At 70.9% G+C, this 460376-nt stretch carries 410 protein-coding genes, 2 tRNA genes, 1 other RNA gene and 3 pseudogenes (1 of these 416 running past the window's edge); 274 read left to right on the top strand and 142 right to left on the bottom strand.

Annotated features, from left to right (window positions below; genetic code table 11):
- The 4 genes in view from KNO15_RS13665 to KNO15_RS13650 are tightly spaced (each overlapping or abutting the next) and all read left to right on the top strand, a layout consistent with a single transcriptional unit that may run on beyond the window.
- Positions 1-370, top strand: partial view of a carbohydrate ABC transporter permease gene (locus KNO15_RS13665; protein ID WP_241704286.1) — the end only. The gene continues 551 nt to the left of window position 1, outside the view; the window shows 370 of its 921 coding nt (coding positions 552-921); its start codon lies off the left edge, out of view; it ends in the stop codon at positions 368-370.
- Entirely contained in the window at positions 351-1253 is a 903-nt protein-coding gene (locus tag KNO15_RS13660; protein ID WP_241704285.1) for a carbohydrate ABC transporter permease, read from the top strand. The genes KNO15_RS13665 and KNO15_RS13660 overlap by 20 nt, the downstream gene beginning before the upstream one ends.
- On the top strand, positions 1234-1971 hold the full coding sequence (locus KNO15_RS13655; protein ID WP_241704284.1) for an N-acetylmannosamine-6-phosphate 2-epimerase: 738 nt from the start codon (positions 1234-1236) through the stop codon (positions 1969-1971). The genes KNO15_RS13660 and KNO15_RS13655 overlap by 20 nt, the downstream gene beginning before the upstream one ends.
- Entirely contained in the window at positions 1968-2918 is a 951-nt protein-coding gene (locus KNO15_RS13650) for an ROK family protein (RefSeq protein WP_241704283.1), read from the top strand. The genes KNO15_RS13655 and KNO15_RS13650 overlap by 4 nt, the downstream gene beginning before the upstream one ends.
- Before the next feature lie 13 nt (positions 2919-2931).
- Here the strand turns inward: KNO15_RS13650 and KNO15_RS13645 are convergent, their stop codons facing one another.
- From KNO15_RS13645 to KNO15_RS13595, 11 genes are all read right to left on the bottom strand, one after another.
- On the bottom strand, positions 2932-4434 hold the full coding sequence (locus KNO15_RS13645; protein WP_241704282.1) for an FGGY-family carbohydrate kinase: 1503 nt from the start codon (positions 4432-4434) through the stop codon (positions 2932-2934).
- On the bottom strand, positions 4431-6071 hold the full coding sequence (locus KNO15_RS13640) for a fucose isomerase (RefSeq protein WP_241704281.1): 1641 nt from the start codon (positions 6069-6071) through the stop codon (positions 4431-4433). The genes KNO15_RS13645 and KNO15_RS13640 overlap by 4 nt, the downstream gene beginning before the upstream one ends.
- Before the next feature lie 55 nt (positions 6072-6126).
- Complete coding sequence (locus KNO15_RS13635; protein WP_241704280.1) at positions 6127-7122, bottom strand: LacI family DNA-binding transcriptional regulator; 996 nt, start codon at positions 7120-7122, stop codon at positions 6127-6129.
- A gap of 14 nt (positions 7123-7136) precedes the next feature.
- Positions 7137-9335 carry an alpha-L-fucosidase gene (locus KNO15_RS13630; protein WP_241704279.1) on the bottom strand — a complete coding sequence of 733 codons (2199 nt, stop codon included), beginning with the start codon at positions 9333-9335 and terminating at the stop codon, positions 7137-7139.
- Positions 9332-10261, bottom strand: a complete 930-nt coding sequence (locus tag KNO15_RS13625; protein ID WP_241704278.1) for an alpha/beta hydrolase — start codon at positions 10259-10261, stop codon at positions 9332-9334. The genes KNO15_RS13630 and KNO15_RS13625 overlap by 4 nt, the downstream gene beginning before the upstream one ends.
- Positions 10258-10899, bottom strand: coding sequence for a hypothetical protein (locus KNO15_RS13620; protein ID WP_241704277.1), 642 nt, complete (start codon positions 10897-10899; stop codon positions 10258-10260). The genes KNO15_RS13625 and KNO15_RS13620 overlap by 4 nt, the downstream gene beginning before the upstream one ends.
- A complete protein-coding gene (locus tag KNO15_RS13615) occupies positions 10899-11750 on the bottom strand; it encodes a carbohydrate ABC transporter permease (protein WP_241704276.1) in 852 nt (283 codons plus the stop codon). The genes KNO15_RS13620 and KNO15_RS13615 overlap by 1 nt, the downstream gene beginning before the upstream one ends.
- A complete protein-coding gene (locus KNO15_RS13610) occupies positions 11747-12706 on the bottom strand; it encodes a carbohydrate ABC transporter permease (RefSeq protein WP_241704275.1) in 960 nt (319 codons plus the stop codon). Before KNO15_RS13610 ends, KNO15_RS13615 begins: the two co-directional genes overlap by 4 nt.
- Before the next feature lies 1 nt (position 12707).
- A complete protein-coding gene (locus KNO15_RS13605) occupies positions 12708-14027 on the bottom strand; it encodes an ABC transporter substrate-binding protein (protein WP_241704274.1) in 1320 nt (439 codons plus the stop codon).
- Between the two features lie 129 nt (positions 14028-14156).
- Positions 14157-15146 (bottom strand): LacI family DNA-binding transcriptional regulator, encoded by a 990-nt coding sequence (locus KNO15_RS13600; protein ID WP_241704273.1) that lies wholly within the window; start codon positions 15144-15146, stop codon positions 14157-14159.
- 58 nt (positions 15147-15204) lie between these two features.
- Positions 15205-18018, bottom strand: a complete 2814-nt coding sequence (locus KNO15_RS13595) for an FAD-binding and (Fe-S)-binding domain-containing protein (RefSeq protein WP_241704272.1) — start codon at positions 18016-18018, stop codon at positions 15205-15207.
- Between the two features lie 96 nt (positions 18019-18114).
- Here KNO15_RS13595 and KNO15_RS13590 point away from each other — a divergent pair, with 96 nt between their 5' ends.
- From KNO15_RS13590 to KNO15_RS13570, 5 genes are read left to right on the top strand one after another with little or no spacing between them, the layout of a single operon-like run.
- Entirely contained in the window at positions 18115-18450 is a 336-nt protein-coding gene (locus KNO15_RS13590; RefSeq protein WP_241704271.1) for a helix-turn-helix domain-containing protein, read from the top strand.
- Entirely contained in the window at positions 18447-19388 is a 942-nt protein-coding gene (locus KNO15_RS13585) for an SMP-30/gluconolactonase/LRE family protein (RefSeq protein WP_241704270.1), read from the top strand. Before KNO15_RS13590 ends, KNO15_RS13585 begins: the two co-directional genes overlap by 4 nt.
- 22 nt (positions 19389-19410) lie before the next feature.
- Positions 19411-20271 (top strand): fumarylacetoacetate hydrolase family protein, encoded by an 861-nt coding sequence (locus KNO15_RS13580; protein WP_241704269.1) that lies wholly within the window; start codon positions 19411-19413, stop codon positions 20269-20271.
- Positions 20268-21296: a zinc-dependent alcohol dehydrogenase gene (locus KNO15_RS13575; RefSeq protein ID WP_241704268.1), complete on the top strand. Its 1029-nt coding sequence runs from the start codon at positions 20268-20270 to the stop codon at positions 21294-21296. The genes KNO15_RS13580 and KNO15_RS13575 overlap by 4 nt, the downstream gene beginning before the upstream one ends.
- A complete protein-coding gene (locus tag KNO15_RS13570; RefSeq protein ID WP_241704267.1) occupies positions 21293-21967 on the top strand; it encodes an SDR family NAD(P)-dependent oxidoreductase in 675 nt (224 codons plus the stop codon). Before KNO15_RS13575 ends, KNO15_RS13570 begins: the two co-directional genes overlap by 4 nt.
- Here KNO15_RS13570 and KNO15_RS13565 read toward each other — a convergent pair.
- Together KNO15_RS13565 and KNO15_RS13560 are read right to left on the bottom strand one after the other, a co-directional pair.
- Complete coding sequence (locus KNO15_RS13565) at positions 21961-22758, bottom strand: IclR family transcriptional regulator (RefSeq protein WP_241704266.1); 798 nt, start codon at positions 22756-22758, stop codon at positions 21961-21963. The genes KNO15_RS13570 and KNO15_RS13565 overlap by 7 nt on opposite strands.
- A gap of 53 nt (positions 22759-22811) precedes the next feature.
- Positions 22812-23480 (bottom strand): FadR/GntR family transcriptional regulator, encoded by a 669-nt coding sequence (locus KNO15_RS13560; RefSeq protein ID WP_241704265.1) that lies wholly within the window; start codon positions 23478-23480, stop codon positions 22812-22814.
- A gap of 179 nt (positions 23481-23659) precedes the next feature.
- Here KNO15_RS13560 and KNO15_RS13555 point away from each other — a divergent pair, with 179 nt between their 5' ends.
- Genes KNO15_RS13555 through KNO15_RS13540 form a run of 4 tightly spaced genes read left to right on the top strand, consistent with a single transcriptional unit; the run spans position 23660 to position 26726 of the window.
- Positions 23660-25450, top strand: coding sequence for a 2-isopropylmalate synthase (locus KNO15_RS13555; protein WP_441328150.1), 1791 nt, complete (start codon positions 23660-23662; stop codon positions 25448-25450).
- 39 nt (positions 25451-25489) lie between these two features.
- Positions 25490-25822 carry an ArsR/SmtB family transcription factor gene (locus KNO15_RS13550; RefSeq protein ID WP_241704264.1) on the top strand — a complete coding sequence of 111 codons (333 nt, stop codon included), beginning with the start codon at positions 25490-25492 and terminating at the stop codon, positions 25820-25822.
- A gap of 23 nt (positions 25823-25845) precedes the next feature.
- On the top strand, positions 25846-26322 hold the full coding sequence (locus tag KNO15_RS13545) for an SRPBCC family protein (RefSeq protein ID WP_241704263.1): 477 nt from the start codon (positions 25846-25848) through the stop codon (positions 26320-26322).
- Positions 26323-26333: 11 nt separating this feature from the next.
- On the top strand, positions 26334-26726 hold the full coding sequence (locus KNO15_RS13540) for a VOC family protein (protein ID WP_241704262.1): 393 nt from the start codon (positions 26334-26336) through the stop codon (positions 26724-26726).
- A gap of 21 nt (positions 26727-26747) precedes the next feature.
- Here KNO15_RS13540 and KNO15_RS13535 read toward each other — a convergent pair whose 3' ends face one another.
- Complete coding sequence (locus KNO15_RS13535) at positions 26748-27692, bottom strand: LysR family transcriptional regulator (RefSeq protein WP_241704261.1); 945 nt, start codon at positions 27690-27692, stop codon at positions 26748-26750.
- Between the two features lie 123 nt (positions 27693-27815).
- Here KNO15_RS13535 and KNO15_RS13530 point away from each other — a divergent pair, with 123 nt between their 5' ends.
- From KNO15_RS13530 to lysA, 4 genes are all read left to right on the top strand, one after another.
- Entirely contained in the window at positions 27816-29363 is a 1548-nt protein-coding gene (locus tag KNO15_RS13530) for an aminotransferase class I/II-fold pyridoxal phosphate-dependent enzyme (RefSeq protein WP_241704260.1), read from the top strand.
- Positions 29364-29421: 58 nt separating this feature from the next.
- The gene (locus tag KNO15_RS13525; RefSeq protein WP_241704259.1) at positions 29422-30918 is read left to right on the top strand and encodes an amino acid permease; all 1497 of its coding nucleotides are present in this window, start codon (positions 29422-29424) and stop codon (positions 30916-30918) included.
- Positions 30915-31811: a universal stress protein gene (locus KNO15_RS13520; protein WP_241704258.1), complete on the top strand. Its 897-nt coding sequence runs from the start codon at positions 30915-30917 to the stop codon at positions 31809-31811. The genes KNO15_RS13525 and KNO15_RS13520 overlap by 4 nt, the downstream gene beginning before the upstream one ends.
- Before the next feature lie 69 nt (positions 31812-31880).
- Positions 31881-33140: a diaminopimelate decarboxylase gene (gene lysA, locus KNO15_RS13515; RefSeq protein WP_241704257.1), complete on the top strand. Its 1260-nt coding sequence runs from the start codon at positions 31881-31883 to the stop codon at positions 33138-33140.
- Between the two features lie 6 nt (positions 33141-33146).
- On the opposite strand, the gene KNO15_RS13510 is transcribed toward lysA, so the two are convergent.
- Positions 33147-34172: a helix-turn-helix transcriptional regulator gene (locus tag KNO15_RS13510; RefSeq protein ID WP_241704256.1), complete on the bottom strand. Its 1026-nt coding sequence runs from the start codon at positions 34170-34172 to the stop codon at positions 33147-33149.
- 99 nt (positions 34173-34271) lie between these two features.
- On the opposite strand from KNO15_RS13510, the gene KNO15_RS13505 reads away from it, so the two are divergent.
- Positions 34272-34727: a VOC family protein gene (locus tag KNO15_RS13505; RefSeq protein ID WP_241704255.1), complete on the top strand. Its 456-nt coding sequence runs from the start codon at positions 34272-34274 to the stop codon at positions 34725-34727.
- 51 nt (positions 34728-34778) lie between these two features.
- Here KNO15_RS13505 and KNO15_RS13500 read toward each other — a convergent pair whose 3' ends face one another.
- The 4 genes from KNO15_RS13500 to KNO15_RS13485 all read right to left on the bottom strand — a co-directional run bounded on the left by KNO15_RS13500 (position 34779) and on the right by KNO15_RS13485 (position 39363).
- Positions 34779-35102 carry a hypothetical protein gene (locus KNO15_RS13500; protein WP_241704254.1) on the bottom strand — a complete coding sequence of 108 codons (324 nt, stop codon included), beginning with the start codon at positions 35100-35102 and terminating at the stop codon, positions 34779-34781.
- 184 nt (positions 35103-35286) lie between these two features.
- Positions 35287-37089 carry a sigma-70 family RNA polymerase sigma factor gene (locus tag KNO15_RS13495; RefSeq protein WP_241704253.1) on the bottom strand — a complete coding sequence of 601 codons (1803 nt, stop codon included), beginning with the start codon at positions 37087-37089 and terminating at the stop codon, positions 35287-35289.
- 83 nt (positions 37090-37172) lie between these two features.
- A complete protein-coding gene (locus tag KNO15_RS13490) occupies positions 37173-38759 on the bottom strand; it encodes an SdrD B-like domain-containing protein (protein ID WP_241704252.1) in 1587 nt (528 codons plus the stop codon).
- Between the two features lie 307 nt (positions 38760-39066).
- On the bottom strand, positions 39067-39363 hold the full coding sequence (locus KNO15_RS13485) for a DUF2277 domain-containing protein (protein WP_241704251.1): 297 nt from the start codon (positions 39361-39363) through the stop codon (positions 39067-39069).
- 425 nt (positions 39364-39788) lie between these two features.
- Here KNO15_RS13485 and KNO15_RS13480 point away from each other — a divergent pair, with 425 nt between their 5' ends.
- From KNO15_RS13480 to KNO15_RS13460, 5 genes are read left to right on the top strand one after another with little or no spacing between them, the layout of a single operon-like run.
- Positions 39789-40646 carry an alpha/beta hydrolase gene (locus KNO15_RS13480; RefSeq protein ID WP_241704250.1) on the top strand — a complete coding sequence of 286 codons (858 nt, stop codon included), beginning with the start codon at positions 39789-39791 and terminating at the stop codon, positions 40644-40646.
- 26 nt (positions 40647-40672) lie between these two features.
- Positions 40673-41491, top strand: a complete 819-nt coding sequence (locus KNO15_RS13475) for an alpha/beta fold hydrolase (protein ID WP_241704249.1) — start codon at positions 40673-40675, stop codon at positions 41489-41491.
- Positions 41475-42395, top strand: coding sequence for a DUF5996 family protein (locus KNO15_RS13470; protein WP_241704248.1), 921 nt, complete (start codon positions 41475-41477; stop codon positions 42393-42395). The genes KNO15_RS13475 and KNO15_RS13470 overlap by 17 nt, the downstream gene beginning before the upstream one ends.
- Complete coding sequence (locus KNO15_RS13465) at positions 42392-43072, top strand: hypothetical protein (RefSeq protein WP_241704247.1); 681 nt, start codon at positions 42392-42394, stop codon at positions 43070-43072. Before KNO15_RS13470 ends, KNO15_RS13465 begins: the two co-directional genes overlap by 4 nt.
- Positions 43069-44661: an MFS transporter gene (locus KNO15_RS13460; RefSeq protein ID WP_241704246.1), complete on the top strand. Its 1593-nt coding sequence runs from the start codon at positions 43069-43071 to the stop codon at positions 44659-44661. The genes KNO15_RS13465 and KNO15_RS13460 overlap by 4 nt, the downstream gene beginning before the upstream one ends.
- Positions 44662-44673: 12 nt before the next feature.
- On the opposite strand, the gene KNO15_RS13455 is transcribed toward KNO15_RS13460, so the two are convergent.
- Positions 44674-45120 (bottom strand): MarR family winged helix-turn-helix transcriptional regulator, encoded by a 447-nt coding sequence (locus tag KNO15_RS13455; protein ID WP_241704245.1) that lies wholly within the window; start codon positions 45118-45120, stop codon positions 44674-44676.
- A gap of 62 nt (positions 45121-45182) precedes the next feature.
- Here KNO15_RS13455 and KNO15_RS13450 point away from each other — a divergent pair, with 62 nt between their 5' ends.
- From KNO15_RS13450 to KNO15_RS13420, 7 genes are all read left to right on the top strand, one after another.
- Positions 45183-45551 (top strand): VOC family protein, encoded by a 369-nt coding sequence (locus KNO15_RS13450; RefSeq protein WP_241704244.1) that lies wholly within the window; start codon positions 45183-45185, stop codon positions 45549-45551.
- A gap of 109 nt (positions 45552-45660) precedes the next feature.
- Positions 45661-47334 carry an adenosylhomocysteinase gene (locus KNO15_RS13445; protein ID WP_241704243.1) on the top strand — a complete coding sequence of 558 codons (1674 nt, stop codon included), beginning with the start codon at positions 45661-45663 and terminating at the stop codon, positions 47332-47334.
- Positions 47331-48659, top strand: coding sequence for an amidohydrolase family protein (locus tag KNO15_RS13440; protein WP_241704242.1), 1329 nt, complete (start codon positions 47331-47333; stop codon positions 48657-48659). Before KNO15_RS13445 ends, KNO15_RS13440 begins: the two co-directional genes overlap by 4 nt.
- Positions 48656-49150, top strand: a complete 495-nt coding sequence (locus KNO15_RS13435) for a cupin domain-containing protein (RefSeq protein ID WP_241704241.1) — start codon at positions 48656-48658, stop codon at positions 49148-49150. Before KNO15_RS13440 ends, KNO15_RS13435 begins: the two co-directional genes overlap by 4 nt.
- 76 nt (positions 49151-49226) lie before the next feature.
- Positions 49227-50075 carry an ABC transporter substrate-binding protein gene (locus KNO15_RS13430; protein ID WP_241704240.1) on the top strand — a complete coding sequence of 283 codons (849 nt, stop codon included), beginning with the start codon at positions 49227-49229 and terminating at the stop codon, positions 50073-50075.
- A gap of 34 nt (positions 50076-50109) precedes the next feature.
- Positions 50110-50991, top strand: coding sequence for an amino acid ABC transporter permease (locus tag KNO15_RS13425; RefSeq protein WP_241704239.1), 882 nt, complete (start codon positions 50110-50112; stop codon positions 50989-50991).
- Positions 50988-51749 (top strand): amino acid ABC transporter ATP-binding protein, encoded by a 762-nt coding sequence (locus KNO15_RS13420; RefSeq protein WP_241704238.1) that lies wholly within the window; start codon positions 50988-50990, stop codon positions 51747-51749. Before KNO15_RS13425 ends, KNO15_RS13420 begins: the two co-directional genes overlap by 4 nt.
- 57 nt (positions 51750-51806) lie before the next feature.
- Here KNO15_RS13420 and KNO15_RS13415 read toward each other — a convergent pair whose 3' ends face one another.
- Together KNO15_RS13415 and KNO15_RS13410 are read right to left on the bottom strand one after the other, a co-directional pair.
- A complete protein-coding gene (locus tag KNO15_RS13415) occupies positions 51807-54425 on the bottom strand; it encodes a right-handed parallel beta-helix repeat-containing protein (protein WP_241704237.1) in 2619 nt (872 codons plus the stop codon).
- Between the two features lie 123 nt (positions 54426-54548).
- On the bottom strand, positions 54549-55559 hold the full coding sequence (locus tag KNO15_RS13410; RefSeq protein ID WP_241704236.1) for an aldo/keto reductase: 1011 nt from the start codon (positions 55557-55559) through the stop codon (positions 54549-54551).
- A gap of 40 nt (positions 55560-55599) precedes the next feature.
- On the opposite strand from KNO15_RS13410, the gene KNO15_RS13405 reads away from it, so the two are divergent.
- The 8 genes from KNO15_RS13405 (at position 55600) to KNO15_RS13370 (ending at position 63148) form a co-directional block, all read left to right on the top strand.
- A complete protein-coding gene (locus KNO15_RS13405; RefSeq protein WP_241704235.1) occupies positions 55600-56652 on the top strand; it encodes a zinc-dependent alcohol dehydrogenase in 1053 nt (350 codons plus the stop codon).
- Positions 56653-56660: 8 nt separating this feature from the next.
- Positions 56661-57422 (top strand): SDR family oxidoreductase, encoded by a 762-nt coding sequence (locus tag KNO15_RS13400; RefSeq protein WP_241704676.1) that lies wholly within the window; start codon positions 56661-56663, stop codon positions 57420-57422.
- 126 nt (positions 57423-57548) lie between these two features.
- A complete protein-coding gene (locus KNO15_RS13395; protein ID WP_241704234.1) occupies positions 57549-58922 on the top strand; it encodes an ABC transporter substrate-binding protein in 1374 nt (457 codons plus the stop codon).
- Between the two features lies 1 nt (position 58923).
- Positions 58924-59865 carry a carbohydrate ABC transporter permease gene (locus KNO15_RS13390; protein ID WP_241704233.1) on the top strand — a complete coding sequence of 314 codons (942 nt, stop codon included), beginning with the start codon at positions 58924-58926 and terminating at the stop codon, positions 59863-59865.
- Positions 59866-59867: 2 nt separating this feature from the next.
- Positions 59868-60773 carry a carbohydrate ABC transporter permease gene (locus KNO15_RS13385; protein ID WP_241704232.1) on the top strand — a complete coding sequence of 302 codons (906 nt, stop codon included), beginning with the start codon at positions 59868-59870 and terminating at the stop codon, positions 60771-60773.
- Between the two features lie 28 nt (positions 60774-60801).
- On the top strand, positions 60802-61980 hold the full coding sequence (locus KNO15_RS13380) for a mandelate racemase/muconate lactonizing enzyme family protein (RefSeq protein WP_241704231.1): 1179 nt from the start codon (positions 60802-60804) through the stop codon (positions 61978-61980).
- A complete protein-coding gene (locus KNO15_RS13375) occupies positions 61977-62315 on the top strand; it encodes an L-rhamnose mutarotase (RefSeq protein WP_241704230.1) in 339 nt (112 codons plus the stop codon). The genes KNO15_RS13380 and KNO15_RS13375 overlap by 4 nt, the downstream gene beginning before the upstream one ends.
- Positions 62312-63148, top strand: coding sequence for an amidohydrolase family protein (locus tag KNO15_RS13370; RefSeq protein WP_241704229.1), 837 nt, complete (start codon positions 62312-62314; stop codon positions 63146-63148). The genes KNO15_RS13375 and KNO15_RS13370 overlap by 4 nt, the downstream gene beginning before the upstream one ends.
- Here the strand turns inward: KNO15_RS13370 and KNO15_RS13365 are convergent.
- Together KNO15_RS13365 and KNO15_RS13360 are read right to left on the bottom strand one after the other, a co-directional pair.
- Positions 63137-63937: a FadR/GntR family transcriptional regulator gene (locus tag KNO15_RS13365; protein WP_241704228.1), complete on the bottom strand. Its 801-nt coding sequence runs from the start codon at positions 63935-63937 to the stop codon at positions 63137-63139. The two genes, KNO15_RS13370 and KNO15_RS13365, sit on opposite strands and share 12 nt — an antisense overlap.
- Positions 63938-64036: 99 nt before the next feature.
- On the bottom strand, positions 64037-64477 hold the full coding sequence (locus KNO15_RS13360) for a DUF6069 family protein (protein ID WP_241704227.1): 441 nt from the start codon (positions 64475-64477) through the stop codon (positions 64037-64039).
- Between the two features lie 81 nt (positions 64478-64558).
- Between KNO15_RS13360 and KNO15_RS13355 the strand changes: the two genes are divergently transcribed.
- Positions 64559-65149 carry a TetR/AcrR family transcriptional regulator gene (locus tag KNO15_RS13355; protein ID WP_241704226.1) on the top strand — a complete coding sequence of 197 codons (591 nt, stop codon included), beginning with the start codon at positions 64559-64561 and terminating at the stop codon, positions 65147-65149.
- A gap of 90 nt (positions 65150-65239) precedes the next feature.
- On the opposite strand, the gene KNO15_RS13350 is transcribed toward KNO15_RS13355, so the two are convergent.
- Positions 65240-68599 (bottom strand): RICIN domain-containing protein, encoded by a 3360-nt coding sequence (locus KNO15_RS13350; RefSeq protein WP_241704225.1) that lies wholly within the window; start codon positions 68597-68599, stop codon positions 65240-65242.
- 240 nt (positions 68600-68839) lie between these two features.
- Between KNO15_RS13350 and KNO15_RS13345 the strand changes: the two genes are divergently transcribed.
- The 7 genes from KNO15_RS13345 to KNO15_RS13315 all read left to right on the top strand — a co-directional run bounded on the left by KNO15_RS13345 (position 68840) and on the right by KNO15_RS13315 (position 77905).
- Positions 68840-69853, top strand: a complete 1014-nt coding sequence (locus tag KNO15_RS13345; RefSeq protein WP_241704224.1) for a LacI family DNA-binding transcriptional regulator — start codon at positions 68840-68842, stop codon at positions 69851-69853.
- Positions 69854-70025: 172 nt separating this feature from the next.
- Entirely contained in the window at positions 70026-71033 is a 1008-nt protein-coding gene (locus KNO15_RS13340) for a LacI family DNA-binding transcriptional regulator (protein ID WP_241704223.1), read from the top strand.
- Positions 71034-71108: 75 nt separating this feature from the next.
- Entirely contained in the window at positions 71109-72359 is a 1251-nt protein-coding gene (locus KNO15_RS13335) for a sugar ABC transporter substrate-binding protein (protein WP_241704222.1), read from the top strand.
- 39 nt (positions 72360-72398) lie between these two features.
- Positions 72399-73379: a carbohydrate ABC transporter permease gene (locus KNO15_RS13330; protein WP_241704221.1), complete on the top strand. Its 981-nt coding sequence runs from the start codon at positions 72399-72401 to the stop codon at positions 73377-73379.
- Entirely contained in the window at positions 73376-74194 is an 819-nt protein-coding gene (locus KNO15_RS13325) for a carbohydrate ABC transporter permease (RefSeq protein ID WP_241704220.1), read from the top strand. Before KNO15_RS13330 ends, KNO15_RS13325 begins: the two co-directional genes overlap by 4 nt.
- 1 nt (position 74195) lies before the next feature.
- Entirely contained in the window at positions 74196-75950 is a 1755-nt protein-coding gene (locus KNO15_RS13320) for an amylo-alpha-1,6-glucosidase (RefSeq protein WP_241704219.1), read from the top strand.
- The gene (locus KNO15_RS13315; RefSeq protein WP_241704218.1) at positions 75947-77905 is read left to right on the top strand and encodes a glycoside hydrolase family 127 protein; all 1959 of its coding nucleotides are present in this window, start codon (positions 75947-75949) and stop codon (positions 77903-77905) included. Before KNO15_RS13320 ends, KNO15_RS13315 begins: the two co-directional genes overlap by 4 nt.
- Positions 77906-77980: 75 nt before the next feature.
- On the opposite strand, the gene KNO15_RS13310 is transcribed toward KNO15_RS13315, so the two are convergent.
- The 3 genes from KNO15_RS13310 to KNO15_RS13300 are packed head-to-tail and all read right to left on the bottom strand — an operon-like array spanning position 77981 to position 81110.
- Complete coding sequence (locus KNO15_RS13310) at positions 77981-78841, bottom strand: carbohydrate ABC transporter permease (RefSeq protein WP_241704217.1); 861 nt, start codon at positions 78839-78841, stop codon at positions 77981-77983.
- On the bottom strand, positions 78838-79797 hold the full coding sequence (locus KNO15_RS13305) for a carbohydrate ABC transporter permease (protein ID WP_241704216.1): 960 nt from the start codon (positions 79795-79797) through the stop codon (positions 78838-78840). The genes KNO15_RS13310 and KNO15_RS13305 overlap by 4 nt, the downstream gene beginning before the upstream one ends.
- 5 nt (positions 79798-79802) lie before the next feature.
- Complete coding sequence (locus KNO15_RS13300; protein WP_241704215.1) at positions 79803-81110, bottom strand: ABC transporter substrate-binding protein; 1308 nt, start codon at positions 81108-81110, stop codon at positions 79803-79805.
- Between the two features lie 208 nt (positions 81111-81318).
- Here KNO15_RS13300 and KNO15_RS13295 point away from each other — a divergent pair, with 208 nt between their 5' ends.
- Positions 81319-82344 carry a LacI family DNA-binding transcriptional regulator gene (locus tag KNO15_RS13295; protein ID WP_241704214.1) on the top strand — a complete coding sequence of 342 codons (1026 nt, stop codon included), beginning with the start codon at positions 81319-81321 and terminating at the stop codon, positions 82342-82344.
- Between the two features lie 15 nt (positions 82345-82359).
- Here the strand turns inward: KNO15_RS13295 and KNO15_RS13290 are convergent, their stop codons facing one another.
- Positions 82360-83502 carry a DmpA family aminopeptidase gene (locus KNO15_RS13290; RefSeq protein ID WP_241704213.1) on the bottom strand — a complete coding sequence of 381 codons (1143 nt, stop codon included), beginning with the start codon at positions 83500-83502 and terminating at the stop codon, positions 82360-82362.
- The gene (locus tag KNO15_RS13285; protein WP_241704212.1) at positions 83499-84959 is read right to left on the bottom strand and encodes an APC family permease; all 1461 of its coding nucleotides are present in this window, start codon (positions 84957-84959) and stop codon (positions 83499-83501) included. Before KNO15_RS13285 ends, KNO15_RS13290 begins: the two co-directional genes overlap by 4 nt.
- Before the next feature lie 169 nt (positions 84960-85128).
- Here KNO15_RS13285 and KNO15_RS13280 point away from each other — a divergent pair, with 169 nt between their 5' ends.
- Both KNO15_RS13280 and KNO15_RS13275 read left to right on the top strand, forming a co-directional pair.
- Positions 85129-85740 carry a TetR/AcrR family transcriptional regulator gene (locus KNO15_RS13280; protein ID WP_241704211.1) on the top strand — a complete coding sequence of 204 codons (612 nt, stop codon included), beginning with the start codon at positions 85129-85131 and terminating at the stop codon, positions 85738-85740.
- An 80-nt stretch (positions 85741-85820) separates the two neighbouring features.
- Complete coding sequence (locus KNO15_RS13275) at positions 85821-86057, top strand: hypothetical protein (protein ID WP_241704210.1); 237 nt, start codon at positions 85821-85823, stop codon at positions 86055-86057.
- Between the two features lie 6 nt (positions 86058-86063).
- Here the strand turns inward: KNO15_RS13275 and KNO15_RS13270 are convergent, their stop codons facing one another.
- Entirely contained in the window at positions 86064-86474 is a 411-nt protein-coding gene (locus KNO15_RS13270; protein WP_241704209.1) for a winged helix-turn-helix transcriptional regulator, read from the bottom strand.
- A gap of 88 nt (positions 86475-86562) precedes the next feature.
- Between KNO15_RS13270 and KNO15_RS13265 the strand changes: the two genes are divergently transcribed.
- The 3 genes from KNO15_RS13265 to KNO15_RS13255 are packed head-to-tail and all read left to right on the top strand — an operon-like array spanning position 86563 to position 89008.
- The gene (locus tag KNO15_RS13265) at positions 86563-87546 is read left to right on the top strand and encodes a zinc-dependent alcohol dehydrogenase family protein (RefSeq protein WP_241704208.1); all 984 of its coding nucleotides are present in this window, start codon (positions 86563-86565) and stop codon (positions 87544-87546) included.
- A gap of 44 nt (positions 87547-87590) precedes the next feature.
- A complete protein-coding gene (locus KNO15_RS13260; protein ID WP_241704207.1) occupies positions 87591-88031 on the top strand; it encodes a MerR family transcriptional regulator in 441 nt (146 codons plus the stop codon).
- Positions 88028-89008: an NAD-dependent epimerase/dehydratase family protein gene (locus KNO15_RS13255; protein ID WP_241704206.1), complete on the top strand. Its 981-nt coding sequence runs from the start codon at positions 88028-88030 to the stop codon at positions 89006-89008. Before KNO15_RS13260 ends, KNO15_RS13255 begins: the two co-directional genes overlap by 4 nt.
- A 155-nt stretch (positions 89009-89163) precedes the next feature.
- On the opposite strand, the gene KNO15_RS13250 is transcribed toward KNO15_RS13255, so the two are convergent.
- The gene (locus tag KNO15_RS13250) at positions 89164-90588 is read right to left on the bottom strand and encodes a PucR family transcriptional regulator (RefSeq protein ID WP_241704205.1); all 1425 of its coding nucleotides are present in this window, start codon (positions 90586-90588) and stop codon (positions 89164-89166) included.
- 113 nt (positions 90589-90701) lie between these two features.
- On the opposite strand from KNO15_RS13250, the gene KNO15_RS13245 reads away from it, so the two are divergent.
- Together KNO15_RS13245 and KNO15_RS13240 are read left to right on the top strand one after the other, a co-directional pair.
- The gene (locus KNO15_RS13245; protein WP_241704204.1) at positions 90702-91799 is read left to right on the top strand and encodes an alcohol dehydrogenase catalytic domain-containing protein; all 1098 of its coding nucleotides are present in this window, start codon (positions 90702-90704) and stop codon (positions 91797-91799) included.
- 56 nt (positions 91800-91855) lie between these two features.
- Positions 91856-93292 carry an APC family permease gene (locus KNO15_RS13240; protein ID WP_241704203.1) on the top strand — a complete coding sequence of 479 codons (1437 nt, stop codon included), beginning with the start codon at positions 91856-91858 and terminating at the stop codon, positions 93290-93292.
- Between the two features lie 63 nt (positions 93293-93355).
- Here the strand turns inward: KNO15_RS13240 and KNO15_RS13235 are convergent, their stop codons facing one another.
- A complete protein-coding gene (locus KNO15_RS13235; protein ID WP_241704202.1) occupies positions 93356-93916 on the bottom strand; it encodes a hypothetical protein in 561 nt (186 codons plus the stop codon).
- A 220-nt stretch (positions 93917-94136) separates the two neighbouring features.
- Between KNO15_RS13235 and KNO15_RS13230 the strand changes: the two genes are divergently transcribed.
- From KNO15_RS13230 to KNO15_RS13220, 4 genes are all read left to right on the top strand, one after another.
- The gene (locus KNO15_RS13230; RefSeq protein WP_241704201.1) at positions 94137-94862 is read left to right on the top strand and encodes a hypothetical protein; all 726 of its coding nucleotides are present in this window, start codon (positions 94137-94139) and stop codon (positions 94860-94862) included.
- A gap of 112 nt (positions 94863-94974) precedes the next feature.
- Positions 94975-95439 (top strand): SdpA family antimicrobial peptide system protein, encoded by a 465-nt coding sequence (locus tag KNO15_RS23505; protein ID WP_374113179.1) that lies wholly within the window; start codon positions 94975-94977, stop codon positions 95437-95439.
- On the top strand, positions 95432-96394 hold the full coding sequence (locus KNO15_RS13225) for a sporulation-delaying protein SdpB family protein (protein ID WP_241704200.1): 963 nt from the start codon (positions 95432-95434) through the stop codon (positions 96392-96394). Before KNO15_RS23505 ends, KNO15_RS13225 begins: the two co-directional genes overlap by 8 nt.
- Positions 96387-96752, top strand: a complete 366-nt coding sequence (locus KNO15_RS13220; protein ID WP_241704199.1) for a hypothetical protein — start codon at positions 96387-96389, stop codon at positions 96750-96752. The genes KNO15_RS13225 and KNO15_RS13220 overlap by 8 nt, the downstream gene beginning before the upstream one ends.
- 29 nt (positions 96753-96781) lie before the next feature.
- Here KNO15_RS13220 and KNO15_RS13215 read toward each other — a convergent pair whose 3' ends face one another.
- The 3 genes from KNO15_RS13215 to KNO15_RS23140 all read right to left on the bottom strand — a co-directional run bounded on the left by KNO15_RS13215 (position 96782) and on the right by KNO15_RS23140 (position 101169).
- Complete coding sequence (locus KNO15_RS13215) at positions 96782-97669, bottom strand: arginase family protein (protein WP_241704198.1); 888 nt, start codon at positions 97667-97669, stop codon at positions 96782-96784.
- Between the two features lie 141 nt (positions 97670-97810).
- Entirely contained in the window at positions 97811-99127 is a 1317-nt protein-coding gene (locus tag KNO15_RS13210) for an alpha/beta hydrolase (protein ID WP_241704197.1), read from the bottom strand.
- 8 nt (positions 99128-99135) lie between these two features.
- Positions 99136-101169, bottom strand: a complete 2034-nt coding sequence (locus KNO15_RS23140; protein ID WP_241704196.1) for a bifunctional lysylphosphatidylglycerol flippase/synthetase MprF — start codon at positions 101167-101169, stop codon at positions 99136-99138.
- Positions 101170-101396: 227 nt separating this feature from the next.
- Here KNO15_RS23140 and KNO15_RS13200 point away from each other — a divergent pair, with 227 nt between their 5' ends.
- Together KNO15_RS13200 and KNO15_RS13195 are read left to right on the top strand one after the other, a co-directional pair.
- Positions 101397-101654 carry a DUF2076 domain-containing protein gene (locus tag KNO15_RS13200; RefSeq protein ID WP_241704195.1) on the top strand — a complete coding sequence of 86 codons (258 nt, stop codon included), beginning with the start codon at positions 101397-101399 and terminating at the stop codon, positions 101652-101654.
- Positions 101651-102166 carry a hypothetical protein gene (locus KNO15_RS13195; protein ID WP_241704194.1) on the top strand — a complete coding sequence of 172 codons (516 nt, stop codon included), beginning with the start codon at positions 101651-101653 and terminating at the stop codon, positions 102164-102166. The genes KNO15_RS13200 and KNO15_RS13195 overlap by 4 nt, the downstream gene beginning before the upstream one ends.
- A gap of 38 nt (positions 102167-102204) precedes the next feature.
- Here KNO15_RS13195 and KNO15_RS13190 read toward each other — a convergent pair whose 3' ends face one another.
- From KNO15_RS13190 to KNO15_RS13170, 5 genes are all read right to left on the bottom strand, one after another.
- Positions 102205-103326, bottom strand: a complete 1122-nt coding sequence (locus KNO15_RS13190) for a sensor histidine kinase (protein WP_241704193.1) — start codon at positions 103324-103326, stop codon at positions 102205-102207.
- Complete coding sequence (locus tag KNO15_RS13185) at positions 103323-104000, bottom strand: response regulator (RefSeq protein WP_241704192.1); 678 nt, start codon at positions 103998-104000, stop codon at positions 103323-103325. The genes KNO15_RS13190 and KNO15_RS13185 overlap by 4 nt, the downstream gene beginning before the upstream one ends.
- An 87-nt stretch (positions 104001-104087) precedes the next feature.
- Positions 104088-104495 carry a DUF2834 domain-containing protein gene (locus KNO15_RS13180; protein ID WP_241704191.1) on the bottom strand — a complete coding sequence of 136 codons (408 nt, stop codon included), beginning with the start codon at positions 104493-104495 and terminating at the stop codon, positions 104088-104090.
- A complete protein-coding gene (locus KNO15_RS13175) occupies positions 104492-105463 on the bottom strand; it encodes a hypothetical protein (protein ID WP_241704190.1) in 972 nt (323 codons plus the stop codon). The genes KNO15_RS13180 and KNO15_RS13175 overlap by 4 nt, the downstream gene beginning before the upstream one ends.
- Positions 105460-106086, bottom strand: coding sequence for a MerR family transcriptional regulator (locus KNO15_RS13170; protein ID WP_241704189.1), 627 nt, complete (start codon positions 106084-106086; stop codon positions 105460-105462). The genes KNO15_RS13175 and KNO15_RS13170 overlap by 4 nt, the downstream gene beginning before the upstream one ends.
- A 243-nt stretch (positions 106087-106329) precedes the next feature.
- Between KNO15_RS13170 and KNO15_RS13165 the strand changes: the two genes are divergently transcribed.
- Positions 106330-107061, top strand: a complete 732-nt coding sequence (locus KNO15_RS13165; RefSeq protein WP_241704188.1) for a cohesin domain-containing protein — start codon at positions 106330-106332, stop codon at positions 107059-107061.
- A 35-nt stretch (positions 107062-107096) separates the two neighbouring features.
- On the top strand, positions 107097-108959 hold the full coding sequence (locus tag KNO15_RS13160; RefSeq protein ID WP_241704187.1) for an amidase family protein: 1863 nt from the start codon (positions 107097-107099) through the stop codon (positions 108957-108959).
- A 68-nt stretch (positions 108960-109027) separates the two neighbouring features.
- On the opposite strand, the gene KNO15_RS13155 is transcribed toward KNO15_RS13160, so the two are convergent.
- Together KNO15_RS13155 and KNO15_RS13150 are read right to left on the bottom strand one after the other, a co-directional pair.
- The gene (locus KNO15_RS13155) at positions 109028-109831 is read right to left on the bottom strand and encodes an SDR family oxidoreductase (protein ID WP_241704186.1); all 804 of its coding nucleotides are present in this window, start codon (positions 109829-109831) and stop codon (positions 109028-109030) included.
- A 4-nt stretch (positions 109832-109835) separates the two neighbouring features.
- Complete coding sequence (locus KNO15_RS13150) at positions 109836-110342, bottom strand: MarR family winged helix-turn-helix transcriptional regulator (RefSeq protein WP_241704185.1); 507 nt, start codon at positions 110340-110342, stop codon at positions 109836-109838.
- Between the two features lie 193 nt (positions 110343-110535).
- On the opposite strand from KNO15_RS13150, the gene KNO15_RS13145 reads away from it, so the two are divergent.
- From KNO15_RS13145 to KNO15_RS13095, 11 genes are all read left to right on the top strand, one after another.
- A complete protein-coding gene (locus KNO15_RS13145) occupies positions 110536-111456 on the top strand; it encodes an NADP-dependent oxidoreductase (RefSeq protein WP_241704184.1) in 921 nt (306 codons plus the stop codon).
- Positions 111457-111503: 47 nt separating this feature from the next.
- Entirely contained in the window at positions 111504-112409 is a 906-nt protein-coding gene (locus KNO15_RS13140) for a MurR/RpiR family transcriptional regulator (RefSeq protein ID WP_241704183.1), read from the top strand.
- A 133-nt stretch (positions 112410-112542) separates the two neighbouring features.
- Positions 112543-113673: an ABC transporter ATP-binding protein gene (locus tag KNO15_RS13135; RefSeq protein WP_241704182.1), complete on the top strand. Its 1131-nt coding sequence runs from the start codon at positions 112543-112545 to the stop codon at positions 113671-113673.
- A 78-nt stretch (positions 113674-113751) separates the two neighbouring features.
- Positions 113752-115122: an extracellular solute-binding protein gene (locus KNO15_RS13130; RefSeq protein WP_241704181.1), complete on the top strand. Its 1371-nt coding sequence runs from the start codon at positions 113752-113754 to the stop codon at positions 115120-115122.
- Between the two features lie 29 nt (positions 115123-115151).
- A complete protein-coding gene (locus tag KNO15_RS13125; RefSeq protein ID WP_241704180.1) occupies positions 115152-115925 on the top strand; it encodes a tyrosine-protein phosphatase in 774 nt (257 codons plus the stop codon).
- Between the two features lie 17 nt (positions 115926-115942).
- Positions 115943-116845, top strand: a complete 903-nt coding sequence (locus tag KNO15_RS13120) for a phosphodiesterase (RefSeq protein WP_241704179.1) — start codon at positions 115943-115945, stop codon at positions 116843-116845.
- 19 nt (positions 116846-116864) lie between these two features.
- Positions 116865-117827: a carbohydrate ABC transporter permease gene (locus KNO15_RS13115; RefSeq protein ID WP_241704178.1), complete on the top strand. Its 963-nt coding sequence runs from the start codon at positions 116865-116867 to the stop codon at positions 117825-117827.
- A 9-nt stretch (positions 117828-117836) separates the two neighbouring features.
- Positions 117837-118751 carry a carbohydrate ABC transporter permease gene (locus KNO15_RS13110; protein ID WP_241704177.1) on the top strand — a complete coding sequence of 305 codons (915 nt, stop codon included), beginning with the start codon at positions 117837-117839 and terminating at the stop codon, positions 118749-118751.
- A 28-nt stretch (positions 118752-118779) separates the two neighbouring features.
- The gene (locus tag KNO15_RS13105) at positions 118780-119622 is read left to right on the top strand and encodes a metallophosphoesterase family protein (protein WP_241704176.1); all 843 of its coding nucleotides are present in this window, start codon (positions 118780-118782) and stop codon (positions 119620-119622) included.
- 179 nt (positions 119623-119801) lie between these two features.
- The gene (locus tag KNO15_RS13100; RefSeq protein ID WP_241704175.1) at positions 119802-120446 is read left to right on the top strand and encodes a hypothetical protein; all 645 of its coding nucleotides are present in this window, start codon (positions 119802-119804) and stop codon (positions 120444-120446) included.
- On the top strand, positions 120446-120739 hold the full coding sequence (locus KNO15_RS13095; RefSeq protein WP_241704174.1) for a hypothetical protein: 294 nt from the start codon (positions 120446-120448) through the stop codon (positions 120737-120739). Before KNO15_RS13100 ends, KNO15_RS13095 begins: the two co-directional genes overlap by 1 nt.
- On the opposite strand, the gene KNO15_RS13090 is transcribed toward KNO15_RS13095, so the two are convergent.
- Positions 120736-121236 carry a MarR family winged helix-turn-helix transcriptional regulator gene (locus tag KNO15_RS13090; protein WP_241704173.1) on the bottom strand — a complete coding sequence of 167 codons (501 nt, stop codon included), beginning with the start codon at positions 121234-121236 and terminating at the stop codon, positions 120736-120738. The genes KNO15_RS13095 and KNO15_RS13090 overlap by 4 nt on opposite strands.
- Before the next feature lie 82 nt (positions 121237-121318).
- Here KNO15_RS13090 and KNO15_RS13085 point away from each other — a divergent pair, with 82 nt between their 5' ends.
- Entirely contained in the window at positions 121319-122110 is a 792-nt protein-coding gene (locus KNO15_RS13085) for an SDR family NAD(P)-dependent oxidoreductase (protein WP_241704172.1), read from the top strand.
- A gap of 69 nt (positions 122111-122179) precedes the next feature.
- Here the strand turns inward: KNO15_RS13085 and KNO15_RS13080 are convergent, their stop codons facing one another.
- Positions 122180-124144 carry an FAD-dependent monooxygenase gene (locus tag KNO15_RS13080; protein ID WP_241704675.1) on the bottom strand — a complete coding sequence of 655 codons (1965 nt, stop codon included), beginning with the start codon at positions 124142-124144 and terminating at the stop codon, positions 122180-122182.
- Positions 124145-124303: 159 nt separating this feature from the next.
- Between KNO15_RS13080 and KNO15_RS13075 the strand changes: the two genes are divergently transcribed.
- Entirely contained in the window at positions 124304-124972 is a 669-nt protein-coding gene (locus tag KNO15_RS13075) for an IclR family transcriptional regulator (RefSeq protein ID WP_241704171.1), read from the top strand.
- An 8-nt stretch (positions 124973-124980) separates the two neighbouring features.
- On the opposite strand, the gene KNO15_RS13070 is transcribed toward KNO15_RS13075, so the two are convergent.
- Positions 124981-125520, bottom strand: a complete 540-nt coding sequence (locus tag KNO15_RS13070; RefSeq protein ID WP_241704170.1) for a putative immunity protein — start codon at positions 125518-125520, stop codon at positions 124981-124983.
- 74 nt (positions 125521-125594) lie between these two features.
- On the opposite strand from KNO15_RS13070, the gene KNO15_RS13065 reads away from it, so the two are divergent.
- Positions 125595-126929, top strand: a complete 1335-nt coding sequence (locus tag KNO15_RS13065) for an MFS transporter (protein ID WP_241704169.1) — start codon at positions 125595-125597, stop codon at positions 126927-126929.
- A 210-nt stretch (positions 126930-127139) separates the two neighbouring features.
- On the top strand, positions 127140-128573 hold the full coding sequence (locus KNO15_RS13060) for an APC family permease (RefSeq protein ID WP_242599651.1): 1434 nt from the start codon (positions 127140-127142) through the stop codon (positions 128571-128573).
- A 23-nt stretch (positions 128574-128596) separates the two neighbouring features.
- Here the strand turns inward: KNO15_RS13060 and KNO15_RS13055 are convergent, their stop codons facing one another.
- Together KNO15_RS13055 and KNO15_RS13050 are read right to left on the bottom strand one after the other, a co-directional pair.
- Positions 128597-128872, bottom strand: coding sequence for a MerR family transcriptional regulator (locus tag KNO15_RS13055; RefSeq protein ID WP_241704167.1), 276 nt, complete (start codon positions 128870-128872; stop codon positions 128597-128599).
- 77 nt (positions 128873-128949) lie between these two features.
- Positions 128950-129267 (bottom strand): hypothetical protein, encoded by a 318-nt coding sequence (locus KNO15_RS13050; protein ID WP_241704166.1) that lies wholly within the window; start codon positions 129265-129267, stop codon positions 128950-128952.
- A 27-nt stretch (positions 129268-129294) separates the two neighbouring features.
- Between KNO15_RS13050 and KNO15_RS13045 the strand changes: the two genes are divergently transcribed.
- Positions 129295-129720, top strand: coding sequence for an Hsp20/alpha crystallin family protein (locus KNO15_RS13045; protein WP_241704165.1), 426 nt, complete (start codon positions 129295-129297; stop codon positions 129718-129720).
- 156 nt (positions 129721-129876) lie between these two features.
- On the opposite strand, the gene KNO15_RS13040 is transcribed toward KNO15_RS13045, so the two are convergent.
- The 3 genes from KNO15_RS13040 to KNO15_RS13030 are packed head-to-tail and all read right to left on the bottom strand — an operon-like array spanning position 129877 to position 133705.
- Positions 129877-131193: an aspartate aminotransferase family protein gene (locus tag KNO15_RS13040; RefSeq protein WP_241704164.1), complete on the bottom strand. Its 1317-nt coding sequence runs from the start codon at positions 131191-131193 to the stop codon at positions 129877-129879.
- 36 nt (positions 131194-131229) lie between these two features.
- Complete coding sequence (locus KNO15_RS13035) at positions 131230-132282, bottom strand: phosphotransferase enzyme family protein (RefSeq protein WP_241704163.1); 1053 nt, start codon at positions 132280-132282, stop codon at positions 131230-131232.
- A 13-nt stretch (positions 132283-132295) separates the two neighbouring features.
- Positions 132296-133705 carry an aldehyde dehydrogenase family protein gene (locus tag KNO15_RS13030; RefSeq protein WP_241704162.1) on the bottom strand — a complete coding sequence of 470 codons (1410 nt, stop codon included), beginning with the start codon at positions 133703-133705 and terminating at the stop codon, positions 132296-132298.
- A gap of 198 nt (positions 133706-133903) precedes the next feature.
- Between KNO15_RS13030 and KNO15_RS13025 the strand changes: the two genes are divergently transcribed.
- The 6 genes from KNO15_RS13025 (at position 133904) to KNO15_RS13000 (ending at position 141541) form a co-directional block, all read left to right on the top strand.
- Positions 133904-134620: a Pr6Pr family membrane protein gene (locus KNO15_RS13025; protein WP_241704161.1), complete on the top strand. Its 717-nt coding sequence runs from the start codon at positions 133904-133906 to the stop codon at positions 134618-134620.
- A gap of 70 nt (positions 134621-134690) precedes the next feature.
- Positions 134691-135644 (top strand): helix-turn-helix domain-containing protein, encoded by a 954-nt coding sequence (locus KNO15_RS13020; RefSeq protein WP_241704160.1) that lies wholly within the window; start codon positions 134691-134693, stop codon positions 135642-135644.
- 667 nt (positions 135645-136311) lie between these two features.
- Positions 136312-138318, top strand: coding sequence for a primary-amine oxidase (locus KNO15_RS13015; RefSeq protein WP_241704159.1), 2007 nt, complete (start codon positions 136312-136314; stop codon positions 138316-138318).
- 44 nt (positions 138319-138362) lie between these two features.
- Complete coding sequence (locus KNO15_RS13010) at positions 138363-139187, top strand: molybdenum cofactor biosynthesis F family protein (protein WP_241704158.1); 825 nt, start codon at positions 138363-138365, stop codon at positions 139185-139187.
- A gap of 14 nt (positions 139188-139201) precedes the next feature.
- Positions 139202-140857: an amidohydrolase gene (locus tag KNO15_RS13005; protein WP_241704157.1), complete on the top strand. Its 1656-nt coding sequence runs from the start codon at positions 139202-139204 to the stop codon at positions 140855-140857.
- A 90-nt stretch (positions 140858-140947) separates the two neighbouring features.
- Entirely contained in the window at positions 140948-141541 is a 594-nt protein-coding gene (locus KNO15_RS13000; RefSeq protein WP_241704156.1) for a TetR/AcrR family transcriptional regulator, read from the top strand.
- Between the two features lie 100 nt (positions 141542-141641).
- Here the strand turns inward: KNO15_RS13000 and KNO15_RS12995 are convergent, their stop codons facing one another.
- On the bottom strand, positions 141642-142658 hold the full coding sequence (locus KNO15_RS12995; RefSeq protein ID WP_241704155.1) for a methyltransferase family protein: 1017 nt from the start codon (positions 142656-142658) through the stop codon (positions 141642-141644).
- Positions 142659-142806: 148 nt separating this feature from the next.
- Here KNO15_RS12995 and KNO15_RS12990 point away from each other — a divergent pair, with 148 nt between their 5' ends.
- Positions 142807-143559 (top strand): alpha/beta fold hydrolase, encoded by a 753-nt coding sequence (locus tag KNO15_RS12990; RefSeq protein WP_241704154.1) that lies wholly within the window; start codon positions 142807-142809, stop codon positions 143557-143559.
- A gap of 152 nt (positions 143560-143711) precedes the next feature.
- Here the strand turns inward: KNO15_RS12990 and KNO15_RS12985 are convergent, their stop codons facing one another.
- A complete protein-coding gene (locus KNO15_RS12985; protein WP_241704153.1) occupies positions 143712-144701 on the bottom strand; it encodes an aldo/keto reductase in 990 nt (329 codons plus the stop codon).
- A gap of 97 nt (positions 144702-144798) precedes the next feature.
- Here KNO15_RS12985 and KNO15_RS12980 point away from each other — a divergent pair, with 97 nt between their 5' ends.
- On the top strand, positions 144799-145539 hold the full coding sequence (locus KNO15_RS12980) for an SDR family NAD(P)-dependent oxidoreductase (protein WP_241704152.1): 741 nt from the start codon (positions 144799-144801) through the stop codon (positions 145537-145539).
- Between the two features lie 638 nt (positions 145540-146177).
- On the opposite strand, the gene KNO15_RS12975 is transcribed toward KNO15_RS12980, so the two are convergent.
- On the bottom strand, positions 146178-147725 hold the full coding sequence (locus KNO15_RS12975; RefSeq protein WP_308220441.1) for an amidohydrolase: 1548 nt from the start codon (positions 147723-147725) through the stop codon (positions 146178-146180).
- A 123-nt stretch (positions 147726-147848) separates the two neighbouring features.
- Here KNO15_RS12975 and KNO15_RS12970 point away from each other — a divergent pair, with 123 nt between their 5' ends.
- The 5 genes from KNO15_RS12970 to KNO15_RS12950 all read left to right on the top strand — a co-directional run bounded on the left by KNO15_RS12970 (position 147849) and on the right by KNO15_RS12950 (position 153247).
- Positions 147849-148958 (top strand): zinc-binding dehydrogenase, encoded by a 1110-nt coding sequence (locus tag KNO15_RS12970; protein ID WP_241704151.1) that lies wholly within the window; start codon positions 147849-147851, stop codon positions 148956-148958.
- 44 nt (positions 148959-149002) lie between these two features.
- On the top strand, positions 149003-149965 hold the full coding sequence (locus tag KNO15_RS12965) for an aldo/keto reductase (protein WP_241704150.1): 963 nt from the start codon (positions 149003-149005) through the stop codon (positions 149963-149965).
- A 65-nt stretch (positions 149966-150030) separates the two neighbouring features.
- A complete protein-coding gene (locus tag KNO15_RS12960; RefSeq protein ID WP_241704149.1) occupies positions 150031-151005 on the top strand; it encodes an alpha/beta hydrolase in 975 nt (324 codons plus the stop codon).
- On the top strand, positions 151002-152000 hold the full coding sequence (locus KNO15_RS12955) for an alpha/beta hydrolase (RefSeq protein ID WP_241704148.1): 999 nt from the start codon (positions 151002-151004) through the stop codon (positions 151998-152000). Before KNO15_RS12960 ends, KNO15_RS12955 begins: the two co-directional genes overlap by 4 nt.
- On the top strand, positions 151997-153247 hold the full coding sequence (locus tag KNO15_RS12950) for a multidrug effflux MFS transporter (RefSeq protein WP_241704147.1): 1251 nt from the start codon (positions 151997-151999) through the stop codon (positions 153245-153247). Before KNO15_RS12955 ends, KNO15_RS12950 begins: the two co-directional genes overlap by 4 nt.
- A gap of 210 nt (positions 153248-153457) precedes the next feature.
- Here KNO15_RS12950 and KNO15_RS12945 read toward each other — a convergent pair whose 3' ends face one another.
- From KNO15_RS12945 to KNO15_RS12925, 5 genes are all read right to left on the bottom strand, one after another.
- Entirely contained in the window at positions 153458-153736 is a 279-nt protein-coding gene (locus tag KNO15_RS12945; protein WP_241704146.1) for a DUF4190 domain-containing protein, read from the bottom strand.
- Positions 153737-153829: 93 nt separating this feature from the next.
- The gene (locus tag KNO15_RS12940) at positions 153830-154378 is read right to left on the bottom strand and encodes a hypothetical protein (RefSeq protein WP_241704145.1); all 549 of its coding nucleotides are present in this window, start codon (positions 154376-154378) and stop codon (positions 153830-153832) included.
- Between the two features lie 10 nt (positions 154379-154388).
- On the bottom strand, positions 154389-154607 hold the full coding sequence (locus tag KNO15_RS12935; protein WP_241704144.1) for a hypothetical protein: 219 nt from the start codon (positions 154605-154607) through the stop codon (positions 154389-154391).
- Between the two features lie 97 nt (positions 154608-154704).
- Positions 154705-155208, bottom strand: a complete 504-nt coding sequence (locus KNO15_RS12930; protein WP_241704143.1) for a hypothetical protein — start codon at positions 155206-155208, stop codon at positions 154705-154707.
- Between the two features lie 4 nt (positions 155209-155212).
- A complete protein-coding gene (locus KNO15_RS12925) occupies positions 155213-155785 on the bottom strand; it encodes an RNA polymerase sigma factor (RefSeq protein WP_241704142.1) in 573 nt (190 codons plus the stop codon).
- A gap of 261 nt (positions 155786-156046) precedes the next feature.
- On the opposite strand from KNO15_RS12925, the gene KNO15_RS12920 reads away from it, so the two are divergent.
- Positions 156047-156625 (top strand): hypothetical protein, encoded by a 579-nt coding sequence (locus KNO15_RS12920; protein ID WP_241704141.1) that lies wholly within the window; start codon positions 156047-156049, stop codon positions 156623-156625.
- A gap of 187 nt (positions 156626-156812) precedes the next feature.
- Here the strand turns inward: KNO15_RS12920 and KNO15_RS12915 are convergent, their stop codons facing one another.
- The 6 genes from KNO15_RS12915 to KNO15_RS12890 all read right to left on the bottom strand — a co-directional run bounded on the left by KNO15_RS12915 (position 156813) and on the right by KNO15_RS12890 (position 165536).
- A complete protein-coding gene (locus KNO15_RS12915) occupies positions 156813-157958 on the bottom strand; it encodes a hypothetical protein (protein WP_241704140.1) in 1146 nt (381 codons plus the stop codon).
- A gap of 55 nt (positions 157959-158013) precedes the next feature.
- The gene (locus KNO15_RS12910) at positions 158014-160356 is read right to left on the bottom strand and encodes an arylsulfatase (protein ID WP_241704139.1); all 2343 of its coding nucleotides are present in this window, start codon (positions 160354-160356) and stop codon (positions 158014-158016) included.
- Positions 160326-161198 (bottom strand): ABC transporter ATP-binding protein, encoded by an 873-nt coding sequence (locus KNO15_RS12905; RefSeq protein WP_241704138.1) that lies wholly within the window; start codon positions 161196-161198, stop codon positions 160326-160328. Before KNO15_RS12905 ends, KNO15_RS12910 begins: the two co-directional genes overlap by 31 nt.
- Positions 161195-163000: a dipeptide/oligopeptide/nickel ABC transporter permease/ATP-binding protein gene (locus tag KNO15_RS12900; RefSeq protein ID WP_241704137.1), complete on the bottom strand. Its 1806-nt coding sequence runs from the start codon at positions 162998-163000 to the stop codon at positions 161195-161197. The genes KNO15_RS12905 and KNO15_RS12900 overlap by 4 nt, the downstream gene beginning before the upstream one ends.
- Positions 162997-163938 (bottom strand): ABC transporter permease, encoded by a 942-nt coding sequence (locus KNO15_RS12895; RefSeq protein WP_241704136.1) that lies wholly within the window; start codon positions 163936-163938, stop codon positions 162997-162999. The genes KNO15_RS12900 and KNO15_RS12895 overlap by 4 nt, the downstream gene beginning before the upstream one ends.
- A gap of 77 nt (positions 163939-164015) precedes the next feature.
- Positions 164016-165536, bottom strand: coding sequence for an ABC transporter substrate-binding protein (locus KNO15_RS12890; protein ID WP_241704135.1), 1521 nt, complete (start codon positions 165534-165536; stop codon positions 164016-164018).
- Between the two features lie 303 nt (positions 165537-165839).
- On the opposite strand from KNO15_RS12890, the gene hpaH reads away from it, so the two are divergent.
- The 6 genes from hpaH to hpaD all read left to right on the top strand — a co-directional run bounded on the left by hpaH (position 165840) and on the right by hpaD (position 172706).
- Entirely contained in the window at positions 165840-166625 is a 786-nt protein-coding gene (hpaH, locus tag KNO15_RS12885; protein WP_241704134.1) for a 2-oxo-hept-4-ene-1,7-dioate hydratase, read from the top strand.
- On the top strand, positions 166610-167416 hold the full coding sequence (locus tag KNO15_RS12880; protein WP_241704133.1) for an aldolase/citrate lyase family protein: 807 nt from the start codon (positions 166610-166612) through the stop codon (positions 167414-167416). Before hpaH ends, KNO15_RS12880 begins: the two co-directional genes overlap by 16 nt.
- Positions 167417-167714: 298 nt before the next feature.
- Positions 167715-169304, top strand: a complete 1590-nt coding sequence (locus KNO15_RS12875; RefSeq protein ID WP_241704132.1) for a fumarylacetoacetate hydrolase family protein — start codon at positions 167715-167717, stop codon at positions 169302-169304.
- The gene (locus tag KNO15_RS12870) at positions 169286-169984 is read left to right on the top strand and encodes a GntR family transcriptional regulator (protein ID WP_241704131.1); all 699 of its coding nucleotides are present in this window, start codon (positions 169286-169288) and stop codon (positions 169982-169984) included. The genes KNO15_RS12875 and KNO15_RS12870 overlap by 19 nt, the downstream gene beginning before the upstream one ends.
- Before the next feature lie 33 nt (positions 169985-170017).
- Complete coding sequence (gene hpaE / locus KNO15_RS12865) at positions 170018-171514, top strand: 5-carboxymethyl-2-hydroxymuconate semialdehyde dehydrogenase (protein WP_241704130.1); 1497 nt, start codon at positions 170018-170020, stop codon at positions 171512-171514.
- Positions 171515-171572: 58 nt separating this feature from the next.
- Positions 171573-172706 (top strand): 3,4-dihydroxyphenylacetate 2,3-dioxygenase, encoded by a 1134-nt coding sequence (hpaD, locus tag KNO15_RS12860; protein ID WP_241704129.1) that lies wholly within the window; start codon positions 171573-171575, stop codon positions 172704-172706.
- A gap of 79 nt (positions 172707-172785) precedes the next feature.
- Here hpaD and KNO15_RS12855 read toward each other — a convergent pair whose 3' ends face one another.
- The gene (locus tag KNO15_RS12855) at positions 172786-173670 is read right to left on the bottom strand and encodes an alpha/beta fold hydrolase (RefSeq protein ID WP_241704128.1); all 885 of its coding nucleotides are present in this window, start codon (positions 173668-173670) and stop codon (positions 172786-172788) included.
- Positions 173671-173806: 136 nt separating this feature from the next.
- On the opposite strand from KNO15_RS12855, the gene KNO15_RS12850 reads away from it, so the two are divergent.
- From KNO15_RS12850 to KNO15_RS12805, 10 genes are all read left to right on the top strand, one after another.
- Complete coding sequence (locus tag KNO15_RS12850) at positions 173807-174691, top strand: ROK family protein (RefSeq protein ID WP_241704127.1); 885 nt, start codon at positions 173807-173809, stop codon at positions 174689-174691.
- Positions 174692-174714: 23 nt separating this feature from the next.
- Positions 174715-175545: an alpha/beta hydrolase gene (locus KNO15_RS12845; RefSeq protein ID WP_241704126.1), complete on the top strand. Its 831-nt coding sequence runs from the start codon at positions 174715-174717 to the stop codon at positions 175543-175545.
- Between the two features lie 105 nt (positions 175546-175650).
- The gene (locus KNO15_RS12840; protein WP_241704125.1) at positions 175651-175845 is read left to right on the top strand and encodes a hypothetical protein; all 195 of its coding nucleotides are present in this window, start codon (positions 175651-175653) and stop codon (positions 175843-175845) included.
- A 193-nt stretch (positions 175846-176038) separates the two neighbouring features.
- Positions 176039-177202 carry an ABC transporter substrate-binding protein gene (locus KNO15_RS12835; protein ID WP_241704124.1) on the top strand — a complete coding sequence of 388 codons (1164 nt, stop codon included), beginning with the start codon at positions 176039-176041 and terminating at the stop codon, positions 177200-177202.
- Positions 177203-177220: 18 nt separating this feature from the next.
- Positions 177221-179023: an ABC transporter permease gene (locus KNO15_RS12830; RefSeq protein WP_241704123.1), complete on the top strand. Its 1803-nt coding sequence runs from the start codon at positions 177221-177223 to the stop codon at positions 179021-179023.
- The gene (locus KNO15_RS12825) at positions 179020-179889 is read left to right on the top strand and encodes an ABC transporter ATP-binding protein (RefSeq protein WP_241704122.1); all 870 of its coding nucleotides are present in this window, start codon (positions 179020-179022) and stop codon (positions 179887-179889) included. Before KNO15_RS12830 ends, KNO15_RS12825 begins: the two co-directional genes overlap by 4 nt.
- Entirely contained in the window at positions 179886-180629 is a 744-nt protein-coding gene (locus KNO15_RS12820) for an ABC transporter ATP-binding protein (RefSeq protein WP_241704121.1), read from the top strand. Before KNO15_RS12825 ends, KNO15_RS12820 begins: the two co-directional genes overlap by 4 nt.
- Positions 180626-181675, top strand: coding sequence for a putative FMN-dependent luciferase-like monooxygenase (locus KNO15_RS12815; protein ID WP_241704120.1), 1050 nt, complete (start codon positions 180626-180628; stop codon positions 181673-181675). The genes KNO15_RS12820 and KNO15_RS12815 overlap by 4 nt, the downstream gene beginning before the upstream one ends.
- Before the next feature lie 38 nt (positions 181676-181713).
- Positions 181714-182301 carry a CMD domain protein gene (locus tag KNO15_RS12810; protein ID WP_241704119.1) on the top strand — a complete coding sequence of 196 codons (588 nt, stop codon included), beginning with the start codon at positions 181714-181716 and terminating at the stop codon, positions 182299-182301.
- Entirely contained in the window at positions 182298-182918 is a 621-nt protein-coding gene (locus tag KNO15_RS12805; protein WP_241704118.1) for an alkylhydroperoxidase domain protein, read from the top strand. The genes KNO15_RS12810 and KNO15_RS12805 overlap by 4 nt, the downstream gene beginning before the upstream one ends.
- Positions 182919-183126: 208 nt before the next feature.
- On the opposite strand, the gene KNO15_RS12800 is transcribed toward KNO15_RS12805, so the two are convergent.
- The 4 genes from KNO15_RS12800 to KNO15_RS12785 all read right to left on the bottom strand — a co-directional run bounded on the left by KNO15_RS12800 (position 183127) and on the right by KNO15_RS12785 (position 188898).
- Positions 183127-185088, bottom strand: a complete 1962-nt coding sequence (locus KNO15_RS12800) for a potassium transporter Kup (RefSeq protein ID WP_241704117.1) — start codon at positions 185086-185088, stop codon at positions 183127-183129.
- Positions 185089-185125: 37 nt separating this feature from the next.
- Entirely contained in the window at positions 185126-185737 is a 612-nt protein-coding gene (locus KNO15_RS12795; RefSeq protein WP_241704116.1) for a hypothetical protein, read from the bottom strand.
- Positions 185738-185827: 90 nt separating this feature from the next.
- On the bottom strand, positions 185828-187459 hold the full coding sequence (locus KNO15_RS12790; RefSeq protein WP_241704115.1) for an amidohydrolase: 1632 nt from the start codon (positions 187457-187459) through the stop codon (positions 185828-185830).
- On the bottom strand, positions 187456-188898 hold the full coding sequence (locus KNO15_RS12785; RefSeq protein WP_241704114.1) for a purine-cytosine permease family protein: 1443 nt from the start codon (positions 188896-188898) through the stop codon (positions 187456-187458). The genes KNO15_RS12790 and KNO15_RS12785 overlap by 4 nt, the downstream gene beginning before the upstream one ends.
- Positions 188899-189020: 122 nt before the next feature.
- Here KNO15_RS12785 and KNO15_RS12780 point away from each other — a divergent pair, with 122 nt between their 5' ends.
- Positions 189021-190043, top strand: coding sequence for a LacI family DNA-binding transcriptional regulator (locus KNO15_RS12780; protein WP_241704113.1), 1023 nt, complete (start codon positions 189021-189023; stop codon positions 190041-190043).
- 120 nt (positions 190044-190163) lie between these two features.
- Positions 190164-191351 carry a metallophosphoesterase family protein gene (locus KNO15_RS12775; RefSeq protein WP_241704112.1) on the top strand — a complete coding sequence of 396 codons (1188 nt, stop codon included), beginning with the start codon at positions 190164-190166 and terminating at the stop codon, positions 191349-191351.
- A gap of 432 nt (positions 191352-191783) precedes the next feature.
- On the opposite strand, the gene KNO15_RS12770 is transcribed toward KNO15_RS12775, so the two are convergent.
- Complete coding sequence (locus KNO15_RS12770; protein ID WP_241704111.1) at positions 191784-193169, bottom strand: ParA family protein; 1386 nt, start codon at positions 193167-193169, stop codon at positions 191784-191786.
- Positions 193170-193378: 209 nt separating this feature from the next.
- Positions 193379-194914: an MFS transporter gene (locus KNO15_RS12765; protein ID WP_241704110.1), complete on the bottom strand. Its 1536-nt coding sequence runs from the start codon at positions 194912-194914 to the stop codon at positions 193379-193381.
- A 149-nt stretch (positions 194915-195063) separates the two neighbouring features.
- On the opposite strand from KNO15_RS12765, the gene KNO15_RS12760 reads away from it, so the two are divergent.
- Entirely contained in the window at positions 195064-195702 is a 639-nt protein-coding gene (locus KNO15_RS12760) for a TetR/AcrR family transcriptional regulator (RefSeq protein ID WP_241704109.1), read from the top strand.
- Between the two features lie 6 nt (positions 195703-195708).
- Here the strand turns inward: KNO15_RS12760 and KNO15_RS12755 are convergent, their stop codons facing one another.
- Entirely contained in the window at positions 195709-196149 is a 441-nt protein-coding gene (locus KNO15_RS12755) for a DUF805 domain-containing protein (protein ID WP_241704108.1), read from the bottom strand.
- A gap of 178 nt (positions 196150-196327) precedes the next feature.
- Positions 196328-198955, bottom strand: coding sequence for an MGH1-like glycoside hydrolase domain-containing protein (locus tag KNO15_RS12750; protein ID WP_241704107.1), 2628 nt, complete (start codon positions 198953-198955; stop codon positions 196328-196330).
- A gap of 183 nt (positions 198956-199138) precedes the next feature.
- Here KNO15_RS12750 and alr point away from each other — a divergent pair, with 183 nt between their 5' ends.
- From alr to KNO15_RS12710, 8 genes are all read left to right on the top strand, one after another.
- Positions 199139-200320: an alanine racemase gene (gene alr, locus KNO15_RS12745; protein ID WP_241704106.1), complete on the top strand. Its 1182-nt coding sequence runs from the start codon at positions 199139-199141 to the stop codon at positions 200318-200320.
- Positions 200313-201305, top strand: coding sequence for a D-alanine--D-alanine ligase family protein (locus KNO15_RS12740; protein ID WP_241704105.1), 993 nt, complete (start codon positions 200313-200315; stop codon positions 201303-201305). Before alr ends, KNO15_RS12740 begins: the two co-directional genes overlap by 8 nt.
- A gap of 190 nt (positions 201306-201495) precedes the next feature.
- The gene (locus KNO15_RS12735; protein ID WP_241704104.1) at positions 201496-202992 is read left to right on the top strand and encodes an MDR family MFS transporter; all 1497 of its coding nucleotides are present in this window, start codon (positions 201496-201498) and stop codon (positions 202990-202992) included.
- Between the two features lie 37 nt (positions 202993-203029).
- Positions 203030-204628: a GMC oxidoreductase gene (locus tag KNO15_RS12730; protein WP_241704103.1), complete on the top strand. Its 1599-nt coding sequence runs from the start codon at positions 203030-203032 to the stop codon at positions 204626-204628.
- 13 nt (positions 204629-204641) lie between these two features.
- Positions 204642-205058: a C-glycoside deglycosidase beta subunit domain-containing protein gene (locus KNO15_RS12725; RefSeq protein WP_241704102.1), complete on the top strand. Its 417-nt coding sequence runs from the start codon at positions 204642-204644 to the stop codon at positions 205056-205058.
- A complete protein-coding gene (locus KNO15_RS12720; RefSeq protein WP_241704101.1) occupies positions 205055-205990 on the top strand; it encodes a sugar phosphate isomerase/epimerase family protein in 936 nt (311 codons plus the stop codon). The genes KNO15_RS12725 and KNO15_RS12720 overlap by 4 nt, the downstream gene beginning before the upstream one ends.
- A 1-nt stretch (position 205991) precedes the next feature.
- Entirely contained in the window at positions 205992-207473 is a 1482-nt protein-coding gene (locus KNO15_RS12715; protein WP_241704100.1) for a C-glycoside deglycosidase beta subunit domain-containing protein, read from the top strand.
- A gap of 5 nt (positions 207474-207478) precedes the next feature.
- The gene (locus KNO15_RS12710) at positions 207479-208393 is read left to right on the top strand and encodes an alpha/beta hydrolase (RefSeq protein WP_241704099.1); all 915 of its coding nucleotides are present in this window, start codon (positions 207479-207481) and stop codon (positions 208391-208393) included.
- A gap of 87 nt (positions 208394-208480) precedes the next feature.
- Here KNO15_RS12710 and KNO15_RS12705 read toward each other — a convergent pair whose 3' ends face one another.
- Positions 208481-209416, bottom strand: coding sequence for a LysR family transcriptional regulator (locus tag KNO15_RS12705; RefSeq protein WP_241704098.1), 936 nt, complete (start codon positions 209414-209416; stop codon positions 208481-208483).
- A gap of 232 nt (positions 209417-209648) precedes the next feature.
- On the opposite strand from KNO15_RS12705, the gene KNO15_RS12700 reads away from it, so the two are divergent.
- The 18 genes from KNO15_RS12700 to KNO15_RS12615 all read left to right on the top strand — a co-directional run bounded on the left by KNO15_RS12700 (position 209649) and on the right by KNO15_RS12615 (position 228741).
- The gene (locus KNO15_RS12700) at positions 209649-210941 is read left to right on the top strand and encodes an ABC transporter substrate-binding protein (protein WP_241704097.1); all 1293 of its coding nucleotides are present in this window, start codon (positions 209649-209651) and stop codon (positions 210939-210941) included.
- Between the two features lie 97 nt (positions 210942-211038).
- Positions 211039-211986, top strand: a complete 948-nt coding sequence (locus KNO15_RS12695) for a carbohydrate ABC transporter permease (RefSeq protein WP_241704096.1) — start codon at positions 211039-211041, stop codon at positions 211984-211986.
- A gap of 3 nt (positions 211987-211989) precedes the next feature.
- A complete protein-coding gene (locus KNO15_RS12690; protein WP_241704095.1) occupies positions 211990-212832 on the top strand; it encodes a carbohydrate ABC transporter permease in 843 nt (280 codons plus the stop codon).
- A gap of 6 nt (positions 212833-212838) precedes the next feature.
- The gene (locus KNO15_RS12685) at positions 212839-214353 is read left to right on the top strand and encodes a family 43 glycosylhydrolase (protein ID WP_241704094.1); all 1515 of its coding nucleotides are present in this window, start codon (positions 212839-212841) and stop codon (positions 214351-214353) included.
- Positions 214350-216986 (top strand): glycosylhydrolase-like jelly roll fold domain-containing protein, encoded by a 2637-nt coding sequence (locus KNO15_RS12680; RefSeq protein WP_241704093.1) that lies wholly within the window; start codon positions 214350-214352, stop codon positions 216984-216986. Before KNO15_RS12685 ends, KNO15_RS12680 begins: the two co-directional genes overlap by 4 nt.
- Entirely contained in the window at positions 216983-217354 is a 372-nt protein-coding gene (locus KNO15_RS12675) for a nuclear transport factor 2 family protein (protein WP_241704092.1), read from the top strand. The genes KNO15_RS12680 and KNO15_RS12675 overlap by 4 nt, the downstream gene beginning before the upstream one ends.
- 12 nt (positions 217355-217366) lie before the next feature.
- A complete protein-coding gene (locus tag KNO15_RS12670; RefSeq protein ID WP_241704091.1) occupies positions 217367-218161 on the top strand; it encodes a TIM barrel protein in 795 nt (264 codons plus the stop codon).
- The gene (locus KNO15_RS12665; RefSeq protein ID WP_241704090.1) at positions 218158-219756 is read left to right on the top strand and encodes a GMC oxidoreductase; all 1599 of its coding nucleotides are present in this window, start codon (positions 218158-218160) and stop codon (positions 219754-219756) included. Before KNO15_RS12670 ends, KNO15_RS12665 begins: the two co-directional genes overlap by 4 nt.
- A gap of 30 nt (positions 219757-219786) precedes the next feature.
- Positions 219787-220182: a C-glycoside deglycosidase beta subunit domain-containing protein gene (locus KNO15_RS12660; protein ID WP_241704089.1), complete on the top strand. Its 396-nt coding sequence runs from the start codon at positions 219787-219789 to the stop codon at positions 220180-220182.
- Complete coding sequence (locus KNO15_RS12655; protein WP_241704088.1) at positions 220179-221297, top strand: sugar phosphate isomerase/epimerase family protein; 1119 nt, start codon at positions 220179-220181, stop codon at positions 221295-221297. The genes KNO15_RS12660 and KNO15_RS12655 overlap by 4 nt, the downstream gene beginning before the upstream one ends.
- 14 nt (positions 221298-221311) lie before the next feature.
- Positions 221312-222343 carry a sugar phosphate isomerase/epimerase family protein gene (locus tag KNO15_RS12650; RefSeq protein WP_241704673.1) on the top strand — a complete coding sequence of 344 codons (1032 nt, stop codon included), beginning with the start codon at positions 221312-221314 and terminating at the stop codon, positions 222341-222343.
- A 21-nt stretch (positions 222344-222364) separates the two neighbouring features.
- Positions 222365-223162, top strand: a complete 798-nt coding sequence (locus tag KNO15_RS12645) for a nuclear transport factor 2 family protein (RefSeq protein ID WP_241704087.1) — start codon at positions 222365-222367, stop codon at positions 223160-223162.
- Positions 223163-223171: 9 nt separating this feature from the next.
- Complete coding sequence (locus KNO15_RS12640; RefSeq protein WP_241704086.1) at positions 223172-223588, top strand: C-glycoside deglycosidase beta subunit domain-containing protein; 417 nt, start codon at positions 223172-223174, stop codon at positions 223586-223588.
- On the top strand, positions 223585-224766 hold the full coding sequence (locus tag KNO15_RS12635; RefSeq protein ID WP_241704085.1) for a Gfo/Idh/MocA family protein: 1182 nt from the start codon (positions 223585-223587) through the stop codon (positions 224764-224766). The genes KNO15_RS12640 and KNO15_RS12635 overlap by 4 nt, the downstream gene beginning before the upstream one ends.
- Positions 224767-224779: 13 nt before the next feature.
- A complete protein-coding gene (locus KNO15_RS12630; RefSeq protein WP_241704084.1) occupies positions 224780-225787 on the top strand; it encodes a sugar phosphate isomerase/epimerase family protein in 1008 nt (335 codons plus the stop codon).
- Positions 225788-225791: 4 nt separating this feature from the next.
- A complete protein-coding gene (locus tag KNO15_RS12625) occupies positions 225792-226784 on the top strand; it encodes a Gfo/Idh/MocA family protein (protein ID WP_241704083.1) in 993 nt (330 codons plus the stop codon).
- Positions 226781-227875 (top strand): alpha-hydroxy acid oxidase, encoded by a 1095-nt coding sequence (locus KNO15_RS12620; protein WP_241704082.1) that lies wholly within the window; start codon positions 226781-226783, stop codon positions 227873-227875. Before KNO15_RS12625 ends, KNO15_RS12620 begins: the two co-directional genes overlap by 4 nt.
- Positions 227872-228741 (top strand): ThuA domain-containing protein, encoded by an 870-nt coding sequence (locus tag KNO15_RS12615; protein ID WP_241704081.1) that lies wholly within the window; start codon positions 227872-227874, stop codon positions 228739-228741. Before KNO15_RS12620 ends, KNO15_RS12615 begins: the two co-directional genes overlap by 4 nt.
- Before the next feature lie 29 nt (positions 228742-228770).
- Here KNO15_RS12615 and KNO15_RS12610 read toward each other — a convergent pair whose 3' ends face one another.
- Complete coding sequence (locus tag KNO15_RS12610; protein WP_241704080.1) at positions 228771-230084, bottom strand: restriction endonuclease subunit R; 1314 nt, start codon at positions 230082-230084, stop codon at positions 228771-228773.
- A 141-nt stretch (positions 230085-230225) separates the two neighbouring features.
- Positions 230226-231494 (bottom strand): ROK family protein, encoded by a 1269-nt coding sequence (locus KNO15_RS12605; protein WP_241704079.1) that lies wholly within the window; start codon positions 231492-231494, stop codon positions 230226-230228.
- 226 nt (positions 231495-231720) lie between these two features.
- Here KNO15_RS12605 and KNO15_RS12600 point away from each other — a divergent pair, with 226 nt between their 5' ends.
- From KNO15_RS12600 to KNO15_RS12575, 6 genes are read left to right on the top strand one after another with little or no spacing between them, the layout of a single operon-like run.
- The gene (locus KNO15_RS12600) at positions 231721-232740 is read left to right on the top strand and encodes a VOC family protein (RefSeq protein ID WP_241704078.1); all 1020 of its coding nucleotides are present in this window, start codon (positions 231721-231723) and stop codon (positions 232738-232740) included.
- Positions 232740-233741, top strand: a complete 1002-nt coding sequence (locus KNO15_RS12595) for a cyclase family protein (RefSeq protein ID WP_241704077.1) — start codon at positions 232740-232742, stop codon at positions 233739-233741. The genes KNO15_RS12600 and KNO15_RS12595 overlap by 1 nt, the downstream gene beginning before the upstream one ends.
- 47 nt (positions 233742-233788) lie before the next feature.
- Positions 233789-234922 carry an FAD-dependent monooxygenase gene (locus KNO15_RS12590; protein WP_241704076.1) on the top strand — a complete coding sequence of 378 codons (1134 nt, stop codon included), beginning with the start codon at positions 233789-233791 and terminating at the stop codon, positions 234920-234922.
- Positions 234919-235902 carry a fumarylacetoacetate hydrolase family protein gene (locus tag KNO15_RS12585; RefSeq protein WP_241704075.1) on the top strand — a complete coding sequence of 328 codons (984 nt, stop codon included), beginning with the start codon at positions 234919-234921 and terminating at the stop codon, positions 235900-235902. The genes KNO15_RS12590 and KNO15_RS12585 overlap by 4 nt, the downstream gene beginning before the upstream one ends.
- Positions 235899-236699 (top strand): SDR family NAD(P)-dependent oxidoreductase, encoded by an 801-nt coding sequence (locus tag KNO15_RS12580; RefSeq protein ID WP_241704074.1) that lies wholly within the window; start codon positions 235899-235901, stop codon positions 236697-236699. The genes KNO15_RS12585 and KNO15_RS12580 overlap by 4 nt, the downstream gene beginning before the upstream one ends.
- Before the next feature lie 17 nt (positions 236700-236716).
- Positions 236717-237883, top strand: coding sequence for an alpha/beta hydrolase family protein (locus KNO15_RS12575; RefSeq protein ID WP_241704672.1), 1167 nt, complete (start codon positions 236717-236719; stop codon positions 237881-237883).
- A 31-nt stretch (positions 237884-237914) separates the two neighbouring features.
- Here KNO15_RS12575 and KNO15_RS12570 read toward each other — a convergent pair whose 3' ends face one another.
- Positions 237915-238478 (bottom strand): dihydrofolate reductase family protein, encoded by a 564-nt coding sequence (locus KNO15_RS12570; protein ID WP_241704073.1) that lies wholly within the window; start codon positions 238476-238478, stop codon positions 237915-237917.
- Positions 238479-238543: 65 nt separating this feature from the next.
- Entirely contained in the window at positions 238544-239476 is a 933-nt protein-coding gene (locus KNO15_RS12565; RefSeq protein ID WP_241704072.1) for an RNA polymerase subunit sigma-70, read from the bottom strand.
- Positions 239477-239595: 119 nt separating this feature from the next.
- On the opposite strand from KNO15_RS12565, the gene KNO15_RS12560 reads away from it, so the two are divergent.
- The 6 genes from KNO15_RS12560 to KNO15_RS12535 all read left to right on the top strand — a co-directional run bounded on the left by KNO15_RS12560 (position 239596) and on the right by KNO15_RS12535 (position 246905).
- Positions 239596-239793: a hypothetical protein gene (locus KNO15_RS12560; protein ID WP_278046534.1), complete on the top strand. Its 198-nt coding sequence runs from the start codon at positions 239596-239598 to the stop codon at positions 239791-239793.
- Positions 239794-239872: 79 nt separating this feature from the next.
- On the top strand, positions 239873-240439 hold the full coding sequence (locus KNO15_RS12555) for an RNA polymerase sigma factor (RefSeq protein ID WP_241704671.1): 567 nt from the start codon (positions 239873-239875) through the stop codon (positions 240437-240439).
- Positions 240436-241512, top strand: a complete 1077-nt coding sequence (locus KNO15_RS12550) for a hypothetical protein (RefSeq protein WP_241704694.1) — start codon at positions 240436-240438, stop codon at positions 241510-241512. Before KNO15_RS12555 ends, KNO15_RS12550 begins: the two co-directional genes overlap by 4 nt.
- A gap of 324 nt (positions 241513-241836) precedes the next feature.
- The gene (locus KNO15_RS12545; RefSeq protein WP_241704071.1) at positions 241837-244125 is read left to right on the top strand and encodes an FUSC family protein; all 2289 of its coding nucleotides are present in this window, start codon (positions 241837-241839) and stop codon (positions 244123-244125) included.
- 150 nt (positions 244126-244275) lie between these two features.
- Positions 244276-245442, top strand: coding sequence for a DUF998 domain-containing protein (locus KNO15_RS12540; protein ID WP_241704070.1), 1167 nt, complete (start codon positions 244276-244278; stop codon positions 245440-245442).
- Between the two features lie 83 nt (positions 245443-245525).
- Positions 245526-246905 carry a flavin monoamine oxidase family protein gene (locus tag KNO15_RS12535; protein WP_241704069.1) on the top strand — a complete coding sequence of 460 codons (1380 nt, stop codon included), beginning with the start codon at positions 245526-245528 and terminating at the stop codon, positions 246903-246905.
- Between the two features lie 869 nt (positions 246906-247774).
- Here the strand turns inward: KNO15_RS12535 and KNO15_RS12530 are convergent.
- Positions 247775-248698, bottom strand: coding sequence for an aldose 1-epimerase family protein (locus KNO15_RS12530; protein ID WP_241704068.1), 924 nt, complete (start codon positions 248696-248698; stop codon positions 247775-247777).
- A 215-nt stretch (positions 248699-248913) separates the two neighbouring features.
- Here KNO15_RS12530 and KNO15_RS12525 point away from each other — a divergent pair, with 215 nt between their 5' ends.
- The 4 genes from KNO15_RS12525 (at position 248914) to KNO15_RS12510 (ending at position 252778) form a co-directional block, all read left to right on the top strand.
- Complete coding sequence (locus KNO15_RS12525) at positions 248914-250611, top strand: circularly permuted type 2 ATP-grasp protein (protein ID WP_241704067.1); 1698 nt, start codon at positions 248914-248916, stop codon at positions 250609-250611.
- Positions 250611-251537, top strand: a complete 927-nt coding sequence (locus tag KNO15_RS12520) for an alpha-E domain-containing protein (protein ID WP_241704066.1) — start codon at positions 250611-250613, stop codon at positions 251535-251537. Before KNO15_RS12525 ends, KNO15_RS12520 begins: the two co-directional genes overlap by 1 nt.
- Positions 251534-252400: a transglutaminase family protein gene (locus KNO15_RS12515; RefSeq protein WP_241704065.1), complete on the top strand. Its 867-nt coding sequence runs from the start codon at positions 251534-251536 to the stop codon at positions 252398-252400. Before KNO15_RS12520 ends, KNO15_RS12515 begins: the two co-directional genes overlap by 4 nt.
- A 90-nt stretch (positions 252401-252490) precedes the next feature.
- A complete protein-coding gene (locus KNO15_RS12510; protein WP_241704064.1) occupies positions 252491-252778 on the top strand; it encodes a hypothetical protein in 288 nt (95 codons plus the stop codon).
- Positions 252779-252972: 194 nt separating this feature from the next.
- On the opposite strand, the gene KNO15_RS12505 is transcribed toward KNO15_RS12510, so the two are convergent.
- Positions 252973-254424 (bottom strand): PucR family transcriptional regulator, encoded by a 1452-nt coding sequence (locus KNO15_RS12505; protein WP_241704063.1) that lies wholly within the window; start codon positions 254422-254424, stop codon positions 252973-252975.
- Between the two features lie 93 nt (positions 254425-254517).
- Between KNO15_RS12505 and gabT the strand changes: the two genes are divergently transcribed.
- From gabT to KNO15_RS12480, 5 genes are all read left to right on the top strand, one after another.
- A complete protein-coding gene (gene gabT, locus KNO15_RS12500) occupies positions 254518-255879 on the top strand; it encodes a 4-aminobutyrate--2-oxoglutarate transaminase (RefSeq protein WP_241704062.1) in 1362 nt (453 codons plus the stop codon).
- Positions 255876-257369 (top strand): NAD-dependent succinate-semialdehyde dehydrogenase, encoded by a 1494-nt coding sequence (locus KNO15_RS12495; protein WP_241704061.1) that lies wholly within the window; start codon positions 255876-255878, stop codon positions 257367-257369. The genes gabT and KNO15_RS12495 overlap by 4 nt, the downstream gene beginning before the upstream one ends.
- Before the next feature lie 283 nt (positions 257370-257652).
- Positions 257653-258288 (top strand): universal stress protein, encoded by a 636-nt coding sequence (locus KNO15_RS12490; RefSeq protein ID WP_241704060.1) that lies wholly within the window; start codon positions 257653-257655, stop codon positions 258286-258288.
- 190 nt (positions 258289-258478) lie between these two features.
- A complete protein-coding gene (locus KNO15_RS12485; RefSeq protein WP_241704059.1) occupies positions 258479-259399 on the top strand; it encodes a ZIP family metal transporter in 921 nt (306 codons plus the stop codon).
- Between the two features lie 85 nt (positions 259400-259484).
- Positions 259485-259946: a phage tail protein gene (locus KNO15_RS12480; protein WP_241704058.1), complete on the top strand. Its 462-nt coding sequence runs from the start codon at positions 259485-259487 to the stop codon at positions 259944-259946.
- Positions 259947-259964: 18 nt separating this feature from the next.
- Here the strand turns inward: KNO15_RS12480 and KNO15_RS12475 are convergent, their stop codons facing one another.
- A complete protein-coding gene (locus KNO15_RS12475) occupies positions 259965-260243 on the bottom strand; it encodes a three-helix bundle dimerization domain-containing protein (protein WP_241704057.1) in 279 nt (92 codons plus the stop codon).
- Between the two features lie 35 nt (positions 260244-260278).
- On the opposite strand from KNO15_RS12475, the gene KNO15_RS12470 reads away from it, so the two are divergent.
- Together KNO15_RS12470 and KNO15_RS12465 are read left to right on the top strand one after the other, a co-directional pair.
- A complete protein-coding gene (locus KNO15_RS12470) occupies positions 260279-260974 on the top strand; it encodes a PhzF family phenazine biosynthesis protein (protein ID WP_241704056.1) in 696 nt (231 codons plus the stop codon).
- Entirely contained in the window at positions 260971-261849 is an 879-nt protein-coding gene (locus KNO15_RS12465; protein WP_241704055.1) for a virginiamycin B lyase family protein, read from the top strand. The genes KNO15_RS12470 and KNO15_RS12465 overlap by 4 nt, the downstream gene beginning before the upstream one ends.
- Positions 261850-261949: 100 nt before the next feature.
- On the opposite strand, the gene KNO15_RS12460 is transcribed toward KNO15_RS12465, so the two are convergent.
- The 3 genes from KNO15_RS12460 to KNO15_RS12450 all read right to left on the bottom strand — a co-directional run bounded on the left by KNO15_RS12460 (position 261950) and on the right by KNO15_RS12450 (position 264337).
- On the bottom strand, positions 261950-263443 hold the full coding sequence (locus tag KNO15_RS12460) for a catalase (protein ID WP_241704054.1): 1494 nt from the start codon (positions 263441-263443) through the stop codon (positions 261950-261952).
- 13 nt (positions 263444-263456) lie between these two features.
- Positions 263457-263903, bottom strand: a complete 447-nt coding sequence (locus KNO15_RS12455) for a Fur family transcriptional regulator (RefSeq protein WP_241704053.1) — start codon at positions 263901-263903, stop codon at positions 263457-263459.
- A 92-nt stretch (positions 263904-263995) separates the two neighbouring features.
- Complete coding sequence (locus KNO15_RS12450) at positions 263996-264337, bottom strand: DUF2200 domain-containing protein (protein ID WP_241704670.1); 342 nt, start codon at positions 264335-264337, stop codon at positions 263996-263998.
- Between the two features lie 125 nt (positions 264338-264462).
- On the opposite strand from KNO15_RS12450, the gene KNO15_RS12445 reads away from it, so the two are divergent.
- The 3 genes from KNO15_RS12445 to KNO15_RS12435 all read left to right on the top strand — a co-directional run bounded on the left by KNO15_RS12445 (position 264463) and on the right by KNO15_RS12435 (position 270600).
- Complete coding sequence (locus KNO15_RS12445) at positions 264463-265620, top strand: PqqD family peptide modification chaperone (RefSeq protein ID WP_241704052.1); 1158 nt, start codon at positions 264463-264465, stop codon at positions 265618-265620.
- A 328-nt stretch (positions 265621-265948) separates the two neighbouring features.
- A complete protein-coding gene (locus KNO15_RS12440) occupies positions 265949-270133 on the top strand; it encodes a beta strand repeat-containing protein (RefSeq protein WP_241704051.1) in 4185 nt (1394 codons plus the stop codon).
- Entirely contained in the window at positions 270130-270600 is a 471-nt protein-coding gene (locus tag KNO15_RS12435; RefSeq protein ID WP_241704050.1) for a hypothetical protein, read from the top strand. The genes KNO15_RS12440 and KNO15_RS12435 overlap by 4 nt, the downstream gene beginning before the upstream one ends.
- Before the next feature lie 46 nt (positions 270601-270646).
- Here KNO15_RS12435 and KNO15_RS12430 read toward each other — a convergent pair whose 3' ends face one another.
- Together KNO15_RS12430 and KNO15_RS12425 are read right to left on the bottom strand one after the other, a co-directional pair.
- Positions 270647-272374 carry a cation:proton antiporter gene (locus tag KNO15_RS12430; protein WP_241704049.1) on the bottom strand — a complete coding sequence of 576 codons (1728 nt, stop codon included), beginning with the start codon at positions 272372-272374 and terminating at the stop codon, positions 270647-270649.
- Between the two features lie 43 nt (positions 272375-272417).
- Positions 272418-273005, bottom strand: coding sequence for a TetR/AcrR family transcriptional regulator (locus KNO15_RS12425; RefSeq protein WP_241704048.1), 588 nt, complete (start codon positions 273003-273005; stop codon positions 272418-272420).
- Positions 273006-273196: 191 nt separating this feature from the next.
- Between KNO15_RS12425 and KNO15_RS12420 the strand changes: the two genes are divergently transcribed.
- Entirely contained in the window at positions 273197-274753 is a 1557-nt protein-coding gene (locus tag KNO15_RS12420; RefSeq protein WP_241704047.1) for an MFS transporter, read from the top strand.
- Between the two features lie 346 nt (positions 274754-275099).
- Here KNO15_RS12420 and KNO15_RS12415 read toward each other — a convergent pair whose 3' ends face one another.
- Positions 275100-275630: a GIY-YIG nuclease family protein gene (locus KNO15_RS12415; protein WP_241704046.1), complete on the bottom strand. Its 531-nt coding sequence runs from the start codon at positions 275628-275630 to the stop codon at positions 275100-275102.
- 241 nt (positions 275631-275871) lie between these two features.
- Here KNO15_RS12415 and KNO15_RS12410 point away from each other — a divergent pair, with 241 nt between their 5' ends.
- From KNO15_RS12410 to KNO15_RS12370, 9 genes are all read left to right on the top strand, one after another.
- Complete coding sequence (locus KNO15_RS12410) at positions 275872-277512, top strand: ABC transporter substrate-binding protein (protein ID WP_241704045.1); 1641 nt, start codon at positions 275872-275874, stop codon at positions 277510-277512.
- On the top strand, positions 277490-278560 hold the full coding sequence (locus tag KNO15_RS12405) for an ABC transporter permease (RefSeq protein WP_241704044.1): 1071 nt from the start codon (positions 277490-277492) through the stop codon (positions 278558-278560). Before KNO15_RS12410 ends, KNO15_RS12405 begins: the two co-directional genes overlap by 23 nt.
- A complete protein-coding gene (locus tag KNO15_RS12400; protein WP_241704043.1) occupies positions 278557-279516 on the top strand; it encodes an ABC transporter permease in 960 nt (319 codons plus the stop codon). Before KNO15_RS12405 ends, KNO15_RS12400 begins: the two co-directional genes overlap by 4 nt.
- 140 nt (positions 279517-279656) lie before the next feature.
- The gene (locus KNO15_RS12395; RefSeq protein WP_241704669.1) at positions 279657-281372 is read left to right on the top strand and encodes an ABC transporter ATP-binding protein; all 1716 of its coding nucleotides are present in this window, start codon (positions 279657-279659) and stop codon (positions 281370-281372) included.
- Positions 281369-282784, top strand: a complete 1416-nt coding sequence (locus KNO15_RS12390; protein WP_241704042.1) for an NtaA/DmoA family FMN-dependent monooxygenase — start codon at positions 281369-281371, stop codon at positions 282782-282784. Before KNO15_RS12395 ends, KNO15_RS12390 begins: the two co-directional genes overlap by 4 nt.
- 368 nt (positions 282785-283152) lie before the next feature.
- Positions 283153-286272 (top strand): FtsX-like permease family protein, encoded by a 3120-nt coding sequence (locus KNO15_RS12385; protein WP_241704041.1) that lies wholly within the window; start codon positions 283153-283155, stop codon positions 286270-286272.
- Positions 286269-289019: an FtsX-like permease family protein gene (locus tag KNO15_RS12380; RefSeq protein ID WP_241704040.1), complete on the top strand. Its 2751-nt coding sequence runs from the start codon at positions 286269-286271 to the stop codon at positions 289017-289019. The genes KNO15_RS12385 and KNO15_RS12380 overlap by 4 nt, the downstream gene beginning before the upstream one ends.
- Positions 289020-289024: 5 nt before the next feature.
- Positions 289025-290023, top strand: coding sequence for an ABC transporter ATP-binding protein (locus KNO15_RS12375; protein ID WP_241704039.1), 999 nt, complete (start codon positions 289025-289027; stop codon positions 290021-290023).
- Complete coding sequence (locus KNO15_RS12370; protein ID WP_241704038.1) at positions 290010-290768, top strand: ABC transporter ATP-binding protein; 759 nt, start codon at positions 290010-290012, stop codon at positions 290766-290768. The genes KNO15_RS12375 and KNO15_RS12370 overlap by 14 nt, the downstream gene beginning before the upstream one ends.
- Here the strand turns inward: KNO15_RS12370 and KNO15_RS12365 are convergent.
- The gene (locus KNO15_RS12365) at positions 290750-291520 is read right to left on the bottom strand and encodes a DUF4386 domain-containing protein (RefSeq protein WP_241704037.1); all 771 of its coding nucleotides are present in this window, start codon (positions 291518-291520) and stop codon (positions 290750-290752) included. The genes KNO15_RS12370 and KNO15_RS12365 overlap by 19 nt on opposite strands.
- A 119-nt stretch (positions 291521-291639) precedes the next feature.
- Here KNO15_RS12365 and KNO15_RS12360 point away from each other — a divergent pair, with 119 nt between their 5' ends.
- Entirely contained in the window at positions 291640-292293 is a 654-nt protein-coding gene (locus tag KNO15_RS12360) for a TetR/AcrR family transcriptional regulator (protein ID WP_241704036.1), read from the top strand.
- A gap of 85 nt (positions 292294-292378) precedes the next feature.
- On the opposite strand, the gene KNO15_RS12355 is transcribed toward KNO15_RS12360, so the two are convergent.
- The gene (locus KNO15_RS12355) at positions 292379-293302 is read right to left on the bottom strand and encodes a Ppx/GppA phosphatase family protein (protein WP_241704035.1); all 924 of its coding nucleotides are present in this window, start codon (positions 293300-293302) and stop codon (positions 292379-292381) included.
- A 309-nt stretch (positions 293303-293611) separates the two neighbouring features.
- On the opposite strand from KNO15_RS12355, the gene KNO15_RS12350 reads away from it, so the two are divergent.
- The 5 genes from KNO15_RS12350 to KNO15_RS12330 all read left to right on the top strand — a co-directional run bounded on the left by KNO15_RS12350 (position 293612) and on the right by KNO15_RS12330 (position 296784).
- Complete coding sequence (locus tag KNO15_RS12350) at positions 293612-293722, top strand: ribonucleotide-diphosphate reductase subunit beta (RefSeq protein ID WP_241704034.1); 111 nt, start codon at positions 293612-293614, stop codon at positions 293720-293722.
- A 69-nt stretch (positions 293723-293791) separates the two neighbouring features.
- Positions 293792-294238: an FAS1-like dehydratase domain-containing protein gene (locus tag KNO15_RS12345; RefSeq protein ID WP_241704033.1), complete on the top strand. Its 447-nt coding sequence runs from the start codon at positions 293792-293794 to the stop codon at positions 294236-294238.
- The gene (locus KNO15_RS12340; RefSeq protein WP_241704032.1) at positions 294238-294663 is read left to right on the top strand and encodes a MaoC family dehydratase; all 426 of its coding nucleotides are present in this window, start codon (positions 294238-294240) and stop codon (positions 294661-294663) included. The genes KNO15_RS12345 and KNO15_RS12340 overlap by 1 nt, the downstream gene beginning before the upstream one ends.
- The gene (locus tag KNO15_RS12335; RefSeq protein WP_308220440.1) at positions 294660-295808 is read left to right on the top strand and encodes a UDP-N-acetylmuramate dehydrogenase; all 1149 of its coding nucleotides are present in this window, start codon (positions 294660-294662) and stop codon (positions 295806-295808) included. Before KNO15_RS12340 ends, KNO15_RS12335 begins: the two co-directional genes overlap by 4 nt.
- Before the next feature lie 163 nt (positions 295809-295971).
- Entirely contained in the window at positions 295972-296784 is an 813-nt protein-coding gene (locus tag KNO15_RS12330) for a hypothetical protein (protein ID WP_241704031.1), read from the top strand.
- A 24-nt stretch (positions 296785-296808) separates the two neighbouring features.
- On the opposite strand, the gene KNO15_RS12325 is transcribed toward KNO15_RS12330, so the two are convergent.
- Positions 296809-298926 (bottom strand): RecQ family ATP-dependent DNA helicase, encoded by a 2118-nt coding sequence (locus KNO15_RS12325; RefSeq protein ID WP_241704030.1) that lies wholly within the window; start codon positions 298924-298926, stop codon positions 296809-296811.
- Positions 298927-299114: 188 nt separating this feature from the next.
- On the opposite strand from KNO15_RS12325, the gene KNO15_RS12320 reads away from it, so the two are divergent.
- From KNO15_RS12320 to KNO15_RS12310, 3 genes are read left to right on the top strand one after another with little or no spacing between them, the layout of a single operon-like run.
- Positions 299115-299288, top strand: a complete 174-nt coding sequence (locus KNO15_RS12320; protein ID WP_241704029.1) for a hypothetical protein — start codon at positions 299115-299117, stop codon at positions 299286-299288.
- Between the two features lie 15 nt (positions 299289-299303).
- Positions 299304-300386 (top strand): glycosyltransferase, encoded by a 1083-nt coding sequence (locus tag KNO15_RS12315; RefSeq protein WP_241704028.1) that lies wholly within the window; start codon positions 299304-299306, stop codon positions 300384-300386.
- Entirely contained in the window at positions 300383-301642 is a 1260-nt protein-coding gene (locus KNO15_RS12310) for an O-antigen ligase family protein (protein WP_241704027.1), read from the top strand. Before KNO15_RS12315 ends, KNO15_RS12310 begins: the two co-directional genes overlap by 4 nt.
- A 79-nt stretch (positions 301643-301721) precedes the next feature.
- On the opposite strand, the gene KNO15_RS12305 is transcribed toward KNO15_RS12310, so the two are convergent.
- The 3 genes from KNO15_RS12305 to KNO15_RS12295 form a co-directional block, all read right to left on the bottom strand.
- Positions 301722-303284 (bottom strand): polysaccharide biosynthesis tyrosine autokinase, encoded by a 1563-nt coding sequence (locus KNO15_RS12305; RefSeq protein ID WP_241704026.1) that lies wholly within the window; start codon positions 303282-303284, stop codon positions 301722-301724.
- Entirely contained in the window at positions 303285-303566 is a 282-nt protein-coding gene (locus KNO15_RS12300; protein ID WP_241704025.1) for a PqqD family protein, read from the bottom strand. It lies immediately after the preceding gene.
- Between the two features lie 137 nt (positions 303567-303703).
- Positions 303704-304816 (bottom strand): hypothetical protein, encoded by a 1113-nt coding sequence (locus KNO15_RS12295; RefSeq protein ID WP_241704024.1) that lies wholly within the window; start codon positions 304814-304816, stop codon positions 303704-303706.
- A 279-nt stretch (positions 304817-305095) separates the two neighbouring features.
- Here KNO15_RS12295 and KNO15_RS12290 point away from each other — a divergent pair, with 279 nt between their 5' ends.
- From KNO15_RS12290 to KNO15_RS12275, 4 genes are read left to right on the top strand one after another with little or no spacing between them, the layout of a single operon-like run.
- Positions 305096-305659, top strand: a complete 564-nt coding sequence (locus KNO15_RS12290) for an arsenate reductase/protein-tyrosine-phosphatase family protein (RefSeq protein WP_308220439.1) — start codon at positions 305096-305098, stop codon at positions 305657-305659.
- Positions 305656-306738, top strand: coding sequence for an LCP family protein (locus KNO15_RS22880; protein ID WP_241704023.1), 1083 nt, complete (start codon positions 305656-305658; stop codon positions 306736-306738). Before KNO15_RS12290 ends, KNO15_RS22880 begins: the two co-directional genes overlap by 4 nt.
- The gene (locus tag KNO15_RS12280) at positions 306738-308150 is read left to right on the top strand and encodes a sugar transferase (protein ID WP_241704022.1); all 1413 of its coding nucleotides are present in this window, start codon (positions 306738-306740) and stop codon (positions 308148-308150) included. The genes KNO15_RS22880 and KNO15_RS12280 overlap by 1 nt, the downstream gene beginning before the upstream one ends.
- A gap of 43 nt (positions 308151-308193) precedes the next feature.
- On the top strand, positions 308194-310314 hold the full coding sequence (locus tag KNO15_RS12275; protein ID WP_241704021.1) for an acyltransferase family protein: 2121 nt from the start codon (positions 308194-308196) through the stop codon (positions 310312-310314).
- 21 nt (positions 310315-310335) lie between these two features.
- Here KNO15_RS12275 and KNO15_RS12270 read toward each other — a convergent pair whose 3' ends face one another.
- From KNO15_RS12270 to KNO15_RS12260, 3 genes are all read right to left on the bottom strand, one after another.
- The gene (locus tag KNO15_RS12270) at positions 310336-311283 is read right to left on the bottom strand and encodes a nucleotidyltransferase family protein (protein ID WP_241704020.1); all 948 of its coding nucleotides are present in this window, start codon (positions 311281-311283) and stop codon (positions 310336-310338) included.
- 453 nt (positions 311284-311736) lie between these two features.
- Complete coding sequence (locus KNO15_RS12265) at positions 311737-312276, bottom strand: hypothetical protein (RefSeq protein WP_241704019.1); 540 nt, start codon at positions 312274-312276, stop codon at positions 311737-311739.
- 11 nt (positions 312277-312287) lie between these two features.
- The gene (locus tag KNO15_RS12260; RefSeq protein WP_241704018.1) at positions 312288-313928 is read right to left on the bottom strand and encodes a PspC domain-containing protein; all 1641 of its coding nucleotides are present in this window, start codon (positions 313926-313928) and stop codon (positions 312288-312290) included.
- Between the two features lie 115 nt (positions 313929-314043).
- On the opposite strand from KNO15_RS12260, the gene KNO15_RS12255 reads away from it, so the two are divergent.
- From KNO15_RS12255 to KNO15_RS12210, 10 genes are all read left to right on the top strand, one after another.
- The gene (locus tag KNO15_RS12255) at positions 314044-315246 is read left to right on the top strand and encodes an ATP-binding protein (RefSeq protein ID WP_241704017.1); all 1203 of its coding nucleotides are present in this window, start codon (positions 314044-314046) and stop codon (positions 315244-315246) included.
- A gap of 4 nt (positions 315247-315250) precedes the next feature.
- Positions 315251-315919 (top strand): LuxR C-terminal-related transcriptional regulator, encoded by a 669-nt coding sequence (locus KNO15_RS12250; protein ID WP_241704016.1) that lies wholly within the window; start codon positions 315251-315253, stop codon positions 315917-315919.
- 145 nt (positions 315920-316064) lie between these two features.
- A tRNA-Trp gene (locus tag KNO15_RS12245) sits at positions 316065-316137 on the top strand.
- Positions 316138-316179: 42 nt separating this feature from the next.
- Positions 316180-316452 (top strand): preprotein translocase subunit SecE, encoded by a 273-nt coding sequence (secE, locus tag KNO15_RS12240; RefSeq protein ID WP_208041092.1) that lies wholly within the window; start codon positions 316180-316182, stop codon positions 316450-316452.
- Positions 316453-316505: 53 nt separating this feature from the next.
- The gene (gene nusG, locus KNO15_RS12235; protein ID WP_241704015.1) at positions 316506-317426 is read left to right on the top strand and encodes a transcription termination/antitermination protein NusG; all 921 of its coding nucleotides are present in this window, start codon (positions 316506-316508) and stop codon (positions 317424-317426) included.
- Between the two features lie 122 nt (positions 317427-317548).
- Positions 317549-317980, top strand: a complete 432-nt coding sequence (gene rplK / locus KNO15_RS12230; RefSeq protein WP_011185322.1) for a 50S ribosomal protein L11 — start codon at positions 317549-317551, stop codon at positions 317978-317980.
- Between the two features lie 79 nt (positions 317981-318059).
- A complete protein-coding gene (rplA, locus tag KNO15_RS12225) occupies positions 318060-318749 on the top strand; it encodes a 50S ribosomal protein L1 (RefSeq protein ID WP_241704014.1) in 690 nt (229 codons plus the stop codon).
- A gap of 265 nt (positions 318750-319014) precedes the next feature.
- Positions 319015-321012, top strand: coding sequence for a S53 family peptidase (locus tag KNO15_RS12220; RefSeq protein ID WP_241704013.1), 1998 nt, complete (start codon positions 319015-319017; stop codon positions 321010-321012).
- A gap of 69 nt (positions 321013-321081) precedes the next feature.
- Entirely contained in the window at positions 321082-321618 is a 537-nt protein-coding gene (locus KNO15_RS12215) for a GNAT family N-acetyltransferase (protein WP_241704012.1), read from the top strand.
- Between the two features lie 129 nt (positions 321619-321747).
- Entirely contained in the window at positions 321748-322440 is a 693-nt protein-coding gene (locus tag KNO15_RS12210) for a DUF998 domain-containing protein (RefSeq protein ID WP_241704011.1), read from the top strand.
- 10 nt (positions 322441-322450) lie between these two features.
- On the opposite strand, the gene KNO15_RS12205 is transcribed toward KNO15_RS12210, so the two are convergent.
- The 5 genes from KNO15_RS12205 to KNO15_RS12185 all read right to left on the bottom strand — a co-directional run bounded on the left by KNO15_RS12205 (position 322451) and on the right by KNO15_RS12185 (position 327529).
- Positions 322451-323221: a YqaJ viral recombinase family protein gene (locus KNO15_RS12205; RefSeq protein ID WP_374113168.1), complete on the bottom strand. Its 771-nt coding sequence runs from the start codon at positions 323219-323221 to the stop codon at positions 322451-322453.
- A 35-nt stretch (positions 323222-323256) separates the two neighbouring features.
- Entirely contained in the window at positions 323257-324297 is a 1041-nt protein-coding gene (locus KNO15_RS12200) for a Gfo/Idh/MocA family protein (protein ID WP_241704010.1), read from the bottom strand.
- A gap of 42 nt (positions 324298-324339) precedes the next feature.
- Positions 324340-325077 carry a ThuA domain-containing protein gene (locus tag KNO15_RS12195; protein WP_241704009.1) on the bottom strand — a complete coding sequence of 246 codons (738 nt, stop codon included), beginning with the start codon at positions 325075-325077 and terminating at the stop codon, positions 324340-324342.
- Positions 325074-326231: a Gfo/Idh/MocA family protein gene (locus KNO15_RS12190; protein ID WP_241704008.1), complete on the bottom strand. Its 1158-nt coding sequence runs from the start codon at positions 326229-326231 to the stop codon at positions 325074-325076. The genes KNO15_RS12195 and KNO15_RS12190 overlap by 4 nt, the downstream gene beginning before the upstream one ends.
- Before the next feature lie 110 nt (positions 326232-326341).
- Entirely contained in the window at positions 326342-327529 is a 1188-nt protein-coding gene (locus KNO15_RS12185) for an ROK family transcriptional regulator (protein WP_241704007.1), read from the bottom strand.
- 147 nt (positions 327530-327676) lie between these two features.
- Between KNO15_RS12185 and KNO15_RS12180 the strand changes: the two genes are divergently transcribed.
- The 4 genes from KNO15_RS12180 (at position 327677) to KNO15_RS12165 (ending at position 331765) form a co-directional block, all read left to right on the top strand.
- Entirely contained in the window at positions 327677-328429 is a 753-nt protein-coding gene (locus KNO15_RS12180; RefSeq protein WP_241704006.1) for a sugar phosphate isomerase/epimerase family protein, read from the top strand.
- Positions 328426-329523 (top strand): Gfo/Idh/MocA family protein, encoded by a 1098-nt coding sequence (locus KNO15_RS12175; protein ID WP_241704005.1) that lies wholly within the window; start codon positions 328426-328428, stop codon positions 329521-329523. The genes KNO15_RS12180 and KNO15_RS12175 overlap by 4 nt, the downstream gene beginning before the upstream one ends.
- Before the next feature lie 62 nt (positions 329524-329585).
- Positions 329586-330719, top strand: coding sequence for a Gfo/Idh/MocA family protein (locus KNO15_RS12170; RefSeq protein ID WP_308220438.1), 1134 nt, complete (start codon positions 329586-329588; stop codon positions 330717-330719).
- Positions 330716-331765, top strand: a complete 1050-nt coding sequence (locus tag KNO15_RS12165; protein WP_241704004.1) for a sugar phosphate isomerase/epimerase family protein — start codon at positions 330716-330718, stop codon at positions 331763-331765. The genes KNO15_RS12170 and KNO15_RS12165 overlap by 4 nt, the downstream gene beginning before the upstream one ends.
- Before the next feature lie 3 nt (positions 331766-331768).
- Here the strand turns inward: KNO15_RS12165 and KNO15_RS12160 are convergent, their stop codons facing one another.
- Positions 331769-332437 (bottom strand): DedA family protein, encoded by a 669-nt coding sequence (locus KNO15_RS12160; RefSeq protein ID WP_241704003.1) that lies wholly within the window; start codon positions 332435-332437, stop codon positions 331769-331771.
- A 52-nt stretch (positions 332438-332489) separates the two neighbouring features.
- Between KNO15_RS12160 and KNO15_RS12155 the strand changes: the two genes are divergently transcribed.
- Complete coding sequence (locus tag KNO15_RS12155) at positions 332490-333077, top strand: pentapeptide repeat-containing protein (protein WP_241704002.1); 588 nt, start codon at positions 332490-332492, stop codon at positions 333075-333077.
- 108 nt (positions 333078-333185) lie between these two features.
- On the opposite strand, the gene KNO15_RS12150 is transcribed toward KNO15_RS12155, so the two are convergent.
- The gene (locus KNO15_RS12150; protein WP_241704001.1) at positions 333186-333857 is read right to left on the bottom strand and encodes an ABC transporter ATP-binding protein; all 672 of its coding nucleotides are present in this window, start codon (positions 333855-333857) and stop codon (positions 333186-333188) included.
- Between the two features lie 27 nt (positions 333858-333884).
- Positions 333885-335450 (bottom strand): ABC transporter permease, encoded by a 1566-nt coding sequence (locus KNO15_RS12145; protein WP_241704000.1) that lies wholly within the window; start codon positions 335448-335450, stop codon positions 333885-333887.
- Between the two features lie 195 nt (positions 335451-335645).
- On the opposite strand from KNO15_RS12145, the gene KNO15_RS12140 reads away from it, so the two are divergent.
- The 7 genes from KNO15_RS12140 (at position 335646) to KNO15_RS12110 (ending at position 341258) form a co-directional block, all read left to right on the top strand.
- Complete coding sequence (locus KNO15_RS12140) at positions 335646-336416, top strand: response regulator transcription factor (protein WP_278046533.1); 771 nt, start codon at positions 335646-335648, stop codon at positions 336414-336416.
- Positions 336413-338113, top strand: a complete 1701-nt coding sequence (locus KNO15_RS12135; RefSeq protein ID WP_241703999.1) for a sensor histidine kinase — start codon at positions 336413-336415, stop codon at positions 338111-338113. The genes KNO15_RS12140 and KNO15_RS12135 overlap by 4 nt, the downstream gene beginning before the upstream one ends.
- Positions 338110-338901 (top strand): alpha/beta fold hydrolase, encoded by a 792-nt coding sequence (locus tag KNO15_RS12130; RefSeq protein ID WP_241703998.1) that lies wholly within the window; start codon positions 338110-338112, stop codon positions 338899-338901. Before KNO15_RS12135 ends, KNO15_RS12130 begins: the two co-directional genes overlap by 4 nt.
- Before the next feature lie 237 nt (positions 338902-339138).
- Positions 339139-339654 carry a 50S ribosomal protein L10 gene (rplJ, locus tag KNO15_RS12125; RefSeq protein WP_055917683.1) on the top strand — a complete coding sequence of 172 codons (516 nt, stop codon included), beginning with the start codon at positions 339139-339141 and terminating at the stop codon, positions 339652-339654.
- Between the two features lie 52 nt (positions 339655-339706).
- Positions 339707-340096 carry a 50S ribosomal protein L7/L12 gene (gene rplL / locus KNO15_RS12120; RefSeq protein WP_055917685.1) on the top strand — a complete coding sequence of 130 codons (390 nt, stop codon included), beginning with the start codon at positions 339707-339709 and terminating at the stop codon, positions 340094-340096.
- 237 nt (positions 340097-340333) lie between these two features.
- Positions 340334-340471 carry a hypothetical protein gene (locus tag KNO15_RS12115; RefSeq protein ID WP_208041110.1) on the top strand — a complete coding sequence of 46 codons (138 nt, stop codon included), beginning with the start codon at positions 340334-340336 and terminating at the stop codon, positions 340469-340471.
- A 91-nt stretch (positions 340472-340562) separates the two neighbouring features.
- Positions 340563-341258, top strand: coding sequence for a class I SAM-dependent DNA methyltransferase (locus KNO15_RS12110; RefSeq protein ID WP_241703997.1), 696 nt, complete (start codon positions 340563-340565; stop codon positions 341256-341258).
- Here the strand turns inward: KNO15_RS12110 and KNO15_RS12105 are convergent.
- The gene (locus KNO15_RS12105; protein ID WP_241703996.1) at positions 341222-342661 is read right to left on the bottom strand and encodes an amino acid permease; all 1440 of its coding nucleotides are present in this window, start codon (positions 342659-342661) and stop codon (positions 341222-341224) included. The genes KNO15_RS12110 and KNO15_RS12105 overlap by 37 nt on opposite strands.
- A gap of 97 nt (positions 342662-342758) precedes the next feature.
- Here KNO15_RS12105 and KNO15_RS12100 point away from each other — a divergent pair, with 97 nt between their 5' ends.
- Together KNO15_RS12100 and KNO15_RS12095 are read left to right on the top strand one after the other, a co-directional pair.
- Positions 342759-343250, top strand: coding sequence for a MarR family winged helix-turn-helix transcriptional regulator (locus KNO15_RS12100; RefSeq protein ID WP_241703995.1), 492 nt, complete (start codon positions 342759-342761; stop codon positions 343248-343250).
- An 80-nt stretch (positions 343251-343330) separates the two neighbouring features.
- The gene (locus tag KNO15_RS12095) at positions 343331-344569 is read left to right on the top strand and encodes an MFS transporter (protein WP_241703994.1); all 1239 of its coding nucleotides are present in this window, start codon (positions 343331-343333) and stop codon (positions 344567-344569) included.
- Between the two features lie 287 nt (positions 344570-344856).
- On the opposite strand, the gene KNO15_RS12090 is transcribed toward KNO15_RS12095, so the two are convergent.
- The 6 genes from KNO15_RS12090 to KNO15_RS12065 all read right to left on the bottom strand — a co-directional run bounded on the left by KNO15_RS12090 (position 344857) and on the right by KNO15_RS12065 (position 351810).
- Complete coding sequence (locus tag KNO15_RS12090; protein WP_241703993.1) at positions 344857-345864, bottom strand: LacI family DNA-binding transcriptional regulator; 1008 nt, start codon at positions 345862-345864, stop codon at positions 344857-344859.
- 10 nt (positions 345865-345874) lie between these two features.
- A complete protein-coding gene (locus tag KNO15_RS12085) occupies positions 345875-346108 on the bottom strand; it encodes a hypothetical protein (RefSeq protein WP_241703992.1) in 234 nt (77 codons plus the stop codon).
- A gap of 4 nt (positions 346109-346112) precedes the next feature.
- The gene (locus KNO15_RS12080; RefSeq protein ID WP_241703991.1) at positions 346113-347027 is read right to left on the bottom strand and encodes a carbohydrate ABC transporter permease; all 915 of its coding nucleotides are present in this window, start codon (positions 347025-347027) and stop codon (positions 346113-346115) included.
- Positions 347027-348064 (bottom strand): carbohydrate ABC transporter permease, encoded by a 1038-nt coding sequence (locus KNO15_RS12075; protein ID WP_241703990.1) that lies wholly within the window; start codon positions 348062-348064, stop codon positions 347027-347029. Before KNO15_RS12075 ends, KNO15_RS12080 begins: the two co-directional genes overlap by 1 nt.
- An 87-nt stretch (positions 348065-348151) precedes the next feature.
- Positions 348152-349441 (bottom strand): ABC transporter substrate-binding protein, encoded by a 1290-nt coding sequence (locus tag KNO15_RS12070; protein ID WP_241703989.1) that lies wholly within the window; start codon positions 349439-349441, stop codon positions 348152-348154.
- Between the two features lie 122 nt (positions 349442-349563).
- On the bottom strand, positions 349564-351810 hold the full coding sequence (locus tag KNO15_RS12065) for a helix-turn-helix domain-containing protein (RefSeq protein ID WP_241703988.1): 2247 nt from the start codon (positions 351808-351810) through the stop codon (positions 349564-349566).
- 181 nt (positions 351811-351991) lie between these two features.
- On the opposite strand from KNO15_RS12065, the gene KNO15_RS12060 reads away from it, so the two are divergent.
- From KNO15_RS12060 to KNO15_RS12050, 3 genes are all read left to right on the top strand, one after another.
- Complete coding sequence (locus tag KNO15_RS12060; RefSeq protein WP_241704663.1) at positions 351992-353866, top strand: ABC transporter ATP-binding protein; 1875 nt, start codon at positions 351992-351994, stop codon at positions 353864-353866.
- A gap of 115 nt (positions 353867-353981) precedes the next feature.
- A complete protein-coding gene (locus tag KNO15_RS12055) occupies positions 353982-355223 on the top strand; it encodes an Nramp family divalent metal transporter (protein WP_241704662.1) in 1242 nt (413 codons plus the stop codon).
- Between the two features lie 177 nt (positions 355224-355400).
- Complete coding sequence (locus KNO15_RS12050; RefSeq protein ID WP_241703987.1) at positions 355401-357686, top strand: ATP-binding protein; 2286 nt, start codon at positions 355401-355403, stop codon at positions 357684-357686.
- 40 nt (positions 357687-357726) lie between these two features.
- Here KNO15_RS12050 and KNO15_RS12045 read toward each other — a convergent pair whose 3' ends face one another.
- The gene (locus KNO15_RS12045) at positions 357727-358395 is read right to left on the bottom strand and encodes a metal-dependent transcriptional regulator (RefSeq protein WP_241703986.1); all 669 of its coding nucleotides are present in this window, start codon (positions 358393-358395) and stop codon (positions 357727-357729) included.
- 71 nt (positions 358396-358466) lie between these two features.
- On the opposite strand from KNO15_RS12045, the gene KNO15_RS12040 reads away from it, so the two are divergent.
- The 3 genes from KNO15_RS12040 (at position 358467) to KNO15_RS12030 (ending at position 361557) form a co-directional block, all read left to right on the top strand.
- Positions 358467-359831: a cystathionine beta-synthase gene (locus tag KNO15_RS12040; RefSeq protein ID WP_241703985.1), complete on the top strand. Its 1365-nt coding sequence runs from the start codon at positions 358467-358469 to the stop codon at positions 359829-359831.
- A gap of 45 nt (positions 359832-359876) precedes the next feature.
- Complete coding sequence (locus KNO15_RS12035) at positions 359877-361022, top strand: cystathionine gamma-synthase (protein ID WP_241703984.1); 1146 nt, start codon at positions 359877-359879, stop codon at positions 361020-361022.
- Between the two features lie 115 nt (positions 361023-361137).
- On the top strand, positions 361138-361557 hold the full coding sequence (locus KNO15_RS12030) for a VOC family protein (protein WP_241703983.1): 420 nt from the start codon (positions 361138-361140) through the stop codon (positions 361555-361557).
- An 81-nt stretch (positions 361558-361638) separates the two neighbouring features.
- Here the strand turns inward: KNO15_RS12030 and KNO15_RS12025 are convergent, their stop codons facing one another.
- Positions 361639-362463, bottom strand: a complete 825-nt coding sequence (locus KNO15_RS12025; protein ID WP_241703982.1) for a hypothetical protein — start codon at positions 362461-362463, stop codon at positions 361639-361641.
- A 121-nt stretch (positions 362464-362584) separates the two neighbouring features.
- On the opposite strand from KNO15_RS12025, the gene KNO15_RS12020 reads away from it, so the two are divergent.
- The 4 genes from KNO15_RS12020 to KNO15_RS12005 all read left to right on the top strand — a co-directional run bounded on the left by KNO15_RS12020 (position 362585) and on the right by KNO15_RS12005 (position 365003).
- Entirely contained in the window at positions 362585-362860 is a 276-nt protein-coding gene (locus tag KNO15_RS12020) for a hypothetical protein (RefSeq protein ID WP_241703981.1), read from the top strand.
- A gap of 107 nt (positions 362861-362967) precedes the next feature.
- Positions 362968-363519: a GNAT family N-acetyltransferase gene (locus KNO15_RS12015; protein WP_241703980.1), complete on the top strand. Its 552-nt coding sequence runs from the start codon at positions 362968-362970 to the stop codon at positions 363517-363519.
- Between the two features lie 59 nt (positions 363520-363578).
- A complete protein-coding gene (locus tag KNO15_RS12010; RefSeq protein ID WP_241703979.1) occupies positions 363579-364691 on the top strand; it encodes a carboxylate-amine ligase in 1113 nt (370 codons plus the stop codon).
- A gap of 42 nt (positions 364692-364733) precedes the next feature.
- On the top strand, positions 364734-365003 hold the full coding sequence (locus KNO15_RS12005; protein WP_179607928.1) for a hypothetical protein: 270 nt from the start codon (positions 364734-364736) through the stop codon (positions 365001-365003).
- An 18-nt stretch (positions 365004-365021) separates the two neighbouring features.
- Here the strand turns inward: KNO15_RS12005 and KNO15_RS12000 are convergent, their stop codons facing one another.
- On the bottom strand, positions 365022-365228 hold the full coding sequence (locus tag KNO15_RS12000) for a hypothetical protein (RefSeq protein ID WP_241703978.1): 207 nt from the start codon (positions 365226-365228) through the stop codon (positions 365022-365024).
- Positions 365229-365407: 179 nt separating this feature from the next.
- Positions 365408-365569 (bottom strand): hypothetical protein, encoded by a 162-nt coding sequence (locus tag KNO15_RS11995; RefSeq protein WP_241703977.1) that lies wholly within the window; start codon positions 365567-365569, stop codon positions 365408-365410.
- A 90-nt stretch (positions 365570-365659) separates the two neighbouring features.
- On the opposite strand from KNO15_RS11995, the pseudogene KNO15_RS11990 reads away from it, so the two are divergent.
- A pseudogene (locus tag KNO15_RS11990) lies at positions 365660-366629 on the top strand (aldo/keto reductase).
- 12 nt (positions 366630-366641) lie between these two features.
- Here the strand turns inward: KNO15_RS11990 and trxA are convergent.
- Positions 366642-367013: a thioredoxin gene (gene trxA / locus KNO15_RS11985; protein WP_241703976.1), complete on the bottom strand. Its 372-nt coding sequence runs from the start codon at positions 367011-367013 to the stop codon at positions 366642-366644.
- A 154-nt stretch (positions 367014-367167) separates the two neighbouring features.
- Here trxA and KNO15_RS11980 point away from each other — a divergent pair, with 154 nt between their 5' ends.
- The 6 genes from KNO15_RS11980 to KNO15_RS11955 all read left to right on the top strand — a co-directional run bounded on the left by KNO15_RS11980 (position 367168) and on the right by KNO15_RS11955 (position 375797).
- Positions 367168-367779, top strand: coding sequence for a glyoxalase (locus KNO15_RS11980; protein ID WP_241703975.1), 612 nt, complete (start codon positions 367168-367170; stop codon positions 367777-367779).
- A gap of 92 nt (positions 367780-367871) precedes the next feature.
- Positions 367872-369179 carry a bifunctional glycosyltransferase family 2/GtrA family protein gene (locus tag KNO15_RS11975; RefSeq protein WP_241703974.1) on the top strand — a complete coding sequence of 436 codons (1308 nt, stop codon included), beginning with the start codon at positions 367872-367874 and terminating at the stop codon, positions 369177-369179.
- Positions 369180-369182: 3 nt separating this feature from the next.
- Positions 369183-371342, top strand: a complete 2160-nt coding sequence (locus KNO15_RS11970; protein WP_241703973.1) for a glycosyltransferase family 39 protein — start codon at positions 369183-369185, stop codon at positions 371340-371342.
- 162 nt (positions 371343-371504) lie between these two features.
- Positions 371505-372809 carry an APC family permease gene (locus tag KNO15_RS11965; protein ID WP_241703972.1) on the top strand — a complete coding sequence of 435 codons (1305 nt, stop codon included), beginning with the start codon at positions 371505-371507 and terminating at the stop codon, positions 372807-372809.
- 207 nt (positions 372810-373016) lie between these two features.
- Positions 373017-373997, top strand: coding sequence for a LacI family DNA-binding transcriptional regulator (locus KNO15_RS11960; protein ID WP_241704661.1), 981 nt, complete (start codon positions 373017-373019; stop codon positions 373995-373997).
- Positions 373998-374411: 414 nt separating this feature from the next.
- Positions 374412-375797 carry an MFS transporter gene (locus tag KNO15_RS11955; RefSeq protein ID WP_241703971.1) on the top strand — a complete coding sequence of 462 codons (1386 nt, stop codon included), beginning with the start codon at positions 374412-374414 and terminating at the stop codon, positions 375795-375797.
- 28 nt (positions 375798-375825) lie between these two features.
- Here the strand turns inward: KNO15_RS11955 and KNO15_RS11950 are convergent, their stop codons facing one another.
- On the bottom strand, positions 375826-377097 hold the full coding sequence (locus KNO15_RS11950; RefSeq protein ID WP_241703970.1) for an MFS transporter: 1272 nt from the start codon (positions 377095-377097) through the stop codon (positions 375826-375828).
- A gap of 203 nt (positions 377098-377300) precedes the next feature.
- Here KNO15_RS11950 and KNO15_RS11945 point away from each other — a divergent pair, with 203 nt between their 5' ends.
- Positions 377301-378494 (top strand): glycerate kinase, encoded by a 1194-nt coding sequence (locus KNO15_RS11945; protein ID WP_241703969.1) that lies wholly within the window; start codon positions 377301-377303, stop codon positions 378492-378494.
- 604 nt (positions 378495-379098) lie between these two features.
- On the opposite strand, the gene xylB is transcribed toward KNO15_RS11945, so the two are convergent.
- From xylB to KNO15_RS11930, 3 genes are all read right to left on the bottom strand, one after another.
- Positions 379099-380526, bottom strand: a complete 1428-nt coding sequence (gene xylB, locus KNO15_RS11940; protein ID WP_241703968.1) for a xylulokinase — start codon at positions 380524-380526, stop codon at positions 379099-379101.
- Positions 380527-380631: 105 nt separating this feature from the next.
- Positions 380632-381825, bottom strand: coding sequence for a xylose isomerase (gene xylA, locus KNO15_RS11935; RefSeq protein WP_241703967.1), 1194 nt, complete (start codon positions 381823-381825; stop codon positions 380632-380634).
- A gap of 81 nt (positions 381826-381906) precedes the next feature.
- Positions 381907-382941 (bottom strand): LacI family DNA-binding transcriptional regulator, encoded by a 1035-nt coding sequence (locus KNO15_RS11930; RefSeq protein ID WP_242599586.1) that lies wholly within the window; start codon positions 382939-382941, stop codon positions 381907-381909.
- A 77-nt stretch (positions 382942-383018) separates the two neighbouring features.
- On the opposite strand from KNO15_RS11930, the gene KNO15_RS11925 reads away from it, so the two are divergent.
- The 10 genes from KNO15_RS11925 to KNO15_RS11880 all read left to right on the top strand — a co-directional run bounded on the left by KNO15_RS11925 (position 383019) and on the right by KNO15_RS11880 (position 395313).
- The gene (locus KNO15_RS11925) at positions 383019-383984 is read left to right on the top strand and encodes an acetylxylan esterase (RefSeq protein WP_241703966.1); all 966 of its coding nucleotides are present in this window, start codon (positions 383019-383021) and stop codon (positions 383982-383984) included.
- 115 nt (positions 383985-384099) lie between these two features.
- On the top strand, positions 384100-385296 hold the full coding sequence (locus KNO15_RS11920) for a Gfo/Idh/MocA family protein (protein ID WP_241703965.1): 1197 nt from the start codon (positions 384100-384102) through the stop codon (positions 385294-385296).
- Positions 385293-385985: a ThuA domain-containing protein gene (locus tag KNO15_RS11915; RefSeq protein ID WP_241703964.1), complete on the top strand. Its 693-nt coding sequence runs from the start codon at positions 385293-385295 to the stop codon at positions 385983-385985. The genes KNO15_RS11920 and KNO15_RS11915 overlap by 4 nt, the downstream gene beginning before the upstream one ends.
- A complete protein-coding gene (locus KNO15_RS11910) occupies positions 385970-387082 on the top strand; it encodes a Gfo/Idh/MocA family protein (RefSeq protein ID WP_241703963.1) in 1113 nt (370 codons plus the stop codon). Before KNO15_RS11915 ends, KNO15_RS11910 begins: the two co-directional genes overlap by 16 nt.
- A 67-nt stretch (positions 387083-387149) precedes the next feature.
- On the top strand, positions 387150-388349 hold the full coding sequence (locus KNO15_RS11905) for an ROK family transcriptional regulator (protein ID WP_241703962.1): 1200 nt from the start codon (positions 387150-387152) through the stop codon (positions 388347-388349).
- 205 nt (positions 388350-388554) lie between these two features.
- The gene (locus tag KNO15_RS11900; RefSeq protein ID WP_241703961.1) at positions 388555-389865 is read left to right on the top strand and encodes an ABC transporter substrate-binding protein; all 1311 of its coding nucleotides are present in this window, start codon (positions 388555-388557) and stop codon (positions 389863-389865) included.
- 89 nt (positions 389866-389954) lie between these two features.
- Entirely contained in the window at positions 389955-390908 is a 954-nt protein-coding gene (locus KNO15_RS11895; protein WP_241703960.1) for a carbohydrate ABC transporter permease, read from the top strand.
- On the top strand, positions 390908-391813 hold the full coding sequence (locus KNO15_RS11890) for a carbohydrate ABC transporter permease (protein ID WP_241703959.1): 906 nt from the start codon (positions 390908-390910) through the stop codon (positions 391811-391813). Before KNO15_RS11895 ends, KNO15_RS11890 begins: the two co-directional genes overlap by 1 nt.
- A complete protein-coding gene (yicI, locus tag KNO15_RS11885; protein ID WP_241703958.1) occupies positions 391814-394102 on the top strand; it encodes an alpha-xylosidase in 2289 nt (762 codons plus the stop codon).
- Between the two features lie 32 nt (positions 394103-394134).
- Positions 394135-395313 (top strand): ROK family transcriptional regulator, encoded by a 1179-nt coding sequence (locus KNO15_RS11880; RefSeq protein WP_241703957.1) that lies wholly within the window; start codon positions 394135-394137, stop codon positions 395311-395313.
- A gap of 59 nt (positions 395314-395372) precedes the next feature.
- On the opposite strand, the gene KNO15_RS11875 is transcribed toward KNO15_RS11880, so the two are convergent.
- Entirely contained in the window at positions 395373-396614 is a 1242-nt protein-coding gene (locus KNO15_RS11875) for a Gfo/Idh/MocA family protein (protein ID WP_241703956.1), read from the bottom strand.
- 223 nt (positions 396615-396837) lie between these two features.
- On the opposite strand from KNO15_RS11875, the gene KNO15_RS11870 reads away from it, so the two are divergent.
- Entirely contained in the window at positions 396838-398067 is a 1230-nt protein-coding gene (locus tag KNO15_RS11870) for a multidrug effflux MFS transporter (protein WP_241703955.1), read from the top strand.
- A 91-nt stretch (positions 398068-398158) separates the two neighbouring features.
- A complete protein-coding gene (locus tag KNO15_RS11865; protein ID WP_241703954.1) occupies positions 398159-398848 on the top strand; it encodes a phosphatase PAP2 family protein in 690 nt (229 codons plus the stop codon).
- A gap of 107 nt (positions 398849-398955) precedes the next feature.
- Here the strand turns inward: KNO15_RS11865 and KNO15_RS11860 are convergent, their stop codons facing one another.
- Positions 398956-399819, bottom strand: coding sequence for an aminoglycoside phosphotransferase family protein (locus tag KNO15_RS11860; RefSeq protein WP_241703953.1), 864 nt, complete (start codon positions 399817-399819; stop codon positions 398956-398958).
- A 17-nt stretch (positions 399820-399836) separates the two neighbouring features.
- On the opposite strand from KNO15_RS11860, the gene KNO15_RS11855 reads away from it, so the two are divergent.
- The gene (locus KNO15_RS11855; protein WP_241703952.1) at positions 399837-400445 is read left to right on the top strand and encodes a GNAT family N-acetyltransferase; all 609 of its coding nucleotides are present in this window, start codon (positions 399837-399839) and stop codon (positions 400443-400445) included.
- A 27-nt stretch (positions 400446-400472) separates the two neighbouring features.
- Here the strand turns inward: KNO15_RS11855 and KNO15_RS11850 are convergent, their stop codons facing one another.
- Both KNO15_RS11850 and KNO15_RS11845 read right to left on the bottom strand, forming a co-directional pair.
- Positions 400473-401039: a hypothetical protein gene (locus KNO15_RS11850; RefSeq protein ID WP_241703951.1), complete on the bottom strand. Its 567-nt coding sequence runs from the start codon at positions 401037-401039 to the stop codon at positions 400473-400475.
- Positions 401036-401281 carry a hypothetical protein gene (locus tag KNO15_RS11845; RefSeq protein ID WP_241703950.1) on the bottom strand — a complete coding sequence of 82 codons (246 nt, stop codon included), beginning with the start codon at positions 401279-401281 and terminating at the stop codon, positions 401036-401038. Before KNO15_RS11845 ends, KNO15_RS11850 begins: the two co-directional genes overlap by 4 nt.
- Positions 401282-401426: 145 nt before the next feature.
- Here KNO15_RS11845 and KNO15_RS11840 point away from each other — a divergent pair, with 145 nt between their 5' ends.
- From KNO15_RS11840 to KNO15_RS11810, 7 genes are all read left to right on the top strand, one after another.
- Positions 401427-402461: a LacI family DNA-binding transcriptional regulator gene (locus KNO15_RS11840; RefSeq protein WP_241703949.1), complete on the top strand. Its 1035-nt coding sequence runs from the start codon at positions 401427-401429 to the stop codon at positions 402459-402461.
- A 111-nt stretch (positions 402462-402572) separates the two neighbouring features.
- Positions 402573-403814, top strand: a complete 1242-nt coding sequence (locus tag KNO15_RS11835) for an ABC transporter substrate-binding protein (protein WP_241703948.1) — start codon at positions 402573-402575, stop codon at positions 403812-403814.
- 61 nt (positions 403815-403875) lie between these two features.
- The gene (locus KNO15_RS11830; protein ID WP_241703947.1) at positions 403876-404823 is read left to right on the top strand and encodes a carbohydrate ABC transporter permease; all 948 of its coding nucleotides are present in this window, start codon (positions 403876-403878) and stop codon (positions 404821-404823) included.
- Entirely contained in the window at positions 404820-405710 is an 891-nt protein-coding gene (locus KNO15_RS11825) for a carbohydrate ABC transporter permease (protein ID WP_241703946.1), read from the top strand. The genes KNO15_RS11830 and KNO15_RS11825 overlap by 4 nt, the downstream gene beginning before the upstream one ends.
- The gene (locus tag KNO15_RS11820) at positions 405710-406990 is read left to right on the top strand and encodes a family 1 glycosylhydrolase (RefSeq protein ID WP_241703945.1); all 1281 of its coding nucleotides are present in this window, start codon (positions 405710-405712) and stop codon (positions 406988-406990) included. The genes KNO15_RS11825 and KNO15_RS11820 overlap by 1 nt, the downstream gene beginning before the upstream one ends.
- A 28-nt stretch (positions 406991-407018) precedes the next feature.
- Positions 407019-408533 (top strand): arabinosylfuranosidase ArfA, encoded by a 1515-nt coding sequence (gene arfA, locus KNO15_RS11815; RefSeq protein ID WP_241703944.1) that lies wholly within the window; start codon positions 407019-407021, stop codon positions 408531-408533.
- 46 nt (positions 408534-408579) lie between these two features.
- Entirely contained in the window at positions 408580-409779 is a 1200-nt protein-coding gene (locus tag KNO15_RS11810; RefSeq protein ID WP_241703943.1) for an AAA family ATPase, read from the top strand.
- Between the two features lie 51 nt (positions 409780-409830).
- On the opposite strand, the gene KNO15_RS11805 is transcribed toward KNO15_RS11810, so the two are convergent.
- The 10 genes from KNO15_RS11805 to KNO15_RS11760 form a co-directional block, all read right to left on the bottom strand.
- A complete protein-coding gene (locus KNO15_RS11805; RefSeq protein WP_241703942.1) occupies positions 409831-411369 on the bottom strand; it encodes an MFS transporter in 1539 nt (512 codons plus the stop codon).
- Between the two features lie 58 nt (positions 411370-411427).
- The gene (locus KNO15_RS11800; protein WP_241703941.1) at positions 411428-413164 is read right to left on the bottom strand and encodes an amidohydrolase; all 1737 of its coding nucleotides are present in this window, start codon (positions 413162-413164) and stop codon (positions 411428-411430) included.
- A 32-nt stretch (positions 413165-413196) separates the two neighbouring features.
- Positions 413197-414777 (bottom strand): carboxylesterase/lipase family protein, encoded by a 1581-nt coding sequence (locus KNO15_RS11795; protein WP_241703940.1) that lies wholly within the window; start codon positions 414775-414777, stop codon positions 413197-413199.
- Between the two features lie 78 nt (positions 414778-414855).
- On the bottom strand, positions 414856-415527 hold the full coding sequence (locus KNO15_RS11790) for a GAP family protein (RefSeq protein WP_241703939.1): 672 nt from the start codon (positions 415525-415527) through the stop codon (positions 414856-414858).
- Positions 415528-415605: 78 nt separating this feature from the next.
- Entirely contained in the window at positions 415606-417333 is a 1728-nt protein-coding gene (locus tag KNO15_RS11785) for a hypothetical protein (RefSeq protein WP_241703938.1), read from the bottom strand.
- On the bottom strand, positions 417330-417968 hold the full coding sequence (locus KNO15_RS11780) for a response regulator (protein WP_241703937.1): 639 nt from the start codon (positions 417966-417968) through the stop codon (positions 417330-417332). The genes KNO15_RS11785 and KNO15_RS11780 overlap by 4 nt, the downstream gene beginning before the upstream one ends.
- 125 nt (positions 417969-418093) lie before the next feature.
- Entirely contained in the window at positions 418094-419143 is a 1050-nt protein-coding gene (locus KNO15_RS11775) for a substrate-binding domain-containing protein (protein WP_241703936.1), read from the bottom strand.
- Between the two features lie 71 nt (positions 419144-419214).
- Entirely contained in the window at positions 419215-420201 is a 987-nt protein-coding gene (locus KNO15_RS11770) for an ABC transporter permease (RefSeq protein WP_241703935.1), read from the bottom strand.
- On the bottom strand, positions 420198-421766 hold the full coding sequence (locus KNO15_RS11765; protein WP_241704659.1) for a sugar ABC transporter ATP-binding protein: 1569 nt from the start codon (positions 421764-421766) through the stop codon (positions 420198-420200). Before KNO15_RS11765 ends, KNO15_RS11770 begins: the two co-directional genes overlap by 4 nt.
- A complete protein-coding gene (locus KNO15_RS11760) occupies positions 421766-422836 on the bottom strand; it encodes an NAD(P)-dependent alcohol dehydrogenase (protein ID WP_241703934.1) in 1071 nt (356 codons plus the stop codon). The genes KNO15_RS11765 and KNO15_RS11760 overlap by 1 nt, the downstream gene beginning before the upstream one ends.
- Before the next feature lie 103 nt (positions 422837-422939).
- Here KNO15_RS11760 and KNO15_RS11755 point away from each other — a divergent pair, with 103 nt between their 5' ends.
- A complete protein-coding gene (locus KNO15_RS11755) occupies positions 422940-423878 on the top strand; it encodes a sugar-binding transcriptional regulator (protein ID WP_241703933.1) in 939 nt (312 codons plus the stop codon).
- On the opposite strand, the gene KNO15_RS11750 is transcribed toward KNO15_RS11755, so the two are convergent.
- Entirely contained in the window at positions 423860-424192 is a 333-nt protein-coding gene (locus tag KNO15_RS11750; protein ID WP_374113167.1) for a family 1 glycosylhydrolase, read from the bottom strand. The two genes, KNO15_RS11755 and KNO15_RS11750, sit on opposite strands and share 19 nt — an antisense overlap.
- Positions 424169-424373, bottom strand: a pseudogene (locus KNO15_RS11745) (family 1 glycosylhydrolase); the annotation flags it as partial. The gene KNO15_RS11750 and the pseudogene KNO15_RS11745, both read right to left, overlap by 24 nt.
- 109 nt (positions 424374-424482) lie before the next feature.
- Here KNO15_RS11745 and KNO15_RS11740 point away from each other — a divergent pair.
- Positions 424483-425769: an MFS transporter gene (locus KNO15_RS11740; RefSeq protein ID WP_241703931.1), complete on the top strand. Its 1287-nt coding sequence runs from the start codon at positions 424483-424485 to the stop codon at positions 425767-425769.
- Positions 425769-428843, top strand: a complete 3075-nt coding sequence (locus tag KNO15_RS11735; protein WP_241703930.1) for a glycoside hydrolase family 2 TIM barrel-domain containing protein — start codon at positions 425769-425771, stop codon at positions 428841-428843. Before KNO15_RS11740 ends, KNO15_RS11735 begins: the two co-directional genes overlap by 1 nt.
- Positions 428844-428868: 25 nt before the next feature.
- Here the strand turns inward: KNO15_RS11735 and KNO15_RS11730 are convergent, their stop codons facing one another.
- Complete coding sequence (locus tag KNO15_RS11730; RefSeq protein ID WP_241703929.1) at positions 428869-429465, bottom strand: TetR/AcrR family transcriptional regulator; 597 nt, start codon at positions 429463-429465, stop codon at positions 428869-428871.
- Positions 429466-429713: 248 nt separating this feature from the next.
- The gene (locus KNO15_RS11725) at positions 429714-430667 is read right to left on the bottom strand and encodes a GlxA family transcriptional regulator (protein WP_241703928.1); all 954 of its coding nucleotides are present in this window, start codon (positions 430665-430667) and stop codon (positions 429714-429716) included.
- Between the two features lie 119 nt (positions 430668-430786).
- Here KNO15_RS11725 and KNO15_RS11720 point away from each other — a divergent pair, with 119 nt between their 5' ends.
- The 4 genes from KNO15_RS11720 to KNO15_RS11705 are packed head-to-tail and all read left to right on the top strand — an operon-like array spanning position 430787 to position 432567.
- Positions 430787-431446, top strand: a complete 660-nt coding sequence (locus KNO15_RS11720; RefSeq protein WP_241703927.1) for a DJ-1/PfpI family protein — start codon at positions 430787-430789, stop codon at positions 431444-431446.
- Positions 431447-431486: 40 nt separating this feature from the next.
- Positions 431487-431804: a hypothetical protein gene (locus tag KNO15_RS11715; RefSeq protein ID WP_241703926.1), complete on the top strand. Its 318-nt coding sequence runs from the start codon at positions 431487-431489 to the stop codon at positions 431802-431804.
- Positions 431801-432286: a DUF2269 family protein gene (locus tag KNO15_RS11710; protein ID WP_241703925.1), complete on the top strand. Its 486-nt coding sequence runs from the start codon at positions 431801-431803 to the stop codon at positions 432284-432286. Before KNO15_RS11715 ends, KNO15_RS11710 begins: the two co-directional genes overlap by 4 nt.
- Entirely contained in the window at positions 432283-432567 is a 285-nt protein-coding gene (locus tag KNO15_RS11705) for a hypothetical protein (protein ID WP_241703924.1), read from the top strand. Before KNO15_RS11710 ends, KNO15_RS11705 begins: the two co-directional genes overlap by 4 nt.
- A 96-nt stretch (positions 432568-432663) precedes the next feature.
- Here the strand turns inward: KNO15_RS11705 and KNO15_RS11700 are convergent, their stop codons facing one another.
- Both KNO15_RS11700 and KNO15_RS11695 read right to left on the bottom strand, forming a co-directional pair.
- Positions 432664-434052, bottom strand: coding sequence for an APC family permease (locus KNO15_RS11700; RefSeq protein WP_241703923.1), 1389 nt, complete (start codon positions 434050-434052; stop codon positions 432664-432666).
- A gap of 96 nt (positions 434053-434148) precedes the next feature.
- Entirely contained in the window at positions 434149-435735 is a 1587-nt protein-coding gene (locus KNO15_RS11695; RefSeq protein ID WP_241703922.1) for an amidohydrolase, read from the bottom strand.
- A 67-nt stretch (positions 435736-435802) separates the two neighbouring features.
- Here KNO15_RS11695 and KNO15_RS11690 point away from each other — a divergent pair, with 67 nt between their 5' ends.
- Positions 435803-436552 carry a TetR/AcrR family transcriptional regulator C-terminal domain-containing protein gene (locus KNO15_RS11690; protein ID WP_241703921.1) on the top strand — a complete coding sequence of 250 codons (750 nt, stop codon included), beginning with the start codon at positions 435803-435805 and terminating at the stop codon, positions 436550-436552.
- Positions 436553-436728: 176 nt separating this feature from the next.
- Here KNO15_RS11690 and KNO15_RS11685 read toward each other — a convergent pair.
- Positions 436729-436816: transfer RNA gene (locus KNO15_RS11685), tRNA-Ser, on the bottom strand.
- A gap of 99 nt (positions 436817-436915) precedes the next feature.
- Here KNO15_RS11685 and ffs point away from each other — a divergent pair.
- The 18 genes and pseudogenes from ffs to KNO15_RS11595 all read left to right on the top strand — a co-directional run bounded on the left by ffs (position 436916) and on the right by KNO15_RS11595 (position 460361).
- An RNA gene (gene ffs / locus KNO15_RS11680) (signal recognition particle sRNA small type) lies at positions 436916-437012 on the top strand.
- Positions 437013-437151: 139 nt separating this feature from the next.
- Positions 437152-438618, top strand: a complete 1467-nt coding sequence (locus KNO15_RS11675; protein WP_241703920.1) for a DUF1254 domain-containing protein — start codon at positions 437152-437154, stop codon at positions 438616-438618.
- A 2-nt stretch (positions 438619-438620) separates the two neighbouring features.
- On the top strand, positions 438621-440759 hold the full coding sequence (gene pta, locus KNO15_RS11670) for a phosphate acetyltransferase (RefSeq protein WP_241703919.1): 2139 nt from the start codon (positions 438621-438623) through the stop codon (positions 440757-440759).
- Positions 440756-441949, top strand: coding sequence for an acetate/propionate family kinase (locus KNO15_RS11665; RefSeq protein ID WP_241703918.1), 1194 nt, complete (start codon positions 440756-440758; stop codon positions 441947-441949). The genes pta and KNO15_RS11665 overlap by 4 nt, the downstream gene beginning before the upstream one ends.
- 63 nt (positions 441950-442012) lie before the next feature.
- On the top strand, positions 442013-443326 hold the full coding sequence (locus KNO15_RS11660; protein WP_241703917.1) for an acyl-CoA thioesterase/bile acid-CoA:amino acid N-acyltransferase family protein: 1314 nt from the start codon (positions 442013-442015) through the stop codon (positions 443324-443326).
- Positions 443323-444636, top strand: coding sequence for an acyl-CoA thioesterase/bile acid-CoA:amino acid N-acyltransferase family protein (locus KNO15_RS11655; RefSeq protein WP_241703916.1), 1314 nt, complete (start codon positions 443323-443325; stop codon positions 444634-444636). Before KNO15_RS11660 ends, KNO15_RS11655 begins: the two co-directional genes overlap by 4 nt.
- A complete protein-coding gene (locus KNO15_RS11650; RefSeq protein ID WP_241703915.1) occupies positions 444633-445901 on the top strand; it encodes an acyl-CoA thioesterase/BAAT N-terminal domain-containing protein in 1269 nt (422 codons plus the stop codon). Before KNO15_RS11655 ends, KNO15_RS11650 begins: the two co-directional genes overlap by 4 nt.
- Before the next feature lie 35 nt (positions 445902-445936).
- Positions 445937-448480 carry a DNA polymerase III subunit gamma and tau gene (locus KNO15_RS11645; protein WP_241703914.1) on the top strand — a complete coding sequence of 848 codons (2544 nt, stop codon included), beginning with the start codon at positions 445937-445939 and terminating at the stop codon, positions 448478-448480.
- Positions 448481-448484: 4 nt separating this feature from the next.
- Positions 448485-449081: a recombination mediator RecR gene (recR, locus tag KNO15_RS11640; RefSeq protein ID WP_208039964.1), complete on the top strand. Its 597-nt coding sequence runs from the start codon at positions 448485-448487 to the stop codon at positions 449079-449081.
- A gap of 191 nt (positions 449082-449272) precedes the next feature.
- The gene (locus KNO15_RS11635) at positions 449273-450559 is read left to right on the top strand and encodes an aspartate kinase (RefSeq protein ID WP_241704658.1); all 1287 of its coding nucleotides are present in this window, start codon (positions 449273-449275) and stop codon (positions 450557-450559) included.
- Between the two features lie 85 nt (positions 450560-450644).
- Positions 450645-451718: an aspartate-semialdehyde dehydrogenase gene (locus KNO15_RS11630; protein WP_241703913.1), complete on the top strand. Its 1074-nt coding sequence runs from the start codon at positions 450645-450647 to the stop codon at positions 451716-451718.
- Between the two features lie 165 nt (positions 451719-451883).
- Positions 451884-453386, top strand: coding sequence for a malate:quinone oxidoreductase (locus tag KNO15_RS11625; protein WP_241703912.1), 1503 nt, complete (start codon positions 451884-451886; stop codon positions 453384-453386).
- A gap of 265 nt (positions 453387-453651) precedes the next feature.
- A complete protein-coding gene (locus KNO15_RS11620) occupies positions 453652-455262 on the top strand; it encodes an ABC-F family ATP-binding cassette domain-containing protein (RefSeq protein ID WP_241703911.1) in 1611 nt (536 codons plus the stop codon).
- A gap of 54 nt (positions 455263-455316) precedes the next feature.
- A pseudogene (locus tag KNO15_RS11615) lies at positions 455317-456425 on the top strand (Rv2578c family radical SAM protein).
- 160 nt (positions 456426-456585) lie between these two features.
- Positions 456586-457779, top strand: a complete 1194-nt coding sequence (locus tag KNO15_RS11610) for a sensor histidine kinase (RefSeq protein WP_241703910.1) — start codon at positions 456586-456588, stop codon at positions 457777-457779.
- A complete protein-coding gene (locus tag KNO15_RS11605) occupies positions 457776-458987 on the top strand; it encodes a hypothetical protein (protein WP_241703909.1) in 1212 nt (403 codons plus the stop codon). The genes KNO15_RS11610 and KNO15_RS11605 overlap by 4 nt, the downstream gene beginning before the upstream one ends.
- Positions 458984-459658 (top strand): response regulator transcription factor, encoded by a 675-nt coding sequence (locus KNO15_RS11600; RefSeq protein WP_241703908.1) that lies wholly within the window; start codon positions 458984-458986, stop codon positions 459656-459658. The genes KNO15_RS11605 and KNO15_RS11600 overlap by 4 nt, the downstream gene beginning before the upstream one ends.
- Positions 459659-459686: 28 nt before the next feature.
- The gene (locus KNO15_RS11595; RefSeq protein WP_241703907.1) at positions 459687-460361 is read left to right on the top strand and encodes a thymidine kinase; all 675 of its coding nucleotides are present in this window, start codon (positions 459687-459689) and stop codon (positions 460359-460361) included.
- Positions 460362-460376: the final 15 nt, after the last annotated feature.

The following is a 460376-nucleotide window of genomic DNA, read 5'->3' as shown; positions in this document are numbered from 1 at the left end:
CGTCCCCGGCGAGCTCTACGAGGCGGCCGAGCTCGACGGCGCCGGCTGGTGGGGCCGGTTCCGCTACATCACCTGGCCCACCATCTCGCCGGTCACCCTGTTCCAGATCATCGTCACGGTGATCGCCTACCTGCAGATCTTCGCGCAGCCGTACCTCCTCACGCAGACCCGTCTGAACGAGACGAGCGGAGGCCCGGGGCAGTCGATGATCAGCTACGCCATGTACCTGTACCAGAACGCGTTCGTGTTCCTGAAGATGGGCTACGCGTCGGCGATGGCGTGGGTGCTGTTCCTGCTCACGCTGATCATCACGCTGCTGCTGCTCTGGTCGTCGAAGAAATGGGTCCACTATGGTTCTGAACGCGACTGAGGAGCGCCAGGCGCAGATCGAGCCGACGCGTCCGGCGGGCGAGCGGTCCTCCCGGCTCCGGCGCCGCCGGCCCGGGCGCACCGCCGGCCGTTACGTGCTCGTCTGGGTGCTGACGCTGCTGTTCGTCTTCCCCTTCCTCGCCATGCTCAGCACGGCCTTCAAGCTCCCGGCGGACATCTTCAGTTCGCCGCCGTCGCTCTGGCCGAAGGAGTGGACGCTCGCCAACTTCGCGGCGGTGTTCCAGGAGATCCCGTTCTGGCAGTACCTCTGGAACACCATCGTCATCGCGGCGCTGTCGGTGCTCGGGATGCTGATCGCCTCTCCGCTCGTCGCCTACTCGCTGTCGAAGATCGGCTGGCGCGGGCAGCGACCGTTGCTGGTGATCGTCATGGCGACGATGATGCTCCCGCCTCAGGTCACCATGATCCCGCTGTTCCTGATGTGGAACGGGCTGGAGGCGACGAACACGATCATCCCGCTGGTCGCCCCGGCGTTCTTCGGCACGCCGTTCCTCATCTTCATGCTGCGGCAGTTCCTGATGTCGGTCCCGAACGAACTGCTGCAGGCGGCGCGGATCGACGGCGCGTCCGAGTTCCGCATCTACTGGTCGATCGTCCTGCCGCAGGCGCGGCCCGCGCTGATCACGGCGGTGATCTTCCAGTTCGTCTGGGCGTGGACCGACTTCCTCAACCCGCTCATCTACCTCAACGACTCCTCCAAATACACGCTCTCGATCGGCCTGTACTCGTTCTTCGGCGAGCACAACGTCGAGTGGGGACCGTTGATGGCGGCGTCCGTCCTGTTCACCATCCCCGCGCTCGCACTCTTCGTCGTGTTCCAGCGCTACTTCGTAGGAGGCATCAGTGCTGGCGCACTCAAATAGTGACGAGAGCGCTCTCGAGCGCGTGGCCGAGCGGGACGACGACCGCGCGGACGGTCTCCTGGCGGCGATCTCCGGCGGGCTGGTCGTCTCATGCCAGGCGTCCTCCGGCTCCCCGATGCGCGACACCCCGACCATCGCGCGGCTCGCCGCGAGCGCGCTGCAGGGTGGAGCGGCGGCCCTCCGGGTCAACGGCGTGGAGGACGTGCGGGCGGTGCGGGAGCTGACGGAGGTCCCCATCATCGGTCTCGACAAGCGCATGGGCGCCCGCCGCAACCTGATCACGCCGACCGATGAGCAGGTGCGGGCGCTGGTCGCCGCCGGCGCCGACATCGTCGCGGTGGACGCGACGGAGGAGGTCGCCGACGATGTCGCCGCGCGCGTGCGCTCGGCGGTCGCCGCCGTTCCCGCGCCGATCATGGCGGACGTCTCGACGCTCGACGAGGGACTCCGGTCGTGGGAGGCGGGAGCGGCGATCGTGGGGACGACGCTCTCCGGCTACACGCCGTACTCGCGGATCGAGCCGTCGCCGGACCTGGAGCTGGTCGGGCGGCTGGCCTCCCGCGGGGTGCGCGTGCTCGCGGAAGGGCGCTTCCAGACCCCGGCCGACGTGGCGCGCGCCTTCGACGCGGGGGCCTTCGCGGTCGTCGTCGGCGGGGCGATCACCGACCCGGTCGCGATCACGCGGCGGTTCGCGGCGGCGGCGCCGCGATCCCGATGACGGCCGACGCTACGACCGGCGGCCCAGGGCTCGTCGTCGGGATCGACATCGGCGGCACGAAGACCGCGGCCGCCGTCGTGGGGCTCGACGGGACGCTCGCGCACCGCGTCGAGGCGCCGACCCCTGCGCGGGCCGGAGCCGACGCCATCCTCGACACGGCCGCCCGCCTCGTCGCCGAGGCCGCGGAGCGCGCGGGGGCCGCTGACGGACCGGGGTCCGTCGGGGTCGGCAGCGCCGGCGCCTTCGACGACCACGGTGTCGTCGTGCACGCCACCGACCACCTCGCCGGCTGGCTCGGGACGGACGTGGCAGGCGGCCTGCGGGCCCGTCTGGGCGTCCCGGTCGCGGTCGAGAACGACGTGCACGCCGCGGCGCTCGGCGAGCACTGGGCGGGCGGGGCTCCGGAACGCTTCCTCTTCGTCGCCGTCGGCACGGGCCTGGGCGGCGCGGTCGTCTCGGACGGGAGCGTGCTCCGGGGTGCCTCGGGCATGGCGGGGTCGGTCGGCCACGTCCGCATCCCCACGCTGCGCCACCGCGTCTGCTCCTGCGGCGGCGCCGACCACCTCGAGGCGTTCGCCAGCGGGCCCGGGATCGAGCTGAGCTACGCCGAGGCCACGGGGCGGGGTCTCGGGCTCCGCGAGATCGCGCGCCAGGCCGCAGCCGGCGACACCGTCGCGGCGCGCGTGATCCGCGAGGCCGCCGAGCTCCTCGGCGAGTCGCTGGCCTCCGCGGTCGTGACGATCGACCCCGGGCTGGTGCTGATCGGCGGGGGAGTCTCCGGACTGGGCACCGGCCTCACCGCTCCGCTCGCCGAGCGCCTCCACGCCGACCTCCGTCCGCCGTTCGCGGGCGTCCGGGTCGAGCTGGCCCGCACGGGCGCGGATGCGGCCCTGCTGGGCGCGGGGAGGCTGGGACGCGAGCTGCTGGAGCCCCCGCCGCGGGGATGAGCGGAGGCCCGGCTCACCGGGCTCGACGCACGCTCGCCGCCTCCCGCTGCATCGCCGCCAGCCGGTGACCGATCCCGGCCGTCGCCGGGTACAGCTCCCGGTACAACCCGTACAGCCGACCGTAGAAGTCAGCGGTCTCCGGGTCGGGGACGACGACGGACGCGGTCGGGTTCCAGTCCTCGATCTCGACGGCGACCTGCGACCGTGCCGCCAGGTACGCGGCGCCGTAGCTCGCCCCGATCGTCACCGACGGCACGTCCTGCGCGAGCCCGGTCACGTCCGACACCACCTGTGCCCACAGCGCGCCCTTCGTCCCCCCGCCCACCGCGACGACGCGTTCGATCGGCACGCCGGCGTCGCGGAACGCCGCGACATTGTGGCGGACCCCCATCGCCGTCGCCTCCAGTGCAGCGCGGTAGAGGTCGCCCCGGGTGTGCTCCACCGTGAGGCCGGCGATCAGCCCACGCGCGTCCGGGTCGGCGATGGGCGTCCGCTCACCCGCGAAGTACGGGAGCATCAGCAGGCCGTTCGCGCCGACGCCGGAGCGGGCCGCTTCGTCGAGGAGGTCCTCGTAGCCCGGGGATCCGAACAGTTCCCGCAGCCACGAGGTGATCGCCCCGGAGGTCGCCATCCCGCCCGCCAGGTTGTGCACTCCGGGGAACGCGCCGGCCGTGCCCCACAGCCCCGGCGCCGTCAGCGGCTTCGTCGTCGTGCCGATCAGGAACATCGTCGTCCCGTACATGAGCATCAGGTCGCCCGGGTTCTGCGCGTTCACGCTGACGGCCTCCGTCCAGGCGTCGATCGTGCCGGCGATCACCGGGGTACCGGCCGGCAGGCCCGTGGCGGCGCTCGCCGCGTCCGTCACCCGGCCGACCACGTCCCCGGGCCACACCAACGGCGGCGGGACGATGCCCGGGGCGATGTCCCGCCACCAGGGTTCGTACCAGGCCAGCGCCGTACGGTCGTAGAGCGGCACGCTCTGGCTCGCGGAGTGGTGGTCGAGCGCGTAGTCCCCGGTCAGGTTCCAGCCGAGCCAGGAGGCCGGCATGAACAGCAGCCGCGCCGCGGCCGTCCGGTCGGGCTCGTGGTCGGCCAGCCAGGCGAGCTTGGGGCCGACGGCCTGCGTTGACAGCTCCGACCCGCTGCGCCCGACGACGGCGTCGCGTCCGTAGCGGGCGGTGAGCGTGGCGATCTGCTCCTGCGCGCGCGTGTCCACGCCGTAGAGGATGGCGGGCCGCAGGGGCGTGCCCTCGGCATCGGTGATCAGGACGCACGGCCCCATCCCGCTGACTCCGACCGCCTCGACCCTCAGCCCGTCGACGGCCGCCAGCAGCTCGGCGGACAGCGACACGAACTCGTCCCACCACACCGCCGCGTCCATCTCCGCCCATCCCGGCCGCGGCCGCGAGACGTCGTGGGTGCGCGTGGCCGTCGCGAGGATTCGGCCGTCGAGGTCGACGACCACACCCTTGCTGCTGGAGGTCCCGATGTCGACCCCCAGGACCGCGCCGGTCACGGCAGAGCCACCGTTCCGCAGAGGTGGACGGCAACGCCCAGCGCGTCGAACGCGGCGGCCTTCGCGATCAGGGCGTCGTCGGCAGCCTCCGGCGACGGCGCATAGGCCACGTTCACGTGGTTCGCCTTGTGCCTCGCCATGAACTGGTCGCGGTCCACCCCGTGCAGCACAGCGTGCATGATCGGCCACTCGGGGTTGGTGGCCTGCCAGCGGCGCTCGGTCTCCTCCGGAGGAAGCTCGACCGCGGTCGCGCGCCCGATGTCCAGGTGGAGGCGTCCGCCGTCGATGTAGACGCGCGACCAGACGAGTTCGCCGGGCTTGGACACTCCCTTGATCGTCGAGCCGCCGAGCGGGAAGTAGACCGGGTTCTGCCGCCAGCCGACCGCCCCGGCGTACCCTCCGCTCAGGTGGGACGGCGGCACCGACCCGGAGATCTCGAACACCCAGACGAACCGGCCGTCGTAGTCCTCTCCCCAGCGCACGTCGTGCAGCGTCGTGGCCGGGTCGAACCCCATCGCCGTCCACACCCGGTTCGTCACGATCGCGTCGATCGCGACGCCCTCGTCCGCCTCGTTCGCCAGCGGGAGGGCACGGCCGTCCCACAGCACCCGCGAGCCGTCGCGACTGCGCACCGGAGGGCGGTCCGCGTTGTTGATCAGCCCTTCCGCGAGGTCGCTGGCGGGGGAGAGATCCTTGAGACCCTGCTGGTACTGGATGCCGAGCGCGTCGACGCCGAAGTCGTCGGCGATGCGCAGCAGCGCGATGTACATCTTGTACTGCCACTGGAGCTGGGCGGCCGTGAGCTCCGTCTTCTCGTCGACGCCGAGCGCGAAGGTCATGCCCGCGTCGAGGAGCCAGGCTCCGACCTCCTGCGCCTCGGCGTCGCTCACGGTCTGCATCTCGGCCCAGAGCGCGCTCTGCGAGAGCCGTTCCTTGTAGATGCCGAGCGGGTTCATCAGCTCGTCGTCGACGATGGCGTTGTACATGCCCATCGTCCCCTCGTCGAAGACGCCGAGGATGGCCTTCTCGGTCGCGAGCTGCTGCGCCAGGGCCAGGCCGAGCGTCCTCTCGTCGCCGTCCGGCAGCGCGGGGAGGTCGCGAACATGCGAGGCGTCGTGGGTGATCCGGCCGGTCTCCACCCACTCCCGGAGCCCCGCGCGGAACCAGTCGTCCGTGAAGTCCACGCTCCAGATCGTGGAGTAGGCCGTGCCCATCTTGGTCAGGCCGGCGTTGAGGCCGAGCAGCCCGACGAGTCCGGGCCACTCGCCCGCGAAGTTCGCGACGGTCAGGATCGGACCGCGGTGCGTCCGGAGTCCGGCCAGCACATGGTGGCTGTACTGCCACACGGCCTCCGCGACGATGAGGGGTGCGTCCGCCGGGATCGACCGGAACGCGTCGAGCCCGGCGCGCTGGCTGTCCAGGAAGCCGTGCCCCTTCGCCTCGTCGTACGGGTGGCCGCGGACGATCCGCCAGCCGAGCTCGTCGAACGCGGCCCGGAGCGCCTCCTCGACCGCGGCCTGTGCCGGCCAGCCGGCGAGGTTGGCGCTGAGCCTCAGGTCTCCGCTGGCGATCAGGTACGCCGTCCTCGGTGCGGCGGACGGCAGCTCGTGCACGGGAGGGAGGGTGTAGCGGGTCATCGGTTCTCCTTGGGTGTCGGTCGTGTGCGGACGATCGGTCGGTGCAGCGCTCCGGTCACGGGCCGGTGCGCAGGATGACGGTGCGCGGCGGCTGCCGGTCGCCTGCGATGCGCTCCAGCAGCAGGTTCGCGGCGGCCTCCCCGAGCCGGCGGGCGGGGATCGGGATCACGGTGATCCCCGCGGGGCCGACGGGCGACAGCGGCAGGTCGCCGAAGACGGCCAACCCGAACTCCGGCGGAGGCGTGCCGGCCGCGCGCAGCTCCTGCCACGCCCCGACGCCCATCAGGTTGTTGGCCACGAAGACGGCGTCGGGCGGGTCGGGGAGCGCCAGGAGTTCCGCCATCGCCCTTCGTCCGCCGTCGACCCGGTAGTCGGCGTGGACGAGCAGCGCCTCGTCCACCGGGCCGGCGCGGCGCGCGCGGTCGCGCCAGCCCTCGCTGCGCTGTTCCGCGGTCTCGATGTCGGCCGGGCCGGTGATGCAGGCGACGCGCCGGAAACCCCGGTCGAAGAGGGCGGAGGTGGCCATGCGGCCGCCGCCGCGGTTGTCGACCATGACGGCGTCGATCTCGAAGCCGTGCGGTCCGCGGTCCACCGAGACCACCGGCCGGTCGCGGGCGATCAGCGGCCCGAGGTCGCTGTGGTCGGAGGCCGAGGCCAGGATCACCCCTGCCATGTGCTCCGACACCGCGATGTCGATGTAGCGCGCCTCCTTGACCACGTCCTCGTCGCTGTTGCACAGCACCACCGAGTACCCGGCCTCCTGTGCCCGGTCTTCCACTCCGCGGGCCAGCGCGGTGAAGAACGGGTTCTCGATGTCGGGGATGATCAGGGCGATCACCTCCGAGTTGCGCTTGCGCAGCGTGCGCGCCGTCCGGCTCGGCGTGAAATCGAGGTCGGCAGCGGCGGCCTGGACGCGCCGGGCGAGGTCCTCCGACACCCGCGTGCCGTTGATCACGCGGGAGACGGTCGCCGCGGACACTCCCGCCCGCGCCGCGACCTCGTGGATCGTCGCCATCCGCTTCCCCCGGTCCGCCGTCTCGCCCCCGGTCATGCCCGGTTGAGAAGTCATGCGCCGTGGAGGAGGACGGTCTCCCAGTCGTCGGCGTCCGTCAGCGTGACGACGCCGTCGACGACGGCGAGCGGTCGCTCCACGCCGTCCACGATGCGCGACGCGCTCGTCGTGGCCGCGGGCACGCGCAGCCGCAGTCGCGCGATGCTCGCGACGTCTTCGATCGCGGCCGGTTGCCGCGCGCCGAAGAGGTCGAGGGAGAGGACGGGGGCGCCGGTGACCAGGTGCGCGACGAGGGTCGAGCCGATCCGGGCGAGCACCAGCTCCGTTGCGCGGTGCCCGTCGAGCAGGTCGACCTCCGGCTCCCGCCCTGCCGCCCGGCGCACCAGGAGGCCGAGGAGGTCGCGGTGCGCGCCGTAGCCGAGGCGGGAGCGGTTGTTGCCGAGCCGGGCCGCCGAGACGATCACCCGGCCGCGACCGTACGGCCGCTCGACGATCACCGGGTCGTCGGTGTCGAACGCCGGAGCCGGCTGGTTGTTGTGCCAGTAGGCGTCGTCGTCCGTCTCCAGCACCGGGTCGGTGCGGCGGGCGAGCACCGTGACGTCGTCGCCGGTCACCTCCAGCGCGCGCAGCCGCCCGTAGTGCGGGAGCGGCCAGCCGCCGGCCTCGGACGCGAGCTCCCCGCCGAGCCGCAGGTACGGGAAGGTGAACGCTCCCAGCGGGCCGAACCGCACGCCGAGCAGGTGCGCGAGGGGGGACTCCGCGAGGACCCGGCCGTCCGTCCCGCGCACCGCGACGGGGCCGGTGACGACCAGTCCGCCGCCGTCGTGCACGAAGCGGGTGATCGCCTCCACCTCGGTCTCCGACAGCGCGAGCACATCGGCGAGCACGAGGACGCGGTGGTCGGCGAGCGTGCGCAGGCTCTGCGGCCGCTCGTCGATCATCGCCACGGGGAGGTGGGACTCGACGAGCGCCCGGTACGTCCCGGTCAGGGCGGCGACGAGATCGCTCGCCGACGAGCGCGGCTCGCTCTGCGGGAACTGGGCGGACTGCTCCCCGACGGCCGGGTTCTCGTCCGCCTGCAGCAGGCTCTCGAGCTCCCGCGCGTTCTGGCTCGCGTAGAGCGCCGCGTAACGCACCGGCTCGGCGCCGCTCAGCCACGGGCCGCGCTCGGCGATCCGGCCGAAGACCGGGGTCAGCCGCCGATAGACCTCGGGTTCGATCGCACCGGTCGCGTACGGCTGGTCGTCGACCGACACCGTGGACCCCCTGGCGGCCACGCTGAACGCCTCGAACCGCAGCTGGGCGACCGAGCGCACCGTGAAGTCCCAGGTGTGCACGAAGCGGCTGACGAGAACCTCGGTCGGCCGCCCGTTCACCGCGGCCTGGATGTAGCTGGATGCGTAGCTGGGGAAGCCGAGGCCGTGCCAGTCGGTGTACCCCTCGCTCGACCCGATGTCCGCGTCGTCGAGATGGTCGGCGCTGAGCCCGATCACGGCGTCGACGAAGGTCGTCGCGTAGAAGTTCGGGATCAGGGCCGCCTCCGGGCGCTCCTCGCGCAGCACCGCCCGCTGCTCGTCCAGATAGTCCTTGAGCACTTTCTGCGAGAAGTGCACCAGGTCGAGCCAGCCCTCGTCGTCCCGGTCGGCGGGAAGCGGCCGGCCGTAGGTCCGGGTGAACTCGGCTTCGCACCGCGGGCAGACGCAGGGACCCGCGGTCAGGATGTCACTCCACAGCCCGTCGATCGGATACGCGCGGGCGAGCTCCCGCACCTGGTCCAGCGCGAACCGGCGATAGCCGCTGAGCAGGCAGAGCGCCGGCCAGCGGCCCGTGCTCCCGCGCGAGGCGAGGGGGACCATCCGCCACTCCGGGTGTGCGCCGGCGGCCGCGGTGTCCCACATGTTCGAGAAGTACGCGATCACGCGGATGCCGCGCGCGTGAGCGGCCGCCAGCTGCTCGCCGAACAGGTCGCGCCCGTCGAGCGCGGCGTGCCGGCGGCCCACGTCCGTCGGATAGTACGAGTTGCCGTACTGGCACTTGGCGAAGAGGACGACGGAGTCCACTCCGGCGTCCGCCATCAGCTGGAGGTCGCTCTCCGGTCGCACCGCGCTGAGCACGGGGAACCGCGGCTCGGGGACCTCGCCCCGCTGGTGCGGGTCGGTCCAGTCGGGCGTGTGCGAGTCGTAGAAGATGCGGTTCCGGGAGGTCGACCACCAGGAGGTGTCGGGTCCCGTGACGGGGGTCCGCGCGGTCACCGGGCGGCTCCGCCGTCGAGGAGTCCGGCGAGGGCGGCGTGCTTGCGCTCGAGCGTCGCCCGGCTCCTGTCCGTGTCGGGCAGGATGAACTCGAAGCAGTGCGGGGCACCGGCCTCGACGGTCAGCGTCACGTCGACCCCGGCCGTCTCGAGTGCTGAGGCGAACGCGACGTCCTCGTGCACGAACAGGTCGAGGTCGCCCGCATCGATCACCGTGGGCGGCAGCCCGGAGAGGTCGGCGGCGCGGCCGGGGGCCGCGTACTGGTCGGCGGGCGAGCCGCCGAGGTACGCCTGCCAGGCGAGTGCGTCCAGTCGTGCGTTCCACACGACGGTGTCGGCCAGTTCGGTCGTGATCATGGGTGACTCCCGGTCGTCGAGCATGGGATAGGAGAGGTGGAGTCCGGCGATGGCGGGCCCCGACCGGTCGCGCGCGAGCAGCGCGAGCCCGGCGGCGAGTCCTCCGCCCGCGCTGGCTCCCGCGACGACCACGCTCGGGTACCGTCGGGCGAGCCAGCCGAGCGCCGTGTAGCAGTCGTCCAGCGGGGCGGGGTGCGGGTGCTCCGGTGCGAGCCGGTAGTCCACCGCGACGACGGTCGCGCCGAGAGCGGCCGAGAGGGACCGGCAGAGGGTGTCGTCCTGGCGGGCGCTGCCGAGGAACATGCCGCCGCCGTGGATCCAGAGGATCGCGGCGTCGGTCCGCGCTGTCTCGTGGAGGCGGAGCTCGAGGGCGGAGCCGTCGGACCGCGCGAGCCGGACGACGCGGGCGGTCTCGACGGGCTCCGACACCAGCGAGGCGTCCACCCGCCGCACCAGCTCCACAGTCAGCGGCCCGGCGGGCAGGGCCGCGGGCAGCGTGAGCGGCACCAGCGCGGTGAGGGCGGGGTCGAGCCGCTCGAGCACGGCGGTGTTCGCAGTGGCGGCGCTCACCGGCTCATCCCGTCGATGGTCTCCAGCTCGTCGCCGACCACCGAGCAGGTGAAGACGGAGAGGATGCAGGGCAGCACGACGGCCAGCGTTCCCGCGCTCGCCACCACGGCGAATCCGCCGATGCAGCAGAGCGCCAGGACGGTCAGGGCCGCGCCCGGCCGGAAGGCGACGAGGATCGCCGCTCCGCGCCAGGCGGTCAGCCCGCGACGGCCGCGCACGGCGGCGTAGGCCAGTGCGTACGGCGCGAGGACGAGGACGGCGGCGGCGAGCACGGTCGCGGTGATCGCCACGCCGCCGCCGAGGGCGATCCCCTCCGCGAGCAGGGTCGCGGCGACGCCGAGCGAGAGGCCGAGCACCGGGTCGAGCCGGAGCCCGTCGCGCAGCGTGGGCTTCTCCCCGCGCGCGATGGCCGCCGCGTAGGCGGAGAGCCCGGTCGCGAGCAGCGCGAGTGGCGCGGACGCGGCGCCCGAGATCCACGGCGGCGCCGCGAAGAGGAGGGAGAGCACCAGCGGGACGGCGGCGACCAGCGACAGCAGGCCGAGGGCCACGACGCGGGGGAGTTCGTGCCAGGTGGCGACGGCCGCCGTCTTGAGGAGCAGCGGCATCCCGGCCGTGGGGAGGGAGTGTGTCGTCGTCATCAGAGTTTCAGTCCGCTCGAGGCGATGGATTGGACGATGTAGCGCTGGGCCACCAGGAACACCAGCAGCACCGGGATGATGGCCATCGTGATGCCGGCGGCGATCGTGCCGAGCGACCCGGTCGAGAACCGGCCGGCGAGGAGGACCAGGCCGACCGGGAGCGTCTGGGTCTCGGTGTCGTTGATCATCACGAGCGGCAGGAGGAGGTCGTTCCACCAGTAGGTGAAGGTCAGGATGCCGAGGGTCGCCAGCGCCGGACCGGAGAGCGGGAGCATCACCTGGAAGAAGGTGCGGGCGGCGCCGGCGCCGTCGAGCTTCGCCGCCTCCTCCAGCTCGGCGGGGAGGCTGAGGAAGTGCTGCCGGAGCAGGAAGACGCCGAAGGCGCTGAAGACACCGGGGAGGATGAGTGCCCACAGGGTGTTGGTCAGCCCGAGCTTCGACATCACCAGGAACAGCGGGACGATCGTCACCTGCAGCGGGATCATCAGCGACCCGATGACGAGCGCGAACGCGACGTTCTTGCCGGGGAACCTCAGCCGGGCGAACGCGTAGCCCGCGGTCGAGCAGGTGATGAGCTGCGCGATCGTGATCGTTCCGGCGACGATGAGCGAGTTCAGGATGAAATGGAAGTACGGCACCTGTGTCGTGACCTTGCCGAAGTTGGCGAAGGTCGCGCTCGACGGGAATAGGGTCGGCGGCAGCCGGTAGAGCTCGGCGTCGCTCGGCGAGATGGCGCCGCGGAAGATCCAGAGGAAGGGTGCGGCGATCGCCAGCGCGGCGATCCCGAGGACGGCGAAGGTGATCACCCGCTGGGCCAGGTGGCCGGCGCCTCGTGCGTGCGTCGTCGTCATCCGTAGAACGTCCATCTGCGAGAGAGCCGGAACTGGATCGCGGTGAGCACGATCAGCACCAGCAGGAGGGTGATCCCGACCGCCGACGCGTAACCGAGGTCGAAGCTGCCGAACGCCGTGTCGTAGATGTACTGCACGATGGTGCGGCTGGCGTCGCCCGGGCCGCCCTGGGTGAGCACGCGAGGCTCCGCGAAGATCTGGAAGGCGCTGATCGTGTTGATCACGAGGAGGAAGAAGACGGTGGGGGAGAGGAGCGGCAGCGTGATCCGCCAGAACCGCTGCCAGGCGTTCGCGCCGTCGACGATCGCCGCCTCGCGGATCTCGGCCGGGATGGACTGCAACCCGGCGATGTAGATCAGGATGGAGAACCCGACCGTCTTCCACGACGCGACGAGGATGACCGAGATCGGGGCGAACACGCTGGAGCCGAGCCAGTCGATCCGGTCGATGTGCAGCCAGCCCAGCCAGTAGTTCACCAGCCCGAGGTCCTTGTTCAGGAGGAACCGCCAGATGAGGGCGACCGCCGACGAGGACACGACGAACGGGAACAGGAAGGACAGCCGGAAGAAGCCCCGGATCCAGCGCGGCATCCTCGTCTCGAGCAGGACGGCGAGCAGGAGGCCGACGATCACGTTCACGGCGAGGATCACGACGGCCATGTACGCGGTCGATCCGTACACCTGGGCGAGGCGCGCGTCGGAGAGCAGCCGGGTGAAGTTGCCGAGGCCGATGAAGGTCCCGTCGCTGAGCAGATTCCAGTCGAAGAAGCTGAGCGCGATGACGCCGAGGGCCGGGGCCAGGACGAAGAGCGCGAAGCCGATCAGCGACGGGGTCAGGAAGCCGAGGGCGGCGAACGCCTCGCCCTTGCGGGCAGGGTCCGTCCTTCTCCTCCTGGCGCCAGGAACGGCAGCCTCCCGGCTGCCGTTCCCGACACCGCGTGCGGTGCTGGTGGTCATCTCAGTTGCAGCTCACGATCGGCTCGAGCGCCTTCTGCATGGCGGCGAGTCCGTCCTTGACGGAGTCCTCCCCACCGAAGATGAGCTGCGTGTAGCGGAGGACGGTCGACTCGTACTCGCTGTACTTGGCCGGAGCCGGGTACGGGACGAGCTGCGGGTGCTTGTCGATGCTGTCGTAGAAGAGCTGCGAGTTCTTCGGCAGCGTGCCGACGGTGGTCATCGTGGCCGCGACCGAGCGGAGCGACGGGATCGAGTCGCCGGGGGCATCCGGCGTTCCGACGACCTGCTTCTGCACGTCCTCGCTCACGGTGAACTTCTGGAACTTCCAGGCCAGGTCAGGGTTCTTCGACGACTTGAGGATCGGGTAGCCGGCCCCGCCGAAGACGGTCTGGTAGGTGTCGCCCTTCGGGTAGAGCTGGATGTCGAAGGACTTGAAGCCGGCGGGGAGGAACGTCCCGATCGGCCAACGGCCGGCGCCGAACATCGCGATCGAGCCGTTCTCGAAGCGGGTGAAGACGTCGCTCATGGGCATCGGCGCCGGCGCGATCTTCTTCTGGATCATGTCCTCCAGGAACGTGACCGCCTTGGTCACCTGCGGGGTGTCGGCCGTGGCCTTGCAGACCGTCTTGTCGGTGAGGTTGCCTCCGGCGTTCGCCACCCAGGGCATGATGCCGGGGAAGATCTCGTTGCTGGCCCAGGTGAACCCGTAGCGGTCCGGGGTGCCGTCGCCGTTGGTGTCCTTGGTGAGCTTGGCGGCGGTGGCCTCGAAGTCGTCCCACGTCCAGTCCGCACTCGGGGCGGGGAGACCGGCCTCCTTGAAGACGTCGGTGTTGTAGTAGATGACCATGTCGTTCCAGCCGTTGGCCAGCGTGACGACCTTCTTGTCGACGGTGAAGCCGTTGATCAGGCCGGGCGCGATGTCGGCCTGGATGGCCTTGGCCTCCGGGTCCTTCTTGAGGTAGTCGTTGATCGGGACGATCAGGTTGTTCTTGGTCACGAACTGCGCGCCCTCGCCAGAGATCAGCATGAGGTCGGGGTGCTTGCCCGCCGCCATCGTCGTGGCGACGTTGGCGTAATAGGTGCCCCAGTTCTCGCCCGCGACCGGGGTGAGGGTGACGGTGGTCCCGGGGTACTTCTTCTCGAATCCGGTTGCGAGCGCCTTGTTGTTGGCCTCCGCGCCCGGCCCGTAGTCCCAGTAGGCGACGTTGAGGGTCTTGCCGGCGGTCGAGTCGTTAGCCGTGCTGCTGCAACTGCTGAGTGCTGTGGCTGCAAGCGCCGCGGTGATCGTCACGGCGGCGATGGATCTCATGGTGCGTTTCATCAGGGGATGGATCCTCTCCGTTGAGAAATGGCTGTCCCCTAGTAGAGCTTAAGTAATCGGTTTCGTCAATAGCCTCAGAAAAGTGTTCTCAAACTGGCTACTTGCCAGTGAATGATTGAAAGAAACCGATTACACGGAATCCGCGTCCGCGTCGGAGGCGATCCGCGCGCGGAGGACGACGATCCTGGCCGGCTGCGTGTCACCGGCGATCCTGTCCATCAGCATCGACGCGGCGGTCACGCCCAGATGACGCGCGGGGAGGTGCACCTGCGTGACGACGTCCGGCGAGAAGGTGGTGAACGGGAGATCGCCGACGATCGCGACACCGAACGCGGGCGGGGCGATGCCCGCCTCCGCGAGCACCTGCAGGGCGCCGACGCCCATCAGGTTGTTCGTCGTGACGACCGCGTCGGGGGGCGTCTCCAGCGCCAGCAGGGCGGCCATCGCGGTGCGGCCGCCGTCGACGCGGTAGTTCGCGTGCTGCAGGAACTCGGGGGCGTCTGTCCCGTCCGAGCGCTTGGCGACCACCTGGCGCCAGCCGAGATACCGCTCCTCGGTCGACTCGATGCCCAGCGGTCCGGCGATGCAGGCCACCCGACGGAAGCCCGCGTCGAACAGCGCGGTCGTCGCCGCCGCGCCCGCCGCCCGGTTGTCGACCATCACGGCATCGATGTCGAACCCGGTCGACCGGTCGACCGCGACCACCGGGCGTCCCTGGGCGACGATCTGGGCCAGGTCGCCGTCCGACGCCGCCGGTGCCAGGATGACCCCGGCCATCCCCTCGCTCATGGCGATCTCGAGGTACCGCGTCTCCTTGGCGGGATCGTCGTCGGTGTTGCAGAGCACGACGGAGAAGCCGGACTCCTGGGCCCTGTCTTCCACGCCGCGTGCGAGAGCCGTGAAGAACGGGTTCTCGATGTCCGGGATCAGCAGGGCGATGAGTTCCGAACTCTGATTGCGCAGCCGGCGTGCGGTGCGGTTGGGCGCGAACTTCAGCGTCGCGGCCGCCTCCCGCACCAGCCGGACCTTCTCGGGCGAGACGGTGTGACCGTTGAAGACGCGGGATACGGTCGCGGGCGAGACCCCGGCCAGGGCCGCGACCTCGTAGATGGTAGCCATGGGCTCCAACTTAGAGCAGCGTGAATCGGTTTCAGGCGAGCGGTCGCGGGGCGCACCCCTAGGTCAGCGCTGCGTCGAGGACTTCGAGGATGTGCTCGTAGCGTTCGCCGGTCGCGCGCGACATCCCGATCTCGCAGGTGCGGTTGAGCGAGGCGTGATGCGTCGAGGCGGCCGCACGGACCTCAGCGGCCTCGCGCTGCGTGGCGGAGGCGGTGAGCTCGGGGTGCAGCATCCCGCGGTCGCCGGCGAAGGCGCAGCAGCCCCAGTCCTCAGGAACGACCACGACCTCGGCGGCTGCCGCTGCGACGGCGCGCAGTGCGGCGTCGAGGCCGAGGTGGGTGGACGAACAGGTCGGGTGGAGCGTGACGGAGGGCACGCGCGCGGCCGGCGGGAGGCTCGGGAGCACACGGTCGGCGACGAAGGCCACGGAGTCGATCACGCGCACTCCCGCCTCTCCCGCCGCGTCGAGGAGCAGCTGGAGACCCTCGGTGCACGACGACGCGTCGCAGACCACCGGGAGACGGCCGTCGTCGGTCGCCCGCCGGAGGGACGCCGCGACCCGCGCGGTCATCGTGGCGTAGCCCTCGCTCAGACCCTTCGACTTCCACGGTGTGCCGCAGCAGAGCGACGGCAGGTCGTCGGGCGTGGCGAGCCGCACGCCTGCGCGCTCGCACAGCCGGACGAACGACTCGCTCACCCCGTCGCCGTGCTCCGCGCCGAACATCGTCGTCGTGCACGACGAGAAGTAGACCGCCTCCGGATCCTCCGCCGCGAGCACGCGGCGCGGCCCGCCGCCCGAGGGGAGGTCGCCCGAATACAGCGGCACACGGTCCGCGCCGAGCACGGCGCGCGCGGCGCGGGTGGCGAACGCGGGCAGCGGGGTCGGTACCGCGGCGGCGACATCGAGGGCGACGGCGCCGACGCGCGTGACCGGGCCCCAGTGGGCCGCTGCCGCCTTGCCGAGTGCTCTCGCCGGCGCCGGCGCCGATTCCGCACGGAGGCGGCGCACCAGGTCGCCTGTGTTGATCAACACAGGGCAGGCGGTCTGGCACATGCCGTCGACCGCGCAGGTCTCCACTCCGTCGTACTCGTACTGCTGCTCCAGCTCGCGCGCCAGGGCGTCGTCGCCGCGCTCGCGGGCGGCCTGCAGCTCGCGGCGCAGCACGATGCGCTCGCGCGGCGTGAGCGTCAGGTCGCGGGACGGGCACACCGGCTCGCAGTAGCCGCACTCCACGCACCGGTCCACCTCGCTCTCGACGGTGGGGGCGACCTTGAGATCGCGCACGTGGGCGTTCGGGTCCTCGGTGAGGAGCACGCCGGGATTGAGCTGCTGCTGCGGATCGATGAGGCGCTTGACCGCCCACATCACCTCGTACAGCTCGTCGCCGTACTGACGGCGGACGTACGGGGCCATGATCCGGCCGGTGCCGTGCTCGGCCTTCAGGGTGCCGCCCGCCGAGAGGACGACGTCGACCATGTCGTCGGTGAAGGCCTCGTACCTGGCGAGGCTCCGCGGGTCGTCGAACCGCTCGTTGATCAGGAAGTGGATGTTGCCGTCCTTCGCGTGGCCGAAGATGACGCTGTCGGTGTAGCCGTGGCGCTCGAACAGTCCGATGAGCCGCGAGCAGGTCTCGCCCAGTAGGTCGACGGGCACGGCGACATCCTCGAGCAGCGCCGTCGTCCCGGACGGCCGGGCGCCCGCGACGGCCGTGTAGAGGCCTTTGCGGATGTGCCACAGCCGGGAGCGCGTCGACGCGTCGGTGGTCAGGGCGCCGGGAGCGGCGAGCGGCAGCGTGTCGAACACCGCGGGCGCCTGAGCCAGCCGATCCGCGAGCTCGTCGGCGGACGCGCACTGGTATTCGACGAGGAGGGCGGCGTGATCGGCGATGTCGAGCGCGCGGAGCTCGTCGGGCGCCTGCGGGTCGCGCTGCGCCACCCGGAGGCTCGCCGCGTCCAGGAGCTCCACGGTGGCGAAGCCGGCGTCGACGAGCGCACGCAGTGAGGCCGTCGCGTCGGCGAGGTCGGCGAAGATGAGCAGCCCGGTCGCGCTCTCCTGGAGCACCGGCAGTGTGTGGAAGGCGGCCTCCGCGACGAACGCGAGCGTGCCCTCCGAGCCGATGACGAGGTGCTCGAGGATGTGGAGCGGGTCGTCGTGGTCGAGGAAGGCGTTCAGCCCGTAGCCCATCGTGTTCTTGATCGCGTGCAGCCGGGTGAGCGTCGCCACCGAGTGAGGGTCCGCCCGCACCCGGTCGCGCAGTCGGAGCAGCCCGTCGTGGATCTCGGGCTCCTCGGCGCGCAGCCGCTCCGCCGCCTCCGGGGCGCCTGTGTCGATGACGGTTCCCGACGGCAGCACCAGGATGGCCGAGGCCAGGGTGCGGTAGGTGTTGGCGTGCGTGCCGCACGACATGCCCGACGAGTTGTTGGCGACGACGCCGCCGATCGTGCACGCGATCTCGGAAGCGGGATCGGGGCCGAGCTTGCGGCCGTAGCGCGCGAGCCGGGCGTTGACCGACCTGACCGTCGCTCCCGGCTGCGCACGCACCGTGCGGCCGTCGTCGTCGACCGTCACGCGACGGAACGCGCGCCGCGTGTCCACCAGGACCCCGGTCGTCCCGGCCTGACCCGACAGGCTCGTGCCCCCGGAACGGAACGTCACCGGCACCCGGTGCACCCGTGCGGCGGCGAGGATGCGCGAGACCTCCGCGACGTCGGCGGCGACCGCGACCGCGCGCGGGGTCAGGACGTAGTGGGAGGCGTCGTGGGCGCGGGACAGGCGATCGACCGCGCGTGTCCTCACGTCTGCGCAAGCGGCGCCGAGAGCAGCCGTGAACGGGGACGGCGCGACCTGGGCCGCCCTGCCGGAGCGAGTCATGGGTTGCCTTCCGATAAATGGAATTTGCGTCTGACAGTTGGAATATGGCTATGATAGCCATGATCACGGCGCCCGAACCACTCGAAGGAATCGGTCATGGAAGACTCCGCCGCGACGGTCGCCGTCGCGTTCGGCCTGCCGGCCGTCCGGCTGCAGCTGCTGCGCGCACTGGCGGACTCCGGCCCGGCGACCGTGTCGCAGCTCAGCCGGGCCGTAGGGTGGACGCGCAACGGAATCACCACCCATCTCAGGGCGCTCGAGGCCGTCGGTGCGGTCCGGCACGAGACGGCGCGCGTCGACGGCAGTTTCCGGCCAGCGCGGCTGTACCACCTGGAGCGGTCGCGCGTGGAGGAGCTCGCCTGGATGATGTTCGACGCGATCGCCGACGATGTCGTCCCCGTCGGTGCCCCGATGCAGGCGGTGCTCCGATGAGCGACGGTGCTCCGAGGAGCGCACGGCACGGCATCCCCCTCATCGCCGGTGCCGAGGTCGCCACCGACGAGTCGTACCTCCTCGCCGAGGGGCCGGTCTGGGACGGCACCCGTTCCCGGCTCCTGTGGGTCGACATCCTGAAGGGCACGGTGCTCACCGGGCGGCTCGTCGACGACGGGCGCATCGAGGTCCTCGAGCGGTTTCAGATGCCCGACGTCGCGGCCTCCGTCGCGATCGCGGAAGACGGGCGCATGGTCATCGCGGGAACCGACCGGCTCTACATCCGTGCGACCGACGGACGCGTCACGCGGGGCGCGCGCGCGGTGGCGGGCGCCGGAAGGCGCTTCAACGACGGCGGACCCGACCCGCGCGGCCGGTTCGTCGCCGGCACGACGGGGCCGGGCGGGCGCGAGCTCCTCCTCCGCTTCGAGGAGGACGGCTCGGTCACCACCCTCGACGACGATCTGACGCTCTCGAACGGGCTGGGCTGGTCGCCGGACGGCCGGCAGTTCTACAGCGTCGACAGCCTGGCCCGGCGCGTGAACGTGCGCGACTACGAGCCCGCGTCCGGGGCGACCGGACCGAGGTCAGTCTTCCTCACCCTCGACGACGGCCTGCCGGACGGGCTCGCCGTCGACGCGGTCGGCTGCATCTGGATCGCCGTCTGGGGTGCAGGTCACGTGCTGAGGTGCTCGCCCGACGGCCGGATCGTCGGCCGCGTCGACGTCCCCGCTCCGCACGTCTCCTCGGTCGCCTTCGCCGGCGCCGACCTCGCGACCCTCGTGATCACGACGGCGCGGGAAGGCCTGGGCGAGGAGCAACTGCGGGCGCACCCGCTCTCCGGCCGGCTGTTCACGGTGCGGCCCGGGGTCCAGGGCCTGCCCGTCGCCCCGTGGTCCGTACCGATCGACCGACCGACCCCCGTGATCCGCCCGTGACACACCCCCGAAAGGAAACCGCATGAAACTCCTCCGTATCGGCCCTGCTGGTGCTGAGCGGCCGGCCGTACTGGTCGGCGACGACAGCTATGTCGATCTCTCGGATGTCGTCGGAGACTTCGACGAGGCCTTTTTCGCCGGCGGTGGACCCGAGAGCGTGCGCGGTGTCGTGGCGGAACGCACCGAACGCGGACAGGTCCACCGCCTCGGCACCCAGCGCATCGGCGCCCCGATCGGCCGTCCGCACCAGATCATCTGCGTCGGCCTGAACTACTCCGACCACGCCGCCGAGACCGGGCAGGCCGTGCCCAGCGAGCCGATCCTGTTCACCAAGTCGCCGAACACCCTCGTCGGCCCGAACGACGACGTCCGCATCCCGCGCGGATCGACCAAACCCGACTGGGAGGTCGAGCTCGGCATCGTGATCGGCGCACGCACCAGCTACCTCGACACCGTCGAGCAGGCACGCGACCACATCGCCGGCTGGACCCTGGTCAACGACGTCTCCGAACGCGCCTTCCAGCTCGAGCGCGGCGGCCAATGGTTGAAAGGCAAATCGGCCGAGACCTTCAACCCCGCCGGCCCCTGGCTCGTCACCCCGGACGAGATCCCGGACGTGAACGACCTCGGGATGACGCTGGACGTCAACGGGGTGCGCCGCCAGACCGGATCCACCTCCACGATGATCTTCGACCCGTACGTCATCGTGCACTACATCAGCCAGTTCCTCGTCCTGGAACCCGGCGACCTGATCAACACGGGCACCCCACCCGGAGTCGGCATGGGTTTCCGCCCCGAGATCTGGCTCCACCCCGGCGACGTGATGGAACTCGCCATCGACGGCCTCGGCCACCAGCGACAGACCGTGATCCCTCCGCGATGAGAGCGCTCGTCCTCACCGGGCCGGGCAGCGCGGAGGTCCAGGAGGTCGCCGAGCCCGTGGCCGTCCCCGGGGACGTCGTCGTGGAGGTGCACCGCGCCGGCGTCTGCGGAACGGACCTGGAGCTCTTCTCCGGGCAGATGCAGTATCTGCACGACGGCGTGACCACCTATCCCGTCCGTATCGGCCACGAGTGGATGGGCGTCGTCGTCGAACTCGGCGACGGTGTCGATCCGTCCTGGCTCGGCCGCCGCGTCACGGGTGACACCATGCTCGGCTGCGGCCGTTGCCGGCGGTGCCTGTCGGGATACCAGCACGTGTGCGCCTTCCGCGGAGAGCTCGGCGTGCGCGACGGGCGGCCGGGCGCTCTGGCCGAGCGGGTCGCCGTGCCCGCCTCCTCGCTGCGTGCGCTCCCCGACACGGTCGACGACACCGCCGGAGCGCTCGTCGAACCCGGCGGCAACGCCTACCGGTCGGCCGAGGCCGCCGGCGTCGTCGCCGGCGAGCGCGTACTCGTCTTCGGTGCGGGCACGATCGGGCTGCTCGCGGCCATGTTCGCCCGCGCGCGCGGCGCCGAGGTGCATCTGCTCGGCCGCAGCGAGCGCTCCCTGGCGTTCGCCCGCTCCCTCGGCTTCTCGAGCGCATGGTCGGACGAGACGCTGCCCGACCTGCCGTGGGATGCCGTCATCGACGCGTCCAACTCTCCGAAGCTCCCGGCGCGCGCCGTCGAGCTCGTCGAACCGGGCCGGCGGGTGGTCTTCGTCGGCCTCGCGGGGAGCCCGAGCCTCGTCGACACCCGGGCGCTCGCCCTGGCGGACGTGACGGGTGTCGGCATCCTGAGCGCCTCTCCCGGCCTGGACGGCACGATCGAGGCGTACGCATCCGGAGCCGTCGATCCGCGGCCGCTCGTCGCGGCCGCGGTGCCGCTCGAAGGCGTGCCGGCGATCCTGGCCGGCGAGCGTCCGCCCGGAGCCGGTCCCGGCCCGAAGTTCCACATCGACATCCGACACCCTGGAGGTACCCCATGACCCGTGCCATCGTCACCGGAGGAGCGAGCGGCCTCGGCGCCGCGACGGCCGCGCGCCTCAGCGCCGACGGGATCGACGTCGTGCGCGTCGACCTCGGCGGGGACTGCGACGTCGTGCTCGACATCACCGACGACCACGCGGTGGAGGAGGCCCGCGGCCGCATCGGCGCCGTGGACATCCTGGTCAACTCCGCGGGCATCGTCGGGCCGAACACGCCGCTCGTCTCGACGTCGTCCGACCAGTGGAGGGCCGTGCTGGGTGTCAACGTCGTCGGGACGGTCGCGATGATGCGGGCGTTCGTGCCAGGGATGGTCGATCGCGGCTGGGGCCGGGTGGTCAACATCGCCAGCATGGCGGGCAAGGACGGCAACCCCAACCTCTCCATCTACTCCGCTTCGAAGGCGGCCGTCATCGGTCTCACCAAGTCGGCGGGCAAGGAGTTGGCGACCACCGGCGTGCTGGTGAACGCGATCGCGCCCGCGGTGATCGCCACCCCGATGAACGACGACACCGCGCCCGACGTGCTGGCCCACATCACCAGCCTGATCCCGATGAAGCGGGTCGGACGGGCGGAGGAGGTCGCCGAGCTGATCGCCTGGCTCGCCTCCGACAGGGTCAGCTTCTCGACCGGGGCCGTCTACGACATCAGCGGAGGCCGGGCCACCTACTGAGGGCCGGTCGGGCGGGCGTCGACGATCGAACGGATCTCGTCGACGCTCTGGACGAGCGCCGCCAGCGGCGTCCGGAAGGCGAGGGCGCTGACGCTGACCGCGCCCGACATCGCGCCGCCCGGGCCGAAGTGGCCGGGCACGGCGAGGCAGTTGACGCCGAGCTCGTTCTCCTGGTCGTCGACGGCCCAGCCGCGCTCCCTGGTCAGCTGGAGCTCGCTCCAGAGCGCGTCGAGCGTTCCGATGGTGTTGGCGGTGCGGCGCTCCCACGGCCCGGTTCCGACCACGGCCGCCAGCTCGTCCACGCTGCCGCAGGACGTGCTGAGGAGCAGCTTCCCGACCGCCGTGCGGTAGGCGGGGTTGCGCCCGCCGACCACGGAGGTGAGGCGGACCGAGCCGGACGCGGGGTCGACTTTGGCGCGGTAGACCACCTCATCGCCGTCGAGCACGGCGTAGTGCGCGGTCTCGCCGAAGCGCTCGCTGAGCCTGCTCAGCACGGGTTCGACCGCACGGCCTTCCGGCCGGGCCGACTGGTTCTCGAGGGCCAGCCGCAGGAACTCGTCGCCGACGACATAGACGCCGCGGCCGAGCTGCGCGGCGAAGTTCGCCCGCCGCAGCGACGCGAGCGCCCGGTGGACGGTCGACTTGGGGCTGTCCACCGCCTGGGCGAGCTCGTCGAGCGTCGCCCCCTCCGGTCGCTTGGCGAGCGCGGAGAGCACGGCGAGCACGCGGTCGGAGCCGACCAGCCGGTCGGGCGCGGGTGCGCTGCCGCCGTGGAGGTCGGATGAAGCCATGCGTGCATTCTATCGGATCGTAATTCCGATTATCGGGATAGGCGGTCACCCGATCAGAGGAGCTCCGCCTTCATCTCGATCAGGTGGCCGCGGGTGAGCGCGGCGGCCGACTCCGCGTCCCGGGCGCCGATCGCGTCGACGATGCGCACGTGCACCAGCTGGTCCGCGTCGCTGCCGAACTCGCGGCCGATCCGGAGCAGGTCGATCATCGCCTCCCTGCTCCGTGGGGTGAACCCGTCGAAGAGGTCGGCGAGGATCGGGTTGTGCGACGCGGCGACGATGGCGCGGTGCACCGCGGTGTCGGCATCGACGTGCTGTTCGAGGTCGGTCCGGTGCGTCGCCCGGGCCCGGAGCGCCCGCCGCAGCGTCTGGAGGTCGGCGAGCGTCCGCCGTTCGGCCGCGAGCGCCGACGCCTCCACCTCGATCGCGATGCGGGCCTCGATCACGGCGACGATGTCCGCGCGGCGGACGATGCGCTCCCAGTCCTCGGGCTGATCGAGCGCGGTGACGAAGACGCCGGCGCCCTGGCGGGTGGCGAGCACTCCGCGCCCGGCCAGTTGCCGGATGGCCTCCCGGATCGTCGAACGCCCCACCCCGAGCTGAGGGGCGAGGGTCGTCTCGCCCGGCAGCTTCTGGCCCAGCGCCCACTCGCCGGCGCGGATGCGGTCGAGCAGCGCCTCCGCGGCCTGCTCGGCCAGGGGCTCGCGACGGATCGGTGTCATGGTTCCATCTTCGCGCATGCTCTAACTCCTCTGCTTGTCTGAGAAGTTGTGATAGCGTCGGAGCATGCTTCAGGGATTCCTTCTTCGCCGCCGCGGCGGGGCGTAGCCAGACCGGCACCCCGCCGTGGAGGCGGGTGCCGCCGGTCGATCAGGTCGCCGATCGAGACAGGAATCCGAACATGACCATCAGCACACCCTCTTCCCGCTCCGCCACGGATCGGCAACGGCCGACAGGGACTCCATCCTGGAACCGGCAGCGGCCCTCCAGGATGCCGTGGCAGCGCTACCGCGACGTCTTCGACCGGGTGGAGGTCCCGCCCATCGACAGGGACTGGCCCGACCGCCGTCTCGTCAGCGCCCCCCTGTGGGTGCCGGTCGACCTCCGCGACGGCAACCAGGCGCTCGCGGAGCCGATGGATCCCGAGCGCAAGCGCCGCTTCTTCGAGCTCCTGGTCTCGATGGGCTACACGGAGATCGAGGTCGGCTACCCGTCGGCGTCGCAGACGGACTACGACTTCGTGCGCGACATCGCCGAGAAGGACATCGCGCCTGACGACGTCACGATCGTCGTCTTCACGCCCGCGCGCCGCGACCTCATCGAGCGGACGGTGGAGTCGATCCGCGGCATCCGCAACCCGGTCGTGATCCACCTGTACACCGCGACAGCGCCCGTCTGGCGGGACGTGGTGCTCGGGAAGGGCCGGGACGAGCTGCGCGACCTGATCCTGGAGGGCGCGGGTGACGTGCTCGAACTCGCCGGGCACCTGCCGAACGTGCGTTTCGAGTTCTCACCGGAAGTCTTCAACCTCACCGAGCCGGACTACATCATCGAGATCTGCGACGCGGTGACCGCGCTCTGGGAGGCCACGCCGGAACGGCCGGTGATCCTCAACCTGCCGGCCACCGTGGAGGTCGCGACACCGAACGTCTACGCCGACCAGATCGAGTACATGCACAAGAACCTCGGCCGCCGCGACGCGGTGATCCTCTCGGTGCACCCGCACAACGACCGCGGAACCGGCATCGCCTGCGCCGAGCTCGCCGTGCTCGCGGGGGCGCAGCGGGTGGAGGGCTGCATCTTCGGCAACGGTGAGCGCACGGGCAACGTCGACCTCGCCACCCTCGCCCTGAACCTGCACGCCCAGGGCGTGGATCCGATGATCGACTTCTCCGACATCGACCGCATCCGCCGCACCGTCGAGTACTGCAACCGGATCGAGGTGCACCCCCGCCACCCGTATGTGGGCGACCTCGTGCACACCGCCTTCAGCGGCACCCACCAGGACGCGATCAAGAAGGGGTTCGCCGAGCACCGCGCCCGAGCGGCGGCGGAGGGGCGGCCGGAGAGCGCCATCGACTGGCGGGTCCCCTACCTGCCGATCGACCCGGCCGACCTCGGCCGCAGCTACGACGCCGTCATCCGTGTCAACTCGCAGTCCGGCAAGGGCGGGATCGCCTACCTCCTGGAGACCGAGTACGGCATCGAACTGCCCCGCCGCATGCAGATCGACTTCGCCCGGAGCGTGCAGCAGCACACGGACAGCACCGGCGTGGAGGTCGACGCAGCCCAGCTGCTCGACCTCTTCGAGCACAGCTACCTCCGCGCGCCGCACGACGACATCGCGCTGGTGGAGCTCGAGACGGACCAGCAGGCCGGGACGAGCAGCACCCGCATCGGAGTCCGCATCGACGGGGTCGAGCACCACGCCGGCTACGACGACGTCGGTCCGGTCGAGGCGGTCACGCGCCTGCTGGCGGAGCGCGGCATCGAGGTGGAGATCCTCTCCCTGCACCAGACCTCCCTCACCGCCGGCGCGGCGAGCGAGGCGCTGAGCCTGATCGAGCACCGCGACTCCGAGGGCGTCCACTGGTCCGCCGGTCGCCACCGGTCGGTGCTCACGGCCAGCGTGGAGGCCGTGCTGCGGGCCGCGAGCCTCCGGCGTGGTGCCGTCGGGATCTCAGTTAATTGAGCATTGTCTTAATTAAGCACTCGCTGTAATATAACCATCGTGACCGCACCCACGACCGCCTTCGCCGCGCTGGCCGACCCGACCCGTTCGGGGATCGTCGACCTTCTGGCCCAGCGTGGTGAGCTCGCCGCCGGCGACATCTCCGCGGGATTCGCGAGCAGCGCATCCGCGATCTCGCAACACCTCAAGGTGCTGCGGGAAGCGGGGCTCGTCACCGTGGAGAAGCGGGCGCAGCAGCGCGTCTACCGGCTGGACGCCGGCGCGATCGGGCGGGTCGAGAGCTGGCTCTCCGACCGCGCCCGGCTGTGGAACGCGCGCCTCGACAACATCGACGCCTACCTCGAGAAGGCCAGGACAGGGGAGAAGAAATGACCGACGGCACGACGGAAATCGTGGTGAGCCGGATCCTTAACGCACCGGTCGAGACCGTCTGGCGGCTCTGGACCGATCCCGAACTGGTCACCGAGTGGTGGGGCCCGGAGGACTACACCTCCCCCTCCGCATCGATCGACCTGCGCGAGGGCGGTTCGTACGTATTCAGCATGCGGGCCCCTGACGATCAGGGCGGTGCGGAGAGCTTCACCGGCGGCGTCTATACGAAGATCGTCCCGCTCGAGCGCCTCGAGTTCACGCAGAGCATCACGGACGCGGACGGCGAGCCGCTTCCGGCCGATCAACTCCCCGAGGGGTTCAGCCAGGGCATCCGCACGTCGGTCGAGTTCGCCGCCCTCGACGGCCTGACCGAGCTGACGATCACCGAGCGTGGCTGGAGCCGCAGCCTGATGTCGGTCTTCGCCTACGCCGGCATGCACCAGTCGCTCGACAAACTGACGACCGACGTCCTCCGCCGGATCACCGCACTCGCCGGCTGAGGAGCGCGCGCATGGACCTGAGACTGGAACTCGTTCCGATCCCCGTCTCTGACGTGGACCGCGCCAAGGCGTTCTACGCCGAGACGATCGGCTTCGCGCTCGACCACGACGTCGAACCGGGCAACGGGATGCGGATCGTGCAGTTCACCCCGCCCGGCTCGGCCTGCTCCATCGCCTTCGGCACGGGGATGGGGGCGGGCGCACCGGAGGAGGGCACCGTGAGGGGCCTGCACCTGGTGGTCGACGACATCGAGGCCGCTCGCGACGAGCTCCTGGCGCGCGGGGCGACGGTCGGGGAGATCCGTGACCTGGGCGGCGTGAGGTTCGCGTCCTTCAGCGACCCGGACGGGAACACCTGGGAGCTGCAGGAGCTCGGTGCGATGCGGGCGCTCCCGCTGTCGTAGTCGCCGTCCGCGCGCGGCAGGTCACACGTCGGGACCACCGCCCCGCTCCCGCACCGCCGCGAACCCGTCCCGCACGGCGGCCACGAGGTGGCGCACGGCCGGGGAGGGGCGGTGGCTCGCGTCCTCCGCGGGTGTCGCGACGAGGACGGAGCGCACGAACGACGGGTCGTGGATGGGCCTCAGGACGATGCCCGGGTGTGCGGCGGTCGTCGCGAGGCTCGGGATGATCCCGACCACCATCCGCGCGGCGGTCATGCCGAGGAGCACCTGGAAGTCGTCGGTCCTGATCGCGACGTCGAGGACGTGCCCCTCCGCTGCGAACGCGTCGACGACGAGGCGGTCCATCGCGTCGTCCTCCGAGGTGGCGAACACCCAGCGCTCGTCGCGCAGCGAGAGCACGGCGGCGAGATCGATCGACGCGCGTGAGGCGAGCGGATGGCCGGCGGGCAGCGCCAGCATCAGGGGATCGCGGTACACCTCCATCGTCTCCACGTTCGGACGGAACGGCAGCTCGTAGCCGGGTGCCGAATACACGAGCGCGGCGTCGAGCGCGCCGCGGTTGATCCACTCGACGAGCGCGGGGACCTCCCCGAACGTGGCGTCGATCTCGATGCCGAGGTCGCCGACGCGTGCCGCGACGAACGGCAGGATGCTCGCCGCCGCCGTCGCGAAGGTACCGAACCTCAGCCGCACGCGCCCCAGCCGGCTGAACTCGCGCGCGTCCCCGATGGCCCGCTCGCTCAGGGTGAGGATCTCCTGCGCCCGCTCCAGGAGGAGCATCCCGACCGGTGTCAGCCTGCTGCCCCGGGGCGAGCGCACGAGCACGGGGGAGCCGACCAGGCGCTCGAGGTTCTTGAGGTGGTAGTCGACGGTCGGCTGGCCCCACCCCAGACGGCGGGCCGCGGCCGTGACCGAGCCTTCGGCGTGGACCGCTCTGAGCGCCTCGAACTGTCGCAGATCCGCCATCGGATCCCCTGTCTGGATGCGGGTGTGGTCACTCCTGCCGGATGACCAGTGACATACAGTCTATGTGGGCTGGGCGAACTTCGGGGGATTCTGGCGACGCGACGCCGGCCTCACGATGGAGGAATGGCCCCCACTCACTCCTCCGCGATCGACCGCTCGCGAGCGGTGCCGCCCACCGCCGACCTCCGTCACTGGGAGACACCGTACGCGGACGCGCTGGAGCGCCACGCGGCCCGCGGACCTGTCGCGCTGATGGTCCCGGGGCACGGCGGCGACGAGCTCGGGCTCAGCGCCCGGCTCGCCGGCTTCCTCGGGCCGCGACCGCTGGAGCTCGACGTCCCGATGCTCCTGGACGACATCGATCTCGGCCAGGACTCGCCGCTCAGCCGTTCCCTCGACCTCGCGGCGGACGCGTGGGGAGCGCGGCGCACCTGGTTCCTGACCGGTGGCGCCTCGCAGGCCAACCGGATCGCCGCGCTCGCCGTGCGCGGGCTCGGCGAGAACATCCTCTCCCAGCGCAGCGCGCACTCCAGCTTCAGCGATGGAGTGCTCTCGGCGGGCCTCATCCCCTCGTTCGTGCTTCCCTCGCTCGACACCGCCAACGGCGTCGCGCACGGCGTCTCGCCCGCCTCCCTCGACGAGGCGCTGACCGCCGCCGCGCGTGCCGGACGCCCCGCGGACTCCGTCTACCTCGTCTCGCCCAGCTACTTCGGCTCGGTCGCCGATGTCGCCGCACTGGCACGGGTCGCGCACGCCCACGGCGCCCCACTCATCGTCGACGGCGCCTGGGGGCCGCACTTCGGGTTCCACCCCGACCTGCCGGAGTCACCCGCCCGGCTGGGCGCGGACCTGGTGGTCTCGAGCACCCACAAGCTGGGCGGCTCCCTGACCCAGTCCGCCATGCTCCACCTCGGCCACGGCCCGTTCGCCGACGCCCTCGAACCGCTCGTGGAGCGGGCCGTGTCGATCACCGCGTCGACCTCCACCTCGGCGCTGCTGCAGGCCTCGCTCGACATCGCGCGGCACTCCCTCGCCACAGGCGAGGAGCTGATCGGCCGGTCGATCGCCGTCGCCGACTCCTTCCGCGAGGCGCTGCGGGCCGACCCGCGCTTCGGCGTGCTCAGCGACGGATTCGCCGCCTACGACGACATCGTCGCCGTCGACCCGATGCGCGTCGCGATCGACGTGTCGGCCACGGGAGTCAGCGGGCACTGGCTGCGTCAGCGTCTCATCGACGCCGACGGGATCTTCTTCGAGATGTCGACAGCGACCACGCTCGTCGCCCTCATCGGCGCGGGCAAGACGCCCGATCTCGACAGGGCGTACCGGGCGCTCGCGGCGGCGGCCGACTCGGCGGAGGCCGACGCCGAGCGGTCGGGCGGCGGGGCCGATGAGTTCCCCGCGCTGCCCGACGCCGGTCCGCTGCGGATGCTGCCCAGGGACGCGTTCTTCGCAGACACCGAGCTCGTACCTGCGGCCGAGGCGGTCGGGCGCGTGTCGGCCGACACCCTCGCCGCCTACCCGCCCGGGATCCCGAACCTCATCCCCGGCGAGGAGATCACGGAGCAGACCGTGGCCTTCCTGCAGGCCGTCGCCGCCTCCCCGTCCGGCTATGTGCGCGGGGCCGTCGACGCGCGCGTCGAGCGGTTCCGGGTGACAAGCAGCGCCTGACTACGCCCGACCGGCGACGGATTTCGCAGACCCCCCACCAATCAAAGGAGACTGGTACATGCCCACAATCGCCCAGCAGCTGCTGCGCAGAAAGCCGACGACCCCTCCCGGGGCCGGAGAGGCGCACCTGAAACGCAGCATCGGCCTCTTCTCGCTCACCATGATCGGGGTCGGCGGGACGCTCGGCACGGGAATCTTCTTCATCCTGTCCCAGGCGGTCCCCGTCGCCGGACCCGCGGTGATCTGGTCCTTCGTCATCGGCGGTGTCGTGGCCGGGCTCACCGCGCTCTGCTACGCCGAGATGGCGGGCGCCGTCCCGGCCTCCGGCTCGACCTACTCGTACGCGTACGCGACGCTCGGAGAGGGTACCGCGATGGCGGTCGGTGCGTGTCTCCTGCTCGAGTACGGCGTCTCCACGGCCGCCGTCGCCGTCGGCTGGTCGCAGTACGTCAATCAGCTGCTGCAGAACCTCTTCGGCTGGCAGCTCCCCGTGCAGCTCTCGCAGGCGCCGGAGCAGGGCGGCATCATCAACATCCCCGCTGTCATCGTCATCGTGCTGTGCTCGCTGCTGCTCGTGCGCGGCGCACGGGAGTCCACGACGGTCAACAGCATCATGGTGATCGTCAAGATCGCCGTCGTCCTGTTCTTCTGCGCGATCGCCTTCACCGGGTGGAACAGCGACCACTTCCACAACTTCGCACCGGCCGGATTCGCGGGCATCGTCGGCGGCGCCGGGATCATCTTCTTCTCGTTCGTCGGTCTCGACGCGGTGTCGACGGCCGGCGAGGAGGCGAAGAACCCGAAGCGCAACCTGCCGCTCGCGATCATCTTCGCGCTCGGCATCATCATCGTGCTCTACGTCGCCACCAGCCTCGCCGCCCTGGGCGCGCAGTCGCCGCAGAAGTTCGCGAACCAGGACGCCGGGCTCGCCGCGATCCTGCAGAACATCGTCGGTTCCAGCTGGCCGGGTACCGTCGTCGCGATCGGCGCGATCATCTCGATCTTCTCCGTGACGCTGGTCTGCCTCTACGGGCAGACGCGCATCCTGTTCGCCATGTCGCGTGACGGGATGATCCCGAAGGTGTTCGCGAAGGTCAACGCGCGGTCGATGACGCCGGTGCGCAACACGGTGATCGTGATGATCGCCACGAGCGTCCTCGCCGCGGTCGTCCCGATCGACTTCCTCGCCGAGATGACGAGCATCGGCACCCTCGTGGCCTTCCTCGTGGTGTCGCTCGGGGTCATCATCCTGCGCGTGCGCGAGCCGGAGCTGGAGCGCGGTTTCCGCCTGCCGCTCGGCTGGACGATCCCGATCCTGTCGATCGCCGGCTGCATCGCGATCATCACCCAGCTGCGCCCGATCACGATCATCGTGTTCCTGATCTGGACGGCCGTCTTCCTGGTCTTCTACTGGTTCTACGGCAGGAAGCACTCCACGCTGCAGACCGGGTCCCCGGCGGTCGAGCCTGAGGCGCTGTACACGAGCAACTTCGCGCAGCCGAGCAAGAGCGAGATCCGCGAGGCCGCAGAGCGCAGGAAGGCGAACCGGAGATGAGCATCGTCATCGGGGTGGACCCCGCCCACCGCTCCGCGTCCGCGCTGCACCTGGCCGCGATGCTCGCACGCTCGACCGGCACCGACCTGATCGTCGCCGCCGTCGTGCCGCCCGCCTGGCCGTCCACGGCCGGAGGCGCGGACGCGGAGTGGCGCGGCTACACGCGGGACAACGCCGACGGAGCCCTCGACTACGCCGCGGCCGTGCTCGGCGAGTCCATCGCGGCGGAGTACCTGCTCCACGAGGCGCCGTCCGCCCGTCGCGGGCTCGTGGAGCTCGCCGAGCAGCGCGAGGCGTCGATGATCGTGGTCGGCTCGGCGGTGGACGGGCAGCCGGGGCGGATCGCGCTCGGGTCCGCGAGCGACACGCTGCTGCACGCGTCGCCGGTCCCCGTCGCGATCGCGCCTCGCGGCTACCGCACGGAGGCGGGCTCGCGCGTCAGCCGGGTGACCGCCGCCTACCGCGGAACCGGTGCGTCGACGCCGCTCGTGCTCGGTGCGGCGGGAGTGGCCGCGGCCGCGGGCGCCGACCTGCGCGTCGCCTCCTTCGCCGTCGTGCCCCGCGATTCCGGGACGTCGGGCGCCGGTCTCGACGCCGACCAGGCCATCGCCGACACCTGGGCGGCCGACGTCGAGAAGCACGCGGCCTCGCTGGTGCGCCAGGTGACCGAGCTGGAGGGCGCACCCGGGGTCACCGGTGTCGCCGTGGGACGAGGCGAGTCGTGGGAGGCCGCCATCGCGGACATCGGCTGGGAGCCCGACGAGGTGCTGGTCGTCGGGTCGAGCACGCTCGGCCCGATCGCGCGGGTGTTCCTCGGCTCGCACGCGGCCAAGATCCTCCGCCACTCTCCCGTGCCGGTCGTCGTCGTCCCGCACGGCCTCGCCGAACGCTGACACGACCTTCGCCGTTCCGCCCGTTCCGAACCAGACCGCCCGATCCGAATCAGACCGAGAGGCCCAGCCATGGCGCATCCCCTCCTCGACCTCTTCCCCGAAGGAACGACCGTCGATCCCGACGGCACGCTTGTCATCGCAGGCTGCCGGGTCGACGACCTCGCGCGGGAGTTCGGCACCCCCGCGATCGTCGTCGACGAGGGCGCCCTCCGTGCCAGGGCCTGCGAGTACCGTACGGCCCTCACGTCGCGCCGACCGAACGCGCGCGTCGTCTTCGCGCCGAAGGCCTTCCCTGCAACCGCCGTGCAGCGGGTCATGGTGGAGGAGGGGCTCGGCCTGGACGTCGCGGGCGGCGGTGAGATCCTCAGCGCCCTGCGGGCCGGGGTCGACCCGGCGCTCGTCGTCATGCACGGCAACGCCAAGACGACGGAGGAGCTGCGGATCGCGGTGGAGGCCGCCATCGGGCTCGTCGTCGTGGACAACGCCGACGACGTCGACCGCCTCGAGCAGCTGGTCGCACCCGGGAGCGTCCAGGGCGTCCTCGTCCGCGTCGTCCCCGAGGTCGCATCGTCCACCCACCCCAGCGTGCAGACCGGTCAGGTCGGCTCCAAGTTCGGGCTGACGGCCGCTGCGGCACGCCGTCTCATCGCCCGGATCGAGGAGAGCCCGCTGCTCGAGATGCGCGGGGTGCACGCCCACGTCGGCTCGCAGATCATGGATCCGGCGGAGCTCGCCGCCGCGGTCGAACCGCTGGCCGCCCTCGGCACGTTCCCGGTGTACGACCTCGGCGGCGGCCTCGGCGCCCGCTACACCACCGCCGACCGGCCCGCCTCGGTCGACGAGTACGTCGAAGCCCTGCTCGCGGCGGCCGACGAACACCTGCCGGCCGACGCGGAGCTGATCATCGAGCCGGGCCGCAGCCTGGTGAACGGGTCGGCCTCCACCCTCTACACGGTCACCACCGTGAAACGCGACGCGCGCACCTTCGTCGCGGTCGACGGCGGCATGGGCGACAACCTCGAGGTCGCGCTGTTCGGGCAGCGCTACGAGGCCGTGCTCGCCGGCCGCCTGAACGACGAGGACGCGGAGGACGTCGTGGTGGTCGGGCGGCACTGCGAGTCGGGGGACGTGCTCATCGACCCGCTGCGGCTGCCCGCCGCCCGGGTCGGCGACCTCCTCGCCGTGCCGGCCACCGGCGCGTACACCCACACCATGGCGAACAACTACAACGGCTACCGCCGGCCGCCCGTGGTCTTCGCGCGCGACGGCGAGGCGCGGGCGGTCATCCGGCGGGAGACGTGGGAGGACCTGTTCGACCGGGACGTGTGAGGAGCGTCAGCGGGTAGGCCCCGCCGCATACCGCTCCGCGAGCGTCCCGAACGCAGCGGCCAGCTCGGGTGGTCCGACGACCTCCATCGCGGCGCCGAACCGTCCGAAGGACGCGGCCAGCGCCTCCCACGACCAGGAACCGGCTTCGAGGCGGCAGCGGTGCTCGTCGATCGGCTCGACCGTGCCGTCGCCGGCGAACGGCACGACGTCGCGCGCGGGCAGGTGGAGGACGACGGTGCCGCGGCACGGCCACTCGTCCACCGCGGATCCGCGGAAGCGCGCCGAGACGAACGCGTCGACGTCGCCTCCCGGCACGGTGCGCGGGGCGAAGCGCGGGCCGTGGGGGATCCGCGGGTGGATCCGGTCGACGCGGAACAGGCGCCAACCGTCGCGGTCGAGGTCCCACGCGACGAGGTACCAGCGGCCCTGGGAGGTGACCAGGTGGTGTGGTTCGACGCGGCGCGGGGGAGTCGGAACCCGGGCGGCGTCGGTGCCCGTGCCGGTGCCTGTGCCGGTGCCCGTGCCTGTGCCGTCGCCGGTGCCCGTGGCGGCGTCGTAGTCGAAGCGGAGGACCTGCCGGTCCCGGATCGTGTCGGAGAGCGTGACGAGCCGGTCGAGTGGAGGGCTCGCGGGCACCGCGTCGCCGGGGCGGCCGACCGCGGTGACCTCGAGCGCGTCGAGCCGGTGCCGTAGGCGTGAGGGCATCACCTGGCGGATGGTGCCGAGGGCGCGCATCGCCGCCTCCGCGATCTCGGCTCCCGCCGCGGGCGCGGTGCGCAGGGCGACGGCGATGGCGACGGTCTGGTCGTCGTCGAAGAGCAGCGGTGGCAGCTCGCTGCCCGCGGCCAGCCGGTAGCCTCCGTCCGGCCCCATCGTGGCCTCGATGGTGTACCCCAGCTCCCGCAGGCGGTCGATGTCGCGGCGGACCGTCCGGTCGCTGACCTCCAACCGCGACGCCAGCACCGGGCCCGGCCACTCGCGCCGAGTCTGCAGCAGCGACAGCAGGCCGAGCAGCCGGGAGGTCGTCGTCATGCGTCCCAGGCTAGAGGAGGTCTAGGACAGAAACCGACCTACATGGAGGGGATCGTGGAGCTGTCGGCCGATCGGGCCGACTCCGACCGAGGAGCTCAGATGACCATTCAGACCACACCCCACCTCAACTTCCGCGGTGACGCGCGCGCTGCGCTGGAGTTCTACCAGTCCGTCTTCGGCGGCCACCTCGTCGCCACCACCTACGCCGACGCCGGGATGCCGGCCGATGTTCCCGGCGCCGACCGGATCGTGTTCGGTCTCGTCGCCGCCGAGAACGGGTTCAGGCTGATGGCCTACGACATCCCCGGCCGGAGCGAGGGCGGGATCGCCGGCGGCGGTTCGACGCGCCGCGAGAACAACGTCACGATCACCGATCAGGCCCTGTTCGTCTCGATCGGCGCGGACACCCTCGATGAGCTCCAGGCGTACTGGGCCGCCCTCGCCGCTGGCGCGGTGATCGTCGAGCAGCTGGCGGCCTCCGCGTGGAGTGCCGGGTTCGGGATGCTCACCGACCGCTTCGGTGTCACCTGGAGCGTCAGCGTCACGGCCGGCTGACCACGCCGCGGCCGTCACGGTCGCAGCTCGCCATACCACGGCGGGGACGGCTCACGGCAGCTGCCTGAACCACCACCCGGTGTGCGCGACGACCGCGTCGGGCGTCGGACGACCCCCGCCGACCATCGGGGCGACCAGCAGGCGGTAGCCGTGCTCGGTGACCTCCAGGTCGAGGAGGTCGGAGAGGGCGGCGCGGTTCGCGGGCATCGACGCCAGCACGTCCGTTCCGACGAGCGCGATCAGGAACCGCGCGGTCAGCTCGACGGGAGATGCCGTGGTTTCGGCGTGCAGGCGGTGGAGACGGGGGAGGGGCGAGTGGTGGAGGTGGGTTCTCGGCGGGTTCGGGAGCGCGGTCGAGGGGGCAGAGGTCGACATCGTTTCTCTTCGGGTAAGCGGGACGGGGTCGGGTGTCGTTCGACGTGCCCCGCGCGGAGGTTCGGGTCATCAGCGCGAGGCACGTCGTTGAAGAGACGCGTGGAACCCCGAACGATGACGCGGACTGCTCAGATTCGCCCCAGGTTTCACCCCGAGGCGAGCGACGGAGCGGCTCCGGGGGTCCTCACTGGACGATGACCGGGACATCGACCACCAGTCCGTGCCGCTGTCCGTCGTCGTACGCCGCGCCGATCCGTCGCGGTCCGACGACGATCGAGGTGTAGTTGCCCGCGCCGTCGCCGCGCTCGTCGAGCACGAACGTGTAGCCGGAGGCGTGGCCGTCGGCGAAGACGCGAACCGTCGCGCCGACGAGCCCGTGGACCTGCACGGAGACGGTGCCGACGCCGCCGGAGGCCGTCACTTCGGGCACCGTCACGGTGCCCGTGGTCGCTGGGGAGGCGGGGGAGGTGACACCCGCGGTGGTCCCCGTCGTCCCGGTCTGCGTCGCCGTGATCGAGAAGTCCGGACGGACGGCCGTCAGCTCCGTCGAGGTCCAGACGCCCGCGGGGTCGGCCGTGACCTCCGCCACCCGGACGCCGTGGTCGAAGAGCGTGACGGTCGCGCCCGGCTCGGCCGTGCCGGACAAGATCGGGGCGAGGAGGCCGGAGTACAGCCCCGTGCCGGTGTCGACCCCGCTGATGGCCGGCGCGGCCAGGGTCGGTGTCGTCGGTGTCGTCGGAGTTGTCGGTGTCGTCGGTGTCGTCGGTGTCGTGGGGGTCGTCGGAGGTGCCGGGGCAGGAGGCGTCGCCGGCCGGGCGGGCGCCGGTGAGGCCGGCGCCGAGTCGAAGACGGGAGCGGCCGGAGCCGGCTCGGCCGGGACAGGGGGCGCCGCCGGCGCCGTCGGTGCCGGGGCGGACGGTGCCGGGGCTGAGGGCGCCGGGGCTGCCGGGGGAGCCGGATCCTCCGCCGGGGCCTGCGCCGAGGGCGTGGCGACGCGGCCGAAGAGGCTCTCGGCGATCCCCGGCCCGATGACGAAGCCCACCGTCACGGCCGCCGCGATTGCCGCGGCCGTGACGCCGAACGCCCAGCGGGTCGAGGCGGAGGTGGACGCGGCAGCGCCTCCCGACCCTGACCCGGACGACACGGACGACCCGGACGGGTCCGCCGCGCCGTCCGGGCCGAGCGCGTAAGCCGTCGAGCCCGTCCCGCCGTGCATCCACGCCGTGTAGGCGGTGGCCGCGCCGACGCCGGCGACGAGCGGCAGCAGCACGAGGCCGAGCCGCGAGCCCACCTCCTCCGCCTCCGCCGCGACGATGCTGCAGCGGGCGCAGTCGGCGAGGTGGGCGTCGATCCTGGCCGTCTCGCGTTTGGTGGTCTTCTTCCTGGCGTAGGCGCCGAGGTGGTCGATGGTCCAGCGGTGTTCGGAGTCGGCGGCCACGGTGGCGAGGTGCGCCTGGATCCACGCCTGCCGCAGACCCTCCCGCGCGCGGTAGGCGAGAGCGGCGACTGCGCTCGCGCTCATCCCGAGCAGCGGCGCGATGTCCTTGGGCGACATCTCCTCGACCTCGCTGTACCAGAGCACCTCCTGCCACCGGCTCGGGAGGCTGCGGAAGGCCCGAGCCGTCAGCGAGCGGTCGAGCGCCGCGACGGTCGCGTCCTCGTCGAACGACGGGTCCTCCAGCGCGTCGGCGTCCTCGAGCGTCGTCTCGCGCCGGGATCGCCCCCAGGAGGTCGCGATGTTGCGGATCGTGGTGAAGAGGTAGGGCCGGAACGCGCTGGTCGGACCGCCTCCCGAACGGATCGCCGCGAGGATCTTGGCGTACGCCTCTGCGGTGACGTCCTCCGGGTCGGACGTGGAGGTCGCCGAGCGCGCGACCACGGCGCCCGCGCGGTAGTGACGTTCCCAGAGCGCACCGAAGGCCGCGTTGTCGCCGCCGCGGACGAGCTCGATCAGTTCCACGTCGGAGAAGGAGTCGTACGACGTCATTCGCGTTCCTCTCGGAGCCTTGAAGCTAACAAATCCGAGGGACGCCCGCACGCGGGCGCCCCTCGGAGGGATGGTCGGAGTGATCAGCCGTGCAGTTCTCCCCGGTGCGAGGGACGGCGGCGGCGGCTGACGAGGACCCCGCCCAGGCCGAGGGCGAGCAGCACGACGGCCCCGACGATCGGAAGGGCGATGTCGGACCCGGTGTGCGCGAGCGCGACCGTGTCACCGGTGCCGGTGGCCGTCGGGTGCGCGGGGGGCGCCGGCGGCGCCGGAGGGCCGGGGACGATCTGGCTGCCCGGGGTCGTCGTCGTGGGGTCGGTCGGGGTCGGCGTCGCGTGGAACCCGAAGTCGAGCGTGAGGTCGGAGGCGCCGTCGGTCGTCAGGTCGGTGGACTCCGCGCTCCACGTCGACGAGTCGCCCTGCGCATCGCCAACGTGCTCGAGGGTGGGGGTGAGCCCGTCGAGTGCCTTCGCCGACGCGGTCCGGTCGATCGTGACCGTGTAGTGCTGGCCCGCCGGGAGCACCGGGAGGCCGGAGAAGAGGTACTTCCCGTCGGCGTCGGTCACGGTCGGACCCACGACCTGCCCGCCGACGCCGGTCACCGGCGCGCCGGTCGGGCCGGTGAGCACCAGCGTCACGCCGGGGATGCCGTGCTCGCCGGCGTCCTGGCGGCCGTTCGCGTCGGAGTCCAGCCACACGTAGTCCCCGACGGAGACGGACTGCGTCCCGCTGCCGACGCCGCCGGCCGCGGTGCGCTTGATGGTCTGGGTCTTGGTCCAGGTCTGCCCCGGCGCCGTCACGGTGACGGCGTTGGAGTAGTTGCCGCGGCTCTGGTCGGTGATGGTGCCCTGGTAGCGGATGTCGATGAACTCGTTCGGCGCGATCCGGTCGAGGACGATGTGGAGCGTGGCGCCCGCGCAGTCCACGGTGTAGCGGTACGGGTCGAGCGCGGTGGTCGGAGTGCCTCCGGCGAGGCTGGCGCGCGTGGTGATCCGGATGGTGGCGCAGTCGATCGCGCTGCCGGGACCGATCTGGTCGACGATGTCGATGGGGCCGGTGTACCCGGTGGGGTTGCCCGGCAGCTCCACCAGCCAGTTGATGTTGTCCTTGGGATCGCGGGTGCCCTCGTAGGAGCCGTCGGCCCAGCCGGCGCCCTTCCAGAGTCCGCGCTGGGTGGGCGGGGTGGACGGCCCCGACGTGCCGGGGTCCGTCGGGGTCGGCGTCGGCTTCGGTGCGATCTCCACGGTGGCGATGCTCGTGCCGAAGGTGAGGACGACCGGTCCTCCGGTCTCGGTGACCACGCTGTGATCCCACTGCGCGGTGAGGAATCCGGATCCGGCGACGGAGCGATGGGACGCCACGTAGTCGGTCAGCGTGAAGACCACGGACTTGCCGCTCCACGCGGCTGTCGCGACCGGGCTCCCGTCGGCCGCCGCCAGGGTGAACCGGGCGAGGCTCGCGGCTTTCAGGGCGTCGGGGAGTTGCAGGGCGAACGTGTCGCCGGGTGCGCTGCCGTCCGGGACGGTCCAGGTGAAGTCGAGGCGGAGGCGCTCGCTGTAGCCGTACGACGACTTGTCGGTCTTCACGCTCGTGATCGCTCCGGGGATCTCGGCGGCGTTCGCGGGAGCCGCGAGGGCCGCGACCCCCGTGAGTGAGAGGAGGACGGCCACCAGTGATGCGATAATCCGCTTCGGCCAGGGTGATGTGGCGGCTCGGGTGCCGCGCAGGGCAGGGTGATGCATGTCGGGTATCACTGCTTTCGGGTAAGCGGTCCTTCCGCGGCGCGACGAACGCACCTCGGCAGAACGGGGCAACGGCCCTCCTCGACAGCCGCACGCATTCGGGGCGTTCGGGCGCCGCGACGGCTTCGGGGGCCGTCGCAACGGAGGGGTACTCACACGTGGTTCACCTGAGAGACGGGGGGACCCCTCCGTTATGACGCGAGGTCGGGGTGATTCTCAGGGTGAATACCTCGCCTCACACCGCCATCGTCCGGATGCGGACCTCCCGCTCCATCCGCTTCTCGTGGCGTTCGCGGCCCTTGACCGCCTCCAGCTCGCGGCTCTTCGGGGGAGCGTTCGTGACCAGCTGGTCGAGCATGCGGCGGGTGGCCTGGGCGATCTCGTCGATCGCCTGGTCGAAGGCAGCCGCGTTCGCTCGCGAGGGGCGTGTCGAGCCGCTGACCTTGCGGACGAATTGGAGCGCGGCTTCACGCACCTCGTCGTCGGTCGTGGGCGGTTCGAAGTTGTGGAGGCAGCGGATGTTCCGGCACATGCCGCGACGATACCCCGATCGGGGGCCCGCTGTGCGAGTTCTCAGGGAGCATGGCGCAGGATGTCTTGGTTACCCGCACCACGATAGGAACCACCCCCATGAGCTCGCTTCGCGACCACATCGAGCGCACCCTCCGCGACGTCGACGCCGACATCGCCGCCGAGACCGTCCCCGTCAGCACCGGCTCGTTCACCGCTCCACAGGGTCGCTGAACCCTCCTGACGCGCTTCGCGCCGCCCGATCGGCTCGTCGGATCTTGACACCCGCCCCACCCCGGCCCTAGACAGAGCGGGTGGCGGTCTTCACCCTCGACAACGTCCCCGCGGCCGACCGTGCCGCCGTGTCGGAGGGCGCGCTCCCTGGCCGCGACCGCACCACCTGACCTTCGTCGAGAGGCGGTCGTCGGGACCGCAGGAGAGGCCACCATGACCGATATCACCGAAGCCGAGCTGGACCAGATCGAGCGCGCGAACGCGACAGGGCGCCCGGTCGTCGTCTTCGTGCACGGGCTCTGGCTGCTCTCCAGCAGCTGGGACCCCTGGCGCGGGCTGTTCGAGCAGAACGGCTATGCGACCATCGCGCCGGGATGGCCGGACGAACCACCGAGCGTCGAGGAGGCGCGCGAGCATCCCGAGGCGTTCGCCAAGAAGATGGTGCAGCAGGTCACCGACCACTACCTGGCCGCGATCTCGCGGCTGACGGCGAAACCGGCGGTCATCGGCCACTCGTTCGGCGGCTTGATCGCCCAGAAGATCGCGGGCGAGGGCGCGTCCGCGGCCACGGTGGCGATCGACAACGCGCCGTTCCGCGGCGTGCTGCCGCTGCCGGCGTCGTCGATCAAGTCGGCCTTCCCCGTTCTCGGGAACCCGGCGAATCGCAGTCGTGCGGTCGCGCTGACCTTCGAGCAGTTCAGCTACGGCTGGGCCAACAACCTGGACGAGGAGGAGGCCCGCAGACTCTACGAGACGTACCACGTGCCCGCCGCGGGGGCACCGCTGTTCCAGGCGGTCGTTGCGAACTTCAACCCCTTCTCGAACAATGAGATCACGGCGGACACGAAGAACCCGGACCGCGGGCCGCTGCTGATCATCGCCGGAGCGGAGGACCACACCGTCCCGCTCGCGATCACCCGATCGACCTTCCACCTGCAGCAGAAGAACCCCGGAGTCACCGAGATGGTCGAGATCGAAGGACGCGGGCACTCGCTCACGATCGACCACGGCTGGCCCGACGTCGCTCAGCCCGCGCTGGACTTCGTCCAGCGCTTCCTGCCCGCCGACTGAACCACACGACTACTAGGAGAGACGCCATGCCGCACATCACCACCTCCGACGGGACCGAGCTCTACTACACCGACCAGGGGTCTGGCCGTCCCGTACTGTTCTCGCACGGCTGGCCGCTGAGCTCCGACGCCTGGCAGGTCGAGCTGAAGGTCTTCGCCGACGCCGGGTACCGCGTGATCGCCCACGACCGACGTGGCCATGGCCGGTCGTCGCAGACGTACACAGGCAACGACATGAGCACCTACGCGAGCGACCTCGCCCAGCTCGTCGACCACCTCGACCTCCGTGACCTCGTCGTGGTCGGGCACTCGACCGGGGGCGGCGAGGTCGTCCGCTACGCGGCGCAGCACGGCGCCGGACGGGTGCGCGCGGTCGTCACCGCCGGCGCCGTGCCTCCGCTGATGCTCCAGACCGACGCCAATCCCGAGGGCACGCCGATCGAGGCGTTCGACGGGATCCGGGCCAACGTGCTGCACGACCGGTCGCAGTTCTGGAAGGACCTCGCGCTGCCGTTCTACGGCTTCAACCGCGACGGCGCCCCGGTCTCGCAGGGTCTCGTCGACGACTTCTGGCGCCAGGGGATGCTGGTCAACCTGGCCGCCGCCTACGACTGTGTGAAGGCGTTCAGCGAGACCGACCAGACCGCCGACCTCCAGGCGCTGGACGTGCCGATCTTCATCGCGCATGGCGACGACGACCAGATCGTCCCGATCGCAGCGGCGGCGGAGAAGTCCATCGGGCTGGTGAAGGACGGGACGCTCAAGGTCTACCCGGGGGCGCCGCACGGGATCTACGGTGCGTACCAGCAGGAGCTCGACAGGGACATCCTTGCGTTCATCGCGTGACGCCGGGCCGACTCCGGTGCGCACAGCGCTCCCGATCGACTCGTGGCGCGACACCCGTGACACCCTCCACCTGTGGACGCAGGTCGTCGGCAAGATCCGGATGGCGCTCACCCCGCCGGTGAACCACTGGTGGCACGTGACGCTGTACCTGAGCGCCCGCGGTCTGGGCACCGGGCCGATCCCGATACCCGCGGGCATCCTCGACATCGAGTTCGACTTCGTCGAGCACAGGCTCGTCCTGCGCACCAGCGGCGGCGGGAGACGCATCCTCCCCCTCGCCGGGCAGTCGGTCGCCTCGTTCTACGAGTCGACCCTGAAGGCGCTGGGCGAGCTCGGGGTCGAGGTCGAGATCCACCCCGTCCCGAACGAGGTCGAGGTGGCCATCCCGTTCGCCCAGGACGTCGGGCACCGCAGCTATGTGCCCGATCAGGCGCACGCGTACTGGCTGCAGCTGATCGACGCGGACCGGCAGCTGCGACGGTTCCGATCGGACTTCACGGGCAAGGTCAGCCCCGTCCACTACTTCTGGGGGGCGATGGACCTCGCCGTCACCCGGTTCTCCGGCCGGGACGCCCCCGCTCATCCCGGCGGTGCGCCCAACTGCCCCGACAGCGTGATGCTCGAGGGATACTCGCGGGAGCTCAGCAGCGCCGGGTTCTGGCCGGGAGGAGGGTCCGAGGGTGCCTACTACTCGTATGCGTACCCGGCTCCGGAGGGCTTCGCGGACGCGCCGGTCCCCGCCGGCGCGTACTTCAGTGCGGAGCTCGGCGAGTTCCTGCTGCCGTACGAGACCGTGCGCCGGTCCGCCGATCCCGATGCGCTCGTTCAGGACTTCCTCCAGGCGACCTACCGCGCGGCCGCCGAGCTCGGCCGCTGGCCGTCGACGGTCGTGGTGGGGTCGTGACGGATCCCCAGCAGCCCGGAATCCCGGACGCGCGGGACTCGGCTGGGGCGCTCGGGGACCGTCCGCTGGCGTTCTACAACGCGCTGCTGACCGAGCACTTCGTGCTGGAGTCGGCACGGGGGATCACCGTGAGCGAATCGAGCAGCCGTGCCTCCCTCTACCTGATGACGCTCTCCAGCGGACTCGTCGCGTTCGGCTTCCTCGCGGCCACTCCCTATGCGTGGGTCTTCCTCGGGGTCGTGATCCCGGTCATCGTCATCCTCGGCGTCTTCACCTACGAGCGTCTCGTCCAGACCTCGCTGGAGGATGTGGCGGCGCTCGCGTCGATCCAGCGGATCCGCCGCTACTACGGCGGGCTGCTGCCGGGCGCTGACGCGTTCTTCCCCATCCCGCCGGGGAATGCGCCCAACGAACTGCTGGAGATCGGGCAGCGCGGCTATCGGCGCGGCGTGTTCTTCACCATCTCGTCGGCGATCGCGATCGTCAACTCGATCGTCGCCGGCGTGGGGATCGCCCTGCTCGTGTACTGGCCCAGCCGGAACATCGCGGTCGCGGTCGTGGTGGGCGTCCTCGCTGCGGTGGTCCTGATCGTCCTCCACGGCGCGTACCAGGAGTCGCGATACTTCCGGCAGCGTCGTCTGCTGTCCGCCGACCCGTCGAGGTCGGCGCCACGATGAGCTCCGCATTCGCACCGCTCGGCGTCCGGGTCTTCCGGCTGCTCTGGATCGCCGGCCTGGTCAGCAACATCGGCAGCTGGATGCAGACGGTCGGGGCGCAATGGCTGCTGGTCGAGCAGGGGAGTCCCGCGTCGGTGGTCGCGCTCGTGCAGACCGCTGCCGCAGCCCCGGTCCTGCTGCTCGCCCTCCCGGCCGGCGTGCTCGGCGAGTTCTTCAACCGGCGGACGCTGCTGATCGTCGTGCAGACGGCGCAGTTCCTGATCGTGCTCGGCCTGGCGTGGCTGACCTGGGCGGGAGCGATGACCCCCGCCCTGCTGCTCGCGGTGACGTTCCTGCTCGGTGCCGGCTCCGCCCTCCAGCTGCCCGCCTATCAGGCGGTCGTGCCGGACGTGGTGCCTGCGCCGATGATCGCCGATGCCGCCGTGCTGTCCTCGATCGGCGTCAACGTCGCGCGGGCGATCGGCCCGGCGCTGGCGGGCCTCGTGGTCGCACAGCTGGGGGTGACGGCGGTCTTCGTGGTGAACGCGCTGTCGTTCCTGGTCTTCCTCGTCGCGTTGTTCGCCTGGCGCGGGTACACGCCGAAGCGCGGCCGGCCGGAACGGTTCCTGGATGCGACCCGCGCCGGCGTGCGTTATGTGCGCAACGCGGGCGCGATCCGCGGGCTGTACCTGCGGCTCGCGCTGTTCCTCCTCCCGGCGAACGGTCTGTGGGCGCTGCTGCCCGTGCTGGCGAGCGCCGAGCTGCACCTGGACGCGGGAGGTTACGGCCTGCTGCTGGCTTCGCTCGGGGTGGGCTCGGTCGCCGGGGCGTTCCTGCTCCCTCCGCTGCGGGCGCGCTGGAGCACGGGGACGATCGTCGCCGTCGCGTCCGCCGTGTTCGGTGTCTGCATCGTCGTCGTCGCCCTGACCTCCCTGCTCTGGCTCGTCCTGATCGCGCTGGTGATCGGCGGGTTCGCCTGGATCGGCGTGATCGCGACGATCAACGGAACCGTGCAGTCGTTCCTGCCGGTGTGGGTGCGCACGCGCGGGCTCTCGATCTACCAGCTCGTGCTCTTCGGATCGACCGCCGTCGGGTCGGCCGTCACGGGTGCCCTGGCGGGCTGGGCGGGTGTGGTCGGCGTGCTGCTCGGCTGCGGGGCACTGCTCGTCGTGCTCGGGATCGTCAGCGCGCTGCGGCCGGCGATCGACACCCGCGACAAGGGCAGGGCGATCGTCGCGATGCCGCTGACCGACGTGCCGCTGGTGCAGGGGGAGGCTCCGGACGACCTCGGGGCGACGCCGGTGCTCGTACTGATCCGCTACGCCGTCGCGGCGGAGCGCCGCGACGAGTTCGCGCAGCGGATGGACGCCGTCGGCCGCTCACGACGGCGCACAGGCGCCCGCGACTGGGGGCTCTACACCGACCGCGAGGACCCCGCGGTGCTGGTGGAGGCCTTCCAGGTCGGATCGTGGAGCGAGCACCTGAGCCAGCACGAGGAGCGCATGACCGAGTACGACCGCCAGCTGCTCGACCGCGCACGGGCGCTCGCCGAGGGCGAGCCCGTCGTCGAGCACCTGTTGGAGGCTGAGGTGGCGCGGCGCCCTCGATGACCCGCCCGGTCGCTACTCGCCCCGCAGCGCCCGGACCATGCTCTGCAGGCTCCGGAACGCATCCGCCCGCTCTGGCTCGGTCATGCCGGACAGCATCCGCAGCTCCACGGACCGGACCGCCGCGGTCGCCTTCTCGAGACTCCGCCGGCCGCGGGGTGTGAGCCGGGTCGGGATCGCCTTGCCCACGGGCGCCTCGGCGGCCCGGGTGACGAAGCCGTCGCGCTCGAGCGCCTGGAGCAGCACGTTCATCGTCTGCCGGGTGACGAACGCTCCGCGTGCGAGCTCCGAGTTGGACAGGCCGGGGCGCTGGGCGAGCAGTTCGAGGCAGGAGTAGTGGGTCACGCTCATCCCCAGCGGGCGCAGCACCTCCTCCATGGCGGTGCGGAGGGCGCTCGACGCCTCCTTCAGCAAGTAGCCCAGCGACGTCTCCAGATCGATGCCTTCAGCGCCTTGACTCATGTCAGTAGTCTGACATAGGTTGATGCATGTCAGAAAACTGACATAAAAGAAGGAGTTCCACCATGCCCGCCACCGGCCCCGACTTCATCTCCCTGCAGGTCCGCGACCTCGACGCCTCCCAGGCGTTCTACGAGACCTACCTCGGTCTCGTCCGCTCGCCGGCCGGGCCCCCGCACGCCGTCGTCTTCGAGACTGCCCCGATCGCGTTCGCGCTGCGCGACCTTCTCCCCGGCACCGATCTCGACTCGGTCGCCGAGCCCGGCATCGGCGTCGCGCTCTGGCTGCACGCCACCGACGTGCAGGCGATCCACGACGCGCTCGTCGCCGACGGGCGCACCATCGTCTCCGCGCCGATCGACGGCCCGTTCGGACGCACCTTCACCTTCGCCGACCCCGACGGCTACCGGATCACCCTGCACGACAGGGCTTGATCCCTGCCGAGGGGCACGCAAACGCCCCTATTCCGCTGTTTTGAGGGCGCTTACGTGCCCCTCGGCGGCCCCTCGGCGGGAGCAGGTCGCCGGGCGATAAGCTGATCGCGTGTTCGAGGTGGCGAGCCGGAGCCCCCGGCAGTGGGCGGCGTCCGTCATCCTCGGTTTCGCGGAGACGACGAACCTCTCCATCGCCGGACGCCGCTTCGCCGTCCGCGGCAGCGGGCCGAACGCGGATGCGCTGATCGCTCTGCTGACCGCGATCGGAGCGCGCAGGGTCGCCGCCGGCGAGACGCCGGACTATCTCTTCGCCAGCGGAGAGGGCGAGACGCCGATCCTCCCGACCGACGTCGCCGAACTCGCCCCCGATCCCGACCGGCCGCTCGTGCTCGTGGATGCCGCACCGCCCACAGCCGTCGCCGACGACAGCGCGGGCGACGCCCTTCGCGCGGGCGACGCCCTTCGCGCGGGCGACGCCCTGCGCGCAGGTGTCTGGGCGACCTCCCTGCCGCACGTCGTCGTCGTGCGGCTCGACGACACCCGCCACGGCCCGCACGAGAGCGCCGCCGCCGACCGGATCGCCTGGGCCAGGCGCTTCATGCCCGCGTCCGCGCGGCTGGCCGCGCGACTGGCGGACGACGGCACGGTCCGCGGCGTGCGGATCGGCGTCAGCATGGTGCTCGAGCCGAAGACGGCCGTCCTCGCCCTGATGCTCCGCGAGGCGGGTGCGGAGGTCTCGGTGTTCTCCCACCCCGACGAGACGGACGACGACGTGGCCGACGCGCTCCGCGACGCCGGGCTCCGCGTCCACGCCCGGGCCGCCGCCGAGCCGGACGAGCACCGGGAGCTCGCTCTCGCGTTCCTCGAGGAACGCCCGACCGTGCTCGTCGATGACGGCTCGCACGTGATCCGGCTGGCGCACGAGGCGGCGCCGCACCTCCTCGACGGCATGGTCGGTGCGGCGGAGGAGACCACCAGCGGCCTGCGTCCGCTGCGGGCGATGGCCGCGGAGGGGCGCCTGCGCATCCCCGTCGTCGCGGTGAACGACGCACGCAGCAAGACCCTCTTCGACAACCGGTACGGCACCGGCCAGTCGTGCCTGTTCACGATCCTCGGGCTGACCGGGCTCGACCTCTTCGGCGCGGCTGTGGTGGTCGCCGGCTACGGACCCGTCGGCGAAGGGGTCGCCCGCCACGCGCGGGCGCTCGGCGCGACGGTCGTCGTCGCCGAGCCCGACCCCGTGCGCGCGCTGGCGGCGACGTACGACGGGTTCCGGGTGTCGCGGCTCGTGGAGGCGGTGGCCGCCGCCGACCTGGTGGTGTCCGCGACCGGGGTGCGCGGCACGATCGGGCTCGACGTCCTCCTGTCCTGCGCGCCGTCGGCCGTCGTCGCCGTCGCAGGAGGAGTGCCGCAGGAGGTCGCCGTCGACGACGCGCTCGCGGCCGGCGCGACGCGCGAGGTCATCGGCTGGAAGCGCGAGCGGATCACGTTCCCCGGCGGCACGAGCGTCGAGCTCCTCGACGACGGCGGCTGCATCAACGTGACGGCGGGAGAGGGCAACCCCATCGAGATCATGGACCTGTCGTTCGCCGTGCAGCTGTCGGCCATCCGCCACCTCGTCGAGACCGCGGGAACCCTCACGCCGGGGGTCCACCCGCTGCCGGCGACCGCGGACGACGCCGTCGCGGCGCAGGCGCTCGCCGCCGCCGGCCTCCGGATCGACGACGCGGCGGCGCCCGCGGCTCCCGCGCCGCTCTGGCCGCGCTTCGGGAGCGTCGCATGAGGGGCGACGTCACCGTCTACTCGGCAGGATTGGTGGTCCCGATGACCGCGCCGCCCATCCTGCGCGGGGCGGTCGCCGTCGCGGACGGGCGGATCCTGCACGTCGGCGAGCGGCGCTGGGTCATCGACTCGCTGGAGCAGCAGGACGTGCCCTACCTCGAGCACTGGTGGGACGGCGCTCTGCTGCCCGGCCTTGTGAACGCGCACTCGCACCTGCAGTACACCGGCATGGCCGAAGTCGGCGCGGGCCACTACTCCGGCTTCGACGACTGGGCGGACGCCTTCACCGTCGTCTACGAGAAGCCGCACGACTGGCGGGCCGACGCGCTGCTGGGCGCCGACGAGCTGATCCGCTGCGGTGTCACCGCCGTCGCCGACATCGTCACCGACCGGGAGGCCTCCGACGTCCTGCACGTGGCGGGGCTCCGCGGCATCGCGTTCTGGGAGGTGATGAACTGGGAGACGGCGGAGTGGAACGAGCGCGGTCGCGAGCAGGTCATCGCCGATCTGGAGGGCATCCCGGCGACTCCCGGCGCCGGACTGTCGCCGCACGCCCCCTACTCGCTCGACACCGTCCCGCTCCTCGACATGCCCGACATCGTCCGGCAGCGGGGGCAGCGGCTGCACATCCACCTCGGCGAGTCCGCGTTCGAGGAGGAGCGGCTCGACACGGAGGGCGGCGACACCCACCGCGCCTGGCATTTCGTCGGGGTGCAGAGCTTCCGCGCCCTGCGCTCGCTCGGCTTCGGGACGGGCGCGACCGAGTTCGTCGACCGGCTCGGTGTGCTCGGGCCCGACTGCCACGTCGCCCACGGCGTCTACATGACGGCCAAGGACCGCGCGCTGCTGCGTGCGCGCGGAACGTCCGTCGCGCTCTGCCCGCGCTCCAACGAGGTCATCGGCCTCGCGCCGCCGCCGGTCGCCGCCTACCTGAAGGAGGGGAGCGCGATCGCCGTCGGCACCGACTCCCTGTCGTCCAGCCCGTCGCTCGACCTGATGAGCGACGTGAGCGCGCTCCACCGGATCGCGCGCGAGCAGGGCTACACCCGGCGTGACCTGCACAGCCGGTTGCTGTCCGCCGCGACCCTCGGCGGCGCCCACGCGCTCGGCCTGGACGTCGGCCCCGCGCGAATCGGCCACCTCGCCGTCGGTGCGCTCGCCGACCTCTCGTTCTTCGACGTGCCGGTCGGCCGGGTGGGCGACACCCTCGCGGAGCTGGTGGAGGCCGGCTCCGGGCGCGTCGCCGCCACGGTCATCGGCGGCGACACACGCTGGTCGGCGCCGTCGTGGACCGGGCCACTGGTGACCGAAGGGGTGAGCTCATGAACGGGCCGGTGGAGCCCGTCGCCCGGCGTACGGTCGGCGGCGAGGTCATCGAGTGGGTCGTCCCCTCAGCCCGCGCGCTCACGCTGGGACTGGAGCCGCACCCCGAGGGCGGCTGGTACCGCCGCACCTGGGCGGCGGACGCCGTGGTCGCCACCGAGCGCGGCGACCGCCCTGCCGCGACCCTGATCTACTTCCTGCTGCCGCCGGGGGAGGCGTCGGCGTGGCACGTCGTCACCTCCGACGAGCTCTGGCTGTGGCACGGTCCCGATGCGCTGGCCCTGCAGCTGGGCGGCGACGGCGACGCCCCTGTCGCCGGGGAGGTCGTGACGCTCGGCGGGGACGAGGCGGCGGGCCAGCGCGCCCAGGCGCTCGTGCCCGCAGGAGTCTGGCAGCGCACGCTGCCGTCCGAGGGCGAGACACTGGTCAGCTGTATCGTCTCGCCGGGGTTCAGCTTCGACGATTTCACCCTCCACGCCCTAAACAATCCGTAATCGTCGCGCGCGCGCGCGACGGTTTCCTCTACCATCGATTGATTTGGTCGCCCGAGACCGTCTGAAAGGTGCTCCCGTGTCCGCAGCCTCCTCCCGCTTCACCCGTGTGCTCGCCGCCGTCGGCGCCGCGGTCGTCGTCGCCGCCCTGGCCGCCTGCAGCTCGACCCCGTCGAGCAGCGGCGCATCGAGCCACGGCCTGCAGACGCAGACCGCGGGCAAGCTCACCATCGCGACCGGCCAGCCGGCCTACTCGCCGTGGGTCATCGACGACAAGCCGCAGAGCGGCAAGGGCTTCGAGGCGGCCGTCGCCTACGCCGTCGCCGAGAAGCTCGGCTTCGCCAAGAGCGACGTCGTCTGGACCCGCACCACGTTCGACAGCGCCATCGCGCCTGGACCCAAGACGTTCGACCTGAACATCCAGCAGTTCACGATCTCCGCTGACCGCAAGAAGGCCGTCGACTTCTCGTCGCCGTACTACACGACCAGCCAGGCGCTGGTGACCACGAAGTCGTCGCCCGCCGCCTCCGTGACCTCGGTCGAGGGCCTCAAGAAGATCAAGATCGGCGTCGCGACCGCGACCACCACGCTGACGCTCGTGAAGAAGGAGGTCGGGGGCGACAACATCTCGGTCTTCAACTCCAACGACGACGCGGTGCTCGCCCTCAAGACCGGCCAGGTCGACGCTGTCGCGACCGACCTCCCGACCGCGTTCTACCTCGCCGACTCCCAGGTCGACAACGGGGTCGTGAGCGGCCAGTTCGCCGACACCTCCGGCGGCGATCAGTTCGGCATCGTGCTCCCCAAGGACTCGCCGAACACCAAGAAGGTCAGCGAGGCCGTCGACGCGCTGCGCTCGAGCGGCGAGCTGGACGCGATCACCAAGAAGTGGCTGTCGACGACGGTGAACGTCCCGGTCTTCAAGTGATCGGACGCCCTCCCGCGATCGCCGGGGCTCCCGCGTGAGCCCGCGAACGGCTCAGCAGCAGACCAGACTCGACGGCACGCCGCTGAGCGGCGTCGAGCTGGACCGCCGCGCCTTCCGTGCCAAGCAGTCGGGCCGGTCGGTGCTGATCAGCCTCGCGAGCACCATCGTGCTGGCGGTGGTTGTATGGCTGACCGTGGTGAACACGCCGGGCTGGGCGCTCGTGCAGCAGTCGTTCTTCAACGTGAAGGTCGGCTGGGAGTACCTCGGCTCGATCCTGCTCGGCCTCTGGCTGAACATCCAGATCCTGTTCTACGCCGCGATCGGCGTCGCGATCTTCGGGACGCTGATCGCGATCGTGCGCACCCTGCGCGGCCCGGTGTTCTTCCCGCTGCGGGTCATCGCGACGGTCTACACCGACCTGTTCCGCGGGATGCCGCTGATCATCGTGCTCTACCTGGTCGGTTTCGGCATCCCGGCGCTCGGCGTCATCCCCCGCATGCCACCGGAGTTCTGGGGCACGATCGCGCTCATCCTGACCTACTCCGCCTACGTGGCGGAGGTGCTGCGCGCGGGGATGGAGGCCGTGCACCCCTCGCAACGGCTGGCGGCGCGTTCGCTCGGGCTCTCGCACGCGCAGATGCTCCGCCTCGTCGTGCTCCCGCAGGGTGTCCGCAAGGTGACCCCGGCGCTCGTCAACGACTTCGTCTCGATGCAGAAGGACGTCGGCCTCGTCTCGGTGCTCGGCGCCGTGGATGCGGTTCGCGCCGCCCAGATCGCGTCGGCGGACGCCTACAACTTCACTCCCTACATCGTGGCCGGACTGCTGTTCGTCGCGATCAGCTGGCCGCTCATCCGCCTCACCGACTGGCTGTCGGCTCGGGCGCAGAAGCGCGAACAGATCGGAGGCACGGTGTGACCGCAGCCGAGACCCCGGCCTCCGACGTCGTCCTGCGCGTCGAGGGTCTGTACAAGAGCTTCGGGGACACCCCGGTGCTGCGCGGCATCGACCTGGAGGTGGACCAGCATCAGGTCGTCGTCGCGATCGGCGCGAGCGGCTCCGGCAAGTCGACGCTGCTGAAGACGATCAACCTGCTGGAGCAGATCGACGACGGCCGCATCTTCCTCAAGGGCGAGGACATCAGCGACCCGCGCATCGACGTCGACCGCACGCGCGCCCGCATCGGCGTGGTGTTCCAGCAGTTCAACCTGTTCCCGCACCTGAGCGTGCTCGACAACGTGACGCTCGCCAGCCGCAAGGTGCACGGCGTCCCGCGCGCCGAGGCGGAGGCGACGGCCGTGCAGTGGCTGGAGCGCATCGGCCTCGGCGCGAAGGTCAAGGACTTCCCCGACCGGCTCTCGGGCGGCCAGCAGCAGCGGGTCGCGATCATCCGCGCGATCGTGACCAATCCGGAGCTGCTGCTGCTCGACGAGATCACCAGCGCCCTCGACCCGCTGCTCGTCGGCGAGGTGCTCGACCTGGTGACGGAGCTGAAGGCGGCGGGCTCCACCATCCTGATGACGACGCACGAGATGCACTTCGCCCGCACCGTCGCCGACCACATCATCTTCCTCAACGACGGCGTGCTCCTGGAGCAGGGACCGCCGGAACAGGTGTTCGGCGACCCGCGCGAGGAGGCCACCCGGCAGTACCTGGCGCGGGTGCACAGCGGCTGAGGGCGCCTCTCGACGCAACGAGGGCGGCGGGCGCGAGCCCACCGCCCCCGCCGTCGCTCAGTGACGGATGGCCACCGAATCGAACTGGTTGATCGCCGACTGGGTCACGTCGTGCGAGGTCGAGAGGATCCCCGCGTCCTGCGTGGCCGCGGCCGTCGACAGGGTGACCGGGGAGCCGATGGGGACGTAGTTCGTGCCGTCGTACGAGTACGACGCGGTGAACGAGGTCCCCGAGCGGCTCAGCTGCACCCAGACCGGACGGAAGACGTCGATCGCGGCGTGTGCGCTCGAGTCCAGGTAGCCGTCACCGTTGGAGTCCCACTCGAAGTCGACCCCGTTGCGCGCGGTCACGGCCACGACGGCGTAGCCCGCCGAGGTGCCGGCCTGGGTGAGGTCGTTGCGCACGACCACCCCGGACTTCGCCCACGCATTGGCGTCGTTCACCGACACCACGCGCGCCGAGACGCTCGACCCGGAGGCCAGGGAGCCGGCCCTGTAGATCGCTCCGAACTGGTCGTCGTGCTGACCGCCCGCACCCCACACGTCGGCTCCGGCCGCGGCGATCCCGAAGGTCCCGCCGGTCTGGCCGAAGTACGAGCCGGCCGCCGAGGAGCCCGCCGTCGCGAAGCCCGACGCCACGGGCGACGACACAGGGCAGTCGGCGAGGCCGAACAGGTTGGCGTTGAGCGCGGTGCGGTACTGCGGCGCCACTCCCGCTGCACACATCACGTCGCGTGCGGCCTGCGGCCAGTTCGCCCCTGAGACCTTGACGTTGTTCACCAGGGTGTTGTTGTGCGCCGCGGCGTTCGGCGCCGAGACGCCTCCCGAGTTGTACCAGTTGTCCTGGATGACGTTGTCGCTGGTGTTGTTCCGCAGGCTGTACGCGTTGGTGAACACGAACGAGCCGCCCTGCACCACGTTGTTCTCATACGTCAGCGAGCGGGATCCCTCGTCGAGGTAGAGCCCCACGCCGGAGATGTTGAACAGGTAGTTCTTGTCGACGACGCTGCCGGGGCTGGCCGACAGATTGTACAGCGTGCCGCCGTCGGCGAAGCGGGCCTTGGTGTTGTGCACCAGGTTGCCCTCCACGCGGTTGTCCTTGAGCGTGGTCGGCGTGGTGTAGAGGGTGTTGTACGTGTAGTAGCCGCGGTCGACGTAGTCGTTCGAGCCTCCCGCGTCGTTGATGCCCCAGCCATACCCGGTGTCGATGCCGTCGTACGGCACGTTGGCGACCTCGTTGTGCAGGATCTGCGCGTTCGTCACGTAGGTGCTGAGGATGCCGCCGTTGTCCTTGTAGTCCACCGAGACCCGGTCGACGGTGTTGTCCTGGATCGTGATGTCCTTGTTGGTCATCCGCGGATCGCTCGGGTGATGGGCGTCGGGGAGCACGCCGCCGACGGAGATGCCGTGGCCGCTGTCCTCCACGAAGCGGTTTCCCGTCACCTGGATGCTGCTCGCGCCGTAGCCCACGCCGGTCGTGGTCGCATTGGCGTCGTTGCCGATGCCGAGCGCCGACGATCCGAGATCGGTGAAGGTGTTGCCGGTGAACGAGATCCGGCTCGCAGCCGAGACCTGCACCGCTCCGGGCTCCTGGAACCAGGTGGTGCGGGCGCGTTCGAACATCTCGCAGCCGCGGGCGCAGCTCGTGAAGGCGTCGGCCGGGCGGTAGTCGTAGGCGCCCTTGATGAAGAGGCCGTTCTGCTGGTCGGCGTAGCCGTCGGTCGAGGGCTCGAGCCATGACGTCCCGGAGAACCGGATGCCTTCGAACGAGAGTCCCTGCACCGGCTGGTCGTACGTGCCGCCGATGCTGAGGAGCGACTGCAGGTGCGGCAGCTCGATATCGAGCGTGTTCGGGTCGACCCCGGCCGCCGGCTTGTAGTAGAGCGTGCCGGCCTGCGGGTCGATGTACCACTGGTTCGTCTGGGTCAGGAACGCGAGCGAGTTGTCGAGATACCACGTCGGCGCGGCGAGCAGCGAGCTCTGCACGGTGTCCCAGCCCCAGGTGTTGTCGTCCCAGGCGGGCTGCGCCATCGTGATCTGGGCGCCGGCGATGCTCTGCACCGGCGAGTACCGGTTGGTGAAGTCGCCGAGCGACTCGAACTCGATGCGGCCCTGGTCGGGCAGCGTGGCGAGGTAGGCGAGCGATGGGTTGTCGACGGTCAGGCCGGTCGGTGTCGGCGTGACGTCGGAGTTGGCCAGCTTGATGGAGGCGCGCGGGGCGATGACGCCGTCCACGTAGAGCTGCCGGGTGTCGAGCCCAGCGGGGGTCGGCGCCTGCCAGATTCCCGCGCCCGCGCTCGACGGCGTCCAGCCCCCGACGCTGGACGCTCCCGTGATCTCGGGGTGCGCCCCCGGTGCGGCAGCCCAGTGCACGGTGTTGTCGCCTCCACCGTCTTCGGCCGAGAAGGTGAGCGGCTTCGAGAGCCGGTAGACGCCGTCCGCGAGCTGGACGGTCACGTCGCCGTGCTTGATGGAGGGGCGCAGGACGTGCTGTGCGCGTTCGAGGGAGCAGGGCATGGCCTGGCTGCAGTGCCCGGCGTCCTTGCCGTCGGGGGCCGCGTAGAAGATGGTCACCGGTGCCGCTTGTGCGGGAGCGGCGACCAGTGCGGAGACGATGACAGCGCCGGCACCCAGGACCGCGAGCAGCGCCGGCTTGCGTCCCTTCCGCCTGGCCATCGACCGTCTCGAGACAGACGTCAATGTCATTTCGTTCGCTTTCTGTCGTGGGAGGCGTCGGTGCCCCCAGAACAGGGTTAGCATACGTATGATGTTTACAGCAAGAGACGTGTGATGTTTGCCCTAGACTGATCGGTCGGCCGACTCGCCGGCCGGGTCGGGGACCAGCCCGCTCGCGTCGAGCTCCTCCCAGAGGGCTTCCGGAATCTCTGCGCTGTAGCGCTCGACCGTGCTGTGCACGTGCGCGGCCGTCCGCATGCCGGTGACCACCGAGACGACGGCGGGATGCCGCAGCGCATACTGGATCGCGGCCGCGGGGAGGCCGGCCCCGTGCCGGGCGCAGACCTCCGCGATGCGGACGGTTCGCTCGACGACGGAGCGCGGCGCTTCACCGTAGTCGAAGTGAGCTGACGGATCGATGGCCTCGGAGCTCAGGAGGCCCGAGTTGTACACGGCGGCGGCCACCACGCCGACACCGCGTTCGGCCGCGAGCGGGAGCAACTCGTCGAGGGCCGCCGAGTCGAGCAGGGTGAATCGGCCGGCGACCATGACCACGTCGACGTCGCAGCGCCGCACGAACTCCGCGAGCATCGGCGCCTGGTTCATCCCGGCGCCGATGTTGCGCACCACCCCTTGGTCGCGCAGCTCGACGAGGGCGGCGATCCCCGTGGTGGAGGCGGCCTCCCAGTGGTCGTCGGGATCGTGGAGGTAGGCGATGTCGAGCCGGTCCGTCCCGAGCCTGCCGAGTGAGGCTTCGACGGAGCGGAGGATGCCGTCGCGGCTGAAGTCCCACGCCCGGCGCGTGCGCGCGGGGACGATGAAACCGTCGTCGTCGAGCTGGTCGGCGGTCTCCGGGCTGTCCACGAGCAGCCGGCCGACCTTCGACGAGAGCACGACGGCGTCGCGTGGCGTCGCGGTGAGAGCGCGGCCCAGGCGGCGCTCGGAGAGGCCGAGACCGTAGTGCGGCGCGGTGTCGAAGTAGCGCAGGCCGTCGCCGAGCGCGGCCGAGACGGCCTCGGCCGAGGCGTCGTCCGTGGTCTCGCGGAAGAGGTTCCCGAGTTGCGCGGCGCCGAATCCGAGCTCGGTGAGACGCGTCCCGGTCCGCAGCGGCCTGGTCGGAAGAGTGGCGGTCATGGCGGCAGTCTATTCCATTCAGCATACGTATTATGTTTAGATGATCGAGAGTCTCTCGAGGAAGGAGCGCCGGGCGATGCTGACGGCGAATTACATAGGTGACCGGACGATCACGGTCGACGAGCGGGAGCCGCAGGCGCTGCGGCCGGGGGAGGTGCGCATCGCCGTCGCCTATGTCGGCATCTGCGGCACCGACCTCCACGTCTTCCATGGCGACATGGACGGCCGCGTCACGACCCCGGCCACGATCGGTCACGAGATGTCGGGCACCATCGCAGAGCTCGGTCCCGGCGTCGAGGGGTGGGCGGTCGGAGATCCCGTGACGGTGATGCCGCTGGACTGGGACGGCACGTGCCCCGCGTGCCTCGCCGGCAACGAACACATCTGCCAGAACCTCGACTTCATCGGAATCGACAGTCCCGGCGCCCTGCAGGAGAGCTGGAACGTTCCCGCCTCGACGCTGGTGCGGCTCCCGGACGCGGTCTCGCTGAGGGACGCCGCACTGGTGGAGCCCGTGGCGGTCGCGGTGCACGACGTGCGGCGGTCGGAACTGGCGCCCGGCGACAAGGCCGTGATCATCGGCGCCGGTCCCATCGGGGTGCTCATCGCGACCGTGGCCCAGGCGTTCGGGGCCGAGGTCGTGATCGCCGAGATCGACCCGCGACGGCGCGCGGTCGCCGAGGAGGTCGGCCTGCGCACGCTCGACCCGTCGGCGGTCGACCAGGTCGCCTGGGTGGAGGAGTGGACCGGCGGTGCGGGCGCCGACGTCGTCTTCGAGGTGTCCGGTGCCGCAGCGGCTGTGCTCGGGGCGACCGCCCTGGCGAAGGTCCGGGGGACGCTCGTCGTCGTCGCGATCCACTCGCAGCCCCGGCCGATCGACCTCCACCGGCTGTTCTGGCGCGAACTGAGGATCCTGGGCGCGCGCGTGTACCAGCGCCAGGACTTCGAACGCGCGATCGAGCTGGTCGCCGGCGGTGCCATCCCGGCCGACCGCCTGATCACCCGGGTGGTGCCGCTGCCGGAGGTCGCGACCGCCTTCGCCGACCTCGAAGCCGGCCAGGCCATGAAGATCCTCGTGCAGGTCGCCCGGTGAACGGCCCGGTGAACGGCTTCGACTTGACCGGTCGTCTCGCCGTCGTCACCGGGGCGAAGCGAGGCATCGGTCGTGCGATCGCGGTGGCGCTCGCCGCGGCGGGCGCCGACATCGTCGGAGTGTCGGCGACCCTCGATCCGGCGTCGTCGGAGGTGGGCGACAGCGTGCGCGCGCTCGGTAGGGGCTTCGAGGGGCACCGTGTCGACTTCGCCGACCGGGCCGGCGTGCTGGAGTTCGGCCGGCTGATCGCCGGGCGGGAGCGGCCGGTCGACATCCTCGTCAACAACGCCGGCACGATCCGCCGTGCACCGGCGCTCGACCATCCGCTGGAGTGGTTCGACGAGGTCATCGAGGTGGATCTGACCAGCGGCTTCGTGCTGGCCCAGGCGCTCGGCAGGCGGATGCTCGAGCGCGGGAGCGGCCGGATCGTCTTCACGGCGTCGCTGCTGTCGTTCCAGGGTGGGATCAACGTCCCCGGCTACGCGGCCGCGAAGTCGGGGGTGGCCGGGCTGGTCCGGGCATTGTCGAACGAGTGGGCGTCCTCCGGCGTGACGGTGAACGGCATCGCGCCCGGCTACATCGCGACGGACAACACCGAGGCTCTGCGCGATGACCCTGAGCGCTCGCGGGCGATCCTGGAGCGCATCCCGGCGGGGCGCTGGGGGTCGGCAGAGGACATCGGCGGGGCCGCCGTGTTCCTGGCCTCCGACGCTGCTCGGTACATCTCCGGCGCTGTCCTGCCGGTCGACGGCGGGTGGCTCGGGCGCTGACCCGTCCGCCGCGTAACGATTGGATCTCGCCGCAACCCGCCTCTTGGCAAAGGTAATACGTATCTTCTATAGTCATCATACGTCTCCTCGGAGTCGTCAATGAAGTCGACAAGACAAGGACATCTCATGGTCGGAATCCACACTGTGGTGCACCCGCGTCGCCGGACGGCGCTGGTCGCGACCGCACTCGGCGCCGCGACGGCGCTGCTGGCCCTCGCCGGTTGCAGCACCGGCGGGAGCTCGGCGAACGGGTCATACGGCTTTCCCGAAGCCACCCAGGACACCTCCTCGACGATCACCGTCTGGGTGGACGCGGACCGCCAGGCCGCGGCGAAGGCATTCGAGAAGGCGCACCCTGACACCAAGATCAAGGTCGTGACCTACGACGGGTCGGCCAACGGCTCCAACTCGTTCCGTACGAAGATCCAGCTCTTCGACCGGGCGGGCAGCGGCTGGCCGGACGTCGTGTTCTCGAGCCAGAACAACGACGCCTCCTGGGCGAGCCAGAAGACCAACGGCAAGCAGGCCTTCGCAGCGGTGCTCGACAAGGGACTCGTGCCCAAGGACACGCTCTCCAACTTCACGCCGGGCGCCCTGAACCCCTGCACCGTCTCCGGTCAGGTCTACTGCCTCCGCAACGACTTGGCGCAGGCCGTGCTCTGGTACAACAAATCGCTCATGGACCAGTTCGGCTACACCGTGCCGACCACGTGGGAGGAGTATCAGGCTCTCGGCCAGAAGGTCGCCGCCGAGCACCCCGGCTACATCGTCGGCACGCAGGGCGACGCATGGACGCCCGAGGTGTTCATGTGGGGCAGCAAGTGCCAGGCCAACGACATCACCGGCCCGACGAGCGTGACGGTCAACACCGACTCGACGGAGTGCAAGCGGGCGGCGACGCTGCTCGACACGCTCCGCAGCGACGGCACGGTTCCCAACGTGAGCGTCTTCACTCCGGAGTTCGTCAAGAACTACACCGGCAAGGTCCTCATGATGCCCGGCCCCGCCTGGTACGCCGGCGCGATCTTCAACAACGCGCAGTCGCTCAACGTCCCGGCCGGGCAGCTCGCGGTCGCCGCGCCGCTTCCCTGGAAGGGCGAGGACAAGGCCGTCACCGGCAACGTCGGTGGAGGCACCTGGTTCATCTCCAGCCACTCGAAGAACCTGAAGGCTGCCGAGCAGTTCGCGCAGTTCGTGACGACAGCCGACGACTACCAGGTGAACGTGGCACCGGGCTACCCGGCCTACGCGCCGGCGGCCCAGAAGTGGATCGCCAAGCAGGATGCGAGCAAGTACTACGCCACCCCGCTGCAGCCGATCGTCACCGCGGCCTCCCAGGTCTGGGACGGCTGGGGCTACGGTCTCTTCAGCCAGGAGGCGGTCTGGGCCAAGACGATGACCCCGGCCATCACCGGAGGCAAGAACATCGCCGACCTCCTGCCGACGTGGCAGCAGGCCATCGAGAACCAGGCCAAGGTCAACGGATACAAGGTGAACTGACATGACCCTCGCTCGTCCGAGCGACCAGCTGACCGCCGGCGCACCCCAGCGCCGGCGGTCGGCGGCACGGGAAGGCCGCGCCCCAGGGCGCACACCGATCGGCTACCTGTTCGTCTCGCTCTATGCTCTGCTCACCCTGGCGTTCGGTATCGCCCCCGCGGTGTACTCGGTCGTCCTCGCCTTCACCCGGTCGGACGGAGGGTTCGCCGGCTTCGACAACTTCGTGAAGGTCATCACCGACTTCCGGTTCTGGCCGGCCGTCGAGCACGTGGTGGCCTACCTCGTGATCTGGCTGATCGGCCTGCTCGTCTTCGTGGTCCTGCTGGCGCTCATCGTGCACGCGCTGCGCGTGCGCTGGGCCAGCACCTCCCTGCGCTTCATCTACTACCTCCCCGGGGCGCTCGCCGGCGCGTCCAGCGTGCTCCTCTGGCTGTTCGTGCTCGACCCCACGGCCAGCCCGGTCAGCGGGCTGCTCCGCGCGATGGGCTTCACCAGCTTCGTGCAGGTCATCCAGCCGGGCAACCTCCCCGTCATCTTCGCGATCGTCGCGTTCTGGACGGGAGCCGGCGGCTGGATCGTCATCATGTACGGAGCCCTCAACAACATCAGCACGGAGGTCATCGAGGCCGCACGCATCGACGGCGCGAACGCCGTCCAGATCGCGTGGAGCATCCAGCTGCCGATGCTGCGCAAGTGGATCGCCTACATGGGCGTGATGTCGCTCGCGGCCGGCACCCAGCTGTTCGTCGAGCCCCAGCTGCTCAGCCAGGCCAGCAACGCGATCGTCCCCAACGACTACTCGCTCAACCAGCTCGCGTACCAGTACGCCTTCCAGCAGAACGACTTCAACGGTGCGGCGGCGATCTCGCTCCTGCTGCTCATCGTCGCCCTCCTGCTGTCGTGGGTGTTCGTCACCCGCGGCGGCCTCTTCGAAAGGGAATAGCGATGACGACTCTCTCGCAACAGCGCAGGCAGCGCGTGAACCTGGGAGGCTGGAGCGGCCGGGTCATCGCCGGCGTCGTCCTCCTGGTCTTCGTGCTCTTCTTCGTCATCCCGATCGTCTGGCTCCTGCTGGCGGTGACGAAGTCGTCCAAGGCGCTCATCCTCGACAACCCGTTCGCACTCGGCTCCTGGGCGGATTTCACGGCCAACTGGAACCAGCTGTTCGGCTTCCAGGACGGCGCGGTGACGACCTGGATCGGCAACTCCGCGCTCTACGCGGTGGGAGCTCTGGTCATCACGCTCCTGGTGAGCATCCCGGCCGGCTACGCCCTGGCGCTGACCGAGTTCCGGCTGCGCAAGGCGCTGCTGATCCTGACCCTGGTGGTGATGCTCATCCCCAGCACCGCGCTGGTGCTGCCGATCTTCCTCGAGCTCAACACCGTCGGGCTGATCGGGAGCCCGCTCTCGGTCATCCTTCCGATGTCGTTCTTCCCGTTCGGGGTGTATCTGACCTACATCTACTTCTCGACGAGCGTGCCGAGGGACCTGCTGGCGGCCGCCCGGATCGACGGCTGCTCAGAGTTCCAGGTGTTCACGCGCATCGCGCTGCCGCTCGCCGCGCCGATCGTGGCCCTGGTCGCGTTCTTCAGCTTCGTGCAGAACTGGAACAACTTCTTCCTCCCGTTCGTCATGCTTCCGTCGAGCGACGGCTATCCCGTGCAAGTCGGCTTGACATCGCTGCTCGCGTCGACGCCCGCCTTCAACCCGAGCTCGGCCGGGTCGGACTCGGTCCAGCTCCCGACCCTGGCGCTCGCCACCATCGTCTCGATCCTCCCGGTCCTGATCGTGTTCCTCTTCTCGCAGCGCTTCCTCGTCACGGGGATGACGGCAGGGGGGACCAAGGAATGACCGCATCCGCTCGCAAGGAGACACGTCCATGAAGATCACCGGCTACCGCAGTCTCAGCACTGTGCACGATTGGGGCCGCATCACCGGCGACGTGAACGGGGTGCAGATCGGCAACACCACGCCCGTCCCCGTCCTCATCATCGAGACCGACAGCGGCCTCGAAGGCGTCGGCCTCGGCGCTCACGGCGACATCGCGCGGATCTTCCCCGCCATCGACGGGGAGGACCCCCGCGCCGTGGTCGCGCTCTACGACCGGATGCTCGACTGGGTGTTCAAGGCCGGCCACTCCGGCTCGACCTTCGGCACGATCGGCGCGATCGACATGGCGCTCTGGGACCTCAAGGCGAAGGCCGCAGACGAGCCGCTCTGGCGGACCCTGGGCGCCAGGGAGCGCTTCGTCCCCGGTTATGCCTCCGGCCTCGAGTACGGACTGACCGACGAGGAGCTCGCCGAGCTGTACGGCCGGTTCGCCGACCGCGGCTTCAAGGCGGGCAAGCTCAAGGGCGGCCGCGACCTCGAGCGCGATCTGCCTCGTCTGGAGATCCTGCGCGACGCACTCAGCCGCAACTCCCGCCATCCCGCGCTGATGTTCGACGTCAACGAGTCGTGGAACCACGCGCAGGCGGCACGCTACGTCGGCGCGATCGAGGAGCGCCTCGACCTCACCTGGGTGGAGGAGCCGCTGCGTCGCTGGGACGCCGCCGGCATGGCCGCCCTGCGCGGGAAGATCCGCGCCGCGATCGCGAGCGGCGAGAACCTCACCGGCCTCGAGCAGTACCGCCCGCTGCTCGACGCCAATGCGGTCGACGTGGTCCAGGTCGGCAACGTGTGGGGGATCACCCATTTCTTGCGCGTGGCGACGCTCGCGCACGGGCACGACCTCCCGGTCAGCCCTGTCGCCTTCAACACCAACCCGGTGGCGCACGCGGCCGCCGCCGTGCCGAACCTCCTGACGTTCGAAGTGCAGGACCTCTCGTTCCCTCTCGGGCTCGATGTCGACCAGCAGCTCGACGACGGCGGCATCGTCCTCGGCGACCGGCCGGGGCTGGGGATCATCGTGGACGAGTCGATTGTGACGCGCGCCGGTGCCGTGGTGGCGCCGCCGGCCACCGGGCCGCACGTGCGCCCCGAGCGGGCCGCGCTCCGGCTCGTCGCCGAGCCCGACGTGATCGACGACCCGACGATCCCGCTGAGGCCGGTCTCGTGAGCGCCGAACCGCAGCGGTTCGCGTTCGTGACCGGTGTGCGGCCGGAGAAGCGCGAGGAGTATCTGGAACTGCACAGGGCGGTCTGGCCGGCCGTCGAGGCGAAGATGACCGAGTGCAACATCCGGAACTACAGCATCTTCATCGTCGGTGACATGCTGTTCGCGTACTACGAGTACGTCGGCGACGACCACGAGGCCGACCAGCGCAGGATCGCCGCGGACCCGGTGTCGCAGGAGTGGTGGACGCACACCGACCCGTGCAACATCCCGATCGGCGGGGAACGCGACACACGGTCGCCGTGGCAGCCGCTCGACGAGATCTGGCACCTCCGGTGACCGAGCGCATCGACGCCCACGTGCACCTCTGGAACCGGGCGACCGATCCGCAGGACTGGATCGATCCCATGACGATGGCAGCGATCGCGCGCGACTTCGGCACGCACGACCTCCGGGAGATGCTGCGCGCGACCGGCATGGACCGGGCGATCGTCGTCCAGGCGAGCAACAGCCTGGGCGAGAGCGTGCGCCTGGCCGCCTCCGATCCGGCGGTCGTCGCCGGACTCGTCTGCTGGGTCGACCTGACGGGCGATGTCGCAGCGCAGCTCGCCACGATCGGCGAGGGCGCGAGGGTCCCGATCGTCGGCGTGCGTCATCTCGCGCACATCGATCCCGACCCGGAGTGGCTGCTCCGGCGCGACGTCGGGCGAGGCCTGAAGCAACTCGAGGCCCACGGGTCGACGTTCGACTTCGTCGTCCGCGACTGGCAGCTCGGTCAGGCCGCGCGGGTGGCCGGCGAGCATCCCGGTCTGCGGTTCGTGCTGGACCATCTGGGCGGTCCGTACGCCGAGGGCGCGGACCGGCCGGTGTGGGAGGCCGGGATCCACGGTCTGGCCGCCCACCCGAACACCGTGGCGAAGCTCTCCGGGCTCAGTTCCGGGTTCCGCCCTGGCGCGTGGTCGGCGGAGGCGTTCGAGCCCGTCGTCGCCACGGCGCTGGAGGCGTTCGGCCCCGGCCGACTGCTCTACGGCTCCGACTGGCCGCTCGCGGAGCTCGGCGGCGGCGCCGCCCTGTGGCGGGAGGCGGTCGACGCGCTCCTCGCGGGGCTCAGCGACAGCGAGCGCGAGGACGTGCTCGGCGGTGTTGCGGCCGAGGTGTACTCACTCGCCTGACGAAGAGACCGGGGTCGGCACCGTCGAGCCCGCGCCCCGCACGCGCGGGGCATGGTCGGGAAGGCGGCGGCGCTCCCACGAGATGTGGATGTGGTCGTGCATGGCCTTCGCCGCGCCCGGCACGTCGCCGCGCGCGATCGCGTCCACGATCGCGGCGTGCTCGTCCAGCGTCAGGGAGACCGCGTCGGGCGGGTTGATGCCCTGGTACCGACTGGACTCGACCGCGCGCTTGTACAGGTGCTTGGCGATGTTCTCGGCCAGGCCGTTGCCCGAGATCTCCATGAGCGCGTAATGGAAGACGACGTCCGCCTGGCGGAAGGAGTCCGTCTCCGACTCGCTCTCGCGCATCGCCGTGAGCGCGTTCTCGAGCCGGCGCAACTCCTCCGAGGTGTGCGCCGCCGCCACCGCACTCGCCATCGCGGACTCCAGGCTCGCGCGCACGATGGTCAGCTCGTCGAGCACGCCGAGGCTCTCGTCGTTGTCGATCAGCGCGGACAGCACCACCGGGTCGAGCATGTTCCAGTAGCCGGACGCCTGCACCTGCGTGCCGCGCCCCTGCGAGACGATGACGAGCCCCTTCTCCTCCAGCCGCTTCACCGACTCGCGAAGCACCGTGCGGCTGACGCCGAAGTGCTCGCTGAGCGGGCCCTCAGGGGGCAGGAGGTCGCCCTCCTGGAGCTGGCCGGTCACGATCAGCTCGACGAGCTCGGCGACGACCGCGACGCCGAGCCTCCCCGCCGGCAGGCGGCGGGGGATCAGCTGGGACGCGGTGATGGGGTCGGACGCCATAGGTATGACCTTAGCCCCGCGGCCTGTGGATGGGGCGATCGGCCCGCCGACCCGTGGAACCGCCGGATCGCAGGAAGACGACGGCGACGCGTGCGCCCGTCAGGCCGTCGCGGTCCGCTGCGGCCGTGAGGCGAGCACGTAGGACGGGACCGCGACCGCGATCGTCGCGACGTGCATCGTCATCAGGGCGAGCACCGCCGCCCCGGTGGTGCCGGGGACGAAGCCGGTCACCAAGAGGACGACGTCCGGGACGAACGAGAGCACGCCGACCACCGGCACGAGCACCGCGAGGGTGCGCCGGGGGTTCCGTGCGCGGGCGCGGACCGCCCTCCATCCGAACCAGCCGATGACGACTCCGACGATGGTCATGCTCGCGTAGGCGGGCGGCAGCAGCGGCCCGTACTGCGCGGGTGCGCCCGAGGCTGTGGCCGCCGTCGCGATCAGTGCGTTGAGCGCGACCGCCACGATGCTGGCGCCGATCAGGATGAGGGTGATGCGGCCGACGCCGGAGTGGGTGGCCGTGCGCGTTGCAGTCGACACGATGTCTCCTCCAATTTCGGGACCGATCGGTCCCGTTATTGAATAACGGTACCGCTGAGTCCCGGAATATACAATGCCCCTATGGATGCCGACCCCTCGCCGCGAGCCGCCGGGCGTCCGCGCGACCCCGCGGTCGACGACCGGATCCTGACCGCGGTGCAGGAGCAGCTCGTGACGAGCGGCTACGCCGGCACCACCATCGAGTCGGTCGCGCGGGCCGCCGGCACGGGAAAGTCGGCCGTCTACCGGCGCTGGCCGGGCAAGATCGAGCTGGTCGTCGCCGCGGTGCTGGCCCTCAACGAACCCGTCGAGACGCCCGACACCGGCTCGCTGCGCCAGGACCTCATCCAGTGCGCGATGCACTATGCGGGCGGCGACGAGCGTGCGGCGCAGGTGCTGGCCAGCATCCTCGGCGAGCTGCGCAACGACCCCGAGCTGTTCCGGGCGGCCTACACCGCGATCGGCCGCCCGCCCGTGACCGCCCTCGTCGAGGTGATCGGGCGCTGGATCGCGCGCGGCGTCGTCCCGGAGGACGCGCGGGTCGAGCTGATCGCGGGCATCGTCCCGACCGCGGCCTTCGGCAGCGTGACCCTGCGCCGGCGGTCTCTCGATGCCGAGGCGGTGGCCGAACTGGTCGACTACGTACTGCTCCCGGCCCTCGGCGCGAAGTGAGGCGGTCCGGCGGGGGTGCCCTGCCGCCCCACCGGTCGCGACACCGAGCGGGGCCGGCGTCGCCGCCGGCCCCGCTCCTGTTCTGCAGCGCTACTTGGTGACGGTGATCGTCATGGTCTTGCTGCTCGTGGTGCCGGCGGCGTTGGTGAAGTCGACGCGGTAGGTGTACGTCCCCTTCTCCTTGCCCTCGACCTTCAGCGTGGCCGACTGCGCACTCGGCGTGTTCGCGGTCAGGTCGCCCTGGCCCACGGCGACGCCGTTCTCGTAGAACGTGTAGGAGGTCGCGTTCGTGCCCCACCACATGTCCGCCGTGACGGTGTAGGTGCCGCCGCCGTTCCAGTCGTCATTGCTGAGCACCGGCGTGCCCGGGTTCGCCTGGGTCACCTTCACGGTCGTGCTCGTCGTGGCGGTGGTGCCCCTGCTGTTCACCAGCTCGCCCGTGTAGACGTAGGTGCCGTTGGTCTTCCCCGTCACCGGGATGGAGACGTTCTGCGCGCCGACTCCGCCGAACCCGAGCTTGGTGGTCGCGATCAGGGTCCCGTTCTCGTAGAGCCGGTAGATCGATCCCTCCTCGCCCCACCACAGGTTCATGACCACGTTGTACGAGCCGTCCTGCAGCCCGGTGTCCCAGCCGTTGTCGTTCGAGAGCGCAGCCTGACCGGGCTTGGCGGTCGCGCCGTCCGGAACGGTGACCGGATCGGTGAGGCCCGACTCCGTGCTCTCGCCCGCCGCGTTGACGGCCGTGACGCCGAACGCCGCGGTGTCGCCCGGCCAGACCCCGGTGATCGACGCGGAGGTCGCGTCGGCTCCGACGGTGGCGACCGGGTCCTTCACTCCGGCCCGGTAGACCCGGTAACCGGTGATGGGGGTGCCGCCGTCGTCGGCCGGCGCGGTCCACGAGACCGTGACAGCCGATGCGGTCGCGCTCGCGGTCGCACCCGTGGGCGCGGCCGGCGCGCCGACCGCGTGCAGCGTCCAGAAGTGGTCGGCGGTCTGCGCGTCGGTCGCCGACGTGTTCGTCGTCGCCGACGAGCCCGCGACCACCGTGCCGTTGCGGCCGCTGCCCGAGGAGTCGACCAGCGTCGCACCTCCGGCCTCGTCGAACGCGTAGTGCACGACGTCGCCCGCGCCGGCCTGCCCGGAGGCGAGGGCGGCCACTTCTGCCGCGCTCAGCGCCCGGCTGTAGATGTTGAAGTCGTCGACCGTGGCGTTCAGCGCGGGGTCGCCGCCGTACTGGGACTTGCCGAGGTAGTTCTTCGTGCTCTGGCCGAACGCCGACGGGTGCACCGTCATCGCGGTGTTCGTCGCGACGACCTGGCCGTTCACGTACAGCGTCCCGGTGGTTCCGGCGACCGTGACGGTCACCAGCGACCACTGGTTCAGCGGCAGCGTCTTGGTGCTGCTGTTGAGGCGCTGCTCGCCGCCGGCTCCGCTCGTGGTGATCGCGTAGCGCAGCTCGGTGCCGTCGTTGAGGGTGAGGAACATGCTGGCGTTGCTGCCGGACCCGATGTCGAACAGGCGCTGCCACGAGGCGTTGCCGGCGGGGTTCACCCACGCGGACACCGTGTAGTCACCGGTGAGCCCGCTGACCGTACCGGTCGGGAGCGTGGCGTAGGCCGTGCTGTTGCAGAACGAGAGCGCCGAGCCGATCCTCCCCGGCTGACGTGGGCCGGTTGCCGTGCAGCCCGAGGTGACCGAGCCGTCGGTCCACTGGGCGACGCCGGCTCCCGAGGCCTTGCTCATCCCGGCGACCGCGAGCACCAGACCGGTGCCGTAGTTCGCGAACCGGTAGTCGCCCTTGCCGTCAGGCACGATCTGCCAGAGGTGGTCGTCGGCGCCGTCATCACCCCACACGACGGCGGGTGTGCCCGTCGCGGTCGCGCCTCCCTGGATTCCGAGTACCAGGCCGGTCGCCGGGTTCACCACCTTGTAGAGGCCAGAGCCCGCGGCGACCAGCCGCCAGGTCTGCGTGGCGCTGCCTCCCGTAACCGGGGCATTCTGCACGGCGGCGGTGCCGGCGGCTGTTCCGGAGGCCTGGGTGTCGAGCGCGAGCCCGCTGTTCACGTTGCTGATCGTGTAGGTGCCGGAGAGATCGGTGGTGTCGGCTGCCGGGGTGACCACGATGTGGTACCCGTACGCCGGGTTCATCACGACCGGCACCGTGATCGATCCGTCGGCGCCCACCGCGTAGGTGGAGGTCGAGATCGTCGTCGGTGCGGCCACCGCTACCGTGCGGCCGTAGGAGGGTGTGAACTCGAGCTTGACGTTCACCTTCGAGCCGAGCGCGAGCTTGTCGAGCCCGGCGACCCGGATGCCCGCCGTGCCGGAGGCGCCGCCGGTGATGACGTCGACCTCCTTCTTGTCGGAGGTCACCGAGGCCGCCGCGTCGAAGTTGTTGTTGCCGGGAGGGGTGGTGGTGACCATGTCACCGCTCATGCCCGCGTACCACGCGTAGAGCCAGTACGCCCCGTTGGGGTTGCCGCCCTGTCCGGTGAGGAGGTCGCCCAGCGCGCCCGACTGGTTCCAGAACGCGAGCTCCGCCGTGTGGATGCCGAGACGCTCGAACTTGGCGATGTAGCCGACGAGGGAGCCGGGGATACCGACCTCGGCCGGCGCCGCGTACTCCTCGATGTCGATCGGGCGGCGCTGGATGCCCAGGGAGTCCTCCATGGCCTCCACCTTCGCCACGTCACCGGCGATCTTCGACGACGTCTCCAGCTCGTGCCAGGCGAGGATGTCGGGGACGGTGTTCGTGGCGACGGCGTTGGTGAGGAAGTTCTGCATGTCGCCGATGTTGTCGGAGAGGCTCGGGCCTTGGATCGGCGTCGTCGCGTCCAGGCTGCGGATGAGCCGGTAGGTGTGCGTCCAGAAGTCCTCGAACGTGCCGTTGGCGGCGAGCCAGGTGTTGTCCGACTCGTTCCAGGGGGCGTACGCGGCCAGGTTGGTCATCCCGGAGGCCTTGACCTGCGAGACCTGGTCGGTGACGACCTGGTCCCAGGTGCTCCAGCTGAACTGGTAGGGCCAGCCCGCGTAGTAGTCGGAGAGCCGGTCGACGACCTTGGCGCCGGCCGCATCGGCCTTCTGCCAGGTCTGGCCGATGTCGCCGGTGGGCTGCTGCTTGCCGCCGATCGGCTTCATGACGAACTCGCTCGGCTTGAGCGCCTGCACGAGACTGTCGGACGGCGTGGTCGAGTTGGCCAGGCCGTAGAGGGAGCCGGTGGCCACGTGGCTCACCGGGCGGAACGGCTGGTCGGCCTGGACGGTGAGGGTGTTGGCCGCTGTGGGGGCGGCGCTCGCGGGAAGCGCGGCGAGCGTGCCGCCTGCGGCGACCAGCGCGGTGCCGGCGACCGCCGCGGTGATCCGGCGCAGTGCCGTCCTCCGCTGCCGGCGAGGGCCGGCGTCCCCATCGCGGACCGGTGCGGAAGACCGGCCCGAGCGAGTATCAGACATGATTGTTCTCCGTTGCTCAATCAGTGGTGGTGCAGACACGGCGTCGTGCATGCGGTCGTCTGCGAGGTCGCGATCAATCGAACCGGTTCGATTGATCTCAGCTGCAAATTAGACCCGCTGCGCTCCCCGCGTCAAGCAATTGACGGCGAACCGATTCGACACCGGTCGGCGGAGGTCGTTGACGGCAGGCGGGAGCCGGACGTGAAACAATCGGCTGATCCGCGCAGGGGAGGAGCAGGCATGGCCGCCACGATCGGCGACGTCGCCCGGGCGGCCGGCGTCTCGCGCAGCACTGTCTCGTACGTCCTGTCGGGCAAGCGTGCGATCTCGGCGGAGACCCGGGAGCGCATCGAGGCGGCCATCGTCGAACTGGGCTTCACGCCCAATGCGGGGGCGCGCGCTCTGGCCACGGCGCACACGAGCGTCCTGGGGCTGTACCTGCAGTTCCAGGAGGACGAGTTCGCCCCGGCGATGCTGCAGTACGTCCTCCCCGTCTCCACCACGGCGCGGGCGCACGGCTACGACCTGCTGATGGTGACCGACACCGACCTGGCCGGAGCCATCCGGCGCACGACCGCCTCGCACATGGTCGACGGAGTCGTGCTGCTCGACGTCACCTACGACGACAGCAGGCTGGCGCCGCTGCGCGAAGCACGGCAGCCGGCCGTACTCATCGGCTATGCCCGTGATTCCGCGGGATTCGACTCGTACGACCTGGATTTCGGCGAAGCTGCGCGGATGATCGTCGACCATCTGTCGGAGCGCGGGCACCGCGAGCTGATCCTGATCACGCCGCCCGATCACGTCGCCGACCGGGGCGGGTCGTACGTCTGGAGGTTCCGGGACGCCGCCTTCGAGCGCGCCGCGCGTTACGGCCTGCGGCTGACGGTCGTCGCGGGCGACTCGCGTCACCCCGGCATCGAGCACGCCCTCGACCGGGCGCTGAGCGACCATCCCGGTGCGACCGCTCTCATCGTGCACAACGACGCCACCATCGCCGCCCTGCCGCGCTACCTCGACGAGCGCGGCATCCGCGTTCCGCAGGATCTCTCGGTCGTCGGCGTGTTCTCGCAGGAGTTCGGGCAGTCGTTCTCGCTGCCCTACACCGCTGTCGAGTCGCTGCCCGACCGGCTCGGCGAGCTCGCGGTGACGCAGCTCGTGCGCCGCATCACCGACCCGGAGGCCGCGGGAGCACCGATCGTGCGCCTGATCGAGCCCGGATTCTCCGATCGGGGCAGCACGCGGGCGCTGTAGCCCCGTCGGCTCGCCGGGCGTTCTCCGCGACTTTCCGCGGATCTCGGTGGCATTCGACACGCAGCGAACCGCTTCGACTTGCGCGCGAGTCCGAACGGTCATATATTCATCGAACCGGTTCGACGTTTTCGACCGCCGGTCCCGCATGCAATTCGACGACGAAGGAGGCAGAGTGGCCGTCACCATCTCGGACGTGGCCCGTCACGCGGGCGTCTCGCCCAGCACCGTCTCCTACGCGATCTCGGGCAAGCGCACCATCTCGCCGTCGACGCGGGAGCGGATCGACGAGGCGATCGCCGAGCTCGGCTTCACGGCGAACGCGGGCGCCCGCGCGCTGGCCACGTCGCAGACGATGGTGATCGGGCTGCTGACCCAGTTCCACCAGGACGAGTTCGCGCCGGCGATGCTCCAGTACGTGCTGCCGGTCTCCGACACGGCCCGTGAGCTCGGCTACGACATCCTGCTGGTCACGGAGGTCGACGCCACTGCAGCTCTGCGCCGGGTGACCAGCGCCGGCATGGTCGACGGCGTCGTGCTGCTCGACGTCATCCACGAGGACCCGCGGCTGGACACACTGCGCGCCGCGCAGCAGCCGGGCGCGCTGGTCGGCCTCCCGAAGCACACCGAGGGCCTCGACGTCTTCGACCTCGACTTCGGCGAGTCGGCCCGTCTGCTGGTCGACCACCTGTACGGGCTCGGCCATCGGGAGATCGTCGTGGTGTCGCCGCCGAAGCACGTCTTCGAGCGCGGAGGCGCGTACGGCTGGCGGTTCCGCGACGCGGCGCTGGAGCGCGCGGCGCGCTACGGCCTGCAGATGCACCCCTACTACGGCGAGAGCAAGCAGCCGGCGATCGGCCAGAGCATCAACGCCATCCTCGACGCCCGCCCCACCGCGACCGCCCTCATCGTGCACAACGACGCCACCATCGCGGCGCTGCCCTCGGTGCTCGCCGCCCGCGGCACGCGCGTGCCGACCGACCTGTCGGTCGTCAGCCTCTACTCCAAAGACTTCGGTCGAGCCTTCTCGCTGCCCTACACGGCGGTCGAGAGCTCGCCCGATCAGCTGGGCCAGCAAGCGGTCCGGCAGCTGGTGCAGCGGATCGCCGACCCGGAGCTCGCAGGGGCGCCGGTCACCCGATTCGTCGCACCGGAACTCACACTCCGCGGAAGCACCCGATAACCCACCCCCATCTCGAACGCAGCGAAGCACTTCCCGGACACGAAGACACAGTCAGCACATTCAAGGAGGAATACTGTGATCGCACACAAGCGCACGCGCCTCATCGGGGCCGCCGTGCTCGCCGCCGCCGTCATCGGCGGCGTCACCGCCTGCTCCGGCTCGGGCTCCGGCTCGAGCAGCAGTGCCGGAGGCACCTACACGTTCTGGGACCCGTACCCCCAGTTCGACGCCACCGCCGACTGGACCAAGCTGGTCGAGGAGTGCGGCACCAAGGCCGGAGTCACCATCAAGCGCACCGGGTACGACACCAGCGACCTGACCAGCAAGGCCCTCCTCGCCGGCCAGCAGGGCACGTCGCCCGACCTGCTGCTCGTCGACAACCCCGTGGTGTCGACCCTGGCCGATGCCGGCATCCTGACCAGCACGGCCGAGAACAAGCTCTCGACCTCCGATATCCAGAAGAACATCCTGGCGGCGGGCCAGCTGGACGGGAAAACCTACGGCGTACCCATCGGCGCGAACACGCTGGCGCTGTACTACAACAAGGCTGTGCTCAGCGCAGCCGGCGTGGACATCGCCACGGTCAAGGACTGGAGCAGCCTCACCGACGCGCTCGCCAAGGTGACCGCGGCCGGCAAGAAGGGCATCACCTTCTCGGCCATCGGCACCGAAGAGGGCAGCTTCCAGTTCCTCCCCTGGTTCTGGGGGTCCGGCGCCGACCTCAAGCACCTCGACTCCTCCAAGGCCCAGCAGGCGCTCAGCCTCTGGACCGACTGGGTGAAGAAGGGCTACGCGCCCAACTCGGTGATCAACAACACCCAGACCACCTCGTGGCAGGAGTTCGCGACCGGCGACTTCGCCTTCGGCGAGAACGGCACCTGGCAGCTCGGAAACGTGAAGAAGGCCGGCATCGACTACGGCATCCTCACCATCCCGGGCATCGACGGCGGCTCGGCCCCCGCGCCGACCGGCGGCGAGTTCATGACCCTCCCGGTGCAGAAGGACACCGCCCGGTATGCCACCTCGAAGAAGATCGCCGAGTGCCTCACCAGCACCGACGCCTTCGTCAAGACCGACACCACGCTCTCCTACATCGCCCCCACCGAGGCCGCGCAGCAGCAGCAGGTTCAGGCGAACCCGGAGCTCAAGCCCTGGGTCGACGCCGTCGCCGCGGCGAAGGGCCGCACCAGCGACAACCTCGGCACGAACTACCCGAAGATCTCGAAGGAGCTCTGGGGAGCCGTGCAGAACGCCTTGAGCGGCTCGCAGTCGCCGGCCGACGCGCTCAAGGCCGCGCAGACGGCCGCGGCTGCAGCCACCAAGTAGTCGGCACCACCCGCACCACCAGCGACAAAGGTAAAACCGATGACAACAACGCAGACAGCGGCTCCGCGGTCTGGGCCGAGCCGGACCGGTGGGGCGTCGCGAGACGCCTCACCGGTCCGCACCGGACGGCTCAGGAGGCCGCGCTCCACCCAGTGGGCGGCGTGGGCGTTCCTCGCCCCGGTCGTGATCTATCTGGTCGTCTTCTACGCGTATCCGCTCTACCGCAACGTCGAGCTGAGCGTGAAGGACTACACCGTCCGCTCGTTCGTCCAGGGCGGCGCTCCGTTCGTGGGCTTCGACAACTACGTCAAGGTCTTCCAGGACCCGACGTTCGTGCCCGCGTTCGTGCACACGGCGCTCTTCACCGTGGTCTCGATCGTCTTCCAGTTCACGTTCGGGCTGCTCCTGGCGGTCTTCTTCCATCAGAACTTCCGACTCTCCGGCACCTTGCGCGCACTGTTCCTCGTGCCGTGGCTGCTGCCGCTGATCGTCTCGGCGTCGACGTGGTCGTGGATGATGAACAGCGACTCCGGCGTCATCAACTCCGTCCTCCACACGTTCGGCATCCCGCCGGTCAACTGGCTCACCTCGCCGACGTGGGCGCTGGTCAGCGTGATCATCGCGAACATCTGGATCGGCATCCCGTTCAACCTGGTCATCCTCTACTCCGGGTTGCAGAACATCTCGGTCGACCTGTACGAGGCGGCCTCCCTCGACGGCGCCAACGCCTGGCAGAAGTTCTGGCGGATCACCTTCCCGCTGCTGCGCCCGGTGTCGGCGATCACGATCCTGCTGGGGCTCGTCTACACGCTGAAGGTGTTCGACATCATCTGGATCATGACCCGCGGCGGCCCGGGCGACTCGTCGACCACCTTCTCGATCTGGTCGTATCAGCTGGGCTTCGGCTCGACCCTCCCCGACCTCAGCCCCGCGGCGGCGGTCGGCAATCTGCTGATCGTCCTCGCGCTGGTCTTCGGTCTCATCTACATCCAGGTGCAGCGGAAGCAGGACAACGCATGAACGGCAAGCGACCGTGGTGGAAGACGGCTCTCGGCGTCGTGCTGACGGCGGTGATGCTCTTCCCGGTCTACTGGATGGTGAACGTCTCGCTCACGCCGACATCGCAGATGCGCAAGAACCCGCCGGACTGGTTCCCGATCCACCCGACGTTCGAGGGCTACCAGGCCGTCATCAGCCAGCAGATCCCGTACCTCGTCACCAGCCTGATCGTGGGGCTCGGCACCGTCGTGCTCACGGTGGCGCTGTCGGCGCCGGCGGCGTACTCGCTGGCCAAGCTGCGCCCGCGCGGTCGCGGCGTGCTCAACTTCGTGCTGCTCATCGCACAGATGATCCCCGGGATCATCATGGCGATGGGGTTCTACGCGATCTACATCAACCTGGGCATCCTGAACACGATCCCCGGTCTGATCATCGCGGACTCGACGATCGCCGTGCCGTTCGGCGTGCTCATCTTCACGGCGTTCATGTCGGGCATCCCCGACGAGCTCATGAGCGCCGCGAAGATCGACGGCGCGGGATCGTGGCGCACCTTCCGCTCGATCGTGCTGCCGGTGAGCCGCAACTCGATCGTCACGGTGTCGCTGTTCGCGTTCCTCTGGGCGTGGTCGGACTTCATCTTCTCGTCGACGCTGAACGCCGGCGGCAGCCTCCAGACGATCACCCTCGGCATCTACAAATACATCGGCAACAACAACCAGGAGTGGAACGCGATCATGGCGACCGCGGTCGTCGCGTCGATCCCGACCGCGGTGCTGCTGGTCCTGGCGCAGAAGTACGTCGCCGCCGGCGTGACCGCAGGGGCGGTGAAGGACTGACATGACGACGATTCCCTCCGGGTTCTCGTTCGACATCGACGAGATCCCGTTCTCGCATCGCGGCGCCTGGTTCGACCTCTCCCGCGTGATCGGCCTGCACGAGCGCGCCGACGACCTGCACCTCGTCTCCCACCAGACCGGGATGCATCCCGTGCTGCGCCTGAGCCCCGAGCGTGCAGGCGGCGCTGTCGCCGCCCGCGTCGAGGCGACGCCCGCCGTCCTGACCTGGATCGCCGGCGACGGCACCGTGCGCGCCGCCTTCGACGGCACGTCCGCGATCCGGTTCTCGGGCGACGGCCTGGGGATGCGGTACGCGACGGGTGCGCGACTCACTCCCTTCACCGGGAGCTTCCTCTTCACCGATCCGCTCGACGGCGGAATCGTGCTCACGAGCTACGAGACGGGGCGGCGCTACCGGTTCACGGTGCTGCGCGGGCACGCCGAGGTCGTGGGCGACGGCGTGCTGGGCGACGCCGAGCGCGCCGTCGTGCTCGCGGCGGACGAGCCGTGGGAGGTCGCCGTCGAGGAGTTCGAGACCGGACGCCCGGCGTACCGGTCCGATGCGTCGTTCGACGAGGTGGCCCGCCGTGCGGCCGACGCGTTCGGCGCCTACGCCGCGGCGCTCGTGCCCGACGCCAGCAGAAGCGGCGGCAGCGATGCCGCGGTCAAGGCCGCCTACGTGCTCTGGTCGGCGACGGTTCGGCCGGCCGGGTTCCTCGGCCGCGAGGCGATCCTCATGTCGAAGCACTGGATGGACAAGGTGTGGAGCTGGGACCACTGCTTCAACGCCATCGCCCTGGCCCCGGCCGATGTCGACGCAGCTCTCGACCAGTTCCTCCTGCCGTTCGACCATCAGGAGGCCGGCGGCGCACTGCCGGACTCGCTCACGCACTCGGAGATCCTCTACAACTTCGTCAAGCCGCCCATCCACGGCTGGGCGTTCCGGAGGATCGAGGCCCGCGCTGCACGTCCACTCAGCGCGAGCGAGCTCGCGGCGGTGTACGGGGCCCTGGCCTCCTGGACGCGGTTCTGGCTCGACTTCCGCCGCGCGCCGGGACACGCTCTGCCCTACTACCAGCACGGCAACGACAGCGGTTGGGACAACTCCACGACCTTCGACGCGTCGCGCGTGATCGAATCGCCCGATCTCGCGGCGTTCCTGCTCCTGCAGCTCGACGAGCTCTCCTCATTGGCGAACCGCGTCGGCGAGTCGCCGCGCGAGTGGGGGCGCGCACGCGGCGAGCTCGCCCGCGCGCTGTTCGACGAACTCTGGACGGGCGACGCCTTCATCGCGCGCGCGGTGGAGTCGCGCGCGTCCAGCGCCGCATCGAGCCTCCTGAACTGCCTGCCCATCGTGCTGGGCGCCGACCTGCCACCGGGAATCGCGGACCGGCTCGCGGTGACCATCGAGGAGCACCTCACCGACTGGGGACCGGCCACGGAGCCGGTCGCCTCACCGCTCTACGAGAGCGACGGCTACTGGCGCGGCCCGATCTGGGCGCCCTCCACCGCGCTCATCGAGGACGGGCTGCGTCGCGCAGGTCAGGCGTCGCTCGCCGACCGGGTGGCCGACGGCTTCCGCCGCGCGTGCGAGGCCTCCGGGTTCGCCGAGAACTTCGACGCGGTCACCGGGCGGGGATTGCGCGATCGCGCCTACACCTGGACGGCGAGCGTGTACCTGGCTCTCCGGCACGACGCCGCCGAGCGCGCGGGCTCCGCCGGCGCCGGCAGCGAGAAGGAAGACATACCCGCATGACGAGCACGACCGACCCGGCGCGTCCGGCGGCCGCGGCGACGATCGCCGGCGGCCCCGTCGCGCCCTCCACCTCGGTGCTGCGCCCGCTCCCGCTCGACCAGGTGCGCATCCGCGGCGGCTTCTGGGGTGAACGGCAGGAGCTCAACGCGCGCACGACCATCGCGCACTGCCAGACGTGGATGGAGCGCATCGGCTGGATCGCCAACTTCGACGCCGCCGCGGCCGGAACCGTCGCGCAACGGCACCACGGCATCGAGTTCGTCGACTCGGAGGTCTACAAGCTGCTCGAGGCCATGGCCTGGGAGCTCGGACGCGAGCACTCGGACGACCTCGCGGCCCGCTACGACGCGCTCGCCGAGCGCGTGGCCGCCGCCCAGGAGCCGGACGGCTACCTGCACACGAGCTTCGGCCGGCCGGGCCAGCGCCCCCGCTACAGCGACCTGGAGTGGGGACACGAGCTGTACTCGTTCGGCCACCTCCTCCAGGCGGCCACCGCACGGCTGCGCACCGGGCACGACGACCGTCTCGTGGAGGTCGCCCGCGCCCTGGCCGACCACGTCTGGTCGGAGTTCGGGCCGGCGGGCCGGGATGCGGTGTGCGGCCATCCCGAGATCGAGGTCGCGCTCGCCGAGTTCTCGCGGGCGACGGGGGAACCGCGGTATCTGGAGCTTGCGCGCATCTTCGTGGAACGGCGCGGCCGGCGGCAGCTGGCGACGACGCTCTTCCAGGGCTCGGAGTACTTCCTCGACGATGTGCCGGTGCGCGATGCCGAGGTGCTCCGCGGCCACGCCGTGCGGGCGCTCTACCTCGCGGCCGGAGCGGCGGACGTCGCTGTCGAGACCGGCGACGACGAGCTGCTCGAGGCGGTGAAGACCCAGTGGGCGAACACCGTCGCCCGGCGCACCTACATCACCGGCGGCATGGGGTCGCACCACCAGAACGAGGAGTTCGGCTCCGACTTCGAGCTGCCGCCCGACCGCGCCTACTCGGAGACCTGCGCGAGCATCGCGTCCGTGATGCTCGGGTGGCGGCTGCTGCTGCAGACCGGCGAGGCACGGTACGCCGACCTCATCGAGCGCACGCTGTTCAACGCGTTCGCGGTCTCGCCGCGGGAGGACGGGCGGGCCTTCTACTACGCCAACACGCTGCACCAGCGCGAGCACGGCAGCGAACCCTCCGACGACGAGCTGAGCGAGCGTGCCGAGGCGAGCCTGCGTGCTCCCTGGTTCGAGGTCTCGTGCTGCCCGACCAACGTCGCGCGCACGCTGGCGAGCCTGGCGGGGTACTTCGTGACGGTGGGCGACGCGTCCGTGCAGGTGCATCAGTACGCCGACCTCGACGTCGACACGCGCACCGCCGACGGGACTCCGGTCGCCTTCAGCCTGCGCACGGGCTACCCGTTCGAGGGCGGGGCCGAGCTCACCGTGCGGGAGGCCGGGCGCTTCCGGCTCCAGCTGCGCATCCCGGAGTGGGCGCGCGGCTCGGCGACGGCCTCCGTCAACGGGGAGGAGGTGCCCGTCGACGGTGCCTACCTGACGGTCGACCGGGAGTTCGCCGCCGGCGACGTGGTCGCGCTGACCCTCGATCTGCGGCCCCGGCTGGTCCTCCCCTCGCCCCGCATCGACGCCGTGCGCGGAACCGTCGCGATCGAGCGCGGTCCGTTCGTGCTCTGCCTGGAGTCGGTGGACCTCCCGCCCGAGGCCGTCTTCGAAGAGCTGCGCATCGACCCCGCGGCGCGGCTGCGGTCGACGGCCGACGGCGCGATCGCGACGATGGTGACCGGCGGCGCGCCCGATGACGCCGGGACGCAGTGGCCGTATGCGGCGGCGGAGCCCGGGCACGCGGACCAGCCCGGGCACGCCTCGACCACCCGGTTCGAGGCGGAGCTGCATCCGTACTTCGCGTGGGCGAACCGCGGGCCGAGCCTGATGCGCGTCTGGCTACCGCGCGCCTGAGAGACCGCCCGGCTGCCGGCCGACGTCATCGGTGCCGGCAGCCGGGCCCCATCCGCAGGGATCGGAGCGGGCCGCTCACCGCCCCGCCAGCGAGCCTCCGATGCCGCCGACGCTGAAGTAGCGGTTGAGCACCGCGAACACGACGATCGGCGGGATCATCATGACGACCGCGACGCTCATCACCGGACCCCAGTCGGTCTGGTTCTGCTGGAAGAACGTCTGCAGCCCGATCGGGAGCGTGTAGTTCTGGTCGGATCGCAGGAAGATGACGGCGACCAGGTAGTCGTTCCACGCCAGGAGGAACGCGAAGATCGCGGTCGACAGCACTCCGGGGAGCGAGTTGCGCAGCACCACCCGCCAGAAGCTGCCGAATACCGAGCAGCCGTCCATCCAGGCGGCCTCCTCGAGGCTGATCGGGATCGAGTCGAAGTACGCCGCCATCATCCAGATGGCCACGGACATGCTTCCGCCGACATAGAGGATCACGATGCCGCCGAGGGAGTCGACCAGACCGAGCCCGGCGAACAGGATGAACAGCGGGATGATCGCGGTGATCACCGGCAGCGACTGGATCACGAACAGCGTCAGCGAGAAGCCGCCCACCAGCCTCCCGCGACCCCGGGACAGCACGTAGCCCGCCGGTGCGGCGATCAGGACGGAGACCACGACGGTCGCGAGAGTGACGATCAGGCTGTTCGTCACCCAGACGCCGAGGTCGGTGGAGGCGATCACGGTGAGGTAGTTCTCGATCGTCGCGCCGGTCTGGGCGCTGCCGAGAGCCGGTTGCAGCGAGAGCAGTACGACAGCCGCGAGCGGGACGAGAACGATGGCCGTGATCACGGCGAGCAGCGAGAAGCGCCACCAGCGGCCGCGGTCGTCCGTCTGGCGCGGTCGCCGCGCCACCGTCGGTGTGGTCTGCCGGGCGAGAGTCGTCATTCGATGGCCGCCTTTCGGATCTGCCGGTAGAGGGTGACGCTCACGATGACGAGCACGATCGTCATCAGGAAGGCGATGGCCACGCCTGGACCGGTCTGGAAGTTCTGGAACACCGTCGTGTAGGCGAGGACGACGAGTGTCTGTGTCGAGTCGACGGGGCCTCCTCCCGTGAGCAGGAAGATCGTCGGGAAGTCGTTGACGCAGAAGATCGTCATCAGGATCCAGCTGATGTAGGTCGACCGCGAGATCATCGGGAGCGTGATGAACCGGAAGGTCTTCCAGCCGGAGGCGCCGTCCACCCGCGACGCCTCGTAGACGTTCGCGTCGACCGACGCGAGCGCCGAGGACATCATCATCATCATGAACGGGAAGCTGACCCAGACCTTGAAGAGGCAGACCGTCACCTGGGCGAGCAGCGGGTCGGCGAGGAAGAGCACGTCGCCGAAGCCCAGTGCCTTGGCCAGCACCGGGAGCGGGCTCTGCGGGGTCGCGACCAGCCAGTTCCACGCGGTGGACGACACCACGATCGGCACGACCCACGGCAGGAGCAGCAGCACCTTCAGGAGGCCGTTCGCCGGCACCCGGGTGCGGAGGAGGAGCGCCAGCCCGAGGCCGATCGCCCAGCTCCCGAACACGCCGACCACGGTGAAGACGACCGTGAACCAGGCGGCGTGCCAGAACTGCGGCGAGGTCAGCACGGTCGCGTAGTTCTGCAGGCCGACGAACGTGCCGGCGTCGACCAGGTCGCCGTTGCGCAGCGATTGCTGGCCGGCGTAGAGCAGGGGGTAGAGGTTGAGCAGCAGGAGCAGCAGGATCGCGGGCGTCGCGAACAGCACGAGGGTCAGGACGGCCGAGTTCGGGCGCCCGGGCCTGCGGGCTCCGGGGCGTCCCGGACCCGCGACGGCGACGCCGCGGCGCGCGCGGCGGACGGAGTCCAGCGTTGTCGGTGTGGCCATCGTCGTCACTTCTGCTGGGAGGTCAGCGTCTTCTGCAGGGTCTGCAGAGCCTCCTTCGGCGTGGCCTTGAGCGAGAGGATGCTCTGCGCCCAGGTCGTCATCGCGGGCGTGCTGTCCACGAGGGTCACGTCGGCGAACAGCGCGTCGCCTCCCGGCGCGGCCCAGGTCTTGCAGATCGGCTGCCACTTCTCGATCATCGCCACGGCGTTCGCGTCGGACCGGAACTCCTTCGTCTGCGCGATCGACTTCAGAACCGGGAGGCCGATGCCGGTGTTCTGCGTCCAGAGCGGCGCCATGTTCTTGTAGTAGTAGGTCAGGAACGCCTCCGAGCCCTTCTGGCTCGGGGTGTGCTTGTACATCATGATGTTGTTCGGGAAGTACAGCGCCCCCTTGCCGCCGCGCGCTCCTGTGAGCGGGTCGGTCACGGCCATGTCCTGCACGAGCGGACCGCCGAGCACCTGGGCGAGGCCGGGTCCCTCGAAGCCCATGCCGAACGTGCCGGCCTTCCACTGCGTCTGCGCGTTGGTCGTCGAGTAGCTGACGCTGCCCGGGTCCATGTAGCCCTTGCGGACGAGCTCGACGACGAACTCGAGCGCCTCGATGTTGGCGGGCGTCACGCAGTCGGGCTTCTGCTCGGCGTTGAACAGGCCACCGCCGTTGTTGATGAGGAGGCCGACCAGCGACTGGAAGCCGTTGCCCTGCGCCCCGGACGCGATGCCGAATCCGAACACGCCGATCTTCTTGAGCGCAGCGCTGACGTCGAGATACGACTGCCAGTCGGTGGGCGCCTCGACGCCCGCCTTCTGGAGGAGGGATCTGCGGTACCAGAGCGCCCGCATGTCGAGGTTGTACGGGACGGCGACGTAGCCCTTGCTCGTCTTCATCGTGTCGAGGACCCCCGGAAGGAAGTCGTCCAGCATCCCGTTGCCCTTCCAGGAGTCGAGAAGCGAGTCCGCGTACGCGATGTAGTTCTTCTCGGCGAACTGGAACGCCTGCGTCCCGCTGCCGCTGCTGACGGCCGGCCCGGTGTTGGAGGCGATCGCCGAGGCGAACGTCGTCGTGAAGTTGGACCACTGCACCGCCTGGTAGCCGGCCGCCGGGAGCCCGTCTGCGGGCTTGTAGGCGAGGGCGATCTTCTTGTCCAGCGGTGAGAAGGCCGTCCCTCCCCACGGCATGTTCCAGAACTTGACGGTGGACGACGCCGCGCCTCCCGGCGAGCTGCACGCCGCCAGCGCGGCGAGGACGGCGAGTCCGCCGGTGCCGGCGAGCAGTCCTCGGCGGGAGACGCTTCCCGAAAGCAATCCGTTCGTCATGCGTGTCTTCTCCTCCATCGGCCGGACCTTGCCGGCGGCTTTCTTCGTCGAACACCTGGGAGAGGTGGGTCCTCGAACTCGATCATTTGCGCAACTCTGTGCCGTCGGTTCGAGGTTGTCGGCCATGTTTTCAGCAATCGTGGATGGGCGCAAGACGCAGTGGCTACGAAAGTTTGCGCAACGACGGTGGCCCGGATAGGCTGCGGGCATGAGTGGCGAGGGTGTCAGACGCGAGCGGCCGACCCTCTCCGATGTCGCGGAGCGGGCGGGCACGAGCATCCCGACCGTGTCGAAGGTGCTCCGCGGCGGCACCGACGTCTCGCCAGCGACCCGCGACCGGGTCATGGAGGCCGTGCGTGCCGTCGGCTATGCGCGTGCGGCGCGGGCGACCGCCGGGGAGTCCGACGCTCCCGCGATGATCGACCTGGTCGTCAACCACGTGCACGGAACGTGGGCCAACGGCGTCCTCACCGGCGTCGAGAGTGCGGCGACCGCGGCGAACGTCGACGTCGTCATCACGGTCGCCCGCGACGACGGCAACTGGGTGTCCCGCCTGCTGCGCCGACCGTCGCACGGCGCGATCGTCGTCTTGGTCGACCCGGCTCCGGCCCACTTCGCGGCGCTGGAGGCCGCCCGCATCCCGGTCGTACTGGTCACCCCGATGAGCGAGCCGAGCGCGCCGGCGATGCGCGTGGGTGTGACCAACTGGGACGGCGGCCGCACCGCGGCCGAGCACCTCCTCGGGCTCGGGCACGAGCGCTTCGCCGTGGTCGGCGGCGACCGCGCGCACCTCTACAGCCGGGCCAGGATCGACGGCTTCCGGTCGGCACTGGAGGTTCAGGGCGGCCGGCCGCCGGTGATCGTGCACGGCGACTGGGACCGCGGGAGCGCGGCGGCCGCCATCGCCCCCGTGCTCGCAGGGCCCGACCGGCCGACGGCGGTGTTCGCCTGCTCCGATCTGATGGCGATGGGCGTCTACGACGCGGCGAGAGCGGCGGGGCTGCGGGTGCCGGAGGATCTGAGCGTCGTCGGGTTCGACGACGTTCCGGAGGCGAGCTGGGGCTCACCCCCGCTGACGACGGTGCGCCAGCCGATCACCGAGATGGGCGAGGCGGCCGTGCGGCTGCTCCTCTCCGCCGATGCCGCGGCCGACCCCGCGCCTGCGGAGCTGCCGCGCGTCGATCTGTCCACGAGCCTGGTGGTGCGGGCGTCGACGCGGCGGGTCGCCGGTTGAGAGGAGCCGCCGACCTCACGCGCTCGCGAATGCCTGCCTGACCTCCTCATGCGGGAGGGCGTAGCTGGCGTGCCCGTCGCGGCCGACGGTGTCGCGCGCGGCGACGAGCGCGTTGAGCACCGCTTCTTCTGTGGCCTCGACGACCGCGGCGAAGAACGGGTCGATGCTGCCCCACGCGACGTGCTCGAGGTGCTCGACGGCGATGTCGCCGCCGGTCATCCGCGAGCTGAGACCTCCCCTGTTCGCGGTCGAGAACGCGAGGAAGATGTCGCCGGAGAAGTGGCTGCCCGTCGTGCCGGTGCGCGCGAGTCCGAGCGGGACCCGCCGCGCGAGTGCCTCGCACTGCCCCGGCAGCAGCGGGGCGTCGGTGGCGACGACGACGATGACGCTGCCCGCGCCCGCCGTCGCGCGCGCAGCGGTGCCGGTGTCGCGCTCGAACCAGTCGGTCGTCTCCATCGGGTTGGGCGCCTTCGAGCGCGGGCCGAGCGGGCGCCCGGCGACGCGGAGCTCGGCCCGCGACCCGAAGTTCGCCTGGAGGAGCACGCCGACCGTCCACGCGTTCGATCCGGAGCGGACCATGCGCGACGCGGTTCCCGTGCCGCCCGTGAAGCCGTAGCAGTTCATGCCGGTGCCTCCGCCCACGCCGCCCTCGGCGACCGGTCCGGTGGTCGCCGCGTCGAGGGCCGCGATGGCGTGCTCGGGGCGGACGGTGTCGGCGTTGATCTCGTTCAGGTAGCCGTCCCAGGTCTCGCCGACGACGGGCAGCATCCACTGCGCCGCGGTGACCGGGTCGTTCTGCGCCAGCCACACGTCCACACCGCGGTGCACGGCCCCGACCGCGTGGGAGTTCGTGATCGCGATCGGGGTCTGGAACTGGCCGGCCTCCTCGATCCAGGACCGGCCCGTGAGCTCGCCGTTGCCGTTGAGCACCGAGATGCCGGCCGCGCACGGAACGCCGGCGGCGTGCCGCCCGCGGGGGAGGATGGCGGTCACGCCGGTGCGGGCGACGGCCGGGGTGTCCTCCACGATGGTGGTGAACCCGACCTCCACGCCGGGCACGTCGGTGATGGCGTTCCACCGGCCGGGCTCGCCGTCGAAGGGGATGCCGAGGTCGCGGGCTCGGGGTGCGGCCGGCGTCGTGCGGGTGAGGTCGTTCACTGCTCCTCCTCGTCGGCAGGGTTGGGCAGGGTCCAGCGGTCGTGCGACCGCGGCCGGAGATAGAGGAAGTAGTACGGGAAGCCGATGGCGAAGAGCGCCCCGGTGACGGCGACCGGCACCCAGTCCGCCACGATGTTCTCGTAGATGATCACGATCGTGGCGAGGACCATCACGATCGGCACGACAGGCCACAGCGGCATCCGGTACTCGGCGCGGGACGACGTGCGGTTGAGCCGCCCCACGAAGGCCGCGACGCCGACCAGCAGGTAGGTGACGAGGAGGTTGCCACCGGTGATGATCAGCAGCACGTCGAACGGGACGAGCCAGAGGCAGAGCGCCCCGATGGCACCGACCACGAGGGTCGCCGCGATCGGCGTGTGGAAGCGCGGATGCACGTGGGCCAGTGGGCGGCCCAGCCAGTCGGGCCAGGTGCGGTCGCGCGCCGACGAGTAGAGCAGCCGCCCCATCTGCAGCATGATCGCCAGCACCGCGTTGATGATCGCGATCGCGATGCCCAGGCTGACGATGGTGTTGAGCACCGTGCCGCCGCGCGCCTCCATGAAATAGGTCATCGGGTCGGCGGCGCCCACCAGCTTCTGCATGCTGGGTGTGCCGAGCAGCACGGCGACGAGCGGGATGAACTCGGCGGCGACCGTGATCGCGAGCGACCAGAGGATCGCCCGCCCGATCGTCGAGCGGGCCTGCTTGGTCTCCTCGGCGTAGTAGACCGCGGTGCCGTAGCCGTTGTAGGCGAACAGGGCCGTCGCCGTGAACGAGACGACGAGCCCGGCCGACGCGCCGACGAGCACACCGCCGGGTCCGGAGGTCGTGGCTTCCCACAGCACCGACACCGGCTGGGTGACGTTGACGAACCCGAGCAGCGCGAGCACGACGAGCGCGGCGACCTCGATGAGCAGGAAGGCCCCGGTGACCCACGCGTTGGCCTTGATGCCGAAACAGGCGATGATCGCCGTGGCGACGATCACGACGATGCCGACCCAGTTCGCGTTCAGGCTGCTCGAGAGCACGCCGAGGTAGGTGCCGGCCCCGGACGCGATGACGCCGAGGATCAGGATGCCTCCGACGAGGGTGAGCCCGAACAGCGCGAATCCCGCAGGTTTGCCGAGCACCCGGGCGACGAAGGCGTACTCGCCCCCGGTGATCGGGAACGCACTCGACAGCTCGGCATAGCAGAAGGCGACGAGCACGCCGACGATCGCCGCGACTCCGAAGGCGATGGCGGAGGCGCCGCCGATGCCGTTGATGACCGACGGCATGATGATGAACACGCTCGAGGCGGGCGTCACCGCCGACAGCGTGATGAGGACGTTCTCGCGGAACGTCAGCGAACGGGAGAGATCCTGGGCGTATTTGACGGCCTCGCCGTCGACGGGCCGAGACTTGGCACCGGCGACCTGCGCTGCCGCGCCGAGGTCTGCGGCGAACTCGTCACTCATTCCTTGCCTCCTTCTGCGGAGGGATGGGCTCGTCGATGAACCCAACCGATTTGACTGGTGAGTCAATCAGCATCGGTGCAGAGAGTCAAGCGATTAAAGGCGCAGTTCGCACGAACTGACTCGCCAGTCAGAACAAGTTGTCCGAACGCGCGTCGAGTAGAGTGTGCTCATGGCGAAGGCGGCACCCCACGAACGGCAGTCGCAGCTGGTCGACGCGGCGATGGAGGTCATCCGTGACCGCGGCATCATCAACATGCGCATCCAAGACGTCGCGCGCCGCGCCGGCGTCTCCACCGGCACGGTGCACTACCACTTCACCGACATCGACCGGCTCATCTACGACGTGCACACCTGGGCGTGCGAGCGGTTCTTCGCCAAGCGGATGGCCGCGGTCACCGAGGAGTCGGACGCCCGGGATCAGCTCGTGCGGATGGTCCGGTCGGGGCTCCCCGAGAACGCCGACGATGCTGTCGTGGTCGCGATGTACGAGATCGACCTCTACTCGCGGGCGCGCGAGGACCCCGCCCACTCGCTGCTGACGCAGGCGCTGTTCGACCGTCAGGTCGCCCTGTACTTCTCGGTGCTGCAGCTGGGAGCAGCGCAGGGCCACTTCACGCTCACCGCTCCAGCTCTCGATATCGCGCAGAACCTGGTCGCGCTGGAGGACTCCTACGGCCTCCACATCATCAGCGGCAACCGCTCGACGCCGGTCGAACGCTGCCAAGAACTGATCCTCGGGTATGCCGGAGCGGCGACGGGATGGCCGGGGCCGGCGGCCTGATCCGGTGCCGGCGCCGGATCGTCGTCGACTCGTCGCCAGCCCGAAATCGCACCGAAACCCCCGGCTCCTAGATTCGGAGGATGACGGCGCCTTTCATTCTCATGTCGTGCGCATACTGCGGGCAGGATCGGCCGGTCGCGGCCGGCGGAAAGCTGCCCATCCACTTCCTCGGCAACGGCGAACCGTGCGCGGGATCCGACCTCGACTCCGTCGACTTCGACGCCGACCCGGTGCGCTCCGCCGCGATCGCCTACGTGATGCGGGCGGCGGCGCGCAGGCTCACGCCGTTCCGCGGCGCGACCGCGAAGGGCAGGTAAGCGCCCCTATCCGGCGGTTTTCGGGGCCACTGCGTGCCCCTCGGCGGGTCGCGCAGCTTCCTCATCGGCGTCTTCGGCTCCTGAGACGAACGATTCGATCGCCGCGGCGTGCTCGTGCGCCCAGGTGTTGAGCGTCTCGATCGGGGCGATGAGAGTGCGGCCGAGGTCGGTGAGCCGGTAGTCGATCCGCCGCGACGGCCCTTCGACGCGATCGAGCAGCCCGTACCCCTGCAGCCTCCGGAGGGTCTCGGTGAGCACCTTGCGGGAGACGCCGCCGATGCGGTCGACGAGCTCACCGTGCCGGAGCGGCCGGGACCCGAGGGCGAAGAGGACGAGCGCTGACCACTTGTCTGCGAGGATCTCGACGGCCAGGCGGGTCGGGCAGTCCGCGAGGAACGACGAAGCCGAATTCTGCACCAGGCCACGGTACCTCGCGGTAACGAGGTGCTCCGTAACGTGAACTGCGAACCCCGACCACCGGGGTCGGGTTCGGCAGGAGGTCGCAATGTCCAAAGTCGTGGTGTTCGACGAGCTGGGAGGTCCGGAGGTGCTGCACGTGGTCGAGGAAGGACCGCTCGCGCCGTCGGCGGGGGAGGTCCGGGTGCGGATCGAGGCCTTCGCCCTCAACCCGCTCGATACGATGCTGCGAACGGGAGCGCTGCCGGTTCCGGTGCGGCTGCCGAACGCGCGGACCGGCGTCGAGGCGACCGGTGTCGTCGATGCTCTCGGGCCGGGCGTCGGCACGTTGTCGGTCGGGGATCCGGTGATCGTGACCGCCGTACCCGACTCCGACGTCCGCGGCGTCGCCGCCGAGTACACCAACCTGCCGAGCAGTTCGCTCGTCCGGCGCCCTGCCGGACTGGAGGTGGCAGAGGCCGCGGCGGTCTGGGTCGGCTTCTCGACCGCGTACGGGGTTCTCGTCGCGGTCGCCGACCTGCGGGAGGGCGATTCGGTGCTGGTGACCGGCGCCTCGGGCAGCGTCGGCAGGGCGGCTGTTCAGGTCGCGGCTCGGGTGGGGGCGCGCCCGATCGCGATCACCCGTGATCCCGCGAAGACCGACGCATTGCGCGCCGCCGGCGCCGACGCGGTCGTCGTGGCGGGCAGGGACGACCTCGCGGAGGCCGTTCGCTCGCACACCGCGCAGACAGGAGCGGACGTGGTGCTCGACCTGGTCCGCGGCCCGGGTCAACGGGAGCTCCTCGCGGCCGCCCGGACGGGTGGCCTGCTGGTGGAGGCCGGCTTCCTCGATCCGCGTCCGACTCCGGCTCCGGCGGACGATCGGGTGCGGATCGTCGGCTACCGCGGTTTCGACCACCTCGGCGACCCGGACGTCGTCGCGCGGATGGCCTCCTTCTTGGAGGAAGGAGTGGCCGCGGGCGGCCTGCGACCGGTCGTCGAGCGCGTCTTCGATCTCGATCACGTCGTGGACGCCTACCGGCTCCTCGAGTCCCGGCGGCACTCCGGCGGAAAGATCGTCGTGACGATCTGAACGCCGCTTGACCTCAAGCGCTTGAGGTCTGTTCTGATGGAGGCATGACCAGGTTCAGTATCCAGGACATGTCCCGGCAGAGCGGGCTCAGCGAGCCGACGCTGCGGTACTACGAGGAGGTCGGCCTGCTCGGGCCGATCGCCCGCGACGAGAGCAGCGGGCACAGGAGGTACAGCGACGACGACCTCGACGCGGCGCAGGTGCTCTCGTGCCTGCGTGCGATGGGCGTCGGCATCGATGACATGCGCACGTACCTCGCCAACAGGCGTGACGGCCACGAGAAGGCGGCCGAGCAGCGGGACATCCTGCTGCGACACGCCGACCGCGTCGAGGAGCAGATCGTCACGCTGCGCACCCACCTCGACTACCTCCGGGCGAAGGCGGCGCTGTGGGACGCCCGCGACCGTGCCGACGCCGCTGCGGAGGCGGAGGCGCACGTCGAGCTGGAGGCCGTCCTCCCTCGTCTCGAGGCGGTGCTGCGATGAGCGGCGCGACGGTTCTCGTCACCGGTGGCACCGGCTATCTCGGCACCCGGCTGATCGCCGACCTGCTCGCGTCCGGCGTCGAGGTGCGCACGACGGTGCGGAGCCTCGACCGGGCCGACGAGGTGCGGGAGGCCGTGCGGCGCGGCGGCGCGGATGATGCCGGGCTGACGTTCGCTGCGGCATCGCTGACCGACGACGACGGCTGGCCCGCTGCGATGGCGGGCATCGAGGACGTCTACCATGTCGCCTCGCCGATGATCCAGGCGGACGACCCCGACGAGGTCGTCGTGCCGGCGCGCGACGGGGCGCTGCGGGCGCTCCGCGCCGCCCGCGACGCCGGAGCGCGGCGGGTGGTGCTCACCTCGTCGTTCGCGGCCGTGGGGTACTCGCCGAAGCCCGTGCGCGACTACGACGAGTCCGACTGGACCGACCCGGCCACGCCGGGGCTGCCGGCCTACCCGCTGTCGAAGACGGTCGCCGAGCGCGCCGCGTGGGACTTCGTCGAGCGGGAGGGCGGCGACACGGAGCTGGTCGTCGTCAACCCGACCTGGATAGCCGGGCCGACCCTCACCGCCTCTGCACGCTCGTCGCTCGCGCTGTTCACCGGCATGCTCGACGGCCACCTGGCCGCGGTCCCTCGGCAGCGGTTCGGCATCGCGGACGTGCGCGATGTCGCCGCCGCTCACCGCGCGGCCATGGCCACGCCGGGCGCCGCGGGAAAGCGCTACCTGGTGCTCGCGGACGGGCCGACGATGACGTTCCTCGACGTCGCGAACGTGCTCCGGGCGGAGCTCGGCGACCTGGCGCGTCTGGTGCCTACCGCGGAGCTGCCGGGGGAGGAGCCCGCTGCGCTCGTCATCCACAACGAGCGGGCGAAGGCGGAGCTCGGGCAGCGGCCACGGCCGGCGCGGGAGACGATCGTCGAGACGGCCGTGAGCCTCCGCGACCTGGGGATGCTTGCTGCCACCTCCAGCTAATTGAGGTATCCTCACAATCAGAGACGAGGGCGAGTCGCGCCTGGCGGCAACGGCCGGCGACTCGCCCTCGCACCGCCGAGACGTGAGTAATCGCGGGTTGCGGAGGTCCGAAACCCGCGATTCCGCACGTCTGGTGCGGGCCGGGGGCCGGGGGCCTAGACTCGCACGGCTCGCAGCGCGAGCCAGGCGGCCGTCCGGTCGTCCGCGTCGGCGAAGGACAGGCCGAGGAGGCCTTCGATGCGCTGCACGCGGGTCGCCAGGGTCTGCCGGTGGATGCCGAGCCGGTCGGCAGCCGCGCCCCAGGCGCCGTTCTCCGCCAGGAACACGCGCAGCGTCTCGAGCAGGTCGCCGTGCGCGCCTGCCGGGTCGCGGAGCGGGTCGAGCAGGCGGGCGAGGCGGCGGTTGTCCGCCTCGGGCAGGCGGTCGAGCACGAAGGCGATCGTCGGGATCGAGCTGTAGTGCACGACGCGACGGCCCTCGGCGCGCGCCGCCTCCAGGGCCTGAGCGGCCTCGCCCGCGCTCGCCGCGAGGGCATCCGTGGGCGCAGACACACCGAAACCCAGGAACAGTGCCGACGAGTAGGCCTCCACACGCGCGCCGACCTCGTCGACGTGGTCGTCGCGGAGGAAGCCGGTCACCACGCCGTGGGCCTGGGTGAGGATGTGCGCGGCGCCGAGCTCGTTGAGCCACAGCGAGACGAGGCGCTCGACGTCGACCGACGCGGAGCGGGCGGTGAGGGCGAACGCCGTCAGCGTCGTCTCGTGCACGCCCCACCGGCGCAGCAGGGAGGCGGCCGGCTCGCCTCCCGCGAGGAGGACCTCCATCAGCACGCCGCGGCCGAGGCGTTCGGTGCGCGTGGGGTCGTCGGTGCGCAGCACCAGATCGAGGAGGGCGGCGGTCTGCGAGCCGAGCTCTCGCGCGCGGCTGGACGACTCGGTGCGGGGACTGACGATGAGCTGGGCGGACAGGTCCTCGCCCGGCCCGACGGCGTGCACCTGCAGGGAGCGGTGACGCACGCGCACCGGGCGGCCCAGCGCGACCGCGACCGCGTCCTGCACGTGGAGGCCGCCGGCGCCCGCCGTCGTGATCACCTGGCCGTGCCGGTCCAGCAGCACCGCCCAGCCGTCGATGCGGTGCGCGAGCTCGGCGACCACACCCGAGACGCCGCCGCGCCGGGCCGCCAGCGTCAGCACCTTCATGGCGCTGGTCACGGCGCGGTCCTCTGCGGCCTGGTCGACGGCCAGGAGCGCGGTGAGCGCGGGGAGCAGGACCTCCTCCGGCTCCGCGGTGCCGACGATGGCCGTGATGCCCGCCTCCTCCAGCAGGGCGAGCGCGCCGGGGTCGTCGCTGTGCGTCACCACGACCGCGCTGCGCAGGGCGGCGGCGCGTGGGTCCTCGCCGCCGAACACCGCCGCGATCTCGGGAGCGGAGGCCACGACGAGCGTCGCGAACGAGGCGCGTCCGACCAGCGAGAACTCGCTCAGCCGCACGACGCCGTCGACCGGCGTGCCCGTGTCGACGTCGCCGACGAGCAGCCGACCGTCGAGCGAACGGGCGAGGGAGGCGATATCGCGGGACACGGGACGATTGTACGAAGTGTCGAATCCCAAGCCAAACTTCACACTTTCGGTGAATGACACCTCGCGAAGCCGACTCTTAGCATCGAGCGAGTACCGCACACGAAGGAGTACCGATGCAGGCCGTCATCTTCACCGAACCGTCCGCTCCCATCGAGGTCGCCGAGGTCGACCTCGCGGAGCCCGGCGCCGGCGAGGTGCGCGTCCGCATCGCAGCGGCCGGCGTCTGCCACTCCGACCTGCACGTCAAGCGCGGCGAGTGGGACGCACCGGCCCCGCTCGTCATGGGTCACGAAGGCTCCGGCGTCGTGACCGCGCTCGGCGAGGGCGTCAGCTCGCTGGCCATCGGCGACCACGTCGTGCTCAGCTGGGTGCCGCCGTGCGGCGAGTGCCGCTACTGCCGCTCCGGCCACGAGGCGCGCTGCCAGAAGGTGGCGAGCGTGGTCGCCCCCAAGGGCGTGCTCTTCGACGGCACCTCCCGCCTGTCGCGCGACGGCGAGACCATCCACCACTACCTCGGGGTGTCCTCCTTCGCCGAGGAGGTCGTGGTCCCGGCCTCCGGTGCGGTGAAGGTGCGCGACGACGCGCCCCTCGACATCATCGCCGTCGTCGGCTGCGCGGTCGCGACCGGTGTCGGCGCCGTGCTCAACACGGCCGCGGTCGAGCCGGGCTCCACCGTCGCCGTGATCGGCTGCGGCGGTGTCGGCCTCAACGTCGTGCAGGGCGCCCGCCTGGCCGGCGCCGAGCGGATCGTCGCGATCGACGTGCTGGCCGACAAGACCCAGATGGCGCTGCAGTTCGGCGCCACCGACCGCATCGACGCGTCGCAGGCCGACGCCGTCGAGCAGCTCTTCGACCTGATCCCCGACGGCGTCGACTACGCCTTCGACGCGATCGGCCGCACCTCCACCACCGAGCAGGCCATCCGCATGCTCGGCCTGGGCGGCGCCGCCGTCATCGTCGGCCTGCCGCCGACAGGGGCGAAGGCCTCCTTCGAGCCGCTCGTGCTCGCGGAGGCCGACCAGCGCATCCTCGGCTCCAACTACGGATCGGTGCGCCCCTCCATCGACATCCCCGCCCTGGTCGACCGCTACATGGACGGCCAGCTCAAACTCGACCCGCTGATCTCGGGCCGGCGACCCCTGGCGGAGGCGGCCCAGGCCTTCGACGACCTCGAGTCCGGCTCCGTGTTGCGCACGCTCCTCATCCCGTAGTCCCGCTCCACCCGACCCCCCACCCCGAACGCCCCGAACAGACTCACAGGAGAGCCATGTCAACCACCCAGAGCAAGGCGGCAACGCCGGCCGCCGACGCCGGCCTGCGGCACGGTGTCATGAGCGGCCCCGAACTGGCCGCCCAGGCGATCGCCAACATCGCCCCCAGCGCCGTCATCGCCTTCACCGCCGCCGCGATCTTCGTCGGCGCGGGGAACGGCACCATCTACTCGTTCCTGCTGGCCACCATCGTGATCCTGTGCGTGGGCTACTGCGTCGTGGTCTTCGCCCGCAAGCACGCGTCGGCCGGCTCGCTCTACACGTACGTCGCCAAGGGGCTCGGCCCGACCGGCGCCTACCTGGCCGGCGTCACGCTGGTCATCGGCTGCTGGGGCATCGCCGCAGGCTCGCTGGGCGGTGCGGTGTCGTACTTCAACCAGTTCCTGGTGCTGCTCGGAGTCCCGGCGGGAGGCGCGGGCTGGTACATCGGGCTCGCGATCGTCCTCGGCGGCCTGGCGACGCTGTTCACCATCCGCGGCATCCGCCTCTCGGCCCGCGTCTCGCTCGTGCTCGAACTGGTGTCGGTCACGATCATCACGATCCTGCTGATCGCTGCGCTCGTCTGGGCCGGCCCGAGCGCCTGGGACCCGGCGCAGGTGATCGCGCAGGGCTCGTCTTTCCAGGGCGTCGCCGCCGGCATGGTGCTCGGCATCCTCGGCTTCGTCGGCTTCTCCTCGGCCGACGCGCTCGGCCGCGAGGCCAAGAACCCCTACACGGCGATCCCGCGGGCCATCATGTGGAGCGCCGTCGTCGTCGGCGTGCTCTACGTGTTCGCCGCCTACACGCAGATCGCCGTGCTGCACGAGCACCTCGCCACCAGCGCCAGCCCGCTGGAGGACATCGCGAAGCTGATCGGGATGCCGTCGTGGTTCGCACCCATCCTCACCTTCGGCGTCGGCGCCTCGTTCTTCGCCGTCGTGGTCGCCCCGCTCAACGTGGTCGGCCGGGTCATGTACGTGATGGGCAAGGAGGGCGTCCTCCCCGAGCGCTTCGGCCGCACCCACGAGCGTCACCTCACGCCGCACCGCGTCCTCCTGGTCGCCGGCCCCGCCGCGATCCTGCTCGACGTGATCCTGCTGGCCGTCGGCGCCAACCCGATGGACATCACGGTCTGGGTCGACACCTACGGCACCTACGGCTACATGGTCGCCTACGCGCTGGTCGCGATCGCCTGCATCGCCTACACCCGGCGCGCGGGCATGCGGAACCGGCTGGTGTGGGTGTGCGCGGTCGTCGCCGTCGCGGCGATGGCCTACGTGTTCTTCGCCAACGTGTGGCCCGTGCCCGCCTTTCCGCTCAACGTGATCCCGTACCTCTTCCTGCTGACACTGGTCGGGGCCGTGCTCTGGTTCGTCTACCTGAAGCGGCGCCGCCCGGAGGTCATCCAGAACATCGGCAACACCGAGACGGACGCGCTGGAGGGAGTCGGCTAGTCCCGGCCGGCCATCGACTGCCCGCACCGGCCGCCCCCCTTCGGCCGGTGCGGGCCCTTTCGGCTATCGGCGCGGCCAGGACCGCCACGCCAGCACGCAGAACGCGGCGAGCATGAGCAGATCCGCGGCCACGGCGAGCGGCTCGAGGCGCAGGAGGCGCGCGAGCGGGAAGAGCACGGCCGCTGCACACAGCAGGCCCGCCGTCCAGCGCGGCGAGAGCCGAGTCCTCCAGTGCAGGATCCCGAGGATCAGCAGCGCGAACGGGAACACCGGACCCGACAGCAGCAGCACCGCTGCACCCCACGGCGGATAGTCCGCGAACGCGTCCAAGGCCGTCCGGTCTGCCACCCCGAAGACCCCCTCGAAGAAGCCCTGCAGACCGAAGGCGATGGTGCCGAACATGCCCAGCAGCACCAACAGCAGCCACAGTCCCGCGATGCGTGGCAGCAGCGGGCGCAGCCTCCCGTACTCGCCGAGGAGGCCGTACACCCAGGGGACCGTTGCGACGGCGATCAGCATCCCCCCGACGATCCCGTAGTGCCCGCCGACCCAGAACAGCGGGGAGAGCGCGAAGAGCGCCGGCCCGACGACGAGCCCGAGGGACTGGAGTCGCGCGATCAGCATGCCGGGATGGTACCGCGGGGGCGTACGGGTGGGAGCGGGTGTTCGCCCCGCCGGAGCTCCGGCGCGACGGCGGTCGCGCGCGGTTTCACAGGCACCGGCACACCGCGGCGGAACGCCTCCCTAACCTGGGCTGAAATGTTTCCTTTTACGCTATTGTTGTTCACATTCTTCCTAGTGCGTTCACGGTGGGCGCCTTGAAGTAGTCCTCAAAGGAGCAACGATGCGTATCTCTAAAGGGTTTGGTCGGGTTCTGTCGGCCGCGCTAATCGTCGTGTTGTCGACGACCGGCGCAACCGCCGCATACGCCGACGATCGCGGCGCGACCTCAACCGAGGTCGTACTGAATGACGAGTCCCGCGCCGTCGCAGCTACGTCGCGGTTCGACTCCCGGATTGCCGCGGGTACCGATCGCGACCTGCTGATTCTCCTTTTGACCGGCACGGGCCCGTTGGCCGAGGCCCACCCCGAACTAGCGCGAGAGTTGGGTTTCTCAAACGTGCCTATGCAAACAAACGAGGAGGGTCTCTCGCTCGTCACCGAGAAGTTCATAGTTGAGTACCCCGACTATGCGAGCACGTGGGCACCAGCCATCAAGAGCGGGGATCCGATCAAGATCAACCGCGGCCTGAACGGTTTCATGATGGACTTCATCAAGTTCGTCGAAACTGATGAAGTGTTCAGCGAAATCCGCGCAAACGCCGCGACGAACCAGTTCACGGTGCGAGCAAGAGGAAACCTGGTCTGGGTCTGGAACGCCGCCGTTGTTGCAAATGCCGCGGTGGTCGCGACGACCGTCGGTGTAGCAGCGACGATTGCCGCCGCTGCAATGGCGATCGCGCTCGTCGGGGGCGTCTTCGTGGCCTACCTGGACGACGTCGAAGGTTCGAGTTCGCCGATGGATATGAATCGCCTTCGCGAGAGCACGGTAAGGGCGCTTGCCTCCTAGCGTTCAGTTGCGAGTCACGACCGCGTTGCGAGAGAAGGTCGCCTCGGCGATCTCGGCCACCGCTCTCGTTTCGATCATTGCTCTATCTGCGTTCCTGTCCGCTGACAGCACTGTGTTGTATCCCCGAGAGCAAGAGGGAGATCCGCTCCGAAAGCATCTGCTGCCCCTTTTCCCTCAGTCGTGGCCCTTTTTCACCAAGCCTCCCACCGACTGTGAGTACGCTGCCTACTCCGTGGACGGGTCGAGCGTCGCGAAAGCGACGAACTTCCCGAACTCGCTCGCTAAAAATGGATTCGGTTTCGCTAGAACGCAACGAGCGCAGGGACCGGAACTGGCAAATCTAGCGATGAGAGTCCCTCCGGGGGCCTGGACCGAATGCGTATCAGTCGCCGGTGATTGTGTTGCGGCGGCGAGTCAAGATCCAGGGCAATCGATCGAGAATCTCTCCAACTTTCCTTCGTTGTGCGGAAGCCTCGTTCTGGCCGAGACCGAGCCTGTGGATTGGTCATTCAGAACTGAATACAACGGCTGGCGAGTCGACACGCGCGCTGTGAAGGTTGATATCGATTGTGACTAGCCATATCTCCACTGGTCTCAACTCGGTCGGGAAGCTGTGGGCCGTTTCTCCTGCAGTCGGGCTAGGGCGCTCGATCGTCGCGCTCGCTCAAGCAAGCGTGTTGCTTTTCTCGGATACGCGGGGCTTCTTCGTACCCGTGGGCGACGCAACGTTCGAATCTGCGTGTGCCGACTATCTCGGACAGATATCACTCTTCTGCACGATGGACTCGCAACAGAGCGCATCCATCCTGACAATATTGGTTCTCCTTGCCGTCGCGTCCGGAGTCCTTCCTCGATACACGTGCCTACTTCATGCCTATGTAAGCGTGTCCTTCGTCGGAGTCCTGTCGCTGCCAGACGGCGGAGATCTCATTGCCGCCAACATCACGTTGTTGCTCATCTTCGTCTACCTGGGCGATTCGCGAGTGTGGCACTGGATGCAAGGCGAATCCAGATCCATCACGTGGCGCGGCATCTCGAAGGGAGCCCAGATCGCAGTGCGTGTCCAGGTCGCGTACATCTACTTCGATAGTGCAACAGCGAAGTTTGCCGTCGAGACGTGGGCGGAAGGGACGCAAATGTACTACGTCACTCGCCAAGAGATGTTCGGTGCGAGCGGTCTAGTCGGGCAGGTCGCGCGCGACTTGACCACGCATCCTGTTATCACGCTTGCGTCATCGTGGGGCGCAATCGTCATCGAGTTGTGCATCGCGATCCTCATCTTCGTCCCCAACAAGTTCGCCGCTCGGACGGCAATCCTGATGTGCACGTTCTTGCACGTCCTAATCATTGCCCTCATCGGGCTCGGAAGCTTCGGGCTCATCATGATCGGCGTCGTGATCTGTGCCGTTGGATCGAGGTTCTGTCGACTGGAAGATGTCGTTCCCAAGGAACTCTGTACGAGGATACGGGAACTCATTCGTCCCAGGTCGATCTCACGCCGCCCGTCACCCCAAGGGGGCTCACTTGTCTGACCGGAACGAACTGCGGGTGACGGCCGACTCGCTGATCGTGCGGCCGCGTGGCTGGGATCGTCTGTGGTGCTGCCGACGTGAAGTGGTCGTCCCACTGACGAGTATCACGGACGTGCGCATCGAGCACGCTCCGAGCAGAATCCCCACCGGATGGCGTGGGCCCGGGCTGGACTTCATGGGAAAGCTGTCCGGCACCTTTCACCCGAACGGTGAACGGCACTTCTGGAACTACTCGGGCTCTGGCGATGCTCTCGGAGTCGCCATCGACCAGGGGCAGCACTTCCAGCAGCTGTACCTCTCGGTGGGTGACGCCGAACGCTCGAAACAGGCTCTTCTGGATGCTCTCTCTGATCGATGACGGGCGGACCGGTCCCTCACGTCTCGGCGTCACCCCCGGGGGAGGAGCGGCGTCAGCATCTCGACGATGAGCTGGGCGGAGGTGCTGAAACGGTCGGTGGGGTCGTGCTCCAGCTCGCTGATCTCGAGGCCCACCACGCGCTCGCCGGCGAGGGTGCGCGCCGTCGCCGCGACCGTGTCGATGGTGAGCCCGTCCGCCACCTGGAAGTCGGTGGGGACGATGCCGGGCCGCAGCACGTCGGCCGAGAAGTGAACGAAGACGTCGCGGCCGGCGATCGTCGCGGCCAGCTCCTCCTGCAGCCGCGGGCCGGTGGCGACCTGCCGGATCGGCGAGTTGGCGATCACGTGCTTCTCCGCCCTGTCCAGGTCACGGGCGCCGAGCAGGATGACGTTGGACAGCGCGAGCCCGCCGCCGTGGCCCGACGACCAGAGGCCGGTCGCGCCGGCGAGGGCCATCCCGCTCAGGTCGCCGGTGCGGGTGGTGCCGGGCGTGTGCAGGCACGGGTGGGCGCCCATCCACACCACCGCGGCGTCCGGGAACGCGCGGGCGACGGCGGGGAGGGTGGCGATGGCCGCGGCGTTCCTGGTCACGCAGAAGGCGCTGAACCGGCTGCTCTTCAGCGACCGCGCGGCCATCTCGCCCAGCGCATCGAGCTCGGGCCGCGACTGTTGGAGGGCGGCCCGCCAGCCGAGACTGCGCGCCGGAGCGGCCGATCCCTCGCCGACGACGGATGCCGGGGTGTCGAGGCGGCGCCCGAGCTCCAGCGCCAGTGCGAGCGTGGCCTGCCTGGCGCGGTCGTTGTGACCGGAGACACCGTCCACGAACGCGGTCACGGAGGCGCGTGAGGGGGCGCCGACGTCCGGCGGCCGCGAGGCAGCCGCGGCCGGAGCCGAGGTGAGGTCGACGACGGAGTTCATTTCAACCGGCGCCTTTCGGGTCAGCGCGTGGGAACGATGGAGTCAGGTTATGTGCAGTCGGCCGGCTGCAGCCCCACCCAAAAGTGGTGCCGCCCGGGTGGGGTGCTCGGGGCGCCCGCCCCGGCCCCTCTGCGCCGCGCGTCATCCGCCACGGGCCGGCTCTCCCGGCCGGGAGAGATCGAGGACGGGGTAGACGTCGCTGAACGCGGCGTTCAGGCCCCCGAGCAGGGCGCGCAGGGTGTGGCCGCCGCTGGGCAGTGCGTGCATGGTGACGTTCATGCCCGCGGCCTTCGAGGCCTCCGACAACTCTCGAGCGACACCGAGGTAGTGCGGATCGTCCACGCAGGCGGTGAAGACGGCCGTGGTCGTCCGCAGCTGCTTCCCCGACAGGATCGCGAGGGGCTTCGCCCGGTCGTAGGCGGCCTGGTCGGAGGCGAACAGGTCCCGGAGCGACTGCTTCGGGTTCGTCGATCCCGGGAACTCCTCGCCGGAGACGTCGACGATCGTGCGGAAGAGGTCGGGACGCTTGCTGCCGATGGAGATCGCGCACTGACCGCCGTTGGAGTAGCCGGCGATGGTCCAGAAGCGGTGATCGCTGAGCACGTTCAAGTGCGAGCTGATGAACGCGGGCACATCCTCGGTCAGGTAGGTGTATACCTTGCCGAAACGGGCGGAGTCGAGGTAGCCGGTGTCGTCGCCTCCCGGACCCAGCTGGTCGGCGACGACGACGATCGGGGCGAGACCGTGGTTGTGCTGTGCGAACGCGTCGAGCACCTGACCGACCGGCCCGGGGTCGGGATTGCCCGGCTGCCCCATCAGCATCACCACCACGGGCAGCCGAGGAGGATTGGAGGTGCGTGCCGCGGGCGGCAGGTAGATCCCCGCGGAGCGCGCGTGGAAGCCGCTGGCCTTGGCCGGGATCTGCACCGTGCCCTGCTCGCCGGTCTGCGGCATCCCCGCGGGCGGACGCCAATGCGACCAGAGGGAACCGACTTCGGGGGAGGCGCCGTGGGCCGAGGGCGGTGCCAGGCGCACCGGATGCGGGACGACGACGTTGAGGAGGTTGCCGACGGTGCGGTTCAACCCGAACGCGGCGTTGATCCCGACCACGCCGCACACCAGGAACACGACGACGGCGGCCGAGGCGACGATCCGCCGCCACCAGCGGGTCCGGTGGAGCGACACGACGGCGACGGCCACCGCCATGCAGGTCGCGGCCGTCCACAGGTAGGTGGCGATCCCCAGCGACCCGCCGAACAGGTCGAGCCAGCGCACGCAGACCAGCCAGAGCAGCACGGCGGAGGCGCCGCCGGCGACGACCGCGATCGCGAGAGCGCGCAGCCACGGGCGGGTCGGCGGCCGGAGCAGGAGCACCACCAGCGCTGCGGCGCCCAGCACGAAGACGGCGATCGGGAACAGCCCGTCGAGGATGTCGAGGGAGAGGAGCGCGTCGATCATCTGCGGGGTCAGCCCTGTCCGCTGAGGCGGCCGGCGAGCTGTGCGTCCGGCTTGGGGCGGTGGAGGGCCTGCAGTCGCACGAGGTCGCGGAATCCGAGGGTCGGAGCGTAGGCGTGCGCCAGGGCCGGCCCGATCCTGGGCAGCTGGGAGTGGCGCGGGTAGAGCATCCACAGCGGGCGCGGCTCCGGCAGGAACTTCTCTTTGAAGCGGCGCAGCGTGCGGAAGCCGTACGCGGGCTCGAGCAGCCGCACAACGCTCGCCGACAGGCGGGAGAGGAGTGTGCGCTGCGTGCCGTGCGGCGCGAGCGGGGTGCCGGACAGGCTGATCTCCTCCAGGCCGTCAGCGATGGCGCGGAGGGCCGTGGAGACGATGAGGAACTCCATCACACCGGGCATCGCGCGGTCGTCGCGGCGCATCACATCGAGCGTCCAGCCGTGCAGCTCGCCGTCGCGAAAGACCGGGAGCCAACTCGTGACGCCGTGCACGCGGCCGTTGCGATCGACGGCGAGCATCAGGAAGGTGTCGGGATCCGCGAGCTCGTCCAGCCCGCCGAGCGTGAAGGTCATCTCGGGCAGTGACGTGCCAGAGCGCCGCGAGGTGCAGATCGACACGACCTGGTCGCGGAGGGCGACGGGCAGATCGTCGTAGCGGTCCCAGCGGGCCTCCACTCCCTCCCGCTCCGCGCGGTTCATCGCGGTTCGGAGGTCTTGGCGGCGCTTTCCGGAGAGCTGGAAGCCCGCCAGCGGGAGCACCGCCTCGACCCCGACGGGGACTCGCGCCCAGCCGAGCGTGCCCGCGAGGTCGGCGACCTCGTCGTGAACGCTGTAGAACACGGGGACCCACCCCTGCTGTTCGCAGTGCGAGGCGAAGCCGCGCACGGTCTCTGTCATGCGATCATCGTGGCAGATGGGGTCGGACACGGTGAACGCGACGCCCCGGCTGACCCGGTAGGCCACGACCGCCCCGTCGTCGGCGAACCAGAGCGAGTTGCCGTTCCAGGTCGCCATGTGCGCGAGCGAGCCGGCGCCGGACTCGCGCGCCGTGAGGCGGAGGAGCGCTCGATCGGCCGGCGTCGGAGTCGGGGCCTTCTTGCGCAGCAGGGCTCGTGCCGTCACGGCGAGCACGACCGCGGCGACGGCGGGCAGGAGGGCGACGGCGAAGAGGGTGACGGTCCACTCGATGTCTTCCGGGGTGAGAGCGGTCCATTGCAGGCCGCCGTCGTCGCCGACCAGCTCGACCGCCGTCACCGTGAGGACCACGGCGACGACGACGAGCACCACGAGGGCGAGGGCGAGGGTGCAGCGGCGGCCGTTCAGCACCAGCAGCGCACTGGCGATGAGAGCGAGCCCGACGGCGGCGGTCAGCTGCGGATCGAGCGTGAAGACGACAGCGGTGCTGACACCGGCGGCGTACGGCGCGACGAGCGTCGTGATGACGCTGGCCCCGACCAGGATGAGGACCGCGCTGACGGAGCGGCGCAGCCGCGCCCGCGCCGAGCTGCCCCACCGCCATTCGCTCGTGCCGCCCAGCCCGATGGATCCGGCGAGGATGCCGAAGACGACGGCCAGTACGCGCGCGACGTCCGATGCGTGCCCGTTCGCGAGCATCAGTGCCACCGCGCCGCCCACCGTGAACCAGCGCAGCGTCGTCCGGGTCCGCGGCTTCATCCGGGCACTCGCCGCGCCGAGCAGGGCGGCGGTCGCGACCGACGGCGCCCACAGCGGATGCTGCAGCGCCTCCGTCGAGAACGCCTCGCCCAGTCGCGACACGGCGGTCAGTGCGCCCCACGTCGCCAGGAGCGCGGCCGCGGTGCTCACGGAGCCGGCCAGCAGGGCGACGAACGTGCCGAGGAGCCGCTCGGCCAGTGTCATCGCCGCGACGAGCACGATCCAGAAGACGAAACCGATCCACGGCGCGGGGAACGCGGGCTCGTTCACGGTCTGCAGACGCAGCGCCGCCGCCCCGATCGCGAAGATCGTGACGGCGATGGTGGCGGGGTACTGGAGCAGGACCGACGCGTGCCGGGCGATGGTGGTTCTCACCCTCTCAGGCTGGCAGTCCGGCCGAGCCGGCGAATCGGCCGAGCAGCGGATTGCTCCCGCCGGTCGGGTGGTCCGCATCCGTCGCAGGGATGACCCCGCTCGCGATGGCCCGCCGGTCGTCCGTGTGCGGCCACCAGTCGGCGGGTGCGTTCCGTCGGGGACGGCTTCGACCATGGAAGGGAGGCGTTCGCTCCGGGGCGCCGTCGATCCGTTCGGAGGACCAGACCATGCAGACCAGGGACGTCACGCTCATCGCCGACCTGGCGGAGTCGATCCGCCTGGCGTCGCCGGTGCAGAAGGACCTCCAGGCCGCCGAGCTGATCGGCCACCTGATCGGCTCGCAACCGGATGCGCTGTACTACCTGGTGCAGACGGTCATCGACCGGCAGCAGCCGCGCGAAGGTGCGACCGCCGACACTGCGGCCGGAGCGGCCCCTTCGGACGGGACCTTCCGCGGGCTCGTCGGGCGGTTCGGCCGCAAGTGAGGAGGACGGTCGGGGCCTTCGTCGTCGCGCTCGTGCTGGTGCTCCTCACGGGCTGCGGCCCGGCGCAGCCCGACCGGACGGACGGTGTGGGCGACGGGCTCGTCCTCCCGTCGCTCTCGGTACGGTACCACGCGCTCGACCCGTACGCGTACGGGTACCGTCTGGAGGGCGCGACCCGCAGGAGCATGCGGGACGCGCACGCGGGCCGGCAGCACGTCGCGGTGCCCAGCCGTGACCGGTTGCGACTGCGGCTGGTCAGCGGCTTCCGGGCACGCGTGCTCTACGTCGGGACCTTCGAGCGCCTGGACGCGCACGGGGGCCCGGCCGACGGGGGCGACCAGTACGACTGCCTGACCGGGCCGGACTGCCGGCAGACCCCGCGGGCGGGGAGCCTCTCGATCGAGGTGCCGATCCGGCCGACCACCCGCGCGGTCGTGGTGCGGTCGCGCTTCGAGCTTCCCGACCATGGGACGCTCGACGTCGTCTGGAGGTTCGAGCTGCGGCAGACCTGAGGCCGGCTCGAGCGGGCTCAGCCTGGCTCAGCGCGGGCTCAGCGCACCGGGAAGCTCACCTGAACGGCGAACCCGCCATCGGGTTCGGGGCCGGCGGAGAAGTCCCCGCCGAGCAGCTCGCTGCGTTCCCGCAGGCCGACCAGACCGACCCGCGACCCGGGGAGCCCCAGCGGCCGGTGAACGGCCGGGCCGTTCGTGATCTCTGCGCCGACCGCGTCGCCGCCCTGGTGCAGCGCGACGGTGACCGGGGCGCCGGGAGCGTGCTTGCGCGCGTTGGTGAGCGCTTCCTGCACGGTGCGGTAGATGGCGCGCTGCACGGGGGCGGGCACCTCGGGGGAGAGCGTGCCGGTCAGGGTGACCTCCATGCCGCTGTTCGTGATGAGCGTCTGGATGTCGGCCATGGTCGGCTGCGGCGTGAGTCCGGGGCTCGACGAGCCCGCCATCCGCAGGACGGCGACCATCGTGCGCAGTTCGTCCAGCGTCGTCACGCTCAGCTCGCGGATCGTCTCGGCGCCCGCGCGCCCCTCCTCCGTCGTGGCGGTGACGCGCAGGGCCGCCGCCTGCACGGCGATGAGACTGACCTGGTGCGAGACGACATCGTGCATCTCCCTCGCCAGCTGCGCGCGCTCGCGGGCGAGGAGCGACTCGGCGTAGAGGCTCTGCTCGTGCGCCTTGGAGCGCCGGATCTCGACGAGCTGACGGGCCAGGTCGCCTCGTGCCTCCACCAGCTGGCCGAGGATGACGGGCGTCGCCGCGGTCGCCAGCTGGTACACGAAGTAGACGAACACCCCCACCTGATCGACCTTCTCCGCGCCGGCGAACGGCCACGGCAACGCGCTCGCCACGGCGAAGAGCGCGGCGCAGCCGACCAGCAGCCAGCGGTTGCGCGTCCTCCGCGACAGCGTGAAGAGGGCGATCATCGGGGCGGCGACGAGGCCTTCGGACAGCGTCGCCGGGATGGTCAGCAGGAACACGATCAGGGGGAACCGGCGCCGCAGCAGCAGCACGCCGCACGCCAGGACGATGCCGGCGATCTCGATCGGGGGAAGCGGCCGGTCGCCCCAGGCCGCCAGCACCGCGTCGAGTCCGGCGAGCAGGACCGCGAGCACATCGATGACAGGGGCGGGGAGGCGCCGCCACAGGGCTGCGATGCGGCTCACGATCCGGCCGACCCTCCCGCTCGGTCCTGCCGGTCGAGGAGCCCGGAGCGCTGCGCGGCCAGCGCCGCCTGGACGCGGCTGCTCACGCCCAGCTTGGCCAGGATCGCGCTGACGTGGTCCTTCACTGTGCCGGCGCCGAGGAACAGCCGCTGCCCGATGTCGGTGTTCGAGAGACCTTCGGCGACCAGGACGAGCACGTCGCGTTCGCGGTCGGTGAGCAGTTCGACGCGGGCCGCCTCCTCGTCGAGCACGCTCGCGAACGCCGGGTGGTTCTGCACCAGCGACTGGGAGGCCTTGGGCGAGAGGACCACGCCGCCTCCGGCGAGCACCCGCACGAAGTCGGCGAGCTGGCGCGGCTCGGTGTCCTTCAGGACGAAGCCGGAGGCGCCGAGCCGGAACGCGGTGAGAATGTATTCGTCCGCGTCGAAGGTGGTCAGCATCGCCACCGCCGGTCGTGGGCTGATCCGCCGGATGCTGTTGAGCACCGCCAGGCCGTCCACATCGGGCATCCGGATGTCGAGCAGGAGGACGTCGGGCTTCTCGGCCTGGATGACCTGGAGCGCCTCCCCTCCGGTGCCAGTGCCGACGACGGAGATGTCGTCCACGGAGTTCAGGATCAGACTGAAACCGGAACGCACCAGTGCTTCATCGTCGATCACGACCACCCGGATCACGCGGACCTCCTGTCGCTCTCGACCGCACGCCGACCTCCCAACGCTACCCGGCAGACGCCGGTGCCCGCAGACGGCCGGTCGGCCGGATCACCCCGCCGATCGACGGGGTGATCCTGCCGGGGCGTGCGCGGCCTCGCGGCTCGCCAGGCACCGCTCGCGCATTGCGAGGAACAGCGGCAGTGCGAAGGCCAGGGCGACGAGCGGGATCAGCACGATGTAGATCCAGCCGCGGCGCAGGCCGATGCGCCGCGACTCGATCGCCATGAAGACGGCGGCGGCGACCGCCGCGACCAGCACGTCGACCGTGAGCGACAGCACGGCGGGGCCGCTGCCGATCCAGTCGCCGACATAGTCGCGGTGCGTGGCGATGGCGACGATGTTGCAGGTCCAGGTGCCGATCAGGCCGAGGATCGCGAGCACGAGGTAGGTGGTCGCGCGGCCGTTCCAACTTCCGTTCCCGTGGCCGCTCCGTCGGCCTGTCGACGCGGCCGTCACCGGCCGGCTCCGACCGGGTCGGGCGCGCGGCGCGAGGCGGACTGCTCGTGCGGTCGCGGCCTCCGCCCCGTGAGGATCACCAGCACCCCAGCGATCACGCCGCCGAGTGTCAGGGCCCAGCCGCCCCAGAGGTACACCCCGCTCGGCCGGACGATCGATTGGCCGGCGAGCGCCTGGAACGTCACGAGGGCGACGGTGCCGGCGTACACCGCCGTCGCGACGATCACGAGCCGCAGGCGCACGCGGTCGTCGGCGAGCGGGCGCCAGTGTCGCCCCGCCCAGCCGAGCAGGATCGCGAAGAGGGGCAGCAGTTGCAGGGCGTGCATCCCGACGAAGTGCGGGATGCGCAGGTCGCCCGCCACGGTGCTCCAACCGAGCAGCGGGAGGCCGGGGCCGCCGTCGGGGAGGCCGACCGTGTGTGCTCCGGCGATGCCCTGGAAGTCGTCGAGCTGCTGCGACGTGGGGCCGGTCATCAGGTATGCGAGCCCCATGCCCGCGAGCGCGATCACCGCGCCCGCGCGCACCGCGAGCGTCGTGGACGCGGTCGGCAGGCGCAGGAAGAACGCCGCGATCGTGGTCAGGAAGGTGCAGACATAGAGCACGGTGATCGAGACGGCCATCGTCGCCCAGATCGCTGTCGCGAGCGGCGTCGAGACGTTGAAGTGGCTGGTGGTCCCTGCGGCGGCGGCGCCGAGGATGAGTGCCTGCTCCACGATCAGCGCGAAGGCGATGACGGTCCCCGCGATGTGCGCGGGGCGCCGCCAGCGCGGGAGGTGGGCGATGAGCCACGCCCAGGTCACGCTGTAGAGCAGGATCGAGATCGAGAACTTGAGGGGCTTGGCCCACACGTCAAGGCCGGTGACCTGCCGGGGATCGACGAGGAGGCCGACGAGACAGACGACGGTGCTCACGAGCATCAGCGTGGCGACCGTCATCAGCGGACGGTGCCACGCGAAGACGGACTTCATGGCGTTCTTCTTTCGGTCGTGACGACGGCCTGCGCCATCCGGCGCAGACCGAGTGCGAGGGTGTCCCCGAGCACCGTGCCGACCACGACCAGCTCGGTCATGCGCGCGGGATCGGGGAGGATGCCGACCGTGTCGAGGTCGGCTTCGGCCTGCAGCCGCGCGGCGGCCGCGTAGCTGTCGAGGTAGTCGTCGGGCAGCGGGAAGCCGGCGTTGTCGAACGCGTCGATCACCTGGGCGGCGATGCCGCGGCCGATGTTGTCGTCGCAGTCGTGCCAGCCGGCGCGGGCGATGAGCGCATCCACCCGCTCGAGAGCCGGTGCGCTCGGCGGGGCCACGTCCGGTACAGCGGACCGGGAGACCGCCTGCTGGGCGGCGTCGAACGCGAGGATGACCGGGGCGTCCGGCTCGTCGAGCGCATCGAGCACGGTGCGCACCGCGGCGATGGAGAGCTTTCCGACCTCCAGCATGGCCCGGATCAGCTTCAGCCGGCGCTCGTGCTCGTCGGTGTACTCCGTGCGATTGCCGCCGACCCGCTCGCCGGCCCGCAGCAGGTTCTCGCGCACGTAGTACTTGATGGTGGCGGCCGGCGTACCGGTCCGCTCGGAGAGTTCAGAGATGAGCACGCGCTGATAGTACCACTACCGGTAGTGGTGCTACCAGTGCGGAGCGAGGCGGACGAGCGCTTCCAGCCGTCCTCCAGGGTGACCGTCCCAATCTGTGTAATCACTCAGAAACACGATCGCGCTCTGCCGGAAATAGCGGGTCCGTAACGTCCTTCTCGTCGATGGAGCCGCGTCCTCAGCATCTCCGGCTGACAGCGGGGCCTCGGCCATCCCCCTGTGTCGAACGAGGAAGGCCCCACCCGAATGCACCAGAAACCCAGGCGACTCGTGCGCCTCCTCGCGGTCGCCGGCGCGACCGCCGCTGGCCTCGGCCTCGCGCTGAGCGCCGCCGTGCCCGCCATCGCCGCCCCGGCGAAGTCCAGTGCCACCGTCTCCGCACCCGCGTCCGTCACCGAGGGCGACACGTTCGATGTGACCGTGACCCTCCACGGGGCGGTGGACGTCTACGGATTCGAGGCGGTCGTCGCCTTCGACCCGGCCGTCGCCGCCTACGTCGACGGAAGCGCCGTCGCTCCGGCAGGCGGGTTCGACTCCGTCCACACCGGCACAGGAACCGTCGACCTGGCCTCCACCCGGCTCGGCACCTCTCCCGCGCTCTCCGGGGACGTCGCCTTCACGCTGAGATTCTCGGCCGTCGCCGCCGGCTCGACGGCGTTCTCGCTGAGCGCCCTCTCGCTGGTGGACGCCGCCTCGACGGTCACGGCGTCGACGAACGACGCCTCCAGCCCGGCCGTGACGGTCGAACCGGCGGTGGTCACCACCCCGACACCCACTCCCACGGCGAGCACGGACCCGGCGGGCGGCACCGATCCTGCGGACGGAGCCGGCTCCACCGCCGCCACCTCGGCCGATGACCTCGCGTCGACCGGATCGGATGTGTTGCCGTTCGCGCTCGCCGCGCTCGCCCTCCTCGTCGTGGGTGCCGCCGCCGTGCTCGTGGTCGTGCGCCGCCGCCGGACGGGAGACGCCCGATGATCCCCACCCGCCGCCTCAGAAGGAGCACCGCAGCCATGCAGACCCGAAGCGCCCGCCGTCGTGCCGGCGCAACCGCCACCGGTGCCGTCGCCGCACTCGCCGCGCTCGTCGCCACGGGCGTCGTCGCCCCCGCCGCGACCGCCGCCCCGACGGTCGCCTCCGCCCCGGCGGCCGTAGCCGGTGCGTTCCTCGCGCCGTACTACACCGCCCTCGATCTCACCGGTGACCAGCAGGTGACCACGGCCGACCTCGAGGTGCTCGCCACGCACCTCGGCGAGACGAGCGCCTCCCCGGGCTGGCCCGCGGTCGCCGCGGCCGACGTGAACGGGGACGACGTGATCACCGTCGCGGACCTCTCCGGTCTCGCTCAGCGGATGATCTACGATGACGGCCCGTTCGAGCTGGTGGAGGCGTCCGCGCTCGAGATGCAGGCCGCCATGAACGCCGGCGTGACGACGTCGGTGAAGATCACACAGGGGTACCTGGATCGCATCGCGGCGCTGGACCGCACGCTGGTCGACACCGGCGCAGGGGGTCGTGCGCTCAACTCGATCATCGCCACCAACGCGCAGGCACTGACGATCGCGGCCCAGGCCGACGCGACGCGTGCGCAGAAGGGCATGACCAGCCCGCTGCTCGGCATCCCGATCGCAGTCAAGGACAACTACGACACCGTCGACATGCCGACCACCGGCGGCTGCGGCTGCTGGGACGGCAACCAGACGAGCGACGATGCGACCATGGTGAAAGGCCTGCGCGCGGCCGGTGCCGTCATCCTCGCCAAGGCCAGCCTCGACGAGTTCGCGTACGGCTTCGTGTCGGAGTTCTCCTCCGGCCAGGACGCGGGCAAAACGCTCTTCGTCGCCAGCCCGCTCAACACCGCGAAGACCGCCGGCGGCTCCAGCGGTGGAACCGGCGCGGCCATCGCGGCCAACTTCGCAGGGATCGGGTTCGGCACCGACACCGGGGGCTCGATCCGCGTTCCGTCGACGTACAACTCGCTCGTCGGCATCCGCCCGACCGTCGGGCTCGCCAGCCGGGAGGGCATCATCCCGCTCGCGCTCAGCCAGGACACCGGCGGCCCGATCGCGCGCAGCGTCACCGACGCGGCCATCGCGCTCGACGCGGTCACCGGGGTGGATGCGGCCGACCCGATCACCGCTGAGCAGACCGGCCGGGTGCCGAACTCCTACACGGCGGCGCTCGACCCCTCCGCGCTGAAGGGCAAGCGGATCGGCATCGTCACGTCGATGCTCGGCAGCAACGCCACGGTCACGCGGCTATGGGCCGACGCCAAGGCGACATTCGCCGCGCAGGGCGCGACCGTCGTCGAGATCACCGCGGTGCCCTCGGCCTTCACGGCGACGCTGAACGAGGGCAGCGGAAGCACGAACGAGTTCAAGCACGACCTGAACGTGTACATCCAGAACCACCTCGACCCGTCCGTCACGAACCGCTCGATCGCCGACATCGTGGCCTCCGGCAGGAACGTCACCTCCCGGAACGCCACGTACAACTCGAGGAACAGCGTGACCGAGAGCCAGTACCAGGCCTGGGCAGGTCCCAGCGGCACGCACACCGCGGCGATCGCGCTGGGCAACGCCACCGTCACCCAGCTGCTGAACGACAACACGCTGGACGCCCTCGTCTATCCGAGCGGCTCGCCGTACAACACCATCAGCACGAACATGCGCCTCAGCCCCAACACGGGCCTGCCGGCGATCACGGTGCCGATGGGTCAGGCGACCGCCGCGGACGCCACGGTCACCGGCGCGAACGTCAACCTCGAGTTCCTCGGGCGCGACTACGACGAGAGCGGCATCATCGGGCTCGCCTACTCCTTCGAGCAGGCCACCCATGCCCGTGCGACCGCCGCGCTCTATGGCCCGCTGAAGTAACGACTCGACGACGACACGGAGCCCCGCACGCCGATCGGCGTGCGGGGCTCCGTGCCAGGCGAGCCCGCCTACCGGCCGGCGTCGTTCCAGGACCAGATGTCGTCTCCGCGGAGGGTGGCGTCGGCCCCGCCGTCGTCGTAGACGACCTGGCCGGCGAGGTGGGAGTTCTCGACGCTGGTGAGCCAGATCAGCAGGTTCGCGACCGACTCCGGTGGCTGGTGGTAGTTCAGCGGCATCGGCACGGCGGCGTCCACCATGGCGGCCCCTTCGGGCGTCTTCAGGAGGTCGGCCGTCATCGGGGTGATGACGGTGCCGGGCGCGACCGCGTTGAGCGGGATGCCGGCGCCGGCCCAGGCGGGCGTGATCGACTCCCGGCGCACCCACCGGGCGAGCGCGCGCTTCGACGACGGGTAGACCAGGTAGCCGGCCTCAGGGCCCTGCTCGGCGAGCTCGGCGGCGATGCGCAGCGCACCCGCCTCGTCGCCGGCCAGGGCGGCCTCCACCATCTCCGCCGAGTTCGGCTGGAGGGAGGCCATGGACGACACCACGGCGGCCCGGGGAGCGTCGGACGCTGCCAGCGCGGGCAGCAGGGCGGTGAGGAGCTCGGTCACCCCGAAGTAGTTGACCGAGATGGTCTTCGGGATGGGCGCGGAGATGCCGGCGCACGCGATGACCGCGTCGATGGTGCCGCCGGCGAGCTCGATCGCGCGGGCGGCGGCGTCGGCGCGCCCTTCCGGCACGGACAGATCGGCCTCGACGTCGGCGTTCCTCAGGTCGATGCCGATCACGCGCTCGCCGCGTTCGGCGAGGAGCCGCGCGGTCGTCGCGCCGATGCCCGACGCGGATCCGGTGACCACGGAGGTGCGGGTCATGGTGTTACCTCTCTTCTCTCTCCGCGGGACCGTTGCCCGTGGACGTCTGGTCTGTGTGCGCCGGGACGGTGAGCGACGACACGAACCGCGACAGGTCGCGGGCGAACGCGCCCGTGCTCGCGGCGTCCCACTGCGCGAGAGCGCTCTGGACGATAGCGATGCCCTCTTCGACGAGGCGTCGGTAGGCCTCCGCGCCGGCCGGCGACAGCGAGACGATGGCGGCGCGGGCGTCGGCGGCGTCCGACGCACGGCTGACGAGACCGGCGTTCTCCAGCCGGCGCAGCTGCTTGCTCATGGTCGGCCGGCTGAGGCGCAGGGTGTCGGCGAGGGTGCTCGCACGCTGCGGACCCTGCTGGCCCAGCGTGTACAACGGCTGCACGTCGACGGGATCGACGGTGACACCTGCGCGCCCGGCGATCGTCTCCTGCACCGCGACCGACCCCCAGTTGGCGACGAGAAGCGTCAGCGCCGCGAGCAGCTCGCGCTCGGGGGAGGCGGGGGAGTCGGTCACGCGGGCAGTCTACGCCGAATAGTTGCCTGAGGCAACCATATGAGGATCCCGAGTCACCGATCGCCGCCGCGTGACTACCATGGGCCCGTGACCGCGATCGCAGGGTCGGCTCGAGGTGAGCGCCCGGCGACGCGTGATGCGCAGACGCGGTCGCGCCAGGCATCGGGAGGGCGACCCCATGAAGGCGATAGTGGTGACCGAGCGCACCGAAGGACCGGCGGGAATGCTGCTCGCGGAGCGTCCGGAGCCCGTCCCTGCGATCAACGACGTCCTGGTGGAGGTCCACGCGGCCGGCTACGTCCCGACCGAGGTGGGCTGGCCGTCCACCTGGACCGATCGAGCGGGCCGCGATCGGGCGCCGTCGATCCTCGGGCACGAGCTGGCCGGGGTGGTCGCCGCCCTGGGCTACGGCACCACCGGGCTCACGATCGGGCAGCGGGTCTTCGGGATCTCCGACTGGCACCGCGACGGCACGCTGGCGGAGCACGTGGCGGTGGAGTCGCGCAACCTCGCACCGCTGCCCGGAGACGTCGACTTCGCCGTGGGCGCGAGTCTCCCGATCTCGGGGCTCACCGCGTGGCAGGGGCTGTTCGACCACGGCCGGCTGGCATCCGGGCAGACCGTCCTCGCCCACGGCGCCGCCGGAGCGGTCGGGGCGATGGTCGTGCAACTCGCGCGAGAGGCCGGTGCGTACGTCATCGCCACCGGGCGGGCCGCGGATCGGTCGAAGGCGCTCGAGCTCGGTGCGAACGATTTCGTCGACCTCGACAGCGACACGCTGGAGGACGTCGGAGGCGTCGACCTGGTGTTCGACGTCATCGGAGGGGCGATCCAGGAGCGGTCGGCGGCCCTGATCCGCCCCGGTGGAACGCTGGTCTCCGTCACGGGACCGGCCGCCGCACGACCGACGGAGGGACGCTCGATCGACTTCGTCGTGGAGTCGATCCCGGCCCAGCTCGAGCAGATCGTCCAGCGGGTCCGCGACGGGCGGCTGCAGACGAACATCGGAGACATCGCACCGCTCGACGACGCGGTCGCCGCCCTCAACCCGACCGAGCGGCGCCGAGGGAAGACGATCATCCAGATCGACCCGTCGCGTGCTCGGCGCGCGTGAACGGGAGCCCACCCCACCCGTTCCCCCTCACGTGATAAACACGCCGTATGACTGACTCCCCGCGCGCCGATCCGCCGTTCGGCGGCACCCTCGCCTACATCGACTCGGTGATCCCCGCCCTGGTGCCGAGCGAGCAACGGGTGGCGCGGGCCATCCTCGAGAGCCCGGAGGACGTCTCGATGATGTCGGCCGCCGATCTGGCTGCGCGCACGGGGACCTCCAACGCCACCGTCATCCGCGCCTCGCAGAGCCTGGGGTTCAAAGGGTTCCAGCACCTGCGGCTGCTGCTGTTGCGCGACATCCCGTCGCGGACCGAGCAGGAGGTCGTCGGCCACGAGGGCGCGCCGCGGGAGTGGCTGCCGTCGATGTTCCGGGCGGCGGGGGAGGAGCTGGCCAACGCGCTCGCGCCGCTGGACTTCGACGAGTTCGACCGTGCCGTCGCCGCGATGGCGGGTGCCCGCCGGCTGCTGATCATCGGCAACGGCGGGTCGGCGCCGATCGCTCAGCTCGCCACGCTCGGTTTCCTCAACTCCAGCCGGCCCAGCGAGGCGCCGGCCGACGCGATCGTCCAGCAGTTGGCCGCGCGGTCGCTCGGGTCCGGCGATGTCTGCGTGTGCATCAGCGGCAGCGGGTCGAACCCGGTCACCCTCAGCTCGGCGGAGGCCGCGCGCGCGGCGGGCGCGACCGTGGTGGGGGTCACCGGCTATCAGCGGTCGCGGCTGCGCGAGCTGTCGGACATCACGCTGGTGTGCGGGTCCGCGATCTCCAAGTGGTCGACCGGGCTCATCACCGGAAATGTCGCGCACGTCCTGCTGTTCGCCGCCCTCGAGCTGGCGATCTCGGCGGCCGGGGGGCTGCCGCCCACCGATCCGGCGGTCATGGACGGGGTCATGACGCTGGTGGGCCGCGACCCCGACGATGCGGCGACCGGGGAGGTCGGCGACATCACCTGATCCCGGGATCGTCGGCTCGCCGTCCCCTCCCGGTTGCCTGCTGTTCATCTGCGCCGCAGAGCATGCCCATGTAACGAAAATCCCTAGCAACGAATCGCTAGGGAATGAAATTACTTGAGCAGGAGGAGCAGCGGTGAGCCGCATCGAGATTCTGGGACTGACCCAGCAGTTCAAGGGGCACCGGGCCGTCGACGACGTCGACCTGGTCATCGAGGACGGCGACTTCGTCGTGCTCCTCGGCCCCAGCGGGTGCGGCAAGACGACGCTGCTGCGCATGATCGCCGGGCTGCTGGAGCCGACCTCCGGGCGCATCCTGATCGACGGCCAGGACGTCACAGCGCTGCCCTCCAAGAAGCGGAACCTGGCGATGGTCTTCCAGAGCTACGCGCTCTACCCGCACCTCAGCGTCGCGAAGAACCTCGCATTCCCGCTCGCGGTCCTGCGCACCCCCAGGGACGAGCGCGACCGGCGGGTGCGGGAGGTCGCGGCGACCCTCGGGCTCGAGAAGCTCCTGCACCGCAAGCCGCGCGAGCTCTCCGGCGGCCAGCGCCAGCGGGTCGCCGTCGGCCGCGCGCTCGTGCGCCAGCCGAGCGCCTACCTGATGGACGAGCCGCTCTCGAACCTCGACGCCAAGCTGCGCACGGCGACCCGGCAGGAGCTCAGCGAGCTGCACGACCGGCTCGCCGCGACCTTCGTCTATGTCACCCACGACCAGGTGGAGGCCATGACGATGGCGACCAAGATCGTCGTCCTCGACGCCGGACGTATCGAGCAGGCCGGCACGCCGGAGGAGATCTACCACCGGCCCGCGTCCGTGTTCGTCGCCGGCTTCGTGGGCGCACCGCCGATGAACCTCGTCCCCGGCGTGGTCGGCTCGATCGGCGGCGTGGTCGTCTCGACGGCGCCCGGCATCGAGGCGCGCCTCTGGGAGGGCGAGGTCGAGAACCGCGAGGTCGTGATCGGCGTACGCCCCGAGCACCTGAGGGCCGCCGACTTCGCCACCGGAGCCCTCCGCGTGGAGGGTCTGGTCGAGCGCATCGAGAACCTCGGCAGCGAGAACGTGGTCTACGTGCGCGTCGGCGACACGCTGCTGACCGCTCGCGGCGACGGGCTCGGCGGCATCCGGCGCGGCGAGCCGATCGCCCTCGGTGCCGCGCTCGAACGCATCCACCTCTTCGACCGGACCACCGGCCGGCGCCTGGAATGGGTGCCGGACGCCGACGCCCTCCCCAGCGTCGAGCCGTCCGTGACCGTTCCGGCCTGAGCGCCGTCTCCAGCTCCCTCCCTCCACCGCACACCCCACCCCCTCCACCGCACACCCCACCCAAGGAGCAGTACAGCCATGCCCATCCGCACCCGCCTGATCGCCTCGGCCGCACTCGCGGCCGTGGCGGCCCTCGCCCTCACCGGCTGCGTCGGAGCCGGCGTCGCGTCGCCCACGACCGATGCCGGCAGCACCGCGTCCATCCCCACACTGAAGCCCGACCAGAAGGTCTCGATCACCTTCGAGAGCTACAACCTGGCGCAGGCGGGAGCCTGGACGGACACCATCCAGGGCCTCATCAAGACGTTCGAGCAGCAGCACCCGAACATCACCGTGACCGGGCAGGCCCCGACTGCGGCGGCCGGCGCGAACACCTCCTACATCTCCAGCGTCCAGACCGAGATGCTGGCCGGCAAAGCCCCCGACGTCGCCCAGCTCACCTTCGACGGCCTCGACTACATCGCCAACGACCTCGGCGCGCAACCCATCTCGAAGCTGGTCGGCGCGAAGGCCGTGCAGGACGCCTTCGGCGGCACCTATCCGATGAACGCCAAGGCCACCAAGCTCGGTGACTGGAACGGCGTCACCTACGGCATCCCCTACGTCTTCTCCACCCCGGTGCTCTGGTACAACGCCACCGCGCTGGCCAAGGCCGGCATCACGAACCCCGACTTCTCCACCTGGGACGGCCTCGAGAAGGTGGCCACCCAGCTCAAGGCGTCCACCGGCACCGCTCCCGTCACGATCTCGTGCACCGTGACCGGAGGCGACTGGTGCATGCAGGGCATCATCAAGTCCAACGGCGGCTCGATCGTCAGCGCGGACCACAAGACCATCGGATTCGGCGACGCCGGATCGGTCGGGGCGGTGCAGGAGATGCGCAAGCTCAATGACGCGGGCCTGCTGCAGAACCTCGATTCCACGAGCATGTACACGGCGTTCGCCTCCGGCAAGTCACTGATCCAGGTGCAGACGTCCGCACTGCAGAGCATGTTCATGGCCGGTGCGAAGGCGGGCGGCTGGGAGCTCAAGAACACGACCCTCCCCGCCTTCGGCAGCAAGACCGTCGCGCCGACGAACTCGGGATCCGCGCTGTTCATCATGTCGAAGGACCCGGCCAAGCAGGCCGCCGCGTGGGAGTTCATCAAGTTCATGACCAGCCCCACCGCCTACGAGCAGATCTCCACCAAGATCGGCTACCTGCCGCTGCGCGACACCATGACCGAGGGCGACGGCCCGCTCGCCGCCTGGGCGAAGTCCAACCCGCTGGTCGCGCCGAACATCGCCCAGCTGAAGAAGCTGCAGCCGTGGGAGTCGTACCCGGGCGCGAACTACAGCCAGATCAGCACCATCTTCTCCAAGGCCGTCGAGGACTCCATCTACTACGGCAAGGACCCCAAGGCGACCATGCAGGCCGCGCAGAAGCAGGCCCAGGCGCTCGTCAAGTAGCGCCGCTCGCCGACACCGAAGGAACGACCATGACCGACATCCTGTCCCGCCGCCCGCTGCCCGTCGAGGGCACCTACAACCTGCGCGACGTGGGCGGCTACCGCGCCGGGACGCGCACCGTGCGCACCGGCAAGCTCTTCCGCTCCGACGCCCTGCACGCCCTCACCCCTGGCGGTCGCCAGTCGGTGGCCGACCTCGGCATCCGCCGCGTCGTCGACCTCCGCTCGGACGACGAAGTCGCCACGAGCCCGAGCCTCCTGCACGAGGAGGTGGCGATCGTCCACGCGCCGATCTTCACCGGCGCGGCGCAGCCGGTCGGGCTCGGCGAGGCGGAGGTCACGCTCGCCGGCGTCTACGACGTCATCGTCGACCGGCACGGCCCGCAGCTCACGGCGGCCGTGCGGTTGATCGCCGAGTCGGGCGACGACGCGGTGCTCGTGCACTGCACGGCGGGCAAGGACCGCACCGGCCTGGTCGTCGCCCTCGCCCTGCTGGCCGCCGGTGTGGACAGGGAGGAGGTCGTCGCCGACTACGCGCTGACCTCCGCCAACCTCGCCGGGCCGTGGGCAGACGCGATGCTCGCCAGGATGCGGGAGGGCGGCGCCGAGATCGGCCCCGACCTCGAGGAGATCGTGACCGCGAGCCCCGCCGAGCTGATGGAGGCCGTCATCGCCCGCTGGGACGCCGAGTGGGGTTCCCCGAGCGGCTACCTGCGGGCGCACGGCTTCACCGACGCCGACCTCGCGGCCCTGACCGCGGCGCTGCTGCGCCCGGCCGACACCGACACCGACACCGACAACTGATCAGGAAGGCGACGACGATGACCGACTACGACGCGTATCCCACCCCCGACCACTTCATCCTCCACATCAGCGACACCCACTTCGTCGAGAACCGCGGCAAGCTGCACGACATCGTCGACAGCGACGCCAACCTCGCCGAGCTGTTCGAGGGCTTCGACAAGTCCAACACCCGACCGGAGGCGATCGTCTTCACCGGCGACATCGCCGACACTGCCGCACCCGACGCGTACGAGCGCATCCGCGCCCTCGTCGAGCCGATCGCCGAGCGCTACGGCTCGCAGCTGATCTGGGTGATGGGCAACCACGACGAGCGCGCCGCCTTCCGCGTCGGCCTGCTCGGCGAGGACGGCACGACCGAGCCCTACGACCGCGTCTACGACGTCAACGGGCTGCGCATCATCGCGCTCGACTCCACCGTCCCGGGCCAGCACTGGGGCGAGATCACCGATGAGCAGCTCGCCTGGCTCGCAGCCGAGCTGCAGACCCCGGCTCCGGACGGCACCCTGCTGGCCTTGCACCACCCGCCGATCCCCAGCCACCTCGGCCTGATCCGCCTGTTCGAGCTGCACGACCAGCCGAAGCTCGCCGACGTGATCCGCGGAACGGACGTGCGCGGCATCCTCGGCGGCCACCTGCACTACTCGACGACCGACACCTTCGCCGGCGTGCCGGTGTCGGTGGCCTCGGCTACCTGCTACACCCAGGACCTGGTCATGCCGTTCCCGGCCGCCCGCGGCCAGGCCGGCGCGCAGTCGTACAACCTCGTGCACGTCTACGGCGACCACGTGCAGCACTCGGTCGTGCCGATCGGTCAGTTCCCGACGGCGTACGAGATGTCGGGAGAGGTGCTGGAGAAGTTCCTCGCGATGACCCCGGCCGAGCAGCTGGCCGCCGTGCAGGCGTCCGTCGGCGCGGAGTAGCGGGAACCCGGTTCGCGACATGTTCGTCACAGACGCAGGGCCGGCCCGGGTGGGGGAGGCCGCACTCGCGGACTCCTCGCCCGCGGCCGGCCGACGCAGGCGCCGCCGCATCCCGATCGCGCCCTACCTCTACGTGCTGCCCGCGATCGCGCTGCTCGGGGTGTGGATCTACCGTCCGCTCGTGGAGACCTTCCAGCTGTCCTTCTTCAGTTGGAACCTCCTGCCGACGCAGCCGCTGACCCCGGTCGGCCTGCAGAACTACGCCGCCATCGTCGCGTCGCCGCAACTGCACAACGCGCTCGTGAACACCGGCGTCTACATCGCCGCGTTCCTGGTCTTCTCCGTGGTGCTGCCGATCGCGATCGCGCTGATCTCGCGCCGGGTCGGCGGCCGCGCGAAGACCGTCTACCAGGCGATCATCTTCGTGCCGTTCCTGGTGACCCCGGTCGCCGCGGCGGCGGTCTGGCGCTGGCTGCTCTCCGACTCCGGCGGCGCCATCCCCACCGCGCTGCGCGGCGTCGGAATCGACATCGGCGACGTGCTGCGGTCGCCGAGTGGCGCCATCTGGGCGATCATCGCGATCGTCGGCTGGCAGATGCTCGGCTTCGGCGTCCTGGTCGTGTCGGCGGGCATCGCCGGGATCAACCCCGACTATGCGCACGCCGCCTCGATCGACGGCGCGGGGGGCTGGACCATCCTGCGCCGGATCACGCTGCCGCTGCTGTCGCCGACGATCGTGTTCCTCGTGCTCATGACGATCCTGCTGTCGGCGCAGTGGACGTACCCGATGATCGACATCCTCACCCAGGGCGGCCCGAGCGACTCGACGACCAACGTGTACTACCTGCTGTACCAGATCGGCTTCCAGAACTTCGACGCGGGGACCGCCGGCGCCGCAGGAACGCTCTTCTTCATCGCCTTCGGCCTCATCGCGCTCGGCCTGGTCGCGCTGTCCGACCGGCTGTCCTTCTACGACAACTAGGAGCATCACGTGGCTCTCGTCCCCGTCACCGACCTGACCCCGGTGCGGCTCACCGCTCCGGCGGTCGTCGCGCCCGCGGCGCCCGTCGCTCCCGAGGCGGCCGCCGTGCGCGCGCGCCGCCGCCTCGCCACCACGATCGGGCACATCGTGCTCGTCGTCGTCGCGGTCGCCAGCATCTTCCCGATCTACTGGATGTTCGCCACCGCCTTCCGCCAGCCGGTGGACGCGTCGGCGCAGACCCTGTTCCCGTGGCCGATCTCCCTGGAGAGCTTCGTCACGGTCTGGCAGCAGATCCCGATCCTGAGCATGATCGGCAACACCTTCGTGATGGCGTTCGCCGTCGCGGCCTGCCAGCTGGTCATCGCGATCCTCGCCGCCTACGGCTTCGCGATGTGGCAGTTCCCCGGCAAGAGCATCCTGTTCCTGTTCTTCATCGGCTCCTGGCTGGTGCCCTTCCAGGTCACGATGATCCCCAACTACGTGCTCATCTCGCAGCTGGGACTGCTCGGGACGATCGCGGGCGTCATCGTGCCGAACCTGTGCTCGGCGTTCGCGGTCATGCTCATGCGGCAGCACATGCAGTCGTTCCCGCGGGAGCTCATCGACGCGGCGCACATGGACGGCCGCAACAACTTCGGCATCCTGGTGCGCGTCGTCCTGCCGAACATGAAGCCGGCACTCGCGGCGCTCGGGATCATGCTCTTCATCGAGGCGTGGAACAACTACCTGTGGCCGTCGCTGATCTTCCAGCACCAGTCCGGCGCGCTGATCCAGGTCGGCATCCGCAGCTTCCTCGGCGCCGAGGGCGACAACTGGGGCGCCATCATGGCGGCGTCCGGTCTCGCCTGCCTCCCCATCTTCCTCATCTACCTGTTCCTGCAGCGCTACATCGTGGACGCGTTCGTCCGCTCCGGCCTGCGCTGACCACCCATCCCCCTGAGAGGAAACCCCCGTGAAGATCGTCCAGCTCTCCGACACCCACATCTCCCACCTGGGAGGCGCCACCACCGAGAACCTGCGCGCGTTCGTCGACCTGATCAACTCCATCAACCCCACGTTCGTCGTGCACAGCGGCGATGTGGCCATCCTCGATCCCGACCAGGCGGAGGACCGGGAGGCGGCGCGGGAGCTGCTCGCCGGCATCCAGGCCCCGCTGCGCGTGCTGCCCGGCAACCACGACGTGGGCGAGCGCCCCGACAACGCGTGGGCCGGCCTCGTCGTCACGCCCGAGCGCCTCGCCGCGTTCGAGGCGACGTTCGGCCCCGACCACTGGCTGGAGCTCGTCGGCGACTGGGCCGTGATCGGCGTGAACAGCGAGATCATGGGCAGCGGCCTGCCGGAGGAGGAGGCGCAGTGGGAGTGGCTGGCCACCCTCCCCGCACAGATCGGCACCCGCCCCACGCTCGTCTTCAGCCACAAGCCGGTGTGGAACCCGTACCCGGAGGTCACCGAGCACAACATCGCGATCCCCGACGACTCGAAGGCCCGGCTCCTGGCCGCGCTCGACGGCGTGACGCTGGCGGCGCTCGGCAGCGGCCACCTCCACCACTACGCGGTGTCGACCGAGACGCACGGCGACGCCGAGATCCTGACGGTCTCGGCTCCGGCGACGGGCTTCGCCCACGCCGGCCTCGGCGGACCGGCGCTGGCCCAGCAGGGCATCGTCGAGTACCAGCTCGGCGAGGCCGGAGCGGTGCGCCCGTTCTTCCGCAACCTGCCGACGCTGGTGGAGATCGCGCCGACGGAGATCCCGGAGTTCTCGGCGGCGTTGGAGGAGCTCGGGGTTTCGCTCTGAGACGCAGAAGGCACGACGGGGGCCGACGGATGTCGCCGGCCCCCGACGTTGATGCGACCCCTGATGCGAATCTGAGATCATAAGGTATCAATGTAATACGATGATACGTTGTATTTGTCTGATACGGTTGCGATGCGACGACGGCGAGGTGGCCGTCGCTGAGCGAACGGAACGGCGTTATGAAGCTCCACCATCGGGCGCGGACCTTACGGGCGACGATCGGCATTACTGCTCTCTTGATCTGCTCAGCGGGCGGAGTCCCCGCGGCGACCGCGGGAGAGCCGGTCTCGAACGACGTGGCGTTCCAGTCGTTCGTCTCCGAGCTGAAAGTGGACGAGGGGACACGGGCTGCGCTCGCGGAGAAGTTCAACGAGCTGAGCGAGACGAAGCAGCGCAGCTTCCTCGATGAGGCTGCTGCTGACCCGCTGTCGGTCATGGAATTCGAGGACGCGTCTGAGCCGACATTGAGCGCTGCTGGAGGCATTCAGTCGCGAGCAGCAGCAAGCCGTTACACCGCGACGTACCCGGTCAATGCGAACATGTTCGGCATCACGACCGGCACGTTCAACCTTCGCTATGTCTTCGAGGCCACGCCGAGCGCTGTGACCCGCAATCTCGAGTGCACCGGATGGTTTTCGGGGGTCGGTGGCGTCTGGAGCATCAATTCGACCTCGAGTCAGTACATCTCCGGCGGAATCGGAACGTGCTCTGTCACTCACCGGATGTCGTTCCTCTACAAGGGCTCAGCTTGGTCGGCCAACAAGCATCATCAGCTGTCGTATCGGGGTACCACGCTCACCAATGGGTGGCTGAAGAACGTCTGATGGCCGACCGTGCGACAGTGGCGCCTCGGGGCCAGGCTGAATGGTGCGTACTCGGCGCAGCGATCGTGGTCGGGGCGACGATCCTGGTCGCCCCGGTCGTGATCGTGGTGGCGATCGGACTGATCGTCTGGGCGGCCACGGTGCTCGGCAGGGGGCGATCGCGGCACCGCGCGCTGCTGATCGCCGCGATCGCCATCCTCGGCGTGGCAGTTCTCGCCTCGGTCGCGATCGGTGCCGTGACGTTTCTGGCGGAGTCCACCGATGATTCCAGCGTCACGCTCATCCAGGGCTAGCTCACCTGATCCGGCGCCTCCCACACCGCCGCCGCCGGGTCGATCGCGGTCGCGATCCTCCGGCAGATCTCCCCGAGGTGGCGCACCTGTGCCTCGGTGAGCGGCTCGAAGACCAGCTTTTCGACGAGGGCGTGGTGCGCGGGGTTGGCGCGCACCACCTGCTCGTGGCCTTCCGGGGTGAGGATCGCCAGGGTGAAGCGGCCGTCGGTCGCGTCGGCCTCCCTGCGCACCCAGCCCTTCTTCTCCAGGCGCGAGATCGCCCGCGAGAGCCGGGAGAGCGTGCTGTTCGCGTAGCCGGCGAGCGTGCTCAGCCGCAGCGTGCGATCGGGGGCGGAGGCGAGCGCGTAGAGCAGGCCGTGCTCGTAGTGGGTCACGCCGCTGTCGCGCAACAGTTGCGCGTCGAGCGCAGCCGGCAGCCGCTCGAGCAGGGTGGCGACGGACGCCCACACCTCCAGCTGGGCGGGGCTCAGGCCCGGGAGCTCGCTCGGTGTCGTCATGCCTCGAGCCTAGCTGACTTGCTCAGGCAAGTGATGACGGCGTACTGTCGCTTTCCTGAGCAAGTGACTCGAAGGAGACGAGATGGATCTGCAGCTGCGCGGGAAGACCGCGTTCGTCAGCGGTTCGACACAGGGGATCGGCTACGCGGTGGCCTCGGCGCTCGCCGCGGAGGGAGTCCGGGTCATCGTGAACGGCCGCCGCGAGGAGTCCGTCGCCGCGGCCGCCGCCGAACTCCGGAGCGCGCACCCCGGCACCGAGCATGCCGGCCTGGCCGCCGACTTCGGCGACCCCGCCCAGGTGGACGCGCTGCTCGAGCGGCTGGGCGAGGTCGACATCCTCGTCAACAACGTCGGACTGTTCGGTCTCGCTCCGTTCGCAGACATCGCCGACGACGAGTGGGCGCGCTACCTGGAGGTCAACCTGATGAGCGGCGTCCGGCTGTCGCGGCACCTGCTGCCCGGGATGCTCGAGCGCGGCTCGGGCCGCATCGTGTTCGTCGGCAGCGAGTCCGGCGTGAACGTGCCGGCCGACATGATCCACTACGGCGTGACGAAGGCGGCGATGATCGCCCTCGGCAACGGGCTCGCCAAGCTCACCAGGGGCACGGCCGTGACGGTCAACACCGTCCTCGGCGGCCCCACGTACTCGGACGGCGTCGCCGCAGTGGTGGAGTCGATCGCCTCCGCGCAGTCCGCGCCGGCCGACGCGGTGAAGGCCGCGATCATCGGGCAGAACCGCACCACGCTGCTCGAGCGGTTCCTCGAGCCGGCGGAGCTGGCGTCGCTCGTCGCCTACCTCGCCAGCCCGCTGGCCTCCGCCACCAACGGCGCCGCCATCCGCGCCGACGGCGGAGTGCTCACCGGCCTCCTGTGAGCCCGCCGAGACGTGAGCAGCCGCGGAAATCGACTCCCCGATTCCCGCGGCGACTCACGTCTCGGCAGCTCAGCCGAGGGGGATGCGGGCGCCGATGTGGACCTCCCGGGGGATGTCGCGGGGAGTGTCGGCCAGGCGGTGCTCCGGCTCGAGCAGGTGCCGGGCGAAGAAGTCGGAGAGCTCGGCGCGCGCGGTCAGCGGGAGGACGGCCGCGACGTACTGGTCGGGGCGCACGACGACGATGGCGCCGGCCGCGCCGATGCCGCGGTCGCGGTGGATGTCGCGGCCGTGGCCCGCCGCGAAGATCTGGTTCAGATCGTGGAGGCCGTACGGCACCTTGGTCGGCTTGAACGCGGCGGGCACGGCGGCAGGCTCCACCTCGGTGTAGTCCTGCTGGTAGATCACCTTCGTGTCGAACACGGCGTCGTCGTCGCCACCGGCCGGGGTGTACCGCACGCGCGGCGATGCCGGGTCGGTCGTCCACCACGCGGCGAAGTCGGCGGTCGGCGTCCCGGCGAGAGCGGGGGCCGCGGCGTCGGCGAAGACGTAGACGCGCCAGCGCCCGTCGGCCTCGTGGAAGTGGCCGAGGTGCCGCCAGCGGTTGTCGGCGCGCCGGATCACCTCCGCCGACTTGAACCGCTTGCCGACCGGGAACCCGGGCGCCAGCTCCTGGTGCTCGGTGCCGAGAGTGATGAGCGACTGCTCGTACCGCGTCATGAAGCCGGCGGGGAACTCCATCGTCTTCACGTACCAGTGCTCGAGCTCGGACGGGTCCTCCCAGTCGTCGACCGGTTTCGCCATCATCCCCGACCACTCCCTGTCGAAGTCGATGAGGTTCTGCGCGATCACCTTGCGCTCGGCGGCGTAGGTGTCCAGCAGTTCCTCGGGCGCCCGGCCCTCCAGCACGGCGGCGAGCTTCCAGCCCAGGTTGAAGCCGTCCTGGATGGACACGTTCATCCCCTGACCGGCCTTCGCCGAGTGCGTGTGGCAGGCGTCGCCCAGGATGAAAGCCCGCGGGTGCCGGCTTCCGGTCAGCTCGGCCGGGACGTCGTCGAACCCGTCGGTGATGCGGTGCGCCACCTCGTAGACCGACCACCAGGTCACCGCCTTCACGTCGAGCGTGTAGGGGTGCAAGATGCGGTCGGCCTTGGCGATCATGTCCTCGATCGGGGTCGCGCGCACGGCGCCCGGGTTCGCCTCGTCGACCTCGCCGAGGTCGACGTACATGCGCGCCAGGTAGCCGCCCTCGCGCGGGATGAGCAGGATGTTGCCCGCGTCGTGCGACTGGATCGAGCACTTCACCTGGATGTCGGGGAAGTCGGTGTTCGCCAGGATGTCCATGACGCCCCAGGCGTGCATCGACGCGTCGCCGTGGAGGCGGTGGCCGAGTGCGGTGCGCACGCTGCTGCGGGCGCCGTCACCGCCGACCAGGTACTTCGCGCGCACCACGCGCTCCTCGCCGGAACGCGGGCCGGCGCAGTGCCGCACCCGCGCGGTGACCGGGTACTCGGCCTCCGGGTCGATCGCGCAGTCCAGGAACTCGATGCCGTAGTCGGGGACGATACGGCCGGGTGCCCGCTCGGCGTCGCGGAGGAAGTAGTCGAGGATGCGCGACTGGTTGACGTAGATGTGCGGGAACTCGCTGATCCCCGTCGCGTCGTCCGGCGCCCGGGAGGCGCGGACGATGCGGGACGGGTCGGCCGGGTCGGGCTTCCAGAAGCACATCTCGACGTTGCGGTAGGCCTCCTCGATGACCTCGCCGGCGAAGCCGAACGCTTGGAAGGTCTCGACGGAACGGGCCTGGATGCCGTCGGCCTGGCCGACCTCCAGTCGCCCAGGGCGCTTCTCGATCGCCCGCGCGTCGACGGAGGGGAATCGCGAGAGCTGCGCGGCGACGACCGCGGCGGCCGGCCCGGTGCCGACGATGAGCACATCCATCTCGTCCGGCAGCTCGCGTGGGCGATCGAGGCCGTGACCGGCCGCCGGCTTGATGCGGGGATCGCCGGACTCGTAGCCGCGGTAGTGGATCTGCACGCTCATTCCTCCTCGAATGACGACCGTTGTGCCGGGAGCCTGTTGTCTCTATAGTTGAAACAGCGGTCTAATAATCGCTACAAGGCTAACTCGTCGCCCCCAGTGGGGCAACAGGCCGTCAGCGCGGCAACAGGTGAGTGCGGCAACAGGGAGGGCGCGATGGCGCAGGAACGCACCACGGGCGCGGACGGTGGATCGCAGACCCTCGCGCGGGGCCTGACCGTCCTCGCCCTGATCGGCGAGTCGCCCACACCGCTCACCGTCGCCGACCTGTCGGCCCGGATGGGCCTGCACCGCTCGATGGTCTACCGGCTGGTCCGCACGCTCGAAGCCCACGGCTTCGTCCTCCGAACGCCATCAGGCGAACTGGAGCTCGGAGTGCGCCTGGTCGCCCTCGCCCGCAACGTCGCGCGCGCCCTGCATGTCGCCGCGGCGCCGGTGCTGGCCGAGCTCGCCGACGGTCTCGGCATGACGGCGTTCGTGGTGGCGTTCGACGGGGAGGCGGCTGTGACGCTCTCCACCGCGGAGCCCCGAGGCGTCGACGCGACCGTCGCGCAACGGCCGGGCAGCAGGCACTCGATCGATCGCGGAGCGCCGGGCCGGGCCATCCGGTCGCAGCTCGATCCCGTCGCGCATCCGCCGCGCGCCTTCGAGGTCAGCAGCGACGAGATCATCCCCGGGCTGTCCTCCGTCGCCGTCCCGCTGCGGGTGCCGGACGGCACGCCGTCTTCGCTGGCGGTGGTCTACATCACCCACGACTATGAGGTCGACGCCATCGCGGCGACCCTGACCGCCGCCGCTGAACGGATCGTGCGCGCGTTGCGGTGAGGTGCGCGTCACTCCGGCGTGGCCAGCGCATCCTGGATCTGCCGGATCGCCGCTCCGAGCAGCCCGGAGGCCAGCAGGCCGGGCCCGAGCGGGCCGGAGCGGTCTTCACCCAGCCGCGGGAGCAGGCGGAGTGCGGCGCGGACGTCGCCCGTCATCCGCCCCAGCTGCCAACGGACTTCGTCGTCGAGCGCGCCCGGGTCGCCCGGCGAGGCCAGCGCCGCGGCCCGCGCGGCGTACGCGGCCGCGCCCAGCGCGTGGGATCCCACGTGCGCGACCGCGGCCGCCTGCGCAGCCGCGCGCGCAGCGGACACCCCGGCCTCCGTCGTCGCCGCGCCGGCCGCCCGGCCCGCGACGAAGCGTCGCTTGATCTCGCCGGCAGCGCTGAGCTCGCCGCGCGAGTAGGCTCGCGCCCGGTCGATCGCCTCCCGCGGCCGCTGGTCGTCCGGCGCGTCCGCCTCGAAGAGGCCGAGGACATGCTCGGCGCAGTCGGCCGCCCACCCGGCGACAGCGCGGCGGTCGGCGTCGTCGAGAGTCTGCAGCGAGGTCACCCGCCCAGCATCCCACGGCGCGGGTTGAGGGTCATCCGCCCGCGGCACCACACTGGGCTGAGAAGGGAGGGTCAGTGGAGGCTCTCGACATCCCGGCGGACGCGGTCGCCCGCGAAGACCTGCGAGCGGCAGTGCAGCGGCGGACGCTGGTCGCCGTCGTCGTCACCCAGATGCTGGGAGGAGCGGGACTCGCCGCCGGCGTCACCGTCGGCGCACTCCTGGCGCAGCGGATGCTCGGCGGCGACCAGTTCGCCGGCCTGCCCGCCGCAGCGCTGACCCTCGGGTCGGCGCTGACCGCGTTCCTGGTCGGACGTGTGAGCCAGCGCTTCGGGCGCAGGCCCGGCCTCGGTGGCGGTTTCCTGGCCGGCGGACTCGGTGCGATCGGGGTCGTGGTCGCGGCGGCGATCGACTCGCCCGCTCTGTTGTTCATCGCGCTGTTCGTCTACGGCGCCGGAACCGCGACCAACCTCCAGGCGCGCTACGCGGGGACCGACCTCGCCCTCCCTGCCAGGAGGGCGACGGCGGCGAGCATCGCCCTGGTCTCCACGACGGTCGGTGCCGTGCTCGGGCCCAACCTGGTCACACCGATGGGGAAGGTGGCCGCGGCGTGGGGCATCCCGGAGCTGGCCGGCCCGTTCATCCTCGCTGCGGCGGCCTACCTCGCGGCGGGCACCGCGCTGATCGTGCTGCTGCGGCCCGACCCGCTGCTGCTGTCGGAGCGGCTCGCACGCGGCGGCTCGGCGGTGGTGGATGCGGCGGTGGTGGATGCGGCGGGAGCCGGGCAGGAGACCGCGCCGAGGCCGCCCACGCCGCCCGCACCGGTTCCGCCCCCTGCGCGCCGGCGTCCCGCGCGCGGGGTCGTCATCGGTGCGTCGGTGATGGTGGTCGCCCAGATCGTGATGACCGCGATCATGACGATGACCCCCGTCCACATGCAGCTGCACCACGCCGGGCTCGACGCCGTCGGTCTGGTGATCGGCATCCACATCGCCGCCATGTACCTGCCGTCGCTGGTCACCGGGATCCTGGTCGACCGCATCGGCCGCACGGCGATGGCCGTCGCCTGCGGGGCAGCGCTGCTGCTCGCCGGTGTCACCGCTGCGATGTCGGGGGATTCGCTCGCAGTGTCGGTGGTCGCGCTCATCCTCCTCGGCCTGGGTTGGAACTTCGGCATCATCGCCGGCACCGCCATGATCATCGACGCGACCAGCCCGGACGTCCGCGCGCGGACCCAGGGGAGCGTCGACGTGCTGATCTCCCTGGCCGGCGCCGGAGGCAGCGCCATGTCCGGTGTTGTCATGGCCGCCGCCGGCTACGACCTCCTCGGCCTGGGCGGTGCCGCGCTCGCGCTCCTGCTCATCCCGGTGGTCGCGATCCGGCCGAGGCGGGCGGGGTCGCTGGCCGGCTAGCGCCGTCCGGACTGTTCCGCTGTGGTCAACCGCCGTGCACGGGCGGGCAAGCGCCGAGGGCCCGCGCGCGGTTGGATCGTGTTCAATCGCGCATCCCGTGAGCGCGTCCCATCGAGGAGAACCCCCGTGACCTCAACCTCTGACACCGCTGTCAGTGCAGCTCCGCATCCCGCATCCCACCGCCGGCTCGGCGTGCCCGCCGTCACCTTCATGATCGTCGCGGCCTCCGCGCCGCTCACCGTCCTGGCGGGCGGGGTCACGACGACCTTCGCCGTCACCGGCGTGCTCGGCGTGCCGCTGTCGTTCCTCCTGCTCGGCGCCGTGCTCGCGATCTTCGCCGTCGGCTACGCCGCGATGAGCCGCTACGTCACCAACGCCGGCGCGTTCTACTCGTACGTGTCTCAAGGGATCGGGCGCCCGCTCGGCGTGGGTGTCTCGATCGTGGCGCTCGTGTCGTACAACGCGATGCAGATCGGCGTGTACGGGCTGTTCGGCTATCAGGTCGCCTCCCTCCTGAACACCAAGTTCGGCTGGGACCTGCCGTGGTGGCTGCCGATCATCGTGTGCATCGCGATCGTCGGGATCCTCGGCGTCAACCGGGTCGACCTGTCGGCGAAGGTGCTGGGCGTGCTCGTGGCGCTGGAGTTCCTGGTGGTCATCGTCTACGACATCTCGGCGTTCGTCGTGGCGCCGGAGGGCGTCAGCGGCCAGGCCCTCAGCCCGTCCGCGCTGTTCGTGCCCGGCATCGGCGCCGTGTTCGCGTTCGGCATCGCGGCCTTCATGGGCTTCGAGGGCGCCGCGATCTACGGCGAGGAGGCCAAGGACCCGAAGCGCACGGTCGCCCGCGCCACCTACACCGCCGTCGCGGTCATCGCGCTCTTCTACGCGCTGTCCTCGTGGGCGATGACGATCGCCTCCGGCCCGAGCAAGGTGATCAAGGACTCCACCGAGCAGGGCCCCAACCTGATCTTCTCGTTCCTCGAGTCGAACGTCGGGGTGTTGATCAGCGACATCGCGCAGGTGCTCTTCATCACCAGCCTGTTCGCGTCGCTGGTCAGCTTCCACAACGCGGTCGCGCGCTACTTCTTCTCGCTCGGCCGCGAGGGCGTGCTGCCGTCGTGGCTGGCGCGCGTGCGCACGCACAGCCGCGCGCCGTGGGCGGGCTCGCTGACCCAGACCATCCTCGCCCTGATCGTGATCGCCGCGTTCGCGATCGCCAGCGTCGGCTGGGTGCCGCCGAAGGGAGCCCCGGCGATCCTGTTCCCGGTGCTGACGCTGTTCTCCTGGCTCACCAACACCGGCGCCCTCGGCCTGGTGCTGCTGATGGCGATCGTCTCGTTCGCGGTCATCGGCTTCTTCCGCCGGTCGAAGCACGGCCTCGGCGTCTGGCAGCGGGTGGTCGCGCCGGTGGTCTCCGGCATCGGCCTGACGGTGGTCTTCATCCTGATCGTCGTCTACTTCAACACCCTGCTGACCAGCGACCCGACCGCCCCGCCGTCGGCGACCACGTTCCTCCTCCCGGCGATCGTGATCCTCGCCGGTGTGGTCGGGATCGTCTGGGGCTACGTCCTCAAGCGCCGCAACCCGCGCGTCTACGCGCAGATCGGCCACGGCACCGAGGAGCAGAACGCGCCAGAGCTGTAGAGTCTGTTGCCGCTCCGCCGCCGTCAGCCGTCGAGGCGCCGGCGGAGCTCTGCGTTCTCGGCACGCAGTTCGAGCACGCGCCCGATGCCGGCCAGGTTGATGCCGTCGCCTTGCAGCACGGCCACTTCGCGGATGGCAGCGATGTCGTCATCGCTGTACCGCCGCGTGCCGCCGTGCGTGCGCGCGGGTGTGATCAGCCCCTTCTCCTCGTACAGGCGCAGCGTCGCCGCCGGCAGTTCGGCGAGTTGCGCTGCGACCGCGATGCTGTAGAGAGGCACGTCCCCTGGGCGGTCCGTCATCCTTAGAGTTTCCTGTTAAGTGGAGAAATTGTCAAGCGCCGGGTGTATTAAATCTATATCAAACGCTGTAGGTAATCTCATTCGGATCGCGGAACGGGAGGCTCCGAGATGCAGACGGCGACCGAGACGACGACGGCAGGGTTCGCAGACCTGATCTGCTCAGACTCGGAATGGCTGGAGGCCGAGTTCGCCGCTCTGGTCGCCCGCACCGGCTTGGAGCCTCCCGCGCGCACCGGATGCGCGGGGCCGGGAACAGCGACGCCCGACGGCGCGCCCGAGACGCGGTGCCGCCCGGCCCGAAGAGCGCCCGGTGCGCGGATCCGGGCGGTGGCGCGGTATCCGCCGTCCGCCGCGTCGACCCGCAGCGACCTGCGGCGCACCAGCGCCGCACGCACCCCCAACGATGAAAGGAGATCACACCCATGGCCATGTCATTCGATCCTTTCAGCCAGCTGGACAGGATCGCCCAGAGTGTCTTCGACACCAGCCGTCAGCCGCGCATGATGCCGGTGGACCTGTCGCGTGAGGGCGACAAGTACCTGCTCAACGCGGACCTCCCCGGCATCGACCCCGGATCCATCGACATCGACCTCGATGGCCACCTGCTGAGCATCCGGGCGCAACGGTCGGCGGGAGACCACTCGAACAGCCGCTGGCTCCTCCAGGAGCGGCCGTTCGGCGCCTACCTGCGGCAGTTCACGATCGGCGACGACGTCGACACCGACGGGATCAGCGCGAGCTACGACAACGGCGTGCTCAGCGTCCTGATCCCCATCGCCGAGCGCGCGAAGCCGCGCAAGGTCAACGTCGATTCGGTGGGCAGCGGACGCAAAGCCGTCACCGCCTGAGGGGCGATCCGCGAGCGGGCTCCACGCCGGTGAAGGCCGGACCGCATGATGCGGGCGGCGCGCCACGCTCGCCAGGTCCGAAGGGCGGCCACCCCGATGGGTGGCCGCCCTTCGCGCACTTCGGCGCCACGATCGTCGAGGGGCACGCAAGCGCCCCTAAAACGCCGAAATAGGGGCGTTTGCGCGCCCTTCGACTTCCGTCAGCGCGTCGGAGAAGGCGGCGAGCAGGAGGTGGACGTCCGGGGGCTCGATCGCCAGCGGCGGCCGCATCTTGAGGACGCTGTCGTGACGGCCGATGCGGCTGATGAGCACGTGCCGGTCGCGCATGGCCTCCACGACCGCCTTGGTGCGGGCCGGGTCGGGCAGTGCGTCCGCCGCGGCGGCCGGGCGGTCGTAGACTTCCACGCCGAAGAACAGGCCGTCGCCCTTGGGCACGCCGATCCACGGATGCTCGGATCCGAGCGCGGCCAGGGCGTCCCGGATGACACGTCCGTTCGCGTGTGCGCGCTCGACCAGCCGCTCGTCGCGCAGCACGTCGAGCACGGCCAGACCGGCCGCCGCGGAGACGGGGTTGCCGCCGAAGGTGTTGAAGTACATGTTGCGGGGGCCGAACTCGTCGAGCAGCGCGGCCGGGAGGGCGACGCCGCCGAGCGGGTGCCCGTTGCCCATCGGCTTGCCCATCGTCACGAGGTCGGGGACGATGCCGTGGTTGCCGTGGCCCCAGAAGCTGCGGCCGGTGCGCCCGAAGCCGGACTGCACCTCGTCGGCGATCACCAGTCCGCCGGCCCGGCGCACGCGGTCGGCGAGCCCGCTCACGAACCCGGACGGCACCCGGTTGAGGCCCTCGGTCGAGAACAGGGAGTCGAACAGCACGGCCGCGACGCCGTGCCCGTCCGCCTGCAGGGCGGCGATCGCCTCGTCGGCCTCCCGGAGCGCAGCCGCCAGCACGGCGTCCGCAGGGAGGCCGCGGTCCTGCCCGTCGAGGTCGGGGACGCGCAGCGTGCGCACATGGCCGCCGAGGCCCTCGTGCGCGCGGAGGCCGGTCGTCACGCGTGCGAGCGCCTGCGTGTGGCCGTGGTAGCTGAAGTCCGAGATCAGGATGCCGGGGGCCCCGGAGTGCTGGGTCGCGATCCGGAAGGCCAGGTCGTTGGACTCCGATCCGCTGTTCGTGAAGACGATGCGGTCGATGGCGTCGTCGAAGGTCGCGAGCAACCGCTCGGCGTAGTCGACGACGCGGTCGTTCAGATACCGGGTGTGGATGTTGAGCGTCGCGGCCTGCTCCGCGATGGCGGCGACCACCCGCGGGTGCGCGTGGCCCACGTGCGGCACGTTGTTGTAGCCGTCCAGGTACCGGTCGCCGTTCACATCGGTCAGCCACACGCCCTCGGCGCGCACGAACTCGATCGGCCGGTCGTAGAACAGCGGACTGTAGGGGCCGAGGGTGTCGAATCGGCGGGTCATGAGGTCGGTCATGCTCAGCTTCCAGGTGGGTCGGGGTTCGGGAGGGCGTCAGCCTGCGACGAGCTCGGGCCAGCCGGTGCGACCGGTCGCGAGGTAGCGCGAGGCGGCAGGGATGATGTGGGGGAGGAGATGCTCGAGATGGAAGGCGGTGGCCTCCTCGTCGGGCCGGTCGACCGACCAGGCCAGGTAGGAGAGCGCGCGGGCGAGCAGCAACGGCTGCCAGGCCTCCGCATCGTGACGAGTGAGCGGGCGCTGCGCGCGGTAGCCGTCGAGCACCGCGGCCACGAGCTCGCCGCCCCGCGGGTGCCCGGTGAGGAAGAAGCACGCCGTCGCCAGGTCGAAGAGGTACCAGCCCTCGCCGCAGTCGTCGAAGTCGATGACGGCGATCCCGCCTCCGGAGACCAGCACGTTCTCCAACGTGAGGTCGGCGTGGATGGGGCCGTAGCTCGCCGGCGACCGGTCGAGACGGCGGAGATCGCGGGCGACTGCGCCCTCCACGTCGACGAGCGTCGCGCGCTGCGAGTGCGTCAGAGTCGGGAGGTCACCGGCGCGGCCCCAGAGCGCCCCCGGGCCGCAGAGGCCGGCGGCGTCCCAGGCGTGCCGGTCGTACCCGACGGGTGCGCCCGAACGCTCAGCGCAGTCGTGGAGGAGCGCGATCGTGCGGCCGAGCTCGCGGAGGTCGGCCTCCGCCGGGCATGCCCGGCCCGTGAACGTGTCGGGCGACGAGCCGAGCGGGGTCGCGGAGGGCAGCCACTCCTGCATCGACACCTGCACGGTCGCGCCGCGCGCGTCGGTCACGTGCGCGAGGTGCGAGCCGTCGACGCGCGGGAGCGGACGGGCGACGCCCACCCCGGCGCCCGCCAGCGACCGGAGGAAGGCCGCCTCCGACTCGATCTCGCTGTCGGTGTGGTAGCCGGGGCGATGCACCTTGAGCGCCCACTCGCCGGCGTCGGCGGTGACGCGGAAGACCAGGTTCTCGCGCCGGGTGACGAAGCGGAGGTCGGCGGCCCCGGAGAACCCGAAGTCGCTGAGCGCCCGTCGGGCGAGGTCGTCGGCGGAGTCGACATCCACGACGAGGTCGGCGGCGGTCGACCGCTGCACGCGCACAGCCGCCTCAGCCGTTGATGACGCGGTGCACGGAGACCGCCTTGAGGCCTTCGACGCCGAACTCGACGCCGTAGCCGGAGCCCTTGACGCCGCCGAAGGGGATCATCGGGTGCACGCCGCCGTGCGAGTTGATCCACACGGTGCCGGACTGCATGCGGTTGGCGACCGCGAGTGCTTCGTCGCGGTCCGGTCCCCAGACCGAGCCGCCCAGCCCGACGTCGAGGCGGTTGGCACTCGCGATCGCGTCCTCCACCTCGGTGTAGCGGATGATCGGCAGCGCAGGCCCGAACTGCTCCTCGTCGACGATGGCGACTCCGTCGGACACGTCGGCGACGAGAGTGATCGGGTAGAACAGGTCGCCCAGCTCGGTGGCGGGGGAGCCTCCGGTGACGATGCGGGCGCCGTGGGCCTTCGCGTCCTCCACCAGCCGGTTCACGATGTCGAACTGCTGCTTGTTCTGCAGCGGACCGAGCACGTTCTCCTCGTCCAGGCCGTTGCCCATCGGGGTGGCGCGCGCGACCTCCGCCAGCGCCTCCACGACGTCGTCGTACACCGAGTCGTGCACATACAGGCGCTTGAGCGCGGCGCAGGTCTGACCCGTGTTGATGAAGGCGCCCCAGAACAGGTCCTGGGCGATCGCCTTCGCGTCGGTGCCCGGCAGGATGATGCCCGCGTCGTTGCCACCGAGCTCCAGGGTGAGCCGGGCGAGGTTGCCCGCCGAGCTCTCGATGATCTTCTTGCCGGTGGCGGTGGAGCCGGTGAACATCACCTTGTCGATGTCGGGGTGCGAGGCCAGCCGGGCGCCGACCTCGCGGCCGCCGGAGACAGCGATGAGCACGTCGGCGGGGAGCGCCTCGTTCAGCACGTCGACGAGGGCGAGCACGCTCAGCGGCGTGTACTCGGACGGCTTGACGACCACGGTGTTGCCCATCCGCAGCGCGGGCGCCAGCTGCCAGACGGCGATCATGAGCGGCCAGTTCCACGGGCCGATCGCCCCGACGACGCCGGCGGCGCGGTAGTGCAGCTCTGCGTGCGTCTCGCCGTCGTCGACGAGCACCTCCGGCTCCAGCTGCAGTGCGGCGTTGGTGCGCAGCCACGCAGAGCAGGCCCCGATCTCGAAGCGGGCGTTGGGCCCGTTCAGCGGCTTGCCCTGCTCGCGGGAGAGGAGGCGCGCGAGCTCCTCCGCGCGCGCATCGACGGCGTCGGCGGCGGCGTTGAGGGCGGCCGACCGCGCCTCGTGGCCGAGGGCCTCCCACGCCGGCTGGGCCGCCCGGGCCCGGGCGATGGCCGCGTCCAGCTCCTCGACGGTCGCCTCGGGCGCGTTGCCGATGACCTCGCCGGTCGCCGGGTCGTGGATGGTGCGGCCCTCGCCCTCCGGCGCGCTGACACGGTCGAGCAGGTCACGGACATCGGTCATGATGGGTCTCCTCCGATGGGGATGGTGGTCCGTTCAGTCTCGCCCGGCCGGGCGCGGGGAGGTTGTCCGTAGGTGCAGGGGGGATGACGGAGGGTGCACGGACAGTGCGGTGGACGTCCCGTCGTCCTCACGTCCAGCACGCGCGATGGTCGGCGGCGTGCGAGTCGGCGTGTTCGATCGGTCGATAGCATTCGAGCTATGCGCGTCGTCTTCGTCGTCCTTCGTCTCGTCGGGACGGTCGCTATCGCAGCCGCCATCGTGGCTCAGCTCACGCGGAGCTACGCAGTCTGGACGGGTGGCGGTCTCCCGCATCCGGAGACCCTGTTCGTCAACTTCTTCAGCTACTTCACGATCGACTCCAACGTCGGCGCGGCGGTCGTCTTGCTCATCGGCGCGGTCGTGCTGCTGAGCGGGCGAGAGGACCCGCAGTGGTTCGGTGTGCTGCGCGGATGCGTCACGGCCTACATGGCGGTGACCGGGATCGTCTACAACATGCTCTTGCGTGGCGTGAACGTCTCCGAGGGAGCGACCGTCCCGTGGTCGAACGAGATCCTCCACGTGGTCGGACCGTTGCTCATCGTCTTCGACTGGCTCTTCGCGCCGGGGCGCGTCCGCCTGAAGTGGACCGCCCTCTGGTGGGTCGTGTCGTTCCCGATCGTGTGGGCGATCTACTCGATGGTCCGTGGACCGCTCGCCTACAACCACGTCGCGGGGAAGCCCACGTGGTACCCGTATCCGTTCCTGGACCCGGCCAATTCGCCGGAGGGTTATGTCTCGGTCGCGTTCTACATCCTGCTCATCGCGGCGGTCATCGGCGGACTCGGCTGCGCGGTCGTCTGGGTCTCGCAGCGCGGACGCTGGCCACTGCCGCCCCGCGCCAGGACCACCGAGCAACCGATCGCATCGCCGTCGTAGCATCGCGAGTGATACCATCCTCATCACGGATCGTATACAAAGTCGTCCCCGGTCCAGATTGAGGTCGATCGTGCTTCCCGAGCTTCTCCGGCCAACCGAGTCCGCCCCCGTGCTGGACTTCAGCGCCTTCCGCACCGCTGTATCCGAGTCGTTCGTGCCCCTCCAGGTGACGAGCGATCGGCCGGAGCCGTTCTTCGGGCGGATCCGTTCGGCCGAGGCCGACGAGATCCACGTGTCGGAGGTGAGCGCCTCGCAGCACGTCGTCGAGCGCACGCCCGAGCTCATCGCGCGGGCCGACCGCAACTACTTCAAGCTCAGCCTCATGCTGTCGGGCACCGGCATCCTCATCCAGGAGGGGCGGGAGGCCGTGCTTCGGCCCGGCGACCTCGCGGTCTACGACACCCACCGGCCGTACACGCTCGTGTTCGACGACGACTTCCGCACGATGGTGGTCATGTTCCCGAAGCATCTGATCGGGCTGCCTCCCGAGCTGGTGTCGCAGTTGACCGCCGTGCGGTTCGACGGGAGCACCGGGGTCGGCGGCATCGTCGTCCCGTTCCTGGGCCAGCTCGTCGCGAACCTCGACCAGCTCTCCGGCGCCACCGGCGCCCGGCTCGCCCACAGCGCCCTCGACCTGACGACGACGCTGTTCGCCGACCAGCTCGGCACGGCCGCCGAGCTTGCGGACCCGCATCACGCGCTGATGCAGCGCATCCGGGAGTACATCGAGGTCAACCTGTCGTCGGTGGATCTCGGCCCGACGAGGATCGCCGCCGAGCACTTCATCTCCACGCGTCACCTGCAGGGGCTGTTCCAGGAGCAGGGCACCACCGTCTCCGCGTGGATCCGGTCCCGCCGCCTGGAGCGCTGCCGCCGCGAGCTGATGGACCCGCTGTCGGCCGGCCGCTCGGTCGCGTCGGTCGCGACCCGCTGGGGATTCGTGGACGCCGCCCACTTCAGCCGCGTGTTCAAGGCGACCTACGGCGAATCCCCGTCGGAGGCGCGCGCCGCGGCGCTCGGCTGAGCAGGCTCCCGCCCCGCGCCGCTGCCCTCGGCTGAGCGCGCCTCCCGACCCGCGCCGCCCTGCGTCCACCACCCCGCACACATTCGTCACGAATCCCGACATTCGTGGCACGAATCGCGACATTCGTCACGAATCGCCGTCTACTGAGCCCGCGCACTTTCGTCACGAATACCGACATTCGTGCCACGAATCGCGACATTCGTCACGAATCGCGGTCCGCCGCGCCCGCGCACTTTCGTCACGAATCGCCGTTCACCGAGCCCGCGCACTTTCGTCACGAATCGCCGTCCTCCAAGCCCGCGCACTTTCGTCACGAATCCCGACATTCGTGGCACGAATCGCGACATTCGTCACGAATCGCGGTTCACCGAGCCCGCGCGCTTTCGTCACGAATCCCGACATTCGTGGCACGAATCCCGACATTCGTCACGAATCGCCGCTTGCGTAGGTCGCGCAGGTTCGTCACGGATGCTGAGATTCGTGACGAATCGCGACATTCGTGGCACGAATCAGGGGATTCGTGACGAATCACCGTGCGCCCGGCGCGCGCGCCCGCGGGACGAATCGCCGAGCGGGGGATGTGCCGGCGGCGCACGTCGCTTGACTGGATCGGTACGGTCGGTCCCCAGCCCCCGAACCGGGCATCGACTCGTCGGATACTGGTCGCATGTCCCCGCATGACGCCGTCGCCCACGCGCACACCTCGACGACCACCAGCCCGGTCGCCGTCAACCACCCCCTCGACGCCCTCACCGCCGACGAGATCACCGCGGGCCGCGCGATCCTGGCGGCGGCGGGGCTCGTCTCCGCGGCAACGCGCTTCCCGAACGTGCTGCCGGTCGAGCCCGAGCGGGAGGCCGTGGCCGCATTCCGCGCGGGCGACCCCGTCGAGCGCCGCCTCCTGTTCGTGCTGCTCGACACCGCCACCGGCCGCTCGGCCGAGGCGATCGTGTCGGTCACGACCGGGGAGGTCGTCGACCACCACGAGCTGAACACCGCCGAGGCGCCGTACGGGCAGCCGCAGTACCTGTTCGAGGAGTACGCCCGCGCCGAGGAGATCGCGAAGGCGTCGCCCGAGTGGCAGGCCGCGATGCGCCGCCGCGGCCTCGAGGACCGCATCGACCTGGCGTTCTGCGCCCCGCTCGCGCCCGGCCACTTCAACCGCGCCGACGAGGTCGGCCGTCGGGCCATCCGCAGCCTGACGTTCCTGCGCAGCGCCGAGGACGACTCGCCCTGGTCGCACCCCGTCGAAGGGCTCATCGTGCACATCGACCTGACCCGGGGCGAGGTGATCCGCGTCGAGGACGACGGCGACGTTCCGGTCCCCGACCTCGACGGCAACTACGACGCCGCCACGATCGGCCCGGCCCGCACCTCCCTCAAGCCCATCGAGATCACCCAGCCGGAGGGGCCGAGCTTCCACGTGGACGGCCAGGCGGTCGAGTGGGAGAACTGGAAGTTCCGGGTCGGCTTCAACGCGCGCGAGGGCCTGGTGCTCAACCAGGTGACCTTCCGCGACGGCGACGAGGACCGCTCCGTGCTCTACCGCGCGTCGGTGCCCGAGATGGTCGTGCCCTACGGCGACACCACCGCGACGCGGTTCTGGATCAGCTACTTCGACGCAGGAGAGTACCTGCTCGGCAAGAACGCCAACACGCTCGCGCTCGGCTGCGACTGCCTCGGCGTCATCCACTACTTCGACGGCGTGGTCGCCGACGACCACGGCAATCCGGTGACCATCCCGCAGGTCGTCTGCATGCACGAGGAGGACTACGGCGTGCTCTGGAAGCACACCGACCTCGCCGGCAACGCGGAGGTGCGCCGGTCACGGCGGCTGGTGGTCTCGTACTTCTCGACGATCGGCAACTACGACTACGGCTTCTTCTGGTACTTCTACCTCGACGGCACGATCCAGGTGGAGGCCAAGGCGACCGGCATCGTCTTCGCCGGCGCCGGCATCCCCGGCAGCAGCGACCCGCACGCCACCGAGATCGCGCCCGGCCTGTTCGCGCCCGTCCACCAGCACCTCTTCTGCGCGCGGCTGGATGTCGCGATCGACGGCGACCGCAACTCGCTCTCCGAGGTCGACGTGGTCGGCATCCCGACCGGGCCGGACAACCCCTACGGCAACGCGTTCACCTGGACGACGACCCCGATCGAGCGCGAGTCGGAGGCCGGCAGGCTGGCGAACCCGGCGACCTCCCGGGTCTGGGAGGTCACCAGCTTCGACCGCACGAACGCGGTCGGCAAGCCGACGGCGTTCCACCTGATCCCGCAGCCCGGCGCGACGCTGATGGCGCAGCCGGACTCCACCGTGTTCGGGCGTGCGACGTTCGCCACCAAGCACCTGTGGGCGACGCGGTTCGAGCCGGCGGAGCGCTTCCCGGCCGGCGACTACCCGAACGCCCACGCGGGAGGCGCCGGCCTGCCGGCGTGGACCGCGGCCGACCGCCCGCTGGTCGACGAGAACATCGTGCTCTGGCACGTGTTCGGCCCGACGCACATCCCACGGCCGGAGGACTGGCCGGTCATGCCCGTCGACTACTCGGGATTCGCGCTCAAGCCCTACGGCTTCCTCGACCGCAACCCTGCCCTCGACCTCCCCGACGGCGCCGCGGCGACGGCCGGCGCCACGTGCTGCGGCGGCGGGGAGTCCTGCACCTGCGGGCACTGACCACCGACCGACCCGCGCAACCCGCCGACCGACGAAGGAGCACCATGCCCGTCACGCTCTCCGACACCTCCACCTGGCTGCCGCTCGACGGGCTGGCGCCCGGCTTCGACGCCAACCGGGCGCCGCTGACCGCGGACCTCGCCGGTCGCACCGTCACGCTCGTCGACGACCGCGGCACGCGCATCGTGCACCGCTTCGCCGAGGACCGCGTGGAGTGGGAGTACGTCCCTGGCGAGGGCGATCCGATCCCGCCGACGACGGGTGCGGACGACTACGAGGCGTTCCAGGTCGACGACGGGCTGTACTTCGCGCAGTTCCATCACGAGTACGACCCGAACGAGGCCGTCTCGCTCGTCATCGACCTCGCGAACGGCCGCGCGCTGTCCGTCATCCAGGCGATCGGCGGCGACCTCCCTGGCAACACTGCCGTGAAGCAGCTGTTCGTGCCGTCACGGCTCGAGGGCGTTGAAGCCACCGGTCCCGAGCCGGCGCCCACCACCTCCCTGATCGGACGCCGCGTGATGTGGGTGTACAGCCCCGAGCACGCCTACGAGCACGTCTACCTCAGCCTGGACTGGTACACCTGGCAGTGCCTGGCCGGTCCCGAGAAGGGGCTCGCCGATACCGACGAGAACTCGGTGTGGCAGATCCGCCCGGGCATCTACGTGTTCGCTTGGCGCGAGAAGGTCATCCCGTGCGCCTCCGTCACGATCGCCGACCACCGCGACCAGCGGAACATCCGCTCGCACGGCGTGCTCTTCGGGCTCGACGAGTCGGGCGAGGTGCCGACGCACTTCACCTTCGGCGCCCACGGCCGCCTGCTGTCGAACACCGTGCACCCGGCGGCCTACGACCCCGCGGGCGCCTGAGGATGGGCACCGCCGTGGCCGCTCCCCTGGCCGACCTCATCGTCACCGGCCGCCTGTACACCGTCGACCGCGAGCACCCGCACGCCGAGGCGATGGCCGTGCGCGACGGCCGGATCCTGGCGGTCGGCACGGCGGCCGACGTCGCCGTGCACCGCGGCCCGGACACCCGCACGCTCGACCTGGGCGACGCGTTCGCGATGCCGGGGCTCATCGACGTGCACAACCATCACGCTCACGCGGGCCGGGCCGAGCTGTTCGAGCTCACGTTCCCGAACACGGCCTCCCTCGACGGGATCCTGGAGGCCGTACGCGCCTACGCAGCCACCCGGAGCCCCGAGGCGTGGATCATCGGCACCAGCTGGGGCACCGGGCTCCTCGACCAGCTGGCGCACAACACGGCTCGGCGCGCGCTCGACGACGCGGCGGGCGGGCGCCCCGTGCTCCTCACCGACGACAGCCACCACAACCGCTGGGCATCGAGTCGTGCGCTCCAGATCGCCGGAATCGACGCCTCCACGCCAGACCCCGAGCACGGCGTGATCGTGCGCGACCCGCACACCGGAGAGCCGAGCGGCGTGCTGCTGGAGGCTGCTGGTCTACTGGTCGAGAAGGTCGCGGCTCCCGCCGTCGCACTGACGGCCGAGCAGCAGCGGCGCGCCTCCGCGCGCGCGATCGAGATCCTGCACTCGTACGGCATCACCGCGTTCCAGGACGCTGCGACCTCGCTCGACCAGATGCGCGCCCTGGCGGCGCTGGACGCGCGCGGAGAGCTGCGCGCCTGGGTCGTCTCGTCGATGACGGTCAACGACCAGATCTTCGGCTACGCGGAGCTCGGGGACGAGCTGATCGCCCACCGCGCCGAGCTGACGACCTTCCATCATCGCCCGGACTTCGTCAAGATCTTCCTGGACGGCACCCCGCCCGCCCACTCGGGCGCGTTCCTGTCGCCGTATCTGCCCGCCGACGGATTCGGCGACCACTTCCACGGTTCGACGACCATGCCGGCGGACGAGCTGCTCGGCTGGCTGCGTGCGACCGCCGCCCAGGGCATCTCGGCGAAGATCCACTGCACCGGCGACGCCGCGGTGCGGATGGTGCTCGACGCGGTGGAGGCGGTGCGCGCCGACGGTCACACGGCCCCGCGCTACCAGATCGCGCACGGCCAGTTCATCGCTCCCGACGACCTCCCGCGCTTCGCGCAGCTCGGCGTCGCGGCCGACATCTCGCCGTTCCTCTGGTTCCCCGGCGTCATCGCCGACGCGCTCGGGACCGTCCGCCCCGCTGCCGAGGTGGACGGGCTGCAGCCGAACCGGTCGCTGATCGACTCAGGAGCCCTCGTCGCGGGCGGCTCCGACTGGCCCGTGAGTGAGACGCCGAACGCGTGGGAGGGCATCCAGGGCCTGGTCACGCGCGCCGACCCGTCCGGGCTGCGGCCGGGCGTGCTCGGCCCGGAGCAGGCCATCACCCTGCCGGAGGCGATCGAGGTGTTCACGCTCAACGGCGCGCGGGCGATGGGGCTCGGCGCGGTGACGGGGTCGCTCGAGCCGGGCAAGTCCGCCGACTTCGTGGTGCTCGACCGCGACCCGTTCTCCGTCCCGGTGACGGAGCTCGTCACGCTGCGGGCCCAGGCCACGTTCTTCGCCGGCGAGAAGGTGTACTCGCGCGCCTGACCCCGCTGGGCCTCGCTGCTCCCGACCGCTCCGGTCTTTCCCCTACACTTGTGGAGATTCCCGGGACGGCCCGGGGTCGAAGGGAGAACGATGCCCAAGGTGATCGACCACGACCAGCGACGATCGGACATCATCGACGTCACCTGGGGTCTCATCGTCAAGGGCGGCCTTGAGGCGGCGACGATGCGCGAGATCGCCGCGGAGGCCGGGTTTGCGAACGGTGCGCTGAAGCACTATTTCCCCGGCAAGGACGAGATCATCCAGGGCACGTACGAACGTGCGCTCGGGATGATGAGCTCGGGCGTCGAAACCGCGGTCGGCGACAAGACCGGGCTGGCGGCGCTGCGCGCGATCGTCTACGCGTCGGCCCCGACCACGGCGGAATCGATCACGGCCGGCCGGGTGCTCCTCAGCTTCTGGGAACGGGCGCTCTCGAACGAGGAGCTGCACCAGGCGTACCGCGACCACCTCGTGGCCTGGCGCGCCGGACTCCTGTCGTACCTCGCGCAGGGCCGTGCGGACGGCGACATCGTGACGGACACCCCGGACGAGCAGCTGGTGGACGAGATCGTCCTCATCAACGCCGGCGCGAACATCATGAGCCTGATCGCTCCCGACCTGTCCACGCCGGCGCTGCTGACGGCGCAGCTGGACGCGTTCTTCGCGCGGATCACCGCAGGCTGAGGCGCGCGGCTGAAGCGTCGACCGCGACGGGCGGATGTGCAACGCCGGAGGCCGGTCTTCCCGTGTCCGACCTCCGGCGTCGTGTGAGCGCGACCGGCGGTCAGACCGCGGTCGCGAGCAGGATGCGCGGGCTGCCCGGGAGTGCCACGGTGTGTTCCGCACGCCAGCCGGCGTCGGCGAGCCAGTCGCGCACGACCGACTCCTGGTACACCACCGTGCCGTCGATGTTGTAGTACTCGCCGGCGTGCAGCGCGTCGATCTTGCGCTGCTGCGGGTCGTCGTCGAGGAAGAAGTCGAGCAGCACGAGCGTGGCGCCCTCGGCCGCCGCGGCGCGCGCATTGCGGAGGATCGTGCGGTTCTGCTCGGCGTCGAAGCGGTGGATGACGTGGTTGACGAGCACGAGATCGTGTGCGCCGCCGGGCCGAGCATCGGCCGTGTCGGCCCCCTCGACGCTGGTGCGGTCGCCGAAGCCGGCGGCCTCCACGGCCTCACGCACCGGCTCGACCGACTGCGGGTCGAACACGAAGCGCACGCGCAGCGCGGGGTTGAGCTTCAGCCCCTCGACGGCGAATGCCGGGCTGAGGCCGCCGAAGTCGAGCGCGTCGCGGTACGGCGTGAAGTCGAAGTGCCGCGCCAGCATGGCCGCGTGCAGCTCGTTGTAGCGCATGACGCCGGCGAGGAACGCTCCCCAGCCGGCCTCGTCGAGCTCGAGCACGCCGGGCGCATCCGTGTCGACCGTCGCGTCGTAGCCGAGCCACTGCGGGTAGCTGGTGGCGCCGAGGAAGGCGAGGAACGGCGCCAGGTCGAGCTCGGCGCGGTCGCCGGTGAGGTAGGCGGCCGCGTCGGGCGTGAGCGCGTAGCGTCCGGCCTCGCGGGTGAGCAGCCCCTGGGCGGCCATGCTGTCGGCCAGGACGCGCGCCTGGCGCTCCGGCACGCCGGTCGCGGCGGCCAGGGCCGCGGCGTCGAGCGGTCCGTCGGAGAGGGCCGAGAACAGGCCGACGCGGCTGGCGGCGAACAGCTGCTTGGCCCCCATGAAGCCGATGGCGATGTCGACGATGGCCTCGGGGGTCGTCGTGGCGGTGGCCGTGGGGAGGTCGGTGGCGGTCGATGTGGTCACTTCGCAGCTCTTTCTGTCGGGTGTCCGGTGAAATCGGGATGACTCTACCGACTTCGCAGTTTATTTTCTACTATCATAGAAAAACCGGAGCGCGGAGTGCGCACCGGCGACCCGCGCGGTCATCCGCGCAGCCGACGAACGGACGACGATGCCCACCACGACACTGGCCCGCCGGAGCTTTCCTGCGGGCTCCTCCGCCCTCCCGCCCGTCGTGCTGCTCCACGGGTTCGCCGCCGACAGCGACGAGGATTTCGTCGCGACGGGCTGGCCGGATGCCCTCGTCGCGGCCGGCCGCAGTGTCGAGGTCGTTGATCTGCCGGGGCACGGCCGTTCGGCGGCCGTCTCGGGTGCTGCGGCCACCACCGCGGGCGTCGTGAAGGCCCTTTCGGGTGTCGTGGCGGAGCTCGACGCGGGCGGAGGCGTCGATGTCGTCGGCTACTCGCTGGGGGCGCGACTGGCCTGGGAGCTGCCCGCCGCGACCGGCCGGGTGCGCCGGTTGGTGCTGGGCGGCCTGAGCCCGTTCGAGCCCTTCGCCGCGGTCGACGTGGCTGCCGTCGCGCGCGCAGCCGGAGGCGCCGATGCGTCCGCGGACGCGCCCGCCGGCCCGCCCGCCGACCCGCTGGTCGGGATGATGGCCGCGATGGTGGCCGCGCCGGGACGGGACACCAGCTCCCTGCTCGCCCTGATGGCGGGACTCGGCTCGCAGCCGTTCGACCCGGCCGCGGGCGGCCCTGCCGTGCCGACGCTGGTCGCCGCCGGGGTCGACGACGTCATGACGACCGGGCTGGAGGCGGTCGCCGCGGCCCTGCCCGACGCCGTCTTCGTGCGCGTCCCTGGCGACCATCGGGGAGCGCTCGACTCCGCCGAGTTCCGCGACGCGGCGATCCGCTTCCTCACCTGAGCCCCGCGGGTGGCGGGGCTCCCACGATCACGCGGCCGGCCGAAAGGGGTTCCGGTCCGGCCGCGTCCCCGTCGCAGATCGAGGGGCACGTCGTTGTCGCCGTTCGCGTCCCGAAGCGACGACAACGTGCCCTTCGGCCTCCTCGATTCGCACTACGGCGCGGGCGGTGCCCACGTTCCGTCGGCGGCCACCTCCCGGTCCAGCCACAGCCCGCCGGTCGCCTCGCGGATCGCGTCGGCGCCGACCCGGTCGAGCAGGGCGAGAGCGCCCAGGTCGTCCTCCAGCTGCGACAGCCGGCTGACACCGAACAGGACGTTCGCCGTGGCCGGGTGGGCGAGAGCGAACGCGAGACCGAGCTGCGTCGGCGTCGCATCGAAGGTGGTCGCGATCCGCTCCACCTCCGGATAGGTGGCCACGATGCGCTCGCGGATGCCGCCGACGTCTGCGCCGATCTTGCGGGCGGGGGAGAGCTTCCCGGCCAGGATGCCGCCCTCGAAGACATCGGACGCCTGCAGCGCCAGTACGCCGGAGCGGAACAGCTCGCCGTAGGGAGAGCCCTCCGCCATCGACCGGCGCACCAGGCCGTACTTGAGCTGCGCGAAGGTGGGAGGGGTGAGCCCCTCCGCCTCGGCGACGGACAGGGCCGTGCGCACCGCGTCGATGGTCCAGTTGTTGACGCCCCAGCTTGTGAAGCGGCCGCTGTCGATCTGCGCCTGCACCTCGCGGACGATCCGCGGCACATCCACCTCGCCGAAGTAGTCGCCGACGACGACCAGGTCGGCCCGGTCGACGCCGACCCGGCCGAGGGAGGTCGTGAGCTGGTCGGCGAACGACTTCTGCGGGTACTCCCACAGCCAGAGCTTGCCGCACAGCAGGTAGTCGTCGCGGTCGAGCCCGGCCGCGCGCACCGCCTCGCCGAACAGGATGTCGGTTCGGGACCCCTCCGCGTGCGGGCCCATGTCGTAGTGCGCGACGTCGAAGAAGGCGGCGCCGATCTCGTGCGCGCGGTGGATGAGGGCGACGGCGTCGTCGGGGCTCATGCGGTCCCAGGTGTTCCATGAGCCCAGGGCGAACACGGGCACGGCGGGGCCGCCCGGACCGAGGGTGCGGGTGGGGACGACGGGGACGGTTCCAGCGGACACGAGGCCTCCTTGCGTTCGGCGTACTGTTTTTCTACGCTCGTATAATATAACGAGGCGTCCCGGAGCGGTGGCGCCCGCCGAGCAGAGAGGGTCCACCGTGACCGACACCCGCACCATCCTCATCACCGGCGGCGCCGGCGGCATCGGCCGCGGCATCGCGGAGGCCTTCCTCGCCGCGGGAGACCGCGTGGTCCTCGCCGACCGGGACGCCGACGCCGTCGCCGCGGCGGCCGTCGACCTCGGGCCCGGAGCCTCCGCCATCGCGCTCGACATCACGGACGAGGCCGCGGTCGCGGCGGCCGTGGAGGAGGTCGCGACCGACCACGGGACGATCGACGTCCTGGTCAACAACGCCGGCATCCTCTCGCTGCACGGGGCGCTGACCGAGCTGTCCGCCGCGGACTACGAGACGATCGTGCGCGTCAACATCCTCGGCACCTTCACCGTCACCCAGGCCGTCGCGCGTCACATGACGGCGACGGGCACGCGCGGCGCGATCGTCAACATCTCCTCCATCGGCGGACGGCAACCGACGCCAGGGATGGGCGCGTACGAGTCGAGCAAGGCCGCCGTCGACTCGCTCACCCGCTGGGCCGCGATCGAACTCGCCGGCGCCGGCATCCGCGTGAACGCGGTCGCGCCCGGCCCCGTGCTGACGCCGATGCTGCGCGCCGGGATGCCCGAGGGGTCGCCAGAGCGCGCGGCCTGGTCGTCGCGGATCCCGCTCGGCCGACTGGCCGAGGTGACCGACGTGGCACCCGCAGTGGTGTTCCTCGCGGGCGCGGAGCACATCACGGGCGTGAGCCTCCCCGTCGACGGCGGTCAGCTGCTCGCCTGACCCTGCTCCCCGGCGGTCGGGCGCGCTCCGGGACTCCCGGGCGGTCCGTCCGTGCCCCCGCTCGGGCGTCGCGCCGCCGCCCGAGCTCCGGGCTCCGGGGCCGTGCCACGCCGCGTCACAGGCGCGATGGCGGCGTGGCGCGACCCCGGCTGGTCTCCATCTCTCGCGAGGGGCGCGTAGTTGCCCCTTCGGGGCGCCGGAAGGGGCAACTACGTGCCCTTCGGTGACGAGCGCAGGGGAGCGGAGCGGCAGCAGCTGCGCGCTTGTGCCCGTCAGCGACCCGCGAGACGCGCGCGGCTGTGCGCCCGCTCGGCGAGGGGCACGTAGTTGCCCCTTCGGGGCGCCGGAAGGGGCAACTACGTGCCCTTCGGTGACGAGCGCAGGGGAGCGGAGCGGCAGCAGCTGCGCGCTTGTGCCCGCCAGCGACCCGCGAGGCGCGCGCGGATGTGCGCCCGCTCGGCGAGAGGCACGTAGTTGCCCCTTCCGGGCGCTGGAAGGGGCAACAACGTGCCCCTCGGCACCCGAAAGGGGCGGCTACGTGCCCTTCAGTCGCCTGCGGACCCGGCGCTCGGCGGGGCCAGCGGGATAGGCGGCGGGCGCGGGCGCGGCGGGCGCGCGCGGGGCGACGCGGGCGCGGCTCAGGAGGCCGTGCGCTCGTAGACGACCGCGCCGTCGACGACGGTGAGGTCGATCGACACAGCCGGCAGCTCGGCCGGCGCGAGGCGCAGCGGGTCGGCACCGAGGACGACCAGGTCGGCGGCCTTGCCCGGCTCGAGGGTGCCCTTCCACGACTCCGCGCCGTCCTGCCGGGCGGGGACCGTCGTGTACGCGTGCAGCAGCTCGCGCATCCGGGCGCGCTCCTCGCCGGGGGCGGGGGCACCCAGCCAGGCGTCGGCGTCCGCGATGCCCTGCCGCCAGTCCGGGGGGAGGATCGGCGCGTCAGAGCTCAGCGACACCGGCACGCCGGCCGCCCGTGCGGCGGCGAGCGGCCAGGCGGCGGCGGCGACGTCGTCGCCGAGCACCCCGGCCAGCCACGGCGCCGTGCGCACGGCGATTCCGGACTGCACGTTCAGGCCCATCCCGAGGCCGGCCATGCGCGCGAGGGCGGCGGGTGTGACGAGGTCGCCGTGGATGATGTAGTGGCGCAGTCCGGTCGGGACCTCCTCGAGCGCGGCCGCCACGGCCTCCACGACGGCGTCGATCGTGCGGTCGCCCGTCGCGTGGACGCCGATCTGGAGGCCGAGCCGGTTCGCCTCGCGGATCATCGCGCGCAGACCCTCCAGGCGCTCGGTGGCGTCGGCGCCCTCCACCAGCAGGCCGCCCTGGCCGCCGTCCGGGTAGCGATGCCGCGTCCAGGCCTGCTGCATCGGCGGGATCCCGTCGGCGAAGACCTTGACGCCGGCGACCCGCAGCCGCTGCGGGCGCTCGGTCTCGTGGCTCAGGGTGCGAAGACCGTCGAGCACGCCGCTCAGCGAGCTCGGCCCGTCGAGCACGCCGAACAGTGCGAGGACGGTGACGCGCGCGGTCAGAGCTCCCTCGGTCTCCAGCTCGACGTAGGCGTCGGCGACGTCCTGGCCGAAGCATCCGGTCGCGCCGCCGTCCTCTCCCGGGCCGAGGCCGGGCTCGGTGTAGCTGGTGATGCCGAGGGAGGCGATCAGCCGCCCGGCGCGGAGGATGGCCGAGCGGCGCTCCTCCCGCGTGCTCAACTGGGGAGCGGAGGCGGAGGCGTCGTGCGGGTCGGACACCGGGGCGGCCCCGGACCCTGCGCCGGAACCGGCAGCCCGATCGTCGAGCGCGCCGTGGTCGCCCGAGTACCCGGCTGACGGCGCATCGCTGTCGGGTGCACCCGAGGCGTCGCCGCCGAACACCGTCCGCGGCCACATCGCCCCGAGCCAGGCGGCGTGGAGGTGGGAGTCGTTGATCCCGGGCAGCACGGCGCGTCCGTCCAGGTCGATCACCCGCGTGCGGCGGCCGATGGTCGCCTCCACGTCGGTGCTGGTGCCCACCCGCAGGATGCGGCCCGCGCGGATCGCGACGGCTTCGCCGGTGGTCTCGGCGGCATCGAGCGTGTGGACGACGCCGCCGCGCAGCACCAGGTCGGCGGGGGCGTCGGCGCGCGCGCCGGTCCGGGTCGCGCCGGTCGGAGTGGCGTTGGCCGGGCCTGCGCCGGTCGGGGTGACGTGCACGGAGTCCTCCTTCGGGTCGGCCTCGCAGCCGACCTGGCTGTCGTCGACCTGGCTATTTTGGTCAACGTATGTAGAATAACCCACACCGACGACGAATCCGCGTCCGATCCTCTGGAGCTTTCGATGACGATCCCCAGTACCACTCGCGCCGCCGTCCTCACCGCGCACGGCGAGCCGCTCACGCTGCAGGACCTCCCGCTGCCCGCCACGCTCGAGCCGGGCGCGGCCCTGGTGCGGATCGGCTGCACCACGCTGTGCGGCACGGACATCGAGATCTGGTCGGGGAAGATGACCTTCCCGGGGATGCTGCCGATGGTGCTGGGCCACGAGATGGTCGGTGAGGTGGTCGCGGTCGGTGACGGCGCGCACGACACCCTGGGCTGGGCGCTGAAGCCGGGCGACCGGATCGGCTGGTCGGAGTCGACCTGCGGCGAGTGCTTCGGCTGCACCGTGCTGCGCGAACCGGTGCACTGCTCGCGGCGCGGCTACGGGTTCCTGCAGCGCTCCGACGTGCCGCCGTACGCGACGGCCGGGCTCGCCGATCACGCGTACGTGACCCCGGGCGCCGCCAAACTGCTGCTGCCGGACGAGGTGAAGGACACCTGGGCGTCCATGGCCGGCTGCGCCGCCAAGACCGTGCTGCGCGCGTTCCAGCGTGCGGGCGGCGTGCGACCGGGTTCACGTGTCGTCATCCAGGGTTCCGGCGCCCTCGGGATCTTCGCGACGGCGGTCGCGCACCTCTCCGGCGCCGCGACCGTCATCACGGTCGGGGCTCCCGCCGACCGCCTGGCGACGGCCCGGCGCTTCGGCGCCGACGCGGTCGTGGACATCGCCGGCGGCTCCGACGCCACCGTGCAACGGGTGCTCGAACTCACCGACGGACAGGGCGCCGACCTCGTGCTCGACGTCGCCGGCGCACCGAGCGTCGGGCCCGAGGCACTCGCGATGGCCGCCCAGCGCGGAACGTTCGCGATCGTCGGCTCAACCGGCCCCGCCGGCGACGCGGTCGCGCTCAGCACGATCATGGGCAAGGAGCTGACGGTCGTCGGCTCGCTCAACGGCGACATCGCCGACTACTACCGGGCGATCGAGTTCTTCCGCGCGTTCGCCGGCCGGATGCCGTGGGACGAGCTCTTCAGCGCCCCGGTCGGGCTGGCCGACGCGTCGCAGAAGATCGCGACGATGGCCTCCCTCGGAGAGATCAAGGCCGTCATCGACCCGCGGCTCGGCTGAGACCGCGCCCATCAGATCCCCCAGCGACGAGGAGCACCGCACCCATGACCGAACGCATCCCCACCCGCCCGATCGGAGCCTCCGGTCTGGAGACCGGCGTACTGTCGCTCGGTTCCTGGCACACGTACGACCGGATGGACTTCACCGACGCCGTCGAGCTCGTCTCCTCGGCCGTCGAGCACGGCGTGAACCTCTTCGACGTCGGTGTCTACGGGTTCAGGGGGATGCAGCCGCCGGTGTTCACCGACGTGTTGTTCTCGGCGATCGTGCGCGCCGCCGGCCTCCCGCGCGAGCGCTACCTGCTCTCCGAGAAGCTCTGGCTGGAGGGATACGGCGAGGGCGGCTTCCGCCCGCAGCTCGAGCACGCGCTGTTCCGGGTCGGAAGCGAGTATGCCGACCTGGTGATCCTCGGCGACTTGCGGCGCGACGACCTCGATCTGCGCGACCTCGTCGTCGACCTCGCCGGGCTGGCGGAGTCGGGCCTGATCCGCGCCTGGGGCGTCAACAACTGGTCGGCCGCGAATCTCCAGGCGCTCATCGACATCGCGGCGGCCGAGGGGGTGCCGGGTCCCCAGCTCGCGCAGCTCAAGTACAGCGTGGCGCGCCGCGCCATTCCGGATGGCGAGCCGTTCGCGCGGCTCTGGGAGCAGGGCCTGGCGATGCAGGCCTCCGACGTGATGGAGGGCGGGATCCTCGCCGGGAACGCAGCCCCCGGCCGCGAGGTCGGCCGCGACCCTGGCGCGATCCGCGAGCGCATCGTGGCCGAGCTGCCCGCCTTCGTCGCGCTCGCCGACGAGCTGGAGGCGACCCCGGCGCAGCTCGCCGTCGCGTTCTCGCTCACCCACCCGGCGACGGCGACCACGCTCTTCGGGGCCAGCCGCCTCGAGCAGCTGCTCGCCAACCTCGAGGCGGTCGCGCTGGTCGAGCGCGTCGGGGCCGAGACGATCCGCGCGAGGGTCGAGCCGTTCTGGGCCGACCGCGGAGTCGTGGACCCGGAGGGGCCGTGACGTCCCACCCCCTCCACCCGCGTGGACCACTCCCGCCCCATCCCGAACCACCGAGAGGACACCCCATGATCCCCGTCCCGTTCGACCCCGAGATCGCCCCCGTGCTCGACGCCCTGGCCGCCGACCCGCAGCCGGCGCTCAGCCGGGAGACGCTGCCCGGAATGCGCCACGGGGCCGCGTCCGTGTTCCCGTCGGCGGAGGCCGTCATCGGCGGCCGGCCCATCGACGTGGAGGACCGCGTCATCCCCGGCCCGGCCGGCGCGCCCGACCTGGAGGTGACCGTCCTGACCCCGCGCGGCCACGACGCGTCGCGCCCCGCGCTGCCCGTGCTGTACAACATCCACGGCGGCGGGATGATCGTCGGCCACCGCAGCTGGGAGACCGGCCGGCTCGTGCAGCTGGTGGAGGAGCTGGGCGTCATCGCGGTCAACGTCGAGTACCGGCTCGCCCCGGAGAACCCGTACCCGGCCGGGGTGGAGGACTGCTACGCCGGCCTGGTCTGGCTGGCTGAGCACGCAGCAGAGCTCGGCGCCGACCCCGATCGCATCGTGGTGATGGGCGGCAGCGCCGGAGGCGGCTTCTCCGCCGCCGTCGCCCTGCTCGCCCGTGACCGCGGCGGCCCCGCGCTCGCCGGACAGCTGCTGCTGTGTCCGATGATCGACAACACCAACACGACCGTCTCGAGCCATCAGTACGCCGGCATCGGCACCTGGACGCGCGAGACCAACCTGCTCGCCTGGGAGTGCGTGCTCGGCGAGGAGCTCGCCTTCAGCGACCGCGCTCCCGCCTACGCCGCGCCGACCCGCGCGACCGACCTGTCAGGGCTGCCGCACGCGTACATCGAGGTGGGCGCCGCCGAGCCGTTCCGCGACGAGGACGTCGAGTACGCCTCCCGGATCTGGGCGGTCGGCGGCGACGCGGAGCTGCACGTCTGGTCGGGAGGCTTCCACGGCTTCGACATGTACGCGCCGGACAGCGAGCTCACGCGGGCGGCGCTGGCGGCGCGGTTCTCCTGGCTGCGGAGGGTGCTCGGGCTGTGACCGCGCCACGGCCCGTCCCCTACGACAGCGAGCTGGAGCCCGGTCTCGCGGCGTTCCTCGACCTCGTGGAGCGCATCCCGCTGCGTGGGCACACCATCCTGGCCAACCGGGCGCACTTCGCGACCATCATCCCGCCGATCGCGGAGCAGGCGGCCGGGCTGCCGGTGGAGTGGGAGGACCGGCTCATCCCCGGACCGCCCGGGGCTCCGGCGGTGGCGGTGACGATCGTGCGACCGGTGCGGGCGGAGGCCGCCGCTCCCGGCGTCCTGAGCATCCACGGCGGCGGTCAGGTGCTCGGCACCCGCTTCTTCGGCACCGGCGAGCTGATCGACTTCGCCGTGCGTTTCGGCACGGTCGGGGTCGCGGTGGAGTACCGACTGCACCCGGAGGCCTCCGACGCCGGTCCCGGCCCCCGCGGAACCGCAGGCGCGGAGGACTGCTACGCGGCCCTGGAGTGGTTCGCCTCCCACACGGAGGAGCTCGGCGTCGACACCGAGCGCCTGCTGGTCTCGGGAGCGAGTGCCGGCGGCGGCCTGTCGGCCTCCGTCGCGCTGATGGCACGCGACCGCGGCGGCCCCCGGCTCGCCGGGCAGCTGCTCGACTGCCCGATGCTCGATGACCGCGACGACACCGTGTCCGCCGCACAGTACGACGGCATCGGCGCCTGGGACCGCAACAACAACGACACCGCGTGGAACGCCATCCTCGGCCCGGACCGGTTCGGCGACACCGTGTCGCCCTACGCGGCGCCGGCGCGGGCGACCGACCTCTCCGGCCTGCCGCCCGCCTACATCGCGGTCGGCGCCGCAGAGGTCTTCCGCGACGAGGCCGTCGCCTACGCCTCCGGCATCTGGGCGGCGGGAGGGCCCGCCGAACTGCACGTCTGGAGCGGCGGCTACCACGGTTTCGCCGGCTTCTCGCCGGACGCCATCGTCTCGCGTGCCGCCCTCGCCGCCCGCGACAGCTGGGTGCGCCGCACCCTGCGACTCGCGTGACCGTCGCAGCGCCGCCGCTGATGAGCGTGCGGCGCAGCGTCCTGGTGCTCGGGCTGCTGGAGGCGTTCGGCCCGCTCTCGATGGACCTGTACCTCCCGCAGCTGCCCCGGCTGGCGGCGTCCCTGCACACCGGCGACGCCCTCGCGCAGGCGACGATGTCGGTGTGCATGATCGGGCTGGGCGTCGGCCAGCTCGTGGCCGGTCCGCTCTCCGACCGGTTCGGGAGGCGCCGGCCGCTGCTGATCGGCGTCGCCCTGTTCACGGTGTTCTCGCTGGCGTGCGTGCTGGCGCCGAGCGTCGAGCTGCTGCTCGTGGCGCGGCTGCTGCAGGGCCTCGCCGGCTCGGCCGGACTGGTGATCACGCTGGCCGTCGCCCGCGACCTGTACAGCGGGGCGGACCTGTCCCGGATGCTGTCCCTGCTCGCCCTGGTCAGCGCGTCGGCCCCGATCGTCGCCCCCGTCGTCGGAGGCGCGCTCGCGCTCGTGCTCGACTGGCGCGGGATCTTCGCCGCGCTCACCGCGATCGGTCTCGGCCTCTTCGTGCTGGCGTTCACGGGTTTGCGGGAGACGCTGCCTGCCGCCTCCCGTCATTCCGGCGGGATGCGCACGGTCGCCTCCCACCTGCACGCCCTCGGCCGCGACCCGGTCTACGTCCTCGTCGTCGCGGCCGCGGCGGCCGGCGGAACGGCTTTCTTCGCGTACCTGTCGATGTCGAGCTTCGTGCTGCAGGACGGGTTCGGCCTCAGCCCGCAGCTGTTTAGCCTGTTCTTCGCCGTCAACGCGCTCGCCAACCTGCTCGGCGCACAGCTGAGCCGCGCGCTCGTGCTGCGCCTCGGGCCGGGGCGGCTGTACCTGATCGGCCAGCTCGCGACGGCGCTGGCGGCGATGCTGTTGCTGGCGGTGGTCCTGCTCGGCTGGGGGATGACGGGCGTGCTCGCGTCGCTCGCGGCGTTCCTGTTCGCGTCGGGTCTGGGCGGGCCGAACGGGACCACCATCGCACTCGGCGGGCACGCGGTGCGCGCGGGCACGGCGGCGGCCGTGCTGGGAACGGTGACGTTCACGGTCGGGCCGCTCGTCGGGCCGTTGGCAGCGCTGGGCGGGACGTCGGCGCACGCGATGGCGGTGACGATCGCGGTGGCGGCGGGGGTGGCTGCGGTGGGGGCGGTGGGGGCTGGGGTGGTGTTGCGGCGAGGAGTGGCTCGCGTCAGTCGTGTCGGTCCTCCGGCGTCGTCACGCGGCGGTGTATGAGCCGGGCGACCAGGTCGACGACGAGAAAGACGATGCAGACGCCAGCGCCCCGCCCCCGCAGCGATTCCCGCGTTGATGAACACGTCGGATGCGTGAGCAGGTGACCAGAGGGCGTGGACTCACGTACTGGTGACGGCGGTCGTTCGAGAGATTCACGCAGAACCGGCCGCCCCGCACAGCGGGACGGCCGGCCACAGCAGACGGCGAACCTCAGCCGTTCACGCTCGACAGCGCGGCGCCGACCGCGATGCCGTAGATGATCGAGACGATGATGCCGAGTGCCACGAGGATGGCGCCGACGATGATGCCGGCCTTGGCGAGGCCGTTGGAGTAGCCGGCCTTCTTCGACTGGCTGGAGGCGACGATGCTGATGATCAGGCCGACCAGGGGGAGGATGATCGCCAGGATCAGTCCCACGATTCCGAGGGTCTTGCCGGGGTAGTCTCCGGCGGGGGCGGACGGCTGCTGGTACGGAGCGGACTCGCTCATCGGGTTCCTTTCAGACGGGTACAGGTCGCTGGGCCAGCGGTTCGTCCGGCCCGAGCGCACATAGTCTGACGGCACAGCGGCTTCACCGCAACCTCATCGTCGCAGGTCGCCCGCGGCGTAGAACCGTCTGACCGCGCCCCGCGACGCGAGCACGATCGACGGTATGCCCGCCGACCTGGCGCGTTCGCGGTAGCGCTCCCGATTCCCGGCCGTCCGGGTGACGATCCAGCGCATCATCGCCGGGTCCAGCCGGTCGGCCACGCCGTCGAGGCCGCCGAGGCGGTCGCGCTCGAAGAGGGTGCGCCGGACGTACCGCGCGAGGCTGGTCGGTGTCGAGATGTCCAGCACGATCAGTCCCGTCGCCCGGGTGAGGCGTTGCGGGAGCCACTGCGAGTAGTCGCCGTCCATGACCCACCGCTCCCCGTCGATCGCGGCGTCGTGGAGGCGGCCGAACTCGTCAGGGTCGCGCTCGATCCAGTGCGAGCCCGGGACGAATCGCAGCACGTCCAGATGCACGACGGGCAGCCCGGTCGTCGCGCCGATCGCGGCGGCGAGCGTCGACTTGCCGCTGTTCGACGGCCCGAGGATGCAGATGCGTTCGCCCAGTTCGGACAGGCCCGGCTCCGCTTCCGTTCGCGTCATCCCGCCAACGCTACCCGGCACGAGGCGCCTCCAGCTCCTGTCGACCCGCATCCTTCACGCGCTGAAGCCAGTCGGCCGTGCTGATGGCGTCGTCGACGGTCCCCGCGGCCAGGAATCCCGCGGCGAGCCCGGTGAATTGCGTGAAGCACTCCTCGCAGAGCACGCGCGTCGCGGTCCGCCTGCCTTCGCCGGAGAGGCGTCTCCGGCAGTTGTCGCAGCGGCCGCTCACGCGCGCTGGAGGCCGAGGTCGACCGCCCAGCTGATGTCGACGCTGTGGGTCGGCGGGAGGTCGGTCGCGTCGGGTCGGATGGACGGATTCATGGGCGTCACCTTTCCAGTGCCAGGTCGAGGTCGGAGCAGAACGTCGCATCGCTGCGGGTGTCGGAGGGCTTCCGCGGGAACACCGCGGGAACGTTGTCGGGCCGCACGCACACCACGAGCGGAGGGACGCCGGTGCTGTCGCCGAGGATCCCGGCGGTCCACGCGGAGGAGCAGAGGTCGACGGCACTGGCGGCGCGGTCGGCGGGCGTCGGCACCTGCGACGTTCCGTTCGGGCCGGTCTGCTCGTCGGGGAGGCCGACCTGCGTGTAGCGGGAGTCGACGCTGTCGGCGCTGTAGCAGTACGCCGACCTGGTCTGCTGCACGTGCGGCGCCAGGGTGACCCAGGCGAGGCTCCCGGCGCCGAGCACGACGGTGGCGCCCGCGGCTGCCGCCATCATGCGGCCGCGCTTCTTCTGCCGGCGCGTGTAGCGGGTCAGCCCGTCGTCGAGGAGCGCCGTGATCCGGGCGTCCGCTCCCGCGGGGAGCAGGGGTGCTGCGTTCGTCGTCATGTCCTCAGCTCCTCGGTCCCAGTTCGCTCTGCAGGCGCGTGCGCATGCGGGAGAGGCGGTTGCGCACGGAGCCGTGCTTGAGGCCGAGCGCGGCCGCAGCCTCCTTGTAGGTGAGCTCCTCGACCAGACAGAGGCGGAAGATCTCCTGGTCGACGGCCGGCAGCCGGTCGACCACCTCGCGGACGAGCGCCATCGCCTCGTCGAGTGCCGCGAGCTCTTCGGCGGAGGCGCGGGCCGACGGCGGGTCGGCGGCGTCGAGCGAATCCGCCGTCCTGCGCTGGTTCGCGCGCAGGCGGTTGCGGCTGAGGTTCTTGACCGTGACGATCAGCCAGGGGAGGACGGAGACGCCGTAGAGCTGCACCTCGCGTCGGCGCGTCCAGAGCGTCAGGAAGGCGTCGGCCGTCATCTCCTCGGCGTCCGGCCGGGAGCGGAGGACGCCGTACGCGTTCCAGTAGACGCTCGCTCCGTGCCGCTGGTACAGCTCGGTCAGGGCGTCGCGATCGCCGTGCCGAAGCCGCTCGACGGCGGGCCGGTCATCGACCGAGCTCCCCGTCGATTCGGGCGTTGGCGCGTACACGGTCCCCCTTACGCCGAATGTGCGTCTCACTGACATCATGTCCGCTCGCGCGGAATCGTCTCACGCGATCTCAGGGAGCGTGACGTGGGCGTGTCGGCTCGTATGTGCGCGCAGACGGATGCGTCTCAAAACGGCCTGCGCTGTCGGCGTGTCGCCCGTGGCCCGTTGCGTGGGACCGGCGATTGCGTCTTGACTGGGGTACCGGCCGTGATCGGGTGATGCATTCGCTGCAGGGGAGTGACTATGGGGAGACGCGCGCGCGTGAGTGCAGGGGTGGCCGTTCTGGGGCTGGCGGTCGCGATGACGGCGTTGGGGGCGAACGCCGCCGTCGCGGCCGCTCCTGCGGTGGCGCCTCCGCCGGTCGCGGCCGCGGACGAGAGCTGCTGGTACGCCGTGGACACCGGGCAGAGTCTGTGCGTGAAGACGGGGGAGGACCTGGTCGCCGCTGTGGCCGAGGAGCAGGGCGTACGGCTGATCATCCCCGACGGCGAGAGCGTGTCCGGGCTGAAGGTCGACGCCCGCAGCGAGGCCGCGCTCGCGCCGGCGGGGGCGCTGGCGAGCACGGCGGTCTCGACGATCTACGACGACAACAACTACGGCGGGGGTTCGTACACGATGTCGGTCAGCAGCGGGAGCTGCGCCACCACCGCGTACGGGTTCACCGACATCGGCCCGATCGGCTGGTACAACCGCGTCTCGTCGTTCAAGAGCTATGGAGGCTGCAAGACGGCCGTGTTCTCGAGCACCAACTACGGCGGATCCAGCACCGGCTACTGGACCTCGCTCAGCTCGGTCGGATCGATGAACGACCTCGCGAAGTCCTGGCGCGTCTCCGGCTGATCCGCTCGTCGAGGGGAGAGCGGAGCAGCAGACGTCGTCAGGCCGCGGCCGTCGGACAGTGAAGGGGGTTCGCTGAAATCCGACAGCCGCACCGGCCGCACCCGCGAGCTCGACACGCCCGACGGGTGCGGCCCTTCTCTGCGTTGGCGCGCTCTGTTGAAGCGGCTCGGCGCGCCCGCTGCGGACTCTACTTCCGCGCCGGTCGCCTCCGCCGCACCGGTTCGTGCGCGGGCAGCACGGTGGTGAATCGGGCCATGGAGCCGAGCACGTCGTTGGCGTAGCCGGCGCGGGCGGTGCCCTGACCCCGCGGGTTGACGAGGGGGAGCGGCAGGTCGATCGGCGGGGTGCCCTTCTGGAAGACGTGGGCCGTGCGGTACGGCACCCTCGTCCTGCCCGACGCCACCATGAGGGTGCCCGCCTGGACGTGGTCGACGCGATCCCAGGTCAGTGTGAAGCGAGGTTCTGCGTCCGGGCTGCCCTTCCAGAGCCGGATGCCGTCGAATCCGACCGATACGACGACCGCGCCGCCGAGGCCGAGGTGAGGAGTGGTGCCTCCTGCCGCTTTCAGCGCCTGTCGGAGCTCGGGCGTCTGCGGCGAGAGGAAGACGGTTTCGCCGGGCCGGACGGTCGCGAACCGACGGATCCGGCCGCGCGTCCGGAGGACGCCGAGCCCCATGCTTGCAGCCACCAGGAGCGGGACGCCCACGATTGCCGCAACGAGCCCGATGAGCACTCCTGAGCGACCTGGCCCGTCCGGCACGCTGAGGGCCACAGGTAGGAGGAGTGCCGTCAAGAGCACCGCGAACAGCACCGCAGCGGCCGTGTACACGATTGCGGCTCCTCTGCCCTCGTCCGGAGGCACCGCGAAGTACGTCGCCGTCGTGGGCGCCGAGGCGGGCTCGGGCGGACCACCGGCTTCAGCCGGACCACCGGCCTCCGCCGGGGGGAGGGTCAGCACGGCGGAGTGCGCCCGGCGGATGACGACGCCGGTGACCGGATCGACCTGGTCGAAGGCGACCCGTCCGGAGGTCTGGGTCGTGTAGCCGGCTGCGGCCTCGGCGCGGTCGCGCCGCGACACGAAGACGACGAAGGCGACGATCACCAGGGCAGGGACGAGAAGGACGCCGGCCAGCAAGGCGGCGTCGGAGGCGGTCATGGCACCGCGCCGACTCGTGGCGCCCAGGAAGAGCCCGACGCCGACGCCGAGGACGACCCAGACGAGGCTGAGCGCAGCGGTGCTCCTCCGGAAGATCAGGCTCGCCCGGTAGGCGGTCATACCGGGCACGAGCGTGTACTGATCGCGACGAGTGCTGGATTCCCCCGGAGTGTCCATGGCGTCACCCTAGTGGTTAACGTCCATGAACAAAACGGATTCTGCGTCGCGGCGCCTACTCGTAGATGCGGGCCACGGCCTCCTCGACCGGGATGATGACCTCCGGGTTCTCCGGGGCCCGTTCGCCCGGCACGTACCGCACCCAGCGCAGCGCGCCCTGGAACGGATTCGACCGGCGGAGGACGTGGCGGTCCCAGTCGACGGGCCCGCCACGGTCGAGGCCGACGCTGATGCCCGTGAACGGGGCCATGCCGAGCAACTGCAGCACGGGCTCCAACTCGAACAGCTGGGAGGCGACGTCAGCGTCGGCGCCCGCCCACGCGCTCACCCGCCAGCGCAGCCCGGGCTCGGCGGCGAAGCGCAGCAGCACCTCGCTCTCGCCCGCCGTCGCCAGCGCCCCCAGCGCTCCCGACGCCCGATGCATGCGCCCGTACTCGTTGTATGCGAGTTCGAGCACCTGGTCGCGCACCGACAGTGCATAGCCTCCGCCCTGGTCGCCGTGCGCGACGAGCACGCCCTCGCCGCTGCCGAAGTCGGCGCGCACGACGATGTCGAAGCTGCGCAGCTTGGTGAGCTTCGCCGACCGGAACCGCTCCAGGGTCGCTGTTCCGGGGTAGAGCGTCACGGGGCGCTCGAGCTCCAGCTCGGTCGAGGGGCGGTGGGTGAACAGCGAGCCGTCGTCATCGAGGGGGAACACCGTGTTCCACCAGGCGGCGCGGCGCCACTCCTCCGCGAGCTCGGCCACGAGCTCGGGATCCTCCCCGGAGAGGTCGACCAGCTCGGTGGGGTCGCTCGAGGTGTCGTACAGCCGCCACTCGGCGTCGTCGTACGTGTCACCCCAGCGGTGAGCTGTCACGATCTTCCACGGCCCGCGCGAGTAGGCCCGGTTGCCGGCGAACTCCGAGTACTGCGCCGTGCGCGAGGGGGCCGCCGCGGCGTCGCGCAGCACGTCGTCGAAGGGGAGGCCGTCCACCTCGTGCGGCGACGCCAACCGCGGCACGCCCGCGAGCTCCAGCAGCGTCTGCCCGAGGTCCGTGACGTAGGCGTACTGCGACCGGATGCCGTCGTCGCCGTCGGCGCGAGGCAGTCCCGCCGGCCACGACACCACGAGCGGCACGCGGATGCCGCCCTCGTAGGTCGAGCCCTTGTAGAGGCGGAACGGCGTGTTCGAGACGCGCGCCCAGCCGGCCGGATAGTGCGCGTGCACTCGCGGGCCGCCGATCAGGTCGGGGTCGCGGTCGACATCCCGCTCCCAGTCGGCGGGGAGGCCGGCGAGCTGCACGAACTGACTGAAGTAGCTGCGTGTGCCCTCGGGGCCGCCCTCGCCCGTTCCGCCGTTGTCGGACGCCACCACGACGATCGTGTTCTCGTACTCGCCGAGTTCGCGCAGCTCGTCGAGGAGCCGAGCGAGGTTCTGGTCGACGTTGTCGACGGCTGCGGCGTACACCTCCATGTAGCGCGCGAACAGGTCGCGCTGTTCGGCGGTGAGGTCCTCCCACGCGGTGTCCCCGGGTGCGGGCTCTGTCGAGGCGGGGAAGAGCCCGTCGCGCACCTGACGCGAGAAGCGCTCCGAGCGCACGTGGTCCCAGCCGCGCTCGTAGGCGCCGCGGTACTTCTCGATGTCCTGGCGTTTGGCCTGGATCGGGCCGTGGACGGCGTGGTGCGCGAAGTACAGGAAGAAGGGCTTGTCCGCGTCGTTCGCGCGCAGCGCCCGCACCATCCCCAGCGCGCGGTCGGTGAGGTCGTCGGTGAGGTAGTAGTCGTCCGGGTAGTCGTCGACGATCACGGGCGAGTTGTCGCACACCAGACGGTGGGGATGGAAGAGCGTCGTGAACCCGTCCATCGACCCGTAGTAGCGGTCGAAGCCGCGCTGCAGAGGCCACGACGACTTGTCGGCGCCGTCGTTCATCTTCGACTCCGTCGTCAGGTGCCACTTGCCGACCATGAACGTCGCGTAGCCGGACGCTCGGAACGACTGCGCGATCGTGGGCACGTCCTCGGCGATCTCCATGACGTAACCGGGAAAGCCGGGATCGGCGTGGACGACGGAGGCGAACCCGGCACGGTGCGGGTTGAGGCCGGTCAGCAGCGCGGCGCGGGCGGGGGAGCAGACCGGAGTCGAGTGGTAGTTGGTGAAGCGATAGCCGGTCTCGGCGAGCTCCTGCACGGCCGGCGTGGCGATCTCGCTGCCGAACGGCGACAAGTCGCTGAACCCGAGGTCGTCCAGCAGCACCACGACGACGTTCGGTGCTCCCTCCCGCGCGCGAAGGCGCGGCGGCCAGGCCGGGGTGGAGGCGCTGGTGACCTCCGCGGCGACGCCCGTGAATCGCTCGTAGCCGCGCGAGGGGTACCCGGCCGCGTCGCCCGTCACGCCGCCTGCTCCCGCAGCTTCAGCCACGCCGCCCGACGTTCGGCCTGCTTCACGGGGTCGGCGATCGGGGAGGCCGTCAGCAGCCGCCGGGAGTACGGGTGCTGCGGGTCGCGCGTGAGCTGCTCGCCGTCCCCGGTCTCCACGATCTCGCCCCGGTACATCACCGCGACACGGTGGCAGATGCGCCGCACGACGCCCAGGTCGTGCGAGACGAAGAGATACGAGACGCCGGTGTCGCGCTGCAGCTCGATGAACAGGTCGATGATCGTCGCCTGAGTGGTGAGGTCGAGCGCGCTGACGGGCTCGTCGCACACGATCAGCCGCGGCTTGCGCACGAGCGCCCGGGCGATCGCGATGCGCTGGCGCTGACCTCCCGAGAACTCCTTCGGATAGCGGTCGAGCACGTTCGAAGGGAGCTTCACACGGTCGAGCATCTCGGAGACCACCGCGCGCGCCTCCCTGCGGGACGTGCCCGCGGTGGTCAGCGGTTCGGCCAGGATGTCGCCGATCGTCATCGCCGGGTTCAGCGATCCGTACGGGTCCTGGAAGACGACCTGGATGCTGGAGGCGAGCTCGCGCCGCTTGGCGCCCTTGAGTCGGGTGATGTCGCGGCCGTCGAACTCGATGCTGCCGGAGGCGACGGGTACGAGCCCGAGGATCGCCTTGCCGAGCGTGGACTTTCCCGAGCCGGATTCGCCGACCAGCCCGACGCACTCGCCGGCGCCCACCTCGATCGAGACCTCCTTGAGCGCGCGGAAGGACCCACGGCGCTGGCCGTAGTCGACCACGACGTCCTTCGCGGACAGCAGCGGCTCGAACCCGGGCGCCGTAGGCACGGGAGCGGGGACGGCTGCGGTGGGTGCGGTCATGCCGGCACCGCCTTTCTGGTCTCGGGATCGTGCGCCGCGTCCAGCTCGGAGCGGCTCTCCGCCCCGTCGAGCGAGGCGGCGATGAGCTCGCGTGTGTAGGCGCTCGCCGGGCTCGCGAAGATCCGATCGACCTCACCCACCTCCACGATCTCGCCGCCCCGCATCACGGCGACGCGATCGCAGATGTCGGCGACGACGCCGAAGTTGTGGGTGACGATCACGAGCGCCATCCGGTACTCCCGCTGCAGCTCGCGAAGCAGCTCGAGCACCTCCGCCTGCACCGTCACGTCGAGCGCGGTCGTCGGCTCGTCTGCGACGAGCACCGACGGCTTGCCCGCGATCGCTCCGGCGATGAGCACGCGCTGCGCCATGCCACCGGAGAGCTGGTGCGGGTACGACTTCATCACGCGGGGAGGATCGACGATGCCGACCCGCTCCAGCACCCCCAGTGCGCGTCGGCGGGCATCCGCCTTCGATAGCTTGTGCACGGCGCGCAGCGGCTCGATGAGCTGGTGCCCGATCGTGAACGACGGGTCCAGGTTCGACATCGGCTCCTGCGGGATGTAGCCGATCTCGTGACCGAGCAGCCTCTGGCGCTCGGCGTGCGGGAGCTTCGTGACGTCCCTGCCGCCGATCCAGATGGCGTCCGCCGCGCAGGCGCCGCCCGCCGGGAGCAGGTCGAGGATGCTGAAGACGGTCTGCGACTTTCCCGAGCCGGATTCCCCGACGATTCCGAGCACCTCGCCGGGGGCGACGTCCAGGTCGATGCCGTGCACGACCTCGAGCTCGCCGCCGTCCGCCGTCGCGTAGTTCACGCGCAGGTTCTTGAGCTGGACGGCGGAGTCGGCCGACTTGTGCGCGATCGCGCCGGTGGAGGTCGTGACGGCGGCCGGCTCGCGGAGTGCACTCCGCTTGCGCCGACGGTGCACGGGCGTCTTGACGCTGACGACGTCCGCGAGGGTGGAGCCCAGCACGGCAAGGGCCGCGATCGTGATACCGAGGGCCAGCGACGGCCAGAGCAGCAGCAACGGCGTCGTCAGCATCGTGCGGAAGCCCTCGTTCATCATCGCGCCCCAGCCGGGCGTCTTCGCACCGCCGATGCCGAGGAACTGCAGGCCAGCCTGCATGCCCATCGCGAGCCCGGCGGTCAGCGCGGTCTGGATGATGACGGGGGCGTAGACCGCTTTCACGATGTGCTTGGACAGGATGCGCGCGTCGCCGAGACCCGAGACGCGGGCGGCATCCACGTACGGCTCGTTGCGCACGGCGAGTACCGTCGAGCGGGTGAGCCGGAAGTACCCGGGAGCCATGAAGACGCCGAGAGTCGCCATCAGCACGGTGAAGTCGTTGCGCGTGCCGGCGGCGACGATCAGCAAGATGATCATGCCGGGCACCGCCTGCAGGGCGTCGCTGACCCAGGTCGCCGTGCGGTCGAAGGTGCGGCCGTAATAGCCCGCGGCCAGGCCGGCGGGTACGCCCACGAGCATGGCCACCACGATCGTGACGAACGCGCCCCACAGCGTGGACTGGGTGCCCCAGATCAGCCGGCTCAGCACGTCGCGCCCCGCGCTGTCGCCGCCGAGCGGGTGCGCGGGGCTCGGCGGCGCCTTGGTGAGCGCGAGGTCGACGAAGTTGGGGTCGTGCGGCGACAGCAGCGGAGCGAGCACGGCCACCAGCACGACGATCACGAGCACGCCGAGCGAGACGGCGCCCGCCGGCCGCTTCAGGAAGCGTGTGAACGTGGAGCCGCGGCGTGGTGCCGCCGCAGGGCCTGGGTCGATGAGGACTTCGGTCGCCGTCATTGCACACGCGCCTTCGGGTTGATCCAGCCGAGCACCACGTCCAGGAGGAAGTTGACGACCACCACGAAGATGACCGTGATGACCGTGATGCCGAGCAGGATGGGGATGTCGCCGTTCTGGGAGGAGCCCGAGGTGAGAGCGCCGATCCCCGGCAGGGAGAAGATCTGCTCCACGACGATCGCGCCGCCGAGCAGGCCGACGAACATGAGCGCGAGCACCGTCAGGGAGGCCGGCGCCGCGTTGCGCACGAGGTGCACGACGACGCGCCGCTGGGAGAGGCCGCGCGAGCGCAGCGTGCGCACGAAGTCCTGGTTGTTGGTGGAGATGATGGCGTTGCGCAGCTGCTCGGCGATCATGACGATCGCGCCGAGCGACAGCGCCACCGCCGGCAGGGTGATCGAGCGCAGCCAGCCGTCGACGCTGACCTGGGGCTGCACGTAGCCGACGGCCGGGAACCACCGGAGGTTCACGGCGAACCAGATCACGAGCACGAGGCTCACCCAGAAGCCCGGAAGCGCGAACAGGATGACGGACGCGGCCTTGATGATCTTGTCCAGCACGCTGCCGGGACGCAGGCCGGCGAGCACGCCGAAGAGGCCGCCGAAGAGTGCCGACAGCAGGGTCGCCGCGGTGACGACCGAGAGTGTCACGGGGAGTTTGATGGCGATCTGGGCGTTGACCGGCTGGAAGTTGCGCCAGGAGTCGCCGAAGTCGCCGACGAGCGCATGGCTGCCCCAGTCCCAGAACTGCACGAGCAGCGGGCGGTCGGTGCCGATCTTGGCGGCGAGGGCCGCCTGCTGCGCCGGCGTCGCAGAGCTGCCGAGGAGGCCGGCCGTCGGGTCGCCGATGGCGGCGTGGGCGAGGAAGAAGGTGCCGATGGAGACGGCCAGCAAGAGGATCACGCCCGAGATGAGCCTCTTGACGGTGAATCTGATCATGTGCGGGGTTCCTGCCGGTTGTGGGGGAGGGGCGGGTCGCGCCGGCTGCGCGGCCCGCCCCTGGTCGTGCCGAGGTGCTACTTGACTGCGATCTGCCGCAGCGTGGGGAACATCATCCCGACCACCGGGGTGATCGCGATGTTCGAGGTGGAGGTGTAGCTGTTGTTGGCCTGGTACCAGATCGAGAACCACGCCTTCTGGGTGACCAGCTTGTTGAGTGCCTCGATCTGGGTGATCTGGTCGCTCGGGTCGGCGGTGAGCACCTTCTGCACGGCGGCCTGCACGTCGGGGAACTGGTCGACCTCCGGGGTGGGGTTGTACCACTGCGGCAGGTTGATCATGCGCTGCACGGTCGCGACCGGGTTGGAGTCCATGGACAGGAAAGCGACGAACATCGGGTAGGTCGGGGCGTTCTTCTGGTAGTCCATGTACTGCATGTCGTCCCAGGTGACCTTGATCCCGAGGTCGCCGAAGGTCTGATCGACCACCGGCTGCCAGACCTGGAAGACCTGCGACATCGGCATGTGCAGTGAGAACCCGTTCGGGTAGCCGGCCTCGGCCAGCAGCGCCTTCGCCTTGCTGATGTTGAAGGTGTACATCGTGTTCAGCGAGGCGACGTTGCCGGGCATCCCGGCGGGGAACACCTGGTTCGAGACCTTGCCTGCGCCGTTGCCGACGGACTTGAGGATGCTGGCGCCGTCGAACGCGTAGTTCAGCGCCTGGCGGACTTTCTCGTCGCCGAGCGGCTTGAACTTCTGGCCGGCGCGGTCGGTGAACTGGAGGCCGACCCAGCCGGAGACCTTCTCCGCGATGTTCCAGCCGTTCTGCTTCGCCTGCTGCAGGGCGGTGTCGTCGGCGTAGTTCACGTTGATCTGGCCGGACATCATGGCGTTGTCACGCGCGGTCGCGTCCTGGATCGGGTAGATCGCCAGCGGGTCGAACGGGAACTGCTTGGCGTCCCAGTGGTTCTTCACCTTGGTGAAGTGGTACTCCGACCCCGCGACGCTCGTGGAGGCGAGCGTGTACGGCCCGGATCCGACCGGCTCCTTGGCGAGCGTGCCGGCGTCGATCGCCTTGGGCGCCATCATGTAGCTGCGGCCGATGCCCATGAAATAGAGCAGCGTGTCGTCGCGCTCTTTCAGGTCGATCTTCACGGTGTCGTCGCCGACGGCCTCGAACTTGTCGACGCTCGCGTAGGCCTCGCCGCTGCGGGCGCCCTGCTTGAGGTAGTTCAGGCTCTTGACGGCCGCGGCGGCGTCGAACTTCTCGCCGTCGGAGAACTTCACTCCGGTGCGCAGGGTGAGTGTCACGGTCTTGTAGTCGGTGGAGGTCTCGAACTTCGTGGCCAGGGCCGGCACGGGCTTGCCGTCGCCGTCCACCGCGATCAGCGGGTCGTAGACCGCCGACAGGTAGGGGCCGTCGAAGCCGACGTCGGCCAGGGACGGATCCCAGCTCGTCACGTCGGCGAAGTTGCCGATGTTGAGCGGACCGCCGGCCGCCGCCTTCGTGGGTGTGGTTTCGGTTCCCCCGGAGCCGCAGGCGCTCAGCGCCAGCACGGTCGCGGTGGCCACGGCCACCGCGATCAAGGCTTTCTTCATGGTGTCTTCTCTCGGTTCGCTAGGCAGGGAGTGGAACTCGAAACAGCAGACGTCGATCCAGCGATCGGCTGACACTCCGCTGTGTCGTGGCGGTAATTCTACAGTTGTTGACAAGAAAGGCAACTAGCGGAGAAAAACGATGGGAAAAGCCTGACATGGCGCGGCTCGCATGCGAAATCGGCGCAGGGCGATCGTCGTTCGGCGCATCGCGCGACGCGGGGAGGTGGCCGCAATGTACGGGATGATATACGATCCTCACGGGGCGATCGGCCCCGTCCCCTACGACGTCGAAGGGAGCCACCGGTGCTCGACAGCCCGACCATCCAGGCCATCGCGGACGAGCTCGCGACAGCCGAGAGCGACCGCACGACCGTCCCGCTGCTGACCGCCCGCCACCCCGGCATGACGGTGGAGGACTCCTATGCCGTGCAGCGCGTCTGGGTCGAACGGGGCCTCGCCGCCGGCCGGCGCCTCGTCGGCCGCAAGATCGGCCTGACCTCCAAGGTGATGCAGCAGGCGACGGGCATCACCGAACCCGACTACGGCGCGATCTTCGCCGACATGGTCTACGAGACCGGTTCCGTCATCCCGTTCGACCAGTACTCGAACGTGCGCATCGAGGTCGAGCTGGCGTTCGTGCTCGACCGGCCGCTCGCCGGGCCCGACGTGACGCTCTTCGACGTCCTCGACGCCACGAAGTACGTGGTACCGGCGCTGGAGATCCTGTCGTCGCGCATCGAGCTCCAGGGGCGCACCATCGTCGACACGATCTCCGACAACGCCGCGATGGGCGGCATGGTCGTCGGTGGGCGGCCGGTCGCGGTCGACGCCGTCGACCTGCGCTGGGTCGGGGCGCTGCTCTACCGCAACGAGACCATCGAGGAGTCCGGCGTCGCGGCGGCCGTGCTCGACCACCCCGCCGCCGGGGTCGCCTGGCTCGCGAACAAGCTCGCGCAGCACGGCACCCGCCTCGAGGCCGGCGACATCGTCCTCGCCGGTTCGTTCACGCGCCCGATGTGGGTCGAGCGCGGCGACACCATCCACGCCGACTACGGGACCCTGGGGGCCGTGACATGCCGATTCCTCTGACCTCAGCGCCGACGCTCGCCGACCGCCTCCGCACGGCCGACCGCACGCTGTACGGGATGTGGTCGTGCGGCGGCAGCCCGCTGGCCGCGGAGATCTGTGCGGGCAGCGGCCTCGACCTCCTGCTCATCGACGGCGAGCACTCGCCGGTCGGGCTGGAGTCGATCCTCGCCCAGCTGCAGGCGGTCGCCGCCTACCCGGTCACGCCGATCGTGCGCGCGCCGATCGGCGACGCCGCCATCCTCAAGCAGCTGCTCGACCTCGGGGCGCAGAACGTCCTGGTGCCGATGGTCGACAGCGTCGAGCAGGCCGAGGCGATGGTGCGCGCCGTGCGCTACCCGCCGCTCGGCGTGCGCGGCGTCGGCAGTGCGCTCGCCCGGTCCTCCCGCTGGAGCCGCATCCCGGACTACCTGGCCCGCGCGCACGAGCTGGTGTCGCTGACCGTGCAGATCGAGACGGCGGAGGCGCTCGCCGCGGCGGGCGGGATCGCCGCGGTCGAGGGCGTGGACGCGTTGCTGGTCGGTCCGGCCGACCTGGCGGCCTCCCTCGGCCTGCTCGGGCAGCAGAACCACCCGGACGTCATCGCGGCCGTCGAGAGCGTGATCCGCGCGGGCCGCGAGGCCGGCACACCGGTCGGCGTCAACGCGTTCGACCCGGCGACCGCCGACCGATATGCGGAGGCCGGGGCGGCGTACCTGCTGGTCGGCTCGGATGTCACGCTGCTGGCGCGGGCCTCCGAGGCCCTCGCCGACCGCTTCATCGGCCCCGCGGGCGGCTCCGCGGCGGCGTACTGATGCTGCGGGCAGGCGCCAACTCCGGAGCCGCGACCGCGCCCGCGGCGCTTCGCGCCGTAACTCCGGACATCCGCCGCCATCCGGCCGCGACCTCCGGACGTACGGACGCTCGCGGGCCGTTGCCGACTCCGGAGGTCTGGCGCCATCCGCCCGCGATCTCCGGAGTTACGGGCATTCGTCCGGCGCGTCGCGCCCCATCTCCGGAACTACGGACACCCCGTTCTTGTCCAACCCCGGATGGATCGTATACAATCACGAATACGTTCCACCCATCCCCGACGACGAGGAGCCTCCACCTGTGAGCGACATCGGCCCCGCGAGCGGCATCGGCCGGCCAGGCAAGATCATCGCCGTGCACCTCAACTACCGCTCCCGCGCCGCCCAGCGCGGCCGCACCCCGGCGCAGCCGTCGTACTTCTTCAAGCCGGCGTCGTCGATCGCGTCGACCGGCGGCGAGCTGGAGCGCCCGGCCGGCACCGAGCTGCTCGCCTTCGAGGGCGAGATCGCCCTGATCATCGGCCGGCCCACCCGCCGGGTCGCGCCGGAGGACGGCTGGGCCGCCGTCTCGGGCGTGACCGCGGCCGACGACTTCGGCCTCTACGACCTGCGCGCCGCCGACAAGGGCTCCAACGTCCGCTCGAAGGGCGGCGACGGCTTCACCCCGCTCGGCCCGGACGTCATCCCGGCCGCATCCGTCGACCCCGATGCCCTGCGGGTGCGCACCTGGCTGAACGGCGAACTCGTGCAGGAGGGGGCGACGGACGACCTGCTGTTCCCGTTCGGGCGGCTGGTCGCCGACCTGTCTCAGCTGATGACGCTGGAGCCGGGCGACGTCATCCTCACCGGCACCCCCGCCGGCTCGTCGGTCACGCAGCCCGGCGACGTCGTGGAGGTGGAGGTCGATGCTCCGACCGCTGCCGGCGCTCCGACCTCCGGCCGCCTGGTCACCCGCATCACCGAGGGCAGCGTGCCGTTCGGCGACTTCGGGTCCAAGCCGAGCGTGGACGACCTCCAAAGGTCCGAGGCCTGGGCGCGGTGGAGCTCAGAGGCAGCGCGGAGCGATGCCGCGACCCCAGCGCCGCGCGGTGGAGCTGAAGAGGAGCGCGAAGCGATCCTGCGACCCCAGCGCCGAGGGAGCCTGCGACCGAGGACCGAGCCTGCGACCGAGGTTGAAACGGAACAGCCGGGATTCGTCCTCACCGACGAACTCCGCGCCAAGCTCGCCTCCGTCGCCACCGCCACCCTCAGCTCGCAGCTGCGCAAGCGCGGCCTGAACAACGTGAGCATCGACGGCCTGAGCTCCACGCGCCCGGAGGCGAAGGTCATCGGCACCGCGCGCACGCTGCGCTTCGTGCCCAACCGGGAGGACCTCTTCGCGACCCACGGCGGCGGCTACAACGCCCAGAAGCGCGCCTTCGACTCCGTAGGCGCAGGCGAGGTGCTGGTCATCGAGGCCAGGGGCGAGCGCGGCAGCGGAACGGTCGGCGACGTCCTCGCTCTGCGCGCGCAGGTCAACGGCGCCGCCGGCATCGTCACCGACGGCGGTGTGCGCGACCTCGCGGTCGTCGCCGCCCTCGACATCCCGACCTACTCGGCCGGCCCGCACCCCGCGGTGCTCGGGCGCAAGCACGTGCCGTGGGACACCGATCTCACGATCGCCTGCGGCGGCGCCACCGTGCAGCCCGGCGATGTGATCGTGGGCGACGCCGACGGCCTCCTCGTCATCCCGCCCTCCCTCGTCGAGGAGGTCGTGGCCGACGCGATCGAGCAGGAGCGGGAAGAGGAGTTCATCGCCGAGATGGTCGCCGCCGGCGAGCGGGTCGACGGACTGTTCCCGATGAACGCCGCGTGGAAAGAGAGGTACGCCGCATGGCTGACACAGCGCTGAAGGCCGACCCGGCCCTGAAAGCCGTCGCGCCGAGCAAATCGCAGCTGGCCTACGAGTTCATCCGCGAGCGGATCGAGGACGGCCGGTACGTCTCCGGCTACCGGCTCGTGCTCGGGTCGATCGCGGGCGAGCTCGGCATCAGCGTCGTGCCGGTGCGCGAGGCGATCCGGCGCCTGGAGGCCGAGGGCCTCGTGACGTTCGAGAAGAACGTCGGCGCCCAGGTCGCCTTCCTGCACCCCACCGAGTACACCTACACGATGGAGACGCTCGCGCTCGTGGAAGGTGCGGCGACGCAGCTCTCCGCACCACGCCTCACCGCCGAGCACCTGCGCCGCGCGCGCCAGGTCAACGAGGCGATGATCGCGAGCCTCGACGGTTTCGACCCGCACCGCTTCACGCAGCTCAACCAGGAGTTCCACTCCGTGCTGTTCGAGGAGTGCCCGAACCCGCACATCCTCGACCTGGTGCACCGCGGCTGGAACCGGCTCGCCGTCCTCCGCGACTCCGTCTTCAGCTTCGTGCCCGGCCGCGCCCGCGAGTCGGTCGCCGAGCACGAGCAGATCGTCTCCCTCATCGAGTCGGGCGCAGAGCCCCTCGACATCGAGCTCGCCGCGCGCCGGCACCGGCTCGCCACCCTGGACGCCTTCCACGCGTATCAGGACGAGCACACCCACCACTGACCTCATCCCCGACCAGTAAGAAGGAGCCAGCGCATGGCGCAGCACTACGTTCCCGAGAACCTCCCCACGACCATCCGGCACTTCATCGACGGCGAGTTCGTCGACAGCGTCTCCGGCAAGACCTTCGACGTGCTCGACCCGGTGTCGAACCAGACGTACGTGCAGGCCGCTGCCGGGCAGAAGGAGGACATCGACCTCGCCGTCGCCGCCGCGACCCGCGCGTTCAAGGAGGGCCCGTGGCCGCGGATGAAGCCGCGCGAGCGCGCCCGCGTGCTGAACCGCATCGCCGACGCCGTGGAGGCCCAGGACGCCCGGCTCGCCGAGCTCGAGACCTTCGACACCGGCCTCCCGATCACCCAGGCGCTGGGTCAGGCGCGACGTGCCGCCGAGAACTTCCGGTTCTTCGCCGACCTGATCGTCGCCCAGGCCGACGACGCCTACAAGGTGCCCGGCAGCCAGCTCAACTACGTCAACCGCAAGCCGATCGGCGTCGCCGGCCTCATCACACCGTGGAACACGCCGTTCATGCTGGAGAGCTGGAAGCTCGCCCCCGCGCTCGCGACCGGCAACACCGTCGTGCTCAAGCCCGCCGAGTTCACGCCGCTGTCGGCGAGCCTCTGGGCCGAGATCTTCCGCGAGGCCGGCGTGCCGGACGGCGTCTTCAACCTGGTCAACGGGCTCGGCGAGGAGGCCGGCGACGCGCTGGTCAAGCACCCGGACGTCCCGCTCATCTCGTTCACCGGCGAGAGCCGCACCGGCCAGCTGATCTTCGCCAACGCCGCGCCCTTCCTGAAGGGCCTGTCGATGGAGCTCGGCGGCAAGTCGCCGGCCGTCGTCTTCGCCGACGCCGACCTCGACGCGGCGATCGACTCCACCCTATTCGGCGTCTTCTCGCTGAACGGCGAGCGCTGCACCGCCGGGTCGCGCATCCTCGTCGAGCGGTCGATCTACGACGAGTTCTGCGAGCGCTACGCCGCCCGCGCGAAGAACATCGTCGTCGGCGACCCACACGACCCGAAGACCGAGGTCGGCGCGCTGGTGCACCCCGAGCACTTCGACAAGGTGATGAGCTACGTCGAGATCGGCAAGTCGGAGGGCCGACTGCTCGCCGGCGGCGGCCGCCCGGAGGGGCTGGAGCACGGCAACTACGTCGCGCCGACCGTCTTCGCCGATGTCGCGCCGGAGGCCCGGATCTTCCAGGAGGAGATCTTCGGCCCGGTCGTCGCGATCACCCCGTTCGACTCCGACGAGCAGGCGCTCGAGCTCGCCAACGGCGTCCGCTACGGCCTCGCCGCGTATCTCTGGACCAACGACCTGGAGCGCGCGCACACCTTCGCCCAGAACGTGGAGGCCGGGATGGTGTGGCTCAACTCGCACAACGTGCGCGACCTCCGCACCCCGTTCGGCGGTGTGAAGGCGTCCGGCCTCGGCCACGAGGGCGGCTACCGCTCCATCGACTTCTACACCGACCAGCAGGCCGTGCACATCACGCTCGGACCGGTGCACACCGCCCGGTTCGGCGCGCGCTGACGCCCGCCTCCATCCCCACACGACACCAGACCGTACTCAACGCAGAGGAAGCAGCACCATGAGCATCACCCCCGACGGCCCGGAGCCCGTGGTCGGCCTGACCGACCCGATCCCGGCACCGACCGACCGCATCCCGACCCCGAAGGCCGCCCCGCCGGACATCGTGCGCTGCGCGTACATGGAGATCGTGGTCACCGACCTGGAGGCCAGCCGCAACTTCTACGTCAACGTGCTCGACCTCGTCGTGACCGAGGAGGACGAGAACACCGTCTACCTGCGGAGCTTCGAGGAGTTCATCCACCACAACCTCGTGCTGCGCAAGGGGCCGATCGCCGCGGTCGCCGCCTTCTCCTACCGCGTGCGCACTCCGGAGGACCTCGACCGCGCGGTCGCGTTCTACACCGAGCTCGGCTGCCGCGTCGAGCGGCGTGCGGAGGGCTTCACCAAGGGCGTCGGCGACAGCGTCCGCGTGGAGGACCCGCTGGGCTTCCCGTACGAGTTCTTCTACGAGGTGGAGCACGTCGAGCGGCTCGCGTGGCGGTACGACCTCTACACCCCCGGCGCCCTCGTCCGGCTGGACCACTTCAACCAGGTCACCCCCGACGTGCCGCGGGCGGTCAAGTACATGGAGGACCTCGGCTTCCGCGTCACGGAGGACATCCAGGACGAGGCGGGCACCACCTACGCCGCGTGGATGCGCCGCAAGCCGACCGTGCACGACACCGCCATGACCGGCGGCGACGGGCCGCGGATGCACCACGTCGCGTTCGCCACGCACGAGAAGCACAACATCATCGCCATCTGCGACAAGCTCGGCGCGCTCCGCATGAGCGACGTGATCGAGCGCGGTCCCGGCCGGCACGGCGTCTCCAACGCGTTCTACCTCTACGTGCGCGACCCCGACGGCCACCGCGTCGAGATCTACACGCAGGACTACTACACGGGCGACCCGGACAACCCGGTCGTCACCTGGGACGTCCACGACAACCAGCGCCGCGACTGGTGGGGCAACCCGGTCGTGCCCTCCTGGTACACCGACGCCTCCCTGGTGCTCGACCTCGACGGCAACCCGCAGCCGCTCACCACGCGCACCGACGACTCCGAGATGGAGGTCACCATCGGCGCCGACGGCTTCTCGTACACCCGCAAGAACGACGAGCCTCAGGGCTTCAAGCTCGGCGCGCAGGTCTGAGAAGGGCTGCTCCCCGCCCGCCGAAGGGCAGGCAACCGCCCCTAAACCGTGGTTTTAGGGGCGGCTACGTGCCCTTCGGTCACGCGCCGGAGGCGGGGAGGTGGCGGCTGCGGTGGATCTCGTACGAGCGCTGCGCGGGGGTCGCGCCCTGCACGATCGGACGGTCGGTCATGAACCGCTCGATCAGGTGGGCGAGCTCGTCGGGCTCGCTGAAGTTGATCGCGTGCGCGGCGCCCTCCAGACGCACGATCACCACATGGTCGTCCGTCTCGGCCACGAGCTCCCGCACCCGCTCCGGGTCCGGCATCAGGGGGTCGCGGTCGCCGATCACGATCAGGGTCGGGACGCTCAGCTCCAGCAGCCGCTCGAGGGACGGATAGTTCGTGAGCGCGTCGAACATGACGACCGTGCTCGCGACGCCGAACCGGAGGTAGTCGGGCAGCGCGACCTTCACCAGCCGCACGGGCTCGCGCCGGCCGTCCTTGGCGAGCTGCAGGACGGCACGGGTCATCGGGCGGTTGTACGCGCCGCCCGCCGGCGACACCAGGACGGCGCGGTCGATCCGGTCGGGATAGTGGTGCGCGAACTCCACGATCACCGGGCAGCCCATCGAGTTGCCGACCAGGGTCGCCTTCTCGACGCCGCGGTCGTCGAGGAACCGCACGGCGGCGTGCGCCAGGTCGGGCACAGCGAGTCCGCGCGGCGACCCGCCGCTGCGTCCGAACCCCGGGAGGTCGGGGACGAGCGTGTGGAAGGTGTGCACCAACCGCTCGGCGGTCGGCAGCAGGTACCGGCCGGAGAGCCCGAAGCCGTGCACGTGCATCATGGTGCGCGCGCCGGGCGGTCCCGGCGCCTCCCGGTAGAAGACGTCGACTCCGTCGACCCGCGTCCAGTGCTCCGCCAGGCTCGACGCCGGCCGGCGCGGCAGCCGGCGCGGCTTCGCTGCGCGCTCCCCGGTGCTCATTCCCTCAGCGTGCTCCGCGAGCAGCCTCCCCGGCAATCCCTCACGTCTCGGCGGTGCGCGAGGGGGGTCCCGGGTCGGCTAGCGTTCTCTGAGGGGCGCGTGTGGTCGCGCCCGGAGCCGTAAGGAAGGGTGCGCGATGATCGCAGGGATCGAGACCGGCGGAACGAAGATCGTCTGCGGTGTCGCCGACCGGGAGAACCTGACGGAGCCCACGTCGATCCGGCGGTTCCCGACCACGACACCGGAGGAGACGCTCGGCCGCATCGCCGACTTCCTCGCGGAGGTCGGACCGGTGGAGGCCGTCGGCATCGCCTCCTTCGGCCCCGTCGACGCCGACCCGGCCTCTCCGCACTACGGTTTCGTGACCTCCACCCCCAAGCCGGGCTGGAAGGACACCGACGTGCTCTCCGCGGTGCGCGCTGCGGCGAACGCCCCCGCCGCCTTCGTCAGCGACGTGACCGGGGCCGCGATCGGCGAGTCCCGGGCCGGAGCCGGGCGTGGCGCGCGCAACGTCGGCTACGCGACGATCGGCACGGGCGTGGGCGTCGGCCTGGTGGTCGACGGCCACCCGCTCATCGGCAACGGCTGGCCGGAGCTCGGCCATCTGCTGGTCCGCCGTCACCCGGCCGACCGGTTCGAGGGCCACTGCCCCTACCACGGCGACTGCCTGGAGGGCCTCACCGCCGGCCCGGCCGTGCTCGCCCGCTGGGGAGTCGACGCGTCGTCGTTCCCCGCGGACCAGAAGGACGAGGCGTTCGACATCCTCGCCTACTACATCGCGCAGCTCGCCTGGACGACGGTGCTCACCCTCGGCCTCGACCGCCTCGTGCTGGGCGGGGGAGTCATGCTCGCTCCGGGTCTCCTCGAGCGCACCTGGCCGGCACTGACCGCCATCGCAGGAGGCTACGGCCCGCCGCAGGTCGCGACCGGTGACCCGCGCGAACTCCTCGTCACCCCGGGGCTCGAGGGGAAGTCGGGGCTGGTCGGGGCGCTCAGCCTCGCCGCCGACCTGGTCGCGTGAGCCTCCCGTACGCTCCGTTGCCGGTGTCGCAGGACGCCGTCGACTACGCGTACGGTCCGGATTCGACGCCGCAGCCCGGCGTCGTGCCCGGCGTCGTCGAGCAACTGCGCCTGAGCGAAAGTGAACGCTTCCCCGGCACCTCCCGGAGCGTGTGGCTGCACCGTCCGGCCGGGCTGTCGGCGGAGACGGACTGCGCCGTCATGTTCTTCACCGACGGCTGGTGGTACCTCGATCCCGCCGGAGACGTGCGGGGTGGAATCGTCCTCGACAACCTCGCCGCGCGCGGCGAGCTGCCGCCGATGGTCGGCGTCTTCGTCGATCCGGGGGTGTTGGCAGGCGAGGATCCTCCCGCGAAGAACCGCAATGCCGAGTACGACGCTTTCGACGACCGCTTCGCGAGCTTCCTGCTGGAGGAGGTGCTGCCGCTGGTCGAGGAGCGCTTCGCCGTCTCGAGCGACCCGATGATGCGCGGGATCTGCGGCGGGAGCAGCGGCGGCAACGCGGCGCTGACGGCCGTCTGGACCCGGCCCGACGCATTCGGCCGCGCCATCACCTTCAACGCGAGCTTCGCGCAGCTGCCCGGCGGAAACCCGTATCCGGCCCTCGCGGGCACCGGGAGCCCGCGGGGGTTCCGGGCGTTCCTGCACGCGGCGCACCGCGATCTGAACTGGAACCGGCGCGAGGACAACTGGTTCGCCGAGAACCTGGAGACCGCGGCCGCCTTCGCGCGCGCCGGCTACGACATCCGCCTGGCCGTCGGCGACGGCGGCCACAGCCCCAACCACGGCGGTGTGCTCCTCCCCGACGCTCTCCGCTGGCTCTGGAACGCTCCGAGTGGCGTGAGCGGGGTCTGAACGACGCGCCGACCTGAGAGTCCGCACGAATCTCAGGGCACAGAGTCAGCGCACTGTCGGCTGCCGGCCAGCGGTTTCCCTGCCTGACACGCCTAACCTCCCGGTATGGCACGCCCCATCTCCGCGCTGGCGCAGCCGGCGCAGCGGCAGCCGCACGTCGAGCTGTTCCGTTCGGCGCGCGACGACACCGTGATCGCTGTGGCGTGCCTCTGCCTGATCGGCCGCACGCACGCGCACGACGAGTGGCGGCCCGAGTTCGACAGCGACACCGGAGCGGACAGGGCGGCGAGCCGGCGATGATGCCTCGCTCCGACGCCACCGGCGCTGAGCTGCGACGCTCCTGCCTCGCGAACGCGTCCGCTCGCAAACTGTGTGACGTGTATTAACAACCGCAACCGTTTGTGACGGTGGAGGGTGCGTCCGCGCCCGGTCCGGTCCTAACGTCGGCGACGCACCCACCCGCGTCATCCCAGCCCGATGTGAAGGACACAGCATGAAGAGAATCCTCCGGAGCGCCGCCGTCGTCTCCGTCGCCGCGCTCACCGTCGCGGGTCTCGCCGCGTGCGCGAGCGACTCGTCCGCCGCGACCGGAGGCTCCTCCTCCGGAAAGAGCCCCGTCTACTTCGGCGTCTCCGCCGCGGTGACCGGCCAGTACGCGCAGTACGGGGAGCAGTTCAAGGAGGCGTTCGACCTCGCCGTCGAGGAGGTCAACGCGAAGGGCGGCATCAACGGCCACCCGGTCGCTCTCAAGTACGAGGACTCGCAGTCCGACCCGAAGCAGTCGGTCGCCGTCGCGCAGAAGTTCGTGGGCGACGACAGCGTCAGCCTCGTCTTCGGCGACTACTCGTCGGCCGCCTCCATCCCGGCCTCCCCGATCTACACCGCGGGCAAGCTGCTGCAGTACGGCTTCAACAACTCGAACCCGGACTTCACGGCCAAGGGCACGCAGTACCAGTGGTCGACCTCCATCACCACGAGCGCGACCTACACCTGGACGGCCGACTACATCAAGAAGCAGGGCGTGAAGTCGGTCGGCGTGACCTACCTCAACACCGCCGACTGGGGCATCCCGGCGTTCAACGCCTTCAAGGACGAGGCCAAGAAGATCGGCCTGAAGATCACCGACGCGGAGGGCGTGCTCGACACCTCCGACGACTACCGCCCCTCTCTCACCAAGGCCGTCGCCGGCAAGCCGGACGCCTTCGTGCACATCGGCTACGGCCCTGACGCCGCCAAGCTGGTCACCCAGCTGCGCGCGATCGGCTACGACGGCACCTTCTACGGCGGCCAGGACGAGCAGTCCTTCGACGGCACCAAGGATGCCGAGGGCGCGATCAACGGCGCCGAGTTCCTCGCCTCCAACCCCGCCAAGGAGGTGCAGGACTTCGTGAAGGCCTTCCAGAAGAAGTACCCGAACGAGACCGAGGTCACCGGATTCGAGGCCGGCGCCTACGACGCGCTCAACGTCGCGGTCGCCGCGGCGAAGCTCGGCGGGACGACCCGCGAGGGCATCCTGGCCGGCTTCAAGAAGGTCAAGGACGTGCCCAGCGTCGTCTACGGGACGATCACCTTCGACCAGGCCACCCGTCGCGTCGCGTCGCCGCAGCTCACCCCGAGCATCCTGAAGAACGGGAAGTGGGTCGCGTACAACGGCTGAGCCGCTGAAGCGCACACCATGCTCGACACACTGATCGCCGGCCTGCTCCGAGGGAACGTCTACGCCCTCGGAGCGGTCGGCATCTCCCTCGTCTTCGGCGTCATGAACGTCGTCAACTTCGCGCAGTTCTCGTTCTTCGGGCTCGGCGCGATGCTGTCGTGGTTCTTCGTGGTGAAGCTGGGCCTGCCGTTCTGGCTGGCCCTGCTCCTCGTGCTCGCGATCTGCGGCGCGATCGGTCTGCTCATCAATGCGACCGTCGTGCGCCCGCTGGCGAAGTACCTGCCGCTCGCGGCGATGCTGTCGACCTACGCGATCTCGCTGATCCTCGACAACGCCTCGCAGGTCGCGTTCACGGCGCAGTTCCGCGTCTTCCCCGAGGTGCTGCCGACCTCCAACCTGCACATCGGGAACATGCGTTTCGGAACCTCCGACGTGGTGATGCTCGGCACCACCGCCGCGGTCATGGTCGTGATGACCGTCTTCCTGAAGTACGGCAAAGTCGGCCGTGCCATCCGCGCCACCGCGCAGGACCAGGAGGCCGCTCTGCAGATGGGCATCCCCGTCGGCCAGGTGCAGCACGTCTCGTTCGTGATCGCCTCGGCGCTCGGCGGCCTCGCCGGCGTCTTCATCGCGCTCTACGTGGGCGTCGCCAACCCCAGCTCGGGCCTGGACGTCGGGCTCACGTCGTTCGTGGCCGCCACCCTCGGCGGGCTGGGTTCGCTCGTCGGCGCGGTGATCGGCGGCTTCGTCCTCGGCATCCTGGAGGCGTTCGGCATCCACTTCTTCGGCGACACCGCCCGCGAGATCATCGTCTTCGTCATCCTGATCGTGGTGCTGATCGTGCGGCCGGGAGGGTTGTTCGGAAAGGTGCCGTTGATCTCCACGGAGCCGCTCACCGGAACGTTCCTCGGCAAGGGCAGGCCGCTGCGCATCCCGCGCTGGGTGTGGCCGCTGGCGTTCGCGGTGCTCGGCATCGTGGTGCCGGTGTTCGGCAACGACTACCTGGTGACCACCGGCACCCAGGTGCTGATCTACGCGATCATCGCGGCCGGCTTCACCGTGACCGCAGGCCAGGCCGGCGTCCTCGCGCTCGGTCAGGCCGGCCCGATCGCGATCGGCGCGTACGCCTCCGCCCTGCTGACGCTGTACCTGCACGTGCCGTTCTGGGTGGCGCTGCCGCTGGCCGGCCTGGCCGCTGCCGTCGTGGCGTCGATCCTGGCGTCGCCGATCTGGGGAGTGAAGGGGCACTACGTCTCCATCGCCACGCTCGGGCTGGGCATCGCGATCGTCGCGGTGATCCAGCTGGTCCTGCCGCAGGGGCTCTACAACATCCCGGTCCCCGACTGGTTCGGGACGCCGCTGAACACCCCGCAGGCGTACTACTGGATCGACTTCGGCGTGCTCGTGATCACGCTGATCGTGATGTGGCGGCTGCGCACGTCGCACCTCGGCAAGGTGATCTCCTCGGTCGGCTCCGACGAGGTGGCCGCCCTGTCGTCGGGGGTGCGCGGCCGCGACTACAAGGCGCTCGCTTTCGCGGTCTCCGGCTTCTTCGCCGGGATCGGCGGCTCACTGCTCGCCCACCAGTACACGTACATCGACCCGACCATCTTCACGATGCTGATGTCGCTGCTCGTGGTGACCATCGTGATCCTGGGCGGCGTCGGCCTCCCGTACGGAGCGGTGGTGGGCTCGATCGTCCTGATCGGCGCCATGGAGCTGCTGAGGTTCACGCCCGAGCTGCGCATCATCGTCTACGGCCTGGTGCTGATCCTGGTCGTCCGCTTCCGCCCCGGCGGCATCCTGGTGAGGAACTCGTGACCGCCGAATCGAACGGAACGCTGCTGAGCGTCCAGAGACTGGAGCGTCATTTCGACGGGCTGAAGGCCGTCGACGGGATTTCGTTCTCCGTGCACCGCGGGGAGGTCGTGTCGATCATCGGTCCGAACGGGTCGGGCAAGACCACCACGCTCAACCTGGTCACCGGCGCGATCCGGCCGAACGGCGGCACCATCACCCTCGACGGCGACCGGATCGAGCGCGCCGACAGCGCGCGCATCGCCGAGCACGGCATCGCCCGCACCTTCCAGAACGGACGCGTGTTCGCGACGCTGTCGGTGGCCGACAACATCGAGGTCGGCCTGCACACCACGCTGCGGGCGCACCGGCCGTTCCGGCGGCTGGCGAACCTGTTCCTGCTCCGCTGGATCCCGCTGCTCGCCGAGCTGTACATCGCGATCGTCGGCACGCCGGCCTCCCGTCGCGAGCGGGCGACGATCGACGCGGTCGTGGAGTCGGAGATCGACCGGTTCGAAGCCAGGCTCGGCCCGCGCCGCGACGACCCGGCGTACTCGCTGAGCTATGCGAACCGGCGGCGCACCGAGATCGCCCGTGCACTGGCCCTGGAGCCCAAGCTGCTGGTGCTCGACGAGCCGACGGCCGGCATGAACCAGTCGGAGACGGCCGAGGTGCTCGCGCAGCTGCTCGAGCTCAAGGCTGCCGGCCAGAGCATCCTGCTCGTGGAGCACAAACTCGACCTGGTGATGACGGTGTCCGATCGCGTGATCGTCATGGACGGCGGGCGGATCATCGCGGAGGGGCGGCCGGACGAGGTGCGCAGAGACACCGCGGTCGTGGAGGCGTATCTCGGCCGCCGACGCGGACTCGGAGGGGTGGACCTGGCATGACCGAGCTGCTGGCGCTGGAGGACGTGAACGTCTACTACGGCCCGTTCCACGCCCTGCGCGGGAACTCGCTCACCGTGGGCGAGGGCGAGATCGTCTCGCTGCTCGGCGGCAACGCGAGCGGCAAGTCCACCACGATGAAGACCATCCTGGGACTCGTGCGGCCCAAGTCCGGCACGGTGCGCTTCGCCGGCGCCGACATCACCCACGCCTCGACGCGGCGGAGGGTCGCCGGCGGGATCGCCTCGGTGCCGGAGGCGCGGCGGGTGTTCCCCGACATGACGGTGGACGAGAACCTGATCGCGGGCGCGTACACGCGCCGCTCCCGCTCGCGCACGGACAAGGCGGCCGTCGCCGAGGACCTCGACCGGATGCGCACGCACTTCCCGCGCCTCGCCGAGCGCCGCAAGCAGCAGGCGGGCACGCTCTCCGGCGGCGAGCAGCAGATGCTCGCGTTCGCGCGCGCCCTGATGAGCCGCCCGAGGCTCATCTGCATGGACGAGCCGACCATGGGCCTCTCGCCGAAGCTGGTCGATCAGGTGCTCGACGAGATCGTGCGCATCAACACCGAGCTCGGCGTGGCCGTGCTGTTCGTCGAGCAGCAGGCCGAGCTGGCGCTCTCCATCGCCTCCCGGGGCTACGTGCTCGCGACGGGCGCGATCGTGCTCCAGGGCACGGCGCGCGAGCTGCTCGACGACCCGCAGATCCAGGAGGCCTATCTGGGAAAGGCGGCCCACGAATGACCGGACTCGCACGACGGACGGACACGACGCGCCAGCGCTTGGGGTTCTTCACCCGGCTGCTCGATGACGGTACGGCGCTGCAGCGCTATCGCAACGCGCTCGAGCAGTTCGTGCGGGCGGAGGAGGTGGGCTTCGACACGGTCTGGGTGGCTCAGCACCACTTCCACGAGGCGGAGGGCGGCCTCCCCTCACCGTTCGTGCTGCTCGCCCAGGCGGCCGCGCTGACCGTCCGCATCCGGCTGGGCACCGGCATCGTGACGCTGCCGCTCGAGGCGCCGCTGCGGGTGGCCGAGGACGCCGCCGTGCTGCACCTGCTCTCCGACGGGCGGCTGGAGCTCGGCATCGGGTCCGGCGGCACGCCGTCGTCGTTCGCGCCGTTCGGCCACGAACCTGCCGACAGGGCCGCGATCTACGACCGGCACAGGGAGGCGCTGGTCGCCGCCCTGCGCGGGGAGCAGCTGACCGCCGACGGGGGAGCGCTGTACCCGGCGGCGCCTGCGGTGCTCGACGTGATCTGGGAGGCCACCTTCTCGGCCGAGGGAGCGGCCCGCATCGGCCGCCGCGGCAACGGCCTCATGCTCTCGCGCACCCAGCCGCGCCGCGAGTGGGCAGCGCCCTCCTCTCCTCAGTTGCAGGAGGCGATCGTCGACGCCTACCTCGCCGCCCTGCCCGCCGGTGTGGCGCCGCGCATCCTGGCCTCCCGTTCGGTGCTCGTCGTCGACACGGAGGCCGAGGCGGCCTCCTGGATCCGGCGCGGGATCGACCGCGGGCGCTCGTTCGTCGACGCCCAGGGGCTGGCGGTGCCCGCCGGGACCACCGACGCCGAGCTGCTGGCCTGGCTGGACGTCCACATCGGCACGCCGGAGCAGGTGCTCGCCACGCTCGGCGCCGACACCGTGCTCGCGCGGGCGACCGATGTGGCGTTCCAGCCGCACCCGGTGGATCCGCCGCACGAGACCGTGCTGCGCTCCATCGAGCTGAGCGCAGAGGTCGGGCGCGAGCTGCTCGACTGGTCGCCGGCCGTGCCGGCGGTCGCGTTGCGCTGATCCGTTCCGAACCGTTCCGACCCATCGAAAGGACCCCCATGACCACCGACGTCATCGACCAGCTGGTCGGCATCCAGCCGGGCGACCCGCTCGACAGCCTGCGCGACCAGCGCCCCAACGCCCGCGCCAACGCGCAGGCGAGCTTCGACGCGCTGCTGCGGTCCGACGACCTGTCGCACGTCGCCCAGCGGGAGCGGCTGGCCGTCGCCTTCTGGACGGTCAGGCTCTCGAAGTCGCCCACCGCGTCGTTCTACCGCGACCTCCTGGCCGCCGAGGACGCCGTGCTGCTGTCGGCCCTGGAGGCGGCGCTGCCCGGCGCGCTGACCGACGGCCCCTACGGCGACTATCCCGACGGCCCCCTGTCGGCCGAGAACGTCGACGGCCTCCACTGGCAGCCGTCGGCCGAGCTCGCCGCCGCCGCGGGCCCGCGTCTCGCCGCCGCCCTCGCCCACGCGCACCTGCTCGTCTACCGGCCGAGGGATGCCTCGGCCGACGCCCTCCAGGCGCTGCTCGACGCCGGGTGGTCGACCACCGGGATCGTCACGCTGTCTCAGCTCGTGGCGTTCCTCAGCTTCCAGCTCCGCGTGGTCGCGGGGCTCACCGTCCTGAAGGGAGAGCTCGCATGAGCGAGACGATCACCGGCACCACGACCGAGGAGCCGACGGCCACGGCGCCGAACGAGTTCACGCAGGCGGAACTCGGCTGGGAGGCCTGGCTCGAGCCGCTGCCGCTGGAGGAGCTCACCGAGCGCCACTATGCCGGCCTGGTCGACAAGGGCCGCGCGAACAGCCCGTACTTCCGGCTGCTGGTGCGCGACCCCGACATCCTCGGGGCACGCACCCGCACCGACAACGACATCTTCTACAACGAGAAGGGCGGCCTGACCCGCGCCCTCCGCGAGCTGTCGGCCACCGCGGCCTCCCGTACCAACGGCTGCATCTTCTGCGCGTCCGTGCACTCACGCTTCGCCAGCCACCACTCCAAGCGGCCGGAGGACGTGCAGCGCCTGCTCGACGACGGCACCGCCGCCCAGCAGGGCGACCCGCAGTGGCGGGCCGTGATCGACGCGTCGGTCGCGCTCACCCGCATCCCGGACGAGTTCGGCGCTTCGGACGTGCGCGCGCTGCGGGAGGCCGGCCTCGACGACGTGGCGATCATCGACGCGATCAACGGCGCGGCCTTCTTCAACTGGGCCAACCGCCTCATGCTGTCCCTGGGCGAGCCCACCCCGCCGAAGTCGTAGGCAGGTTCGCAACTCCGGAAGCTGCAGCCGACACGCCGCCGCGGTTTCCGTAACTCCGGAGAACCCGACCGGCCCCCGACAGACCTCCGGAGACACGGTCGGGAGACCGCTACCGTAACTCCGGAGAACCCGGCCGAATCGCCGCGGATCTCCGGAGTAACGGGTCGACACGCCGCCGGACCCCCCGGGACTCCGGAGTCGCCGACACCTAGATCTCGACGTCGCTGCCCATGGTCACCGTGCGGAGGGCGGGGAGGCCGAACCGCGCGGCCGGGTCGGCCGCGTTGTGGGCGAGGGCGACGAACAGCCCGCGGCGCCACGGCACCATCCCGTTCTGCCGGGTCACGCGGATCGCGCCGCGCGAGATGAAGTACGACGCCGTCTTGAAGTTCGCGGAGTCGAGCGGCAGCACCCCGATCCGCACGGCCGCGCGGAGGGCGCGCGGGATGTCGGGATCGTCCGAGAAGCCGAAGCGGACGCTCAGGAACTCGATCCCGTCGTCCTCGTAGCCGAGCGTGTCGCACTCGAAGGCCTCCTCGGCCGGTACGTGCGGCACCTGCGCGAAGCTCACCGAGACGATGATCACGTGCTCGTGCAGCACGTGGTTGTGCTTGACGTTCGCACGCAGCGCCAGCGGCACCGTCTCCTTGCTCGGGTGCGGGAAGATCGCGATGCCGGGAACCCGCGGCAGGTGCAGCCGGCGGACCTCCTCGACGAAGGCGGCCATCGACCCCTCCTTGCGCTTGCGGTCGGCCTGCACCAGCTGCCGGCCGCGACGCCAGGTGGTCATGATCAGGATGACGACGCCGGCGATCAGCAGCGGGACCCAGCCTCCGTTGATGATCTTCGACAGGTTGCCCGCCAGGAACGACAGCTCGAGACCGCCGAACGCGACGGCGGCCAGGGCGAGCTTCCACGGCGCCCAGTGCCAGAGCGGGCGCGCGACGAGCAGCAGGAGCACGGTGTCGACGACCAGCGCGCCGGTGACCGAGATGCCGTACGCCGTCGACAGCCGGTCCGAGGAACCGAACGAGAGCGTCACCGCGAGCACGCCGATGAACAGCAGGATGTTGACCGCCGGCATGTAGATCTGGCCGCCCTCGCGCAGCGACGTCTGCCGGATCTTCAGCGGCGGCAGGAGCCCGAGCTGCACGGCCTGCCGCGAGAGCGAGTAGGCGCCGGAGATGACGGCCTGACTCGCGATCACGGTCGCGGCGGTGGCGAGGATGACGACCGGCAGTCGCCCCCACTCCGGGATGAGCAGGAAGAACGGGTTGGCGCGCGCCGCCGGGTCGTGCAGCACGAGCGCGGCCTGGCCGAGGTAGTTGAGCACGAGCGCGGGGAAGACCAGGAAGAACCACGCCCGGCTGATCGGAGCGCGACCGAAGTGGCCCATGTCGGCGTACAGCGCCTCCGCACCGGTGATGACCAGGACGACGGCGCCGAGCGCGACGAAGGAGAGCACGGGACGGTCGACGATGAACGCGATGGCGTACGTCGGCGACAGGCCGAGCAGCACCGAGGGGAACCGGACGACCATCGCCAGCCCGGCAGCCGCGATGACGACGAACCACAGCACCATGACCGGGCCGAACAGCGCGCCGACCCGGCCCGTGCCGAACCGCTGCACCGCGAACAGTGCGACGAGGATGACGGCGGCGATCGGGATGACGAGGTGCGAGATCGCCGGCACCGTGACATGGAGGCCCTCGACAGCGGACAGCACGCTGATCGCCGGTGTGATGATCGAGTCGCCGTAGAAGAGCGCGACGCCGACGATCCCGATGACGAGGAGGGTGCCGGCCTTGCCCGCCTTCGACGCGTAGAGCCGCTGCGCGAGCGCGGCCAGGGCCATCACGCCGCCCTCGCCGTCGTTGTCCGCGCGCATCAGGATCCCGATGTACTTGATCGAGACGATGATGGTGACGCTCCAGAAGATCAGCGAGATCACTCCGAACACGTCGGCCTGCTGCGCCCTGACCGCTCCGCCGTCGAGCAGGAAGACGGTCTTCAGCGCATAGAGCGGGCTGGTGCCGATGTCGCCGAAGACCACGCCGAGGGCCGCGAGCGCTGCGGCGTACACGACTCTCTTGCGGCGGCCCGTGCGCGACGGGGCCGGGGTCTCGTCGTCCACGTCTTCGTGCGTGACGGCCGGGTGTTTCTCGTGCACGCGGGACACGCTACCCCCGTTGCGCCGCAGCTGATGCTCACCCAGGCTTCTGCAGCGTGACGCCACGGCCGGCGAAGAACCGTCGAAACGTGTCGAGGTCGAGTTCGGCGTCGCGCGCGCTCTGCCCCACCCCGGACGGATTGTGGAGGACGATGCGGTCGCGCTCCAGGCGATGCACGAGGACGAGGTGGCCGCCACGCCTGACGTTCGGCCGGTCGGGATACCGGATCTCGGAGGAGACGGAGGCGAGTGCGACCCGACCGCCGCGGACGTGCTCGAGCAGTTCCTCCGCCGCGATGTCCGGGTGTACGGCCCCGTCGATGCCGAAGTCCTCGCGGACCCAGTCCACGAACGGCCGGTAGTAGAGTCCTGCGACCGTGTCGCCCTCACGCACGAGCGCGGTCCACCGCTGCGCGCGGCCGACCAGTTCGAACATGGTGATGTCGCCATGCTGCGGCGACCAGGCGCGCAGTACCGAGCGCAGACAGGCGAGGCCGCAGATGTGTCGGGACCAGAACAGGTATTCCTCCTCCGACGGATAGCCGTCCGAGGACCAGTCGAAGAATCGAGCCGGATTCTCTCCGTGCTCGATGAGCGGTTCGTTGCAGCCGAGGTCGCCCCACTGCGACTCGTAGGGGAAGAGTCCCATGGTGCTCCCATCGGTGATCGTAGCTGCCGCCTTCAACCTAACCGGATCGTCAGGACGAACGGTGCAGCACGGCCGGCGACGGCCGGCTCGTCACACCGCGACCCCCTCCGCCGAGTACACGACCTCCCCGCCCAGCACCGTGAGCCGGACGGTCGCATCGAGCAGCACCTCCGCGCCGTCGCGGAACGGATCGGCGTCGATGACGATGAAGTCGGCCGCCGCTCCCTGGCGCAGCACGCCGAGCTCCCCCTCCCAGCGCGAGGCGTACGCGGCGTCGCGCGTCGCCCGGCGCACCGCGTCAGCGATCGCCATCGCGTTGCCCGGGAGGTTCGGCGGCAGGTCACGGTCGGTCGCCGATCGCCGGGTCGCGGCGATGTAGAGGTTGGGCAGCGGGCCGTACGGCGCCGTCGGGGCGTCCGTCCCGAGCGCGAGCGTCGCGCCGGCGTCCGCGAGCTCGCCCCACGGGTACGCGCGCTCGACCCGCGCGTCGCCGAGCATCGCCCGCCAGTTCTCCTGGATCGCGGGGTCGCTGTGCACCGGCTGCACCGAGGCGACGACGCCGAGGCGCGCGAGGCGGGCGGGGGTGGCGGCATCCACCGTCTCGAGGTGCTCGATGCGGTGGCGGCGATCCGCGCGCGGCCCGTTGGCGGTCACGGCCGCATCGAGGGCGTCGAGCGCGAGAGCGGATGCCGCGTCCCCGATCGCGTGCATGGCGACCTGGAGGCCCGCGGCATCCGCGGCCGTCACCACGGCAGCGAGCGAGGGGAGGTCCCACAGCGCCTCCGGCTGCGAGCCGTCCGCGAACGGCGCGCGCATCGCGGCGGTGCAGCTGTCGATCACGCCGTCCACGAACAGCTTGATGCCGGTGATGCGCAACCAGGGTCCGGGGTGTTCGCCTGCCAACTCGATCGCGCGGGCGACGCCGGCCAGGTCGCCCTCGGTCGTGCCCGTGCGGTTGACGACCCAGTGGGCGGCCACCCGGATCGGCAGGGTGCCGTCGCCGTCGGCCAGCGCAGCGGTGAGCGCGCGCAGGTCGGCTTCGCGCAGCGCCATCTCGACCGCGGCGGTGACGCCGGCCTCCCTGTAAGTGTCGAAGGCCGCCCGCAATGCCCGCTCGCGCTCGCCGTCGGACACCAGCCCCTCGAGCCGGTCGAGCATCAGCCCGAGTGCCGCGTTCTCGAGCAGCCAGCCCGTGGCCGCCCCCGCAGCGTCCCGCTCGATCCTGCCTCCCAGCGGGTCGGGCGTGTCGTCGTCGATGCCCAGCTCGGCGAGCGCTGCGCTGTTCAGCCACGCCGAGTGCACGTCGTTGGCGTGGAGGTAGACCGGGCGGTCGGAGACGACGGCATCGATCAGGTCGCGGTGTGGCGGCCGTCCGCCGAGTGCGGAGAACAGCCAGCTGCGGCCGATCAGGCGGTCGGCGCCGGGCTGGTCGGCCGCGGCCTCCAGCAGCCGCGACTGGATCTCCGTCACGTCGGCGGCGTCGTGCAGGTCGACCTGGGTCAGCGACTCGCCGAGGCTGACAAGGTGGGTGTGCGCGTCGACGATGCCGGGGAGAACGACCGCGCCGTGCAGCTCGACGACTTCGTCGACCGGCAGGGCGTCGGCTGTGACGGTGTCCCCGACGAACGCGATCCGGCCGTCCTCGACCACGATCGACTCGGCCCAGGGCCGGGTGTCCGCAGTGAAGACCGCTCCGCCGCGGTAGTGGATCAGGGTGCTCACAGCGACTCCTTCGACCGTCGCGACGACCGCACGATCACGAGATAGAGGACGAACGGGATGATCAGGCCGACCGGCACCGAGAGGTCGATGCCGCTCAGGGCGGCGGCGATGGGGCCGACGAAGACGAGGGTCGCGCTGCACATCAGCGAGGCGGCGATGCCGACGAGCACCGCCGCGACGCCCGCGACATGGAAGCCGCCGGAGAACCAGAAGCGACTGCCGCGGGACTCGTCCGTCAGCGCGGGGCCGTCGTAGCGGTTGCGGCGCCACAACATGTCGGCGAGGTAGACGCCCATGATCGGCGCGAGGATCGTGACCCCCAGCTGCAGCGCGCTGGAGACGCTGTCGAGGAAGTTCCAGACCAGGAGGGCGAACAGCGTCATGGCTACGCCGACCGTCCCGTCGAGCAGCACCGTGCGCGAGCGGGGGAGCTTGATGCCGACGGCCTGCAGCGCAAGCCCCGAGCTGTACGCGGTCATGGCGTTGTTGGCGATGGTGCCGACGATGACCGAGATCAGGAAGACCGGGGCGAACCAGGCCGGCAGGAACTTCTCGAGGCCGGCTTCGGGCGACGTCATGTCGACGGCGCTCGCCGCGAGGCTGCCGACGAACGTGGCCAGGATGCCGGGGATGACGAGCCCGAGCGTCGTCCACAGCGCCACGTCGCGCACCCGCGTGCCGCGCGGCAGGTAGCGCGAGAAGTCGGCGCTGTTCGTGTACGAGAGCGGTGCGGAGGCGACGAGCGCGACGCCCGCGGCCATCATGGCTACGAGTTCGATGCCGGAGAGCGGCTTCGCGGGGGCGAAGCTCCAGTGCGCTCCGCTGACCACGAAGACGGCCATGCCCGCGAAGATCAGCGCGAGCACGATGGCGAGCGGCTGATAGAGCCGCATGATCAGGCCGTGACCGTACACGCTGATGACCATGGTGGCCGCCGCGATGACCACGGCACTGATCGCGATGGTCCAGCCGGTCGAGGGGACGCCGATGCGCCCGAGCAGACCGACGGCGACGGTCGTCGCGGCAGCCCAGTTGATGGCGAGGTAGCAGACGCTGATCAGCCAGCCCGCGATCGCGACGTTGAAGCGGTTGCCGGTGATGCCGTACATCGCGCGGGTGATGACCTCGCTGGGAGTGCCGGCCGCGGGACCGGAGCCGGCGACGATTCCGGTGACGATCGAGAACACGTTCCCGATCACGATGACGACGAGGGCCTCCCAGAGGCTGAGGCCCATGACCATGAGGGTCGCTCCGACCACCACTGCGAGGAAGTTGACGTTCGGCGCCGCCCAGACGGCGAACAGGTCGCGGGCGCGGCCGTGGCGCTCGGTCTCCGGGATGAAGTCGATGCCATGCGTCTCGATGCGCGTGGGGCTGTCGGCGTCGGTCGTCAGCGCTGACTCCTCCGCCAGTGTCTCGATGGGTGGTTGGTCTGACACGGGTCCTCCAGGTCATTCTGCAGAAGCGCTCGGGTGCGCGGAACGTCGTCGTTCGCGTCGGAGGGCACGCTACGTACCCAAAACGATTTGGGCAAGCGGGATCCGACGATTAGGATGCGGTGATGGCCCGGCAGCGATCGACCATCCGCGACGTGGCCCGACGCGCGGGCGTCTCGGTGACGACGGTGTCGCACACGTTCTCCGGCAACGGCGTGGTCAACGCCGCGACCCAGGCGCGCGTGCGTGCGGCGGCCTCCGAGCTCGGCTACCACCCGGACGTCGTGGCGAGCGGGCTGCGGCGGAGCAGGCTCGGGGTGGTCGGCCTGGTGCTGCGGCCGGCGGGAGAGCACCCGGAGCACGTGAGCGACGTCGACTACTTCCCGAGATTCGCCGGCGCAGCCGCCCTCACCTGCCTTCAGCACGGCTACGCGCTCATGCTCGTGGCCGACCCGACCGAACCGGGAGCGCCGGTGACCGCCTACGCGTGCGACGGAATCGTGGTCACCGACCCGGTCGCCGACGACCCCCTGGTCGCGCTGCTGCGCTCGAGCCGCACCCCGTACACGCTGGTCGGGGTGGACGTGAACGATCCGGACGATCCCCAGACCGTCGACATCGCGACACCGGCGATCACCGACCGCGTGCTCGATCTCCTCGCCGAGGCCGGTGCGACGCGTCCGGCGCTGGTCACCGGGTTCGACCAGATCGAGTGGAACCTGGCGACCGAACAGCGCTACCGGGAGCGGATGCGCGCGTCCGGCGCCGCGGAGGTCGTCGTCCACGCTCGCGAGCTCGACGGCGGCGAAGCGGGGAGCCGGGCCGCGGACGACTTGCTCGCCCTGCCCGAACGCCCCGACGGCGTGTACTGCCAGACGAGCGACCATGCGCGCGGTCTCGTGGACCGACTCCTGGAGCGGGGCGTCCGCGTGCCAGACGAGATCCGTGTCGTCTGCGGATCGGATGCCGACCGCCTCCGCAACGCGGAACCGTCGATCACCGCGGTGGACCTCCAGCCCGAAGCGCTCGGCCGGCAGGCGGCGGCCGCCGTGCTGCGTCAGCTCGAACCCGGCCTCGACATCTCGGTGCCGGAGCCGGATCACGGTCGCATCATCGAGCGTCGGTCGACCGCGACCCGAGCCGTCTGAGAGGGTCCGCAGGGAGCGTTCACCGGCCCGCCCCCGCCGGTTCACCCGGCTGTCGCCGTCGGAACCGAGGCTCGCTCCTGCCTGGGGAAACTCACACTCACCATTCAGGAGGATCGCACGATGCGCTCTCGAACCCGCACGTTCACCGTCGTCGCCGCCGGCGTCGTCGCCGTCTCGCTGTTCGGGACGGCTGCCGCGGTCGCGGCCCCCGCCATCGACAACGGCTGGCCGTACGGCCACGCCGTCAAGGCCCACGACGACAAGACCTACACGCTGGCCGCCGTCGGCGACATCGCCTGCGAGCCGAACGATTCCGACAACGCCGCGAACCCCGCAGCTCTCAAGTGCGGCAGCCCGAGCCTCGGCGGCTTCGACGCCGAGTTCGCGACGGCGAAGCAGGCCGACGCGATGAAGCCGGACGCCGTGGCGCTCCTCGGCGACGAGCAGTACCAGGTCGGCAAGCTGAGCGACTTCGAGGGCTCGTTCGAGCAGGCCTGGGGCGGCCTGAAGTTCCTCGAGAAGCCGGCGCCCGGCAACCACGAGTTCTACTCCTACACGAAGAAGGGCGACAACGAGGCCGGCCAGAACGGCAACGGCTACTTCGCCTACTTCAACGGTCACGACCAGTCCGGGACGCCCAACGCGTCGGGACAGGCCGGAGACGACACCCCGGCGAACCAGGGCTGGTACTCGTACGACCTCGGCAACTGGCACATCGTCTCCCTCAACGTCGAGTGCAACTCGGCCGCGTTCGGCAACGACTGCTCGACGACGGACGGCGGCCTGCTGGCGCAGGAGACGCAGTGGCTGGCCGCCGACCTGAAGAACAACCAGCAGCAGTGCACGATCGCGTACTGGCACCAGCCGACGTTCAGCGCCACCACCGCCTCCACCTCGACGGTCGCTGCGTCGGCGCCGGGCGCTGGCGGCCAGGAGGGCCAGGTGGCCGACGCCTGGTGGAAGCTGCTCTACGACAACCACGCGACCCTCGTCCTGAACGGTCACGAGCACGCCTATGCGCACCTGAAGCCGATGAACCCGGCAGGACAGTACGACCCGAAGCGCGGCATCCCGGAGTTCATCGTCGGCACCGGAGGCGAGGCACTCGACACCCTCGCGAAGAACGCGGACGGCAGCTTCGCGAACAGCAACGTGATCACCGGCTACGACCAGGGCTATGGCACGATGAAGCTCACGCTGGGAGAGCACTCGTACGCGTACTCGTACACGCCGGCGCTCGCGGGCGCCGGGCAGCCGGCGTCGGCGCTGAACTACTCCGACACCGGTTCGGGGAAGTGCCGGGGCTGACCTGACCGCGCGACGCGGCTGTCGCCTCCCGAACCCCGGGAGGCGACACCCGCGTCACCGGCCTCACCCGATTTGCGCCAAATGTGGCGTTATACGCCCCGAGTCGCCACATTTGCGGCGAATGTGGTCGTGCGATTCGTGACGAATGTCGACATTCGTGCCACGAATCTCGCGATTCGTGACGAATGTGGGGTTGCGCGATCTGCGCCAAATGTGGCGTTACACGCCCCGAGTCGCCACATTTGCGGCGAATGTGGTCGTGCGATTCGTGACGAATGTCGACATTCGTGCCACGAATCTCGCGATTCGTGACGAATGTGCGGTTGCGCGATTTGCGCCAAATGTGGCGTTAGGAGGGGTGGGTCGCCACATTTGCGGAAACGGCGGCGTCGGATTCGTGACGAATGTCGCGCGCTTCTGCGCGGACGGAGGTCAGAGGCCGTCGGCGACGGCGGCCGCCGCGCGCAGCCAGGCGCGGCGCGTGCGCGGCGCGAGCGTGTCGAACGCGAGGCGGCCACCGTGCATCTCCGGGTCGAAGGGGATGGTCACCGCCCGGCGCGCGAGGGGCTCGAAGCCGGCGGCGACGCGGCGCACGTCGGAGGCCGGGCCGGTGCGCTCGGACTGCGAAACGATGACCACCGCGTCGCGGGCGAGCCGCGCCGAGTTCGCGTCGCGCTGCAGCAGCGCCTCCAGCAACAGGGCGCCGGCCTCCGCGTGCTCGCCGAGGGCCGTGGTCGCGATGACGAGCTGGTCGGTGTGGTCGATCATCCGCAGCCACCGCTCGGCCGACTCGTCGTTGCCGCTGTCGATGAAGACGAGCCGGTAGAACTTGGTGGCCACCGTGTGCAGGACGTCGAAGTCGGCCGAGGAGATGCGCTGCTCGGTCGCGAGCATCGTCGGGTTCGAGCGCAGCACGTCGTACTTGTCAGCGTTCTGGTGGTGCACGAAGTGACCGATGTCGGCCGTGCGCGCCTCCGCCGAGAGCAGGGAGGCCGTCGCGGGGAGCAGGGACTGCACCGTGGCGTCGTGGGCGTCCTGTTCCGTGCGCCAGCCGAGCGTTCCACGCGTCTCGTTGTTGTCCCACGCCAGCACGCCGGATCCGCCGCTGCGCGCGAAGACCGCGGACAGCAGCGCGGTGGTCGGGGTCTTGTTGGCGCCGCCTTTGCCGTTGACGATCGCGATCGTGCGCGGACCGGCCCAGTGCCGGCTGACGGCGTCGAGCTCCTCGCGTTCGCGCAGTTCGCCGGCCGAGGGCTCGAGCGGGATGCCGGCCCGCGCCAACGCCCCGCGGACTCCGCGTCGCGCGCGGTCAGGGCGCGGCCGCTCCACATAGAGGAACGACTCGCGCTCGGGTGCCGTGCGCGGCAGCAGCGCGACGGGCGCGACCGGCGACGATCCGACCGGGGAAGAACCGGCCGCAGCCTGCGACGGTTCAGCCGCCGACGATTCGGCCGTCGACGATCCGTCCGCGGGCGACCCCTCCGGGCTGAGAAGCGCGGCGAAGCCGCCGGCCGACGGCGAGGACGCGGCGGCGGCCGGAGCGACCCCCACCTCGGGAGGCAGCTCCTCCTCGTCACCGATCGTGCCGTCGGGGTGCACGGCGAGCAGCCAGTCGCCTTCGTCATCGGAGACCATGAGCTGGACGGGATGCCCGGCCGAGGCGGCGATGTCGCCGACCCGGCGCAGCACGACCTCCCGCAGCCGTTGCGTGCTCTCCTCGGCGAACCACTCGGGTGCGCCGTCGATCGTGAGCTCACCCGTGGCATCCGCGCTGAAGCGGGCGCTGAGGTGGGGGGACAGGGGCAGGTTGAGGGCCACGGGACTCCTTCCGGGCCGGCGCGGCGAGAAGACACGCAGACCGACCGTGGACGGTATCCCCGTCTGCCGCTGACGTCCAGTGCCGCCCAGCGATCTGCCAGGATCACAGGGTCGACGCTCCCGTCGCCGGCTGAGCCCGCCCTCTCACCGCTGAAGGGCACGCAAACGCCCCCAAAACCCAGTTTTAGGGGCGGTTACGTGCCCTTCGCTCAGTGTGCGGCGACCGGTTCCGGCTCGCCGGGCGCTCCGGCGGCGGTGGAGGCCGCTGTCGCAGCCAGCGCAGGCTTGCGGCGCCGGTACAGCAGGGCCGAGAGCACGGCGCCGAAGGCGAACAGCCCGGCGCTGAACCAGTAGGCGGTCGAGTAGCTGTGCACCGCGGCCTCCTGCAGCACGTGCGGAGTCGGTGGCAGGTGGCCCGCAACGTAGTCGGTCAGCGCGGTCGCCGCGAGCGTGTTGAGGAGGGCGGTACCGATCGAGCCGCCGACCTGCTGGCTGGTGTTCACGAGGGCGGAGGCGACGCCGGCGAAGTGGCGGTCGACCCCGAGGGTCGCCGTCTGGATCGCCGCCGGCATGATCGAGCCCATGCCGACGCCCATGACCATGAGGGCGGGCAGGATCTCCGTGCCGTAGTTCGCGGTGACGCCGAGGCGGGTCAGCAGCAGCATCCCGGAGCCGGCGATCACCATGCCGATCGGCACCATGACCTTGGGGCCGAACCTGGGCACGAAGAGGTTGGTCGAGAACTGCGCGGCGATCACGAGCATGACGATCATCGGCAGGAAGGCGAGGCCGGTCTGGATGGGCGTGAACTTCAGCGTCGTCTCGAGGTAGTACGTGACGAAGAGGAAGATGCCGAACATGCCGGAGCCGGCGATGAGGATCGAGCTGTAGGAGGCTCCGCGGTTGCGGTCGAGCACGATCGGCAGCGGCAGCAGCGGGTGGGAGGCCCGGCGCTGCCAGAGCACGAAGGCGATCAGCAGCACGCCGGAGGCGGCGAGGAAGCCCCAGGTCATCGGCGAGTCCCAGCCGTCGCTCTCGGCGTTGGAGAAGCCGTAGACCAGCGAGAACAGCGCGCCGGAGACGAGCACGGTGCCCGGGATGTCGAGCTTCGGGCGCGGCTCGGTGCGGTGTCCGGCTGTGACGAAGACCATCGCGAGGGCGATCGCGGCGATGGCGATGAAGACGTTGATGTAGAGGTTCCAGCGCCAGTCAAACTGCTCGGTCAGCACGCCGCCGAGCAGCAGCCCGACCGCGCCGCCCGCGCCGGCGATGGCTCCGAAGATGCCGAAGGCGCGGGCGCGCTCCTTCGGGACGGTGAAGGTCGTCGTCAGCACCGCCAGGGCGGTCGGGGCGAGCAGTGCGCCGAACGCGCCCTGCAGGGCACGGGCGCCCACGAGCATCCCGAATGTGCCCGCGGCGCCGCCCAGTGCGGACGCCCCGGCGAAGCCGATGAGGCCGATGATGAAGGCGCGTTTGCGGCCGATGAGGTCGGAGATGCGGCCGCCGAGCAGCAGGAGGCTGCCGAAGGCCAGCGAGTAGGCGGTGACGATCCACTGGCGGTCGGCGTTGGAGAAGCCGAGGTCCTGCTGGGCCGAGGGGAGGGCGATGTTCACGACGGTCGAGTCGAGCACGACCATGAGCTGAGCCAGCGCGACGGTGACGAGCGTCCACCAGCGCCGCGAGTGCGGAACGGAGCCGCCGGCGGTCGCCGATGCGGCCGAGGAAACGGGAGAAGTCTGGGTCATGCGGGTCAGCATATACGAAACTCGGCAGTTTCGGATCTACTGAGTTCTAAAATTAACCTTAGAATGATCGAAGCGACATCACCAGACCCGGGCGACCTGACCGACACAGGCGAATAAGCCGACACAGACGAACAAGGGGGACAGCCGCAATGACGCAGCTCGACACCAGCGGATCCGCACCGAAGCTCGGCCGCAAGCGCGACCACACGCGTGACGCCGACATCCTCGACGCCGCCCTCGCAGTCCTCGCCGAGACCGGCTACGACCGGATGACCATGGACATGGTCGCCGCACGCGCCAAGGCGGGCAAAGCGACCGTCTACCGGCGCTGGGCCTCCAAGGGCGAACTCGTCGTCGACGCCATCGCGTGCATGAAGAAGAACGACATCGACCTCGAGCACCTGCCCGACACCGGCACGCTGCGCGGCGACCTGGTCGCGATGATCAGGCCGCACGCGATCGAGGACGGCGAGCGCAAGCTGCAGATCATGGCCGGCCTGACCTCCATGCTCGCCCGCGACCCCGACCTGGTCGATGCGGTGACGGCGGCGATCGTCGAGCCGCGCGCCTCCCTCAACCGGCTCTTCATGCGCCGGGCGATCGAGCGCGGCGAGATCCCGGCCGACACCGATGTGGAGACTCTCGCGATGCTCGTGCCGTCGATGACCGCCTACCGGGTGCTCATCCTGCAGCAGCCGGTCGACCGCACCTACCTGCTGTCGCTCATCGACGGGGTGTTGCTGCCGGCCGTGGGGATCCGGCCCGCGACCTCGTCGGCCGGCGCCTGAGGCGGTTCAGCGCCGGTCGAACCGCGCGCCCTCCGGCTTGGACGGCATCAGGTAGAAGACCAGCACGATGATCCAGCCGACGAGCGGGATGAAGCCGAGGAACCAGAGCGGACCGGCCAGGTTGGCGTCGTGCAACCGGCGCCAGCTGAGCGCCAGGCTGGGCACCAGGATCACGAGGTCCCAGACGATGTAGACCACGATCAGCAGCCAGCCGAACGGGCCGAGGCCCCGGCCTCCGTTGCCGATCGTGCCGAGCGTCTGGAGCAGGATGCCGTAGACGGCCCCGATGATGATGGCGAACAGGAACCACCACCAGAACTCGCTGCGGCTGGCCCGACCGGTGAAGTCGGCGTACTTCTTGAAGAACCGGCGGATGGCGTCACCGAATGTGGCGCCGTAGAGGGGCTGGCCCAGCGGTGCGGAGGCGGGGGGCTGCGGAGCGGTCATGGCGTGGTCCTTTCGAGCGGTGCGGTGCGTCGAGCGGGAACGGCCACAGTCAACTCCAGCTGTGCCGGCGCCCAGGTGCATTGTGACGCGGCGTGTCGTGCCGCGGAAGCCGGAGATTCGTGGCGAATGGCACGAACGAGGTGCCGTTTCGCGACATACGTGACGAATCCGCGGCCTCTCACCGGCGGCGCGTGAGGATCAGGTGGGCGACCATCGCGGTCCAGCCGGTCTGGTGGGAGGCGCCGAGCCCCTGGCCGGTGTCGCCGTCGAAGTACTCGTAGAAGAAGATGTTGTCCTTCCAGCGCGGGTCGGCCGAGAGCAGCGGGTAGCGGGCGTCGGCCGGTCGCCGTCCGTCGGGGCCGGGGAGGAACAGCGAGATCAGCCGGCGGGAGAGGTCGTCGGCGGCCTCGCCCGGGGTCAGCGCGTTGCCCGATCCGAGCGGGTCCTCGATGCGCACGCCGGTCTCGCCGTGCGACTCGTAGTGCTGCAGGGCGGCGATCAGGAGGGCGTTGAGCGGGAACCAGACCGGCCCGCGCCAGTTCGAGTTGCCACCGAACAGCGGGGAGGTCGACTCGGCCGGCTCGTAGTCGACCGACGCCTCGACACCGTCGACCTCCACCGTGAACGGGTGCTCGCGGTGGTAGGCGGAGACGCCGCGGATGCCGTGGTCGCTCAGCAGGCCCTCCGTGTCGAAGACCTGCTTCAGGATCCGCGTCAACCGCTCCGGCGACACCATCGCCAGCAGGTAGACCTGCTCGTCGCCGATCCGTCTGCGATGGAACGACGCGCCCAGCTCCGGATGCTTCACCAGGTACTGGTTGAGCACCTGCCGGAATTCCGGGATGGTCCGCACGCCCGGCTCGTCATAGGCGAGGGAGGCCACGACGGGCACCAGGCCGACCAGCGAGCGCACCTTGAGCGGCACCTCCCGGCCGTCGGTCAGGTGCAGCACGTCGTAGAAGTAGGCGTCGGCGTCGTCCCACATCCCCGAGCTGTTGGCGGAGCCCGCGATGCGCAGGAACTGCTCGCCGAACTTCACCGCGACGTCCTCGTAGACATCGTCGCGGCGCGCGAGCCGCAGGGCGATCTCGAGGAGGTCGAGCGCGTAGCTCGCCATCCAGCCGGTCGAGTCGGCCTGCTCCAGCGTCCCGACCTCCGGCGGCAGCGTCGACCGGTTGAGGGGTGCGATGTTGTCGAGGCCCATGAAGCCGCCCTCGAAGAGGTCGTCCTCGTCCTTGTCCTTGCTGTTCGTCCACCACGTGTAGTTGATCAGCAGCTTGTGGAGGATGCGGGCGAGGAAGCCGAAGTCGGTCCCGCCGTCGATGAGGAACACCTGGATCGCCGCCCAGGCGTGCGTGGGCGGGTTGACATCGGAGAAGTTCCACTCGTAGGCCGGCAGCTGCCCGTTGGGATGCATGTACCACTCGCGCAGCAGCAGGATCAGCTGCGCCTTGGCGAACGCGGGGTCGATGTGCGCCAACGTCACGCAGTGGAAGGCGAGATCCCACGCGGCGAACCACGGATACTCCCACGGGTCGGGCATCAGGATCACGTCGTCGGCGTCGAAGTGCCGCCACTGTCCGTTGCGCACGCCGCCGCGCCCGGGAGGCGGGGGCGGGCCCCCGGGGTCGCCGTCGAGCCACTTGTCCACGTTGAAGTGGAAGTACTGCTTCGACCAGAGCAACCCGGCGAACGCCTGGCGCAGCACGCGGGCTTCGTCCGGGTCGGTCGGCGCATTCGGGAGTCCGGAGTAGAAGGCGTCGGCCTCCGTCGCCCGCTGCTCGACGACGGCGTCGAAACCGGGCCCGAGCTCCTGTTCGCCCAGGGCCGCTGGGGTCGCCTCGGTGCCGGTCAGTCGCACGCGGATCACGCGGCTCTCGCCCGGACCGAGCTCGACCGTGTAATGGAGGGCGGCCTTGGTGCCGGTGTGCTCCGGGTTCACGGTCGCCGCGCCGTCGACGACGTGGTCGTTGATCCCGTCCTTCGGGTACGCGGGGGACTCGCCGGCGGTCGCGCCGAACAGCCGCGCAGTGTTGGTCTCGTTGTCGCAGAACAGGGCCTCCGGCGCGCCCTCGCCGCGCAGGGCCAGCGCCCCCGACGGCCCGGCCCCGACGATGCGCTCGCCGTCGAGCCGCAACGACGGCTTCTCGACCTCGTACCCCCACGACCAGGTGTTGCGGAACCAGAGGGTCGGCAGCACGTGCAGCGTCGCAGGCTCGGGTCCGGCGTTCTCGATCGTGATGCGCATCAGGAGGTCGTGCGGGCTGTCCTTGGCGTAGTCGACGCCGACCACCCAGTAACGGCCGTCGTCGAAGACGCCGGTGTCGACGAGCTCGTACTCGGGCTCGAGCCGGCCGCGGGCCGCGTTCGTGGCGATCAGGTCGGCGTAGGGGTACTCCGCCTGCGGGTAGTGGTAGCGCCAGGTGTTCCAGGCGTGGGTGGGCGTGCCGTCGAGGTACCACCAGTACTCCTTGACGTCCTCCCCGTGGTTGCCCTGCGGCCCGGCGAGCCCGAACATCCGCTCCTTGAGGATCGCGTCGCGCCCGTTCCACAGCGAGAGGCCGAGGCACCAGGTCTGCTTCAGGTCGGAGAAGGCGGCCATGCCGTCCTCGTTCCACCGGTAGGCGCGGCTCCTGGCGTGGTCGTGCGGGAAGAACTCCCACGCGTCGCCGTCGGCGCTGTAGTCCTCGCGGACGGTGCCCCAGGCGCGCTCCGCGACGTACGGGCCCCAGTCGCGCCAGCCGGCCGAGCCATCCTCTGTACGCGCGATCCGTTCGTGTTCGGCTCCGTCTGCGACCTGCGGCATGGGTTCATTCTGGTGCCGGGTCGCCGCCGTGGACGCGAAGGCTGAGCGGATTGGCAGAGAGGAGGCGTCATCCCTCCGGATGACCGGTTCGCATCCCTGGAGGGATGGATCGTACGACAGAATCCCACATTCTGAGGGAATGCAGGACACCAGCGTGCGTCGATCCACGAGCCCCGGGGGCCGATGATGTCGTGGACCTCTGAGCTCGTCGTCGACGACGAAGCCATCCGCTCGAACGCCGCCTACTTCGCCGCCGCCACGGGAGGCCGCCTGATGGCGGTGCTCAAAGCCGACGCGTTCGGTCACGGCTCGATCGCGCACTCGGTTCTCGCGGCGGGAGCGACATCCATCGGCGTCACCTCCATCGAGGAAGCACTCGTCGTGCGGGCGGCCGGGGTGCGGGTGCCGATCCTGAGCTGGCTCAATCCGGTCGACGCCGATCTCGCGGCCGCGGTCGTCGCGGACATCGACCTGGCCGTGCAGAGCGTCCGGCTGCTGCACGCCGTCGGCCGGGCAGCGGCGGCGCTGGGACGGCGCGCCCGCGTGCATCTGCACATCGACGTCGGCATGGCGCGCGATGGCGCTCCCGCCTCCGATTGGTCCGCTCTCTGCGGCGTCGCGCGCGAGCTGGAGGTGCTCGGGAGCGTCCGTGTCGTCGGGGTCATGGGCCACATGTCGTGCGCCGACCGGCCTGATCACCCGCAGAACGCCCGAGAGCGGTTGGTCTTCGCGAACGCACTGCGGACGGCGCAGCGCCGCGGCCTGGCGCCCTCGGTCGCCCACCTGGCCGCGACAGCGGCGACCGTGACCGGCGTCGGCTCCGGGTTCGGGCTGCACCGCATCGGCGCCGGCCTGTTCGGGATCGATCCCTCCGGCACGTCCGACCGGTTGCGCCCGGCACTCTCGCTGACGACGACCGTCGTGGGCTCCCGGGAGGTCGCAGCGGGAACCGGGATCGGCTACGGACTGGAGCACGTCGCCGACCGGCGCACGAATCTCGCGCTGCTGCCTGTGGGCTACGGCGACGGCCTCCCGCGCGCGGCGTCGGAGCGCGCCGAGGTGCAGGTGCGCGGCCGCCGCCGGCCCGTCGTCGGACGGTTCTCGATGGACATGCTGGTCGTCGACACCGGCGACGACCTGCTCACGGCGGGGGAGACGGTCACGGTGTTCGGCCCGGGCGACCACGGCGAGCCGACCGTCGCCGAATGGGCCGGCTGGTCGGGGACGATCGAGCACGAGATCGTCACCCGGATCGGCAGCCGCGTCGCGCGCATCCACCGGTCGACGGTGACCGCCGCCGCGGCCGGCACCGCCGCCGCGGACGGCACCCCCGCCGCGTGCATCGGGGAGGCGGCCGGTGCCTGAGTCGACGATCCGCCGCGTCGCCGTGATCGGCGGCGGTGCCAACGACGAGCACGACGTGTCGCTCGCCTCGGCGGCCGCCGTCGTGCGTGCGGTCCGCGCCCTCGGCCTGACCGCCGTCCCGCTGACGATCGACCGGCGGGGTGGCTGGCAGCTCGCCGACGGCCCGGTGGCCGCGGCGCACGCGATCACGGTCCTCTCATCGTGCGACGTGGCCTTCCCCGTGCTGCACGGCGTGGACGGCGAGGACGGCGCGATCGCCGGGCTGCTGCGCCTCACGGGCGTGCCGTTCGTCGGCTCCCCGGTGCGCGCCGGAGCGCTCGGCATGGACAAGTGGCTCACGAAGCTCGTGGCGGAGGAGCTCGGCATCCCCACCGCTCCCGGCGTGCTCGTCGACGACCGGTTCGACAGCGCGCACCTCCGCCTCGAACCACCGTTCGTCGTGAAGCCGACGCCCGGGGGATCGAGCAACGGGGTCTCGGTGGTCAGGGAGGCCGGGCAGCTCTCGGCCGCCGTCGCAACGGCGCGCGCGGCGGGAGGCACGGCGCTGATCGAGGCGTTCGTCTCGGGCCGCGAGGTGGACATCGCCCTGTTCCGGGACCGCGACGGCGCCCTGCGCGCCGGCTCGACCCTCGAGATCGGGGTGGCCGACGGGGCGGTCTTCGACCGCGAGCAGAAGTACGACGGGTCGGCGTCGTTCACGCTGCCCGCGCGCGTGACCGCCGCCGAGCACGCCGCCATCGAGGGCGCGGCCCGCGCACTCTACGACACGCTCGGCTGCGCGGGCGTCGCCCGCTTCGACTTCTTCGTGACAGCCGAGGGCGTCGTGCTGAACGAAGTGAACACGACGCCGGGGTTCACGGAGCAGTCCCAGGTGCCGCGGATGTTCGCCGCGAAGGGGCTCGACTACCCCGGCCTCGTCGCCGCGCTGCTCGCCGCGGCCCTGCCCACCGCCGTCTTGTCCGCCGGTGCTGCCCGACATTCGTGACGAATCGCGACATTCGTGGCACGAATCTCGACATTCGTGACGAATCAATCAAAGCACTTAGGTTGAAAATAGACGTAAGATTGTCTTAGAATCACCATGACGTCGGGGCCGAAGGGCCCGTTCCTCACCGTGATGTTGCGGCGAGGGCACATACCGTCGCGTCGATCACCCGATCGTTCGGGTCTCGCGTATGCCGCTCTCGCCACTGAGGTTCCGCCTCCTCGTCACCTCCCTCCTCGTCGTGTCCTTCCTCGGCGCCCTCGACAACACCGTGGTCAGCACCGCGATCGCCACGGTCGCCGGCCAGCTCGGTGCGCTCGAGCACATGAGCTGGATCGTCGTGGGCTACACACTCGCCAGCACGGTCCTGCTACCGGTGCTCGGCAAGCTCGGCGACCGGGTCGGCCCGCGTTCGGTGTTCCTGGCGTCCGTCGTGGTGTTCATCGTCACGTCGATCGCCTGCGGCTTCGCCAACGGCATCGTCTGGCTGATCGTCGCGCGCGTCGTGCAGGGGATGAGCTCGGCCGGCCTCCAGCTGATGTCGCAGACGATCATCGCCGAGACGACGACCCCGCGGCAGCGGCCGAAGTTCATGGCGATCATCGGCGCAGCCTTCCCTGTCGCCATCCTCATCGGGCCGGTGCTCGGCGGCGTGATCACCGACAACTGGGGCTGGCCGTGGGTGTTCTGGATCAACGCGCCCGTCGGCATCGTCGCGCTGGCGCTCGCGATCGTCGCGGTGCCGCACATCGAACCGGGGAGGTCCGGTCGGTTCGACCTCGCCGGAGCCGTCGCCCTCACCATCGGACTGGTCGCGCTGGTGCTCGCCGTGACCTCGATCGGCGACCGCTCTCAGACCGTCGCCACGGCCGTCGCGTTCGCGGTCGCCGCCGTCGCGTTCGTCGTCTTCTTCGCCGTCGAGGTGCGGGCGGAGGAGCCGCTGGTGCCGCTCGGCCACTTCCGCGACCGCACGGTGGCCACCGGAACCGTGATCTCCGCGATCGTCGGCATCGGGCTGTTCTCGATCACCTCGTACCTGCCCACCTACTTCCAGATGGCCTACCGCACCAGCGCCACGGTCTCCGGCCTCGTCCCGATCGCGACGGTCTTCGGGATGCTGGTCAGCAATCTCGCCACCGGCTGGCTGGTGAGCCGCACCGGTCACTACCGCGTCTATCCGCTCGTCGGCACCGCGCTCGGCGCCGCGGGACTCGGCGCCATGGCGCTGCTGCCCCTCGGCGCGCCGCTCTGGGCTCCGACGATCGCGATGGCGGTCGTCGGGCTCGGCACGGGCGCCTTCATGAGCCTGATCGTCGCGGTCGTGCAGAGCGCGGTGCCGCGCACCGAGACCGGTGCGATCACCGCGACCGTCAACCTCGTCCGCCAGGTGGGGGCGACGGTCGCCACCGCCCTCGTCGGCGGCATCATCGGCGCGACCGTGGTCGCGCTGCTGCCTGCAGGGCTCGACCCGGCGACGCTGACCCCGGCCGTCGTGCGCACCCAGAGCGCCGCCGCGCAGCAGCAGATCGCGCAGGTCTATCAGGGTGTCTTCGTCCCCGTCTTCGTGGCGCTCGCCGCGGCCTACGTCGTCGGGGTGGTCGCGTCGATCCTGCTGCCGAACAGCCGCCTGTCCGACGATACCGGCCCGCTCCGCGCGGCCGCGACCGAGTCCATCCCCGCCGCCTGAGCGCAACCATCCGAAGCTGACACCGCAGGAGAGCACCATGAACACCACCCCTACCATCGCCATCGTCGGCAGCGGCCCGATCGGCTCAGCGTACGCACGACTGCTGCTGGAGGCCGTGCCCGACGCGCGGGCTGTGATGCTGGAGGCCGGCCCCCAGCTGACCGCCATCGCCGGCGAGAACGTCCGCAACATCCCCGACCCGGAGGAGAAGGAGCGGGCGCGCGAGCGGTCGCAGGGTCCGCAAGCCGGCTCGTTCCGCGAGTCGCTCGGCATCCCGTCGGCGGTGGTCGTGGAGGGCATGTTCACCGCGCGCGGCGGAACTCACCTGCTCGACTTCGGCGGCGTGGGCTCCGCGCATGCGCCGACGTTCCCGGCCGCCGCGGCCTCCACCAACGTGGGCGGCATGGGCGCGCACTGGACGTGCGCGACGCCCAGCCCGTCGTTCAGCGAGCGCATCCCGTTCATCGCCGACGCCGAGTGGGAGGAACTCATCGCCGAGGCCTCGCGGCTGCTGCACGTGCAGACGGCCGCGTTCGCCGACTCCGAGATCGGGTCGGCCATCCGGTCGCTGCTGGCCGAGGAGTTCGGCGGCGAGCTGCCCGAAGGGTTCGGGCCGAGCACCCTGCCGGTGTCCGGCGACCCGCAGCCCGACGGCACGATGCGCTGGGCGGGCGCCGATGTCGTGCTCGGACCGCTGCTCGACCCCGAGAACCCGCTCGCCGAGCGCTTCGAACTGCGCGACCTGTCTCTGGTGCGCCGTGTCGACCACACGGACGGGCGCGTCACCGGTGTCACCGTCGAGGACCTCCGCAGTCACGAGGTCTACCCGGTGGAGGCCGACCTCGTCGTCGTGGCCGCCGACGCCTTCCGCTCGCCGCAGCTGCTGTGGGCGTCGGGCATCCGGCCGCGGGCGCTCGGCCACTACCTCACCGAGCACCCGGTGGTCATCTCGACGGTCGCCCTCGACGCCGCGAGCATGGGCCGGTTCGCGACGGAGGAGCAGCTCGACCACGAGCTCGCCCGCCGTGCGACGAACCCGGTCGACCCGGTCGCGGCCGTGAACCGCATCCCGTTCTCGGAGCCGGACCACCCGTTCTCGCTGCAGGTGATGTACGCGGAGAACCCGCCCTTCCAGCTCGACCCGGGGCACCCGGCGGCCGGCAACCGCTGGGGTTACGTCAACATGGGCTACGGGATGCGCAAGCGACCGCGCTTCGACGACGCCGTCACCTTCGACGACGACGAGCTCGACTACCGCGGCTTCCCGAACTTCACCATCGCCTACGGGCTCACCGACGCCGAGCAGGCCGAGATCGCGGAGGCCACGGAGCGCCTGCGCCGAGCCGGGAGCGCGCTCGGCACCTTCGTCGCCGAGCCGCGACTGCTGCCGAACGGCTCGAGCCTCCACTACCAGGGCACCATGCGGCTCGGCGCGGAGGACGACGGCACCTCGGTGGCCGACCCGTACTCACGCGTGTGGGGCTACGACAACCTCGTCGTCGGCGGCAACGCGCTCATCCCGACGGCGACCACGATGAACCCCACGTTGATGAGCGTCGCGATCGCCGTGCGCGGCGCGCGTGAGGCGGCGCGGAGGTTGATCGCGGTGCCCGAGGCCGCCGGACGAACCAACTGAAGGCAAGGACGACATGCTCGAAGAACAGCTGATCCAGGCTGCCGGGTTCCGCAACGTCGGGCCGGATGACGCCCCCACGGGGTTCCAGCTGCGCGTGCGGAGCCCGTACTATCGCGGGCTCTGGGGCAACCTGATCGAGAAGCCGACGGTGACCGTCGACGGGGAGGTGTTCGGCGGGGACGACATCGTCTGGACGTTGCCGGCCGGTCCATCCGGTGCGACGGACTACACCTTCGACGGACTGCAGCGATCGCCCGACGCGCGCTGGCCGATGGACGCGCCGGCCGTGCTCACCGTTCCGAAGCCCGGCGGCCTGGCCCGCGGCATCCACGACGTGACGCTCGAGCTGCGGCTGCGCATGTCGTACATCCCCGAGGAGCTCCAGCCCTCGATCTGGACAACCAGCCGGAAGGCGGTGATCGTCCGATGAGCACGCTTCCGTTCGGCCTGGGCGTCTCCCTGTACAGCTACACCGAGGACATCGGCGTCACGATGACGGTCGAGGACTGCATCGAGGACGTCGCGGACCTCGGGGCCACCGGGCTCGAGATCCTCGGCGAGGGCCACATCGCGGACTACCCGAACCCCTCCAGCGCCTGGATCGACGCCTGGTTCGCCCGCAACGAGCGCCTCGGGCTCACGCCGACCCTCTACGGCTCGTGGATCGACACCCGGCGGTTCCCCGGCCGAACGATGACGGCCGTCGAGGGAGCCGCCCAGCTCGAACTCGACCTGCGTCTGGCCGGCCGGCTCGGCTTCTCGTTCGTGCGGCCGAAGATCGGCGTGATCTCCGGCGACCTCCGGGTCGACCCGATCTGGCAGGAGGCCGTGGAGCGCAACCTCGAGCTCGCGGAGGAGCTCGGCATCGTCATCTGCCCCGAGATCCACTGGCCGACGGTCATCAAGTCCCCGGTGGTCGAGGAGTACCTGGAGTTCAAGGAGCGCACCGGCACCTCGCAGTTCGGCCTCCTGATCGACACCGGCGTCTTCGACGTGCAGCGCTATCAGCGGCGCGGCGGAAGCGCCGCCTTCCGGATGGGCGACGGGGGAGCGATGCCGCCGGACGTGCCGTTCGTGCCGGTGTCCGACTTGGCCGACGTGATGGAGCACACCGTGTACTTCCAGGCCAAGTTCTACGAGGTGGACGACGAGCTGGTCGACCACTACATCCCGTGGCGGGAGATCGTCGACGTCGTCGTCGACGCCTGCTATACCGGCTGGCTGTCGAGCGAGTACGAGGGCCACCACGAGCCCTACCGCGCGTCCGACCAGCTTCGCCGGCAGCACGCCCTCATCCGATCCATCGCCGCCGAGCGTGCGGCCACCGCGTCCGCGCCCGCGGCGCTCGCAGACAGGAACTGACATGCCCAACGGACTCATCGACGACGCGAGCCTGCGCGTCCACCCGGAGGGCGTCGCTCTCGCCCTCACCATCCCCTGGTACCGCAGCCTGTGGCTGTCGTCGGTGACGACGCTCCGGCTGACCTTCGACGGAGTCGAGGTGCCGGAGGAGGACCTCGCCTTCGAACTCGACGGCGTGCGCTACCCGATCGCCGACCTCCCGCAGCAGAGCGACGTGCTCTGGTACCTGCAGTCGCACCCCCTGCTGATCGTGCGGCGTGAGCTGGTCGTGGAGCTGGGCGAGACGCACGAGGTCGAGCTGCACGGCGAGCTGCGGCTGCCGTACATGCAGATCAAGCCGGGAGAGGACGGCGGCCCCGGCCTGTACGTGCCGAACGTCGTGCACCAGCGACTGACGCTCACCGCGACCGACCATGACGCGCCGGCGCCCGCGCTCGTCTCCGATGTGCCGCCGGCTCCGGAGGCGACCGACGCGGACCCGTTCAGGCTCGGGCTGACGCTGTATTCGGCCAGTGCGGAGTTCCGCGCCGGCTGGTTAGACTTCGACGGCCTCCTGGATCGCGTGGCCGAGCTCGGCATCGGCCCGGGCATCGAGATCGTGGCCTCGCAGGTGCTGCCGACCTACCCGGTCGTCTCCGACGCGTTCGTCGCGACCTGGCGGGAGGCCTTCGACCGGCACGGCTTCGACGCCAGCTCGTTCGGTGCCAACCTCGACATGGGCAAGCGCCGCGACCGCGACATGACGCCCGACGAGGAGTTCGAGGTCAGCGAGCTGCTGTTCCGGGGTGCCGCGAAGCTGGGGTTCCCGCTGGTGCGCATCCAGTCGGCCAAGCCGGAGCTGCTGCGTCGCCTCCTGCCCGTCGCAGAAGACCTGGATCTGAAGCTCGCGTACGAGATCCACGCGCCGATGGGACCGAACTCACCCGAGATCCTCAAGGTGCGCGACGTCTACGCCGAGCTCGACTCGCCCTTGCTCGGCTTCGTCGCCGACTTCTCCTCGACCATGCACAGCATGTCGCCGACGCTGCTGCGTGCCGTGCGCCGTGCCGGCCTGGGCGACGAGGAGGTGCAACGGCTGCAGGAGATCTGGGCGACCGACGCGTCGATGCGCGAGCGCCAGCAGGAGTTCATCGGCTACCTCGACAGCCGCGGTTTCGACCCGGGCCGCCTCGGCGCCTTCGCCCACCTGGCCTTCAACATGCACGGCCACGTCGACCCGCGCGAGTGGGCGGACATCATGCCGCAGATCCAGCACGTGCACGCCAAGTTCTACGACATCGACGAGAACGGACAGGAAGCCGCGATCGACTACCCGGAGCTCGTGCGGGTGTTCGTCGAGGGCGGCTACCGCGGCTACTGGTCGAGCGAGTGGGAGGGGCACGCGTTCGCCGAGCTGGGGGAGGTCGACCCGCTCCTGCTCGTGCGCAAGCAGCACGACCTCATCCGGGCGAGCATGCGGTCGCTGCAGACCGCCGGGCGGTAGGGTCCATGACAGACACGCAGCCAGACCTCCGCGCCCTGCCGCTGCCGGAGGCGCTGGCGTGGCTGCGCGAGCACGGCGAGCCGGCGGATCCGCGGCCCGACATCGACACGGCATCGCTGCGGAGGCGGTTCCCGCGTCTGGCGCACGTCCGAACACGCGACCTCATCGTCGAGGCGCCGAGCGGCCCGCAGCCGGCCCGGCTGTACCGCGACGACACGGTCGCCCACGCGGGCGCGGCACTGGTGTGGGTGCACGGAGGTGCCTTCATCGGCGGCCACCTCGACATGCCGGAGTCGAACTGGGTGGCACTGGAACTCGCGGCGCGTGGCATCCCGGTGCTCGCCGTCGACTACGTCAAGTGCCTCGGCGACGTGCACTTCCCTGCGCCGTCGGACGACGTGCTCGCCGGGTGGAGGTACGCCAGGGCGAACAGTGCCGAGCTGCTGGGCGTCGAGCCGGGCGCCCTGCTGCTTGGGGGCGCGAGCGCGGGAGGGAACCTCACCGCGGGCGTCGTGGCGCGGCTCCGGGACGCAGGGGCGGCAGTGCCCGCCGGGCTCGTGCTCGTCTACCCGGCGCTCGACCCGGACGGCGCTCGACCCGGCACGACGCCGGACCCGGAGTCGCCGTTCGCGCAGCTGTCGGTGAACTACGGCGGATCGCCGGCGGCTCTGCTCGACCCGCACGCCTTCCCGGGCCTCGGCTCCGTCGGCGGCTTCCCGCCGACCCTCGTGGTGGTCTGCGAGCAGGATGCCCTGCGCCCGTCGGGCGAGGCGTTCGCCGCCCGGCTCACGGCCGCCGGACGCGACAGCACCCTCCACGTCGAACCCGCCGCCGATCACGCCCACATCAACGAGCCGTCGCACCTCGGCGCGGCGCGCACGCTCGCCGCGGTCGTCGCCTGGATCGCCGCCCGCTGGTGAGCAACCCACGATCGAGGGGCACGTAAGCGCCCCTAAAACGCGGTTTTAGGGGCGTTTGCGTGCCCTTCGGTGGAAGGCGGCAGCGCGCTAGGTGTGCTCGCCCGCGGCGACGATGCGGCCGGCCTCCTCGAAGAGGCCGCGCATCCACGTGTGCTCGGGGTCGTGCGTGTGCACCGGGTGCCACCACAGCGCGTTGACGATCGGCGTCGGGGCGAACGGGAGGCCGACCACGCGCACCGCCCCGGCGCGCTGGGCGAGCGGCACCAGGGCACGGTGGATGATCCCGACCCGGCGGGTGCCCGCGATGAAGTGCGGGATGGCCAGGAAGCTCTCGACCACGACCTCCACGTTGGGCTCGATGCCGAGCTGCTGCACCTGGCGCTCGGCGGAGGTGAAGGCCGAGCGCGACTGGTAGTTCATGACCCAGGGCAGCTTCGACATCTCCTCGCGCGACAGCGCGTCTCCGACCTCGTCGTTGTCCTCCGCGACGATCGCGACCCAATCGTCGTGCCAGAGGTCGACGAACGGCAGCTCGGTGAGGAAGCCGTGCGGGATGACCATGCCGTCCACCGAACGCAGCCGGTTGGTCGCGTCCTCGACCACCGTCGGGTTGTGCAGCATGAACCGGAAGTGCACGCCGGGAGCCTGCGCGGCGGCCAGTTCAGAGACGGTGCGGCCGATGGTCGTGAAGCCGTAGTCCGAACCGTAGATCGAGAACTGGCGCACCGACTCGGAGGGGTCCCAGGTGGCTTGGCTCTCGAACACGCGGCGGGCGGCGTCCAGCGCGATCGTGGTGTGGTCGGCCAGCCGCAGCGCCAACGGCGTCAGCTCGTAGGTGTTGCCGCGGCGGGCCAGGATCGGGTCGCCGAAATGGATGCGCAACCGCGAGAGGGAGGCGCTCAGGGCCGGCTGGCTGAGGCGCAGACGCTCGGCCGCGCGGGTCACGCTGCGCTCGGTGAGCAGGGCGTCCAGCGCGATCAGGAGGTTCAGATCGAGCCGCGACATCAGCGGGTAATCGGTCACGACGATGTGATCCCTTCCTACGCGGGACAGGCGTTTTCACTATAACGACGCGGGTCGCGGCCAGGGTGCGGGCCACCGTATCGATCGCGTATCGACCCAGCTTATGTCTGGGATAAGCAGAACTACCGTTGTTTATCTGCTTTACCGCTGCGACACTCGAAACTGCCCCCAGGAGGACGGCGACACAGCCGCCGCTCTGATCGACAACGAAGTCTTAGAAGAGGTCAATCCGATGAAGCACACCCGCAGGAGCCGCACTGCTCGGCTCGCCTGGCTCGCCATCCCCGCCGCAACGGGCCTCCTGCTCGCAGGCTGCTCCAGCTCGGGGAACTCCTCCGGCGCGGAGCCGCAGACCATCACCTTCGCCTACGGCGCGACCAACGACCAGGACAAGGCGGCCTACGACAGCCTGGCCAAGTCGTTCGAGGCCGCCAACAAGAGCGTCACCGTGACGACCCAGAACCTCCCCGTCCAGAGCTACCCGACGACGATCGCCACCCGCGTCCAGGGCGGCAACGCTCCGGACACGTTCTACGCGGAGGGTGGCACCGGCCAGTCCAACTCGATCCTCCCGTGGGCGAAGTCCGGGCTCGTACTCCCGCTCGACGACCCGTCGATCGCGTCGAACCTTCCCGACTCCGCCAAGAGCCTCTACACGTACAACGGCAAGATCTACGGTGTCCCGCTCGGCACACAGCTGAACGGCGTCATCTACAACGACGAGCTCGCCCAGTCCATCGGCGTCAAGATCGACGCGACGACCAGTCTCGACGACATCATCGCGCAGTGCGGGACGGCCCGCGCGGCCGGCAAGACAGTCTTCGGTCTGGCCGGATCGACGTACCAGAACAACGGCATCCTCGCCGTCGCGCTCGCCACCTCCACGGTGTACGGCCCGAACAAGAACTGGAACGCGGACCGTGCCAAGAACAAGGTGACCTTCGCCGGCACCAAGGGCTGGACCACCGCGCTGGAGTCCATCAAGAAGCTGTACGACGCGGGCTGCTTCCAGGACGGCGCCACCAGCGCCGGCTTCGACGCCCTGACCAACGGAGCGTCCTCCGGCAAGATCCTCGGCTTCTTCGCTCCGAGCGCCGCCGCGCAGCAGATCATGCAGGCGGCGGGCGGTCACGTGAAGCTCATCGCCCTCCCGGTCGGCGCGCCCCAGGGCACCAAGACCTACCTGTCGCTGAGCGCCGACCAGGGCGTCACCGCGAGCGCCAAGACCAAGAGCCCGAAGCTCGCGACCAAGTTCCTGAGCTACATCGTGTCGGAGAAGGGCCAGGAGGAGTACTCCAAGCAGGTCGGCACCATCCCCGTGAACGTCAGCAACGACTCCTCTCTGCTGCCGCAGTACGCCGGCATCAAGGACGAGATCGCGAAGAACGACACCCGCGGCTACGCACCCACCGAATGGCCGAACGCCAAGGTCTACACCGACCTCGGCAACGGCGTGCAGGGCATCCTGACCGGTCAGATGACCGTCAAGCAGGTGCTCCAGCAGCTGGACACCGACTGGGGTTGATCCGGCGACCCGGGCGGCCGACCCTGCAGAGGGCCGGCCGCCCGAACCCGGTTGGGAAAGGAACGAATCGATGACGACGCAGTCAGAGGTGCGGACGATGAGCACGAAGACCCAGACCACGACGAGTGGAGCCACGACGGCGCCGGTGGCGTCGCCCCGGCGCGCGCCCCGCACCAAGCCCTACCGGGTGAAGCTCGGCAGCTGGTGGTGGGCGCTCCCCGCTCTGGTGCTGATGCTGATCGTGATCTACGCCACCACGATCGCCGGCGGGTTCTTCGCCTTCACGAACTGGTCGGGTCTCGGGGCGTTCGACTTCGTCGGTCTGCAGAACTTCGTCAAGATCTTCCAGACCCCGGAGCTGATCGGGTCGCTCTGGAACACGCTGATCCTGGCGTTCGGGTTCCTGGTCTTCACCAACATCTTCGGACTGCTCTTCGCGCTTGCGCTCAACCGCACGCTCAAGTCGCGCTACGTACTGCGGACCCTGATCTTCATGCCGGTGGTCGTCAGCCCGATCGCGGTCTCGTACATCTGGAAGTTCATCTTCGACTACAACGGTCCGCTCAACCAGGCGATGACCGCCGTCGGCCTCCCCAAGCAGAACTGGCTCGCCAGCCCGGCGCTCGCCATCTGGTGCGTGCTGATCGTGATGGTCTGGCAGAACATCGGCTTCGTCATGGTCATCTACCTGGCCGGCCTCGCGACGGTACCGATCGAGATGGAGGAGGCGGCCGCACTCGACGGCGCCAGCACGTTCAAGCGGTTCCGGTACGTCGTCCTCCCGCAGATCCAGCCGTCGGTCGCCATCGCGACGACGTTGACGCTCATCCAGGGCCTCCGGGTCTTCGACCAGGTGGTCGCCCTCACCGGGGGAGGGCCGGCCGGCGCCACCCAGACGCTCGCGCTGGAGGTGTACCAGACGGCGTTCACCTATCAGCAGTTCGGCTTCGGTGCGGCGCTCGCGCTGATCCTGAGCCTGCTCATCCTGGTCTTCTCCCTCGCGCAGCAGTACGCGACGCGCGATCGCTCGCTCAAGGAGGCGTGAGCCATGTTCCGCTACACCAAGAAGACCCTCGCGATCGAGGTCATCGTGCTCATCGCGACGGCGATCATGCTGCTGCCGTTCTGGATCCTGCTCGTCGGGTCGTTCAAGACGCTGCCCGACATCCTGAGCTCCGCCGCGGTCGCGCCGCCGACGAGCCCCACCTTCGACAACTTCATCCAGCTGCTCTCGCCGGCCTCCGCGTCGTCGGGCAACATCTGGGCGGGCCTGGCGTCGAGTGTGATCATCACGACGGGCAGCATCCTGCTGCTGGTGGGCCTCGGCTCGGTCGCCGCCTACGGCATCGCCCGCTCGACGAGCAAGTGGAGCCGACGGTCGTTCTACCTGTTCCTCGTGGCGATCATCCTGCCGACCCAGCTCGGCACGCTGCCGCTCTACATCGGCGCGCGCGACGTCGGCCTGGTGGGCAACCCCTGGGGCATGATCCTCATCTACACGGGGATGCTGCTGCCGCTGTCGGTGTTCCTGTACGCGAACTTCTTCCGCAACCTGACGCCCGAGTACGAGGAGGCCGCGATCATCGACGGCGCGAACCGCTACCAGGTGTTCCGCAAGGTCGTGTTCCCGCTGATGTCGCCTGCCACCGGCACGGTGGCGATCCTCGCCGGCCTGATCGTCTGGAACGACTTCTTCACCTCGCTGATCTTCCTCAACGGCACGGCCTGGCAGACCCTCCCCGTCGTCATGTACAGCTACGTCGGCTCGCTGGTGTCGCAGTGGAACCTGATCTTCGCGGTCGTCATCGTCTCGATGATCCCGATCCTCGCGTTCTACGCCTTCGCTCAGAAGAAGTTCATCCAGGGCTACGCCGGCGGGCTCAAGGGCTGAAACGGCATGACCTCCGCTCCCCGTTCCGTCCCCGACCTGGGGAACGGGACCTTCCGCAACCCGGTGCTGCCCGGCGACCGGCCCGATCCCGCCGTCCTGCGGGTCGGCGACCACTACTACCTGACGTACTCGTCGTTCGACGCGTCGCCCGGGCTGACGATCTGGCGCTCGCCGGACCTCGTCAACTGGACGTTCGTGACCTGCGCGCTCGACGAGCCGCTCAGCACGGTGTTCGCACCGGACTTCGCCGAGCACGAGGGGCGCTTCTACCTCTACATCCCGTTCGTCCCGAGCGCATGGTCGGAAGCCATCACCGAGCCGCAGATCTGGGTGATCCACGCCGACAGCCCGGAAGGACCCTGGAGCGAGCCGGTGTTCACAGGCGTCTCCGGCGCGATCGACCCGGGGCATGTGGTGGGGGAGGACGGCCGGCGGTACCTGTTCGTCAACGGCATCCGCCGGTGCCGGCTGAGCGCCGACGGCCTCCACGCCGTCACCCCGCTGGAGCAGGCGTACGACGGCTGGCACTACCCCGACGAGTGGATCACGGAAGCGTACGCACTGGAAGGGCCGAAGCTGTTCCGTCGGGGCGACTGGTTCTACCTGGTCAGTGCGGTCGGCGGCACCGGAGGGCCGGCGACCGGCCACATGGTCATCGTCGCCCGGGCGCGCTCGGTGCACGGCCCGTGGCAGAACGCGCCGGGCAACCCGATCGCTCGCACCTGGTCGGCGGACGAGGCCTGGTGGTCGCGCGGCCACGCGACCATCCTCGACGCGCCAGACGGGTCGTGGTGGATGGTGTCGCACGGCTATGCCAACGGCTATCGCACCCTCGGCCGGCAGGCGCTGCTCGAGCCGATCGCGTGGTCCGAGGACGGCTGGCCGATCGCGTCGGCCGCGGATGTCGGCGCGCCGCTGCGGAAGCCTGCCGGCGCCTCCCGTCCGGTCGCGGTGCCCGCACCCTCTGACGACTTCACCGCACCGGCGTGGGGCGAGCGCTGGGTGTTCGACAACCCCGGCAGGGAGGAGTCGGCCCGCGCACGCTTCGGCGATGGGCTGACACTGCGCGGCTCGGGAACGTCGCCGTCCGAATCCTCGCCGATCACGACGTGGGCGATGGACGACGCCTATGAGGTCGAGGTGGAGGTGGAGGTGCGTGACGGTTCCTCCGGAGGTCTGCTTCTCTACTTCAACGACCGGATGTTCTTCGGGATGGGCTGGGACGGCTCGGCGATGCAGAGCTACGCCGGCGGTATCCGGACGCACTGGCGCGAGCCCGCCGAACCGGATGCGGTCATCGAGCCTCGTCTCAGAAACGATCGGCACATCGTGACCGGCTGGCACCGGCGGCACGGAGGGCAGTGGGTGCGCCACGGCGTTCGGTACGACACCTCCGGCGCGCATTCGGCGACCCTGAACGACCTGAAGAGCCTGCGGCCGGCACTGTTCGCAACCGGCGACGGTGATGTCGTGTTCCGGAGCTTCCAGTACCGTCCGCTCGACGGGGAGGTGCAACGATGACCCTCGAACGCCTGCGCGACGTGGTGACCGGTGTCGTCCCGAACGCGATCATTCCCCTGTTCTGGCAGAAGGGCGGACCGGTCGAGGTCGTGCGCGAGGAGCTGGAGCGCATCGCGGACGCCGGGATCGGCGCCGTCATCCTGGAGGCACGTCCACACCCGGAGTTCCTCGGCGACGGCTGGTGGCGCGACGTCGATGCCGTGCTCGAGATCGCCCGCCGCCGCGGCCTGACGGTGTGGTTCTTCGACGACGACATCTTCCCGACGGGCCACGCCGGCGGCGCCGTGGAGGCCGCACCGGCCGAGCTGCGCCGGCACTTCCTCACCGAGCGGCACACCGACGCCGTCGGTCCGGCGCACGGCGCCTCCTTCATCGTCGAGCGGCGGAAGTTCTGGGGTCCGGAGGCCGCGCAGCAGCCGGGCGCGCTGCTGCGCGTGCTCGCCTACCCGCGCGCCGAGGACTCCGACGAGCTCGTCGGCGACCCCGTCGACCTCACCGAGCGGATCGTCGACGGCGTGCTGCACTGGGACATCCCGGACGGCTGGTGGCGGGTCTTCTTCCTCGCGGTCGGCGAGGGAGGTGGCAGCGAGCGTCACGCGCAGCACATCGACTATCTGAACGCCGACTCCACGCAGTTGCTCATCGACACGGTCTACGAGCGCATCCACGAGCGCTACGCCGACGAGTTCGGGACCACGATCGGGGGGTTCTTCAGCGACGAGCCAGGACTCTACAACGATCCCGACACCTTCGACTTCGACTCGCGGCTCGGCAAGGCTGTGCCGCTGCCGTGGAACGACTCGGTCGCCGCGCGCCTGTCCGAGCGTCTCGGCCGCGACGCGACCCCGCTGCTGCCGCTGCTGTGGATGCCGGCCGGCGGACGCGAGCGCGAGCTCCGCTACGCCTACATGGACACGGTCTCGCGGTTGTACTCCGAGAACTTCGGACGCCGGCTCGGCGACTGGTGCCGCGCGCACGGCGTCGAGCACATCGGGCACGTCATCGAGGACAACGGCTCCCACGTACGGCTCGGCCCGGGCGCCGGGCACTACTTCCGCGCGATGGCCGGCCAGGACATGGCGGGCGTGGACATCATCGGCGGCCAGGTCGTACCCGGCTTCTCGCGAGGGCCGTTCGGCAACCTCAGCGGGGCCGCCGACGGCGAGTTCTTCCACTTCGGGCTCGCCAAGCTGGCATCGTCCGCCGCGCACCTCGATCCCCTGAAACAGGGCAGGGCGATGTGCGAGACGCTGGGCGCGTACGGCTGGTACGCAGGGCTGCGGCTGTTCACCTGGCTGACGAACCATCTCCTGGTACGCGGCGTCACGCACATCGTGCCGCACGCCTTCTCGCCCGCGCCGTTCCCGGACCCGGACTGCCCTCCGCACTTCTACGCGCGCGGCAACAACCCGCAGTACCCGCATCAGCAGCTGCTGAGCGCCTACACGAACCGGCTGAGCCACCTGCTGCGGGGCGGCGCGCACGTCGCCCCGTTCGCCGTGCTCTACCACGCGGAGGCCGAGTGGCTGGGCGACGCGATGCCGTCCGAGCGGCCGCTTCGGCTGCTGATGGAGGCGCAGCTCGACGCCGACATTGTGCCGGCGGACGCCCTCGTCGCCGCCGGTACTGACGGGTCGCGGCTGTCGCTGGGCGAAGAGGCCTACGACGCGCTGATCGTTCCCGGCAGCGCGTACCTGCCCCCGCAGGTCGCGCGGGAGTTGCTGCGCCTCGACGACGCGGGGGTGCCTGTGGTGTTCGTCGGCTCGGTTCCGGAGGTCGCCGGTGCCGGTCGCGATGCCCGCGTCGATGCGAACGCCCTCCGGGTGCGGTTCCGTCAGGTGCCGCAGAAGCGGCTGGTCGATGCGGTCTCCGCGATGACGGACCGCGCGGTGCGGCTCGACCGCCCGGCGGCGTCGCTGCGGGTGCTGCGCCGCGATCTGGGCGACGCGGATGTGCTGATGCTCGTGAACGAGTCGGTGCAGGAGGCGGTGCGTGCGACAGCGATCCTTCCCCGACCGGGCGAGGTCGTCGCGTACGACGCGATGACCGGCACGCTGACCGCAGTGCCGGGCAGAGCTGACGACGGGGCGACCTCCGTCGCCCTCGATCTCGGCCCCGGTGAATCGCTGGTGCTGATCGTCGGTTCGCCGTCGGCGTGGGAGGGACTGGCGATCCGGCCGGCGTCCGTGCGCGGCGACGCGACCGAGCTCGCGCCGATATGGTCGGTCGCCGTCGCGACGGCAGGGGAGGCCGCGTTCTCGGACTGGGGCGAGCTCGCCGGTCTCCGCCCGCTCAGCGACCCCGACCTCCTGCCGCGGTTCAGCGGCACGGCGCGGTACGCGGCGTCGTTCGAGACGGAGGCGGAGGCCGCAGCGGCCCCGCACGTCCTCGATCTCGGCCAGGTCTTCGAGATCGCCGGCGTGCGCCTGAACGGCCTCGACCTCGGCACCCGCGTCGCGCCTCCCTACGTCTTCGACGTTCCGGCGGGGGTGCTGGCCGGGAGTAACACGCTCGAGATCGACGTGACCAACACGCTCGCCAAGGCGCAGCCCGACTTCTTCTCGGCGTTCGCGCAGCAGGAGCCGAGCGGGCTCCTCGGGCCCGTGACGCTGTCTCGGACGGAGGCGTCATGAGCGACAACCGCGCTGCGTTCGAGCACTTCTGCGACCTCTTCTACACGCAGAAGCGCGTCGCCGACGCCTTCGCCGCCCTCGTCGCCGACGACTACCGGCAACACAACCCGAACATCATCGACGGCGCCGCCGCCGCGGTGGAGGCGTTGACGCCGAAGTTCGACGGCAGCCCGGACGCGCGGTTCGCGATCCAGCGGATCCTCGTCGACGGCGACCACGCGATGGTGCACGTCAAGGCTTCGCGACCCGGCGCCCCCGACGCCGCGGTCGCGGACATCTACCGATTCGAGAGCGGCCGGATCGTCGAGCACTGGGACGTGCTGCAGCAGGTCCCCGTGCATGCCGCCCACGACCATCCGATGTTCTGAACAGGAGAACCCATGTACGAGCTCGCACCCAACATCGAGTTGCTCTTCACCGAGGCAGGCGACTACCACGATCGTGTCCGTGCCGCCGCGGCGGCCGGCTTCGGCGCGGTCGAGATGTGGGGACCGACCGGCGTCGACGCCCCCGCGACGCCGAAGGACCTCCCCGCGCTGAAGGCCGCGCTGGAGGAGACCGGCACGAAGCTCACCGCGCAGCTCTCGGAGCCGCGCACCCAGTTCATGATCCCGCCGTGGGATCACAGCGAGTTCTACCGCAAGCTCGACGAGGGCGTCGCCATCGCGCAGGACCTCGGCTGCCCGCGCATCGTCGTCGGCAGCGGAACGGGCTTCGGAGGCTGGAAGCGGCAGCTGCAGCTCGACAAGCTCATCGAGATCTATCAGAAGGCGATCGCGCAGATCGACGGTTCGGGCATCACGCTCGCGCTGGAGCCGGTCAACGTGCGCGTCGACCACCCCGGTTCGCTGCTCGATCGCACGGCAGAGGCCGTCTACGTCGCGCGCGGCGTCGACTCCCCGTTCTTCGGCGTGCTCTACGACATCTACCACTCGGCCGTCGAGGGCGAGGACATGGCGGCCGAGCTCGCGAACGCCGGCGACCTCGTCGCCTACGTGCAGCTCGCCGACGCCCCCGGCCGCGGTGAACCCGGCTCCGGCGACCTCGACTGGGCGGAGCGCCTCGGCACCCTGCGGGCCTCCGGCTACGGCGGGCCGATCGGGCTCGAGTACTACCCGACGCAGGAGTCGGCGGCCTCCGTCGCACTCATCCGCGAACTGGCGGCGGCCGCATGAGCCGGTATCCCGAGGCGGTCGACGTCGTCATCGTGGGCAGCGGCCCGACGGGCGCCGCCTACGCGCGCATCCTCAGCGAGGAGGCTCCCGGCTCGACGCTCGCTCTGTTCGAGGTCGGCCCGACGGTGTCGAGCCCGCCGGGCGCGCATGTCAAGAACATCGAGGACCCTGTCGACCGGGCCGACGCACAGGAGCGCTCGGAGGGGCCGGGCGCCGGCTCGGAGACGGTGAGCTCGCCCGGGGCGGTGACCGCCGGCCAGCGTCGCGGGCGCCCCGGCACCTACCTCCTCGACGAGGGCTACCAGGCTCCGGGGGAGGACGGCATGCCCGTCGCCGCGTTCTCCAGCAACGTCGGCGGGATGGGTGCGCACTGGACCGGCGCGTGCCCGCGGCCGGGCGACAGCGAGCGCATCGCCTTCCTGCCCGACCTGGACGACCTCCTCGACGAGGCCGACCGGCTGCTCGCCGTCACGACCGACGCCTTCGACAACGCGCCGTTCACCGCGCTCGTGCGCGAACGGCTCGCCGCCGCGGTGGACGACGGGAGGCCCGTCGCCCGGCGCGTGCAGCGGATGCCCCTGGCGGTGCACCGCCGCGACGACGGCCGGCTGGTCTGGTCGGGCTCCGACGTGGTGTTCGGCGACGAGACCCGCGCCAACCCGCACTTCACGCTCTACGACGAGTCACTGGTCACGCGGGTGCTGCTCGCTGACGGCCGCGCCGCCGGCGTGGAGGTGCGCGACCGGCGCACGGGCGACCTCCACACCGTGCGTGCGCGCTTCGTCGTGGTCGCCGCGGACGCCCTGCGCACGCCGCAGGTGCTCTGGGCGTCCGGCATCCGTCCGACTGCGCTGGGCCGCATGCTCAACGATCAGACGCAGGTCGTGTACGCCACCCGCATCCGCGATGCCGCGGAGGTCGCGGCCGCCGAGCGCGCAGCGGAGGGCGCGACCGGAGGCAGCGTCGGCGCCGACGAGATCATCGACGGCGCCATCAGCGAGCGGAGCGGCGTGAGCTGGGTGCCGTTCACTGACGCCGTGCCGTTCCACGGTCAGGTCATGCAGCTCGACGCCTCTCCGATCCCGCTCGCGGACGACGATCCGGTGGTGCCCGGCTCGATCGTCGGGCTCGGCCTGTTCTGCGCCAAGGACCTGCAGTGGGACGACCGGGTGGCGTTCGCCGACGACGAGCTCGACTGGTACGGGATGCCCGCCATGCGCCTCCACTACACGCTCACCGACCGCGACCGCGCGGTGGTCGAGCGTGCGCAGGCCGAGATCGTCGAGCTCGCAAAGGCGGTCGGCGACCCGATCGGTGACCGGCCGTTCACCATGCCGCTCGGCGCCTCCCTGCACTACCAGGGCAGCGTTCGGATGGGGGAGACCGACGACGGCCGCAGCGTGTGCAGCCCGGACAGCGAGGTGTGGGAGGCGCCAGGTGTCTTCGTCGCCGGCAACGGCGTCATCCCGACGGCGACGGCGTGCAACCCGACGCTGACCTCGGTCGCGCTGGCCGTGAAGGGCGCCCGTCGCATCGCGCGCGAGCTGTCGGACGCTGAACCCTTGCTTATGCAGCAAACCAACATTAGTGTGTAGAAACACGGAAAAAGTAGTCAAGGAGGACTCGTGATCCCCGATCGCATCATCGAGCAGGGAACGCTCAGGACCACCGGCACTCGTGCCGCGGTCGACGTGCGCATTCCCTGGTACCGTGCACTCCCGGCGTCCTGCATCGCAGGCGCCACGCTGTCCGTGGACGGCGTGCCCGCTCCGGCCGAGACGCTCCGCTGGGCGCTCAACGGCCGCGAGCGCACCTTCGCAGAGATGAAGGACGACACCGAGGAGTGGTGGTTCCCGCTCGACTCCGCCGTGCTCTCGGGCGAGATCCCGGTCGCCGCGGACGGCGAGCACGAGGTGTCCGTCGACCTCACGGTCTACATCCCGTACATCATCATCGGCGACGACGAGGTGCTCCACATCGAGGAGCACGACAGCAAGACCATGAAGGCGGTGGCGGCATGAGCGACCCGACCACGCGTCTCGGATCCCCGATCCAGGGCGTGACCCTCTACAGCTTCACCCGGGCGTTCCACGGCCGCGAGTACGACCTCGAAGGACTGATCCGCAAGGTCGCCGCCGACGGCTACGGTCCGGGGCTCGAGATCATCGGCTTCTCGAGCTTCCGCGGCTTCCCCGCGATCGACGACCGGTTCGCCGGGTGGTTCCGCGACCTGATCGACGAGCTCGGCCTGGTCACCACGTCGCTGGCGATCAACGCCGACATCGGCATCCACCGCGACCGCCTCCTGAACCAGGACGAGCTCATCGAGTACATGCGCCGCCAGATCGAGGCCGCCGCCAAGCTCGGCTTCCCGATCGCGCGCGTGCAGATCTCGATCACGCCCGACTCGATGGCCGCGCTCGCGCCGATCGCCGAGCGGTACGGCGTGACGCTGGCTCTGGAGGTGCACGCCGACCAATACGCCTCGCACCCGCGCATCCTCGCGCTGCGCGACCGCTACGAGGAGGTCGGGTCGCCGTTCCTCGGCTTCACCGCCGACTGGGGCGCCACCACCGTCGGGTTCGCGCCCTCACTGATCGAGGCCTACCGGCGCCGCGGCGCCACCGACGAGCTGCTCGGCCAGGTCGTCGACCTCTGGAACGAGTTCTACGAGGCAGGCCCGCCCGCCGACCAGGCCGACCACGGCCAGCGCTTCGGCCGGTTCATCGGCCTGGCCGCGCAGAACGGGCGGCCGGACCTCGGCATCGACTTCGCCATCAACGGCACCGGCCTGTTCGGACCGGCGCGCGTCGACGACTGGCTGGAGATCATGCCGTGGATCAAGCACGTGCACGGCAAGTTCTTCGGCATCGACGAGAACCGCGAGGAGCCCTCGGTGCCGGTGCGCGACCTCATCGCGCTGCTGGTGCAGAGCGGCTACGACGGGGCGATCTCGAGCGAGTACGAGGGCTGGCACTGGAACTACTGGCAGTCGCCGTTCGAGATCATCCGCGACGAGCAGGCCGTGCAGCGCTCGGCGGCGCAGAACGCGGGGAGCCGGATGGTCACCGACGCCGAGGAGGCGCGCCTCCAGCTGGCCCAGTGGCTGCCGAGCACGGAAGGGGCGAGCGCATGAGCGCGGAGGACTCCATCGGCACCGGCATCGCAGGCACCGGCATCGAGCTGGGCACCACGCTCTACTCGATGACGAGCGAGTTCGCGGCCGGGATCTACACGCCGGAGACGTTGATCGCCGCCGTCGCCGAGAACGGCATCGGCCCGGGCGTCGAGTTCAACATCGCCCAGCTGCTGCGCACGTACCCGGATGTCGACGCCGAGTTCGTGAAGCTCTGGTTCGACTCGCTCGAGAAGTACGGCCTCCAGCCGAGCGCCGTCGGAACCAACCTCGACATGGGCCGGCGCAAAGAGCGCGACATGACGCCGGAGGAGGAGCACGACTTCCTCGCGCGCCAGCTGAAGACCGCGCACACCCTCGGCTTCAAGCGGGTCGTCATCCGCTCGGCCGGCCGGGAGCTGCTGCGCAGCCTCCTGCCGCTCGCCGAGAAGTACGACCAGCGGCTCGGCTACGAGATCCATGCGCCGCAGGGCCCGAACGACCCCAAGGTGATCGGCATCCGCGAGCTCTACGACGAGCTCGGCAGCGACCGGCTCGGGTTCACCGCCGACTTCTCCTCGACCATGCACAGCCTGTCGCCGACGCTGCTCGCTCAGCTGGCGAAGATGGGCATGGACGAGAAGCACTTCGCGGTCATGGACGAGATCTGGCACGAGCCGACGCCGATGCACGTCCGCAACCAGAAGTTCGAGGACTACCTCACCGGCGAAGGCGTCGACCCGGTCGGGTTCGGCCCGTTCACGCGGCTGGCGTTCAACATGCACGGGCTGGTGCCGCCGGAGGAGTGGCTGGACATCATGCCGCAGATCTTCCACGTGCACGCCAAGTTCTATGACATCGACGCCGAGGGTCAGGAACCCGCGATGGACATCCCGCGCATCGTGCGCCAGTTCGTCCAGGGCGGCTATCGCGGGTACCTCTCCAGCGAGTGGGAGGGCCACGCCTTCCAGGATCTCGGGGAGGCCGACCCGATCGACCTCGTGAAGAAGCAGCACGCGCTCATGCGGCGCACCATCGAAGACGCCGTCGCCGGCGTCCCGGCCTGATCGCGAAGGAGCACATCAGCCATGTCGGAAACCGCTGTATCGAACGCCATCGGCGAGACGACCGTCTCGGAGCTCGTCGCCGAAGTCGCGCGCCTGCGCGAGGAGGTCGCCGCCGCACAGGGCCTCGCCCGCCGCGCCGCCGACCGCGGTGAGATCGAGAACCTGTTCAGCCGCTACATGTATCTGCACAACGCGTTCCAGGACGAGCAGATCATCCCGCTCTGGGTGAAAGAGGGCACGGAGGGAATCCGCGCCCGCTACACGAACGCCGGGCAGTACACGACCTGGGAGAGCGTCACGCGCTACCACCGGGGGCGCCCGGCGCCCGAGGGCAAGCTCATCCTCCACGCCACGACCACGCCGGTCATCGAGGTCGCCGGAGACGGAAAGACCGCGAAGGGCGTCTGGCTGATGGCCGGCACCGAGTCGGGCCTGACCGACCCGGAGGTGGCCAAGGCCTTCCCGGACATGTACTCGCCCGAAACGGTGCAGGGCAAGAAGGTCTGGGCGCACTGGGTCTGGTGCAAGTACGCCATCGACTTCCTGCGCCAGGACGGCGAGTGGAAGATCTGGAAGTTCCGCTGCTACGAGCTCGCCCGGGCGCCGTTCGAGGAGAACTGGGTCAGCTTCGGCGAGAAGAACCAGGGGGCCTTCGACCTCGACCTCATGTACTTCGGCGACGACGGCAAGCCGGTGTTCATGCCGCCGGCGGACGAGCCGGTCCCGAGTGAGAACCACCCGTACAGCCCGAACACGGTGCAGTCGCTCGAGCCGGTGCCCCCGGTCGCGCACGACACCTTCACCGACACGTTCAAGTAGGAGACGCTCATGGCAACGCACAACTCGCTGTTCTCGGAGAAGGACGTGCGGCGTACCGACGACGGCATCGCGGTCTCGATCCAGATCCCCTGGTACCGGAGCCTGTGGCTCTCGGCGGTCGACGACGTCGCGGCGACCGTGAACGGTGTGGAGATCCCGCGCGACGACCTCCGCTTCGAGCTGGACGGCCGCAGCTACCGGATCGAGGAGCTGCCGGAGCAGTCCGAGACCCTGTGGTTCGTCGCCGACCGTCCTGACGTCGTGATCCCGCTGGGCCACGCGCCTGCGGCGGGCGAGAGACTCACCGTGGAGGTCGTCCTCACCATGCGTCTGCTCTACATGCAGATCATGCCGGGCGTCGACGGCGGCCCCGGCCGGTACGTGACCAACCGGGTGCCTGTCGAGCGCGAGCTGGTGCTGGCATGACGCTGCGCGTGGCCCTGATCGGCTACGGGTTCATGGGCGCGGCGCACTCGGTGGGCTGGCGGCAGGCTCCCCGCGTCTTCGACCTCGCTGACTCGGTCGAGCTGGCCGTGATCGCCGGACGGAACGAGGAGGCGGTGGCGAAGGCCGCCGCGCAGTGGGGCTGGGCCGAGCACGCCACCGACTGGCGAGAGGTGATCGCCCGCGACGACATCGACCTGGTCGACATCGTGACGCCCGGCGACTCGCACGCCGAGATCGCGATCGCGGCGCTGGAGGCCGGCAAGCACGTGCTGTGCGAGAAGCCGCTCGCCAACTCGGTCGAGGAGGCCGAGGCGATGGCGGCGGCTGCCGAGCGTGCCGCCGAGAAGGGGGTGCGCGCGATGGTGGGCTTCACCTACCGGCGCGTCCCGGCCGTCTCCCTGCTGCAGGACCTGATCTCCCGCGGGACGATCGGCGAGGTGCGGCAGGTGCGCGCGGCGTATCGGCAGGACTGGCTCGTCGACCCGTCCGTGCCGCTCGGCTGGCGCCTCCGGAGGGAGCACGCCGGTTCGGGAGCCCTGGGCGACATCGGCGCGCACATCGTCGACCTGACGCAGTTCGTGACAGGGAGCCCGGTGACCCGGGTCTCCGGGACGGTCGAGACGATCGTCGCGCAACGGCCCGTGCTCGGCGAGCGCTCCGGGTTCGCCGGCAGCTCCACCGGAGAGCTCGGCGACGTGACGGTCGACGACGCCGCGATCTTCACCGGACGGCTCGGCAACGGCGCACTGGTGTCGTTCGAGGCCACGCGCTTCGCCACCGGGCGCAAGAACGCCCTCACCATCGAGGTCTCCGGCTCTCAGGGAGCGCTGGCGTTCGACCTCGAACGCCTCAACGAACTGCGGTACTGCGACCGCAACGCGCCCGGCGAACTGCAGGGGTTCACGACGATCCTGGTCACCGAGCCCGAGCATCCCTACGTCTCGGCGTGGTGGCCTCCTGGCCACATGCTCGGCTACGAGCACGGGTTCTCGCACCAGGTCGTCGATTTCGTCACAGCCATCGCCCACGGCACCGAGCTCGACCCGACCTTCGCCGACGGGCTGGCCGTGCAGCGCGTGCTCGCCGCGGTGGAAGCCAGCTCGGCGAACGACTCGGCGTGGGTCGCGGTCGAGGCCGCAGAACCCGCGCGCGTCTAGGAGGAGGACGATCATGACCCGACCGATCACCCTGTTCACCGGCCAGTGGGCCGACCTCCCGTTCGAGGAGGTGGCCCGGCTCGCGGGCGAGTGGGGCTACGACGGCCTCGAGATCGCCTGCTGGGGCGACCACCTCGACGTCTCGCGGTGGGACGACGCCGATTACGTGCAGTCGCGGAAGGACATCCTGGAGCGCAACGGCCTGAACGTGTGGACGATCTCCAACCACCTCGCCGGCCAGGCCGTCTGCGACGACCCGATCGACGAGCGGCACCGCGGCATCCTCAACGACCGGGTCTGGGGCGACGGCGATCCGGAAGGCGTGCGGCAGCGCGCTGCCGAGGAGCTGAAGCTCACCGCCCGGATGGCTGCCGCGCTCGGTGTGAAGACCGTCACCGGCTTCACCGGCTCCTCGATCTGGAAGGCCGTGGCGATGTTCCCGCCGGCCTCCGACGAGTGGATCGCGGCCGGCTACCGGGACTTCGCCGACCGTTTCCACCCGATCCTCGATGTCTTCGAGGAGGTCGGAGTGCGCTTCGCGCTCGAGGTGCACCCCTCCGAGATCGCCTACGACTACTGGACGGCCAAGGCGACACTGAAGGCCATCGGCCACCGCGAGAGCTTCGGCATCAACTTCGACCCGTCGCACTTCATGTGGCAGCAGCTGGACCCAGTGGCGTTCGTGCTCGACTTCGCCGACCACATCTTCCACGTGCACGTGAAGGAGTCGATCACCAACCTCGACGGCCGCAACGGAGTGCTCGGCTCGCACCTGCCGTGGGCGAACCCGCGCCGCGGCTGGACGTTCGTGTCGACGGCGCACGGCGAGGTGCCGTGGGAGCCGATCTTCCGCGCGCTCAACTTCATCGGCTACACCGGCCCGACGTCCGTGGAGTGGGAGGACGCCGGCATGGACCGCCTCCAGGGCGCCCCGGAGGCCATCGCCTTCGTGCGCGAGCTCAACGCGATCACCCCGCCGGACGCGTCCTTCGACGCCGCCTTCTCGACGAAGCAGGACTGACATCGTGCCGTCGGAGCTGAGGATCGGCATCCTGGGGGCCGGTGGTATCGCGGAGCGGGCGATGGTGGAACCGTCGCACGACGTGGCGGGGGCGAGCGTCGTCGCCATCGGGGCGCGCGATCCGGAACGCGCCCGCGCGTTCGGCGAGCGACTGGGGCTGCCGAAGCACGGCGGCTACGAGACGATCCTGTCCGACCCCGACATCGACCTCGTTTACCTCGCGTTGCCGCCGATCACCCACGCCGAGTGGGCAGTCCGCGCGCTGCGCGCCGGGAAGCACGTCTTGTGCGAGAAGCCGCTGTCGGTCAACGGCACGACCGCCGCCCTGATCGGCGAAACCGCCGAGGCGACGGGCCGACGTGCTTTCGTCGGCTTCCACTACCGGCTCCACTCGTTCACGCAACGCCTGCTCGACGTCATCGCATCGGGCGTGCTCGGCGACGTCGAGAGCGTCGACATCGACTTCAGCATCCCGCACTTCGTCGTCAAGCCGGGAAACATCCGACTCGACGGAGACCTGGGCGGCGGGGCTGTGATGGATGTGGGTTGTTACGCGGTCGACCTCCTTCGCGCCGCGTGGGGGGAGCCGGTGGTCGAGCAGGCCACCGCGGTGCTCTATGACGGCGACCAGCGGATCGACCTGCAGACCGACGCCGTACTGCGGCTGCCGTCGGGAGCGCGGGCCGACGTCCGCGCTTCGTTCCTCGGCGACGACGAGGGCGCCATGTCGCTGCGCATCGCCGGCTCGGCGGCGCACCTGGAGGCCACGAGCGTCATCGTGCCGCAGTGGGGAGCGACATTGCGCGTCAGCGCGGGCGACGACCTCCTCGTGGAGGAGACCGCGGTCGACGGGGAGAACAGCTACGCGCGTCAGCTGGAACACCTCGTCGCCGTTCTCGGCGACGGAGCCCCCAGCATCCTCGACGCCGAGCGCGGCGTCGGCACGATGCGCGCGGTCGACGACATCTACCGGGCCGCCGGGCTGGAGCCACGGTGATCCGGACGGAGAGTGTCGACCTCGCGGACCTCTGGGACGTGGAGGAGTTCCGGGTCGCTGCGGAGCGCGTGATGCCCGAAGCGTACCGGGAGTTCGTCAACAACGCGGGCATGGAGCGGACGCTGCACGACGACATCGCCGCCTGGAGCAGCATCCATCTCCGGCCCCGTGCGCTCACCGATGTCGGTGACGTCGACACGTCGGTCACCGTGCTCGGCGAACGTATCTCCCTGCCGATCATCACGGCACCGTTCGTGGGCTCCACGTTCGTGCAGCCGGAGGGGGAGGTCGCCACCGCCCGGGGCGCGATGGCAGCCGGGACCATCACCACACTGAGCATGACGGGCGCGCGGACCCCGGAACAGGTCGGCGCGGTGGCGGCCGGTCGCTATTGGCAGCAGGTCTACTGCTTCCGCGACCGCGAGGTCGTGCGCGACGTGGTCGAGCGTGCCGTCGCCGCCGGCGCTTCGGCTCTCTGCCTGACGGTCGACCTCCCCGTGATGCCGTCGTTTCCGCGGCCGATGCGGGAGGCGATGCGCGCTCTGGAGCAGCAGTGGCGGGATGACGCCCACACGATGTATGTCGTCCGGGACTACCGTGACAAGCCGTTCGGCGCGACCTTCCCCGACCCGAGTGCCTCGTGGGGGGATGTGGAGTGGTTGAAAGGGCTGTCCGACCTGCCCCTCCTGCTGAAGGGGGTCATCCGGCCCGAGGACGCGATCCTCGCCCGAGACCACGGCGCCGCCGGCGTCATCGTGTCCAACCACGCCGGGCAGGCGCTGCGGTCCTCGCAACCCGTGGCGCATGCGCTCCCCGCCGTCATCGACGCTGTGGGTGACGACATCGAGGTGTATGCCGACAGCGGCATCCGATCCGGGTTCGACGTTCTGCGGGCGCTCGGCCTCGGCGCGAGAGCCGTGCTCGTCGGTCGTCCGGCTCTGTGGGGGCTGACCGTCGGCGCCGCCGCCGGAGTGGAGCGCGTCCTGAGCATCCTTCGAGCCGAGCTGGCCGAGGGGATGGCGATCACCGGAGCCACGAGCGTGTCGGACATCGACGACGCCATCCTCGAACCAGGACGGAGAATTCCATGACCGACACCATCGACGTGCTCATCCTCTCTGGGCACATGACCCGTGAGCACGACAACGAGCACCGCAGCTTCCGCCAGCACAACGTCTGGCTGACGCAGCTGCTGGAGGACACCGGGCGATTCCGCGTGCGGGTCGTGGAGGACCCGCGCGGGCTGGGCGCGCAGATCATCGACAAATACGACGTGGTGATCGTCGTCTTCGAGGGTCGCGACGGCTACCACGAGAAGGCCGTCGGCTTCGGCGCCGAGACGGATGCCGCGCTCCTGAAGTTCGTCCACGACGACGGCAAGGGCATCGTCTGGTTCCACGGCTCGGCCGCGCAGGAGGACGACTGGGGCTACCCGGACGAGTACAACACCCTGCGCGGGTCGCGGCTGACCGTCGCTGGAGGCCTGCGGCCACGCCCGTGGGGCGAGGCGCAGCTCGACACCGTCGAGCCACGCCACCCGATCACCGACGGCATCAGCGCACGCTGGACCGTCACGGGGGACGACATCCTCACCGGTGTCGAGATCCTGGACGGCGCGCAGGTGCTGCTCACCACCTACGACGACCTCGAGTCCTACGAGAACGCGCCGGTCTGGCCGATGTCGCACTACCCGGTGGCGATCCCGGGCGAGGGTATCGCCGCCCTCCCCGGCATGAACACCGACCAGCCGATCGCCTGGATCAACGAGTACGGAGCGGGTCGCTCGTTCACCATCACGATCGGGCACGACATCGATACCTTCCGCCGCGTCGAGTTCATCCGGATGTTCCCGCGCGGCGTCGAGTGGGCCGCCACCGGCGAAGTGACGCTGACCGGACCCGACCGCCGGGGCGAGCGCCGCTTCCTCCCCTGGCCGTACTACAACCACGAGCGCTGAGCGCTCGCCGGCCGCCCCCTCGGCGGGTTCTAGAGGGAGGCGCGCGCGAGGGCGAGGTGCGCGCGCGTCAGGTCGGTGGGGTCCGCGTCGAGCCACTCGTGGCCTCCCCACTCGCTGCAGAGCGTGCCGGTGAAACCGGGCGCGGCCTCGCGCAGGAGCGCGCCCAGATCACGCAACGGCTGCGAGACCCGCCTGTCGGTGTCATCGAGGTCCCAGAACTTGAGGTGGAACGCGCCCACGAGCGGGAGGATGCCGCGTAACGCGTTCGCCGGCGAGCGGCCGAAGCGCACCAGCAGGTCCATGTAGAGCGCGTGCGCGGCGGGAGGCACCGCGCCCGACCGGAGGTGGGCCACGACGGCGTCGAGCGTCGCCGGCTCCAGCCAGGCAGTGGTCAGCCGATCGAGCAGGCCGCCAGGGATGCTCGGAGCCAGCGCGTCGAGGTAGGTGACCGGGAGCGCCGGCATCAGCATGCTGGTGTCCACGAGCAGCCGGACGCGGGCGTCAGCGAGCGCGGCGATGTCGTCGACCGCTCGGGCGACAGGAGGGGAGTCCGGCGACTGCTGCCCCTGCACCTCTTCATACAGTGTCAGGTCGAGCTCGTGCAGAACGGGCTGCAGCCTCCCGAGCAGTGCCGCGCCCGCCTGTCCGATCGGCAGCCGCACGCCCTCCGCACCGAGATCGTGGGCGGTCTGCAGCTGGGGGAGAAGGAACGCGAACCGCTCGTCGTCGTCGCGCCTCCTGGTCGGGCTCAGCCACTCGTCGAGGCTCGCGCCGACGATGCCGACCCGTCCGCCCGCCGCCCTGATCCGTTCGCGGAGTGCGACGGCCTCCTCTGTCGGCGTCGACGGGAACGACCTCCAGAGCTGTCCCGGTTCGAGCTCGACGACCGTCGCCACCCCGGAGGTCACGATGCCGATCGCGATGTCGGTCGCCGCCCGCTCGGCGCGGATGACCTCCGGCGTCCAGTTGAAGGCGCTCGCCGCAGCAGTCCACGACGACACGGTCTCGCGCGCGGCCTCCAGCCGCCGCTCGTCGCCGAAGTCGAGGACGAGGGGAGCATCCGGCCCACCCGGAAGGTACGGGATGAGCAGTCGGAACGAAACCGCGACAGTGTGGGCGCCGGGAGGCAGCGGCCGGCGGACGCGCAGCACCAGCCGGTCCTGCACGAACCACCAGCCGTCGCCGTCCGGCAGCTCGACAGCACACTCCTCCCCGTCGAGGTGGAGGCGCATCGCCGACACGCTCGACAACGGCAGCGACCGGATCCATGGCAGGCTCATGTGCACGGCGAACCCGTCGGCGGTCGAGGTCAGGGCATCGTCGCCCAGGATCTGCAGGCCCATGCCACCCCTTCGAGTCCGGCTTACGACCGTAAGCTACACGCTTATGTCTGAAACCGGAAGAAGCGACCTTCGTCACGAATCCCGACATTCGTGCCATGAATCTCGACATTCGTCACGAATCGCGAGGGCAAGATCTCGCCGCTACGCCGCCTGTCCCTTGATCCGCTCGATCGTCGGCCGTCCGTCTGCGAACCAGCGCGGGAACGTCACGTCGAACAGCTCCTCGATCGCGAGCTCTGCACCACCGCGGAGCGGCTCCCGCTCGTCGCCGATGGACCGCACGATCGAGAGGTCGCGGGTCGCCAACGGCAGAGACAGCTCGTAGACGCGCTGGCGCACCTCGGCCAGGAAGATCTCCCCGGCCGAAGAGACCGCTCCGCCGACCACGATCACTCCCGGGTTGAACATGTTGACGAGCGCCGCGATCGACTCTCCGATCAGCCGGGCCGAACGCTGCACGAGCGAGATCGCGAGGGCATCGCCGTCCTGGGCCGCGATCGACACGGCCTCCGGGGTGATCGGCTCTCCGCGCTCGACGAGGCCGGCGAGGATGCCCGTCGCCCCCTCCTCGAGCGCCCGCTCGGCGTCACGCATGATCGCCCAGCCCGAGGCCTCCGCCTCCAGGCAGCCCACCTTGCCGCAGCGGCAGACCGCGGTGGAGTCGCGCACGCGCACGTGACCGATGTCGCCGGCCGCGCCATTGGCGCCGCGGTGGATGCGGCCGTGCGAGACGAGGCCGGCGCCGATGCCGCTGCCGACCTTGCAGTAGATCAGGTCGACGTTGTCGTCGCGTCGGTGGCTGCGTTCGGTGAGCGCGAGCAGGTTGACGTCGTTGTCGACCCAGACCGGCGCGTCGAAGCGCTGCTCGAAGCGGCGGCGCACGTCGAATCCGTTCCAGCCGGGCATGATGGGCGGCGCGACCGGCGAGCCCGTCTCGAAGTCCACGGGGCCGGGAACGCCGACGGCGACCGCCCAGACCGGGCGTTCCTCGCCTGCGGCGAGCAGTTCGTCGATCATTCCGAGAGCCGTATCGATCGTCGCGGCCGGCCCGCGGCCGATGTCCCACGCGCAGTGCGCTTCCGCGAGCACGGTGCCGTCGAGGGAGGCCAGGCCGACACGGATGTGGAGGGCGCCGAGCGCACAGATCACGATCCGGCCCTGGTCCGCCCGGAAGCGGAGCGTCCGTGGCGCGCGACCGCCGGACGACGGACCGTACTCGCCGTCCTCCAGGAAGCCCATCTCGATCGCCGCGTCGACGCGCTGCGCCACGACGCCGCGGCCGAGCCCGGTCAGCCGGCCGATCTCGGGACGGGTGTCGGCCTCCCCGGTACGGACGAGGTTGACCACGCGTAGGAGGCTCATCACCTCGTCGGTCTGTGCGCCGAAACGGAGTGCGGAGTCCCTGGCCATGCTTGATTCTGACACAACCTCACCCCATAAGAGCGAGATCAGGGCCATACTTGCGTCCCAGAATCCGCATCTTGGGCTGCACTACGACCAAAGAGCCGCCGATGCAGACCTAGGAAATCAGTCTCATTGATCCCCGGCATAGCCGATACGCGGTTCCCTGATGCCCTCCCGCGCCCGAAAGTAGAGACCGGGCACTCACATTCGGCCCGTCTGGAAAGGATCAAGGATGATCAAGCTTCTCTCCCACTTGTCCTATGTGGAGATCACGTCCCCGGATGTCGAGGCGTCCGTGAAGTTCTACGAGGAACAGGTCGGACTGACGGTCGTCGACCGCATCGACGGCTCGGTGTACCTCCGTTGCTGGGGCGACTACTACGCGTACTCGGTCGTCGTCTCGCCCGGCCCGGAGCCGACGCTCGCGACCATGGCGTGGCGCACGTCGAGCGAGGAGGCCCTCGAGGAGGCCGCCAAGCGCGTCGAGGCCGCCGGCGTCGAGGGCGAGTGGCTCGACGATGTGCCTGCGATCGGCCGGGCCTACCGCTTCACCGGTCCATGGGGGCACTCGATGACGCTGCACTGGGACGTCACGCGCCGCCAGGCGCCCGGCCACGTCGCGTCGATCTACCCGGACCGCCCCGAGAAGCGGAGCAAGGTCGCCGGCGCCCCACGCCAGCTCGACCACGTCACGATCGCGACCAGCGACGTCGACGGGTTCGCCGCCTGGTACAACGACGTGCTCGGCTTCCGCATCATGGCGCGCACCGTGCTCGACGAGGCGCCGATCTCGATCTTCTCGGTGCTCACCACCAACGAGAAGTCGCACGACCTCGGCGTCGTGCTCGACGGCTCCACGCGCGCCGGGCGCGTCAACCACTACGCGTTCTGGGTCGACACCTACGAGGAGCTCCTCATCGCCGCCGACACCCTGATGGAGAACGGCGTGCCGATCGAGTACGGCCCCTCCATCCACGGCATCGGCGAGCAGACGTTCCTCTACTACCGCGAGCCGTCCACGCTCCGCATCGAGCTGAACACCGGCGGTTACCGCAACTACGTGCCCGACTGGCAGCCCAACACCTGGAAGCCCTCGCTCGGGTCGAACAACTTCTATCGCAACGGCGCGATGCCGATGTCGATGACCGAGTCGTTCCCGGCAGCCGACGGGCCGAGCGCCACCGAGGAGGGCGTGCCGGACGAGATCAAGGAATCGCTGCTCAACCCGTACGCCGTGCAAGGTCGCGGCTGATGACGGCCGTACCGAGCGAGGACCCCGCCGACCTGGACCGTCAGGACCCGGAGGCCGAGATCGACGCGCGTGCGGAGGCGTACCGCAACTGGGGGCGCTGGGGCGAGGACGACGTGCTGGGCACGCTCAACCTCATCGACGCGGCCAAGCGGGCGGACGCCGCCGCGCTCGTCCGCGAGGGGCTGGCGATCTCCTTGGCGCAGTCGTTCGACATGAACGGCCCGCAGAAGGGCTGGCGTCGGCGCACCAACCCGGTGCACACGATGCTCGACACCGGCACGGACGCCGAGCGCGGCACCCAGGGCTTCCCGCACGGGCTCGGCGGCGCCGACGACGTGATCGCGATGCCGCTGCAGTGCTCGACCCAGTGGGACGGCCTCGGTCACATCTTCGACCACGGTTACGCCTGGAACGGCCGGCGGGCGGGCGACGTCGTCACCAGCGACGGCGACCTGGTCACGGGCATCGAGCACGCGGCCGCCGCCATCGTCTCGCGCGGGGTGCTGCTCGATCTCGGGCGCCATCTCCGGCCCGCCGCGGGAGAACTCGAGGACGGCTACGCCATCACCGCCGCCGACCTCCGCTCCTGCGTGGAGGCGCAGGGCGCGACCAGCGCGGTGCGCACCGGAGACATCGTCCTGGTGCGCACCGGCCAGCTCGCCCGGGTGCGGCGCGAGGGCTGGGGGGAGTACGCGGGAGGTCCGGCTCCCGGGCTCTCGCTGACCACCGCGGGCTGGCTGCACGACACCGGGATCGCCGCGATCGCGACCGACACGTGGGGATTCGAGGTGCGGCCGAACGAGTTCGACGTGCCCGCGTTCCAGCCGCTGCATCAGGTCGTCATCCCGAACCTCGGCCTCACCATCGGCGAGATGTGGGACTTGGAGGAGCTCGCGGACGCGTGCGCGCGACTCGGGAGATACGATTTCCTCCTCTCGGCCCCGCCACTGCCGATCACGGCGGCCGTCGGCTCGCCGATCAATCCCCTCGCGCTGCTGTAGCGGTCCCCGCCTCCACAGCGCATGCAGAAGAACAGAGAGGTTCTTGTATGACCGCCGTCACGAAGGTCGCGATCGCCGGAAGCGGTGTCGCGGGTCTGGCCACCGCCATCCAACTCGCTAAAGCGGGGGTGGAGGTCGATGTCTTCGAGTCCAAGCCGGAGCTGAGCGCGCTCGGCTCCGGAATCACGCTGCAGGGCAACGCGCTGCGCGCCTTCGGCGCTCTCGGCGTCTGGGAGGACGTGCAGCGGAAGGGCTACTTCTTCGAGGGGCTGACGCTGCGGGCTCCCGGTCCCGACGCGCCGGTCGTGGCCGAGCTGCCCGAGGTGAAGACGGGAGGCCCCGACTTCCCGGCCACCGGCGGCATGTACCGCCCCGACCTCGCGCGCATCCTGCTGGAGCACGCGGAGCGCGCGGGCGCGAACGTCCGGTTCGGCGCGAAAGTCACCGGAGCGACCGACACCGGCGCCGGCGTCGAGGTGGAGGTCGACGGCGAGCCGGCCGGCACCTACGACCTCCTGGTCGGCGCCGACGGCCTCAACTCGGCGGTCCGCGACCTGATCGGCATCCAGACCAGGCCGCAGCCGACCGGCATGGGCATCTGGCGGTCGTTCGTCTCGCGTCCGGCCTCCGTCGTGCACAGCGAGCTGTACTACGGCGGTCCCGTCTACATCGCGGGTTACACGCCCACCGGCGACGACACCATGTACGCGTTCCTCGTCGAGCCGGCGCAGGAGCGCGTCGGCCTCACCGACGAGGAGGCCGTCGCGCTGATGCTCGAGGAGTCCGCGGCCTACGGCGGCCCGTGGGAGGACATCCGCGCCGACCTGAAGGCGGGAGCGCAGGTCAACTACACCTGGTTCACCCAGCACGTCGTGCCTGCGCCCTGGAACCGCGGTCGCTCGGTCGTGATCGGCGACGCAGCGCACAGCTGCCCGCCCACCATCGCGCAGGGCGCGGCGCAGGCACTGGAGGACGCCGTCGTGCTGACCGAGCTCCTGCTCGCCGCCGATACCGTCGACGACGCCCTGTGGAACGAGTTCCACGCCCGCCGCCTGCCGCGCGCGCAAGCGGTGGTGGAGGCGTCGGTGCAGCTCGGCCAGTGGCAGATCGACCACGACAGGGAGGCCGACGCGGCCGGGCTGATCTTCGGCATCGCCCACAGGATGGCGGAGCCGGCATGAGGATCGCGCGGTGGACGCCCGACGGCTCCGTCGTCGGCGAGGGGTTCGTGGTCGGCGACCGGGTGGTGCCGTTCCCCGACGGACTGACCGTCTCCGACGTGCTCGCGCGCGGGCTGGCGGAGGCGCGGGCACTGTCGGCGCGCGGCGGCGGCGCCGAGGGCACCGCGCTCGCCGACGTGCGGCTGCTCGCCCCGGTCGTCCCCGCGTCGATCCGCGATTTCGTCGCCTTCGAGGAGCACGTCGAGGGCGTGAGCGCGTCCGTCGACGGCGCGAGCGAGGTGGTGCCCGAGTGGTACCAGGCGCCGACGTTCTACTTCACCAACCCGCACACGGTGCTGGGGCCCGGCGAGCCGTTGCGGCCTCCCGTCAGCGCCCGGCTCGACTTCGAGCTGGAGGTCGCGGCCGTGATCGGCGGTCCCGGCGGGGCGAACCTCACCGCCGACGAGGCCGCCGGAGTGATCTTCGGCTACACCATCATGAACGACTGGTCGGCCCGCGACCTCCAGTCGCGCGAGATGAAGGTGCGCCTCGGCCCCGCCAAAGGCAAGGACTTCGGCATGAGCCTCGGACCGTGGATCGTGACCGCGGACGAGCTCGAGCCATACCTCGACGACGACGGCTTCCTCGCCATCGAGGCGGAGGTCTTCGTGAACGACGAGCGCATCGGGCACGACCTGGTGTCGAACATGGGCTGGCCGTTCCCGGAGCTGGTCGCCTATGCCTCCCGCAACTCGCGGGTCGTCGCAGGCGACGTGCTCGGGTCGGGAACGACCGGCAACGGCGGCTGCCTGGCCGAACTGTGGGGGAGACGCGGCGAGCTCACCCCGCCACCGCTCGCGGACGGCGACACCGTTCGTATGGCGGTCGAGGGCATCGGCGAGCTGGTCGGACCGGTCGGGGCTGCCGTCTCGGCTCCCGGGCTGCCGGCGGCGCGGATGCGTCCGCGGGCGCGGAGCCGCCAGGAGCGGGTCGCGACATGAGCACTGGCGCGGACGGACTGCTCGGCGGACTGGACGGGGCGACCGTCGTGATCACCGGCGCCGCGCGAGGCCAGGGCGATGCGGAGGCGCGCCTTCTCGCGCGCCTCGGAGCGCGGGTCATCGCCACCGACGTGGTCGAACCCGACGGCGCGCTCGGCGACGGCATCGTCTTCCGCCACCTCGACGTCACCGACGAGGAGGCCTGGGCGCGGCTCGCGGCCGACCTGGCGCAGACCCTGGGCGCGACCGCGCTCCGCGGCCTGATCAACAACGCCGGCGTCACGCACCGCGCGGGGATCGATGAGACCGGGCGGGCCGACTGGGATCGTGTCCTCGCCGTGAACCTCACCGGCCCGATGCTCGGGATGCGCGCACTGGCGCCGCTGATGGGCGAAGGCTCGTCGATCGTGAACGTCGGCTCGGTCGCCGGGCTGACCGGCCATTACACGGCCGCCTACACCGCCTCCAAATGGGGCCTGCGCGGACTGTCGCGGGTCGCCGCCACCGAGTACGGGCCGCGCGGCATCCGGGTCAACACCATCCATCCCGGTTTCATCGAGACCGACATGACCGCGAACGCCCCCGCCGCGATGCGGGAGGCGCAGCTCGAGCTGACGCCGCTGGAACGGCTCGGCGAGGCCGCGGATGTGGCGGGCCTGGCCGTCTTCCTGATCTCGGACGCGTCCCGGTACATCTCGGGCGCCGACCTCCCCGTCGACGGAGGCTATGCGGCCTCCGCCGGAGCCAAACACCTCGCAGACCGCATCGCGGCCGGCGCGACGATCACGACGACGTAAGGAGTCCTCCCGTGTTCATGTACTTCCCGACCAACTACGTCTGGAGCCTCGCCGTCGTCGCGACCCTCAACAACGGCGGCTACATCGACGAGGTCGACCGGGCGTGCAAGCCGGTGCTGCTCGCCGCCCAGAACGGCGACGACGCCGGCACGGCCGAGCTGTACGCCTCGTGGGAGGCCGTCGCCGACCGGCTCATCGCCAAGGCCCGCGCCGACGAGACGGCCGGACACCGGATCGGCGCGGGGGAGACGTACTACCGGGCGTCGCTCTACACCTCGCAGGCCGAGCGCCTGCAGTCGCCGCGGTGGGAGGGCCGCAACGCGGCATATCAGAAGTCGATCGACCTCCTGCTGAAGCACGTGGAGCTCAGCGGTGTCCCGCTGACCCGTGTGGAGGTACCGTACGAGGACTCGTCGCTGCCCGGCTACTTCTACCGCGCCCCGGGCGACGGGCCGCATCCCGTGATCATCCAGTGGAACGGCCTGGACTCGACCAAGGAGATGATGTACTACTCCGGCTTCCCGGCGATGCTGGCCGAGCGCGGGATCTCCACCCTCATGATCGACACCCCAGGATCGGGGGAGGCACTCCGCCTGCGCGGCCTCACCGCCCGCTACGACACCGAGGTCTGGGCGGCGGCGATCGTCGACTGGATCGAGGCGAACACCGACGAGCTCGGCGCCGATCCCGCGCGGATCGGCATCGTCGGCTGGTCGCTCGGCGGCTATTACGCCCCGCGGGCGGCCGCGTTCGAGAAGCGGCTCGCGCTGGCCGTGGCCTGGGGCGCGAACCACGACTGGGCCGCGGTCCAGGAGGCGCGACGCAACCGCGAGGGCGAGAACCCGGTTCCGCACTACTGGGACCACGTCTTCTGGGTGTGGGGCGTGAACGACATGGACGAGTTCATCGCCAAGACGAGCCCGATGCACCTGAACGGCGTCGCCGAGCACATCACGGCTCCGCTGCTCATCACCCACGGCGCCGGCGACCGGCAGATCCCGGTGCGCTACGCCCACGAGACGTACGAACAGGCGGTGAACAGCCCGCGTCGCGAGCTGCGGATCTTCGATGACCCGGAGGGCGGCACCGAGCACATCTCCATCGACAACATGCCGTACGTGGCCGGCATCATCGCCGACTGGGTCGCCGAGACATTCGAAGCGCTGATTCCCGCGCACCCGTGACGTTCGGGACCCCCGAGATTCGTCACGAATGTCACGTCGTCGTCGTCGGCACCGTCTCGTAGCGGGTGAGGCTCGCCGGTCCCACCTGCTCTGACGAGAGCAGCGTCAGCAGCCGTCCGTCGGGGAAGAGCCTCCTGCCCGCCCCCACCGCCGTCGGGAAGGTCAGCAGTCGGTACTCGTCGACGCGGCCCGCGGCCTCCAGCTGCGCGATGAGCGAACCGCTCCCGATAACGACCACGTCGCGCTCCGCCAGCGTCTCGTCGAGCCACGTGTCGAGGTCGGCCGGCTGACGGGTGCCGGACCACCGTGCGACGTCGAGCTCGCTTCCGCTCAGCACGGCCTTCGACGCCCGGTTCATGGCCTGCGAGAACGGGTCGTCGCGGGCGGGCCACAGCGTGCTGAAGTGCTCCCAGGTGCGGCGGCCGAACAGCAGGACGCCCGTCTCCAGGATCTCGCCCAGCCGGAACTTGTCGCCGGCGACGCCCTGCGGCCCGAACCGCATCGCCCAGGCGCCGAACGGCGTTCCGTCGCTGCCGTCCGGATCCTCCACGACACCGTCCAGCGTGATGAACTGCACGACGATCAGCTTTCCCATGATGTCCTCCTCATCGTGACGCCCGAAGCGGCGTCACCAGGAGATACGAACGAGGAGGCCGGGATTCATCGCACGGCCGCGAACTCCTCGAACAGGCCGAACAGTCGCGGGTCCTGGTACACGAGGATCTGTGCGATGGCGCCCGCCTCGTCGCCCTCGAAAAGCTGGACCGTGTGCGGCTCGCGCGCCTCGCCGACGCCGCGGTAGAGCAGGAATCCCGGCCGGTCGGCCGCCGAGACGGGCTCTGTCGACCACTGCGTGCCGCGCCAGGCGAACAGGTGCGCCATGAAGGCCAGGTAGGGCTCCACCCCGACCGACCACTCGGGCACCGGCGGCATCTCGAACACGACGTCGTCGGCGACGAGCGAGGCCAGGGCCGGGACGTCTGCCCGCTCGATCGCCCGCGCATACCGTTCGACGGCGGTCGGCGCGAGCGGGTGCGGCCGCCGTACGCCCTCGCTCACGGCGGCCCGCGCGCGCTGCAGGGCGGAGTTCGCGGACGCCACCGACACCTCCAGCACCGCCGCGGTCTCGGCCGCCGAGAGGCCCATCACCTCGCGCAGCACGAAGGCGCCACGCTGAATCGGCGAGAGCGACTGCAGCATCGCGGTGACGGCGAAGCGCACCTCTTCGCGGCGCTCCGTCGCTCGTTCGACCTCCGACTCGGCAGCCCAGCCGGTGGGTGCGGGCAGCAGCCACGGCACGTCGAACGCGGGCACCAGCGGTGCGCCGACCTCCAGCCCCGGCTCGCGGAGATCGCGCGGCAGCGGGCGGCGCGGCGCCTCCCGCAACCGGTCGAGGCAGACATTGCGGGCGATCCGGTAGCACCAAGTGGCGAGCGATCCTCTGGCGGGATCGTACGAGTCCCGCGCACGCCAGGCGCGCTCGAGGGCGTCTTGCACCGCGTCCTCCGCGTCGAAGGGCGAGCCGAGCAGCTGGTAGCAGAACGCGGTGAGCGGGCGGCGCAGGCCGCCGAGCTCCTCCTCGAGACCCGTCACCCGCCCGATCCTATGCGCTCGGATGCGCACACGACCTCCACCGAGGTGCTCCTCATCAGGCTCCGAGGTTTTCATGCGCACCGCGTAACCCTTCGCACCCTCCCGACGATTACCCCGATATGGCCCCCGTCTCCGCCTCCGCCGCCCTCGCAGCCCCCGGGAGGGCGGCGGACGGCTCGGGTGCCGTCGCGGCGCACTCCACGACCCCCGTCGTGGCCGCCGCCCTCCGTCCGACCACCTCCGCCGCGCCAACCCCCCTGGGCGCCGGTCTCCGCTCCGGCTCGCCCGTCGAGCCGGCGGGCCGACGGACGGTCTAGGACGATGGACCACTGCCTGCCGCACGCTCGGGCGCTCGCGGCAGGCAGTGGTGGGGCCGTCGCGCTAGAGTGGCGATTCGTGACGGCGCGACGGAGCTCGGGGGCAGCGAGTGTCGACGCTGCCGCTCGGGATGACGCCGGGTCGACGGCGGCCGTCTTCACCGATGCCTACCGTGCGCTCGCCGCACCGGTGCTCGCGTACCTCCGCTCGCAGGGCGTCGAGGATCCGGAGGCTGTGACCCAGGACGTCTTCGTCGCGCTGTACCCGCGCCTGGACACGCTCACGGGAGGCGGTGACGGCCTCCGCACCCTCGTCTTCAGCATCGCCCACGCCCGCGTCGTCGATCATCACCGTCGCCGCGCCCGAGCGCCTGAGCCGGTCGAGTACGACCCGCGCACGGACTCCCGCTCGGCGCCGTCGGCCGAGGACGATGTGGTGGGCGGGGCGACCGGGGTCGGCCAGCTCATCGAGAGGCTCGCGCCCGAGTACCGCGACGTCATCGCCCTGCGGATCCTGGCGGAGCTCACGATCGACGAGGTCGCGCAGCTCCTGGGCCGCAGCCCGGGAGCTGTGAAGCAGCTGCAGCGCAGGGCACTGATCGCCCTCCGTCGAGAGCTCGCCGTCGAGGCGGAGGTGACCCGATGAGCGCAGGACGGCCGAACGAGGTCGACCCCGTCCTGCGCCTGCTGCGCGAGGCGGACCTCGACGGCGACGCCGCGCTCACCGCCGCTCTGGAGGAGCTCAGGGAGGCCGTGCCCGCCGAGGCTCCGGAGCCCGCGCGCCACGTCGCCCGGCTGCTGTCGGGGCGCCGCGGTCGTGTGACGTGGTCGGCGCGCAGCTCCCGGCGGACCACCACGGTCGTCGTCCTGGCCCTCGTCCTGGCGGGCGGGGCCTCCGCCGCCGCTGCGGCGAGTCCGGGCTTCCACGCGGTCGTCGGCCGCGTGACGACGGTCTTCGACCACCTCGTCGGCGTCCCCGCTTCCGCTCCGGCCGGGCAGGCCCCGACCGAGAAACCGGCCGCGCCGCCCAACGCCGGGGCGGATCCGGTCGCGGACGAGACTCAACGAAACGCGGATCGGCGGCCCGAAGCCGGGTCGGGTCGGGAGGCCCCTGGATCGTCGGGGGACGCGTCGGATCGAGGGACCCGTCGCACCGTGGACGGCGACCGGGCCTCAGCGGCCGACGGCGCAAGCGGCATCGACGGCGCGGGCGGGCTCACGGACCAGGCCGGGGCCGACGGGCAGCCCCCGCTCGGCGTGGCCGCGGTGCAGTCGACGCGGGGAGGCGGACCGGGCTCGCAGGGCTCTGACGGCCATCGCTCCGCTTCCTCGGGCTCGAGCGCTGGCAGTGCTGGCGCGGGCGGTGCGGGTGCGGGCGGTGCGGGTGCGGGCGGAGCGGGTGCGGGCGGAGCGGGTGCGGGCCGTGCGGGCGACGGCGGCTCCGGCGCGACCTGGGCACGCGCCGGCGGTTCCGGTGCCGGTGACTCGGGTGCCGACGGCTCGGGCACCGACCAGCCCGCTGCACTGGGCCCCGCTCCGCGCACCTCGTCCGCCCGCGAGTGGGTCGCGGCTCCGCGGAAGTCTGCCGCGCCACCGACGGGGGCGGCGATGCCGACGAGCGCGGCCCCGACGACGACCTCAGCGCCGCCGACGGATGGCGCCCCCGTCACCGCCGCGGTGGCCTCCGGCGCACCGGACGCCACCGACTCCGACGACTGACCCGCGGGCGACCTCCACCCCCCGGGGCTCTCCACCGCCCCGGCGCTCCACCGCCCCATCCCTCCACCCCCACCGCCCCGGCGCTCCACCGCCCCATCCCTCCACCCCCACCGCCCCGGCGCTCTACCGCCCCATCCCTCCACCCCCACCGCCCCGGCGCTCTACCGCCCCATCCCTCCACCCCCACCGCCCCGGCGCTCTACCGCCCCATCCCTCCACCCCCACCGCTCCACCGCTCCACCGCTCCACCGCCCAGCCCCCCCAGTGCCCCTCCGTCCCGGACGCGGCTAGGGTGTGCGGTGGCGGCGGGTGTGAGGAGGTCCGATGCGCGTCGTGGCATGGCTGAAGCGGCACGATCCCGATTTCGCCGCGCTGCGCCGTGCCGGGCGTGCGGCGATCGTCATGCCGCTGCTCTTCGCGTTCGGCGGGCTGGTGATCGGCAGTTCGGACGTGGCGACCTTCGCCGCGTTCGGGTCGTTCGCGATGCTGCTGCTCGTCGACTTCAGCGGACCGCTGCTCGACCGCGTGCAGGCCCAGCTCGGGCTGGCCGTGGCAGGCGCCGTGCTCGTGTGCGTCGGCACGCTCCTCTCCAGACCTGTCTGGCTCTCTGCCGTCGCCATGGCGGTGGTCGCCTTCGTGGTGCTCTTCGCCGGGTCGGTGAGCTCGGTGATGGCCTCGGCGAGCACGTCGCTGCTCCTGGCGTTCATCCTGCCGGTCACGCTCCCCGGCACGGTCGCGTCGCTCGGCCCGCGGCTGCTGGGCTGGGGGATCGCGTCGGTCGTCGCCGTCGTCGCCATCGTCGTGCTGTGGCCGGCCCCGACCCGCGAGCCGTTGCGGGGTCCCGCCGTCGACGCGTGCCGCGCGCTCGCCGCCCGGCTGCGTGCCGAGGCGGCTGCGATGCTCCGGGCGGGCAACCCCGAGTTGGCCGCCCAGCGCGACAGCGCGACCGGGGAGGCCGACGCGGCCGTCGCAGCGCTGCACCGGTCGTTCCTCGACACGCCGTACCGGCCGACCGGGCTCAGCACGTCCGCGCGCACCATCGTCCGGCTGGTGGACGAGCTGACCTGGCTGAACGCCGTCATCGAGCAGTTCGAGCATGTCCGCATCCCGGCGGCCGCTCCCGGAGGCGCCGTGCACGTCGCTGCCTTCGAGGTCAAGAGCGCGGCGGCCGCCGTGCTGGATCGCGGCGCTGAGCTCCTGGGCCGGCACGGCGGCGACCCTGCGGAGCTCGAGGCGGCGCTCGACCTCCTGGGCGAGGCCCGCGGTGCCGTGGAGGCCGCGACCATGGCCCTCCCGGTCACCGGTGCGACGGAGGAGGGCGGCCGCGTCGCCGACCGCGTCCTCGCCTCCCTCGATCCCGGCTTCCGGGCGCAGGAGCTCGCCCAGGCGACCACGGCCGTCGCGGTCAACATCGCGCTCACCGCGCGGGCGGAGCGCCGCTCCTGGTGGCAGCGGGTGATGGGCCGTCAGCCGGGCGGCCTGGCCGGCCCGGTGGCGGTCGCGGCGGAGCGCGCGAGCGGATTCGTCGGCTGGAACTCGGTCTGGCTGCGCAACAGCATCCGCGGCGCCGTCGCCCTCGGGCTCGCCGTGCTGCTGGCCAACCTGACCGGCGTGCAGCACTCGTTCTGGGTGGTGCTCGGCACGCTGTCCGTGCTGCGGTCGAACGCCTTGAGCACCGGCCAGACCGTGCTGCGCGGCGTGATCGGAACCGCGGTCGGGGTGCTGCTCGGTGCCGCTGCGATGCTCGCGATCGGCGACAACCGGGTGGTCATCTGGGTGCTCCTGCCGATCGCCATCCTGGTGGCCGGGATCGCCCCGGCCGCGATCTCGTTCGCGGCCGGCCAGGCGGCGTTCACGATCCTCCTCGTGCTGCTCTTCAACCTCATCGCGCCGTCGGGGTGGACGGTCGGGCTCATCCGGATCGAGGACATCGCCCTCGGGTGTGCGGTGAGCCTCCTCGTCGGGGCGCTGTTCTGGCCGCGCGGGGCTGCGGCGGCGCTGAGGCAGGCGCTCGCACAGGCCTACACCGCGAGCCTGGACTACCTGGCCGCGTCCGTCGCGTTCGGGCTGGGCCGCTGCGATGCCGCGGCGCACGACGGCCCGGAGCCCCGCGTTCAGTCGCTCCGGGCCGCGGCCGCCGCTCGGCGGCTGGACGACGCGTTCCGCACGTATCTGGGGGAGCGCGGAAGCAAGCGCCGGCCCCTCGCCGAGGTCTCGGCCTCCGTCAACGGCGTCGCCGGTGTGCGGTCGGCGGGCGATGCGATCCTGGACCTCTGGCGGGGACAGGAGGCCGTCGACGCCGACCGGGCGGCCGCCCACCGCGCGCTGGACGCTTCGCTCGCGCGGCTCGACGATTGGTACGCGCGCTTGGCCGCGGGGCTGGTCGAGCGGCGCACGCCGCCCCCTCCCGAACCCGCCGACGCCTCCGCACGCTCGCGGCTCGCCGACGCGGTCGAGCGCGACCTCGGCGACGAGCACGGGACGGTCACCGCGACCGCGGTGCGGATCGTCTGGACGGGCGACTACCTCGACGTCGTCCGGCGGCTGGAGGCCGTCATCGTCGGCCCGGTCGACGCCCTCGGCGCCGACCTCCCCGCCCCCATCGAGACGTGAGCAGTCGCGGGAATCGGCCGCGCAGATTCGGCGATCTCTCACGTCTCGGCGGCGGTGGAGTCTGCTGTAGCCGCGCGGGGGATCCGGGGGTTACATTGTGCGCGACATCGGCCGGCGGTGACCGCGCGCGGTGTGCGGGAGGTGGTCGGCGTGAGCACGACGAGACGGGCCCTTCCGGCGTTCGGCGGGCTGTCGGCGCCGGCGCAGCTGACGGTCGAGGGCGCCGGGATCGTCTGCGGTGCGGCGGTGTTCGTCGTCGTCGGGGTGGTGGCGCTGCTGCTGTTCTGGGGCCGCACCCTCCCGATCGCAGGTCCGGACTCGCTCGGCCAGTTCGTCGCGATCGCCGGCGGGATCATCGCCTTCCTGGCCTACCTCACCGGGAGGCTGTGGCGGCGTGAGGGGCTGACGCCGTTCCAGACGACGGGGGAGGCGCGTCCAGCGCCGCAACCTCGGTCGCAGGCTCCCTCGGCGCTGGGGTCGCGGCATCGCTCCGCGCTGCCCTTGAGCTCCACCGCGGGAGTCGACATCTTCGACACCTTCGCGATCGCCCTCGCGCACGGCATCCTCGCGCTGCTCGGCTGGCTCGTCCTGGGCGCCGTGCTGGCCAACGGCTTCCAGGACGCCACCGTCTATCACCTCTCGGCGACAGCGCTCGCCGCGGCCGCGGCGGGAGTCACCGGCTACGCGGTGTTCCTCTCCGCCGCCCGGATGGACCTCATGCGGCTCTCGACGGTGCTCGCCGAGTTCGCCGTGGTCGGCATCCTGACCTCCATGCTGAGCGCCCCGGATCCGCACTGGTGGCAGCTGCACCTCAGCGCGCTCGGGATGACGCAGAGCGTGTCGTCCCTCGCCTTCAACCTGACGCTGATCATCGCCGGCGTCATCGTCACCGCGATCGCGCGGTACGCCACGGATGCGCGCGGCATCGAGGACCCGAGACGGAGGTCGGCCGTGCTGCGCGTGCGGGTCGGGCTCATCCTGATCGGCGTGCTGCTGGCGGGAGTCGGCGTCTTCACACTGAACATCTCCGTGACCTTGCACAACGTGTCGGCCGTCGGGATGGTGCTGGTGTTCGCGCTGGTGGTGTTCTGGGTGCGTGGGGCGCTGCCGAACGCGCCGCGGTCGTTCTTCGTGCTCGGCTACGTGTTCTTCGGCGCGATCGTGCTGATGCTGGTGTTCTTCGCGGTCGGCTACTACGTGCTGACCGCCGCCGAGCTCGTCGCCGGCGTCCTGGTGTTCAGCTGGCTCATCGTCTACCTGCGCGTGAGCGGTGCCGCCGCGGAGGAAGCGGCGAACGTACACGTCGTCGAGGACTAGTGCGTTCCTTCGACAGCGTGTACAGGAAACGGCGTCGCGGCGCCGCCTAGCATCCTCGTGACCCGATGGAGGAGTTGATAGCAATGGACAGCATCGAACGTGACGTCGTCATCGTCGGCGCTGGAGCCTCCGGCCTCACGGCCGCGACGCAGCTGAAGAAGGCCGGACTGAGCGTGGCCGTCCTGGAGGCCAGGGACCGCGTCGGCGGCCGCCTCTGGACGAACGACATCGACGGCGCGACGCTGGAGATCGGCGGCCAGTGGGTGTCGCCCGACCAGGACGCGCTCATCGAGACCCTGGACGAACTGGGGCTGGAGACCTACTCCCGGTACCGCGAGGGGATCAACATCTACCTCGGCGAGAACGGCGCGCGGCGCACGTTCGAGGGTGAGATCTTCCCGGTCGCCCCGGCCACCGAGAAGGAGATCGTCGGTCTGATCGAGCGCCTCGACGCGCTCGTCGCCGAGATCGACCCCGACCGGCCGTGGGAGCACCCGCAGGCCAAGGAGCTGGACGAGATCTCGTTCCGCCGCTGGCTGGAGACGCAGACCGACGACGAGGAGGCCCGCCTCAACATCGGCATGTTCATCGCCGGCGCGATGCTCACCAAGCCCGCGCACGCGTTCTCGGCGCTGCAGGCCCTCCTGATGGCGGCCAGCGCGGGGAGCTTCAGCAACCTGGTCGACGCCGACTTCATCCTCGACAAGCGCGTGAAGGGCGGCCTGCAGCAGGTTCCGCTGCTGCTCGCCGAGCGCCTCGGCGACGACGTGCACCTGAACGCGCCGGTGCGCACCCTGCGCTGGGACGAGTCGGGCGCCGGCGAGTCGGGTGTCACCGCGATCGCCGACGGTGTGGAGGTCCGCGCCCGGTTCGCGATCCTCGCGGTCCCTCCGGTGCTGATCAGCCGCATCTCCTACGACCCGCCGCTGCCGCGCCGCCAGCAGCAGCTGCACCAGCATCTGTCGATGGGCTTCGTCATCAAGGTGCACGCCGTCTACGAGACGCCGTTCTGGCGCGAGCAGGGCTACAGCGGCACAGCGTTCAGCCCGTACGAGCTCGTGCACGAGGCGTACGACAACAGCTACCACGGCGACCCGCGCGGAACGCTGGTCGGCTTCGTCTCGGACGAGGAGGCCGACGAGGTGTTCCGGCTCTCGCCGGAGGAGCGCAAGGCGCGCATCCTCGAGTCGCTGTCGCACTACTACGGCGTCGAGGCGCTCAGCCCCGTCGTCTACTACGAGAGCGACTGGGGCAGCGAGGAGTGGACGCGCGGCGCCTACGCAGCCAGCTTCGACATGGGCGGCCTCGCGCGGTACGGCTCGGACCTCCGCGCCCCGGTCGGCCCCATCCACTTCTCCTGCAGCGACATGGCAGGCAAGGGCTACCAGCACGTGGACGGCGCGATCCGCGTCGGCCGCGAGACGGCGGCGGCGATCGTCGCCGCCGTGCAGCCGGCCCGGTAGGCCCCTCAGACCGCGCGCGGCCAGTCGTGGATGGCCGCGCGCACCACTCCCGGTCGGCCGGGACGCGCACCGTCGTGGGATGCGCGTCCCGGCCGCCGGCGCATCCGCGCTCGCCCGCCCTCCCGGATCGTCGAAGGGCACGCAAACGCCCCTGAAACGTGCGGACAAGGGCGACGAGGTGCCCCTCGGCGGTGGAGTGCGGCCGGGCGCCTCAGCTTCGAACGCGCCCTAATGCTTGTGTAGTCTCTCCGTGAGATGCGAAATGTCGCATGGGTCATGTATCGTCGTACCCACGAGCTGATGTTGAATCATCCGTCGGCTCGCTGGTAGACGGAGGCGCGAACGGGTACGCACCTCCTGTCGATCACCATGCTGCTCCTAGTGCAGCGCTTCGATGCCCCCAGCCGGTCGGGTTCCGCTGGGGGCATCACCCGTTCCCCGCGCGTGCCGGCAGCGCATTCGTCACGAATGTCGACTTTCGTGCCACGAAACAGCGCATTCGTCACGAATGTCGACTTTCGTGCCACGAAACAGCGCATTCGTCACGAATGTCGCGCCGCGCGGGGCGTTTGTGCCGCGCGACGTGCAGCACAGGGGGTGCGAGATTCGTCACGAATGTCGACTTTCGTGCCACGAAACGGCGCATTCGTCACGAATGTCGCGCCGCGCGGGGCGTTTGTGCCGCGCGACGTGCAGCACAGGGGGTGCGAGATTCGTCACGAATGTCGACTTTCGTGCCGCGAAACAGCGCATTCGTCACGAATGTCGACATTCGTGCCGCGAAACAGCGCATTCGTCACGAATGTCGCGCCGCGCGCGGGGCCCCCGCGCCGCGCGTGCAGGTGCCGCACCCCGCCGCGCGGCTGCGCTCAGAGCGCGGCGATCGTCCAGGAGGCGGTGGTCGACTGGCCGGGGGCGAGCACGATCAGGTCGGTGCCCGAGTTGTAGGCGTCGGGCGGGCAGGTCATCGGCTCGACAGCGAGGCCCAGCCGGCTCTGCTCTGGTACGTCGCGGTCGGCGGTGTGGATCTGCACCCACGGGCACGCCTCGTCCCACGTCATCGCGACGCCGGTCCCTTCGGCCGAGCGCAGGGCGACAGTGGTGCGACCGTCGGCGGCCGGCAGCAGGCCCGTGAACGCGTGGTCGATGAAGGTGTCGGCGATCGCGCGCGGCGCACGGAAGTCGAAGACGCCGCCGCCCTCGACGGCCACGTCGGCGAGCCCGATCGGGATGAGGCGGTCCTCCGTCACGGTCAGCACATCCGAAGCGGGGAGCTCGAGCGTCCAGTCGTCGACCCTGCCGTCGCCCGCGACGAGGTACGGGTGCGGGCCGGTGCCCCACGGCGCCGGGGAGGGGCCGGAGTTCGTCCCCGTGACCGTGGTGTGCAGGCCGTCCTCGTCGAGCTCGAACGCGACGGCCACCTCCACGCGGTGCGGGTAGCCGTCCTGCGCCTCGATGGTCGCCGCCAGGGTGACGCTGCTGGCCGAGCGGTCGACGGCGGTGAAGTCGAGCCAGGCCGCGAGACCGTGCAGCGCGTGGCCGCGGCCGGGTTCGGTGAGAGCGAGCTGCTGCGTCGCACCGTCGAAGGTGTACCGCCCGTCGACGACCCGGTTGGGCCAGGGCGCGAGCGTCGCGCCGCGGAAGACCGGACGCACGTCGTCGGCGTCGAAGGGGACCACGAGGCGGCGCCCGCGGTGCTCCAGCGTGCGGAGCGAGGCGCCGACCGAAGCGATCGTCGCGTGGTAGTCGCCGGCGGTCAGGCCGTAGTGGGTGCCGGAGAGGGGGATGGTCATCCGCCCATTCTGGCCGGAACCACCCGGCGGCCACGAATCCCGGTGCAGCCCGCCGAGTCCCACCGAGAACGCCGACAACCGCCGAGTACCGCCGAGTACGTACGGATTCGGGCGAAAACCACCCGGCACCCAGACCGTTCGCGCGCTCGGCGGCGTGTGACGCGCGCGAAACCTGGGGAAACCTGCGGGAAACCACGCGTCGGTACCGTCCTGTCATGGGTGATCTGTTCGGCGGCTACGGAGCGCACGCGACGCGCCGGCGACGCAGCAGCGCGCGGCCGTTCGACGAGATGTTCACCGACGCCCGCGGGGCGGTCGCCGAACGTACCCGCCCCGCCTACCGCGAGCTCTACACGGCGCTCGCCGCGCTGACCCAGGAGGAGCTCCGCGGCCGGACGGAGGCCTTGGCCAGCTCGTATCTCGCCCAGGGCGTCACGTTCGACTTCGCAGGCGAGGAGCGGCCGTTCCCCCTCGACGCCGTCCCCCGGGTGATCGAGCAGGCCGAGTGGGCGGGCATCGAGCGGGGTGTGCAGCAGCGGGTGCGAGCGCTCGAAGCGTTCCTCAGCGACGTCTACGGCGCGCAGAACGCGGTTCGCGACGGCGTCATCCCGGCCGGTCTCATCACGTCGTCCGCGCACTTCCACCGCGCCGCCGCGGGGGTCGAGAGCGCCAACGGCGTGCGCATCCAGGTCTCGGGCATCGACCTCGTCCGCGACGAGCAGGGCGGCTGGCGGGTGCTGGAGGACAACGTGCGCGTCCCCAGCGGTGTCTCGTACGTGATCTCCAACCGCCGGGTGATGGCGCAGACCCTCCCAGAGCTCTTCACGTCGATGCGCGTGCGTCCAGTCGGCGACTACCCGTACCGCCTGCTTCAGGCGCTCAAGGCGAGCGCGCCGGGCGGGATGGACAACCCGAACGTCGTGGTGCTCACACCGGGCGTCTACAACTCGGCGTACTTCGAGCACACCCTCCTCGCCCGCCTGATGGGGGTGGAGCTGGTGGAGGGCCGCGACCTGTTCTGCTCGGGCGGCACAGTGTGGATGCGCACGACCTCGGGTCCGCAGCGCGTCGACGTGATCTACCGCCGCATCGACGACGAGTTCATCGACCCGCTGCAGTTCCGGGTGGACTCGGTGCTCGGCACCCCGGGGCTGATGCTCGCCGCCCGCCTGGGCACCGTCACGATCGCCAACGCGGTCGGCAACGGCGTCGCCGACGACAAGCTCGTCTACACCTACCTCCCCGACCTGATCCGCTACTACCTGGCGGAGGACGCGATCCTCCCCAACGTCGACACCTGGCGGCTGGAGGAGCCGGAGGCCCTGGCAGAGGTGCTCGACCGGCTCGACGAGCTGGTGATCAAACCGGTCGACGGGTCAGGCGGCAAGGGGCTCGTGATCGGCCCGGACGCCGACCGCGCGCAGCTGGCTCGGCTGCGGGCTCAGCTCCTCGCGGATCCGCGCGGCTGGATCGCCCAGCCCGTCGTGCAGCTCTCGACCATCCCGACGCTCGTGGACGACGGGATGCGCCCTCGGCACGTCGACCTCCGGCCGTTCGCGGTGAACGACGGACGCGATGTCTGGGTCCTCCCCGGCGGGCTGACGCGCGTCGCCCTGGCGGAGGGGCAACTCGTCGTGAACAGCAGCCAGGGCGGCGGTTCGAAGGACACCTGGGTGGTGGGCGCCGCCGGTCTCGATCCCGTCGCGGACGCCCGGCCGCCGGAACCGTACGCGCGGGTGGAGGGGCGGGGCGTGCCCGCTCTCGTGGCCGACCAGGCCACCGCACCGCCGCTGTCCGCGCCGGAGCACTCCGAGCAGGACGCACCCCGTACCGACCAGCAGCAGCAACAGCAGCAGCAACGGCCGGTCACGTCGCCCGAGACCGTCCAGGTCGCGCGGAAGGAGACCCTCTGATGCTCAGCAGGATCGCGTCGTCGCTGTTCTGGATCGGCCGGTACGTCGAACGCGCCGACGGCACGGCCCGCATCCTCGACGTGCACCTGCAGCTGCTGCTGGAGGATCCGTGGATCGACGAGGACACGGCATGCCGCTCCCTGCTCGGCGTGATGGGGTCCGCGGCCACGGCAGGACCGATCACGCGGGAGGATGTGCTGCGCATCCTCGCGGTCGACCGCGGCACGCCGGCCTCCATCGGGTACTCGCTCACCTCGGCGCGCGAGAACGCCCGGCGCGCGCGCGAGATCGTGTCGAGTGAGCTGTGGGAGTGTCTCAACACCACCGCTGCGCGGGTTCCACGGCGGGTCGCCGGCGACAAGGTTCACGACTTCTTCACCTGGGTGCGCGAGCGCACGGCGCTCGCGGTGGGGATCATGGACTCCGGCGCGAGCCGCGACGAGGCCTTCCACTTCTTCACCCTCGGCCGCAGTCTGGAGCGCGCCGACATGACCGCGCGGCTGCTCGCCACGCGCTCGCTGACGGAGGCCAGCGGTCCCAGCTGGACGACGATCCTGCGCTCGTGCGGCGCCTACGAGGCCTATCTGCGCACCTATCGAGGGGTGCCGTCGACGCGGAACGCCGCCGAGTTCCTGCTGCACGATCGGCTCTTCCCCCGGTCGATCCTGTACGCGGTGACGCGTGCGGTCGACAGCCTGCGCGACATCGAGCCGCGGCACGAGCGCGCCGGCGTCTCCGACCGTGCGGTGCGACTGCTCGGCCAGGTGCAGAGCGAGCTCGAGTTCCGGCCGGTCGCGGAGGTGCTGGACGACCTCCCCGCGTACATGTCGAGCATCCAGGACGCCACCAGTGCGGCGACGTCGGCGATCACCCAGCGCTACTTCCCGGAGAGCTCCGCGCCGAGTTGGACGGGGGAGCGGTCGTGAAGCGCCTCCGGGTGACGCACTCCACGGGGTACCGGTACGGAGCCGAGGTGTCGGCCTCCTACAACGAGGCACGGATGCTCCCGGTCACCGGCGAGCGGCAGCTGGTGCTTCACTCGTCGCTCGACGTGCAACCGGTGTCGTCGCACCATCAGTACACCGACTACTGGGGGACCCGCGTGCTCGCGTTCGACGTGCTGAACCCGCACCGCGAGCTCACCATCACGGCGACCAGCCTGGTGGAGGTGCTGTCGGCCGAACCCGGAGCGGGAGCGCCGGGACGGGTCGGCCCGGACCGCGAGGAGCTCGCCGCGACGGTCGTGCGGTCGGGGGAGTGCGTGCAGCAGTTGCGGCAGACGCTGCTGACCGACCCTCCCGCGTCCCTGGTCGCTCTGGCGGCGGAGGCCGGCGCCGGGGCCGCGGGCGACGACCCCTGCGCGACCGCGCACGCCATCGCGGTCGCCGCCGGCGCGGCGATGACGTACGAGAGCGGGGTCACCGGGGTGCGCACGACGGCCAGGGAGGCCTGGGAGTCGCGCGGCGGCGTCTGCCAGGACATCGCCCACGTGGCCATCGGGGCGCTGCGCTCCGCCGGCATCCCGGCCCGCTACGTGTCCGGCTACCTGCACCCGAAGGCCGACGCGGCCGTGGGCGAGACCGTGGTCGGGGAGTCGCACGCCTGGGTCGAGTGGTTCTGCGGCGAGTGGCACGGGTACGACCCGACGAACGGAATCGAGATCGGCGACCGGCACGTGCGCGTCGGCCACGGCCGCGACTACACCGACGTCGCCCCGCTGCGCGGCGTGTATTCGGGGGCGGCGGAGTCGGAGCTGTTCGTGTCGGTGTCGATCACCCGGGAGGCGTGAGCGGAGGCGGCGATCCCTCGCTAGCTGAACGACCGGTAACGATCGGCCCGTCGGGGTTGCCGGAGGAGACAGGTCGGTTTGAATGGGGTCATGCGTAGTGTCGGCTGGTCGTTGTTCGGGTTCGCGTTGGTCGTCGGCGCCGTCGCGCTGGGCGCGCTCACGACGCCGGCCGTCGACCACGGACTCGCTACCGTCGCCGTGGGGCACCACGACGGGTTCACCCGGCGGCAGTGGGTGGATCTCGCCATCGCCGCGCTCTTCTTCATCGCCGCGGCGGCTGCGGCCGGCGCCCTGATCGTCACCCGCCTGCGCGCCTCCGTGCGCGGCGGCGACACCCCCGCAGCGCCGCCCACCCCTCCCGCCACCGTCGAGGCCTGAAGCGCGCACCCTCCGCCGCGCCGCCGCGCGCGCCACATTTGCGCCAAATGTGGCGCTTCGCGCCCCCTAACGCAGCATTTGCGGCAAATCTCACCACCTCCCGGGAGGGGCACATTTGCGCCGAATGTGGCGTTAGGAGGCTCGAGACGCAGCATTTGCGGCAAACGCGGCCACCCGGCGGGGGAGGGGCGCGCCTACTCGACGGCGCGCAGCGCGGCGTAGAGGTCGGCGCGTGCGGCGAAGCCGCCGAGGTCGCTGCCCAGCAGGCGCTCGGCGTCCGCGACGCGCGCGCGCAGGGTGTGCCGGTGCATGCCGAGCTGGCGGGCGGCGACGTCGTACACGCCGTCGGCGTCCAGCCAGGTGCGCAGGATCCCCGGCAGCGCAGGGTCGGCCTCCGCCAACGGCGCAAGGGCGGTCGCCGCGACCGCGCGCGCGTCCGGGGTCTGCAGCAGGGCGAGCATCCCCGCCGCCGCCACGTCGTCGAACGACGGGACCGGCTCATCGGGCGTCGAGCGTCGCGCCGCCACCCCGGCCTGCGTCACTCCCGAGGCCAGAGCGTCGAGCGCGACGGGAGCGGAGGATCCGCCGCGCAGCTCGAAGCGCGCGGCGAGTCGGGCGACCGTCTCCGGTGCCGCGCCGACGACGACGAGCTCCTGGCCGTCGCGGGCGAAGAAGCCGTCGCCGTCGGCCTCCAGCCAGTCCGCGGCGGCGGCACCCGCGGCACCGTGCAGCACCGTCACGCGCGCCGGCCCATCGGGCAGAGCGCCGAGAACGGGTTCGGCGATTGTCTCCGCGAGCGCGTGCTCCCCGGCGAGGAGGGCGCGCCAGACGGCCGTGCGGAGCCGGGCTCGGGCGGCATCCGTGGCACGGCTCTGCTCGAGCGCCAGACCGGCGAGCGCGACGACGCCTGTCACGACCTGCTGCGCGGCCTGGTCCAGGCCTTCCGACCCGACGGCGAGCACGCCGCGCAGGCGTCCGGCGGCGCCGAGCGTCTGCAGGGCGAACGGGCCGGCGTCCGTGCTCGCGGTTCCCGCAGCACGCCGCCGGCTGCGCAGCAGCGGCTCGGCGGCTTCCGCCAGCGCCGCGCGCGCCGGAGCGCCGAGCGCGCCGGAGGGCGCGATTCGGTCGAGCGTGCCGTCAGCGCCGAACAGCGCGACGGGGCGTTCGATCTGGCGCGCGAGCTCGCCGAGTACGGCGCCGAGCGCGTCCGGCCGCAGCGCGGCGAGCGAGATCGCGCGCGAGGCGCGCAGCGCCCAGGTGTTGCGCGCGTAGGCGTCGGCCGCCACGCGGTCGGCGACGAAGCGGGCGACGGCGATGAAAGGCGTGCGGTACGGCACTTCGAAGAGGGGGAGGCCGAGTCGGGCGCAGGCGTCGATCAGCGGGCCTGGCGTGGCCCGCACGACCTCCGTACCGAAGCCGAGGCCGGCGATCCCGTGCGACACCAGCCGGGTCACGTACGGGTCGACGTCGTCGGGTGTCCCGGTGACCAGCAGCACCTGGCCCGGCGACAGGAACGGCGTGGGGTCAGGGAGGTCGGAGCTGTGCGCCCACGACAGCGGGGCGTCGAGGTCGCCGACGTCGGCCGGGGTGAGCAGGCGCAGGCCGAGCTCGGGTCGCGCGAGGAGCTGGGCGAGGGTCGCGGGCATCGGGCACTCCATCTGCCAGGGTGTCGAATCGAGTTTCTGAAATTGTACGGTCCGTCCAGGCGCGGGTCACGCCCTGCTCCTTACGATGCCGCCATGACCATCGTTTCTCCCGCCTCTGCAGCCCTCGTCGGCGGACCCTCGCTCCCGCAGGAGCGCCGGCTCGTCACCCCCATCCCCGGACCGGAGTCGCGCAAGCGCGCCGAGCGCAAGGCCCAGGCCGTGGCCGCCGGTGTCGGCACGACCATCCCGGTCTACACCGTCGCTGCGGGCGGGGGTGTGCTCGTCGATGTCGACGGCAACTCGCTCATCGACTTCGGCTCGGGCATCGCCGTGACCGGTGTGGGCAACGCCGCCCCGCGCGTCGTCGAGGCCGTCACGCAGCAGGTCGCCGCCTTCACGCACACCTGCTTCACCGTCGCGCCCTACGATTCCTACGTCGACGTCGCCGAGGCCCTCAACCGCCTCACCCCCGGTGACTTCGTCAAGCGCAGCGCCCTCTTCAACTCGGGAGCGGAGGCCGTGGAGAACGCGGTCAAGATCGCTCGCCACTACACCGGCAAGCAGGCCGTCGTCGCCTTCGACCACGCCTACCACGGCCGCACCAACCTCACCATGGGCCTCACCGCCAAGAACCAGCCGTACAAGAACGGCTTCGGCCCGTTCGCGCCCGAGATCTACCGCGCGCCGCTCAGCTACCCGCTGCGCGACGGCGGACTGTCCGGTGCCGAGGCGGCCAAGCGCGCCATCTCGATGATCGAGAAGCAGATCGGCGCCGCCAACCTGGCCGCCGTCATCATCGAGCCCATCCAGGGCGAGGGCGGCTTCATCGTCCCGGCCGACGGCTTCCTCCCCGCGCTGCAGGAGTGGGCGAACGAGAACGGCGTCGTGTTCATCGCCGACGAGGTGCAGACCGGCTTCGCCCGCACCGGCACCATGTTCGCATCCGAGCAGTTCGGGATCGTCCCCGACCTGATCGTCACCGCGAAGGGCATCGCCGGCGGCCTCCCGCTATCGGCCGTCACCGGTCGCGCCGAGATCATGGACGCGCCGCAGATCGGCGGCCTCGGCGGCACCTACGGCGGCAACCCGCTCGCCTGTGTCGCCGCGCTCGCCGCGATCGAGACCTACGAGCAGGAGGACCTGGCCGCGCGCGCCCGCGCGATCGGCGAGATCCTGTTCGAGAAGCTGGGCGCCCTCCGCGCCGCCGATCCCCGCGTCGCCGAGGTGCGCGGCAAGGGCGCGATGGTCGCCATCGAGCTGGTGGACCCGGAGACCGGGGAGCCGGACGCCGCCCTCACCTCGAAGGTCGCTGCCGCCGCACACGCGGCCGGCGTCGTGCTGCTGACCTGCGGCACCTACGGCAACGTGATCCGCTTCCTGCCGCCGCTGAGCATCCCGGACCATCTCCTCATCGAGGGGCTGGACGTCGTCGCGGAGGCGGTGGCCAACGCATGAGCGCCGTCGACACCAGTACCACGACCCCGGAGCTGAGCGCCCGCGAGGCGGACCTCCTCTCCCGTGTTCCCAGCGGCCTGTTCATCGGCGGCGCCTGGGAGGCCGGGACCCGCGAGCAGATCCAGGTGCAGGACCCGGCGACCGGACGCGTCATCAAGCGCATCGCCAACGCGACGCCCGAGGACGGCATCCGCGCCCTCGACGCCGCCGTCGCGGCACAGGAGGCCTGGGCGGCGACCCCGCCGCGCACCCGTGCCGAGATCCTCCGCCGGGCGTTCGATCTGCTGCAGGAGCGCCGCGACGACTTCGCGCTGCTGATGACGCTGGAGATGGGCAAGCCGCTGGCCGAGGCCAACGGCGAGGTCACCTACGGCGGCGAGTTCCTGCGCTGGTTCTCCGAGGAGGCCGTGCGCATCTCCGGCCGCTACGGGCAGAACCCGGAGGGCACCGGCACCATGGTCGTGTCGCAGCGTCCCGTCGGCCCGTGCTTCTTCATCACGCCGTGGAACTTCCCGCTGGCGATGGCGACCCGCAAGATCGCGCCCGCCCTGGCCGCCGGCTGCACGGTCGTCGTCAAGCCGGCCGAGCTGACCCCGCTGACCACGCTGTTCTTCGCTCAGCTGCTCGCCGACGCCGGCGTGCCGGCCGGTGTGGTGAACGTCGTGCAGACGAACACCTCCGGCGCCGTCTCCGCTCCGATCATCGCCGACCCGCGCCTCCGCAAGCTCTCGTTCACCGGGTCCACCCCGGTGGGCCGCGCCCTGCTCGCACAGGCCGCTCAGAACGTGCTGCGCACCTCCATGGAGCTTGGCGGCAACGCGCCGTTCATCGTGTTCGAGGACGCCGACCTCGACAAGGCGGTGGAGGGTGCGATGCTCGCGAAATACCGCAACATCGGCCAGGCGTGCACCGCCGCCAACCGGTTCATCGTGCACGAGTCGGTCGCCGACGAGTTCTCGCGGCGAGTGGCGGCGAAGGTCGCTGCGCTGCGCGTCGGTCCTGGAACGGAGGACGGCGTCACCATCGGCCCGCTCATCGACGACCGCGCCGTCGCCACCATGCAGGCGCTGGTCGGCGACGCCGTCGAGCGCGGCGCCCGGGTCCTCACCGGAGGCACCGCTCCCGATCGCGACGGCTTCTTCTACGAGCCGACAGTGATCGTGGACGTGCAGCCCGGCTCCGAGATCCTCCGCGAGGAGATCTTCGGCCCTGTGCTGGCGATCACGACCTTCGCGACGGAGGACGAGGCCGTGGCGCGCGCCAACGAGACCGAGTACGGTCTGGTCGGCTACGTGTTCACGCAGGACCTCGCACGCGGCCAGCGCATGATCGACCGGGTCGACACCGGGATGATGGGCCTCAACACCGGGCTCGTCTCCAACGCCGCCGCCCCGTTCGGCGGCGTGAAGCAGTCGGGTCTCGGCCGTGAGGGCGGGCTCGAGGGCATCCACGAGTACCTCAGCACGAAGTACACGCTGATCCCCGCCTGACCCCGTCGAGCAGCAGACCCGTCCCGAACCCGAAAGAAGCGACCATGACCAGTTCCGAGCGAGGCCCCGTGGCCCAGCGCATTCTCGTGGGATACACCGCGACCCCGGCCGGCGAGGACGCCCTCGCCGCCGGAGCCGCGCTGGCCGCCTCGTTCGGGGCGGAGCTCGATGTGGTCCTGGTCATGCCGGACACCTCGCGGCGCGGCAACGTGCCGAACGACCCGCCTACGACGCCCTCCTGCGCGACACCGCAGAGGGCTGGCTGGCGGACGCACGCACCCGCGTGCCGTCGTCGGTCGCCTTCAGCGGGCGGGTCGCCTTCGGCGACTCGCTCGCGGAGGGCCTGCTCTCGTCCGCGGAGGAGCTCGGTTCGACGCTGATCGTGGTGGGCGCGGCGCGGGGAGGCCTGCTCGGCCGGTTCACGGTCGGCTCCGTCGCGGGCGCGCTGCTGCACGCGTCCCCTGTCCCTGTGCTGCTCGCGCCCGAGGGCTGGCGGGATCACGCTCCGCAGCTCACCCGGGTGACCAGCATGGTCGGCACGCGGGCGGGGGCGGAGGCCGTGCTCGCCACCGGAGAGCGGCTCTCGGCTGCGGCGGGCGTCCCGCTGCGACTCGTGTCGCTGCTCGCGCTCGACCTCCCCGGCGACGCGCAGGCGCCGAAGCAGAACGTCGGCGAGCACCACGCGGCCACGGTGCTGGAGGAGGCCAGCGCGGCCACCGGTGTCGTCGCGACGGCGGTCGTGGCGAAGGGCGACACCATCCAGGACGCGATCTCGCGCCTCGACTGGGAGCCCGGTGAGGTCGTCGTGGTCGGATCGAGCCGGTTGGCTCAGCCCTCCCGGCTGTTCCTCGGCTCGACGGCGGCAGCGATGCTGCGCGAGCTCCCGGTGCCGATGATCGTGGTGCCGCGCCCGGAGTGACGCTCTCTGCCCGCCCGCGCAGGGGCATCACCTTTTCGCGGCCCGAGTTCATCGTCCTGTGGGGGTGCCCATCGACTGACGCTCTCTGCGACTCCTCACAGTTGATTCCTTGTAAGGGGAGGCTTACCTTACAATCGAATGCGGCCGCAGTTCGTCGGCCGGAATCCCCCGCCTTCCGCAAAGGACCATCATGTCTCCCCTGGGTGTCGCCGCTCTCGGCGCCGTCGCCGGTCTCACGATCTTCCTCGGCCTCCCGGTCGGTCGGATCCGCTCCAACGCCGTCGGCCTCAAGGCGGCTCTGAACGCGCTCGCGACCGGCATCCTGATCTTCCTGCTCTGGGACGTGCTGTCGCAGGCCTGGGAGCCCGTCGACAAGGCGCTCTCGTCGCACCGGATCGGCCCGGCGCTCGGCCAGGGGCTGCTGATGGCCGCGTGCATCGGCGTCGGCCTCCTGAGCCTGACGTACGTCGACCGGTACCTGAAGCGACGCGCGCTGGCGCTCGCGTCGCCGATCCGGCCGCCCGCGGGCACGGAGGGTGCGCATCACGGTCACGGGGCGCATCCGACGCCGACCGGCCCGGCCGCAGGCCCAGGCGCCGGGGGCACCGCGACCACCACGGGCGTCGCCATCGTGGCGGCCACCGAGGCGGAGTCGCGGGCCGGAGCCCGCCGGCTCGCGCTCACGATCGCGATCGGCATCGGCCTCCACAACTTCGCGGAGGGTCTCGCGATCGGCACCGCCGCAGCGCAGGGCGAACTCGCGTTCGCCATGCTCCTGATCATCGGGTTCGGCCTCCACAACGCCACGGAGGGATTCGGGATCGTCGCGCCGCTGGGCGGCACCCGGCCGTCATGGGGCTACCTGGCCCTGCTCGGCCTGATCGGCGGTGGCCCCACGTTCCTCGGCACGATCATCGGCCAGGCCTTCAGCAGCGACATCGTCTCGATCGCCTTCCTCGGTCTGGCCGCCGGCTCGATCCTGTACGTCATCATCGAACTGCTCGCCGTCGCCCGCCGCTCCGGGATGAAGACGCTGGTCGCCTGGTGCATCTTCGCCGGTCTCGTCGCCGGGTTCGCCACCGACGCGATCGTCACAGCGGGCGGGGCGTGAGCGCGATCTGCTCCCCGCGACCGGGGTGATTCAGCCGCCGAGGTGATTCAGTAGGGTTGACCCGCAGTCGTCAGGAAGGACAGCCATGCGACAGGTCGTCGATTTCACGAACGTCTCGATGGAGGGCCTCGAGTCGAGCCCCGTCGCACCCGCACTCGCCGGGCTGCGCGCGAACGAGTCCCGGTACTTCAAGAACAAGTACGACCACGACTTCGCGACGGCTCCCGCAGCGCAGGAGCAGGAGGCGCTCGACTGGGTCGGCCGCATCCTGAAGGACGAGCGCGACATCGTGATCGCCTCACCCGCGCTCGAGGTCACCTCGTTCGAGGTCGACGGCATCCGCATGGCGTACGTCTTCTACCGGTCGGGGCTCTCGATCAACGTCATGTACACGATCGACGACGCGGGCAAGCGCGCGGTCGGCTTCAAGCTCTCCGAGGGCATGGAGGTTCCGGAGGAGCTTTCGGCGTTCAAGTTCGCGCGCCAGAAGTCGCGGCTCGCCGGTACGATCCGCGGCTCCTACTTCGTCATCAAGGGCGAGTACTGAGGTTCGCGCCGACCGGTCTCACGCCTGCGGGGCGCTCTCCGTCGCCAGCTCGCGCTTGACGTCGTGCTCGATGAGCACCGGGATGAAGTCACGGACAGGAGCGCCGGTGTAGTCCAGGTGGCGCTGGTGCACGAGAGCCACGATGCGGTCCCGCGGCACCTTCGGGAATCGCTCGGCCAAGCGGTCGACGGCGTGACCGACGGCGACCTCCTCGTCGGTCTTCTCGCCGGGCGGCGAGACGAGGGTGACGTCGTCTTCGAGGTGCGGAAACGAGGTGGGGGGTGCTTCGTCACTCATGGCAAGATTATGGCGCTCATGCCAGGGTGGAGGCTATGGATGAGATCGAGGTAGTGGTCGTCCGCGTCTTCACCGACGAACGCGGCACGAACGGCAACGAGCTGGGGATCGTGACGAGCTCGCCCGCCACAGCAGGACGCGAGCAGGACATCGCCGCGGCGCTGGGGTTCAGCGAGACGGTGTTCATCGACGCGCTGGACGAGTCAGGCGGCCTCGCGACCATCCGCATCTTCACGCCGGCCGCCGAGCTCCCGTTCGCCGGCCACCCGAGCGTCGGGACGGCGTGGTGGCTGGCGCACCAGCGCACCCCGGTCGGCGCTCTCGCCGAGAAGGCGGGGGACGTCGCGGTCTCGGTCGACCTGGACGCCGACGAGGCCGCCATCGACGCGCGTGCCGAGTGGGCACCGGCTTTCACCTGGCTGCCGCTCGCCACACCGGCGGACGTCGACGCGCTCGACCCGTTCTCGTTCACCGAGGGGCAGCACTACGCCTACGCGTGGATCGACGAGGCCGCAGGCACCCTGCGGGCGCGCATGTTCGCGCCGGCCATGGGCATCGTGGAGGACGAGGCGACCGGTGCCGCCGCGGTCGCCATCGCCGCGAAGCTCGGCCGTGCGCTGCGCATCACGCAGGGCGAGGGCTCCGAGCTGGTGACCGAGCCGCTCGGCGACGGTCTCATCCGTGTCGGCGGGACCGTCGTGTACGACCGCACCATCGACGCCACCCTGTGAGCGTCGAACTCTTCCCGGTCGCGCGGCCGGGCGACGGCGCGGAGGGCGACGGTCTGGTCGGCGTCGCGGCGACCGACGACGGCGCCGTGTGGTTCACCCTCAGCGAGAGCGGACAAGTCGGGCGCCGCGACCCGGACGGGACGCTGGCCTATCTCGATCTCGGCCCGGCCTCCCAACCGGTCGGCGTCAGCACGGCGACCGAGGACACCGTGTGGGTCGTCGACCGCACGGGCGACCGCCTGATGCACGTCGGCTCCGGCCTCCGCGTCGTCGGAGAGGTGGCCGTCCCGTCGGCGGGTGCTTTGCCGCTCGCCGCGGTGACCCTCCCCGACGGCACGACGTGGTTCACCGAGCAGTTCGGCGAGGTGCTCGGCCGCATCGACATCCTCGGTCGCGTCGAGGAGTTCCCCGTCGGGTCGGAGGGCGGCCCCTCGGGGATCGCCGCCTCCGGCGACAGCATCTGGTTCTCGCTGCAGGGGCACCGGCCGGCGCTGGGGCACGTGCGCGGCGGTGACGCGGCGATCGAGCTCGTGGAGCTCCCGCTGGGCTCCGGCCCGCTCGGCGTCACGGTCGCCGACGACGGCTCGGTATGGGCGGCGCTGCACGCGGTCGACGCTCTCGCGCGGGTCGACCGGGACCGTTCGGTCACCGTCGTGCCGCTCGACGAGGGGTCGAGCCCGTACGCGGTCGTCGCCGACGAGCGCGGCGTCTGGGCGTCGCTGTGGGGAGCCGACGCGCTCGTGCGCGTGACGGCCTCGGGCGAGGCCGAGCGGGTGCAGCTGCCTGCCGGCTCCGGCCCATGCGGCCTCGCCGTCGCGGCCGACGGTGCCGTCTGGGCGGCGCTGGCGTCGGGCGAGCTCGCGCGCTTTCGGTAACGGAGGAGATCCACCCTCCGAGACCGCCGAAACGCAGCGAACGGAGGAGATCGGGGCCGGTACCGGCCGGATCTCCTCCGTTCGCGTCAGCGGTGGTCGCCTACTCGGCGACCCCCACGTACTCCGCCGCCTCATCCGCATCCGCGACCCCGGCCTCGAGCCGCCCGCGCAGCGCGGCGCCGAGCGCGGCATCCACGTTCGTCCAGTACTGGATCGCTCGCTCGCGGATGTCCTCGCGGGTCACCCCGCCGACCGCGCCCGCGATCGTGTCGAGGAAGCGCTCGCGCGCCGCGTCGTCGAAGACCTCGCGGTAGAGGGTTCCGGCCTGACCGAAGTCGTCGTCCTCCGCGTGGAGGGTCGCCGCAGCGCGCACGAGCGCGCCGTCCGACTCCCACGAGCCCTCGCCCGCCGCCGCGGCGGAGGCCGAAGGCCCGCCGAACGAGTTCGGTGCGTACACCGGCGCGGTCGCCGGCTTGAAGCCGTGCCGCGCGGCGCCGTCCTGCGAGTAGTTGTTCACGGGAGCGACCGGCGCGTTGACCGGAAGCTCGTTGTAGTTGGTGCCGACACGGTAGCGCTGGGCGTCCGGGTACGAGAAGACGCGCGCCATCAGCATCTTGTCCGGGCTGATGTCGATGCCGGGAACGGTGTTGGCCGGCGAGAACGCCGCCTGCTCGATCTGCGCGAAGAAGTTCTCCGGGTTCTCGTTCAGGGTGTGCACGCCGACTTCGATCAGCGGATAGTCGGTGTGCGGCCAGACCTTGGTGAGATCGAACGGGTTGAAGCGGTAGGTCTTCGCGTCCTCGTACGGCATCACCTGCACACTCACCTTCCAGGCGGGGAAGTCGCCGCGCTCGATGGCCTCGTAGAGGTCACGGCGGTAGTAGTCGGCGTCTTCGCCCGCGATCCGCTCGGCCTCGGCGCCGTGCATCTCCTCGTTGCCCTGCAGCGCGTGGAAGTGGTACTTGACCCAGAAGCGCTCGCCGGCCGCGTTGATCCACTGGTAGGTGTGCGAGCCGTAACCGGGCATGGTGCGCCACGAGCGCGGGAGTCCGCGATCGCCCATCAGGTAGGTGACCTGGTGCGCCGACTCGGGCGACAGTGTCCAGAAGTCCCACTGCATGTCGGCATCGCGGAGACCGGAGCCCGGAAGGCGCTTCTGCGAGTGGATGAAGTCGGGGAACTTGATGCCGTCGCGGATGAAGAAGACCGGGGTGTTGTTGCCGACGATGTCGTAGTTGCCCTCGGTCGTGTAGAACTTCACCGAGAATCCGCGCACGTCGCGCCAGGTGTCGGGGGAGCCCTGTTCGCCCGCGACCGACGAGAACCGCTGCACGGTGCGGGTGGTGGCGCCCGGCTGGAACACCGCGGCCTTCGTGTAGGCGGTCACGTCGCCGGTGACGACGAACTCGCCGAACGCGCCGCCGCCCTTGGCGTGCACGATCCGCTCCGGGATCCGCTCGCGGTTGAACTGCGCGAGCTTCTCCACGAGGTACCGGTCGTGCAGGGCGGTGACGCCGTCGTGCCCTGCCGTCAGCGAGTGCGCGTCGCTGCCGACCGGGGTGCCGGTCTGGGTGGTCGTGTGGTTCTGCGTCATGGTTCTCCTAACCTCATTCGGCGTGCGACGGGGCTGTCGCCGCACGCTCCTGACAGGACGGGCACAGACCCCAGAAGGTCACCTCGGCCGTGTCGACCACGAAGCCGCCGGCATCCGAGGGATGCAGGCAGGGCGCGTGGCCGACGACGCAGTCGACGTCCGCGACCGCCCCGCACGACGTGCAGACGACGTGGTGGTGGTTGTCGCCGACGCGGCGCTCGTAGAGAGCCGGTGAGTGCGCCGGCTCGATCCGGCGGAGGAGGCCGGCGGCCGTGAGGTCGCCGAGCACGTTGTGGATGTTCTGGATCGAGGTGCCGGGCAGTGCGGGTAACACCGCTCGGTACACCGTTTCCGCATCCACGTGGGGCTGCGCGCCGAGCACGCGGAGGACGGCGAGCCGCCCCTGCGTGACACGGAGCCCGGACGTGCGGAGCGCGTCCATGAGCCGTGCCGTGTCCATGCCCCCACGCTATCGGTTAAGTTTTGACCTATTCAAAACACGTGGCATCCCGGGCGTGGCGGCAGCCGGCTCGATGGCGTCGGGGAAGCGCCTCAGCGCAGGATGGAGTCCAGCTTCTTGCCCCGCGCCAACTCGTCGACGAGCTTGTCCATGTACCGCAGCTTCTGCATGAGCGGGTCGTCGATCTCCTCCACCCGCACTCCGCAGACGACGCCGGTGATGAGTGAGGCGCGTGGGTTCGGCAGCGGCGCCTCCTCGAGGAACGTCTGGAGGTCGACGCCGCTCTCGATCGCCGCTGTCAGCCCCGGCTCGTCGTAGCCGGTCAGCCAGCGCACGACCGTGTCGACGTCAGCGGCGCTGCGGCCCTTGCGCTCCACCTTGGCGACGTAGAGCGGATAGATGCTCGCGAAGCTCGAGGCGAAGATCTTGTGCATGCACTCCAGGGTAGCGAGGGGAGGGATGGCGAGGGCGTCCTGGTCGTGGGCCGAGGAGTCGAGGCCGCGACTGGTCACGTATCCTTCCCTAAGACATATCGGGGCGAGACGGGGAGACGGTCCATTTGACGCACGAATTCGACGTCGAGGTGCTGGGCGTCGGGCTGCGCGTGCAGGTCGCCGGCATGTCCCCCGCCGACTTCCGGCGGCTGCGCGACCAGTGGGCCCGGCTTCCTGGCCACCCGGGGAGGTCGGCGACGATCTCCGCCGTCCTCGGGGATTTCACCGCCGGGACGGACGTGTGGGGCCCCGACTTCGACACGCTCTGCGTCGCGCTGCGGCAGGCGGTCAACCTGCGGGCGATCGAGAGCCGGCAGAAGGACCTCCTGCTGCTCCACGCCGCGGGCCTGGCCGACCCCGCCACGGGTGACGTCATCGCGCTGATCGGCCCGTCGGGCGCAGGCAAGACGACGGCCGCATCGACGCTCGGCACGATCCTGGGCTACGTGTCGGATGAAACCGTCGCTGTCGACGCGGACGGCAGGGTGCTCCCGTTCCCCAAGCCTCTCGCCGTCAAGCAGGGGACGGGTTCGATCAAGCGGATCGTGGGTCCGGACGCACTCGGCCTCCGCGACGTGCGCGCGCCACTGCGGCTCGCCCGCATCGCCCTCCTCGACCGTCGCGAGGAGAGCGTGCCGCCGACGATCACCACCCTGGGACTCGATGAGGCCCTCGCCGGGATCATCGAGCAGACCAGCTACTTCGCGTCCCTGCCCTGCGCCCTGCAGCGACTCGACGCCGTCGTCCGCGTCTCCGGAGGCGTCCACCTGATCCGCTATCAGCACGCGGCCGACCTGATCGGCCCGGTCTCCGAGCTGCTGAGGCGACCCGCCGTGCAGCTCGCGGCGCCGGCCATCAGCGCCGTGAGCCTGCCGGCGGACGACGTGGGCGCCATCCAGCCGGGCTCGTACGAGCGTTCGCCCGTCGACGACTGGATCGAGGTCGGCGGCGAGATCCTGGTGTTGTCGGAGAGGCGCGTCGTCCGGCTCTCCCCGCTCGGGTCGGTGATCTGGAACGCTCTGCAATCACCTCAGCCGCCGGACGAGCTGGTCGAGCGCGCCGAGGCCGCCTTCGGGCCGGCGCCCGACGGCGAGGCCGGCTCAACGGTCCACGCGATGCTCGACGAGCTCGCCTCCGCCGGACTGGTACGGCGTCGCTCGGATCGGGCGGAGGACCGGACGGCCATGCCCGTCGGGGCCGACGACGTGCCTCCTCTGCGCTGAGCGACGTGCCTCCTCTGTACTGAGCTCGGGGCTTCTCAGCCGGTCACCCGCGACGCAGGCGGACGAAAGCCGGGGTGATAACGGCTGTCGAGGCGGCGTCGATCGCGAGCGGAGGCAGCCCTCGGCGAACCCGTCGAGTCCCCGGTGGCGCCGCGGCGACGCGGGTGCAGGCCACGTCGGGACGCCCCCGACACGCGAAATGCAAGCCCCTACCGTTGCCTCGTTCGTCGTCGATGGCACGAGCCGGTCTCCCGACCGGGCGCGCCGCGACCACGGTGCGTTCCCGGCTGGCCATCAGGTCGGCCGGGTTCCGAGCGAGGGAGTGAGCATGCACCAGGCCGAGTCACCGTCGTCATCGTCGGGCTGGAGGCGACGCCTCGGCGCGCGGGTGACCGCGATCGCCGCGTTCCTCGCCGTCCTGGGTTCGGTGCTGGTCGCCGCCACTCCGGCCTCGGCCGTAGACGTCGATCCCGGCCCCGTCCCGGCGGCCCCCCCGAGCGCCGTTCCGCTCGACCCGTGGACTGCGGGCGGGGCGTCCGCGGCGGCGCCGCTGGCCGGCAACCTGGCCGGGTTGGGTCAGGCGGGCATTCAGGCACCCGGCCAGACGGTCACGGTCGCTGCGGGGACGACGAACACCACCACCACGCAGGATCCCACCGTCGTCACGGGTTGCCTGGGCGCGAACGTCGCCGTGGGCTTCACGGCGTCCTGCCGCACGAACACAGCGACCCTCACCTTCGACCACCCCGTCGCCAATCCGATCGTCGCGCTCGCTCCATCCTGGCGCTACCAGCAGCTGAACGGCACTCAGTGCATCGCCCAATGGCAGGACGTCACCTTCTCGTCGGTCAACGGTGTGCCAACCGGTGCGGGCCAAGTCCAGCCCTTCACGACGCCTGACCCGACCCAGGTGTCGTTCTCGAACAATCGACTGTCGCTCCTCCCGTCCTTCCCGCAGTCGATCCCGTGTGCCGGCGCAGCACCGACGTGGACCTTCCTCACCGTCGGCGGTCTGGTGACGAGTGTGACGTTCACCTACACGTCGATGGAGACGATCACTCGCAACACCCCGGGAACGACCCTGCCGGAGCCGACGGCACCCCTGCCGGGGATCTGGACGGTCGTCTACCTCCCTTCCGTGGATCTCTCCGTCGAGAAGACCGGTCCTGCCACGGTCCAGGCCGGCTCGCAGGTGAGCTGGCAGATCACCGTGACGAACGAAGGAGGCGGCAAGTCGTCCGGTTTCATCGTGCATGACGCGGTGCCTGCGGGAGTGACCGACCCGGTGATCTCGTCGGCGCCACCGGGCTGCGCGCTGTCGGGCAATGATCTGGTCTGCTCGGCCGCGCCACCGGGCTGGACCGTGACCCAGAATCCGACCGTGTCGACGGTCGCCGACCTGTCCGGCGGCGACACGCAATCGCTCGTCCCGTCCGTGCTGGACTCCGGGTCGACGTTCGGCCCGATCGTGATCACGGGCACCGCCCCGGCGACCCCCACCTCTCTGGCGAACTCGGTCAGCGTGTCCGGGACGGACGCCGACGTCGACACCTCCAACAACACCAGCTCCGTGACGACGGACGTGACCGCCGCTCCGTCCTCGATCCACCTCACGAAGACCGGCGCCCTGGCGGCGGGCGCCACCGGAGCGGCGGGCGAGACCGTCGACTACACCTTCTCCGCCCAGAACACCGGGACAGAGACGCTTACGAACGTGAGCATCGCCGACCCCCTGCCCGGCCTCTCTGCGCCGGCTTACACCTGGCCCGGTACGCCGGGCACCCTCCAGCCGGGCGAGACCGTCACCGCGACGGCGACCTACACGCTGACGCAAGCCGACGTGGACGCCGGCTCCGTGGTGAACACGGCGACGGCCTCCGGTGACGATCCGGCCGGTGCCCCCGTCACCTCCGACGACACCGCGACCGTGCCCGTCGCGCAGAACCCCGCCATCTCCCTGACCAAGACCGGCGCACTGGCTGCAGGCACGGGCGCGCCCGGAGACCCGGTGCATTACGCGTTCGTCGCCACCAACACGGGCAACGTCACGCTGACGAACGTCACGATCACGGACCCGCTGCCGGGGCTGTCGTCGCCGGTGTACACGTGGCCGGGGACCCCCGGCACACTGCAGCCGGGTGAGACGGTGACGGCGACGGCGACGTACGCGCTGTCGCAGGCGGACGTGAACGCCGGGTCGGTGGTGAACACCGCCTCCGTGACGGGGGACGGCCCCGGTGGCACCGGGGTCACCGACTCCGACACCGCGACGGTGCCAGTCAGCCAGGCCCCCGCTCTCGTCCTGACGAAGACCGGAGCGCTCGCGGCCGGTGCGACGGGCGCGGCGGGCGACACGGTGGACTACGGGTTCTCCGCGCAGAACACCGGCAACGTCACCCTGACGAACGTGTCGATCGCCGACCCGCTGCCGGGCCTGTCCGCTCTGACGTACGCGTGGCCGGGGACCCCCGGCACACTGGAGCCGGGTGAGACGGTGACGGCGACGGCGACGTATGCGCTGACGCAGGCGGACGTGAACGCCGGGTCGGTCGTCAACACGGCGACCGCGTCCGGTGACGACCCGACCGGCACCGCGGTGACCGACGAGGACGCGGCGACGGTCGCGCTGACGCAGACTCCGGGGATCGCCCTCACGAAGACCGGAACACTCGCGGCCGGTGCGACCGGTATCGCGGGCGACACGGTGGATTACACGTTCTCCGCGCACAACACGGGGAATGTCGTGCTCACGAACGTGTCGATCGCCGACCCGCTTCCGGGCCTCTCCGCCCTCGCCTACGCGTGGCCGGGGACTCCGGGCACACTGCAGCCGGGTGAGACGGTGACGGCGACGGCGACGTACGTGCTGACGCAGGCCGATGTGAACGCCGGTTCCGTGGTGAACACGGCGACCGCGTCCGGTGACGACCCGGCCGGCACCGCGGTGACCGACGAGGACACGGCGACCGTCGCGCCGACGCGCACTCCCGGGATCAGCCTGGTCAAGACCGGTGGTCTGGCGGCCGGTGCAGCGGGCGCGGCGGGCGACACGGTGGACTACACCTTCGCCGCCCGGAACACAGGGACGGTGACCCTCACGAACGTGTCGATCGCCGACCCGCTGCCGGGACTGTCGGCGCTGACGTACGCGTGGCCGGGGATCCCGGGCACCCTTCAGCCGGGTGAGACGGTGACGGCGACGGCGACGTATGCGCTGACGCAGGCGGACGTGAACGCCGGGTCGGTCGTCAACACGGCGACCGCGTCCGGCGCCGACCCCGACGGCACCTCTGTGACCGACGAGGACACGGCGACCGTCACGCCGACGCGCACTCCCGGGATCAGCCTGGTCAAGACCGGTGGTCTGGCGGCCGGTGCGACGGGCGTCGCGGGCGACACGGTGGAATACACCTTCGCCGCCCGGAACACGGGGACGGTGACCCTCACGAACGTGTCGATCGCCGACCCGCTTCCGGGCCTCTCCGCCCTCGCCTACACGTGGCCGGGTACTCCGGGCACATTGCAGCCGGGTGAGACGGTGACGGCGACGGCGACGTATGCGCTGACGCAGGCGGACGTGAACGCCGGTTCCGTGGTGAACACGGCGACCGCGTCCGGTGACGACCCGACCGGCACCCCACTGACCGCGAACGACACCGCGACGGTACCGATCCCATCGGCGCCCGCCCTCACGCTGGTGAAGACCGGAGCTCTCGCGGCCGGGGCGACGGGCGCCGTCGGCGATGTGGTCGACTTCCACTTCACGGCGACCAACACCGGGAACGTGCCGCTCTCGCAGGTGACCATCGACGATCCGATGGCCGGCCTCTCCGTCCTCGCATTCACCTGGCCGGGCACGCCGGGCGAACTCGCACCGGGAGAGTCCGTGACCGCCACGGCGAACTACAAGCTCACCCAAGCGGACGTCGACAACGGGTCGGTGTCGAACACCGCCACGGCGACCGGCGTCGGTCCGGGGGGCGAGGGGGTGGATGGCACGGACGCCACGACGGTTCCGGTCGACCCCGCGCCCGCCCTGACCCTGGTGAAGACCGGGGCGCTCGCAGCGGGCGTGACGGGAGCGCCGGGAGACCGCGTCGACTACGGCTTCACCGCCACCAACACGGGCAACGTGACGCTGACCGGTGTGAGCATCGACGACCCGCTGCCCGGCCTCTCGGCGCTCAGCTACCGCTGGCCCGGGACACCGGGGACACTCACCCCCGGCCAGTCGGTGACCGCGGTCGCGACGTACGTCGTAAGGGCGGCCGACGTGACGGCGGGGAAGGTGGCGAACACGGCGACCGTGACCGGCACCGACCCGCGCGGCGGAACGCCGGTGACCGCCACGAGCAACCGGGTCGTCATCGCGCTCGGCGCGTTGGCGGAGACCGGGTCGAACGTCGGCGACTCGATCCTCACGGCCTCCCTGATCGGTCTCGTGCTGATCCTCCTCGGCGCGGCCCTCTGGTTCGCCCGCATCGTCAACCGCCGCAGAAAGGCATCGGAATGAGAGCCAACGCCACCCGAAGGGCTGCAGTCCTCGCGCTCGTCCTCCCGCTCGCGATCCTGGTGGGGGTGACCGGGTGCAGCTCCCCGGCCGCCCCCGCAGGCACCCACGCCGCTGACGGGAAGGGCCCGACGAAGGGGACGACGACGGCACAGGACGGCACGGTCACCCGGGTCACGCACGCACCGGGGACGGCCACCGGGTATGTCGGCGCCCTCAAAGACGTCACGCTGGGCTCGTGCGCGGCGGGTGCATCGTCGACCCGGTTCGAGGGCACGGTCACCAACCCCACCTCGACGGAGCAGAGCTATCGCATCTATGTCTCCGTCCTGTCGGCCGGCAGCACGCTCGGAGTCCGCGAGATCGACGTCTCCGGACTCGGCGGCCACACGACCCAGAAGTGGTCGGGGACGCTGCCGGCCGGGAAATCGGGCGCGACGTGCGTGCTCCGGGTGGAGCGTCACAGCTGACGGCGGGGGCCTCGGGGCCCGGTGTCCGGCGGCGCGAACTCTCCCGCTACCGCGATCGTGACCGCAGCCGCGTCTCCTCGATGTCGAGCATCGACTGCGCCTCGCTGAGGATGCGCGACGGGTAGGCGCCGCGCGCGCGTTCCTCCAGGAGGCGGTCGCGTTCGGCGTCGACCACCGCGAGCCGGAGCGTCCGGTAGACGTGGTGCGGACGACTCTCCGGAGGGGCGTCCTCGAGGACGATGCGCTCCCACGCCGCCTCGGCTCGCAGGTAGGTGGTCTGGCGCACCCGCTCGACCACCTCGGGGTCGACGGGCGTGGAAGCGCCCGCGGCGGTCTCCGGGTCGTCGAGCACCGCGAGGCCCGCCTCGCTCAAGTCGTCGAGCAGCCGGGCGAGGAGGCGCCTGTCGTCCTTCACATCGACTCCCTGCAGCCCCAGCAGTTTGATCAGCCACGGCAGGGTTCCGCCCTGGACCACCAGGCTCACGAACGCCACGGTGAACGCGATCAGGATGAGCTGCGGGCGGTAGGGGATGTCGCCGGGCAGAGACTGCGCCGCCGCGAGCGTGACGACGCCGCGCATGCCGGACCAGCCGAGCACCACGCCGCCCTTCCAGTCGATCGCCTCCTGGCGGAACTCCTCCAGGTCGCTGCGGTGCCGCGTGTAGCGCATCTCGGCGCGCTGTTTTCGCTGGGCCTGCCAGCGGTAGCGCACCGGATGGTCTCGGAAGTAGCTGATCATCAGCCATTCCCGCAGCACGTGCTTCTCTGCGCGTTCGCCGCGTCTTCGGAGGAAGAAGATCAGCGGACCGATCAGCACGAAGCGGATGACGACGAGGGAGGCCATCGCGATCAGGCCGATGCCGACGGCATCCCACACGCTCAGGATCTCGGGGTGCTCGACGTCGGCGATGAGGGTGCGCAGCTCGAGACCGATGAGCAGGAAGACGCCGTTCTCGAGCAGGAACTGGATGGTGCGCCAGTTGATCTGGTCGCTGATCCTGGCCTGGGCGCTGAACTGCCGCGGGGCGGCGTGCCCGGTGTAGAGCCCGGTGATGACGACCGCGAGGACGCCCGAACCGTGCAGCGCCTCCGTGGGCGCGAACGCGGCGAACGGCACGACGACCGACAGGGCCGTGTCGAGCACCGGGTCGTTCAGCTTGGAGCGCACCCACACCGACACGAATCCGACGACGAGACCGATCACCAGCGCGATGATCACGGCAGAGAAGAAGTCGAGAACGCCCGCGATCGGCGTCGCCAGGGAGCCGACCGCCGCCGCGAGTGCCGTGCGCAGCAGCACCAGCGCGGTGGCGTCGTTGACCAGGCCCTCGCCCTCGAGCACGGTCAGCAGGCGCGGTGGGAGGCCGAGCTTGCGGCCGATCGAGGTCGCGGCGACCGCGTCGGGCGGGCTGATGATGGCGCCGAGTGCGATGGCGGCGGCGAGGTTGAGGTCGGGCAGCATCGTGTACAGCACGAAGCCGGAGGCGAACGCCGTGACGACGACGAGGAACACGGAGAGGCCGGCGATCGGCGCGAGGTTCCTGCGGAAGTCGGTGAGCGGGACGCTGATCGCCGCGGCGTACAGGATCGGCGGCAGCAACCCGTCGAGGATGATCTCCGGCGGGACGTCGATCTCCGGGACCCCGGGCAGCCCCGAGAGCGTGACGCCGACGATGACGAGGATGATGGGCGCGGCGACACCGAGTTTGCGGGCGAAGGCGGCTACGCCGACGATCACCGCGACGGCGATCACCGCATAGACACCGAGCTCCATCCCTCAAGCCTAGGGAACGCGAGCGGCCTGTCTGAACACTCTCTCAGGCTCCGGCGGCCGGCAGCGGGCGGGCGCGCAGGCCGTCGATCGCCATCGCGACGACCCTGTCGCGCTGCTGGTCGTCGTCGAACGCCACGCCCGCGACGCCGGACACCATGCGGATGACGTCGCCGATGGTGGCGTCGGTCCGCAGCTCGCCGGCCTCCTGGGCGCGGCGCACGAGCGGCTCTCCGGCGTCGTAGAGGGAGGTGCGGCAGCTCAGCAGCACAGGGGAGTCCTTGTTGAGGCCCTCCAGCAGCGCCTTCTTGGTGCCGACGTAGAGGAGGAACCTGCGCAGCCAGGCCTGCACGGCGTCCCACGGTTCGAGGGATGCCGCGTCGTCCGCTGCGCGCACGACGGCCTCCACCTCTTCGACGTAGACCGCCTCGACGAGGGCGTCGCGGGTGGGGAAGTTGCGGTACAGCGTCCCGATGCCGACCCCGGCGCGCCGCGCGATGTCCTCGAGGGAGGCGCCGGCGCCGTCTGCCGCGAACGCCTCGCGCGCTGCGGCGAGCAGTGCGTCGAAGTTGCGTCGGGCGTCGGCGCGCTGGGGGCGCGCGATCAGGGGGCGGGCGGTGTCGGTGCCGGTCACGGCGGTGGGTCCTTCCGGGGTTGCTCACACTGAGGGGTTGCGAAGCGGAGGCACCCTCCGGTAGTGTCTTACTCGTAACCGGAGGCAGCCTCCGATCGGAGCCTCCCTCCAATTGTAGCTCTCCGCGGAGAGAAAAGTTCACCCGGTCGGCCATACGCCGACATCACCATTCGAGAAGGAAGCCGTAACCCGTGTCTCGATCCCGTCCCTCTGCCACCTTCGCCGTTCTGGCTCTCAGCGTGGCCTCCTTCGCGACCCTCCAGTCGCTCGTCGTCCCCGTCCTGCCGGTCATCCAGCAGGACCTCCACACCACCACCGCCGGCGTCACCTGGACCATGACCGCGTGGCTGATCGCCGCAGCGGTCGCCACGCCGTTGCTCGGCCGCGTCGGCGACCTCGTCGGCAAGCGCAGGGTCTTCGTGCTCGCGCTGCTGGCCGTGGCGGTCGGCAGCGTCATCGCCGCCGTCGCCCCCACCATCGGTGTCCTCATCGCCGGCCGGGTCGTGCAGGGTCTCGGCGGCGCCATGTTCCCGCTCGCTTTCGGCATCATCCGCGACGAGTTCCCTGCCCACCGGCTGCCGTCGGCGATCGGCGCGATCGCGTCGATCATCGCCGTGGGCAGCGGCCTCGGGACCGTGCTCGCCGGACCGCTCGCCGACATCCTCAGCTGGCGCGGACTGTTCCTGGTGCCGGTCGCCCTCACCGTGACCGCGGCCGTGCTGGCCCTCGCCATCGTCCCCGAGTCGCCGACCCGGGCGACGGGAGGCGTCAACCCGTGGTCGGCCGCACTGTTGTCGGGATGGCTCATCGCCCTCCTGCTGCCTCTTAGCACCGGCGCCCAGTGGGGCTGGTCGTCGCCGCTGGTGATCGCGCTGTTCGCGCTCGCCGCCCTGCTTCTCGCCGCCTGGGTCGTCGTGGAGCTGCGATCGCGGCACCCGCTGGTCGACATGCGGCTCATGCGTGAACCGGGCGTCTGGTCCATGAACGCCGCCGCCGTGTTCATCGGCGCCGCCATGTTCGCGGTGTTCGCGTTCTTCCCGCGCTTCGTGCAGACCCCGACCTCCACCGGTTACGGGCTCGGTGCGAGCGTGGCCGAGTCCGGGCTGCTGATGCTCCCGATGCTCGTGACGATGGCGGTGACCGGCTTCGTGAGCGGACCGCTCGAGCGCTGGCTCGGCTTCCGCACGCAGATCGTGGTCGCCGCGGTCGTGATGGCGGCGTCGAGCCTGTCGCTGGCCTTCTTCCACGGCTCGCTGTTCGCGGTCGCCGCCGCATCCGGCGTGTTCGGGATCGGCCTCGGCCTGATCTACGCGGCGATCACCAGCGTGGTGGTGCAGAGCGTCCCCGCGACGCAGACCGGGATCGCGAGCGGCATGAACGCCAACCTCCGCACCGTGGGCTCGGCCATCGGCGCCGCCGTGATGACCGCACTCGTCACCGGCACGATCGGCGCGGGCGGCCTCCCGGCCGAGTCGGGCTACACCGAGGGCTTCGCGACCGCCGGCGTGCTCGCCTTCGGCGCCGCCGTCGTCACGGTCGCCGCGGCGTTCCTGATCCGTTCGCGCGCCGGCCGCGCGGCCGCCGACCTCGCGGCCGTGGCCGCCCTCGCCCGCCTCGACGCGGCCCACGTCGCCGCGGCGGAGCCGCTGCGCGCGTCCCGCGCCTCGGTCGAGGCCGCCGAGATGGCGCGCCTGATCGAGAAGGTGGAGGCCGAGCGCCCCACCGAGCCGGCCACCTCCGCGGCCTAGCGTCGCGAACGGAGGAGATCGCCCCAGCCAAACGCCCCATCGCAGCAAACGGAGGAGATCGGCACGCACCGCGCGCCGATCTCCTCCGTTATCACCCGCGCCCGTCGGTAACGGAGGAGAGTGCCTGGCCTCGCGACGTGATCTCCTCCGTTCGCCTCCCTGCCTATGTCCATAAATCCGGAGATGTCGGCGTTACGGGGGTATCTCTCCGGAGTTGTGAACGAGCCTTCGGCGGTCGGCAACTCCGGAGATTGAGTCGGGATGGGCGTGGATGTCCGGAGGAACGGACGTCCAGGCGGCGTGTCGCGGCCAGGGTCCGGAAATGCCGACGGAGCCGCCCCACACCTCACCCCCGCGCGGCCGCCTCGCTGCGCCAGCGCGCGAGCAGGCCCCACGGGTCGGGCGGCAGCGACGCAACGTGCGCGAGCAGCGCGTCGTCGGTCTCGAACCACTCGGTTCCGGGGATGCGCAGTGCGGCGAACTGCGCGTGCCTCTGCTGCTCCAGCCTGCGGTCGCCGCGCTCGAATGCGAGCACCTCGTCGTGCGGGAGGCCGGCGAACCGTTGCGCGGGGTTGGCGGAGGTACCGATCTTGATGCGGTCGCGGAACCGCAGGTAGTAGACGACGTCCACCCGGGAGGCGGCGGCCGCGTCGGGCGGCAGCTCGCCCACCCGCCATTCGCACACCGCGCACAACCACCCCGACGGGTACCGCACCCCGAGCCGAGACCCGCAGAATGCGCAGGGCGACGGCAGCAGGTCCGTCTGGCCGTACTCCGCCTCCACCCACTCGTGCGCTTCGAGCAGGTGCGTCAGGCAGAGGGCGACCGGCGCTCCGGGATGCGCGGGAGCGCCGCACACGGAACACGACGCGGTCACACGGCGACGGTACCGCCGGCCCCCGACAGGGCCGTGGCACAGAGGTGCACCTCACCACGCCGGAGCCGCCCATCGCATGCCCGGCCGCGGAGCGCGAGTGCGCGTGACGCCGTGTTTCGCGGGTGAAACAGTCGGTCACGGTGGCTCGACCGCGCTTGCGCGGGGCCGCATTCTTGGCGCACCCATCCTGCAGCTCTGCACTCCCCGCCCGCTCGGCCCGACACCGTTCCAGGAGACCTCCATGCGTTCACGTTCCCTCCGCACCCTCGCCGGCGCCGCCGTCGCGCTCGGCAGTGTGCTCGCCCTCGCCGCCTGCGCCGGCGGCTCCGACGCCGCCACCGGCGGCGGCGAGAGAGTCGACGGCGGCACCATCGTCTACGCCCACCAGCAGGAGCCCGCCTGCGTCTTCGGTGGCTGGATCGAGCAGGCGTACCTGTCGTACCAGGTGCTCGACAACCTCACCTCGCTCGACGAGAACCACAAGGTCGTCCCGTGGCTCGCCACCGCGTGGAAGCCGTCCGCCGACGGCCTGACCTGGACCTTCACGCTCAAGAAGGGCGTGAAGTTCACCGACGGCACGCCGCTCACCGCCGCGGCCGTGGCCTACAACTTCGACTACTGGGTCGGCGGCGGCAACAGCACGGCGAAGGTCTGGCTCGGCGGCTACTACAAGGATGCCAAGGCGATCGACGACCAGACGCTGCAGATCGACCTCAGCCGCCCGTACCCGCGGCTCGCCGACAATCTCACCCAGGGCTACTTCGGCATCCAGTCGCAGCACGCGCTCCAGACCCGCACCAAGGAGCAGAACTGCGAGGCGCCGATCGGCTCCGGTGCGTTCACCGTCGAGAAGTGGAACCGCGGCCAGGACATCATCCTGAAGAAGAACAAGGACTACACCTCGCCGCCAGCCAACGCCAAGCACACCGGCCCCGCCTACGTCGACACCATCGACTGGAAGTTCGTCGCCGACCCGACGACGCGTGTCGCGGCACTCCAGGGCGGGCAGGTCGACGCGATCTACGACGTGCCCTCTGTGCAGTGGAGCGTGCTGAAGAACGGTGGATACCAGCTCGAGAAGTTCGTGACCCCCGGCCGTCCGCAGCAGATCTCGTTCAACACCGCGAAGGGCCCGTTCACCGACGAGAAGGTGCGACAGGCGTTCGCCTACAGCCTGAACCGTCCCGAGATCGTCAACACGATCGGTCGCGGCGTCATCCCCGCGGAGGGTAATGGCGGCGTCAGCCAGGCCACCCCCGGCTACAGCCAGAAGGCCGCCGACTGGTACACGCAGGACGCGAAGAAGGCGAACGCCCTCCTCGACGCGGCGGGCTGGAACCAGAAGAACAGCGACGGCGTCCGCGAGAAGGACGGCCAGGCGCTGACCGTCCGCCTGCCCTACGGCGCCGGCTCGATCATCAACGCCGACGGCGCCGCGATCCTGCAGGGCGTCAAAGAGCAGGCGAGCAAGGTGGGCTTCGATGTGAAGCTGATCCCGGTGCCGCAGAGCGAGTTCTTCTCCGGCAAATACTCCGGACCGGACGCCTACGACCTCCAGGCCGGCTACTGGACGAGTGTCACGGCGGGCATCCTCTACATCAACTGGAGGCCGTCCACCGCCGACGACCCGAACTACAGCAACAGCGCCTTCTACAACGACCCGGTGCTCGAGCAGTACATCCTCGACGGCAACTCCGCCGCCACGATCGAGCAGCAGAACGCCGACTACCAGAAGGCGCAGGACTACATCGCGCAGCACGCCCTCTCGATCGGCGTGTACGACCGGCTGAGCACGCTCGCCGTGTCGCCGAGACTGCACGGTGTCTGGCAGGAGCACGCACAGGGAGGGCCGACGTTCTATGACGCGTATCTCACCAAGTGAGCCGCTGGTCGCAACCGCAACCGCAACCGCAACCGCAACCGCTGCCGCGGCTGCAGCCGGGGCCGGGGCCGACGCGGTCGTCACGACCGTCCGGCCTCGGCGTGGCCGAGCGGTCGCCCTCACCGTCCTGAAGAAGGTGGGCGCGGCGGCCGTGGTGCTCTGGGGCGCCGCGACGGTGGCGTTCTTCGCCCAGCTCGCGCTCCCCGGCGACCGGGCGACGACCATCCTCAACATCCGGGCCGGCCAGGTGCAGTTGCGCACGCCGGCCGAGCTCGAGCAGATCCGCGCGCAGTACGGGCTGACCCGGCCGGTCATCGTGCAGTACGTCGACTATCTGCGCGGGCTGATCAGTGGCGACTTCGGCGACTCGTACCAGCAGTACCGCCCGGTGACCGCGATCATCGGCGAGCAGCTCGGCAACACCGTCACGCTGTCGCTGACGGCGATCGCGCTCGCCTGGGCGATCATGGTCGTCTGGGTGACGCTCACGGCCGGCCGCGGCCCGCGCGTCGGCGCTCTCGGCTCGACGGTGGACGTCGTCACCGCCGGTCTTCCCGCGTACTGGCTCGGCATCATCCTGCTGCTGGTGTTCGGGCTGGGGCTGCGCTGGTTCCCGATCATCAGCGGCTCGTCGCCGAACGGGATCGTGCTGCCGGCCCTGACCCTGGCCATCCCGCTGGCCGGCTTCATGGCGCAGAGCGTGCGCACCGAGTTCGAGCGGTCGCTCGACCAGCCGTTCGTGCTGTCGGCCCGGATGCGCGGCATGGGGGAGTGGGGCGTCCGGCTGCGGCATGTGCTGCGGCACGCGGTCATCCCGGCTGTCACGCTCTCGGGATGGGCGCTCGGCGCCACGCTCTCGGGCGCCGTGATCGTGGAGTCGATCTTCTCGCGCCCGGGAATCGGCTCCGTGCTGGTGACCGCCGTGAACTCCCAGGATCTGCCGGTCGTCACCGGCATCGTGACCCTGGTCGCCGTGGTCTACGTGGCCGCGAACCTCATCGTGGACGTCGTCTACACCGTGATCGATCCCCGCTTGGAGCTGTCATGACCTCCCCCGCCACGGCGCCGTCGGAGCGGTCGGGCGCCGCGCCCGGCACCCGCCCGTCGGCCGGCACCCGCCCGTCGCCCGGCACCCGCCCGTCGGCCGGCACCCGCCCGCCAGCCGACACCCGCCCGTCGGTCGCCGGCGGCCTCGCCCACGCGCCTTGGGGGCTGTACCTCGCGGTCGCCTTCGCCCTCCTGCTGCTCGTCGCGGTCATCGCGCCGCAGCTGCTCACGACCCACCTGCCCACCGCCGTCGACTACGGCGCCGCCCTCCAGCCGCCCAGCTGGGCGCACCCCTTCGGCACCGACGAGTCGGGCCGCGACCTCTACACCCGCGTCGTCTGGGGCGCGCGGGACTCGCTCACCATCGGCGTGGGCGCTGCCGCCGTGAGCATCGGCCTCGCGCTGATCCTCGGCACGCTCGCCGCGCTCGGGGTGAAGCCCGTCGCCGTCGTGGTCGACCGCTTCGTGGAGATCCTGTTCACCTTCCCGGCCCTCCTGCTCGCCCTCCTGCTCATCGCGATCGCGGGCCCGAGCGCGGCGACCCAGGTCCTCGCGGTCGGGGTCGGCACGGCGCCCGGTTACGCGCGGATGATCCGCGGGCAGATCCTCGGCGCGCGCAACTCGGGCTACGTGGAGGCTGCCACCGCGCTCGGCCACTCGCGCTGGCGGATCGTGCGCGCACACATCCTCCCGAACGCGCTGCGGCCACTGGTCGCCGTGTTCGCGCTGTCGATCGGCCAGTCGATCGTCTGGGCGTCGAGCCTGTCGTTCCTGGGCCTGGGCGTCGCGCCTCCCGCGTCCGAGTGGGGCGCGCTGCTCGACGCCGGCCGCGCCTACCTCACCACGGCCTGGTGGCTCGTCGTCATACCCGGCCTCGTCATCGTCGCCGTCGCGCTCGCCGCGACCACCATCGGCCGGCACATCCAGGCGCGCCTGGAGAAAGGGGAGCGATCGTGAGCATCACCGAGCAGAGCGCAGTGGAGGTCGTCGCCGGGCCCGACGTGCTGGGCCGCCCCGACGGGTCGGGCCGCCCCGACGCGCTGGGTCGCCCCGACGAGCTGGGCGGCACCGAGCTGGGCGGCCTCGACTGGCCCGCCGTGCGCCTCCGCGTGCGCAACCTCCGCACCGGTTTCACCGTGGACGGCACGCACCGCCCGATCGTGTCGGGCGTGAGCTTCGACCTCCTGCCGGGGCGCTGCGTCGCGATCGTGGGCGAGTCGGGCTCGGGCAAGTCGGTCACGGCGCGCAGCCTGGTCGGCCTGGCCGGCCGGGGCGCCACCGTGGAGGCTGACGAACTGGAGCTGCACCATCAGGACGTCCGCGCGTTCACGGCACGTCAGTGGCGGCGCGTGCGCGGGCGCGATGTCGGCTTCGTGCTGCAGGACGCGCTCGTCTCGCTCGACCCGCTCCGTCCGGTCGGGAAGGAGATCGCGGAGGCGTTGCGTCTCCATCGCTGGGGCGGTCGCGCGGCGCGGAAGGCCCGCGTCCTCGAGCTGCTCGAGCGGGTGGGGGTGCCCGCTCCCGCGGTGCGCGCGCGGCAGCGTCCGGACCAGCTGTCGGGCGGCCTCCGCCAGCGGGCGCTGATCGCCTCGGCCATCGCGCTCGACCCCGACATCGTGATCGCCGACGAGCCGACGACCGCGCTCGACGTGACCGTGCAGGCGCAGGTGCTCGCGCAGTTGGAGGCGATGAAGGAGCGCGGCGCCTCCGTCATCCTGATCAGTCACGACCTCTCCGTCGTCGCGCGCCTCGCCGACCACATCCTCGTGATGCGTGGAGGAGAGGTGCTGGAGCAGGGACCGGCGGAGCGCGTGCTCGCCGCCCCGGAGAACGAGTACACGCGCGCGCTCATCGCGGCCGTCCCTGGGGAGGCGACGCGCGGGCGTGCCCTCACGCCAGGCGCGCCCGCTCCGGCGCCCCGACCGCCGATCGGCGCGCCGGTGCTGGAGGCCCGTGAGCTCGTCAAGCGGCTCCACACCGCCGACGGCACCGTGACCCGCGCGGTCGACGGCGTCTCGTTCACGCTGCACGCGGGCGAGACCCTGGGGATCGTCGGCGAATCGGGGTCGGGAAAGAGCACCACGGCGAGACTCGCCCTCGGTCTCGAACGGCTCGACGACGGCGACGTGCGCCTGCTCGGCCGGGAGTGGTCGTCGCTCGCCGAGGTGCGCAGACGCGCGCTGCGCCGCCGCATCTCGGTCGTCTACCAGGACCCGCTGAGTTCGTTCGACCCGCGCTGGACCGTCGAACGCATCCTGCTGGACGCCCTCCGCGCGGAGTCGTTCGCGACCCCGGCGGACCGCGACGGCCGCGTGCGCGAGCTGCTGGCGCACGTCGGGCTGAGCGACGCCGTGCTGCCGCGGTTCCCGTTGCGGCTGTCGGGAGGCCAACGGCAGCGGGTCGCGATCGCCCGGGCGCTCGCGCCCCGGCCCGACGTGATCGTGCTCGACGAGGCCGTCTCTGCACTCGACGTCACCATCCAGGCGCAGATCCTCGACCTCCTCGTCGCCCTGCAGCGGGAGTCGGGCGTCGCGTACCTCTTCATCTCCCACGACCTCGGCGTCATCAGCCACCTCAGCGACCGCGTGCTGGTGATGAAAGACGGCCGCGTGGTCGAGGAGGGGACCGCCGAGGACGTCTTCGAGCGGCCGCAGCAGCCGTACACTCGTGACCTGATCGCGGCCATCCCGGAGTTCGACCCGGGCGCGGGCAGCACCACCAGCACCACGAGTACCACCAGCACGACCGGTGCGACCGGAACCGCCGACGACACCAGCACCGCCAGCACCATCGCACCGGAAAGCACAGCATGACCACCGAACCCAAGCAGCTCTTCGTCAACCTGTTCGAGATGGCCTGCGTGAGCCACATCACGCACGGGCTGTGGCCGCTGCCGGGCAACAACCGCGAGCGCTTCGCCGACCTCGACTACTGGCTGGAGCTCGCGCGACTGCTGGAGCACGGCGGTTTCGACGGGATCTTCCTCGCCGACGTCATCGGGGCGTACGACGTCTTCCGCGGCGGCCCCGAGACGGCGCTGCGGGAGGGCCTCCAGAGCCCGAACCTCGACCCGCTGCTGCTCGTGCCGGCGATGGCCGCGGTCACCGACCGCCTGGGCTTCGGCGTCACGTTCTCGACGACGTACGAGCCGCCGTTCGCCTTCGCCCGCCGCATGTCGACCCTCGACCACCTGACCAAGGGCAGGATCGGCTGGAACATCGTGACCTCCTACCTCCCCAACGCCGCCCGCAACTTCGGCCTGGACGACGAGGTGCCGCACGATGAGCGCTACCGCCGCGCTGAGGAGTACCTCGACGTGCTCTACAAGCTGTGGGAGGGATCCTGGGACGACGACGCCGTCATCGCCGACCGCGAGGCGCGCGTCTTCACCGACCCCGCCAAAGTGCGCTACATCGACCACGTCGGTGAGCGGCACCGCGTCGCCGGACCGCACATCGTGCACCCGTCGCCGCAGCGCACCCCCGTGCTCTTCCAGGCGACCGGGTCGCCCGCGGGCATCGAGTTCGCCGGACGCCATGCCGAGGTCGTCTTCACCGGAGGGCGCACGAGCGAGGAGTTCCGCCGGAACGCCGACGGGATGCGCGACTCCGCGGAGCGTCACGACCGGCAGCGCGACGACGTGAAGTTCATCGCGATGGCGGGCGTGATCGTCGGGCGGACGACCGAGGAGGCCGAGGACAAGTGGAGGCTGTACCAGCAGCAGTCCAGCCTCGACGGCATCCTCGCCCACAGCAGCCTCCCCGTCGACCTCACGGCCTTCCCGCGCGACATCACCGTGCGCGAGGCGCTCGCGCGTGCGGAGTTCCCGGCGGAGCGGGTGCCGTTCCTCCCGCTGGACAAGACAGTGGGCCAGGCGCTCGACTTCGTGAAGAACAGCCGCGACGACCGCTTCCTGGTGGTCGGCGACGCGAAGACCGTGGCCGACGAGATCGAGCGCTGGCTCGACGAGGACGGCCTGGACGGGATCAACCTGCGCCAGTACCACTCGTTCGAGACCGCGCGCGACTTCGCCGACCTGGTCATCCCGGAGCTGCGCCGTCGCGGCCGGCTGCCCCAGGCGGGGGAGCGCTCCGCCACGCTGCGCGAGCGCCTGTTCGGCGACGGCGACGGCCGGCTCCCCGAGCGGCACCCCGCAGCCCGCTACCGCGGAGGCGCCAATCTGCACGAGCCCGCGCTCGCGGAGGCCGCCCTCCCCACGCGCTGACCCGCGCCCAGCGCGCTGACGCCCGCCGCGCCCGCCCGTCCGGCACCCCTCGTCCCCCCCACCTCCGCCGAGGGGCACGTGGATGTCACTTCCCCCTCCGCCGAGGGGCACGTAGATGTCCCTTCCGCGCGGTCGAAGTGACAACAACGTGCCCCTCGCGGACTGCGTCGGCGCGGCGGGGGGCGCCTTTCGTCCGACGCGCGGCACTCCGGAGGCCGGGAGCGGGTCTCGCGAGGGGCACGTAGATGTCACTTCGGGCGCCCGGAAGCGACAACAACGTGCCCCTCGGCGGTGAGCGGCGCGGCAGGCGCGCGCGAAAGTGCGTGGGCGCGCACGGTGATTGCGCGAACGCACGCTAGGTTGAGGGAATGCGTGCGAGGGAGGGCCGGGCGGGGGCCGACGTGCGTCGGCCGCGGTCGTTCTGGCTGCAACGCAGCAGGGCGCAGCGCGGAACACTCATCGCGACCGGGCTCGTCATCGTCGTCGTGGCCGCCCTCGCGAGCGTGATGTCCGGCCTCGCGGTCCGGTCGCCGACCGCCGCGGTGCGGGCCACGCTGTCCGAGGAGCCGCCAGTGGTGACCTCGCTGGCGCTGGAGTCCTCTGCCCTGTCCGACCTCACCGCGCAGGACGCCGAGGTGCGCCGGGTGCTCGCCCACCGCTTGTCCGGCCTGTCCGCGACCGTCGCCGGAACGTTCTCCGCACCGCAGGTCCAGGTCACCGGAGGCAGCGACACCGGAGGCAGCGACACCGGAGGCGGCGACACCGGAGGCGGCTACGCCCTGCTCCTTGTCGCGGGTGACGGCCTCCGGTCCCGGGTCGTCGTCTCGGCAGGCCGCTGGCCCACCGGTGACGGCCAGGCCGCCGTCGACGAGGCGTTCGCGCGCGCCCACTCCGTGCGGGTCGGCGATCACCTGCAGCTGCAGGGCGGGTCGGCGCCGGCGCCGGTCGTGGTGACGGGGCTGTGGCATCCCGCCGACCCGTCGGCCCCCGCCTGGCTGGGCCTCACCGACGGCCAGGGCGGCACCGACGGCAGGATCGCCGTGGACGCGGCCACCGCGGCTGCGACCAGCGACGGACTCATCGGCAGGTGGGTGGTCACGCCCGATGCGACACGCACGACCGCCGCCCAGCTCCCGCGTCTGCACTCGGCGCTGGCGGGCGCCGCCGGGGAGCTGAGCGGTGACTCGGCCGCCGGCGCCAGCCCGTTCTCGTCCGAGGGCGACGCGATCGCGACCGTGGCGGCGATGCAGCGCTCGGTGGTGGCGTTGCACGCCGTGATCCCGGTCCCGCTCGCTGTTCTCGCCGCCTGCTCGGCGATCGCGCTCGTGCTGCTCGCCCAGCTGCTCGCCGGCGCGCGGCGGGTCGAGACGCGGCTGTTGCGCTCGCGTGGGGTGACGATCCAGACCCTCGCCCGTGCAGCGGCCGTCGAGTCTGGCGTGGTCGCGGTGGTCGCGACGGCCGTCGGCACGGTGGCGGCGCAGCTGGTGCTGCTGCTCGCGGTCGCGCCGCCCGCGCAGGTGCTCGACGTCGCGCTGCCTCCGGTGCTGACGGTGGCGACGGCCGTCGTCGCGTCCACGCTCACGGTCGTCTTCTCGGCGCGTGCGGTCTCCGAATCGCCCGGTGCCGTGGAGGCCGGTCGCGGACGCACGGTCGTGTCGGGAGGTCTGACCGTGCTCGCCGTCATCGCCGCGGCCGTGACCCTGTGGCGCTTCGTGGCGTTCGGCCCGGCCGTCGGCGGGGGCTCCGACGCGGTCGACCCGACCGGCGTGGTCGCTCCTGCGGCGGTGCTGTGCGCGATCGCCCTGATCGGCCTCCTGCTGTTCGGCCCGGCTTCTGCCGCGGTGGAGCGGGTGGCCGGCCGGGGGCGCGGTGTCGCCGGCGTTCTGCCCGCGCGGCAGGTCGGGCGCGGGGTCGCGCTCTTCGCCGGTCCGGTCGCGCTGATCGTTCTCGCGGTCGGCTCGCTCACGTTCGCCGCCGGTTACGCCGGGACGTTCGGCGGCTTCCTCCGCGATTCCGCCCTGCTCGTGAACGGTGCGGCTGTGCGCACCGACCTCGGGGTGAGCGGGAGCCCGCACAGCGCGACCGACACCTCCGGAGCCGCCCGCCTGGCCTCCGTCCACGGCGTGACGACGGTCTCGCCCGCCATCGTCGACAGCGGGACGGTCGGCGACTCCGACGTCGCGGTGGTCGCCGCTGACGCGAGCGCATTGCCGACCCTGCTGCCGATCGGCGGCTACCTGCTCGACACCGGCGACCTGGCCGCACGCCTGCGGGTGCCGGGGGCGCTCGCGGGAGTGGCGCTCCCGTCCGGGTCGACGCAGCTCTCGGCGACCGCTGCGGTGATGGGAGGCGACGGCGCTGCGGACGTGACGGGAGGCACCGCCTGGCTCGCCACCTCCACCGGGGAGGTCGTGCCGGTCACCGGAAAGGTCGCACCCGCGAGCGGAGACGGCACGGCGACGACCGCGATCGCCTTCGCCCTCCCCGACGGGGCCACCCGCCTCGTCGCCCTCGACGTGGCACTGGAGGCCCCGGATGGCGCCGCCGACGTCGGCGTGCGCCTCTCCGGGCTGCCGTCCGGCGCCGAAGGGTGGGTCCCGGCCACGGCGGCGTTCGGCGAGGCCGGCGCGTTCCGAGCCGACGGCGCCCTCGGCGCGCGTTCCGCCTCGTTCGCCGGGGACGCGTCCGTGCGGTTCGTCCCGCCCGGCGCCTCCGCCCTCCCGCTCGCGGTCACCACGGCGCTCGCGCAGGACAACGCCCTCCAGGTCGGGCAGCGCATCGAGGTGCGCAGCCCGGTCGGCGACCTGCAGGGGAAGGTGGCGGCGATCGTGCCGGCGCTCCCCGGCACCTCGGACGAGCGGGCGGTGTTCGCCGACCTGCCCGCGCTCACCGCCGAACTGTTGCGGTCGTCCGCGTCGGTGTCGCGGGCCTCGTCGATCTGGCTCGCCACCGGCAGCGCGGACGACCCGGACACGGTCGCGGACGCCGTGCGCGCCGAGCTCGGTCCTGACGCGACGGTGAGCACCGCCTCCGGCGCGTTCGTCGCCCGATTCCTCGGCGGGGCGGTCGCCAGCACGTGGCTGGGAGCTGCCGGCTGTGCCCTGCTGGCGGTCGCGGCGGTCGTCGCCGCGATCACGGCCGCGCTCCGCCGCCGGCGCGGGGAGGTCGTCGTGCTGCGCGCCGTCGGGCTGTCCGGGCGGCAGCAGGCGTGGGCGCGGCGGCTGGAAGTCATCGGCGTCTCCTGCGCCGCCGGCGTCTTCGGCCTCCTCGGCGGGGTGGTGGTCGTCCTGCTGGTCGGCAACACGCTCGCGCGGCTGTCCGTGGTCACGGCGCCGCCGACGCTCTCGGTGCAGGGCCGCGTCGATCCGGTCGGGATGGGCCTCGGGATCGTGACGCTCGTCGCCGCGCTCGCCGTGGCGGTGTGGGGGTATGGCGCCGGCGTGCGACGTCAGGCGGCCGACACGGCGTACCGGGAGGAGACCCGATGACGGCCGCCCCCGCCCGCACGTCCCGGCTCACCGACGCCGGACTCGCGCTGCGCGCACTGAAGGCGTTCCGCGGCGGCCTCCTGCTGCTCGCTCTCGTCACGGTCGTCGTCACCGCCGCGCTCGCCGCCTGGCCGCGGGTCGCCAGCAGCCTGCTCACCGCCGAGCTGCGGCACGAGCTGACCCAAGCCGGTGCGGGCGGCCGCGACCTGACCACCGCCATCCGCACGGGAACCTTCACCGGGGGTCCTGTACTCGATCCTGCCGCCGTCTGGCGCGGCCTCCCCGGCATCGCCGCATCGGTGCACGCCGGGCTGAAGCCCCCGCTGCGCCAGGTCACCGGGCAGGGCGACACGGCGATGACGAGCACCGACGTCGTCATCCAGCCGCCGAAGGACGCCGCCTCCAACAGCAGGTACAGGGTCGGGGTCGAGGCGTATCGCGGCTTGCGATCGCAGGCGCGGCTGGTCGAGGGTGCCTGGCCGGCGCCGGTCACGGCGTCGACGCGGCAGGGCGCCGTCGTGGAGGTCGTGCTCACCCGCGACGCCGCGCGCCTCCTCGGCTGGACCCTCGGCACCGAGCGGCGCACGGGCACCGAGGCCGGTCTGAGGCTGAAGCTCGTCGGGATCGTCGCACCGAAGGATGCCGGCAGCGACTTCTGGAACCTCGACGCCGTCCGCGCCCACGGCCACTTCGTCGACAGCGGCGACTCCGGAAAGGAGTTCGGCGCGGTGGTGTGGCCCGACCCCGGATCGTGGCCGGCCATCGCCCCGGCGTTCGACGGTGCTGTCGCGTCGCTGTGGCTCCCCGTGGTGCCGGCCTCGTTCGAGGTGGAGGACCTGCCGGACATCCGCAGCGCCCTCGGCGGGTTCCTGGCTCTCCCGCCCGTCGCTTCCGTCGGAGGCGTCCCGGTCCCGCTCACGTTCAGCACGAGCCTGCAGGGGCCGCTCGACGACTTCCAGAGTCGCGCGCAACCGGCCAACACGCTGTTCGCGATCCTCGCGGCGGGACCGCTGGTCGTCGCCCTCACGGTGCTCGCGCTGGGCGCCAGGCTCGTCGTGGGAAGGCGCCGTGAGGCGCTCGCCCTGATGGCCGCGCGTGGCGCATCGCCCGGCCGTCTGCGCGGCAGCCTCGCGATCGACGGCGCCCTCGCCTCCGTCCCTGCTGCGATCGTCGGCATCGCGATCGCGTTCGCCGTGACGCCCGGCGCGACGCCTGTGCTGCTGCCCGTGCTGCTCGCCGCGCTGTGCGCTGCGGCGCCGCCGGTCGCGCTGGTGCTCGCCGCCGGCTCGCTCGCACCGCGGCCGGCCGGTCGGCCGGCACGCTCGCGCTGGGCGTGGGTCGCCGAGGTGACGGTGATCGGGCTGGCCGTGCTGAGCGTCGTCCTGCTGACCCGCCGCGGCCTCTCGGCCTCCGGCGGCGGTCTGGAGGTCGACCCGCTCGCCGCTCTCACCCCGGTCCTCGTGGCGCTGGCCGTGTGCGTGCTCGTGCTGCGCGTCACGGGCATCCCGCTCGGCTGGCTCGTCGGCGCGTTCCGCCGTGGCCGCGGCGCCGTCGCCTTCCTCGGCGCCTCCGGCGCCCGCGGAACGGGCGGGCGCGGCGGGCGCGGTGCCGTGCTCTGGCCGGTGTTCGCACTGGTCGCCGGGGTCAGCATCGCCCTGTTCTCGGTGAGCGTCCTGGCCACGGCGCGCGACGGTCTCGACCAGGGCGCGCGTGCGAGGGTCGGCTCCGACCTGTCGCTGACCGCGGCCGCGACGCTGAGCCGCGACCAGCTGGCCGCCGTGAAGCGCATCCCTGGCGTCGCGGCCACCGCAACGGTCGACTGGGCGGGCGGCATCGCGATCACCGCGGGAGGGACGGGGGAGGTCGTCTCCGGCTACCTCGTCGATCCGAAGCAGCTGGATGCCGTGCAACGCGGCCTCCCCGCCTCCGCACGCCTCTCCGCGCTCCTCGGCGGCGGGCTCCCCGGACGCACCGGCGCGGTGCTCGGCGGCTGGGAGAGCCGCATCCCGGTGACGAGCGCGCTCATCATCGGGCAGGGCACGAACGTGCACCTCGCCGTGACCGAACTGGACTTCACGCCGGGTGTCTACGTGCGCGACTCCCGCTGGGTCGTCGTCGACCGCTCGACGCTGCCGGCCTCGAGCGGGGTCACCGGCACCCCGCAGACGGTGCTGGTGGCGCTCTCGCCCGGCGCCGCTGCCGCGCGGGTGCACGACGAGCTCGCCCGCATCGGCGGCACCGGAGCCCTGGTGGGCGACGCGGTGGCCGAGCGCGCGGCCCTCCGCGCCTCCCCGCTGGTGGCCGGGACCGAGTCGATCGCGCTCCTCTCGATCGCCCTCACCGTGCTGCTCTGCGTCGCCGCCCTCGTGCTCACGCTGGTCATGAACACCGCGTCGCGCATCCGGCTGGTCGCGACACTCCGAACAGTCGGCTTCAGCACGCGGCAGACGGCCGGCGTGCTCGCCTGGGAACTCGGGCCGGTGCTCGTCATCGGTCTCGTCGCCGGCGCGATCGTCGGGCTGGTGCTGCCGGGGATCGTGCTCGGCCCCCTCGATCTCCGCGGGTTCACCGGCAGTCCGGTGCAACCGGTGGTCGCGAGGGATCCGTGGCTGAGCGCCGCCGCGCTCGCCGGGTTCGCGGCGGTCGCCGCGGTGGCAACGCTGGTGGCACTGGCGGGCGCGCGCCGCTCGTCGCCGGCCGCCGTGCTGAGGGCGGCCGGTGACCTTCCGTCGACAGGAGGACAATGACCAGGATGACCACGCAGGAGACCCTGTCGGGCGCGCTCTCCGCAACCGGCGCAGACGCGGAGCACGCAGCCGCCCTGGGCGCCGCCGCGCCGGGTGCCGCCGCTCCGCCCGCCGACGCCGCGATCCGCTGCTCGGACCTCGTGCGCATCTTCACCGCGGACGGTGTGGAGGTGCAGGCGCTCCAGGGCCTCACCCTGAGCGTCGACAGCGGCGAGCTCGTCGCGATCGTCGGCGCCTCCGGTTCGGGCAAGTCGACACTGCTCGGCATCCTGTCCGGTCTCGACAAGCCCACCGCCGGCTCGGTGACGGTCGCCGGCCGCGACCTGCTGGCGCTGTCGTCGCGCGAGCGGGTCGACTACCGGCGCCGCACGGTCGGCTTCGTCTGGCAGCAGACCTCGCGCAACCTCCTCGGTTACCTCACCGCGCGCGAGAACCTGGCGCTGGCCATGTCGCTGGCGCGCACCCCCGACCGGGAGCGCCGGTCGGCCGACCTCCTCGAACTCCTCGAGGTCGCCCACTGCGCCGACCGCACGCCGTCCGAGATGTCGGGAGGCGAGCAGCAGCGCGTCGCCATCGCCGTCGGCCTCGCCAACGAGCCGCGGGTGCTGCTCGCCGACGAGCCGACCGGAGAGCTGGACGAGGCGACCAGTGCCGAGGTGCTCGAGGCCATGCGCGGCGTCAACCGCGAGCTCGGCGTGACGACGCTGATCGTCACCCACGACCCCACCGTGTCCGACCACGTCGCGCGCACCGTGCAGATCCGCGACGGCCGCACGGCCACCGAGGTGCTGCGCCGCACCGGGGTCACGGCCGAGGGCGACGAGCACATGGTCGCCGAGGAGTACGCGGTCCTCGACCGGGTCGGCCGCCTCCAGCTGCCGCAGGAGTACCTGACCTCGCTCGGGATGCGCGAGCGGGTGCGACTGGCGCTGGAGAGCGACCACGTCGGGGTGTGGCCGCACGTTCAGCAGACGCAGGAGGAGGCCGCAGATGACGAGCGTTGACACCATGGCAGAGGAACAGGCCGGGCCGGCGCCCGAGGGCCCGCTCCTGGCCGCCGACGGCGTCAGCCGGGTCTTCGAGACCGCGGCCGGACCCGTGGTCGCGCTCGCCGAGGCGACCCTGGAGGTCCACCGCGGCGAGCTGGTCGTGATCAAGGGCCGCTCCGGATCCGGCAAGACCACCCTGCTCAACGTGCTCAGCGGGCTCGACCGGCCGACCTCCGGCCGGGTCGTGGTCGACGGCGTCGAGGTCGGCACGGCCGACGAGGCCGCGCTCGTCGCTCTGCGCCAGCGCAGTGTCGGCTTCGTGTTCCAGTCGTTCGGACTCATCCCGGTGCTGTCGGCCGCGGAGAACGTGGAGGTGCCGCTGCGGCTCCTGGCCACCCCGCCCGCCGAGCGCGACGCCCGCGTCGCCGAGCTCCTCGAGCGGGTGGGGCTGGCGGCGCACGCGCGGCAGCGCCCGACCGAGCTCTCGGGAGGCCAGCAGCAGCGCGTCGGGATCGCCCGCGCGCTCGCCGCCGACCCTCCGCTGCTCTTCGCCGACGAGCCGACCGGACAGCTGGACAGCATGACCGGCCGGCAGATCATGGACCTCCTGGTCGAGCTGGTGCACGGCAGCGGCGTCGCCGCCGTGGTGACGACGCACGACCCGCTTCTGATGGCGCGCGCCGACCGGGTGCTGGAGCTCCACGACGGCCGGCTCGGCGCCGGCGCGCCCCGGCGGGGGCGTCACGCGGCGGAGGGCTGAGCGCGCTCGCCCGCGGCGCGCCGCGCTGCACGCGCGCGTTGACGCGGCGTGAAGGCGACGACGCTGAAGAAGATCCCGAGGAAGGCCTCCCAGACGATCTCGGGAAGTGTCGCGATGGCGGAGATCGGCGATCCTTGACCCCAGAACCCGAACAGCACGCCGATCCCCGACAGTGCGACGAGGGAGCCGCCGATCATGCCGACGATCGCCATCCCCCGGGGCACGAGCCCGGAGCGCAGCAGCAGCCAGCCCAGCAGTACGCCGTTGCCGAGGCCGGCGACGAAGCCGGGGCCGAGCAGGAACGTCCAGTTGCGGAGGACGACGAGCGTGTGCGCCGAGACGGCCACGACCTCCTGGTCGCCGAGCCCTGCGGCCTGCCCCCGGAGGGTGACGACCGTCAGCAGGCAGAGCATCCCGATGGCGATGAGGACGCACTCCATGATGCGGGCGACGACGTAGCCGAGGGCGAGCCCTTCGGACCGGCGGCGCAGGATCGGGAAGAGTGCGAGGGCCGTGCCCAGGTTGGCGGCGATCAGTGCCGCCTCGCAGAGGATTCCGAGGAGCACGCGCGTGTCCGTGCCCGCGCCGAGCACGTAGCCGGGGTCGTCGAGGACCGGGGCGTAGAGCTGCACTCCGGCGATGGCGGTGACGAAGGTGACGAGGAAGAGGACGCCGGCGGTGAGCGCGCGGCGGCGGTCGGTGGACAGGCGGTCGGTGGACAAGCGGTCGGTGGACATGCGGTCGGTGGACATGGCGGCCTCGGTTCCGGGGGGAGGGTGACTAAGATGGTGTACGCCGTACACCTGCACGATAGGTGTACGATGTACACCTTGTCAACACCCGTTCACGACGTCCGCCGAAAGGGGGCACGATGCCCGATGCGACGCGCCCGCGGCTGACGCGTGACAGTGTCCTGCGACGCGCGCTCGAACGCGCCGACACCGCCGGCCTCGACGCGCTCACGATGCGGTCGCTCGCGTCCGAGCTCGGGGTGGTGCCGATGGCGCTCTACAAGCACGTCGCCAACAAGGACGAGCTCGTCGACGGGATGGTCGACCTGGTCTGGGCCGAGGTCGAGCCGCCGACCGGCGCCGGCTGGCGGGAGGCGATGCGGGCGCGGGCGGTGTCGCTGCGCGCGGCGCTGCGGCGCCATCCCTGGGCGGTGGGGCTGATGGAGTCGCGCATGCGGCCGGGGCTCGCGAACCTCGCCGCACACGACGCGATGATGGGGTGCCTGCGCGAGGCAGGGTTTCCGTTGCGCACCACCGTGCACGTGACGTCGGTGCTCGACGCGTACGTGTACGGCTTCGCGCTGCAGGAGAAGACGCTCCCGTTCGACTCCCCGGAGGAGTCGGGCGCGGTGGCGGCCGAGAAGGAGCAGTCCGTTCCCGCCGAGCTGGCGCCGCGCTTCCCGTACCTCCTGGAGGTGGTCGCGCAGCTCGCAGAGGCCGGCTACGACTACGACGAGGAGTTCGCCACCGGCCTCGACCTCATCCTCGACGGCGTCGAGCGCCGCTGGCCCTGACCGCCGCACCATTTGCCGCAAATGTGGCGATAAGGGCCGCCGATCGCGCCATGTGCGGCAAATCTGCCGCTCGCTCCGGTCTTCGTCAGTCGAGGTGGTCGAGATAGCGGAGGATGATGCCCTCGCGCAGCGCCCACGGGCAGACCTCGAGCTCGGCGACGTCGAGGGCGCGCATGGCCTCCCGCAGCACCACCCCGCCCGCCACGATCTGGAACGTGCGGTCGGCGGTGATGCCGGGCAGCGCCGTGCGCGCGTCGGCGGGGAGCTGCGCCAGCCGCGGCACCCAATCGGCGAGCTCGGAGCGGCGCAGGAGGCTGCGCTCGGTGCCGCCGGGACCGCTCGCCGTCGAGCCGGCCAACCGAGCGAGCGAGCGGATGGTCTTGGACGTTCCGATCACGTGCTCGGGCCCGCGGCCGGAGAACCGCCCCACGGCCTCCGCGAGGGTCGCTCTGGCGTGGTCACGCAGGGCGGTGAGCTGTTCGTCGGTCGGCGGGTCGTAGTGCAGGAACCCGATCGTGCTGCGGCCGGCGCCGAGAGGGAGGGACACCGCGGTGTCGGGGTACTCGTCGGCGCCCGCCGCGATCTCCAGCGAGCCGCCGCCGATGTCGAGCAGCAGGAGCGAGCCCGACGACCACCCCGACCAGCGCCGGACGGCGAGGAACGTCAGCCTCGCTTCATCCTCGCCCGACAGCACCTGCAACTCGACGCCGGTCTCGTCGCGGATGCGCCGCAGGATCGCCGGACCGTTGGTGGCCTCCCGGATCGCGGAGGTCGCGAACGGCAGCAGTTCGTCGATGCCCTCCGCTTCACCGACCGCGACCGCCGCACGGATGGCCTCGACGATGGCGGTCTCGCCCTCCGCGCTGATAGACCCGTCCTCCAGGATGTAGCGCATCAGACGCAGCACGGACTTGTGGGTGGCCGCGGGGAGCGGGCGGGCGCCGGGGTGCGCGTCGACGACGAGCAGGTGGATGGTGTTCGATCCCACGTCGAGGACTCCGAGTCGCATAGGGAGAGAGTAACGGTCGTGCGAGCCCGGCCGACGCACGGTGAAAGTCGAAGAATCGGCAGGCGCACCTGGTCGTGCCCTCATCGCTGCGTGCCGAGCCACGACCTGGAGGGCGCAGTGCCCAGGGCGGGTGTCCCGAGCCGACACGCCGGGTCGATTCCCCCACTTCGGAGGGGGCGATGTCGGTGGTTCCGCGTAATCTCAAGGGTGTTGGGCAGCCGGCCAGAAAAAACCCGAAAACACTACATGTAGTGGAATGACAATCGTGTCATTCGGGTTATATAGTGGGTAAACACCGCGAGACGCACGGTGAACAGACTTCTAGGGGAGGCCATCATGGACTACGAAAACGACACCGTCGGCGGCTACGCGGTTCCCGTCGACCCGATGGACCTGCTGCAGTGCGACAGCTGCCAGTAGTCCGCTGACACAGCTTCGAGAGCCCCGGCGCTTCTGCGCCGGGGCTCTTCTGTTTCGTAGAATCGTCGGGTGCCAGTGAATCCAGAGCTCGTGGGGCGAAGCTTCCCGCCGACCCCTCCCTACCTCGTCGGGCGTGAGAAGGTGCGCGAGTTCGCCGCAGCCGTGCTCGCGACCGACCCCATCAGCTTCGATCTGGCGGCCGCCCAGGCCGCCGGCCACGCCGACCTCGTCGCGCCGCCGACGTTCGCCGTCGTCGTGCAGCAGCTCACCCTCGACCAGCTGCTCGCCGACCCCGAGGCCGGTATCGACTTCAGCCGGGTCGTCCACGGCGACCAGCGGTTCACCTTCTCGCGGCCGGTCGTCGCGGGCGACGAGCTCACCGCGACGCTCACGGTGACGTCCGTCAAGTCGCTCGGCGCGCACTCGATGGTCACCGCCGAGACCGTCATCGTCGACGTGGCCGGCGAGCACGTCGTCACCACCGTGTCCACCCTGGTCGTTCGAGGAGACGAGTGATGCCCGCACCCGAGTTCGAGTCCCTCGCCGTCGGCGACGTGGTCGCCGAGCGCACCTTCGATCTCAGCAGGGATGCGCTGGTCCGCTACGCGGGCGCGTCCGGCGATTTCAATCCGATCCACTACCGCGACGACGTCGCGACCTCGGTCGGTCTCCCCGGGGTGATCGCCCACGGCATGCTCACGATGGGCCTGTCGGTGCAGCCGGTCGTCGACTGGGCCGGCGACCCCGCGCGCGTGGTCGACTACCAGGTGCGGTTCACGCGCCCCGTGGTCGTCGACCCGACGAGCGGCGCGAGCGTGCAGGTGACGGCCAAGGTCGGTCAACTCGACGCGGAGGCCCGGGTCGCACGCATCGACCTCACCACGACGTTCAACGCCGAGACCGTGCTCGGCAAGGCGCAGGTCCGCGTCTCGCTCGCGTGAACGACGAGACGACAGGCACGCCCGCTCTCGCGGATCTCACGACCATGCGGGTCGGGGGCGTGCCGGAGACCCTGATCGCTCCGGCAGACACCGACGCGCTCGTCGAGGCCGCCCGCGAGGTCTGGGCGTCGGGGGAGGAGTGGCTGCTCCTCGGCGGCGGCTCGAACACGGTCGCAAGCGACGACGGCTTCGAGGGGACGGTCATCCACGTGGTGACCAGGGGCATCGATCGGGTCGGTGCCCCGGACGGTCGCGTTCGGCTGCGGGTGCAGGCGGGCGAGCCCTGGGACGAGGTCGTCGCCCTGACCGTGCGCAACGGCTGGTCGGGCGTGGAGGCACTGTCGGGCATCCCCGGTTCGACCGGCGCGGCGCCGGTGCAGAACATCGGGGCGTACGGGCAGGAGCTGGAGTCCGCGCTGGTCGGCGTCGACTTCCTCGACGCGGCGACGGGCGAGGTCGTTCGTCTGTCGCGCGCGGAGCTGGAGCTCGGCTATCGCACGTCCGTGCTCAAGCGCGGGAGGCTCGGCCTGGTGCTCGCGGTGGAGCTGGAGCTGTCGGACAACTCGGTTCCCGGCGGCGTCGGCGCACCGCTCAGCGCGCCGGTCGCGTACGTGCAGCTGGCGGACTCGCTCGGCGTTCCCCTCGGCTCGCGGGTTCCTGTCGCGGAACTGCGGCGCGCCGTGCTGGCGCTTCGCGCCTCCAAGGGGATGGTGCTCGACCCCGACGACCCGGACTCGGTCAGCTCGGGCAGCTTCTTCACCAACCCGATCGTCTCCGAGTCGTTCGCGCGCGGCCTCCCCGCCGATGCTCCCCGGTGGCCCGTGACGCCTCCCGAGCCGGATGTCGTGATCGGCCTCCCCGCCGGAGGCGTGCACCCCCTCGACATCCCGCCGCTGGCCGGCGGCCCGTACGAGGTCAAGCTCTCTGCCGCCTGGCTGATCGAGAACGCCGGCATCCGCCGGGGCTTCGCCCTGCCGGGCTCGGGCGCCGCCATCTCGTCGAAGCACACCCTCGCGATCGTCAACCGCGGCCACGCCACGGCATCGGACGTCGCCCAGCTGGCCTCGTTCATCCAGGCGCGGGTGCAGGCGGAGTTCGGCGTGCTTCTGCGGCCCGAGCCGGTCCTGGTGGGTCTGTCGCTGTGACGATCGGTCGTCGAGCCGTGCCGGGGCCACGACCGGGGCCGCCAACGGCACTGCGGCGGGCTCAGCGGCTGGCACCGCGGCGGGCACCGCGCTCCTGCTGCCGCGAAGACAGTTGACGGCGTTCTCTGAGAGGACTCTCACCCTTCGTTTCTAGGCTGTGGCCATGGGATTCCTCGATCGACTTCTCGGCCGCGAAGAACCGCAGGACGAGCGCACTCGTCAGTACCAGCCCGCCCAGCAGTACCCCTCCGCTGGGGCTCAGGCTGCCGCTCCGGCCGGCGCCAAGGCTCCTTCGGCCACCGGGGCTCCTGCAGCCTCAGAGTCGGCGCAGCGCAGTGAGGACGAGATCGCCGTCGAGCGCTACCGCTATCTCCTGCGCACCGCCCCGCCCGAGACCATCGAGCAGGTGCACGAGGAGGCGTTCGCCAAGCTGACCCCGGAGCAGCGCCGCCTCGTGTTCCAGGAGCTCTCTGCCAACGCGCCGTCGGGTGAGCAGCCGCGCGCGGACGACGCTCGCTCGCTCGCCCAGGCCGCGACCCGCTCCGAACTGCGCCAGCCCGGGACCCTGGAGCGCACGCTCGGCGCACGCCCGGCGGGCGGTATGGGCTTCGGCGGGATGTTCGCGAGCTCGCTGCTCGGCAGCGTGGCCGGCTATGTCATCGCCTCCACTCTCGTCAGCGCGTTCCTGCCCGCGCCCGGTGCGGATCAGGCGGCTACAGACGGAGGATCACCCGACGCGGCCTCCGGCGATACCGGCTCCGCCGACGGTGGAACCGACGCGCAGGCTGCGTCCGCCGACACCTCCGGCACCGACTCCGGAGTCGACTCGACGTCCGGCGCAGACTCCACCTTCGGCGCGGATTCCTCCGGCTGGGGCGCCGGCTCCGGCTGGGACGCGGGCCCCGGCTGGGACACCGGTGGCGGCGATTTCGGTGGCGGCGATTTCGGTGGCGGCGATTTCGGCGGCTTCATCTGACCCGCATCCCGACCCGACAGCCCGTCACGCCCGCAGGGCCGCCGCGAACGGCAGGACAGCAGCCGCGCCTGAACGCTTCAGCTCACGCCCGGCGACCGTGATCGTCCACCGGCTGTCGATGACGTCGTCGACGAGCAGCACAGGAACACCGGGCGGCACCTCGAGGCCCGTCCCGTCGAACCGTTCCCAGACCCCGGCGAGGCGGTAGGTGCTGTTGCCGCCCGCGCTGCCGGACGGCCCGCCCTGGCGGAGCGTGAGCATTCCGAGGTAGGGGAGTCGTCCGATCTCGGCCAGTCCCCGGGCGAGGCTCTCGGTGAACCGCGGTCGCGAGCGCGACGGCACCGCGACCACCGCACCCGGCCTCTGCGTCCAGTCCCATTGCGCGAGCACCTGAACACACGCCCGCAGGATCTCCGGTGGGCAGTCCGCGTCGGGCGTCTCCGGTGACAGGAGCCCGCGGAGCCGGCCTCCCCAGCCCAGATCGGTCATCCGGGCGAGCACCCGTCCCGTCTCCAACTGCTCGCTCGGCGGGATCTTGCCGCGCACGGGAACGCCGACGGCATCCGCGCCGGTCGGCCAGAGCTTTCGGGGTTCGACCGGCACACCCGCACGATCGAGCTCCGAGGCGATCGCCTGCGCCGCGTCGGCCGCCACCTCGCTGGGGTACCACGGCCCGGCGCATCGATCGCAGCGCCCGCACGGGCCAGCGTCGGTGTCGTCGAGCTGGCGTTGCAGGAACTCCATCCGGCAGCCCGGCGTGCGCTCGTACTCGATCATCGCGCGCTGCTCGGCCTCTCTGGCCGCCGCGATACGTTCGTAGCGTTCCCGGTCGTAGGTCCACGGCACGCCGGTTGCGATCCAGCCGCCGGGCACGCGTCGTGCGGCGCCGTCGACGTCGAGCACTTTGAGCAGGAGCTCGAGCGTCGACGAGCGCAGGTCGACCCGGCTCTCGAGCACCCGCGTGGACTGGGCCTGTTCACTCAGCGCACCGAGCAGCGCGGACACCTTCTCTTCCGTCGGCATCGCGGCCGTGGCGAAGTACTGCCAGATCGCGCGGTCCTCCGCGCCCGGCAGCAGGAGCACGTCGGCAGTCTCGGTGGCGCGGCCCGCCCGCCCGACCTGCTGGTAGTAGGCGACGGGCGAGGACGGCGCGCCCAGATGCACGACGAAGCCCAGATCCGGTTTGTCGAACCCCATGCCGAGAGCGCTCGTCGCAACGAGAGCTTTGACGTCGTTGCGCTTGAGTCGGGCCTCGAGCTCCTCCCGCTCCGCAGGATCCGTCTGGCCCGTGTATGCGGCCACATCGTGTCCGGCCCGGCGGAGCACCCGGGCGGTGTCGTCCGCGGCCGACACCGTCAGCGTGTAGATGATCCCGCTGCCCTGGAGATCGGCGAGGTGGCCGGCGAGCCAGGCCAGCCGTGCGGTGGCGTCGTCGAGCGTGAGGACGCCGAGCCGCAGCGACCGGCGCGCCAACGGCCCTCGGATCGTGCGCACGGAGCCTGCGCCAGACGCGCCGCCCAGCTGCTCCTCGACATCGGCGACCACCCGCTGGTTGGCCGTGGCCGTCGTGGCGAGCACGGGGACGCCCTCGGGCAGGGCGCGCACGAGCTCGCGCAGCCGGCGGTAGTCGGGCCGGAAATCGTGGCCCCAGTCTGAGATGCAGTGCGCCTCGTCGATGACCAGGAGCCCGCATCGCTCGACGAGGGCCGGCAGGTGCTGGTCGCGGAACTCGGGATTGTTGAGCCGCTCCGGTGAGACCAGGAGCACATCGACCGTATCGTCCTTCAACCGGGCGACCACCTCGTCCCACTCGTGCCGATTGGCGGAGTTGATCGACAGAGCCCTGACCCCGGCCCGCGCCGCCGCCTCCACCTGGTCGCGCATCAGAGCCAGGAGCGGAGAGACGAGGATGGTCGGGCCGGCTCCGCGCTCGCGCAGGAGCATCGTCGCGACGAAGTACACGGCCGACTTGCCCCAGCCGGTCCGCTGCACCACCAGCGCCTTGCTGCGGTCGTCGACGAGGGCCTCGACAGCTTCGAACTGCCCGGCGTGGAAGTCGGCGTCCGGGCGGCCGACGAGGGCGCGCAGACGCGAGAGGGCTCGATCGCGGGTGGTCTCTGACGTGGTGTCGGTGGTGCTCATGCAGCCATCGTTCCAGAAGCGACCGACGGGGCGCCGGTAAAGCCTCGATCTGTGGATGGATCACGTGCGACAGGGTCTGTGAGGGAGGATCGCGATGGGTGAGGGCCCGGATGAAATGGTCGCCCGGAAGCGTTGACCGGCCGGAAACCGCCGAAATCGCCCCGGGTTTCCGGACCTACAGTTCCACCGTGTCCACTACAGCCCGCACCCGTACACGGTCCCCGCTCCGCCCGTTCGAGCTCCGGCTCCGTCTGCCGAACGGAACCGCCGCCGTCGTCGTCATGGACGCCCGCAACATCGGCGAGGCTCTCGACAAGGCTCGCAACGCACTCGGCGACGTCCAGGTCATCGACCCGAGCTGACCGGGCTCCCGTCCGATGACAGAGACCATCGGAGGCCGAGCGCTCCGGGTCATGCAGGTGATCGACAACATCGGTGCAGGGGGCGCCCAGCAGGTCGTCGTCGACCTGTCCAACTGGCTCGCGCTCCAGCACGGGGTGGTGGTCTCCGTGGTCGGGGAGCCCGGGTCCTCGCGATCCCGCCTTGCCCCCTCCGTCCGGTTCATCCCGCAGCGGCGCGCGGGATTCCTCACGCAGACGAGGGCTCTCCTGCGCGCAGCACGCACGGAGAGACCGGACATCCTCCACGCACACCAGCGACGCGAGGCCCTGCAAAGCCTCATCGTCGGCCGTCTCCTGGGCATCCCCGTCGTGGAACACGCCCACACGCGGCTTCCGAGCCTCCGCCCGCGAGCGCTCTCTTTCCGGAGCAGTACCGTCTTCGCCGTCGGAGAGACGGTCGCCGACATGGTCGTCTACGATGCGCGTCGACCGAGGAGCCGCGTCGTGGTCGTCGGAAACGCCCCTGCGCAGCGGGCGGCCTCCCGCCCCAGCGAGTGGCCGGCGACGGACCTCGCGGCACCGGTGCAGATCCTTGCCGTCGGGCGTCTCGTCGAGCAGAAGGACCCGCTCCGGTTCGTACGGATCGTCGCACGGCTGGCGGAGACGATGTCGGTTGCAGCGACCTGGGTCGGAGACGGCGAGCTCCGCGGCGACGCGGAGAGGCTGGCCGCCGAGTTGGGGGCGCCGGTCACGTTCGCAGGTCACGTCGACGACGTGCCCGACCGCCTCGACGCCGCGCACGTCCTGGTGATGACGTCACGCTGGGAGGGCACCCCGCTCGTGGTCCTGGAGGCGTTCGAGCGCCGACGTCCCGTCGTCGCGACGACGTCTGCAGCGAACGGGCTGTTGGCCTCCGGGCGGGGGTTCGAGGTCGCCGACGACGCGGACGACGCCGAGTTCGCCCGGACGATCGCTCGTGCCGTCACGGACGATCGAGCTCGCACCGCGGCGATTTCGCAGGCCAAGAGCTGGGTGGACTCCGAGGCATCGCCGGAGCGGGTCTTCGGGCCGGTGCTGGCGCGATATCGCGCCGTGCTCGCGCCCTCGGGAGGATCATGAATCCCCTCCTCCTGTTGGCCGGCGGCGCCGCTGTGCTCCTCGTCGGCGCGGTGTTCACTCTGATGGTTCCGCCGCGTGTCGTCAGGGCCGTCGCGTTGTCGCTCGCGTTCTTCCTCCTCACGTACGGCGGGAACAACACCGCCCCTTCCGAGGTCTGGCAGGCGTGCTTCATCGGATCGATCGCCCTGCTGACCCTGGCGCTCCTCCGCAGCCGCGCTCCTGCCGCTGGCGGGCGGCAGTTCGTCCTGATCTCGGTCTGGTGGGGCTGGGTCGGCATGGGAGTCCTGCTGACCGGCAGCCTTCCGCTCACGACGATGACCCTGTACTTCGGCTTGGCGGTGCTCGCCGCCTACGTCGCCTCCTCGCTCGACCCGGCCGAGCTCCGGATCCTCTACGCCGCGATCGTCCTCACCGCGATCTTCCAGATGCTGCTCGGCCTCGCCGAGGTGCTCGTCGACGCCGATCCCGTGTGGGGCTACCGCGGGGGCACGCGCGACAACCCGTTCCTCGACGGTTACGACCGCACCCAGGGAACGCTCGGCCACCCGATCCCGTTCGCGGTGCTCCAGGGCATCGCCTTCATCGTCGCCTGGTCGAATCCTGCGCAATGGAAGCAGCGCTGGCGACTCGCGGCGTTGGCGTGCCTCGCCGTCGGACTGGTCATCGGCGGCACGCGGAGCGTCATGCTCTCGCTCGTCGGGGCGCTTCTCGTGCATCTGGCGTCCAACGGCAAGCTGACGTCGTGGGTGCGGACGCTGTACGTGTTGCTCGCCAGTGGCGTCGTGCTCGTGAACGTCGACGTCGGAATCGTACGGATCGCAGAAGAGCTCGTCGTGTCCGGTTCGTGGTCGCACCGCCTCGGCGCCTTCGAATCGGTGCCGAATCTCCTGGCGCGACCGCCGCTGGAGGCCTGGTTCGGCTCCGGGTTCGGCAGTGTGGACATCCTCTACGACCGTGGGTACATGCAGCAGACCTACCTGCGTGTCGTCGACGACATGTTCGTCTACGCGCTGGGGACCATGGGCATCGCCGGCCTGATCCTGCTCGTCGTGGTCTCCATCGTGGCATTCATCTTCGCCGGCCGGACGACCAGGGCACTGCTGGTCCTGATGATCGGAATGTTCTTCTCGTTCGACGTCTTCGCCTGGATGTACACCGGGATCCTCTTCAGTGTCTTCGTGACCCTCCCCGCGGCGGCGCCTCGGGTCGAGGGGCTGAAGGTGCCCGAGAAGTCACTGGTGGCGCACTCGGCGTAGGACAGCGGGCGCCCAGCAGCACGGGCGCCCAGCGTCACGGGTGCGCCGCCCACCCGACGGTGTCCGCCGCGCGCAGACCTCAGCGGTCGCGTCGCCGAAGCGAGAGAGCGCGCTCGCCACGTCTGGTTTCAGGGGTCTCGTCGAGGCTGGCTGGGGTGGCGGTGTCCTCGGTCTCGTCCGCCGCGGTCTCCTTCGAGGCCGACTCGTCGTTCGTGTCAGCTGCCGCATAGTAATAGTCGCTGCGGTAGTAGCCGTAGTCGTAGGCATCGATACCGTTGGACGGGACTTTGTTGAGGACGGCGCCGAGCACCCGCCCGCGGACGCGCAGGATCGCGCGGTGCGACTTCTCGAGCTGTTCCGACGTGATCTGCTTGGCTGCGACCGTGAGGACGACACCGTCGGCGATCGTGCCGAGAATCGCGGCATCCGTGACCGACAGGACGGGCGGGGCGTCCAGGATCACCGTGGCGACCTCGGAGAGGGCGTCGACCAGCTCTTTCATCGTGCGGGAGCCGAGCAGCTCGCTCGGGTTCGGTGGAATGCGTCCGGACGGGAGCACGCGCAGGTGCGGGTCGCTGGTGGGCGCCTGAAGGGCGTCGTTGATGGAGAGCCGGCCGCTGAGCACATCGGTCAACCCCGCTCCGGTCCGCAGGCCGTAGATCCCGGATTGGGTCGGTCGCCGGAGATCGCAGTCGATGACGACGACGTTCGAGTTGGAGGCGGCGATGGCGTCGGCGAGGTTCGAGGCGAGGGTCGATTTGCCCTCGCCGGGGACGGAGCTCGTGACGACGATCACGCGCGGGGGCCTGTCGACGTCGACATAGCTGAGGTTCGTCCGGAGTTCGCGTAGGGATTCGGAGATGGCGAACAGCTGATGAGTGTCGTCGTCGGACTGATCGATGATCCGCTTGCGGTCGCCGAAGAGGTCGCTGGCCGGGATCGTCCCGATGACAGGAGCATCGATGAGCGCCTCGATCTGGGCCACGGTGCGGACCTTCCTGTCGAAGTGACTGCGGAGGAGTCCGTAGACGAACGAGAGGGCCAGACCTGCGAGGAGTGCCAGCACCAGTGCGAACTGCAGGTTCGGCGAGGACGGCAGGTAGGGGGCGCGGGCGGCCGCCAGCGGGACGAAGGAGATCGCGGCGTCGTTGATCGCGTCCTGCGGAGTCTCGATCGCTTTGACCTGGTCCGCGAGGGCCTGGATCCAGGTGTTCGCGAGCTTGGCGGCGCCCTCGGGAGTGTCGGCTCGCGCACTGATCTCGATGACGGAGGTGTCGGCCGGCAGACTTGCGCTGACATGTCCCAGCAGGTCGCCGACGCTGCGGTTGTTCCCGAGGATCTCGGCGGCGCGCTTGGCGACGGCGTCGGAGGTGGCGACGCGCACGTACGTCTCGGCGCGCGACTTCGCGAGGCTGTCGCCGGCGAGCGCCATCGACAGGCTCTCTCCGGAGGCCGCCTGCGTCAGCCCGGACGCCGATGACGTGTAGACCCGTGGCTGGAGGGCGGTGAAGACCGCGACGACGGCGATGGTGGCGAGGAGGATCAGAACTTCGCCCACCCAGTATCGGCGGAGCATCGAGATGAAGTCGCGGAGCTCACGTGATCTCGATCGTGTGTCGGCGGCTTCGGTCTGGGTGCTCATTCAACGGTTCCCTTCTGAGCTGGGTTTCACGACGCGGCCTCCGGGGCGGTGGTCGTCGGGCACACCGCGGTCGGTGTCGGGCTGGTGGACGAGCAGTTCGAGGCTCGCCATCGTCTCGATGAGGGAGACGCACTCGGCATATGCGGAGTCCGGGTGTTCGGGATAGCAGTCGAGTACGGCCCGCACCACTTCATCGTCAGACGCGAATCCATCGATGCGGCTCCACACTTCAGCAGACGGGCCGGTCAGCTCGAACTGCCGGAAATCCGAGACGTCGGCCATCGCGAGGCGGCCCTGCACGGCTTCCACCCAGATGACGTCCGGGTTCCTCGCGTGTCGACGGGCGCGGGAGGGGTCGGTGGCGTTTTCATCCGCCCGGTCACCTTCTGCTGCTGGCGGGGACGCGTGGTCTCCGCGAGTCACGGCAGCCACCGCAGGATCCCACGCTCGACGAGCTCGTCCACGTTCGAGGTCGTGATCGCCTCGTCGCGGTCGTGTCGGCCGTGCACCTCGCGCACGGCCCGCAGCACCTCCGTCATCGATCGCGGAGTCGCCGTCTCGTGCCAGAGGGTCGGCGAGATGCCGGCCAACGCGGTCACCGTGCTGTCGCACGCCACGATCAGCGCGTCGGAGGTCTCGATGGCGTCCTGAGGGACGGTCCTGACCAGGCGTCGACAGGGAGCGCTCGACACCGGAGCGATCGGCGTGGACCCGAGGGGGCGCGTGAAGCCGAGTGCGTCCGCTCCGAGCGGGGGCGATGTCGGAACGGCTCGAGGGTCGAGGTCCTCGATCGAGCGGTACGTCAGCCGCTCGACACCTCCGACATGGGCGACGAGTCGACCGAGCGAGACGAGCGGCCGTGGGGTCGCGGTGAGCGACGAGAGCCGCGGGACGAGGGCGAAGACGCTCTCGGTCAGGCCGAGCCGCTGCACCGACGCTCCCTTGTCGGCGTCCAGTCGCCGGTCGAGTACGACCACGCGTTCGACCATCGAATCGTGCAAGGGCGCCGGCGCGAGGCCCAGGTCGTTCGCCGACCGTTGGACCTTCGTCGGCATCGGAGCGCCGACGAGCGACAACGGCTTCTGGTAGGAGAGGACCAGCGCGTCTCCGTGCACGAGGGCGATCTCGTCGGTCAGATATCCGTGATGACGCCCGAAATGACGCACGGCCGTCGTCTTCCCCGCGCCGGACGGGCCGACGAGGAGGATCGCCGAGCCGGAAGCATCGGTCATCGCGGCCGCGTGGAAGAGGAGTCCTGCCCCGACGTTCCCCCGGACGGCCGCCAGTGTGATCTGTGATTCGACCGATGCCATGCGTGCCGCGACGGTGGCCTCCGTCGCGTCCGGGACGACGACGGGCACCTGGTCGTCGATGGCTGAGGCGTCGTCGTCGAGCAGCAGGTCCCACGCCGTTTCGAAGCACGAGCAGAACTCGGCGGCGCCGGCACCCGTCGCGCTGACGCGCACCCGGCGACCCAACGCGCGCACGACCCGCGTGCGCGATCGCGCGGGTTCGGTCTGTTCGACAGGCATGCTCCGGGTCCCCTCTGAGACGAGTCCGACCAGTATCCACACGCCGAGTCGTCCAGCGAGCCGACGGCAGACGACCGGGGCGCGGATACCCGGAACGACATCCGAGGTGACCGGCGGGCGTCCGACCATCGCGACGGGTGGATATCGGAGGTGAAACCGCCCGTCGTGGGCCAGAAGGCACGGCAAGAAAGCCCGGGGACGGGGATCCGTCGCGCAAGACTTCCCTTCTCTCCCCCCGCTCCGCCGACTGTCCGGCACGACCCCCCGAGGAAGGTTCCAGTGCCCACCCGCCCGTTCTCCGTGCTCTTCGTGTGCACAGGCAACATCTGCCGGTCCGCGATGGCCGAGCGTGTCCTCGCCGCCCGCGTCGCTGCGGCGGGCGGAGGGGTCTCCGTGCGCAGCGCAGGCACCCGAGCGGTCGTGGGGCGCGGCATGTCTTCGCAGACGCGCCTGCTGGTCCGGGCCAACGGCGGAGATCCCGATGGGTTCATCGCGCGGCAGCTCGAAGAGCGCATGCTGCGCGAGGCCGACCTGATCCTCGGGATGACCGTCGAGCACTGCGAGCGCGCGGCCTCCCTCGAACCGTCGGCGTTCGCGCGGATATTCTCCCTGATGGAGTTCGGGCGCGCCGCGGCCGAGCTGGCGCAGCCCGGGTCGGCCGCGGACGGCGATCGGTGGCAGCGGCTCGTCGCGTCGGCCGTCCAGCGTCGGAGGGCCGGGGACCTGAGGCCCGCCGCCGACGACGACATCGCCGACCCGTATGGACGATCCGACTCCGCGTTCGCCGCGATGGCCACGCGCGTGGTTCCGGTGATCGACCTCCTGGCCGGGGTGGCGCGGTGAGCGATCTCGACGACCTGGAGGCGATCTTCGATTCCGCGGAGGAGCGGCAGACCGCACGCGCCGCACGTCAGCAGCGCAAGCGTCGTCGACGCCGAGCGCTCTGGATCTGGCTGACGGCCGTCGCACTGATCGTCGTGCTCCCGGTGTCCCTGATCGGCGGGTACCTGATCTGGCTCGGCGGCACGTTCGACAACGGGGTCACCCGGATCGCGCACGCGTTCCCTGGAGACGACACACGTCCACGCTCGAGCAACGGCGCGACCAACATCCTGCTGATCGGCTCGGATTCACGATCGGGGCTGGGCGACGTCCTGTCGGGCAAGGCGACGGGCGAGCTGTCGGACACCATGATGCTCGTCAATGTGCCGAAGGACGGCTCAGGGATCACGGTCATGTCGATGATGCGCGACCTCTGGGTACCGGTGCCCGGTCACGGCACGGCGAAGCTGAACGCCGCCTTCAGCTGGGGAGGCGTCCCCCTCGCCGTGCAGACCGTCGAGTCCCTGCTCGACACCCGTATCGATCACGTGATGCTCGTCGACTTCGGAGGGTTCGGCTCGATCGCGACCGCTCTCGGCGGCGTCGATGTGTGGTCCGACAAGGCGTTCCAGTCCCGGAACATGCCGGGCTACAGCTACCAGAAGGGATACAACCTCGTGGAGGGGCCGAGGGCGCTCGCGTTCGTCCGAGAGCGCTACTCGTTCGCCGACGCGGACTACCAGCGCGTCCGGAATCAGCAGGCATTCATCCGGGCTCTGGTCCTCGGTTTCATCAACACGGGCACGCTCTCGGATCCGCTGAAGCTGCAGTCGGCCGTCGGAACGCTGGCCCGGTACATCGCTGCGGACGATGGTCTCACCTCGGCGACGGTCGCCGGCCTCGCGCTCGGTTCGCGCGGGCTGAACAACGACTCCATCCATACCTTCACGCTGCCCACGGCCGGCACCGGAAGCTCACCCGACGGCCAATCGATCGTGAAAGTCGACGAGACCCGTCTCGCGATCGTCCGAAAGGCGCTCGCCGACGACGACCTCATCGCCCGATTCACCAGCGGCGAACTCGGATCGGGGGTGCGCTGATGATGGCCTCCCTGCAGACCGAGACCAAGGACCGCGCCCTGAGCAAGCGTGAGCGCTCGGCGATCTCGCTGGCCGTGGCCGATGCGGCGGCCATCGTCCTGGCCGTCACCGCCGCCCATGTGCTCCGCTTCGGTCACTGGGAGGGCCGAGTCAGCTTCGGCGGTCTCCAGACCACCTACTGGGTCGTCTCGACGGTGCTGGTGCTGACCTGGCTGATCGCCGTCGCCGGTTTCGGCGGCTGGGTGACCTGGCCGAAGCGCCTCAACGGGCCATCCCTGCTCCCGCCGATCAAGGCGACGGTTCTCGTGATCGCGCTCCTGGCCATCATCGCTCTCGTCTTCGAGGTCGACCTCTCGCGCGCCTACCTGGCGGGTGCGCTTCCCATCGGCCTCGTGAGCCTGCTGATCGTCCGGGTCGTCTGCCGTGTGTGGATCGGAGCGCACCGCACCCGTGGCAGGTACCTGCGACGCGCACTCGTGATCGGTACGCCGAAGCGCGCGAGCGACCTCGCCCGGGTCTTCGACGAGTCGATCTCGCCCGTCGGCGTGAGCATCGTCGCGACGGCGCCCGTCGAGACGGTCGGTCGCCGCAAACTCCTCCTGGAGCTCATCGCCGAGAACGACGTCGACGTCATCGTTCTCACGGAGGAGCGGGCGCAGACGAACGTCCGCCAGCTCATCTGGGACGTCGAAGGCTCCGGTGCCGTGGTGTGGCTCTCCGTCGACGTTCCGGAGCTCGCCGCCCCGCGCGCGGAGTTCCACCCGATCGAGCGACTGCCGATCATCGAGGTCGAGCCCGCTGATCGGTCCATCACCAAGCGGCGTGGCAAGCGGGCCTTCGATCTCGTGTTCAGCTTCTTCGGGCTGCTCGTCGCACTGCCCCTCATCGCCGTCTGTGCGCTCCTCATCAAGCTCGACAGCCCGGGGCCGGTCTTCTTCCAGCAGACCCGCATCGGCCGCGACGGCAAGGAGTTCGCGATCCACAAGCTGCGCACCATGCGGATCGGGGCGGAGCGCGAGGTCGATGACCTCCGGGATCAGAACGAGGGGTCCGGCCCGCTGTTCAAGATCAAGGACGACCCGAGAGTCACGCGGATCGGCCGGCTCCTCCGCAAGACCTCCATCGACGAGTTCCCGCAGCTGTGGAACGTCCTGCGCGGGGAGATGAGCCTTGTCGGGCCGCGGCCTCCACTGCCGTCCGAGGTCGCCGAGTACGACCGGGCCAGCCTCCGCCGGTTGATCGTCAAGCCGGGGATGACCGGCCTCTGGCAGGTCAACGGCCGATCCGATCTGACCTGGGAGCAGGGTGTCCGGCTCGACCTCTTCTACGTCGAGAACTGGTCGCTGGGCGGAGACCTGCACATCATGTTCCAGACCGTCGCCGTGATGATCCGGCCGAACGGCGCCTATTGATGCGATCGAAAGCCGGTGCTTCCTCATGACGGCAACGGTGAGCGTGAGCACCCCGACCACGACCAGGGGGCATTTCCGAACGGACATCGAGGGCCTCCGCAGTGTGGCGGTTCTGCTGGTCGTCGGCAGCCATCTGATCGTCTGGCCGGAGGGCGGGTTCATCGGGGTCGACGTCTTCTTCGTGATCTCGGGCTATCTGATCACCGGAATCCTGATCCGTCAGCTCGAGCTCAAAGGCACGATCTCCTTCGTCGACTTCTATCGGCGGCGGTTCCTGCGGATCGTGCCCGCCGCCCTCATCGTCCTGGCCGTGACCACCATCGCCAGCTGGCTCGTCTTCTTCCCGGTGCGCGCGATCGAGACCACGTGGGATGCGGTGTTCTCCGCCGCGTTCGTCGAGAACTGGAACCTGATCAGGCGGGGGACGCAGTACTTCGCCACGACCTCGGTCCCGTCGCCGTTCCAGCATTACTGGTCGCTCTCCGTCGAGGAGCAGTTCTACCTCCTCTGGCCCTGGCTGCTCATCCTCGCCGCCGCCCTCTTCCGGAGCTCGGCCGCCCGTCGACGAGCACTCATCGTCGGCCTGCTGATCGGAGTGGCCGTCTCGTTCGTCGCGGCCTGCGTGGAATCGGAGCTCCGCCCGACGTTCGCGTACTTCTCGACCACGACCCGCGCTTGGGAGCTGGGAGCCGGCGCGCTCGTGGCGCTCGTTCCGAAGAGCGTCTCCGCAGCACTCGGCGGCCGGGCGCACGCCGTCATCTGGCTCACGGGACTCGGCGTGATCGTGGCCTCCGCCTTCGCCATCACCGAGTCGACGACGTTCCCCGGACCGTGGGCTGCGCTCCCGGTGCTGGGGACGTCAGCGATCCTGTTCTCCGATCGGCCGGGTCGCTGGCAGTTCGCGCTGACCAACCCGGTGGCGCGGTTCTTCGGCAAGATCTCGTACTCGCTCTACCTCTGGCATTGGCCGGTCATCATCTTCCTCGTCGTCATGAGCCCGTCGCAGACGCCGTGGCAGCTCGCGCTCGCGTTCGTCGGGATGGTCGTCCTCTCCGCGCTCTCGTACCGCTTCATCGAGACGCCCTTCCGGCATTCCCGGTTCGGCTCCGCCGGAGCCGAACGTGTCTTCGCCTCGGTGAGCGATTCGCCGAAGCGGCCGACACGCGCGCTCCGGTGGGACCGTGTGCTCGGAGCGAGCCTGGCGCTCGCGCTCGTCGTGGCGTGCACCCTCCCGTGGGCGCCCCGTCCGAGCTTCGCCAAGCCGCAGCCCAACCAGGTCGCCGGCGCCCCGTCGTTCCCGTCGGCCGACGAGCTCGCGAGGGCCCTCACCACGGCGGCGATGAGCACGAGCTGGCCGGACCTCTCGCCACCGATCGGCAATCTGACCCGCGCCGACAGCTCCCTAAGTCAGGCCTGGGAGCACGGCTGCCTCTCCGACACGAGCGGGGATATCGCCGCGAAGGTGAAGCGCATGTCGGCGCAGTGCGTCCTGGGAGACCCGGCGGGCGATCGCACGGCTGTCGTCCTCGGCGACTCCATCGCGGCGAGCTGGCTTCCTGCTCTCGAGCCGGCTCTCGCGGGGTGGCGGATCATCGCCATCACGTTCCAGAGCTGTCCGGCGGCGGATGTGACCGTCGACGAGGCCTCCCGCCACCGCGCCTTCCGTGACGAGTGCGACTCGGCGCGGACCGCGGCGGTGGACCGGGCGCTCGCGGCGAGCCCCGACCTGGTGGTGCTCTCGTCAGCGGTGGGAAGCTTCGAACGACAGGTCGGTACGGCCGATCCTGGCGGTTCGTGGCGGGCAGGAACGGCCGACATGCTCCGTGCGCTCGCCGGGGTTCCGCGCACGCTCGTGCTCGAGTCTCCGCCAGAGGGACCGGCTCCGATCGACTGCGCGCTGCGCGTCCTGTCGCCCGCGACCTGCGAGACGACACCGTCGGAGGCCTGGGAGGCGAAGTCGGCAGCAGAGGCCGCGGCGGCGCGTGCCGAGGCCGTGTCCGGGCGCGATGTCGAGTTCATCTCGACTCGCGCGTGGTTCTGCGCGCCGTCGGGTGTCTGCCCGATCTTCGCGGCGGGGACCCCGATCCGGGTGGACCGGGGGCATCTCAGCTCCGCCTACTCGGAGCGTCTCGGAATCGTCCTCGCGGCGGCCATCCGTCCGTGACGCTGTCTCCGCCGTACGCGATCAGGGAGACGGGCGACGGCCTCGGTCGGTGCGATGTGTCGGCGCCCGCCGGGTGGAACGCGCGAGGGTGACGAGCCCGCGCGGAAGCACCCGCAGACCGCGAGCCCACCTGGCCAGGTAGCTCGCGACGAGCTCGGCGGGGCCGAGACGGTTCCGGGTGGTCTGCTTCACGAGGGCGGAGACCGACGGGAAGAGCGCGTGCCGGAGCTTCGTCAGACGCTCCCGAGGGGTCGCCTGCTTCCACAGCAGGACCCGGCGGTCGATCGCCTCCGGGAACTCCGTTCGCATGCGCCACTCGGCGGAGGGCTCTCCCCATTCGATGTCGGAGTGCATCGGCAGGAGGCGCTCGAGGAAGGGACGGCTCGTCGCGAGCGCTCCGAGCTCGCGCGCTCGCGCGATCAGGAGCTCGGTGTCGATGCGCCGGCAGCGCCGGACGAGGTAGTCGAGTTCGGCACGGTGGCTCTCGGACCAGATCGACCGGATGGCGTGGACGGCGCCGATCGTGATCGCGTCGGCGAGGCCGGGGATGAGGACCGGCTGGTTGCCGCACCAGAAGGTCGTCCGCTGAGCCCAGAGCAGGTCGAAGACCTCGGCCGGCGGTGCTTCGAGCCCCGGGTAGCGAAAGTGCACGTCGATGTCCGCGGCCCAGTTCGGGTGGTAGACGCTGACGCTGTGCAGCGGGAAGGTGTCGGTGTCCGGATCGTGTGCCCGTCGTACCCAGCCGCGCGCTTCGAGAGTCGAGACGAACGCGTCGAAGTCGTCGGGCGCCACCACGACGTCGACGTCGCTGCTCGCCCGAGGGCGCCGGAGGTCGTACTCCGTCGCGACGACGCCCTTGATGACGAGCAGGCGGATCCCGTCGGCTGCCCCGAGACGGGCGACCGCGGCCGTCAGGAGGAGGGTGGAGACGGCCAGCGGCGAGGACCGGAGCCCTGCGTGTTTCACCATTCTTTTCACTCCACCTCCTGCGGCCGGGCGAGGCGTCGTCGGCGTCTCGAGCGTGGAGGCCTCGACGTTCGGGCGGGATCCTCTGCTGGTGCGCTGAGGATCCGAACGCCTCGTGTCTGTGTTCTCTTCATAGTCGCCGAGCGGCGCCCGGCCTCCGCCGGTGTGGTCCTCCGCGTCCCGGAACGGCCAGGAGGTGATCGCCGGTGACCGGGGTGAACTCGGTGGCGAAGAGTCGATGGCCGGAGGGCCGTGCGGCCACCGGGCACGGCGATCCCCACGATCGCGTCACCGACGATGGACGCACGAACGCCACGAAGGGGGACAACGCCGATGAGCGCCAGGAAGACAGCCGGTCCCGGCCACACCGAACTCCACACGATGAGCGAGACGGGGCGGACGATCCGCGTCCACTGCCTGTGCGCCCTCGGCCGGGACCACCGCTACCGCGACAGGTCAGAACGTGCGGCGACGGCGACTCCGCTGCGCGGCTCCGATCGCGCCGAGCAGCGCTGACACGACGATCACGAGTCCGAGCAGCGCGATCCACAGCGCCCACGCCGCTCCCGGGGTGAGCGTGCTGACCCACACGGTGACACCGGCCAGCCGGGCGGGCGACGAGACCACGAAAAGGGTCACTGCCGCGAACACGGCGAGCAGCACGCCCCAGACGATGCCGGCCCAGCGCACTGGCGGACGACGCCGGCCGGTCGGGGGCACGGAGAAGGCGCCCGTGTGCACAGGCGGCCGGGTCGGCGTGGGAGGGGCGGCCGGGGCCGGAGTCGGGTGTGCCGGCGCGACGGGCTCGTAGAGGGACGCCGCGGGCTCGTCGAGGGAGATGGTGTCGGCGCTCGGGGTGACGGCTTCGTCGAGCGAGATCGTCTCGGCGGGTCCCTGTTCGAGCGGGGCGTCGGTCGGTGTCACGGCGGGGGAGCTCGTCTCGGTCGAGCTCGTCTCGTCGGGGCCGGAGGTGGGGTCGTCGGCGTTCGTGGTCATATCGTGCTCCTTCACTTCTGGACTCGTTCGACGCGCACGCCGTCGACCTGTGCGATGCGGACGACGACCTGCGGAGTCGCGGCCGGACCGACGACCAGGTCGGTGTCGCAGCCGCCGAGGAACGCGGGATCGCAGTGATGCACCTGGCGTCCCCCCGCCGGATCGATGACGGTCACCGACGACACCGTCGCGGCCTCCAGCCGTATCGTCGCGTCGTCGGGGACCACGACCGTCGTCTCGCCGGGGCCCTTCGCCAGGTTGACGACGGGAGCCCGGGAGGACCTGACGGCCCGGCTCAGATCGATGGTCGTGTCACCCCAGGCCTGCAGGTAGTTGGCGCTTCCCGACGGCGCGACCGACAGCTGCGACCGGGAACTCACGCTGGCGTCCAGGCGTACGCCGGGCGAGGTCGGCAGCAGCGCGGCGACCGCGGTGAGCGCCGCCAGGAGGATGCCGAGGAAGATCAGGAAACCGCTCCGGCGGCGGGCGATCCCCGCGATGAGCACGGTCACCCCGAAGACGAGCGTGGCGGAGGCGAGCGAGGCCGTGAGCGCGTAACCGGGCAGGCCGGTCAGCGCGCCCCAGAACGCTCCGGTGAGGGAGGCCGCGACCAGCGCCAGTCCGACGGCGAGCCACCCGATCGCCGCTCCCACCCGGGGGTTGGCGGCGCGATAGGACGCCCGGCGCGCTTCGGCCTCGGCGTTGGCCGCTGACGCCTGCGCCTTCAGCTCGGCGGAGCGCTGCGCCTTCACGGCGCGCATGTCCTCGGCCAGGCGCTGCTTCCACTGCTCGTGCTCTGCCCGCCACTGCGCCTGACGGTCGCGCCAGTCGGCGACCTCCTGCTCGCTCGCTCCCGCCCCGGGTGCGGGCGGCGCCGCCGGCTCGGAGGCGATCGCGACGGCCGGTGCCGCGGGTGCGGCGGCTGCCGCGGACGCCGGAGCAGTTGCGGCGGGCGACACGGGCGATGCCGGCGAAGCCGACGCGTTCGTGGTGGGCGACACGTTCGTGGTGGACGGCGCAGCGCCTGCGGACGGTGCCGGCGCGCCGGCGTTCCCGCCCGATCGCCGGTCGGCGTTGCGCACGGCGACGACGATGAGCGCGGCTGCAGCGCCGAGCACGATGAGGGTCCAGAAGACGCGGCCCACGACGTCGAACCAGCCCGGGTCGTGACCGAACGGGCCGCCGAACCACCAGATCCCGTTGGACCACGGCAGGAGGGAAAGCACGATCAGCACGCCGATGGCCACGATCGGGGCCTCGAACTCGCCCTCGAACAGCCGCTGCAGGTGGATCCGGCCGTCGCGGTCGGGCAGCAGGGCCCAGGCGATCGCATAGAGCAGGACGACCGGGGCGCCGAGCAGGGCGGCGACCCCGACGATTCCGCGGACGATCAGCGGGTCGATGCCGATGCGGTACGCGATGCCGGCGCAGACGCCGCCGATCCAACCGTCGGTGCGCGTGACGCCGAGACCGCGCATCCAGTCGAAGAAGCGGGTGCCGCGGCCGGAGAAGCCGGTCCGCGGTCCGCCGTACGGGCCGGACGGTGTGTGCGTCTGGCCCGGAGGCGTCGCACCAGGAGGCGTCGCACCGGGAGGAGTCGCACCCGGAGGCGTCGCACCGGGAGGAGGAGGGGTCGTGCCGTCGTTCACCATGACTCGATCGTGGCGCGCCCGGCGCATCTCCCGCTATCCGGGGTCACCCTGAGCGGACCCTGATTCCTTCCCGCTCGGCTGTCGGGCGGCGGTCCCGTCTGCTTGGATTCCAGGTATGGCCTCAGCACCCCTGCCCGGCGAGCGCGCCACGCGCACGCCGTTGGCGCGGCCGCGCGACTGCGTGGTCGGCGGGGTGAGCGTCGCGCTCGCCGACCATCTCGGCTGGCCGGTGGCCGCCGTGCGCTGGATCCTCGTCGGCACCGCCCTCCTCGGGGGTGCCGGCGTGCTCTTCTACCTCTGGCTGTGGGCGCTCACCCCACTGCGCGACCCGGCCCCCGGGAGCTCGGACGAGCGGGTCAGGCGACGGGTGAACGTCCCGTGGGTGTTCGCCGTCGGCGGCGCGGCCTCCGGAGTGGCTGCGATCGTGCTGGTCGCTGCAGGCGACCCCGAAGCGGCAGTCGGGGCGGTCGTCGCGTCGATCGCCCTGCTGGTCGCCGCCGTCCTGTGGGACCAGTTCGTCGACGACGAAGGCACTGCGCCGTCCACGTTCTCGCCCGCCGGGTTCCGTCTCGCGTCCGGCGGGTTCCTCGTCGCCCTGGCGCTGGTGCTCAGCGGGCTGCAGGCGGGACGCTCGTCCGGCCTGCTGTGGCTCGCGATCATCGGCGCGACGTTCGCCGGAGCGGCCGTGATGGTCGGCCCCTGGGCCCTCCGGCTCTGGACCGAGCTGATCGCCGAGCGGACCGCGCGCGTGCGGGAGGAGCAGCGCGCCGAGATGGCGGCGCACCTGCACGACTCGGTCCTGCAGACGCTCGCGCTCATCCAGAACCGGGCGGGAGCCTCCAGCGAGGTCGGCAGGATCGCCCGCGCGCAGGAGCGCGAGCTGCGCGACTGGCTCTATGCCGAGGCGGCCCAGGGTGCCGTTCCCGACGCAGAGGACCTCGCCGCAGAGCTGCGCTCCGTCGCGGCGGCGCTGGAGGTCGAACACGCGGTGCACTTCGACGTGGTGAGCGCGGGCGAGCCCGTTCACCGGGCGCCGGCGGAGCTGGCCGCCGCCGCCCGCGAGGCGATGCTCAACGCTGCGCGGCACGCGGGAGGCGACGTGTCGGTGTACATCGAGTCGGGCGGCGGGTCCGTCGACGTCTTCGTCCGCGACCGCGGCCCCGGCTTCGACATCGACGCGCTGCCGGAGGGCCGCCTGGGCGTGCGGGAGTCGATCATCGGCCGGATGCGCCGGGCGGGCGGCCGCGCCACGGTCACCTCGCGCGAGACCGGCACGGAGATCCATCTCACGGTCGACCTGCCCGGAGAGCGAGAATGAGCAGATGACCGACGAGACGCCGCGTCCGATCACCGTCGTGATCGTGGACGACCATTCGATCTTCCGTTCCGGCCTCCGCGCAGACCTCGACGACCGCCTCCACGTGGTCGCTGAGGCACAGGACGTCGACGGGGCGGTGGAGGCGATCCTCCGCACCCGGCCGGAGGTCGTGCTGCTCGACGTGCACCTGCCGGGCGGCGCGGGCGGAGGCGGCGCGGAGGTGCTCCGTCGCACCGTCGCCGAGAGCGCGGGGACCCGGTTCCTCGCGTTGAGCGTGTCCGACGCGGCGGAGGACGTCGTCGGCGTCATCCGGGCCGGCGCCCGCGGGTACCTGACCAAGGGCAGCTCCGGGCGTCAGGTGAGCGACGCGGTCGTCGCCGTGGCCGGCGGAGACGCGGTCTTCTCGCCGAAGCTCGCCGGCTTCGTGCTCGACGCGTTCGGTGCGACAGCGGGAGAGCAGGCCGAGACCACGGACGAGCTCGACCGTCTCTCGGCGCGCGAGCGCGAGGTGATGCGCCTGATCGCGCGCGGCTACGCCTACAAGGAGGTCGCCGCCGAGCTGTTCATCTCGGTCAAGACGGTGGAGACCCACGTCTCCGCTGTGCTGCGCAAGCTCCAGCTCTCGTCGCGTCACGAGCTCACCGCCTGGGCGCTCGAGCGCAAGCTGCTCTAGGTCGATGCGGGCGGGCGTGCAACCCCCGGCGCGTTTTTGCGAGGGGGTGTGGTGTCCCGTACACTTGGGTGCGGTGGTTGAATCCGCCAAGCTTTTCTGCGCCTATTTTCGCTATGCCAGGAGGGTGTCGCGGTTCACAATCCCTAGGGCGGTAGCTCAATTGGCAGAGCAGCGGTCTCCAAAACCGCAGGTTGCAGGTTCGATTCCTGTCCGCCCTGCAAACCGGCATTCCGATGCCGGTCCACGAAAGGTGTAACGAGGTGGCCCGAAAGGTAATCGACGAGCCGAGCGAGGAAATCGTCGCCAACGCCAAGAAGGAGCGCGCGGCAAAGCGCAACCCCTTCGCGCGGATCGCCCTGTTCATCCGGCAGGTCATCGGCGAGCTCAAGAAGGTCGTCACGCCGACGCGCAAGGAGCTCTTGAGCTACACCGGCGTCGTGCTCGTCTTCGTGGTGATCATGATGGCGATCGTGTCCCTGCTCGACTGGGTGTTCGGTCTCGGCGTGGTGTGGGTCTTCGGACATCCGAAATAGACCCAGCAGCCGACCGGCCGCACGGCCATACCGACAGAAATGGAATGAATTCAGTGTCTGAGACGAACCGCGACGACGTGGACTGGGCGACTGCTGCCGAGCAGTCGTCCGAAGACGACGAGGCGCAGACGGGCAATGTCCTGGAGCGCGACGAGGAGTCGTCCGACCCCGCGGAGCACGAGGCGCTGCACATCGTCGCCGAAGACGGCACCGAGATCGACCTCGACGCCGTGCTCGACGCGATGGCCGAGGCCGTCGACCCCGAGGCCGACCGTGCCGTCGACGAGGCCCTCGAGGTCGACTCTGCCGAAGAGGCCGAGGCCGCCCAGGAGGCCGTCGAAGACGAGGACGAGGTCGCGGCAGACCCCTACGAGGAGTTCCGCGCCGAGCTGCGCGCCAAGTTCGGCAAGTGGTACGTCATCCACTCCTACGCCGGCTTCGAGCGCCGCGTGAAGTCGAACATCGAGAACCGCATGGTCTCGATGAACATGGAAGACTTCATCTTCGAGGTGCAGGTCCCCATGGAAGACGTGGTCGAGATCAAGAACGGCCAGCGCAAGATGGTCAACCGCGTGCGCATCCCCGGCTATGTGCTGGTGCGTATGGACCTCAACGAGGACAGCTGGTCGGTCGTCCGCCACACGCCCGGCGTCACCGGATTCGTCGGCAACGCGCACAACCCCACGCCGCTCCGCTTCGAGGAGGCCTTCTCGATGCTCAAGAGCCTCGTGCAGGTCGACCAGGCTCCGGTCAAGGGCGCCGCCAAGGGCCAGAAGGCCGCCGCGCGCGTCATCCCCGCCGAGGTCGACTTCGAGATCGGCGAGACCATCACCATCAAGGAGGGCTCGTTCGCGGGCCTGCCTGGCTCGATCAGCGAGATCAAGCCGGAGAGCGGCAAGCTCACCGTGCTGGTCTCCCTCTTCGAGCGCGAGACGCCGGTCGAGCTCAGCTTCGACCAGGTCACGAAGCTCTGACGGGAATCATTCAGAGCCTCCCCACTGTTTTACGAACCACCGGGTCTCGGAAGGGCCGAGAAACCGGGAGAGCCGCGCGGGCGTGACGCCCACGGGCTCGAATACACAAAGAAGGAAGAGACATGGCACCGAAGAAGAAGGTCACCGGTCTGATCAAGCTTCAGATCAACGCCGGCGCTGCCAACCCGGCCCCGCCGATCGGCCCGGCCCTGGGTCAGCACGGCGTGAACATCATGGAGTTCTGCAAGGCGTACAACGCGGCGACCGAGTCGCAGCGCGGCAACGTCATCCCGGTCGAGATCACCGTGTACGAGGACCGCTCGTTCACGTTCGTCCTGAAGACCCCGCCCGCGGCCGAGCTGATCAAGAAGGCGGCCGGCGTCGCCAAGGGCTCCGGCGTCCCGCACACCACCAAGGTCGGCAAGCTGACCCAGGAGCAGGTGCGCGCCATCGCCGAGCAGAAGATGGTCGACCTCAACGCCAACGACATCGACGCGGCGTCGAAGATCATCGCAGGCACCGCCCGTTCGATGGGCATCACGGTCGAGGCGTAAGCCCGACCCCCACGTCATCCAGACATCACCGTGGCAGAGCCGGCCAGGCTCGCACCACATTCTCGTGAGGAGAAATCTCATGGCACAGAAGTCCAAGGCCTACCGGGCCGCGGCCGACAAGATCGAGGCCGGCAAGTTCTACACCCCCACCGAGGCTGTCACCCTCGCGAAAGAGACCGGTTCCGCCAAGTTCAACTCGACCGTCGAGGTCGCGCTGAAGCTCGGTGTGGACCCGCGCAAGGCGGACCAGATGGTCCGCGGTACCGTCATCCTTCCTCACGGTACCGGCAAGACCGCGCGCGTCATCGTGTTCGCGACGGGCCCGGCCGCTGAGGCCGCGATCGCCGCGGGCGCCGACGAGGTCGGCGGCACCGAGCTGATCGAGAAGGTCGCCGGCGGTTACACCGACTTCGACTCGGCCGTCTCCACCCCGGAGCTCATGGGCCAGGTCGGCCGTCTCGGCAAGGTGCTCGGCCCGCGCGGCCTGATGCCGAACCCGAAGACCGGCACGGTCACCCCTGACGTCGCGAAGGCCGTCTCCGACATCAAGGGCGGAAAGATCGAGTTCCGCGTCGACAAGCACGCGAACGTGCACTTCGTCGTCGGCAAGGCCGGCTTCACCGCCGAGCAGCTCGACGAGAACATCAAGGCGGCGCTCGACGAGGTCGTGCGCCTCAAGCCGTCCGCCGCGAAGGGCCGTTACATCCAGAAGGGCGCCGTGTCGACCACGTTCGGCCCGGGCATCCCGCTGGACGTCAACGCCATCTGAGCGCATCGCTCTGCAAACGGGCCGGCCACCGCTCACGCGGTGACCGGCCCGTTTCGTCGTCGAAGGGCACGCAAACGCCCCTGAACCCCGGTTTTAGGGGCGTTTGCGTGCCCCTCGGCGGAGTGAGCGAACGTTGCACAGAGGCAACGACTTCGGCAGACCTGTCTACCCCATCTTGCGGAGGTAGAACGGCCGGGCTATATTCGCCCTGTCGCGCACCGCGCGTCGTCTCACAGTCGAGTCAGTCCGAGCGAAGGAATGTTTGATGACACCTCGCACCACCTCCGCCCTCCACAAGAGGGCGATCGGAATCATCGCCACCACGTCAGCCGTGGTGGCGTTGTCGTTGGCAGGGGCATCCGCGGCGAACGCCGCCGACCGGGTGCCCTTCGCCAATTCCGTCCCCTCGTGGGCCACCGCCCAGAACGATGCGGGAGCGGCTCCAGCCGACACCACAGTGCAGGGTGAGATCTACCTCCCCCTCCGCGACCAGAAGGGTGCGGAGACGCTGGCGAAGCAGGTCTCCAACCCGTCGCTGTCCGGGTATCGCAGGGCGCTGAGCCCGCAGCAGTGGATCGCGAGGTTCTCGCCGACGCAGGCGGACTACGACGCGGTGCTGGCGTTCCTGAAGACGGCAGGTCTCACCATCCAGGGTGAGCCGGCGAGCCGGCAGTACGTGGTGTTCCGCGGCACACCCCAGCAGCTCGGCTCGGTGTTCGGCACGTCGCTGCACTCCTACAAGGTCGCCGGTCACGAACTCGTGGCTCCGTCGAGCGCTCCGTCGGTTCCCGCGGCGCTCGGGGCCAAGGTCTCCGCGATCAGCGTCGAGCAGTCGCGCACGATGACCCGGCCGAACTCGATCAAGCAGGGCGACGTCCCGGCCTCGGCGGCTCCACAGGTGCAGCGCAAGTCCGCTGCGGTCGCGCCCGTCATCACCACGCCGTGCTCGCACTACATCGGTGAGAACACCGTGACGGTGCCGGCCGCCTACAACGGGCAGACCACCTACCCCACCTACAACTGCGGTTACACCCCGCAGCAGATGCGCAGCGCCTACGGTCTGACCGACCTCACCAAGCGCGGTGTCAACGGCAGCGGGCAGACGGTCGCGATCATCGACGCCTACGCGAGCCCGACCATCGTGAAGGACGCGAACAGCCTCGCTGCGCAGAACGGCGAGCCGCCGCTCACCAACTCGAGCTACCAGCAGCTGGTGCCGAGCCCCAGCGAGTTCACGGACCAGGCCGCGTGCCAGTACCCGAGCGGCTGGCAGAGCGAGCAGACCCTCGATGTGGAGTCGGTGCACTCCATCGCGCCGGGGGCCCGCATCCTCTACGTCGGCGGCACCGACTGCAGCGGCGGACTGGACATCGCGATGTCGAAGATCCTCGACAACAAGCTGGCGAACATCGTGAGCAACAGCTACGGCAACATCGGCGAGGCGGTTCCGGCCGACGTGATCCAGGGCGAGGTCAACATCCAGCTGCAGGCGGCCGGCGAAGGCATCGGTCTGTACTTCTCGAGCGGCGACAACGGTGACGAGGTCGAGAACCTCGGCTACCCGTCGCCGGACTTCCCCGCCTCTTCGCCGTGGGTCACCTCGGTGGGCGGCACGAGCCTCGGCATCGACAAGAACGGCCGCAACGCCTGGGAGACCGGGTGGGGCGACCAGCTCGACAAGATCGTGAAGAACGCCGACGGGACGCTGGCGTACGCCGAGCCGCTGCCGGGATCGCTGTTCGCCGGTGGGGCGGGAGGCGGCGTCAGCGCCGTCTTCCCGGCGCCGGACTATCAGCGCGGCATCGTGCCGCAGGCGCTGAGCAAGGGCTACCGGGTCTCTCCGGACGTCGCCGCTCTGGCCGACCCGTACACCGGGTTCCAGATCGGGCTCAGCCCGATCGTGGATGACACCACCCTGGCGACCGGCGCCTACGTCAACGAGACCTACGGCGGCACGTCGCTGGCCACGCCGATCGTGGCAGCGCAGATCGCCATCGTGCAGCAGGCGACCGGACGGACGATCGGGTTCGCGAACCCGACGCTCTACTCGGTGAAGCGTGTGCTGCCGAGCGCCTTCCGCGACGTGGTGCCGCCGAACCCGCCGAAGGCGCTGGTGTACACCAGCGCACGGAGCGGGAACACGTATTTCATCACGCTCGATCGGGACACGTCGCTGAAGACCGCGGTGGGTTACGACGACGTGACCGGACTCGGCGGAGTCTCGTTCACCCTCCTGAGTCTGGTGGCCCAGGGCAGGCATTAGCGGCTGCGCGACGCAGCACAGGGCCGGCCGTCTCCGCGTGGAGGCGGCCGGCCCCGCTACGCTGGCGGGATGACCCTCGCGATCCGCCCTGCGACCGCCGCCGACGCCGAGGCCCTCGCCGAGGTCGCCGCAGTGACGTTCCCGCTGGCGTGCCCGCCGCACACGACGGAGGAGGCCAAGGCGTCGTTCATCGCTGCCGTGCTCTCGCCGGAGCGGTTCGCCGAGTACGCGGCCGACCTCCGGCGCCGCCTGTTCGTGGCGGAGGACGACGCGGGGGCGATCGTGGGCTACACGCTCGTCAACCTCGGCGAGCCGGGCGACGACGACGTGCGGGCCGCCGTCTCCGTACGCCCGACCGCCGAGCTCAGCAAGTGCTACGTCATGCCCGGCCATCACGGCGAAGGTGTGGCCGGTCGGCTGATGGAGGCCAGCCTGGCCGCAGCGGCCGAGGCGGGCGCCGCGGGGGTGTGGCTCGGTGTCAACGAAGAGAACGCGCGCGCCCAGCGTTTCTATGGCAAGCACGGCTTCGAGAGGGTCGGCAGCAAGCGATTCCAGGTCGGGGACCGCCTCGAGAACGACTGGGTCATGGAGCGCGCGCTCGGCTGATCGCGGCGACCCGGTCGCTGGCCCGGTCGTCCGTCTGCGAGTCAGGCCACGGGACTGCGGCGTATCCCAGGGCCTTCGCAGGGTGCCGCCGGTTAGAATCCCTCGACCCGATCCATTCGAGGAGCGACCGTGCGACGACTGCTGCGTATCGTTCGCCAGCCGTTCGCCCAGCCTCTGCTGGCCGGCGGCTGGCAGCGCGCCGTGCCCCTGCTGCTCGCAGCGGGGACCGTCTGCGTCCTCAGCGGTCTGACGATCATCTGGGCCGCGCGGCTGACCGTTCCCTATCCGGTCTACGTCAGCGAGCTCGGCGCCGTCGGAGCCCCGACCGCCGGGCCGTTCGCCATCGCCCTGCTGCTCATCGCCGCAGGCGGCTTCGCCGTCGCGCTCGCGAGCGGTCACGTGCGCTCGTCGCACCGACTGCTCGACCGATGGGCCCCGGCGGCGAGTCTCGGATTCGCCGCGGTGTGTTTCGTCTTGGCGTCCCAGGTGACCTGCACGTCCTACTGCCCTGTCCCTCTCGTGGATCCGAGGTCGACGATCCAGGATCTCGTGCACACGGTGTCCGCCGTGCTCGGGTTCGCCGCCGCGTGCTTCGCGATGCTGCAGGTGGCGTTCGCCTCGCGGCTGCCGCGGGTCGCGCGTTTCTCGCTGATCAGCTGCATCGCGGTGGCGGCCATCACGATCGTGGGTGGCCTGCTCGCGCTCGTTCACGTCGCAACGGATGTCGGCGCCTGGCTGGAGTTGATCGGGACGACCGTGGCGGTCTCCTGGATCGCGGTCTACTCCCTGGCGCTGGCGCGGGTGCCGGTCGTGACCGACTGATCGCGATCGACTAGCCGGCGGCGGCCTGCGCCGCGGCACCGGGAGTCGCCCGCGGTGCCGTCGCCTGCCGCAGCAGCTCGATCAGGTCGCCTGCCAGGGCGACGAGGCGGGCGATCTCGCGATCGTCGCGGTCGACCCAGTGGCACTGCGGCTCCTCGTGCACGGGAACGAACCGGTCGTGCTGCTCCCACACGAAGAGCGTGCGCTCCGCGCCCAGGACGTACTGCTGCCACCAGATCTGGCGCAGATAGGACCGCGGGATGCTGTTGAACGGCTTGTTGGTGGTCTTGATCTCGGCGAGCTCGATCCGGCCTCCCTCGCGGACCGTCAGCCCGTCTGGCGTCGCCAGATGGCGGCGGTCGCGCTCGGCGTGGAAGAGCAGGTCAGACGGCTGGATGCCGTGCGTCGCGGCGACCCAGGCCGCGATCTCCGGTTCGCGGACGCGCCCGTGCTGCGTGAAGACGTTGCCGGAGAATCCCGAGCCGTTCAGCTTCTCGGTGACCGCCGCGCGCAGCGACTGCTGGGTGGACAGCTTGGCGACATCGGTCGCGGTGATCCCGCGGCTGCGCGCGCGGAGCCAGCCGACGCGATCGCTCGAGGACGCCACGACGCGGGCGAGGTGACCCTCGGCGCCCGGCACGGCGGGGACGACCGGACGCGGCGCGGGCGCCGACGTGCGCGGGCCGAGGTCGGCCAGCACTCCCGGCCGGTAGAGCTCGCGCCGGTCGCTGTCGCGCCTGGAGAGTTCAGGGGCGGTGGGGGCGGCGGAGCGGTCGAACACCCCTCCATTCTGCCTCGCGCGGCCGACGTGCGCCGTCAGCCCACGCCCGCGGCGCCGAGCTGACGACGGGCTTCGTCGATGGTGGCCAGGGTGGAGACCGCCTCGTCGAGCGAGTGCAGCGGCGACTCGGTGCGGCCGGCCGCGACATAGCGGGCGAGAGCGGCCGCTTCGTACGACATCCCCTGGCGGTACGGCCGGTTGTACGGGTCCGTCCAGTGCACGACGGCTCCGTCCGATCGGCGGACGCGGATACCGCTCGCCGCCCAGAACGGGCTGTCGGTCTCGATCCGGGCGTCCGACCCCGAGATGGTCGCGAGCGACGGCGTGCCCGCACGCAGGCCCGTGCTGAGGAGGGCCTGGCCTCCATTCGCGGAGGACAGCACGAGGGCGGCCTGCTCGTCGACGCCGGTCGGGGCGAGGGTGCCCGTCGCGATGATGCCGGCGGGCGCGCCGAGCGCGAACGAGGCCCAGGACACCACGTACACGCCGAGGTCGAGAAGGGCGCCGCCCGCGAGAGCCGGATCCCAGAGGCGGCCGGCCGCATCGAACGTCGCCCGGCCTCCGAAGTCGGCCGTGACGACGCGCACCTCGCCGAGGGCGCCGTCGGCCAGAAGCTGACGCGCGATGTCGGTCTGCGGCAGGTAGCGCGTCCACATCGCCTCCATGGCGAAGACTCCGGCCTCCCTGGCGGCGGCGACGATCTGCCTGGCCTGGTCGGCGTCCGCGGCCATCGGCTTCTCGATGAGCACGTGCTTGCCCGCCCGGATGGCCAGGAGCGCGTGCTCGAGGTGCTCGCTGTGCGGTGTTGCGACGTAGACGACGTCCACCTCGGGGTCGCCCACCAGCGCCTCGTAGGACGTGTGCGCCCGCTCGACCCCGTGCGCGGCGGCGAATGCGGCCGCCCGCTCGGCCGAGCGGGAGCCGCAGGCCACCATCCGCTGCCGGGTGTGCGCGTGCAGGGCGTCCGTGAAGTCGCCGGCGATGACGCCTGGCCCGATCACGCCCCAGCGCAGGGGCGGCGCATCGGCCGGGTCGGTGTGGCGGGGAGCGGGGAGGGCGGTGAGGAGGTCGACCATGCGTCCAGTCTGCACCGCCGCCGGCCCGCCCCCGTCACCCGGTCAGACGGGCTGCGGGTTGGAGACCTCCGGGGCCGTCCGCGCACCGGCGACGGGCGCCGCCCAGCGCACGCCGTTGGCCAGCACGCGCCGCACCTGCGGGTGGAAGTAGACCGGGTACTCCTGGTCGCCCGGCGAGAAGTAGAAGATCTTGCCGCGACCGCGTGTGAAGGTCACGCCGGAGCGGAACACCTCTCCGCCGGTGAACGAGCTGATGAAGACCAGGTCGTCCGGGGCCGGGATGTCGAAGAACTCGCCGTACATCTCCTGCGCGTCGATCACGATCGGCTGGTCGACGCCCTGCGCGATCGGGTGCGTCGGGTTCACGTTCCAGACCAGCTCCCGTTCGCCGCCCTCCGGGTTGCGCCAGCGCAGCGAGCACGTGGTGCCGAGCATCCGGATGAAGATCTTCGAGAAGTGGCCGGAGTGCAGCACGATCAGGCCCATCCCGCCCAGCACATGGCGGCGGACGCGCTCGACGACCTCGTCGGAGACCTGGTCGTGGGCGATGTGGCCCCACCAGAGGAGCACGTCCGTCTCGGCGAGCGCCTCCTCGGTGAGCCCGTGCTCCGGGTCGGCGAGGGTCGCCGTGCGCACGGCGGTCTCGTCGCCGAGCAGCTCGGACAGCCCGGCGGCGATCGCGCCGTGGATGCCGTCGGGGTAGATCGCGGCGATCTCGGGCTGAGTGGTCTCGTGGACGCCTTCGTTCCACACGGTCACGCGCAGTGCGGTCATGGTCATGCCTCCGTGGTCTCTGTGCTGCTGTCCGTGGTCGGGGTGTCCGCCCCCGCGTCGTCGAGGCCGTTGGTGGCCGGGCTCAGCCGCACCTCGGCACCGCGGCGCGCCGACTCGTAGGCCGCGTCGATGACGCGCGCCCGGTCGAGCGCGAGCGAGCCGTCCCAGCGCGCCCAGTTGGCCTCGTCGGCGACGTGCTCGAGGAAGGTCTCGACGACCGCGAGATGACCGCGTCCCGCGTCGGCGGTCACCGCGATGTCCTCCACCTCTTCGCCCTCGCCGGTGAAGATCGTGAGCTCGCCGGCCGGAGCGTAGTCGACGACCCGGAGGTCGGCGCCGCCCTCGGTGCCGTAGAGGGTGATCCCGAACTCGTCGCCCGCCGGCCGGTAGGCCGCCCAGCTGGTCTCGAGCACGATCGAGCCGCCTCCCTCGAGCCGCAGGAGCATGCTGGCGAGGTCCTCCACCTCGTACGCGGACCCGACGTGCTGCTTGTCGCTCTTCGCGCCGCCGCGCCCGCGCACCCCGAGCTCGGAGTGGGTGACGGCCGAGACCGCCGTGACGCGCGGCTCGCCGAACAGGTGCAGGGCGTAGTCGAGCACGTGCACGCCGATGTCGATCAGCGGGCCGCCTCCCGCCATCTCGCGGTTGGTGAACCAGCTGCCGAGCGCGGGGATGCCCGCGCGACGCAGCCAGGTCGCCCTGGCGTGGTACGGCCGCCCGATCTGGCCGGCGTCGATGGCCGCCTTGAGCGCCTCGATGTCGCCACGGCGGCGGTGGTTGAAGGCGACCTCCAGCACGCGGCCGGAGCGGTGGGCGGCGTCGACCATCGTCTGCGCCTCCGCGGCGGTGCGGGCGATCGGCTTCTCGCTCAGCACGTGGATGCCGGCCTCGAGCGCGCCGACGGTGATGGGAGCGTGCAGGAAGGTCGGGACGGCGACACTGACGACGTCGAGGTCGCCGTCGGCGACCAGGTCGCGCCAGTCGCTGTACCGGCGCGCGACGCCGTACTTCTCGCCGAGCTCGGCGCGGGGGCCGTCTTCCATGCCGGCGATCGCGACGAGCTCCACTCCGGGGAGCGAGGCGTAGGCGTCCATGTGCTGCTGGCCGGCCCAGCCGAGGCCGACGACTCCGGCGCGGAGGGTCTTGGATTCGGTGGTCACTGCTGTCCTTTCGAGGGGTGGTGCTGGGGTGGTCCGGGCGGGTGGTGGATGGTCGAAGCGGAGGATCGAATCGATTCGATGATGGCGGCTCGAGCGGCGGCGGGAGCCCGTCAGTGGGGGAGGGGCCGGGAGGCAATTCCCGGGCCGAGGGTGTGCTGGATGACCATGATGGCCGCGCCGATGGCGCCTCCGGTCTCGCCGGAGCGGGACTCGGTGATGGTCAGGTGCTGGGTGGCGAGCGGCGTCGAGCGCTGGTAGACGACCTCCCGCACTCCGGCGAGCAGCTGCTCGCCGACCCGGGACAGACTGCCGCCGACGACGACGAGAGACGGGTTGAGCATGTTGACGCAGGTGGCGACGACCTCGCCGAGGTCGCGGCCCGCCTGGCGGATCGCCTGGAGGACCTCGGGATTGCCCGTGCGGGCGAGGGCGACCACGTCGTCGCTGGTCTCGGCGGGGATGCCGGCCGCGGTGAGCGCGCGGGCGATCGCCGGCCCGCTGGCGAGCGCCTCCAGGTCGGCGTCGCGGGCCCCGTGGCTCGGCGTCTCGCTGGAGAACGGCACGCGCACGTGGCCCAGGTCGCCCGCCGAGCCCTGGGCGCCGCGCTGGAGCCGGCCTCCGCTGATGATGCCGGCACCGATGCCGGTCGCGACCTTGACGAACAGGAGGTCGGATCGGTCGGGCCAGGCGAGGGCGTGCTCGCCGAGCGCGAGGAGGTTCACGTCGTTGTCCACGAGGACGGGGACGTCGAAGACGCGCCGCGCATAGGCCGGGATGTCGAAGCGGTCCCAGCCGGGCATGATCGGCGGGTTGGCCGGGAGCCCGGTCGAGTGCTCCACCGGTCCGGGAACGCCGATGCCGACGCCGACCAGGTCGGCGAGCGGGCGTCCGGTCGCGGCGAACAGACGCTGGGCGGCCTCCAGTGCCCAGTCGAGCACCGGCTCGGGGCCGTCGGCGATGAGCAGGCGCCGGGACTCGCTGGTCGTGATCGTGCCGGCCAGGTCGGCCAAAGCGACCACGCCGTGGGTCGCGCCGAGGTCGATGGCGACGACCACGCGGGAGTCGGGGTTGAACCGGATGCGCGCGGGAGGGCGGCCTCCCGTCGAGACGTCGTCGCCCGCGGGCGCCACCAGGCCGGCGGCGGTCAGGGTGTCGATGCGCACCGCGACGGTCGATCGGGCAAGGCCCGTGATCTCGGCCAGCTGCGCACGGGTGCGCGGCACGCCGTCGCGCAGGATCGCCAGGAGGTCCGAGGCGTCCGCAGCGACGATGCCGGGCTCCCGGACGCTGTCGGTCATGCACGTATTGAACCACACCGATCTCCGGCGGTCCAAAGGTCGACGACGACACGTCGACTTTTGATTGACTTTCGACAGAAGTGGCGATTGAATGAGGACGGACGCCGGATCGCGCGCCCCATCCCCATCTTTCGACCGAGGAGAACAGTGTCGAACTCAAACCTCTCCGTGCAGCTCTACACGGTCCGTGAGCTCCTGACCGAGGACACGGTCGGGACCCTCCGCCGGATCGCCGAGATCGGATTCACCCAGGTCGAGCCGTTCGGCCTCCTCGACTTCGCCGACGGCCTGCGTCAGGGCCTCGCCGAGACCGGCCTGACCGCGCCGACCACCCACCAGGGCTTCATCGGCCGCGACGACGAGGCACTCGACACGGTGTTCGCCATCGCCGCCGAGCTCGGCGTCCAGACCGTCATCGACCCGTATGTGGCCGTCGAGCGCTGGCAGACCGCCGCCGACGTCGAGGAGATCGCCGCGCAGCTCAACGCCGCCGCCACGGTCGCCGCGAAGCACGGCGTCCGTGTCGGCTACCACAACCATGCCCACGAGGTCGAGAGCACCATCGAGGGCGTCACCGCGCTGGAGTACTTCGCCGGCAAGCTCGCCCCGGAGGTCGTGCTCGAGGTCGACACCTACTGGGTCGTCGTCGGCGGCCAGAACCCCGTCGACCTGCTCCCGAAGCTCGGCGACCGCGTCGTCGCCCTGCACGTGAAGGACGGCGCGGGCACGACGGAGACCAAGGATCAGGTCGCGGTCGGCCAGGGCACGCTGCCCATCGCCGAGATCATCGCGGCCGCGCCGAACGCCCTCCGCGTGATCGAGCTCGACGACTCCCGCGGCGACCGCTTCCAGGCCGTCGCCGACAGCTACGCCTACCTCACCGCCGAGGCCTTCGCGTGACCGGCGGAAAGGTCGGCGTCGGCCTCATCGGCGCCGGCGTCATCAGCAACCAGTACCTCGAGAACCTCACCGCGTTCCCCGACCTCGATGTGCGCTTCGTCGCCGACATCGACCTGGAGCGTGCGAAGGCGCAGGCCGACGCGTACGGCGTGCCCGGCTCCGGCACGGTCGAGGAGCTCCTCGCCGACGATGCGATCGAGATCGTCGTCAACCTCACCATCCCCAAGGTGCACGTCGAGGTCGCGCTGCAGGCGCTCGCCGCAGGCAAGCACGTGTGGAGCGAGAAGCCGTTCGCGCTCGACCGCGCCAGCGGCGTGCAGCTGCTGGAGGCCGCGCACGAGAAGGGCCTGCGGGTCGCCACGGCGCCCGACACCTTCCTCGGCGCCGGCATCCAGTCGGCCCGCCGCCTGGTCGAGAGCGGCGCCATCGGTGCACCGCTGACCGCGCTGACCCTGCTGCAGAGCCCCGGCCCCGAGTCGTGGCACCCGAACCCGGACTTCCTGTTCCAGGAGGGCGCGGGCCCGCTGTTCGACATCGGCCCCTACTACCTTACGGCCCTGGTGCAGCTGTTCGGACCGGTCAAGCGCGTGAGCGCCGTCGCCTCCAAGGCCAAGGAGTCGCGCGTGATCGGCTCCGGTCCTCGTGCCGGGGAGTCGTTCGCCGTCACCGTGCCGACGCACGTCAGCGCGCTCTACGAGTTCGAGAGCGGCCAGACCGCGCAGTCGATCTTCAGTTTTGACTCCAAGCTCGGCCGCACCCAGTTCGAGGTCGCCGGGCTCGAGGCGACGCTCGTCGTGCCCGACCCCAACACGTTCGAGGGCGAGCTGCTGGTGCACGGGTCAGACGGCGTCGAGACGCTGCCGTCGACCGGGACGACCAGCACGCGCGGCATCGGCGTGGTCGAGCTCGCCCGCGCCATCCGCGCCGGCGTGCCGGAGCGCGCGTCGGGGGAGCAGGCCTTCCACGTGCTCGACGTGATGGTGGCGACGATCGAGGCCGGCGAGTCCGGCGTCCCCGTCGAGGTGAAGAGCACCCTCCAGGTCGCTCCCGCCCTCCCGGAGGACTGGGACCCCCGCGCGTCCACCCTGGCCTGACGGCCGGCGCGTGACGCGTGGCGCCTGGCGCGGAGACCATGACGGACGACGAACGGAGAAGTGTGAGCGACAGTGAGTCGGGCGGGTTGAGCCGACGGGACGAGAGCACAGCGGGATCGCGGCTGCGCGTCGCGATCGTCGGCGGCGGATTCATGGCGGAGGTGCACTCACGCGCCGCACGCGCCGCGCGCGCCGAACCGGCGGGCATCGTCTCGTCGACGCCCGAGCGCTCGGCCGCGGCGGCCGAGCGCCTCGGCATCGGCCGCGCCTACGACTCGCTCGAGCACCTGCTCGACGACGACTCGATCGACGTCGTGCACGTCACGACGCCGAACGCGCTGCACGCGTCACAGGCGGCTGCGGTGCTCGCCTCCGGCAAGGACGTCGTCTGCGAGAAGCCGCTGGCGACCACGGTGGTCGACGCGGAGGCGCTGGTCTCCGCGGCGGCCGGACGCACCGCGACGGTCCCGTTCGTGTACCGGTTCCACCCGCTGGTGCGGGAGGCGCGGGCGCGGTTCGCCTCCGGCGCCGCCGGTCAGGTGCTCACCGTCAACGCCTCCTATCTGCAGGACTGGCTGCTCGCCGCCGGCGACGACAACTGGCGCGTCGACTCCGAGCAGGGCGGGCGTTCGCGTGCCTTCGCGGACATCGGCTCGCATCTCGTCGACCTCGTCGAGTTCGTCAGCGGCGACCGGGTCGCACGCCTGTCGGCGAAGAAGCGCACCGTCTTCGCCGAGCGAGCGGCGCACGCCGGCATCACCACGGAGGACGCAGCGGCCGTCGTCATCGAGACCGCGTCCGGCGCCATCGGCACGCTTCTCGTGTCGCAGGTGGCGCCCGGCCGCAAGAACCGGCTGTGGCTGGAGATCGCGGGCAGCGCCGAGAGCGTCGCGTTCGACCAGGAGCAGCCGGAGACGCTGTGGGTCGGCCGGCGCTCGGGCAGCCTCCTGGTTCCCCGCGACGCCGACCAGCTGAGTGCGGACGCCGCACGACTGTGCGTGGTGCCGTCAGGTCACCCCCAGGGCTACCAGGACGCGTTCAACGCGTTCGTAGCCGACAGCTATGCCGCGGTCGCGGGCGAGAGCCCCGACGGACTGCCGCGCTTCGAGGACGGCCTGCGGGCCGTCCGGATCACCGACGCCGTGATCGACTCGGCCGAGTCGGGCACCTGGATCGAGATGGGAACACACGAATGACTGACGCCGTCAGCACCGACACCTCCGCCGAGGCGGGTCGCACGCACCCGGTCACGCTCTTCACCGGCCAGTGGGCCGACCTGACGCTCGAGGAGGTGGCGAAGCACGCCTCCGAGTGGGGCTACGACGGCCTGGAGATCGCCTGCTCGGGCGAGCACCTCGACGTCTGGCGCGCCGCAGAAGACGACGCCTACCTCCAGGGCCGCCTGGACATCCTCGACAGGTACGGCCTGAAGGTCTGGGCGATCTCCAACCACCTCAAGGGCCAGGCCGTCTGCGACGACCCGATCGACTTCCGCCACCAGGCGATCGTCGGCTCGAAGGTGTGGGGCGACGGCGATCCGGAGGGCGTTCGCCAGCGCGCCGCCGAAGAGCTGAAGCTGACCGCGAAGGTCGCCCGCAGGCTCGGCGTCGACACCGTCGTGGGCTTCACCGGCTCCAGCATCTGGCCGTACGTGGCGCAGTTCCCGCCGGTGCCGGCCTCCGTCATCGACGCCGGCTACCAGGACTTCGCCGACCGCTGGAACCCGATCCTCGACGTGTTCGACGGCGAGGGGGTGCGGTTCGCGCACGAGGTGCACCCCTCTGAGATCGCGTACGACTACTGGACGAGCGTCCGCTCGCTGGAGGCCATCGACCACCGCGAGGCGTTCGGCTTCAACTGGGACCCGTCGCACATGATGTGGCAGGACATCGACCCGGTCGGCTTCATCGTCGACTTCCAGGACCGCATCTACCACGTCGACTGCAAGGACACGCGCCTGCGCCCGAAGAACGGCCGCGCCGGCGTGCTCGGCTCGCACCTGCCGTGGGGCGACCCGCGCCGCGGCTGGGACTTCGTCTCCACCGGGCACGGGGACGTGCCCTGGGAGGACTCGTTCCGGGCGCTGGAGTCGATCGGCTACACCGGCCCGATCTCCATCGAGTGGGAGGACGCCGGCATGGACCGCCTGCACGGCGCAGCGGAAGCCGTGGGCTACATCCGCTCGCTGCTCTGGAAGCTCCCCACCGCATCCTTCGACGCGGCCTTCAGCAACCAGGACTGAACGTCAGAGAGCCGGCCGGTGCCCGTCGCCGGTCGGCTCGACGCTGCCGGTCGCCGGTCGGAGCCGTGACCGTCTGTCGAGCACGTAGGCGCGGATCCCGGCCGCGATCGAGGCCAGGATGACGACCCCGGCCACGACGTACGCGACCGGCCGGACGCTCGGGTTCACCGCCGCGAAGTACCCGATGACGGTGATGAGGACGCCCCAGCTGAGCGCGCCGACCACATTCGCGGTGAAGAACCGCCAATACTTCATGGCGCTGATGCCGGCGATCGGCGGGATGAAGACGCGGCCCCACGGGATGTAGCGGCTGATCACGACAGACCACCAGCCGAACAGCTCGTAGAACCGCTCGGCCCTGCGCACGCCGGCCTGCACCCAGCGGCCGCCACGCCGTGCCAGGTACGGCCGACCCAGCCGGCGGCCGAGCCAGAAGCCGACCTGGTCGCCCAGGACGGCCGCGATGCCGACACCGATCGCGAGCACCCAGATCGAGAGCTCGGAGTGGGTGCCGGTGAGCAGGCCGGCAGCGAACAGCAGCGAGTCGCCGGTGATGAACGGGATGAAGACGCCGACGAACAGCGCCGTGCCGGCGAAGACGAGACCCCACACCGCCAGGTAGAAGACGATCGGGCCCACGTCTCCGAGCAGGTCCGTGAGGTCGTGGGTCATGCTCCGAGGGTATCGGGCGAGATGTGTCGCACCGGCCTATTAGGCTCGCCGGGTGGAGACTATCCGGGGCGAGGACTGGTACGGACGCGACATCGACGGCGTGGTGTTCGACGGGACGGAGTTCATCGACGTCGACATGACGGAGCTGCGCTCGACGGGCGCCACCTTCACCGGCTGCACGTTCCGCAGCGTGCGATTCAACGTCGGCGAGCACACCGACAGCGCGTTCGTGAACTGCACGTTCATCGGGTGCAACTTCTTCGACGCGACGTTCCGGCGCTGCAAGCTCACCGGAAGCAGCTTCAACGGCTGCGACTTCGCCCTGCTGAAGGTGGAGGGCGGCAACTGGTCGTTCGTCGACCTCGGCCGCGCCGAGCTGCGCGGAGCGGAGTTCAGCGGCGTCAAGCTGCGGGAGGCCGACCTCGGCCGCGCGCACTGTCAGGAGGCCGTGTTCTCGGGCTGCGACCTGTCGGCGGCGGTGCTCGCCGGCGCCGACTTCTCCGCGTCGAGCCTGGTCGGCAGCGACCTCACCGGCGTCGATCCTGCAGAGGTCGGCCTGCGCGGCGCCACCATCGATGTGCGCCAGGCCACGATGCTCGCGGAGGCCGCCGGGATGACCGTGGTGCCGACACCGGCCTGACCGGCACGTCGACCCATCCGGAGTCCGCCCGCGACGCGCAGACGACGGCGCCCGCCCCCGGTGTCGCGGGAGCGGGCGCCGACAATATCACGGCTACAGGGGTCGCGGTCAGGCGACCTCCTTCACCTGGCCGTGCTTGATGTGGAGGCGGCGCTGGGCGCGCTTGGCCACGGCGGTGTCGTGGGTCACGACGATGACGGTGAGGCCGCGGTCGCGCCAGAGGCCCTCGAGGAGGTCCATGATCTCGTCGCGGGTCTCCTCGTCGAGGTTGCCCGTCGGCTCGTCGGCGAGCAGCACATCCGGGTTCTTGACCAGGGCCCGGGCGATCGCGACGCGCTGCTGCTGGCCTCCCGACAGTTCTGACGGGAGGTGGCTGCCGCGGTCGGCCAGACCGACGGAGGCCAGCGCCTCCGCGGCCCGGCGCTTGCGCTCCTCCGCGCTCACCTTCAGCGGGGCGAGAGCGGTCTCCACGTTCTCCTGGGCGGTGAGGGTCGGGATCAGGTTGAAACCCTGGAAGACGAACCCGATCTCGTTCGCTCGGATGTCGGTCAGCTTGCCGTCGCCGAGCTTGGACAGGCTCGCCGGCCCCAGCTCCACCGACCCCGAGGTGGGGCGGTCGAGCGCGCCGAGCATCTGCAGCAGCGTCGACTTGCCGCCGCCCGTCGGCCCCTGGATGGCGACGAGCTGGCCGTCGGGGATCTCCAGGGTGACGTCGTTGAGGGCGACGACCTCGCGCTTGGACTGGGTGTACTTCTTGGTGACGTTCGTGAGGGTGTACACGATGGCTCCTTCTGGTCGTCTCGGCGCTCAGGCGACCGAGCGCAGGGCGGCGGCGGGACGGAGACGGGAGGCGCGCCACCCGCCGATCGCACCGGCGATCAGTCCGCCGAGGATGGCGAGGGCGACCGCGCCGACGATGATCCACACGGTCACCGGGGCGTGCAGTGCGATGTCGGCCGTGGTGCTGGCGGCCGCCCGGCGGGCGCCGGCGAACGCGCCGTTGCCTCCTGAGAAGCCACCGCCTCCGCCGAAGCCTCCACCGCCTCCGGCCCCGGTGCCCCCGGTGCCCGCGCCCCCGGCGGCGCCGGCCCGACCGGCAGCATCGGCGAAGCCGGAGCCGATGCTGCCGGTCAGAGTCGGGGAGATCACGTTGACGACGAACACGCCGATCAGGCCCACCGCGACGCCGATGACGCCGCCGATGAGGCCCTGCACGATCGACTCGCCGGCGACCTGGCCGGTGATGCGGCGGTTCGACCAGCCGATCGCCTTCAGGGTGCCGAACTCGCGAGTGCGGCGGGTGACACCGGAGATGGTGAACAGGATGGCGATGAGGAACGCCGCCGCGAGCACGATCGCCGACAGCCAGGTGCCGAGGTTCGCGATCAGCTGGCCGGCGCTTCCGAGCGACCCGGACACGCTGGAGGCCAGGTCGGCCTGCGTGCTGACGGTCGCGCCGGGCAGCGCCTTGGTGAGGTCGGTCTTGATCTGGTCGATGTCGCTGGACGACGCGGCCGTGATGTAGACCGAGGAGATCTTGGCGGTCTGACCCGACAGGGTCTGCGCGACGTCCAGAGGGATGTACGCGTTCGACGCCGTCGTGGAGTCGGCGCCGGTCGCCTGGACGATCCCGATGACCTTGAACGCGGTTCCGCCGATCGTGACGGTGTCGCCGACGGCCTTGCTCGCGCTCTTCGCGTAAGCGGCGTCGAGGACGACGACGTCGGCGCCCTTGTCGGAGGCAGTGAACGTGCGTCCGCTCGACAGCGTCACCGACGACAGCGGTCCGACGGACTTGCCCGCCGGGTCGAGACCCATCACCGAGAAGGAGTCGACGGAGAACGAGCTGCCGCCGGCGCCGTCGGCTCCGCCGGTGGGCGGGGGAGTGGTGGCGGACTGGCCGCCCGCCTGGCGCTGCTCGCGCAGCTGCTGGAAGTTGGGGAGGGTGCCGCTGAAGCTGGTGTTGGTCAGCGTGAGGACCGCGGCCGCGGCCTGCACGTTGGCGACCTTCTTGGCGGTGGTCAGCGTGGACGCGTCCATCACCGTGGCGCCGCGGGTGGGCTCCAGGCGGGAGGTGTTGATCTGGCGGCCGGAGCCGGTGTCGGTCCCCGCGCCCGCGCCGAAGTCGAAGCGGGGGCCGCCGCCCTGCGCCTGCTGGGTCGTCGCGTTCTGCGCGGTCGCGGGCTGCGAGACGGTGATGTCGGTCCCGACCCCGTAGACGGACTGCAACACGCTGGCCTGCGCGTCCTTGACGCCGGCGGAGACGGCATTGACGATGATGACGAGCGCGATCGCGAGGGCCATGCCGATCGCGATGATGACCGTCTGCTTGCGGCGATTGAGGAGCTCGCGCCGCAGATATGTCCCGAACATTGGCTTCCATATCTCTGGGTCGGATTGAGTGAGTCAACGGGAACGTAGGGTCGTCGGATTGCGGGTCTCTATGGCGAGGCTATGGATTCGCCCTGTACTCGGCTGAAGAAGCCCACACGCACCGCGGGCGATAGGCGCATCCCTCTCAGACGCTCCATAGGTTTCACAAAGTCACCGTCAAGTCCACTCCTCATAATGGGAAAGGTGACCATCAACGCCCGTGCCGCCTCCGGCCCCTCCAGCCAACCCCGTACCCTCCTGCGCCGCGCCGACGGCAGCTCGATCCGCGTGCTCGTCGTCGACGACGAGGCGACGCTGACCGACCTGCTCGCCATGGCGCTGCACTACGAGGACTGGGAGGTCAAGACGGCCTCGAACGGGCAGCAGGCATTGCAGCTGTCGCGCGAGTTCAAGCCGGACGTGGTGGTGCTCGACATCATGCTCCCCGACATCGACGGCCTCCAGGTCCTGTCGCGGATGCGAGCGGACGGCAACGAGGCGCCCGTGCTGTTCCTGACGGCGAAGGACTCCCTCGACGACCGCATCGCCGGTCTCACCGCGGGCGGCGACGACTATGTCACCAAGCCGTTCAGCCTGGAGGAGCTGGTCGCCCGGCTCCGCGGCCTGCTGCGCCGGTCACGCGCGGCCGTCGCCGACCAGGACGACCCCGTGCTCATCGTCGGCGATCTGGTCCTCGACGAGGACAGCTACGAGGTGCACCGCGACGGCCACCCGATCCAGCTGACCGCGACCGAGTTCGAGCTGCTCCGCTTCCTGATGCGCAACCCGCGCCGGGTGCTCAGCAAGGCGCAGATCCTCGACCGGGTGTGGTCCTACGACTTCGGTGGATCCTCCAGCGTCGTCGAGCTGTACATCTCGTACCTGCGCAAGAAGATCGATGCGGGTCGCCCTCCGATGATCCACACGGTCCGCGGCGCCGGCTACATGGTGAAGGCCGCGCAATGACCGCTGCCCGCACTGCGGGCGCCCCGACCCCCGGCCGTGAGCGCGCCCGGCGCTTCGGTCTCCGTCCGTTGCGGACCTGGACGCTGCGCAGCCGTGTCGTGCTGGTCGTGGTGGCGATGCTCGCGGTGCTCGGCGCCGTGATCGGGACCGTCAGTGTGCTCGTGCTGCAGAGCTACCTGATGGAGCGGCTGGATCAGCAGCTGACGAGCGCGCTGTCGCGCGGGCAGCACGCGGCCGATCGGATCAACGCCGGAGGCCCGACGGTCCCGCAGGCGCAGGACGTCGTCCAGACGCCCGGCCAGCCGACCGGAACGCTCGGCGCGGTGCGCAGCTCCAGCGGCGGCCTGCTGTTCACGCCGGTCGTCCTCTCGAACCGGCCGACGGCGCCGACGGCCGACCAACCGCTCGGCCCCCAGCAGGTGGCCATCAACCCGCTCCCGCTGCTCACGGTGCCCGCCGACCAGACTCCGCGCACGGTGGACCTCGGGTCGGCGCTCGGCTCGTATCGGATCGCCGCCGCGCAGCTCGACAACGGCGACAGCGTCATCATCGGGCTGCCGCTCAGCGAGGTGAACGCGACCGTGCAACAGCTGACGCTGGTCGTCGTGCTGGTGACCCTCGCCGGGCTGATCTTCGCGTTCCTGATCGCCAGCTTCGTGGTCCGCCTGGCGATGAAGCCGCTCGTGCGTGTCGCGTCCACGGCCGAGCAGGTGGCCCACATGCCGCTGGATCGCGGCGATGTCGCGCTCTCGGTGCGCGTTCCCGAGGGCGACACCGACCCGCACACGGAGGTGGGCAAGGTGGGCTCGGCGCTCAACCGGATGCTCGGCCACGTCGCATCGGCGCTGACCGCTCGCCAGGCGAGCGAGCAGAAGGTGCGGCAGTTCGTCGCCGACGCCAGCCACGAGCTCCGCACCCCGCTCGCCTCGATCCGCGGTTACGCCGAGCTCACCCGGCGCTCGCCGCACGAGCTGCCGGAGGACATCACCCGCTCGATCGGCCGCATCGAGTCTGAGGCCACCCGGATGACCTCCCTGGTGGAGGACCTCCTGCTGCTCGCCCGGCTCGACGAGGGCCGCGAGCTCGACCACGATCCCGTCGACCTCTCGCTCCTGCTGATCGACGCTCTCAGCGACGCGCACGCGGCCGGTCCCGACCACAGGTGGAGCATCGAGCTGCCCGAGGAGCCGGTGGAGGTGCCGGGAGACGCCCCGCGCCTGCATCAGGTGGTCATGAACCTGCTCGCCAACGCGCGCGTCCACACGCCGGAGGGAACGAAGGTCGTGGCGACGCTGGCCGTGGACGATGCGGCACGGGAAGCCGTCGTGACGGTCTCCGACGACGGCCCCGGCATCCCGGAGGAGCTCCAGTCGACGCTGTTCGAGCGGTTCGCGCGCGGCGACAGCAGCCGCAACCGCGCCACCGGTTCGACCGGACTCGGTCTGGCGATCGTGCACGCGGTGGTCGAGGCGCACGGCGGCACGGTCGCCGTGGTCAGCGAGCCGGGCTCGACGGTGTTCACGGTGCGGCTGCCGCTCGCCTGGGAGCCGCCTCAGCAGACGCCGGGCGGCTCGGAGGTGCCCGTCCAGGCCTCCGACGCCACCTCGGACAGCTCCGACACCCCTGGCACCCCCGAGGCCGCCGGGGCCCGGCCCGACGCCGGCCCCGCAGCGACGCACGGAGCCGTCCGGGAGTGACCGCGACCCTGCTGCCGACCGTCGCGTACGGCGATCGCTCCGCTCCTCCGCTGATCCTGCTGCGCGGGCTGCCGTCCGAGCCAGGGCGCGCCCGGGGTCTCGACGCCCTCACCGAGCGCTGGATCGTCGGAGGTCCGGCCCGGTCGCATCGTGTGCACGCCGTCGGCCGCCCCACGCGACTCGATCGGGGCGCGACGATGGCCGAGATCGCCGGACTCTACGCCGATGTGCTGCGACGGCGGTTCGGCGCCCCCGCTGCGATCATGGGCGTGTCGACGGGAGCAAGCATCGCCCTCCAGCTCGCGACCGACCATCCCGATCTGGTCGGCTCCCTGGTGGTCGCGGCGGGCGCGGCGGCGCTCGGAACGGCGGGCCGGGGCGTCCAGCGTCGCTACGCCCACCTCCTCGCCCACGACGAGCAGGCGGCAGCGAGCGAGCTGGCCGTCGCGACGATGGACTCCGCACTGCTCGCCCCGGTCGTCCGGCTCGCGACGCGGCTGCTGCCGGGGCCCGCCGACCCTGCCGGCCTCCGGGTGCTCGTGGAGGCCGAGGACGCCTACGACGTGCGCGACAGGCTCTCCCGGGTGGCCGCGCCCGTTCTGGTCGTCTCGGGAGGGCGCGACGTGTTCTATCCGCTCGAGCTCGCGACCGAGACGGTGCGGCGCCTGCCGCGTGCGACGCACGTCGTCTATCCCCACCGGTCGCACGCGGGCGTGCCGCTGCATCCGCGATTCGGCCGGGATGTCGGAGACTTCCTGCGCGCGCAGGTGCCGGACCGCCGCGACTGAAGCCCCGATTTGCATGCCCAGGGACGATCCCGTACCCTGGACGGAGCCAAAGACCGCTGGTCGACGTGCATGCACGTCCGAAGTTCCACTCAGGTGGAGGCCCGCGCAGGTGTGAAGCACTTCCCGCAGTTCTCTGCGATGACGAGCTCCGTGCCCTGCGCCGGAGCTTTTTTCTTTGCCCGCGGTCGAGGCGCACGCCGCTTCCGCGGTGTGCGAGAAGACAACCGAGGAGTAGCCATGGCGAACAAGGAAGCCACGGTCGCCGAGCTCGAAGGACTGTTCGAGAGCTCGACCGCCGTTCTGCTGACCGAGTACCGCGGTCTCACTGTTGCTCAGCTCAAGACGCTGCGCAAGTCCATCAGTGAGCACGCGACGTACGCCGTGGTGAAGAACACGCTGACCAAGATCGCGGCCAACAACCAGGGCATCTCGTCGTTCGACGACGAGCTGGTCGGGCCGTCCGCGATCGCGTTCGTGCACGGCGACCCCGTCGCCGTCGCGAAGGCTCTGCGTGACTTCACCAAGGCAAACCCTCTGCTGGTGGTCAAGGGCGGTTACTTCGACGGTAACCCGCTGACCGCAGAAGAGGTAGGCAAGCTCGCCGACCTCGAGTCCCGTGAGGTTCTGCTGGCCAAGCTGGCCGGCGCCTTCAAGGCCTCGCTGTTCGGAGCCGCATATCTGTTCAACGCACCGCTGTCGAAGGCCGTTCGCACGGTCGACGCGCTGCGTGAGAAGCAGGAGTCCGCTGCCTAAGTCCTCCGGGGCTTATAAGCGGTGAGTAACCACACACACTAAGGAGAAAATCATGGCAAAGCTGTCGACTGAGGAGCTGCTCGACGCGTTCAAGGAGCTCACGCTCATTGAGCTCAGCGAGTTCGTGAAGAAGTTCGAGGAGACCTTCGAGGTCACCGCCGCCGCCCCCGTCGCCGTGGCCGCTCCGGCCGCCGGTGGTGCGGGCGCCGCTGCCGAAGAGGTCGAGGAGAAGGACTCGTTCGACGTCGTCCTCGAGGCCGCCGGTGACAAGAAGATCCAGGTCATCAAGGAGGTGCGCGCCCTCACCAGCCTCGGCCTCGGTGAGGCGAAGGCCCTCGTTGACGGCGCACCGAGCACCGTGCTCGAGGGCGCCAACAAGGAGACCGCCGAGAAGGCGAAGGCTCAGCTCGAAGAGGCTGGCGCCACCGTCAACCTCAAGTAGTCGACGCCCCGTCGGGGCTTCTTCTACCGCAGGCTGACACAGCCACGCGACGCGGACTCCTTCTGTAACAGAGTGTTCCGCGTTGTGGAGGGCGTCGCCCCCGTAACGGGGCGGCGCCCTCCGTGGCTTTAACGGCCACGGCGGCGCAGCGCGGACGCTCGTCCCACCAGAGCGTCCGATCGCGCCTGCCCGCGTGCATCGGTGTGCAAGGACGCACAACCGGAAGAAGAGACCACGATGAATACCTGGCGTACTTTCGCCTCCACCCTGCGCGGACTCGGGGCCGCGCTCCTGCACGGTGACCACCGCGACGACGGTGCCCACCCGCCGGATCTGTACCGCAGGACCCTCCTGTACGACCGGTACCTGCGGTAACCCGAAACCGAACGCCCTCATCCGCGAGCGCAACGCACATGTGCAACGCGCGCGGATGGGGGCGTTCTTCGTGCGCAGGGACCGTAGGGTCGTGAAGGTGCAGAGCGAAGACGAGGCGCGTATCGCCTACGACCTGGTGGCCGAGGGCTACGCAGCGCTGCTCGACGGCGAGCTCGAGAGGCTGCCGCTCGAGCGCGCGATGCTGACCGCCTTCCTCGAACAGGTGGAGGCGGGCGGAGGGGGCCCGATCGCCGATCTCGGCTGCGGACCCGGGCGGGTCGCCGGCTTCCTTGCGGGCATCGGCGCCGACATGCGCGGCATCGACCTCTCACCGGGCATGATCGCGGTCGCGCGCCGGGACCACCCCGCGATCCCCTTCGAGGTGGCGTCGATGGCGGAGCTGCCGTTCGGCGACGGCGAGCTCGCCGGTGCGCTGGCGTGGTACTCGATCATCCACGTGCCGCAAGACCTCCAGGACGCGGTCTTCGCCGAGTTCGCCCGGGCGCTGCGCCCCGGCGGGATGCTGCTGCTCGCGTTCCAGGTGAGCGAGGACGGCGACGAGGACATCGTCCACCTGCGTCAGGCCTACGGGCACGAGATCGACCTGCGCACGCGCCGGCAATCGCCTGCGCGCGTCGAGCGCCGCCTCGCGGAGGCCGGTTTCGCGCAGCTCGCGCAACTGGTGAGGGAGCCGATCGCGTCGGAGAAGTCGCGCCAGGCCTTCCTGCTCGCTCGGCGCTGCGTACCCGCTCAGCGGATGGCCGGCTCGGGTTCCGCCGCCTCCTGAGCGGCCGCCTCGCGCACGCGCCGCCGCACCAGGAACCAGCCGCCGACGAGCAGCGGGGTGATGAGGATGACGGCGGCACCCACGGTGATCGTGCCGGTCGGCCAGTCGAGGAGGATCAGCACCCCGACCAGGGCGAGGAAGCCCAGCGTGAGGTAGCTCGTGAACGGTGCTCCCGGCATCCGGAAGCTCGGCCTCTCGATGCGGCCGGCCTTGGCCAGGGACTGCAGCCGGAGCTGACAGACGACGATCACCCCCCACGACCACAACAGGCCGATCGAGGTCAGGTTGATCCCGATCTCGAACGCCTCGGCCGGCATGACCAGGTTGAGGCCGACGCCGATAAGCGCGACCGACCCGGTGATGAGAATGCCGCCGTACGGCACCCCCGACCGGTTCAACCGCAGGGCGACCCGGGGTGCTGCTCCCCGCTGGGCCAGCGCCCGGGCGATGCGGCCAGTGGAGTACATGCCCGCATTGAGCGACGACAGCGCCGCCGTGAGGACCACGAGGTTCATGATCGCGTCCGCGCCCTCCACGCCGATCGACGCGAAGAAGGTGACGAACGGGCTCTCGCCCGCCTTGTACGCGTCGAACGGAAGCAGAAGCGACAACAGCAGAACGGAGCCCACGTAGAAGACGGCGATGCGGACGATGATGGTGTTCACGGCGCGCGGCATGGTCTTCGCCGGGTCGGGCGTCTCGCCGGCCGCCGTGCCGATGAGTTCGATCGCGCCGTACGCGAAGACGACGCCCTGCACGACGAGGACGAGGGGCACGAGGCCGTTGGGGAAGAGCCCTCCGTTGTCGGCGAGCAGGGCGAAGCCCGGGGTGTGGCCGTCGACCGGAGTGCCGAAGACCACGAAGGTGATGCCGATCGCGAGGAACGCCAGAAGCGCCGCGACCTTGATGAGCGCGAACCAGAACTCCAGCTCGCCGAACACCTTCACCGACAGCAGGTTGAGGGCGACCACGATCACCAGGGCGGCGAGCGCGAAGATCCACTGCGGGACGTCACCGAGCACGGGCACGTACTTGCCGAAGAAGTTCATGTAGAGGGCGACGGCCGTGACGTCGACGATGCCGATCATCGCCCAGTACATCCAGTACATCCACCCGGTGACGAAGGCGAGCTTCTCGCCGAAGAACTCGCGCGCGTAGGCGACGAAGGAGCCCGAGTCGGGGCGATGCAGCACGAGTTCGCCCAGCGCACGCAGGATGAAGAACGCGAAGAGCCCGCAGACCGCGTAGACGACCAGGAGGCCCGGGCCGCCGGAGGCGAGTCGCCCTCCCGCCCCGAGGAAGAGCCCGGTGCCGATCGCCCCGCCGATGGCGATCATCTGGATGTGCCGGGGCTTGAGGCCCTTGTGATAGGTGTTCGGCTGCGCGGGATCCGTTCCGGTCATCGTGTCATTCAAGCAGGTAAGGTGCCAGATTTCGCGTCGATGTCCACTGGGTGGCAGGAGATTGATTTATATAGACAAGCTATATATAATGGTCTCCGTGAACGAAACACTGTCCTCACCCACCCGCGCCGCGGACACCGCACAGCTCCGCCAGACCCTCGGCGACCTCGTCGTCGCCAGCCACCGACTGACGCGTCTCGCCGCGCGCGTCACGGGCAACACGGAGTCGCCCGCGACGTGGCGCACGCTGAGCGTGCTGCAGAGCGCTGGGCCGATGCGGCTGGGTGAGCTCGCCGCTCAGAGCCGGGTGTCGCAGCCGACGATGACCAAGATCGTGCGCAACCTGGTCGAGTCGGAGTGGGTGAAGCGCATCGCCGACACCGACGACGCACGTGCCTGGCAGATCGCGATCACCGCGAGGGGCGCCGAGGCGCTTCAGGCCTGGCGTGACGCCCTGTCGGACGCGCTGGTCCCGATGTTTGCCGACCTGACCGAGGACGAGCTCGCCGCGATGCGCTGCACCGTCGAGGTGATCGCCTCCCGCGCCGAGCTCTCCACCGCCGCGTCGGCGGCCGTCGCCGGACGCTGAGGCTTCGCCCCGTCTTTCACCACCAGCACAGTCCCACCACCACACCACCACCACACTCGCCGAGGAGGCCTCACCCGTCCATGTCCCATCAGAAGCCGGACAACATCCTCAAGCAGCCGACCGCCGTCTGGGCGGTCGCGTTCGCGTCGGTCATAGCGTTCATGGGAATCGGTCTCGTCGACCCGATCCTCCCGGCGATCGCGGCCAGCCTGAAGGCGACGCCGACCCAGACCGAGATGCTCTTCACGAGCTACCTGCTGATCACGGGTGTCGCGATGTTCTTCACCAGCTGGATCTCCAGCCGGATCGGCGCCAAGCGCACCCTGCTGATCGGCCTCGCTCTGATCGTCGTCTTCGCGCTCGCGGCGGGACTCTCGCAGAACGTCGCCTCGATCATCGGCTTCCGGGCGGGCTGGGGGCTCGGCAACGCGCTCTTCATCTCGACCGCACTGGCGACCATCGTGGGCGCCGCCGCCGGCGGCACGTCCGCGGCGATCATCCTGTACGAAGCCGCTCTGGGCCTCGGCATCGCGATCGGCCCGCTCCTCGGCGGCCTGCTGGGCAGCTGGAGCTGGCGCGGGCCGTTCTTCGGAACCGCCACGCTGATGGCCATCGGCTTCATCGCGATCGTCGTGATGCTCAAGAAGAACCCCGAGAAGCCCGAGCCGACGAAGCTCTCCGCACCCTTCCGTGCCCTCGCCCGGCCGGCGCTCGGCTTCCTGGCCGCCGCCGCGCTGTTCTACAACATCGGCTTCTTCGTGCTGCTGGCCTACACGCCGTTCGCCTTGGCCGCCCTCGGAGTCACCGACGCGATCACCCTCGGTCTGATCTTCTTCGGCTGGGGCGTCGCTCTCGCCGTCACCTCGGTGTGGGTCGCGCCGCTGCTGACCTCCCGGCTGGCGCGGACCCGCGTGCTCTGGCTCATCATGCCGTTGCTCGCGCTCGACCTTGCCGCCGCCGGCCTCCTGGCGGGATCGATCGCCGCGCTGATCGCGTGCGTGATCGTCGGCGGTCTGCTCCTGGGCATCCTCAACACCGTCCTGACCGAGTGCGTGATGGAGGCCACCGACCTCCCGCGGTCCGTCGCCTCGAGCGCCTACTCCGGCGTCCGCTTCCTGGGTGGCGCGATCGCCCCGCCCGCCGCCACGCTGCTCGCCGACGTGTTCACGCGCTCGACGCCGTTCTACGCCGGCGCCATCTCGGTGCTGGTGGCCGCCGCCCTGGTCATGCTCGGCCACAAGCACCTCCGCCGGGTCGACGCCCCCAACGAGACCCGTGAGCAGGAAGCCGAGATCCTCGCCCTCGCCGACGCCGACTGAGCGCCGACATTCGTCACGAATGTGCGCCACCGGGGTGCGCTGCCGGCGGCGTCCGAGCCCGGAATGCGAAGAGCCGCCCTGTCCTAGTCAGGGCGGCTCTTCCCGTACCCGCACTAGGAGCGCAAGGCACGGACGACCGTCGGCGCGCGATCGTGCCTACCCGAAAGGCGCGATCGGCCAACGGCCGGTTGACACATTGTTTCAGATCCGGAGCGTTCGATCGTTCACATCCGGCCCGATTCGCGCGAATCCGGGTGAATTCGTCCCGAGGATCGATGAATTCGGCGTCAACGCGGGGGAGCGGTGGACGTTCGGACGATGAGCGTGGCGTCCGCGCGAACCGAACGGGGGCTCGGCTCCGCCCCGCCCAGCTCGTCGAGCAGGATGCGGGTCGCGGCCGCCCCCTGCTCGAACGGGCTCTGCGCCATCGTCGTCAACCCGAAGGACGCCGCGAAGTCGTGGTCGTCGATCCCGATGACCGACAGGTCCTCGGGCACCCGCAGACCGTGATCGCCCGCGGCGAGGATCGCACCCATCGCCATCTCGTCCGAGCCGGCGAACACGGCGGTCGGCCGCGGCCCCGGCTGGTCGAGCAGCCGGTTCATCGCGGCGCGGCCCTCCGGCAGCGTGAAACCGCCGGGAATGACCCACTCGGGCCGGACAGGCAGGTGTGCAGAGCGCATGGCCTTCTCGAAGCCGCGCAGCCTCCCGGTCGGGACGCTGCTGTTCAGCCCCTCCTCGTCCTCCCCGCCGAGGTGGGCGATGTCGGTGTGGCCGAGCCCGATGAGGTGGTCCGTCGCCGCGCGGGCCGTGGCCTTCTCGTCGATGCCGACACTGCGCAGCCCTTTCACCGGGCCTCCGACGACGATCGTGGGATGGCCGAGCGAGGCGAGCTGCTCGCGCTCGTCCGGGGTGAAGTCGAGGCAGAGCGCGAGCAGGGCGTCCGTGCGCTTGCGCAGGATGCTGCGGTGGAAGACGCGCTCCCGGTCTCCGCGGTGGCCGCCGAGGTTGAACAGGATCATGTCGTAGCTGGCGGACCGGAGCTCCGAGTCGACCCCCTCCAGAACCTGCGTGTAGAACCACCTGCTCACCGACGGGACGACGACGCCCAGAGCGAGCGTGCGCCCGCTGGCCAGCCCCGACGCGCTGGACGACGCCACGTAGCCGAGCTCGTCTGCGGCGCGCCGCACCGCGGCGCGTGTGGTGTCCGACACGTTCGGGAGCCCCCGCAGCGCCCGCGAAACCGTCGCCGTGGAGACGCCGGTCGCGCGCGCGACCTCCTCGATTCCAGCCATGCGCGTCCCGTCAGGAGTCCTGGGCCGCCCGTGCCTCTTCCGCCCTCAGACGCGCCGCCATACGGCGGCGCGCCTGGAGGAGCAGTATGAAGACGACGACGAGCGTGAGTGAGACCAGCGCCCAGGGGAGCGCCTGTTGCCCGGTGAGCTCGCAGACGGCGGTGATGATCACGAACGCGACACCGAAGAAGCCGACGAAGCCGAGACCGACGTCGACGAATTCCTTCGGCTCGTTCCTGCGCATCGGGTCAGCCCTTCACTCCACCTGCGGTGAGGCCCGCGACGATTCGGCGCTGGAAGATCAGCACCAGGATGATGAGCGGGACCGTCACGATCGTACCGGCAGCCATGATCGCCGTGTACGGCTCCTGGTGCGGCTGGCTTCCCGTGAAGGAGGCGATGGCCACGGTCACCGGCTGCGTCGCGTCGCTGGAGAGCTGGCTGGAGATCAGGAACTCGTTCCACGAGGAGATGAACGCCAGGATCGCGGTCGTGAACACGGCGGGCGCGGCCAGCGGCAGGATGATCTTGCGGAACGCCTGCGCCTGCGAGCACCCGTCGATCCGCGCGGCCTCCTCCAGATCCCACGGCATCTCGCGGAAGAACGAGACGAGCGTGTAGACCGTGAGCGGCAGGGCGAACGAGATCTCGGGGATGATCAGCGCCTGGTACGTGCCCATCCAGCCGATGTTCGTGAACAGCTGGAACAGCGGCGTGATCAGCGCGACGCCCGGGAACATCGAGGCGGCGAGGATGATCCCCAGGATGATGCCCTTGAACTTGAAGTCGAGGCGGGCGAGGGCGTACGACGCGAAGATGCCGACGACCAGCGAGATCAGGGTCACGCAGACGCCGATGAACAGCGAGTTCAGCAGCGCGCCGGGGAGGTTGTTCCCCAGCTTGGTCGAGAGCGCCGTCGCGTAGTTGTCGAGGGTCACGTGCGTGAACCAGGGCGTGTTGTCGCTGGTGAAGCCGACGTCGCGGAACGACGTGACGACCATCCAGTAGAACGGCAGCAGACACCAGAGCACGACGACGATCGCCTGGACGCCGGTGCGGATGCTCTGGTTCCTGTTGCGCCGCTTCGTGCGGTTCTTCGTGCGGGTCCTGGGCAGGGCGTTCGCCTCTGCCGTGGCCGATGCGGGGCCGGCGACGGTGGTCATCACTTCGCTCCCTTCGCTTGTGTCTCCTGTGTTCGCACCACGTTCGTGCCGAGGAACCGCACGAAGATGAAGGCGACGAGGAAGATCAAAATGAACGTGATGGTCGAGAGCGCTGCCGCGCTGTTGAAGCCCTGCCGGATCTGATCGACCACGAGGATCGACAGGGTCGTCGTGGCATGGCCTGTACCGCCTCCACCGCCTGTCAGGATCTGCGGCAGGTCGTAGATGCGGAGCGCGTCGAGCACACGGAACAGCACGGCGACCATCAGGGCCGGCTTCAGCAGCGGCATGGTCACCCTCCAGAACCGCTGCCAGGTGCTGGCGCCGTCCATCTTCGCCGCCTCGTAGACGTCCTCCGGGATGATCTGGAGGCCGGCCAGGATGAGCAGCGCCATGAACGGCGTCGTCTTCCAGGTGTCGGCGATGATGACCGCGAAGCGGGACGCCCATTCGTCGCTCGTCCACAGGATGTGGGCGCCGAGGACGGCGTTGGCGACGCCGGCGACCGAGAAGATGAAGAACCACAGCTTCGCGGTGACGGCGGTCGGGATGGCCCACGGGATCAGGATGGCCGCGCGGACGAAACCGCGGCCGCGGAAGGCGCGGTTCATGATGAGGGCGAACCAGAGGCCGAGGACGGTCTCGAGGATCACGGTCGTGACGGTGAAGAAGAACGTCACCCCGACCGCGCTCCAGAACGTGGAGCCGAGGTTGCCCGGCGGGCACGAGACGGTGGTGCCGTTCGGCCCCGCGCACTGCTGGAGCAGCCAGTGCGCGTAGTTCTGGAAGCCCGCGAACCCGCCCTGGACGAACAGGCCGGTCGCCGGGTCGAGCCCGGCGTCCTTCTGGAAGGACATCACGATGGCGCTGACGATCGGATATCCGATCACAACGGCGAGCAGGATGATCGTGGGGATGATCAGGTAAAAGGCCCAGCGACTCTGCTGGCGACGATTGTGCTTGACCCCGGCGCGCTGTTCAGGCTGCTTGCCGGCGTTCTTCGTTGATGAGGGGGCGACGACGTTCGGCGTTGACATGTGTGCCTCCGAAAGGAAGAGCGGGAAGTGGAGGAGCCGGGCGGCGGGAAGGGTCCCGCCGCCCGGCGACCGTGGTGGGCTCGGGTGCTACTGGCCCGAGCTCGCGGTCTTGATGGCCGCCGACATGTCCTTCAGCGCCTGGTCGACCGACTTGTCGCCCTTCAGCGCCGCGTAGGCGTTGTCCTGAACGGCCTTGGTGATGGCCGGGTAGAACGGAGACACCGGACGCGGAACCGCGTTGGCGATCGACGTCTTCAGGGTGGACAGGTAGGGCAGCTGGCTGTTCAGCGACGCGTCGTCGTACAGCGACGTCAGCACCGGAGCCAGCGAGCCCTGGGTCACGAAGAACTTCTGCGTCTCTTCGCTCTGCAGGAACTTCAGGAACTCGAAGGCCGTCGCCTTGTGCTTGCTGTACACGCTGATCGCGGCGTTGTGACCGCCCAGGCTCGAGACGCCCGGCTTGTCCGCGGTGATGCCCGGCAGCGGCGCGATGCCGAAGGTGTCCTTGACCGTCGAGGATCCGTCGGTCTTGGCCAGGCTGTACACGTAGGGCCAGTTGCGCAGGAACATCAGCTTGCCGGCCTCGAACGCCTGGCGGCCCTGCTCCTCCTGGTAGGTGATGGCCTCTGCCGGGATCTGCCCGTTCTTGAAGCCGTCCACCAGACGGGTCAGACCCGCGTTGGCCTCGGTGCTGTCGACGGTGACGGTCTTGCCGTCGTCACCGACGATGGTGCCGCCGTTGGTGTTGATGGCCTCGGCCACGTTCACCGTCAGGCCCTCGTACTGGGCGAACTGACCGGCGTAGCAGCCGATGTTGTGCGCCTTGGCGATGTCGCAGTCCTTCAGCATCTCGTCCCACGTCTTGGGCGGGTTGGAGACGAGGTCCTTGCGGTAGTAGAGGATTCCGCCGTCGGAGGTCTGCGGGGCCGCGTACTGCGTGCCGTTGTAGGTGCCCGACTTGACGGTGGGGGCGAGAAGCGCCGAGTTGTCCATCTTGAAGTTGCCGGTCAACGGCTGCAGCCAGCCCTTCGCGGCGAACTCGCCCGTCCACACGACGTCCACATCGACGACGTCGTAGTTCGGGTCCTTCGCCTGGAAGTGCTGCACGAGGTCGTCGTGCTGCTGGTCGGCCTGGTCGGTCTGCTCCTTGAAGGTGACCTTCTCGTTCGGGTGGGCCGCGTTCCACTTCTCGATGAGCGGACGGACCACGTTGGAGTTGTCCTTGCCCTGCACGTAGGTGATGGGGCCCTTGCCGTCGAGGTTGGCGTTGGCGTCTCCGCCCCCGCTGCCTCCCGATCCGCCGCCGGTGCATCCCGCAAGGGCGAGACCCGTGATGGCCACCATCCCTGCGATCACGGAGAGACGTGCTGCTTTCATTTCACTCCTCGTTGAGCTCTTGGTGCAGGCGCGGGTGCGCCCGGGCTCAACGTACTCCCGGGCCGACCATCCATGCAAGCGTTTACGTCAAGCGCTTGCATTGCGATTGGGTCACGGCACGTCTACCCGCGGGTGGGGGAGGGCCCGCCCGGGCCGCCGCGCCGCGGATGCCACCCGCGTGGCGCGCTGACGACGTCGTAGAGGTCGGCGCGGGAGCGGACGCCGCTCTTGCGCATCGCCCGTGCCAGATGGTTCTCCACCGTGCGGCCGCTGATCGAGAGCAGCTCGCCGATCTGGGCGTTCGTGAAACGTCCGGCGAGCATCGCGATCTCCAGCTCGCGACCGGTGAGGGTTGCGGCGTCGCTCCCGTCGCGGGCCGCGGCCGCCACACGCGGCGGCCAGACACCGGGCATCCGCTGGCCGCCGAGGGCTTCGGCGAGCCCCAGGAGCGCGTCACGGCGGTCCGCGTCCGTCTCGCGTCGCGCCGCCGCGAGCACCAGGTCGCCCATCGGGAACGTCGGGCCGTCGACGCAGGCGCCCGCCCGCGCGCGCACGGCGGCGGTGGTTCCGGTGTCGAGCAGCTCGACCAGACGGGCGATGCGGTGGAAGGCGGGAGCGATCAGCTCGGAGACGGCTCGCCCGAACTCGGCGGCCGCCAGCGGGCCGAAGCCGACCTCCAGACCGGCCGCCACGGTCTGCGCCGCTGCGAGCGGGAAGCCGCTCTCGCGACGGACGGCCCCTGCCCGAGCCAGTGCGGAGTCGAAGGCGGCGGGGTCGCGGTCAGGGTCGCTCAGGACGGTGTGGACCAGGTCGGCGCCCGTGCCGAAGAACGCGCCTGGGGTCGGGGCGAGCCGATGCGATTCGCTCGCGAGCGCCGAGTGCAGCTTCGCCGTCGCTCCGTCGGACCGGTGCAGGGCGTTGAGCTGGAGCAAAGCGGCGTAGAGCGGTGTGAAGGCGGCGGACGGCCTCCCGGCGAGGAGGGCGGCCTCGAGCGATCGCTCGACGAGGTGGGGATCACCGAGCCGGTGGGCTGCGAGGGTCGCGACGTAAGCGGAGGCGACGATGTCGTCCGGCGCCAGGAGGCGGACGCCGGCCTGGCGCAGCACGTCGGCTTTCGCGGCCGCCGATGCTGCGTCGCCCTCCAGCAGATCGGCGAAGGCGTCGGCAACCGGCACCGCGGGTCCTGAGCCGGCAGACGCCCGCGCACCGAGCGCGAGCCGACGCAGGGTCGCGGTGTCCCCCCGCGCGGCCGCGCGCAGGAGGTGCTGCCGCCCTTCGGCGTCCCCGTTCGACGGCTCTACCTGCAGGTCGAGCGTCGCGAGGAGAGGTCGGTCCGGCGACTCCGGCCACCCGGATGCCGCACTCGCCATCACCCGGTGGCCGGTCTCGCGCTGCCGACGGAGGCGGTCGGCGAGCAGGGCGGCGGAGACCCTGGACCGGCCCGCTCCGTACCCTGCCGCCGCGGACTCGCGGTCGCGGAACCGTTCCGCGACGAGGGGAGGCCAGGCCTGGACGCGGTCGTCGCCGCGGTCGCCCGACCAGGCCACCAGGCCGTAGTCCTCGGCGGTGCGGAGCACGTCGGCCCCTCCGATGGCCTCGGCATCGCCCAGACGCAGTGGGCCGCTCTCGGCGAGCGCAGCGACCAGGCGGCGGACCGGGGCGGCGTAGCTCCCGAGCAGCCCGTCGATCTGATGGAGGAGGTCATCGTTCCACAGCGATCTCGCCGCACGTCGCCAGACGCCGTCGCTGCGGACCAGCCGGTCGCGGTCGCGAGCGGTCGACGCCAGGAGCCGCACCAGGAGCGGACGGCCCGCGGTCTGGGCGGTCAGCACCGCCGCGAGGGCGGGATCGACCTCCCCGTCGAGCACATCCGCCGCGAGCGCGTGCGCCTCGGCCAGGCCGAGGCCGGAGAGGCGGACCACCCGCTCCGGCCACGACGGGCTGAGCGTGCGGTCGGGATCGTGCCGCCCGAAGCCGGGCAGCTCCGTGACGAGGAAGCGGACGTCCGTGCGCAGCCGGACCGTCTCGAGCACCCGGAGCGAGAACGCGTCGACGCGCTCGAGACCGTCGATGGCGATGATCGTGCCGGCGCTCACCGCCTGCGCGAGAGCGTCGGCGATCGCGCTCGGCTCCTTCGCCGGCGCCGCGCCGAGCGTCCGCAGGAGCTGCGCGGCCAGGTAGCCGGGGAGGGCGACGCCCAGGCCGTCGTCGACGACGGAGACGACCGGGTGGCGGGAGCGTTCGAGCAGCTGCACGGTGCGTCCGAGCACGGTCGAGCGTCCGCTGCCGCGGGCACCGACGATCCGAACGGATCGCCCGCGCGACAGCGCCCTGTGCGCGTCCTGGACGTCTGGGTCGAAGAGCTGCATGGTTCCGATCATGCGGACGGCTCGGCGACCTGAGTGGGCGCCCCAGCGTGAACGGATCCGTCGATAGCGTGTCCGCGCCACGACTAGGGGCGTCGGCGGTCGAAATGGAGTGTCGTCACTCGTGGGGACGGGCGCGGCGGCAGCGTCCCGCCACGGAGTTAGGCTTTCGTGTGTGAGCGGTATGCGTGGGATGGGCGGAGGCGGGATGCGATCCCGCGTCAGCGCGAGTGACGTGGACGCCCAGCGCGCGCTCAACGCCGACGCCCCGCGGATCCCGAACCTCTTCCGCCGGATCGTGACCCTCTTCGCGCCGCACAAGGGCGCGATCGTCGTGACCATGGTGCTCGTGCTGATCGGGGCCGCGCTCTCGGTCGTGCCCCCACTGCTCACGCAGCGCGCGTTCGACGAGGGGCTGTTCCCGAAGAGCGGCACGCCCGACCTGCCCGTGCTGACCGAGATCGTCGTGCTGATGATCGTGGTCTTCGTCGGGTCCGCCCTCCTGGGCGTGTGGCAGACCTACCTGACCGCGTCGGTCGGCAACCGGGTGATGGGCGCGTTGCGGGTGCGCCTGTTCTCGCACCTGCAGTCGATGGAGCTGAGCTTCTTCACCAAGACGAAGACCGGCATCATCCAGTCGCGACTCCAGAACGACGTCGGAGGCGTCGCGAGCGTGCTCACGAACACGATGTCGAGCATCCTCGGCAACACCGTGACCGTCATCGCCGCACTCGTCGCGATGCTGCTGCTGAACTGGCAGCTGACGGTCGTGGCGGTCATCCTCATGCCGATCCTGGTGATCGCGCAGCGACGGGTGGGTCAGGTGCGCGCGCGGATCGCGACGAAGACCCAGGAGTCGCTGTCGGACATGACCGCGATCACGCAGGAGACCCTGAGCGTGTCCGGGATTCTGCTGTCGAAGAGCTTCAACCGCCAGGCCGCCGAGGTGGAGCGCTACTCCGACGAGAACCGCACGCAGATCCGGCTGCAGGTCTCGCAGGCGATGAGCGGCCAGTGGTTCTTCGCGATGGTGAACATCTTCCTCTCGTCGATCCCGGCGATCGTCTACCTGGTCTCGGGCTGGCTGATCCTCGGCGGCACCACCGACATCACGGCGGGGACGATCGTCGCGTTCACGACCGTGCAAGCCCGGCTGCTCTTCCCGTTGCTGGCGCTGATGCGGGTCGCGCTCGACCTCCAGACCTCCGGCGCACTCTTCGCCCGGATCTTCGAGTACCTCGACCTGAAGCCCGCCATCGCGGACGCTCCCGATGCCACGCCCGTGGACCCCGATCGCGATCTCGGCCGTATCGAGTTCGACCATGTCGTGTTCCGCTACCCCGACGCCAGGCCGGGCGAGCGCAACACGCTCGACGACGTGTCCTTCGTGATCGAGCCGGGCGAGTTCGCCGCGTTCGTCGGTCCGAGCGGTGCGGGCAAGACCACGGTGAGCTATCTCATCCCGCGCTTCTACGACGCCACGTCCGGGCGCATCCTCTTCGGCGACACCGACCTGCGCCGGCTGCAGCAGGACTCGCTCGTCTCGCACATCGGCGTGGTGAGCCAGGAGACGTACCTGTTCCACGCCTCCATCGCCGAGAACCTGCGGTACGCGCGGCCCGACGCGACGCAGGACGAGTTGGAGGCCGCCGCCAGGCGGGCCAACATCCACGAGACCATCGTCGGCTTCCCCGACGGGTACGCGACGCTCGTCGGCGAGCGGGGCTATCGCCTCTCCGGCGGCGAGAAGCAGCGCATCGCGATCGCGCGCGTGCTCCTCAAAGACCCGGAAGTGCTGATCCTCGACGAGGCCACGAGCGCACTCGACACCATCTCGGAGCGGGTGGTGCAGCAGGCGCTCGACACGGCATCGCGCGGCCGGACGACGATCGCGATCGCCCACCGGCTCTCGACGATCGTCGCGGCGGACGTCATCTTCGTCATCGATCACGGCCAGGTGGTCGAGCGCGGCACGCACCGGGAGCTGCTGGAGCTCGACGGCGTGTACGCGCGGCTGTACCTCGAGCAGACCGAGACGGCCATCCTCGACCGGGAGTAGCGCGAGGGGCGAGTAGGCGCCCTCACCGCGTCGTTCTCGGGGCAGGTGCGTGCCCCTCGATCGCTGCGCGCTTCGATGTTAGACTCGCCTAACATTCAGATCAGGGGAGTCGATGATGGCGTTGGAGGTCGCGGAGCGGCGGTCCCGTGCACGCCCACGGCTCTGGCTGCTCCTCGGCCCCGCGTTCGTCGCCGCGATCGCCTACGTCGACCCGGGCAACGTCGCCGCCAACCTCACCGCAGGGGCGCAGTACGGGTACCTGCTCGTCTGGGTGCTCGTCGCCGCGAACGCGATCGCGGTCTTCGTGCAGTACCAGTCCGCCAAGCTCGGCATCGTGACGGGCCGCAGCCTGCCCGAGCTGCTCGGCGCCCGGCTCGGCTCGGCCGGCCGGCGCGCGTACTGGGCGCAGGCCGAGCTGGTCGCCGCCGCCACCGACATCGCCGAGGTGATCGGCGGCGCGATCGCGCTCAACCTGCTGTTCGGGCTGCCGCTGCCGCTCGGGGCGGTCCTCGTCGGCGTCGCGGCGATCGGGATCCTCGCGGTACAGTCGCGCCGGGGCCAGCGGCCGTTCGAGGCGGTGATCCTCGCGCTGCTCGGCGTGATCGCGATCGGCTTCCTCGCGGGGCTCGTCGTCAGTCCGGTGGACTGGGGGGCCGCGGCGAACGGACTGGTCCCGAGATTCGACGGCGCGCCCACTGTGCTGCTGGCCGCGAGCATGCTCGGGGCCACCGTGATGCCGCACGCGATCTACCTGCACTCCGCGCTCGCCCGCGATCGCCACGGATCGAGCGGTGACCCCGGGCGCGTCCGCACGCTGCTGCGCGCGACGCGTCTCGACGTGGTCCTCGCTCTGGTGCTGGCCGGAGCCGTCAACGTCGCGATGCTCCTGCTGGCGGCGTCGGCGCTGCCCGGGGTGGCGGGGACCGACACCATCGAGGGGGCGCACGCCGCGATCGGCGCCGCACTCGGGCCGGTCGTCGCGGCCGTCTTCGCGATCGGGCTGCTCGCCTCGGGTCTGGCCTCCACCTCGGTCGGCAGCTACGCAGGGGCCACCATCATGAGCGGGTTGCTGCGTGTCCGCGTTCCGCTGCTCGTGCGCCGCGTCGTGACGCTGATCCCCGCGGTGATCATCCTCGCGCTGGGGGTGGACCCGACCTGGGCGCTGGTGCTCTCGCAGGTGCTGCTGAGCCTCGGCATCCCGTTCGCGATGATCCCGCTGCTGCGTCTCACCGGATCGCGGGAGGTCATGGGTGCACAGGTCGACCGGACCTGGGTGCGCTGGGTCGGCGCCGGCGTCGCCGGGCTCGTCGTTGTCCTCAACCTTGCCCTGGTGCTTCTGACCGTGTCCGCGCCGTAGCTGCTTGCGCGATCGGATGCTTGCGTGATCGGATGCTTGCGCAATCGGGGTACTGCATCCAATATTCATATATAAGTGTTGGCGGCCGACGTTGAGTATCTGCAACGATTGCTTTCATCGCAGCGTTTCGAAAGAATTACGGCGGCTGAGATACAGAGCTGCAGGGGGGTCGGTTCAATGGCTGGAGCTGACCTGTGGCGCCGCGGAGCCCTTCCGACGGAGTACACCTCGTTCGTGGACCGCAAGGCGCTGCTCGCCTCTGCCCGCAGTTCCCTGGGCCAGACCCGGCTGCTGACGATCGTCGGCGCCGGCGGAGTCGGCAAGACGCGCTTCGCCATCCGGGTCGCGCAGACCGTGCGCCGGCAGTACCCGGACGGCTGCTGGTTCGTCGACCTGAGCGGTGTCAGCGGTTCCGGTTCCGTGGCGGATGAGGTGGCGAGGACCCTCGACGTCCGGGCCGTCCGGGAACCTCTCGCCGCGATCACCCACCACTTCGGTGAGACGAACGGGCTCCTGGTCCTCGACAACTGCGAGCACGTGATCGACCAGTGCGCGACGCTGGTGGCGGCCCTCCTGAAGGCGTGCCCGCAGATCAAGGTGATCGCGACGAGCCGTGAGGTGCTCCGCCTCAGCGCAGAGAAGGTCTTCGAGCTCGAGCCGCTCGATGCCACGGGCACGAGCGCTGACACGTGGTCACCCGCCGCCGCCCTGTTCGTGGAGCGGGCGTCCGCGATGATGCCCGCTCCCACGGCACCCGAGCGGGAGGCGATCGCGGAGATCTGCCGCAGGCTGGACGGACTCCCGCTGGCGATCGAGCTCGCCGCCGCGCGAGTGAGGGTGCTCGCTCCCACGGAGCTGCTCGCGCGGCTCGAGGCACCGCTCGCCTTCCTCGCGAACGGTGACCGTGACGCCCCGGCCCGGCAGCAGACGATCCGCAGCGCGATCAGCTGGAGCTACGACCTGTGCACGCCCGAGGAGCAGACGCTGTGGCGGCGCCTGTCCGTGTTCACGGCCGGCTGGGACATGGAGTCGGCCGAGGCGATGATCGCGGACGGCGAAGACGGGGCCGCCCTGGACCTCGTCCAGTCGCTGATGGAGAAATCGATCATCGTGCGCCGACCGCGCAGCGACATCGTCTACTACCGGATGCTGGACACGGTCAGGCACTTCGGTCTCGAAGCGGCGACGGACGAGGAGCTCGACGCCGCCGGTGCGTCGCTGCGTGACTGGTACCTGAAGCGCCTCGAGCGCCTCGAAGCCGAGTGGTACGGGCCGGATCAGGCCTATTGGCTGGCGATGACGAGGATCGAGCTGCCGAACCTCCGGGCCGCGATCGACTACTGCGTCTCGCATCGGGACGCGGAGCGAGCCGCCCGGCTGCTGATATCGGGCTGGCGTATCGTCTGGCAAGCGCACGGGCTGATGGGCGAGTTCTATCGCTGGGGCATGAAGGTCCTGGCCCTCGGCGAGCCGTCGACCGTGGAAGGATGTCAGCTGCTGATCAAGATCGGTGCGCTGGAGGCCACGCGCGGAGACCGCGATGCGGCCCAGCGACTGCTCGAACGAGCGGCGGTCCTCGCGGAGGCGCTCGACGACGACTTCTGCCGAGCATGGATCGTCGACGAACGCGCGACGATTCACTTCGACCAGGAGACGCCCGTTATGTGGAGGCGTGCGCTCGCCGTCGCAGGCGACGTCGCGGGGCTCCACGGGCGGACGAATCTCGAGGAGCGGATCGCGATCGGCGAGTACATCGTCGGTCACCTCGAGGAAGCAGCCCGGCGCAGGCAGCTGCTCATCGATCGTGGATTGCGAGTGGGCGACTCGTTCGAAACGGGCTACCTGCTCCTGATTTCCGGACTCACCTCGCCGCACGGCGCGTCCGATGAAGCGGTGACCATGCTCAGGCAGGCGCTGAGCCTGGCGCAGAACCTCGCAGAGCCGTTCATCCTCGCTCTCGTCGAGGAGGCGCTCGCGTATGCTGCCTCGAACACTCCCGATGCTGTGCGTGCCGCCACCCTGCTCGGGGTCACCGACCTCGCGGTGGGGACGGACGGGGCCGTGAAGGCGGCCTTCCCTCAGTTCGACTGGAGCCGGGAACAGATCGAGTCGACGGCCAGAGCCGCACTCGGCGATCGCGCGTTCCAGGCCGCGTTCGACCGCGGCAAGGACCTGACGCAAGAAGAGGGCGTGGCATACGCGCTCGGGGTCCAGCTTCCCGGTATGCGCGCGTCAGAGCGGCGCACGAAGAACTCGTCGGAGCTCACCGCTCGGGAGAGCCAGGTCGCTGCGCTCGTCGGTGAAGGCCTGACCGACCGCGAAGTCGCCGAACGACTCGTCATCTCGCGGCGGACCGCGGAAGGTCACGTCGCGAGCAGCCTGATGAAGCTCGGCTTCTCCTCCCGGGCACAGCTCGCCGCGTGGACGGTGCAGAAGTCGCTGGAGGCGGAACAGGAGCGGTGAAGAGCCGCCGACGGGGGAACCGCCTCCGAAGCGTACGCCGTCAGCCGACCGCCACCCACACCGCGGCGGCGGCGGTCGCGCCCAGTACGACTGGGGTCCCGTCGATGATCGCGGTCACGTCGCCGGCGAACGCGCGGTGCTCGTCGACGGTGAGCGAGACGTCGAGTCCGATGCCGCGCTCGCCGAGATAGCGCAGCACCGCAGGGTCGGCGTCCGAGATGCGCACGACGGTCAGCGGCACGCCCGTCCGGGCCGACAGCAGCGGCTCGGCATCCGGGCGCCGCGGGGTGCCGTCGGCCGTGGGGATCGGGTCGCCGTGCGGGTCTCGCGCCGGGAAACCGAGACGGCGGTCGATGCGGTCGACCAGCCCGTCGGAGACCGCGTGCTCCAGCACCTCAGCCTCGTCGTGCACCTCGTCCCAGCCGTAACCGAGCTCCTCCACGAGGAAGGTCTCGATGAGCCTGTGACGGCGCACCATCGCCACCGCGCCGCGGCGGCCGGCGTCCGTGAGCTCGATCCCGCCGTACGGTTCGTGCACCAGCAGCCCCTGCTCGACCAGGCGGCGGATCGCGTCGGACACCGTCGCGGCGCGCACGCCCATCCGTTCGGAGAGCTGTTTGACAGTGATCGGATCGCCCGACCACTCGGTCGCGGACCAGATCAGCTTCAGGTAATCCTGTGCCACGGGGGAGAGATCGGACACCGGCATGAGCACGAGTCTAGGCAGCCGAGCCGAAACAGAGCGAACGCGCCTCGACGCGCCCTGTTACGGTTGACGGCGTGAAGTACGCAGAGACCATCACAGACTTGGTCGGCGACACCCCGCTCGTGAAGCTCAACAGGCTGACCGAGGGGATCGCGGCGACGGTGCTCGTCAAGCTCGAGTACCTGAACCCCGGAGGTTCGTCGAAGGACCGCATCGCCTCCCGCATCATCGATGCTGCGGAGCAGGAGGGGCTGCTGAAGCCCGGCGGGACGATCGTGGAGCCGACGAGCGGCAACACGGGCGTCGGACTGGCGCTCGTCGCCCAGCAACGCGGCTACCGGTGCGTGTTCGTGCTGCCGGACAAGGTCGGCGAGGACAAGCGCAACGTGCTCACCGCGTACGGTGCGGAGATCGTGGTCACGCCCACCTCGGTGGCCCCCGAACACCCGGACTCGTACTACTCGGTCTCCGACCGGCTCGCCGCCGAGATCCCCGGCGCGTTCAAGCCGAACCAGTACTTCAATCCGAACGGGCCGCGCAGCCACTACGAGACCACCGGTCCCGAGATCTGGCGCGACACGGACGGCCGCATCACGCATCTCGTGGCCGGCGTCGGCACCGGTGGGACCATCTCGGGCACCGGCCGGTTCCTCAAGGAGGTCTCCGACGGCCGCGTCCGCATCGTCGGCGCCGATCCCGAAGGCTCCGTCTATTCCGGGGGCACCGGCCGCCCCTACCTCGTGGAGGGCGTCGGCGAGGACTTCTGGCCGGGTGCGTACGACCCGTCGGTCGTCGACGAGGTCATCCCGGTCAGCGACGCGGAGTCGTTCCACATGACCAGGCGGCTCGCGCGCGAGGAGGGCATCCTCGTCGGCGGGTCGAGCGGCATGGCGGTCGTCGCCGCCCTGCGCGCGGCAGCGGAGCTGAGCGCCGACGACATCGTCGTGGTCATCCTCCCGGACGGCGGCCGCGGCTACCTGGCGAAGATCTTCAACGACAAGTGGATGCGCTCCTACGGGTTCAGCGAGGTGCCGGACGAGGCCACTGTGCACGACGTGATCCGCACCAAGCGCGGCGACCTGCCCGACCTCGTCCACACGCATCCGACCGAGACCGTCCACGACGCCATCGAGATCATGAACACCTACGGCGTCTCGCAGCTGCCGGTGCTCACGGCCGAACCCCCCGTCGTCATGGGGGAGGTCGCCGGCGCGCTCGACGAGCGGTCGCTGGTCGACGCCGTCTTCAGCGGGCGGGCGCGCATGAACGACCCCGTCGGGGCGCACCTGGGCGAGGCGCTGCCCCTGATCGGCGTGAACGAGTCGGTCACCGCGGCACGGGCGGCGCTCGCCGTCGCCAACGCCCTGCTGGTCACGGAGGACGGCAAACCGGTCGCCGTGCTGACCCGACAGGATCTGCTCACCTATCTCAGCGAGTAGCCGCTCGCTTCCCCTCTCTCGATCTCGTAGAAGCAAAGGATCCCGATGACCCACGGTTTCGCCACGCGCGCCATCCACGTCGGCCAGGAGTTCGACCCGACCACCGGGGCGATCATCCCGCCGATCTACCAGACCTCGACGTTCGTGCAGGACGGCATCGGCGGGCTGCGCGGCGGCTACGAGTACGGTCGCGGGGGCAACCCGACGCGCACCTCCCTCGAGACGCTGCTGGCCTCCCTCGAGGGCGGCGTGAGTGCGCTGTCGTTCGCGTCCGGCCTGGCCGCCGAGGACGCCCTGCTGCGCGCTGTGCTGCGCCCGGGCGACCACGTGGTGCTCGGCAACGATGTGTACGGCGGCACCCACCGGCTGATCAACCGCATCCACGGAGCCTGGGAGGTGCGGAACACGACGGTCGACCTCGCCGACCTCGACGCCGTGCGCTCCGCGCTCGCCGTCGACGGAACGCGCGTGCTGTGGATCGAGACGCCCAGCAACCCGCTGATGAAGATCAGCGACCTCGCCGCCCTGGTCGAGCTCGGCCACGCCGTGGGAGCGCTCGTGGTCGTGGACAACACCTTCGCGTCTCCGGCGCTGCAGCAGCCGCTCTCGTTCGGCGCCGACGTCGTCGTGCACTCGACCACGAAGTACCTCGGCGGCCACTCCGACGTCATCGGCGGCGCCCTGGTCTTCGCCGACGCCGAGCTCGCGGAGAAGGCGCAGTTCATCCAGTTCGCCGCCGGTGCGGTGTCCTCGCCGATGGACGCCTGGCTCACGGTGCGCGGCATCAAGACCCTGGCCGTGCGCATGCAACGGCACACCAGCAATGCGCAGGCGATCGCGGAGGCCCTGGTCGGCCGCCCAGGCATCGACGCGGTCTACTACCCCGGGCTGCCCGACCACCCGGGTCACGCCCTCGCCGCCGCCCAGATGAGTGGCTTCGGCGGCATGCTGTCCGTCGCCCTGAGCGGCGGAGCGGCGGCCGCGCGCCGGTTCGCCGAGTCGACGGAGGTCTTCCAGCTGGCCGAGTCTCTGGGCGGTGTCGAGTCGCTCATCGGCTACCCGTCGGAGATGACGCACGCGTCCGTCCGCGGCACCGAGCTGGAGGTCCCGGACAACGTGATCCGGCTCTCGGTGGGCATCGAGGACGTCGCCGACCTCCTCGCGGACGTGGAGCAGGCGCTGACGCGGTAGCCCGCCGGCTGCTGCGCGGCGGCCCGCGACGCGGCGCGGAGTGGCTCGGATCGCGCGAGACAGCGCAGGACGAGCCGCTTCGCGTGATGTCGGTCGTGGTCGCTAGCCTGCACACATGGATCAGCGCATCAGCCTCGTCACCCTCGGAGTCCGCGACATCGCCCGCTCCCGCGCCTTCTACGAGGAAGGTCTCGGCTGGGCGCCGGCCGACGCTCCCGAGGGCGTCGTCTTCTACCAGCTGCCGGGCATGGCGTTCGCGCTGTTCGGCCGCGACGACCTGGCGGACGACGCGCGGCTGCCCATCGACGGCACCTTCAGCGGCATCACCCTCGCCTGCAACCAGCGCGACGAGGAGGCCGTCGATCGCGTGCTCGGGCAGGCCGAGGCGGCCGGCGGGCGCATCCTCAAGCCGGCGGAGCGGGTCTTCTGGGGCGGCTACTTCGGCTACTTCGCCGACCCCGACGGCCACGTGTGGGAGATCGCGTACAACCCGGGCTGGACGCTCGCCGACGACGGCACCCTCACCGTCGGCTGACCCGGGGCTTCGCGCTCTCCGAGGGGCAGGCAATCGCCCCTCACGCGCGTTCTCGGGGCGCTTGCGTGCCCTCGACAGCGGTCAGCGGGGCTGAGCAGCGGCCTCCCTCGCCCCGGCCAGCCGGTCGGCGAACGGGGCCAGGCGCGCCTTGGTCAGGTTCTGCCGGGCGATCCATCGGGCGTCGGAGTCGGTCGAGGTCGCCAGCCGCTCCAGCAGCGGCAGGCCGGCATCGGGGTGCGCGACGGCGACGACGCTGACGGCGTAGCCCAGCGCTTTGCGCAGGACACGGACGTCGTCGTCGGCGCGACGGCCGCTCGGCGTCGCCAGCAGAAGGTCGACGGCGGCCTCGACGACCTCGACCGCCTCTTCGGCGTGGCCGGCCTCCTTCAGCAAGGGAGGCTCGGCGACGGCGGCGACGGCGGCTCGCACCTCCAGCGGTTCGCCGGATCGGAGCCAGGCCCGCACGGCGCGCAGCCCGGCGCTCCAGTCGGCGCGCAGCACGCGCTGCATCCCGGTCGCCGCCATCTCGCGGACCCGCCACCGGTCGTCCACCGCGGCGGCGGTGAGGAGGCGGTCGGCGGCATCTGCTGCCGAGCCCGCTGCCACCGAGCCTGCGGCCAGCGCGGCGCAGGCCGCGAGGAACTCCTCGCCTCCTTCGGGCAGCCCCGGGTCCGATGGGGGGCCGGCAAGCCACCCGCCCAGCAGCTCGACGGCGGCGCCCCGGCCGTCGTCGGCTGTCGCACCGACGAGGTCGGCGAAGCGCGCGGCGAGCTCGAGGTTCGCACGCGGGCCGGGGAGCCGGCTCGCGCCCGCGAGTCGGCGTTCGAGCGGGGCCCGGTCACCGCCGAGGGCGCCGGCCCACAGGGCGGTGAGCTCCGAACGGTCAGGATCGGCGAGGGTGGCCATGCCGGGAGTCTAGGGTGCCGACACCCCGCCGCGTGACGAATCCGGGCCGGTCGCGTCCAACTGAGCGGACGGAGGCCGCTCCTGTCCGGAAGCGGTCGTCCCGTGAGGGGATGGTGACGACGTGGGTGCGCAGAAGGTGTCGCGAACAGGGGGCGCCGACGGTTCGGGCCGCGACTGGTCGATCAGGACGACGCGGCAGCGCCGCGAACGCGACGGTGCCGTCGCGGCCGCCGTCACCGGCATCCTGAGCATCGGCGTCTCGCTCGGCGCCCTTCTCGCCGCCGGCGACCGCGGCCTCGCCGAAGTGGCACGGGCCGGCGTGCTCGCCGGCGGCATCGTCGCCGTCGGCGTGCTCGCCGTCGGGGCGATCGCCACCGAGTCGCTTGCGTGCCGCTGAGCCTCGAGGGGCACGTACGCGCCCCTAAAACGGGCTCATTGGGGCGCTTACGTGCCCCTCGGCGAAGGCCGGAGGAGGCGGGAGGGGGAGGATGCGAGGATGGAGGGATGAACTCCATCCGCCCGGCGGGAAGCGACGACGCCGAAGCCGTCCTCCGGCTGTTCGACGACGCCATCGCCTGGTTCGTCGCGATCGGCAACACCGGGCAGTGGGGCGCCGAGCCGTTCTCGTCGCAGCCGAAGCAGGTGGACCGCGTGCGCGGCTGGGTGGCGGAGCCGGGCTCCTGGGTCGCCGAGCATCCCGATGCCGGCGTGGTCGGCTTCCTCGCGCTCGGCGAGGCGACCGACTACGTTCCGGCCGCGACGCAGGCGGAGGTCTACGTGCGCGTGCTCATCGGGTCGCGCGATGCGCGCGCGAAAGGCACAGGACGCCAGTTGCTCGGGTTCGCCGACGAGCAGGCCCGCGCGGCAGGCGCCGACCTGCTCCGGGTCGACTGCTACGCCGGAGGCACGGGCGACCTCATCCGGTTCTACGAGTCGTGCGGCTACCACCCGACGACGACCTTCACGGTCGGCGCGTGGCCGGGGCAGGTGCTGGAGCGCGTCGTCGAGCGGGGCGTCGAGCGGGGCGTCGGCGAACCGGGCGACGGCCGCGCATAGAGCGGATTCACGGCTTCCGGGGTATTGCCCACCGACTACCCCGCGCCGATAGTGGAGGCGTGAGGACTTTCGGGGTGGAGGAGGAACTCCTCCTGGTGGACGAACGCGGTGTCGCCACACCGGTCGCGCCGTTCGCGCTGGCCGACGCTCCGGCCGGATTCGAGGATCGTCTCGGTGCCGAGATCCAGCAGGAGATGATCGAGACTCAGACGCGTCCGCAGCTCGGCGCCGACGAGCTCTTCGCCGACATCGTCGAGGGCCGTACGCTGGCCGACACACTCGCCCGGCGGCACGGCGCCCGCGCGGTCGCCGTCGCGATGTCGCCGCTGCCCCTTCGGCCCCACGCGACGCCGGATCCGCGATACGACCAGATGATGGAACGCTACGGGCTCACCGCCAAAGGCACCCTGGTGTGCGGCTGTCACGTGCATGTCGCCATCCACTCGCGCGAGGAGGGCGTCGCCGTCCTCGACCGCATCCGAACGTGGCTGCCGACGCTGCTGGCGCTCAGCGCGAACTCCCCGTTCGTCGGCGGTGTGGACACCGGGCACGCCAGCTACCGGTTCGTGGCCTGGCACCAGTGGCAGAGCGCGGGACCGACCGACGTCTTCGGCTCCGTCGACGCTTACGACAGCTTCGAGCGGCTGCTGGTCGAGACCGGCGTCATCCTCGACAAGGCGATGCTTTACCTCGACGCGCGGGTGTCGCACAAGCAGCCGACCGTCGAGGTGCGCGTCGCCGATGTCTGCCTGGACGCACGCGACACCGTCGTGCTCGCGGCTCTGGTGCGCGCCCTCGTCGACACCGCCGTCGACGAGTGGCGTTCGGGCGTCGCACCCCTGCCCATCCCGTCCGCGGCTCTCCGGCTCGCCGAATGGCAGGCGGCGCTCACCGGCGTCGGCGGGATGCTCCCGCACCCGGTGAGCGGTCGCGAAGGCACCGCGGTCGCCGCCATCGACGCCCTCCTGGCGCACACCGCCGGCGCGCTGCAAGCCAACGGCGACCTCGCGCTGGTGCGGCGCGGAGTCGTCCGGATCCTGCAGAACGGCGGGGGAGCCGGCAGGCAGCGGGCGGCGCTCCAGCGGCGCGGGAGGATGGCCGACGTCGTCGCCGAGGCGATCGCAGTGACCCACGTGGCCGGCGAAGAGGGCGACGATCGTTTCGTGGCGTAGCAATCCCTTCCGCCGGCGCCGCGACGCGCCTATTCTTCGGACATGACGGGGAAGGAACTCGCCCACCAGCACGCCGTCTACACGTACGGCTCGCTTCCGCTGACGCTCATGTACAGCCCGACGGCGACGGCGGCGTGGGAGGTGTACTTCGGCGGCGACTACCTCGGACTCGTCGAGGAGGCGCACACCGCAGGTGACCCGTGGCCGTCGTTCGTCGCCCGGCCTCCCGGCGAGGAGGAGACCGGAGACGGCATCCCGGCCCGCGACTGGCGGGTCGCCGTCGAGTTGCTGGCCGCGCGCGCGGGGCTGTAGCGCCGAGCCGTCAGCGTGTCAGAACGCGAACTGCGCCCACTCGGCGCGCGCCAGATTCACGCGCTCGCCGTGCCGCTCCACCACCCAGTGCGATGGTGTCCCCGCCAGATACGTGCACAAGACGGTCTCGCTGCTCCAGCCGTCCGCGGAGCGGGTCCATCGCACCAGATGGATGTCCTGCCCCGGTTTCGGTGCGTTCCCGATCGGTGTCTCGTAGGTCGTCACGCTGCACCCCTCCCCAGTTGTGCAGCCGGTCCCCTCTGCTGGAGGCGCGCCGAATCGCCCCTCCACCAGCTCAGGACTGGCTCCTGCACTAGACCCTAGTGGGGTACAAGCCCGGGGGACAAGAGGGTTCAGGTGAACGGGAGGGGTCGGCTTCGGGACGCGGATCCGGCTCGGTGCCGTCAGGTCGCCGGGTCGTCCTCGTCGTCCGCTGCCGCGTCGTCCTCCGGCTCGAAGACGCCGTCGGCGTCGTACGGGCCGCCGCCTTCGCCCTCGGCGAGGGCGTCGACGTCGATCGGTTCGCCGGACGGCGTCTCCGGCCAGTTCTCTTTCGCATCGGTCATGCCGTGATGGTAGGCCGAACGGGGGTACCGGCAGAACCTCCCCGTCGACGGTCACGCCGCGTAACGTCGGGGGCGAGAGGAGAACGAACGATGGAATACACCCGACTGGGCTCGTCCGGCCTCACGGTCAGTCGCCTCGCGCTGGGCTGCATGAGCTTCGGCGACACGTCGCGCGGCTTCAACGAGTGGGCACTCGACGACGAGGGCGCCGCCCCGATCTTCCGCCAGGCGGTGGAGGCGGGGATCACCTTCTGGGACACGGCCAACGTCTACGGCTTCGGCAGCTCGGAGGAGATCGTCGGCCGCGCCGTCCGCGAGTACACGCGGCGCGAGGACGTCGTGCTGGCGACCAAGCTGAACTTCCGGATGCACGACGGACCCGGAGGCGCCGGCCTGTCGCGACGCGCGATCCTCGAGCAGATCGACGTTTCCCTGAAACGGCTCGGCACCGACTTCGTCGACCTCTACCAGATCCACCGCTTCGACCCGCTGACGCCGGTCGAGGAGACGATGGAGGCCCTGCACGACGTGGTCAAGGCCGGCAAGGCGCGCTATCTCGGCGCCTCCTCGATGTGGGCGTGGCAGTTCGCCAAACTCCAGCACGCGGCCGACCTCGGCGGCTGGACACGGTTCGTGACCATGCAGGACCAGTACAGCCTGATGATGCGCGAGGAGGAGCGCGAGATGTTCCCGCTGCTGGCGGACCAGGGCGTGGGCAGCCTCCCCTGGAGCCCGCTGGCCAAAGGCCGGCTCACGCGGCCGTGGGGCGAGCAGACGCTGCGGGGCGACACCGACCCGTTGCAGGCGAGGTTCACCGAGGCGCACGACCGGCCGATCGCGGAGGCCGTGCAGCGAGTCGCGGAGGCCCGCGGCGTGCCGATGGCCCAGATCGCACTGGCGGTGGGTGCTGCGCAACCCCGTCGTCGACGCGCCCATCGTCGGCGCGACCAAACCGCACCACCTGCCCGACGCGGTCGCCGCCGTGCACCTGGAGCTGACCGACGACGAGGCGCGCCTGCTGGAGGCCCCCTACACGGTCACCCTCCCCACCGGGTACTGACCTGAGACCTGGCTACGCCTCGGCGGCCGGGGCCTCGGCGATCGAGGCGCGCACGGCGTCCATGTCGAGTGCTTTGACCTGGCCGATGAGGTCTTCGAAGGTGGGTGCCGGGAGCGCGCCCGGCTGCGAGAAGACCAGGATGCCGTCGCGGAACGCCATCAGCGTGGGGATGGAGGTGATGCCGGCGGAGGCCGCGAGCGCCTGCTCCGCCTCGGTGTCGACCTTGCCGAACACGACGTCGGTGTGCTCCTGAGACGCCTTCTCGAAGATGGGGCCGAACATGCGGCACGGGCCGCACCACTCCGCCCAGAAGTCCACGAATACGATGTCGTTCTCGATGATCTTCGACTCGATGTTCTGCGCGGTCAGCTCGACGGTGGCCATGGGTCTCTCCTTGAGGTCGAGGGGGATGCTGCGGCCGTCGGGTGCACACGGCCGCACTGAAGGGAACGGTACGCCCTCCGGCTGAATTCCCCGCGGCCGAGTCGAGCAGGAATGGAGAAGCGCCGTCCACCCCGCCGCTCGTACCGTGAGGGTCATGACCTCCATCGACCACATCACCCTCGAGGTGGCGGACACGTCCTCCGCCGAACGTTTCTACACCGACGCCTTCGGGCTCGGCGACCGTGTGCGCGTCCGCGCCTCCGACACGCCGACGTCGGGCTTCCGCGGCTACACGATGTCGATCACCGTGGCCCAGCCCGCCGACGTCACAGCGTACGTCGACTCGGCGGTGGCCGCCGGCGCCACCGTCATCAAGCCGGTGACCACCTCGCTCTGGGGCGTCGGCGCCACCGTGCAGGCGCCGGACGGCGCGATCTGGAAGATCGCGACCTCCGCCAAGAAGGACACCGGCCCCGCCGTGCGCGAGGCCGAGTCGGTCGTGCTGCTGCTGGGCGCCGACGACGTCAAAGCCAGCAAGCGGTTCTACGTCGACCGCGGCCTCCCCGTCGGCAAGAGCTTCGGCTCGTACGTCCAGTTCGACCTGAAGGACAGCCCGGTGCAGCTCGGGCTCTACAAGCGCCGTGCGCTCGCGAAGGACGCCGGCGTTCCGGAGGACGGCGACGGCTCGCACCGCATCGTCATCGGCGGTGGGGCCGACAGCGTCGTCGACCCGGACGGCTTCGCATGGGAGGCCGGAGCGGTCTGAGGGCACCCGCATAGCAACCCCTCAGAAGACCCATCTGCGGGGCATAAGCCCGCGAAAGGTCACGGGAATGTAACGGCGCCAGGGTGGCTGTCATGTCCCAGCCAACGACCCTCTCGCTCGACATCGTCGTGCCCGTGTACAACGAGCAGGCGACGCTCGACACGTCCCTCCGCCGGCTGCACGCCTACCTGACCGACACGGTGCAGGCGAGCTGGCGGATCACGATCGCCGACAACGCCAGCACCGACGAGACGCCCGCCATCGCGGACGTCCTCGCCGCGGAGCTGAGCGGGGTCGTCGCCGTGCACCTCCCGCTGAAAGGGCGCGGCCGTGCCCTCAAAGCGGTGTGGGGCTCCTCGCCCGCCGAGGTCCTCGTCTACCTCGACGAGGACCTCTCCACCGACCTCGCCGCCCTGCCGCCGCTCGTGGCGCCGCTGCTCTCCGGCCACTCCGATCTCGCGATCGGCACCCGGCTCGGGAGGAGCTCGCGTGTCACGCGCGGCGGCAAGCGCGAGTTCATCTCCCGCAGCTACAACCTCCTGCTGCGCCGCACGATGTCGGTCGGGTTCACCGACGCGCAGTGCGGCTTCAAGGCGATCCGCCGGGATGTCGCCGAGCGCCTCCTCCCGCTCGTGGAGGACGACGGTTGGTTCTTCGACACCGAGCTGCTGATCCTCGCCGAGCGGGCGGGACTGCGGATCCACGAGATCCCCGTCGACTGGGTGGACGATCCGCACAGCTCGGTCGACGTCGTGCGCACGGCGCGCGACGATCTCAGGGGGATGCTGCGCGTCGGCACCAACATCGCGCGTGGCCGGATCCCGATCGAGGCCGTCTACGCCGAGCTGGGCCGCCGACCGTTCGCGCCGCCGACCCCGCCGAGCTTCTTCGGGCAGGTGGTGCGGTTCGCGATCGTCGGCGTGCTCTCCACGGCTGCGTACGCGCTGCTCTATCTGCTGCTGTCGGGCGTCCTCGGCGGTCAGGTCGCGAACTTCGCGGCGCTGCTGCTCACCGCGGTCGCCAACACGTGGGCCAACCGGCGCTTCACGTTCGGCGTGCGGGGGCGGCCGGGGATGGTCCGTCACCAATTCCAGGGGCTCGTCGTCTTCGGGATCTCCTGGGCGCTGACCGGAGGTTCGCTGGCCGTGCTGCACGCGACCGCGCCTGGCGCCTCCTCCCGGGTCGAGCTGATCGTGCTCACCGTGGCCAACCTGGTCGCGACCCTGCTGCGCTTCGTGCTGCTGCGGCTCTGGGTGTTCCGGGCGTCGCGCCGGGCGACGGCTCGGGGCACGGCCGCACGGGAGGCCGCCGATGCGGCGGCCTCGCGTGAGCCGCGGCCGGTTCCCCCGGCGTCCGCGGGCGCCGCCCTCGTCCTCACCCCGACCGAAACGGAGAAATGACCGATGTCCGCCACCACCGCATCCACCTCGACCCAGCCCGCGACCGCGCCGCCGGACACGACCCCCGCGGCTCCGGCCCGTCGACCGGCCGCGGTCCTCCGCCGGCTGATCCGCGGCCGCGCGGACGCCGCCGCGTGGGAACGCCCGGCTCTGTTCGGCCTCCTCGCCATCACCGCGCTCCTCTACCTCTGGGATCTCGCCGCCAGCGGCTGGGCCAACTCGTTCTACTCGGCCGCCGTGCAGGCGGGATCGGTGAACTCGGAGGCGTTCTTCTACGGCTCCAGCGACGCCGCCAACTCGATCACGGTCGACAAGCCCCCGGCGAGCCTCTGGATCATGGCCCTCTCTGTCCGGGTCTTCGGGCTCAGCTCGTGGAGCATCCTGGTGCCGGAGGCGCTGATGGGCGTCGCCACCGTGTGGCTCATCTACCTGACCGTGCGCCGCACCTTCACCGCCCGGACAGCCCTGCTCGCGGGCGGCGTGCTCGCCCTGACGCCGGTCGCGGCGCTGATGTTCCGGTTCGACAACCCGGACGCGCTGCTCGTCCTGCTGCTGACACTCGCGACGTATCTGACGTTGCGCGGCATCGAATCCGGTCGCATCCGCTGGGTGATCTGGGCGGGTGCCGCCGTCGGCTTCGGCTTCCTCACCAAGCAGCTGCAGGCCTTCCTCATCCTCCCGGTGCTGGCCGGGGTCTACTTCGCCGCCGCGCGCGTCTCGTGGGCCAAGCGCTTCGGTCACCTGTTCGCCGCCCTGGCCGCAGTGGTCGTCGCCGCCGGATGGTGGGTCGCGATCGTCGAGCTCGTCCCCGCGTCGATGCGGCCGTACATCGGCGGTTCGCAGACCAACAGCTTCCTGGAGCTGACCTTCGGCTACAACGGGCTCGGCCGGCTGACCGGGAACGAGACCGGCAGCGTCACCGGGGGTGGCGGTGCGACCGCAGGCGGTGCGACCGGAGGCGGCATGTGGGGAGCCACCGGCATCCTCCGGCTGTTCGAGAACGAGATCGGCGGGCAGATCACCTGGCTGCTGCCGGCGGCGCTCGTGCTGTTCGTCGTCGCGCTGGTGCTCGGCGGGAGGGTCGCGCGCACGGATGCCCGCCGGGCGACCCTCCTGCTCTTCGGCGGCTGGCTGATCGTGACAGCGTTGGCGTTCAGCTTCATGGCCGGGATCTTCCACGCGTACTACACCGTGGCCCTCGCGCCGGCGCTCGCCGGGGTGGTCGCGATCGGCGCCTCAGCCGTCTGGGGCGCGCGCGAGCGGCTGTGGGTGCGCATCCTGTCGGCTGCGACGATGCTCGGCACCGCCGTCTGGGCGTGGGTGCTGCTCGATCGCGCGACCGACTGGCTTCCGTGGCTGAAGGTCGTCGTCCTCCTCGTCGCGCTCGCGGCGTCCGTGCTGCTGCTCCTTCCCCCGCGCGGCCGGGCGCTGTCGGGCGCGACGATCGCGGCGACGCTCGTCGGAGCGCTGCTGGCGCCGACGGCCTACACGCTCCAGACGGTCACGACGGGCCACACCGGGTCGATCGTCACGGCGGGACCGACGGTGTCCGGCGCGATGGGCGGCCCGGGCGGAGGACGCGGCTTCGGCGGCGCGCGCACGGGCGGCCAGGGCGGATTCGGCGGAGCGCCGGGCGGCGGCACGGGGGCGCCTGGCGGCGGCACGGGTGGCGTCCCGGGAGGGACGACCGGCGGGACCGGCGGGACGACCGGCGGAACCACCGGCGGCCAGACCGGCGGTGCGCAGGGCGGCACGGCCAACGGCTTCGGCGGTGGCGGCACCGCGCAGGGCGCCGCGGGCGGGATGGGCGGCCTCCTCGGCTCCAGCACCGTCAGCTCCGAGCTGAGCGCGCTGCTCACGGCCGACGCCGCGAAGTACACCTGGGTCGCAGCGGCCGTCGGCTCCAACTCGGCCGCGGGCTATCAACTCGCGACGCAGGAGCCGGTGATGCCGGTCGGCGGCTTCAACGGCTCCGATCCGTCGCCCACGCTGGCACAGTTCAAGGAGTATGTGGCGCAGGGCAAGATCCACTACTTCATCGCCGGCGGCGTCGGCCAGTCGAACGGCGGCAGCAACGCCTCCAGCCGGATCGCCGCCTGGGTCGAGGCCACCTTCACCGCCACGACCGTCGGAGGAGTCACTCTCTACGACCTGACGAAATAGCGCCCTCGAGGGGCACGTAGACGCCCCTATCCGACCCGGATAGGGGCGTCTACCCGCCCCTCGGCGGTGGGCTCACGCGGGCTGCGCGTGCTGGCCGGGGATGCGCGAAGGATGGCAGCGGATGGACGGCGCGATGTCGGTGGCCCACGCCAGGATGGTCGAGTGACCAAGAGCGCGCCATCGACCACGCGACTGCCGGAGGGGCGGCCCGTCGAGCATCGCGGTCACCTGGGCGTGGCCGGGGGCACCGCCCTCTACGTCGCGGCGGTGCTCGGGACGGGCATCCTGGTGCTCCCGTCGCTCGCAGCAGCCGCGGCCGGGCCGGGCGCCATCCTCGCGGTGGCGGCCCTTGCGCTCATCTCGATACCGCTCGCGTCGACCTTCGCCGCGCTCGCCCGGCGGCATCCCGATGCGGGAGGCGTCGCGACCTTCGCCCGGCGCGCGTACGGTCCGACGTCGGCGCGCATCGTGAGCTACTGGTTCTTCTTCGGCACGCCGATCGGCGCCCCGATCGCAGCCCTGATGACCGCGCGCTACGTCGTCGCCGTGATCGGCGGCGACGCCGTGCAGACGATCCTCATCGCGATCGCGCTCATGGTGATCCCCGTCGCCGTCACCGCGTTCGGCGTGCGGTTCGCGGCCTCGGTGCAGCTCGTGCTGTCCGGCGCGCTGGTCGCCGTGCTCGTCTTCGTCCTGGCCGCAGCCGCGCCGCACGGCAGGGTCGAGAACCTGCAGCCGCTGCTCCCGCACGGCTGGTCCGGCGTCGGGCTCGCGATGAGCCTCTACATCTGGGCGTTCGCCGGCTGGGAGGCCGTCGCCGGCATCGGTGGCGAGTTCCGCAACCCGCGCCGGGACATCCCGCGCGCGACCGCACTCGCGCTCGTGATCGTCTCGGTCGCGTACCTGACCATCCAGACCGTCGCCGTGGCGGTGCTGGGCGATGCGGCCACGACTTCTGCCGTGCCGCTGCTCGACCTCGTCGACGCGGCGACGGGCTCCGGAGGCGGTGTCGTCGTCGCCGTGATCGCGGCGATCGTCGTGACGGGCGTGTTCAACGCATACCTCGCGGCGTTCAGCAAGCTGGGCGCGGCGATGGGCCGCGATGGCGACCTGCCGCGCTGGTTCGGCCGCGGCGCCGAGAACGGCGCGGTCGCACGGCGTGGGCTGCTGCTGTCGGCTGTGGTCATGGCGCTGTACTCGGTGGTCGTGCTGGCCAGCGGCGACCTCCAGCCGTTCATCCTCGTGCACACGAGTATCGCCGCAGCGGTCTACGGGCTCGGGGTCGCCAGCGCGATCGTCCTGCTGCCCACCCGCTCGGTCGGGTGGTGGATGGCGGTGCTGTCGTGCGTCTTCGCCGCCGGTCTCCTCGCGCTGGCGGGGTGGCATCTGGTCTTTCCTGCCGCGATCGCGGCGATCGCGGTGGTGGTCGGAGCGTTCGCCCGGCGCAGGAGGCCCGTTCGCGCATAATGGGGTTCACGCTCTTCACCCGGAGGAGCGGCGCGGGCCCGAACCCGCGGGCGAACCGGGGAGGGCGCCGTGACCAACGACCCTGCGACGCCGGATGCTGCGACGCCGGACCTTGCGACGCCGGACCTTGCGACGCCGGACCTTGTGACGCCCGAGGGCGCGGCGGCCCCCACCACGGCGTCGATCCCCGTCGTGCGGGCCGCCAGCATGCGGGATGTGGCGCAGTTGGCCGGCGTCTCGCACCAGACCGTTTCGCGCGTCATCAACGACCACCCCAGCATCCGTGACACGACGCGGCAGCGAGTCCTCGACGCCATGGAGGCACTGCACTACCGCCCCAATCCGGCCGCTCGAGCCCTCGTCACGGCCCGATCACGCACTCTCGGCGTGCTCTCGACGACCGCGGCCGCCCTCTACGGGCCGGTGTCGAGCATCAACGCGGTGCAGAGCGCCGCGCGCGACGCCGGGTACTACCTCGCCGTCGCCCAGCTCTCCGAGCTGAACGCCGAGGGGATCGCCGCGGCCCTCGACCACCTGCTCGCCCAGGCCGTCGAGGGCATCATCGTGATCGCCCCGCAGGAACTCGTGATCGAGCAACTCTCCGGCGCGGGACTCGTCGTGCCGTACGTCACCCTCCAGGGCGGCCCCGAGTACGACGCGCGCGTGCTCACCGTCGACCAGGAGGCTGGCGCCCGGGCGGCGACCGCGCACCTGGTCGGGCTCGGCCATCGCTCGATCCACCACATCACCGGTCCGCTCGAATGGTTCGAGTCGCAGGCCAGGGCCGCCGGCTATTCGCGCGAGCTGGAGGCCGCCGGACTGCCCGTCCCTCCGTTGTCGGAGGGCGACTGGTCGGCCGAGTCCGGCTACCGTGCCGCGCGCGGACTCCTGCGGGACACGGACGCGACCGCGGTCTTCGCATCGAACGACCAGATGGCTCTCGGCGTCTACCACGCGGCCCGCGAGGCCGGCCGCCGGGTGCCCGACGATCTGAGCGTCGTGGGGTTCGACGACATCCCGGAGGCCGCCCACTTCTGGCCGCCCCTGACGACCGTGCTGCAGGACTTCACCGAACTCGGCCGCCGCAGCGTCGAGCACCTGATCGCCGAGATCGAGGGCGGCGAGGCCCCCGGCCCGGTCAGCCTCGTCCCCGAACTGATCGTCCGGTCGTCCACGAGCCCGCGGTGACGCACGGCGGCCGGTGACTCCGGTCACTCCGAGCGTCGGGTGGTCGGGCCGCCACCCGCGGTGGTGACCATCGCTCCGGAGATCGAGTGACTCCGCGCGCGGACCTCCGGACTTCCGGAATCGGCTGGCGCTGCCGCCGCATCCTCTCCGGAAATCCGGACAGGCGTGGCCGGCGGCTCCGGATGGCCGGGGCCGACACGCCGCGGCCGTGCCCGTGCCTCCGGACTTCGGGTTGCCGCATTCGCCGAGTGATCGCCGGAGTTCGGGAGCAGATCCCCGGCTTGGCCACACCGTCTCCGGTGATACGGAGCGCTCCGGAGGTACGCAACGCAGGCGCGTCGGCCGGTGACGCCCGCGCGCCGGAGGCCCGGGAGCCGCCTCCCCGATGTCGCCCGCAGGCCATAGGGTCGAAGGATGAGCACCGACCGGGGATCCGCGACGGAGGCCGGGCAGCTCTCGAAGCCGGAAGGGGTGCTCGCGCCCCACTATCGCTGGGTGAGCATCGGCATGTGCCTGCTCGTCACCCTGGCCGCCTTCGAGGCGCTCGCCGTCACGACGATCATGCCTGCCGTGAGCCATGAGCTCGACGGCGCCGCGCTCTACGCGTTCGCGTTCGCCGGGCCGCTCGCCGTCGGCGTCGTCGGGATGGTGCTCGCGGGAACCTGGTGCGACCGCGGCAATCCCCGGACCGTGCTCTACGCGTCCGTCGTGCTGTTCGCCGCTGGCCTCACGCTCGCCGGAGCCTCGCCGACGATGCCGCTCTTCGTCATCGGACGGCTCGTCCACGGGCTGGGCGGCGGTGCGCTGACCGTGGCGCTCTACGTGATCGTCGCGCGCGTCTATCCGGCGCGCCTCCACCCGAGCATCTTCGCCGGCTTCGCCGCGGCCTGGGTCGTCCCGTCGCTGATCGGCCCGGTGATCGCCGGCGCCGTCGCCGAGACCCTGGGCTGGAGGTGGGTGTTCCTCGGCGTCGTCGCGCTGGTGTTCCTGGCGATGCTGATGGTGGTCCCCGCGATGCGCGGCGTCCACGGGCCAGATCACCGGCCGGAGGGCGGGGGACGCGAGCTCGCGCGCGTGGGCCTGGCTGTTCTGGTCGCGGTGGCCGTGCTCGGCCTGACCCTCGCGGCCGAGGCGCGCGGGCCGGTGCAGTGGATCGTCCCCGTGGTCGCGGCGGTTGTCGCGGTGGCGGCGTTGCGTCCGCTGCTTCCGAGGGGGGTGCTGCTCGCGCGTCGGGGGCTGCCGAGCGTGATCCTGGTGCGGTCGATCGTGGCGGGGACGTTCTTCTCCGCCGAGGTGTACGTGCCGCTGATGATGGTGACGCAGTACGGCGCGTCCCCCGCGATCGCGGGCCTCGCCCTGACCGCAGCCGGGCTCAGCTGGGCGGCCGCATCGTGGGCGCAGGGTCGGTTCCCCGCGATCGGGAACAGGCTCGCCGCCCGTCTCGGTGCGCTCGGCCTGACGATCGCGATCGGGTCGCTGCTGGTGACGGCGCTGACCGGAGCCTCGCCGATCGTCATCGTGGTCGGCTGGGCGTTCGCGGGCGGTGGCATGGGACTGCTGTATCCGCGGCTGGGTGTGCTCACCCTCCAGTACTCGACGCCCGCCGACCAGGGCTTCAACAGCTCGGCCCTCTCGATCGCCGACTCGACCGGGTCCGCCATCGCCCTCGCCGCGACAGCGATCGCATTCTCGGCGCTCGGCGGCGCGACGTCGCCGGTCGCGTTCGCCGGCGTGTTCGTCGTGAACGCGGCGCTGTGTGTCGCCGCGTGGTTGTGCGGCCCGCGCATCCTGGCGCGCTGAGGACATTGCGCGAGCAGACCGGCCGCCCTCACGACCCGCTGACGATCGCGTCTCCGTTCCCGTGCGCCCCGGAGGTGTCGGCGGGGTCGCCCTGCCGGCGGCTCGCGAGGAGGAACGGGATGCCGATCAGTTCGATCGCGCCGCCGATGACCAGGGAGGTGCCGTAACCCCACAGGTCGGCCGCCCGCCCGAGTGCCGGCTGGACGACCACCCCGCCGAGGCTCCCGAACAACGAGTCGAACGACAGCACCGTCGCACGCTGCTTCGACGGGATCATGTCGTTGAGGTAGGCCTGCCGTACCGGTCCGGCGACGGCGTAGACGAAGCCCCACACCACCAGCAGCACGACCGCGAACCAGAAGAACGCTGTCAGTCCCAGCAGCACCAGCACGACGATGCTGCCCAGCGACGCGCCGATCACCGTCGTCGTCCGCTTGGCGAACATCCGCCGCAGCCGCGGGGCGACGATTCCGCCTGCCACCTGCGCGAGCGACAGGATGGCCGCCGCGAGCCCCGCGATCGAGTACGCCTTCGGGTCGCCGTACAGCTGCAGCACGTAGGGCTGCAGCGCGTAGAACGCGTAGATCCCGACCCCCGACGCGAACGGGGCCGACAGGATGACGTAGCGCACCGAGCGTTTGCGCATCCCGTGCTCGATCGATTGGGCGAGGATGTTCCTCGTCGCCTTCAGCGGCCCCATCGTCGTGTCGGGGGTGAAGCCGAGGTCGCGCATCGCGATGAACGCGAACACGAACATCAGCACCAGCACGCCGGCCCGCAACAGGAACGGCACGCCGAGGTTGGTCGCCTGGGCGATCACTCCGCCGAGCACCGATCCGGCGAACATGGCGACGCCGGTCACGACGAGTCCGCGGCCGAACACCGCCTCCAGGCTCCCGGTGTACCCGGTCACGCTGAGGGCGTCGACGAGCCACGCGTCGACGGCGCCCGAGAAGAACGTGAAGCCGAGACCGAGGAGCATGGACGCGAGCGCCCACCACACGAACGGGGAATGCCAGAGCCAGAGCAGCCAGTAGAGGGCGGTCGACAGCGACAGGGTGACGGTGCCGAGGAGGTAGGAGGCGCGCCTCCCGATCGTGTCGGCGACGACGCCGGTCGGGATCTCGAAGATCACCATGCCCGCCGTGAAGAACGCATTCGCCGCGAACGCCTCGAAGTTGGTGAGACCGGCGTCGAGGAGAAACAGGGTGTTGATGCCCCAGATGAACGACGCGGCGAGGGTGTTGCCGAGCAGCAGGGTCAGGTAGACGCCCTGCACGCGGCGGGCGGAGGTCGTCACGGGTTCAACCCGCGTGTCGCCGTCATGGCGTACATCCTCGTCCGGACGCCCACCGTGCGCCAGAGTGGCCCGCGGCCACGTGGTGCTGCTCCGGTACCGCGGGCGGTGCGTGCGTTCGGAGAGCACCCCCCGCAGTACCTCACTGGGCACCTCCCTGTCCGGTCCGAACGTGTGCGGCCCGATCCTGTGGCAGGCTGAGCGGGATGAGCACCGTCGTCGTCGCCCCCGACTCGTTCAAAGGCAGTGCGTCCGCCGCCGCGATCGCCGCGGCGCTCGCCGAGGGCTGGCGCTCGGTGCGAGCAGCGGACCGGATCGTCCTCGCGCCGATGGCCGACGGCGGCGAGGGGACCCTCGATGCGTTCGCGGTCGCGGTGCCGGGTGCCGTCCGGCACCCTGTGCGCGTGGACGGACCGGACGGCCGGCCCGTCGAGGCGAGTTGGCTCGAGCTCCCGTACGGCTCGGCGGTCGTCGAGCTGGCCGAGACCAGCGGCATCGGCCTCCTCGACGCGCTCGCGCCGTTCGACGCGCACACGATCGGCTTCGGCCAGGCGATCGCCGCCGCTCTGGACTCCGGGGCGACCCGGCTCCTGCTCGCCATCGGCGGAAGCGCCTCGACCGACGCCGGCGCCGGCGCCCTTACAGCGCTCGGAGCGCGGCTCCTGGACGCGGAGGGCCGACCGGTGCCTCCCGGCAACCGCGGACTCGCCTCGGTCGCCCGCGTCGACCTGTCCGGCCTGCGGGCGCTTCCCGCGGGCGGCGCGCACATCCTGAGCGACGTGACCAGCCCGCTGCTGGGGCCATCGGGTGCGGCGGCGGTGTTCGGCCCGCAGAAGGGCGCCTCGCCCGCCGACGTGGCGTCGCTGGAGGAGGGCCTGGCCCGATTCGCGGCGGCTGTTGCGGCTGGTGCCGGCGGGGGCGGCGGTGGGTCGGTGGACGACTCTGCTGCGCGTGGTGTCGGCGCGGCGGTCGACCCCGCCACGCCCGGCGTTGGATCGCTGGTCGATCCTGCCACGCCCGGTGCTGGCGCGGCAGGAGGCGCCGGCTACGGCCTCCTGATCTGGGGTGCGACCCTGTCGGCCGGGGCCGCCGCGGTCGGGGAGGCCATCGGCCTGCCCGCGTCGATCGCCTCGGCCGACGCCGTACTGACGGGTGAGGGCCGCTTCGACAGCCAGTCCGCAGCGGGCAAGGTTCCCGACTATGTGTCGGCGCTGGCCCGAGCGGCCGGAGTGGCGGCCTACCTGGCTGCCGGCTCCATCGCCGCCGAGCCGACGGCGTTCGCCGCCTCCGCCGAGCTCGCCGCCCTCGCCGGCGGATCCGCCCCCGCGATCGCAGACCCCCTGCCCTGGGCTCGCGCCGCGGGTGCCGCCCTGGCCCGCGCGTACACTGCCGGCCACTGACCTCCGCGCGCCCCACCCGCCCAACCGACATTCGTCACGAATCTGCAGATTCGTGGCACGAATCCCGACATTCGTGACGAATGTGCGGAACCGCGTCCGCGCCCGCCATCGCGATAGGTGACGAGTGCCCTGATTCGTGGCGCGAATCACAAGATTCGTGACGAATGCCAGCTCCCTCCCGCACCGAGACCATCGTGGCATTCGTCACGAATGTGCCCACCGGCGCCGCTGCCTGTCGCGAGATTCGTCACGAATGCATAGGTTCATGGCACGAATCGCGAGATTCGTCACGAATGTGCGGCACCCCACCACGCGGTGCCGTCTATCGCCTCATTCGTGACGAATGTGCTGATTCGTGGCACGAATCGCGAGATTCGTCACGAATGCCCCGCCCCGCACCGCCCCGCTGAAAACGCGCCGCCCCGCTCGCCGGCGACGAAGGCCACGTCGAGATTTGCCGCAAATGCCGCGTATGGCAGCGTCGAACGCAACATTTGCCGCAAATGCTGCGTATGGCAGCGTCGAACGCAACATTTGCCGCAAATGCTGCGCATGGCGCCGCCGAACGCGGCCGTTGCCGCACATACCGTGCCGCCGCGCCCGCCTACGGCAGGTACGCGGCCCGCTGCTCGCGGATGACCGCTCGCGTGTCCACCGCGAGCGGCGCCGCCGACTCCACGGTCCAGGTCGGGCGTGCACCGGTCAGCGCCCAGGCCGCCTGCACCGCTCCGCCGTCGGCGACGTACTCGCCGGGGGAGGGGATGACGACCGGCGCGTCGAAGACCTGTGCCGCGACGGCCGCGACGGCGGGGTTCTGCGCCGCGCCGCCGATCAGCAGGATACGCTGCTCCCTGACCCCCACCCGACGCACGGCGTCGAGGCCGTCGGCGAGCCCGCAGAGCATCCCCTCGATCGCCGCCCGCGCCAGGTTGGCCGGCCGGGTCGTGGCGAGCGTGAGCCCGTGGAGGCTGGCTTTCGCATCGGGGAGGTTGGGCGTGCGCTCGCCCTCGAAGTACGGGATGAGCACGACGCCTCCGGCGCCGGGCTCGGCCTGGAGGGCGAGGTCGGCGAGTCCGTCGTGGTCGACCCCGAGCAGGCCGGCGATCGAGTCGAGGACGCGCGCTGCGTTGAGCGTGGCGATGAGCGGCAGGGAGACGCCGCTCGCGTCGGCGAAGCCGGCGACCGTGCCGCTCGCGTCGGCGACCGGTTCGGCCGTGACGGCGAAGACGGTTCCGGAGGTGCCGATCGAGACGACGACGTCGCCCTCGGTCGCGCCGAGACCCAGCGCGCCTCCCGCGTTGTCGCCGGCACCGGGGCCGACCAGCACGCCGCCCGGGGTGCGGCCGGCGGCGTCCGACGGCCCGAGCACCCGCGGCAGGATGACGCCGTCGCCGACCGTCCCCGCCTCGCGGCCGGGCCGGCCGAGCGCGCGCTCGAAGAGGTCGAGTTCGTAGGCGCCGGTGGCGGCACTCCAGTAGGCGGTTCCGCTCGCGTCGGAGCGGTCGGTGGTCAGCGCCTCCAGGTCGGGGCCGAGGGGGCTCTCGTCTGCGGGGCCGTAGCCGCGCAGTCGCCAGGTGAGCCAGTCGTGCGGGAGGGCGACGGCGGCCACGCGCGCGGCGTTGGCCGGCTCGGCCTCGCGCAGCCAGCGCAGCTTCGTGGCCGTGAAGGAGGCGACGGGGACCACCCCGACGCGCGCGGCGTAGGCATCGGCGCCGACCTCGGCGATCAGGTCGCGGGCGGCCTGGGCGCTGCGGGTGTCGTTCCAGAGCAGGGCGTCGCGGATGACGCGTCCGGAGGCGTCGAGCACTACCATGCCGTGCTGCTGGCCGGCGATCGAGATCGCCGCCACGTCGTCCAGGCCCCCGGCGGACTCGAGCGCCTGCTGCAGCGCCGTCCACCAGGCGGCGGGGTCGACCTCCGTGCCGTCGGGATGCGCGGCCCGCCCGGAGCGCACCAGCGCCCCGGTCTCGAGGTCGCGGACGACCACCTTGCAGCTCTGCGTCGACGAATCCACTCCCGCGACGTACGTCACATTCACTCCTTCAGTGTGCTTTCACCTGCCGAAGGGCACGTCGTTGTCGCTTTCGGGGTCCGAAAGTGACAACAACGTGCCCTTCGACAGCAGAGAACGGCAGGCTCAGCCGCGGGCGCCGAGCAGGTGCTCGAGCGCCAGCTGCTGCAGGCGCACGAAGCCGAAGCCCTTGCCGCCGAAGTAGGCGCTCGCGTCGAAGTCCTCGTACGCGCTGCGGTCGGCGAGCAGGTCGTCGTAGCTCTCACCGGCGCCGAGCGTCGGCTGCGACAACTCCGTGACACGGGCGGACTCGAGCGCCTCCTGCACCTCGGGGTCGGCGCGGAACGCGGCCGCGCGCTCCTTGAGCAGCAGGTAGGTGCGCATGTTCGCCGCAGCGGAGTCCCAAACGCCGGTGATGTCCTCGGTGCGCGACGGCTTGTAGTCGAAGTGGCGCGGGCCGTCGTACGCCTGGCCGCCGTTCGGGCCGCCGTTCTCGAGCAGGTCGACGAGTGCGAACGCGTTCTGGAGGTCGCCGTGACCGAACACGAGGTCCTGATCGTACTTGATGCCGCGCTGCCCGTTGAGGTCGATGTGGTAGAGCTTGCCGTGGTACAGAGCCTGGGCGATGCCCGCCGCGAAGTTCAGGCCGGCCATCTGCTCGTGACCGACCTCGGGGTTGAGGCCGACCAGCTCGGGACGCTCGAGCGAGTTGATGAAGGCGAGCGCGTGGCCGACCGTCGGCAGCAGGATGTCGCCGCGGGGCTCGTTCGGCTTCGGCTCGATGGCGAAGCGGATGTCGTAGCCCTTGTCGGTGACGTAGTCGCCGAGCAGGTTGACCGCCTCGCGGTAGCGCTCCAGGGCCGCCTGGATGTTCTTGGCCGAGTCGTACTCGGCGCCCTCGCGGCCGCCCCACATCACGAAGGTCTTGGCGCCGAGCTCGGCGGCCAGGTCGATGTTGCGCAGCACCTTGCGCAGCGCGAAGCGGCGGACGGCGCGGTCGTTGGAGGTGAAGCCGCCGTCCTTGAAGACGGGCGCGCTGAACAGGTTGGTGGTGACCATCGGCACGATGACGCCGGTGTCGGCGAGCACCTGCTTGAGGCGGTCGATCTGCTTCTGGCGCTCGGCGTCCGTCGAGCCGAACGCGAAGAGGTCGTCGTCGTGGAAGGTGAGGCCGTAGGCGCCGAGCTCGCTGAGCTTGGTCACCGCCTCCACCACGTCGAGCTGGGGGCGGGTCGGGCCGCCGAACGGGTCGGTGCCGTTGTAGCCGATGGTCCACAGACCGAACGAGAACTTGTCGGCGCGGGTGGGGGTGAGGCTCATGGAGGGTTCCTTCAGCGTCGTCGGTGATTTGTTGTTTCACTAAACTTATACCAGGAGTGACGCGTGTGCGCCACCGGCTCCCTACCGTGGTGCCGCGGTCGAACTGCGCACCACCAGTGAGGTCGCCAACTCTAGACGGGTGTTCTCGACGTCGTCCGCACGCAGGCGCAGCGCGAGCCGTGCGGCCTCCTCCGCCATCTCCTGCAGCGGCTGGCGGACGGTCGTGAGGGGAGGCCGCGCCCAGAGCGCGGGGGCGACGTCGTCGAACCCGACCACCGAGACATCGCGCGGCACGTCGAGGCCGAGGGCGAAGGCGGCGTCCATCACCCCGAGCGCCTGCAGATCGTTGCCGCAGACGAACCCCGTCGGCCGGTCGTTCCGCGCGAACAGGCGGCGGCCCTCCCGTTCGCCGGCGGCGCGGGTGAACTCTCCGGAGGCCGCGATCGCCGCGTCGAAACCGACTCCGGCCTCCTGCAGCGCCGACTGGTATCCCGCCACCCTGGCCCGCGAGCACATCAGATCGGCCGGCCCGGAGAGCACCGCGATCCGCCGGTGGCCGAGCTCCAGGAGATGACGCGTCGCCGCGACGCCGCCGGCCCAGTTCGTGGCGCCGATCGCCGGAACGTCACCCGGAGGGTCGCCCGCGGGGTCGACGACCACGAAGGGGATGTTGCGCGTGCGCAGTTGCCTCCTGTGGGTGGCCGTCAGGTCGGAGAACTGCAGCACGACGGCGACCGGTTTGCGGCCCAGCACGCCGGCGATCCAGTCGGCGCCGGGGCGGAGGTGATCGTCGAGCGCGCTCAGACCGAGCACCAGGCCGGCCTCGCGGGTCACCCGTTCGACGCCGCGGATGATCTCGATCGACCACTCGCTCGTCAGGTCGGCGACGACGAGCTCGAGCAGGCCGCCGCGCTCCGGATCGTGCCCGCGCCGTGCGTAGCCCGAGTCGTGCAGCAGCTGCTCGACCCGGGAGCGGGTGGCCGCGGAGACGCCGGGCCGGCCGTTGAGGACCTTCGACACGGTGGACAGCGACACCGCAGCGCGGAGGGCGATCGCCTCCAGCGTGGGCCGGCCGGCGCTGGGCCGGGGCACGGGGCGCGGGGTCGGTTCCGGCATGGAGACACTGTGCCACAATGTCGGGCAGCCCGGCCGTCATCCCCGGGACACCCCTTCGAAGCTCGCCGAGGAGACCCATGCCGCTGACCGACCTCACCCTGCCCGAACTGCTGGCCTTCCGCCCGGAGGTGGCGGAGCCGGAGGACTTCGACGCCTTCTGGAGCGACACGATCGCCGAGGCGCGCGCATCGGGTGGCGACGCGACGCTCGCTGCGGCCTCAACCCCGGTGACCCAGTTGATCATCGAGGACCTGACCTTCCCGGGATTCGGCGGGGAGCCGGTGCGCGCGTGGGTGTCCCGTCCTCGCGGCGCCGACGGCCCCCTGCCCGCCGTCGTGCAGTACCAGGGCTACAACGGAGGCCGCGGCCTGCCGGGCGAGAATGTGCGCTGGGCGCTGGCCGGCTACGTCCACGTCTTCATGGACACCCGCGGGCAGGGCAGCGGCTGGGGGTCGGGAGGCGTGACCGCCGACCCGCACGGGTCCGGCCCGGCGACGGCCGGCTTCATGACCCGCGGCATCCACGACCCGCGTGAGCACTACTACCGCCGGGTCTTCACCGACGCGGTGCGCGCCGTCGACGCCGCCCGGGCGCTGCCCTTCGTCGACGCGAGCCGCATCGCCGTGACCGGGGGCAGCCAGGGCGGCGGCATCGCGCTCGCCGCCGGCGCACTGGCCGGGGTGCAGGCCGTGCTGCCGGACGTCGCCTTCCTGTGTGCCTACCGCCGGGGTGCGGAGGTCGCGATCGGCGGTCCGTTCCAGGAGCTCGCGACCTACCTGTCGGTGCACAGGGACGAGGTGGACACGGTGTTCCGCACGCTCTCGTACCTCGACGGTGTGAACTTCGCCCGCCGCATCCAGGCTCCCACGCTGTTCTCGGTCGCGCTGATGGACACCATCGTTCCTCCGTCGACGACGTTCGCCGCCTACAACCGGCTGGCGGCCGCCGACCGCGCGATCGAGGTGTACCCCTTCAACGACCACGAGGGCGGGGACGCGGTGCACTGGCTGAAGCAGGCGGAGTGGCTGGCTTCGCGGATCTGATCCCCGCCGACGCGGGCCGCCTCACGAAAACTTTCCAATAGCCGCACGAAACTTGTTCGCGTCTCGCCCCGGCGAATAGCGTCGCACCATCACGGACGCGAAGGGGCTGGGACGGATGACGCGAGCGACGCGGGAGCTGCGGGTGGCGATGATCGGCTACGGGTTCATGGGTGCGGCGCACTCGCAGGGCTGGCGGGTCGCCCCGCGGTTCTTCGACCTGGACGCGGAGCCGGTGATGGCGACGATCGTGGGTCGCGACGCCGAGCGCGTGGAGGCCGCGCGCGCCCGATTCGGCTGGCAGCGGAGCGAGACCGACTGGCGACGCGTGATCGACGACCCCGCCATCGACGTCGTCGACATCTGCTCGCCGGGCTCGTCGCACGCCGAGATCGCGATCGCCGCGCTCGACGCCGGCAAGCACGTGCTGTGCGAGAAGCCGCTCGCCAACACCGTCGAGGAGGCGGAGGCCATGGTCGCCGCCGCCGAGCGCGCGGCTGCCCGCGGCGTGCGTTCGATGGTCGGCTTCAGCTACCGTCGCGTGCCCGCGATCGGCTTCGCGCGCCGGCTGGTGCAGGAGGGGCGGCTCGGTGTCGTCCGCCAGGTGCGGGCCCAGTACCTGCAGGACTGGCTGAGCGACGAGAACGGACCGATGACCTGGCGGCTCGACAAGACGGCGGCCGGCTCCGGCTCGCTGGGCGACATCGGCGCGCACGCCGTCGACCTGGTCGAGCACCTCACCGGCGCCCGGCTCTCCGCCGTCTCCGGAACGCTGGCGACCTTCGTCGAGGAGCGCCCGCTGCTCGGTGAGACCGTCGGCCTCTCCGGCACAGCGAGCGAGCAGCGCGGCCGCGTCACCGTCGACGACGCCGCCTGGTTCACGGCGAGACTGGCGGGCGGCGCGGCCGACGGCGCGATCGGCGCCTTCGAGGCCACCCGCTACGCGACCGGACGCAAGAACGCGCTCCGCATCGAGCTCTCCGGATCGCAGGGCGCCATCGCCTTCGACCTGGAGGCGATGAACGAGCTGCAGTTCTACGACGCGACGGCGCCGGCGGGGGAGCAGGGCTTCACCCGGATCATCGCGACGGAGCCCGAGCATCCGTACATGGCCAACTGGTGGCCGACCGGCCACGCGATCGGGTACGAGCACGCCTTCAGCCACGAGGTCGTCGACTTCGTCGCCGCGATCACCGCGGGCACCGACCCGGAGCCGTCCTTCGCGGACGGCCTCCACATCCAGCGCGTCCTCGCCGCCGTCGAGGCGAGCGCCGCCGCCGGCAGCGCCTGGACCCCGACCCGGAGGGAATCATGACACGACACGCACTGGTCGTCCGCGGGGGCTGGGACGGGCACATGCCCGTCGAGACCACCGACAGCTTCCTCCCCTTCCTCGAGGCCAACGACTTCACCGTGCGCGTCGAGGAGGGCACGGCTGTGTACACCGACGACGCGTACCTCGAGACGGTCGACCTCATCGTGCAGGTCAACACCATGAGCAGCATCACGGCCGAGGAGTTCGCCGGGCTTCAGCGGGCCGTCCTGAACGGTACCGGGATGGGCGGCTGGCACGGCGGGATCGCCGACTCCTACCGTGACAACGCCGACTACCTGCACATGATCGGCGGCCAGTTCGCGCACCACGCGGGCAAGCACCCGGACGAGCGCACGGGCGGGCAGGAGGACAACTACATCCCGTACACCGTGCACATCACCGAGTACGGCAAGACCCACCCGATCACCCAGGGCATCGCCGACTTCGACCTCGTCACCGAGCAGTACTGGGTGCTGTCGGACGAGTACGACGACGTGCTGGCGACGACCACGCAGGAGGCCCGCCCGTGGGACGCGTGGAACCGTCCGGTGACTTCTCCCGCGATCTGGACGCGCCAGTGGGGCGCCGGCCGGATCTTCGTCTCGGCGCCCGGGCACCGGCTCGAGATCGTGCAGAGCCAGCCGGTGCGCACCATCATCGAGAGGGGGCTGCTGTGGGCGGCACGCTGAACGGCTCGGCGCTGAACGTCGGCGTCATCGGCGTCGGGAACATCAGCCGGCAGTATTTCGAGCACTTCCCGGCCCTCCCCAACCTGAGCGTGCGCGCGGTGGCCGATCTCGATGTCGACCGTGCGGCGGTGGTGGCGCGCGAGCAGGACGCGGAGGCCCTGACGGTCGACGCGTTGCTCGCGCACCCCGACGTCGACGTCGTGCTCAACCTCACCATCCCGCAGGCCCACGCCGGTGTCGCGCTGGCGGCGCTCGCTGCGGGCAAGCACGTCTACGGCGAGAAGCCGCTCGCGCTCGACATCGCGGAGGCGACGCCCGTGCTGGAGCGCGCGCAGGCGCTGGACCTGCGGGTCGGCAGCGCCCCCGACACGGTGCTGGGCACGGGAGTCCAGACCGCGCGCGCCGTGCTCGACGGCGGCGGGATCGGCGTGCCGCTCGGGGCCGCGGTCTCGTGGACGGCGCCCGGGCACGAGCTGTGGCATCCCGCGCCGGCGTTCTACTACCAGCCCGGCGGCGGCCCGCTGTTCGACATGGGGCCGTACTACCTGACCGCGCTGGTGACCTTCTTCGGCCCGGTCGTTCGGGTATCCGGCGCGAGCTCGCGGTCGACGCGGGAGCGCACGGTCGCGACCGGACCGCAGGCGGGCACGCACATCCCGGTGGAGGTCGACACGCACGTGACCGCCATCCTCGAGCACGCCTCCGGGGTGATCTCGACGGTGACGGTGTCGTTCGACGTGTGGGCCACGCGCATCCCGCTGTTCGAGGTCTATGGCACGGAGGGCACGCTGTCGGTGCCCGACCCCAACGCGTTCTCCGGCACCCCGGCGATCGCGACGGCGGGCGATCGCGAGTTCCGCGACGTTCCGGTGGCGGCCGGCTACGCTGACGCCGGACGTGGCTACGGTCTCGCCGATCTCGCCCGCGCGATCGAGACCGGGAGGCCGCACCGGGCCTCCGGCGGACTCGCGTTCCACGTGCTCGAGATCATGGAGGCCGTGCTCGCCGCCGGCGCGCGGCACGAGGTCGTCGCGTTGGCGTCGACGGTCGAGCGTCCCGCCCTCGTGCCCCTCGGGGCACGGCCGGAGAGCTGGTGACGCGACGGGCGGGTGACCAGGAGGTCGCCGGCGCGGAGGGCCGCCCGCGCGGGGCTATTGTCATCACATGAGCGCCACCGACCTGAGCACCGTGCGTCCGGCGAGCGGGGGCGCCACGGACGCGCTGCGCCGCAGCAACCTGGCGACGGTCCTCGGCCTGGTGCATCGCGAGGGCGCCCTCTCTCGCAGCGAGCTCACCCACCGCACCGGTCTGAACCGTTCGACGGTCGGCGATCTGGTCTCGGAACTGACGGGGCTCGGCCTCGTCGAGGTCGACGAAGCGCCCGCCGCGGGAGGCCGGGGGCGGCCGAGCCCGCTGGTGCGGGCGGCCGACAACGTCGCCGCCATCGCGATCAACCCGGAGGTCGACGCCGTGATCGTCGGGCTGGTCGGTCTCGGCGGCCGGGTGCTCAAGCGTGTGCGCATCGAGACGCCGTCCGCGCGTTCCGCGGCGCAGACCGTCACGCTCGCCTCCGCAGGCATCGCCGGCATGCTCGCCGGTGAGACCGGCATCCGCATCGTCGGTCTGGGAGTGGCGGTGCCCGGGCAGGTGCGCCTCTCCGACGGCATGGTGCGCGAGGCCACCCACTTCGGCTGGGTGGACGAGCCGTTGGCCGAACTGCTCGAGCAGGCGACCGGCCACCGGGTGTGGGCGGCCAACGCGGCCGTGCTCGGCCTGCGCGCCGAGAGCGCCTTCGGCGCAGGGCGCGGCGTCGACGACCTGGTCTACATGATCGGCGGCGCGAGCGGCATCGGCGGCGGCGGCATCAGCGGAGGCCGGCTGCTGACGGGGGCCGCCGGTTACGCGGGCGAGTTCGGTCACACGTTCGTGCGCTCCGACGGCCGGCAGTGCTCGTGCGGCTCGCGCGGCTGCCTGGAGGCCGAGGTCACCCAGGCCGAGCTGCTGGCCGCGGTCGGGCTGGCCTCAGCGGACGCCGCCTCCCTCGCCGAGCGGCTGGTCGCGGCCGACGATCGTGCGGCGCTCGCGGAGGTCGCCCGCGCCTACGAGTACGTCCGGATCGCCGCGCGCAATGCGGTCAACGTCTTCAACCCGTCCGTGGTCGTGCTCGGCGGGTTCCTCGCCGCGCTCTATCGGGGCGCCACCGCGCACGGCGCACCCGACCTGCTCGGGGAGGTCGTGCACTCGTCGCGCGAGGGCGTGACGGTCGTGGAGGCCGAGCTGGGCACCGATCAACTGCTCATCGGCGCGGCGGAGCTGGTCTTCGCCGAACTCATCGCCGACCCGGCCCGGGCGCTCGCGGCCTGACGGTTCGCGCACTGCTGCCGGATTCCGGTCGGCATTGTTGTGATCGCGAACTAATCGTTTCGACTCGACAATCAGGCGTTCAAGTCGAAACTTTCGACTTGCATTTCCTCCGAGACCCGCTTATGTTGTGTTCGTCAACAAATTGCATCGGAGTGGCTGCGAGGCCTGCAGACGCGCGTCCACTCCTACTACAAGGAGGTAATCGATGCGCAAGAAGCACCTCGCGATCGGCGCGATCCTGGCCGCCGGTGCGCTGATGCTCGCCGGCTGCTCCAGCACGTCAGGCTCCGATTCCGCAAGCACTGACGGAAAGGGCAAGACGCTCACCCTCTGGCACTACGAGGGCGAGGACAGCGCCATGGGCAAGGCCTGGGATCAGGCGATCAAGGACTTCGAGGCCGAGACCGGCGCGAAGGTCAACTTCGAGGCCAAGAGCTTCGAGCAGATCCGCTCGACGGCCTCCCAGGTCCTCAACTCCAAGCAGGCCCCCGACATCCTCGAGTACAACAAGGGCAACGCCACGGCCGGCCTCCTCGCCAGCCAGGGGCTGCTCAGCAACCTCGACGACGCCGTGAAGAAGTACGGCTGGGACAAGAAGCTCGCCAAGAGCCTCCAGACCACCGCGAGGTACGACGACAAGGGCATCATGGGCTCCGGCTCCTGGTACGGCGTCCCGAACTACGGCGAGTACGTCGAGGTCTACTACAACAAGGACATGTTCGCGAAGTACGGCATCGAGGTGCCGAAGACGCAGGACGAGCTCGTCGCCGCGATGCAGAAGTTCGCCGACGCGGGCATCACGCCGCTCGCCGAGTCGGCCGCGGAGTACCCGCTCGGCCAGCTCTGGTACCAGCTGGCGCTGACCAAGGCCGACCGCTCCTTCGTGGACGACTACCAGCTCTACAAGGGCAAGGTGAACTGGCAGGGCAGCGAGCTCAGCTACGCCACCAAGACCATCGACGACTGGGTGAACAAGGGCTACATCTCCAAGGACGCCTCCGGCCTCAAGGCCGAGGACGCCGGCACCGCGTTCATCGCGGGCAAGTACCCGATCTTCTTCTCCGGCAGCTGGTGGTACGGCCGCTTCGTGAACGAGATCAAGAACTACCAGTGGGGCACCTTCCTGTTCCCCGGCGCGAAGATGTCGCCCGGATCGGCCGGCAACATGTGGGTCGTCCCGGAGAACGCCAAGAACAAGGCGCTGGCCGAGAAGTTCATCGACATCACGATGAGCCCGAAGATCCAGGCCATCCTCGGCAACAACGGCGGCATCCCCGTCGCGGCGAAGCTCAGCGACATCACCGACGCCAAGTCGAAGGAGCTGATCGCGAACTTCAACACCCTCACCGGTGAGGACGGCATAGCGTTCTACCCCGACTGGCCCACGCCGACCTTCTACGACCAGCTGAACGCCGGCCTGCAGGAGCTCATCACCGGCACGAAGTCGCCCGCCGACGTCAACAAGGAACTCGGCTCCGAGTACCAGTCCGGCGTCAACGACATCGTCAACCAGTAACCCCATCCATCGCTCCCTCAGTTCCTCCCGCCGACACGCCGGTGAGAGCGGGAGGAACTGAGGAACGGATCGCGACGCACGGAGGAAAGATGAGTGTAGTGAGTGTGCGGCGGCCGACGCGCAAGCGCAGCGAAGCGCTGCTGCCGGACAGCGGCCGCGGGTCGTTCTGGTGGTACCTGCTGCCGGGGTTCGTCCTGCTCGCGGTGATCGTGCTGATCCCGCTGGTGTGGAACATCTACCTCAGCTTCACCAGCTACCGCGGCATCCGGCCGCCCAAGTTCATCGGCGTGACCAACTGGGTGCGCCTGTTCGGCGACGAGAAGTTCTGGACCTCGTTCGGCAACTCGATCGCCATGATCATCGCGATGGTCGTCATCCCGACGCTCGTCGGCCTGGTGCTGGCGGCCATGCTGTTCGACCTCGTCGGCAAGAAGTTCGGCGGAAAGCTCGCGAGCTTCCTGCGCGCCACCTACTATCTGCCGCAGATCCTCCCCGTGGTCATCGCGGCCATCGTGATCGGCTGGATCCTGCGGCCCGACAACGGTGCGCTCAACACGATGCTCGCCGCGATCGGCCTGGGCGACCTCCAGCACAACTGGCTGGGCAGCCCCGACACGGCGCTCGCGTCGATCATGGCCGTGATGGTCTGGGTGCAGATCGGCTACCCGGTGGTCATCTTCATGGCCGCCCTCCAGCGCGTCGACCCCGAGCTGTACGAGGCGGCGGAGCTCGACGGGGCCAACTGGTTCCAGCGGTTCCGCTCGATCACCGTGTCCATCATCCGGCCTGAGATCTTCGTGGTAACCCTCACCTGCACGATCGCGGCCCTCAAGGTCTTCGGCCCGGTCTACACCCTGACCCGCGGCGGCCCCGGCACCGCGACCATGGTGCCCAGCTACTACTCGTACAGCGAGTTCTTCCAGAGCCAGCAGGTCGGTTACGGAGCCACGATCGCGACGGCGCTCACCGTCGTCATCGTCGCGGTCTCCATCCTCTTCATCGTCGCCCAGAACCGGGCCGAGCGCAGGGAGAACGAGCGCTGATGTCCACCACGATCTCGCGCGAGGGGGCCCCGGCCTCCACCGCACAGGCACCCGCGCAGCGCAAGCTCAAGCGGCAGAAGCCGAAGAAGACCGCGACCGACTGGATCATCCTGGTCGTCGCCATCGTCATCGGCGTCGCGATCGCCTTCCCGTTCCTGCTCATCCTGCTGAACTCGTTCAAGAGCCCGACGGACTACAACACCGGCGGCCCGCTCCAGCTGCCGACGCACCTCTACACCGACGGACTCGTCAACTTCTGGAACCGGGTGAACTTCCCGCAGAAGCTGTGGAACTCCGTCTTCATCTCGGGCGTCGTGTCGATCCTCGCCGTGGTCATCTCGGTGCTGAACGCCTACGCGCTGGGGATCGGCCGGGTGAAGGCCCGGCTGTGGATCATCGTGCTCTTCCTGCTGGCGAACATGCTGCCGCAGGAGGCCCTGCTCTACCCGCTGTACTACATGTTCAAGCAGGTGGGCCTCTACGACAACGTGTGGAGCGTCATCATCATCTTCACGGTGATCCAGAGCGCGTTCGGCACCTATCTGCTGTCCAGCGTCTACGGCACCTTCCCCAAGGAGGTGCTGGAGGCCGCCTCGCTCGACGGCGCCGGCCGCTGGCGCATCCTGTGGCGGGTCGTCGTCCCGATCTCGCGGCCGACGCTGAGCGTGCTGCTCATCTTCTTCTTCATCTGGACGTGGAACGAGTTCCTCATCCCGCTCACGTTCCTGGTCTCGAACGACAACCAGACCGTGCCCGTCGCCATCAGCGTGCTGCAGGGCGACCGGCTCATGGATGTCACCACGACCTCCGCGTCAGCGCTGCTGGGACTCATCCCCACGCTCATCTTCTTCCTCATCTTCCAGCGCACCCTCACGCGCGGCATCACAGCAGGAGCTGTCAAGTAAATGAAGTTCACCGATGGTTTCTGGCAGCTCCGCGACGGCGTCACGCCGGTCTACGCCCAGGAGGCGTACGACGTGTGCGCCGGCGACGGGGAGGTCACGATCACCGCGCCGGGCAAGGTCATCGAGCGCCGCGGCGACACCCTCAACCGGCCGACTCTGACGATCACCCTCAGCTCGCCGCTGCCCGACGTGATCGGCGTGCGCGTCGACCACTGGCAGGGGGTCCGCGACGAGCGCGGCTTCGCGCTCGCCTCCGAGGAGGGCCACGTCGCCGTCTCGGCCGATGAAGCATCGGCGACGCTGCGCGCCGGCTCCCTCGCGGCGACCGTCACGCGCGGCGCCCCCTGGTCGCTCGCCTTCACGGCGGACGAGCACGGGGAGCAGCGCGTGCTGACCTCCAGCGGCCACAAGTCGCTCGGCTACATGACCGTGGAGGGCGAAGGCGCGTTCGTGCACGAGCAGCTGGCGCTCGGTGTCGGCGAACTCGTCTACGGCCTCGGCGAGCGGTTCGGTCCGCTCGTGAAGAACGGCCAGACCGTCGACATCTGGAACGCGGACGGCGGCACGTCGAGCGAGCAGGCCTACAAGAACATCCCGTTCTACCTGACCAACCGTGGCTACGGCGTCTTCGTGAACCACCCCGGCCACGTCTCCTACGAGGTCGGCTCGGAGTCGGTGGAGCGCGTGCAGTTCTCGGTCGCGGGCGAGAGCCTCGAGTACTTCGTGATCTACGGGCCGACGCCCGCGCAGATCCTGGAACGGTACACCGCACTGACCGGCCGGCCGGCCGCCGTGCCGGCGTGGTCGTACGGACTGTGGCTCAGCACGAGCTTCACGACGTCGTACGACGAGGCGACGGTGACCTCCTTCATCGACGGGATGGCCGAGCGCGACCTGCCGCTGTCGGTGTTCCACTTCGACTGCTTCTGGATGCGCGAGTTCAACTGGTGCGACTTCGAGTGGGACCCGCGCACGTTCCCGGACCCGGACGGGATGCTCGCGCGCCTGCACGACAAGGACCTCCGCGTCTGCGTGTGGATCAACCCGTACATCGGCCAGCGTTCGCCGCTCTTCGCGGAGGCCGCTGCTGCCGGCTACCTGGTGAAGCTGCCGAACGGCGACGTCTGGCAGTGGGACCTCTGGCAGGCCGGCATGGGGCTCGTGGACTTCACGAACCCGGACGCGACCCGTTGGTACCAGGACAAGCTGCGCGCGCTCGTCGCGCAGGGCGTCGACTGCTTCAAGACCGACTTCGGCGAGCGGATCCCGACCGGGGTGGAGTACTTCGACGGTTCCAGCCCCGAGCGCATGCACAACCTCTACACCCAGCTCTACAACGAGGCCGTGTTCGAAGTGCTCACCGAGTCGCGGGGCGAGGGGGACGCCGTGCTGTTCGCCCGCTCGGCGACGGCCGGCGGCCAGACGATGCCGGTCCACTGGGGCGGGGACAACACCTCCAGCTACGAGTCGATGGCGGAGACCCTCCGCGGCGGGCTGTCGCTCGCGCTCAGCGGCTTCGGTTTCTGGAGTCACGACATCGGCGGGTTCGAGGGCACTCCCGACCCCGGCGTGTTCAAGCGCTGGACCGCGTTCGGTCTGCTGTCGAGCCACTCGCGCCTGCACGGCAGCGACTCGGTGCGCGTGCCGTGGGCGTTCGACGAGGAGGCCGTGGACGTCACCCGCGTCTTCACCAAGCTGAAGCTGCGGCTGATGCCCTACCTGTTCGCGGCCGGCCGGGAGGCGCACGTCTCCGGCCTTCCGGTGATGCGGCCGATGCAGCTCGAGTTCGCGGGCGACCCGGCGGTCGACTACCTCGACCGGCAGTACCTGCTCGGATCCGACGTGCTCGTGGCGCCGGTGTTCTCGCCGGCCGACGTCACGTTCTATCTGCCGTCGGGAACCTGGACCCGCCTGCCGCTCGACCTCGGTTCGCTGGTCGAGGGCGGCGCGACCGTCGAGACCGTGGCGGGCGGCCGCTGGCTGCACGAGACACACGGCTTCGACAGCCTCCCCCTGTACGTGCGCGAAGGCGCGGTGCTGCCCATCGGCGCGCGCGACGACCGCCCCGACTACGACTACCGCGACGGGCTCACGCTCGCGGTGTTCGCCGGACCCGACGGCACCCGCACGGTGAGCGTGACGACGCCCGACGGCGCGGTGGCCGAGCACGCGGTGACGCGTTCGGGATCGACGCTCACGGCCTCCGGGCCGGACGGCTTCGATTTCACTCTTCTCGACGTCGCGACCGGCCGGACCGCTGCATCGTCCGGAGGGCGCGCGGAGCTGTAAACGCGCGGAGCTGTAATACAGTAACCGGGACCATGAACGGCAAGACGACGGGGACGAACCTCGACACGGTGCGACGGCACAACCTCGCCACGGTGCTCGGGATGGTGCACCGCGGCGGCCCGGTCGCGCGCTCCGCGCTGACCCTGGCGACCGGTCTGAACCGGTCCACGATCGGCGCGCTGGTCGCCGAGCTGGTCGAGCAGGGACTCGTGCTCGAACGCGAGCCGGAGACGAGCAACCGGGTCGGGCGGCCGTCGCCGGTCGTCGCCGCCGACGGCCGCGTCGTCGCGCTCGCGGTGAACCCCGAGATCGACGCGGTCACCGTCGGCGTCGTCGGGCTCGACGCGCAGGTGCACCGCCGGGTGCGCTATCCCACCGGCCACGTGCCGACCGCCCAGGAGGCCGCCGCGATCGCCTCCGCGGTGATCGACGGGCTCCGTCCCGACCTGGCGTCGGCCTCCCGGGTCGTCGGCATCGGGGTCGCGGTGCCCGGTCTCGTCCGCGAGGACGACGGGGTGGTGCGGCTCGCCCCGCACTTGGAGTGGGCGGAGGAGCCCTTCGCCGCCGAGCTCGCCGCCGCGACGGGCTACCCGGTGCTCGCGGCCAACGACGCGCACCTGGGCGCGAACGCCGAGCGGCTGTTCGGCGCGGGGAAGGGCGCCGCCGACCTCGTCTACCTGAACGGCGGAGCCTCCGGCATCGGCGCAGGCGTCATCGTCGGGGGAGCGCCGTTGACCGGCATCAGCGGGTACGCGGGCGAGCTCGGTCACACCCTCGTGAACTCCGGCGGCGTGCGCTGCCACTGCGGCGCGATCGGGTGCCTGGAGACCGAGGTGAGCCAGCGCGCGCTGCTGCGCGTGCTCGGGCTGGAGTCGGCCGATCCCGACGAGCTCGCCCGGGCGCTTCGCGTCGCGGTGGAGGCCGGCGCTGCCGAGGTGACCGCGGAGGTCGACCGGCAGCTGGGCTTCCTGGCCACGGCGCTGCGCAACGCGACCAACGTCTTCGACCCGGAGCGGATCGTGCTCGGCGGGTTCCTCGGCGCCCTCCACGAGCTCGCGCCGGAGCGCCTTCCGGAGCTGGTGGCCGCCCAGGCGCTCGCCGCCTCCGCCGAGACTCTCACGATCACGCGCGCCGCCCTCGGCAGTGACATCCTCCTCATCGGCGCCGCCGAACTCGCCTTCACCCCCCTCCTAGCCTCCCCCGCGTCCTAACCTTCCCCGCGTCCCCCTAACTGCCCCCGCGCAGCCATCGATTCCTCACTTTCTCCCGCTCACACCCGGCGTGTTGCGGGAGAAAGTGAGGAATCGATGGCTGCGGACGGGGGCGGGCCGAAGTCGGGGATGGGGAGGCGCGTGCCGCCCTGCAGGGCGCTTTCGTGCGCGATGATGCCGGGGAGCGTGTAGCGCGCGGCCTGCCAGGCGTTGACGGGCGGCAGCGCGCCGGCGTTCACCGCGCGCACGAAGTCGTCGGCGAGGAAGTGGTGGCTGCCCTCGTGGCCGTTGGTCACGTGGTCGAACTCCCGCGGCAGGCGCGCGCGGTCGTGGATGGGCGCGCTTCCCGACGTGAACGCGTCGCGCAGCGCGGGCGACACGTGCGCGAGCGACGGATCGTCCGGGGACAGCGTCGGCTTCGGCTGCAGGAGGTCGGTGATGTCGGTCACGCCCTCCTTGTCGGTGCGGTGCGACACGGTCGCCAGCTGCTCGAAACTGCCCTCGGTGCCGAAGAACCGGAATCGCGACTCCCGGATGTGCGACGGATAGCCGACGCGGCGGAACTCGTTGGTGCGGAACGATCCGCCGCCCGCCACCTCGAAGAGCGCCGTCGCGTTCGAGAAGTCGTTGCCGAACATGCTCACCTCGCGGTCGAAGACGCCGTCGCCGCGATCGTCGACGACGCCGATCGCCGAGACGCTCACCGCGTGGGTGTCCCACGCGCCGAGGATGCCGCCGATCGAGTGGGTCGGGTAGAGCAGAGGAGGGTAGCTCGCCGTCGCCTTCCACGCCTCGCCTCCCGAGTACCGGTACGCGTCGTAGAAGCCGAGGTCCATGTCGTGCACGTAGTCGCCCTCGGCGTAGAACACCCGGCCGAACGCGCCCTCCGCGATCTGAGACCGCGCGTACACGGTGGCGGGGTTGTAGTGGCTCGTCTCGCCCATCATGTAGGTGAGGCCGGTGCGGCGCACCGCGTCGATGATCGCGGCGATCTCGTCGGCGGTGATCGCCATCGGGACCGCGGAGTAGACATGCTTGCCGGCCTCCAGCGCCCGCACGACCAGCGGGCCGTGCGTCCAGCGCTGCGTGAAGATCGCGACGGCGTCGACACGCGGGTCGTCGAGGACGGCATCGAACGAGGTGATCGTGCCGTCGAGGCCGTGCTCCGCGTTCAGCCGCTCCGCCCGTTCGGGCAGCAGGTCGGTGGCGTACACCGCGCTCACTCCGGGGTGCAGCGCGAACAGCGTGGCGAACTGGCCGGCGAACTGGCCGGCGCCGACCATGGCGATGGAGAAGGTCATCTCAGTCTCTTTCCGCGCGCACCCCGCGAAAACGGGGCGATGTGCACGTTCACATTAACACCGGTGATCCGATAGCATGTAGGTGCGCCCGCAATCGAATCGATTCGAACCGGCGCCTCTCGCACCATCTCCAGCACCGCGCCCGCCGCGGTGCTGTCATTTTTGCGTCCAGCGCCGGGCGCGGCCCCTCCCACCCGCACTCCAGCAGAAGGACGTCTTTCTCGTGACCACCGTCGTGCATCCCGGAGACTCGCTCTCCGGTCGCCAGCGCCTGGCATACATCCTCATCCTCGGCGCGCTCACCGCACTCGGGCCGTTCACGATCGACATGTACCTCCCGGCGCTCCCGACCCTCGAGACCGACTTCGACGTCTCGACGGCGATGATCCAGCTCACCCTGACGGCGACCACGATCGGGTTCGGTCTCGGCCAGCTGCTCGTCGGACCGTGGTCCGACAAGGTGGGCCGCCGCACGCCGCTCATCGCCGCGACCGCCGTCCACATCCTCGCCTGCCTCGCTGCGGCGGTCGCGCCGAACGTCGAGCTGCTCGGGGTCGCGCGCGCCCTGATGGGCGTCGGCGCCGCTGCGGGCGGCGTCGTCGCGATGGCCATGGTGCGCGACCTGTTCGGAGGCCGACCGCTGGTGCGCATGCTCAGCAGGCTCGCCCTCGTCAACGGCCTCGCGCCGGTGCTGGCGCCCGTGCTCGGGTCGTGGCTGCTGCTGGTGATGCCGTGGCGGGGCATCTTCGTCGTCCTCGCCGGCTACGGCCTGTTCGTGATCGTGTGCGTCTCGTTGTGGATCGCCGAGACCCTCCCACCGGCCCGTCGGCACGACGCCGGCCACTCGACGGTCGGCCAGCGCTACCGCTCCGTGCTGAGCGACCGCGTCTTCGTGGGCATCGCCATCGTCGGTGCCGCGAACTTCACGGGCCTGTTCTCGTACCTGTCGGCCAGCCCGTTCATCTTCCAGGGCCTCTACCAGTTCACGCCGCAGGAGTACGGCCTCCTGTTCGCCGTCAACTCCATCGGCATCATCATCGGCGTGCAGTCGGCCTCCCGCCTGACCAAGTACTTCGGGCCGCAGTGGATCCTGGCGGTCTCGACGATCGTGATGCTCGCCGCCTCCCTCACCATCGTGGCGCTGGATCAAGCCCACGTCGGCATCTGGGGCGTGGCTGTGCCGTTGTGGTTCTTCATCGCGGCGTGCGGATTCGGCTTCCCCTGCGTTCAGGTGCTCGCCCTCAACAACCACGGTCACGAGGCCGGAACGGCGGCGAGCCTCCTCGGCGCCCTCAACTTCGGTGCGGCCGGCGTCTTCTCGCCGATCGTGGGGCTCCTCGGCACCAGCAGCGCGGCGCCGATGGGCGCGATGATGGCGATCTGCGCGACGGTCTCGATCGCCGCGCTGTGGCTGATCGTGCGCCCGCGAACCGTTCCCGAACTCGCGCACTGAGTACGTCAGCCTGAGGGATCCCGCCTGGGCGATCGCACCTGGGCGATCCCGCCTGGGCGATCCCTTGGAACGTGCCCGCTACGGTGGATGCATGGCGGCACCCACAAGCGACGACGTCCACCCCGCCGCGCGCATCCAGCGCCGCTGGCCGCTCATCTCGGCCTCGGTCGCGGTCGCGCTGGTGCTCGTCCTCGGCGCGATCATCGCCTTCCGGCCCGCTGAACCCTTCGCGGTCGACCTCCGCTGGATGGCGGAGGTGGTCGAGCACCGTTCTCCGGTGTGGACCGTTCCCGCCCTGTTCTTCAACTACGTCGGCGGCGGCCTCCTCGGTTCCGTGGTGATCCCGGTGGTGATCTTCGCGCTGCTGCTCGCCTTCCGCCGGCCGTGGGGCGCCGCCTTCTTCGGGATCGCGAGCATCGTCTCCGTGGTCTGCGTGCAGGTGCTCAAGCACACCGTCGACCGAGCGCGGCCGACGGACATCCTGGTGACCTCCGACACCGGTTCATTCCCGTCGGGGCATACTGCCAACGCGGCGACGATGGCCGTGGTCCTCGCCATCCTCTTCCCGCGCGTGTGGGTGTGGTGCGCCGGCGTGGCGTGGTCGCTCCTGATGGCGGTCAGCCGCACGTACCTGGGCGCGCACTGGCTGAGCGACACCATCGGCGGCCTGCTCCTGGGCGCGGGGGTCGCGGTCATCGTGTGGGCGCCGCTCGCATACCGGCTCGCAGCGGAGAGCGCGAAGCCGCACCCGTTCCTCCGGCTTCGGGCCGGCCCGGGCTGAGCCGGGCGGACTGCGCGGCCTGGCGTGAGGTGAGCGAGCGGCCGGGCCGACCTCCCTGCCCGAACGGTCCGGCGGTGAGCGTGCGCGCTCCCACGGCCCGAGCGTGCTCACTCACCCCTGGCGTGCAGAGCGAGCATTCCCACCCCGACCGCGATCGTCGGGTCGTCGCCGCTGCGCTCCGACCACGCCGCCGAGAGTCCCGCCCAGGCGAGCGTCCAGCGGAGCATCCGCCGCTCGTCGATCCCGGTCTCGTCGGCGATGACGCGTACCGTGCGCTCGAGCCGCCCGGGTGCGTGTGCAACCTCCCTGCCGGGGTTGCAGAGGATGTTCGCGAAGTCGAAGGCCGGATCGCCGTGGATGTGCTTGGGATCGATGGCGAGCCAGCCGCGCCCGCCCCGCTCGGCCTCGCCGAAGTCGAGGACGTTGCCGTGGTGGAGGTCGCCGTGCAGCACGACGTCGCCCTCGGGCTCGGCGAGCAGCGCCTCCGCCTCCTCCGCCGCGCGCGCGAACAGCCCGTCATGCTCGGTCGGATGCGCGGCGGCGTGCTCGAACAGCTCGCCGAACCAGCGCCGCAGCCCGACGAGACCGTCGGGCCTCGGGTGGTCGTCGACGGCGTGGAGGCGCAGCGCGGCGCGGCACAGGATGCGCGTCGCGGCGTCGTCGCCGTCGGCGTCGGAGGACGCGAGCGCGGCCAGGTCGCGCTCGCCGCCCGCGCGCTCGAGCAGCAGCGCATCGTCGTCCGCCGCCAGGACCGCCGCCGCGCCGCGGCCCGCCCACCAGCGCAGGACCCGCCCGCCCGCGGCCTCTTCCGCCACGGTCGCCAGTTTGAGGTACGCCGCGACGCCGTTCCTGCGGACCGGCTGCAGCACGCTCGACGGGGTCGCGAACGCCCCGCCATCCGGCACGAGCCCCCAGCGGGACCGCCACGGGGCGAGCACCGCGTCAGGGGCGGCGACGCCGGGGGAAGTCACCCTGCCATACTTTCACGGTGAGCTCGATCCGCCCGTACCGACCGACCGACCACGACGACGTCTACGACGTGTGCCTGCGCACCGGAGCGGCGGGCGCGGATGCGACGGGCCTGTACTCCGACGACGCGCTGCTGCCCGACATCTTCGCCGGCCCCTACATCGCGTACCGACCCGACCTCGCGTTCGTGGTCGACACCGGTGAGCGGGTGGCCGGATACGTCATCGCCGTCGAGGACAGCCACGCCTTCGCCCGCTGGTACGACGACAACTGGCTGCCCCGTTTCCGCACGGCTCACCCGCTCGACGCCGCTCCCAGCGAGGCGGAACGCGAGGTCATCGGCTGGGGCCTCGACCCGCGCGGCAGCATCGTTCCGGAGGTCGATCGCTACCCGGCTCACCTGCACATCGACCTGCTCCCGGAGCTGCAGCGGCAGGGTTTCGGCCGCCGCCTGCTCCAGCGACAGTTGGAGGCGTTGCGCGAGCGCGGCGTGCCGGGGGTGTTCCTGCGGGTCTCGTCCGCCAACACCTCCGCGATGGCCTTCTATGAACGGCTCGGCTTCCACGAGCTGCCGTCGAGCACCCCGGGCGCACCGGTGCTCGGCATCGCGACCGACGCGCAGCTCTGAGCGGGCGCGTTCCGCTCACGCACCCGCCTACCGCAGCCGCGGCAACCGCTCGAACCAGTACAGCAGTTCGGGGGACGCCCGGCGCAGCTGGGTCATCGTCATGAAGTCCTCTGCGCGCGTCACCGGCCGATCGAGCTCTTCCGCAACGCGCTCCATGTCCTCCGCCGACCAGAACTGGCCGCGCATCCGCAGCAGCACCCGGCCGTCGTGGCCCGTGACGAAGAGCTGTGGGAGCGTGTCGAGCGTGCTGCCGTCGTAGAGTCGCACCAGCAGGATGGAGCGCACGTCGACCGGCCGCACCAGCCGCGTCCGGCCGAAGAACCCGCGCTCCCGCACGCCGTCGGGGCGCAGGGCGATCGTGGCGCTGAAGAATCCGTAGACGCCGACGATCGTGGCGATGACGACGAGCACGTGCGCGCCGAGGACGATGGTCCAATCGCCGTCCGGGATGGTGAGCCAGTAGAGCACGGCGAAGACCGGGGTCGTCAGCGCGAGGATGGCCGTGAGGCCCCGGACGAAGAGGTCGCGGAACGGGCGCAGCACCACGACCGGTGTCACGTCCGTCTGGAGTTGCGATCCCTGCTGCCTGCTCATCGATTCGAGCCTGACGGATTCCCCTTTTCGTCGGTAGCGGCATTTTGGGGGACACGTCGGGCGCGTTCGGCCAGCGCCCGTGCCCGCAGCGAGCGCACGCGGAAGGCCGAGAGGACCGTGACCAGCACGGCCACGGCGAACAGCACGATCGTCGCGGGGTCGTGCATGGAACGACCGATCAGCACGGTCACCGCCGCGAGCACGACGGTGGCGCAGAGCTGGCTGAACATCTTCCCGGTCACAGAACATATCTAACATGCCCTGCTGGGCATCGGCCGACGGACCGCACGGATTGTGCGATGCTATCAACGTTGTAAATTCGTTCGCGGTGGTGGCCCGTTCGCAGTGGTGGCCGTTCGCGGCGGTGGTGTGGAACGAGGGGGTCTCATGGTGGCGACGCTCAAGGATGTGGCCGGCGCAGCCGGTGTCTCGGTGAAGACGGTCTCCAATGTCGTCAACGGCTACGACTTCGTGAAGGCCGCGACGCGCGTGAAGGTGCTCGCCGCGATCGAGGAGCTGGGCTACCAGCCGAATCTGGCGGCGCGCAACCTGCGCGCCGGACGGACCGGTGTGATCGGCCTGGCCGTTCCGTCGCTCAGCTTCAGCTATTTCGCCGAGCTGGCCGACGCGGTGCTGGAGGCGTCCCGGCGGCTCGGTTTCGTCACGCTGATCGAGCAGACCGGCGGCGACAGGGAGGCCGAGCTCGAGCTGCTGCGGGGTTCGCGGCTGTCGATGCTCGACGGCCTCATGTTCTCGCCTCTCGGGATGTCGATGGACGACGTGGATGCGCTGAACGTCGACTACCCGTTGGTGCTGCTGGGCGAGCGGATCTTCGGCGGACCGACCGACCATGTCGTCATGCAGAATGTCGAGGGCGGCTACGCGGCCACAGAGCATCTCATCGGCTCCGGCCGCACGCGTATCGCGGTGCTCGGCGCTCACGTGGCAGAGCGCGTGGGCTCGGCCTCCCTCCGTCTCCAGGGCTACCGTGCGGCGCTGAAGGATCACGGCCTCGATCTCGGGGACGAGCTGGTCGTGTTCCGCGAAGGGTGGCATCGCACCGACGGTGCGGCGGCGACGCAGGAGCTCCTGGACTCGGGAGTGCCGTTCGATGCGATCTTCGCCCTCAACGACGAGCTCGCGCTGGGCGCGCTGCGCGTGCTGAACCAGGAGGGCGTCCGCGTACCGGAGGATGTGGCGGTCATCGGCTTCGACAATCTCATCGAGGGCCAGTTCGCCATGCCGAGTCTCAGCACCATCGACCCGGGTCGTTCGAGCATCGCCGAGCGGGCGGTCGACGCCCTGATCGAGCGCATCGGCGACCGCAGCGGGGAGGTCGGCGCACCCCGGGTGATCGAGGTGCCGTTCACCACGGTCGTGCGCGAATCGTCGAGTGCGAACGCCTCGATACCGACCGCGTAACGGCGATTGACTTCCGGAAACCGATGATCCTATAATCCGATACAACGTTGGAATTCCAACGTTGTAAAAAACGAGGTCGGCGCGGAGCCGGTCAACGTCGAGAGGCATTCAATGAAGAAACTCATCGCAGCCGTCGCGCTCGCGGCCGGCGCGGCCGTCGCGCTCGCGGGCTGCTCCGGAAGCGGCGCGGCACCGTCCACCGGCCACGTCGATCTCACGTTCTGGCACGGGTACACCGAAGCCGACGGCAAGGTCCTCGACACGATCGTCGACGACTTCAACAAGTCGCAGAAGAACATCACCATCACCACCACGACCAAGACCTGGGCCGTCATCGGCGACACCCTGCTCCCGGCGCTCTCCGCGAAGAAGGGGCCCGACATCGTCGCCGTGCCCGCGGAGACCCTTCCGGTCTACGCGACCAAGGGCGCGTTCGCCAAGCTCGACGACTTCTACGCGGGCGACGTCAAGAACGCCAACCTCAACCCGCGCGCGGTCGAGATGGAGAAGGTCGACGGCGCCTACTACGGTGTGCCGACCGGATTCGTGCCGCTGTCGGTGATCTACAACAAGGCGCTGTTCGAGAAGGCCGGCATCACCACCTTCCCGACGACCTGGGACGAGTGGGTCGCCGATGCCAAGAAGCTCACCGATCCCTCGACCGGCCAGTACGGCCTGGCCCTCCCCGACCACGCCACGGTCGGCAACGGGGTGTGGGCCAGCCTCTTCTACGGCAACGGCGGAGAGATCGTGAGCGGGTCGAAGTCGGTCGTCGACTCCAAGGCCAACGAGGAGACGCTGAGCTACTGGTCGAAGGCCGTCATCCAGGACAAGATCTCGCCGACCGGACTCGACGGCGTCGCCTCCGACAAGCTGTTCTCCTCCGGCAAGGCGGCCATGGAGATCGGCGGCCCCTGGATGGCCGGCGTCGCCGAGGCCAACAAGATCGACTACGGCATCGCGGGCATCCCCGCCGGCCCCCAGGCCTCCGCCTCCTCAGCCATCGGAATCTCGGCCGCAGTCACCGCTCAGGCCGACCCGGCCAAGCAGGCCGCCGCGAAGAAGTTCTTCGACTACTTCTTCACGAAGGAGGTCGCGACGAAGTGGTCGCTCGGCTCTGGCTGGCCGCCGCTGCGGACCGACATCCCCGCGTCCGCGGTGTCCGCCAACCCGGTGGTGGAGGCGCTGACGAAGATCGCCGGCGACGCCCGGCCGCTGCTGCCCGGTGTGGCCAACAGCACGGATGTGCTCTCCGCCGTCGACGAGGCGACCCAGAAAGCACTGACGGGCGGCGACCCCGCCCAGCTCCTGAAGGACGCATCGACGAAGGTGCAGCAGGCGCTCGGCAAGTGATCCATCGGCGGGCCGCCGACCACCCCGGCGGCCGGCGGCCCGCCTCGTCCCGAAAGACACCATGACCAGTCTCACCCGCAACCGCCCACGGCGCGCCTACCGGCCGCCGGCGCCCCTCGGGGGCAGGCCGAGGTCGGCCCGCAGCCGGGCGCCAATGGCGCTCCTGTTCCTGCTGCCGGCGCTCGTCATCCTCATCGCCTTCGTCGGCTGGCCGATGCTGTCGGCGCTCCGGCTCTCGTTCACGAACGCGAGTGGATTCGGCGCGGAGAGCTGGGTCGGACTCGACAACTACGCGCGGATCTTCACCGACCCGCAGATCCTCGCGACGCTGGGCAACACCGCGCTCTACACGGTGCTGTTCACGCCGACGGCGCTGATCGCCGCTCTGCTGCTCGCGCTCCTGCTCGGCAACCGCCGCCTGATCGCCCGCGGCTTCTTCCGCACCGCGCTGTTCCTGCCGTTCGTGGTCTCGCTGGCGGTCGCCGCCTTCGCCTGGAGCTACCTCCTGGATCCTCAGGTCGGCCTCGTGAACTACTGGCTCCGCGGGGTCGGCATCCAACTGGGCAACGTGCTCCAGGACCCGGTGCTCGCGATGCCGACGGTCGTCCTGGTCGCGATCTGGAAGAACTTCGGCTTCTACATGGTCATCTTCATCGCCGGACTGCAGGAGATCCCCGAGTCGCTCTACGAGGCGGCGAAGATCGACGGCGCCGGCGCCTGGCGCCGCTTCGTCAGCGTGACGCTGCCGCAGCTGAGCAACACCCTGGCGTTCGTGGTGGTCTTCGCGATGATCGCCGCGCTCCAGGCCTTCGACCAGATCTACGTGATGACCGGAGGCGGCCCCTACCGCTCGACGCAGACCGTCGTGATGGAGATCTACCAGGAGGGCTTCAAGAAGCTCGACCTCGGCGGCGCGACCGCGCTCTCCTACGTGCTGCTGGCGGCGACCCTGCTGCTCAGCCTCATCCAGTTCCGCTTCTTCGGACGACGCGAGAAGGACATCGCATGACGACCACCGCCGCCCAGCGCACCGCGACGCCGCCGCGCACCGCGCCCGGCCGCGCGCGTCTCCGGATCGGGCGCAGAGCCGAACGGTGGCTGCTGTTCGCCGCCGTGCTCGTGCTGACCGCGATCGTCCTGCTTCCCGTCATCGTGATCGTACTGACCGCGTTCAAGCCGGCCGCCGAGATCAACGCCTTCCCGCCGACCCTGCTGCCGGGCGCCTGGACACTCGACAACTTCGCCAAGATCTTCAACGACCTCCCGTTCGGCCGCCTGTTCGTCAACAGCCTCGTCTTCGCGGGCGGAGTGACCGTGTTCGCCCTCGTGTTCGACTCGCTCGCCGCCTACGCCCTCGCCCGGATCGACTTCCGGGGCAGCCGAGTCCTCCTGATCGTGATCGTGGCCAGCCTGATGATCCCGTTCCAGGCGACGCTCATCCCCGTCTACCAGCTCGTCGCGCAGCTCGGCTGGGTGAACACGTTCGCCGGGTTGATCATCCCGCGCGCTGCGGACGCGTTCGGGATCTTCTTCCTCCGCCAGTTCTTCATCTCGCTGCCGCGCGACCTCGACAATGCGGCACGGATCGACGGGGCGGGCGAGTTCCGCATCTTCCGCAGCATCGTTCTCCCGAACGCCGTGCCCGCCCTGCTCACCCTCGCGATCTTCACGTTCGTGAACAACTGGAACGACCTCCTGTGGCCGCTGGTGTTCACGACGTCGCCGGAGATGGGGACGATCACCTCCGGGCTGACGCTGCTGACCGGGCCGAGCGGGATCATCCCGTACGGCACGATGATGGCCGGTTCGCTGATCGCGGTGCTCCCGCTCGCGGTCATGTTCCTGATCATGCAGCGGCGCTTCATCGAGTCGGTCGCGACGACGGGGCTGAAGTGATGGCGCCGCGCTGGTTCGAAGACGGCCGCCTCCACCTCGGGCTCGGCATCGAGGACACCTTCGTGCCGCAGTCGCGGCCGGGCGAGGGAGCGCGTCCGGCGGAGCGCGCCATCGACGAGTACGAGCTGACCGAGCACTACGAGCGGTTCGCCGGCGACTTCGAGCTCGCCGCCGGCGTCGGCGCCGAGCTCCTGCGCTGGGGCGTGCCGTGGTACCGCGTCGCTGCAGAGCCGGGCCGCTGGGACTGGGACTGGACCGACCGCGCCATCGACGCCCAGCTGACCGCCGGGCTGCGGCCGGTGATCGACCTCCTGCACTACGGCACCCCGCTGTGGCTGGATGCGGAGTTCGCCAACCCGGACTACCCGCATCACGTCGAGGAGTACGCCGCGCGATTCGGAGAGCGCTACGGCGACCGGGTGTTCGACTACACCCCCGTCAACGAGCCCGTGATCCACGCGTTGTTCTCGGGGGAGTACGGCTACTGGCCTCCGTATCTGACCGGCGCCGAGGGTTTCGCCCTCATCGCCGCCAACCTGGCCCGCGGCTTCGTGCGCAGCCAGCGCGCGCTCGCCGACCGCGTCGGAGCGTCGGCGACCTTCGTCCACGTGGATGCCGCGATGAGCTTCATCGGCGACGACGCCGCACCGGAGCACCGGGAGGAGGCCGACCGGCTCCGGCATCAGGTGCACCTCGTCGAAGACCTCGTCACCGGCCGGGTCGACGCCGGGCACCCGCTTCTGGACCGCATCGCGCCGGCGATCCCGGACCGTGAGCTGCAGTGGTTCCGCGACAACGCCGTGCAGCCGGACGTGATGGGGGTCAACTACTACCCCCGGCACTCGACCGAGCTGTTCGAGGCCGGCGTGCACCACAGCGGCGGCTTCGCCGATCCGCGGCCGAGCGTCGACCGCGGCACCGAGGGCTTGCGGGAGGCGCTGGCGGCGTTCGCCGCCCGGTACGGCGCTCCGGTGATGGTCACCGAGACCTGCGTGACGGGAAGCGTGGAGGAGCGCATCGCGTGGCTCGACCAGTCGATCGCGCTCGTGGAGCGGATGCGTGCAGAGGGCGCGCCCGTCGTCGGGTACACCTGGTGGCCGCTCTTCGACATGTACGAGTGGACCTGGCGGCACAGCGCGAACCCGCGCTCCGACCACCTGCTGACGATGGGGCTGCACGATCTGGTCGAGTCCGCCGACGGCCTCCTCCGCGTCGCGAACCCCGTCGCCGACCGCTACCGCGCGCACAGCAGCCGCCTGGCGGCGCTCGCCGGATCCTGACCCAGAACGACGACACCGGAAGAATCACATGCACTCAGCACGTCTCACCCTGCAGCCCGCCGCGACGATCGGCACGATCAACCCGCGCCTCTACGGCTCGTTCATCGAGCACCTGGGACGCGCCGTCTACGACGGGATCTACGAGCCGGGACACCCCTCGGCCGACGCGGAGGGATTCCGGACCGACGTCATCGACCTGGTGAAGGAACTCGGCGTCTCGGCGATCCGGTATCCCGGTGGCAACTTCGTCTCGGGGTTCCGCTGGGAGGACTCGGTCGGCCCGCGCGACCAGCGGCCGCCTCGGCTCGATCTCGCCTGGCACACCACGGAGACCAACGAGGTGGGGCTGCACGAGTTCCAGTCGTGGCTGGACAAAGTCGGCAGTGAGCTCATGCTCGCGGTCAATCTCGGCACCCGCGGAGTTCAGGAGGCGCTCGACCTGCTCGAGTACGCGAACCACCGTGGCGGAACGGCGCTCTCGGAGAAACGCATCGCCAACGGCCGCACCGAGCCGTTCGACGTGCGCATCTGGTGCCTCGGCAACGAGATGGACGGCCCCTGGCAGCTGGGTCACAGCTCGGCGGAGGAGTACGGGCGGCTGGCCGCGAAGACGGCGGGCGCGATGAAGGCGTACGACCCCGACCTCGAGCTCGTCGTCTGCGGCTCCTCGAGCTCGTCGATGCCGACCTTCGGCGAGTGGGAGCGGGCCACCCTGACCGAGACGTACGAGCTCGTCGACTACATCTCCTGCCACGCCTACTACGAGAACACCGGCGACCTCGGCTCCTTCCTCGCCTCCGGCGTCGACATGGACCACTTCATCCGCAGCGTCGTCGCCACCGCCGATCACGTGAAGGCCGTGCGCGGCAGCGACAAGCGCATCGACATCTCCTTCGACGAGTGGAACATCTGGTACAACACCCGCTTCGAGAATGTCGACAGGATCACCGGAACCGACAACTGGCCGATCGCCCCGCGGCTGCTGGAGGACGTCTACACCGTGGCCGACGCTGTCGTCTTCGGCAGTCTCCTGATCACGATGCTGAAGCACGCGGACCGCGTCACCAGCGCCTCCCTCGCCCAGCTGGTCAACGTGATCGCCCCGATCATGACCGAGCCGGGCGGCCCGGCGTGGAGGCAGACGACGTTCTTCCCGTTCGCGGCCACGTCCGCGCACGGTCGCGGTGTCGCCCTCGACGTCGACCTCGTCTCCGGCACCTACGCGACCGAGCGATTCGGGGACGTGCCGCTGGTGGATGCCGTGGCGACCCGCGACGAGGCCGCCGGGCGCTACGCGGTCTTTGCGGTCAACCGCTCTGTCGACGCCCCCACAGAGCTCGTGATCGACCTCGCGGCGCTCGGCGCGGCAGGCCGCGATCTGCGCGTGTCCGCACGCACGCTGTCCGACCCGGACCTCGAAGCGGCCAACACGCTCGACGACCCGGAACGCGTCGCGCCGGCCGACCTCCCGGTCGTCCGGGAGGGCGACACCCTCCGACTGGAGCTGCCCGCCGTGTCGTGGACCGAGGTGCTGCTGGGCTGACCCATCGCGGCAGCGTCGTGACAGTGGCGCCCGGTACCATCCCGGCATGATCTCCACCGTCGCCGTCTCGGGCTACCGCTCACTGCGCGACCTCGTGCTCCCGCTCGGCAGGCTGACGGTCGTGACCGGCGCCAACGGTGTCGGCAAATCGTCGCTGTACCGTGCGCTCCGGCTTCTCGCGGCGTGCGGCCGCGACGAGGTCGTCGTGGCCGTCGCGCGGGAGGGCGGGCTCGACTCGACCCTCTGGGCCGGTCCCGAGCAGATCGGGCGCTCCGTCCGGGAGGGCGCGCACGCCGTGCAGGGCGTCGTCCGACGCGGGCCCGTCGCGCTGCGGCTCGGCGTCCAGCTGGACGACGATGGCACGGGTCTCGGCTACGCGCTCGATCTGGGCCTGCCGCAGAAGAGCACCTCCGCGTTCGGCCGCGATCCCGAGCTGAAGGTGGAGACGATCTGGACGGGAGCGGCGCCGCGGCCGTCGGCGATCACGGTCGACCGGCACGGCGCGCACGTCCGCGTGCGCGGCGACGACGGAGGCTGGTCCGAGCTGGGCAGACCGCTGCGGCCGTTCGAGAGCGTCCTCACCGAGGTGGTCGATCCCGTCCGCGCGCCGGAGGCGCTCCGGATGCGCGAGCAGCTGCGCGCCTGGCGCTTCTACGACCACTTCCGCACAGACGCCGCGGCGCCGGCGCGGCTTCCGCAGCTGGGCACGCGCACGCCGGTCCTGGCGGCGGACGGCTCGGATGTCGCCGCGGCCGTGCAGACCATTCGGGAGCTGGGCGGCGGCGACGCATTCGACCGGGCCGTCGAGGAGGCGTTCCCCGGCAGTCGGGTCGAGGTCGTCGTCGACGGTGCGCAATTCTCGATCGGCGTGCGCCAGCACGGCCTGTTGCGGCCGCTGGGAGGCGCCGAGCTGTCGGACGGCACGCTGCGCTTCCTGCTCCTCGCCGCCGCGCTGCTGTCGCCCCGCCCGCCGAAACTGCTGGTCGTCAACGAGCCGGAGACGAGCCTGCACCCCGATCTGCTGGCGGCGCTGGGCTCACTGATCGTGAACGCGTCCCGAGCCGCGCAGACCGTCGTGGTGACGCACTCCGCCCTCCTGCTCGACGCCATCGCCGTGGCCGCCGATCGTGCGGGCGCGCGGGCCGAGCTGACGCGCATCGAGCTCGAGAAGAGTTTCGGCGAGACGATCGTGCGGGGTCGGGAGGGCCTCCTGGATCGCCCGAACTGGCACTGGCCGAGTCGCTAGCGCGCGATTCGTCACCGATGCACGCATTCGTGGCACGAATGTCGGGCTTCGTCACGGATGTGCGGTCGGTGTGCCGTCCTGCTCCCGTCGGGCTCGAGCGATCAGCCGGGATCCGAGGACGCCGACGACGACCGAGATCACGGCGATCGAGATCATCAGGACGCCGAATCCGTCGCGGTAGGCGGCGACGGCGGCATTGAAGACGGCCGGGTCCGGGCGCACCCCGTCTTTCGCAAAGGTTCCGACGCTCTTCAGCGCGGCGGCCACCTCCGACGCGTTCATCCCGGCGCTCAGCCGCCCGATGATCCCGTGGACCGTCAGCTGCGTCACGACGACCGTCGAGAGCGCGGTGCCGAGCGAGTAGAACAGCTGCCCGAACGTCGTGCGCGAGCTCGTCACCGGCCCGTAGAACTCCGCGGGCGCCTCGCTGAGGATCAGGGTGCCGTACGGGAGGGCGGCGGCGGTGACGCCGAGCGCGATCAGGATGCCGGCCGGCACGAACGCGAGCGGGCTGTCCGACTCGCGCGCCAGAGCGCCCGCGACGAAGCCCGCCGCCGCCAGCAGACCGCCGAGCAGCAGGGAAGTCTGGTCGCTCATCCCCCTGGTCATGAGGCGTCCGAGGAGGATCGCGCCGACGATCGAGGTGAGCGTGATCGGGAGCTGCCACAGCGCGACGGCGCTCGGAGAGAGCCCGAGCACGTACTGCCACAGGTTCGTCAGCTGCAGGAACGAGGCGGCGACGCCGAAGTTGAACACGAACCCGGCGCAGAGCGCGGCCAGGAAGAGCGGCCGGCGGAACAGCCCGACAGGGAAGAACGGCTTCGCCACACGGGTCTGCGACCACACGAAGCCGGCGAGGAGGATCGCGCCGGCCGCCATGACACCCCAGGTCAGCGGGTCGGTCAGTGAGGTCGCCAGCTGGGAGACGCCGTAGAGGAAGACGACCATCCCAGCGGTGAGGAGGAGCTGACCCCAGACGTCGCGCTTCCCCGTGAGCGTGGGCACCACGGCCGGCAGGAGGGCGAGGACGGCGATGACGCTGAGCGCCGAGAGGATCGGGACGAGCACGAACGCGAGGCGCCAGTCGGCGCTCGCGAGCAGACCGCCGGCGAAGGTGAAGGCGACGGACGAGGCGCCGGCGACGGCCGCGAAGGTCGCCACGGCCGCGGGCAGGCGTCCGGGGGCGGCCAGCACCTGGATGTACGCGAACGCGGCAGCGTACACCGCTCCGAGCCCGACACCGGAGACCGCCTGACCGGCGATGTAGACGAGCGCCGCCGGCGCCGCCGCGACCAGCAGCTGCCCCGCGATCGCCACCAGCAGGGCGATCACCAGCATCCTCCTGCGGCCGATGCGGTCGGCCAGCAGACCGGTGGTGATCACCGACGCCGCGATGGCGAGGGTCTGCATGGAGGCGGCGAGGGCCTGGTCCCCACCGACCATGTCGAGCCCGCGGCTTGCGCCGACGAGGGCCGTCGCGGCGATGTTGGGGGCGGAGCCCTGGATGGCGGCGAGCACGCCGAGCAGGGGGATGCCGAGCGAGGCGAGTGCCCGGCTCCGGGTGGCGGTGGGCGTGACGGCCGTGTTCATCGGGGGAGTTCCTCTCGGGTGCGCTGCCGGAGCGCCGTGCGCGGGGTCGTGGACGGGGTCAGGCCTGGAACGCGGGGACGCCGTCGATGTAGGTCTCGTGAACGGCGATGCTGTCCCAGCCGGCGGGGTCGCTCGACCAGGGGTCCACGTCGACGACGGCGAAGTCTGCGCGCGCGCCGTCGCGCAGTGAACCGCGGTCGTCGGCGTGGAGCTGCCAGGCTGCGTTCGTCGTGATCGCGGCGAGTGCCTGCTCCGGCGTCGCGCACTCGGCGGGTCCCAGAACGCTGCCGTCGGCCTCGAGCCGCCGCAGCACCGCCGTTCGGGCGCTGCGCAGCGGCTGGACCGTCGTGACGTTGTAGTCCGAGTGGAGGCTCGGCCGCAGTCCCGCGCGGTACGCCGACGCCACACGGTCGAGGCGTTCCGCGCGCGGCGCGCCGAGGATGGTGTCGCGGAAGGCCGCGCCCCAGTAGAGCACGTGATCCATCAGGAAGCTCGGCGAGACGCCGGCGGCGGCCATCCGGCGCAGCTGGTCGTCGGTGGTCACGGAGGCGTGCTCGAAGCGATGGCGCAGGCCGGCCCGGGTGCCGGGGAGGAGCTCCTCGGCGGCTTCCAGTGCCATCTCCACCGCGGCGTCGCCGTTGGTGTGGATCATCAGCTGCCAGCCGTCGTCGAGACCGGCCTTCATCGCTTCCCGCAGCGTCTCGGGCGTCCAGTTCGCGTGGCCGCCCGTGTCCTCGCCGAGGTAGGGCAGGAGGAAGTAGCCGGAGCGTCCCTGGTTCGAGCCGTCGGCGACGAGCTTCCACGCATCGGCGCGCACCATCGCGTCCCCGCTGAACGGCGTCACGCCGGCAGCGTGCCACGCCGCCGCGGCGTCGGCGGGGGTCGCGCAACCCGCGAGCGTCGAGAACTGCGCGGTCGACACCCGGACGGGCAGCCGCTGCGCGCCGTTCAGCTGGTGCAGCAGCGCGATCTCGCTCACGCCGGCGAGCGTCCCTGTCATCGCCTCGCGCATCGAGGTGACCCCCTGCGCGGCGAACGAGCGGAGGATCTGCCGGACGCCGCGCGCGACGTCTGCAGCGGCCGGCCGGGGGAGGTTCGCCAGCAGCATCGTGACAGCGGGGGATTCCCCGACGACGCCGGTGAGTCGGCCGTCGACCTTCTCCAGCGTCCCGCCGACGGGTGCGGGAGTCTCGTCGGTGATCCCCGCTGCCGCGAGCGCCGCGCTGTTGGCGTAGGCGAAGTGCATCGACGCGTTCAGCACGACCACAGGCCGGTCGCCCGCCACGCGGTCGAGAAGGTCGCGCGTGAGCGCCGGCTCGCCCGGGTAGAGGCTGGGGTCGAACAGCTTGGCCAGCAGGTACTCGCCCGGGGCCGTCCGCCCGGCCGCGGCCTTCAGGGCGGCGACGACGTCGTCGAAGCGCGGGCAGGCGACGTGAGACACATCCGTCCAGTCCAGTGTCAGCAACGAGACCCAGACATGCGCGTGCGGCTCGATGAGGCCCGGGATGACGACACCGTCGGGAGTGAGGACCGTCGTCGACGGACCGGTGAGGCCCTCGACCTCGGAGCGCGTGCCGATCCCGACGATCCGGCCGGCGGACACGGCCATCGCCTCGGCGGTGGGGGCGTCGGGGTGTCCCGTCGCGATCCTCCCCACCACCAGCAGGTCGGCCGCACGGCCGGCCGAGCGCTGCTCGCCGTGCCGGGCGGGCACGATGCTCTCGCCGGTGGACGCGATGGCCGGAGCCAGGCGGTCGCGGGAGGTCGGGATGGCGGAGCCGCAGCTGTCGGACATGAGGATCCCTTTCTCGAGTCGGGGAGCAGCGTTCAGTGGAAGTCGAGCACGTCGTCGCCCCACGCGGCGCGCAGGGACGCGTCGAGGTCGGGCACGACGGTGTCGTGCCGCTCGATGACGAGGGTCTCGCGTCCGGTGGCGACCGAGTAGGGAGCCCAGTGCGGCGCGTCCTCGGCGTCGGGGACACGGCCGTGGGCGAAGGCGGTCCACCGTTCCTGCATGCGCTCCGAGATCTCCTGGGCGACACGGCGCCCGCCCAGACGGAAGGTCGGGTCCTTGGGGCCTCCGGACAGGTTGCCCCACAGGTAGGGCAGCTCGGTCGCGTGGGTCGCCCCCAGACCGATCAGCCGCAGGAACGGTGCCGCGTGGTCGAAGCGGTAGAGCCACACGTCGGCGACGGCGCCGTGGCCTTCGGCGATCCAGAGTGTCGGCATCCGGAACCCGATGTCGCGGGCGATGCCGAGGCCGACGGTGCGCTGGCGCACGTCCTCGTAGGCGGTGCGCACCTGGTCTTCCGACGGCAGCGCGATCGTCGGGTTGTCGGCGGCCATGTCGGCGAACATCTGCCTGATGCGGTCGTCGGTGATCGGGATGAGCGGCGACTTCATGAACTTGAAAAGCGACGCCTCGTCCTTGTTGGTCCCGATCATGAGCGGGACGGGCAGGCCGCGACCGTCGCGGAGCACCGCCGCCGGGGCCTCCGGGAGCAGGTCGCCGTCGACGACGGGTGCGAACGCGAGGGTTCCCGGGGCCTCGTCCGGCACCGCCGCGTAGACGGCCATTCCTGCGCGCACGACATCGTCGGCGGAGACGGCTCGGAGCGCGGTCGCCGTCGTGTCACCGCCCGCCGGGTCGATCCCGAGCTCACGGACGAACCGTTCGGCGACATCGCGCGCACGGTCGACGCCGTACATGCTCGACGCGGGCGACGACTGTGCGATCGCCCGCTGGAACAGACCCTCCGCCGACGGCGTCGCCAACAGCGTGGTGACGAGTCCGCCGCCGGCCGACTCGCCGAAGACGGTCACGCGTGCGGGGTCGCCGCCGAAGCCGGCGACGTTGTCCTGCACCCAGCGCAGTGCGAGCAGGACGTCTTTGAGTGCGAGGTTGCGGTCGAACCCGCTGTCGGGCAGGAGTCCCTCCAGGTCGAGGAACCCGAACGCGCCGAGCCGGTAGTTGATCGTCACGACCACGACGTCGCCGCGGCCGACGAGCGCGGTGGCGTCGAACAGCGGCTGGCTCGACGAGCCGAACGTGTACGCGCCGCCGTGGAGCCACACCATCACCGGGCGCGCCGACGGGGTGTCCCCGGCCTCCGGAGCCCAGACGTTCAGCACGAGGCAGTCCTCGTCCATCACGGCGTCGTCGCCGAGTGGAACGCCCGGGTTGGCCAGCTGCGGGCAGACGGGACCGTAGGCCGTCGCGTCGACCTCCTCCGCCGCCGCGGGGGCTGCGACGGGGTCCTGCCACCGCCGGTCTCCGGTCGGAGCGACCGCGTAGCGGATGCCACGCCATGAGCGGACACCTGCCGAGGCGGAGCCCCGAAAGGTGCCGGCAGGCGCGTGGGCGATGCAGCCGGCCGGCTCGGTGGCGGGTGCGGTGGGGTTCGACATGGGTGGCTCCTCTGGTCGGGGATTCGACGGTCGGCTGAAGATTCGACGGTCCATGACGGCATCGCGCCGTGCGTGCGGTCAGGACGTGAGCTGGTGGACGATCGCGGCAGCTTCGTTGGCGGCGAGGATGGCGAACAGGACGGCCATCATCTCGGAGTTGTGCGCGATCATGTCGTCCTTCAGCCGCTCGAGGCGCCGGGTCGTCGCCGCCGACCCGTTGGCGGCCGCGATCGTCGGGACGATCAGGAGGAGCGAGCTGGCGACGGCGACCCCCGCGCACAGCCCGAGGGCCGCGACGACCGGCAGATGGGCCTCGCCGATGAGCGCCCCTCCCTTGAGGTCGAGGGGGATGTTCTTGGTGTTCACGATCGCCATGACCAGCCCGAGACTCGCGGCGCGCGCCGGGGTGATCGTGTCGATGGCCGCGAGCCACTTCGGCGCGACGGGTGTGGCACCCGCCCGCGGCCGGGTCACCCAGCTCGCGATCGCGAGAGCGGTGAAGGCGACGAAGAGGACGATCGCGAGGGCGAAGCTGACGGGGCTGCCGTTCGTGCGCGACGCGGGGAGGCTCGCCGAGCCGATGGCGCCGACCGCGATCGCCACGAGGGAGGCCACGGTGAACGTGGCGGTGTAGACGGGCGCGGCCACCCGCCCGCGCGGCGAGAGCACGATCGCGACGACAGCGACGACCGGGAGCGGGGAGATGATCATCCCGGCCGTCAGGGGGATGAGGTCGTGCAACTCGGCCACGCCGGTCCTTTCGCCGCGAACGTCTCGGACGCTGCTTCCGAGGGCTTCAGCGAGCACGCTACGGCCGTGAGCCAGGCCCTAGCCCGGATGTTCGGGTGACACGACTGCGGCCTCCTGACGAATCGGGAAGACAGCCTCGAGCACGGCGCCATCGTGCTGGGCCAGCAGGCGGGCGCCGAGCGATCGGACGTGCGAGCCGGGACGCAGCTGCGCCCCGACGGCCGGTCCGAACGAGGTCACCCGCACGCGCAGCCGCGGACCGGCGCCGGTCGTGGCGATGTCCACGACGATCTCCGCGCGACGCTCGGCACTGTGCTTGACGGCGTTCAGCAGGCCCTCCGCCGCCACGTCGTAGACCTCGTCCGCCGTCCACGGCGAGGTGCGCAGGGCTGTGCGCGCGGCATCGGTGAGGTCGAGCCGGAGGTCGATGACATGGCCCCAGAGGTCCGCCAGCCCGATGAGGGCGGTCTCGGCGTCGGGAGCAGGCAGCTCGGAATCGGAGGCGAAGGTCGACGGCATCCGCTGGATCACCGCGCGCAGGCGCACCCGGAGGTCGGCGATGTCGCCGGCGGTCGGAGCCGGGGAGGTCAGGCTGGCGAGTAGGCACGCACCCTGGCCGTCGCGGTGCAGCAACTCGGCCGTGCGACGCAGGCCTGCCCGCGTGTCCCGTGTGCTCTCGCGCGTCGTGCGCTGCGCGGTCGTGATCGCGCCGGACAGCCGTCTCTGTTCGCGGCGCAGAGCGTGCAGGGCGCCAGCGCACAGGCCGGCGCCGACGGCGCAGCCCGCGTACGCCACTGCCGAAAGCGCGGCGAGCGGCGGCGTGGTTCCCTGCGCGGCCGCGAGCAGCGACAGTCCGACACCGATCACCAGCGCGAGCCGGACGAACAGCGTCGAGCTGCTCCCGTGCTCGATCGCCGTGCGGCGGCGCGGCACGCTGTCGAGGAGGAGGCCGCCGAGCGCCACAGCGGCCAGTCCGCCGAGCAGGGCCGCGGGACCGGCACTGCGGAGCGCATAGGGCAGCAGGCAGACGATGTAGAGCCCGGTCACGACGCCGACCGGCGGGAGGCGGAACGGCATCCGGTGCGGGTGCCGGTGCCGGTACGGGTGCCCAGGAGCCGACGCGTCGGCGCGTTCTGCCGCGGCCACCGAGTCCGCGCGGTCGGCGCTCTCCTCCTGCAGTCGACGACTCCGCGCCTGGAAGCGGGAGGCCAGCGCCTTCAGCTCGTCCGCGCCGACAGAGGAGGGGAGGGCGTCGACCGCGTTCCGGAGTTCGGACGCGGCAGCCCGGACTGCTCTCGTCGCGTCGGCCTCGTACGATCGGGCGCGCCCACGGGAGCCCTCGATCGCTTTCGCCACCACCCGCAGCCGTGCGTTGGTGGCACGCAACGACCCCAGCATGTGCTGCACGATCGCGATGGCGCCGAGCGCGGCACCCCAGACCACGACGTTCGTCGCGCTGCGCAGCGGCAGCTGCCATCCCGGGAGGGTCGTCAGCCCGAAGGTGTGCGCCCAGCTGTCCTGGAGCACCGGACGGAGCGCTGCCGAGGCCACGACGCCGGCGATCACGATCGCCGACCGTGCCGATCTGCTGCGGCCCCCACGCTCGCCGACGGCGACGAGCATCAGCCAGGCGGCGAAACACGCCCACGTCGCCGAGGTCGCCCCCAGCGCGCGCACCAGGTCGCCCCCCGGTGCGATCGGAGCCATCAGCATCACCGACAGCGGAACAGACGCCAGGAGCGACCAGGCCGTGATGAAGCGGCCGTCGGCGATGGCGCTTCGGAGTTCGCCGGCCAGCCTTCTCATCGGCTCGGGCCGAAGGCCGCGATGTACATGGCCGCGGCGGCGACCCGCGGACTGACGGTCGGGTCGCCGGTGACCCCCAACCGGTCGAAGACGCGGCTGATCGAGCGTTCGACGGCGCGCACGCTGGCCCCGGTGTCGGCGGCGATGCGTTCGTTCGACCGGCCGCGCGCGATCATCGACAGGATCTCGAGCTGGTGACGTGTCAGGGCGCCGAGCCCCTCGCGGGGCGCGTTCGGCGCCTCCGGCACCGGCCGCTCCGCCAGCGCGCCCTCGAGGACGTCGACCAGCATCTCCGGCGAGTCGAGATCCTGCTTGGAGATGAAGGCGGCGCGCGCGACGCCCATCGCGGAGGCGCCCGCGGCGGCACGCGGGTAGCTGGTGAGGAACACGATCGCCAGGTGGGGCGCGATCTCGGACAGCATCGACGCGAGCTCCGCCCCGGTCGGACGCGTGCCGAGATCGATGTCGGTCAGCAGCGCATCGGGATCGAACTCCGCGAACCGCCGCATCGCATCGGCCGCATCCACGGCCGCGGCGGTCTCGAACCCGCGGCGTTCGAGCAGATCGCACACCAGCGTGCGCAGCGCGCCCTGATCCTCGACGACGAGCACACGACGAGTCCAGCGAGAGCCCACGGGGTCAACTCTAGGGGAGTGGAGGGAGGCGAAACGGGTGGGTGCGACGGGTGTGGCGTGGCTTCGAGAGCGGGCATCCTCCACTCGGGCGGCCCACCGAACGACGGGCCGCCCGAGCATCAGGGTCAGCGGGTCTGACCAGGAAGGCCCTCGTACGACAGGTTGTCCGCTGCGATGTTCTCATCGATCAGGGTGGTGAGCTTCGACAGGAACGTCTTGCGGTCGGAGACGACGTTCTTGTACGCCGCATCGACGTTCTCGGCCGTGATCCGCGGCATGAAGTACGTCATCTGGGTCGGCACCTTCTCACCACGTGCGGTCTTGGCGGCGACGGCGAGGCCGGCGGCGAGCTCGACGGTGCCGTTCTGCAGAGAGGTTCCGATGAAGTCGCCGCTCTGCACAGCCCGAAGTCCGTCTTCGATGCCATCGACGCCGACGACGGGAACATCCGTGATTCCAGCCTCGCGGAGCGCCTGCACCGCGCCGAGTCCCATGTCGTCGTTCTGGGCGATGATGCCGTCGATCGTGTCGCCGAACGCGGAGATCCAGTTCTTGGTCTTGTTGATCGCCTCGTCGCGCTTCCAGTTCGCCGTGTCTTCGGCGAGGACCGTGATGCCGGGATTCGCGTCGAGCACCTTCTTGATCCCCGTGCTGCGGTCCACCTGGCCGGACGCCCCGAGTGGGCCCTGCAGGATGACGACATTGCCGGATCCGCCGAGGCGGTCGACCATGGCCTGCGCTTCCTGAACTCCCGAGTCGACGTCGTCCGGGAGCACGCTGCCCGTGAGGCCGTCGCTGAGGATGCGCGTGTTGACCGTGAAGATCGGGATGCCCGCCGCCTGTGCGGCCTTCACCTGGGGTTCGAGGGAATCGGCCTGCACCGGGAGGACGACGATGGCGTCGACGCCCGCGGAGATGAACTGGTCGACCTGCCCCGCCTGGGTGTTCACATCGGTGTTGGCCGAGTTCCAGAGCAGCTCGATGTCGTTGGCGTCGGCGTAGGCCTGCATGCCTTCCTTTCCCGCCGTGATGAAGGAGGTCATCTCGTAGGCGGTCACGCCGATACGCAGGCTGTCGGCGCTGCCGGCTCCGCTCGCGCAGGCCGTGAGCCCGACGGCCGCTGTGGTCAGCGCGGCGCCGAGCGCGAGGCCACGGAGGATGCTGGTTGTTTTCATGGTGATTCCTTACTCGTGAGGGTTCGGTCGGGAGGGGGCGGGACGGTTCGGCTCGGCGACAGGCCGTTCCGTCAGCGGGACGTGCGCCTGGTCGCCCAGACATCGATGGCGACGGCGCTGACGATCAGGACACCTTTGATGACGTCCTGCCAATAGGCGGGGACGATGAGGATGTCCAGCCCGTTGTTGAGCGTCTGGATCAGGAGCAGCCCGAGTGCGGTTCCCCACACGGTTCCGCGGCCGCCCATCAGACTGGCGCCGCCGATGACGACAGCGGCGATCGCGTCGAGCTCGTAGCCCTGCCCGAGCGTGGGCGCACCGGAGATGACCCGCGACGAGAGCATGACGCCCGAGATCGCAGCCAGCACACCGCTGACGGCGTAGACGCTGAACAGGATGCGCCTGGCCTTCACACCGGCGATCTCCGCGGCCAGGCGGTTGCCGCCGACGGCGTAGACGCGCAGGCCGTATGAGGTCCGCTTCATGATGAAGGCCAGCGCCAGGATGCCGACGATCATCAGGATGACGGGGACGGTCACGCCCAGCACCTTGGTGTTCGCGATGGTGCCGAACGCCGCAGGCAGGCCGTTGATCGGTGCACCGCCTCCGATGACGAACGCCACGCCGGAGGCGAGGGTCATCATGCCCAGCGTCGCGATGAAGGGGGGAACGTTGAGGCGGGCGACGACGAAGCCGTTGACGGACCCGGCGAGGAGCCCTGCCGCGACCGCGGCCGCGATGGCGACCCACAACTGGTCGGGAACGCTCTTGGCGACCAGTGCCGCTGTCATCCCGCTGGCGGCGATGACGGACCCGACGGAGAGGTCGATGCCGCCCGTGAGGATGACCAGCGTCTGACCGAGCGCGATGAGGGCGAACGGGGCGGCGGCGACGAGGATCGTCATCAGGTTGTCGACCGTGGCGAAGCGGCTGGACTGGACGACGAAGAACACGATGATCGCCAGCATGACCAGCACCATCGCGTAGCGGACGGCGAGCGTCAGGAGCAGGCTGCTGCGCGGTGCTCGTGCAGCTGAGGGGGATGCGATGTCGGTCATGGGTTCGTGTCTCCTGATGCGGTGGTCGAGAGTTGGCCGGACGCGAGGCGGAAGATCCTGTCCTGCGCGTCGGGGTGGGAGAGGTCGCGCTTGTCGAGCTCGGCGGCGACCGCGCCGTCGGCGAGCACGAGCGCCCGGTGGCTGAGGCTGAGGATCTCCGGGAGGTCCGAGGACGCCAGGACGACCGCCATCCCTCGGGCGGCGAGCTCGACGATGAGACCGTAGATCTCGCTGCGTGCCCCGATGTCGACTCCCCGGGTGGGCTCGTCGAGAAGGAGCACGTCGACCTCCCCGGTGAGCCAGCGGCCCAGGACGACCTTCTGCTGGTTCCCGCCCGAGAGGGTGCCGACCTCCTGACCCAGGCCGTTGCTCCGCAGGGCCACGGAGGTCATCGCGGTCGCGATCGCCGTGCGGCGTCGTCGCGCCGCGATGACCCCACTGCGGGTGAAACCGCCGATGCGGGGGAGGGAGGCGTTGTCGAGGATGCTGAGCGCGAGCACGGCGCCCGCCTCCTTCCGGTCTTCGGGGACGAGAGCCATGCCCGCCGCGATCGCCGCCTGCGGAGAGCCGGCGGCGACCGCGACGCCGTCGACCCGTACGGTGCCGGACCTCGCGCGCACCCCGAAGAGCGCTTCGAGAAGTTCGGTGCGTCCCGCGCCGACGAGCCCGGCGAGCCCGAGGATCTCGCCGCGACGGACCTCGAAGTCGAAGCCGGTCTCCGAGCCGGCCGGCGCGAGCCCCTCGACCTCCAGCCCCTCGACCTCCAGGACCGTGGCGGGGCTCATCGGCGCGAGGTCGGGGAAGAGGGCCTCGAGCTCGCGCCCGATCATGGCGGTGACGATGTCGTCGTCGGTGAGCGCGTGCACGGGCTCGTCGACGATCAGCTGCCCGTCGCGCAGGACGACCACGCGGTCGGCGACGGCGCGGATCTCTTCCATCTTGTGGGTCGTGAACAGCAGCGAGACGCCCGCGTCGCGCAGCGCGCGCATCACCCGCAGCAGCGTTTCGACTTCGCGCCCGGAGATGGCGCTCGTCGGCTCGTCGAGCAGGATGACCGTCGCACCCTGCGTCGTCGCCTTGACGATCTCGATGATCTGCCGCACGCCCACCGGGAGGCCGCCCATCCGCTCGGTGGGGGAGATGCCGAGGCCGAACTCGAGGAGGGCCGCCGACGCGTCCGCGATCATCGCGGAGCGGTCGAGCGTGCCGAATCGGGTGCGTCGCTCCCGTCCCAGATAGAGGTTCTCGTAGACCGTCAGCTCGGGGATGGAGGCGAGCTCCTGCGGAACGATGGAGATGCCGCGAGCGATCGCCGCCTGAACGTTCCCGGCGGGCAGGTGCTCGCCGTGGCGTGAGACGGTTCCGGCGTCGGCGGGGTACAGGCCGGAGATGATCTTCATCAGCGTGGACTTGCCCGCACCGTTCTCACCGGCGATCGCGGTGATGGTGCCCGGCCACAGCTCGAAGGCGACACCGCGCAGCACGGGTATGCCGCCGAACGCCTTGGTCACCCCCTCGGCCGTCAGCGCCGGCGTCGCCTGCGGCCGGGTCTGCCCGGTGCGCATCACCGAGCCGATTCGGGGGCGGGGCGGCCCGGGACGACGATGGTCTTGATCGACGACGGGTCGCTCTGGGCCATCAGCAGACCGGCCTCGACATCGGCGAGCCCCACGTGCCCGGTGACGAGCGGCGCGACGGCCACCGCGCCGCGAGCCACGAGGTCGATCGCGGTCGGCCACGTGTTCGCGTAGCGGTACGTTCCGGTCAGCTCCAGCTCGCGGTTCTGGATCACCGAGATCGGGAGCTCGATGGTGTCGTTGCCCATGCCGACGAGCACGATGCGGCCACCTCTGCGCACGGTCGGGATCGCCTGGGCGATCGCGCGGGCGCTGCCGGATGCGTCGATGTACGAGTCGAAGTGGAGTTCGAGGTCGCCGAGATCCGCCTCCCGCGGATCGATCGTCGAGATCGCGCCGAGCGTCTCGGCGAACCGGCGACGGGATTCGACGGGGTCGCTGACGACGACCTCGCCGGCGCCGAAGGCCACCGCGACCTGAGCCGTCAGCAACCCGATCGGTCCCGCACCGGTGATGAACACGCGGCTCGCTGCGGCGACCTGTGCTCGGCGGCAGGCGTGCACAGCGACGGACACCGGCTCGATCAGGGCGGCCTCGTCGGCGCTGAGACTGTCGGGGACCTCGAAGGCGAAGTCGTCCTGGATGACGGCGAACTCGGAGAAGGCGCCTTCGACGGGATAAGCGCCGTAGAACTCCATCGCGACGCAGAGGTTGTACTCGCCGCTCTTGCAGTGCCGGCACGCGCGGCAGGGGCGCTGCGGTTCGATCGAAACACGCCGGCTGAGGCGATCCGGGTCGACGGCGGCTCCCACGGCGACGATCCGGCCGGCCGATTCGTGTCCGAGCACGATCGGCCCGTCGACGACGAGGTCGCCGATGTGGCCCTCGAGATAGAAGTGCGTGTCCGAGCCGCAGACCCCGACGGCCTCGATCCGCACGAGGACCTGGTCGGGGTCCAGCGGCGGTATCGGCACCTCCGTCAACTCGATGGTGCGGCGCGAGGTGAGAACGCTGGCAGCCATCGTGGTCGGCACTTCGGTGGGGATGGACGTGGTCATGAGGTCCTCTCGATGCGGACTCGAGGCCTGATGATGACAGCCTCGATGCTTACTATCATCAGAAATATAAACCACTTAGCAGAAGAGATGTGACGGTGCTCATATGAGCGGCAAACAGTTGGCTCCCGACGAGGCGGTCCGGCTCGCGTACGTGGGCAAGCGCTACTTCCTGGACTCTCGATCGCGCCTGCAGATCGCCGAAGAGCTGAAGATCTCACGCTTCGCGGTCGCCCGATTGATCCGCAAGGCGCTGGATACGGGCATCGTCTCGATCACCATCTCGGCGCCCGGCCCGTTGGATGCGGAGCTGTCGATCGCCCTGAGGGACCGTTTCGAGCTCGACGACGCGTATGTGATCACCAGCGCCACGGAGGACGCCGACCATCTGCGCCGAGCGCTCGGGTCGATCGCGGCCGAGCTGCTCGGCGGCCGGATCGTCGACGGAGACATCCTCGGGGTGAGCTCGGGTCGCACTCTCCTCGAGATGTCCCGTGCGCTCGACGCGATCGCGCTCTGCGATGTCGTGCAGCTCACGGGCGTCGCCGATCCGATGCGCGAGCACGGCACGGAGGCCGTTTCGACGCTGGGCCGGCGAGCGGGCGGGGCGGTCTATCGCCTGCCCGCCCCGCTCATCGTCACCGACGAGGCGGCCGCGGCGACGATCGCACGCCAGCCCGGCATCACGCAGAGCCTGGCACAGCTCGATCGCCTCACCTGCGCGGTCGTCACGATCGGAGCGTGGCCGGAGGATTCACTGCTGCACGACAGTCTCGTCCCGACCGGAGAGGCGGCCGACCTGATCGCGCGCGGAGTCGTCGCGGAGGTGGGCACCACGCTCCTGGGCGCGGACGGGTCCGTCGTGGATGTGCTGGACGCGCGCATGATCGGCATCACCGCCGACCAGCTTCGCGCCGCGCCGCACGTCATCGGCGTCGGTGGCGGCGCCGCCAAGCACCTGGCGATCTCGTCCGCGCTCCGCGCCGGCCTCCTGAGTGCCCTCGTCACCGACGAGGGCACGGCCCGCTACCTCCTCGAGGCCTGAACCAGGTCGACGCCGTCGTTCATCGCCTCCGTCGCCGCCTCGATGTGCGAGCGGTAGAAGTGCACCCGTTCCGCGTCGTTGATCTCACGCTCGGGGTCGACGTAGTCGAAGAGGGCCTGACCGGTTTCGGTGACGATGAGCGGTAGCGTCGTGTACTCGTCGGCGACGCGGTGGAGGATCTCCGGCCCGGACGGAGGTCGGGTACAGGGTGATGCCCAGCTGGCCGGTCGCACCCTCCGCGCGGAGCGTCTGCACGCCTTTGCCGTGCGCGAGCAGGAGGTGGTGCAGAGCGATGACCGCCGTCGCCTCGTCACGGATCCCCGGCGCGTGCCTCCCCTCGAGATGACCGACGAACGCGGAGCAGTACGGCTCGCTCAGGGTGAGCCAGCCGGGCACCCGGTCGCCCAGGCTGCGGTCCACGGCCTGCCTGGTTGACCGGACCGGCCCCTGTCGGGAGCACCCGGCTCCAGGCCACGGAGAGCGGCCTCCCGTCATCGAGAGAGCCATCCATGGAGGTCAAATTCCACCAACCGGTGGAATTTTGAGGTAGAGTTCCTCCGACCCGGCATCCCGCCACTCGACGACGAGCACAGAGGACACCCCGATGAGCGAGCTCTCCCTCACCCCGACCACGCCGCCGACGACCCCGTCGGCCTCCGACGAACCGACGTCGCCTCCGCGACGGTTCCCCCTCTTCCTGACGACCCTCCTGACCGGCAACCTCGCGATCTTCCTGATCTGGGGATCCGTGCTGAGCCTGCTGATGTCGACGCAGATCGAACGCATCGACCCCTCGGCGAAGGTCGGCAACCTCGCCCTGGTCTCGATGATCGGCGCGATGGTCTCCGTCGTGTTCCAGCCGACCTGGGGGATGGTCTCCGATCGGCTCCGCACGCGGATCGGCAAACGCGCGCCGCTGCTGCTCCTCGGCGCCGTCCTCGGCGGGTTCTCGCTGATCCTCCTCGGGATCTCGAACAGCCTGCTCTGGATCACCCTGTCGTGGTGTGCCGTCCAGCTCTTCGTCAACATGGCGCAGGCGCCGCTCCAAGCCGTGATCCCCGACCGGGTGCCCCGCCGCCTCCGTGGCACGACGTCGACGATCATGGGGCTCGGCCTGATGGGCGGATCCCTCGCGGGCAGCTTCTACGGCGCCGCCTTCGTCACGTCGAACGCGATCCTCGCCGGGTATGTGATCCTCGCCGGGATCCTGCTGCTGGCGATGGTGCTGTTCGTGATCCTCAACCCGGAGGGATCCAACCGGGAGGCCCCCCGCGAGCCGTTCCGGATCGGCGCCATCCTCGCCGGGTTCTGGGTGAGCCCGCGCAAGCATCCCGACTTCTTCTGGACCTTCAGCGCGCGGTTCACCCTGATGCTCGCGTACTTCGGAGTGTCGCTGTACCAGCTCTACATCATGCAGGACTACATCGGACTCGGCTCCGGGGCGGCGTCCGCGGTGCCGCTGGTCGCCCTGTCGTCGCTCGCCGGGTCGGTCGTCACGATGCTGATCTGCGGCCCTTGGTCCGACCGGGTCGGCAGGCGCAAGCCCTTCGTGATGGTCTCGTCGCTCATCCTCGGGATCGGCCTCCTGATCCCCTTCTTCGTGCCGACGCTCACGGGCATGCTGCTGTACGGTGTCGTCTCGGGGCTCGGCTTCGGCTGCTACATGGCCGTCGACACGGCACTGTTCACGGAGGTCCTCCCCAGGGGCGAGGACGCCGGCAAGGACCTCGGCATCGCGAACATCGCCTCGGCGCTGCCGCAGGTGCTCGCGCCTGCCGTCGCCGGCGCCGTCGTCGGGATCACCGGCGGCTTCCAGGGCCTCTTCCTCATCGCTCTCGTGCTCTCGGTGGTCGGCGCGCTCTGCATCATCCCGATCCGGAAGGTGCGCTGATGACGGACGCCCTCGACACCTGGACGCGCGTGCGGCCGTGGGCGCGCCCGGAGCTCACCGGTCTCGCACGCGTGGACGCGCACGCGATCACGCATGAGGACCGGCTCGATCTCGACGGCACCTGGGACTTCCAGTTGCTGCCGTCGCCCACCGCCCGCGAGGCCGCCGACGCGTGGCGGCCGATCGAGGTGCCCGGCGCCTGGACGATGCAGGGTGTCGGCGACCTCCCGATCTACACCGCTCAGCGGGTGCCCTTCGACGGGATGCCGCCGCTGCCCCCTGCGGACAACCCGACCGGCGTCTACCGGCGCACGTTCACCGTTCCCGGCGGCTGGGCCGGGCGGCGGATCGTGCTGCACGTCGGGGCGGCGATCAGCACGCTTCTCGTCGAGGTCAACGGCGAGCCGGTCGGAGTCGGCAAGGACAGCCGTCTCGCCGGGGAGTTCGACATCACGGCGCACGTCACGGAGGGCCCGAACGTCGTCGTCCTCCGCGTCGTCCGCTTCTCCGACGCGACGTTCGTCGAGAACCAGGACTCGTGGTGGCACGGCGGGATCACCCGATCGGTCAGCCTGTACGCCACGCCCACGGTGCACCTCGCGGATGTGCAGGCGCGGGCGTCGCTGGAGGGCGACGGCGGACGCTGCCGTGTCCGGGTCACGGTGCGCTCCGGCTCCGAACGCTTGCACGCGGGCTGGAGCATCGCGGCGCGGATCGGCGAGGTCGCCGCCGAAGCCCCGGTCTCCGCGCCGGGGGCCGCTCCGGCCCAGGGCGCCGGTGACGGTGCGATCTCGATGCCGGAGCCTCCCGCCGATGTCGACCTGTCCGGGCTCGACGTCCTCGATCTCGCCAGCCGGCGCGCGGCAGGAGCCGCGTTCGACCCGTCGATCGGCGCGGCGCTGCGGGTCATCGACGCCCTCCTCGTGCCCGAGCCGATCGGGCTCGCCGAGCTCGAGCTGGCGCTGCCGTCCGTGCGGCCGTGGAGCGCAGAGACCCCCGCCCTCTACGAGCTCGACGTGGTGCTGCGCGATCCGCACGACGTCGAGGTGGAGCGATCACGGCACCGGATCGGCTTCCGCGATGTGGTCGTCCGCGACGGCGAGCTGCTGGTCAACGGGCGCGCCGTGCTGATCCAGGGCGTCAACCGTCACGACTTCCATCCGCGGACCGGAGTCACGTCGACCAGGGCGGAGGTCGCCGCCCAGCTGAGGCTGCTCAAGGAGCACGGCTTCAACGCCATCCGCACCGCGCACTACCCGAACGACCCGATGGTCCTCGACCTCTGCGACGAATACGGCCTCTACGTGGTGGACGAGGCCGACATCGAAGCGCACAACTACTCCACGACCATCTGCGACGACCCCCGCTACGCCTCGGCCTTCCTCGACCGGGTCTCCCGGATGGTGCGCCGCGACGCGAATCACCCCAGCGTGATCCTGTGGTCGCTCGGCAACGAGACCTCCATCGGCGTCAACCACCACGCCGCGGCCGGCTGGCTCAGGGCTTTCGATCCGTCTCGACCCCTGCACTACGAGGGTGCGATCATGCGCGACTGGTTCGCCGGGCACGCGGTGACCGATGTCGTCGCGCCGATGTACCCGTCGCCGGCTGCGCTTCGCCAGTACGCGGAGGATCCCCGCGCGGACCGCCCGCTCATCATGTGCGAGTACTCCCACGCGATGGGCAACTCCACCGGCGGCCTGGACGAGTACTGGGATCTCATCGAGCGCACCAGAGGGCTGCAGGGCGGATTCATCTGGGAGCTCACCGACCACGGGCTCGACCCGGACGGCGACGGTCGCTACCGTTACGGCGGCGACTTCGGCGACGAGCCCAACGACGGCAACTTCTGCATCGACGGTCTGCTCTTCCCCGACGGGTCCCCTCACCCGGGGATGGAGGAGGCCCGGCGTCTGTTCACCCCGCTCGATGCGACGGCCATCCCGGCACAGCTGCGCGCCGGCACCGTCGATGTGCGCAATCGCCAGTTCTTCGTCGACTCGTCGCACTACCGGGCCGTCGCCCGCGTGGACACGCTCGACGGCAGCAGCGCCCGCATCGAGCTCCCTCTACCGCTGATCCCGCCGCGCGAGACGACGACGGTCGTGCTGCCCGATGAGCTGCGCACAGGACTCGCCTCGGCGAGAGCGCTGGGGCTCACCATCGAGATCCTCCTCGCCGACGACCAGAGCTGGGCGCCCGCGGGCACGTCGCTGGCCGCGGTGCAGGTGCTTTCGGTGGACGAGCTTCCCGTGCCGGCGCTCCCGACGATCGCGCAGACCGTTCGTTCGTCGGAGCGGGACACTGCGGAAGAAGGGGACGGACTGATCCGATCGGCCCTCCTGGCCGGGGAACCGGAGATCGAGCTGTGGCGGGCGCCGACGGACAACGACGCCTCCATGATGCATTTCGGCCGTTTCGCCGGCAGCGGCTTCGCGGCGCCGGTCCGCGAGCTGGTGCGGGTGGCCGAGGAGGGTGCTGAGACCGTCGTGGAGGCGCGGTATCGAGCCGACGGCGTGGAGGTCGCCCACACCCGCCGGTTCGGGCGCACGGCCGCTGGCGGACTCGTCGTGCACGAGCGCGTGACCGTCCCGGCCGCGCAGCGCGACCTCCTCCGGATCGGGACCACCCTGCCTCTCCCCGCCGGCTATGACCACGCGGTCTGGCTCGGCGCCGGCCCCCACGAGACGTATCCGGATCGCAGACGGTCCGGCCGGCTGGGCCGCTGGGATGCCGCCATCGACACGCTCCAGGTGCCGTACGTCAAACCGCAGGAGAACGGTTCCCGCGCCGACGTCTGGTTCGTCGAGCTGTCGGGGCCTGGGCGACCGGCCCTCCGGATCCAACTGGATCGGCCGTGTCAGGTCGGTGTCTCCCGGCACAGCACGGGCGAACTGGCCGCGGCCCGGCACTCGTGGGAGCTGCCGCCGTCGACCCGCTCCTTCGTCCACCTCGATGTCGCGCAGCGTGGGCTGGGCACGACCTCGGTCGGGCCCGATGTCCCCGAGGGGTTCCGAGTCGGGCCGGGCACGTATGAATGGACGTGGATGCTCGAGGAGCTTCCAGCGACGTGACGCCGCGGAACGTGCGACGGCGGGCTCAGGTGCCGAGCAGGCGCCCGAGCTCGCCGTCCAGCACGACGCCGATGTCCAACCGGCCCGGATTGACGGCGTCGAAGACCTGGAGGCCCTCCCAGAGGGCGAGGTAGGTCAGCACCCGCGCGTGCAGGTCCGCCGGGATCGGGCCGGTGCCGAACCGTCGGATCGCGTCCTCGAACTGCGTCGCGAGTCGCTCGGCCCGCTCCTGGAAGAACGCGCGGGCCGGGTGACCCTCGGTGGCCGCCTCCGCCGACAGCACCGCGTACAGCTGGACAAGCCCGGGGATCGAGCGGTTGTGCTCGACGAGCGCCGCCATCTGGGCACGCAAGTCCTCCGCGCTCACCCAATCGGCCGAGACGAAGCGCATCGCCTCCTCGTCGCGCCACGCGAGCACCGCGAGCAGCAGCGACGTCTTGTCGCCGAAATGATGGAGCAGCGTCGAATGGTCGATCCCGGCGCTCCGCGCGATCGCCCGCAGGGACGCGCCGTGGTAACCCTGCTCGGCGAACGCGGAAGCGGCACGATGCAGGACGTCCTCCCGCGTCGCCCGGCCGTTCGCATACCCGCCCGGGCTCTTACGGCGTGCTTCGTTCGGCACGACCTCACCACTCTCGCTCTGAAGCGCGCCGTCGGGCGCGCTCCACTAACGCTAGAGGATTTCGAGTTCCTCGACCTCCGGGCTGGCGAGCGTCTTCTCGATGGCACGGATCAGGTCCGGCGGCAACTCATTCGTCATCGCGACGGTGTCGGGGAGGACCGACAGGGGCCGCTGACCCGACTGCCACCAGTCACCCGACCATGAATCCCGCGATTCGTCACGAATCTGTGCGGACTACGTGGTCGACTTCACAGGGCCGTCGTCTGCGGGCGAAACACCTTGCGATAGGCGCCCGGCGTGACGCCGAGGACGTGTCCGAACTGCGATCGAAAGTTGCTCGTGGTGGGGAACCCCGTTTGCGCAGCGATCCGGTCCACCGTGTGGTCGGTGGTCTCCAGCAGTTCCTGTGCGTGGCGGATGCGCACACCAGATACCCATTGCATCGGGCTCTGCCCCGTCTCGTCCTTGAATCGGCGTGTGAGCGTGCGGGTGCTCAGGCCCGCTGCTGCAGCGATGTCCGCGAGTGTCAGGTCGCGATGCGCGTTCGCCTCGATCCACGAGAGGGCCTGTCCAAGAGTGGACGTCCGAGAGGTCGGGCGATTGCGGACGATGTACTGGGCTTGCCCTCCTGGGCGGTGCAGGGGAGCGACTGCGAGGCGGGCGGCGTCCGCCGCGACCGCTGTTCCGTAATCGCGCTGCACGATGTGCAGACACAGGTCGAGGCCGGACGCTGCGCCGGCGGAGGTCAGCACGGTGTCGTCGTCGGTGTAGAGCACGTCCGGGTCGAGTCGGACGCGTGGGAACCTCGACGCGAACTCTTCCGCGGCGACCCAGTGGGTCGTCGCAATCCGGCCGTCGAGCAAGCCGGCCTCCGCGAGCGAGAATGCACCGACGCAGATCGACGCGATCCGCGTCCCTCGCTCCGCCGCGGCCCGCAACGCGGAGAGGACGACCGCCGGAGTCGGTACGGTCGGGTCGTTCCTGCCCGGCACGATGATGAGGTCGGCGCGTTCGAGTGCGTCCAAGCCCTCGTCGATCGCAAGCGTCAACGGCCCAGCCTGGACCGACGTCTCGTGGCTGGCGACGAGCAGCCGGTAGCCGGGCCTCCCGTCCGGCAGGCGAACGCGTCCGAACGTCTCGATCGGCGTGGCCAGATCGAACGCAATAGTGTCCGGGAGAGCGAGCACGACAACCGTGTACATGCCTGAACAATAGCCGATAATGCGTGTGGCTTGATTCAGGCGAAACATGTCCAGATCGCCGTGGCTTCGAGCGCCTCCGATGACGAGGATGAGGAGAGCGTCCGATGAAAGGAACCCCCATGCCCCACCCACGCGCCCAGTTCGTGCTCTTCGATGGATTCGATCCGCTCGATGTCATCGCCCCGTTCGAGGTGCTCACCGCGGGCAGTGAGTTCTTGGGCGGAGCGTTTGCCGTGGAGCTGGTCAGCGCGAGCGGACCGGGCGTCGTGGGATCCGGGACACCGCAGATTTCTCTCACGGCGGCCGCCGCGCTCGATCCCGACGCACCCGGCTTCGTGCTCGTCCCCGGAGCGGTCGGCCCGGTCGACGGCGATCCCGACGCCGGAGACGAGACCATCCCCGTGCTCCTGGCGCGATTCGCGTCGAGCGAGGCGATGCCCGTGATCGCTCGTGCCGTCGCGAACCCGGACGTCATCGTCGCGGCCTACTGCGGCGGCTCCCTTGCGCTCGCGATGGCCGGCCTCATCGAAGGGCGCACCGCGACCACACATGTGCTCGGACTCGACATGCTCGACGCCACCGGCGTGAAGGCCGTTCGTGCGCGCGTGGTGGACGACGGCGACCTCATCACCGGTGGCGGCGTCACCTCAGGCCTCGACGTCGCCCTCTACCTGCTCGAACGCGAGTTCGGCTCCACGACCGCGCACGCTGTCGAGGAGTTGTTCGAGTACGAGCGGCGCGGCGTCACCGTGAAGAGCGAGCGTCAGTTCGCGGCCTGACGGCTATCGGATCCACGGAATGGAAGACACGAGTACACGAATGAACACCATCGCCGGAACCTGGCTGCTGCGGATGAAGACCCCCGTCGGCACCATCGAGGCCGAGTACCGCTTCGAGGATGAGGGCGGGGTGATCCGCGCCAGCGCGAGTGGCGGAGGCGAGACCACGGCACTCACCGACATCGCCGCCGAGGACAGTCCGGACGGTCAGCACGTCGCCTGGCGCCAATCGATCACTCGGCCGCTCCGGCTCGACCTCGAGTTCGACGTCACCGTCGACGGCGACGCGCTAGCCGGCGAGTCCCGGGCCGGACGGCTACCGCGCACGCGCGTCACGGGAGAGCGGATCACCGCGTGAGCGCGTTCCTGCTCTCCGTCCATGTGCTTGCGGCGATCCTGACCATCGGGCCGGTCGCCATCGCCTCGAGCATGTTTCCCCGATTCGCGCGCCTCGCCCTGGCCACACCCGATGATCCGAAGAAGGTCGCCGTGGTGCGCATCCTGCACCGCATCACACGCGTCTACGCGGTGATCGGAGTGCTCGTGCCCGTGTTCGGGATCGCCACCGGCGCGAGCATCGGCGTCCTCGGTGACACGTGGCTGATCGCGTCGATGATCCTCACCGCGGTCGCGGCCCTTCTGCTGGCCGCGGTCATCCTGCCGTACCAGACGCGGATCGTTCGCTCCCTCGACGGGAGCGCGGGAGACGTGCGCACCCCGGTGCTCGAGAAGGTCGCCGGCCGACTCGGAATGCTGACAGGTGTGTTCAACCTGATCTGGGCGGTCGTCGTCGTCCTGATGATCTCCCGGCCGGGCTCGACAACGGGAGTCGGACTATGAGTCGACGGCGCATCCTGGAGATCGTGGGTTGGGCGGAGCTCGCCACGCTCATTCTGATGCTCGCCAACCTCTTCACCATCCACCTTCCGGAGGTGTCACGCGTTCTCGGCCCCGTGCACGGACTTGCGTACACCGCCACCGTCATCACCGCGATTCTCGTCCGAGACGGGTCGCACCGGGTCTGGCTGCTCGCGCTCATACCCGGTGTCGGGGGCCTTCTTGCGTCCCGTGCCGCGCCTGCGCAACATCTGGATCGTCGGCTCTGGGACGACGAGCTGTGAGGTTCGACCGCTGGTCGTTCTCGCACCCGCAGCGGCCGCTCCGGTCCCGGTGCGGTCGTCGGTGGGCAGGCAGATGGTGAGAGAGATGTGCGGGGGTCAGACGAGAGTGTCTTCCGTCTTTCCCTCGTGTTGTTCCGAGAAGTCCATCACCGGGGGCCGGCGCCGGAAGCCGCGGGTGAGGATCGCCAGGTAGATCGCACCGGCTGCCATCCAGCTCAGGCCCACGATGAAGGTCGTCGCGGTCAGCGAGGTCCAGAGCCAGACCGTGAGAAGGAAGCCGACCGCCGGGAGGAGCCCGTAGCGCAGCCACTCCCGGGTGGACGGCGTCTCACGGCCGCCCTTCGGGAACAGATGCGTGCGGATCACCGAGAGGTTCACCATCGAGAACGCGGCCAGCGCGCCGAACGAGATCATCGTCGCGGCGACGTCCAGCGTCAGCACGAGGGCCAGCAGCGACACGATCGACACCGCGAGCGCCGCCACCCAGGGGGTACGGAAGCGCGGGTGCAGCTTGCCGAAGATCGCCGGGAGCACCCGGTCACGTCCCATCGCGTAGATGATGCGCGACACGCTCACCTGCGTCGTCATCCCCGATCCGAACGCTCCGACCACATAGACCGCGACGAAGAACGAGGTGAGGAAGCTGCCGCCCACCTTGGCCATCAGGTCGACGCCGGCCGAGTCGACGCTCTGGAAGGCGTGCCAGTTCGGGAAGACCAGGGCGCCGAGCCAGGAGACGACGATGAAGATCGCGCCGCCGACGAGCGTCGTGATCACGATCGCGCGCGGGATGTCGCGCTTGGGGTTCTTGGCTTCCTCCGACAGCGTGGAGACCGCGTCGAAGCCGAGGAATGAGAGGGCGAGCACGGCGGCGCCGGCGAACACGGGGCCGAGGCCGCCCTTGCCGGGCAGGAACGGCTCGATCAGGCTCGGCGTCGCGGCGGATGGGTTCGTGGTCAGCTCCTTGATCGCGAGGACGGCGAACACCACGACAAGCAGCACCGACAGCGCGACGATCGCGATGTTCAGCTTGTTGACCAGCGTGATGCCGAGCAGATTGAAGAGCAGGACGAGCAGCAGCGAAGCGAGCGCGAACACCCACTGTGGTACCTCGGGGAACTGCGTGTTCAGGTAGATGCCGATCAGCAGGAAGTTGATCATCGGCAGGAACAGGTAGTCGAGCATCAGCGTCCACCCGGTCAGGAAGCCGATGTGGCCGCCGAACGCCTGCTGCGTGTAGGTGTACGCCGAACCGGACACCGGGTAGCGGCGCGCCATCGCGCCGTAGCTCAGCGCCGTGAACATCATCGCGATCAGCGCGACGACGTATGCGGACGGGAGGTGGTTGTCGGTCGTCTCGGTCACGATCCCGTAGGTCGTGAACACGGTGACGGGCGCCAGGTAGGTGAGTCCGAACAGCACGAGGGCGGTCGGGCCGAGCGCGCGCTTGAGATGCGGCTGGGCGGGCAGGTCGGTCGTGGTCATGTCTGCGTGCCTTCTCTTCGTCGAGGGGGTTGCGTGGGTGGGTATCAGGGGGGAACGGGTCGGGGATGGACGGGGGGCGATAGTGCGGGTGGGTCTTCAGGCGGCGCGGCGCACGCCGGCGACCCAGGTGCCGAGCACGCGGACGCCGCGCAGATCGTGCGGGGCCACGGCGCGCGGGTCGCGGTCGAGCCAGACGAGGTCGCGTCCGGCGTCGGCGAACGCCTGGTGGGCGACGCCGACCGAGTAGGAGTCCAGCGCGTCAGAGAGCGTGATGCGCTCGGCCGGAGTCCAGCCCGACGCGGGGACGCCGGCCGCGGTCTGCCGGGTCACGGCGGTCGCGACGCCGGGGCGCCAGTCGTTGTCGCTGACCGGCCAGTCGCTGCCGAACGAGATCCGCGCCGAGTCGTGCAGGGTGCGGATCGGGTACTGGAGGAGCTCGCGCTCCGGGCCGATCCGCGGCAGCGTCAGGTCGAGCATCATCGGGTCGAGCTGGGCCCACAACGGTTCGAAGTTCGCGATCGCGCCCAGCCGGGCGAAGCGCGGCAGGTCGGCGGGGTCGGCCAGCTGCACGTGCGCGATGACGGGACGGCGGTCTCGCGGACCGTTCTGCTCCTCGACCTGCTCGAACACGTCGAGAGCGGTGCGGCAGGCGGCGTCGCCGATCGCGTGGAAGTGCAGCTGGAAGCCGAGGCGGTCGAAGGTCACGGCCGCGGCGGCGAGCTCGGCCGCATCCCAGTTGACCATGCCGCGGTCGCCGGGGACGTCGGTGTAGTCGTCCAGCATCGCCGCCGTGTGGTTCTCGACGACGCCGTCGACGAAGACCTTGACGGTCGCGGCGGTGAGCAGCGGGTCGTCCAGTTCCTCCACGCGGCGGCGGGCCTCCACGAAAGCGGGGACCTGGTCGCGCCAGCGCAGCGGGTCGGCTCGCAGGGCGAGATTCACCCGGGTGGCGAGATGGCCGCGGGTGGAGGCGTCGAGGTAGGCCTCGACCTCGGCGGGCTCGACCCAGGCGTCCTGGATCCACGCGATCCCGAGGGAGGCGTACTCCTCGGTCGCGAGCCGCAGCGCCTCGACGCGCTCGTGGTGCGGGCGCCCCGGCTCGACCGGGAGCAGCAGGTCGACCGCTCCGGGCTCCTGGAGGATGCCGAGCGGGCTGCCATCCTCGCGGCGCGGGATGCGCCCGAGCGGCGGCTCGGGGGTGTCGGCGTCGATGCCAGCGCGGCGAAGGGCTTCCGAGTTGACCCAGACGGTGTGATAGTCCCAGGCGCGGAGCACGACCGGACGGTCGGGGACGGCCTCGTCGAGCCAGCGCGAGTCGAACAAGCCGTCGGGGGCGAGCGTCGCGTCGTAGCTGGCGCCGTAGATCCACTCCTGCTCGGGGTGCTCGTCGGCCCAGCGCTTGACGCACGCGACGATCTCGGCGACGCTGCCGCAGGCGCGCACCTGGGGCCCGAGCTTCTCGAGGCCGCCCTGCAGCGGGTGGGCGTGGCCGTCGCCGAACGCCGGGGCGAGCACGCCTCCGGCGAGGTCGACGACACACTCGGCATCGCCGTGGAGCGCCTCGGCCTCCGGTCCGGTCGCGATCCACGTTCCGTCGCCGTCGATCGCGAGTGCCGTCGTCGCCGCGGCGTCCGCTCCGTACCCGTCGAGGATCGTCCCGTTCAGGAACACCGTCGCGCCCATCCCACCTCCGTGTGGTTCCACAAAATGAATGACGTTCTTTTATTTCGTCAGATACTAGGGTGTGAACGTGCCCCAGGGGAAGAGCAACGGCGAAATCGATCGCCCGGCGCGTCGCGTCGGGCGCCCGACCACGACCGTGCTGACCCGCTCGCTGATCGCCGAGGCGGCGCTCCGGCTGCTCGACGAGAGCGGCGCGGACGGCTTCACGATGTCCCGGCTCGCGCAGGCCCTCCGGGTGCGGCCCAGCGCCCTCTACAACCACGTCGACGGCAAGGAGGACGTGATCGCCGGTGTCCGCGAACTCATCAGTGACCGGATCGACGTGAGCGCCTTCGCTACGGAGCCGTGGGACAAAGCGATGCAGCAATGGGCCTACTCGTACCGGGTCGCGTTCGCGACGCACCCGCCGACGATTGCGCTCCTCGCCACACTCCCGGTCAGGGGAGCGCGCCGCACACTGCGCATGTACGACACGGTCGTCGCGGCGATGGTGCGGGCGGGATGGCCGGAGGAGGAAGTGCTGTCGACGATCGTCGCGGTCGAGTCGTTCATCCTCGGCTCGGCGCTCGACGCGGTCGCCCCGGGCGACATGTTCGACCCGGCCGGAGAAGAGGCACGTGTTCCCTCGTTCGCCTCCGCCTACGCCGCCCGAGCGGCGGCGATCGGAGCCACGCCGCCGGCTGACGGAGCCTTCGCGATCGGACTGCACGCGATCCTGGACGGGCTGCGCGCCCGATTCGGTGAGATCACAGCGGGGCACTCGGAGGGCCGATTCGGCCCGGGTGGGAAAGCGGCAAAGGCCCCGACCTCTGCGTAATCACGCGGATCTCGCTGCCTTCGTCGTCTTATGACATTGGCGGAGAATGGGGGATTCGAACCCCCGGTGGACGCGGCGCGCGCACCCCGCGGCGCAAATGGGAAACTGGCGGAGAATGGGGGATTCGAACCCCCCGGTGGACGCTGTGCGCGCACCCCGCGGCGCAAATGGGAAACTGGCGGAGAATGGGGGATTCGAACCCCCGAGGGCTTGCACCCAACACGCTTTCCAAGCGTGCGCCATAGGCCACTAGGCGAATTCTCCTGGGTTGCCTCCGCCTTGCGGGCGACGGCTCACAATATCTTAGCGGACGCCGGAGGTGGCGTTGTGCACGGCCTCCCAGCCGGAGCCGCTAGACTGTTTCGCGGCTCCCCACGTGGCGCCATCCAGGCCAACTCCCCCAGGGCGGAAACGCAGCAAGGGTAACCGGGCTCTGGCGGGTGCGTGGGGGGTCTTTTTCGTGTTCGGGGCCGGGCGGTTCGTGTTCAGGATGGCATGATCCGCGCCGCGTAGAGTGTGGGCAGCACTGCAGCTTTCCAACACCCTCCAGACTGTTCTACGCTTTGTAGAATGACACTCCGACGAGTCGAGGTGCGCGCATGACCGAGCAGGTATCCGTGGAGCACGGGATCGCCGAGCTGGCGTCCGAAGCGTATGTCGTCGGCTTTCCGCTCGTGTTCGATCTCGAACAGGTCGACCGCGTCACGCGGGTGGGGCTCGGGGCTGTGCCGCCGACGCCGTACAACAGCTTCGGCCACGCCCGCACCCTCGCCGGCCCTGAGACCGAGTTCGTCTCGGTCAACAACGACACCGTCTACTCCATCGCGCAGCTCGACCTGGGCGTCGGGCCGCTGCTGCTCGAGGTGCCCGCGACCGGCGACCGCTACTACGTGCTGCAGTTCGTCGACGCCTGGACGAACAACTTCGCCTACGTCGGCACGCGCGCGACCGGCTCCGCCGCCGGCCGGTTCCTGCTGGTCCCGCCGGAGGGCGAAGGCGAGGGCGAGGCGGCCGACGCCGACGGCGCGACCGTCATCCGGTTCCCGACCCGCATCGGCACGATCGTCGGTCGCTGGGCCGTCGCGGGGGAGGACGACCTCCCGGCCGTGCACGCCCTGCAGGATGCGCTGACGCTGACGCAGACCCGCGAGTCGTTCGCGCCTGGCGCCGGCGTGCCGGAGGTCGCGCCCGCCCCGAGCGAGGCGCTCACCTTCTTCGAGCGGATGCGGGTGTGGTCGCAGGCCTTCCCGCCCGCCGAGCACGACAGGCGGACGCTCGCGACCTACGCACCGCTCGGGCTCGCCGGCCCGACCCCGGCCGCCGATCTTCCCGAGGACGTCCGCGACGCGCTCGAGGAGGGCTACGCCGTCGGCAAGCAGGCGCTGGAGTCCTCGCTGCACACCGCCATCCCGCCTGTCGACGGCTGGCAGGTGAACCTCCACGTCTTCGACTACAACGTCGACTTCTTCGAGGTGGGCGCCATCGACAGCCCGGCCTGGCAGCTGCCCGACCCGACGACCCGCTACGCGCACCGCGCTGCGGCGGCGCTCGGCGGGCTCTGGGGCAACCACGGCTACGAGGCGGCGTACTTCCCGACCTACGTGGACGCCGACGGGGAGGCCCTGACCGGTGAGCACGAGTACCGCCTGCGGCTGCACCCCACCCCTCCGGTCGGCGCCTTCTGGTCGGTCACGATGTACGACCTCCCGCAGTACTACCTCGTCGACAACCCGATCGGGCGCTACTCGCTGGGCGACCGCACGCCGGGGATCGTGTACGACGCCGACGGCGGCCTCACGATCACGATGAGTGCCGCGCGCCCCGCCGACGACACGGCGGTGGCCAACTGGCTTCCCGCTCCGCAGGGCGCGTTCCGGCCGCTGCTGCGGCTCTACGCGCCGGGGCCGGCGGTGCTCGACGGCAGCTATCGGCTCTCGCCCATCGAGCGGGTCGCGACAGACGACCACGCCGGCCACGCCGACCACGCCGACCACGCAGGCCTGGCCGTCTCCGACGACCACCGAGACCACGACACCACACCGCCGATCGACGAGGAGACCCGCTGACCGTGGCCCGTTCGCTCTACATCACCTCCGCGGAGGGGCACACCGGCAAGTCCACCGTCGCCCTCGGCGTGCTCGAATCGCTGCGGCACTCCGTCGGCCGCGTCGCCGTGTTCCGGCCGATCGCGCGCTCGGCCGTCGAGCGCGACTATGTGCTCGAGCTGCTGCTCGACCGGGTGAGCGCCGACCTCACCTACGAGGAGGCCATCGGTGTCACCTACGAGGACGTGCACGCCGACGCCGACGCCGCCCTGGGCGAGATCGTGCGGCGGTTCCGGGCGGTGGAGGCGCGCTGCGACGCTGTCGTGATCCTCGGCTCCGACTACACCGATGTCGGCAGCCCCACCGAGCTCGGGTACAACGCCCGCATCGCCGCGAATCTCGGAGCGCCGGTTCTGCTGGTGCTGGGCGGACGCATCGGCCAGGGCTTCGGTGAGCGGCTCGGCCAGGCCGACCCGCGCACGCCGGAGGATCTGCGGCAGCTGGCCGAGCTCGCCCTCGCCGAGCTGCGCGACGAGCACGCCGGTGTGGTCGCGGTGATCGCGAACCGGGCCGATGCCGACCGGCTCGACGAGATCGTCGCGGCCGTCGCCGAGGCGGTCGCCGGCGCCGGCACAGCGGTCGCGTCGGGGCCGGAGCTGCCCCCGGTGTGGGCGATCCCGGAGGACGCCTTCCTGGTGGCGCCCAGCATCCGCTCGATCATGGAGGTCACGGGAGCCACCCTGATCGGAGGGGACGAGGAGCTGCTCGCGCGAGAGGCCCTCGGGGTCGTCGTCGCCGGCATGTCGATGAACCACGTCCTCCCGCGTCTCGTGGAGGGCGCGGTCGTCGTGGTGCCGGGAGACCGCACCGAGGTGCTGCTCGCCGTCCTGATGGCGAACTCGTCCGGCACCTTCCCGTCCATCGCCGGCATCGTGCTCAACGGCGGCTTCGACCTCCCGGAGCCCATCGAGCGGTTGCTCTCCGGACTCCGTTCGCCGCTGCCGATCGTGCGCACCACCCTGGACACCTACGAGACCGTCGTGCGCATCACGCACGCCCGTGGCCGGTTGGCCGCCGACTCGCAGCGCAAGTACGACACGGCGCTCGCCCTCTTCGAACGGTTCGTGGACGCGGACCGCCTGCTGGCCCTGCTCGACGTCTCTCGGCACCAGGTGGTCACGCCGTTGATGTTCGAGTACGACCTCATCGAGCGCGCTCGCGCCGCCGACAAGCACATCGTGCTGCCGGAGGGCGAGGACGACCGGATCCTGCGTGCCGCCGCCACTCTGCTGTCGCGCGGGGTCGCGCGGCTGACGATCCTCGGCGAGCCGTTCGAGGTGCGCTCACGGGCGATCGAGCTCGGCCTCGACCTCAGCAGGGCGGAGGTGCTCAGCCCGTTCGACGACGTCCTGCGGCTCCGCTTCGCGAACGAGTACGCGAAGCTCCGTGCGCACAAGGGCATCACCGTGGATCAGGCGGCGGACACGGTCACCGACGCCTCCTACTTCGGCACGATGATGGTGCATCTCGGCCTCGCCGACGGCATGGTCTCCGGGGCGGCGCACACGACGGCGCACACCATCCGGCCCGCCTTCGAGATCATCAAGACGCGCCCGGGCGTGTCCGTCGTGTCCAGCGTCTTCCTGATGGCGCTGGCCGACCGGGTGCTGGTCTACGGCGACTGCGCCGTCGTGCCGGACCCGACGGCCGAGCAGCTGGCCGACATCGCGGTCTCGTCCGCGCGCACGGCCGAGCAGTTCGGGATCGACCCGCGCGTCGCGATGCTGTCGTACTCGACGGGCGACTCGGGGGCGGGCGCGGATGTCGACAAGGTGCGCGCGGCGACGGAGCTCGTGCGCGAGCGAGAGCCGCAGCTCGCCGTCGCCGGCCCGATCCAGTACGACGCGGCGGCCGATGCGGCCGTCGGAGCGGCCAAGATGCCCGGCTCGGAGGTCGCCGGACGCGCGACGGTGTTCATCTTCCCCGACCTCAACACGGGCAACAACACCTACAAAGCGGTGCAGCGGAGCGCGGGCGCGGTCGCGATCGGACCGGTGCTGCAGGGGCTCCGCAAGCCGATCAACGACCTCTCCCGCGGCGCGACGGTCGACGACATCGTCGACACGGTCGCGATCACCGCGATCCAGGCGGCGCTCTCATGAGCGCCGTGCTGGTGGTCAACAGCGGCTCGTCGTCGCTCAAGTACCAGCTGATCGACGCCGCGAGCGAGGAGGTGCTGGCCTCCGGGCTGATCGAGCGCATCGGCGAGCCGTCGGGACACCTCCGGCACACCGGGCCGCGCGGCAAGTGGGAGACCACACTCGCGATCCCGGATCACACTGCGGCTTTCCGGGTGATGCTCGACGCGTTCGGGGCGGAGGGGCCGAGCCTCGACGACCATCCGCTCGCCGCGGTCGGTCACCGGGTGGTGCACGGCGGCAAGCGCTTCTTCGAGCCGACCATCGTGACGCCGCTGGTCGAGATCAACATCGAAGACCTCGCCGACCTCGCTCCGCTGCACAACCCCGCCAACCTGCAGGGCATCCGGGCTGCGAAGGCGGCCTTCCCCGACGTGCAGCACGTCGCCGTCTTCGACACCGCGTTCCACCAGACCCTCGCGCCGGAGGCCTACACCTACGCGATCGACGCGGCGCTGGCCGAGAAGCACCGGGTGCGCAGGTACGGGTTCCACGGAACCTCGCACAAGTACGTGTCCGGAGCGGCGGCGGAGTTCCTCGGCCGCCCGCTCGGCGAGCTGAAGCAGATCGTCCTCCACCTCGGCAACGGCGCGTCCGCGTGCGCGGTCGACGCGGGCCGGTCGGTCGACACCTCGATGGGGATGACGCCGCTGGAGGGACTCGTGATGGGCACCCGGTCCGGCGACCTCGACCCCGCGGTGCTCGTGCACCTGGCGCGGCGCGCCGGCCTCGGGATCGACGACCTCGACGAGCTGCTCAACCGCCGCAGCGGCCTGCTCGGACTCTCCGGCCACGGTGACATGCGCGACGTGCGGCATGCCGCGGAGTCGGGGGATGCCGCCGCACGACTGGCACTCGACACGACGGTGCACCGGCTCAAGCACTACATCGGCGCCTACACGGCGTTGCTCGGCGGCCTGGACGTGCTGACCTTCACCGCGGGCATCGGCGAGAACGACTGGAGGCTGCGCGCCGAGGTGTGCACGGGGCTCGAGGCACTGGGCATCCGGCTCGACCCGGAGCGCAACGCCGCCGGTTCGAGCGACGCCAGGCGCATCTCCGCCGACGACTCCCGCGTGACCGTGCTCGTCGTCCCCACCGACGAGGAGCTCGAGATCGCGCGCCAGTCCCTGCAGGCGGTCGGCGCGGGCTGAGCGGGCAGGTGCGGCATGCGGCGGCGCGGCGGCGGGGCCGGGCGGGTCGGAAGGGCCGGCCGGGTGGCCTCACTGCGCGCCGCTGTGGCGAACGCCGTCGTCGCCGGCCTTGCCCTCGTCGCGGCCCTGAGCGGGTGCGCCGCCGGGGCGGGTCCGACCGGACCGCGATTCGTCACTCCGCCGCTGATCCGGTTCAGCTCGGTGCTCTGGCCCGTGCCATTGCAGCTGATCGGTGCGCAGCCCGGCGCCCGGCTGCGGATCACGGCCACTCTCAGCTCGGCACGCGGCACCTGGACCTCGGGCGCCACCTACGACGTCGGAGGTGACGGGACGATCGACTTCGCCCACGACCGGCCGCAGCTCGCCCCGTTCACGCAGCCCGACTCCGCCGGGCTGTTCTGGTCGTTGCGCGGCCCGTCGCTCGGGCCCGAGGACCTCGCGCAGCAGTGGATGCGCGACGCGAGCCCGGTGACGCTGACCGCGTCCGACGGCGATCGCGTCGTCGCCCGCCGCACCTTCCAGCTCCAGGGTCTCGCGACCACCTCGCACACCGCAGCGGTCTACACGCACGATCTCGGTCCGGAGGGCGTCGGCAGCCAGCCGCCGCCTCACGAGACCCACGAGGACGAGCAGGTCGGCACCTTCTGGAGTACCGCCTCCGTCGAGAGACCGGTCGGGCCGGCCGTGCTGATGTTCGACGACCCGTCGCCCGGAGCATCGTCGGCGTTCACCGCCCCGGTGCTCTCGCAGTTCGGGGCGTCGGTGTTCGTCATCCCCGTCAGCTCACCCGACGGCGTGCACGTCTCGACCGTGATCGACAGCGGAACCGTCGCGGCGGTGCTCGATTGGCTCGACCACCGCACCGGCGTCGACGCCCGGCACGTCTTCGCCTTCGGGACCGGCGCGGCCGAGCAGCTGGCCGTGTGGGCGGCCACGACGTTCCCGGGCCGGCTGCACGGGCTGTTCGCCGGTGGTGGGGCGCCGGCGCTGCTGTGCCTGGCGGGATCGAGCGCGTCACCGGTCTTCGCCGGGAGCGTCGGCCTGCCGTGCGAGCGCGAGCCCGGGCCGGCGACGACGCCTCCGTCGATCCAGGAGGTCGCCGGACCGGTCGTGCTGGCCTGCGGCCGCGACGACGAGGTGTTCCCTCCCGCCTGCGACGACCTCCGCTCGCTCGCACAGACGCGGACGCTGCGCGCCGGCGACGAGCTGCTCATCCAGGCGGGCGCGGCGCATGCCGTGACCGTCCCGCCCGGTCTCCCGATCGCGTTGCCGTCCGCGCGCGGCCCGTCCGGGGCCGACGCGCAGTCGACCGAGGGCGCGCGCATCGCGTTCTGGAACGCCGTGGGGCAGCAGCTGCTGCGGGCGGTGCTCTCGTGAACGGGCGCGCGGGGCGCCGACGCTTCCCGAGCGCAGCAGCGGCGGTGATCGCGGCCGCCGTGGCGCTCTCCGGCTGCGTGACAGCATCGGCCGGCGGCGCTCGGATCGTCGTCGCGCAGTTCGGCAACGCGACGGACGACCCCGTCGTCATCTCGCTGACAGGGCTGCGGCCGGGACAGGACGTCCTCCTGACCGCGACGGCGACGACGCCGGCGGGGGAGTGGAGGTCGCGGGCCCTGTACGCGGTGCCGCCGACCGGTGCCGTCGACACCGCGTCCCAGCAGCCGATCACCGCCCCCTACGTTCGCCCGGACGCCGCCGCGCTGCTCTGGAGCATGAGCGGCCCCTCGGTGAGCCAGGCCGACCTGAAGCGCGCCTGGGCCGAGGGACCGGTGCGCATCGAGCTGACCGCTCGACAGCAGGGGGTGGAGGTCGCGACGACGCAGGTGCAGCGCTCGGCGCTGGCCGCGCAGAGCGTCGAGCGCGAGGTGAGCGTCGCCGATCTCGCGCGGGACGCCACGGCGACGGGCGACGCCGTGCCGCCCGCGAACGGTCCTGGCCTGCGGGTCGGGACCCTGTACACGCCTCTGCCGACGCTGGTCCATCCGCGGCCGGCGGTGCTGCTCATCGACGGCGACGACGATGCGGCCTCCGGGGCGTTCGCCGCGCGCAGGATCGCGGCGATCGGTTTCCCCGTGCTGACGCTGCCCGCGTTCGGGCCGGAGGGTCAGCTCCCCGGTTCGGCAGCGCTCTCCGTGCAGACCTTCGATGCCGCGCGCGCCTGGCTGGCGCGGCGGCCGGGCGTCGACCCCCGGCGCATCGTCGTCTACGGAACGGGGCCCGCCGCACCGCTGGCGCTGTGGTTCGCGGTGGCCGAGCCCGGTGCGATCTACGGTGCCGTCTCCGCCAGCGGCCCGACGGCTGAGCTGTGCGCGTCGGCGTCCGGTGCGCCGTCGCTGCTCGACGACGGCAGGCCGGTCCCGTGCGCAGACCCCGCCCGGACGATCGCCGACACGCCCATCCTGCCGCTCGGCCGCATCCCCGGGCCGCTGCTGCTGGCCTGCGGCACCGCGGACGAGCTGCTGCCGAGCGCGTGCGACTGGGTGGCTGCGGGCGCCGCCGCGCGCGGGCCGCGTGCGGCGGGCGAGACGCTCGTCGCCGACGGCTCGGCGGGCGAGTTGAGCGCGCCCCCGGTGATCCCCGTCGGCCTGGGCGACCTCCCGCCGCAGATCGCGCAGGCGACGGAGGACGCGCGCGTGGCATTCTGGTCGCGGGTGACCGCCCTGCTGGAGGGAGCGATCGGGCCGTGAACACTGCGCGGGTCCGCACAGCAGTCCGCCGCGCCCTCGCGGCGCTGGCCGGCGTCGCCCTCGCAGCGGTCGCGCTGACGGGCTGCGGCGCGCAGACCGGCGCGACGGGGCCGCGGTTCCAGCTCAGCGCGAACCCCAGCCCCGTCTGGCAGCCAGTCGGCATCCGGATCGTGGCGCTCCCTCCCGGCCAGCAGGTCACCATCCACGCCGCACTGCGCCCCGGCGGCATCTGGACCTCGCAGGCCGTCTACGCCGTGCCCGCCGACGGGGTGGTCGACCTGGCCAGGGACGTCCCGATCGAGGCCCCGTTCACCGGCGCGGACGGGATGGGGCTGTTCTGGACCCTGAGCAGCTCGACCGGCGAGGCGGCGACCTCCGACGTGATGTGGGGCGGTTCGTCGTTCTCCGTCGATCTGCAGGCTTCGGTGGGCGGCCGCCCGGTCGCCGAGACACGCGTGCAGCGCACCGGGCTCAGCCTGGCGGCCCCCGCTCGGGCCGTCTTCGACGACGGGATCACGGGAGACTACTTCCAGCCCACCAGCTCGGCCGAGGGTGTGCGTCCCGGCGTCATCGTGTTCGACGGCACAGATCCCGGCGAGCAGTCCGGGGTCCTCACTTCCGCGACGCTCGCCGCGCTCGGCTTCCCGACGCTCGATCTGTCGACCTACGGTTCGTCGGGGAAGGCCGCTCCGCTCCACAGCCTGCCGGCCGAGACCTTCCTCACCGCACTGCGCTGGTTGCGGTCGCAACCGGGCGTCGACGACCAGCGCATCTTCACCTTCGGCACCTCGCGCGGCGCGCAGCTCGCGCTCTGGGCGGCGGCCGCCTACCCCGGCACCGTGTACGGGGCGATCGCGCCGGGAGGAACGACCGGCCTGATCTGCCCGTCGCCGGTGCCCAGCCCCGCGGTGACGGTGGACGGCGCCTGGGTGCCCTGCACCACGGGGACCCACGATCCGGCTCAGGCCGCCGTGCTCGACATCGAGCGCATCCCCGGCCCGGTGGTGCTCGGCTGCGCCGGGCGCGACGAGGAGCTCACGAACGGGTGCGACTGGCTCGACGCGGCCGCGCACAAACGACCGCCGAGGGAGGGCGACTCCTACCTGCGCGCGCCGGATGCGACGCACCTGTTCTACCTGCCGCCCTACACGCCGTTGCTGCTGCCGGAGCCGCCCGCAGCGCAGCCGACCGAGCGCGCGAGGGAGACCCTGTGGGCAGACATCCTCACGGCTCTGACGGCGCCCTCGTCGGTCCCGGGGCACTGAGGCGGATTGTCGGCGGCGCCAAGTAGCATGTGTGGGTGGTAACCGCTCTGTATCGCCGCTATCGGCCCGACACCTTCGCCGAGATGATCGGCCAGTCTCAGGTGACGGAGCCGCTGATGACGGCGCTGCGCACCAACCGGGTCAACCACGCCTATCTGTTCTCCGGGCCGCGCGGCTGTGGCAAGACCACGTCGGCGCGCATCCTGGCCCGCTGCCTCAACTGCGCGGAGGGGCCGACCGACACCCCCTGCGGAAAGTGCGCGAGCTGCGTCGAGCTCAGCCGCGACGGCGCGGGTTCCCTCGACGTGGTCGAGATCGACGCCGCCAGCCACAACGGCGTCGACGACGCCAGAGACATCCGCGAGCGGGCCATCTTCGCCCCGGCCCGCGACCGCTACAAGATCTTCATCCTCGACGAGGCGCACATGGTCACGCCGCAGGGCTTCAACGCCCTGCTGAAGATCGTGGAGGAGCCGCCGGAGCACGTGAAGTTCATCTTCGCGACCACCGAGCCCGAGAAGGTCATCGGCACGATCCGGTCGCGCACCCACCACTACCCGTTCCGCCTGGTGCCGCCCGCGCAGATGCTCGAGTACGTCCAGGGGCTGTGCGACAGCGAGGGCATGACCGTCGCGCCGGGCGTCCTGCCGCTCGTCGTGCGCGCGGGAGGCGGTTCGCCGCGCGACACGCTCTCGCTCCTCGACCAGCTGATGGCCGGCTCCGAGGGCAGCGTGATCGAATACGAGCGGGCGGTCGCGCTCCTCGGCTACACCCACGCCGCCCTCCTCGACGAGGTCATCGACGCCATCGCCGCCCGCGACGCCGCAGGCGCGTTCGCCGCGGTCGACCGCGTCATCCAGACCGGGCAAGATCCTCGCCGGTTCGTCGACGACCTCCTCGAGCGGCTGCGCGATCTGATCGTGGTCGCCGCGACGAGTGTCGAAGGTGCGGCGGCCGTGCTGCGCGGCGTGCCGCAGGACGAACTCGACCGGATGGGCGTCCAGGCGATGAAGTTCGGGGCGGCCGAGCTCAGCCGCTCCGCCGACATCGTCAACGCCGCGCTGACCGAGATGACCGGGGCGACCTCGCCGCGCCTGCACCTCGAGCTGATGATCGCGCGCGTCCTGGTGCCGTCCAGCGACGACACCGAGCGCGGTGCGCTGGCGCGCGTGGAGCGTCTCGAGCGCCGCGTCGGCGTCAGCGACGCGAGCGGGGCGGACGAGGTGCGTGCGGAGCCGCGCAGTGCGGCTCCTGCTCCGGCCGCCGCGCCCGCTGCGGCTCCTGCTGCTGCGGCTCCTGCTGCTGCGGCTCCTGCGCGTGCCTCGGCCGTCTCCCCGGCGGCCGACGTCGCCGAGGCTGCCGTCCCGGTGCCGGTCGACTCGGAGGCGTCGGTCCCTGAGCCGGTCGCGCCCGCCGCGAAAGCACCGGAGCGCTCCGCGGCTCCCGCGGCTCCCGCGGCCTCCCGTGTCGACGAGCCGGGGCCCGCGGCTCCCGCTGCGGCCGCGCCGGCGCCCATCGGAGCGGTGACGACGCAGCAGGTCAAAGACTCGTGGCCGCAGATCCTCGATGCGGTCCAGCGCGCCAAGCGCAGCGCGTGGATGGTCGTGTTCACCGCCCAGCTGTGCTCGCTCCAGGGCGACGTGCTCACGCTGTCCTTCCCGAGCGACAACGATGTGCAGAGCTTCCGCCAGCCGCAGACGCCGGGCGGCCAGGGCGTGAGCGAGTACTTGCGCCAGGCGATCATCGACATCCTCGGCATCCGGGTCAAGTTCATCGCGCGCGCCGACGGTGCACCGTCCGGCGATGCGCCGGCCCGCCCGAGCGCTGGCGCGCCCTCCGCCCCGGAGGCGCCGACCTGGCCCGGCGCCGACGGTGACCCCGCGGCCGCAGCCACCCCCGCGCGCCCCGCGTCGTCGACCGCTGCGGCGAACGCGTCCTCGGCGTCGCCCGCGCCCGCGTCGCCCGCGCCCGCGTCGTCCGGGCCTGCGTCGCCCGCGAAGCCGGCATCGTCGGCCCCTGTCGAGCCTCCCGCTGCGTCGTCGATCGTGCCGTCCGCGGCGCCGTCCGCAGCCGTCACCGAATGGGCGACGGTCGCGATCCCGGCGTCCGCGCCGGTCGCCGTCGCCACCCTGGAGCGACCGCAGACCAGTGCCGAACGACCTGCCGCACCCGCCGCAGCGAAGTCCACGTCTCCGTCCATGTCCCCGTCGATCGATGATGTGCCGCCGGACGACCTGGAGGCCCCGGAGGAGACGGAGCCCCCGTACGAGTCCGAGGTGCCGGATGAGCCCGCGGGCGACTGGGCGGCCGCCCCGGCCGAGGGCGCCGTGGCGTCCTCACGCCCATCTGCGACCGCGCCGCAGCGTCCCGCCCCCGCAGGAACCCGTCCCGCCGAGCGGCCGGCCGCCGACCGCCCCGCCGCCGAGCGCCAGGCGCCGGAGCGTTCCGCGCCGGCCGCCGGGTCGCGCACTCCGACGTTCCAGGCGCCGCAGCGGTACGGCGAGGCCGTGGTGCGCGAGATCCTCGGGGCGACGTTCGTCGAGGAGCTGCCCGCGCCTCCGTCGCCAGGGATGAGGTAGCGGCGTGTACGAGGGCATCGTCCAAGAGCTGATCGACGAGCTCGGCCGCCTTCCCGGCATCGGTCCGAAGTCGGCGCAGCGCATCGCGTTCCACATCCTGCAGACCGAGAGCTTCGACGTCACCCGGCTGGCCGAAGTGCTTCTCGAAGTGCGCGACAAGGTGCGGTTCTGCGAGATCTGCGGAAACGTCTCCGAGCAGGCGACCTGCTCGATCTGCCGCGACCCGCGGCGCTCGCCCGAGCTGATCTGCGTGGTCGAGGAGGCGAAAGACGTCGTCGCCATCGAACGGACCCGCGAGTTCCGCGGCCTCTACCATGTGCTCGGCGGCGCGATCAGCCCGATCGACGGCGTCGGCCCCGACGACCTCCGGATCCGCCAGCTCATGCAGCGTCTCGCCGACGGCACGGTGCAGGAGGTCATCATCGCCACCGATCCGAACCTCGAGGGGGAGGCGACGGCCACCTATCTCAGCCGGCTGCTGACCACGCTCGAGATCCGGGTCACGCGACTCGCGTCGGGCCTCCCCGTCGGCGGCGACCTCGAGTACGCCGACGAGGTCACGCTCGGCCGCGCCTTCGAGGGCCGCCGCCAGGTCTCCTGAGACGCCACGCCCGTCCACCCCGCCCCCACCTCGCGTCCACACCCCGCGCCGAAGGGCACGTCGTTGCCGCTTTCGGGCCCCGGAGAGGACAACAACGTGCCCCTCGGCGCCCGTACGGGGCTTCGTCACATGGCCGATCCGGCATATCCCCGGCCGGTAGAATGGTCACTCCCGTGAGTTCTGGAGAGCCTGTGGCCCTGATCGTTCAGAAATTCGGCGGCTCGTCCGTCGCGAATGCCGAGAGCATCAAGCGCGTCGCCAAGCGCATCGTCGAGACGCGCAAGGCCGGCAACGAGGTCGTCGTCGCCGTGTCCGCGATGGGAGACACGACCGACGAGCTCGTCGACCTCGCGCACGAGGTCACGCCGATCCCGGCGCCGCGGGAGCTCGACATGCTGCTGACCGCGGGCGAGCGCATCTCGATGGCGCTCCTCGCCATGTCGATCAAGAGCATGGGCTACGACGCCCGCTCGTTCACCGGCAGCCAGGCCGGCATGATCACCGACGCCCAGCACGGCGCTGCACGCATCGTCGACGTCACGCCGGGGCGCATCCAGGACGCGCTCGACGAGGGCGCGATCGCCATCGTCGCCGGCTTCCAGGGCTTCAATCGCGACACCCGCGACATCACGACGCTCGGCCGCGGCGGCTCCGACACCACAGCCGTCGCCCTCGCCGCCGCCCTCGGCGCCGAGGTGTGCGAGATCTACACCGACGTCGACGGCGTGTTCACCTCCGATCCCCGGCAGGTGCCGCTCGCGCGCAAGATCGACAGGATCACCAGCGAGGAGATGCTCGAGCTCGCGGCGGCCGGCGCCAAGGTGCTGCACATCCGGGCCGTCGAGTACGCCCGCCGGCACAACGTGACCCTGCACGTGCGCTCCTCGTTCTCGAACAAAGAGGGCACCTACGTGCTCAACGAAGCAGCGGCGGCCGAGGCCGCCAAGAAGGATGGAACCGTGGAAGAGCCCATCATCTCCGGAGTCGCCACCGACCTGAGCGAGGCCAAGATCACCGTCGTCGGCGTGCCCGACGTCCCGGGCAAGGCGGCGCAGATCTTCAAGATCGTCGCGAAGGCCAACGCCAACGTCGACATGATCGTGCAGAACGTCTCGGCGGCGGCGACCAGCCTCACCGACATCTCGTTCACCCTCCCGAAGTCGGAGGGGCAGCGCGTGCTGCAAGCGCTCACTTCCGAGAAGGACGAGGTCGGCTTCCAGTCGCTGCAGTACGACGACCAGATCGGCAAGCTGGCGCTCGTCGGTGCCGGGATGCGCACCAACACGGGCGTCTCGGCCGCGCTGTTCGAGGCACTCTTCGAGGCCGGCATCAACATCGAGATGATCTCCACGAGCGAGATCCGCATCTCCGTCGTCACGCGCGCCGACACCGTCGCGGAGGCCGCCCGCGTCGTGCACACGGCCTTCGGCCTCGACGGCGACGAGAAGGCCGTCGTCTACGCCGGCACCGGCCGCTAGTTCCGATCGCGGTGCCCGGCTCAGGGGAATGAGCCGGGGCGCCCTCCTGTTCGACACTTCAGACCACGACTCGAAGGAACACACCATGAGCGAGACCACCCCCGGCTTCGACATCGCCGTCGTCGGCGCCACCGGCCAGGTCGGCAGCGTGATGCGCCGCCTGCTGGAGGAGCGCGACTTCCCGGTGAAGAGCATCCGCTTCTTCGCGTCCTCGCGCTCGGCGGGCACGACGCTGCCGTTCCGTGGTGAGCAGATCACCGTCGAAGACGTCGCGACCGCCGACGTCTCCGGCATCGACATCGCGCTCTTCTCTGCCGGCGCCACCGGCTCGAAGGCCGAGGCGCCCCGGTTCGCCGAGGCCGGCGCCATCGTCATCGACAACTCCAGCGGCTGGCGCATGGACCCTGACGTGCCCCTCGTGGTCTCCGAGGTCAACCCGGAGGCCATCGCCGACGCGCGCAAGGGCATCATCGCCAACCCGAACTGCACCACCATGGCGGCCATGCCGGTGCTCAAGGTGCTGCACGAGGAGGCCGGCCTCCAGCGGCTCGTCGTGAGCACGTACCAGGCGGTCTCGGGGTCGGGGCTCGCGGGTGCCGAGGAGCTCGCCGGCCAGATCCGCGCCGCGGTCGCCGACGAGAACCTCCTCCAGCTCGTGCACGACGGCTCCGCCGTGGCGATGCCGGAGCCCGTCAAGTACGTGCGCCCGATCGCGTTCGACGTCATCCCGCTGGCCGGCTCGATCGTCGACGACGGGCAGAACGAGACCGACGAGGAGAAGAAGCTCCGCAACGAGAGCCGCAAGATCCTCGGCCTCCCCGACCTGCTCGTGAGCGGCACCTGCGTGCGCGTTCCGGTCTTCACCGGCCACTCGCTGTCGATCAACGCGGAGTTCGCGTCGCCGATCTCGCCCGAGCGCGCCACCGAGCTCCTCGCCGATGCGCCCGGTGTGCGTCTCACCGATGTGCCGACGCCGCTGGAGGCCGCGGGCCAGGACCCGAGCTTCGTCGGCCGCATCCGCGCGGACGAGGGTGCTCCGGCGGGGCGCGGACTCGCCCTGTTCATCAGCAACGACAACCTCCGCAAGGGCGCAGCGCTCAACGCGGTGCAGATCGCGGAGCTCGTCGCCGAGCGGCTGAGCAGCCGCGTCGCCGGCTGACTCCCGCCGAAGGGCACCCAAACGCCCCTAAAACGGGGTTTTGAGGGCGTTTGGGTGCCCCTCGGCGCCTCGGCGCATCCTCGGCACGCCGCGAGGTGTCTTGATGTCGAGACAGATGCGGGCCGGACGACGGGCGCCACGCGCTGCTCACCGTAGGATTGTCTGGTGAGCACTGATCCCATCGACGTCGTCCTGATCGGCGGCGGCATCATGAGCGCGACGCTGGGCTCCATGATCCAGCGCGTGCAGCCCGACTGGAGCATCCGCATCTACGAGTCGCTGGGCGCCGTCGCCCAGGAGAGCTCCAACCCGTGGAACAACGCCGGCACCGGCCACGCCGCCCTCTGCGAGCTCAACTACATGCCGGAGGCCGCCGACGGCTCCGTCGATCCCGCCAAGGCCATCAGCATCAACGAGCAGTTCCAGCTGAGCCGCCAGTACTGGGCGTCCCTCGTCGCCGCCGGTCACCTGCCCGACCCGCGCACGTTCATCAACGCGACGCCGCACATGACCTTCGTGCGCGGCCGCGACAACATCCGTTACCTCCGCAAGCGCTATGAAGCGCTGAAGGACCAGCCGCTCTTCGAGGGAATGGAGTACTCCGAAGATCCCGCGACGATCGGCGAGTGGACTCCGCTGCTCACCAAGAAGCGCAGCACCAAGCAGCGCATCGCCGCGACCCGGCAGTCCGCGGGCACCGACGTCGACTTCGGCGCGCTCACGCGTGCGCTGTTCGACGACCTCGTCGACAACGGAGCCGAGCTCGCCCTCAACCACCGCGTCCGCAGCATCAAGCGCACGTCCGACGGCCTCTGGCGCATCAAGGTGCGTCACGAGGTCGGCCACACGCCGCACGAGGCCACCGCCCGGTTCGTCTTCGTCGGCGCGGGAGGCGGCGCGCTGCACCTGCTGCAGAAGTCGGGCATCCCCGAGATCAAGGGCTTCGGCGGCTTCCCGATCTCCGGCCAGTTCCTGCGGACGTCCGACCCGAAGATCGTCGCCCAGCACAAGGCCAAGGTCTACGGCAAGGCCGCCGTCGGCGCCCCGCCGATGTCGGTGCCGCACCTCGACACCCGCGTCGTCGACGGCGAGACCTCCCTGCTGTTCGGGCCCTACGCCGGCTTCAGCCCCAAGTTCCTGAAGAGCGGCAGCTGGTGGGACCTCCCCGGCTCGGTGCGTGCGGGCAACCTGGGGCCGATGCTCGCCGTCGCCCGCGACAACTTCGACCTCGTGAAGTACCTGGTCGGCGAGCTGCTCGCCAACCGCGCCAAGAAGATGAAGGCACTGCAGGAGTTCATGCCCACCGCCAAGTCGGAGGACTGGGAGCTCATCACGGCCGGTCAGCGCGTGCAGGTGATGAAGAAGGACCCGAAGCGGGGCGGAGTGCTGCAGTTCGGCACCGAGGTGATCGCCGCTGCCGACGGCTCCATCGCCGGCCTGCTCGGCGCGTCCCCGGGCGCGTCGACCGCGGTCCCGATCATGATCGACCTGCTGCAGACCTGCTTCCCGGACCATTACGCCGGCTGGCTGCCGACCCTGAAGAAGCTGATCCCGACCGTGGGTACGACGCTCAACGATCGTCCGGAGGAGGCCGCGCGCGTGCTCTCCGAGACTGCCGCTGTGCTCGACCTGGCGGATCACCCGGCCGGACAGGTCGCCACGGCCTGACACCCCCTCGCGCCGTCGATCCGTACCGCGCGGTACGGATCGACTGGACAGTCGCGTCGTCGGCCTGTTAGAGTCGGCGACGCTATGAAGTGAGAACCTCCTCTCGTCCCGCGCCCGAGGCGCCGTCGATCGAGTGAGCGACCCCAGAGGTCCTGCGCCGCCCAGCTCTGACTGGTCATCCAAACTGGGCGCTCCGGCACTGCTCATCGACGGAAGTCCGCCCGGCGGGAATCTGCTCCCGTGGAGCGCCCGGAAGGTGGATCTCATGCATACCCTCGCACTCTCTCCGCTGCGCGCCGACGGCATCTCGGTGCGGTACGGCGAACGGCGTGTGCTCTCCGACGTGTCGCTGACCGTTCCGCCCGGCGCCCGCATCGGGCTGATCGGCGAGAACGGCGTCGGCAAATCGACGCTGCTGCGCGTGCTCGCAGGGGCCGAGGCTCCCGACTCCGGCGTCGTCTCGCGGCCGCGTCGTGTCGGCTTCCTCTGGCAGGAGGTGCGCTTCCGCCCGGACGACACGCTCGCCGCCCTGATGGAGGACGCCCTCGCGGAGGTGCGCGCGATCGAGCGCGAGCTGGAGGCCGCGTCGCGCGCTCTGGCGGACGACGATCCGGCTGCCGCGAGGCGCTACGACGAGGCGCTCGGCGCCGCGGAGCGCGCGGAGGTCTGGTCGGCCGAGTCGCGTCGCGACGCGCTGCTCGACGGTCTCGGTGTCGGTGCCATCCCGCTGGCCCGGCGGCTTTCCGAGGTCTCGGGGGGTCAGCGGAGCCGGTTCGCGCTGGCGGCGCTGCTGCTCGGCAGACCCGACGCACTGCTGCTGGACGAGCCGACCAACCACCTGGACGACGCGGCGGCGGCGTTCCTGGAGTCGCAGCTCGTCGCGTGGAACGGTCCGGTGCTCTTCGCGAGCCACGACCGCGCCTTCCTCGATTCGGCGGCCACCGGCCTGCTCGATCTGGACCCGACGCGCACCGGCGCGACCGTGTTCGGGGGAGGCTACAGCGCCTACCTCGCCGAGAAGGCCGCCGAGCGGGCGCGCTGGGAGAAGCAGTACGCCGACGAGCAGGCCGAGCTCGCGGCGCTGAGACACGCGGTCGACGTGACCGCGCGCTCGATCGCGTGGTCGGGCAAGGTGCGGGACAACGACAAGTTCGTCAAGTCGTACAAGGGCAACACTCTCGACCGGCAGATCAGCCGGCGGATCCGCAACGCCGACGGCCGGCTGGACGAGCTGACGAAGGCCCAGGTGCCCAAGCCGCCGAAGCCGTTGGGCTTCACCGGGATCCCCGGGGGGTTCCAGCGTCTGGGCGAGGAGGCCGGATCGCTGTTGCAGGCGGACGACCTCCACGTTCCGGGACGGCTGACACTCGGCCGGTTCGCGGTCGGGGCTGACTCGCGCGTGCTGGTGACCGGGCCCAACGGCGCGGGCAAGTCGACGCTGCTCTTGGTTCTGGCGGGGCGGATCGTCCCGCTCGTCGGGACGGTGCACCGCCGTCGCGGACTGCGGGTCGAGCTCCTCGAGCAGGACGTGCGCTTCGCCGACCTGACGCAGACGCCGCGGCGCATCTACGAACTGGCGCTGGGGGAGCGGCGGGCGGAGTCCGTTCCGCTGTCCGGGCTCGGGCTGATCGCCCAGCGCGATCTCGACAGGGAGGTCGGCGTGCTCTCCGTCGGGCAGCAGCGCCGGCTCGCGCTGGCGCTCATCATGGCGCGGCCGCCGCACGTCTTCCTGCTCGACGAGCCCACCAACCATCTCTCACTCGGTCTCGCGACCGAGCTGGAGGAGGCGCTGGGCGGCTACCCCGGCGCCGTCGTGGTCGCCAGCCACGACCGCTGGTTGCGCGAGCGCTGGAGCGGGGAGGTGGTCGCGCTGTGACGTGGGGCCCACCGCCCGCTTGACGATCATTCGAACATATGTTCGAATAGTTCCATGAGGTGGAGCGGGCAGGAGCTGACGGTGGAGACGCCGTCGGCCCTGCCCGGTCTCGCCCGGCTGAACAACCTGGTGCGGTCCGTGCGCACGCCCGAGTTCGCGGGCATCACCTTCCACGAGATCCTCGCCAAGTCGGCGCTCAACAAGATCCCGGGCGGGGGAGGCCCGATGCCTTTCGGCTGGACGATCAACCCGTACCGCGGCTGCTCGCACGCCTGCGTCTACTGCTTCGCCCGCCCCACCCACAGCTATCTCGACCTCGACCAGGGCAAAGACTTCGACCAGGAGATCATCGTCAAGGTCAACGTGGCCGACGTTCTCCGCACCGAGCTGATGAAGCCGAGCTGGGCGCATCATCCGGTCGCGCTCGGCACCAACACGGATCCCTATCAGCGCGCCGAAGGGCGCTATGCGCTCATGCCGGGGATCATCGACGCGCTCACCGACTCCGGAACCCCGTTCAGCATCCTCACCAAGGGGTCGCTGCTCCGGCGCGATCTCGACCGGCTCGCCGAGGCGTCGAGGCGCGTCCCCGTCGACCTCGCCCTGTCGATCGCCGTCTACGACGACGAACTGCAGCAGTCGGTCGAGCCGGGAACGCCGACGACCAAGGCGCGACTGGCGACCGTCACCGCCGTGCGCGAGCACGGCCTCGACTGCTCGGTCTTCCTCATGCCGATCCTCCCGTACCTGACCGACACGCGCGCCCATCTCGACGAGGCCCTGCGACAGGCGAAGGAGGCCGGCGCCACCAGCGTTCTCTACACGGCACTTCACCTGAAACCCGGGTCAAGGAGTGGTACTACCTGTGGCTCGGGCGCGAACATCCCGAACTGCTTCCGCGGTACCGCACCATGTACGGGCGGGGCACCTACGCGCCCAAGGAGTACCGCGCGTGGCTCGCCGCCCGCATCAAGCCGCTCATTCGCGCACACGGTCTGGAACGCGGGCAAGAAGACCCGCTGACGGGCGGTGTCCGCTCCTCGGCACTCGGCATGCTGCGCGACGCGGAGGGCGAACGGCGAACCGTCGAGCGCGTGGCGCCGCAGGAGGTCGCACCGGAGTCGGCGCTCGTGACGCTCGGCGTCCAGCCGACGCTGTTCTGAGTGGATGCCCGTCGTGGTTCCAGCCGCGGGGTACAACGCGCCTGCGCGCCCGGGGTACACAGCGGCCGGGTGAACTGCCATAATCCCCTCTGGGGCGTCGCGATCGAGCGTCGCCCTCCGGCGGGTTCCGCCGGCCCCCCACTCGCGCCGAAGGAGCCCGGTGTCGCTCGGTCTTCCCAGCCACCTCTCGCGGGCGGCCAACTCCAAGGCGCTGGCCGCAGCGGCTCGGTGGGCGGCTCTGGTGTGCCTGGTGATGGCGGTCGTCAACGTCGTCATCTCGACGGTGGGAGGGACGATCGGCGCGGCCTCCTGGATCAGCACCCTCGTGCTGGTGCCGATGATCCTGCTGCTGCTCCTGCTCGCACGCGGTCGCACGGTGGTCCTGACGGTCGCGTACCTGCTGGTCGGTGCCGCGTGCACGTTCCTGTACGTCTACCTTCTGTTCGAGAGCACACCCGCCTACCGGGACACCAATCTGTTCGTCGTGGCGCTCCCGGTCGTCGCGATGACGCTGGTGGGCGGAACGGGAACCGGTGCGCTCGCGGGGATCCTCTGGGCGACCCTCGGATTCGCGCTCGCGGAGGCCGCCGTGCTCGTGGGGGCGACCGCGGCGGGGCGCGACTTCCGGCCTGACGCGATCTCGCTCGGCGCCTACCTGCTCCTCGTCGGCGTCCTCGCCTTCGACGGGCTCACGCGTGGATCGCGGTCGCGCACCCAGTCGGCCATCCACCGTGCTGTTCGCGATGCCCGACTCGTCGACCTGCGGCGCGAGCTGCTGGCGGAGTCCACCGCAGACCTCCACGACACCGTGCTCAGCGAGCTCGCCGCCATCACCGCGACCGAGCCGGGTGAGCTCCCGCCGCGGCTGCGCGCTCGCATCGAGTCCGACCTGCGCGCGCTCGGCGGGGCGGCCCTCCCCGCAGAATCGGAGCCACCGGCTGGCCAGGTCGACGAGCCCTGGTATGAGAGCGAACTGCGGCGAGCCATCGAGGACGCCCGCGATGAGGGGCTCGCCGTCGATGTCTCCGGCGACAGGGACGCGGTCGCCCGGCTGGCGGACGACTCGCGGCGCGCGGTCGGGCTCGCCGTGCGGCAGTGCCTGGTGAACGTCTTGCGGCACTCGGGCAGCGCGACCGCGGAGGTGGCCGTGTCATCCGGCGACGGGTCGGTCTCCGTCATGGTGGTGGACGGCGGCCGCGGATTCGCGGTGGCATCCGCCGGCGCCGATCGGCTGGGCCTGCGGCAGTCGGTGCACGACCGGATCAGCAAGGTCGGCGGCACGGTGACCATCTACTCGAGCGAGGACGTCGGCACGACCGTGATCATGACCCTGCCGACGGTGGAGAGCGCATGAACACCGTGATCGACGAGACGATCGTGCGCTACCGGTCCGTGCCGGTCGAGCGGACCCCGCAGCGACTGGATCCGCTCGGCGTGCAATCCGCGTGGCTTCTGGTGCCGCTGATCGGTGTCGTTGCGCTGGGGTACGCGGTGTACTCGACGGTGGTGCACCAGGAGCAGCTGCGGAGCCCCGCTCTCGCCGTGTGGTCGCTCGTCGTGTTGACGCTGGCTGTCGCGGTCGCCGCGATCCGCACGCATCCGGGGCTCCCGCCCGTCGGGCTGTGGTCGCATCTCGCCATCGTCGGGGTCGCGCTGTCGTCCGCGGTGCTGTTCGACGCGGCGGTGTGGGGCCACAACCAGCGCATCCAGGACGACTGGGGCCAGATCGCGGTCGCTCTGCTGCTCACCGCGATGCCGCTCTACCGACCGGTGCCCGAGGTGCTCGCGACCGCTGCGGCCTCCGCGCTGGTCCTGGGCGGATTGGCCGCGGCGCAGGCATCGTCGATCATCATCGCCACCCACCCCGCCGTCTACGCGACGGTCGCCGCGTCCCCGGTGTTGGCCCTCGCCTGCGGCGGCGCCGGCTACGCCTGGACGATGACGGGCGAGACCCTGCGTTGGCGGGAGGTCGCCCGCGGCGGCCAGCTCCGATTGGAAGGCGAGTTGAGGCAGGTCGCCAAGCGGATGGTCGCGCAGGAGCGGGCGACCGCGCTCAACGCAGAGGCCGTGCCCTTCCTCACCGAACTGCTGGCCTCTGGTCGGATCACACCGGAAGACCGCGAGCGGGCGCGGATCATCGCGACACGCCTCCGCAGCGAGGCGGTCGAGGCCGTCGACCGGAGCTGGCTGGCGGAGACGGTGGATCTGGCGCTCGCTCGCCGTGGCGCCGTGGACGAGCAGGAGCGTTGGTCGCGTGTCGAGGATCCCGATCGGCTCGACCGGGTGCTGAGCGAGGAGCAGCGCGCGATCGTCGGCGCCCTCGTCGGCACCATCGCCGGCCTCCCCGGACTCGACGCGTCGAGCGTGACCATCGTGGTCTCCGGGCTGGACAGCCCGGTCTTCCTGCTCACAGCCAGAGCGGAGGAGTCGCGCCGCGTGCTCCGCTCAGCGCTCGTCCCGTTCCTCAGCGCGCTGCAGTCCGTGTCGATGGAGGCGTCGATGCGGGTGCGCGATGGAGGCTTCACCGTGCGATTCGCATACCCTGGGAGGCGAGCACCATGAGCACCGCCACAGCACACCCCGCAGCCTCGTCCCCGCCGATCCGACTCGCCATCCTCGACGACCATGAGATCCTCCTCGACAGTCTCGCCACCTGGATCGAGCGGAACGCGCCCGAGTTCGACCTCGTGGTGCGCGCGGGGAGCTGGCTGGAACTCGTGCACAGCGACGCCTTCCCGACCGACCTGGTGATCATGGACCTCCAGCTGCGCGAATCGGTGTCGATCGGCGCACGCGTCCGCACGTGCCGCGCGGCGGGCGCGAAGGTCGTGGTGCTGAGCGCGGTGGACACGCAGGAGGACCGGGATGCGGCGCTCGCCGCGGGCGCGGTCGCGTACGTCACGAAGACCCAGCCGATGTCGGAGCTGATCGCGCTGTCGCTGGCCGCCATGGGCAGGGACGGCTCCGGCGCTGAGCCGAAGCCGGCCTGGCGTCCCCGTCCGACGGTTCCGGAGGCCTCCCGACCCAAGTTGAGCGACGGAGAACGGCAGGCACTGGTGCTGTACGCGGACGGGCGCACGACGTCGGAGGTCGCTCGCGCGATGAACGTGCAGTACGAGACAGCCAAGACGTACCTGCGGCGTGTGCGCGAGAAGTACGGCAAGGTCGGCAGGCCGACGAGCTCGCGCGCGGACCTCATCCGCCGCGCCGCGGAGGACGGCTACCTCACCTAGGGCGCCGGCGCCCGCATAGGATTGGCCCGTGGCAAAACTGTATTTCCGCTACGGCGCGATGAACAGCGGCAAGAGCACGGCCATGCTGCAGGCTGCGTACAACTACGAGGAGCGCGGACATCGCGTGCTGCTCGCCAAGCCCGAGATCGACACCAAGGGCGACATGGGCATCCTCTCGCGGCTCGGCGTGACCCGGCAGGTGGACTTTCTGATCGCCCCGGAGACCGACGCGTACGGCAGGTTCCAGCAGCACCGGGAACGCACGATCAAGCGCTTCGACCGCGATGTGAGCGCCCTGCTGGTCGACGAGGCCCAGTTCCTGACCGAGGCGCAGATCGACGACCTGCTGCGGATCGCGCTGCTCGACGACATCCCCGTGCTCGCCTACGGCATCAGGACCGACTTCCAGACGGTCGCATTCCCCGGCAGCAGGCGCCTCCTGGAGGTCGCCCACAGCCTCGAGGAGCTGAAGACGATCTGCCGTTGCGGCCGCAAGGCGATCTTCAACGCACGCAAGATCGACGGCGTCTTCGTGTTCGACGGCGACCAGGTCGCCATCGACGGCGCCGCGGTCAGCTACGAGGCGCTGTGCGGCAACTGCTATCTGGACGAGAGCCACGGCGTCCTCAACAACGGTCGGAGGCATTGGCCCGTGAGTGCGGCGACCGCCTACGACAGCGAACCGGATTCGGACTTCAGCTGATGCGCATCTCGGTTA

This window comes from Leifsonia shinshuensis (assembly GCF_022606355.1).
Classification (GTDB): Bacteria; Actinomycetota; Actinomycetes; order Actinomycetales; family Microbacteriaceae; genus Leifsonia; species Leifsonia shinshuensis_B.
The sequence above is the reverse complement of the archived record's forward strand: the minus strand, read 5'-3'. Positions and strand labels throughout refer to the sequence as shown.

Excerpts from the sequence above, each read along its gene's own strand:
- KNO15_RS12255 (WP_241704017.1), top strand. The coding sequence starts at position 314,044 with ATGGCCTCAGCACCCCTGCCCGGCGAGCGCGCCACGCGCACGCCGTTG.
- KNO15_RS11955 (WP_241703971.1), top strand. The coding sequence starts at position 374,412 with ATGAGCACCGACCGGGGATCCGCGACGGAGGCCGGGCAGCTCTCGAAG.
- KNO15_RS11705 (WP_241703924.1), top strand. The coding sequence starts at position 432,283 with ATGAGTCGACGGCGCATCCTGGAGATCGTGGGTTGGGCGGAGCTCGCC.
- KNO15_RS13385 (WP_241704232.1), top strand. The coding sequence starts at position 59,868 with ATGACGACTCTCTCGCAACAGCGCAGGCAGCGCGTGAACCTGGGAGGC.
- KNO15_RS11890 (WP_241703959.1), top strand. The coding sequence starts at position 390,908 with ATGTCCACCACGATCTCGCGCGAGGGGGCCCCGGCCTCCACCGCACAG.
- KNO15_RS12610 (WP_241704080.1), bottom strand. The coding sequence starts at position 230,084 with ATGGGCCTGCAGATCCTGGGCGACGATGCCCTGACCTCGACCGCCGAC.
- KNO15_RS11795 (WP_241703940.1), bottom strand. The coding sequence starts at position 414,777 with ATGTCGAACCCCACCGCACCCGCCACCGAGCCGGCCGGCTGCATCGCC.
- KNO15_RS13025 (WP_241704161.1), top strand. The coding sequence starts at position 133,904 with ATGCGCGTCGTCTTCGTCGTCCTTCGTCTCGTCGGGACGGTCGCTATC.
- KNO15_RS11925 (WP_241703966.1), top strand. The coding sequence starts at position 383,019 with ATGCCGCTGACCGACCTCACCCTGCCCGAACTGCTGGCCTTCCGCCCG.
- KNO15_RS13240 (WP_241704203.1), top strand. The coding sequence starts at position 91,856 with ATGTCAACCACCCAGAGCAAGGCGGCAACGCCGGCCGCCGACGCCGGC.
- KNO15_RS11945 (WP_241703969.1), top strand. The coding sequence starts at position 377,301 with ATGAGCACCGTCGTCGTCGCCCCCGACTCGTTCAAAGGCAGTGCGTCC.
- KNO15_RS13280 (WP_241704211.1), top strand. The coding sequence starts at position 85,129 with ATGGCGAAGGCGGCACCCCACGAACGGCAGTCGCAGCTGGTCGACGCG.
- KNO15_RS13585 (WP_241704270.1), top strand. The coding sequence starts at position 18,447 with ATGAGCGACGGTGCTCCGAGGAGCGCACGGCACGGCATCCCCCTCATC.
- gabT (WP_241704062.1), top strand. The coding sequence starts at position 254,518 with ATGACCATCGTTTCTCCCGCCTCTGCAGCCCTCGTCGGCGGACCCTCG.
- KNO15_RS13090 (WP_241704173.1), bottom strand. The coding sequence starts at position 121,236 with ATGACGACACCGAGCGAGCTCCCGGGCCTGAGCCCCGCCCAGCTGGAG.
- KNO15_RS13260 (WP_241704207.1), top strand. The coding sequence starts at position 87,591 with ATGACCAGGTTCAGTATCCAGGACATGTCCCGGCAGAGCGGGCTCAGC.
- KNO15_RS12510 (WP_241704064.1), top strand. The coding sequence starts at position 252,491 with ATGCGTAGTGTCGGCTGGTCGTTGTTCGGGTTCGCGTTGGTCGTCGGC.
- KNO15_RS13410 (WP_241704236.1), bottom strand. The coding sequence starts at position 55,559 with ATGACCGCCACTCTTCCGACCAGGCCGCTGCGGACCGGGACGCGTCTC.
- KNO15_RS11830 (WP_241703947.1), top strand. The coding sequence starts at position 403,876 with ATGACCAGTCTCACCCGCAACCGCCCACGGCGCGCCTACCGGCCGCCG.
- KNO15_RS13605 (WP_241704274.1), bottom strand. The coding sequence starts at position 14,027 with ATGAAACGCACCATGAGATCCATCGCCGCCGTGACGATCACCGCGGCG.
- KNO15_RS12300 (WP_241704025.1), bottom strand. The coding sequence starts at position 303,566 with ATGGCCGACGTCTCGGATTTCCGGCAGTTCGAGCTGACCGGCCCGTCT.
- KNO15_RS12720 (WP_241704101.1), top strand. The coding sequence starts at position 205,055 with ATGAGCACGCTTCCGTTCGGCCTGGGCGTCTCCCTGTACAGCTACACC.
- KNO15_RS12530 (WP_241704068.1), bottom strand. The coding sequence starts at position 248,698 with ATGACCATCCCCCTCTCCGGCACCCACTACGGCCTGACCGCCGGCGAC.
- KNO15_RS12635 (WP_241704085.1), top strand. The coding sequence starts at position 223,585 with ATGACGCTGCGCGTGGCCCTGATCGGCTACGGGTTCATGGGCGCGGCG.
- KNO15_RS12220 (WP_241704013.1), top strand. The coding sequence starts at position 319,015 with ATGACACCTCGCACCACCTCCGCCCTCCACAAGAGGGCGATCGGAATC.
- KNO15_RS11600 (WP_241703908.1), top strand. The coding sequence starts at position 458,984 with ATGAGCACCGCCACAGCACACCCCGCAGCCTCGTCCCCGCCGATCCGA.
- KNO15_RS11915 (WP_241703964.1), top strand. The coding sequence starts at position 385,293 with ATGACACGACACGCACTGGTCGTCCGCGGGGGCTGGGACGGGCACATG.
- KNO15_RS11995 (WP_241703977.1), bottom strand. The coding sequence starts at position 365,569 with ATGACCGATGCGAAAGAGAACTGGCCGGAGACGCCGTCCGGCGAACCG.
- KNO15_RS13165 (WP_241704188.1), top strand. The coding sequence starts at position 106,330 with ATGCACCAGAAACCCAGGCGACTCGTGCGCCTCCTCGCGGTCGCCGGC.
- KNO15_RS12090 (WP_241703993.1), bottom strand. The coding sequence starts at position 345,864 with ATGGCTGGAATCGAGGAGGTCGCGCGCGCGACCGGCGTCTCCACGGCG.
- KNO15_RS13015 (WP_241704159.1), top strand. The coding sequence starts at position 136,312 with ATGTCCCCGCATGACGCCGTCGCCCACGCGCACACCTCGACGACCACC.
- KNO15_RS12930 (WP_241704143.1), bottom strand. The coding sequence starts at position 155,208 with ATGACGACGAACGCAGCACCCCTGCTCCCCGCGGGAGCGGACGCCCGG.
- KNO15_RS11970 (WP_241703973.1), top strand. The coding sequence starts at position 369,183 with ATGTCCGCCACCACCGCATCCACCTCGACCCAGCCCGCGACCGCGCCG.
- KNO15_RS12380 (WP_241704040.1), top strand. The coding sequence starts at position 286,269 with ATGACGGCCGCCCCCGCCCGCACGTCCCGGCTCACCGACGCCGGACTC.
- KNO15_RS12115 (WP_208041110.1), top strand. The coding sequence starts at position 340,334 with ATGAATACCTGGCGTACTTTCGCCTCCACCCTGCGCGGACTCGGGGCC.
- KNO15_RS12305 (WP_241704026.1), bottom strand. The coding sequence starts at position 303,284 with ATGAGCACCCAGACCGAAGCCGCCGACACACGATCGAGATCACGTGAG.
- KNO15_RS13355 (WP_241704226.1), top strand. The coding sequence starts at position 64,559 with ATGGATGCCGACCCCTCGCCGCGAGCCGCCGGGCGTCCGCGCGACCCC.
- KNO15_RS12765 (WP_241704110.1), bottom strand. The coding sequence starts at position 194,914 with ATGACCCAGACTTCTCCCGTTTCCTCGGCCGCATCGGCGACCGCCGGC.
- KNO15_RS12145 (WP_241704000.1), bottom strand. The coding sequence starts at position 335,450 with ATGTTCGGGACATATCTGCGGCGCGAGCTCCTCAATCGCCGCAAGCAG.
- KNO15_RS13380 (WP_241704231.1), top strand. The coding sequence starts at position 60,802 with ATGAAGATCACCGGCTACCGCAGTCTCAGCACTGTGCACGATTGGGGC.
- KNO15_RS13255 (WP_241704206.1), top strand. The coding sequence starts at position 88,028 with ATGAGCGGCGCGACGGTTCTCGTCACCGGTGGCACCGGCTATCTCGGC.
- KNO15_RS13310 (WP_241704217.1), bottom strand. The coding sequence starts at position 78,841 with ATGACGACTCTCGCCCGGCAGACCACACCGACGGTGGCGCGGCGACCG.
- KNO15_RS12795 (WP_241704116.1), bottom strand. The coding sequence starts at position 185,737 with ATGGGACTCTTCCCCTACGAGTCGCAGTGGGGCGACCTCGGCTGCAAC.
- KNO15_RS13125 (WP_241704180.1), top strand. The coding sequence starts at position 115,152 with ATGACCGACATCCTGTCCCGCCGCCCGCTGCCCGTCGAGGGCACCTAC.
- KNO15_RS12710 (WP_241704099.1), top strand. The coding sequence starts at position 207,479 with ATGACAGACACGCAGCCAGACCTCCGCGCCCTGCCGCTGCCGGAGGCG.
- KNO15_RS12675 (WP_241704092.1), top strand. The coding sequence starts at position 216,983 with ATGAGCGACAACCGCGCTGCGTTCGAGCACTTCTGCGACCTCTTCTAC.
- KNO15_RS13115 (WP_241704178.1), top strand. The coding sequence starts at position 116,865 with ATGTTCGTCACAGACGCAGGGCCGGCCCGGGTGGGGGAGGCCGCACTC.
- KNO15_RS13160 (WP_241704187.1), top strand. The coding sequence starts at position 107,097 with ATGCAGACCCGAAGCGCCCGCCGTCGTGCCGGCGCAACCGCCACCGGT.
- KNO15_RS13010 (WP_241704158.1), top strand. The coding sequence starts at position 138,363 with ATGCCCGTCACGCTCTCCGACACCTCCACCTGGCTGCCGCTCGACGGG.
- KNO15_RS11800 (WP_241703941.1), bottom strand. The coding sequence starts at position 413,164 with ATGTCCGACAGCTGCGGCTCCGCCATCCCGACCTCCCGCGACCGCCTG.
- KNO15_RS12535 (WP_241704069.1), top strand. The coding sequence starts at position 245,526 with ATGGACAGCATCGAACGTGACGTCGTCATCGTCGGCGCTGGAGCCTCC.
- KNO15_RS12805 (WP_241704118.1), top strand. The coding sequence starts at position 182,298 with ATGAGCGAGACGATCACCGGCACCACGACCGAGGAGCCGACGGCCACG.
- KNO15_RS12440 (WP_241704051.1), top strand. The coding sequence starts at position 265,949 with ATGCACCAGGCCGAGTCACCGTCGTCATCGTCGGGCTGGAGGCGACGC.
- KNO15_RS13600 (WP_241704273.1), bottom strand. The coding sequence starts at position 15,146 with ATGGCTACCATCTACGAGGTCGCGGCCCTGGCCGGGGTCTCGCCCGCG.
- KNO15_RS11850 (WP_241703951.1), bottom strand. The coding sequence starts at position 401,039 with ATGAGCAGGCAGCAGGGATCGCAACTCCAGACGGACGTGACACCGGTC.
- KNO15_RS12400 (WP_241704043.1), top strand. The coding sequence starts at position 278,557 with ATGACCTCCCCCGCCACGGCGCCGTCGGAGCGGTCGGGCGCCGCGCCC.
- KNO15_RS12365 (WP_241704037.1), bottom strand. The coding sequence starts at position 291,520 with ATGTCCACCGACCGCATGTCCACCGACCGCTTGTCCACCGACCGCCTG.
- KNO15_RS12575 (WP_241704672.1), top strand. The coding sequence starts at position 236,717 with ATGTACTTCCCGACCAACTACGTCTGGAGCCTCGCCGTCGTCGCGACC.
- KNO15_RS13100 (WP_241704175.1), top strand. The coding sequence starts at position 119,802 with ATGAAGCTCCACCATCGGGCGCGGACCTTACGGGCGACGATCGGCATT.
- KNO15_RS12060 (WP_241704663.1), top strand. The coding sequence starts at position 351,992 with ATGCGTGGGATGGGCGGAGGCGGGATGCGATCCCGCGTCAGCGCGAGT.
- KNO15_RS12200 (WP_241704010.1), bottom strand. The coding sequence starts at position 324,297 with ATGGTCGACCTCCTCACCGCCCTCCCCGCTCCCCGCCACACCGACCCG.
- KNO15_RS12355 (WP_241704035.1), bottom strand. The coding sequence starts at position 293,302 with ATGCGACTCGGAGTCCTCGACGTGGGATCGAACACCATCCACCTGCTC.
- KNO15_RS13235 (WP_241704202.1), bottom strand. The coding sequence starts at position 93,916 with ATGCTGATCGCGCGACTCCAGTCCCTCGGGCTCGTCGTCGGGCCGGCG.
- KNO15_RS12055 (WP_241704662.1), top strand. The coding sequence starts at position 353,982 with ATGGCGTTGGAGGTCGCGGAGCGGCGGTCCCGTGCACGCCCACGGCTC.
- KNO15_RS13580 (WP_241704269.1), top strand. The coding sequence starts at position 19,411 with ATGAAACTCCTCCGTATCGGCCCTGCTGGTGCTGAGCGGCCGGCCGTA.
- KNO15_RS13635 (WP_241704280.1), bottom strand. The coding sequence starts at position 7,122 with ATGACCGGGGGCGAGACGGCGGACCGGGGGAAGCGGATGGCGACGATC.
- xylA (WP_241703967.1), bottom strand. The coding sequence starts at position 381,825 with ATGAGCCTCACCCCCACCCGCGCCGACAAGTTCTCGTTCGGTCTGTGG.
- KNO15_RS13560 (WP_241704265.1), bottom strand. The coding sequence starts at position 23,480 with ATGACACCGATCCGTCGCGAGCCCCTGGCCGAGCAGGCCGCGGAGGCG.
- KNO15_RS12390 (WP_241704042.1), top strand. The coding sequence starts at position 281,369 with ATGACCACCGAACCCAAGCAGCTCTTCGTCAACCTGTTCGAGATGGCC.
- KNO15_RS12310 (WP_241704027.1), top strand. The coding sequence starts at position 300,383 with ATGAATCCCCTCCTCCTGTTGGCCGGCGGCGCCGCTGTGCTCCTCGTC.
- KNO15_RS13660 (WP_241704285.1), top strand. The coding sequence starts at position 351 with ATGGTTCTGAACGCGACTGAGGAGCGCCAGGCGCAGATCGAGCCGACG.
- KNO15_RS12505 (WP_241704063.1), bottom strand. The coding sequence starts at position 254,424 with ATGCCCGCGACCCTCGCCCAGCTCCTCGCGCGACCCGAGCTCGGCCTG.
- KNO15_RS12270 (WP_241704020.1), bottom strand. The coding sequence starts at position 311,283 with ATGGTGAAACACGCAGGGCTCCGGTCCTCGCCGCTGGCCGTCTCCACC.
- KNO15_RS13155 (WP_241704186.1), bottom strand. The coding sequence starts at position 109,831 with ATGACCCGCACCTCCGTGGTCACCGGATCCGCGTCGGGCATCGGCGCG.
- KNO15_RS13055 (WP_241704167.1), bottom strand. The coding sequence starts at position 128,872 with ATGACGGACCGCCCAGGGGACGTGCCTCTCTACAGCATCGCGGTCGCA.
- KNO15_RS12695 (WP_241704096.1), top strand. The coding sequence starts at position 211,039 with ATGAGCACGAAGACCCAGACCACGACGAGTGGAGCCACGACGGCGCCG.
- KNO15_RS13330 (WP_241704221.1), top strand. The coding sequence starts at position 72,399 with ATGACAACAACGCAGACAGCGGCTCCGCGGTCTGGGCCGAGCCGGACC.
- KNO15_RS12185 (WP_241704007.1), bottom strand. The coding sequence starts at position 327,529 with ATGACCGACAGCGTCCGGGAGCCCGGCATCGTCGCTGCGGACGCCTCG.
- KNO15_RS13390 (WP_241704233.1), top strand. The coding sequence starts at position 58,924 with ATGACCCTCGCTCGTCCGAGCGACCAGCTGACCGCCGGCGCACCCCAG.
- KNO15_RS11735 (WP_241703930.1), top strand. The coding sequence starts at position 425,769 with ATGACGGACGCCCTCGACACCTGGACGCGCGTGCGGCCGTGGGCGCGC.
- KNO15_RS12460 (WP_241704054.1), bottom strand. The coding sequence starts at position 263,443 with ATGACGCAGAACCACACGACCACCCAGACCGGCACCCCGGTCGGCAGC.
- KNO15_RS11720 (WP_241703927.1), top strand. The coding sequence starts at position 430,787 with ATGCCCCACCCACGCGCCCAGTTCGTGCTCTTCGATGGATTCGATCCG.
- KNO15_RS13040 (WP_241704164.1), bottom strand. The coding sequence starts at position 131,193 with ATGACCGACCTCATGACCCGCCGATTCGACACCCTCGGCCCCTACAGT.
- KNO15_RS11725 (WP_241703928.1), bottom strand. The coding sequence starts at position 430,667 with ATGTACACGGTTGTCGTGCTCGCTCTCCCGGACACTATTGCGTTCGAT.
- KNO15_RS12615 (WP_241704081.1), top strand. The coding sequence starts at position 227,872 with ATGACCGACACCATCGACGTGCTCATCCTCTCTGGGCACATGACCCGT.
- KNO15_RS12385 (WP_241704041.1), top strand. The coding sequence starts at position 283,153 with ATGCGTGCGAGGGAGGGCCGGGCGGGGGCCGACGTGCGTCGGCCGCGG.
- KNO15_RS13075 (WP_241704171.1), top strand. The coding sequence starts at position 124,304 with ATGGCGCAGGAACGCACCACGGGCGCGGACGGTGGATCGCAGACCCTC.
- KNO15_RS12195 (WP_241704009.1), bottom strand. The coding sequence starts at position 325,077 with ATGACCATGACCGCACTGCGCGTGACCGTGTGGAACGAAGGCGTCCAC.
- KNO15_RS13300 (WP_241704215.1), bottom strand. The coding sequence starts at position 81,110 with ATGACGAACGGATTGCTTTCGGGAAGCGTCTCCCGCCGAGGACTGCTC.
- KNO15_RS11630 (WP_241703913.1), top strand. The coding sequence starts at position 450,645 with ATGAGCGAGACCACCCCCGGCTTCGACATCGCCGTCGTCGGCGCCACC.
- KNO15_RS12900 (WP_241704137.1), bottom strand. The coding sequence starts at position 163,000 with ATGACGGCGACCGAAGTCCTCATCGACCCAGGCCCTGCGGCGGCACCA.
- KNO15_RS11895 (WP_241703960.1), top strand. The coding sequence starts at position 389,955 with ATGAGTGTAGTGAGTGTGCGGCGGCCGACGCGCAAGCGCAGCGAAGCG.
- KNO15_RS11665 (WP_241703918.1), top strand. The coding sequence starts at position 440,756 with ATGAGCGCCGTGCTGGTGGTCAACAGCGGCTCGTCGTCGCTCAAGTAC.
- KNO15_RS12265 (WP_241704019.1), bottom strand. The coding sequence starts at position 312,276 with ATGACCACGAACGCCGACGACCCCACCTCCGGCCCCGACGAGACGAGC.
- KNO15_RS12640 (WP_241704086.1), top strand. The coding sequence starts at position 223,172 with ATGGCAACGCACAACTCGCTGTTCTCGGAGAAGGACGTGCGGCGTACC.
- KNO15_RS12905 (WP_241704138.1), bottom strand. The coding sequence starts at position 161,198 with ATGACCGCACCCACCGCAGCCGTCCCCGCTCCCGTGCCTACGGCGCCC.
- KNO15_RS13365 (WP_241704228.1), bottom strand. The coding sequence starts at position 63,937 with ATGGCGTCCGACCCCATCACCGCGTCCCAGCTGATCCCCCGCCGCCTG.
- KNO15_RS13575 (WP_241704268.1), top strand. The coding sequence starts at position 20,268 with ATGAGAGCGCTCGTCCTCACCGGGCCGGGCAGCGCGGAGGTCCAGGAG.
- KNO15_RS12035 (WP_241703984.1), top strand. The coding sequence starts at position 359,877 with ATGACCCACGGTTTCGCCACGCGCGCCATCCACGTCGGCCAGGAGTTC.
- KNO15_RS12585 (WP_241704075.1), top strand. The coding sequence starts at position 234,919 with ATGAGGATCGCGCGGTGGACGCCCGACGGCTCCGTCGTCGGCGAGGGG.
- KNO15_RS12085 (WP_241703992.1), bottom strand. The coding sequence starts at position 346,108 with ATGCGCAGGAACGAGCCGAAGGAATTCGTCGACGTCGGTCTCGGCTTC.
- KNO15_RS13295 (WP_241704214.1), top strand. The coding sequence starts at position 81,319 with ATGAGTGGCGAGGGTGTCAGACGCGAGCGGCCGACCCTCTCCGATGTC.
- KNO15_RS12330 (WP_241704031.1), top strand. The coding sequence starts at position 295,972 with ATGGGATTCCTCGATCGACTTCTCGGCCGCGAAGAACCGCAGGACGAG.
- KNO15_RS13435 (WP_241704241.1), top strand. The coding sequence starts at position 48,656 with ATGAACGGGCCGGTGGAGCCCGTCGCCCGGCGTACGGTCGGCGGCGAG.
- KNO15_RS11880 (WP_241703957.1), top strand. The coding sequence starts at position 394,135 with ATGAACGGCAAGACGACGGGGACGAACCTCGACACGGTGCGACGGCAC.
- KNO15_RS12050 (WP_241703987.1), top strand. The coding sequence starts at position 355,401 with ATGGCTGGAGCTGACCTGTGGCGCCGCGGAGCCCTTCCGACGGAGTAC.
- KNO15_RS12550 (WP_241704694.1), top strand. The coding sequence starts at position 240,436 with ATGAGCGCAGGACGGCCGAACGAGGTCGACCCCGTCCTGCGCCTGCTG.
- KNO15_RS11820 (WP_241703945.1), top strand. The coding sequence starts at position 405,710 with ATGGCGCCGCGCTGGTTCGAAGACGGCCGCCTCCACCTCGGGCTCGGC.
- KNO15_RS12405 (WP_241704044.1), top strand. The coding sequence starts at position 277,490 with ATGACGCGTATCTCACCAAGTGAGCCGCTGGTCGCAACCGCAACCGCA.
- KNO15_RS11835 (WP_241703948.1), top strand. The coding sequence starts at position 402,573 with ATGAAGAAACTCATCGCAGCCGTCGCGCTCGCGGCCGGCGCGGCCGTC.
- KNO15_RS11980 (WP_241703975.1), top strand. The coding sequence starts at position 367,168 with ATGACCTCCATCGACCACATCACCCTCGAGGTGGCGGACACGTCCTCC.
- KNO15_RS12895 (WP_241704136.1), bottom strand. The coding sequence starts at position 163,938 with ATGATCAGATTCACCGTCAAGAGGCTCATCTCGGGCGTGATCCTCTTG.
- KNO15_RS12140 (WP_278046533.1), top strand. The coding sequence starts at position 335,646 with ATGGGAAAGGTGACCATCAACGCCCGTGCCGCCTCCGGCCCCTCCAGC.
- KNO15_RS12855 (WP_241704128.1), bottom strand. The coding sequence starts at position 173,670 with ATGAGCACCGGGGAGCGCGCAGCGAAGCCGCGCCGGCTGCCGCGCCGG.
- KNO15_RS11700 (WP_241703923.1), bottom strand. The coding sequence starts at position 434,052 with ATGACCACGACCGACCTGCCCGCCCAGCCGCATCTCAAGCGCGCGCTC.
- KNO15_RS13610 (WP_241704275.1), bottom strand. The coding sequence starts at position 12,706 with ATGACCACCAGCACCGCACGCGGTGTCGGGAACGGCAGCCGGGAGGCT.
- KNO15_RS13305 (WP_241704216.1), bottom strand. The coding sequence starts at position 79,797 with ATGGCCACACCGACAACGCTGGACTCCGTCCGCCGCGCGCGCCGCGGC.
- KNO15_RS12965 (WP_241704150.1), top strand. The coding sequence starts at position 149,003 with ATGACCGAACGCATCCCCACCCGCCCGATCGGAGCCTCCGGTCTGGAG.
- KNO15_RS11810 (WP_241703943.1), top strand. The coding sequence starts at position 408,580 with ATGATCTCCACCGTCGCCGTCTCGGGCTACCGCTCACTGCGCGACCTC.
- KNO15_RS12880 (WP_241704133.1), top strand. The coding sequence starts at position 166,610 with ATGCCGATTCCTCTGACCTCAGCGCCGACGCTCGCCGACCGCCTCCGC.
- KNO15_RS12680 (WP_241704093.1), top strand. The coding sequence starts at position 214,350 with ATGACCCTCGAACGCCTGCGCGACGTGGTGACCGGTGTCGTCCCGAAC.
- KNO15_RS12315 (WP_241704028.1), top strand. The coding sequence starts at position 299,304 with ATGACAGAGACCATCGGAGGCCGAGCGCTCCGGGTCATGCAGGTGATC.
- KNO15_RS11620 (WP_241703911.1), top strand. The coding sequence starts at position 453,652 with ATGCATACCCTCGCACTCTCTCCGCTGCGCGCCGACGGCATCTCGGTG.
- KNO15_RS11840 (WP_241703949.1), top strand. The coding sequence starts at position 401,427 with ATGGTGGCGACGCTCAAGGATGTGGCCGGCGCAGCCGGTGTCTCGGTG.
- rplK (WP_011185322.1), top strand. The coding sequence starts at position 317,549 with ATGGCACCGAAGAAGAAGGTCACCGGTCTGATCAAGCTTCAGATCAAC.
- KNO15_RS12475 (WP_241704057.1), bottom strand. The coding sequence starts at position 260,243 with ATGAGTGACGAAGCACCCCCCACCTCGTTTCCGCACCTCGAAGACGAC.
- KNO15_RS12840 (WP_241704125.1), top strand. The coding sequence starts at position 175,651 with ATGGCACGCCCCATCTCCGCGCTGGCGCAGCCGGCGCAGCGGCAGCCG.
- KNO15_RS12545 (WP_241704071.1), top strand. The coding sequence starts at position 241,837 with ATGCGCGTCGTGGCATGGCTGAAGCGGCACGATCCCGATTTCGCCGCG.
- KNO15_RS13210 (WP_241704197.1), bottom strand. The coding sequence starts at position 99,127 with ATGATCGACGCGCTCCTCTCCCTCGACATCCTCGACGGGCTGTTCCCG.
- KNO15_RS11760 (WP_241703934.1), bottom strand. The coding sequence starts at position 422,836 with ATGACCACGTCCATCCCCACCGAAGTGCCGACCACGATGGCTGCCAGC.
- KNO15_RS12030 (WP_241703983.1), top strand. The coding sequence starts at position 361,138 with ATGGATCAGCGCATCAGCCTCGTCACCCTCGGAGTCCGCGACATCGCC.
- rplJ (WP_055917683.1), top strand. The coding sequence starts at position 339,139 with ATGGCGAACAAGGAAGCCACGGTCGCCGAGCTCGAAGGACTGTTCGAG.
- KNO15_RS13395 (WP_241704234.1), top strand. The coding sequence starts at position 57,549 with ATGGTCGGAATCCACACTGTGGTGCACCCGCGTCGCCGGACGGCGCTG.
- KNO15_RS13530 (WP_241704260.1), top strand. The coding sequence starts at position 27,816 with ATGGCCCCCACTCACTCCTCCGCGATCGACCGCTCGCGAGCGGTGCCG.
- KNO15_RS11740 (WP_241703931.1), top strand. The coding sequence starts at position 424,483 with ATGAGCGAGCTCTCCCTCACCCCGACCACGCCGCCGACGACCCCGTCG.
- KNO15_RS13460 (WP_241704246.1), top strand. The coding sequence starts at position 43,069 with ATGAGCTCCGCATTCGCACCGCTCGGCGTCCGGGTCTTCCGGCTGCTC.
- KNO15_RS12750 (WP_241704107.1), bottom strand. The coding sequence starts at position 198,955 with ATGCCGCAGGTCGCAGACGGAGCCGAACACGAACGGATCGCGCGTACA.
- KNO15_RS12960 (WP_241704149.1), top strand. The coding sequence starts at position 150,031 with ATGATCCCCGTCCCGTTCGACCCCGAGATCGCCCCCGTGCTCGACGCC.
- KNO15_RS11805 (WP_241703942.1), bottom strand. The coding sequence starts at position 411,369 with ATGAACACGGCCGTCACGCCCACCGCCACCCGGAGCCGGGCACTCGCC.
- KNO15_RS12410 (WP_241704045.1), top strand. The coding sequence starts at position 275,872 with ATGCGTTCACGTTCCCTCCGCACCCTCGCCGGCGCCGCCGTCGCGCTC.
- KNO15_RS12690 (WP_241704095.1), top strand. The coding sequence starts at position 211,990 with ATGTTCCGCTACACCAAGAAGACCCTCGCGATCGAGGTCATCGTGCTC.
- KNO15_RS13325 (WP_241704220.1), top strand. The coding sequence starts at position 73,376 with ATGAACGGCAAGCGACCGTGGTGGAAGACGGCTCTCGGCGTCGTGCTG.
- KNO15_RS12005 (WP_179607928.1), top strand. The coding sequence starts at position 364,734 with ATGACGGGGAAGGAACTCGCCCACCAGCACGCCGTCTACACGTACGGC.
- KNO15_RS12850 (WP_241704127.1), top strand. The coding sequence starts at position 173,807 with ATGATCGCAGGGATCGAGACCGGCGGAACGAAGATCGTCTGCGGTGTC.
- KNO15_RS12655 (WP_241704088.1), top strand. The coding sequence starts at position 220,179 with ATGAGCGACCCGACCACGCGTCTCGGATCCCCGATCCAGGGCGTGACC.
- KNO15_RS12595 (WP_241704077.1), top strand. The coding sequence starts at position 232,740 with ATGACGGCCGTACCGAGCGAGGACCCCGCCGACCTGGACCGTCAGGAC.
- KNO15_RS13130 (WP_241704181.1), top strand. The coding sequence starts at position 113,752 with ATGCCCATCCGCACCCGCCTGATCGCCTCGGCCGCACTCGCGGCCGTG.
- KNO15_RS13315 (WP_241704218.1), top strand. The coding sequence starts at position 75,947 with ATGACGAGCACGACCGACCCGGCGCGTCCGGCGGCCGCGGCGACGATC.
- KNO15_RS11930 (WP_242599586.1), bottom strand. The coding sequence starts at position 382,941 with ATGCCGGAACCGACCCCGCGCCCCGTGCCCCGGCCCAGCGCCGGCCGG.
- KNO15_RS11785 (WP_241703938.1), bottom strand. The coding sequence starts at position 417,333 with ATGAGAAGGCTGGCCGGCGAACTCCGAAGCGCCATCGCCGACGGCCGC.
- KNO15_RS12070 (WP_241703989.1), bottom strand. The coding sequence starts at position 349,441 with ATGAAAGCAGCACGTCTCTCCGTGATCGCAGGGATGGTGGCCATCACG.
- KNO15_RS12450 (WP_241704670.1), bottom strand. The coding sequence starts at position 264,337 with ATGCACAAGATCTTCGCCTCGAGCTTCGCGAGCATCTATCCGCTCTAC.
- KNO15_RS12075 (WP_241703990.1), bottom strand. The coding sequence starts at position 348,064 with ATGTCAACGCCGAACGTCGTCGCCCCCTCATCAACGAAGAACGCCGGC.
- KNO15_RS12670 (WP_241704091.1), top strand. The coding sequence starts at position 217,367 with ATGTACGAGCTCGCACCCAACATCGAGTTGCTCTTCACCGAGGCAGGC.
- KNO15_RS12730 (WP_241704103.1), top strand. The coding sequence starts at position 203,030 with ATGAACACCACCCCTACCATCGCCATCGTCGGCAGCGGCCCGATCGGC.
- KNO15_RS12600 (WP_241704078.1), top strand. The coding sequence starts at position 231,721 with ATGATCAAGCTTCTCTCCCACTTGTCCTATGTGGAGATCACGTCCCCG.
- KNO15_RS13000 (WP_241704156.1), top strand. The coding sequence starts at position 140,948 with ATGCCCAAGGTGATCGACCACGACCAGCGACGATCGGACATCATCGAC.
- KNO15_RS13520 (WP_241704258.1), top strand. The coding sequence starts at position 30,915 with ATGAGCATCGTCATCGGGGTGGACCCCGCCCACCGCTCCGCGTCCGCG.
- KNO15_RS12665 (WP_241704090.1), top strand. The coding sequence starts at position 218,158 with ATGAGCCGGTATCCCGAGGCGGTCGACGTCGTCATCGTGGGCAGCGGC.
- KNO15_RS13590 (WP_241704271.1), top strand. The coding sequence starts at position 18,115 with ATGGAAGACTCCGCCGCGACGGTCGCCGTCGCGTTCGGCCTGCCGGCC.
- KNO15_RS12630 (WP_241704084.1), top strand. The coding sequence starts at position 224,780 with ATGACCCGACCGATCACCCTGTTCACCGGCCAGTGGGCCGACCTCCCG.
- KNO15_RS12525 (WP_241704067.1), top strand. The coding sequence starts at position 248,914 with ATGGGTGATCTGTTCGGCGGCTACGGAGCGCACGCGACGCGCCGGCGA.
- KNO15_RS11920 (WP_241703965.1), top strand. The coding sequence starts at position 384,100 with ATGACGCGAGCGACGCGGGAGCTGCGGGTGGCGATGATCGGCTACGGG.
- KNO15_RS13500 (WP_241704254.1), bottom strand. The coding sequence starts at position 35,102 with ATGTCGACCTCTGCCCCCTCGACCGCGCTCCCGAACCCGCCGAGAACC.
- KNO15_RS13495 (WP_241704253.1), bottom strand. The coding sequence starts at position 37,089 with ATGACGTCGTACGACTCCTTCTCCGACGTGGAACTGATCGAGCTCGTC.
- KNO15_RS12970 (WP_241704151.1), top strand. The coding sequence starts at position 147,849 with ATGACGATCCCCAGTACCACTCGCGCCGCCGTCCTCACCGCGCACGGC.
- KNO15_RS13350 (WP_241704225.1), bottom strand. The coding sequence starts at position 68,599 with ATGTCTGATACTCGCTCGGGCCGGTCTTCCGCACCGGTCCGCGATGGG.
- KNO15_RS13480 (WP_241704250.1), top strand. The coding sequence starts at position 39,789 with ATGACCGATATCACCGAAGCCGAGCTGGACCAGATCGAGCGCGCGAAC.
- KNO15_RS13230 (WP_241704201.1), top strand. The coding sequence starts at position 94,137 with ATGCGTATCTCTAAAGGGTTTGGTCGGGTTCTGTCGGCCGCGCTAATC.
- KNO15_RS12215 (WP_241704012.1), top strand. The coding sequence starts at position 321,082 with ATGACCCTCGCGATCCGCCCTGCGACCGCCGCCGACGCCGAGGCCCTC.
- KNO15_RS12835 (WP_241704124.1), top strand. The coding sequence starts at position 176,039 with ATGAAGAGAATCCTCCGGAGCGCCGCCGTCGTCTCCGTCGCCGCGCTC.
- KNO15_RS12830 (WP_241704123.1), top strand. The coding sequence starts at position 177,221 with ATGCTCGACACACTGATCGCCGGCCTGCTCCGAGGGAACGTCTACGCC.
- KNO15_RS13535 (WP_241704261.1), bottom strand. The coding sequence starts at position 27,692 with ATGGCGGATCTGCGACAGTTCGAGGCGCTCAGAGCGGTCCACGCCGAA.
- KNO15_RS13450 (WP_241704244.1), top strand. The coding sequence starts at position 45,183 with ATGCCCGCCACCGGCCCCGACTTCATCTCCCTGCAGGTCCGCGACCTC.
- KNO15_RS13030 (WP_241704162.1), bottom strand. The coding sequence starts at position 133,705 with ATGACCGATGTCCGTGACCTGCTCGACCGTGTCAGCGCGCCGGAGGGC.
- KNO15_RS12045 (WP_241703986.1), bottom strand. The coding sequence starts at position 358,395 with ATGCCGGTGTCCGATCTCTCCCCCGTGGCACAGGATTACCTGAAGCTG.
- KNO15_RS12890 (WP_241704135.1), bottom strand. The coding sequence starts at position 165,536 with ATGAAGAAAGCCTTGATCGCGGTGGCCGTGGCCACCGCGACCGTGCTG.
- KNO15_RS12760 (WP_241704109.1), top strand. The coding sequence starts at position 195,064 with ATGACGCAGCTCGACACCAGCGGATCCGCACCGAAGCTCGGCCGCAAG.
- KNO15_RS12340 (WP_241704032.1), top strand. The coding sequence starts at position 294,238 with ATGCCCGCACCCGAGTTCGAGTCCCTCGCCGTCGGCGACGTGGTCGCC.
- KNO15_RS12480 (WP_241704058.1), top strand. The coding sequence starts at position 259,485 with ATGCGACAGGTCGTCGATTTCACGAACGTCTCGATGGAGGGCCTCGAG.
- KNO15_RS11770 (WP_241703935.1), bottom strand. The coding sequence starts at position 420,201 with ATGACCGACATCGCATCCCCCTCAGCTGCACGAGCACCGCGCAGCAGC.
- KNO15_RS12590 (WP_241704076.1), top strand. The coding sequence starts at position 233,789 with ATGACCGCCGTCACGAAGGTCGCGATCGCCGGAAGCGGTGTCGCGGGT.
- KNO15_RS12815 (WP_241704120.1), top strand. The coding sequence starts at position 180,626 with ATGACCGGACTCGCACGACGGACGGACACGACGCGCCAGCGCTTGGGG.
- KNO15_RS12165 (WP_241704004.1), top strand. The coding sequence starts at position 330,716 with ATGACTGACGCCGTCAGCACCGACACCTCCGCCGAGGCGGGTCGCACG.
- KNO15_RS12780 (WP_241704113.1), top strand. The coding sequence starts at position 189,021 with ATGGCCCGGCAGCGATCGACCATCCGCGACGTGGCCCGACGCGCGGGC.
- KNO15_RS12810 (WP_241704119.1), top strand. The coding sequence starts at position 181,714 with ATGACCACCGACGTCATCGACCAGCTGGTCGGCATCCAGCCGGGCGAC.
- KNO15_RS11900 (WP_241703961.1), top strand. The coding sequence starts at position 388,555 with ATGCGCAAGAAGCACCTCGCGATCGGCGCGATCCTGGCCGCCGGTGCG.
- KNO15_RS11960 (WP_241704661.1), top strand. The coding sequence starts at position 373,017 with ATGCGGGATGTGGCGCAGTTGGCCGGCGTCTCGCACCAGACCGTTTCG.
- KNO15_RS12735 (WP_241704104.1), top strand. The coding sequence starts at position 201,496 with ATGCCGCTCTCGCCACTGAGGTTCCGCCTCCTCGTCACCTCCCTCCTC.
- KNO15_RS12725 (WP_241704102.1), top strand. The coding sequence starts at position 204,642 with ATGCTCGAAGAACAGCTGATCCAGGCTGCCGGGTTCCGCAACGTCGGG.
- KNO15_RS13045 (WP_241704165.1), top strand. The coding sequence starts at position 129,295 with ATGGCCATGTCATTCGATCCTTTCAGCCAGCTGGACAGGATCGCCCAG.
- KNO15_RS13555 (WP_441328150.1), top strand. The coding sequence starts at position 23,660 with ATGACCATCAGCACACCCTCTTCCCGCTCCGCCACGGATCGGCAACGG.
- KNO15_RS11825 (WP_241703946.1), top strand. The coding sequence starts at position 404,820 with ATGACGACCACCGCCGCCCAGCGCACCGCGACGCCGCCGCGCACCGCG.
- KNO15_RS13505 (WP_241704255.1), top strand. The coding sequence starts at position 34,272 with ATGACCATTCAGACCACACCCCACCTCAACTTCCGCGGTGACGCGCGC.
- KNO15_RS12775 (WP_241704112.1), top strand. The coding sequence starts at position 190,164 with ATGCGCTCTCGAACCCGCACGTTCACCGTCGTCGCCGCCGGCGTCGTC.
- KNO15_RS12820 (WP_241704121.1), top strand. The coding sequence starts at position 179,886 with ATGACCGAGCTGCTGGCGCTGGAGGACGTGAACGTCTACTACGGCCCG.
- alr (WP_241704106.1), top strand. The coding sequence starts at position 199,139 with ATGATGTCGTGGACCTCTGAGCTCGTCGTCGACGACGAAGCCATCCGC.
- KNO15_RS11715 (WP_241703926.1), top strand. The coding sequence starts at position 431,487 with ATGAACACCATCGCCGGAACCTGGCTGCTGCGGATGAAGACCCCCGTC.
- KNO15_RS12495 (WP_241704061.1), top strand. The coding sequence starts at position 255,876 with ATGAGCGCCGTCGACACCAGTACCACGACCCCGGAGCTGAGCGCCCGC.
- KNO15_RS13525 (WP_241704259.1), top strand. The coding sequence starts at position 29,422 with ATGCCCACAATCGCCCAGCAGCTGCTGCGCAGAAAGCCGACGACCCCT.
- KNO15_RS12645 (WP_241704087.1), top strand. The coding sequence starts at position 222,365 with ATGTCGGAAACCGCTGTATCGAACGCCATCGGCGAGACGACCGTCTCG.
- KNO15_RS12280 (WP_241704022.1), top strand. The coding sequence starts at position 306,738 with ATGATGGCCTCCCTGCAGACCGAGACCAAGGACCGCGCCCTGAGCAAG.
- rplL (WP_055917685.1), top strand. The coding sequence starts at position 339,707 with ATGGCAAAGCTGTCGACTGAGGAGCTGCTCGACGCGTTCAAGGAGCTC.
- KNO15_RS13440 (WP_241704242.1), top strand. The coding sequence starts at position 47,331 with ATGAGGGGCGACGTCACCGTCTACTCGGCAGGATTGGTGGTCCCGATG.
- KNO15_RS12435 (WP_241704050.1), top strand. The coding sequence starts at position 270,130 with ATGAGAGCCAACGCCACCCGAAGGGCTGCAGTCCTCGCGCTCGTCCTC.
- KNO15_RS12915 (WP_241704140.1), bottom strand. The coding sequence starts at position 157,958 with ATGGACACTCCGGGGGAATCCAGCACTCGTCGCGATCAGTACACGCTC.
- KNO15_RS12135 (WP_241703999.1), top strand. The coding sequence starts at position 336,413 with ATGACCGCTGCCCGCACTGCGGGCGCCCCGACCCCCGGCCGTGAGCGC.
- hpaD (WP_241704129.1), top strand. The coding sequence starts at position 171,573 with ATGAGCATCACCCCCGACGGCCCGGAGCCCGTGGTCGGCCTGACCGAC.
- KNO15_RS12430 (WP_241704049.1), bottom strand. The coding sequence starts at position 272,374 with ATGGAGCTCGGTGTCTATGCGGTGATCGCCGTCGCGGTGATCGTCGGC.
- KNO15_RS13455 (WP_241704245.1), bottom strand. The coding sequence starts at position 45,120 with ATGAGTCAAGGCGCTGAAGGCATCGATCTGGAGACGTCGCTGGGCTAC.
- rplA (WP_241704014.1), top strand. The coding sequence starts at position 318,060 with ATGGCACAGAAGTCCAAGGCCTACCGGGCCGCGGCCGACAAGATCGAG.
- KNO15_RS13510 (WP_241704256.1), bottom strand. The coding sequence starts at position 34,172 with ATGACGACGACCTCCCGGCTGCTCGGCCTGCTGTCGCTGCTGCAGACT.
- KNO15_RS12870 (WP_241704131.1), top strand. The coding sequence starts at position 169,286 with ATGGCTGACACAGCGCTGAAGGCCGACCCGGCCCTGAAAGCCGTCGCG.
- KNO15_RS13570 (WP_241704267.1), top strand. The coding sequence starts at position 21,293 with ATGACCCGTGCCATCGTCACCGGAGGAGCGAGCGGCCTCGGCGCCGCG.
- KNO15_RS11865 (WP_241703954.1), top strand. The coding sequence starts at position 398,159 with ATGGCGGCACCCACAAGCGACGACGTCCACCCCGCCGCGCGCATCCAG.
- KNO15_RS12375 (WP_241704039.1), top strand. The coding sequence starts at position 289,025 with ATGACCACGCAGGAGACCCTGTCGGGCGCGCTCTCCGCAACCGGCGCA.
- KNO15_RS12160 (WP_241704003.1), bottom strand. The coding sequence starts at position 332,437 with ATGACCCACGACCTCACGGACCTGCTCGGAGACGTGGGCCCGATCGTC.
- KNO15_RS13060 (WP_242599651.1), top strand. The coding sequence starts at position 127,140 with ATGATCGTCGCGGCCTCCGCGCCGCTCACCGTCCTGGCGGGCGGGGTC.
- KNO15_RS13485 (WP_241704251.1), bottom strand. The coding sequence starts at position 39,363 with ATGTGCCGGAACATCCGCTGCCTCCACAACTTCGAACCGCCCACGACC.
- KNO15_RS12560 (WP_278046534.1), top strand. The coding sequence starts at position 239,596 with ATGGCCCCCGTCTCCGCCTCCGCCGCCCTCGCAGCCCCCGGGAGGGCG.
- KNO15_RS13540 (WP_241704262.1), top strand. The coding sequence starts at position 26,334 with ATGGACCTGAGACTGGAACTCGTTCCGATCCCCGTCTCTGACGTGGAC.
- KNO15_RS12105 (WP_241703996.1), bottom strand. The coding sequence starts at position 342,661 with ATGACCGGAACGGATCCCGCGCAGCCGAACACCTATCACAAGGGCCTC.
- KNO15_RS12015 (WP_241703980.1), top strand. The coding sequence starts at position 362,968 with ATGAACTCCATCCGCCCGGCGGGAAGCGACGACGCCGAAGCCGTCCTC.
- KNO15_RS12520 (WP_241704066.1), top strand. The coding sequence starts at position 250,611 with ATGCTCAGCAGGATCGCGTCGTCGCTGTTCTGGATCGGCCGGTACGTC.
- KNO15_RS12485 (WP_241704059.1), top strand. The coding sequence starts at position 258,479 with ATGTCTCCCCTGGGTGTCGCCGCTCTCGGCGCCGTCGCCGGTCTCACG.
- KNO15_RS13140 (WP_241704183.1), top strand. The coding sequence starts at position 111,504 with ATGACTGACTCCCCGCGCGCCGATCCGCCGTTCGGCGGCACCCTCGCC.
- KNO15_RS13595 (WP_241704272.1), bottom strand. The coding sequence starts at position 18,018 with ATGACTCGCTCCGGCAGGGCGGCCCAGGTCGCGCCGTCCCCGTTCACG.
- KNO15_RS12260 (WP_241704018.1), bottom strand. The coding sequence starts at position 313,928 with ATGGTGAACGACGGCACGACCCCTCCTCCTCCCGGTGCGACGCCTCCG.
- KNO15_RS12945 (WP_241704146.1), bottom strand. The coding sequence starts at position 153,736 with ATGAGCGAGTCCGCTCCGTACCAGCAGCCGTCCGCCCCCGCCGGAGAC.
- KNO15_RS12360 (WP_241704036.1), top strand. The coding sequence starts at position 291,640 with ATGCCCGATGCGACGCGCCCGCGGCTGACGCGTGACAGTGTCCTGCGA.
- KNO15_RS11905 (WP_241703962.1), top strand. The coding sequence starts at position 387,150 with ATGAGCGCCACCGACCTGAGCACCGTGCGTCCGGCGAGCGGGGGCGCC.
- KNO15_RS11695 (WP_241703922.1), bottom strand. The coding sequence starts at position 435,735 with ATGGGCGCGACGGTGTTCCTGAACGGGACGATCCTCGACGGGTACGGA.
- KNO15_RS12095 (WP_241703994.1), top strand. The coding sequence starts at position 343,331 with ATGTCCCATCAGAAGCCGGACAACATCCTCAAGCAGCCGACCGCCGTC.
- KNO15_RS12295 (WP_241704024.1), bottom strand. The coding sequence starts at position 304,816 with ATGCCTGTCGAACAGACCGAACCCGCGCGATCGCGCACGCGGGTCGTG.
- KNO15_RS13650 (WP_241704283.1), top strand. The coding sequence starts at position 1,968 with ATGACGGCCGACGCTACGACCGGCGGCCCAGGGCTCGTCGTCGGGATC.
- arfA (WP_241703944.1), top strand. The coding sequence starts at position 407,019 with ATGCACTCAGCACGTCTCACCCTGCAGCCCGCCGCGACGATCGGCACG.
- KNO15_RS13475 (WP_241704249.1), top strand. The coding sequence starts at position 40,673 with ATGCCGCACATCACCACCTCCGACGGGACCGAGCTCTACTACACCGAC.
- KNO15_RS12080 (WP_241703991.1), bottom strand. The coding sequence starts at position 347,027 with ATGACCACCGTCGCCGGCCCCGCATCGGCCACGGCAGAGGCGAACGCC.
- KNO15_RS13620 (WP_241704277.1), bottom strand. The coding sequence starts at position 10,899 with ATGACGACGACACACTCCCTCCCCACGGCCGGGATGCCGCTGCTCCTC.
- lysA (WP_241704257.1), top strand. The coding sequence starts at position 31,881 with ATGGCGCATCCCCTCCTCGACCTCTTCCCCGAAGGAACGACCGTCGAT.
- KNO15_RS11605 (WP_241703909.1), top strand. The coding sequence starts at position 457,776 with ATGAACACCGTGATCGACGAGACGATCGTGCGCTACCGGTCCGTGCCG.
- KNO15_RS12250 (WP_241704016.1), top strand. The coding sequence starts at position 315,251 with ATGACCGACGAGACGCCGCGTCCGATCACCGTCGTGATCGTGGACGAC.
- KNO15_RS13415 (WP_241704237.1), bottom strand. The coding sequence starts at position 54,425 with ATGGCCAGGCGGAAGGGACGCAAGCCGGCGCTGCTCGCGGTCCTGGGT.
- KNO15_RS12580 (WP_241704074.1), top strand. The coding sequence starts at position 235,899 with ATGAGCACTGGCGCGGACGGACTGCTCGGCGGACTGGACGGGGCGACC.
- KNO15_RS13245 (WP_241704204.1), top strand. The coding sequence starts at position 90,702 with ATGCAGGCCGTCATCTTCACCGAACCGTCCGCTCCCATCGAGGTCGCC.
- KNO15_RS12370 (WP_241704038.1), top strand. The coding sequence starts at position 290,010 with ATGACGAGCGTTGACACCATGGCAGAGGAACAGGCCGGGCCGGCGCCC.
- trxA (WP_241703976.1), bottom strand. The coding sequence starts at position 367,013 with ATGGCCACCGTCGAGCTGACCGCGCAGAACATCGAGTCGAAGATCATC.
- KNO15_RS13275 (WP_241704210.1), top strand. The coding sequence starts at position 85,821 with ATGACGGCGCCTTTCATTCTCATGTCGTGCGCATACTGCGGGCAGGAT.
- KNO15_RS11765 (WP_241704659.1), bottom strand. The coding sequence starts at position 421,766 with ATGCGCACCGGGCAGACCCGGCCGCAGGCGACGCCGGCGCTGACGGCC.
- KNO15_RS13085 (WP_241704172.1), top strand. The coding sequence starts at position 121,319 with ATGGATCTGCAGCTGCGCGGGAAGACCGCGTTCGTCAGCGGTTCGACA.
- hpaE (WP_241704130.1), top strand. The coding sequence starts at position 170,018 with ATGGCGCAGCACTACGTTCCCGAGAACCTCCCCACGACCATCCGGCAC.
- KNO15_RS13640 (WP_241704281.1), bottom strand. The coding sequence starts at position 6,071 with ATGACCCGCTACACCCTCCCTCCCGTGCACGAGCTGCCGTCCGCCGCA.
- KNO15_RS13565 (WP_241704266.1), bottom strand. The coding sequence starts at position 22,758 with ATGGCTTCATCCGACCTCCACGGCGGCAGCGCACCCGCGCCCGACCGG.
- KNO15_RS12685 (WP_241704094.1), top strand. The coding sequence starts at position 212,839 with ATGACCTCCGCTCCCCGTTCCGTCCCCGACCTGGGGAACGGGACCTTC.
- KNO15_RS11975 (WP_241703974.1), top strand. The coding sequence starts at position 367,872 with ATGTCCCAGCCAACGACCCTCTCGCTCGACATCGTCGTGCCCGTGTAC.
- KNO15_RS12605 (WP_241704079.1), bottom strand. The coding sequence starts at position 231,494 with ATGGCCAGGGACTCCGCACTCCGTTTCGGCGCACAGACCGACGAGGTG.
- KNO15_RS11755 (WP_241703933.1), top strand. The coding sequence starts at position 422,940 with ATGAGCGGCAAACAGTTGGCTCCCGACGAGGCGGTCCGGCTCGCGTAC.
- KNO15_RS12715 (WP_241704100.1), top strand. The coding sequence starts at position 205,992 with ATGCCCAACGGACTCATCGACGACGCGAGCCTGCGCGTCCACCCGGAG.
- KNO15_RS11775 (WP_241703936.1), bottom strand. The coding sequence starts at position 419,143 with ATGAAAACAACCAGCATCCTCCGTGGCCTCGCGCTCGGCGCCGCGCTG.
- yicI (WP_241703958.1), top strand. The coding sequence starts at position 391,814 with ATGAAGTTCACCGATGGTTTCTGGCAGCTCCGCGACGGCGTCACGCCG.
- KNO15_RS12065 (WP_241703988.1), bottom strand. The coding sequence starts at position 351,810 with ATGCAGCTCTTCGACCCAGACGTCCAGGACGCGCACAGGGCGCTGTCG.
- KNO15_RS13175 (WP_241704190.1), bottom strand. The coding sequence starts at position 105,463 with ATGAAGTCCGTCTTCGCGTGGCACCGTCCGCTGATGACGGTCGCCACG.
- KNO15_RS12570 (WP_241704073.1), bottom strand. The coding sequence starts at position 238,478 with ATGGGAAAGCTGATCGTCGTGCAGTTCATCACGCTGGACGGTGTCGTG.
- KNO15_RS13345 (WP_241704224.1), top strand. The coding sequence starts at position 68,840 with ATGGCCGCCACGATCGGCGACGTCGCCCGGGCGGCCGGCGTCTCGCGC.
- KNO15_RS12455 (WP_241704053.1), bottom strand. The coding sequence starts at position 263,903 with ATGGACACGGCACGGCTCATGGACGCGCTCCGCACGTCCGGGCTCCGT.
- KNO15_RS13120 (WP_241704179.1), top strand. The coding sequence starts at position 115,943 with ATGACCGACTACGACGCGTATCCCACCCCCGACCACTTCATCCTCCAC.
- KNO15_RS12755 (WP_241704108.1), bottom strand. The coding sequence starts at position 196,149 with ATGACCGCTCCGCAGCCCCCCGCCTCCGCACCGCTGGGCCAGCCCCTC.
- KNO15_RS13285 (WP_241704212.1), bottom strand. The coding sequence starts at position 84,959 with ATGAGTGACGAGTTCGCCGCAGACCTCGGCGCGGCAGCGCAGGTCGCC.
- KNO15_RS12325 (WP_241704030.1), bottom strand. The coding sequence starts at position 298,926 with ATGAGCACCACCGACACCACGTCAGAGACCACCCGCGATCGAGCCCTC.
- KNO15_RS13095 (WP_241704174.1), top strand. The coding sequence starts at position 120,446 with ATGGCCGACCGTGCGACAGTGGCGCCTCGGGGCCAGGCTGAATGGTGC.
- KNO15_RS13320 (WP_241704219.1), top strand. The coding sequence starts at position 74,196 with ATGACGACGATTCCCTCCGGGTTCTCGTTCGACATCGACGAGATCCCG.
- KNO15_RS13265 (WP_241704208.1), top strand. The coding sequence starts at position 86,563 with ATGTCCAAAGTCGTGGTGTTCGACGAGCTGGGAGGTCCGGAGGTGCTG.
- KNO15_RS12025 (WP_241703982.1), bottom strand. The coding sequence starts at position 362,463 with ATGGCCACCCTCGCCGATCCTGACCGTTCGGAGCTCACCGCCCTGTGG.
- KNO15_RS13405 (WP_241704235.1), top strand. The coding sequence starts at position 55,600 with ATGATCGAGAGTCTCTCGAGGAAGGAGCGCCGGGCGATGCTGACGGCG.
- KNO15_RS13215 (WP_241704198.1), bottom strand. The coding sequence starts at position 97,669 with ATGAACTCCGTCGTCGACCTCACCTCGGCTCCGGCCGCGGCTGCCTCG.
- KNO15_RS11875 (WP_241703956.1), bottom strand. The coding sequence starts at position 396,614 with ATGACCTTCTCCATCGCCATGGTCGGCGCCGGCCAGTTCGCCGGCCAG.
- KNO15_RS11675 (WP_241703920.1), top strand. The coding sequence starts at position 437,152 with ATGACCGAGCAGGTATCCGTGGAGCACGGGATCGCCGAGCTGGCGTCC.
- KNO15_RS12990 (WP_241704154.1), top strand. The coding sequence starts at position 142,807 with ATGCCCACCACGACACTGGCCCGCCGGAGCTTTCCTGCGGGCTCCTCC.
- KNO15_RS12700 (WP_241704097.1), top strand. The coding sequence starts at position 209,649 with ATGAAGCACACCCGCAGGAGCCGCACTGCTCGGCTCGCCTGGCTCGCC.
- KNO15_RS12470 (WP_241704056.1), top strand. The coding sequence starts at position 260,279 with ATGGATGAGATCGAGGTAGTGGTCGTCCGCGTCTTCACCGACGAACGC.
- KNO15_RS13200 (WP_241704195.1), top strand. The coding sequence starts at position 101,397 with ATGCAGACCAGGGACGTCACGCTCATCGCCGACCTGGCGGAGTCGATC.
- KNO15_RS12940 (WP_241704145.1), bottom strand. The coding sequence starts at position 154,378 with ATGACGCGAACGGAAGCGGAGCCGGGCCTGTCCGAACTGGGCGAACGC.
- KNO15_RS13615 (WP_241704276.1), bottom strand. The coding sequence starts at position 11,750 with ATGACGACGACGCACGCACGAGGCGCCGGCCACCTGGCCCAGCGGGTG.